323 protein-coding genes, 4 tRNA genes, 2 rRNA genes, 3 pseudogenes and 1 riboswitch (1 of these 333 cut by a window edge) are annotated in these 343340 nt (G+C 71.3%); of the genes and pseudogenes, 137 read left to right on the forward strand and 195 right to left on the reverse strand.

What is annotated here, in order from left to right; translation table 11 throughout:
• The 4 genes in view from AB0J97_RS05560 to AB0J97_RS05575 are tightly spaced (each overlapping or abutting the next) and all read right to left on the reverse strand, a layout consistent with a single transcriptional unit that may run on beyond the window.
• Window positions 1-941, reverse strand: partial view of an ABC transporter ATP-binding protein gene (locus AB0J97_RS05560; protein WP_364084876.1) — the 5' portion only. It extends 52 nt beyond the left edge of the window; the window shows 941 of its 993 coding nt (coding positions 1-941); it begins with the start codon at window positions 939-941; the stop codon falls past the left edge of the window.
• Complete coding sequence (locus tag AB0J97_RS05565; RefSeq protein WP_364084879.1) at window positions 934-2877, reverse strand: dipeptide/oligopeptide/nickel ABC transporter permease/ATP-binding protein; 1944 nt, start codon at window positions 2875-2877, stop codon at window positions 934-936. The genes AB0J97_RS05560 and AB0J97_RS05565 overlap by 8 nt, the downstream gene beginning before the upstream one ends.
• On the reverse strand, window positions 2877-3836 hold the full coding sequence (locus AB0J97_RS05570; protein WP_357698994.1) for an ABC transporter permease: 960 nt from the start codon (window positions 3834-3836) through the stop codon (window positions 2877-2879). The genes AB0J97_RS05565 and AB0J97_RS05570 overlap by 1 nt, the downstream gene beginning before the upstream one ends.
• Window positions 3833-5437, reverse strand: a complete 1605-nt coding sequence (locus tag AB0J97_RS05575) for an ABC transporter substrate-binding protein (RefSeq protein WP_357698992.1) — start codon at window positions 5435-5437, stop codon at window positions 3833-3835. Before AB0J97_RS05575 ends, AB0J97_RS05570 begins: the two co-directional genes overlap by 4 nt.
• 137 nt (window positions 5438-5574) lie before the next feature.
• Between AB0J97_RS05575 and AB0J97_RS05580 the strand changes: the two genes are divergently transcribed.
• A complete protein-coding gene (locus AB0J97_RS05580) occupies window positions 5575-6285 on the forward strand; it encodes a FadR/GntR family transcriptional regulator (RefSeq protein WP_357698990.1) in 711 nt (236 codons plus the stop codon).
• Here the strand turns inward: AB0J97_RS05580 and AB0J97_RS05585 are convergent.
• Window positions 6282-6866 (reverse strand): HD domain-containing protein, encoded by a 585-nt coding sequence (locus AB0J97_RS05585; protein ID WP_364084884.1) that lies wholly within the window; start codon window positions 6864-6866, stop codon window positions 6282-6284. The two genes, AB0J97_RS05580 and AB0J97_RS05585, sit on opposite strands and share 4 nt — an antisense overlap.
• Window positions 6867-6897: 31 nt before the next feature.
• Between AB0J97_RS05585 and AB0J97_RS05590 the strand changes: the two genes are divergently transcribed.
• The gene (locus tag AB0J97_RS05590) at window positions 6898-7749 is read left to right on the forward strand and encodes a DUF4429 domain-containing protein (RefSeq protein WP_364084887.1); all 852 of its coding nucleotides are present in this window, start codon (window positions 6898-6900) and stop codon (window positions 7747-7749) included.
• A gap of 54 nt (window positions 7750-7803) precedes the next feature.
• A complete protein-coding gene (locus tag AB0J97_RS05595) occupies window positions 7804-8364 on the forward strand; it encodes an NADAR family protein (RefSeq protein ID WP_364084890.1) in 561 nt (186 codons plus the stop codon).
• On the opposite strand, the gene AB0J97_RS05600 is transcribed toward AB0J97_RS05595, so the two are convergent.
• The 4 genes from AB0J97_RS05600 to AB0J97_RS05615 all read right to left on the reverse strand — a co-directional run bounded on the left by AB0J97_RS05600 (window position 8365) and on the right by AB0J97_RS05615 (window position 12617).
• Entirely contained in the window at window positions 8365-10701 is a 2337-nt protein-coding gene (locus tag AB0J97_RS05600) for a helicase-associated domain-containing protein (RefSeq protein ID WP_364084893.1), read from the reverse strand. It lies immediately after the preceding gene.
• 184 nt (window positions 10702-10885) lie between these two features.
• Window positions 10886-10959: transfer RNA gene (locus AB0J97_RS05605), tRNA-Lys, on the reverse strand.
• A gap of 41 nt (window positions 10960-11000) precedes the next feature.
• Window positions 11001-11924 carry a nucleoside hydrolase gene (locus tag AB0J97_RS05610; RefSeq protein ID WP_357698980.1) on the reverse strand — a complete coding sequence of 308 codons (924 nt, stop codon included), beginning with the start codon at window positions 11922-11924 and terminating at the stop codon, window positions 11001-11003.
• Window positions 11925-12224: 300 nt separating this feature from the next.
• The gene (locus AB0J97_RS05615) at window positions 12225-12617 is read right to left on the reverse strand and encodes an OsmC family protein (protein ID WP_357698978.1); all 393 of its coding nucleotides are present in this window, start codon (window positions 12615-12617) and stop codon (window positions 12225-12227) included.
• Between the two features lie 52 nt (window positions 12618-12669).
• On the opposite strand from AB0J97_RS05615, the gene AB0J97_RS05620 reads away from it, so the two are divergent.
• Together AB0J97_RS05620 and AB0J97_RS05625 are read left to right on the forward strand one after the other, a co-directional pair.
• Complete coding sequence (locus AB0J97_RS05620; RefSeq protein WP_364084898.1) at window positions 12670-13401, forward strand: hypothetical protein; 732 nt, start codon at window positions 12670-12672, stop codon at window positions 13399-13401.
• A 50-nt stretch (window positions 13402-13451) separates the two neighbouring features.
• Window positions 13452-14225, forward strand: coding sequence for an FAD:protein FMN transferase (locus AB0J97_RS05625; protein ID WP_357698974.1), 774 nt, complete (start codon window positions 13452-13454; stop codon window positions 14223-14225).
• Window positions 14226-14232: 7 nt separating this feature from the next.
• Here AB0J97_RS05625 and AB0J97_RS05630 read toward each other — a convergent pair whose 3' ends face one another.
• The gene (locus AB0J97_RS05630) at window positions 14233-14508 is read right to left on the reverse strand and encodes a hypothetical protein (protein ID WP_352319467.1); all 276 of its coding nucleotides are present in this window, start codon (window positions 14506-14508) and stop codon (window positions 14233-14235) included.
• Window positions 14509-14623: 115 nt separating this feature from the next.
• Between AB0J97_RS05630 and AB0J97_RS05635 the strand changes: the two genes are divergently transcribed.
• Together AB0J97_RS05635 and AB0J97_RS05640 are read left to right on the forward strand one after the other, a co-directional pair.
• Window positions 14624-15004, forward strand: a complete 381-nt coding sequence (locus tag AB0J97_RS05635; RefSeq protein WP_357698972.1) for a phage holin family protein — start codon at window positions 14624-14626, stop codon at window positions 15002-15004.
• A gap of 10 nt (window positions 15005-15014) precedes the next feature.
• Entirely contained in the window at window positions 15015-16346 is a 1332-nt protein-coding gene (locus tag AB0J97_RS05640) for an aromatic amino acid ammonia-lyase (protein WP_364084903.1), read from the forward strand.
• Here AB0J97_RS05640 and AB0J97_RS05645 read toward each other — a convergent pair.
• Window positions 16288-17301 (reverse strand): LacI family DNA-binding transcriptional regulator, encoded by a 1014-nt coding sequence (locus tag AB0J97_RS05645; RefSeq protein ID WP_364084906.1) that lies wholly within the window; start codon window positions 17299-17301, stop codon window positions 16288-16290. The genes AB0J97_RS05640 and AB0J97_RS05645 overlap by 59 nt on opposite strands.
• Before the next feature lie 211 nt (window positions 17302-17512).
• Between AB0J97_RS05645 and AB0J97_RS05650 the strand changes: the two genes are divergently transcribed.
• A complete protein-coding gene (locus AB0J97_RS05650; protein ID WP_364084909.1) occupies window positions 17513-18373 on the forward strand; it encodes an amidohydrolase in 861 nt (286 codons plus the stop codon).
• Window positions 18374-18626: 253 nt separating this feature from the next.
• Complete coding sequence (locus AB0J97_RS05655; RefSeq protein ID WP_357698964.1) at window positions 18627-19163, forward strand: cysteine dioxygenase family protein; 537 nt, start codon at window positions 18627-18629, stop codon at window positions 19161-19163.
• Here AB0J97_RS05655 and AB0J97_RS05660 read toward each other — a convergent pair.
• Entirely contained in the window at window positions 19135-19800 is a 666-nt protein-coding gene (locus tag AB0J97_RS05660) for a (2Fe-2S)-binding protein (RefSeq protein WP_357698962.1), read from the reverse strand. The two genes, AB0J97_RS05655 and AB0J97_RS05660, sit on opposite strands and share 29 nt — an antisense overlap.
• A 14-nt stretch (window positions 19801-19814) precedes the next feature.
• A complete protein-coding gene (locus AB0J97_RS05665; RefSeq protein WP_364084913.1) occupies window positions 19815-20981 on the reverse strand; it encodes an MFS transporter in 1167 nt (388 codons plus the stop codon).
• A gap of 87 nt (window positions 20982-21068) precedes the next feature.
• Between AB0J97_RS05665 and AB0J97_RS05670 the strand changes: the two genes are divergently transcribed.
• On the forward strand, window positions 21069-22040 hold the full coding sequence (locus tag AB0J97_RS05670; RefSeq protein WP_357699467.1) for a LacI family DNA-binding transcriptional regulator: 972 nt from the start codon (window positions 21069-21071) through the stop codon (window positions 22038-22040).
• On the opposite strand, the gene AB0J97_RS05675 is transcribed toward AB0J97_RS05670, so the two are convergent.
• Complete coding sequence (locus AB0J97_RS05675) at window positions 22003-23340, reverse strand: MFS transporter (RefSeq protein WP_364084916.1); 1338 nt, start codon at window positions 23338-23340, stop codon at window positions 22003-22005. The genes AB0J97_RS05670 and AB0J97_RS05675 overlap by 38 nt on opposite strands.
• Window positions 23341-23399: 59 nt before the next feature.
• Between AB0J97_RS05675 and AB0J97_RS05680 the strand changes: the two genes are divergently transcribed.
• Window positions 23400-24386 (forward strand): ArsR family transcriptional regulator, encoded by a 987-nt coding sequence (locus AB0J97_RS05680; protein ID WP_364084919.1) that lies wholly within the window; start codon window positions 23400-23402, stop codon window positions 24384-24386.
• A 34-nt stretch (window positions 24387-24420) separates the two neighbouring features.
• Here AB0J97_RS05680 and AB0J97_RS05685 read toward each other — a convergent pair whose 3' ends face one another.
• Both AB0J97_RS05685 and AB0J97_RS05690 read right to left on the reverse strand, forming a co-directional pair.
• The gene (locus AB0J97_RS05685; protein WP_364084922.1) at window positions 24421-26322 is read right to left on the reverse strand and encodes a hypothetical protein; all 1902 of its coding nucleotides are present in this window, start codon (window positions 26320-26322) and stop codon (window positions 24421-24423) included.
• Complete coding sequence (locus AB0J97_RS05690; protein WP_364085639.1) at window positions 26307-27035, reverse strand: ABC transporter ATP-binding protein; 729 nt, start codon at window positions 27033-27035, stop codon at window positions 26307-26309. The genes AB0J97_RS05685 and AB0J97_RS05690 overlap by 16 nt, the downstream gene beginning before the upstream one ends.
• A 148-nt stretch (window positions 27036-27183) precedes the next feature.
• On the opposite strand from AB0J97_RS05690, the gene AB0J97_RS05695 reads away from it, so the two are divergent.
• Entirely contained in the window at window positions 27184-27795 is a 612-nt protein-coding gene (locus AB0J97_RS05695; protein ID WP_364084925.1) for a TetR/AcrR family transcriptional regulator, read from the forward strand.
• A gap of 72 nt (window positions 27796-27867) precedes the next feature.
• Here the strand turns inward: AB0J97_RS05695 and AB0J97_RS05700 are convergent, their stop codons facing one another.
• The 7 genes from AB0J97_RS05700 to AB0J97_RS05730 all read right to left on the reverse strand — a co-directional run bounded on the left by AB0J97_RS05700 (window position 27868) and on the right by AB0J97_RS05730 (window position 36456).
• A complete protein-coding gene (locus AB0J97_RS05700) occupies window positions 27868-28728 on the reverse strand; it encodes a carbohydrate ABC transporter permease (protein ID WP_357697760.1) in 861 nt (286 codons plus the stop codon).
• Window positions 28725-29606, reverse strand: coding sequence for a sugar ABC transporter permease (locus AB0J97_RS05705; RefSeq protein ID WP_364084929.1), 882 nt, complete (start codon window positions 29604-29606; stop codon window positions 28725-28727). Before AB0J97_RS05705 ends, AB0J97_RS05700 begins: the two co-directional genes overlap by 4 nt.
• A gap of 54 nt (window positions 29607-29660) precedes the next feature.
• A complete protein-coding gene (locus AB0J97_RS05710) occupies window positions 29661-30956 on the reverse strand; it encodes an ABC transporter substrate-binding protein (RefSeq protein ID WP_364084932.1) in 1296 nt (431 codons plus the stop codon).
• A gap of 122 nt (window positions 30957-31078) precedes the next feature.
• The gene (locus AB0J97_RS05715; RefSeq protein ID WP_364084935.1) at window positions 31079-31852 is read right to left on the reverse strand and encodes an AMP-binding protein; all 774 of its coding nucleotides are present in this window, start codon (window positions 31850-31852) and stop codon (window positions 31079-31081) included.
• A gap of 358 nt (window positions 31853-32210) precedes the next feature.
• On the reverse strand, window positions 32211-34565 hold the full coding sequence (locus AB0J97_RS05720) for a LuxR C-terminal-related transcriptional regulator (RefSeq protein WP_364084938.1): 2355 nt from the start codon (window positions 34563-34565) through the stop codon (window positions 32211-32213).
• A gap of 70 nt (window positions 34566-34635) precedes the next feature.
• Entirely contained in the window at window positions 34636-36060 is a 1425-nt protein-coding gene (locus AB0J97_RS05725; protein WP_364084941.1) for a penicillin-binding transpeptidase domain-containing protein, read from the reverse strand.
• 36 nt (window positions 36061-36096) lie between these two features.
• Window positions 36097-36456, reverse strand: a complete 360-nt coding sequence (locus AB0J97_RS05730) for a MerR family transcriptional regulator (RefSeq protein WP_357697748.1) — start codon at window positions 36454-36456, stop codon at window positions 36097-36099.
• A gap of 80 nt (window positions 36457-36536) precedes the next feature.
• Here AB0J97_RS05730 and AB0J97_RS05735 point away from each other — a divergent pair, with 80 nt between their 5' ends.
• Complete coding sequence (locus tag AB0J97_RS05735) at window positions 36537-37460, forward strand: aldo/keto reductase (protein WP_364084944.1); 924 nt, start codon at window positions 36537-36539, stop codon at window positions 37458-37460.
• Between the two features lie 5 nt (window positions 37461-37465).
• Here AB0J97_RS05735 and AB0J97_RS05740 read toward each other — a convergent pair whose 3' ends face one another.
• Window positions 37466-38104, reverse strand: coding sequence for a TetR family transcriptional regulator (locus AB0J97_RS05740; RefSeq protein WP_357697746.1), 639 nt, complete (start codon window positions 38102-38104; stop codon window positions 37466-37468).
• Window positions 38105-38192: 88 nt separating this feature from the next.
• Between AB0J97_RS05740 and AB0J97_RS05745 the strand changes: the two genes are divergently transcribed.
• The gene (locus AB0J97_RS05745) at window positions 38193-39506 is read left to right on the forward strand and encodes a GH1 family beta-glucosidase (protein ID WP_364084947.1); all 1314 of its coding nucleotides are present in this window, start codon (window positions 38193-38195) and stop codon (window positions 39504-39506) included.
• On the opposite strand, the gene AB0J97_RS05750 is transcribed toward AB0J97_RS05745, so the two are convergent.
• The gene (locus tag AB0J97_RS05750; RefSeq protein ID WP_364084950.1) at window positions 39488-40384 is read right to left on the reverse strand and encodes a hypothetical protein; all 897 of its coding nucleotides are present in this window, start codon (window positions 40382-40384) and stop codon (window positions 39488-39490) included. The two genes, AB0J97_RS05745 and AB0J97_RS05750, sit on opposite strands and share 19 nt — an antisense overlap.
• Before the next feature lie 247 nt (window positions 40385-40631).
• On the opposite strand from AB0J97_RS05750, the gene AB0J97_RS05755 reads away from it, so the two are divergent.
• The gene (locus AB0J97_RS05755) at window positions 40632-42065 is read left to right on the forward strand and encodes an aldehyde dehydrogenase (protein WP_357697740.1); all 1434 of its coding nucleotides are present in this window, start codon (window positions 40632-40634) and stop codon (window positions 42063-42065) included.
• A 221-nt stretch (window positions 42066-42286) separates the two neighbouring features.
• Here AB0J97_RS05755 and AB0J97_RS05760 read toward each other — a convergent pair whose 3' ends face one another.
• The 8 genes from AB0J97_RS05760 to AB0J97_RS05795 form a co-directional block, all read right to left on the reverse strand.
• Window positions 42287-43039 carry an alpha/beta fold hydrolase gene (locus AB0J97_RS05760; protein WP_364084953.1) on the reverse strand — a complete coding sequence of 251 codons (753 nt, stop codon included), beginning with the start codon at window positions 43037-43039 and terminating at the stop codon, window positions 42287-42289.
• Between the two features lie 10 nt (window positions 43040-43049).
• Window positions 43050-45473 (reverse strand): LuxR C-terminal-related transcriptional regulator, encoded by a 2424-nt coding sequence (locus tag AB0J97_RS05765; protein ID WP_364084956.1) that lies wholly within the window; start codon window positions 45471-45473, stop codon window positions 43050-43052.
• Between the two features lie 25 nt (window positions 45474-45498).
• Complete coding sequence (locus tag AB0J97_RS05770; protein WP_364084959.1) at window positions 45499-45939, reverse strand: AMP-binding protein; 441 nt, start codon at window positions 45937-45939, stop codon at window positions 45499-45501.
• 56 nt (window positions 45940-45995) lie between these two features.
• Window positions 45996-48416, reverse strand: coding sequence for a LuxR C-terminal-related transcriptional regulator (locus AB0J97_RS05775; RefSeq protein ID WP_364084962.1), 2421 nt, complete (start codon window positions 48414-48416; stop codon window positions 45996-45998).
• A gap of 52 nt (window positions 48417-48468) precedes the next feature.
• The gene (locus AB0J97_RS05780) at window positions 48469-49215 is read right to left on the reverse strand and encodes an AMP-binding protein (protein ID WP_357697732.1); all 747 of its coding nucleotides are present in this window, start codon (window positions 49213-49215) and stop codon (window positions 48469-48471) included.
• A gap of 55 nt (window positions 49216-49270) precedes the next feature.
• On the reverse strand, window positions 49271-49513 hold the full coding sequence (locus AB0J97_RS05785; RefSeq protein WP_364084966.1) for a hypothetical protein: 243 nt from the start codon (window positions 49511-49513) through the stop codon (window positions 49271-49273).
• Window positions 49510-49638, reverse strand: a complete 129-nt coding sequence (locus tag AB0J97_RS05790) for a hypothetical protein (protein ID WP_364084969.1) — start codon at window positions 49636-49638, stop codon at window positions 49510-49512. Before AB0J97_RS05790 ends, AB0J97_RS05785 begins: the two co-directional genes overlap by 4 nt.
• Window positions 49639-49731: 93 nt before the next feature.
• Complete coding sequence (locus AB0J97_RS05795) at window positions 49732-49911, reverse strand: hypothetical protein (RefSeq protein ID WP_364084972.1); 180 nt, start codon at window positions 49909-49911, stop codon at window positions 49732-49734.
• 277 nt (window positions 49912-50188) lie between these two features.
• Here AB0J97_RS05795 and typA point away from each other — a divergent pair, with 277 nt between their 5' ends.
• Window positions 50189-52039 carry a translational GTPase TypA gene (gene typA / locus AB0J97_RS05800; protein WP_357697726.1) on the forward strand — a complete coding sequence of 617 codons (1851 nt, stop codon included), beginning with the start codon at window positions 50189-50191 and terminating at the stop codon, window positions 52037-52039.
• 88 nt (window positions 52040-52127) lie between these two features.
• On the opposite strand, the gene AB0J97_RS05805 is transcribed toward typA, so the two are convergent.
• Both AB0J97_RS05805 and AB0J97_RS05810 read right to left on the reverse strand, forming a co-directional pair.
• Window positions 52128-52778 (reverse strand): DUF2461 domain-containing protein, encoded by a 651-nt coding sequence (locus AB0J97_RS05805; RefSeq protein WP_364084976.1) that lies wholly within the window; start codon window positions 52776-52778, stop codon window positions 52128-52130.
• A gap of 21 nt (window positions 52779-52799) precedes the next feature.
• Window positions 52800-53513: a polysaccharide deacetylase family protein gene (locus AB0J97_RS05810; protein ID WP_357697722.1), complete on the reverse strand. Its 714-nt coding sequence runs from the start codon at window positions 53511-53513 to the stop codon at window positions 52800-52802.
• A 561-nt stretch (window positions 53514-54074) separates the two neighbouring features.
• On the opposite strand from AB0J97_RS05810, the gene AB0J97_RS05815 reads away from it, so the two are divergent.
• The gene (locus AB0J97_RS05815) at window positions 54075-55019 is read left to right on the forward strand and encodes a sensor histidine kinase (protein ID WP_364084980.1); all 945 of its coding nucleotides are present in this window, start codon (window positions 54075-54077) and stop codon (window positions 55017-55019) included.
• Here AB0J97_RS05815 and AB0J97_RS05820 read toward each other — a convergent pair.
• Complete coding sequence (locus tag AB0J97_RS05820; protein ID WP_352324845.1) at window positions 55016-55603, reverse strand: sigma-70 family RNA polymerase sigma factor; 588 nt, start codon at window positions 55601-55603, stop codon at window positions 55016-55018. The two genes, AB0J97_RS05815 and AB0J97_RS05820, sit on opposite strands and share 4 nt — an antisense overlap.
• Window positions 55604-55852: 249 nt before the next feature.
• On the opposite strand from AB0J97_RS05820, the gene AB0J97_RS05825 reads away from it, so the two are divergent.
• A complete protein-coding gene (locus tag AB0J97_RS05825) occupies window positions 55853-56926 on the forward strand; it encodes a PLP-dependent cysteine synthase family protein (RefSeq protein ID WP_364084984.1) in 1074 nt (357 codons plus the stop codon).
• A 13-nt stretch (window positions 56927-56939) separates the two neighbouring features.
• Here the strand turns inward: AB0J97_RS05825 and AB0J97_RS05830 are convergent, their stop codons facing one another.
• A complete protein-coding gene (locus AB0J97_RS05830; RefSeq protein WP_364084987.1) occupies window positions 56940-57935 on the reverse strand; it encodes an iron-siderophore ABC transporter substrate-binding protein in 996 nt (331 codons plus the stop codon).
• 98 nt (window positions 57936-58033) lie between these two features.
• Between AB0J97_RS05830 and AB0J97_RS05835 the strand changes: the two genes are divergently transcribed.
• From AB0J97_RS05835 to AB0J97_RS05845, 3 genes are read left to right on the forward strand one after another with little or no spacing between them, the layout of a single operon-like run.
• Window positions 58034-59062, forward strand: coding sequence for an iron ABC transporter permease (locus tag AB0J97_RS05835; protein ID WP_357697715.1), 1029 nt, complete (start codon window positions 58034-58036; stop codon window positions 59060-59062).
• Entirely contained in the window at window positions 59059-60102 is a 1044-nt protein-coding gene (locus tag AB0J97_RS05840) for an iron chelate uptake ABC transporter family permease subunit (protein WP_364084991.1), read from the forward strand. The genes AB0J97_RS05835 and AB0J97_RS05840 overlap by 4 nt, the downstream gene beginning before the upstream one ends.
• Complete coding sequence (locus AB0J97_RS05845) at window positions 60099-60893, forward strand: ABC transporter ATP-binding protein (RefSeq protein WP_357697711.1); 795 nt, start codon at window positions 60099-60101, stop codon at window positions 60891-60893. The genes AB0J97_RS05840 and AB0J97_RS05845 overlap by 4 nt, the downstream gene beginning before the upstream one ends.
• Before the next feature lie 75 nt (window positions 60894-60968).
• On the opposite strand, the gene AB0J97_RS05850 is transcribed toward AB0J97_RS05845, so the two are convergent.
• The 6 genes from AB0J97_RS05850 to AB0J97_RS05875 all read right to left on the reverse strand — a co-directional run bounded on the left by AB0J97_RS05850 (window position 60969) and on the right by AB0J97_RS05875 (window position 69601).
• A complete protein-coding gene (locus AB0J97_RS05850) occupies window positions 60969-62645 on the reverse strand; it encodes a tetratricopeptide repeat protein (protein ID WP_364084996.1) in 1677 nt (558 codons plus the stop codon).
• 253 nt (window positions 62646-62898) lie between these two features.
• On the reverse strand, window positions 62899-64074 hold the full coding sequence (ftsY, locus tag AB0J97_RS05855; protein ID WP_364084999.1) for a signal recognition particle-docking protein FtsY: 1176 nt from the start codon (window positions 64072-64074) through the stop codon (window positions 62899-62901).
• A 67-nt stretch (window positions 64075-64141) separates the two neighbouring features.
• Entirely contained in the window at window positions 64142-67843 is a 3702-nt protein-coding gene (smc, locus tag AB0J97_RS05860; protein ID WP_364085002.1) for a chromosome segregation protein SMC, read from the reverse strand.
• Between the two features lie 165 nt (window positions 67844-68008).
• The gene (locus tag AB0J97_RS05865) at window positions 68009-68203 is read right to left on the reverse strand and encodes a hypothetical protein (protein ID WP_026214481.1); all 195 of its coding nucleotides are present in this window, start codon (window positions 68201-68203) and stop codon (window positions 68009-68011) included.
• A gap of 190 nt (window positions 68204-68393) precedes the next feature.
• Entirely contained in the window at window positions 68394-68702 is a 309-nt protein-coding gene (locus AB0J97_RS05870; protein WP_357697705.1) for an acylphosphatase, read from the reverse strand.
• A complete protein-coding gene (locus AB0J97_RS05875; protein WP_364085007.1) occupies window positions 68699-69601 on the reverse strand; it encodes a LysR family transcriptional regulator in 903 nt (300 codons plus the stop codon). The genes AB0J97_RS05870 and AB0J97_RS05875 overlap by 4 nt, the downstream gene beginning before the upstream one ends.
• 93 nt (window positions 69602-69694) lie before the next feature.
• Here AB0J97_RS05875 and AB0J97_RS05880 point away from each other — a divergent pair, with 93 nt between their 5' ends.
• Window positions 69695-70849 (forward strand): MFS transporter, encoded by a 1155-nt coding sequence (locus AB0J97_RS05880; protein ID WP_364085010.1) that lies wholly within the window; start codon window positions 69695-69697, stop codon window positions 70847-70849.
• On the opposite strand, the gene mutM is transcribed toward AB0J97_RS05880, so the two are convergent.
• The 8 genes from mutM to AB0J97_RS05920 form a co-directional block, all read right to left on the reverse strand.
• Complete coding sequence (mutM, locus tag AB0J97_RS05885; protein ID WP_364085013.1) at window positions 70797-71642, reverse strand: bifunctional DNA-formamidopyrimidine glycosylase/DNA-(apurinic or apyrimidinic site) lyase; 846 nt, start codon at window positions 71640-71642, stop codon at window positions 70797-70799. The genes AB0J97_RS05880 and mutM overlap by 53 nt on opposite strands.
• A 108-nt stretch (window positions 71643-71750) precedes the next feature.
• Window positions 71751-72470, reverse strand: coding sequence for a ribonuclease III (rnc, locus tag AB0J97_RS05890; RefSeq protein ID WP_357697776.1), 720 nt, complete (start codon window positions 72468-72470; stop codon window positions 71751-71753).
• Window positions 72471-72725: 255 nt separating this feature from the next.
• On the reverse strand, window positions 72726-72905 hold the full coding sequence (gene rpmF / locus AB0J97_RS05895) for a 50S ribosomal protein L32 (protein WP_033409409.1): 180 nt from the start codon (window positions 72903-72905) through the stop codon (window positions 72726-72728).
• A 1-nt stretch (window position 72906) separates the two neighbouring features.
• Window positions 72907-73458: a YceD family protein gene (locus tag AB0J97_RS05900; RefSeq protein ID WP_357697697.1), complete on the reverse strand. Its 552-nt coding sequence runs from the start codon at window positions 73456-73458 to the stop codon at window positions 72907-72909.
• A gap of 72 nt (window positions 73459-73530) precedes the next feature.
• Complete coding sequence (gene coaD / locus AB0J97_RS05905; RefSeq protein WP_352324821.1) at window positions 73531-74007, reverse strand: pantetheine-phosphate adenylyltransferase; 477 nt, start codon at window positions 74005-74007, stop codon at window positions 73531-73533.
• A 14-nt stretch (window positions 74008-74021) separates the two neighbouring features.
• Complete coding sequence (gene rsmD, locus AB0J97_RS05910) at window positions 74022-74588, reverse strand: 16S rRNA (guanine(966)-N(2))-methyltransferase RsmD (RefSeq protein WP_357697695.1); 567 nt, start codon at window positions 74586-74588, stop codon at window positions 74022-74024.
• Between the two features lie 407 nt (window positions 74589-74995).
• Complete coding sequence (recG, locus tag AB0J97_RS05915; RefSeq protein ID WP_364085018.1) at window positions 74996-77170, reverse strand: ATP-dependent DNA helicase RecG; 2175 nt, start codon at window positions 77168-77170, stop codon at window positions 74996-74998.
• Between the two features lie 79 nt (window positions 77171-77249).
• Window positions 77250-78794, reverse strand: a complete 1545-nt coding sequence (locus tag AB0J97_RS05920) for a DAK2 domain-containing protein (RefSeq protein ID WP_364085021.1) — start codon at window positions 78792-78794, stop codon at window positions 77250-77252.
• Between the two features lie 199 nt (window positions 78795-78993).
• On the opposite strand from AB0J97_RS05920, the gene rpmB reads away from it, so the two are divergent.
• Window positions 78994-79179 carry a 50S ribosomal protein L28 gene (rpmB, locus tag AB0J97_RS05925; RefSeq protein ID WP_049556934.1) on the forward strand — a complete coding sequence of 62 codons (186 nt, stop codon included), beginning with the start codon at window positions 78994-78996 and terminating at the stop codon, window positions 79177-79179.
• 415 nt (window positions 79180-79594) lie between these two features.
• On the opposite strand, the gene thiD is transcribed toward rpmB, so the two are convergent.
• From thiD to AB0J97_RS05940, 3 genes are all read right to left on the reverse strand, one after another.
• Complete coding sequence (gene thiD, locus AB0J97_RS05930; RefSeq protein WP_357697689.1) at window positions 79595-80392, reverse strand: bifunctional hydroxymethylpyrimidine kinase/phosphomethylpyrimidine kinase; 798 nt, start codon at window positions 80390-80392, stop codon at window positions 79595-79597.
• A gap of 30 nt (window positions 80393-80422) precedes the next feature.
• Window positions 80423-82309 carry a hypothetical protein gene (locus AB0J97_RS05935; RefSeq protein ID WP_364085024.1) on the reverse strand — a complete coding sequence of 629 codons (1887 nt, stop codon included), beginning with the start codon at window positions 82307-82309 and terminating at the stop codon, window positions 80423-80425.
• A gap of 125 nt (window positions 82310-82434) precedes the next feature.
• The gene (locus AB0J97_RS05940) at window positions 82435-83397 is read right to left on the reverse strand and encodes a thiamine-phosphate kinase (RefSeq protein WP_364085646.1); all 963 of its coding nucleotides are present in this window, start codon (window positions 83395-83397) and stop codon (window positions 82435-82437) included.
• Between the two features lie 53 nt (window positions 83398-83450).
• Here AB0J97_RS05940 and AB0J97_RS05945 point away from each other — a divergent pair, with 53 nt between their 5' ends.
• Both AB0J97_RS05945 and AB0J97_RS05950 read left to right on the forward strand, forming a co-directional pair.
• Complete coding sequence (locus AB0J97_RS05945) at window positions 83451-83684, forward strand: Lrp/AsnC ligand binding domain-containing protein (RefSeq protein ID WP_125637145.1); 234 nt, start codon at window positions 83451-83453, stop codon at window positions 83682-83684.
• 21 nt (window positions 83685-83705) lie between these two features.
• A complete protein-coding gene (locus AB0J97_RS05950; RefSeq protein ID WP_357697683.1) occupies window positions 83706-84140 on the forward strand; it encodes a DUF3515 domain-containing protein in 435 nt (144 codons plus the stop codon).
• Here AB0J97_RS05950 and AB0J97_RS05955 read toward each other — a convergent pair.
• From AB0J97_RS05955 to AB0J97_RS05965, 3 genes are all read right to left on the reverse strand, one after another.
• The gene (locus tag AB0J97_RS05955; protein ID WP_364085029.1) at window positions 84123-85217 is read right to left on the reverse strand and encodes a D-alanine--D-alanine ligase family protein; all 1095 of its coding nucleotides are present in this window, start codon (window positions 85215-85217) and stop codon (window positions 84123-84125) included. The genes AB0J97_RS05950 and AB0J97_RS05955 overlap by 18 nt on opposite strands.
• Window positions 85218-85279: 62 nt before the next feature.
• Window positions 85280-86290, reverse strand: a complete 1011-nt coding sequence (locus tag AB0J97_RS05960; RefSeq protein WP_357697679.1) for an NAD(P)H-dependent glycerol-3-phosphate dehydrogenase — start codon at window positions 86288-86290, stop codon at window positions 85280-85282.
• A 4-nt stretch (window positions 86291-86294) separates the two neighbouring features.
• Window positions 86295-86951, reverse strand: a complete 657-nt coding sequence (locus tag AB0J97_RS05965) for a lysophospholipid acyltransferase family protein (RefSeq protein WP_364085032.1) — start codon at window positions 86949-86951, stop codon at window positions 86295-86297.
• 134 nt (window positions 86952-87085) lie between these two features.
• Between AB0J97_RS05965 and cofC the strand changes: the two genes are divergently transcribed.
• Together cofC and AB0J97_RS05975 are read left to right on the forward strand one after the other, a co-directional pair.
• On the forward strand, window positions 87086-87721 hold the full coding sequence (gene cofC / locus AB0J97_RS05970) for a 2-phospho-L-lactate guanylyltransferase (protein WP_357697675.1): 636 nt from the start codon (window positions 87086-87088) through the stop codon (window positions 87719-87721).
• 53 nt (window positions 87722-87774) lie between these two features.
• Window positions 87775-87984 carry a hypothetical protein gene (locus AB0J97_RS05975; RefSeq protein WP_357697673.1) on the forward strand — a complete coding sequence of 70 codons (210 nt, stop codon included), beginning with the start codon at window positions 87775-87777 and terminating at the stop codon, window positions 87982-87984.
• A 65-nt stretch (window positions 87985-88049) separates the two neighbouring features.
• Here the strand turns inward: AB0J97_RS05975 and AB0J97_RS05980 are convergent, their stop codons facing one another.
• The 4 genes from AB0J97_RS05980 to leuC form a co-directional block, all read right to left on the reverse strand.
• Window positions 88050-88349 (reverse strand): HU family DNA-binding protein, encoded by a 300-nt coding sequence (locus tag AB0J97_RS05980; protein ID WP_125637152.1) that lies wholly within the window; start codon window positions 88347-88349, stop codon window positions 88050-88052.
• A 99-nt stretch (window positions 88350-88448) separates the two neighbouring features.
• Window positions 88449-88676 carry a hypothetical protein gene (locus tag AB0J97_RS05985; RefSeq protein ID WP_364085037.1) on the reverse strand — a complete coding sequence of 76 codons (228 nt, stop codon included), beginning with the start codon at window positions 88674-88676 and terminating at the stop codon, window positions 88449-88451.
• Entirely contained in the window at window positions 88655-89242 is a 588-nt protein-coding gene (gene leuD / locus AB0J97_RS05990; protein WP_357697668.1) for a 3-isopropylmalate dehydratase small subunit, read from the reverse strand. The genes AB0J97_RS05985 and leuD overlap by 22 nt, the downstream gene beginning before the upstream one ends.
• Window positions 89243-89254: 12 nt before the next feature.
• Window positions 89255-90640: a 3-isopropylmalate dehydratase large subunit gene (leuC, locus tag AB0J97_RS05995; protein WP_364085041.1), complete on the reverse strand. Its 1386-nt coding sequence runs from the start codon at window positions 90638-90640 to the stop codon at window positions 89255-89257.
• A 63-nt stretch (window positions 90641-90703) separates the two neighbouring features.
• Between leuC and AB0J97_RS06000 the strand changes: the two genes are divergently transcribed.
• A complete protein-coding gene (locus AB0J97_RS06000) occupies window positions 90704-91420 on the forward strand; it encodes an IclR family transcriptional regulator (RefSeq protein ID WP_357697664.1) in 717 nt (238 codons plus the stop codon).
• Between the two features lie 58 nt (window positions 91421-91478).
• Window positions 91479-93191, forward strand: a complete 1713-nt coding sequence (locus AB0J97_RS06005) for a hypothetical protein (protein WP_364085045.1) — start codon at window positions 91479-91481, stop codon at window positions 93189-93191.
• A 118-nt stretch (window positions 93192-93309) separates the two neighbouring features.
• On the opposite strand, the gene AB0J97_RS06010 is transcribed toward AB0J97_RS06005, so the two are convergent.
• From AB0J97_RS06010 to AB0J97_RS06035, 6 genes and pseudogenes are all read right to left on the reverse strand, one after another.
• A tRNA-Glu gene (locus AB0J97_RS06010) sits at window positions 93310-93382 on the reverse strand.
• 19 nt (window positions 93383-93401) lie between these two features.
• Window positions 93402-93477, reverse strand: a tRNA-Glu gene (locus AB0J97_RS06015).
• An 82-nt stretch (window positions 93478-93559) separates the two neighbouring features.
• Window positions 93560-94138, reverse strand: a complete 579-nt coding sequence (locus tag AB0J97_RS06020) for a hypothetical protein (protein ID WP_364085048.1) — start codon at window positions 94136-94138, stop codon at window positions 93560-93562.
• 13 nt (window positions 94139-94151) lie between these two features.
• Window positions 94152-94657: pseudogene (locus AB0J97_RS06025) on the reverse strand (response regulator transcription factor).
• Window positions 94654-94887 (reverse strand): annotated as a pseudogene (locus AB0J97_RS06030) (ATP-binding protein); the annotation flags it as partial. The pseudogenes AB0J97_RS06025 and AB0J97_RS06030, both read right to left, overlap by 4 nt.
• A gap of 74 nt (window positions 94888-94961) precedes the next feature.
• Window positions 94962-95423: pseudogene (locus tag AB0J97_RS06035) on the reverse strand (hypothetical protein); the annotation flags it as partial.
• A 202-nt stretch (window positions 95424-95625) separates the two neighbouring features.
• Here AB0J97_RS06035 and AB0J97_RS06040 point away from each other — a divergent pair.
• Window positions 95626-96495 (forward strand): alpha/beta hydrolase, encoded by an 870-nt coding sequence (locus AB0J97_RS06040; protein WP_364085051.1) that lies wholly within the window; start codon window positions 95626-95628, stop codon window positions 96493-96495.
• Between the two features lie 59 nt (window positions 96496-96554).
• Here AB0J97_RS06040 and AB0J97_RS06045 read toward each other — a convergent pair.
• Window positions 96555-96626, reverse strand: a tRNA-Gln gene (locus AB0J97_RS06045).
• 166 nt (window positions 96627-96792) lie between these two features.
• Here AB0J97_RS06045 and AB0J97_RS06050 point away from each other — a divergent pair.
• Window positions 96793-98763 (forward strand): M3 family metallopeptidase, encoded by a 1971-nt coding sequence (locus AB0J97_RS06050; protein ID WP_357697652.1) that lies wholly within the window; start codon window positions 96793-96795, stop codon window positions 98761-98763.
• A 28-nt stretch (window positions 98764-98791) separates the two neighbouring features.
• Here the strand turns inward: AB0J97_RS06050 and AB0J97_RS06055 are convergent, their stop codons facing one another.
• A complete protein-coding gene (locus tag AB0J97_RS06055) occupies window positions 98792-99334 on the reverse strand; it encodes a PadR family transcriptional regulator (protein WP_357697650.1) in 543 nt (180 codons plus the stop codon).
• A gap of 54 nt (window positions 99335-99388) precedes the next feature.
• On the opposite strand from AB0J97_RS06055, the gene AB0J97_RS06060 reads away from it, so the two are divergent.
• On the forward strand, window positions 99389-100639 hold the full coding sequence (locus AB0J97_RS06060) for an MATE family efflux transporter (protein ID WP_364085056.1): 1251 nt from the start codon (window positions 99389-99391) through the stop codon (window positions 100637-100639).
• On the opposite strand, the gene gltX is transcribed toward AB0J97_RS06060, so the two are convergent.
• Together gltX and AB0J97_RS06070 are read right to left on the reverse strand one after the other, a co-directional pair.
• Window positions 100533-101906 carry a glutamate--tRNA ligase gene (gene gltX, locus AB0J97_RS06065; protein ID WP_364085059.1) on the reverse strand — a complete coding sequence of 458 codons (1374 nt, stop codon included), beginning with the start codon at window positions 101904-101906 and terminating at the stop codon, window positions 100533-100535. The genes AB0J97_RS06060 and gltX overlap by 107 nt on opposite strands.
• A complete protein-coding gene (locus tag AB0J97_RS06070) occupies window positions 101899-102675 on the reverse strand; it encodes a fumarylacetoacetate hydrolase family protein (protein ID WP_364085062.1) in 777 nt (258 codons plus the stop codon). Before AB0J97_RS06070 ends, gltX begins: the two co-directional genes overlap by 8 nt.
• A gap of 153 nt (window positions 102676-102828) precedes the next feature.
• Here AB0J97_RS06070 and AB0J97_RS06075 point away from each other — a divergent pair, with 153 nt between their 5' ends.
• Genes AB0J97_RS06075 through AB0J97_RS06105 form a run of 7 tightly spaced genes read left to right on the forward strand, consistent with a single transcriptional unit; the run spans window position 102829 to window position 105802 of the window.
• On the forward strand, window positions 102829-103332 hold the full coding sequence (locus AB0J97_RS06075) for an Asp23/Gls24 family envelope stress response protein (protein WP_364085065.1): 504 nt from the start codon (window positions 102829-102831) through the stop codon (window positions 103330-103332).
• Window positions 103329-103655: a hypothetical protein gene (locus AB0J97_RS06080; protein WP_364085068.1), complete on the forward strand. Its 327-nt coding sequence runs from the start codon at window positions 103329-103331 to the stop codon at window positions 103653-103655. The genes AB0J97_RS06075 and AB0J97_RS06080 overlap by 4 nt, the downstream gene beginning before the upstream one ends.
• Window positions 103652-103840: a hypothetical protein gene (locus tag AB0J97_RS06085; protein ID WP_364085071.1), complete on the forward strand. Its 189-nt coding sequence runs from the start codon at window positions 103652-103654 to the stop codon at window positions 103838-103840. Before AB0J97_RS06080 ends, AB0J97_RS06085 begins: the two co-directional genes overlap by 4 nt.
• Window positions 103837-104208, forward strand: coding sequence for an Asp23/Gls24 family envelope stress response protein (locus AB0J97_RS06090; RefSeq protein WP_364085074.1), 372 nt, complete (start codon window positions 103837-103839; stop codon window positions 104206-104208). Before AB0J97_RS06085 ends, AB0J97_RS06090 begins: the two co-directional genes overlap by 4 nt.
• Entirely contained in the window at window positions 104205-104867 is a 663-nt protein-coding gene (locus tag AB0J97_RS06095) for a DUF6286 domain-containing protein (protein ID WP_364085077.1), read from the forward strand. Before AB0J97_RS06090 ends, AB0J97_RS06095 begins: the two co-directional genes overlap by 4 nt.
• Window positions 104864-105430 (forward strand): alkaline shock response membrane anchor protein AmaP, encoded by a 567-nt coding sequence (locus AB0J97_RS06100; protein ID WP_364085080.1) that lies wholly within the window; start codon window positions 104864-104866, stop codon window positions 105428-105430. Before AB0J97_RS06095 ends, AB0J97_RS06100 begins: the two co-directional genes overlap by 4 nt.
• A gap of 24 nt (window positions 105431-105454) precedes the next feature.
• Window positions 105455-105802, forward strand: coding sequence for an antibiotic biosynthesis monooxygenase (locus AB0J97_RS06105; protein ID WP_357697630.1), 348 nt, complete (start codon window positions 105455-105457; stop codon window positions 105800-105802).
• Here the strand turns inward: AB0J97_RS06105 and AB0J97_RS06110 are convergent.
• On the reverse strand, window positions 105799-106395 hold the full coding sequence (locus tag AB0J97_RS06110; RefSeq protein WP_364085084.1) for an HD domain-containing protein: 597 nt from the start codon (window positions 106393-106395) through the stop codon (window positions 105799-105801). The genes AB0J97_RS06105 and AB0J97_RS06110 overlap by 4 nt on opposite strands.
• 139 nt (window positions 106396-106534) lie before the next feature.
• Between AB0J97_RS06110 and AB0J97_RS06115 the strand changes: the two genes are divergently transcribed.
• The gene (locus tag AB0J97_RS06115; protein ID WP_364085087.1) at window positions 106535-108166 is read left to right on the forward strand and encodes a heparinase II/III family protein; all 1632 of its coding nucleotides are present in this window, start codon (window positions 106535-106537) and stop codon (window positions 108164-108166) included.
• Here AB0J97_RS06115 and AB0J97_RS06120 read toward each other — a convergent pair.
• Window positions 108163-108894, reverse strand: coding sequence for a PIG-L family deacetylase (locus tag AB0J97_RS06120; protein ID WP_357697624.1), 732 nt, complete (start codon window positions 108892-108894; stop codon window positions 108163-108165). The genes AB0J97_RS06115 and AB0J97_RS06120 overlap by 4 nt on opposite strands.
• An 83-nt stretch (window positions 108895-108977) precedes the next feature.
• Between AB0J97_RS06120 and AB0J97_RS06125 the strand changes: the two genes are divergently transcribed.
• Entirely contained in the window at window positions 108978-109835 is an 858-nt protein-coding gene (locus AB0J97_RS06125; RefSeq protein WP_364085092.1) for a phosphotransferase, read from the forward strand.
• Here the strand turns inward: AB0J97_RS06125 and AB0J97_RS06130 are convergent.
• Window positions 109832-110293, reverse strand: coding sequence for a hypothetical protein (locus AB0J97_RS06130; protein ID WP_364085095.1), 462 nt, complete (start codon window positions 110291-110293; stop codon window positions 109832-109834). The genes AB0J97_RS06125 and AB0J97_RS06130 overlap by 4 nt on opposite strands.
• A gap of 152 nt (window positions 110294-110445) precedes the next feature.
• Between AB0J97_RS06130 and AB0J97_RS06135 the strand changes: the two genes are divergently transcribed.
• Genes AB0J97_RS06135 through AB0J97_RS06150 form a run of 4 tightly spaced genes read left to right on the forward strand, consistent with a single transcriptional unit; the run spans window position 110446 to window position 112948 of the window.
• Window positions 110446-111576 carry a sensor histidine kinase gene (locus tag AB0J97_RS06135; RefSeq protein ID WP_364085098.1) on the forward strand — a complete coding sequence of 377 codons (1131 nt, stop codon included), beginning with the start codon at window positions 110446-110448 and terminating at the stop codon, window positions 111574-111576.
• The gene (locus tag AB0J97_RS06140; RefSeq protein ID WP_364085101.1) at window positions 111573-112286 is read left to right on the forward strand and encodes a response regulator transcription factor; all 714 of its coding nucleotides are present in this window, start codon (window positions 111573-111575) and stop codon (window positions 112284-112286) included. The genes AB0J97_RS06135 and AB0J97_RS06140 overlap by 4 nt, the downstream gene beginning before the upstream one ends.
• Window positions 112287-112295: 9 nt before the next feature.
• Window positions 112296-112556 carry a type II toxin-antitoxin system prevent-host-death family antitoxin gene (locus tag AB0J97_RS06145; protein ID WP_364085104.1) on the forward strand — a complete coding sequence of 87 codons (261 nt, stop codon included), beginning with the start codon at window positions 112296-112298 and terminating at the stop codon, window positions 112554-112556.
• A complete protein-coding gene (locus tag AB0J97_RS06150; RefSeq protein WP_364085107.1) occupies window positions 112541-112948 on the forward strand; it encodes a PIN domain-containing protein in 408 nt (135 codons plus the stop codon). The genes AB0J97_RS06145 and AB0J97_RS06150 overlap by 16 nt, the downstream gene beginning before the upstream one ends.
• 136 nt (window positions 112949-113084) lie before the next feature.
• Here the strand turns inward: AB0J97_RS06150 and cimA are convergent, their stop codons facing one another.
• Window positions 113085-114662, reverse strand: a complete 1578-nt coding sequence (gene cimA / locus AB0J97_RS06155) for a citramalate synthase (RefSeq protein ID WP_364085110.1) — start codon at window positions 114660-114662, stop codon at window positions 113085-113087.
• A gap of 195 nt (window positions 114663-114857) precedes the next feature.
• Window positions 114858-115502, reverse strand: a complete 645-nt coding sequence (locus tag AB0J97_RS06160; protein WP_364085113.1) for a thioredoxin domain-containing protein — start codon at window positions 115500-115502, stop codon at window positions 114858-114860.
• Between the two features lie 134 nt (window positions 115503-115636).
• Between AB0J97_RS06160 and AB0J97_RS06165 the strand changes: the two genes are divergently transcribed.
• Window positions 115637-116284 (forward strand): O-methyltransferase, encoded by a 648-nt coding sequence (locus AB0J97_RS06165; RefSeq protein WP_357697613.1) that lies wholly within the window; start codon window positions 115637-115639, stop codon window positions 116282-116284.
• 64 nt (window positions 116285-116348) lie between these two features.
• Here AB0J97_RS06165 and AB0J97_RS06170 read toward each other — a convergent pair whose 3' ends face one another.
• Window positions 116349-117446, reverse strand: coding sequence for a branched-chain amino acid aminotransferase (locus AB0J97_RS06170; protein WP_357697612.1), 1098 nt, complete (start codon window positions 117444-117446; stop codon window positions 116349-116351).
• Between the two features lie 189 nt (window positions 117447-117635).
• The gene (locus AB0J97_RS06175; protein WP_357697610.1) at window positions 117636-118682 is read right to left on the reverse strand and encodes a 3-isopropylmalate dehydrogenase; all 1047 of its coding nucleotides are present in this window, start codon (window positions 118680-118682) and stop codon (window positions 117636-117638) included.
• Window positions 118683-118781: 99 nt separating this feature from the next.
• Window positions 118782-118935: riboswitch (cyclic di-AMP (ydaO/yuaA leader) on the forward strand.
• A 30-nt stretch (window positions 118936-118965) separates the two neighbouring features.
• Between AB0J97_RS06175 and AB0J97_RS06180 the strand changes: the two genes are divergently transcribed.
• Window positions 118966-119511, forward strand: a complete 546-nt coding sequence (locus tag AB0J97_RS06180; RefSeq protein WP_364085118.1) for a C40 family peptidase — start codon at window positions 118966-118968, stop codon at window positions 119509-119511.
• Here the strand turns inward: AB0J97_RS06180 and AB0J97_RS06185 are convergent.
• Window positions 119495-120487: an NAD(P)-dependent alcohol dehydrogenase gene (locus AB0J97_RS06185; protein ID WP_364085121.1), complete on the reverse strand. Its 993-nt coding sequence runs from the start codon at window positions 120485-120487 to the stop codon at window positions 119495-119497. The two genes, AB0J97_RS06180 and AB0J97_RS06185, sit on opposite strands and share 17 nt — an antisense overlap.
• Before the next feature lie 177 nt (window positions 120488-120664).
• Between AB0J97_RS06185 and AB0J97_RS06190 the strand changes: the two genes are divergently transcribed.
• On the forward strand, window positions 120665-121291 hold the full coding sequence (locus tag AB0J97_RS06190) for a DUF2306 domain-containing protein (RefSeq protein WP_357697605.1): 627 nt from the start codon (window positions 120665-120667) through the stop codon (window positions 121289-121291).
• Here the strand turns inward: AB0J97_RS06190 and AB0J97_RS06195 are convergent.
• The 3 genes from AB0J97_RS06195 to AB0J97_RS06205 form a co-directional block, all read right to left on the reverse strand.
• Entirely contained in the window at window positions 121264-121941 is a 678-nt protein-coding gene (locus AB0J97_RS06195; protein ID WP_364085124.1) for a response regulator transcription factor, read from the reverse strand. The genes AB0J97_RS06190 and AB0J97_RS06195 overlap by 28 nt on opposite strands.
• A gap of 63 nt (window positions 121942-122004) precedes the next feature.
• Window positions 122005-123132, reverse strand: coding sequence for a sensor histidine kinase (locus tag AB0J97_RS06200; protein WP_364085127.1), 1128 nt, complete (start codon window positions 123130-123132; stop codon window positions 122005-122007).
• A gap of 186 nt (window positions 123133-123318) precedes the next feature.
• Window positions 123319-124539 carry an ROK family transcriptional regulator gene (locus tag AB0J97_RS06205; protein ID WP_364085130.1) on the reverse strand — a complete coding sequence of 407 codons (1221 nt, stop codon included), beginning with the start codon at window positions 124537-124539 and terminating at the stop codon, window positions 123319-123321.
• 101 nt (window positions 124540-124640) lie between these two features.
• Here AB0J97_RS06205 and AB0J97_RS06210 point away from each other — a divergent pair, with 101 nt between their 5' ends.
• Genes AB0J97_RS06210 through AB0J97_RS06225 form a run of 4 tightly spaced genes read left to right on the forward strand, consistent with a single transcriptional unit; the run spans window position 124641 to window position 128481 of the window.
• Window positions 124641-125744: a sugar ABC transporter substrate-binding protein gene (locus AB0J97_RS06210; protein WP_357697597.1), complete on the forward strand. Its 1104-nt coding sequence runs from the start codon at window positions 124641-124643 to the stop codon at window positions 125742-125744.
• Entirely contained in the window at window positions 125745-126464 is a 720-nt protein-coding gene (locus AB0J97_RS06215; protein WP_357697595.1) for an ATP-binding cassette domain-containing protein, read from the forward strand.
• Window positions 126461-127624, forward strand: coding sequence for a sugar ABC transporter permease (locus tag AB0J97_RS06220; RefSeq protein ID WP_364085134.1), 1164 nt, complete (start codon window positions 126461-126463; stop codon window positions 127622-127624). The genes AB0J97_RS06215 and AB0J97_RS06220 overlap by 4 nt, the downstream gene beginning before the upstream one ends.
• Window positions 127621-128481 carry an ROK family protein gene (locus tag AB0J97_RS06225; protein WP_364085137.1) on the forward strand — a complete coding sequence of 287 codons (861 nt, stop codon included), beginning with the start codon at window positions 127621-127623 and terminating at the stop codon, window positions 128479-128481. The genes AB0J97_RS06220 and AB0J97_RS06225 overlap by 4 nt, the downstream gene beginning before the upstream one ends.
• A 487-nt stretch (window positions 128482-128968) precedes the next feature.
• Here AB0J97_RS06225 and serA read toward each other — a convergent pair whose 3' ends face one another.
• Window positions 128969-130558, reverse strand: coding sequence for a phosphoglycerate dehydrogenase (serA, locus tag AB0J97_RS06230; RefSeq protein WP_357697589.1), 1590 nt, complete (start codon window positions 130556-130558; stop codon window positions 128969-128971).
• Between the two features lie 480 nt (window positions 130559-131038).
• Between serA and AB0J97_RS06235 the strand changes: the two genes are divergently transcribed.
• Together AB0J97_RS06235 and AB0J97_RS06240 are read left to right on the forward strand one after the other, a co-directional pair.
• The gene (locus AB0J97_RS06235) at window positions 131039-131680 is read left to right on the forward strand and encodes a hypothetical protein (protein ID WP_364085140.1); all 642 of its coding nucleotides are present in this window, start codon (window positions 131039-131041) and stop codon (window positions 131678-131680) included.
• An 82-nt stretch (window positions 131681-131762) separates the two neighbouring features.
• The gene (locus AB0J97_RS06240) at window positions 131763-133124 is read left to right on the forward strand and encodes an MFS transporter (protein WP_364085142.1); all 1362 of its coding nucleotides are present in this window, start codon (window positions 131763-131765) and stop codon (window positions 133122-133124) included.
• Here AB0J97_RS06240 and AB0J97_RS06245 read toward each other — a convergent pair.
• The 3 genes from AB0J97_RS06245 to AB0J97_RS06255 are packed head-to-tail and all read right to left on the reverse strand — an operon-like array spanning window position 133084 to window position 136834.
• Window positions 133084-135648, reverse strand: coding sequence for an FtsX-like permease family protein (locus AB0J97_RS06245; protein ID WP_364085144.1), 2565 nt, complete (start codon window positions 135646-135648; stop codon window positions 133084-133086). The two genes, AB0J97_RS06240 and AB0J97_RS06245, sit on opposite strands and share 41 nt — an antisense overlap.
• Window positions 135645-136325, reverse strand: a complete 681-nt coding sequence (locus AB0J97_RS06250) for an ABC transporter ATP-binding protein (RefSeq protein ID WP_364085147.1) — start codon at window positions 136323-136325, stop codon at window positions 135645-135647. The genes AB0J97_RS06245 and AB0J97_RS06250 overlap by 4 nt, the downstream gene beginning before the upstream one ends.
• Window positions 136322-136834, reverse strand: a complete 513-nt coding sequence (locus AB0J97_RS06255) for a helix-turn-helix transcriptional regulator (protein ID WP_357697579.1) — start codon at window positions 136832-136834, stop codon at window positions 136322-136324. The genes AB0J97_RS06250 and AB0J97_RS06255 overlap by 4 nt, the downstream gene beginning before the upstream one ends.
• An 88-nt stretch (window positions 136835-136922) precedes the next feature.
• Here AB0J97_RS06255 and AB0J97_RS06260 point away from each other — a divergent pair, with 88 nt between their 5' ends.
• Together AB0J97_RS06260 and dacB are read left to right on the forward strand one after the other, a co-directional pair.
• A complete protein-coding gene (locus AB0J97_RS06260) occupies window positions 136923-137474 on the forward strand; it encodes a DUF1707 and FHA domain-containing protein (RefSeq protein WP_364085150.1) in 552 nt (183 codons plus the stop codon).
• Between the two features lie 107 nt (window positions 137475-137581).
• Complete coding sequence (dacB, locus tag AB0J97_RS06265) at window positions 137582-139126, forward strand: D-alanyl-D-alanine carboxypeptidase/D-alanyl-D-alanine-endopeptidase (RefSeq protein WP_364085153.1); 1545 nt, start codon at window positions 137582-137584, stop codon at window positions 139124-139126.
• 407 nt (window positions 139127-139533) lie between these two features.
• On the opposite strand, the gene AB0J97_RS06270 is transcribed toward dacB, so the two are convergent.
• Both AB0J97_RS06270 and map read right to left on the reverse strand, forming a co-directional pair.
• Complete coding sequence (locus AB0J97_RS06270; protein ID WP_352318980.1) at window positions 139534-139803, reverse strand: hypothetical protein; 270 nt, start codon at window positions 139801-139803, stop codon at window positions 139534-139536.
• 214 nt (window positions 139804-140017) lie between these two features.
• A complete protein-coding gene (gene map / locus AB0J97_RS06275; protein ID WP_364085156.1) occupies window positions 140018-140785 on the reverse strand; it encodes a type I methionyl aminopeptidase in 768 nt (255 codons plus the stop codon).
• 171 nt (window positions 140786-140956) lie between these two features.
• On the opposite strand from map, the gene AB0J97_RS06280 reads away from it, so the two are divergent.
• A complete protein-coding gene (locus AB0J97_RS06280; RefSeq protein WP_364085159.1) occupies window positions 140957-141640 on the forward strand; it encodes a YoaK family protein in 684 nt (227 codons plus the stop codon).
• Here AB0J97_RS06280 and AB0J97_RS06285 read toward each other — a convergent pair.
• The 6 genes from AB0J97_RS06285 to AB0J97_RS06310 form a co-directional block, all read right to left on the reverse strand.
• Window positions 141622-142239, reverse strand: a complete 618-nt coding sequence (locus tag AB0J97_RS06285) for a class I SAM-dependent methyltransferase (protein WP_364085162.1) — start codon at window positions 142237-142239, stop codon at window positions 141622-141624. The two genes, AB0J97_RS06280 and AB0J97_RS06285, sit on opposite strands and share 19 nt — an antisense overlap.
• 103 nt (window positions 142240-142342) lie before the next feature.
• Entirely contained in the window at window positions 142343-143326 is a 984-nt protein-coding gene (ilvC, locus tag AB0J97_RS06290; RefSeq protein ID WP_125637313.1) for a ketol-acid reductoisomerase, read from the reverse strand.
• 23 nt (window positions 143327-143349) lie between these two features.
• Window positions 143350-143874, reverse strand: coding sequence for an acetolactate synthase small subunit (gene ilvN / locus AB0J97_RS06295; RefSeq protein WP_352318972.1), 525 nt, complete (start codon window positions 143872-143874; stop codon window positions 143350-143352).
• A gap of 9 nt (window positions 143875-143883) precedes the next feature.
• Window positions 143884-145650 (reverse strand): acetolactate synthase large subunit, encoded by a 1767-nt coding sequence (locus AB0J97_RS06300; RefSeq protein ID WP_357697567.1) that lies wholly within the window; start codon window positions 145648-145650, stop codon window positions 143884-143886.
• Between the two features lie 180 nt (window positions 145651-145830).
• On the reverse strand, window positions 145831-148446 hold the full coding sequence (locus tag AB0J97_RS06305; protein WP_364085167.1) for a sensor domain-containing phosphodiesterase: 2616 nt from the start codon (window positions 148444-148446) through the stop codon (window positions 145831-145833).
• Between the two features lie 235 nt (window positions 148447-148681).
• A complete protein-coding gene (locus tag AB0J97_RS06310; protein ID WP_357697564.1) occupies window positions 148682-149500 on the reverse strand; it encodes a 2-hydroxyacid dehydrogenase in 819 nt (272 codons plus the stop codon).
• A 125-nt stretch (window positions 149501-149625) separates the two neighbouring features.
• Here AB0J97_RS06310 and AB0J97_RS06315 point away from each other — a divergent pair, with 125 nt between their 5' ends.
• Window positions 149626-150720 (forward strand): PQQ-dependent sugar dehydrogenase, encoded by a 1095-nt coding sequence (locus tag AB0J97_RS06315; protein WP_364085171.1) that lies wholly within the window; start codon window positions 149626-149628, stop codon window positions 150718-150720.
• A gap of 7 nt (window positions 150721-150727) precedes the next feature.
• Here AB0J97_RS06315 and AB0J97_RS06320 read toward each other — a convergent pair whose 3' ends face one another.
• The 3 genes from AB0J97_RS06320 to AB0J97_RS06330 all read right to left on the reverse strand — a co-directional run bounded on the left by AB0J97_RS06320 (window position 150728) and on the right by AB0J97_RS06330 (window position 155039).
• A complete protein-coding gene (locus AB0J97_RS06320; protein ID WP_364085174.1) occupies window positions 150728-152614 on the reverse strand; it encodes a VanW family protein in 1887 nt (628 codons plus the stop codon).
• A gap of 200 nt (window positions 152615-152814) precedes the next feature.
• On the reverse strand, window positions 152815-153477 hold the full coding sequence (locus AB0J97_RS06325) for a response regulator (protein ID WP_364085177.1): 663 nt from the start codon (window positions 153475-153477) through the stop codon (window positions 152815-152817).
• Window positions 153474-155039, reverse strand: coding sequence for a sensor histidine kinase (locus AB0J97_RS06330; protein WP_364085180.1), 1566 nt, complete (start codon window positions 155037-155039; stop codon window positions 153474-153476). Before AB0J97_RS06330 ends, AB0J97_RS06325 begins: the two co-directional genes overlap by 4 nt.
• A gap of 144 nt (window positions 155040-155183) precedes the next feature.
• Here AB0J97_RS06330 and AB0J97_RS06335 point away from each other — a divergent pair, with 144 nt between their 5' ends.
• The 3 genes from AB0J97_RS06335 to AB0J97_RS06345 are packed head-to-tail and all read left to right on the forward strand — an operon-like array spanning window position 155184 to window position 158165.
• Window positions 155184-156155: a tripartite tricarboxylate transporter substrate binding protein gene (locus AB0J97_RS06335; protein WP_364085183.1), complete on the forward strand. Its 972-nt coding sequence runs from the start codon at window positions 155184-155186 to the stop codon at window positions 156153-156155.
• Entirely contained in the window at window positions 156155-156640 is a 486-nt protein-coding gene (locus tag AB0J97_RS06340) for a tripartite tricarboxylate transporter TctB family protein (RefSeq protein WP_364085186.1), read from the forward strand. The genes AB0J97_RS06335 and AB0J97_RS06340 overlap by 1 nt, the downstream gene beginning before the upstream one ends.
• A 1-nt stretch (window position 156641) precedes the next feature.
• Window positions 156642-158165, forward strand: coding sequence for a tripartite tricarboxylate transporter permease (locus AB0J97_RS06345; RefSeq protein WP_357697553.1), 1524 nt, complete (start codon window positions 156642-156644; stop codon window positions 158163-158165).
• Window positions 158166-158402: 237 nt separating this feature from the next.
• On the opposite strand, the gene gatB is transcribed toward AB0J97_RS06345, so the two are convergent.
• The 8 genes from gatB to AB0J97_RS06385 all read right to left on the reverse strand — a co-directional run bounded on the left by gatB (window position 158403) and on the right by AB0J97_RS06385 (window position 169429).
• On the reverse strand, window positions 158403-159890 hold the full coding sequence (gatB, locus tag AB0J97_RS06350; RefSeq protein WP_364085651.1) for an Asp-tRNA(Asn)/Glu-tRNA(Gln) amidotransferase subunit GatB: 1488 nt from the start codon (window positions 159888-159890) through the stop codon (window positions 158403-158405).
• 2 nt (window positions 159891-159892) lie between these two features.
• On the reverse strand, window positions 159893-161383 hold the full coding sequence (gatA, locus tag AB0J97_RS06355) for an Asp-tRNA(Asn)/Glu-tRNA(Gln) amidotransferase subunit GatA (protein ID WP_357697551.1): 1491 nt from the start codon (window positions 161381-161383) through the stop codon (window positions 159893-159895).
• On the reverse strand, window positions 161380-161679 hold the full coding sequence (gene gatC / locus AB0J97_RS06360; protein ID WP_101787882.1) for an Asp-tRNA(Asn)/Glu-tRNA(Gln) amidotransferase subunit GatC: 300 nt from the start codon (window positions 161677-161679) through the stop codon (window positions 161380-161382). The genes gatA and gatC overlap by 4 nt, the downstream gene beginning before the upstream one ends.
• Window positions 161680-161776: 97 nt before the next feature.
• Window positions 161777-163210, reverse strand: coding sequence for an ATP-binding protein (locus tag AB0J97_RS06365; protein WP_357697549.1), 1434 nt, complete (start codon window positions 163208-163210; stop codon window positions 161777-161779).
• A gap of 69 nt (window positions 163211-163279) precedes the next feature.
• Window positions 163280-165352: an EAL domain-containing protein gene (locus AB0J97_RS06370; protein ID WP_364085191.1), complete on the reverse strand. Its 2073-nt coding sequence runs from the start codon at window positions 165350-165352 to the stop codon at window positions 163280-163282.
• Window positions 165353-165736: 384 nt separating this feature from the next.
• A complete protein-coding gene (ligA, locus tag AB0J97_RS06375) occupies window positions 165737-167929 on the reverse strand; it encodes an NAD-dependent DNA ligase LigA (protein WP_364085193.1) in 2193 nt (730 codons plus the stop codon).
• 73 nt (window positions 167930-168002) lie between these two features.
• A complete protein-coding gene (locus AB0J97_RS06380) occupies window positions 168003-168422 on the reverse strand; it encodes a hypothetical protein (protein ID WP_364085196.1) in 420 nt (139 codons plus the stop codon).
• A gap of 14 nt (window positions 168423-168436) precedes the next feature.
• Window positions 168437-169429 (reverse strand): methionine synthase, encoded by a 993-nt coding sequence (locus AB0J97_RS06385; RefSeq protein WP_364085199.1) that lies wholly within the window; start codon window positions 169427-169429, stop codon window positions 168437-168439.
• Window positions 169430-169453: 24 nt separating this feature from the next.
• Between AB0J97_RS06385 and AB0J97_RS06390 the strand changes: the two genes are divergently transcribed.
• The gene (locus AB0J97_RS06390; RefSeq protein WP_364085202.1) at window positions 169454-170086 is read left to right on the forward strand and encodes an MBL fold metallo-hydrolase; all 633 of its coding nucleotides are present in this window, start codon (window positions 169454-169456) and stop codon (window positions 170084-170086) included.
• Here the strand turns inward: AB0J97_RS06390 and mnmA are convergent.
• On the reverse strand, window positions 170083-171141 hold the full coding sequence (gene mnmA, locus AB0J97_RS06395; protein ID WP_357697537.1) for a tRNA 2-thiouridine(34) synthase MnmA: 1059 nt from the start codon (window positions 171139-171141) through the stop codon (window positions 170083-170085). The two genes, AB0J97_RS06390 and mnmA, sit on opposite strands and share 4 nt — an antisense overlap.
• 67 nt (window positions 171142-171208) lie before the next feature.
• On the opposite strand from mnmA, the gene AB0J97_RS06400 reads away from it, so the two are divergent.
• On the forward strand, window positions 171209-172261 hold the full coding sequence (locus tag AB0J97_RS06400) for a DUF695 domain-containing protein (protein ID WP_364085206.1): 1053 nt from the start codon (window positions 171209-171211) through the stop codon (window positions 172259-172261).
• On the opposite strand, the gene AB0J97_RS06405 is transcribed toward AB0J97_RS06400, so the two are convergent.
• Window positions 172254-173417, reverse strand: a complete 1164-nt coding sequence (locus AB0J97_RS06405) for a cysteine desulfurase family protein (protein WP_357697534.1) — start codon at window positions 173415-173417, stop codon at window positions 172254-172256. The two genes, AB0J97_RS06400 and AB0J97_RS06405, sit on opposite strands and share 8 nt — an antisense overlap.
• Before the next feature lie 53 nt (window positions 173418-173470).
• On the opposite strand from AB0J97_RS06405, the gene AB0J97_RS06410 reads away from it, so the two are divergent.
• Complete coding sequence (locus AB0J97_RS06410; protein ID WP_357697532.1) at window positions 173471-173980, forward strand: TetR/AcrR family transcriptional regulator; 510 nt, start codon at window positions 173471-173473, stop codon at window positions 173978-173980.
• An 821-nt stretch (window positions 173981-174801) separates the two neighbouring features.
• Window positions 174802-175989, forward strand: coding sequence for an MFS transporter (locus AB0J97_RS06415; protein ID WP_357697530.1), 1188 nt, complete (start codon window positions 174802-174804; stop codon window positions 175987-175989).
• A gap of 138 nt (window positions 175990-176127) precedes the next feature.
• On the opposite strand, the gene AB0J97_RS06420 is transcribed toward AB0J97_RS06415, so the two are convergent.
• The 12 genes from AB0J97_RS06420 to AB0J97_RS06475 form a co-directional block, all read right to left on the reverse strand.
• Window positions 176128-177081, reverse strand: coding sequence for an electron transfer flavoprotein subunit alpha/FixB family protein (locus AB0J97_RS06420; RefSeq protein WP_364085211.1), 954 nt, complete (start codon window positions 177079-177081; stop codon window positions 176128-176130).
• 19 nt (window positions 177082-177100) lie between these two features.
• Complete coding sequence (locus AB0J97_RS06425) at window positions 177101-177880, reverse strand: electron transfer flavoprotein subunit beta/FixA family protein (protein ID WP_357697526.1); 780 nt, start codon at window positions 177878-177880, stop codon at window positions 177101-177103.
• 252 nt (window positions 177881-178132) lie between these two features.
• Window positions 178133-179353 (reverse strand): serine/threonine-protein kinase, encoded by a 1221-nt coding sequence (locus AB0J97_RS06430; RefSeq protein ID WP_364085215.1) that lies wholly within the window; start codon window positions 179351-179353, stop codon window positions 178133-178135.
• Between the two features lie 35 nt (window positions 179354-179388).
• Window positions 179389-181155: a serine/threonine-protein kinase gene (locus tag AB0J97_RS06435; RefSeq protein WP_364085218.1), complete on the reverse strand. Its 1767-nt coding sequence runs from the start codon at window positions 181153-181155 to the stop codon at window positions 179389-179391.
• Between the two features lie 16 nt (window positions 181156-181171).
• Window positions 181172-183448 (reverse strand): serine/threonine-protein kinase, encoded by a 2277-nt coding sequence (locus AB0J97_RS06440; RefSeq protein ID WP_364085221.1) that lies wholly within the window; start codon window positions 183446-183448, stop codon window positions 181172-181174.
• 126 nt (window positions 183449-183574) lie between these two features.
• Window positions 183575-184087: a YbaK/EbsC family protein gene (locus AB0J97_RS06445; RefSeq protein ID WP_357697520.1), complete on the reverse strand. Its 513-nt coding sequence runs from the start codon at window positions 184085-184087 to the stop codon at window positions 183575-183577.
• Window positions 184088-184151: 64 nt separating this feature from the next.
• Complete coding sequence (locus tag AB0J97_RS06450) at window positions 184152-185708, reverse strand: flavin monoamine oxidase family protein (RefSeq protein ID WP_364085225.1); 1557 nt, start codon at window positions 185706-185708, stop codon at window positions 184152-184154.
• Window positions 185709-185738: 30 nt separating this feature from the next.
• Window positions 185739-186581, reverse strand: coding sequence for a M55 family metallopeptidase (locus AB0J97_RS06455; protein WP_364085228.1), 843 nt, complete (start codon window positions 186579-186581; stop codon window positions 185739-185741).
• 43 nt (window positions 186582-186624) lie between these two features.
• On the reverse strand, window positions 186625-187830 hold the full coding sequence (locus AB0J97_RS06460; protein ID WP_364085231.1) for a DUF6395 domain-containing protein: 1206 nt from the start codon (window positions 187828-187830) through the stop codon (window positions 186625-186627).
• Window positions 187821-188180 carry a hypothetical protein gene (locus tag AB0J97_RS06465; RefSeq protein ID WP_357697512.1) on the reverse strand — a complete coding sequence of 120 codons (360 nt, stop codon included), beginning with the start codon at window positions 188178-188180 and terminating at the stop codon, window positions 187821-187823. Before AB0J97_RS06465 ends, AB0J97_RS06460 begins: the two co-directional genes overlap by 10 nt.
• An 80-nt stretch (window positions 188181-188260) precedes the next feature.
• Window positions 188261-189034 carry an enoyl-CoA hydratase-related protein gene (locus AB0J97_RS06470; protein ID WP_364085236.1) on the reverse strand — a complete coding sequence of 258 codons (774 nt, stop codon included), beginning with the start codon at window positions 189032-189034 and terminating at the stop codon, window positions 188261-188263.
• 28 nt (window positions 189035-189062) lie between these two features.
• Window positions 189063-189719, reverse strand: coding sequence for an endonuclease (locus tag AB0J97_RS06475; RefSeq protein WP_364085238.1), 657 nt, complete (start codon window positions 189717-189719; stop codon window positions 189063-189065).
• Window positions 189720-189820: 101 nt separating this feature from the next.
• Here AB0J97_RS06475 and AB0J97_RS06480 point away from each other — a divergent pair, with 101 nt between their 5' ends.
• A complete protein-coding gene (locus tag AB0J97_RS06480) occupies window positions 189821-190105 on the forward strand; it encodes a Fe-S cluster assembly protein HesB (protein WP_357697506.1) in 285 nt (94 codons plus the stop codon).
• Between the two features lie 76 nt (window positions 190106-190181).
• Here the strand turns inward: AB0J97_RS06480 and AB0J97_RS06485 are convergent, their stop codons facing one another.
• The 3 genes from AB0J97_RS06485 to AB0J97_RS06495 all read right to left on the reverse strand — a co-directional run bounded on the left by AB0J97_RS06485 (window position 190182) and on the right by AB0J97_RS06495 (window position 192394).
• Complete coding sequence (locus AB0J97_RS06485; protein ID WP_364085242.1) at window positions 190182-191240, reverse strand: 3-deoxy-7-phosphoheptulonate synthase; 1059 nt, start codon at window positions 191238-191240, stop codon at window positions 190182-190184.
• A gap of 250 nt (window positions 191241-191490) precedes the next feature.
• Window positions 191491-192183 carry a CBS domain-containing protein gene (locus AB0J97_RS06490; RefSeq protein ID WP_364085245.1) on the reverse strand — a complete coding sequence of 231 codons (693 nt, stop codon included), beginning with the start codon at window positions 192181-192183 and terminating at the stop codon, window positions 191491-191493.
• A gap of 7 nt (window positions 192184-192190) precedes the next feature.
• Complete coding sequence (locus AB0J97_RS06495) at window positions 192191-192394, reverse strand: hypothetical protein (RefSeq protein WP_364085248.1); 204 nt, start codon at window positions 192392-192394, stop codon at window positions 192191-192193.
• Window positions 192395-192579: 185 nt separating this feature from the next.
• On the opposite strand from AB0J97_RS06495, the gene AB0J97_RS06500 reads away from it, so the two are divergent.
• On the forward strand, window positions 192580-194490 hold the full coding sequence (locus AB0J97_RS06500) for an N-acetylmuramoyl-L-alanine amidase (RefSeq protein WP_364085251.1): 1911 nt from the start codon (window positions 192580-192582) through the stop codon (window positions 194488-194490).
• Here the strand turns inward: AB0J97_RS06500 and AB0J97_RS06505 are convergent.
• Both AB0J97_RS06505 and glgP read right to left on the reverse strand, forming a co-directional pair.
• On the reverse strand, window positions 194453-195349 hold the full coding sequence (locus tag AB0J97_RS06505; RefSeq protein ID WP_357697496.1) for a MurR/RpiR family transcriptional regulator: 897 nt from the start codon (window positions 195347-195349) through the stop codon (window positions 194453-194455). The genes AB0J97_RS06500 and AB0J97_RS06505 overlap by 38 nt on opposite strands.
• Window positions 195350-195399: 50 nt before the next feature.
• Entirely contained in the window at window positions 195400-197979 is a 2580-nt protein-coding gene (gene glgP, locus AB0J97_RS06510) for an alpha-glucan family phosphorylase (protein WP_364085255.1), read from the reverse strand.
• A gap of 293 nt (window positions 197980-198272) precedes the next feature.
• On the opposite strand from glgP, the gene AB0J97_RS06515 reads away from it, so the two are divergent.
• The 3 genes from AB0J97_RS06515 (at window position 198273) to AB0J97_RS06525 (ending at window position 203485) form a co-directional block, all read left to right on the forward strand.
• The gene (locus tag AB0J97_RS06515; RefSeq protein ID WP_364085258.1) at window positions 198273-200378 is read left to right on the forward strand and encodes an alpha-1,4-glucan--maltose-1-phosphate maltosyltransferase; all 2106 of its coding nucleotides are present in this window, start codon (window positions 198273-198275) and stop codon (window positions 200376-200378) included.
• Window positions 200379-200449: 71 nt separating this feature from the next.
• A complete protein-coding gene (gene treS / locus AB0J97_RS06520) occupies window positions 200450-202150 on the forward strand; it encodes a maltose alpha-D-glucosyltransferase (protein ID WP_364085261.1) in 1701 nt (566 codons plus the stop codon).
• A 3-nt stretch (window positions 202151-202153) separates the two neighbouring features.
• The gene (locus tag AB0J97_RS06525) at window positions 202154-203485 is read left to right on the forward strand and encodes an aminoglycoside phosphotransferase (RefSeq protein WP_364085264.1); all 1332 of its coding nucleotides are present in this window, start codon (window positions 202154-202156) and stop codon (window positions 203483-203485) included.
• Between the two features lie 32 nt (window positions 203486-203517).
• Here the strand turns inward: AB0J97_RS06525 and AB0J97_RS06530 are convergent, their stop codons facing one another.
• Complete coding sequence (locus AB0J97_RS06530; RefSeq protein ID WP_357697486.1) at window positions 203518-204372, reverse strand: NAD(P)-binding domain-containing protein; 855 nt, start codon at window positions 204370-204372, stop codon at window positions 203518-203520.
• A gap of 74 nt (window positions 204373-204446) precedes the next feature.
• On the opposite strand from AB0J97_RS06530, the gene AB0J97_RS06535 reads away from it, so the two are divergent.
• From AB0J97_RS06535 to AB0J97_RS06560, 6 genes are all read left to right on the forward strand, one after another.
• Window positions 204447-207566, forward strand: a complete 3120-nt coding sequence (locus tag AB0J97_RS06535; protein WP_364085268.1) for a BTAD domain-containing putative transcriptional regulator — start codon at window positions 204447-204449, stop codon at window positions 207564-207566.
• 170 nt (window positions 207567-207736) lie between these two features.
• Window positions 207737-209905: a 1,4-alpha-glucan branching protein GlgB gene (gene glgB / locus AB0J97_RS06540; protein WP_364085271.1), complete on the forward strand. Its 2169-nt coding sequence runs from the start codon at window positions 207737-207739 to the stop codon at window positions 209903-209905.
• A 97-nt stretch (window positions 209906-210002) separates the two neighbouring features.
• Window positions 210003-211877 carry a S8 family serine peptidase gene (locus AB0J97_RS06545; RefSeq protein ID WP_364085274.1) on the forward strand — a complete coding sequence of 625 codons (1875 nt, stop codon included), beginning with the start codon at window positions 210003-210005 and terminating at the stop codon, window positions 211875-211877.
• Window positions 211878-212043: 166 nt separating this feature from the next.
• Window positions 212044-213423 (forward strand): S8 family serine peptidase, encoded by a 1380-nt coding sequence (locus AB0J97_RS06550; protein WP_364085277.1) that lies wholly within the window; start codon window positions 212044-212046, stop codon window positions 213421-213423.
• 101 nt (window positions 213424-213524) lie between these two features.
• The gene (gene sppA / locus AB0J97_RS06555) at window positions 213525-215222 is read left to right on the forward strand and encodes a signal peptide peptidase SppA (RefSeq protein WP_364085280.1); all 1698 of its coding nucleotides are present in this window, start codon (window positions 213525-213527) and stop codon (window positions 215220-215222) included.
• Window positions 215223-215233: 11 nt separating this feature from the next.
• Entirely contained in the window at window positions 215234-216034 is an 801-nt protein-coding gene (locus tag AB0J97_RS06560) for a hypothetical protein (protein ID WP_364085283.1), read from the forward strand.
• Here AB0J97_RS06560 and AB0J97_RS06565 read toward each other — a convergent pair.
• Genes AB0J97_RS06565 through AB0J97_RS06590 form a run of 6 tightly spaced genes read right to left on the reverse strand, consistent with a single transcriptional unit; the run spans window position 215982 to window position 220467 of the window.
• Window positions 215982-216569, reverse strand: coding sequence for an NAD(P)H-dependent oxidoreductase (locus AB0J97_RS06565; protein ID WP_364085286.1), 588 nt, complete (start codon window positions 216567-216569; stop codon window positions 215982-215984). The two genes, AB0J97_RS06560 and AB0J97_RS06565, sit on opposite strands and share 53 nt — an antisense overlap.
• Window positions 216570-216572: 3 nt before the next feature.
• On the reverse strand, window positions 216573-217052 hold the full coding sequence (locus AB0J97_RS06570) for a flavin reductase family protein (protein ID WP_357697471.1): 480 nt from the start codon (window positions 217050-217052) through the stop codon (window positions 216573-216575).
• A gap of 37 nt (window positions 217053-217089) precedes the next feature.
• Window positions 217090-218016: an ABC transporter substrate-binding protein gene (locus AB0J97_RS06575; protein ID WP_364085290.1), complete on the reverse strand. Its 927-nt coding sequence runs from the start codon at window positions 218014-218016 to the stop codon at window positions 217090-217092.
• A gap of 39 nt (window positions 218017-218055) precedes the next feature.
• Entirely contained in the window at window positions 218056-218748 is a 693-nt protein-coding gene (locus AB0J97_RS06580; RefSeq protein ID WP_357697468.1) for an ABC transporter permease subunit, read from the reverse strand.
• On the reverse strand, window positions 218745-219422 hold the full coding sequence (locus tag AB0J97_RS06585; RefSeq protein WP_357697466.1) for an ABC transporter permease subunit: 678 nt from the start codon (window positions 219420-219422) through the stop codon (window positions 218745-218747). The genes AB0J97_RS06580 and AB0J97_RS06585 overlap by 4 nt, the downstream gene beginning before the upstream one ends.
• Window positions 219415-220467 (reverse strand): ABC transporter ATP-binding protein, encoded by a 1053-nt coding sequence (locus tag AB0J97_RS06590; protein WP_364085293.1) that lies wholly within the window; start codon window positions 220465-220467, stop codon window positions 219415-219417. The genes AB0J97_RS06585 and AB0J97_RS06590 overlap by 8 nt, the downstream gene beginning before the upstream one ends.
• 263 nt (window positions 220468-220730) lie before the next feature.
• Between AB0J97_RS06590 and AB0J97_RS06595 the strand changes: the two genes are divergently transcribed.
• Window positions 220731-222491, forward strand: coding sequence for a sigma factor-like helix-turn-helix DNA-binding protein (locus AB0J97_RS06595; RefSeq protein ID WP_364085296.1), 1761 nt, complete (start codon window positions 220731-220733; stop codon window positions 222489-222491).
• Window positions 222492-222495: 4 nt separating this feature from the next.
• On the opposite strand, the gene AB0J97_RS06600 is transcribed toward AB0J97_RS06595, so the two are convergent.
• Genes AB0J97_RS06600 through AB0J97_RS06630 form a run of 7 tightly spaced genes read right to left on the reverse strand, consistent with a single transcriptional unit; the run spans window position 222496 to window position 229536 of the window.
• Window positions 222496-223221: a DUF981 domain-containing protein gene (locus AB0J97_RS06600; RefSeq protein WP_364085299.1), complete on the reverse strand. Its 726-nt coding sequence runs from the start codon at window positions 223219-223221 to the stop codon at window positions 222496-222498.
• A 41-nt stretch (window positions 223222-223262) separates the two neighbouring features.
• On the reverse strand, window positions 223263-224429 hold the full coding sequence (locus AB0J97_RS06605; protein ID WP_364085302.1) for a lipid-transfer protein: 1167 nt from the start codon (window positions 224427-224429) through the stop codon (window positions 223263-223265).
• The gene (locus AB0J97_RS06610; RefSeq protein ID WP_364085305.1) at window positions 224429-224824 is read right to left on the reverse strand and encodes a MaoC/PaaZ C-terminal domain-containing protein; all 396 of its coding nucleotides are present in this window, start codon (window positions 224822-224824) and stop codon (window positions 224429-224431) included. Before AB0J97_RS06610 ends, AB0J97_RS06605 begins: the two co-directional genes overlap by 1 nt.
• Entirely contained in the window at window positions 224821-225759 is a 939-nt protein-coding gene (locus tag AB0J97_RS06615) for a bifunctional MaoC family dehydratase N-terminal/OB-fold nucleic acid binding domain-containing protein (protein WP_364085308.1), read from the reverse strand. The genes AB0J97_RS06610 and AB0J97_RS06615 overlap by 4 nt, the downstream gene beginning before the upstream one ends.
• Complete coding sequence (locus AB0J97_RS06620; protein ID WP_357697452.1) at window positions 225756-226910, reverse strand: acyl-CoA dehydrogenase family protein; 1155 nt, start codon at window positions 226908-226910, stop codon at window positions 225756-225758. Before AB0J97_RS06620 ends, AB0J97_RS06615 begins: the two co-directional genes overlap by 4 nt.
• Window positions 226910-227932 carry an acyl-CoA dehydrogenase family protein gene (locus tag AB0J97_RS06625; protein WP_364085312.1) on the reverse strand — a complete coding sequence of 341 codons (1023 nt, stop codon included), beginning with the start codon at window positions 227930-227932 and terminating at the stop codon, window positions 226910-226912. The genes AB0J97_RS06620 and AB0J97_RS06625 overlap by 1 nt, the downstream gene beginning before the upstream one ends.
• The gene (locus AB0J97_RS06630) at window positions 227932-229536 is read right to left on the reverse strand and encodes an AMP-binding protein (protein ID WP_364085315.1); all 1605 of its coding nucleotides are present in this window, start codon (window positions 229534-229536) and stop codon (window positions 227932-227934) included. Before AB0J97_RS06630 ends, AB0J97_RS06625 begins: the two co-directional genes overlap by 1 nt.
• Before the next feature lie 187 nt (window positions 229537-229723).
• Here AB0J97_RS06630 and AB0J97_RS06635 point away from each other — a divergent pair, with 187 nt between their 5' ends.
• The 6 genes from AB0J97_RS06635 to AB0J97_RS06660 all read left to right on the forward strand — a co-directional run bounded on the left by AB0J97_RS06635 (window position 229724) and on the right by AB0J97_RS06660 (window position 235371).
• Window positions 229724-230374: a TetR family transcriptional regulator gene (locus AB0J97_RS06635; protein WP_357697446.1), complete on the forward strand. Its 651-nt coding sequence runs from the start codon at window positions 229724-229726 to the stop codon at window positions 230372-230374.
• 84 nt (window positions 230375-230458) lie between these two features.
• Window positions 230459-231463 carry a sigma-70 family RNA polymerase sigma factor gene (locus tag AB0J97_RS06640; protein WP_357697444.1) on the forward strand — a complete coding sequence of 335 codons (1005 nt, stop codon included), beginning with the start codon at window positions 230459-230461 and terminating at the stop codon, window positions 231461-231463.
• Window positions 231464-231506: 43 nt separating this feature from the next.
• Window positions 231507-232622: a steroid 3-ketoacyl-CoA thiolase gene (locus tag AB0J97_RS06645; RefSeq protein WP_364085320.1), complete on the forward strand. Its 1116-nt coding sequence runs from the start codon at window positions 231507-231509 to the stop codon at window positions 232620-232622.
• Window positions 232623-232659: 37 nt separating this feature from the next.
• The gene (locus AB0J97_RS06650; protein WP_364085323.1) at window positions 232660-233685 is read left to right on the forward strand and encodes an MBL fold metallo-hydrolase; all 1026 of its coding nucleotides are present in this window, start codon (window positions 232660-232662) and stop codon (window positions 233683-233685) included.
• A 25-nt stretch (window positions 233686-233710) separates the two neighbouring features.
• Window positions 233711-234385, forward strand: a complete 675-nt coding sequence (locus tag AB0J97_RS06655; RefSeq protein ID WP_357697438.1) for a FadR/GntR family transcriptional regulator — start codon at window positions 233711-233713, stop codon at window positions 234383-234385.
• Between the two features lie 38 nt (window positions 234386-234423).
• Window positions 234424-235371, forward strand: coding sequence for a DNA polymerase ligase N-terminal domain-containing protein (locus AB0J97_RS06660; RefSeq protein WP_364085327.1), 948 nt, complete (start codon window positions 234424-234426; stop codon window positions 235369-235371).
• Between the two features lie 17 nt (window positions 235372-235388).
• On the opposite strand, the gene AB0J97_RS06665 is transcribed toward AB0J97_RS06660, so the two are convergent.
• From AB0J97_RS06665 to AB0J97_RS06700, 8 genes are read right to left on the reverse strand one after another with little or no spacing between them, the layout of a single operon-like run.
• Complete coding sequence (locus tag AB0J97_RS06665; protein ID WP_357697434.1) at window positions 235389-236309, reverse strand: aldo/keto reductase; 921 nt, start codon at window positions 236307-236309, stop codon at window positions 235389-235391.
• The gene (locus tag AB0J97_RS06670) at window positions 236306-236611 is read right to left on the reverse strand and encodes an L-rhamnose mutarotase (protein ID WP_364085330.1); all 306 of its coding nucleotides are present in this window, start codon (window positions 236609-236611) and stop codon (window positions 236306-236308) included. The genes AB0J97_RS06665 and AB0J97_RS06670 overlap by 4 nt, the downstream gene beginning before the upstream one ends.
• Complete coding sequence (locus AB0J97_RS06675; RefSeq protein WP_357697430.1) at window positions 236611-237600, reverse strand: ABC transporter permease; 990 nt, start codon at window positions 237598-237600, stop codon at window positions 236611-236613. Before AB0J97_RS06675 ends, AB0J97_RS06670 begins: the two co-directional genes overlap by 1 nt.
• The gene (locus AB0J97_RS06680; protein ID WP_364085333.1) at window positions 237597-239078 is read right to left on the reverse strand and encodes a sugar ABC transporter ATP-binding protein; all 1482 of its coding nucleotides are present in this window, start codon (window positions 239076-239078) and stop codon (window positions 237597-237599) included. The genes AB0J97_RS06675 and AB0J97_RS06680 overlap by 4 nt, the downstream gene beginning before the upstream one ends.
• Window positions 239078-240118 carry a sugar ABC transporter substrate-binding protein gene (locus AB0J97_RS06685; RefSeq protein WP_357697426.1) on the reverse strand — a complete coding sequence of 347 codons (1041 nt, stop codon included), beginning with the start codon at window positions 240116-240118 and terminating at the stop codon, window positions 239078-239080. Before AB0J97_RS06685 ends, AB0J97_RS06680 begins: the two co-directional genes overlap by 1 nt.
• A 6-nt stretch (window positions 240119-240124) precedes the next feature.
• Window positions 240125-240868: an SDR family oxidoreductase gene (locus AB0J97_RS06690; RefSeq protein ID WP_357697424.1), complete on the reverse strand. Its 744-nt coding sequence runs from the start codon at window positions 240866-240868 to the stop codon at window positions 240125-240127.
• Window positions 240865-242154, reverse strand: coding sequence for an L-fuconate dehydratase (locus tag AB0J97_RS06695; protein WP_364085338.1), 1290 nt, complete (start codon window positions 242152-242154; stop codon window positions 240865-240867). Before AB0J97_RS06695 ends, AB0J97_RS06690 begins: the two co-directional genes overlap by 4 nt.
• Window positions 242154-242999, reverse strand: coding sequence for a fumarylacetoacetate hydrolase family protein (locus AB0J97_RS06700; protein WP_357697421.1), 846 nt, complete (start codon window positions 242997-242999; stop codon window positions 242154-242156). The genes AB0J97_RS06695 and AB0J97_RS06700 overlap by 1 nt, the downstream gene beginning before the upstream one ends.
• A gap of 783 nt (window positions 243000-243782) precedes the next feature.
• On the opposite strand from AB0J97_RS06700, the gene AB0J97_RS06705 reads away from it, so the two are divergent.
• Entirely contained in the window at window positions 243783-244967 is a 1185-nt protein-coding gene (locus tag AB0J97_RS06705; RefSeq protein ID WP_357697417.1) for a cytochrome P450, read from the forward strand.
• 26 nt (window positions 244968-244993) lie between these two features.
• Here AB0J97_RS06705 and AB0J97_RS06710 read toward each other — a convergent pair whose 3' ends face one another.
• The 4 genes from AB0J97_RS06710 to AB0J97_RS06725 form a co-directional block, all read right to left on the reverse strand.
• On the reverse strand, window positions 244994-245815 hold the full coding sequence (locus AB0J97_RS06710) for a hypothetical protein (RefSeq protein ID WP_364085344.1): 822 nt from the start codon (window positions 245813-245815) through the stop codon (window positions 244994-244996).
• Window positions 245816-245975: 160 nt separating this feature from the next.
• The gene (locus AB0J97_RS06715; protein WP_364085348.1) at window positions 245976-246821 is read right to left on the reverse strand and encodes a CU044_5270 family protein; all 846 of its coding nucleotides are present in this window, start codon (window positions 246819-246821) and stop codon (window positions 245976-245978) included.
• Window positions 246814-247386 carry an RNA polymerase sigma factor gene (locus AB0J97_RS06720; protein WP_364085352.1) on the reverse strand — a complete coding sequence of 191 codons (573 nt, stop codon included), beginning with the start codon at window positions 247384-247386 and terminating at the stop codon, window positions 246814-246816. Before AB0J97_RS06720 ends, AB0J97_RS06715 begins: the two co-directional genes overlap by 8 nt.
• 97 nt (window positions 247387-247483) lie before the next feature.
• Window positions 247484-248323: an LLM class flavin-dependent oxidoreductase gene (locus tag AB0J97_RS06725; RefSeq protein ID WP_364085355.1), complete on the reverse strand. Its 840-nt coding sequence runs from the start codon at window positions 248321-248323 to the stop codon at window positions 247484-247486.
• Window positions 248324-248399: 76 nt separating this feature from the next.
• On the opposite strand from AB0J97_RS06725, the gene AB0J97_RS06730 reads away from it, so the two are divergent.
• On the forward strand, window positions 248400-248873 hold the full coding sequence (locus tag AB0J97_RS06730) for a MarR family winged helix-turn-helix transcriptional regulator (RefSeq protein WP_364085357.1): 474 nt from the start codon (window positions 248400-248402) through the stop codon (window positions 248871-248873).
• Between the two features lie 5 nt (window positions 248874-248878).
• On the opposite strand, the gene AB0J97_RS06735 is transcribed toward AB0J97_RS06730, so the two are convergent.
• The 3 genes from AB0J97_RS06735 to AB0J97_RS06745 all read right to left on the reverse strand — a co-directional run bounded on the left by AB0J97_RS06735 (window position 248879) and on the right by AB0J97_RS06745 (window position 251559).
• Window positions 248879-249718, reverse strand: coding sequence for an SRPBCC family protein (locus AB0J97_RS06735; protein WP_364085360.1), 840 nt, complete (start codon window positions 249716-249718; stop codon window positions 248879-248881).
• Entirely contained in the window at window positions 249711-250268 is a 558-nt protein-coding gene (locus AB0J97_RS06740) for a helix-turn-helix domain-containing protein (protein WP_364085363.1), read from the reverse strand. Before AB0J97_RS06740 ends, AB0J97_RS06735 begins: the two co-directional genes overlap by 8 nt.
• A gap of 262 nt (window positions 250269-250530) precedes the next feature.
• A complete protein-coding gene (locus AB0J97_RS06745; RefSeq protein WP_357697402.1) occupies window positions 250531-251559 on the reverse strand; it encodes a GDP-mannose 4,6-dehydratase in 1029 nt (342 codons plus the stop codon).
• Between the two features lie 265 nt (window positions 251560-251824).
• Here AB0J97_RS06745 and AB0J97_RS06750 point away from each other — a divergent pair, with 265 nt between their 5' ends.
• From AB0J97_RS06750 to AB0J97_RS06765, 4 genes are all read left to right on the forward strand, one after another.
• The gene (locus AB0J97_RS06750; protein WP_364085369.1) at window positions 251825-253096 is read left to right on the forward strand and encodes a glycosyltransferase family 4 protein; all 1272 of its coding nucleotides are present in this window, start codon (window positions 251825-251827) and stop codon (window positions 253094-253096) included.
• Between the two features lie 46 nt (window positions 253097-253142).
• A complete protein-coding gene (locus tag AB0J97_RS06755) occupies window positions 253143-253853 on the forward strand; it encodes a methyltransferase domain-containing protein (protein WP_357697398.1) in 711 nt (236 codons plus the stop codon).
• Window positions 253850-254905 carry a prenyltransferase gene (locus tag AB0J97_RS06760; protein WP_364085372.1) on the forward strand — a complete coding sequence of 352 codons (1056 nt, stop codon included), beginning with the start codon at window positions 253850-253852 and terminating at the stop codon, window positions 254903-254905. Before AB0J97_RS06755 ends, AB0J97_RS06760 begins: the two co-directional genes overlap by 4 nt.
• Before the next feature lie 75 nt (window positions 254906-254980).
• Window positions 254981-256027 (forward strand): DUF1702 family protein, encoded by a 1047-nt coding sequence (locus AB0J97_RS06765; RefSeq protein ID WP_364085374.1) that lies wholly within the window; start codon window positions 254981-254983, stop codon window positions 256025-256027.
• Window positions 256028-256096: 69 nt separating this feature from the next.
• On the opposite strand, the gene AB0J97_RS06770 is transcribed toward AB0J97_RS06765, so the two are convergent.
• A complete protein-coding gene (locus AB0J97_RS06770; protein ID WP_364085380.1) occupies window positions 256097-256738 on the reverse strand; it encodes a class I SAM-dependent methyltransferase in 642 nt (213 codons plus the stop codon).
• A 73-nt stretch (window positions 256739-256811) separates the two neighbouring features.
• Between AB0J97_RS06770 and AB0J97_RS06775 the strand changes: the two genes are divergently transcribed.
• From AB0J97_RS06775 to AB0J97_RS06790, 4 genes are all read left to right on the forward strand, one after another.
• Complete coding sequence (locus tag AB0J97_RS06775) at window positions 256812-257264, forward strand: pyridoxamine 5'-phosphate oxidase family protein (RefSeq protein WP_357697390.1); 453 nt, start codon at window positions 256812-256814, stop codon at window positions 257262-257264.
• On the forward strand, window positions 257261-257452 hold the full coding sequence (locus AB0J97_RS06780; RefSeq protein WP_357697388.1) for a ferredoxin: 192 nt from the start codon (window positions 257261-257263) through the stop codon (window positions 257450-257452). Before AB0J97_RS06775 ends, AB0J97_RS06780 begins: the two co-directional genes overlap by 4 nt.
• 22 nt (window positions 257453-257474) lie before the next feature.
• Complete coding sequence (locus AB0J97_RS06785) at window positions 257475-258563, forward strand: Zn-dependent alcohol dehydrogenase (protein ID WP_364085384.1); 1089 nt, start codon at window positions 257475-257477, stop codon at window positions 258561-258563.
• A gap of 170 nt (window positions 258564-258733) precedes the next feature.
• On the forward strand, window positions 258734-259057 hold the full coding sequence (locus tag AB0J97_RS06790) for a hypothetical protein (protein ID WP_357697384.1): 324 nt from the start codon (window positions 258734-258736) through the stop codon (window positions 259055-259057).
• Between the two features lie 66 nt (window positions 259058-259123).
• Here the strand turns inward: AB0J97_RS06790 and AB0J97_RS06795 are convergent, their stop codons facing one another.
• Window positions 259124-259492, reverse strand: coding sequence for a MerR family transcriptional regulator (locus AB0J97_RS06795; RefSeq protein WP_364085655.1), 369 nt, complete (start codon window positions 259490-259492; stop codon window positions 259124-259126).
• Window positions 259493-259593: 101 nt separating this feature from the next.
• Between AB0J97_RS06795 and AB0J97_RS06800 the strand changes: the two genes are divergently transcribed.
• Window positions 259594-260289, forward strand: a complete 696-nt coding sequence (locus tag AB0J97_RS06800) for an SDR family oxidoreductase (protein WP_364085392.1) — start codon at window positions 259594-259596, stop codon at window positions 260287-260289.
• Window positions 260290-260320: 31 nt separating this feature from the next.
• Here AB0J97_RS06800 and AB0J97_RS06805 read toward each other — a convergent pair whose 3' ends face one another.
• Window positions 260321-261544: an FAD-dependent oxidoreductase gene (locus AB0J97_RS06805; protein WP_364085397.1), complete on the reverse strand. Its 1224-nt coding sequence runs from the start codon at window positions 261542-261544 to the stop codon at window positions 260321-260323.
• Window positions 261545-261627: 83 nt separating this feature from the next.
• Complete coding sequence (locus tag AB0J97_RS06810) at window positions 261628-261819, reverse strand: hypothetical protein (protein WP_364085403.1); 192 nt, start codon at window positions 261817-261819, stop codon at window positions 261628-261630.
• Between AB0J97_RS06810 and AB0J97_RS06815 the strand changes: the two genes are divergently transcribed.
• Together AB0J97_RS06815 and AB0J97_RS06820 are read left to right on the forward strand one after the other, a co-directional pair.
• Window positions 261818-262048: a hypothetical protein gene (locus AB0J97_RS06815; protein ID WP_364085410.1), complete on the forward strand. Its 231-nt coding sequence runs from the start codon at window positions 261818-261820 to the stop codon at window positions 262046-262048. The genes AB0J97_RS06810 and AB0J97_RS06815 overlap by 2 nt on opposite strands.
• Window positions 262049-262157: 109 nt before the next feature.
• A complete protein-coding gene (locus AB0J97_RS06820) occupies window positions 262158-262685 on the forward strand; it encodes a hypothetical protein (protein ID WP_364085412.1) in 528 nt (175 codons plus the stop codon).
• A 26-nt stretch (window positions 262686-262711) separates the two neighbouring features.
• On the opposite strand, the gene AB0J97_RS06825 is transcribed toward AB0J97_RS06820, so the two are convergent.
• From AB0J97_RS06825 to AB0J97_RS06860, 8 genes are all read right to left on the reverse strand, one after another.
• Window positions 262712-263719, reverse strand: coding sequence for a sugar phosphate isomerase/epimerase family protein (locus AB0J97_RS06825; protein WP_357697766.1), 1008 nt, complete (start codon window positions 263717-263719; stop codon window positions 262712-262714).
• Window positions 263716-264867, reverse strand: coding sequence for a Gfo/Idh/MocA family oxidoreductase (locus AB0J97_RS06830; RefSeq protein ID WP_357697377.1), 1152 nt, complete (start codon window positions 264865-264867; stop codon window positions 263716-263718). The genes AB0J97_RS06825 and AB0J97_RS06830 overlap by 4 nt, the downstream gene beginning before the upstream one ends.
• An 11-nt stretch (window positions 264868-264878) precedes the next feature.
• Entirely contained in the window at window positions 264879-265925 is a 1047-nt protein-coding gene (locus tag AB0J97_RS06835) for a substrate-binding domain-containing protein (RefSeq protein ID WP_357697375.1), read from the reverse strand.
• The gene (locus AB0J97_RS06840; RefSeq protein WP_357697373.1) at window positions 265922-266929 is read right to left on the reverse strand and encodes an ABC transporter permease; all 1008 of its coding nucleotides are present in this window, start codon (window positions 266927-266929) and stop codon (window positions 265922-265924) included. Before AB0J97_RS06840 ends, AB0J97_RS06835 begins: the two co-directional genes overlap by 4 nt.
• Window positions 266929-268413, reverse strand: coding sequence for a sugar ABC transporter ATP-binding protein (locus AB0J97_RS06845; RefSeq protein WP_364085424.1), 1485 nt, complete (start codon window positions 268411-268413; stop codon window positions 266929-266931). Before AB0J97_RS06845 ends, AB0J97_RS06840 begins: the two co-directional genes overlap by 1 nt.
• A gap of 12 nt (window positions 268414-268425) precedes the next feature.
• The gene (locus AB0J97_RS06850) at window positions 268426-269583 is read right to left on the reverse strand and encodes an ROK family transcriptional regulator (RefSeq protein ID WP_357697369.1); all 1158 of its coding nucleotides are present in this window, start codon (window positions 269581-269583) and stop codon (window positions 268426-268428) included.
• Window positions 269584-269761: 178 nt separating this feature from the next.
• Window positions 269762-270634: an SDR family oxidoreductase gene (locus tag AB0J97_RS06855; protein WP_364085433.1), complete on the reverse strand. Its 873-nt coding sequence runs from the start codon at window positions 270632-270634 to the stop codon at window positions 269762-269764.
• Window positions 270635-270689: 55 nt separating this feature from the next.
• Complete coding sequence (locus AB0J97_RS06860; RefSeq protein ID WP_364085436.1) at window positions 270690-271748, reverse strand: MBL fold metallo-hydrolase; 1059 nt, start codon at window positions 271746-271748, stop codon at window positions 270690-270692.
• 46 nt (window positions 271749-271794) lie between these two features.
• Between AB0J97_RS06860 and AB0J97_RS06865 the strand changes: the two genes are divergently transcribed.
• Window positions 271795-272640 (forward strand): glutathione S-transferase C-terminal domain-containing protein, encoded by an 846-nt coding sequence (locus AB0J97_RS06865; protein ID WP_364085439.1) that lies wholly within the window; start codon window positions 271795-271797, stop codon window positions 272638-272640.
• On the opposite strand, the gene AB0J97_RS06870 is transcribed toward AB0J97_RS06865, so the two are convergent.
• Both AB0J97_RS06870 and AB0J97_RS06875 read right to left on the reverse strand, forming a co-directional pair.
• Window positions 272588-273877, reverse strand: coding sequence for an MFS transporter (locus AB0J97_RS06870; RefSeq protein WP_364085442.1), 1290 nt, complete (start codon window positions 273875-273877; stop codon window positions 272588-272590). The two genes, AB0J97_RS06865 and AB0J97_RS06870, sit on opposite strands and share 53 nt — an antisense overlap.
• A complete protein-coding gene (locus AB0J97_RS06875) occupies window positions 273874-274452 on the reverse strand; it encodes a helix-turn-helix domain-containing protein (protein WP_364085447.1) in 579 nt (192 codons plus the stop codon). The genes AB0J97_RS06870 and AB0J97_RS06875 overlap by 4 nt, the downstream gene beginning before the upstream one ends.
• Window positions 274453-274527: 75 nt before the next feature.
• On the opposite strand from AB0J97_RS06875, the gene AB0J97_RS06880 reads away from it, so the two are divergent.
• From AB0J97_RS06880 to AB0J97_RS06900, 5 genes are all read left to right on the forward strand, one after another.
• Window positions 274528-275172, forward strand: a complete 645-nt coding sequence (locus AB0J97_RS06880) for a phenylalanine--tRNA ligase beta subunit-related protein (RefSeq protein ID WP_357697357.1) — start codon at window positions 274528-274530, stop codon at window positions 275170-275172.
• Between the two features lie 204 nt (window positions 275173-275376).
• Window positions 275377-279015, forward strand: a complete 3639-nt coding sequence (locus tag AB0J97_RS06885; RefSeq protein ID WP_357697355.1) for a multifunctional oxoglutarate decarboxylase/oxoglutarate dehydrogenase thiamine pyrophosphate-binding subunit/dihydrolipoyllysine-residue succinyltransferase subunit — start codon at window positions 275377-275379, stop codon at window positions 279013-279015.
• A 90-nt stretch (window positions 279016-279105) separates the two neighbouring features.
• On the forward strand, window positions 279106-279285 hold the full coding sequence (locus AB0J97_RS06890) for a DUF6104 family protein (RefSeq protein WP_352323532.1): 180 nt from the start codon (window positions 279106-279108) through the stop codon (window positions 279283-279285).
• A gap of 98 nt (window positions 279286-279383) precedes the next feature.
• A complete protein-coding gene (locus AB0J97_RS06895) occupies window positions 279384-280187 on the forward strand; it encodes a DUF4097 family beta strand repeat-containing protein (RefSeq protein WP_357697353.1) in 804 nt (267 codons plus the stop codon).
• Complete coding sequence (locus AB0J97_RS06900) at window positions 280184-280912, forward strand: PadR family transcriptional regulator (RefSeq protein WP_357697351.1); 729 nt, start codon at window positions 280184-280186, stop codon at window positions 280910-280912. Before AB0J97_RS06895 ends, AB0J97_RS06900 begins: the two co-directional genes overlap by 4 nt.
• A gap of 51 nt (window positions 280913-280963) precedes the next feature.
• Here the strand turns inward: AB0J97_RS06900 and AB0J97_RS06905 are convergent, their stop codons facing one another.
• The 5 genes from AB0J97_RS06905 to AB0J97_RS06925 all read right to left on the reverse strand — a co-directional run bounded on the left by AB0J97_RS06905 (window position 280964) and on the right by AB0J97_RS06925 (window position 286014).
• Window positions 280964-281851, reverse strand: a complete 888-nt coding sequence (locus AB0J97_RS06905; RefSeq protein WP_364085463.1) for an oxygenase MpaB family protein — start codon at window positions 281849-281851, stop codon at window positions 280964-280966.
• Window positions 281852-281896: 45 nt separating this feature from the next.
• Complete coding sequence (locus AB0J97_RS06910) at window positions 281897-282853, reverse strand: zinc-binding dehydrogenase (RefSeq protein ID WP_364085466.1); 957 nt, start codon at window positions 282851-282853, stop codon at window positions 281897-281899.
• A 140-nt stretch (window positions 282854-282993) separates the two neighbouring features.
• The gene (locus AB0J97_RS06915) at window positions 282994-283869 is read right to left on the reverse strand and encodes a hypothetical protein (RefSeq protein WP_364085470.1); all 876 of its coding nucleotides are present in this window, start codon (window positions 283867-283869) and stop codon (window positions 282994-282996) included.
• Window positions 283870-283998: 129 nt separating this feature from the next.
• Window positions 283999-285438: an acetyl-CoA synthetase gene (locus tag AB0J97_RS06920; RefSeq protein WP_364085477.1), complete on the reverse strand. Its 1440-nt coding sequence runs from the start codon at window positions 285436-285438 to the stop codon at window positions 283999-284001.
• A 333-nt stretch (window positions 285439-285771) separates the two neighbouring features.
• A complete protein-coding gene (locus tag AB0J97_RS06925; protein ID WP_357697341.1) occupies window positions 285772-286014 on the reverse strand; it encodes an SSI family serine proteinase inhibitor in 243 nt (80 codons plus the stop codon).
• Between the two features lie 346 nt (window positions 286015-286360).
• Here AB0J97_RS06925 and AB0J97_RS06930 point away from each other — a divergent pair, with 346 nt between their 5' ends.
• From AB0J97_RS06930 to AB0J97_RS06940, 3 genes are all read left to right on the forward strand, one after another.
• Complete coding sequence (locus AB0J97_RS06930; protein WP_357697339.1) at window positions 286361-287482, forward strand: hypothetical protein; 1122 nt, start codon at window positions 286361-286363, stop codon at window positions 287480-287482.
• A 197-nt stretch (window positions 287483-287679) separates the two neighbouring features.
• Window positions 287680-288840: a hypothetical protein gene (locus AB0J97_RS06935; protein ID WP_357697338.1), complete on the forward strand. Its 1161-nt coding sequence runs from the start codon at window positions 287680-287682 to the stop codon at window positions 288838-288840.
• Between the two features lie 468 nt (window positions 288841-289308).
• Window positions 289309-289503 carry a hypothetical protein gene (locus AB0J97_RS06940; RefSeq protein WP_364085482.1) on the forward strand — a complete coding sequence of 65 codons (195 nt, stop codon included), beginning with the start codon at window positions 289309-289311 and terminating at the stop codon, window positions 289501-289503.
• Here AB0J97_RS06940 and AB0J97_RS06945 read toward each other — a convergent pair.
• Window positions 289448-290461, reverse strand: coding sequence for a 5'-nucleotidase C-terminal domain-containing protein (locus AB0J97_RS06945; RefSeq protein WP_364085485.1), 1014 nt, complete (start codon window positions 290459-290461; stop codon window positions 289448-289450). The two genes, AB0J97_RS06940 and AB0J97_RS06945, sit on opposite strands and share 56 nt — an antisense overlap.
• Window positions 290462-290543: 82 nt before the next feature.
• Here AB0J97_RS06945 and AB0J97_RS06950 point away from each other — a divergent pair, with 82 nt between their 5' ends.
• The 4 genes from AB0J97_RS06950 (at window position 290544) to AB0J97_RS06965 (ending at window position 297262) form a co-directional block, all read left to right on the forward strand.
• Window positions 290544-291338 carry an inositol monophosphatase family protein gene (locus AB0J97_RS06950; protein ID WP_364085487.1) on the forward strand — a complete coding sequence of 265 codons (795 nt, stop codon included), beginning with the start codon at window positions 290544-290546 and terminating at the stop codon, window positions 291336-291338.
• A 536-nt stretch (window positions 291339-291874) separates the two neighbouring features.
• Complete coding sequence (locus AB0J97_RS06955) at window positions 291875-293479, forward strand: hypothetical protein (protein WP_357697326.1); 1605 nt, start codon at window positions 291875-291877, stop codon at window positions 293477-293479.
• Window positions 293480-293917: 438 nt separating this feature from the next.
• Complete coding sequence (locus tag AB0J97_RS06960; RefSeq protein ID WP_364085493.1) at window positions 293918-295537, forward strand: hypothetical protein; 1620 nt, start codon at window positions 293918-293920, stop codon at window positions 295535-295537.
• Window positions 295538-295717: 180 nt separating this feature from the next.
• Window positions 295718-297262 (forward strand): hypothetical protein, encoded by a 1545-nt coding sequence (locus AB0J97_RS06965; protein WP_364085499.1) that lies wholly within the window; start codon window positions 295718-295720, stop codon window positions 297260-297262.
• Between the two features lie 42 nt (window positions 297263-297304).
• On the opposite strand, the gene AB0J97_RS06970 is transcribed toward AB0J97_RS06965, so the two are convergent.
• Window positions 297305-298663 (reverse strand): hypothetical protein, encoded by a 1359-nt coding sequence (locus tag AB0J97_RS06970; protein WP_364085502.1) that lies wholly within the window; start codon window positions 298661-298663, stop codon window positions 297305-297307.
• Between the two features lie 280 nt (window positions 298664-298943).
• Window positions 298944-300152 (reverse strand): NADP-dependent malic enzyme, encoded by a 1209-nt coding sequence (locus AB0J97_RS06975; RefSeq protein ID WP_364085505.1) that lies wholly within the window; start codon window positions 300150-300152, stop codon window positions 298944-298946.
• Between the two features lie 262 nt (window positions 300153-300414).
• Here AB0J97_RS06975 and AB0J97_RS06980 point away from each other — a divergent pair, with 262 nt between their 5' ends.
• The 4 genes from AB0J97_RS06980 to AB0J97_RS06995 are packed head-to-tail and all read left to right on the forward strand — an operon-like array spanning window position 300415 to window position 303327.
• Entirely contained in the window at window positions 300415-301272 is an 858-nt protein-coding gene (locus AB0J97_RS06980; protein ID WP_357697317.1) for an ABC transporter substrate-binding protein, read from the forward strand.
• A 3-nt stretch (window positions 301273-301275) separates the two neighbouring features.
• On the forward strand, window positions 301276-302103 hold the full coding sequence (locus AB0J97_RS06985) for an amino acid ABC transporter permease (RefSeq protein WP_357697315.1): 828 nt from the start codon (window positions 301276-301278) through the stop codon (window positions 302101-302103).
• On the forward strand, window positions 302100-302843 hold the full coding sequence (locus AB0J97_RS06990; protein ID WP_357697313.1) for an amino acid ABC transporter ATP-binding protein: 744 nt from the start codon (window positions 302100-302102) through the stop codon (window positions 302841-302843). The genes AB0J97_RS06985 and AB0J97_RS06990 overlap by 4 nt, the downstream gene beginning before the upstream one ends.
• A gap of 55 nt (window positions 302844-302898) precedes the next feature.
• Window positions 302899-303327: a CGNR zinc finger domain-containing protein gene (locus tag AB0J97_RS06995; RefSeq protein ID WP_364085510.1), complete on the forward strand. Its 429-nt coding sequence runs from the start codon at window positions 302899-302901 to the stop codon at window positions 303325-303327.
• 37 nt (window positions 303328-303364) lie between these two features.
• Here AB0J97_RS06995 and AB0J97_RS07000 read toward each other — a convergent pair whose 3' ends face one another.
• The gene (locus AB0J97_RS07000; protein WP_364085514.1) at window positions 303365-303658 is read right to left on the reverse strand and encodes a S24 family peptidase; all 294 of its coding nucleotides are present in this window, start codon (window positions 303656-303658) and stop codon (window positions 303365-303367) included.
• Window positions 303659-303747: 89 nt separating this feature from the next.
• Between AB0J97_RS07000 and sodN the strand changes: the two genes are divergently transcribed.
• The 3 genes from sodN (at window position 303748) to AB0J97_RS07015 (ending at window position 305499) form a co-directional block, all read left to right on the forward strand.
• Window positions 303748-304149, forward strand: coding sequence for a superoxide dismutase, Ni (gene sodN, locus AB0J97_RS07005; RefSeq protein WP_352331376.1), 402 nt, complete (start codon window positions 303748-303750; stop codon window positions 304147-304149).
• Window positions 304150-304276: 127 nt separating this feature from the next.
• Entirely contained in the window at window positions 304277-304702 is a 426-nt protein-coding gene (locus AB0J97_RS07010) for an anti-sigma factor (RefSeq protein ID WP_357697307.1), read from the forward strand.
• Window positions 304703-304719: 17 nt separating this feature from the next.
• Window positions 304720-305499 carry an RNA polymerase sigma factor SigF gene (locus AB0J97_RS07015; RefSeq protein WP_189646565.1) on the forward strand — a complete coding sequence of 260 codons (780 nt, stop codon included), beginning with the start codon at window positions 304720-304722 and terminating at the stop codon, window positions 305497-305499.
• On the opposite strand, the gene AB0J97_RS07020 is transcribed toward AB0J97_RS07015, so the two are convergent.
• A complete protein-coding gene (locus AB0J97_RS07020) occupies window positions 305496-305879 on the reverse strand; it encodes a hypothetical protein (RefSeq protein ID WP_364085521.1) in 384 nt (127 codons plus the stop codon). The two genes, AB0J97_RS07015 and AB0J97_RS07020, sit on opposite strands and share 4 nt — an antisense overlap.
• 89 nt (window positions 305880-305968) lie before the next feature.
• On the opposite strand from AB0J97_RS07020, the gene AB0J97_RS07025 reads away from it, so the two are divergent.
• Window positions 305969-306934 carry a diacylglycerol kinase family protein gene (locus AB0J97_RS07025; RefSeq protein WP_357697303.1) on the forward strand — a complete coding sequence of 322 codons (966 nt, stop codon included), beginning with the start codon at window positions 305969-305971 and terminating at the stop codon, window positions 306932-306934.
• A gap of 271 nt (window positions 306935-307205) precedes the next feature.
• Window positions 307206-307460 carry a WhiB family transcriptional regulator gene (locus AB0J97_RS07030; RefSeq protein WP_113705541.1) on the forward strand — a complete coding sequence of 85 codons (255 nt, stop codon included), beginning with the start codon at window positions 307206-307208 and terminating at the stop codon, window positions 307458-307460.
• A 141-nt stretch (window positions 307461-307601) separates the two neighbouring features.
• Here the strand turns inward: AB0J97_RS07030 and AB0J97_RS07035 are convergent, their stop codons facing one another.
• The gene (locus AB0J97_RS07035) at window positions 307602-309071 is read right to left on the reverse strand and encodes a histidine kinase N-terminal domain-containing protein (RefSeq protein ID WP_357697301.1); all 1470 of its coding nucleotides are present in this window, start codon (window positions 309069-309071) and stop codon (window positions 307602-307604) included.
• Window positions 309072-309532: 461 nt separating this feature from the next.
• Here AB0J97_RS07035 and AB0J97_RS07040 point away from each other — a divergent pair, with 461 nt between their 5' ends.
• Both AB0J97_RS07040 and bioD read left to right on the forward strand, forming a co-directional pair.
• Window positions 309533-310252 (forward strand): GntR family transcriptional regulator, encoded by a 720-nt coding sequence (locus AB0J97_RS07040; RefSeq protein WP_357697299.1) that lies wholly within the window; start codon window positions 309533-309535, stop codon window positions 310250-310252.
• 35 nt (window positions 310253-310287) lie between these two features.
• Window positions 310288-310995 (forward strand): dethiobiotin synthase, encoded by a 708-nt coding sequence (gene bioD / locus AB0J97_RS07045; protein ID WP_357697297.1) that lies wholly within the window; start codon window positions 310288-310290, stop codon window positions 310993-310995.
• On the opposite strand, the gene AB0J97_RS07050 is transcribed toward bioD, so the two are convergent.
• Window positions 310992-311567: a hypothetical protein gene (locus AB0J97_RS07050; RefSeq protein WP_364085536.1), complete on the reverse strand. Its 576-nt coding sequence runs from the start codon at window positions 311565-311567 to the stop codon at window positions 310992-310994. The genes bioD and AB0J97_RS07050 overlap by 4 nt on opposite strands.
• A 135-nt stretch (window positions 311568-311702) precedes the next feature.
• Here AB0J97_RS07050 and AB0J97_RS07055 point away from each other — a divergent pair, with 135 nt between their 5' ends.
• The 4 genes from AB0J97_RS07055 to AB0J97_RS07070 all read left to right on the forward strand — a co-directional run bounded on the left by AB0J97_RS07055 (window position 311703) and on the right by AB0J97_RS07070 (window position 316001).
• Entirely contained in the window at window positions 311703-312863 is a 1161-nt protein-coding gene (locus AB0J97_RS07055; RefSeq protein ID WP_364085539.1) for a histidine kinase, read from the forward strand.
• Entirely contained in the window at window positions 312854-313507 is a 654-nt protein-coding gene (locus AB0J97_RS07060; protein ID WP_357697291.1) for a response regulator transcription factor, read from the forward strand. The genes AB0J97_RS07055 and AB0J97_RS07060 overlap by 10 nt, the downstream gene beginning before the upstream one ends.
• Window positions 313504-314277, forward strand: coding sequence for a DUF4097 family beta strand repeat-containing protein (locus AB0J97_RS07065; protein WP_364085547.1), 774 nt, complete (start codon window positions 313504-313506; stop codon window positions 314275-314277). The genes AB0J97_RS07060 and AB0J97_RS07065 overlap by 4 nt, the downstream gene beginning before the upstream one ends.
• 77 nt (window positions 314278-314354) lie before the next feature.
• Complete coding sequence (locus tag AB0J97_RS07070) at window positions 314355-316001, forward strand: acetolactate synthase (RefSeq protein WP_364085549.1); 1647 nt, start codon at window positions 314355-314357, stop codon at window positions 315999-316001.
• 4 nt (window positions 316002-316005) lie between these two features.
• Here AB0J97_RS07070 and AB0J97_RS07075 read toward each other — a convergent pair whose 3' ends face one another.
• Window positions 316006-317775, reverse strand: a complete 1770-nt coding sequence (locus AB0J97_RS07075) for a protein kinase (RefSeq protein ID WP_364085554.1) — start codon at window positions 317773-317775, stop codon at window positions 316006-316008.
• 239 nt (window positions 317776-318014) lie between these two features.
• Between AB0J97_RS07075 and AB0J97_RS07080 the strand changes: the two genes are divergently transcribed.
• Window positions 318015-318398, forward strand: coding sequence for a thioesterase family protein (locus tag AB0J97_RS07080; protein WP_364085558.1), 384 nt, complete (start codon window positions 318015-318017; stop codon window positions 318396-318398).
• Here the strand turns inward: AB0J97_RS07080 and AB0J97_RS07085 are convergent.
• The 7 genes from AB0J97_RS07085 to AB0J97_RS07115 all read right to left on the reverse strand — a co-directional run bounded on the left by AB0J97_RS07085 (window position 318388) and on the right by AB0J97_RS07115 (window position 324817).
• The gene (locus AB0J97_RS07085) at window positions 318388-318600 is read right to left on the reverse strand and encodes a biotin/lipoyl-binding carrier protein (RefSeq protein WP_357697281.1); all 213 of its coding nucleotides are present in this window, start codon (window positions 318598-318600) and stop codon (window positions 318388-318390) included. The two genes, AB0J97_RS07080 and AB0J97_RS07085, sit on opposite strands and share 11 nt — an antisense overlap.
• Before the next feature lie 42 nt (window positions 318601-318642).
• Entirely contained in the window at window positions 318643-320022 is a 1380-nt protein-coding gene (locus AB0J97_RS07090; protein ID WP_364085568.1) for a biotin carboxylase N-terminal domain-containing protein, read from the reverse strand.
• Between the two features lie 101 nt (window positions 320023-320123).
• Window positions 320124-321422, reverse strand: coding sequence for an HD domain-containing phosphohydrolase (locus tag AB0J97_RS07095; RefSeq protein ID WP_357697277.1), 1299 nt, complete (start codon window positions 321420-321422; stop codon window positions 320124-320126).
• Window positions 321419-322774 carry an HD-GYP domain-containing protein gene (locus tag AB0J97_RS07100; RefSeq protein ID WP_357697275.1) on the reverse strand — a complete coding sequence of 452 codons (1356 nt, stop codon included), beginning with the start codon at window positions 322772-322774 and terminating at the stop codon, window positions 321419-321421. Before AB0J97_RS07100 ends, AB0J97_RS07095 begins: the two co-directional genes overlap by 4 nt.
• A 225-nt stretch (window positions 322775-322999) precedes the next feature.
• Window positions 323000-323938 (reverse strand): NAD-dependent epimerase/dehydratase family protein, encoded by a 939-nt coding sequence (locus AB0J97_RS07105; RefSeq protein WP_357697273.1) that lies wholly within the window; start codon window positions 323936-323938, stop codon window positions 323000-323002.
• Between the two features lie 10 nt (window positions 323939-323948).
• Window positions 323949-324215 carry a mycothiol system anti-sigma-R factor gene (rsrA, locus tag AB0J97_RS07110; RefSeq protein WP_357697271.1) on the reverse strand — a complete coding sequence of 89 codons (267 nt, stop codon included), beginning with the start codon at window positions 324213-324215 and terminating at the stop codon, window positions 323949-323951.
• Window positions 324212-324817, reverse strand: a complete 606-nt coding sequence (locus AB0J97_RS07115; RefSeq protein WP_364085574.1) for a sigma-70 family RNA polymerase sigma factor — start codon at window positions 324815-324817, stop codon at window positions 324212-324214. The genes rsrA and AB0J97_RS07115 overlap by 4 nt, the downstream gene beginning before the upstream one ends.
• A gap of 234 nt (window positions 324818-325051) precedes the next feature.
• Here AB0J97_RS07115 and AB0J97_RS07120 point away from each other — a divergent pair, with 234 nt between their 5' ends.
• The gene (locus tag AB0J97_RS07120; protein WP_357697268.1) at window positions 325052-325792 is read left to right on the forward strand and encodes a methyltransferase domain-containing protein; all 741 of its coding nucleotides are present in this window, start codon (window positions 325052-325054) and stop codon (window positions 325790-325792) included.
• A 96-nt stretch (window positions 325793-325888) separates the two neighbouring features.
• On the opposite strand, the gene AB0J97_RS07125 is transcribed toward AB0J97_RS07120, so the two are convergent.
• On the reverse strand, window positions 325889-326221 hold the full coding sequence (locus tag AB0J97_RS07125; RefSeq protein ID WP_357697266.1) for a TraR/DksA C4-type zinc finger protein: 333 nt from the start codon (window positions 326219-326221) through the stop codon (window positions 325889-325891).
• A gap of 156 nt (window positions 326222-326377) precedes the next feature.
• Window positions 326378-327121: an SOS response-associated peptidase gene (locus AB0J97_RS07130; RefSeq protein ID WP_364085585.1), complete on the reverse strand. Its 744-nt coding sequence runs from the start codon at window positions 327119-327121 to the stop codon at window positions 326378-326380.
• 62 nt (window positions 327122-327183) lie between these two features.
• On the opposite strand from AB0J97_RS07130, the gene AB0J97_RS07135 reads away from it, so the two are divergent.
• From AB0J97_RS07135 to rsgA, 3 genes are all read left to right on the forward strand, one after another.
• Window positions 327184-328215, forward strand: coding sequence for an NAD(P)-dependent alcohol dehydrogenase (locus AB0J97_RS07135; protein WP_364085589.1), 1032 nt, complete (start codon window positions 327184-327186; stop codon window positions 328213-328215).
• Between the two features lie 72 nt (window positions 328216-328287).
• A complete protein-coding gene (gene aroA / locus AB0J97_RS07140) occupies window positions 328288-329562 on the forward strand; it encodes a 3-phosphoshikimate 1-carboxyvinyltransferase (RefSeq protein WP_364085593.1) in 1275 nt (424 codons plus the stop codon).
• A gap of 94 nt (window positions 329563-329656) precedes the next feature.
• Window positions 329657-330688, forward strand: coding sequence for a ribosome small subunit-dependent GTPase A (gene rsgA, locus AB0J97_RS07145; RefSeq protein ID WP_357697764.1), 1032 nt, complete (start codon window positions 329657-329659; stop codon window positions 330686-330688).
• A 12-nt stretch (window positions 330689-330700) separates the two neighbouring features.
• Here the strand turns inward: rsgA and AB0J97_RS07150 are convergent, their stop codons facing one another.
• Window positions 330701-331156, reverse strand: a complete 456-nt coding sequence (locus tag AB0J97_RS07150) for a DUF4442 domain-containing protein (protein ID WP_364085596.1) — start codon at window positions 331154-331156, stop codon at window positions 330701-330703.
• A gap of 89 nt (window positions 331157-331245) precedes the next feature.
• On the opposite strand from AB0J97_RS07150, the gene hisN reads away from it, so the two are divergent.
• The gene (gene hisN, locus AB0J97_RS07155; protein ID WP_364085662.1) at window positions 331246-332043 is read left to right on the forward strand and encodes a histidinol-phosphatase; all 798 of its coding nucleotides are present in this window, start codon (window positions 331246-331248) and stop codon (window positions 332041-332043) included.
• 17 nt (window positions 332044-332060) lie between these two features.
• Here hisN and AB0J97_RS07160 read toward each other — a convergent pair whose 3' ends face one another.
• The 3 genes from AB0J97_RS07160 to AB0J97_RS07170 all read right to left on the reverse strand — a co-directional run bounded on the left by AB0J97_RS07160 (window position 332061) and on the right by AB0J97_RS07170 (window position 333843).
• On the reverse strand, window positions 332061-332432 hold the full coding sequence (locus AB0J97_RS07160; protein WP_357697256.1) for an Rv3235 family protein: 372 nt from the start codon (window positions 332430-332432) through the stop codon (window positions 332061-332063).
• Window positions 332433-332597: 165 nt separating this feature from the next.
• Window positions 332598-333383, reverse strand: a complete 786-nt coding sequence (locus AB0J97_RS07165) for a fructosamine kinase family protein (RefSeq protein WP_364085603.1) — start codon at window positions 333381-333383, stop codon at window positions 332598-332600.
• The gene (locus AB0J97_RS07170) at window positions 333370-333843 is read right to left on the reverse strand and encodes a low molecular weight protein-tyrosine-phosphatase (protein WP_364085607.1); all 474 of its coding nucleotides are present in this window, start codon (window positions 333841-333843) and stop codon (window positions 333370-333372) included. The genes AB0J97_RS07165 and AB0J97_RS07170 overlap by 14 nt, the downstream gene beginning before the upstream one ends.
• A 137-nt stretch (window positions 333844-333980) precedes the next feature.
• Here AB0J97_RS07170 and pstS point away from each other — a divergent pair, with 137 nt between their 5' ends.
• The 7 genes from pstS to AB0J97_RS07205 all read left to right on the forward strand — a co-directional run bounded on the left by pstS (window position 333981) and on the right by AB0J97_RS07205 (window position 342082).
• Window positions 333981-335096 (forward strand): phosphate ABC transporter substrate-binding protein PstS, encoded by a 1116-nt coding sequence (gene pstS, locus AB0J97_RS07175; RefSeq protein ID WP_357697250.1) that lies wholly within the window; start codon window positions 333981-333983, stop codon window positions 335094-335096.
• A gap of 6 nt (window positions 335097-335102) precedes the next feature.
• Entirely contained in the window at window positions 335103-336083 is a 981-nt protein-coding gene (gene pstC / locus AB0J97_RS07180) for a phosphate ABC transporter permease subunit PstC (protein WP_364085612.1), read from the forward strand.
• The gene (gene pstA / locus AB0J97_RS07185) at window positions 336080-336952 is read left to right on the forward strand and encodes a phosphate ABC transporter permease PstA (RefSeq protein WP_364085615.1); all 873 of its coding nucleotides are present in this window, start codon (window positions 336080-336082) and stop codon (window positions 336950-336952) included. The genes pstC and pstA overlap by 4 nt, the downstream gene beginning before the upstream one ends.
• Before the next feature lie 15 nt (window positions 336953-336967).
• The gene (pstB, locus tag AB0J97_RS07190; protein WP_364085618.1) at window positions 336968-337744 is read left to right on the forward strand and encodes a phosphate ABC transporter ATP-binding protein PstB; all 777 of its coding nucleotides are present in this window, start codon (window positions 336968-336970) and stop codon (window positions 337742-337744) included.
• Window positions 337744-338469 (forward strand): response regulator transcription factor, encoded by a 726-nt coding sequence (locus tag AB0J97_RS07195; RefSeq protein ID WP_364085622.1) that lies wholly within the window; start codon window positions 337744-337746, stop codon window positions 338467-338469. The genes pstB and AB0J97_RS07195 overlap by 1 nt, the downstream gene beginning before the upstream one ends.
• A 443-nt stretch (window positions 338470-338912) precedes the next feature.
• A complete protein-coding gene (locus AB0J97_RS07200) occupies window positions 338913-340334 on the forward strand; it encodes a hypothetical protein (protein WP_364085627.1) in 1422 nt (473 codons plus the stop codon).
• Window positions 340335-340807: 473 nt separating this feature from the next.
• Entirely contained in the window at window positions 340808-342082 is a 1275-nt protein-coding gene (locus tag AB0J97_RS07205) for a PQQ-binding-like beta-propeller repeat protein (RefSeq protein WP_364085631.1), read from the forward strand.
• A 922-nt stretch (window positions 342083-343004) separates the two neighbouring features.
• Here AB0J97_RS07205 and rrf read toward each other — a convergent pair.
• Window positions 343005-343121 (reverse strand): 5S ribosomal RNA (gene rrf, locus AB0J97_RS07210).
• 75 nt (window positions 343122-343196) lie between these two features.
• Window positions 343197-343340 (reverse strand): 23S ribosomal RNA (locus AB0J97_RS07215); the annotation flags it as partial.

The following is a 343340-nucleotide window of genomic DNA, read 5'->3' on the forward strand; positions in this document are numbered from 1 at the left end:
TGGTGGCAGTGGAAGAGGTGGTCGTCCCCGGCCCGGGTGGCGGGGGGCGGCTCGGCGGCGCACAGGTCGTCGGCCCGCCAGCACCGGGTGCGGAACGGGCAGCCGCTCGGCGGCCTGGTGGCCGACGGCACGGCCCCCACCAGCGGGATCGGGTTGATGGGCGAGATCAGCCCCGGGGTGGCCGAGAACAGCGCCCGCGTGTACGGATGCCTGGCCCGCCCCGGAACGGACTGCGCGGGCGTCTGCTCGACGATCCGGCCCAGGTACATGGTGACCACGCGGTCGCTCATCCTGCGCACGGTCTGGATGTCGTGCGAGATGAACACCAGCGCCAGCCCGAGCCGTTCCTTGAGGTCGAGCAGCAGGTTGAGGATCTGGGCGCGGACGGACACGTCCAGGGCGCTGGTGGGCTCGTCGGCGACGACCAGCCCGGGTTCGAGCGCGAGCGCCCTGGCCACGGCCACCCGCTGCCGCTGCCCGCCGGAGAGCTGGCCGGGCAGCGCGCCGGCCACGCCCGCGGGCAGGCCCACCAGGTCCAGCAGCTCACGCACGCGGGCCTCGCGCTGGGCGGGGGTGCCGCGGCCGTGCACGTCGAGCGGGTCGCGCAGGATGCGCCCGACCGGCAGCCGCCGGTTGAGCGCCGTGGACGGGTCCTGGAAGATCAGGCCGACGCCGCCGCCGACGAGCGCGCGCCGCTCGCCCTGCGTCAGCGTCCACAGGTCGCGGCCGTGCAGGCGCACGCTTCCCGAGGTCGGCCGCTGCAGCCCGACCAGCACCTTGGCCAGCGTGGACTTCCCGCAGCCCGACTCCCCCACGATCCCGACGGTCTCGCCGGGCGCGACGGTCAGGGAGGCGGCGGTCAGGGCGTGCACGCGGTCGCGCGAGAACAGCCCTCCCGACCGGGCCTTGTGCACGACGTGCACATCGTCCAGCTCAAGCATGTCGCTCACTCCCCACGAGTTCGACCGCCGGGTGGTGGCAGGCCACCGCGTGCCGCCTGGCCTCTCCGGCCAGCACCGGGGCCTGCGTACGGCACATGTCGGTGGCCATCGGGCATCGGTCGGCGAACCTGCACCCGGCCGGGAAGTCGGCGGGCGCGGGCACCACGCCGGGGATCTGCGTCAGCCGCTCGGCCCCCGACTCCAGCGACAACACCGCGCCGAGCAGCCCACGGGCGTAGTGATGGGCGGGCTCGCCGACCAGGGCGGCGGTGGCGCCGGTCTCGACGATCTGGCCGCCGTACATGACGACGACGCGGTCGGTGACGTCGGCGACCAGGGCGAGGTCGTGCGAGACCAGGATCAGCGCGAACCCCAGCTCCTCGCGCAGCCGCAGCAGCAGCTCGATGACCTGCGCCTGGACGGTCACGTCGAGCGCGGTCGTCGGCTCGTCGGCGACGATCAGCTTGGGCTCGCGGGAGAGCGCCATCGCGATCAGCACCCGCTGCCGCTGGCCGCCCGACAGCTCGTGCGGGTAGGCGGACAGGGTGCGGCGGGCGTCGAGGCCGACCAGTTCGAGCAGCTCGGCGGGGGTACGCCGGCCGCCCCTGCGGGTGACCTGCCTGAGCTGGGCCCTGATGGTCATGGCCGGGTTGAGCGAGGACAGCGCGTCCTGGTAGATCATCGCCATCTCGTGGCCGAGCAGGCGGCGGCGGGCGCCGCGCGGCAGCGCCAGCAGCTCCTTCTGGTCGAAGCGCACGTGCCCGCTGACGTGGGCCGCACGTGGTTGCAGGCCCATGACGGTCAGTGCGGTCAGCGACTTGCCGCAGCCGGACTCGCCGACCAGGCCGACGACCTCGCCGGGCCACACCTCGAAGCCGATGCCGTCCACGATGTCGATGTCCGGCTCGAAGCCGATGCGCAGGCGTTCGACGCTGAGGATCGGCTGTCCTTGGGGCAGCGGGCGGGCGCGTTCGGCCAGCCGGCGCGCCGCCTCGGCCAGGCCGGGCAGTTCGAGCACCTGGCCGGTGCCGGGGGTGGCCTGCTCGTACGCGTCGTCCTTCTTGGGGGCGGCTCTGCGTACCGGGGCGGCCCAGGCGTCGGAGATGCCCTCGGACAGGATGTTCAGGGCCAGCACGGTGAGCAGGATCAGCAGGCCGGGGAAGACCGTGGCCCACCAGCCGCCGAGCAGCACCAGGTTCTTGCCGTCGGCGATGACGCTGCCCCACGACGGGTTCGGCGGCCGTACGCCGGCGCCGATGAACGACAGCGACGCCTCGAACACGATCGCGTCGGCCACCATCACCGTGCAGAACACCAGCACGGGCGCCGCGCAGTTGACCGCGACGTGCCTGACCACGATGTACGGCGTGCGGGCGCCGATGACGCGTTCGGCCGCCACGTAGTCCTCGCCGTACTGGGCGATCACGTTGGCCCGCACGACCCTGGCCACGGACGGCATGTAGAGGAAGGCCATGGCCATGACCAGCACCGGGATGCTGCCGCCGAACACCGCGACCAGCACGGCGGCCAGCGCGATGCCGGGGAAGGCCATGATCACGTCGAGCACGCGCATGACGGTCTCGTCCACGACCCGGCGCGAGGTGGCCGCGACCGCGCCGACGACCGCCCCGGCCACCAGGGCGAGCCCGGTGGCGCCGAGCCCGATGATCAGCGACCAGCGGGCGCCGTACAGGAGCCTGGACAGGATGTCGCGGTTGGCGCTGTCGAGGCCCATCCAGTGCGCGGCCGACGGGCCGCCGCCGGCGGCCTCCTGGAAGTACGGCGAGTGCGGCGCGATCAGCGGCGCGAACAGGGCGGCCAGCACGACCAGGACGATGACGCCGACCGCCGGCCAGGACGCCAGGGGCAGCCGCCGGAAGGCGACGCCGGGCCTGCCGGCCAACACGACCAGGCGTTCGGTGAGTCCGCTTCTCATCAGGCGGCACTCCTCAGGCGGGGGTTGACCAGCAGGTAGAGGATGTCGACGACCAGGTTGACCACCATGAAGCCGATCGCGATGGTGAGCACGACGCCCTGCACGACGGCCGGGTCGCCGTCGCGCACCGCGTTGATCATGAGCTGGCCCATGCCGGGCAGGCCGTAGATCGTCTCGATGACCACCGTGCCGCCGATCAGGTAGCCGATGCGCAGGCCGAGCACGGTCAGCGGGTTGATCAGCGCGTTGCGCAGCACGTTGCGGCCGACCACGACGATCATCGGCAGGCCGCTGCCGATCGCGGTGCGCACGTAGTCACGGTCCAGCTCCTCGACCATCGACGTGCGGATGATGCGGGTGAGCTGGGCGGCGATCGGCAGCGACAACGACAGCGCGGGCAGCGTCATCGACTGCAGCCAGCCGGTGACGGAGTCGGCGGGGTTGATGTAGCCGCCGGTCGGGAACAGTCCCTCGCCGACCGCCAGCCACTGGATCATCAGCAGCGCCAGCCAGAACGCCGGGGCCGCCACGCCGACCAGCGACACGACCCGGATCGCCTGGTCGGGCCAGCGGTCGCGGAACAGCGCCGCGGTCACGCCGAACACCAGCGACAACACGACCGCCACGGCCAGGCCGAGGAACGTGAGCTGGAGGGTCAGCGGCAACGCGGTCGTCACCGACTCGATGACCGGCTTCTTGGTGAGCACGCTGGTGCCCATGTCGCCCTGGGCGAGGTCGGCGACGAAGCGCACGTACCGCAGCGGCAGCGGGTCCAGCAGGCCGTTCTCCTCCTGGAAGCGGTGGATCTGTTCCGCCGTGGGGTTCGCGCCCTGGAAGTAGGCGTACTCGGGTTTGACGCCCGAGAAGCGCATCACGACGAACACGAACGCGACCACGCCCAGGACCAGCGGGATCAGGATGAGGAGCCGCCGCAGCAGCATCCTGAGTACGAGCGTCATGTCCTCTTGGCCTGCAGCAGGTTGATGCCGGGGTAGGGCTGGGCGCGGATGCCGGAGATCTTCTTCGGGTCCCAGGCGGTCATCAGCTCGTTGTGGACGACGGGGTAGAGCACGGCCTCCTCGGCGACCAGGTCCAGATATTTGTGGATCTGCTCGGTCTTCTTGGCCTTGTCCGTCTCCTTGCCGGCCGCGTCCATCATGGCGAACAGCTTCTCGGCGTCCTTGCTGCCGTCCCAGTGGCTGTACTTCATCCACAGGCCGCCGGGCACGTAGTTGTAGTGCAGGATCAGGTCGGCGTCCATGCCGAACTGGTTGGGGTTCGAGGCCGCCGCGACCACCTGGTAGTCCTGGAACTGGTCCATCTTGGTGAACAGCGCGGCCGTGTCCTGCGGCTCCAGCGTGGTCTTGATCCCGACGGCCTCCCAGGAGGCGGCGATGGTGGGCAGGCAGTCGGCGATCCAGCTCACGTTGACGGCCATGAGGTTGACCGTCAGGTTCGTGACGCCCGCCTCCTTCAGCAGCGCCTTGGCCTTGTCGGGGTCGTAGTCGTAGACGACCGAGGCGCGGCGGTGGTCGGGGTGGCCCTCGTTGAGGAAGGAGCTGGAGGCCGTGCCGTGGCCCTTGAGCGCCACGTCGATCATCTTCTGCTTGTCGATGGCGTAGTGCAGGGCCTGGCGGACGCGTACGTCGTCGAAGGGCTTGGCGGCGGTGTTGAACATCAGGAACATGTGGTTCATGCCCTTGCCGCCCTCGACCGTGAGCCCCTGCTGCTTGAGCTGTTCGACGTTGGCGTACGGGATGTTGTCGGCGATCTGCGCCTCGGCCGAGCCGCCGGAGATCTTGGCCACCCGGGCGGAGGCGTCCACGATGGTCAGCCAGTTCATCTTCTTGACGGTGGCCGGGCGCGGCCCGTTGTAGCCGTCGAACGCCTCGAAGGAGGTGTTGGATTTCGGGTTGTGCGCCGTCTGCTTGTACGGCCCGGAGCCGACCGCCATGCCGCTCTTGGCCTTGTCCCACGCGCCCGCCTGGCCGAACACGTGCTTCGGCATGATCTTGGCGATGGTCAGCCGGGGCGCCGCGTCGGGGAAGGGGAACTTGAAGACCAGTTCCACGTTCCGGTCGTCGACCTTCTTCACCTCCTGGAGCCAGGACTTGAAGAAGTTGCCGGTCAGCACGTTGTCGGGGCCGAGGATGCGCTCGAACGTGAAGACCACGTCGTCGGCGGTGACCGGCTGCCCGTCGTGCCACTTGGCGCCCTCGCGCAGGGTGAACGTCCAGGACGTGGCGTTCGGGTCGGCGGGCAGCGCCGTGGCCAGGGCCGGGTACGGCTCCCGGGTGACCGGGTCGGTGTCGAGCAGTCCCTCGTAGACGTGGCTGATCCCGGCCATCGCGAACGCCGACGCGGTCTGCGTCGGGTCCCAGCTCTGGTCGTTGCCGTAGCCGATGACGGCGGTGATCAGGTCTTTGTTCGATCCGGCGCCGACCGAGCCGGTCGAGGCCGGGCCTCCGGAACAGGCGGAGAGGGTGGCCGCGATGAACGCCGCCGCACCCGTGGCCCCGCTGTAGCGCAGGAAGTCACGGCGGCTGAACTCAGAGCTCACGGATGCCTCCTGGGGGGAAAGGTAGAACGTAGGACATCCCATGTCCTATCTTGTGCGTAACGTGGACGCTAAACGCCAGAGCGTCTTGAGGTCAACAGAGGATTTCCGGAATGTTACCTACGATGAAAGGAAGCTCCATGACCGCAGTCCCGCGTCCGGCACGTCCCAGCCGGGCCGTCGAGGCCCAGGAGGGCGTCAAGGACCTGATCGTCAGGCGCGGGCTGGTCGCGGGCGACCCGCTGCCCACGGAGTCGGAGCTCATGGAGGAGCTCCAGGTCAGCCGCAACTCCGTCAGGGAGGCGCTGAAGGCCCTCCAGGCGGTCGGCATCGTGGACATCCGCCACGGCTTCGGCATGTTCGTCGGCCGGATGTCGCTGTCCGGCCTCGTGGACGAGCTGGCCTTCCACAGCCGCATCACCCTCCAGAACGGCCGCAACCACCTGGCGCACCTCATCGAGATCCGCGAGATCCTGGAGAGCGGCCTCGTCCAGCGGCTCATCGACCTGGGCCCGGAGGCCGACCTCGCGCCGGTGGCCGACGTCATGGCCCGCATGGACCACGAGTCGCAGGTCGGCGAGGTCTCCCCCGAGACCGACCGGCTCTTCCACGACCTGCTCTACCGGCCGCTCGGCAACCCACTGGTCAGCCAGCTCCTCGGCGCGTTCTGGGACGTCTACCACCAGCTCCGCGACCACCTCGGCGCCCCCGACGAGCCGCCCGGCGACGTGGCCAGGCGGCACCGCGACATCTACGCCGCGGTGCTGGCCGGCGACCGGGCCGCCGCGGTGTCGGCCGTGTACGCGCACTTCGACGGCGTGCGCAACCGGCTGGCCCGGCTGGGAGGCTAGTCCGGGAAGCGGGCCACGCGCCTGGCCCACGGCCGCTGCCATTCCTCGTACCACTCGGCGAACCAGGGGTGGGGCGCGGCCAGCGGCACGATGGAGGAGACGGTCTCCTGGTAGCAGTGCTTCTGGAACCGCCAATGGAGGCGTTGCAACTCCTGCACCTTGCTCACCCCGACGGCCAGCTGCACGAGCACGGCCTGCGCCGGGGCCTTGGCCAGCGCGGCCAGGTGGTCGGCCCCGGCCTGCCCGGCGGGCCTGGTCACCCAGCGGACGAGCCCGGTCACGTCCGCGCCGAACCGCCGCGCGAGCTCCCGCTCGGTGCACGCCGTGTCCTCCAGCACGTCGTGCAGCACGACCGCGGTGAGCACGTCGGGGTCGCGCACCTGTGCCCCGGCCACCGCCACCTCCAGCGCCTCCAGCAGGTGCTCCACGTACGGCCGCCCGGTGGGACGCTGCCGCACGCCGTGCTGCGTCCGCGCGAAGCGCACCGACTCGCGCAACCTCGTGACGGCCTGCGACGGGAGCGCCTCGGCCAGGGGTCCGGCGGCCTGGCCCCACGACATCCAGCTCGTGAAGATCTTCATCGGGCTCCTCTCGACGTCCTAGGCTGAGAATATGACCGAGATCGCCGTTCTCGACGGCTCGTGGACGTTCAACGGAGAGATGCTGCGCGTGGTCCCAGGCGGCGACAAGAACGTCCATGAGCTCCGCAAGGTGCTCGGCGAGGTCGCCGTGCCGCTGGAGGCCATCGCGACGTGCGCGTTCGAGCCCGGCCGCAAGGGCGGCCAGCTGCGCCTTCGCCTGCGCTACGGCGCCGACCCCCTGTCCGACCTCGTCGCCGGGTCGCTGGCCGCGCCCGCCGACCCCTACCGGCTGGCGGTGCCCAAGGAGCGCGCCGGCGCCGCCCAGTACTTCGCCGACGAGGTCCGCGACACCCTGGAGATCAACCAGACGCCGACCGGCCCCTGCGAGCACTACCTCCTCCCCGGCCCCGCCATCCCCGTCTCGGCCACGGCCGGCGACGGCACGGCCGTCTTCGACGGCGAGCGCGTCCGCCTGGAATGGACGGGTTTCGCCAGCTCGGAGAAGGAACGGGCCGGGTCGCAGGAGTTCCCGCTGGCCGACCTGGTGGGCGTGGAGTGGAAGCCGCAGTCCGGCCTGGGCTACGGCACGCTCCGCTTCCGGCTCAAGGGCGACGGGCCCGGGGTCACCCCGCAGAAGGACCCCCACTGCGTCTCCTGGGGCATCCAGCGCTTCGGCGGCGCGACCGCGCTGGTCGGCGCCGCGGTGCTGGCCCGGCTGCCGCGCGAGGAGCCCGCCGAGCTTGAGCCGCCGGCCGCCCCCGGCGGTGACGCGCACGACGCGGTGCTGCGCCGCCTGGCCGAGCTGGGCGAGCTGCACCGCTCGGGCGTGCTGACCGACGACGAGTTCGCGGCGGCCAAGCAGGCCATGATCCGCCGGCTCTGACCTGTTGCCTTTATCCGCTTGGCGGCCGTCCGTGCCCTGTGGGACGGTTGAGCCGTGTCCGACCAGCTTCCCCGTACCGTGGACGAGGCCGTCGCGGCGGAGCGGAACGGCCGCCGGCCGCGTTACCTCTACTTCTGGGGCCACCGCCCGTCCCGCGACGGCGGCCCCGGCCGCGGCTGCCTGTCGCAGTGGTGGCCGGCGACCTTCACCGAGGACGGCCACACCTTCGCCTCGGCCGAGCACTACATGATGGCCCACAAGGCGTGGCTGTTCGGCGACCACGACATCGCCGGCCGCATCCTGCGCGCGGCGACCCCGGCCGAGGCCAAGAAGCTCGGCCGCACCGTACGCGGCTTCGACGAGGCCGTGTGGGACGCCCATCGGCTCGACATCGTCACCCGGGCCTCGTTCGCCAAGTTCGGGGCGCACGCGGACCTGCGGGAGTTCCTCGTCGGCACCCGCGCGCACGTGCTGGTCGAGGCCAGCCCGCTGGACCGGGTCTGGGGCATCGGCCTGGCCGCCGACGACGAGCGCGCCGCCTCCGCGGCGACCTGGCGGGGGCTCAACCTGCTGGGTTTCGCCCTGATGGCGGCCCGCGACGAGCTGAACGCCTGATCAGGTCAGCACCTTGGTGATCTTGGCCAGGTCCAGCAGCCGGAACTCGGCGGGCTCATGGCACCACACGTCGAGGTCGGCGCCGCGTACCTCCGGGCCGCTGACCGTGAGGTCCTCGCCGTCGTAGGCGATCCGGGCCGTGCCGTGGTACTGCAGCTCCATCGCCACCCGTTCGCGGGCCTTGGGGGGCAGGGCGGTGGCGTACCGGCTGAAGACGTCGCGCAGCCCGTGGAAGACCGGGGCCGGCTCACCCGCGGTGGCGACCAGCCAGGCGGCGGCGCGTTCGGGGCTGAGGACCGCCTGCTCCCGGCGGGCCGGACGGGCGGGCGCGCGCCTGGAGGTGCGGCCGGTCACGGCGAGCGAGCCGTCGGCCTCGCGGGCCACCGGCGCGTACCCGGCCTCCCTGAGCAGGGCCAGGGTCTGCGCCGGATCGAGGGCGCTGGCCAGGACGGTGGGGGCGAGCAGGCGCGGACGCAGCTTCGCCAGCCTGCGATGCGCGGCCACCTCGGCCAGCAGAGCGTGGTCGCCCACCACGCAGCAGCCCACCGGGACCACCTCGACCTCCCCGTGCCGCCGCGCGACGTCGTGGACGAGATACGTCAGAGGCTGCGGCAACGGGCCAGAGGCCACCTCGGCCAGGGCGGAGACGAGGTCGGCCGCGGTGTGGCCGGCGTCGAGGGCGCGGCGCACCGAGGCCGGGCCGAACCGCCACGTGCCGCCGGGCTCGCGGTCGGCGGCCCGGTCGAGCACCTCGGCCAGGGCGGCGGCGGGCGGGCCGGTGACCACGGCGGTCAGGTCGGTGCCGAACAGCGCCTGCTGCCGGGCCGCGGCCAGCAGCCCCGCGGCGGCCTCGCCCGCCTGCGGGGCCGAGGGCGACCGGAGGGCCAGGCCGGGCGGGCTGAGGGCGTCCGCGCCGACCAGGCCCAGCAGCCTCGACTCGGCCAGGACGGCCAGCACGACCTCGCGGCAGCTCGCCCGCTGCACGAGGGGAAGGTGCCAGCTCGCGGCCGCCGCCACCTCCTCGGCGTCCGGGACGGCCGCGCCCTCTCCCGTGGCGGTCGCGTCGGCGAGCAGCTCGAAGACCACCTCCCGGATGACGCTGGACGGCGTCCCGGTCCCGGCGGGGGCCAGCGGGGTGCGCGGTTTGCCGTCGTACCGGCGGGTCGGGCTGATCGGCAGCCCCCACCACGCCTCGACCAGCACGGTGTAGCGATCGGCCGGCTCCAGGCGCATCCACGCGTCGTAGCCCTTGGTCGGCGAGACCCCGGTACGCCGCGTCTCGGTCGCGCGCCGGGTGCGCACCTGCGTGACCGGGTTGGCGGCCAGCAGCCCGGCGGCGTGCACGACGTCCAGCAGCAGGCGGACCTCGTCCTCGGCGCAGCCCAGCCGGCCGGCCAGGTGGCGCACCTCCTTGACCCCGACGCCGCCGCCCTTCAGCTCGGGCAACGGCTCCGCCGCCGCGGCCTCCAGCAGGGCCGCGGCCCGGTCCAGGAGGCGGAGGGCGGCCACGGACGCCTCGTGGGCGACGAGCTCTCCGGCGACCGGCCGCGTACTGATCGCCGGTCGCTCGACCGGCAGGTCGATCCGGTGGTCGCGCCCGCGCAGCGCGAGCGCGACCTCCATGGGCATGACGTACGTGCGCTCCCAGTCGACGCTCCAGACGAGACCGTGGTCGCGGGCCCACCGCGCCGGGGTCGCCGCACGTCGCGGCTGGTGCTGGCCGCGTGGCGGGAACTCGTCGAGCACCCGCGCGGGCCCTCGCTCGACGAAGTCGTCCAGCAGCTCGCGGGTGCCCGCCGGGGCGCGGGCTACCAGCCGGGCCAGCCGGTCGGGGTCGCCGAGCGCCGCCGTAACGGACTCCATCAGGATCGCCTTGCGCCCCGCGCCGGTGCCGCCCAGCCGCCGGTCCACCTCGGCCAGCTCGGCCATGGTGACCTGCGGGAGGATCGCGGCCAGGTCGGGACCGAGCCCCAGGGGCGTGGGCAGCACCGCGGGCAGCCCGGCGGCGAAGCTCAGCGTCCCGTCCTCGTCGCGCCGGACGAGCGCGGCGCGTTCGAGCCGGTCGATCAGCCCTGAGAGGTCGGCCCCGGAGGCCACCAGACCGGACAGCGGCCGCCCGGTGCGGGCCGCCACCAGGATCGCCTCGGTCAGCAGCAGGCAGGGCAGCGGCGTCCGGGACAGCGCCAGGTGCACGGACTCGGGCGCGTCGAGCCGTTCGGCCAGCTCGACCAGCCGCCGCGGTGGGACGGGCCGCAACACGTCCGGCCGCGACGTCAGCACCTCGGCCAGCCTCTCCCGCCCCAGCCCCGCCAGCCACTCCAGAAGCGTCTCGTCCACCCCCTGATTGTCGCAGCGCCGGGGTGCCACCGCCCCGATGATCAACTTCCTGGACGGCCGTTCTTGAGCGGCCCGGCACGGGAGCGGCGGGCCACGGGTGACGCCGAGCGGCTCGGGGGCGTCCAAAGGGTTCCGGGAAAGCAGAAACCCCAGGTCAACACAGTGACCTGGGGTTTCTCTAGGGTGCGCCGCCAGGGACTCGAACCCCGGACCCGCTGATTAAGAGTCAGCTGCTCTAACCAACTGAGCTAGCGGCGCAACAGGGTTAACTGTATCAGCCGCCGGACGGTGCCCGCACATCAGCCGAGCCGCTCCCCCAGCCTCCCGTACGCCCCCAGCACCAGGTCCCAGAACCCCTTCACGTCCACGGACGTCGCCACCAGCGCGTTCGCCTGCCGTCCGCGCAGGTCGAAGTCGGTGACGGTCATCCCCCGCGTGTACGTCCCGACGGTCTCCACGTTCACCACGGCCGGCACGCAGGTGAACAACGACGGGTCCAGCACGTACGCCACCGCGCAGGCGTCGTGGATCGCCGGGCCGCCCTCGGCCGTCACCACGCCGTAGAACTGCGCGGCGGGCACCAGCAGCTCCGACAGCCGGCCGAGCGGGCGCATGCGGTCGAGCACGTCCGTGGTGACCAGGGCGGACAGGGTCACGTCGAGGCCGAGCTGCCGTACCTGCCAGCCGGCCTCGAAGACGATCGCCGCGGCCTCGGGGTCGGCCAGCATGTTGAACTCGGCCGCCGGGTTGTGGTTCCCCCGCGTGTACGAGCCGCCCATGATCACCAGCTCGCGGGCCCACTCGACGACGCGGGGCTCGCGGCGTACGGCGAGGGCGATGTTGGTCAGCGGGCCCACCGCGACCAGCGTGATCTCGCCGGGGGCGGCACGCAGGGCGTCCACGATGAAGTCCACCGCGTGGCCGTCCGACAGGGGGCGTACGGGGGCGGGCAGGACGACGTCCCCCAGGCCGGTGGCGCCGTGGACGTGGCCGGCGCGGACCGTGCGGTGCAGCAGGGCGCCCGCGCTGCCGGGCGTGACCGGCACGTCACCGAGGTCGAGGAACTCCCTGAGCGCCAGCGCGTTGGCGGTGGTCAGCTCCAGGTCGACGTTGCCGCCCACGGTGGTGACGCCCACCACTTCGAGATCGGGAGAGCCGGCCGCGAGGGCCAGGGCGAGCGCGTCGTCGATGCCGGGGTCGCAGTCGATGAGAACTTTCTTCACACCACAGGACAATACGCATGCCCCGCCACCTGTGAGCCAAAGGCGGAGCGGCGGGGAGTGGCAGGGGGTGGGCATGGATCGAGGCCGGGCAGTTTCCCCCAAATCTGCCCGGCCTCGATCGGTGGCGGTCCAGGCCGACGTCTTCCCCCAAAAACGTCGGCGGTCCCGCACTCGCGGACCGCGGTCCCCCTCCGCGTCCGCATCGGTGAAGGTCTGTTGTGGCCTCTCGACCTGCTACAACGCTACCGAGACGAATGCAACGGTCGCGTCATAACGGGGTCGAATAAGCGTTTAATCCGACTAGGGAAGCTCCAATCGAACCTCTGTACCGTCCTGCAACGATCTGCTCACCGTGCAGTACTTGTCGTGCACCCGCCCGGCGACCGCCCTGAACACCTCGTCGGCCTCCTCCGAGGGCAGCTCCACGTCGTAGGTGACCGTCACCGGCCCGAGCTTGTTCGGCTCGACCTTCTCCGACTCCACCGTCATGGCCAGGCGCACCAGCCGGTGCCCGCGCTTGGCCGTGAGCGGCTCGACGGTGACGATGTTGCATCCGCCCACCGCCGCGAGCAGCAGCTCCACCGGGGTGAACACGCCCTCCTCGTCGCCGCCGCCGATCCTCACCTCGGCGCCACGGGCGTTCGTGGCCCGGAAACCGCCGTCTTCTGTCCGCTCAACACGCACGTTAGCCATGTTTCAGACCTTACTCAGAAAGCTCTCATGTTCCTTCAGCATCGTCATAGGCATGGCTAGTGAGGTGAATGCGAGTCACGGTCCCATCCTCTTCTGGTGCGGGGTCGCGGTCGCCGAGTTCGGCGCGATCCAGCCGGGGTTCGGCTACCCCTGGCGGCCCACCGCGTACGCCGCCGCGGCGCTGCTCGTCGCGCTCGGCTTCGCGATCGTCAAGGCCGCCGACCTGCTCCGGACGGAACAGGCCAGGCAGCGGCTGCGGCTCGGCGGCTACCTCGCCGGCGCGCTGCTGGTGGCCCACGAGTTCAGCTCCACCGCGTACGTGACGGCGCCCAGCCGTCTTGGGTCGCTCCTGCTGTACGCGATGGCGGCCGTCATGGCGGTACGCAGCCACACGGTGACCCCCGAGACCAGGGGCAAGGTGCTGATCGCGTCCGGCATGGACGCGGAGACCCTACGCGCCCGGCTGGCCCTCGCCACAGGACCCGGCGCCGGGCCCGACAGCACGCCGAACATCGTGGCCGTGTACCGGACCGAGCGCGCCAGCAGCGAGCTGCGCGACCTGGAGGCCAGGTACGGCCTCATCCTCGTCACCGGCACCGAGCACGACCCGAGGGCCAAGGAGCGCATCAGCGCCTCCGGCCTCAGCCGCCAGATCCCCGACATCGCCGAGCGCGAGGTGGTCGTCGAGGGCCCGCGCCCGTTCACCCGGTACGTCGGCGGCGCGTTGTCACGCCTTGCGATCCCCAGATCACAGGTTCATTTCAAACCGGAGCAAAAGGTTTAGCCCCACGTTACGGCCGACGTGAGAGCGTGGTCTGCGGACAAGGAGGCCAGGTGACGATTTTCCCCGGAAGCGCCCGTGTCGACACGGTCATGGGCATGCCCGTCAGTGTGGACATCCGCACGGCTCTGCCGGCCAGAGAGCTCACCCCCCTGCTCGACGACGCCTTCTCCTGGTTGCGCTGGGTGGCCGACACCTTCAGCCCGGCCAAGGAGGACAGCCAGATCTGGCGGCTCAACCAGGGCCTGACCATCAGGCAGATCCCCGAGCTCGTCGAGGTGCTGCACCGCTGCGAGGAGCTGAGCGAGGCGACCGGCGGCTGGTTCGAGCACCGGATCAACGGCGTGATCGACCCCTCCGGCTACATCAAGGGCTGGGCCCTCGAACGCCTGTCGCGGGCGCTGTGCAACGCCGGTGCCGGAGACCACCGCATCAACGCGGGCGGCGACATCAGGGTGCGCGGCTCGGCCGCCCCGGGCAAGGCCTGGCGCGTCGGCATCCGCGACCCGCGCACCGACGTCGTCAGGAAGGCACTGTTCGCCCACGACCTCGGCATCGCCACCTCGGGCGGCGCGGCCGTGGTGGACCCGCGCACCGGGGAGCGCCAGCAGACGCTGGGCTCGGTCACCGTGATCGGCCCCGACCTCGGCGTGGCCGACGCCTACGCCACCGCCATGTACGCCATGGGCCCCACCCTGGCCCCGCGCTTCGCGGCCGACCTGGCCGAGGCGGGCGCGTACGACACCATGATCGTTCTGCGGGACGGGCAGGAGGTCAGCACGCCGGGCATCTCCGGGATCGACGCGGGGGCGCGCCTGGCCGGCTGAGCACGGCTCAGGCGTCGGGATGATCCCGCAGATACTCCAGGTAGATCGGGCGCAACGCCTCGCCCAGTTCACCCTCGCCCGCCGCCAGCGCGTCGCTGAGCAGCGCGGAGACCCGGCTGAGGTCGTTGGCGGTCTCACTCTCGTGACCACTGGCGGCCTCGGCGGCGGGGATCACCTTGAGCAGGTTCCACAGGAAGCCCAGATCCCCATGGCGTACGGCGTACCGCACCGCCCGGTCGTGCAACTCCGCCGCGGGCAACGAATCAAGACCATTAGCGTCCATCTCGCTCCCTTTCCCGACAGGAGTCACAGGTAACCGCCACTACCGACAGTGATCGATCGACGTCCCTCCGTCCGTCTATCGCGCCGGCGATCGCGAAGTGGGAGGATCAACCAGCGTGAGATTCATCATCAGAACCGTGGCCGCGGCCGCCGCCCTCTGGGTCGCCATCCAGTTCCTCGACGGCATCAAGATCACAGCCCCCGAGAACTCGGCCAAGTACTGGGGCGTCCTGCTCCTCGTGGCCCTGATCTTCGGCGTCGTCAACGCCATCGTGAAGCCGATCGTCAAGGCACTGGGCTGCGCGGTCATCGTGCTGACCCTGGGGTTGTTCCTCCTCGTCATCAACGCGGCCATGCTGCTGCTGACGAGCTGGATCGCCGGTCAGTTCGACATCCCCTTCCACGTCGACAACTTCTACCCCGCCGCCTTCTGGGGCGCGATCATCATCAGCGTCGTCAGCTGGCTGCTCGGCCTGTTCATCCCCGACAACGACTGACCCCCTCCCCATGCAGCTCAACGGCGCGGACCTGACCTGCGCCCAGGTACACGAAGCCGCCCACGGCCGGGCCCGGGTCACGATCGGCTCCCTCGATCGGGCCCGGGCCTCGTGGGCCACCGCCCAGGGGCTGACCGGCCCGGTCTACGGCCGCAGCACGGGCGTGGGCGCCAACCGGGACGTCCGGCTCGACTCCCCCGGTCTCGACCTGCTGCGCAGCCACGCCTGCGGAGCGGGCCCCCTGGTGGAGGCCGAACGTGCGCGGGCGATGCTCGTCGTGCGGCTCAACCAGCTCATGGCGGGCGGTTCGGGCATCGACCCGGCCGTGCTGCCCGTCCTGGCCGACGCGGTCGCCGGGGGGTTCACGCCGCCGGTCCGCACGTACGGCGCGATCGGCACCGGCGACCTGACCGCGCTCGCCACCACGGCCCTGTGCCTGCTGGGCGAGGTGCCCTGGCGGCGAGCGGGCGAGGAGGCGGCCGGGCCGCGCTTCGCGCTCGCCTCCGGCGACGCGCTGCCCTTCATCAGCTCGGGCGCGGCCACGCTGGCCGACGCCGCCCTGGCCTGCCATCGCCTGGGCGAGCTGCTGGAGGCCGCCGTGGAGGTGGCCGCGCTGTCCTTCACCGCCGTGGACGCCTCCGCCGAGCCCCTGGCCGCCCCCGTCCAGGAGGCCAGGCCGCACGCGGGCCAGTCGCGCGTGGCCGGACGCCTGCGCGGCCTGCTCACCCACGAACCGGCCCCCCGCGTCCAGGACCCGTACGGCTACCGCGCCTTCGCCCAGGTGCACGGCGCGGCCGTGGACGCGTTGGAGCGTGCCACCGCGACCGTCGAGACCGACCTGAACGCCGCCACCGAGAACCCGCTCGTCACCGGCACCCTGGCCTGGCACAACGGCAACTTCCACTCGGCCCCGGTGGCCCTGGCACTCGACGCGCTGCGGGCTGCCTTGGCCCATACCGCCCAGCTCAGCACCGCCCGCCTGGCCACCCTCATGAACCCCGCCTACACCGGGCAGCTCCCGTTCCTGGCCGACCGGCCGGGCGCCTCCGGCCTCATGATCCTGGAGTACGTGGCCCAGGACGCCCTGGCCGAGCTGCGCCACCTCGCGGCCCCCGTGACGACCGGGACCGCGGTGATCTCGCTGGGCACCGAGGACCACGCCGGTTTCGCCACCCAGGCCGCCCGCCACGCGCTGCGCTGCCTCGAACCGCTGGAGATCGTGCTGGCCTGCGAGCGCGCCGCCGCCGTACGGGCCCGCAAGGGGGCGCGGCCCGACGGCCGGCTCACCGACGAGCTGGACGAGGCGCGGGCGGCGCTTGCGCGACCGAGCCACGCTCCCTGAGTGTCGGCTCCTGGACGACGCGGCGGCGCCGGGTGCCGCCGTCGGCCGCGGCCGCGATGAGACGCACCGCGGCCCTGACGATGCCGTCGATGTCCCAGTCGACGGTGGTCAGGCCCGGGGTGAGCAGCCCTGACATGGGATGGTCGTCGTAGCCCATGACCGACACGTCGCCGGGGATGGACAGGCCAAGCTCCTTGGCCGCGGCGTAGACGCCGTAGGCGATGGAGTCGGCGAAGCAGAAGACCGCCCCCGGCCTGGACGTGGAGAGGATCTCGTGGGCCGCCGACGTGGCCGCCGCCAGGTCGTGGGGGGCCGAGACGACCTCGATGTCGAGCCCCAGGCGGTCGGCCTCGGCCAGGACGTGCACGTCGGCCGGACGGTCGGGCGTGCTGGCCTGGGTGGGCGTGAGCACGGCGACCCGGCGGTGACCGAGCCCGGCCAGATGTTCGAGGGCCAGCGTGACGCCCCGGCGGTTGTCGAAGACGACCTCGCCCGCCGTGCCCGCCAGCGCGTCGCCGATCGCGACGACGGGCAGCGACTCGCACAGCTCGGCCCAGAACGGCGCGGCCGGATCGACCGGCTGCACGATCAAGCCGTCGACGCGCTGGTCGCGGAGCTGCTGGGCGAGCACGCGCTCACGCTCGGGGTCGCCGACCGCGTCGAGGATCAGGGCATAGCGGTCTTTCTCCCGCAGGCCCCTGCTGATGCCGACCGCCAGCGACTGCTGCCACAGGTCTTCGAGCGAGCCGCAGAGCAGGCCGATCATGCCCGTGCGACCGCTGGCCAGGGCCCTGGCGATGGGGTCGGCCTCGTAGCCGAGCTCGGCGGCGGCGGCGCGGACGCGCTCCATCGTCTCCTCCGAGACCTGCATGCCGCGCAGCGCATAGGAGACGGCCGCCGGAGACAGACCGGTCGCGCGGGCCACTTCCCTGATCGTCGCTCTCTTCCGCGGCATCCAGCCAGCCTATTGCCTGCCACCGACAGAAGCCGGGTTCCCGCTCGGGCTCGCGTCCTTCTTCTTGGTCCGGTCTCGACGTGCGAAGCGTTGACAAATAGGACAGTGAAGCGGTTCACTGAACCGTATCACTGAAACGGTTCACAGGTTTGATTTCGCAGTACAGTTCGTTTACCTGTAATCTCAGTAGGAAATAGAGGGAGGTGTGATCGTGAGCATCGACGTGCATCAGCATCTGTGGACGGACTCGTTCGTCGCGGCGCTGCGCGCTCGCACCGCGCCTCCCCGGCTCGACGGCTGGACGCTGCTCCTCGACGGCGAGCCGCCGTACGAGGTCGATCCGGCCGACCACGGGCACCGGGACACGACCGGGCTCGACCTGGCGCTGGTGTCGATGTCGAGCCCGCTGGGCGTGGAGTTCCTGCCGCCGGAGGAAGCCTGGCCGCTGATCGACGCCTACCACGAGGGCGCGCTCGCGCTGGGCCGGCCGTTCGGGGTGTGGGCGGCGACCTGTCACAGCGAGCCCGATCCTGAGCGGCTGGCCAAGGACCTCGACCGGGGAGCGGTCGGGTTGCAGATCCCGGCCACCGCCGTACCGGACGACCGGCTGCTCGACGTGCTCACCGAGCGGGATCTGCCGCTGTTCGTGCATCCCGGCCCGGCCGCCGTGCCGCCGCCGCCGGGGGCGCCGTCGTGGTGGCCGGCGCTGGTGCCGTACGTGCAGCAGATGCACGCGTCCTGGCACCACTTCCACGCCGTGGTCAGGCCCCGGCATCCTCGGCTGCGGGTGTGCTTCGCGCTGCTGGCGGGCCTGGCGCCGCTGCACTCCGAGCGGCTCATCGCCCGGGGCGGCACCGGGCGCGGCCTGGTCGACCCCGGCTTCTACGTGGAGACGTCCTCGTACGGGCCGCGTGCCATCGACGCGATCGTCCGCGAGCTGGGCATCGACGTCGTCGTCAACGGCTCCGACGCCCCGTACGCCACCGCCCCCGACCCCGGCCTCGGCGCCGCCGCCCTCCACGCCATCCGCTCCACCAACCCCCGCCGCCTCCTCTCCCTCCCGACCCCATGACCCCCGCGAGCAAGCACCGGCACCTGGCCGTCAACCCCACCCCACGCAGTGGGGCGGTTGACCCCGCGAGGGAGCGCCGGCCTGCGGGCGACCGAGCCGCCTCACGCAGTGAGGCAGTTGAACCCGCGAGGGAGCGCCGGTGCCTGGAGGAGCGGCGGGAGCGAAGCGACCAGAGCGGGGGAAGGCGCCGGCATTCCGGCGACCGAGCCGCCTCACGGAGTGAGGCCATGAGATACAGAAAGGAGACTCGTACGTGAGTGACATCCAGATCCAGGGCGGCGGCGTGTGTGCCGGGCTGCCGGAGCGCGCGCTCGACCGGCGTGAGCTGCGCGACCTGGTCGACGAGCTGGCCGCCAACCCGCAGGAGTGGCGCGAGATGGTCGACTTCCCGACCGACGGCGGACGGCACTACGCCTCCCTGTACCGGGACGCCTACGTGGACGTCTGGGTGCTGTGCTGGCGTCCCGAGGACGACACGGGCTGGCACGACCACGACATCTCCTCGGGCGCGGTGCACGTCGTGCAGGGGGCGTTGCAGGAGAGCAACCCGCGCATCGGCGGCGAGCACCTGGAGACCGTGGTGCCCGCCGGGCAGTCGTTCTCGTTCGGGCCCGACCACATCCACCGGCTCGGCGGCGCGGAGGGCGAGAGCGTCTCGATCCACGCCTACTCTCCGCCGTTGTGGCGGCTCGGCCAGTACTCGATCGACGACAGCGGTGTCATGCGCCGCGTCTCGGTGAGCTACGCCGACGAGCTGCGTCCTATGGACGAGCCTGTCGCGGTGGCCTGAGCACGCAGCAGCTCCCGCACGCCTCGACGTCGGGCAGGGTGATCCACAGGCAGCACGTCCTGCGGAAGTAGCCGTCGTCGGCGGGCTCGACCAGCCCGTCGACCGGCCTGCCGATCTCGGCGAGCAGGGCCATGTAGTCGCCCTCGACGATGGTGACCAGCGGATGGGCGAACGCCTCGGCGGTCGAGCCCCACAGCGTGCGCTCGCCGACCTTGGCGAGCACGCTGATGGCCTTGACCAGCGGCTGCTGCGCCTCGGCCAGCGACTCGCGGATGGGCTCGACGCCCGTGCCCCAGGTCACCCGGCTGGCGGCGATGGTCACGCCGGCGTCGGAGACCTTGAAGTAGGTGTCGGCCAGCCGCATGACCGGGACGCGGCCGTCGAGGGCCCAGCCGAGCGCCATGGGCAGGCTGTGCCAGTAGCCGAAGGTCTTCCAGAACAGCGCCGCGCCGACGTGCCTCGGCGCGTTCCAGCGCGCCGCCGTCTGCGCGACCAGCTCTTCCAGCAGCGTGTACGGCTCCCGCACGAGATCGGCGGCGGCCGTCCAGCTCTCGTCGGGGTCGATCACGAGGCCGGGCTCGACCCCGATGACGCCGCCCCGGCCGTCGGCCAGGCGCTGGAGAGCCTCGGTCAGCACGCCGCGAATCCCTTCTACAGGTTAGCCTTACCTAAGGTAGCAGGGCGTCCGGCCAGCCATCCAGCCACCAGCTGCGCTCCGAGGACGCCCAGGCCGACCGTCAGCGGCAGGGTCCAGCCGCCCGAGAGTTCCCTGAGGTAGCCGAACAGCAGCGGACCCAGCGCGGCCACCAGGTACCCCACCGACTGGGACACGGCCGACAGCGCGGTCACGCCGGCGGGATCGGCCGGGCGCAGCGCGATGATCAGCAGCGCCAGCGCGAACGAGGCCCCCTGGCCGACGCCGAGCACGATCATCCACAACCACGGCACGGTGGCCGGGGCCAGCAGCACGCCGAGGTAGCCGAACACGGTCAGCACGCCCGCGCCCACCACGTACGGCACCTGCGAGGCCCGGCGGCCGGCCAGCACCGGCACCGCGAGCGAGGTGGCGACCTGGACCAGGTTCGTCAGGCTGAGCAGGTAGCCGGCCTGGTCGGCGGGCAGGCCGGCGTCGAGGAAGATCGTCGGCAGCCAGGCCAGCATGACGTAGAAGGTGAGCGACTGCAGGCCCATGAGGGCGGTCACGTACCAGGTGACCCGGCTGCGCAGGATGGCGCCGAACGGTCTCGGGCCGCCCTGCTCGGCCACCCTCCCCCGGACCGCCTGCGGCAGCCAGAGCAGGGCCGCGACCAGCGCGGGCACGGCGAGCAGCGCCGAGACGCCGCGCCAGTCGAAGCCGGTGGCCCGCTCCAGCGGGATCACCAGGGCCGAGGCCCCGGCCGCGCCGGCGACCACGGCCGAGACGTAGACGCCGGTGAGCAGGTTGACCCGGGTCGGGAAGTGCTGCTTCACGATGCCGGGCATGGAGACGTTCATGACGGCGATGGCGGTGGCGGCCAGCGCGGAGCCCAGGTAGAGCATGGGAACGCCGTCGAGCCCGCGCAGCATCTCGCCCGCCGCGACCACGAGCAGGCCGGCCAGCAGCGTCCTGTCCAGGCCGATGCGCCGCGCGAGCAGCGGCGCGAGCGGGCCGAACACGCCCAGGCAGACCACCATGACAGTGGTGATCGCGCCGCCGGCCGACGGCGACAGCCCCAGGTCCTTCATGATCTCGTCGAGGAGCGGCGACAGGCCGGCGATGGCGGGCCGCAGGTTGAGCGCGGCCAGCACGAACCCGGCCACCAGCAAGGCGTGTCTCAACGGCATAGGGCACCTACTCTGGCACAGGCGTCTGACAGCGTTGTCCGCCTGGGTGGAGTAGGACATGATCCATGCGTGAGACCGACGATGAAGGACGTCGCGTCGGCGGCGGGCGTGGCGCTCAAGACCGTCTCGCGCGTCGTCAACGACGAACCCGGCGTCCATCCGGCGACCGCCGAGCGGGTGCGGGCGGCCATCGACCGGCTGGGCTACAGCCGCAACGAGAGCGCCCGGGGGCTGCGCACCGGCATGACCGCCACGATCGGGCTGGTCATCGAGGACGTCGCCGACCCCTTCTACGCCGGTCTCAGCAGGGCCGTCGAGGACGTCGTCATCGACCACGGCTGCCTGCTGCTCAGCGGGTCGTCGGGCGAGGAGCCGGGCCGGGAGCGCGAGCTGGTCCAGACGTTCTGCGCGCGCAGGGTGGACGGGCTGATCGTCGTCCCGGCGGGTGACGACCACGCGTACCTGCGGGGTGAGCTGGAGACCGGTACGCCCGTGGTGTTCGCCGACCGGCCGCCCGAGCCCGGGATCGACGTGGACACCGTGCTCGCCGACAACGCGGGCGGGGCCGAGCAGGCCGTACGGCACCTGCTCACGTACGGGCACCACAGGATCGCGTTCCTGGGGGACGACCCGGCGATCTACACGGCGGCCGAGCGGCTGGCGGGCTACCGGCGGGCGCTCGGCGGGCTGTTCGACCCGCGGCTGGTGGCGATGCGCACGCCGTCCCCGGACGACGTACGGGCCGACCTGCGGCGCATGCTCGCCCTCGACGCGCCGCCGACCGCGCTGTTCACCGGGAACGGGCGGCTCACCGTGACCGCGCTGCGGGTCCTGGAGGGGCGGCGGCTCGCGCTGGTGGGGTTCGACGACTTCGAGCTGGCCGACCTGCTGCGGCCGGGGGTGAGCGTGGTGGCGCAGGATCCGGCGTGGATGGGCCGGGTGGCGGCCGAGCTGCTGTTCCGCCGCCTGCGCGGTGACGGCGGGCCGCCGGAGCACGTCGAACTGCCCGTACGTCTCATCCCACGCGGTTCCGGCGAACTCCCGGCGACGTAACCCCACCAGACGTGGCGGAACCGGACGACGCAGCCTCACCGGACGGCGCGACGTGACCGGCCGGCGCGGCCGGGTGCGGCGAGGCCAGGTGGGGCGAGGCCGGGTGCGGCGAGGCCGGGTGCGGCGGGCGCAGGGCCCCGAGCAGGGCCAGCGCCCCCAGGACGCCCGCCGCCCCCGCCACCACGATCGCGGGCCCCGGCCCGATCGACTCGCCCAAAACGCCGACCAGCGCCGCACCGGCCGCCTGGCCCGTCATCAACCCCGCCGACTGCAGCCCGAACGCCTGCCCGCGCCCCTCCTCGGGCACCGCGTCCACGAACCGCCGCTGCAACCCGAGCTGGTACGCCAGCCCCGCCGCCGCGCACGCGGCCAGCACCGCGGCCCACCCGATGCCCGGCCCCAGCGCGAACGCCAGCCACGGCACCCCGAGCAGCACCGCGAGCGGCGCCGACAGCCGCTCCCGCAGCGGCGGCGCGGCGAACCGGCCCACGGCGAACTCCCCCACCGCCATCCCGGCCGCCGCCGCCGCGAGCACCACGCCCGCCCGCCCCTGACCGCCCAGGTACGGCACGATCATCGCCTCCGCCCCGGCCAGGAACATCGTCGGCACCCATCCGGCCAGCAGCAGCCCGCGCACCCGGGGATCGGCCAGCAGCGACCGGTTCATGCGCAACGTCTGCCGCACGGCCCCCGTCCCGCCCCTTCCCGAGGCGGTCCGGGCCGGCCGGTCGGGCAGACCGAGGCGGAGCACCACCGCGCCGGCCACCGCCAGCGCGGCGGTGGCGGCCAGCGCGCCGGGCGCCCCGGCGAAGGCGAGGAAGGCGCCCCCGGCCGCGAGCCCGCCGACCTGCGAGGCCGCCGAGGCGACCCCGAGCACCGACCGCCCGAGCACGAACGCGTCCCCCGGCAGCACGTCCGGCAGCGCCGCCGACCTGGCCGCGCCGAAGACCGGCGAGAACAGCCCGCTGACCAGCACCAGCGCCAGCATCGCCCACACCGGCAGCCCGGCGTAGGCGAGCAGCAGGCACACCGCCGCCCTGACCAGCTCTCCGGTCACCATCAGCGCCCGGGGCCGCAGCCGGTCGGCCAGCGACAGCAGGAACATCCCGCCCACGATGTACGGCAGCCACCCCGCCATGTACGCCGCCGCCGACAACCCCGGCGACCCGGTACGCGCGTACACCAGCACGGACAGGGCCAGCATCTTGATCGAGTCCCCGGTGACGAGCAGCGCGAAGCTGCCGAACAACACCCGGAACTCCTTGACGGCGAACACGTCGCCGTACGTCGCCGCTCTCACACCCCCGATGCTGCTGAACCGGCTCCCGGCAGGGCCACAGTTTCGGATATAACCGAAAGATGGCACTGAAGATCCAGGTGTCCCCGCAGGACCTGGTGGCCAGCCGGTTCGCGATCTCGCCGCTGATCGAGACCATGCACGCCCACTGGACGCTCGACGGCAGGAACGAGCCGGGCGTGCACCGCCGGTGGGTGGAACGGTGGCGTGGCCCGTACCTCGACCTGGTGCGACGGCATCCGGCGCTGCGCGCGCTCGCGGCGGTCAGCGGCAACAAGGGCGACGCGAACGTCGACTTCATCGCGCCACCCCCGGCCGGGATGAGCGTGCCGTTCGAGACCGAGCTGGCCTCGATGCGCCGGACCCCGGTGGCCCAGGCCCACGAGGAGGTCACCAAGGTGCTGGCGGGACTTCCGCCGCTGCCGGAGCAGCTCCGGGACGTGCTGTTCTCGCCACGGGTGGTCCAGGTGCTGGCGGACGCGTACGAGGCCCTGTGGCGGGAGATCGTCTCGGTGAGCTGGCCGCGCTTCCACACGATCCTGGAACGCGACGTGATCCAGCGCGCCGGACGCCTGGCCGCCTACGGCTGGGCCGCCGCGCTCGACGACCTCAGCGACCAGGTGCGCTGGCGCCAGGACGGGCACATCGAGGTGCGCCTGCACACGCTGCACGGCCTGCACGTGCTGGGCGGCAAGGGCCTGCTGTTCCTGCCGACGGCCTTCTCCCGTTCGGTGGGGGCGTACCTGGAGGAGTCCTGGCCCAACGCGCTGGTCTACCCGGCGCGCGGCACCGGCGCGGGGGTCGGCGTGCCGGACGGCGACCTGGCGCTGCTGATCGGACGCACCCGGGCGCGCGTCCTCACCGAGCTGGCCGTACCCGCGACGACCACGCACCTCGCCGCCCTGCTCGGCCAGAGCCTCGGCGCCACCGGAGGCCACCTCGCCGCCCTGCGCCGGACGGGTCTCGTCGTGGGCACCCGCACGGGCCGTTCCGTCCTTTACGCACGTACGCCCCTCGGTGACGCGCTGGTCGGCCGATCGCTGGCGTAGCGGGCCTGGCAGCTCTGGGTGCTGAGAAAGGCCGTCACGGGCCGCCGCCTCGCCGGGACTTGGCCAGGTAGTGGAGCCCGATGCCCAGCCCGGTGGTCAGCAGGACGAGCCCGAGGGCGATCATGGCGATGACGGTGGGCCATTGGAGAGGCTGCGGCAGGTGCAGGGCCAGGAACCACGATCGGGTGACCTGGCCGGTGGTCAGCATGAGTGCGGGCACGACGCCCTGGGCCACCAGGGGCACCCAGGACAGGGTGAGGCTCGCGATGACGTACGCGCGCCGGCCCGCCGGGGCCAGGTCGAGTCCGAGCTTGTCCAGACCGAGCCTGTCCAGGTCGAGGTCGGGCTTGGGCAGGTGCGGCTGCCTCCGGTCCAGGGCGGGGGCCGGTCGCCTCCGCCTGGGCGAGACGCCGGTGCGCAGGTGCAGGAGCAGCTCGGGCGCGCTCGCTTCGAGTCTGGTCGCGGCGAGCCGCCCCAGCAGCCAAGCCGTCGCGGCGCCGCCGCCCAGCCCCATGACCGGTCCCGCCCAGACCGGCCCCAGCCGGACCGCGAAACAGGCGGGGGCGGCGGTCGCCGCGGTGAGGATCAGCACCAGCAGCACCTGGGCGAAGTCGGTGCCGTTCTCCACCAGGTTGCCGCCTCGGCGGTGCGGGTCGGTCATGGGCACCGGTCGCAGCACCGACACCAGCACGGTCACGCCCGCGCCGCCGCCCAGCAGCGCTGGCACGAGCGCCGCCAGCCAGGGCCACAGACCGAATTCGCCGGTGAGGACGACCAGAACGGCGGTCAGGACGAGCGTCGGCGGCGCGGTGACCAGCAGCCAGGCAAGCTGACGGCCGCGCACGTCGTGGCGCGCGGCGCCGGGGACCATCATCTTGCCCCACAGCTCGGTGCCGTCCTCGCCGTAGAGGTTGGCGGAGATGGCCGCGACCCACAGGGCGAAGACCGCTCCGGTCCAGGGCAGGAAGATCGTCGCGCCGGCGGCCAGCGGCAGCAGGCAGAACGCCAGGGCGTAACCCAGGGCGAAGACCAGGTAGTGAAAGCGCAGCAGGTCCCGGGACCAGGTGCGCAACTCCCGGGCGGCGACCGCCGTCACCGGCCCCTTGGCCCAACCGCCGGAAGCCACCCGGACCGGGCGGCCGCTCGCACGCCGGGTGGTCAGCCGCCGCTTCAGCAAGGCGGCCCAGCCATACCAGCACACCGCGCCGAGCGCGGCCAGCCCCGCCAGGGCGGCGGCCACCGTCGGCCACTGTCCCTGCCCGGCCGCCCGCACGGCCACCAGACCCCAGCCGGAGGGCAGCGCCGCGACCCAGGCGGAGAAGGGCGCGGAGAACCCGGTGCGCAGGGCGGCCTGCACCAGGGGCGAGAGCACCCAGCTCGAATGCAGGCCGGCCAAGATGACGGCGCTGACGAGAGCGGCCGACGCCGCACCCGCCTTGGACCGCATGACCTGGCCGAGCACCGCGGTGACCAGCCGGGAGGCGAGCACGCACACCATCAGCTGGAGGACGACGGCGAGCGCGCCGACCGCCGTGGCCGCCGCACCGAGCCCGGCCTTGACGGCCACCACCACGAGCGCGGAGAAGGCCACGAGCGTGACCAGAGGTGCGACGCCGACGAACGCGGCCCCCGCCAGCCCGGCCGCCAGGCGACGCGGCGTGAACGACAACAACGAGAAATGCTCGGGACGCAGCGTCTCATCGCCGCCGCCGAACAGCGCCGGGCCCAGCAGCCAGCCCGCCGTCCACACGGCGAACCCCACCCCCAGCAGATCGAACGGCAGCGACGCGAGCGGGTAGTCCCGCCCCGCGAGCACGATCAGACCCCCCGCGAGGGCCGACCCGGTCAGCGCGCCGGTGACCATCTGGGCGGCCCGCCCGCCGGTCATGGAGTGCCCCAGCACGGCCAGTTTCATCCGGATCAGGAGGACAACCACGCCAGCTCACCCACCTCGGAGGTCTGGCCGGCGACCAGGCTCACGAACCGCTCCTCCAGGCTCCGGCCCGCCCGCACGGCTCCCAGCGGGCCCGAGGCCACGACCCGGCCGGAGGCGATCACCGCCACGTGGTCGCACAACTGCTCGACCACGGCCATCACATGACTGGAGAACACCACCGAGCCGCCGCCGTGCACGAACCGCCGCAGGATCACTTTGATGGTGGCGGCCGAGACGGGGTCGACGGCCTCCAGCGGCTCGTCCAGCACCAGCAGCCTCGGCGCGTGCAGGAGTGCCGCGGCAAGACCGATCTTCTTGCGCATGCCGGTCGAATACTCCATCACCAAGGTGCGCTCGGCCCTGTCCAGCTCCAGGATCTCCAGCAGTTCGCCCGCCCGCCGCTCGACCTCCTGGAGGTCCATGCCGCGCAGCAGGCCGGTGAAGCGCAACAGCTCCCGGCCGGTCAGCCGCTCGGGCATGGACAGCCCGTCGGGCAGCACACCGATCAGTTCCTTGGCTCGCGCGGGGTCGGCCCACACGTCGAGGCCGAAGACCTCGGCCCGTCCGCCGTCGGGACGCAGCAGCCCCACCGCCATCGACAACGACGTCGTCTTGCCTGCCCCGTTGGGGCCGACCAGGCCGTAGAAGGACCCGCGCGGCACCTCCAGATCGATGTGGTCGACCACCAGTTCGCGGCCGAAGGTCTTGGTCAGAGCGGCGAGCCGAAGCGCCGTGTCCGGGCCGGACGATCCCACAGGACCCCTCCTCATCCTGAACGGCACGTGCCGTGCCGCTAATGGAGCATGACGGGGATGATCCGCACTGTCAACACGGCACGTGCCGTTCCATTACCGTGGTGGGGTGACCGACAAGCGCGGCAGCCGTGCCACCGACCGGACCGAGGCCATCATGCGGACCACGCTGGAACTGGGGGAGGAGATCGGCTACGCCAAGCTCAGCATCGAAGCAGTCGCCGCCCGCGCCGGCGTCGGGAAGCACACGATCTACCGCCGCTGGTCGTCCAAGGGCGCCCTGTTCCTCGACTCGCTCCTGTCGCTGAACAAGTCCGATCTGGACTACCCCGACACCGGCGACGCCGTCGCCGACCTGCGCCGGCAGATCCACGCGGCCATCGACCTGCTGGACCAGCCACCCGTGGGCCCCCTGTATCGGGCCCTGATCGGCGAGGCCCTGCTCTCCCCCGAGGTCGCCGCGGCGCTCAACGACCACTTCATCACCCCGCAGGCGGAGAAGACCCTCGGCCGGCTGAAGGCGGCCCGCGACCAAGGGCAACTGTCGCCCGGCTTCGACCTGGACCTGGCGATGGACATCCTGTCGGGCCCGCTGTACTTCCGGGCCCTGATCACCCAGAAGCCGCTGACGCACGAGTACGTCGACCGCTTGATCGAGGCCCTCTTCACCGGGATGGGACCAGAGCCCAAGCCTGAGTCGCAGGGGCCCGCTCGGACCTGACGCGACACTCAGTCACCGTGCGGCCGGCACAGAAGGCGGGGTGCCGCGTCGATCAACACCGTGAGGCAGGCTCTACCCCTTCAGCGCCCCCGCCATCAGGCCGCGCATGAAGAACCGGCCGAGCAGCACGTAGATCAGCATCGTCGGGACGGAGGCCAGGACGGCGGCGGCCATCTGCTGGCTGTAGGGGGTGGCCTGGGCCCCGGCGATGTTGTTGAGCATGACGGTGGTCGGCCAGCTCTGCGGCCCGGTGATGAAGACCGCGAACAGGAAGTCGTTCCACAGCGAGGTGAACTGCCAGATGATCACCACCGCGATCGCGGGCCACGACACCGGAAGCACGACCGACCAGTACGCGCGCAGCATCCCCGCGCCGTCCACCCGCGAGGCCTCGATCAGCTCGTCGGGGATCGTGACGTAGTAGTTCCGGAAGATCAGCGTGCAGATGGGGATGCCGTACACGACGTGCGCGAGCACCAGGCCCGGGATGCCGCCGTAGAAGACGCCCTGCAGCCCGGTCTGCTCGTTCAGCCAGACCATGAGCTTGACCAGCGGGATCATCACGCCCTGGTAGGGGATGAACATGCCGAACAGGAACAGGGTGAACAGCACGTCCGCGCCGGGGAAGCGCCATTTGGACAGCACGTAGCCGTTCATCGACCCGAACGCGCACGACAGCAGCGAGCCGGGGACGGCCAGCAGCACGCTGTTCCACAGGCCGGGGGCCAGCTTCTCCCAGGCCACCCGCCACGCCTCGGTGGTCCATGTCTTCGGCAGGTTCCATGCCTGGCCGGGGTCGGCCTCGGTGAGCGGCTTGAAGCTGGTGGCCAGCAGCACGTAGATCGGGACGAGGACGACGACCACCAGGGCGAGCAGCAGGCAGAACCGCACCACCCCGAACCTGCTCCGGCGCCCGCCGGCGACGGCCGTCATGGCCTGCGCTCCTTGCGCACCGACCAGATCAGGTACGGGATCACGAACACCGCCACGCTGAGCACGATGTACGACGCGATCGTGGCCCCCTTGGCCGGGTCGTGCGAGTCGTAGACCGCCACCCACATGAACACGGCGGGCACGTCGGTGATGATCTGCTTGCCGGACACCGCCACGATGAGATCGAAGACCTTGAGCGAGATGTGTCCCAGGATGATCAGCGCCGACAGGGTGACCGGCCTGAGCATGGGCAGCACCACGTGCCGGTAGACGCCCCACTCGCCGGCGCCGTCCACCCGCGCGGCCTCGCGCAGCTCCTCGGGCACGCCACGGAACCCCGCCAGGAACAACGCCATGACATATCCGGACATCTGCCAGATCGCGGGGAGCGCCATCGCGGCCATCCCCCAGTCCGGATCCCTGAACCACTGCCACTGTGGCAGCCCGATCGCGTCGAACAGCCGGTTCAGGCCGACCGCCCGCTCACCCGTCCCCGAGTTCATCAGCCACCGCCACACGATGCCGGTCGCGACGAACGACACGGCCATCGGGAACAGGTAGATCGCCCGGAACGTGCCCTCCCCCCAGATCCCCTTCTCCATGAGGAACGCCAGGAACCAGCCCAGCACCAGCGCCCCCACCACGAACGTGATCGTGAACACGATCGCGTGGTTCACGGAGAGGCGCCAGCGCGCCTGGTCCCAGATGTCGATGAAGTTCTTCAGCCCCACGAACGTGCCCTCGGACACCTCATCGTGCTGGTCGGTCATGGCCAGGCGGAAGTTCCAGCCCAGCATGCCGTACACGAACACGCCGATCGCCACGATCGACGGCGCGACGAGGAGGAGTCCGGGCAGCCAGGTGCGTGCCCGCCTCACAACCGTTTCCCTTCGCGCGGGTACGGCGGGAGCGCCCCGCCGTACCCGCATGCGTCACTGAGCGTTGGCCTTGGCCGCGTCGGCCAGGCCCTGCTGCAGGCCCTTGACGTCCTTGCTGCCGATGAACAGCCCGACCGCCTCGTTGATCGAGGCCAGCCACGGCTGGCTCACCGAGACGCCGTGCTGGATGGAGCCGGCGAGCTTGTTGCCCGACCAGTCCTTCAGCGCGTCGGCCAGGTAGTCGGTGTAGAGCGACTGGTCGGCGTCCTTGCGGGCGGGGATGGAGCCCTTCTTGGGGTTGAAGGCGTCCTGGCCCTCCTTGCTCGCCGCGACCTTCAGCCACGCGACGGCCCCATCCCGGTTCTTGGCGCCCTTGGGCAGCGTGAAGCTGTCCGACAGCCACATGTAGGTGCCCTCGGTGCCGGGCGCGGGCGCCCAGTCGAAGTCCGTCTTGGACGTCTTGCCGAGGCCGCCCTCCGGCGGGTTGTGGAAGTAGCCGTAGGCCCAGTCGCCCATGATGTTGAACGCCGCCTCGCCGTCGGCCACCTGCTTGGCCGCGGGCTGCCAGTCGTCCTGCGGGTCGCCCGCGTACGACATGATCTTGGCGTAGTTCTCCAGCGCCTTGGTCATCTGCGGGCCGCTCCAGTCGGCGCCCGGCTTGAACAGCGCGTTGTAGGCGTCGGTGCCGAGCGAGCCGAGCAGCACGTTCTCCAGCAGGTGGGTGGCGGTCCACTCCGAGCCGACGGAGATCGGGATCTTGCCCTTGGCCTTGACCTTCTCCAGGTCGGCGATGAACTCCTCGATCGTCTTGGGCGCGGCCGCGATGCCGGCGTCCTTGAGCACCTTGGGGTTGAACCACAGGACGTTCGACCGGTGGATGTTGACCGGCACCGAGTAGATCTTGCCCTCGACGCTGATCTGCTCGACGAGCTGGGCCGGGAAGACGTCCTTGAGCTTCAGTTCGTCGTACAGGAACGTCAGGTCCTCCAGGTTGCCCGCCTTGATGTAGCCCTGCAACTCGGCGCCGGCGTGCCCCTGGAAGGTGTCGGGCGGCGTGTTGGCCTGCAACTTCGACTGCAACAACGCCTTGGCCTTGTCACCCGAGCCGCCCGCCACGGCGGCGTCGAAGAACGTGTAGTTCGGGTTCTTGTCCTCGAATATCTTCTTCATCGCCTGGAGGCCGTCGGCCTCGCCGGGGCCGGTCCACCAGGAGAAGACCTCCACCTGCTGCTTGCCGCCGCTGCTCGGCGCGGCCGACTGGGAGGCCTGTCCGCCGCTGCCTCCGCCGCAGCCCGCCAGGCCGAGAACGCCCGCCATCGTGATCGAGACGGCCGCTAACCACCGTCGCATCGCACACCATTCCCTTCGATTCCCCCGAAGTTGGTGACCTTTGACAACGTTGTCAACAACGGATATCAACCCACTTCGCGCGCGCCGACGTCAAGGGCGGAGCAGGTAACAGGTCCGCATACTCAGCCGACGCGCTCCAGCGTGCCGTCCGGGCCGGTGAGCACGGTGACGCCCGCGTCGTAGCCGTGACCGGGCAGGTCACCGCGGCCCGCGGCCACGATCAGCGCCCCCCTGGACAAGGCGAGGCCGACCAGCGCGGGCAGGTCGGCGCCGTCGCCGGGCGGCCACGTGCTGAGCACGACGTCGGACTCCTTCAGGCCGACGGGCACGTCGAGCTCGTCCATCCTGGCCAGCAGGTCGGCGTGGGTGAGCCGGGCGCCGCCGGGGAGCGTCAGCGCGTCCTGCCGCTCGGCGTCGAGCGCGGGCAGCGCGATCGGCTCCAGCACGAGCAGGCCGCGGAAGTCGAACGTGTCGAGCGCCGGGCCGAGGCAGACCACCTGGCGCACGCGGGAGCCGTCGGCCGCCGCGAGCGCCGTCCCGGCCAGGTCGGGGGTGGTGATCAGCGTGCGGGCGTCGCACTCGCGCAGCAGCCCGGCCACCTCGTCGGCGCCGAGCCCGGGATCGATCGGCGCGGCCACCCCGCCGGCCGCCAGCACGGTGTACAGGGCCACCGTCTGCGTGCCGGTCGTGGGGACGTGCACCCCCACCACCTGGTCGCGCCGCGCTCCCCTGCGCACCAGCCCGGACGCCGCCCTGGTCACCTGGGTCACCAGGCTGCGGTAGCCGTAGACGTGGCCGCCGCGCAGATCGATGAGCGCCGGCCGCTCGCCCCGCTCGTAGGCCCGGCGGAACACCTCGTGGATCACGGTGCCGGAGGACGAGGCGGACGGCGTCATGCCCGTCAACGTACGGTCGCCCGCGCGCCGGCCGCATCCACCGATCTATGTAGAGCGGTGTGCATTTCCCCAGCCCAGGGGCGAGGTGGGCGGGCCCGAGCCCTGCGCGACTCGAGCCCGCTGTCACGCGTCCGGGAACCGGGCCCCCACCCCTCCGAGAAGGCCCGGCTCCGTCGGGACGCGTGACGTCCCTCGGTCGACCGGCCGCCGCGGCCCCCGGCGCGAGGACGGGGAGCGCGGAGCGCGTTCGATCACAGGCAGAACGGTAGGCGTCAGGGCCCCGGCGGCACATGCGCTGACATGGCCATTCGACGATGTAAGCGCCGGACGGCGCCGATGTGTAGAGAACCCGCCGGGATCAGCGTCCGCCGATCATCCATGCGGCAATCTGTGTACGCGTGGAGAAGCCGAGCTTGCCGAGGATGTTGGCGACGTGCCGCGCGGCCGTGGCCGGGCTGATCACCAGTTCGTCGGCGATGGCCCGGTTGCTCAGCCCGCGGGCCACCAGCTCGGCGATCTCGCGTTCCCTGGCCGTCAGCCTGCTGTCCTGGACGCCCGGGGCGACCGGCTCGACCGGCAGCTCGGGCAGCGGGCCGCCGAGCGCGCAGGAGACCGCCTGGTCGGCCGTCATCGTCAGGCCCTCGGCCCACAGCAGCGCCACCACGGCCTCGCCGAGCCGTTCGCGGGCGGGGGCCAGCAGCTCTTCGGCGCGGGCGTCGGGGCGGCGGCCGCGCAGCCCCAGCGAGGCGGCCGACAGCAGGACCGCACGCCGGGCGTCGCCCTCGGCGGCCACCAGGCGCGCCCAGGCCGCCAGCCGCCGGGCGATGCCGTCGCGCAGGCCCGCGTCACGGCTGAGCACCAGCGCCTCGGTGAGCCGCGTGCGCGCCTCGGCCAGGTCGCCCTCGTCGAGCGCGACGCGGCCGAGCCCGGCCAGGCAGCTCACGATCTGCTGCCGGGCGTCGATGTGCCGCACCAGGCGCAGGCCGGCCTCGTAGTGCCGTCTGGCGCCCACCCGGTCGCCGGTGCGCCGGGCGATCTGGGCCAGGCCGACGTGGCCGTAGGACTGGCCGAGGTGGTTGTCCAGCCGCTCGCTCAGCGCCAGGACCTCCTCGAACGCCCGCCGCGCCTCGTGCAGGCGGCCGGTCCGCAGGCCGAAGTCGGCCCGGGTGCCCTGGGCGAGCGACTCCAGGATCGGGTCGCCGCGCCGCCGCGCCGCCTCCAGGGCCGGGGTCAGCGGCTCCTGGTCGCCGGTCGCCTGGGCCAGCATGATCAGGCCCACGGCCTCGCCGTAGGCGTCGCGGGCGTCGACGCACAGCGCCAGCCCGATCTGCACGCACCGGGCCGCGAGCTCCGTCTCGCCGGCCGCGAGCGCCAGCTCACCGCGCAGGATCATGGCCTGCCCGCGTAACCCCCCGGACACCTCGGGGGCGTCGAGCGCGAGCAGCCGGTCGAGCCGGTCGGCGATGTCGAGCCGGCGTCCGCTGGCCATGAGCAGGTAGCGCACGTCGGTCAGCAGTCGCAGGGCGGTCTGCGGGGAGCCGCTGGCCGCGGCCCAGTCGCAGGCCGCGCCCACCTCGGCCTTGAGCCCGTCGAACAGGTTGACGAAGCGCTCGACCACGGGCCACGACGTGTGCGCGCCCGGCGCGAGGACGTCCTTGAACCGCCCGGCCAGCCCGGCGAGGGCGGACAGGTGCGCGCGCCGCAGCGTCACCTCCTCCCCGGACTCGGCGAGCTGCTCCAGCGCGTATTCGCGGACGGTCTCCAGCAGCCGGTAACGGGCCTGGCCGGCGATCTCGCCGTCGAGCACGACCAGCGACTTGTCGACCAGGTCGCACAGGCGCGGCAGCACGTCCTCCTCGGGCAGGCCGGAGCCCGCGCACACCGCTTCGGCCAGGTCGAGCGTCCAGCAGGAGCGGAAGGCCGCCACGCGGCGCAGCAGCAGGCGTTCCTGGGCGCTGAGCAGCCGGTAGCTCCAGTCGACGGCGGCGCGCAGCGTACGGTGCCTGGCGTGGGCCGTACGGGCGCCGCCCGCCAGCACCCTGAACCGGTCGTCGAGCCGCTCGACGAGCTGCCTGACCGACAACACCCGGACCATCGCGGCGGCCAGCTCGATCGCCAGCGGCAGCCCGTCGAGCGCCTGGCACAGCTCGACCGCGAGCGGCAACGTCTCCTCTGTCAGCTCGAAGCCGGGACGCGCGGCGCCGGCCCTGGTCACGAACAGGCGCACGGCCTCGCTCTCCTCGCCGACGAGCGAGAGCGGCGGCACCCGCCAGACGGTCTCACCCGGCACGCGCAGCGGCTCGCGGCTGGTGGCCAGCACGGTGAGCCTCGGGCAGGCGCCGAGCAGGTCGCGGCAGAGCTCGGCGCACTCGCCGACCACCGGCTCGCAGTTGTCCAGCACGAGCAGCACGCGACGGCCGCCGACGGTGTCCGCCAGGTCCTCGGCGACGCCGAGCGCGGCCGCGACCCGCTCCCGCAGCTCGCCCTTCTCCAGGTCGGCCAGCTCGACCAGCCACACGCCGTCGGGGTGCTCGGAGGCGACCCTGGCGGCCAGGCGCAGGGCGAGGCGCGTCTTGCCGATGCCTCCGGCGCCGCACAGCGTCACCACCCGCGACACCCGGCTGAGGTGCACCAGCTCATCGAGATCGGACTCCCGGCCCACGAACAGGTTCGGCTCGGCCGGCAGGTTGCGGAAATCGGCGGTTCGCAGCATCACTGTGAGTGTGGCATCAACTACCGTTCGCGCCCAGACTCAAATCTGTGGAGAACTCGGCCGACGGCGGTCAGGCGAGCGCCGCCTCCAGCACCGCGCGGGCGACCCCGGCCACCGCCGCGGCCCGGGGGCCCGGGTCCTCCAGCACCACGCCGACGGCCACCTCGGGGGCCCGCACCGGGGCGAACGCCGTGGCCAGCGCGTGCTCTCCGTCCGCCACCGCGATCTTGGCGGCCACCTCGACGCCGGGGACGGCCACCGCCGCGCCCGGCCCGCCCGCGTGCGTCACCGTGGTCATCATCGCGGCCAGGTAGCGGGCCTGGGCGGGCGTCATGGTGGTGCGGTACGGCGTCGACCCCGCCTGGCCGAGCATCGAGCCGTCCGGCAGGCTCACCTCCTCCACCAGGTACGGCCGCATCAGCACGCCGTTGTTGGCCACGGCCGCCGACAACATCGCGACCATCAGCGGGGTGGCCCGGTCCTGGTCGTGGCCGACGGCCGACAGGGCGGTCCGGGCCCGGTCCATACCCTGCGGGAACGTGCTGGGCGTCGCGGCCAGCGGCACCCGCAGTCCCCTGTCGCCGAACCCGAACGCCTCGGCCTGGTCCCTCAGGATGTCCTGGCCGAGCTGCACCCCGATGCCCGCGTACGCGGTGTCGCACGAGGTCTGGAAGGCGCGCAGCAACGTGGGACGGGCCCTGCCGCACGGCCCGGCGAGCGGGGCGGGCAGCCGCAGGCGGACGGCGGCGTCCACGGGCGCCGTGGGCGTGTACTCGCCCGAGGCCAGCGCGGCGGCCGTCGTCACCAGCTTGAACGTGGCCCCCGGCGGATAGACCTGGTTGAGCGCCCGGTTCAGCAGCGGCCGTCCGGGGGCCTCCCGCAGCCGGCCGAGCGTGGCGTCGAGCCGGGCGGGGTCGAAGGTGGCCAGGGCGTTGGGGTCGTAGGACGGGTAGCTGGCCAGGGCGAGGATCGCGCCGGTCGCCGGGTCGAGGGCCACGGCCGCGCCGGGCACGCCGGCGGCCTCCAGCGCGTGGTAGGCGGCCCACTGGGTGCGCTGGGCGATGGTCAGCCGTACGTCGGCGCCGGCCACGTCGCCGTCGCTGACCATCGAGCGCACCTTGACCTTGGCGTCGTCGCCGGACAGGACGCCGTCCTCGGCCTCCTCCACGCCCGTGGAGCGGTAGAGGGACATGTAGCCGGTGACGGGGGCGTAGAGCTCGCCGTCGGTGTAGACCCGCTGGAACCGGTACGGGCTGCCGGCGGGCGCCGGGCGGCTCCTGGCCATGGTCGCGCCGTCGTAGGTCAGGATGTCGCCGCGCGGACGGGCGAACCGGGCGATGAGCGAGCGTTCGTTGCGCCGGTCGGCGTTGAGCGCCCGCGTCCCGAACGCCTGGACGACCGTGATGTGGGCCAGCAGGACGAACAGCATGGCCGCGCAGGAGGCGGCCAGGTGGCGCAGCGGGACGTTGATCCGCTTCGCCCTGGTGACGGCCATGGTCTTTGGTCTAACAACCGGACCACCAAGGCAGGGCTACAGAACGCTGCGGTAATAGGAAATCTTGCGGTGGATGTAGTCCTGGCGCTCGGTCAGGTTGGCGATCTGGGCCTGGACCTGCCGGTCGTGCTCCTCCAGGAGCCTGATGCGGTCGGGGATCGTCCGGTCGCCGCCGCGTACGAGCTCGGCGAAGCGCAGCAGCATGGCGATGGGCATGCCCGTGTCGCGCAGGCATCGGATCATGCCGAGCCAGCCGACGTCCTCCTCGCTGAACCTGCGCTGACCGGCCGCGTTGCGCTCGATGCGCTCCAGCAGGCCGATCTTCTCGTAGTAGCGCAGAGTGTCGAGGCTGAAGCCGGTCTCCTCGACGACCTCGGCGGGTGTGTACACGCTCACGCTCCCCAGTCTTTCACCTGGAGCGCACTCCAGGTCAACGGCTTGACATGGAGTGCGCTCCAGGTCGGAGGGTCTGGCCCATGAACATCGCACTCGGCACGATCCCGTTCGGCACCGGCGTCGGCCTGCGGGAGACCTTCGCCATCCTCGACCGCTTCCAGGACGCCGGCGGCACCATGCTGGACACCGCCAACAACTACCCCTTCTGGGACGAGGGCCGCACCGGGGACGAGAGCGAGGAGGCCGTCGGGGCCTGGCTGGCCGCGCGTGGCAACCGGGACCGGATCTTCATCGGCACCAAGGGCGGGGCCCGGCCGACCGTGCCCGGCGACCGCACACTCGGCTCGGCCGAGGGCCTGTCGGCGGCGGCCGTCACGCGGGCCGCCGAAGGCAGCCTCCGGAGGCTGCGGACGGACCACATCGACCTGTACTGGTCGCACATCGAGGACCGTTCGGTGCCGCTGTCGGAGACGCTGGGCGCCCTGAACACGCTGGCCGAACAGGGCAAGGTCCGCGCGCTGGGAGCGAGCAACATCGCCGCCTGGCGGCTGGAGCGGGCCAGGAACGTCTCCGGCGCGCGCGGCTGGCTGCCGTACGGTCATGTGCAGCTCCGCCACACCTACCTGCGCCCGCGGCCCTTCACCCGGCTCCCGGAGGGCGGCCACACGCTGGCCTCGGACGAGACCCTCGACTACGTCGCCGCCGAGCCGGACGTGACGTTGTGGGCCTACAACACGCTGATGTCGGGGGCGTACACGCGGGCGGACCGGCCGATGCCGGAGATCTACGACCACCCGGGCACGGCCCGCCGCCTGGCCGTGCTGCGCGAGGTCGCCGGCGAGCTGGGCGCGACGCCCAACCAGGTGGTGCTGGCGTGGCTGATGGCCGACGGCCACGTGCCCGTGGTGGGCGTGTCCACGACGGCCCAGCTCGACGAGGTCGTCGGCGCGGCGGACGTCAAGCTGGACGCCGAACTGCACGCCCGCCTCGGCGCGGTCGCCTGACGGGGTCAGGGCAGGTGGTCGGCGAGATAGCGGCGGACGAGCTGCTTGCACTCGGCGATCAGGTCGGCGTCGCCGTCGGGATCGACCCGGAAGGCGAGCTTGAGCACGGCGTCCGTGGCCTCGACGGCCACCACGAGCGCCCGGTCGAGCCCGGGGCCGGCGGGCGCGTGGAGCAGGGCGAGGGTGAGCGCGCGCAGCCGGTCGGCCACGATGACGTTGTTGTCGAGGGCGCTGTCGAGCGTGCGCTTGGTGCCCTCCAGCGGCGGCCCGCCGGGGGTGGGCAGCACCTCGCCGAAGTCGACCACCCCGAACCCCGGGGTGGTGCGTTTCATGTCGACGAACTCGTCGATGGCCAGGTCGACCAGGTCGGTCCAGTGGCCGAGGTCGGCCTCGGCGATGCGCTGGGTGACCCGCTGGAGGAACGCCTCCAGGTTGCGCAGCGCGAGGGCGCGCACCAGGCCCTGTTTGTCGCGGAAGAACTGGTAGAAGGTGCCGATGGGGACCTCGGCGCGGCGCGCGACCTCCTTCGTGGTCAACGCCTCGTAGCCGACCTCGTCGAGCAGGAGCGCGCACTCGTCGAGCATCCGCTCCACCCGCTCCACGCTCCGGCGCTGGGCGGGACGGCGGCGCAAGGTACTCGTCATGCTCCCCATCCTGGCTTATTACCAGCAGGTACAGACCGGCCTCTTTGCCGTCCGTTAACATGAGCCATACTCGCATAAAGGAGCCGAGATGTTCTTATGGGGTACGGCGACCGCCGCCTACCAGATCGAGGGCGCGGTGACCGAGGACGGCCGGGGCGCGTCCGTCTGGGACACCTTCGCCCACGAGCCCGGCCGCACCAGGGACGGCCACACCGGCGACGTGGCCTGCGACCACTACCACCGCTGGCCCGAGGACATCGGGCTCATGTCCGGCCTCGGCGTGAACGCCTACCGCTTCTCCATCGCCTGGCCGCGCGTGCAGCCCCTCGGCGCCGGCGAGGTCAACCCCAAGGGCCTCGACTTCTACGAACGCCTGACCGACGGCCTGCTGGCGGCCGGCATCCAGCCCGTGCCCACGCTCTTCCACTGGGACCTCCCCCAGGCCCTCCAGGACGAGGGCGGCTGGACGAACCGCGACACGGCCGGACGCTTCGCCGACTACGCCGCGATCGTCGCCGAGCGCCTGGCCGACCGCATCCCCCTGTGGATCACCCTGAACGAGCCCTTCGTCCACATGGCCTTCGGCCACGCCATGGGCATCCACGCCCCCGGCCAGGCCCTCCTGCTCGACGCCCTTCCCGTGGCCCACCACCAGCTCCTCGGCCACGGCCTGGCGGTCGGGGCCCTGCGGGCGGCGGGCGCGCGGCAGGTGGCCATCACCAACAACTGCACGCCGGTCTGGGCCGCCTCGCAGGAGGAGGCGGACGTCAGGGCCGCCGACGCCTACGACGTCCTGCACAACCGCCTGTTCAACGACCCCGTGCTCCTGGGGAGCTATCCAGACCTCTCGACCTACGTCCCCGCCCTGGACTTCCTGCGCGACGGCGACCTGGAGACCATCTCCGCCCCCCTGGACGCCCTCGGCATCAACTACTACAACCCCACCCGGATCGCCGCCCCGCCTCCCGGCGAGGTGCTCCCGTTCACCGACACCGGCCTCACCGGGTATCCCACCACCGCGTTCGGCTGGCCGGTCGTCCCCGACGGCCTGCGCGAGCTCCTGACCGGCCTCAAGGCCCGGTACGGCAGCGCGCTCCCGCCCATCCACATCACCGAGAACGGCTGCTCCCAGCCGGACGAGCTCACCCCGCGGGGAACCGTCGAGGACCAGGCCCGCATCGACTACCTGCGCGCCCACATCGACGCCGTCATGGCCGCCCGGGCCGAGGGCGTGGACGTGCGCGGCTACTTCGTCTGGTCGCTGCTGGACAACTTCGAGTGGGCCGAGGGCTACCACCAGCGCTTCGGCCTGGTGCACGTGGACTTCGCCACGGGCCGCCGCACCCCCAAGGCGTCCTACGCGTGGTACCGGGAGCGCGTCGCTCAGAACACCGACACGTGAACGTGGTCGTAGTGGTTGGCGGTCACGCCGCCCCGGTCGGACATGGGGTCCCAGCCCCCGCCTGACCGGATGTCGTAGTACCGCTGCTTCCAGATGATGTACATGACGCCGAGCCGCGAGCCGTTCTTGATGAGCCATTCGGCCAGGGCGTCCCCGCGGTCGGCGTCGGCCCCGGCGGCCATGGTGCCGCCGGGGGACATCATGAAGTCGCAGGCCCGGCCCTTGCCGTGCTCGCCGGGGTCGCCGGGGCGCAGGCAGCCCACGCCGTACTTCATCGGGAAGTTCTGCATGATCTCGGCGCGGACCGCGATCAGTCGCGGGGTCAGGCCGTCGGCGCCGCCGGGCTGCTGGAAGCCGTACTTGGCGAGCAGGCGCTCGATCTCGCGCCGCTTGCCCTGAAGGGTCCTGATCTCCTTCTTCAGCTTGCTGATCTTGTCGTTGGCGTTGAGCTTGGCCTCTTTGGACTTCGCGATGAGCTGCTGGATGCTCTTGACGCGCTCGGTGCGCTCGGTGGCCATGTACGACATGTTCGCGGCCTGCCCGAGCGCGATGGCCGGGTCGACGCTCAGGCCGAAGAGCTGCACGCCGTCGAGGGGGCCGTTGACGTAGGTCTGCCGCGCGATGTCGGCCACGTCGGCCTGGGCCGCGGCCAGGCGTGCCGCCAGGTCGCCGGAGGTGTCGGTGGCGTTCTTGGCCTGGACCCTGATCTCCTCCAGGCTCTGGATCTGGCCGCGGTAGAGGTCGTTGAGCCGGGACGCCTGTTTGGTGAGTCTGCGCAGCTCATCGATGTTGGGATCGGCCGACGCCGGCTGCGGGAAGGGGAAGCCGAGCAGCCCGGAGAGGACGACGACGACCGCGGCGAGCCGCCAGATCCTCACACCCGTCCCCTCCTCGCATAGACGGACCGAAACTATAGAAGATGATCTTGATTGCTGTCATCCGAACGTGCCAAGTGGCGCACCTTTGGCGAAGTTCATGGTCTTGTGTCGGAAACAGCGAGGACCACTTGCCGGCGTCCGGAGGGTTGCGGCACGCCCCTCTTGCGTGTACGGACAGAACATGGTTCGGTCGCCTTGAGGCGTACGGCCAACAAGCAAGCATTCGGTCAAGCAGGAGGCTCACGACATGCGCCAGCACGACAAGCTGTTCATCGGGGGCGAATGGGTGACCCCCGCGGGCACCGGGACGATCGACGTCATCTCCCCGCACACCGAGGAGGTCGTGGGCCGCGTCCCCGACAGCACGGCCGAGGACGTGAACCGCGCGGTGGCCGCCGCCCGCCAGGCGTTCGACCACGGGCCGTGGCCGCGCATGACGTTCGCCGAGCGGGCCGCCGTGATCGAGCGGCTGGCCGCGATCTACAACGAGCGGCAGGGCGAGATGGCCGCCCTGATCACCGAGGAGATGGGCTCGCCCATCACCTTCTCCAACCTCGCCCAGGCGCCGCAGCCGCTCGGCATGCTGCAGTTCTACGCCGGGCTCGGCAAGGAGTTCGCGCAGGAGGAGGAGCGTCCGGGGCTGTTCGGGCCGATCACCGTGCGGCGCGAGCCGGTCGGCGTCGTCGCGGCGATCGTGCCCTGGAACGTGCCCCAGTTCGTGACCATGACCAAGGTCGCGCCGGCCCTGCTGGCCGGGTGCGCGATCGTGCTCAAGCCCGCGCCCGAGACGCCGCTGGACGCGTACCTGCTGGCCGAGTGGGCGGCCGAGGCCGGGATCCCGGCGGGCGTGCTCAACATCGTGCCCGCCGGACGCGAGGTGGGCGAGCACCTGGTCTCGCACCCCGGCGTCGACAAGGTGGCCTTCACCGGCTCCACCGCCGCGGGCCGCCGCATCGCCTCCATCTGCGGCGAGCAGCTCAAGCGGGTCAGCCTGGAGCTCGGCGGCAAGTCCGCCGCGATCATCCTGGACGACGCCGACCTCCAGGCCGGCATGGGCTTCCTGGCCATGGCCACGCTGATGAACAACGGCCAGGCGTGCGTCGCCCAGACCCGCATCCTGGCCTCGCGCAGCCGGTACGACGAGGTCGTGGACGCCGTGGCCGCCATGGTCAACTCCCAGCCCGTCGGCGACCCGGCCGACCCGGCGACCGGCATCGGCCCGCTGGTGGCCAAACGCCAGCAGGAACGCGTCGAGGGCTACATCAAGATCGGCATGGACGAGGGCGCCAAGGTCGTCGTCGGCGGCCTCGACCGTCCCCGCGACCGCGGCTGGTACGTCGCCCCCACGGTCTTCGCCAACGTCAGCAACGACATGCGCATCGCCCGCGAGGAGATCTTCGGCCCGGTCCTGGCGGTGATCCCGTACGAGGACGAGGCCGACGCCCTCCGCATCGCCAACGACAGCGACTACGGCCTGGCCGGCACGGTCTGGACGGCCGACACCGAGCGCGGCATGAACGTCGCCCGCCAGGTGCGCACCGGCACCTACGGCGTCAACTGCTTCATGCTGGAGTCGAACGCGCCCTTCGGCGGCTACAAGGCCAGCGGCATCGGCCGCGAGCTGGGCCCCGAGGGCCTCAACGGCTACCTGGAGTACAAGACGATCGCCCGGCTGGGCTGAGAACGGCGGACGGGAGGGGCCCCGCGCGCCGCGAGGCCCCTCCCGGGCCGGGAAGGCACCCAGCGTGCCCCCGCGACGCTAGGTGCCGGATCGGCCGCCTACAGTGGGCGACTGCCCGACTACTGAAGTATGTCCCACGGCCACCGCACAGGCGGTTTCCTTCCCCAGGGACTTTTCTCCTGGCGGATCCTTTCCATCCGCCTTAGGTAGACGCGTATTACTCACGAAAGGTTCGAGGAGATCCATTTACCGATACGCCGGATGAGTTCGGGGCCGGCGGCCGACTCCGCGTGCCCGTAGCCGGGCTCGATCCACAGCTCCTTGGGCTCGCGGGCGCCGTCGTAGAGCTGGTGGGCGTGGTCCAGCGGGAAGAAGGCGTCGGCGTCGCCGTGCACGATCAGCAGCGGCGCGGGCGAGACCAGGGCGGCGGCCTCGTGCGGCGGCATCGGGATCGGGTCCCACTGCCCACTGGCGATCCTGGTGCGCTTGGCCACCCGCGCGGCGAACCTGCCGAACGGCTGCTCGATGGCCCAGTGGACCTGGCGCATGGGCTTGGTGCCCCGGTAGTACCAGCGGGCCGGGCCGCTGACGGCCGCCACCGCGTCCACGCCCCGGCGCAGCGCCGCGTGCCGTACGGCCACCGCCGCGCCCATGGAGAAGCCCACGACCGCGATCCGGCGGTAGCCGACCACCCGGGCATGCCGTACGGCCGCCTCCACGTCGAGGATCTCCAGGTCGCCCACGGTCGTCTCGCCCCCCGAACGGCCGTGCCCGCGGAAGTCGAACGCGAGCACACCGCCGTAGCCGCTGAGCACGTGCGCGATGCGGCGGGCGGTGCGCTCGCGCCACGACCCGGTGAAGCCGTGCGCCATGACGATCCCGATGTCCCCGGCCGCCGAGGGCGTGTGGACGGCGTCGATGCGCACACCGTCCTCGGTTCTGAGCATCACCGGGAAATTGGGCGCGAAAGGCATGAATACCAGCTTATGTGGGGTGCGATTCGAGGCCGTGCTCGGTGGCCCACACCGCGATCTGCGCCCGGGAGGCGAAGCCCAGCTTCTCCATGATGTTGGCGACGTGCCGGGCCACGGTGGCCGGGCTGATCACCAGCTTCAGCGCGATGGCCCGGTTGCTCAGCCCGCCCGTGAGCAGCGCGGCGATCTCCAGCTCCCGGCCGGTCAGCCCGCTCTGCCAGGAGCCGTTCACCGGCCGGGGCCCGCCCGCCGGGACGGCCTGGCCGGGGTCGAGCACGCGCCTGGCGACCTCCTCGGGCGACTGCCGGGCGCCCTTGGCCCACAGCAGCGACACCCGCCCCTCGCCGAGCCCGCCCCTGGCCCGCGTGAGCAGCTCCTGGACCGGGCCGGGGACGCCGTACTGGCCGATGGCCTCGCGCAGCGCGGTCGCGGCGGCGGCGGCCAGCACCGCGCCCTCCAGGTCGCCCTGCTCGCCCGCCAGCGCCGACATGGCCATCAGCGCCCGCACCACGCCCCTGCGCTGGCCGGTGCGGGTGCTCAGCGCCAGGCTCGCGGCCAGATGCAGCCGGGCGGCCGGATAGTCGTGCATCCGGGCCGACACCCGGCCCAGCTTGGCCTGGCAGCGGGCCAGCTCGACCCGGTTGCCCATGTCCTCCAGCAGCGGCAGGGCCGAGGTGTGGCAGGTCACGGCGGCCTCCAGGTCGCCCGCGGCCTCGGCCACCGCGCCCAGGTGGGTCAGCGCCCTGGCCAGCGTCCAGTGGTGGCCAGCCTCCCTGGCCAGGGCCAGCGCCTCCTCGCCGCGCCGGCGGGCCTGGCGGAGCTGGCCGCGGAAGAGCGCCAGGTTGAGCTGGGCGATGCGGACCGTGGCCAGGTTGAACGGGTCGTCGTGCGCGGTGGCCGCCGCCTCCAGCTCCTCCAGGTAGCGCAGCGCCTTCTCGCTCTGACCGGTGCGGAAGAACACGGCCAGCGCGACGCTGTAGGTGACGCCCAGCCAGTGGGTGTACGGATGCCGCTTCTGCTCCTCGACGCCCTGCACCACCAGCTCTTCCGCACGGGCCAGCTCGTCGCAGATCTCCAGCCCGTACGCCAGGCCGCCCTTGGCCACGGCGACCACGTCGGAGGGCACCCGCGACAGGTCGAGGGCGAGCAGCCGCCGGTGCCAGCCGACGGTCTCGCCCAGCTCACCGCGTACGGCCAGGATCGCCAGGGCGGCGCGGGCCAGGCGCAGCCCGAGCACCGGGTCGGCCGACTCCACCGCCCGCTCCACCGCCGCCCGGCAGTCGTCCATCAGCGCGCGGCCCCTGGCGAAGTGGGGGACGCGGGCGGGCCAGGGCATGCGCGGGTCGAGCGCGCCGGCCTGGTAGCAGAACTCCATCTCCTCGCAGATCACCCGCAGGTGCCGGTCGCGCAGCCGCGTCAGCTCGCCCGCCTCGGCCAGCCGCTCGGCGGCGTACTGCCTGATGGTCTCCAGGAGGCGGTAGCGCCCGTCGTGGTGGAGCACCAGCGACTTGTCCACCAGGCCGCTGAGCAGGTCGAGCAGCTCGGCCCTGCGCACGATGCCGCCGTCGGCGCACACCCGCTCGGCCACGGCCAGGTCGAACAGCCCGGCGAAGACCGACAGGCGGCGCAGCAGCACCCGCTCCTTGGGCCGCAGCAGGTCGTGGCTCCACTCGACGGTGGCCAGCAGCGTGCGCTGCCGGGCGGGCGCGGTACGGTCGCCCCTGGTCAGCAGGGTGAACCGGTCGCCGATGCGGTCGGCGATGCGGCCGGGGCTCATCAGGCTCGTCCGGGCCGCCGCCAGCTCCAGCGCCAGCGGCAACCCGTCGAGCGCCCGGCACAGGCGGACGACGTCGTCCATGCTGCCGGTCACCGAACGGGCCCCCGCCGCCAGCGCCCGCTCGACGAACAGCAGCACGGACTCGGCGTCGGGGTGGTGGTCGTCGGGCAGTTCGAGCGGCGGCACCCGCCAGACCAGCTCGCCGGGGATGTGCAGCGGCTCCCGGCTGGTGAGCAGGAAGCGCAGCTCGGGGCAGTCGGCGATCAGACCGGCGACCAGCTCGGCGCACCGGTCGACCAGATGCTCGCAGTTGTCCAGCACGATCAGCGCCCTGGCCTCGCGCAGCCGGACCCGCAGGCCGTCGAGCAGCCGCCCGGGGGCCTCGTCGCGGACGCCGAGCACGCCGGCTATCTCGTTGACGATCAGCGCCGGGTCCGCCACGCGGGCCAGCTCTACCAGCCAGACGCCGTCGGCGAAACCCGGCGCGGCCCTGGCCGCCACCCGCAGCGACAGGCGGGTCTTGCCGATGCCGCCGATGCCGCTGAGCGTGACCACGCGTTCGTCGTGGACCAGCGTGCTCAGCTCGATCAGGTCGCGCCCGCGGCCGACGAAACGGTTGGGCTCTGCGGGCAGGTTGTGCGGAACTGGCGGAGTCATGTCGGTGCCCAGGGTCAGCGGAGGATCACATTTCCGCTAAGTCTCCACCTCCGGCCGGGTCCACGCGATCACTTTCCGTGGACTGTCCGCGACTGTTCGGATACGGATGCCGCCCGTTCAGCTCGGCGACGCTCATCACGATCCGCACCCGTGACTCCTCGGCCGCCTCCAGCGCCGCCGGCACGTCGGAGATCATGACCCGCGCGCCGCTGGCCCGGATGCGCTCACCCAGCCCGGCGCGGTCGAGGTCCACGGGCACCGGCCAGACGACGCCGCCCGCCGCCATCACCGCGTCGGCCGCCACCAGCAGGTCGGGCCCGACGGGCAGGCAGACGAGCACCGTGTCGCCCGCGCGCACGCCTCTGCGCCGCAACTGGACGGTCGCGATCGCCGACCGCTCGTCCAGTTGCTTCTCGGTGAGCTCCAGGCCCGTGCCCGCGTCCACCATGACGATGTGCTCATCCATGGCGTCCACGGTAGGGAGGGGGTCACGTGCCTACATGGGGCGGAATATGCAGATCCCTATGCAGAAGCGCTGGGGTGCTCGGCGGCCCACACCGCGATCTGGGCGCGGGAGGTGTAACCCAGCTTCTCCATGATGTTGGCGATGTGCCGGGCGACCGTCGCGGGGCTGATCACCAGCTCCTCGGCGATGGCCCGGTTGGACAGCCCCCGGGTGAGCAGACCGGCGATCTCCAGCTCGCGCGCGGTCAGCAGCGAGTGCCTGACCGGCTCGGCCGCCACGGGCGGCGGGGACACCGGCCGCTCCCCCGCCAGCACCTGGAGGGCCGCGGCGTCGGGGCTCATCGCCCGGCCGCGGGACCACAGCGAGGCCGTGCGGCCCTCGCCGAGCTTGGCGCGGGCGCGCGAGAGCAGCTCCTCGATCCTGATCGTGGCCGAGTGCTGGCCGATCGACTCGCGCAGCGTGGCCGCGGCGGCGGCGGCCAGCACCGCGCCGTCGAGGTCGCCCTCGTGCTCGGCCAGCACCGACAGGCCGGCCAGGCACCGGGCCACCCCCTGCCGCTGGCCGCTCTGCCGGCTCAGCGCGAGGCTGTCGGCCAGCCGCTCCCTGGCCGCGGCGAACTCGCCCAGCATGGCGGCCACCCGGCCGACCCTGGCCAGGCAGCGCGCCAGCTCCGAGTCGCTGCCCAGCTCCCACAACCACGGGACGGCCTGCTCGTACTGGGACTTGGCGGTCTCCAGGTCGCCGCGGGCCTCGGCCACCGCGCCGAGCTGGGCGGCCATCCTGGCCATGAGCCAGCGGTGGCCGTGCTCGCGCGCCCGCGCCAGGGCCTCGTCGCCCAGCCGCTGGGCCTCGCGCAGCCGGCCCCTGGTCAGCGCGACCGCCGACAGCCCGGCCAGCCCCGCCGCCTGGTTCCAGGCGTCGCCCGACTCGGTGGCGTCGGCCAGGCCCCGCTCGGCGTGGTGCAGCGCCTCGTCGATCCGGCCCATGCGCAGCAGGAGGATGACCACGAGGCTGTGCATGACGCAGCGCGTGAACGCGTTGCCGCCGTCGCCGCCGAGGCCCGCCAGGCTCTCGGTGGCCACCTCCAGCGACCGGCTGAGCTCGTCACGGGCCTCCAGCCCGTAGGCGAGGTACGCCTTGCCCTGCGCGACCTGCGCGTCGGGGACGAGTGACAGGTCGAGCGAGAGCAGCCGCTCGGTCCAGCCGACGATCTCCGTCAGGTTGCCGGAGATGGGCAGCAGGGCCGTGCTGGCGGCGCACAGCCGCAGGCCGAGCCGCGCGTTGCCGGACTCGGCGGCCCAGTCGAGGGCGGCCCGCTGGTCGTCGAGGAGCTGCTTGCCGGCCATCAGGCACTCCAGCCGCTCCGGCCAGGGCACGCCCGGCCGGACCATCTCGGTCGTGAAGTGGCGTTCCTGAAGGTCGCACAGGACGCTGAGATGCCGCTCGCGGACGGCCTCGCGCTCGCCGGCCCGGTCCAGCCGCTTCATCGCGTACCGCTTGATCGTCTCCAGCATCCGGTAGCGCCTGCGTTCCTCGTCGCACAGCACGAGGGACTTGTCGACCAGCCCGCCGAGCAGGTCGACGATCTCCGCCCGCGCGATGGGCGGCTCGGCGCAGACCTGCTCGGCCAGGTCGAGGTCGAAGTCGCGGGCGAAGACCGACAGCCTGCGCAGCAGCACCTGCTCCTTGGCCGACAGCAGGTCGTAGCTCCAGTCGACGGTGGCCAGCAGCGTGCGCTGCCGCGCCGGGGCGGTGCGCCCGCCCGTGGTCAGCAGGGAGAAGCGGTCGTCGAGCCGGTCGGCGATCTGCCCGGGGCTGAGCAGGCTCGTACGGGCCGCCGCCAGCTCCAGGGCCAGGGGCAGCCCGTCGAGCGCCTGGCACAGGCGGACCACGTCGGGCAGGGTGTCGTAGCCGAGCCGGGTGCCGGCGGCGGCGGCGCGGTCCATGAAGAGCTGCACCGACTCGGCGTCGGCGTACCCCATCTCGGGCAGGTCGAGCGGCGGCACCCGCCAGATCAGCTCGCTGGCGATGCGCAGCGGCTCCCTGCTGGTGGCCAGGACGCTCAGCCGGGGGCAGCAGGCGACCAGCTCGGCGGCCAGCTCGGCGCACCCGTCGATCAGATGTTCGCAGTTGTCGAGCAGCAGCAGGCAGCGCAGGTCGCGCAGCCGGGCGGTGACGGTGTCGAGCAGCGGGCGCCCGCTCTCCTCGCGCACCCGCAGCACCCGGGCGATCTCCTGGACGATCTGCTCGGGACGGCCGACCCGGGCCAGCTCGACCAGCCACACCCCGCCCGGATAGCCGCCCACCAGCCCGGCGGCCACCCGCAGGGCCAGCCGGGTCTTGCCGATGCCGCCGACGCCGCACAGCGTGACCACGCGTGTCTCGCCGAACAGCCCGCGAAGGTCGTCGAGGTCGCGTTCGCGGCCCACGAACCGATTGGGCTCTGCTGGAAGGTTGTGCCGGGGGGCCTCTGGCATGTGTTCACCCTGCGTCGCCGAAGGATCACACTCTTCCACAGTGTCGCACTTTTCACAGGCCAAGCGAGCTGACGATCGCCCTTTCGTCCACAACGCGCAGAATGGGGTTGCCCAGCAGCCGCCTGGCGACGTCGTACGGCGCCACGACCATGGTGGCCCTGCGCTCGGCGGCCAGCACGCGGCAGCCGATGACGGTCGGCTCGTTGGCGGCGATCACCACGTGGGCGCCCGACATCAGGGCCAGGTCGAGCACCCGCAGCCCTTTGAGCAGGTCACCGGCCGCGTTGACGACGACGTCGTCCTTGCCGATCACCAGGCGGGCGGCCAGGTTGCGCAGGTCGGCGGCGAGCTCGTCGTGGTCGAGGACGCGTCCTTCGCCCAGCGCCAGCGCCGCGCCCGCCAGCGGGCCGAACTCCACCGGGTTCGCGTTGAGCAGCCCGGCGAACGGGAGCGTGCCGGGCGAGGGACGGAAGGCGTAGACCCGGTCGGCGGCGACCGCGCCGAGGTCGCGAGGGCCGCGGGTGATCATCATGCGGGCCGGGCCCGAGCCGTTCAGCACGGCGACGCCGCCCGCCCAGGACACCGCGTGGACCGCCACCGTCAGGGACACGCCGAGCGGCAGATCGATGAGGACGCGGTCGCCGTAGGTCAGACCGTCGCGCCGCAACCCGCCCGCCGCCCGGGTGACCCGCCTGGCGAACTGCGCGTACGACAGCACCTCGCCGGTCCTGACGTCGCTCACCGCCGGCTGGTCGCCCTTGCTCGGGGCCGAGCTCATCACCAGCTCTGTCCACGTCATGACGACAATGTAGGGATCGCTGCGGCTCCTGCCATGCACACAAATGTGCAACCTGCTATGTACGTCCCGGCTCGCGCTCGTACAGCTCGGTGAGGGGGGCGAGCCGGTCGGCGGGCACGTTCTGGCGCAGGCCGGCGGCGATCTCCAGGGCCGGCGACGCGCCGCCGACCACCACGACCCACGCCAGCGACATCCCGAACCGGGCGCCGACCAGCGAGTTGGCCACGAGGTCGCCGATGTCCACGAAGCCGCCGACGGCGCTGAGGATGCCGAGCGTGACGGCGAAGAGCTTCTTCACCCCAGCGACTCCAGCTCCCGCACCGCACCGGCGGGGTCCTCGATCCGGTTCCGGCGGACCTGGATGAGCAGGTCGTCCACCAGGCTCTCGGCCCGCTGGATGCGGTCGAGCAGCCGGTCGCGCACCTGGTCGGACCGCTCGGACGGCGGCTGGACCCCGCCGAACTGGTCGCCGACCGCGTCCAGCTCCCCGGCCGCGTCGGTGAGCAGGGTCTTCAGCTACGGCCTGGTCAGCTTGTGGGAGTTCTGCACGGCCAGGCGGACGATCCGCAGGGTCGAGGAGACGCTCTCGTCCGACTGCTCGGCCTTGAGCGCGTAGTCGTGGTCGTCCCGGGCGGGGCTCACGCAACCGGCCACGAGCAGTGCGAGCAGCACGAGGACGGCCGCGGCCCGCTTCACGTACGCCCTCGGAGCAGGAAGTAGGCCAGCAGCCCGAGAAGCGCGGCGAGCTGCCCCCACGCGGCGAGCAGCACCAGTCCTTCGTCCCTCGCGGTCGCTCACTGCCCGCCCGCCCGTGATCCATGCGGGGGGCGGGAATCAGACACCCCGGGCGGAACGTTCACCCGTACAGCGCCGCAGACGCGTTGTCCCGCTCTTGCCACGAGAGGGGATCAACTAGACTTGGTGGGTCGCGACTTCGCGCGGCCGCCCCCACGACACAGAGCGAGAAGTCATCATGCCTTTGAACAGCCGCGACGACCTGCGGAACATCGCGATCATCGCGCACGTCGACCATGGCAAGACCACACTGGTCGACGCCATGCTCTGGCAGTCCGGGGCCTTCCGCGCGAACCAGGACGTCGACGACCGGGTCATGGACTCCAACGACCTGGAGCGCGAGAAGGGCATCACCATTCTCGCCAAGAACACCGCCGTCCAGCACGGCGGCATGACCCTGAACATCATCGACACCCCCGGCCACGCCGACTTCGGCGGCGAGGTCGAGCGCGGCCTCTCCATGGTCGACGGTGTGGTGCTGCTGGTCGACGCCTCCGAGGGCCCGCTGCCGCAGACCCGGTTCGTGCTGCGCAAGGCCTTCGCCGCCAAGATGCCGGTCATCCTGTGCATCAACAAGGTCGACCGCCCCGACGCCCGCATCAAGGAGGTCGTCGACGAGGTCTACGAGCTGTTCATGGACCTCGACGCCACCGAGGAGCAGATCGACTTCCCGATCGTCTACGCCTCGGCCAAGGCCGGCCGCGCCTCCATGAACCGTCCCGACGACGGCGGCATGCCCGACTCGGAGGACCTGGAGCCGCTGTTCGACATCATCAAGTCGACGATCCCGGCCCCCACGTACGACCCCAACGCGCCGCTGCAGGCGCACGTCACCAACCTCGACGCCTCCTCCTACCTGGGCCGCATCGCGCTGTGCCGGATCCACCAGGGCGTCATCCACAAGGGCCAGCAGGTCGCCTGGTGCCGCACCGACGGCACGATCCAGAAGGTGAAGATCACCGAGCTGCTGATGACGGAGGCGCTGGAGCGCAAGCCGGCCGAGCAGGCCGGTCCCGGCGACATCATCGCCATCGCGGGCATCCCCGAGATCATGATCGGCGAGACGCTGGCCGACCCGGAGGACCCGCGCCCGCTGCCGCTGATCACGGTCGACGAGCCGGCGATCTCGATGACGATCGGCACCAACACCTCGCCGCTGGTCGGCAAGGTGAAGGGCTCCAAGGTCACCGCCCGCATGGTCAAGGACCGGCTCGAGAAGGAGCTGGTCGGCAACGTGTCGCTGCGCGTGCTGCCCACCGACCGTCCCGACGCCTGGGAGGTGCAGGGCCGTGGTGAGCTGGCGCTGGCCATCCTGGTCGAGCAGATGCGCCGCGAGGGCTACGAGCTGACCGTGGGCAAGCCGCAGGTGGTCACCAAGACCATCGACGGCAAGGTGCACGAGCCGGTCGAGCGCCTGACGGTCGACTGCCCGGAGGAGTACCTCGGCGCGGTCACCCAGCTCCTGGCCGTCCGCAAGGGCCGCATGGAGCACATGACCAACCACGGCACCGGCTGGATCCGCATGGAGTTCGTGGTCCCGGCCCGCGGCCTGATCGGCTTCCGCACCGAGTTCCTGACCGAGACCCGCGGCACCGGCCTGGTCCACCACGTGTTCGACTCCTACGAGCCCTGGTTCGGCGAGCTGCGCACCCGCAACAACGGTTCGCTGGTGGCCGACAGGTCGGGCCCGGTCACCGCGTTCGCCATGCTCAACCTCCAGGAGCGCGGCACGCTGTTCGTCTCGCCGACCACCGAGGTCTACGAGGGCATGATCATCGGTGAGAACTCGCGTTCCGACGACATGGACGTGAACATCACCAAGGAGAAGAAGCTCACCAACATGCGCTCGTCCACGAGCGAGGAGACCGAGAAGGTCATCCCGCCGCGGACGCTGTCGCTGGAGCAGGCGCTGGAGTTCATCCGCGAGGACGAATGCGTGGAGATCACGCCCGACGCGGTCCGCATCCGCAAGGTCGTGCTCGACGGCGCCACCCGTGGCCGGGCCGCCGCCCGCGCCAAGCGCGCCTGATCTGTCCCGCATCACGGCCGCGTGTCACCTTCCCGGTGACACGCGGCTTCTGTGTAGACGGAGCCGGTCACGAAGGCCGGCGATGCGCTCAGCGGCGCGGCAGCTCGCTGCCCCTGACGTGCGCGCACTGCCACTCGACCAGCGCCGCGCAGTCGCGCCAGGCCCGCTCGACGCGCCCGCGCACCTCGGCCGTGTGCACCCACGGCTCGGGCTCGTAGCGGACGCCCGCGAACAGGGACCTGTGGCGCAGCAGCTCGATGCGGGGATGGTCCTCGTCGAAGCCGCGCGGCCTGGTCTTCAGGCGGTCGCCGCCGATCGTGTAGCCGGCTTCGGCGAGCCTGGCCGTGATCGACTCCAGCGGCTTGCCGGTCAGGTCCTCGTCCACGGCCGCGCGGTAGCGGGCGACCTGGTCGGGGGCCTGGGTGTAGCGGCCGCCCGCGACGTACAGGCCGGCGGCGCTGATCTCGACGTAGAAGCCGATGCCGGGCATCAGGTCGACGAACGCGCCCTGATGGGTCTTGTACGGCGTCTTGTCCTTGGAGAAGCGCACGTCGCGGTAGGGCCGGAAGAGCTGGGCCGGGCCGAACTCGTCGGCCAGCTCGTCGGTGAGCTCCGTCATGGGCGCTCGGACGGCGTCCTCGTACAGGTGCTTGTGGCGGGTGAAGTAGGTCTTGGAGTTGTCCGCCTCAAGACCCTCGTAGAAGATGAACGCCTCGTCGGGGAAGCCGGTGAAACCCATGGCCCAAGGGTGCCATGCCGCTCACCGTGCGGTGTACGTGCGGCCCGGCGTGGGCGGACGGCCGTACAGCTCCGAGACGGTCACGAACGTGTAGCCCTTCTTGGCGAGCGTGTCGAGCACCTTCGGCACGGCCTCGATCGTGGTGGGGTGGATGTCGTGCATGAGCACGATCGACCCGGCCTTGGCGGTGTCGGCGCGCCTGACCACGGCGGCGGGCTCGCGGTGCAGCCAGTCGAGGGTGTCGACGTCCCACAGGATCTGGGCCAGGCCCTCGCGGCGGGTCTCGGCGGCCACGGCGTCGTCGGTGCTGCCGTACGGCGGGCGCATCACCCGCATCCTGACCCCGGTCAGCCGGTGGACCAGCTCCTGGGTGTGCCCAAGCTCGTGCTGCACCCCCTCGCGCGACAGGCCGGTCAGCGACGGGTGGGACCAGGAGTGGTTGCCGATCTCGTGGCCCTCGTCCACGATGCGGCGGGTGATCCGGCCGCCGGTGTCGGCCGCCACCATCTCCCCCAGCACGAAGAACGTGGCCTTGACCTGGCGTTGACGCAGCAGGTCGAGCAACTTGCCGGTGTAGGGCCCGGGACCGTCGTCGAAGGTCAGGGCCACACACTTGATCTTGCCGCAGTCGAACCTGCGGCTGCGCGGCCAGTCGGCCTGCTGCGCGACCAGCCGCTTGGCCAGGACCTCAGGACTGACCGGCGGCCGGACCGCGGCGGAATGCCGGCGCGGCACCGGTTGAGCGGCACAGCCCACGAGAACGAACAGAACGAACGGCAAAGCCCAAATGCGCATGTTTTCCCCCGAAACACCGCACGCGGGGGCCTCACGGATAGTCCTGAACCGGTCTCCCCCGTAGTTCCCTGGTCAGGTCGTCCCACCAGGGTGGGATGTCCGCGTGCAGCTCCTTGTAGCGGCGCGCCACACGCATGGCACATCCAACCGGATCCGTACCCAGATGACGACGTTTAACCGGACCTTCCTGCCAACGGTAAAACCCGTCCCTGTAATGCACGACGAGACCTATCCAGACCGAGATGGTCGCTCCGTCCCCCACCTCGTACGCGCTGGTGACACCCAGCCCGTGCAGCTCCGCCTGGAGTTTCTCCGTCGCCGCGCGGGCTTCGGTCACACGCCACCCCCTGCCGACGTTCGCATACACATGCGGTGTACCCAGCAACGGGCATCAGTCGTCCAAGACATGGAGTAATCATCAAACTCCGGGGGGTCATCCGCAGGCGATCGACGTTATTGGTCCGGTTGCGCGGCCGGGCCGGCCCTTGTTACGTTTCCGCCGTGCGCCGGGAGCGGGCACAGTCGCTGAAGCACGTCGCGGTACCGTACGACTCGGATCGGGCCTTCCTCGACCTCGTCGTGCCGCGCGTGCGCACCGCGCTGGACGAAGACAGGCGCGTGCTGGTCGTCAACCGTCCCGACCGGCTGGCGCTGCTGTCGGAGGCCCTCGACGGCGACGCGCGCCGCATCGACAGCCGCCTGTCCAGCTCCTGGTACGGCCACCCCCACCGGATGCTGGCCGCCTACCACGAGTACACGCGCGGGCGGCCCACGCTCGTCATCGGCGAGCCCGTCTGGACCGATCTGAGCGAGCCGCGGATCCAGGACCTCATCCGCTACGACTCGGTCGTCAACGCCGCCCTCGCCGCGGCCCCGTCCGTCATGATGTGCCTGTACGACCTGCGCCACGTCCCCGAGCCCGTCCGGGAGCTCACCTCGGTCGTCCACCCGCTGGTGCTGGGGGCCGGGGGCGAGACCGCGAGCGGCCGCTTCGTGGAGCCCCACGAGCTGGTGCTCGACGGCGACGACGCGCCGTTCCCCGAGCCGGGCCCGGGGGCCTGCCTGGTGCGTTTCACGGCCCGCGAGCTCAAGCGCCTGCGTCAGAGCGTCGGCGACTACGCCAGGGCGGCCGGAATGGACCGCAACCTCATCTCGTCGCTGGTGCTGAGCGTCTCGGAGATCGCCGCGAACTCCGTCGAGCACGGCGCCGGGTTCGGCACGATCACGATGTGGGTGGAGGAGCGCGACCTCGTCTGCGAGATCGCCGATCCCGGCGGGACGCTCGACGACCCCTTACCGGGCTACATACCGCCGGAGCCCGAGGCCCCACGGGGGTACGGGCTCTGGATCAGCCGGCAGCTCTGCGACCGGGTGCAGATGCGCGACGAAGGCGGCGTGTTACGCGTCCGCCTTCGTCTGTCCCTGGACTCGCCCGGTTCCTCCTAGGCGGCCGCGCGGGGGGCGGGAAGGCGCACGGCGCCCTCCTCCCGCGCGTAGTCCTCCAGCATGCCGCGGAGCTGGCGGCGGCCACGGTGCAGGCGGGACATCACGGTGCCGATGGGCGTCCCCATGCGCTCGGCGATCTCCTTGTACGCGAACCCCTCGACGTCGGCCAGGTAGACGGCCACGCGGAAGTCCTCGGGCAGGGAGCGCAGGGCGTTCATCACGACGCTGTCGGGCAGCCGGTCGAGCGCCTCGGTCTCGGCCGAGCGCAGGCCCGTGGAGGTGTGGGACTCGGCGGCGTGCAGCTGCCAGTCCTCGATGTCCTCGGCGGCCGACAACTTCGGCGAGCGCTGCTTCTTGCGGTAGTCGTTGATGAAGTTGTTGGTGAGGATGCGGTGCAGCCACGCCTTGAGGTTGGTGCCCTCACGGAACTGGTGATAGGACGTGTACGCCTTGGCGACCGTCTCCTGCACCAGGTCCTCGGCGTCGGCGGCGTTACGGGTCAGGCGCATGGCGGAAGCGAACAGCTGCGACGTCACGGGCACGACATCGCGCTCGAACCAGTCCTGACGCTGCTCATCGGTCATAGTGATCAATTTCATTCCCCCTTGCGCTATCCCCCGTTCGGCACAAGCCGCCTGACAGCGTTCCTCATCCTCGCAACTCCCGAGTAAGGGTGGCGTTAGGAGAGTTCGCCTAGGTCAGAAGGGGTTTCAGTCCATCGGGCTCGCGGCGTGCGTGGTCACGTCCACGGCCGGACAAGTCTCATTATCATAACACTACCCACCCAATATCGTAGGAATAGTGGTCAGAGTCACAGGGGATAGCGTATGGGCATGGAATCTGTGGACCGTCACGACACGGGGACACGCCGGTGGGTGGCGGAGGCCATCCGCAAGGTGGAGGCCGACGCCAACCGGAGTTGTGACACTCACCTGCACGTCTTTCCGCTTCCCTCGGACTGGGGTGTAAACCTCTACCTGAAAGACGAATCGGTGCACCCGACCGGTTCACTCAAACACCGGCTCGCACGGTCCCTGTTCCTGTACGGCCTCGCCAACGGCTGGATCGGCCCGGCCACCACGATCGTGGAGGCGTCCAGCGGTTCGACCGCGGTCAGCGAGGCGTATTTCGCCCGGTTGCTCGGCCTGCCGTTCATCGCCGTCATGCCCGCGTCCACGTCGCCCGAGAAGTGCCACCTCATCGAGTTCTACGGCGGGAAGTGTCATCTGGTCGCCGACCCGGGGGCGATCTATGACGAATCTCACCGGCTGGCCGCCGAGACCGGGGGCCACTTCATGGACCAGTTCACCTACGCCGAACGCGCGACCGACTGGCGAGGCAACAACAACATCGCCGAGTCGATCTATTCCCAGATGTCCATGGAGCCGCATCCCGAGCCCGCCTGGATCGTGGTGGGCGCCGGCACCGGCGGCACGTCGTCCACGATCGGCCGCTACATCCGCTACCGCCGCCACCCCACCCGCCTGGCGGTGGTCGATCCGGAGGGCTCGGCGTTCTACCCGGGCTGGGTCTCGGGCGACACCTCGGTGACGGCGGCCGGGTCGCGGATCGAGGGCATCGGGCGTCCGCGGGTGGAGCCGTCGTTCCTGCCCAGCGTGATCGACCGCATGATCGCCGTCCCCGACGCCCGGTCGATCGCCGCCATGCACTGGACCCGCGAGGTCACCGGTCTCGACGTCGGCGGCTCGACGGGCACCAACCTGGCGGCCTGCGTCGACCTCGTCAGGGAGATGCGCGAGGAGGGCCGCCAGGGCAGCATCGTCACCCTGGTCTGCGACCGCGGCGACCGCTACAAGGGCACCTACGACAACCCGGAATGGCTGGCCGGCCAGGGGCTGGATCTCGAACCCCACCTGGCCGACCTGCGGGCCTTCCTGCCGCGCTGAGCGTCCGCGCGGGTCAGGAGGCGGGCTTGGCGGGGTCGACCGAGAACGTCTGGGCCAGGTCGTCCAGGATGGCGTGGGCGCCCTGGATGCCCACGGCGCTCATCCACGTCAGGTCGCTGACCTCGTGCTTTTCTCCCTTGAGCCGGCCCCACAGCGGGTTGCCGACGAACTTCTCCTTGGGGCCGTCGCTGGCCGGGTCCGGATAGGTGGCGACGAAGATGTGGTCGGCGTCGAGGTCGGCGATGCGTTCCTGGCTGACGTCCACGGCGATGGCGTCGTCCTTGGTGGGCTGGCCCTCAGGACGCGGGAAGCCGACGTCCTTCAGCACGACCCCGGAGTAGGACTTCTCGACGTACAGCCGGACGGTGGGCTCGCCGGCGAAGCGCACGATCGAGATCGTCGGCAGCTTCCCGCCCTGCTTGTCCTTGATCGCGGCCCCGATCTTGCCCGCGCGCTCCTCGAACGCCTTGATCCTGGAGTCGGCCAGGTCCTCCTTGCCCAGGGCGCGGCCCATGAGCCGCAGGTTGTCCTTCCAGATGGCGCCGGTCGTCTCGCTGAAGACCGTCGGCGCGATCTTCGACAGCTTGTCGTACAGGGCCTCGTGCCGGACCTTGGCCGACACGATCAGGTCGGGCTTGAGCGCGGCGATCTTCTCCAGGCTCGGCTGCTCCAGCGTGCCGACCGAGGTGGCCTCCTTGCCGTACTGGGCGACGAGCGGGCCGAGGTAGTCGGGCAGCTTGGTGTCGATCGACCGGTAGGTGGTGTAGCCGATCACCGGGGTCTCCAGCGTGAGCACCGCGTCCACGAAGCTCTGGTCGAGCGCGACGACCCGCTTGGGCTGCCCGGAGATCTTGGTCGAGCCCATCGCGTGCTCGATCGTCCTGGCGGCCGGGTCGGCCGACGACGCGGCCGAGGATCCCGCCGGGGTCTCCGTCGAAGTCCCTGTCGAGCCGCACGCGGCCACCCCCGCCACCAGCAGTGCACCGGCCAGCAACCGCCACGCTCTCATCAGAACCCTTTCCCTAGGTAAGGCGAACCTAAATTAGGTTAGCCCTGCCTAACCTGGCATACTTCACCACGATCGGGCAAACAAGGGGAGGAAATCTGGTGACCGCGCTCGCGCCCCGCCTCATCGGCATCCGGCGCCGGCGGCTCGTCCTCCTGCTCGTCCTCCTGGCCGCCGTCGCGGTCGCGGTGGTGCTGAGCATCACGGTCGGCTCGAAGCCCGTACCGCCGGGCGCCGCCTGGCAGGCCCTCACCGCGCCCACCGGCAGCGAGAACGACATCATCATCCGCTCGCTGCGCGTCCCGCGTACCGTGCTCGGGGTGCTGGCCGGGATCGCGCTCGGCGTCGCGGGCGCCCTCATGCAGGGCCACACGCGCAACCCCCTCGCCGACCCCGGCCTGCTGGGCGTCACGCAGGGCGCGGCGTTCGCCATGGTGGCCTCGATCATCCTGCTGGGCGCCTCCAGCCTGCTCGCCTACATCTGGTTCGGCCTGGCGGGCGCCCTGGTGGCCAGCGTGGCGGTGTTCGCGCTCGGCATGACGGGCGGCAGGGGCGGCCCCACCCCGGTCACGCTGGCCCTGGCCGGCACCGCGGTCAGCGCCCTGCTGTACGCCATGACCTCGGCCATCGTGCTCCTCGACGAGCAGGCCATGGACGTCTTCCGCTTCTGGCAGGCCGGCTCCATCGCCGCCAGAGGCCCCGACGTGGTCTGGCAGGTGCTCCCGTTCATCCTCGCCGGCCTGCTGCTCGCCCTGGTCAACGCCCCGGGCCTGAACGCCCTGTCGCTCGGCGAGGACGTCGCCCGCTCGCTCGGCCAGAACATCGCCCTGACCAGGACGGTCGGCGTCGCCTCGGTCACCCTGCTGTCGGGCGCGGCGGTGGCGGCCTGCGGCTCGCTGGCGTTCGTGGGCCTGATCGTGCCGCACCTGGCCCGGCCGCTGTCGGGCACCGACCACCGGTGGCTGCTGCCGTACTCGGGGCTGGTCGGGGCGGCGTTGCTGCTGGTCGCCGACGTGATCGGACGCGTGGTCGCCCCTCCGGGCGAGCTGGAGGTCGGCGTCGTCCTCGCGCTGATCGGCGCCCCCTTCTTCGTCGCCCTGGTCCGCCGCAGAAAGCCGGTACGGCTATGACCGCGCTCCCCCTGCGCCTCGGCGCCCTGTCCTGGCGGCTGCGCCTGCGTGCCGTCGCCGTCAGCGTGACCGGGCTGGTGCTCCTGGTCATGCTCATGGCGCTGAACATGCGCATCGGCGACCTCCCGATGAGCCTGACGGAGGTGCTCCAGGGCACCTTCGACGTCAACAGCGCGGCCCACTTCGTCATCATGGAGCTGCGCCTGCCGCGCGCCCTGACCGGCGCCCTGGTCGGCGCCGCGCTCGCGCTGTCCGGCGCGATCATCCAGTCCATCGCGCGCAACCCGCTGGCCAGCCCGGAGATCCTCGGCGTCACGACCGGCGCCTCGGTCACCGTCGTGGCCGGCGTGGTGGCCAGCGGCAGCGTCTACGGCGGCACCAGCGGCCTGCTGGCCAGCCTGGGCGTCCCCGCGCTCGCGCTGCTCGGCGGCCTGCTCGGCGCGGCCGTCGTCTACGGCCTGGCCTGGCGGCGCGGCCTGGACGGCTACCGCCTGGTCCTGGTCGGCATCGGCGTGGCCGCCGTGTTCACGAACGTGAAGTTCTGGCTGCTGACCGTCGGCGACGTGAACGACACCGGCCGGGCCATGGTCTGGATCAGCGGCTCGCTCAACGGGCGCGGCTGGGAGCACGTCGTCCCCGTGGCGCTCGCGCTGGCCGTGCTCATCCCGGCCACCCTGCTCGGCACCCGCTCGCTCGACGCCCTGCGTTTCGGCGACGACGTGGTCACCGCCCTCGGCGTACGCGTGAACGCGGCCCGCGCCCTGCTGATCCTGGCCGCCGTGCTGCTGGCCGCCGTGGCCACCGCCTCGGCCGGGCCGATCGCGTTCGTGGCGCTCGCCTCACCGCAGATCGCGCTCAGGCTGGCCCGCTCGGCCCGGCCGCCGCTGCTGTGCTCGGCGGTCACCGGGGCCGTGCTCACCGCCGGGGCCGACCTGATCGCGCGGACCGTCTTCTCGCCGATCGAACTGCCCGTCGGCATCGTCACGGCCGTGCTGGGCGCACCGTACCTGATCCACCTGATCTGGAGGGCACGCAAATGAGGCTGCAGGCCGCGGGCGTCAAGCTCGGCTACGGCGACCGGACCATCGTGGACGGCCTCGACCTCGGCATCGAGGCCGGCACGGTGACCACCATCATCGGCCCGAACGGCTGCGGCAAGTCCACCCTCCTGCGCGCGCTGGGCCGCCTGCTCAAACCCCAGGGCGGCCAGGTCCTGCTGGACGGCAAGCGCATCGACGCCATCCCCACCCGCGAGGTGGCCAAGGTCCTCGGCGTGCTGCCGCAGGCGCCCTCGGCCCCCGAAGGGCTCACCGTGGCCGACCTGGTCGCCAGGGGACGCCATCCGCACCAGACGTGGTACCGGCAGTGGTCCTCCGACGACGAGTCGGCGGTCGCCGCGGCGCTGTCCATGACCGGCCTGGCCGACCTCGCCGAACGTCCGCTCGACGAGCTGTCGGGCGGCCAGCGGCAGCGGGCGTGGATCTCCATGGCCCTGGCCCAGGGCACCGACCTGCTGCTGCTCGACGAGCCCACCACGTTCCTCGACCTGGCCCACCAGGTGGAGGTGCTGGAGCTCGTCCGGCATCTGCACGAGCAGGCGGGCCGCACGGTCGTCATGGTCCTGCACGACCTCAACCTGGCCGCGCGCTACGCCGACCGGCTGGTGGCCATGCGCGCCGGCAAGGTCGTGGCCGCGGGCGCCCCGCACGAGGTGCTGACCGAGGAGCTGCTGCGCGAGGTGTTCGAGCTGGACGCGAAGATCATCGAGGATCCGGTCGCGGGGACGCCTCTCGTGGTGCCGATCGGGCCGCTCGCGGCTCCGCGAGCCTGACCCGCCGCACCGGCGACAGCGCCACGCCCGCCGCGATCACCGGCCGGCCCGCCCCGGCGAAGGCCGCGCATCCCCTCAGACCTCGGCCAGTGCCCGTCCGACGTCCTGGTCGTCCGGGGCCAGCTCGGCGGCTCGGAGCAGGTCCTGTCTGGCCTCCTTCGCCCGGCCCAGCTCCCGGTAGACCATCGCCCGGTTGAACAGCAGCTCGGCCGTCTCCGTCAGCTTCAGCGCGCGGGTCAGGTCGGACAGCGCGCCGTCGTGGTCGCCGCGTTCGAAGGCGGCCACGGCCCGGTTCCCCCACGCGGCGGCCAGGTCGCGGTCGATCTCCAGCGCGCCGTCGAAGGCCGCGTACGCCTCCGGGTAGCGCCCCTGGGCCGTCTCCACCTGGCCGAGCACGCACAGCAGGTGGGCGTCGCGCGGCCGGAGCGCCAGGCCGCGCTCCACGTCGCGTCTGGCCTGCTCGTACTCGCCGTGGAGGGCGAGCAGGCCGGATCTGTTGACGTACGCGGGGGCGAAGCCGGGGTCGAGCTCCAGCGTGCGGTCGAGGTCGGCGCGGGCGCCTTCGAGGTCGCCGGCCGCGAACCGCAGCTCCGAGCGGTTGTAGTACGCCTCGGGGAAGGGCGGGCTGAGCCGCATGACGGCCTCGTAGTCGGCCAGGGCCTCGGCCGGTCTGCCCAGCATGTTCAGCAGGTTGCCACGGTCGAGGTAGTAGTCCGGATAGCCGGGGTCGGCGTCGATCGCCGCGGTGTAGTCCGCCAGCGCCTCGTCGTACCGGCCGGCCTGGGCCAGCAGCTGGGCCCTGTTGGCGCGCAGCACCAGCAGGTGGACCGGATGCTCGCCCGCCAGGTGCTCCTCGGCCAGCGCGACGGCCTGCTCGACCAGCCGCAGCGCGGCGTCGGGACGCCCCGCGCGCAGCTCGACCAGGGCCTTGCCGTTGAGGTCGAAGCCCAGGTGGAAGGCCCGTTCGCGGACGTCGGGCAGCAACGACGTGATCGTGACGGCCTCGTTGATCCACGCCATCGCCTCGCCGGGGTCGCGGCGCGCGGGGTCGTGGTGGCGTACCAGGATCATGGCGGTGGCGTAGGCGATCGTGGCCCGGTGCTTGGGGTCGGTGCTGACGCGCCTGGCCCGGTCGTAGAGCTCGCGGGCCTCCTCCTCGCGTTCCACGGCCTCCAAGGCGGCGGCGACGCGCTGGACGAGCGTGCGCCACCCTTCGGGATCGTCCTCGTACGCCATGCCGCGCAGCGCCTCCGTACCCGACTCCGCCATCGCGTGATGGAAGCCTTCGTCGCGGTAGCGGTCGAAGTCCCCGCACAACGGGCCCTCACCGGGCGACGACGGGCCTTCCTCGACGCGCAGCAGCCCGGGGTCGAGCCGGCGGCGCAGCACCTCGACCAGCTCGGCGTCGGTGTGGTCGGCCTCGCCCAGGTTCGACACGACGAGCGTGAGCGGCCCCGTGACGGTCAGCAGCTCGCGGACGAACTCGACCAGCCCGTTGGCGATCCTGAGGCTGCGGCGCGCCCCCGGGATGAGGATGCGCTGCGCCCTCGGCAGGTCGTCGGCCAGCGAGCGCCTGCGCGCCGGGACGAGCGGCCGCAGGCGGGGCGCCGCGACCCGGAGCTCCACGTCGTGGGCGGCCACCAGGTCGGGCCGCCGGTCGAGCGCCTCGGGGACCAGCAGGTCGAGCAGCGCGGCGGCCATCGTGTAGGGGCCGGCGACCCGGCGGTCGGCGTCCAGGGCGATCGTCCTCACGACCGCCCCCTTCCCAACGGTCGGCGTTCCCGTGCGGAAACGCCGACCCAGAGACAGGTCAAACGCAGTGCCGCGGTGAGGCGAGCGTGGTGGGCCTGACAGTCCCGGGACGATGGACGACGATCTTCTTCATGGGCATCCCCTTGGTGATCGCGGATAACCCGAACATGTCAGCACAAAGCTAACTAACGACTCAAGACTTTTCTGGTAACGGCTATTTCGGCATGAATTAGGACATGACCGATAAAAGCGGTCAGTCGCCCAGGATCGCGTCCACGAAGACCTCGGGGTCGAAGGGCGCCAGGTCGTCGGGCCCCTCGCCGAGCCCCACGAGCTTGACCGGCACGCCCAGCTCGCGCTGCACGGAGATCACGATGCCGCCCTTGGCGGTGCCGTCGAGCTTGGTGAGCGCGATGCCGGTGATGTTCACCACCTCGGCGAACACCTGGGCCTGGCGCATGCCGTTCTGGCCGGTGGTGGCGTCGAGGACGAGCAGCACCTCGTCGACCGTGGCCTTCTTCTCGATGACCCGCTTGACCTTGCCCAGCTCGTCCATCAGGCCGGTCTTGGTGTGCAGGCGGCCCGCGGTGTCGACGATGACGACGTCGACCTTGTCCTCGATGCCCTTGGCCGTGGCCTCGAAGGCCACCGAGGCCGGGTCGCCGCCCTCCGGGCCGCGCACGGTCTCGGCGCCGACCCGTTCGCCCCACGTCTGGAGCTGGTCGGCCGCCGCCGCGCGGAAGGTGTCGGCCGCGCCGAGCACGACCTTCTTGCCGTCGCCGATGAGCGAGCGGGCGAGCTTGCCCGTGGTGGTGGTCTTGCCGGTGCCGTTGACGCCCACGACGAGGACCACGGCGGGCCGCTCGCCGTGCTTCTGGACATGCAGGCCACGGTCGAGGTCGGGGTTGACCTGGGCCAGGAGCTGCTCGCGCAGCAGGGCCCTGACCTCCGTGGGCGTGCGGCTGCCCAGCACCTTGACCTTGGTACGCAGCTCCTCGACCATCGCCTGGGTCGGGGCCACGCCCACGTCGGCGGTGATCAGGCGCTCCTCGATCTCGTCCCAGACGTCGTCGTCGAGCCGGTCACGCGACAGCAGCTCCAGCAGCCCGCGGCCGAGCGCGCTCTGCGAACGCGCCAGACGCGAACGCAGCCGCACCATCCGCCCCGCGGACGGCGGCGGCACCTCGACCTCGGGCGCGATGACCATCGGCTCGGCCGGCGCGACCGGCGGCGGCACCGTGGTGACCGCGCCGTCGACCTCCTCGACCGGGCCGGCCGGCCGCTTCTCCTCCTCGGGAAGCGGCGGCGCCTCCGGCGGCGGCACGGGCGGCGCCGCCTTGCCACCCGGCTTGAACAGCAGGAAGAGGCCGCCGGCCGCCAGCAGGGCGACGACGACCACGATCACTATGACGCCGAGGTAACCATCCACAAGATGTCAGTTTTCCAGATCGACCGGCATGGTCATGCCCAAGGCACACGGATGATGACAGGCCGGATCAGGCGGATTCGCGCTCCCGCAGGCGCTGGCTGACCACCTGCGTCACGCCGTCGCCGCGCATGGACACGCCGTAGAGGGCGTCGGCGATCTCCATCGTGCGCTTGTTGTGGGTGATGACGATGAGCTGGGAACTCTGCCGCAGCTCCTCGAACAGGGTCAGCAGGCGCTGGGTGTTGGTGTCGTCGAGGGCGGCCTCGACCTCGTCCATGACGTAGAAGGGTGAGGGCCGGGCCTTGAAGATGGAGATCAGGAACGCCACCGCGGTCAGCGAGCGCTCGCCGCCCGACAGCAGGGACAGCCGCTTGACCTTCTTGCCCGGCGGTCTGGCCTCGACCTCGATGCCGGTGGTGAGCATGTCGGTGGGGTCGGTGAGCACGAGCCGCCCGTCGCCGCCCGGGAAGACCCGGGTGAAGATCTGCTCGAACTCGCGGGCGACGTCCTCGTACGCCGAGGCGAACATCTGCTCGACCCGGTCGTCGACCTCCTTGACCACGGTCAGCAGGTCGCGCCGGGTCTTCTTGAGGTCCTCCAGCTGCGAGGTCAGGAACGCGTGGCGCTCCTCCAGCGCGGCGAACTCCTCCAGCGCCAGCGGGTTGACCTTGCCGAGCTGGGTCATCTGCCGCTCGGCGGCCCTGGCCCGCTTCTCCTGCTCCTCCCGGACGTACGGGACGGGCGGGTCGCCGGGCACGAGGGCGTCGGGGCCGTACTCGGAGATCAGCGTCTCGGCCTCGACGCCGAACTCCTCCATCGCCCGCTCCTGGAGCTGCTCCAGCCGCAGACGCTGCTCGGTGCGGGCCACCTCGCTGCCGTGGGCGCGGTTGACCAGCTTGTCGAGCTCCTGGCCGAGCTCACGCACGCGTACGCGGACCTGCTTGAGCTCGGCGTCGACGGCGACGCGGGCGAGGTCGGCGTCGTCGCGCTCGCGGGAGGCGAGCTGGATCGAGGAGGTGAGCGCCCTGAGCACCTGTTTGGCGCCCTTGCTGACCGCCTCGGCCAGCACGGCCTGCCGCCTGCGCCTGGCCCGCTGTGCGGCGGCCTGGGCACGTTCCTGGCGCTCGCGCTGGGCGGCCCGCAGCAGGCCGTCGGCGCGGCCCTCGATGCCCTTGACGCGCTCCTCGGCCGTGCGCACCTGCAGGCGGGTGTCCATCTCGCGGTGCCTGGCCGTCTCGCAGGTGGCGGCCAGGTCGTCGCGCAGGTCGGTGGTGGGCTCGGTCTCCAGCTCCTGGGCGTATTCGGCCTCGGCCAGCCGGATCTCCAGCTCGGCCAGCTCCTCCAGCCCCTCGGTGCGCGCGTCCTGGGCCGCGGTGACGCTGCGGGCCAGGCGTTCGGCCTCGGCGTGCGCGGCCTGCGCGGCGGCCTCCAGCTGGGCCAGCCGCTTGGCCGCCGCCGCGTTGCGCTGGTCGGCCTCCCGCTGGCGGGCCCTGACCTGGTCGAGCACGCCCTGGGCGGCGCTCACGCCCGCCTGGGCGGTGGTGACCGCGCTCTGGGCCTCGTTGACGTGCGCCTGGGCCGCCTCGACGGCGGTCTGGGCCGCCTGCTCGGCCTCGATCGCCTGGTCGAGCGCCTCGGCCGTGGCCTCCGCCCTGGCCTCGGCCTCCCGCAGGTCGTGGACGGCCTCGTCGAGCGCCGCCCGCACCTGCAGGACGGAGGTGCCGCCGGCCGACCCGCCGCTGGCCAGATGGGCTCCCAGCACGTCTCCGCCCTCGGTCACCACGCGCAGGTCGGGACGCAGCCCCACCAGCTCGCGGGCCGCTTCGAGGTCGCCGACCACGACGACCCCGGCCAGCACGTGGTCGAGCGCGGGCCGCAGCTCGTCGGGCACGGTGACCAGATCGGCGGCCCACCGCCCGCCCTGCGGCGCCTCGGGCCGCGATCGCGCAACCTGGGAGTGATCGGCGCTGTCCGAAACCCCGGCCTGGGCCACCAGCAGCGTGACCTGCCCCGCGTCGGCGTCGCGCAGCAGGCCCAGCGCCTCGACGGCGCTGTCGAGCGTCTTGACGGTGACGGACTCGGCGACCGGGCCGAGCACGGCGGCCACGGCCAGCTCGGCGCCCGGCGTGACCTGCATCGAGGCGGCCAGCGGGCCGAGCACCCCGGCCAGGTCGGCGTCGAGCAGCGCGGCGCCGCCGTCGCCCTTGGCCAGGCCCAGCTCCAGGGCGTCGCGGCGGGCCTGGAGCGCGGCCACGGACCGCTGGGCCTGCTGGTCGGCGGCGCGGGCCGTGGTGACGCCCGCCTTGGCGGCCTGGACGGCGGCCCGCGGCCCGTCGAGCCCGGCCTTGGCCTCGTCGGCGGCCACGCGGGCCTCGTCGGCGGCGGCCCTGGCCTCCTCGACCACGGCCTGCGCGGTGGCCAGCTCCTCGGCGAGCGCCGGATCGACCGCGGGCTCCTCCTCCTGCTGGTTCTCCAGGTCGATCAGGGCCTGCCGCTCGCGCTCGGCGGCGTCGGCCACGGCCTTCTCCAGCCGCCCGATCTCCTCCTCGGCCGCCCGCGCCCTGCTGCGTACGGAGTCGACCTGCCCGCGCAGCCTGGCCAGGCCCTCGCGGCGGTCGGCGGCGGCCCGCGCGGCCATCGCCAGGCGCTGCTCCTCCGCGCTCAGCTCGGCCTCGGCCGCGGCCCGCCCCTGGACGGCCTCCGCCAGCAGCTCCTGGGCGTGTTCGAGCTCGGCTCCGAGGATGTGCTCCTGCTCGCGCACCTCGCCCGCCTCGCGTTCGAGGTCTTCGGGGTCGCGGCCGCGGCGTTCGATGGCGGCGGCGTCGAGGGCGTGGCGGTGGCGTTCGGCGGCGAGCTGTTCGAGGCCGGTGATGCGCTCGCGCAGGGAGGAGAGCCTGAAGAAGGTCTCCTGGGCGGCGCTCAGCCGCGGCTGGGCCTCGGCCTCGGCGGCCTCCAGGGCGGCCTCGCGCTGCTGGCCCTCGGCCAGCTCGGTCTCGACCTGGTGGCGCCTGGTCGTGACGGCGGCCTCGTCGGCGGCCTCGCGTTCGAGCGTGGCGCGCAGGATGCCCAGGTCGTCGGCGAGCAGCCGCAACCGGGCGTCACGCAGGTCGGCCTGGATGACGGCGGCCTTGCGGGCGATCTCCGCCTGGCGGCCGAGCGGCTTGAGCTGGCGGCGCAGCTCGGTGGCGAGGTCCTGGACCCGGGTGAGGTTGGCCTGCATGGCGTCGAGCTTGCGCAGCGCCTTTTCCTTGCGCTTGCGGTGCTTGAGCACGCCCGCGGCCTCTTCGATGAAGGCGCGGCGATCTTCGGGGCCGGCGTGCAGCACGGCGTCGAGCTGGCCCTGGCCGACGATGACGTGCATCTCGCGGCCGATGCCCGAGTCGGACAGCAGCTCCTGGATGTCGAGCAGGCGGCAGGTGTCGCCGTTGATGGCGTATTCGCTCTGCCCCGACCGGAACATCAGCCGGCTGATCGTGACCTCGGTGTAGTCGATCGGCAGCGCGCCGTCGGAGTTGTCGATGGTCAGCGTCACCTCGGCGCGGCCCAGCGGCGGCCTGGAGGAGGTGCCGGCGAAGATGACGTCCTCCATCTTGCCGCCGCGCAGCGACTTGGCGCTGTGCTCGCCCATGACCCAGGCCAGGGCGTCGACGACGTTGGACTTGCCCGAGCCGTTGGGGCCGACGACGCACGTGATGCCCGGTTCGAGACGCAGGGCGGTCGCCGAGGCGAAGGACTTGAAGCCGCGCAGGGTGAGGGCCTTCAGGTACAAACGCCGACCCCCTGTCTTCCCGGCCTCCGGCTGAACGGGCTTCGGAAAAGCCTACTGGTCCCCGCCGCCCGTCGTGGGCATGTCGGTGACCAGCGCTTTTTCACCAGGGAAAATAACAAGGGACGCCTCTTCGAGACGTCCCTGGGTCTTGCGCTCCGATCACTCTCAGGTGAGTGCCGGCTCGCGCTCCTGCAAGCGACTGAGCGCTTCGTCGCGGGTCTGCGCCGCAAGAGCGTCGTTCGTGGCCTGAAGTCGGATGAGTTCTGCCTCCAGATCCCGGATACGCTGCTGCAAGCGGCGCATCTCCGAGACCATTCGAGGGTCAGGACCGCCGACGTGGCCGAGTAGAGCCTTCGCCATGGTAAAGGGTCCTCCACGCTGAGTGACCAGACTGGTTCGCGCACTTCTATTCCGCGGGAGGGGTGCGCGTGGTACTTAACAAGAGTCGCACCGGCAGTGTGGGCGGTCAAGTCGATCCAACCGCAACGCCCCACTGATAGGCACTCCCGACATATAACTATACCCTATTTGGGCCGTTTAGCAAAAGCGACTACCGCTCTACAAAACCGCTCAAACTACCTCGGGGTTCACTCCATCGTTCCACTACTCCATCGACCCTTCCCGGCGTGTCGCAACCCTTGAGCAGCTCCAACAGCTTGACGCACGCCTCCTGCGGCCCCTCGGCGACGACCTCGACCCGGCCGTCGTCGGTGTTCCGCGCCCAGCCGGTGAGGCCGAGCTCCAACGCCCGTGCGCGCGTCCACCATCGGAAGCCCACTCCCTGGACCCTGCCCCGCACCCAGGCGGTTACTCGGACGTTTCCCGAAGCTTTGTCGCCATTACTCTTCGTATCCGTCATGCCGCCACCGTCTCATGCCGCCGTACGACTTCCATGGCCAACTCGTTGAAGGCCAGGATCGAGGCCGTGCGTCCGGCCCGCAGCCAGGCCAGGCCCAGGATCGACGGAGGCAGGCCGGTGACCGGCACGAACGCGATGTCGGGCCGGCGGTGGTGGTCGGCGCTCGGCTTGCAGAAGAGCATGCCACCGCGGTTCAGGGCGACCTGCGTCAGGCCCTCCTGGGTGGTGGCCACCGAGCCGGCCCGCGCGATCGGCCGCCCGGAAGGGGTGAGGGTGGGGGCGATGTGCTCCTGCCAGCGGCGCGGGGCGGGGTCGTCGAGGCCGAACAGGGCGACCGAGGCCAGCTCCTCGGCGTCCACGCCGGCGCGGGCGGCCAGCGGATGGCGTACGGACAGGCCCAGCTCGACCGGGCAGTGGTTCAGCTCCGCGCCGCCCTCCAGGTCGGGCTCTTCGAGGGGCAGCAGCGTGAACGTCAGGTCCACCCGCCCCTCGCGCAGCTTGCTGAACGGGTCGGAGAGCGGCACCTCCACCAGCTCGACCATGCAGCCCGGGTACCGGCGCTCGAACGCCGCCACGCTCCCGGTGACGATCTCGGTGGGCGTGGCCAGGAACCCCACCCGCAGCAGGCCCGCGACCTCCCGGGCCGAGGCCGTCGCCCGCGACACGGCCGCCGCCATGCCGTCGTAGGCGGGCCGCAGGTCGGCCAGGAAGCGACAGCCGAGCGGCGTCAGGCGCACCCGCCTGCTGGTGCGGTCGAACAGCCGGCCGCCGATCCGGGTCTCCAGCGCGCCGATGAGCTGGCTCACCCGGCCGGGCGACAGATACAGGCGCTCGGCCGTACGCGCGAAGTGCAGCTCCTCGCTCAGCACGACGAAGCACTCCAGTTCCCTGAACTCCATGCCACTCCCGGGACGCGATCGCTTAGCCTGCCTAAAGCAAGGCTTCGAGCTTCGTCATTGTTCCGCCCCCGGCCGATGACGAGGCTGAACGGCATGACGACTCTTGAGACCTCCACTGTCGCGCGGGCCCGCTGGCTCGCCGTGCTCGCGGTCGCGGTGGGCACCTTCACCGTCGTGACCAGCGAGATGTTGCCCGTCGGCCTGCTGACCTCGATCGCCTCCACCCTGGGCGTGTCCGACGGCACGGCCGGGCTGATGATGTCGCTGCCGGGGCTGGTCGCGGCCGTCTCGGCGCCCGTGCTGGCCCTGGCCACCCGGCGGCTGGACCGCCGCGTCCCCTTGCTCGGCCTGATGGCGTTGCTCGCGGTGGCCAACCTGGCGGCGGCGTTCGCGACGAGCTTCCCCGTCATGCTGGGCGCGCGGGTGCTGACCGGGATCAGCATCGGCGGGTTCTGGGCCTTCGCGGCCGGGCTCGGCCTGCGGCTGGTGCCCGAGCGTTCGGTGGGCCGGGCCACGTCGGTCATCCTGGGCGGCGTGTCGGTGGCCTCGGTGCTCGGCGTGCCCGCGGCCACGCTCATCGCCTCGGCGGCCGGGTGGCGCACGTCGTTCGGGGTCATGGGCGGGGTGGCGCTGGTGCTGCTCGGGGTGCTGGCCGCCGTGCTGCCGCCCATGCCGGGCGAGGACGCCGCCGGTGGCTCGCGCGCGCCGCTGCCGGGAGCGCTGCGGGTCGTGCTGGCGGCGACCGTGCTGATCATCACCGGGCACTTCGCGGCCTACACCTACGTCCGGCCGTTCCTGGAGCAGGTCTCCGACGCCGGTCCCGCCCTGGTCAGCGTGGCCCTCCTGGTGTACGGCGCGGCCGGCGTCGTCGGCAACTTCGTCGCGGGCGCCAGGGCGGCCAGGAACCCCAAGCCGGTGCTGATCGTCCTGGCCCTGCTCATCGCCGTGTCCACGGCGGCGCTGGCGCTGGTCGGGCTGCCCCTGGTGATGCTCGTCGTGTGGGGACTCGGCTACGGCGGCGTCGGCGTGGCGCTGCAACTGTGGATCATGCGCTCGGGCGGGGGCGAGCTGGGCACCGCGCTGTTCGTGGGCGCGTTCAACGTCTCGATCGCGCTCGGCTCGTTCGTCGGCGGCCGGGTGGTGGACGGCGTGTCGATCTCGTCGGTGATGTGGCTGGGCGCCGCGCTGGCCCTGCTCACCGCGGCTTTCGCTGGCATTTGGGGCAGGAGTACGACGACCGGTTCATGAACGCCTCCCGCCTGATGGGCGTGCCGCAGCGGGAGCACGGCAGGTCGCGGCGGCCGTAGACCTCCAGGGAACGGTCGAAGTAGCCGCTCTCGCCGTTGACGTTGACGTAGAGGCTGTCGAAGGAGGTGCCGCCCTGCTGCAGGGCGGCGCCCATCACCGTGCGGACGCCGGCCAGCAGCTCGGCGATCTTCGGACGGGTGAGCGTCTCGGTGGGACGGGCCCAGTGCAGCCGGGCGATCCACAGCGCCTCGTCGGCGTAGATGTTGCCGACGCCGCTGATCAGCGACTGGTCCAGCAGCGCCCGCTTGATCTCGGTGCGTCTGGCCCTGAGCCTGCGGGTGAACTCCGCCTCGTCGAACGACTGCTCGAACGGGTCGGGCGCGATGTGCGCGATCGGCGCGGGCACGCCACCGACGAGCGGGGTCAGCATGACGTGGCCGAACGTGCGCTGGTCGACGAAACGCAGGTCGGGGCCGCCGTCCTCGAAGCGGAGGCGTACGCGCAGGTGCTTCTCGGGCGGCGTCTGCGGATCGACGACGAGCAGCTGGCCGCTCATGCCCAGGTGGGCCAGGAGGGCCTCCTCGGCGCCCGACAGGGGCAGCCACAGGTATTTGCCGCGCCGCTCGGCCGACAGGACCGTACGGCCCTTCAGGCGGGCGGCGAACTCGTCGGCCCCGGGGACGTGCCGCCGGATCGCCCGCGGGTGCAGCACCTCCGCGGCGGCGATCTCGCGGCCGACGACCCATTGCGCGAGGCCGCGCCTGACGACCTCGACCTCCGGCAGCTCAGGCACCGTGCACCAACCGTCCTCTCGACTTCCCCGGCCGCAGGGCATGCCGCGGCGGAGACGGATCCGCAGTCACAACGCCGGACGCGGGCCGGGGCTTCCCGAGTGCCGGGGTCAGCTCGCGGGCTGGCTCTCGCGCTGCTCACGGCGGGCCCGGATGCGCGTCCAGGCCGCCTCGGCCGCCTGCTGCTCGGCCTCCTTCTTGCTGCGCCCGGTGCCCGAGCCGTAGGACTCGCCGCCGACGCGGACCATCGCCGTGAACGACTTGGCGTGGTCGGGCCCGCTCTCCTCGACGTGGTACTCGGGCACGCCGAGCGCCTCGGAGGCGGTGAGCTCCTGAAGGGAGGTCTTCCAGTCGAGCCCCGCGCCCAGCGAGGCCGAACGCACGATCAGCGGGTCGAACAGCAGATGGACGACCCGGAACGCCTCGTCGAGGCCCTTGTCCACGTAGATCGCGCCGATCAGCGCCTCAAGCGTGTCGGCCAGGATCGAGGACTTGTCGCGGCCGCCGGTGCCCTCCTCGCCCCTGCCGAGCCGCAGGAACCGGCCGAGGCCCAGGTTGCGGGCGACGTCGGCCAGCGCGCGCATGTTGACCACCGCGGCGCGCAGCTTGGCGAGCTGCCCCTCGGGCAGGTCGGGGTGGTTGCGGTAGAGGGTGTCGGTGACCACGAGACCCAGCACCGAGTCGCCGAGGAACTCCAGGCGCTCGTTGGTGGGCAGGCCGCCGTTCTCGTACGCGTACGAGCGGTGCGTCAGGGCCCGCTCAAGGATGTCGGGGTCGAGGCCGACGACCAGGACCCGCTGCAGCTCTTCCCGGGCGACCTCCACGGCCACCGGCTTAGGACCTGCGCCCACGTGTTTCCTCCTCGGACATCTTCACAAGGCGGCCGCGGAAGATGCCCGAAAACGTGGTGGGCGTCGGGGTAACACGTTAGCCCCGGCGTCCACCACGGCCGCGGGCGAACCGCCGCCGTACGCTTCTACAGACGTTAACGCCGACCGAGGCACAATGGCACCCGGTCGGCATCACGTCAACTGCTGACGGTGAGCCCGCCGCCGGCGTGACGGGCGGGCCGGCTGTCAGTGTGATCAGGCGGACGGCTCGATGACCTGACGACGGTTGTAGGTGCCGCAGGTGGGGCACGCGATGTGCGGCTGCTTGGGCGAACGGCACTGCGGGCAGCTCACCAGGGCGACAGCAGTCGTCTTCCACTGGGAGCGACGGGCGCGGGTGTTGCTCCGCGACATCTTTCGCTTCGGGACGGCCACGTCACTTCTCCTGATCGTTATCGTTCTCGGAAATCAGACCTTGCAACGACGCCCAGCGGGCATCGATCTTCTCGTGCCGGTGATCGGCGCCGGCCTCGGCCAGCTTGATCCCGCACTCCGTGCAGAGCCCCTCGCAGTCCTCGCGGCACACGGGGCTCAGCGGCAGTGCGAGCACCACCGCGTCACGGAACGTCGGCTCGAGGTCGAGCAGCTCCCCGTCGAGCAGCGAGTCCTCCTCCGAGGCGTCCTCGTCGGAGTAGAAGAACAGCTCCTGCAGATCGACCTCGATGTCCGAGGTGATCGGGTCAAGGCACCGCGCGCACTCCCCGGCGAGCGGGGCGTGCGCCGTGCCCGAGACGAGCACGCCTTCCATCACTGCTTCGAGCCGGAGGTCCAGCTCGACTTCGGCGTCTTTGGGGACACCGATCATGTCGACGCCGAGGTTAGCCGGTGCCGGAAGGGACAGGGTCATCTGCCGCATCGTGCCCGGTCGCTTCCCCAGATCATGAGTGGAGAGCACCCAAGGGGAGCGGGGGTCGAGGTGCTGAGTCATCCTGCTCTCGCTAGGCATGGCGAAGACGCTCGCCGTCGTACAAGGCCGAAATGAAAGGATACCAGGTCGCGGTCAGCCCCTGAGACGCTCGATGAGCAGCTTGTGCACCAGGTCAGGGACCAGGCCGGACACGTCGCCACCATACCGCGCGATCTCCTTGACCCGGCTGGAGGACAGGAAGGAGTACTCGGGGTTGGTGGGCATGAACAGCGTCTCGACGCCCGAGAGACGGTAGTTGAGCTGGGCCATCTGCAACTCGTAGTCGAAGTCGCTGACCACCCTGATGCCCTTGACGATGGCGGGGATGTCGTTGTGCTTGCAGAAGTCCACCAGCAGGCCGTGGAACTTCTGCACCTTGACGTTGGGATACTCCTTGGTCACGGTCTGAAGGATCTCGATCCGTTCGTCGACCGTGAACAGGCTGCTCTTCTCGATGTTGATGAGGACCGCCACGACCACCTCGTCGTACAGGCGGGCGGACCGGCCGATGATGTCGAGATGGCCATTGGTGATGGGGTCGAACGACCCCGGGCAGACAACGCGGCGCAAGACGCCTCCCAGGTCTACGGGTTCCCGGCGGCGCGACCGTACCAAACGGATGCTTCGCCGTATCTACGGACCCTCTCCTCAACATAACCTTCCGGCCATATCAAGGACTTTCCCCTGGTTTCCCGCTCGAACGCCACCAGCCCGTCGTCCACCAGCCAGCCGTGGTCACGCAGCAGCTCCAGGACCCGCGTCACCTCCCCGTCGCCCAGCGCGTACGGCGGATCGGCGAAGACGATGTCGTACGGCTCCTCCGGCGGCTTGGCCAGGACCCGTTCCACCTTGTCGCCCACCAGCTCGGCGCCTTCGAGGCCGAGCGACTGGATGTTGGCCCTGATCGTCCGGATCGCCTTGGCGTCGGACTCGACGAGCAGCGCGTGGGCCGCGCCCCTGGACAGCGACTCCAGCCCCACGGCGCCCGAACCGGCGTACAGGTCGAGCACGCGGGCCTCGCGCAGGCCGTAGAGGGAGTCGAGGGTCAAGAAGATGCCTTCCCTGGCCCTGTCGCTGGTCGGCCTCGTGCCGCGCCCCGGCGGCACGGCCAACCGCCGCCCGCCCGCGCTCCCCGCGATGATCCGAGTCATAAGGGCCATTGTTCCGCATGTTCGCGCAGGTCAAGAGTGGACAAGTGTCGGCCTCGACTGCGCAAGGGTGATTCACATCGGGCGGATCGGCCCGCATGATGAGTCTGCGGCCTTCAAGGTGACCCACATGAAGGCCGACCGGCGTGATCGTGAGCCCTTCCGCACGCCGGTTCCCTCGGCACCTGACCCGAGGGTGGGCCCAGCCGGGGACGGCATTCGGGGGGAGGCCGTCCCCGCGGCTGGGCCTTGTAAGACCTTCATCTCTTACGGCTTCGCGTGGTTCCTCCACTCGCCGTACTTCGGCTGACGGCCCTCCATGTAACGGCCTCTGACCCTTCACCGGCTTGCCGCCGTTACGCGAGCCCCCGTCGACCTGCTCCGTGGCTCTCCGTGGCTCTCCGTGGCCCTCACGTCTTCTCCAGGTACTCCGCCTTCTCGTCCTCCAGCAGGCGGGCGATCTCCGCGCGCAGGCCGTCGTGGGTCGCGAGCTCCGGGTCCTCCGCCAGCAGGGCGGCCGCCTCGTCCCTCGCCGTGGTGATGACGTCTTCGTCGCGGAGCAGTTGCAGAAGCTTCAGCGAGCTGCGTTTGCCCGACTGGGCCGCCCCCAGGACGTCGCCCTCGCGGCGCTGCTCCAGGTCGACGCGGGACAGCTCGAAGCCGTCGAGCGTGGCGGCCACCGCGTCGAGGCGGGCGCGGGCCGGGGTGCCCTCGGGGAAGTCGGAGACCAGCAGGCACAGGCCGGGCAGGCCGCCCCGGCCCACCCGCCCGCGAAGCTGGTGGAGCTGGGAGACGCCGAAGCGGTCGGCGTCCATGATGATCATGACCGAGGAGTTGGGCACGTCGACGCCCACCTCGATGACCGTGGTCGCGACCAGCACGTCGACCTCGCCCTTGGTGAAGGAACGCATGATCGCGTCCTTCTCCTCCGGCGGGAGCTTGCCGTGCAGGGTCTCGACCCGCAGATCCTGGAAGGGGCCCTGGGTCAGCAGCTCGGCGACCTCCAGCACGGCCAGCGGCGGACGCCGCTCGTCGTCGCCCCCCGACGCCAGGTCGCCCTCGTCGCCCTCCAGATCGCCGATCCGCGGGCACACGATGTACGCCTGCCGGCCCAGCTCCACCTCCTCGCGCACCCGCTGCCAGGTGCGTTCGAGATAGTGGGGCTTCTCGGCGGCGGGCACGACGTGCGTGGTGATGGGCGCGCGCCCCGACGGGAGCTGCGACAGCGTCGAGACCTCCAGATCGCCGAAGACCGTCATGGCGACCGTGCGCGGGATCGGGGTCGCGGTCATCACCAGCACGTGCGGACGGCCGCCGCCCGCCTTCTCGCGCAACGCGTCACGCTGCTCCACGCCGAAGCGGTGCTGCTCGTCGACCACCACCAGGCCCAGGTCGGCGAACTGGACGTGCTCCTGGAGCAGGGCGTGCGTGCCCACCACGATGCCCGCCGTGCCCGAGGCCGCGTCGAGCAGCGCCGAACGCCGGGCCGCCGCGCCCATCGAACCCGTCAGCAGGGTGACCGCCGTGCCGCCGAACATGCCGCCCTGGGCCAGCTCGCCCAGCATGTTCGTGATCGAGCGGTGGTGCTGCTGGGCCAGCACCTCCGTGGGCGCCAGCAGCGCGGCCTGGCCGCCCGCGTCGACCACCTGGAGCATCGCGCGCAGCGCCACGACCGTCTTGCCCGCGCCCACCTCGCCCTGCAACAGCCGGTGCATCGGGTGCTCCAGCGCCAGGTCGGCGGCGATCTCCTCGCCCACCTGCGCCTGCCCCTCGGTGAGCGTGAACGGCAGCCGCCCGTCGAAGTCGGCCAGCATGCCGTCGGAACGCCTCGGACGCGCCTTGGCCGGCCACGCCGTGGCCGCCTGACGCCGCTGGAGCAGCACCGCCTGCAGCACGAACGCCTCGTCGAACTTCAGCCGCTTGCGCGCTTTCCCCACCTCGGCGAAGTCCTTCGGCCGATGGATGGCCACCAGCGCCTCGGCCAGCGGCTGGAGGCCGTGCCTGGCCCGCAGCTCGGCGGGCAGCGGGTCGTCGAGCGGGCCCAGCGTGTCGAGCACCACGCCGACCGCCCGCCTGATCGCCCACGGCGTCAGGTCCTTGCCCGCCGGGTAGATCGGCACCGGCGCCGACGCGAACTCCTCGGCGCTCGCCTCGCCCTCCTCGAACAGCTCGAACTCCGGGTGCGAGAGCTGCCAGCGCGGCTTGGACCGCGCCCCGAACAGCCCCACCTTGCCGGCGAACATGCCGCGCCGCCCCGGCTTGAGCCGCGACTCGGCCACATGGGAGCCCTTGCCGAAGAACGCCAGGTAGATCCGGTTGCCGTTGCCGTCGACGACCTCGGCCTCCAGCCACGTGCCGCCGCGGTTGCGCATCGGCTTGCGCATCAGCCTGGTCACCTCGCCGACCACGGTGACGTGCTCGTCGACCTCCAGCGCGTCGAGCGAGGTCAGCTCGCCGCGCTCGGCGTAGCGGCGCGGGTAGTGGCGCAGCAGGTCGCCGACCGTCTCCAGGCCGAGCACGCTGTGCAGCAGCTTGGCGGTCTTCGGGTCGAGCGCTTTGGTCAGGGGCTCGTCGAAACGGCTCACGGGATCCAGTTCTACCGCCTGCGGCCGACAGGAATCCCGCATCGGGGCTTGGAGTCGCCCCCGGAAGGGGCCTGTGCCGCTACTCGACGCCGATCAGCAGCGGGTAACCGCCCTGCTCGCCGTCGTAGACGACCAGGTCCACGTCCGGCCGGGTGCGCCGCAGGTGGTCCTCCAGGTGGACGGCGAGCCGTTCTGGCAGGCCGGAGCCCGTGACCAGGGTCACCAGCTCGCCGCCGCCCGCCAGCATCCTGTCGACGATCAGCCTCGCCACGCGTTCCAGGTCGCCGCCGATGACCGCCACGTCGCCGTCGATCAGGCCCAGCACGTCGCCCGGCCGGCACACGCCCGCGCTGGTGAACGCCTCCCTGTCCGCCACCGCCAGATGCCCGTGCCTGGTGTGGCCGGCCGCGTCCGTCATGGCCACCACGTCGTCGTCGAACCGGCGCAGCGGGTCGTGCACGGCCAGCGCCGACAACCCCTGCACGGTCGCCCTGGTCGGCAGGACGCTCACGGCCACGCCGTCCTCGCGGGCGATCTCGGCCGCCGCGACGGCCACCGCGAGCACGCCCTCGTCGTTCGGCAGCACGGCCACCTCCGCGCCCGCCTGCCTGATCGCGGCCAGCAGCTCGGGCAGCGCCGGACGGGTGCCGGGCTCGCGGCGCACCACGACCGCGCCGCTCTCCTCGAACAGCGCCGCGATCCCGTCGCCCGCCGCCACCGCCACCACGCCGCTGCCCGCCCTGCCCCGGTGCGTACGCTCGGCCAGGTACGTGATCCTGATCCGGTACGGCCGTCCCGCCCGCAACCCCGCCTCCACCGCCGCCCCCGCGTCGGCCACGTGGACGTGCACGTTCCACAGCCCCTCGCCGCCCACCACGACCAGCGACTCGCCCATGGCGTCGAGCTCGGCGCGCAGCCCGGCCACGGCGCGCTCGTCGGCGTCCAGCAGGTACATCACCTCGTAGCCCGCGCCCACCTCGGTCATCGGCGTCACCCGGGCGGTCGGCGCGGGCACGTCGTAGTGATCGCTGTAGGAGTCCGTGAGCACGGCGGCCAGGGTCTCCAGCACGATCGCCGCCCCCGCCCCGCCCGCGTCCACGACCCCGCTGCGGGCCAGCACCTCCAGCTGCCCCGGCGTACGGCGCAACGCGGCCCGCGCCTCCCGCGCCGCCTGCCGCGCCACCTCGCCCGCGTCGCCGTCCACGTCCTGGGCGGCCCGCGCGGCCGACTCCAGCACGCTCAGCACCGTGCCCTCGACCGGCCTGGCCACGGCCTCCCTGGCGAGCGTGGCCGCCCTGAGCAGCCCGGCACGCAGGTCGGTACCGTCCTTGAGCACCTCGGCCAGCCCGCGCAACGCCTGGCTGACGATGACCCCCGAGTTGCCGTGCGCCCCGACCAGCGCGCCGTACGCGAGCGTCTGCCACACCACGGCCGCGTCGACGTCGTCGGGCAGGGACTCGACGGCCTCGGCCGCGGACAGCATGGTGAGGTGCAGGTTCGTGCCGGTGTCGCCGTCGGCCACGGGGAACACGTTGAGGGCGTCGATCTCCGACCTCGCACCGCCGAGCGCGTCGGCGGCCAGGCGGGCCCAGCGGCGCACCGCGGGCGGGTCGAGGGCCTTCATCTGCGCTCCTTCGACCTCCCCGCATGCGCTACCTTGTTGGAGGAGAATATCCCCGCACCGGTCACCGTCCAGTGCTCTGGTTCGCGCCCAATGGTGTGGATCAGATATTCTCGTCTGGCTGGCCGGTTGTCCCGGCATGCCCTCCGCCCGGAAAGCATCAGCGGACAGGGCTACATCGACTGTTTTAAGGAGCGATACCGTGGCTTCCGTCTGCGATGTCTGCCGCAAGGGGCCGACCTTCGGCAACAACGTGTCCCACTCCCACCGCCGTACCCGTCGTCGTTGGAACCCCAACATCCAGACGGTCCGCGCGGTCATCGGCGGCACGCCGAAGAAGCTGAACGTGTGCACCTCGTGCATCAAGGCGGGCAAGGTCACCCGCTAGTTCTCGTCTTTCGCGAAGCCCGTCGCTCCCGGTGAGGGAGCGGCGGGCTTTCGTCGTGCCCGCCGCCGCCCCCACCGATCCTCCGTCACCCCCACCCGCTCCCCGGCTGCCCCCAGGTCGTCTCCGGTGACCCCAGGAGATTCCGCTACTCCCCGGGTGGTTCTTGGTGACCCCAGGAGGTCCCCCGCTGCCCCTGGTATTGGCCCCAGGAGGTCGGTCGCTGGCCCCTCCCCCCGCCGCCCCCGGTAGTCCGCCCCCAGGCGGCGCCGGCCCCAGGGGCCCCCACTGCCCCCAGCCCCTCCCCCGCTGACCCCAGGCGATTCCCCACTGGTCCCGCTGGGGAACGGTGGGCGAGGGGTGGGGCTGAGCAGGTCCGGGGGCGGGGGGCAGGGTGGGGCCCTGAAAGCGGGGAGGGTCAGTGCCAGAGCCAGGCGTGGTCGACCGGGCCGATGCCGTCGCCCAGGGGGAAGCCGTGGGCGATCGCGCCCGTCACGTACTCCTTGGCCTTCCCCACCGCCGTCGGGACGTCGTCGCCCAGCGCGAGGCGGGAGGCGAGGGCCGAGGCCAGAGTGCAGCCCGTGCCGTGGGTGTGGCGGTTGTCGAGGCGTTCGGCGGCGAAGCGGTACTCGGTCGCGCCGTCGGTCAGGAGGTCGACGGGAGCGCCGGGCAGGTGGCCGCCCTTGATGAGGGCCCAGGCCGGGCCGAGCGCGAGCACCGCGTCGGCGGCCCGGCGCAGGTCGTCCTCGCCCTCGACCTTGACGGAGGTGAGCTGCTCCACCTCCCACAGGTTGGGCGTCACGACGGTGGCGACGGGCAGCAGACGGGTCCTGAGCGTGTCGACGGCCGCGGGGGCGAGCAGGGAGTCCCCGTGCTTGGAGACCCCGACGGGATCGACCACCACCGGCGCGCCGTACGCCCCCAGCACCTCGGCCACCGTCTCCACCAGCACCGGCGAGGCCAGCATCCCGGTCTTGACCGCCTGCGCCCCGATGTCGCCCAGCACGGAGTCGAGCTGCGCGCGTACGGCCTCCGGCGGCAGCTCCCAGTAGCCCTGGACACCCAGCGAGTTCTGGGCCGTGACGGCGGCGATCACGCTCATGCCGTGCACGCCCATCGCCATCATGGTCTTCAGGTCGGCCTGGATGCCCGCGCCGCCTCCCGAATCGGAGCCCGCGACGGTCAGCACACGTGGAGGGGTCGTCATGAACCCCATCCAACCACTCGACCCGGACTTGTCCGGCACTCAGCCGATGGCGCACTCCCCGCCGACCAGCCCGCACGCGCCCGGCTCCTGCGCCTTCCCCGTCGCCGAGTACGTGACGTCCACCGAGTCGCCGGCGGCCAGCGAGCCCGACAGGTCGATGATCAGCAGGTCGCCGTCCTGGGTCCAGGCGCCGCCGTTCACGTTCGTGACGCGGCCCTCTACCGGCAGGGAGAAGGTCGCGTTGTCCAGCGGAGCCTGCGACTGGTTGGTGACGCGCAGCGTGGCCGAGTACGCGGTGAGCCGCTGCTTGACCGTCTGCCGCACGTTCACCGAGCCGCCGCTCCCGCCGTAACCGGCCGTCGAGGTGGTCTCGGGCACGGCGCTGCTGCCCACCGTGGGCACCACGCCGCCGTCGGTGTTGCCCACGGTCGTGGCGTCGTCGGTCGGGGTCTCGGTGATCGCCTCCTCGGGTGGCGGCTCGGGGGCCCGCGTCGGCTTGGTCGAGGGCTTCGGCCTCGTCCTGGTGGGCGTGGGGGTGGGGGCCGAGCTGCGGCGCGGGGGCCGGTTGCCGTACGTGGGGGCGGTGGTCGTCGGGGCGTCGGAGGGCGTGCTCGCGTCTTCGTCCTCCGACGGCTCGTCCGTTGGCTCCTCCGAGGGCTCCTCCTCGTCCGTGGGGTCGGAGACCGTGGCGGTCGAGGGGCTGGTGCTGGTGTGGACGGCGGCGCAGCTCGCGTCCGCGCACGTGCCGGGGTCGCCCGAGGAGCTCATGAGCTTCACGCCGGCGACCGTGCCGCCGAGCACGACGGCCACGGCGGCGACCGACAGCAGCGCCAGGCGTCCCTTGTTGTTGCCGTTGCCCTTGCCTCTGCCCCTGCCGCCGCCGGTGGGGGCGTTCGGGCCGTCGTCGTCGCCACCGCCGTCGCCGCCACCGGACGACCTGCGCCGTCCGCCGCGGCGGCGACCGCGGGACTCGTCGGTCTCGTCGAGTTCGTCGAGGTCCTGGTCGGAGGACCAGCCCGAGCGCAGGAAGCCGGTCTCGGCCTCCGCCCAGGCGGGGGTGTGCACGGCGGTCGGCTCCCCGGCCACCTTCACGTCACCGGGCTCCGGCGGCCTCCCCGGGAAGCCGCCGTCGGGGCCGCCGGGCACGTCGAACCTCGCGGTGCTGCCCGGCTCCGGCAGGTCGAACCTGGCCGTGCCACCGGGTTCCTGGGCGTCGAAGGGGCCGGTGTTCCTGCCCTGCCCGTCGAACGGACCCGTGTTGCGGCCAGAGGCGTCGAACGGACCGGTGTTCCGCTGAGGGGCGTCGAACGGGCCCGTGTTGCGCTGAGGGGCGTCGAACGGGCCCGTGTTGCGCTGGGGCGCGTCGAAGGGGCCGGTGGTGCGGCCGGAGGCGTCGAAGCTGGGCGGGGCGCCGAAGGCGGGCGTGGCGCCGGGCTGGGACGGCGGCCCACCAGAGGGCCCGACGGCGTCCCAGTCGGCCGGGCGGGCGAAGGCGCCCGTCACCTCGAACGGCCCGGCCCCGTTCGGCTCAGGGTACGGAGCCCCGGGAAACCCGGGCCCGTTCGACTCTGAGTACGCAGACCCGGAGAAGGCGGGGCCGTTCGGCTCAGAGTAGGGAGACCCGGAGAACGCGGGACCGGACGGCGGCGGAAAGGAGCCGGCGGGGTCGTCGGACGGCGTGAACCCTGGGGCGGCGTCGGCGGGCACAGCGAAGGCCCCCGTGGTCTCGAACGGCTCGGGCTGCCTGCCGCGCTGCGGCGGGCCGTCCTCGCGGCGCGGCATCGGGGCCCACTGCCCCGTCACCTCGACCTGGTCCGGCAACGCCGGCCAGCCCGGCGCCTCGGCCGGGTCGTCGGGACCCCAGAAAGCGCTGCCGTTCCCCCGTTCATCCCCATCGTCGGATCCACCGGTGCCGTGGCGGCCCATGTGTGCCCTTTCTCGCGGTTACAGTGGCCGCCAATCTTCATAACACCTTTGCTACGTCCTTGTCACAACAATCCCGCTAGTGCTACCCCAAACCAGGAAAATTTCACGTAAATCGGGACAAGTCATCACCGAAAGTGATCCCAGCCGCCTTGTCCCATCTCGCGGCCGTACACCAGGACGCCCTCCCCCTCGACCACCCGGCCCACGACCTGCCACGCCGGCGGCAGCCGTACGTCAGAGGGGAAGACCGCGGCGAGCGCGTGATCCTCGCCACCCGTGAGCACCCATTCGAGTGGATCGTTCCCCAGCTCCTTGGCCGCCGCCGCCACCGGCTCCCCCACGGTGAACGCCTCGGGATCCAGCTCGACGCGTACGCCACTGGCCTCGGCGACGTGCCCGAGGTCCTGCACCAGGCCGTCGCTGACGTCGAGCATCGCGCTCGCGCCCAGTTCGGCCGCCCGCGGCCCCTCCTCGTACGGCGGGCAGGGCCGCCGATGGGCAGCCACCGCCTCCTCCAGCACGGCGGAGCCCGCGGCGACCCCGGCCCCCAGCAGGGCCAGCCCGGCGGCGGCGTACCCCAGCCGCCCGGCCACGGCCACCACCTCCCCCGGCCGCGCCCCGGACCGCGTCACCGGCGCCCGCCCGCGCAGGTCGCCCAGCGCGGTGACCCCGATGACCACCAGGTCGGAGCGGGTGATGTCGCCCCCGACCACGCTCGCGCCGACCACCGCGCACTCCTCGCGGAACCCGTCGGTCAGGGCGTCGAGCCAGGCCACGGGCAGGTCGGGCGGGATGCCGAGCCCGACCACGATGGACGTCGGCACGGCTCCCATGGCGGCGATGTCGGCCAGGTTCTGGGCGGCGGCCTTGCGGCCCACGTCGCGCCCGCCGGACCAGTCGAGGCGGAAGTGCCTGCGCTCGACCAGCAGATCGGTCGACACGACCACCCTGCCGTCGGGCGCGGCGACCATGGCGGCGTCGTCACCGGGGCCGAGCATGACCCCCTCTCCCTGGGGCAGACGTCCGGCAATACGATTTACGACACCGAATTCGCCGAGATCTCCGACTGTGATGACGCACCTCCTGATGCACACAGGGTACGGTGGCCCTTCGGCGTGATCCAATCGCCCGGGAGGACGTGATGGTGCAGGCCTACATCCTTATTCAGACCGAGGTCGGCAAGGCCGCCGCCGTTGCCGAGGAGATCTCCGGAATTCCGGGGGTCACCCAGGCGGAAGACGTGACGGGGCCCTACGACGTGATCGTCCGCGCGGAGGCGCGCAACGTCGACGAGCTGGGCAAGCTGGTCGTGGCGCAGATTCAGGCGGTGGAGGGGATCACGCGTACTCTTACGTGTCCGATCGTTCATATCTGACACATTCGAGGTTCGGGTTCCATGCGCGCCGCCGCTGTTCTGCTTCTTCTTCTCGCACTCGCCGGCTGCGGCGGCGCCGTACAGGTCGATCCGCCCAAGCCTTCGGGGGAGGCGGCGGCGGCCTGTGACAGGCTCGCTTCCCTGCTGCCCAAGACGCTCGACGGCGCCGAGCGCGGCGTGTCGGAGCCGGCCTCGCCGTACGTGGCGGTCTGGGGGGAGTCGTCCATCGCGTTGCGCTGCGGCGTGCCGCGGCCTGCCCGGATGGCGCCGACCGACCAGCTCCAGGAGATCAACGGGGTGGGCTGGTTCGCCGACCCGGACAAGCCCATCCTGTTCACCGCCGTGGCCGCGCCCACGTACGTGGAGGTCACGGCCGGCGGCGACCACTCGGCGCCCGACGTGCTCGCGCAGCTGTCGGGGCCGATCGGGCGGGCGCTCTCAACGCAGTCCGGCTGAGCGCGACAGCGCGAGCTGGATCAGCCGGTCGACCAGCGCCGGGTAGGACACCCCCGAGGCCGCCCAGAGCTGCGGCGCGACCGACAGCGAGGTGAACCCGGGCATCGTGTTGATCTCGTTGAAGACCAGCCGGCCGTCGGGCGTGTAGAAGAAGTCGACCCTGGACAGGCCCTCGCAGTCGAGCGCCTCGAAGGCCCGTACGGCCATCGCGCGCAGCTCTTCGGCGGTCTCGGCCGGGATGTCGGCGGGCACGGTGAGCGACATCTGGTCGGGGTAGTACTTGGCCTCGAAGTCGAAGAACTCCTGGCCGCCCTCGACCTTGACCTCGCCGGGGATCGACGCGGCGGCGGGCTCGTCGCCGAGCGACTCCAGCACCGCGCACTCGATCTCGCGGCCCTCGATCGCGGCCTCGATGAGCACCTTGGGGTCGTGCAGCCTGGCGGACTCGACGGCCGACTCCAGCTCGGCGCGGTCGTGGGCCTTGGAGATGCCCTGCGAGGAGCCGGCCCGGGCGGGCTTGACGAACACCGGGAAGCCGAGCTCCTCGGCCTCCTTCAGCACGCACTCGCGGTTGAGCCGCCAGTCGCGGTCGCGGACGACGACGTATCGGCCGATCGGCAGCCCGGCGGCGGCCATCACGGTCTTCATGTGGGCCTTGTCCATGCCGACGGCGCTGGCCAGCACGCCGGAGCCGACGTAGCGGACGCCGGCCATCTCCAGCAGGCCCTGGATGGTGCCGTCCTCGGCGAACGGGCCGTGCATGACGGGGAAGACCACGTCGACCGAGCCGAGCTCGACCGGGATGCTGCCGGGGTCGTAGGCGACCAGCCCGGTGCCGCCGCTGGGCAGCGCGAGCGCGGCGCCCGAGGTGTCGACCTCGGGCAGTTGCCCGGCCTCGATGGCGAACCGCTGGTCGGACGCGGCGAGCACCCACCTGCCGTCCTGGGCGATCCCGACGGGGATCACCTCGTACTTACTCCTGTCGATCACATCCAGCACGCTGCCCGCGCCCATGAGGGACACGGCATGCTCAGAATTGCGACCTCCGAAAACGACGGCGACGCGTGGCTTGCTCATGACGTCCGAATCTACCGGGGTGTCCCCCTGACAGCGAGTCGAGCGCGCGGTGACGTCCGGATTCACACGCCGTACCGTTCGGGTTTGGGCGAGCGGGACATGAGCAGCATGCCCGCCTCCGACGGCGACATGCCGTCGTGCACGACCCCGACGACGACCTCGGTGATCGGCATCTCGACGTCGTGCTTCCTGGCCAGTTCGAGGACGGACTCGCAGGACTTCACGCCCTCGGCGGTCTGCTTGGTGGCGGCGACGACCTCGGCGAGGGTCATGCCGCGGCCCAGGTTCTCGCCAAAGGTGCGGTTGCGCGACAGCGGCGAGGTGCAGGTGGCGACCAGGTCGCCCATGCCGGCCAGGCCGGCGAAGGTGTGGGGGTCGGCGCCGAGCGCGGCGCCCAGGCGGGAGATCTCGGCCAGGCCCCTGGTGATGAGCATGGCGCTGACGTTGTCGCCCATGCCCATGCCCGCCGAGACGCCCACGGCCAGCGCGATCACGTTCTTCACCGCGCCGCCCAGCTCGACCCCGACCACGTCGGTGTTGGTGTACGGCCGGAACCACGGCGGCAGGTGGCAGGCCGCCTGGAGGCGTTCGGCGACCGACTCGTCGGTGCAGGCGACGACCGTGGCGGCGGGCTGCCGGTGGGCGATCTCCTTGGCCAGGTTGGGGCCGGACACCACCGCGACCCGCTCCTCGGGCACCTCGGCGACCTCGCGGATCACCTCGCTCATGCGCTTGGTCGTGCCGAGCTCGACGCCCTTCATGAGGCTGACCAGGACCGCTCCGGACGGGATGTGCTCGCGCCAGGCGGTCAGGTTGGGCCGCAACATCTGCGAGGGCACGGCGAGCACCACGAAGTCGGCGCCGTCGAGCGCGCGCACCGGGTCGGTGGTGGCGCGCAGGGCCTCGGGCAGCGTCACGCCGGGCAGGTAGTCGGGGTTGGCGTGGTCCTTGTCGATCGCCTCGACCAGCTCGGGCCTGCGCCCCCACAGCGTCACCTCGTTGCCCGCCTCGGCGAGGACCATGGCGAACGTGGTGCCCCACGAACCCGTGCCGAAAACGGCTGCCTTTGTCATGCCATCACCGCCTGGCGGGGTCGTAGGGAGTTTCGGGGGCCTTCTCGCCGCGCAGCTCGGTCAGTTGCTCGGTGATGGCCGCCATGATGTCGGCGGTCGCCTCCCGCAGCACACTGGCCCGCAGGGGCTGCCCCTCGTACTTGGACAGGTCGACCGGTGGGCCGACGGTCACGTGGAAGGTCTTGCGCGGGAACAGCCTGGGCTTCTTCGCGCCGTACGGGAGCAGCTCCTGGGCGCCCCAGTGGGCGACGGGGATGACCTGCACGCCGCTCTCCAGCGCCAGCCGGGCCGCGCCGGTCTTGCCCACCATGGGCCACAGGTCGGGATCGCGGGTGCAGGTGCCCTCGGGGTAGAACAGGATGGCGGCGCCGTCGCGCAGCCGCTGGGCCGAGGAGCTGAGCGACCTGGCCGCCTCGCTGCTGCCCCGCTCGACGGGGATGGCCAGCAGGCCGTTGAGCGCCGGGCCCAGGAAGGGCACCTTGAACAGCGCGGCCTTGGCCAGGATGACGGGCCAGCGGCCGTTGTTGAACAGGAAGTGCGACAGCAGGACGGGATCGGTCCAGGACAGGTGGTTGGCCGCGATGATGATGCCGCCGGTGCGCGGGAGACGCTCGCCGTTGCGCCAGTCCCTCTTGACCAGGAGCGTCGACAGCGGCTTCACCACCGCTACGGCGAATGACTCCCAGAAACGCGAAGGTCGCGTGGGGCGGCTCATGCTCTCCTCCAACCCGTACGGTATTCGCCCCAAGTCTCCCGGTTGGCCGCGTGGGATGTCGAGGCGAGATGCTTAAGCCTATGAGCAACCGCTGGTCTCTGGTCATTCCGGTGAAGACGCTGGTCGCGGCGAAGACCCGGCTGGCCGCCGCCACGGGGCCGCATCGTACGCGGCTGGCCGTGGCCGTGGCCTGCGACACCGTGGCGGCGGCGCTGGCGTGCCCGATGGTGGCGCGGGTGGTCGTGGTGACCGCCGATCCGGCCGCGGCGGGGCCGCTGGGGGCGCTGGGGGCGGAGGTGGTGCACGATCCCGACCGAGGGCTCAACACCGCGCTGCGCACGGGCGCGGCCCATGCCGTACGCGTCGCTCCCGGTGACGCGGTGGGCGCCCTCCAGGCCGACCTGCCGGCGCTGCGACCGGCCGAGCTGGCGACGGCGCTGACGGCGGCGGCCGAGTTCGACCAGTCGTTCGTGCCGGACGCGCAGGAGGTCGGCACGACGTTCTACGGCGTTCTTCCCGGCCGGCCGTTCACGCCGCGGTTCGGCGGCGAGTCGCGGGCCAAGCACCTGGGCGGCGGCGCGAAGGAGTTGTGCCCGCCGGGGATCGACTCGCTCCGGCGGGACGTGGACACCCCCGACGACCTGCGCGCGGCCCTCGTCCTGGGGCTGGGCCGGCACACGGCGGCGGTGGTCGCCGACCTGTGGCCGGACGCGTGATCCTCCGGGCCGCCTCTCGCCCGCCGGGCGGCGATCGGCTTAGGCTGGTCGGCGTGCAGGCGACGGTACGCAGCTTCGACGAGGTCACCCGTTCCGGCTCGGTCTTCCTCGACGACGGGACGGTGCTGGAGTTCGGCACGCGCGCCTTCGACGCGGGGCCGCTGCGGCTGCTGCGCACGGGGCAGCGGGTGAATCTCGCCACCGACGGCGGGGAGATCACCTACATCACGCTGTCGACGTTCCCGATTCCCGCGCCCGAATGACGACGCGGTCCCGGAAAACAGCGAACGCCCGGGCGTGGGCCGCCCGGGCGTGATGTCCGCTGAGACTATTTCTTCTTGCCGACCTGCTTGCCGCCCTCGTTCACCAGGTCCTTGAATTCAGAGCCGGGACGGAACTTGGGCGCCCAGCTCTCGGCGACCTTGATCTCGGCGCCGGTCGACGGGTTCCTGGCAGTGCGGGCGGGCTTGTTCACCATCTCGAACGCGCCGAAGCCCGTGATGGAGACCTTGTCCCCGCTCGCCACAGCCTTCTGGATGGCCTCGATGACCGCGTTGACGGCCTCGGTGGCCGTCCTTTTGTCGCCCACCCGATCGGTGATGGCGTCGACGAGCTCTCGCTTGTTCATGAAAGTCCTGCTCCCCCAGTGACGGCTCGGGGTTCCAGCTCTCGAGTTCGACGTAGAAACCCCTTACGCGCTCGAAAGTAGGCGGGATCGCGGGGGAACTCAATCACCCTGCGTGTTTTTCCCCTCGCGTGGCGTGTCGAGAGCGCTCAAAAAGGCGTCGAGGCGGGCGGCCGCCCTTTCCGGATCGCGCTTGGCGAGATCGCAGATGGACAGGTAGCGGCGGGCCGCCCGTTCCTTGTCGGCGGCGGGGAGCATGCGGACGCGGCGGTGCGCCTCGCGCAACCGCCGCGCCAGTCGGTCGTCCTCTAGACGGTCGTCGGCAGCCATGGCTGCCGACCATTCTCGTACGTGGCCACATCGTCGGCGTGACGCAGGGTCAGCCCGATGTCGTCCAGGCCTTCGGTGAGCCGCCAGCGGGTGTAGTCGTCGATCTCGAACGGCACGACCTCGCCGGCCCAGCGGACCTGACGTTCCAGCAGGTCGACGGTCACCTGGAGTTTGGGGTCGGCCTCGACGGCGGCCTGCAGGGCCTCGACCTTCTCGCCGGGCAGGACGACCGGCAGCAGGCCCATCTTGGTGGAGTTGTTGCGGAAGATGTCGCCGAAGCGGGCGGCGATCACGGCGCGGAAGCCGTACTGCTGCAGGGCCCACACGGCGTGCTCGCGGGAGGAGCCGGTGCCGAAGTCGGGGCCGGAGACCAGGATCGAGCCGCCCTCGTAGGACGGGTCGTTCAGGACGAACGTCGGGTCCTCGCGCCAGGCGGCGAACAGGCCCTTCTCGAAGCCGGTGCGGCTGACCTGCTTGAGCCAGACGGCCGGGATGATCTGGTCGGTGTCGACGTTGCTGCGGCGCAGCGGCACCGCCGTACCGGTGTGGGTGGTGAAGGCGTCCATCGGTCGTTCTCCTTACAGGTCGGCGGGGGCGGTCAGGCGGCCGGTGACGGCGGTCGCGGCGGCGACCTGCGGCGACACCAGGTGGGTGCGTCCGCCCTTGCCCTGGCGGCCCTCGAAGTTGCGGTTGGAGGTGGAGGCGCTGCGCTCGCCGGGCTGGAGCGTGTCGGGGTTCATGCCGAGGCACATCGAGCAGCCGGCCTCGCGCCACTCGGCGCCGGCGGCCTTGAACACCTCGTGCAGGCCCTCCTGCTCGGCCTGGAGCTTGACCAGCATCGAGCCGGGCACGATCAGCGTGCGGGTGCGGACCTGGCGGCCGCGCAGGATCTCGGCGGCCGAGCGCAGGTCCTCGATGCGGCCGTTGGTGCACGAGCCGACGAACACGGTGTCGACCTCGATCTCGCGCAGCGGCGTGCCCGCGGTCAGGCCCATGTACTCCAGCGCGCGCTCGGCGGCCGAGCGCTCGACCGGGTCGGCGAAGCTGTCGGGGCTGGGCACGGACTCGCCCAGCGGCAGGCCCTGGCCGGGGTTGGTGCCCCACGTGACGTACGGGGTCAGGGTCGTGGCGTCGATCTCCACGACCTTGTCGAACACGGCGTCGTCGTCGGTGCGCAGCGACTTCCAGTACTCGACGGCCTGGTCCCACAGCTCGCCCTTGGGGGCGTGCTGGCGGTCCTTGAGGTAGGCGAAGGTGGTCTCGTCCGGGGCGATCACGCCGGCGCGGGCGCCCGCCTCGATGGACATGTTGCAGACGGTCATGCGGCCCTCCATGGAGAGCTTGCGCACGGCCTCGCCGCGGTACTCGACGATGTAGCCCTGGCCGCCGCCGGTGCCGATCTTGGCGATGATCGCCAGGATCAGGTCCTTGGCCGTGACGCCGGCGGGCAGCTCGCCCGAGACCTCGATGGCCATCGTCTTCGGCCGGTAGGCGGGCAGCGTCTGGGTGGCCAGGACGTGCTCGACCTCGGAGGTGCCGATGCCGAACGCGATGCCGCCGAAGGCGCCGTGGGTGGAGGTGTGCGAGTCGCCGCACACGATCGTCATGCCCGGCTGGGTCAGGCCGAACTGCGGGCCGATGATGTGCACCACGCCCTGGCCGGCGTCGCCCATCGGGTGCAGCCTGATGCCGAACTCGGCGGCGTTCTTGCGCAGCGTCTCGACCTGGGCCTTGGAGACGGGGTCGGAGATCGGGCCGAGGACGGTCGGAACGTTGTGGTCCTCGGTGGCGATGGTGAGATCGGGCCTGCGCACCTTCCGGCCGGCGAGACGGAGTCCGTCGAACGCCTGCGGACTGGTCACCTCGTGAATGAGGTGCAGGTCGATGTAGAGCAGGTCGGGTTCGCCCTCCGCACGGCGGACGACGTGCTGCTCCCAGACCTTCTCGGCCAGTGTGCGGCCCATGATCTCCTCCTTGAGATTGCCTCCGACTTGCTTTCTCATATGTCGAGACGGCAGTATCGGTGTATGGACAACTCTAGCGGAGTCGGAGTACTCGACAAGGCCGTTCTTGTACTCAATGCCCTCGAAGCGGGTCCCGCTTCCCTGGCTCAGCTCGTCCAGGCCACCGGCCTGGCCCGCCCCACGGCCCACCGGCTGGCCGTCGCACTTGAGCACCACCGCATCGTGAGCCGCGACACGCAGGGCCGATTCGTGCTCGGGCCGCGGCTGTCGGAGTTGTCCACGGCGGCCGGCGAGGACCGGCTGCTCGCGGTGGCCTCGCCCGTGCTGACGCAGCTGCGCGACCTGACCGGCGAGAGCGCGCAACTCTACCGGCGCCAGGGTGACGAGCGGGTCTGCGTGGCGGCGGCCGAGCGGGCCAGCGGCCTGCGCGACACCGTCCCGGTGGGCTCTGCGCTGCCGATGACGGCGGGCTCGGCGGCCCAGATCCTGCTGGCCTGGGAGGAGCCGGACCGGCTGCACAGGGGCCTGCGCGGCGCCAAGTTCACCGCCGCCACCCTCGCCTCCGTACGGCGCCGCGGATGGGCCCACAGCGTCGGCGAGCGGGAGCAGGGGGTGGCCAGCGTGTCCGCCCCCATAAGGGGCAGCGGAGGCAAGGTGATCGCCGCCGTCTCGGTCTCCGGGCCCATCGAGCGGCTCACCAGAGCGCCCGGCCGGCTGCACGCCGTACCCGTCATGGCGGCCGCAGAACGCATCACCGAGGCCATGCGCCGCACGTCATGATCGGCGAAAGCTCGTATTTCGGGGGCCGACTGCCTCGTGGGCGCACTAGCCTGAGTGCGTGACAGATCGCATCGAGGTAGCCGCCACTGAGCTGCGACCCCTGCTCGAAGAGTTCATCATGTGGGCGCGCTCCAACGCGCCCGGAAGCGACCCCGAGCTCGTGGGGCCTGCCGCACTCTGGCACCGTCTCGCCTTCTCGCAGGACCTCGGCACGTGGAAGCGTGCCGACCTGCGCAACCTGCTGCTCGACCGCATGCCGAAGGTCGTGGAGGATCCCGACGCCGCCGCCGACGGCATGCTGCCCGCCGTCGACGCGTACCTGACGTTCCTCTCCCAGACCGGCAGGCTCGCCAAGGGCTCCGACACCCTCGCCGATCTGCAGGCCGAGCTCGACGACGTCGAGGACGAGTTCGTCGAGCTCATGGAGGAGCTGCTCGACGACGACGGCGCAGGTGACGACGAGGACGAGACCGGCGACCTGGGCGACTTCGAGGCGTTCGCCGACGAACTGGCCGAGCTCGACACGATCAGGCTGCGGCCCGACTCCGAGCTGGCCGCGGCCGCCCGCCAGGCGCCGCTGGTCGGCAAGGCCCGCGACCTGGCGCTGTGGGTGGGCTCCGGCCGCCGCGTCGGCGAGGACACCCTGCTCACCGACGCCGAGGTGGAGGAGGCGCTGGCCGTCGTCGGCCTGCCCAGGCCCGAGACCGACGGCCCGGTGGCCGAGGCGGTCCCGCAGCTCTGGAACATCTGGAACCTCGCCGTCGACCTGGAGTTCCTCGAACCGGGCGAGGGCAACACCGTGGCCGTCCAGGACGACACCTCCGAGTGGCCGTTCGACGACGACGAGGACGTCCTCGACGCCTGGATGCTCGGCCTGCACTCCGTCGACTACGGCGACCCCGAGCTCGACGACGACGACCTGACGATGGCGCTGGCCGGCCTGACCCGGGGCCTGCTGGTCAGGCTGCTGCTGGCCGGCGGCTCGCGCGAGCGCGACGACCTGGCCCGCGAGCTGGCCGAGGCCGCCGCCGACCTCGACGAGCTGGGCGGCGACGCCTGGGAGGCGGCCGGCGACCCGCTGGCCCCCGCCATCGACTGGCTGGTCGGCTACGGCATGATCGAGGTCGAGGGCACCACCGTGCGTCTCACCCCGCTGGGCACCGAGGGCGTCGTCCACCTGGTCGACGACGCCGACATCGAGGTCGACGCCCGGCCCGCGATCGAGTCGATGAGCGCCCACGAGCTGCTCGCGCTGAGCGCCGAGCTGCCCGAGGACGAGGCCGACGCCGAGTTCGCGGCCTGGATGCGGCTCAGGGAGCCGGCCAAGGCCGCCGAGGAGCTGCTCGACGCCGCCGCCGAGGACGAGAGCGACGCCCTGATCCGGGTGCAGGCCGCCAGCGTGGTCGGCACACTGGGCGAGGCCGCCGTCCCGGCCTGGCAGGAGGCGCTCAAGCAGCCGTCGCTGCGGCCGTACGCGGCGACGCACCTGAGCCAGCTGGAGATCGAGGGGGCGCCCGAGCCCACCCAGGACGACACCCACTGGCTGATCCTCGACATGTGGACGATCTCGGCCGGGCTGGGGCGTTCCGAGTTCGTCAGCAGCCTGCAGGACATCGGCCCCGACATGGTCAACGGGCTGCTCGAAGTGATCTGGAAGATCCCGCACGCGCACGTGGAGGAGCTGCTCGACCTGATCTCGCAGGTCCACCCCGACAAGCAGGTCGCCAAGGCGGCCCGCCGTGCCCTGTTCAAGGCCCGCTCCTCGGCCTGACCCCGCTACGGCCAGGGCTCCACGCGATCGGCGTGGGGCCCTGTTCCCGTTCGGGGGCGGGCCCGTGCAACGCAAAAACGCCCCGGTGCTTGACGCACCGGAGCGTTTTGAGTGAACGTAGTCCCGACCGGATTCGAACCGGCGCTACCGCCTTGAGAGGGCGGCGTCCTGGGCCACTAGACGACGGGACCTTCGCTCAGCTTGTGACAGTGGTAGTCCCGACCGGATTCGAACCGGCGCTACCGCCTTGAGAGGGCGGCGTCCTGGGCCACTAGACGACGGGACCCTGTTCACAAGCTGGTGTGCCGGGTCTCCCCGGCGACGCAGGTAACTCTACCGCACCCCGCAGACCACAACCAACCCGCTTGTCAGCGCATGAGATCAGGCCGGTGGCGGCGGACCCAGTCGCCCATCGGCCCCCGTTCCCACAGCGGGTCGATCTCGCCGAGCGGGATCGCCACCTCGGGCCGTCCGGTGACGGGGTCGGCGGGCACCCGGGCCAGGCGCTCGCGCATCCACTGCGGCGCCCGCGGCGGGAGCGTGCGCTCGCCCCACCCGACCAGCCCCACCGAGCGCAGGGCCTGGACGCGTACGCGGACGCCGCCGGGCCGGCCCAGGAGCCGGGGGTCGGCCGGCCGGGTGTCCACCACGCCGATCCGGGCGATGTCGGGCCAGCGCAGCCGCACCCTGAAGCCGCGGGCGTCGGCCAGCTCCACGCCCTCCGGCGAGAAGCGCACGACCGTGCCCGCGACCAGCCGGCGGTGCTTGACGACGAGCACGCCGGTCAGGGCCGCCGTGGCGAGCGCGCCGAGCACGACGCCCAGCGCCGAGCTGCCGGTGAAGATGGCCCCGAGCAGCAGGCAGATGGCGAAGAAGAGCGCCAGCGGCGCGGCGAACGGGGCGACGAAACGGGCAAGGCCGCCCTCGCGCATGCGGAATTCGTCCATGAGGCGAGGGAGGCTACCCGCCGAGCAGCCCGCGGCGGAAGGCCTCGGCCACGGCGGCGGCGCGGTCGCGGACGTCGAGCTTGGCGTAGGCGTGCAGCAGGTGCGTCTTGACGCTGGCCTCGCTGATGAACAGCTCGGCCGCCGCCTGCCGGTTGGTCGCTCCCCCGGCCACCAGCCGCAGCACCTCCAGCTCACGTCTGCTCAGGTCGCCCCGCCTCGGCCTGCGCACGTGGTCGGCCAGCCGTCCGGCCACGGCGGGGGCAGGACGTCGGTGTCGAACGTCGTGAGCACCAGCACCCGCGGCCCGCTCCCGCTCAGCTGCCTGATCGCGGCCAGGCCGTCCATGCCGGGCATGCGCAGGTCCATGAGGACGAGGTCGGGCCGCAGCTCGGCCGCCAGCCGGACGGCCTGGGCGCCGTCGGCCGCCTCGCCCACGATCTCCATGCCGGGCTCGGCGCCCAGGGCGGCGCGCGGGCCGTCCCGGACGATCGGGTGGTCGTCCACGATGAGCAGTCTCACGGTCGTTCGCCTTCCGCGGGTATGACGGGTACGGCCGCGGCCACGGCGCTCCCCCGGCCCGGCTCGGACTCGACCTCCCGCGTGCCACCCACCGCGCGGGCCCGCCGGCGCATGCCTTCCACCCCGAAGCCCTCAGCAGCCTCCTGCGGAACGAAACCGCGCCCGTCGTCACGGATGTCGAGCATGACGACTTCGTCCGTGTACGACAGGGTGAGGGCCGTCCTGGTGGCATCGGCGTGCTTGGCTGGCGGCGGCGGTCGGCCTCGGCGGTGGCGCGGCCGACCGCGCCGAGCTTGCGGATCAGGGCCGCCAGGTCCTGTGCGACGGTGTCGTGGATCTCGCCCGCCACACGCTGCCGCTCGTCGAGCACGCCCGCCCGCCTGGCCTGGTGGAGGAGCCGGGCGTGCAGGTCGGCGTTCTCTCCATGGCGGTACGCAGTTCGCCGATCAGGCGGCGGCGCCTGTCGCTCTCGGCGGAGACATACCAGCCGGCCAGGGCGAGCGGGACGGCGACGCCGCCGGCCACCGTGAACAGCCCGGCGGGAGCGCCGGGACCGGCCTGGGCCACGACGACGACCACGGCGGTGAGCGTCACGCCCGCCATCACCAGGCGGGTCGGCAGCAGGGCGACGGCCAGGGGGTAGCCGAGCGAGGCGAACACGACGAGGGCCGGGTTGCCCGCCACCAGCGCGCCCGCGAGGCCCATGAGCAGCACGTAGTACGGGACGACGAGAACGGCCTGCCGGTGCCGCCGGGAATGCAGCCACGGGACGGCGGCGGCGGCCACGGAGATCGCCAGCAACCCGTAGCCGAGCGCGACGTGGAGCAGACGCTCACGTCCTGGTGCCCGGCTCACGCCTCCAGCCCGGCACGCCGCCCGGGTCAACCGATCGGTGGATGGGCGGACTCAGCCGTACGGACCGCCGGACGGGCGATGTGCAGCCTGCCGGCCTGGGCGAACATCGGCCCATGAGCGATCGAGAGAGCGGATCCCGGCCCGGCCGGGTGACCACGTTCGTGTTCGTCACCGGGGCCGGCGGCGTGGCACAGGGAGATCCGGAGCTGACGCTGCGCGGGCACCGGACCGTGGGCGTGGAGCTGCCGGGGCACCTGCCCGCCGAGCAGTTCAGCCGCGCCTACCAGGCCCCGCAGGACCCGGCGGCGCTGGCCACCGCGCCCTCGCCGGTGTCCGGGGTGGCCCTGGACGACTACGTCGAGGCCACGGTGAACGTCGTGCGCAGGGTCGCCGCGTACGGCTCGGTGGTCCTGGTGGGCGGGAGCCTCGGCGGAGCGGCGGTCACCAAGGCCGCCGACGAGGTCCCCCACCTGCTCGACCGGCTGGTCCACGACACGGCCTTCTGCTGCACGCGGCTGCGCTCGCCGGCCGAGTACCTGGAGACACCCGAGGCCGCCACGGGCCTGGCGAAGGGGCTGGTGGCCGGGTTGATCGGCGACCCCACGGCGCTCATGGCGGTGCGGATGAACTGGCGGACGTCCGACCCGGCGTTCCTGGCCGCGGCCAAGAAGGCGTTCATGGCCGCGGCGGCCGACGGCGAGTTCCTGGCGCTGCTCAACACGTTGCTGCCGGACGAGAGCCTGCTGGTCTCCGCCGCGGACGCGCGCGGCAGGACGGACGCCTGGGGGCGGGTGCCGCGGACGTACATCAGGCACACCCGGGACCGGTTGATCCCGCTCGCGCTGCAGGACCGGATGATCAGGGAGGCGGACGCGGCCCCCCCGGGCAACAGGTTCGAGGTGCGCACGGTCGACACCGGGCACGCGGCCACGGCCGCGGAGTACGGGAGGATCAGCGGGATCCTGGACGCCCTGGCGACCTGACGGGCCGCCGACACGAAAAAACGGACGTCTCTCAAGGAGACATCCGTTTCGGTGACTTGCTGGGGTACCAGGACTCGAACCTAGACTAACTGAACCAGAATCAGTCGTGCTGCCAATTACACCATACCCCACCGCTGCGAACCCCTTCGAGGAGCGCGCTTGGCGACGTCCGAAAGAATAGCCCAGCTCGGGGGGTAAGACCAAAACGATTGCCGAAGCGGTCTCCGGCGGACTGCGGCACGGGCTCCGGCGTGCCAAGCTGAAGAGGACAAAACACCACGTGGAGGAGCCCCAGCGTTGGCCGAGAACCCGTTCTTCGCCCCTAGTAGCCTGCCGTACCAGTTGCCTGCGTTCGCGGACGTCCGCGAGGAGCACTACCTGCCCGCGTTCGAGCGCGGCATGGCCGAGCACCTGGCCGAGGTCGACGCGATCGCGAACAGCACCGAGCCGCCCACCTTCGACAACACGATCGCGGCCCTGGAGCGTTCTGGGCGCGTTCTCGGCCGTACGGCCACGGTCTTCTTCAGCATGGCCGCGTCCAACTCCAGCGACGGGATCATGGAGATCGAGAAGGAGATCTCCCCGAAGCTGACCGCGCACAACGACGCGATCCGCCTCAACCGGGCGCTGTGGGCGCGGATCAAGCAGGTCGGCACGTCCGACGCCGAGGAGGCGTGGCTGCTGGAGAAGTACCGGGAGGACTTCGTCCGGGCCGGGGCCGACCTGTCGGAGTCGCAGCAGGACCGGCTGCGCGAGCTCAACGGCGAGCTGTCGAAGCTCTCGACCGAGTTCGCGCAGACCCTGCTCAAGGCGTCCACCGAGGAGGCCCTGGTCGTCACGGACGCCAAGGAGCTCGACGGCTTCGACGAGGCCAGGATCGAGTCGCTGCGCCAGGACGACGGCACGTACGCGCTGCCGCTGCTGAACTTCACCAACCAGCCCGGCCTGGCCCAGCTCACCGACCGCGACGTGCGCCGCCGCCTGTACGAGCTGAGCGTCGGCCGCGCCCCGGCCAACTTCGGGCGGGCGGTCCAGATGGCCACGCTGCGGGCCGAGCGGGCGGCGCTGCTCGGCTTCCCCGACCATGCCGCCTACTCGGTGGCCGACCAGACGGCCAAGACCGTCGAGGCGGTCGAGGAGATGCTCGGCCAGCTCGTCGGCCCGGCCGTGCGCAACGCCGGCAAGGAGGCCGAGGCGCTGGCCGGGCAGGCCGGGTTCGCGATCGAGCCGTGGGACTGGTCGTACTACTCGGAGAAGGTGCGGCTGGCCCGCTACGACTTCGACGCCGACGCCATGCGGCCCTACTTCGAGCTCAACCGGGTCTTCAGGGACGGCGTGTTCTTCGCCGCCACCAAGCTCTACGGCCTCACCTTCACCGAGCGGCCCGACCTGGACGGCTACCACCCCGACGTGGCCGTCTTCGAGGTGTTCAACGAGGACGGCGCCCCGCTGGGCCTGTTCCTGCTCGACCCCTACGCCAGGGCGAACAAGCGCGGCGGCGCGTGGATGAACAACCTGGTCGACCAGTCGTACCTGTTCGACGAGCTGCCGGTGGTGATGAACAACCTCAACATCACCAAGCCGGCCTCGGGGCCGACGCTGCTGACGTACGACGAGGTGAACACCGCCTTCCACGAGTTCGGGCACGCGCTGCACGGGCTGTTCTCGGAGGTGCGCTACCCGCGTGTGTCGGGCACCAGCGTGCCGCGTGACTTCGTCGAGTACCCCTCGCAGGTCAACGAGATGTGGGCCACCTGGCCGGAGGTCCTGACCAACTACGCCAAGCACCACGAGACGGGCGAGCCGATGCCCGCCGAGCTGGTGGAGAAGCTGCACGCGGCCGAGAAGTTCAACCAGGGCTTCACGACGGTGGAGTACCTGGCGGCCACGCTGCTCGACTGGGCCTGGCACCGGCTGGCGGCCGGCGAGCAGGTGGCCGACGCGCAGGCGTTCGAGCAGGCGGCCCTGGAGGCGGCCGGGATCGACGTGGCGCTGGTGCGCCCCCGCTACCGGACGAACTACTTCGCCCACATCTTCTCGGGCGGCTACAGCGCCGGCTACTACTCCTACATCTGGAGCGAGGTGCTCGACGCCGAGAGCGTGGAGTGGTTCAAGGAGAACGGCGGCCTGACCAGGGCGAACGGCGACCACTTCCGCCGCGAGCTGCTCTCCAGGGGCGGCAGCCTCGACCCGCTGACCGCCTTCCGCAACTTCCGCGGGCGCGAGCCGGGCATCGGGCCGCTGCTGGCCCGCCGCGGCCTCGACTGACCGTCCCCTCCCCCGGGAATCGTCTCCCCTACGGCTCCGGCAGCTCCTCGATGCGCTGCCGGAGCCATTCCTTCTCCGCCCGGCTCGACGCCCGGGCGATCTCCAGCATGCCCCGCCGGTACGGGTCCGGCTCGTCCTTGATCCGGACGGGCCGGCCGCCCTCGTGGAAGAAGCTCGCCGGGGCCTCCAGGAAGGCCAGCCTGAGGCGCAGCACCCTTGACCGGTCGGCGGGGTCGGGCAGCGCCGACAGGAACGTCAGCAGGGCGAAGAAGCGCGTCTGGTCGCTGATGTCGAGCTCGCTCGGGTCGCGCAGCCGCCGCAGCAGCTCCTGGCGGCCCTCGCCGGTGAGCGTGAGCACCTGCCTGCGGGCCGCCGCCGCGCCCGCCTCCTCGTGCCGTTCGACCAGGCCCTTGGCCTCCAGTCTCGATATGGCGGGGTAGAGAGCGCCGTCGCTGACCGGGCGGAGGTGGCCGGTGAGCGCGGTCAGGCGGGCCTTGAGCTCGTAGCCGTGCATCGGACGCTCGTTCAGGAATCCCAGGATGGTGAGGGACAGATCCCCGCCGCTTGCCATGGCCCGCATCGTAACGCTATACCTCTAAAAGAGGTACAACGAAACGAGGTATTGATGTTCAGGCTGGCTCTCCCCATCTACGTGGAGCTGCTCACGGCCGTGGTCGCGGTGGGCGTGATCGACCTGCTGTGGGTCTCGGGGCTCGGGGAGGGGGCCATCGCGGCCGTCACCGTGGGCACCACGGCCGAGTACCTGGCCTACGGGCTGTTCCTGGCCGTCCCGACGGGGGTGACCGTGCTCGTCGGGCGGCGTGACGGGCAGGCGCCGATCGGGCCGGTGATCAGGACGGGGTGGATGTTGTGGGCCGCGTTCTCGGTGGCCGTCGCCGTCCCGGGCGTGCTGCTGCGCGAGCCGCTGGCGGCTCTGTTCACCGACGATCCCGGGCCGACGGCGGGGTTCTTCCTGATCTCACTGGGCGGGCTGCCGGTGTTCTTCGCCCAGACGGTCGTGGACGCGATCCTCAAAGGGCTGGGCGACACGAAGACCCCCATGCGGAACGCGCTGATCTGCAACGCCCTGGTCATCGTCCTGGACCCGCTGTTCATCTACGGCCTCGACCTGGGCGTCCAGGGGGCCGCGCTGGCCACCGTGGCGGCGCGGCTGGTCACGCTCGGGGTGGCGGTCACCTCCGTCGTACGGCTGCGCGCCGACCCCGGCGACGGCCTGCTCGCCGGGGAGGTGCTGCGGACCGGCCTGCCCATGTCGGGAGACTTCCTGGCCCGTTCCCTGGTGGGCATGGCGCTGGTGGAGATCGTGGCCGGGTTCGGCACGGCCGAGGTCGCCGGGTACGGCATCGGTCAGAAGATCATGCTGGCGGGCGTCATGGTCTTCTACGCGCTGCGCCAGGCGGCGATGATCCGTACCGCGCGGTCGGAGCCGGTCGGGTCGCCGCTGCGGCTCGGGCTGGTGACGGGCGCGGTGGTCGCGGTCGTGCTCAACCTGGTGGCCGCGCCCGCGGCCGGGCTGTTCACCGGCGATCCGGCGGTGACCGTGGGCTTCCTGCGGTGGATGACGCTCTACCTGGTGCCGTTCGGCGGGCTCATCGCCGTCGGGGGGGTGCTCCAGGCAAGCGGAAGGGGCAGCCGCCTGCTCGCCGCCACGCTGGCGGGCTTCGCGGTGCAGCTGCCCCTCGCCTATCTGCTGAGCTCGTGGCTCGGCGTCACGGGGGTGTGGCTGTCGATGGCCGTCGGGTCGTCGCTCAGCCTCGCAGGCGCCCTAGCGCCGCTCGGATCCGTTCCGTGGCACGCTCGCGCCCGAGCACCTCGATCGACTCGAACAGCGGCAGGCCCACGGTCCGGCCGGTGATCGCCACGCGCACGGGGGCCTGGGTCTTGCCCAGCTTGAGCCCGAGCGGCGCGCCGACCTCCTCCAGGGCCTCCTTGAGCGACTCCGCGTCCCAGGGGACCGTCTCCAGGCGGGTGAGGTAGGCGCCGAGGATCTCCTCCGGGGAGTTCTTCATCGCCTTGTCCCAGGACGGCTGGTCGAAGACGGGCTCGTCGAGGAAGAGGAAGTCGACGTTCTGCCTGATCTCCGACAGCACGGCGATGCGGGTCTGGGCCAGCGCCGCGACCTTGCTGAACAGCTCGCGGTCCCAGGCGGGGTCGAGGTACGGAGAGCAGCGCTCCTCGAAGGTCTCCAGCGGCAGCGCCCTGATGTACTCGCCGTTGAAGGCCCGCAGCTTCTTCTCGTCGAAGAAGGCGCTGGCGGAGTTGACGTCCTCCAGCTTGAACAGCGGGACCATCTCCGCCCACGGCATGATCTCGCGGTCCTCGCCGGGGCCCCAGCCGAGCAGCATGAGGTAGTTGACCATGGCCTCGGCGAGGTAGCCCTCGTCGCGGTAGTCCTCCAGGGCCACCTTGTCGCGGCGCTTGGACAACTTCTTGCGCTGCTCGTTGACGATCACCGGCAGGTGGGCCCAGACCGGCGGGTTCGAGCCGAGCGCCGGCCACAGCAGCACCTGCTTGGCGGCGTTGCCCAGGTGCTCCTCGCCGCGCACGACGTGCGTGATGCCCTGGGTGATGTCGTCGACGGCGTTGGCCAGCACGTAGAGCGGCGAGCCGTCGGTGCGGGCGATCACGAAGTCTTCCTGGGCCTCGTTGGGGAACTCGACGTTGCCCCTGATCAGGTCTTCGACGACGGTGACGCCCTCGTCGGGGGTGCGGAAGCGCACCGCGCCCTCGGTCAGGCCGCGCTCACGGCAGAAGCCGTCGTAGCCCTTGTGCTCGGAGCCGGTGCGGGCCACCAGGGTCTCACGGGTGCAGTCGCAGTGGTACGCCTTGCCGTCGGCCAGCAGCTTGGCCACGGCCTCGCGGTGCTGCGGCTCGTAGGCCGACTGGAAGTAGGGGCCCTCGAACACCGGGTTGGTGCCGTTGATGCCGATCCAGTCGAGCGCCGAGATGATGCCCTCGGTCCACTCCGGACGGTTGCGCGTGGCGTCGGTGTCCTCGACGCGCAGGACGAAGCGGCCGCCGGACTGTTCGGCGAGGGCCCAGTTGAACAGCGCCGTGCGGGCGCCGCCGACGTGGAACATGCCGGTCGGGGACGGGGCGAAACGCACCCGTAGATCAGTCACGGGAGACCACCTTGTTCGTGAGAGTGCCGATGCCTTCGATGCCGACGCTGACCTCGTCGCCGATCTCCAGCGGGCCGATGCCCGCCGGGGTGCCGGTCAGGATGACGTCGCCGGGGATCAGCGTCATGACCGCGCTGACGTAGGCGACCAGCGCGGGGATGTCGTTGATGAGCTGGCTGGTGCGGCCGCTCTGCCGGATCTCGCCGTTGACCGTGGTGGTCAGCGCCAGGTCGCTCGCGTCGAGATCGGTCTGGATCCAGGGCCCGAGCGGGCAGAACGTGTCGAAGCTCTTGGCCCGGGTGAACTGCACGTCCTTCTTCTGCAGGTCGCGGGCGGTGACGTCGTTGGCGCAGGTGTAGCCGAAGATGACGTCCTTGACCCGGTCGACGGGCACGTCGCGGCAGAGCCTGCCGATCACCACGGCCAGCTCGCCCTCGTAGTCGACCCGGTCGGACAGCGAGGTCGGGTAGGCGATGGCCTCCCCGTGGCCGATCACCGACGTGGACGGCTTCATGAAGATGAGCGGCTCGTCGGGCACCTCGTTGCCCATCTCGCGGGCGTGCTCGGCGTAGTTCCTGCCGATGGCGACGACCTTGCTCGGCAACATCGGGGCCAGCAGCTTCACCTGGGACAGCGGGAAGCGGTCACCGGTGAACTGCACCTGGCCGAACGGATGGCCGGAGACCGTGGAGACGAACTCCTCGCCAGGGCCGCCTTCGACCACGCCGAACGACACGCCTTCGCCTGTGGAGAACCTCGCTATACGCACCTGACAAGGCTATCGCCGCCGTCGCAGGGGTCCGCCCACCGCCGCAAAGTCAGGAACCCTCCATAAATGCCCCCAGAGTCCGTTTTGTTGGGTATCGGAGGTGATTAACCGGATATCTCTGCCTATCTAGAGACTTCTAGGGGGTGATGGAACGTGCCGGACACGATGGTCAACCAGACCTCTGCCGTACCGCGGGCCAGAACACAGGACGGCGGATCGGCGAACCCGCTGGTCACCGACAAGGGCACGACGAGCATCGACGACGTCGTCGTCGCCAAGATCGCCGGACTGGCCGCACGCGAGGTCTCCGGCGTGCACGCCATGGGCGGCGGCGCCGCCAGGGCGCTCGGCAGCATGCGCGGCATGGTCGGCGGGGAACGCAGCGTCGCGCAGGGCGTCTCGGTCGAGGTGGGAGAACGCCAGGCGGCCGTGGACATGGACCTGGTCGCCGAGTACGGCACCGCGATCCCGGACCTGGCCGCCGCCGTGCGCAGGAACGTCATCGCGGCGGTCGAGCGCATGTGCGGCCTGGAGGTGACCGAGGTCAACATCAGGGTCGACGACGTGCACCTGCCCGGTCAGGACCGCGACAAGGACAGGGAAATGGGCGACGGTCGCCGCGAGGTCATCGAGCAGCCGGAGCCCCGGGTCCAATGACCCGGCCCGACGCCCCCGCCTGTGGCAGGGCCGACACCGAGACCGACGCCGAGGCGGAGGCCGAGGCGCTGGCCGAGCTCGTGCGGGCCTGCCCAGGGGTGGCGGGGCTCTCCGGCGGCCCGTTCGGGACGGTGGCGACGTACCTGCGCGGGGAGCGGGTCAGGGGCGTCTCGACCGGCGGGGACGTGGTGGAGGTCGCCATCGTGGCGACCCTGGAACGGCCGCTGCCCGAGACCGCCGAGGACGTCCGCCAGGCAGTGTGGAAGCTGACCGGCGGGCGTCCCGTCAACGTACGCATCGACGACGTGGTGGAGGAATCATGAGCAACGTCCCTTGGCTGCCGGTCATCGGCATGATGGTCGGCATCATCCTCGGATTCGCGGGGGCCTTCGGCGGCCTCGGCGCGTTCCTGCTCGTCCTCGTGCTCGGCGCGGTCGGCTTCCTGGTCGGCAAGATCGCCGAGACCGGCGAACTGAACCTGTCGGGCCTGACCGCGAGGCGGCGATGATCACGACCGCTCCCCAGGTGACGGTCCCCCGGCAGCGGCTCGCGCCGGGGGACGAGCCGGAGCGGCGGGGCCGTACCGAGATCGCCGACCGGGTGGTCGCCAAGATCGCGTGCTGCGCGGCGCGGGAGGTTCCCGAGGTGCGCGACGTGCAGCTGGGCGGCGTGCCGTGGACGCGTTCGTCCAGCGCCGAGGTGCGCGGCGAGCGGGCCACCCTGAAGCTGAACGTGACCGTCGCCTACCCGGCCCCGCTGCACGCCGTGGCCGCGCGGCTGCGGGAGCACGTGCGCAACCGGGTGGCCATGCAGACCGGCCTGAACGTCACGCGCCTCGACGTGATCATGACCGATCTGGCGGGAGGCCCGGAATGACCCGCCCCCTCCCGCCCGAAGAGCCTGAGGAGGTGCGGGGGGCCGTCCCGGCGGATGGGGCCGGGGCCCATCGGGGCTGGGCGGAGGCCGTGCCGCCGCGCGACAAGGGGGCCGACCGGGCCGCGGTGCGCGCGTTCCGGCCGCAGCGCCGGGCGCCCGCCATCGTGGTCGCCGTCCTGCTCACGCTGCTGGGCCTGCTGGTCGCCGCCGAGACGGTGTCCGCGCTGGTCGGCAGCCCGTTGCGATGGCTGCCGTACGACCGGATGCTGGCGTGGGCGTCCACGACGCCATGGTCGCACCCGCTGGTCCTGGCCGGGGCCGCGATCGTCGCGCTGATCGGCCTGGCGCTGCTGGTCACCGCCCTGGTGCCGGGACGGCCGCGGATGGTCCCCGTACGGACCGGCGACCCCGACCTGATCATCGGGGTGCGTCCCAAGAGCTTCACCAGGGCTTTGGAGCACGCCGCCGAGGAGGTGCCGGGGGTGCGCTCGGCCCACGCCACCCTGCGCGGCCGCACGGTCGCCGTCACCCCCGCCACGTCCGGCTGGGACGACGAGGGCTTCGGCCACGCCGTGCGCGAGGCCGTGCTCACCAGGCTCGCCGGGCTGGACCCGGTGGAGCCGTACCAGGTGGCGGTCAACGTCAAGGAGCGGCGATGAACAGGCGGACCGGGCGCGGCAACCGCTGGGGGCTGGCCCTGGTCGGCCTGGTGCTGGCCGTCCTCGGCGGCCTGACGCTGGCCCGGGGCCTGCTGGGGCCGTCCACGCCGATCGTGGACGCGGGCACGCGCGGGTTCTTCGCCGGCAACAGCCCGCTCGTGTGGTGGGTCGTGGCCGCCGTGTCGGTCCTGGTCGCGCTGCTGGCCCTGCGCTGGCTGGTCGTGCAGGGCCGCAGGGACGCCCGCACCCGGCTGCGCCTGGAGAGCGGCCCGGACGGCGTCACCGAGATCGCGGCGGGCGGGATGGCCCACGCGGTCGCCGCCGACGTCGAGGCCAGCCCCGCCGTCCTGAACGCCGACGCCGACCTGGTCGGCCCGCGCGGCCACCCCGAGGTACGGCTGCGCGTGGCCGCCGACGAGGCCGCCCCGATCGCCGAGCTGAGCGAGCACCTGTCCAGGGTCACCCTGCCGAACCTGCGGGACGCGCTGGACAGGGATCACGTGCCGGCGGTGGCCCGCGTTAGCCTGGAGCCCTCACCTGCGACGCAGCGGGTCGTGCGCTAAGGCTTCGCCGAGAGGGGTCCTCCGTTGTCCATCGTGAAGATCAACGTTCTGACCGTGCCCGACGAGATGCGCGAGGAGCTGGAGAAGCGCTTCTCGGGCCGGGCCGGGATGGTGGAGTCGGCCGACGGGTTCGAGTGGTTCGAGCTGCTGCGGCCGGTCGAGGGCACCGACCAGTACCTCGTCTACACGCGCTGGCGCAGCGAGGAGGACTTCCAGACCTGGCAGCAGGGTCAGGCGTTCCAGCGCGGCCACGCCCAGGCCGCCGCGGCCGCCGGGCAGGGGCAGGGGCACGGTCACGGGCAGGGCCCGGCGGCGACGGGCTCCCAGGTGTGGAGCTTCGACGTCGTGCAGAGCGCCGGGCCCAAGGGTTAGGCGTCGAGCGGGTTGTTCGCGATCCGGTCGGCGGCCCCGTTGCGGACGAACCGGCCGGCGATGCTCGACGGCTTGCGCGCCCCCTGGTCGGCGATGCAGGCGGCGAACTCCTTGGCGATCTCCAGCCGCGGATGGCGCTCCAGAACCTCGCGCCGCACGCCGTCGGGGATGTCCTCGGTACGCCGTCCGGAGATGTCCATGCCGGTGGAGAGCTCCAGCAGGTGACCCTCCGGGTCCTCCTCCAGCGGCACCTCCTCCCACATGTGCCGGACGATCACCTCGGAGGCGCGCAGCCGGCGCTCGGGCGACCAGCCGGCCCCCGCGCAGAACGCCCAGGCCACATGGCCGCCGGCCTCCTCGAAGGGCACCGTCTGGCTGTCGAACTCGGCGACCAGGCCGACATCGTGCAGCATCGACGAAACGTAGAGCAGCTCGGCGTCGAAGTCGATCGCCCTGCTCTGGGCGTACGCGGCGGCCCACAGGTAGGCGCGCACGGAGTGGTTGAGCAGCGAGGGCGTCTGGTAGCGCGTGGCCACCTCCAGCGCACCCCGGCAGGCTGGCGTGTCAGGGATCACGATGTCGTCGTATCTCACGGATTCAGCATGACATCCGCGCTGCCGCAGGCACCGGTGGGCATCGGGCCGTTAACGATCCGGTACGCGACTTGACCGCTTGATCGTGATTCCGAAAGCATGTCCCGCCCTCACTTCTTTGTCCGGAAGGAACCCTGGCGTGCGCCGGCTCGCGATACCTCTTGCCCTCATGCTCGCGACCAGCGGGCTGGTGAGTCCCGCGCAGGCCGCCGACAAGGTGACCCGCACCGCGCAGTGCCAGGGAGACTGGCTGCCGGGCACGCCGACGGCCGAGGACGTCATGAAGGGCGAGATCTCCCTGGTGGGGCTGCCGGCGTACAAGCTGGGCAAGAACGTCGACTGGGGGGCGAGCCCGTACCGGAACCGGTCGTGGGAGTTCGTCTTCCAGTCGCTGCGCTGGATGGGCACCCTGGTCGTGGCCTACGAGAACACCGGCGAGCAGCGTTACCTGGATCGTGCCACCGAGATCACCAAGGACTGGGTGGCGAGCAACCGGCGCGGCGCCGCCGCGACCAAGCCGTACGTGTGGAAGGACCACCCCGTCTCGCTGCGCACGCAGCCGCTGCTGTGCCTGAGCATGCACGTCAAGGAGAGCTGGCTGAAGGACAGCCTGGCCGACCACGCCAAGCTGCTGTCGGACGCGCGGTTGTACAAGAAGGGCCACAACCACGGCATCGACCAGGACATCGCCCTCATGGGCATCGGCTGCCGCTACGGCCGCTCCGACTGGTCGAACCTGGCCTCCAGGCGGCTCACCGGCACGGTCAAACTGGACGTCGACTCCCAGGGCGCGCTCATGGAGCAGGCCCCCCGCTACGCGGTCTACGTGTACGGCCGCCTCCAGGTCGCCATGACCAACATGAAGGCCTGCGACCGCAAGGTGCCGTCCGAGATCAGCCGGCGGGCCGAGGCGCTGAAGGACTTCATCGCCCACTCCACGATGCCCAACGGCTACATGGCCCCGATCGGCGACGGCAGCGCCGAGACCGAGCCCAAGATGGAGACCGGCACCCCGAAGCAGAAGGTCAAGGTCTACAAGGCCGGTTACGTCTACGCCCGGACGGCCTGGGGCAAGCCGGACTCGTCGTACTACTCGATCAGGTTCGGCCCGGGCATGAAGTTCCACGGGCACGAGGACCACCTGGGCGTCACGTACTACGCCCAGGGCCACGACATCCTCATGGACGGCGGCTTCCACTCCTACGAGAAGAGCGCCTACCGCTACTGGACGCTCTCCCCCGAGGCGCACAACGTGCCGACGGTCGAGGGGGCCCGGTTCCGGCCGCGTACCTCGTCCAAGCTGACCAAGACCTCCTACGGCAAGGACCGGCAGGCCTTCCGGCTCACGGACAAGGCCTACGGCGTGAGCCGGACGCGTGCGGTGCTGGTGAACCACGGCCAGGACCTGATGGCGGTGCTCGACACGGCCTCCGGGGGCAAGAAGGTCAGGAACCTGTGGCGGTTCGCGCCCTCGTACAAGGTCGTCTCGAACTCCGGCGGCAAGGTGGTGCTGGCCGACGGCGCCTTCAAGGTGACGCTGATGCAGTTCTCCGCGTGCCGCCGGGTCGGCGGGCAGAAGGTGGAGCGCGGCGGCAAGCTGGGCTGGGTGTCGCCCACGTACCTGGCCAAGGAGGCCACCAACGTGGTGGTGTCGCCGGCGGCCAGGTCGCTGCTGACGGTGATCGTGCCGGGCACCGACTCGCCGAAGGTGTCGTGCTCGGGCGGCAAGCTCAAGGTCGAGGGCCAGACCCTCTCCGCCGGGCTGCTCTAGAACGCGATCCGGCGGTACCACTCGTTGGACAGCATCTGGGCGCGGGCCCGCTCCGGCAGCCCGGTCAGCATGGTCATCGACGCGCCGCGCCCGACCTCGGACTCGTGGGCGAGCATCGCCGCCCACTTGCGCTCCGACCAGCGCGACACGTCGATCGCGGCCGAGACCTGGTCGTCGGGGACCCCGGGCAGGGCCTGGCCCGGCTCAGGGTCGGCGCCGAAGACCGCCCGCCAGTGTGACGTCACGACCGAGCGCGGGACGGTCGCCAGGTAGAGCGCGTGCGGCCGCCAGGGCTCGCCCGCGTCGCGATGGAGCTGGTCGTACCCGGCCGCCTCGACGGCGGCCAGGGTGACGCGGTGCACGTGGACGTGGTCGGGGTGGCCGTAGGCGCCGAAGCCGTCGTAGGTGAGCACGACGTCGGGCCTGACGTCCCTGATGTGCTCGACCAGCAGGCCCACCGCCTCGTCGAACGGCACGTCGAGGAAGCGCGGGCGGCCGGGGGCGGACTCGGGCTTGTTCGCGTCGGCGAAGCCCAGCAGCCGGGGCTTGCCCGCGCCGAGGATGTCGAGGGCCCGTTCCAGCTCCTGCGCGCGCTGGGTGCCCTCGGCCCACGTGCAGGTGACGACGGCCGTCCGCGCGCCCTCGTCGGCGTATTTGGCGAGGGTGCCGCCCGTCCAGATCGCCTCGTCGTCGGGATGGGCGTGCACGCCCAGCACACTGAAGCTCATGGATCACCATCGTATGGAGGCCGGGCACCGCTCCGGACCCACGTAGGCTCGGGCGGAACGTCCGGCGCGGAAGAAATGACCCGATGAGCGAGCCCGTACCCCCTGATCTGATGGAGATCGCCGACGTGCTCGTGCCCGGCGCTCCTCTCGACACGGCGCGGCTGGCCCGTGGCGGGATGCACGACGTCGTCCTGGTGCCCGGGGTGGCGGCCGTGCGGGTCGGCCGGCGGCCGAGCGTGTCCGAGGCGCTGCCGCGGCGGACCGAGCTGCTGCGCGCGATCGGTGCCGCCGGGCTGCCGTTCGCCGTGCCCGAGCCGCTGACGCCGGTGACGACGTTCGGGGAGCGCGCGGCCGTGGCGGTGTCCTGGGTGCGCGGCGCCGGGCACGACGCGGGCCAGGGCGACCCGGCGCTGATCGGCGAGCTGCTCGGGGCCCTCCGCGAACTTCCGGTCACCCCGGAGCTGCGTGCCCTGCTGCCCGCCCCGCGCGCGTACGCCGGGCCGGCGAGCTGGAGCACGATCCTCGCCGAGGAGGTGCTCCCCCGCTTCCCCGCCAGGTGGCGCGACGAAGGGCGGCGACGCCTGGACGACGCCCTGGCCCTGGAACCCGTCCCCGACGCGCTGGTCCACGGCGACCTGGTCGGCGACAACGTCCACTGGGACGAGAACGGCAAGCTGGTCGGCGTCCTCGACTGGGACCGGGCGCACCTGTTCGACCCGGCGATCGACGCGGCCTTCATGGGCTGGCACGGCTGGCACACCCTGCGCGACGCCGTCGACGCCGGCACCTACCGGCGGGCGGTCACGTGGGAGCGCGCGTTCGGGGTCAACCAGCTCGTCGCCCTCCTCCTGCTCGGCGGCGAGCCCCTGACCCTCGCGGACAGCTTCACGACCCACGTCGTCGCCTGGCTGGACGAGGACGGCGGCCCGGACCGGCTCTAGACGGCCCGCTCCCGCGCGACCGCCATGCGGATGATCGACACCCCGACGGCTCCGAACGCGGCCAGCAGGATGACCGGACCGCCGATCCCCAGGACCAGGTTCCACGCGCTCGCCCCGAACAGCCACACGACGATGCCCACGAGCACGCCCGCCGGGAACCACCAGCCGGCCAGCCCAGCCCGCGCGTACGCGACCGCGACGAGCACCAGCCCCAGGAAGGACCCGATCATCCCGGGCAGCTGCCAGGCGGCGATCAGGGCGGGCACGAACAGCGCCCAGGCGTAGTGCAGGAGCGTCGCGCTGACGCCCACCGCGCCCGGGTTGCGCGCGTAGACCAGCGGATCCTCGACCCCGGGCCGGGACGGGTCGAAGATCATGCCGAGGATCAGGCAGACCGGGGCCAGGACGAGGCTCGCGCCGGCCAGGAAGCGGCGGATGAGGAGTGCGTCGGTGAACATGCCGGGCACGGTAGGCGTCGCCCGCCGGGCCGGTCGTCAAGGCAGGCTTGGATCCGGCGTCCCCCTCACGGCGGATTCCGCAGCGCATCGCGGCAGGTTTTCGCCCGAACTCGCTGCACAAGGTGACAATCCGGGCAGGCTACTCTCGGCTCATGCTCCACCGCCGTTCCCCCTCCCCGGTCGACTGGCTCGTCGCGGCGATCGTGGCCCTGTTCGCGGTCGCGGAGGAGGTCAGCGTGCGCTCGATGGCCTCCCCGCGCTCGCATGTGCTCCTGTGGGTCGCCGCCGGGCTGGTCACGGCCGCCGGGGTGCTGTTCAGGACGCGCGCCCCCTTCGCGACCCTGGCCGTCTTCTCGGCCGCCGACATCGCGACGTTCGCACTGGCGCTCGGGCCGCCCGCGGCCTGGCAGTTCTACACCCAGCTCGTGCTGCTGTGCACGCTGCTGGCCGAGGTGCGCGCCGACAGCGTGAAGGCCGTGGCGGGGCTGGGGCTGACGGGCGTGTTCGTGGCCGGCATGCTGGCGACGTCCTCGCCGCCGCCGGGCTGGGGGGACGTCGCCGTGGCGCTGGTGATGTGCGCCATCGCCGCCGGAGCCGGGCTGGCCGTACGCCGCCACCGCGTGCTGGCCGTGCAGGCGGCCGATCGCGGCGAGCTGCTGGCCCGCGAGTCCGTGCAGGAGGAACGTGCCCGCATCGCCCGCGAGCTGCACGACATCGTCGCGCACAGCGTCAGCGTGATGACCATGCACACCGGCACCGTACGGCTGCTCCTGCGCGCGGACCAGGAGCCCGAACGGCAGGCGCTCACCACCGTGGAGGCGGCCGGGCGGGAGGCCATGGAGGAGCTGCGGCGCATGCTCGGCCTGCTGCGCGGCACGCAGGCCGGCGACCCGCTCCCGCAGGCCGGGCTCGACCGGCTGGAGGACCTGCTGGAGCAGTTCAGGTCGGCGGGGCTCGACGTGACGCCGGCGATGTCGGGCGAGCGGGTGCCGCTGCCTCCCGGGCTGGATCTGTCGGCGTACCGGATCGTCCAGGAGGCGCTGACCAACACGCTCAAGCACGCCGGCCCGACGCGGGCGGCGGTCAACGTCACGTACCTGCCGGGAGAGCTGCGGCTGGAGGTCACCGACGAGGGCCCGCGCGGAGCCCGGCCGCCGTCGGGCGGGGGCGGCGGCCACGGCCTGATCGGCATGCGCGAGCGGGCCGCCCTCTTCGAGGGCACGCTGACGGCGGCCCCCCTCCCCGCGGGCGGCTTCGCGGTACGGGCGGTGCTCCCCCTGTGACGCCTACCTCCCCCGACCCCGACGACGAGCCCGGACGGATCGGCGTGGTGATCGCCGACGACCAGGCGATGATCAGAGCCGGGCTGCGCCTGATGATCGGCACCCAGCCGGACCTGGCCGTGCTGGGCGAGGCGGCCGACGGGGAGCGGGCCGTGGAGCTGGCCCGCGGCCTGCGTCCCGACGTCGTCCTGCTCGACATCGCGATGCCCCGCCTGAACGGCCTGGAGGCCGCCGGACGCATCCTCGCGGCCCCCGCCCCGCCCCGGGTGATCATGCTGACCACCTACGACACCGACGAGAACCTCGACCTCGCCCTGCACGCCGGGGTCAGCGGGTTCCTGCTCAAGGTGTCGCCGCCCGAGCACCTGTTCGCCGCCATCCGCAGCGCGGCGCGCGGCGACGTCCTGCTGGACCCGGCCGTGACCGGGCGCGTCGTGGCGGCCTACCGGCGTACGGCCCCACCGGCGTCCCCGGCGGCCATGGGGGTGACCGCCCGGGAGGAGGAGGTGTTGCGGCTGGTGGCGCGGGGGCTGTCCAACACCGAGATCGCCGGCACGCTGTCCATCACGGAGGCGACCGTCAGCACCCACATCAACGGCCTGCTGACCAAGCTCGCCCTCCGCGACCGCGCCCAGCTGGTCCGCCACGCCTACGAATCAGGCCTCGTCCGCCCCGGTGACCCCCCGGACGACATCCCATCGATCAGATAATCTGATTCCATGAAGGTGATGACCGCCACCGAAGCGTCCAGAAGCTTCGCCGCCGTCCTCGACGAGGCCGAACACGGAGAGACGATCGTGGTCACTCGCGGCGGGAAGCAGATCGCCGTGATCGGACCGGCTCCCACGGCACCGGGCCGCATGGTCAAGGCGTTCCTGGCGAGAAGCGCGGCCTCCTTGGACGCCGACTTCGCCACCGATGTCGCCGCAGCCCGCGAGGCGTTCGACGACGAGATGAGGGACACGTGGCCCGACGCCTGATCCTGGACACAGGGGTGCTCATCGCAGCCGAGCCCGGCAGGGCGGCGATCGACGCGGTGATCGGGGACACCGACGATGTGGCGATCGCGGCGATCACCGTGGCCGAACTGCTCGTGGGCGTCGAACTGGCCGACGACGCCCGTCGCCCGTACAGGCAGGCGTTCGTGGACGAGGCCCTCGCCCTGATTCCGGTCGAGGAGTACACCACGGACGTCGCCAGGATTCATGGGCGCCTCATGGCCCATGTCCGGCGGGAGGGGAAGAAGCGAGGAGCCTACGACCTGCTCATCGCGGCGACGGCGGCGGCCACCGCGCGCGTCGTGGTCACCATGGACGCCTCCGCCGCGTTCGACGATCTCCCCGGCGTACGGGCCGTGGTCCTTCCTCACTGACACCGGCAGCGCCCAGCGATCCGCCACCGGGCCCGCCCGGCTCACCCCTCGCCCCGCGACCCCGACCGAGGGCCACCCCTCCAGGAGGGCGGCCCTCAGCCGCGAAGCCCGCTCGGAGCGAGCGTCGCCTCGGGGGTCAGCCGCAGTCGCGGCCCGCGCGCAGCAGGCCGTACGTGACCGCCTGCTCCAGCGCCTGCCAGGAAGCGTCGATGATGTTCTCGGCCACCCCCACCGTCGCCCACTCGGCGGTGTCGTCGCTGGAGGTGATGAGGACGCGGGTGACGGCGTCCGTGCCGTGGGTGCCTTCGAGGATGCGGACCTTGTAGTCCACCAGCTCCAGCCTGGCCAGCTCCGGGTAGAGCTGCTCCAGCCCCTGCCGTACGGCCTTGTCCAGGGCGTTGACGGGGCCGTTGCCCTCGCCGGTGGCGACGATGCGCTCGCCCTTGGCACGCAGCTTGACGGTGGCCTCGCTGACCAGCTCGCCGCCCTTCGTACGCTCGACGATCACCCGCCACGACTCCACCTCGAAGTGCCGGCGGCGCTCCCCCTGGACGGTGTCGCGCAGCAGCAGCTCGAACGACGCGTCCGCGGCCTCGAAGGTGAACCCCTGCGACTCCAGCTCCTTGACCCGCTCGACCAGCGTCTTGGTGTGCTCCGGGGTCAGCTCGTAGCCCAGCTCGCGGCCCTTGAGCTCGACGGAGGCGCGACCGGCCATGTCGGAGACGAGCATGCGCATGTCGTTGCCCACGGCGGCCGGGTCGATGTGCTGGTACAGGTTGGGGTCGACCTTGATGGCGCTGGCGTGCAGCCCGGCCTTGTGCGCGAAGGCGGACATGCCGACGTAGGGGGCGTGCGAGTTGGGGGTGACGTTGGTGACCTCGGTGATCGCGTGCGCGATGCGGGTCATGTCCGCCAGCGCCTCCTGCGGGACGAGGTCGAAACCGCGCTTGAGCTGGAGGTTGGCGACGACGGTGAAGAGGTTGGCGTTGCCCGAGCGCTCGCCGTAGCCGTTGGCGCAGCCCTGGACGTGCGTGGCGCCCGCCTTGACCGCGGCGAGGGTGTTGGCGACGGCGCAGCCGGTGTCGTCGTGGCAGTGGATGCCGACGCGGGCGCTGGTCTGGACGGCCGCGTGCACGGTCTCGGCCAGCTCGTCGGGCAGCATGCCGCCGTTCGTGTCGCACAGGGCGATGACGTCGGCCCCGGCTTCGGCGGCGGTCCGCAGCACTTCGAGCGCGTAGGCTGGGTTGGACTTGTAGCCGTCGAAGAAGTGCTCGGCGTCGAGGAAGACTCGCTGTCCCTCCGCACGAAGGTGAGAGACCGTGTCGCGGATCATCGCGAGGTTCTCCTGGAGAGTCGTGCGGAGGGCCAGCTCCACGTGCCGGTCGTGGCTCTTGGCGACAAGGGTCACGACCGGCGCGCCGGATTCGCGCAATGCGGCTACCAAGGGGTCGTCGGCGGCCTTCACACCGGCCCGGCGGGTCGCGCCGAACGCGGCGAGCTGCGCGTGCTTCAGGTCGAGCTCTGTTCGAGCGCGCCTGAAGAACTCTGTGTCCTTGGGGTTGGCGCCCGGCCAGCCCCCCTCGATGAAACCGACGCCCAGGCTGTCCAGGTGCCGCGCGATGGCGAGCTTGTCGACGACGGTGAGGTTGAGTCCTTCCTGCTGCGCGCCGTCGCGCAGCGTCGTGTCGTAGACGTGGAAGCGGTCGTCGGCCATGAGTCTCTTCTTTCGGATCCGTGTCCTGGAAAACAAAAAGACCCCTCACGGACGTGAGAGGTCTGCGCGCTGGCGGTGTCCCTGTGTCAGCCAGCGCGCCTGCCGATAATGAGCAGACTGTAGAACATGGTGCCTGCCAGTCTGCCACAGGGATTCACCATCTGGCACATCGGTCTCAACTCGTGGACACGACCTTTACACTTGCACGCCGGTGCCGCCGACGATGACGCGTTCGAGCGCCGCCGGGTCGAACACCTCGTTGCCGAGCTGCTGCCCGTTGAGCAGGACGGTCGGCGTGCCCTGGATCTGGATCTTCGCGGTCTCCGCCAGGTGCGTCTTGGCGTACGACTGCGAGGTCACGCACTCGTCCACCGAGGCGCCCGCCTTCCTGGCCGCCGCGACCAGCTCCTGCACGGTGAAGCCCGAGGCCGTGCCGTGCGGGGCGGGCTGCATCGCGTAGAGCGCGTCCCTGAAGGCCAGCCAGTTCTCCTCCGGCATGCACCGGGCGGCGGCCGCGGCCCTGATGGAGTTGGAGCGCATGGGCTCGTCCTGGAAGATCGTCACGGGGTGGAAGACGACCTTGAGCCTGCCCTCCTTGGCCAGCTTCTGGATCGTGCCGTCGACCTTGGAGTGCATCTCCTTGCAGATCGGGCAGTCGAAGTCCTCGTACACGTCGAGCACGGGCGCGTCGCTGGACCTGTCGGCCAGGACCATCGAACCGTCGAGCTGCCTGGTCAGGCGTACCGACCCGGCCGTCTCACCCGGCTCCGAGAAAGCCAGCACACCCAGCACCACCAGGGCCGCACCCGCGACCACGACCGCAATCAACCGCTTCATCATCCGCCCATTTCCCCGCTCACCGATCGCGCAGACCCTACCAACGCCAGAACCACTCTCCGGACGGCCGCCCGGCGCGGCTCCCTCATTGGTACCTGATGACGGTGAGAGAACGCTGTGAGGAGAGAATGACCTTCATGAAGGCGAACCTCCTCGACCCCGCGGTGGGCCGGTACATCCTCGACCACTCCACCCCGCCCGACTCCCTGCTGGAGGAGCTGGCACGGGAGACGGCCGAGGCGACGGGCGACCGCGCCGGCATGCAGATCTCCGCCGACCAGGGCCGGTTCCTGACCATGCTCACCCAGCTCGCGGCCCCGGCCGTGGCGGTCGAGGTGGGCACGTTCACCGGCTACTCCTCGATCTGCATCGCGCGGGGGCTGTCCGGCGGGCGGCTGCACTGCTTTGACGTGAGCGAGGAGTGGACCTCGATCGCCCGGCGCTACTGGGAGAAGGCGGGCGTGACCGACCGCGTCTCGCTGACGCTCGGGCCCGCCCTGGAGACGCTGGCCGCCTTCGACGAGCCCGTCGACCTGGCCTTCCTCGACGCCGACAAGGGCAACTACCCCGGCTACTACGAGCTGCTGGTCGAGCGGCTGCGGCCGGGCGGCCTGCTGCTGGCCGACAACACGCTGCGCAGCGGGCACGTGGCCGACCCGGCGCACGCGGAGCCGACGACGGTGCAGATCCGCGAGTTCAACGACCTGGTGATCGAGGACCCGCGGGTGAGCGTGGTCGTGCTGCCGATCGCCGACGGGATCACGATGATCAGGAAGAACCACTAGACCCCCCTTGACCACGGGATCCCGGCGGTGGCCGGCGGCTGAACGCCGGCCTCCCCGGCACGCCCTAGGCGATCTTGTGGATCCAGCCGCGAGTGTCGGGGCGGGCGCCGTACTGGATGCCGACGAGCTCCTCGCGCACCCGCATGGTCACCGGGCCCGGGGTGCCGTCGGCGATGGTCCAGGAGCGGTCGGCGCCCCTGACCGAACCCACGGGGGTCACCACGGCGGCGGTGCCGCACGCGAACACCTCGGTCAGCTCGCCGGCGGCGCAGGCGGACTCCCACTCGTCCACCGAGATCAGCCGCTCCTCGGTCTCCAGGCCGAGCTCGTCGGCCAGCTCCAGGATCGACTCGCGGGTGATGCCGGGCAGCAGGGTGCCGGTGAGCGCCGGGGTGACGAGCTTGTTGCCGAAGACGAAGAACAGGTTCATCCCGCCCATCTCCTCGACGTACTCGTGCTTGTGGGCATCGAGCCAGACGACCTGGTCGCAGCCGTTCTCGACGGCCTGGCGCTGGGCGACGAAGGCGGCGGCATAGTTGCCGCCGCACTTGGCGAAGCCGGTGCCGCCGGGCGCGGCGCGCGTGTACTCGGTCGACAGCCACACCGAGACGGGCTTGATGCCACCGGCGAAGTACGAGGCCGCCGGCGAGGCGATGACCATGTACTTGTAGGTCTTCGACGGGTAGTTGACGCCGAGCCCGGCCTGCGTGGCGAACATGAACGGACGCAGGTAGAGGCTGTGGCCCTCGGTGGTCGGCACCCACTCCTTGTCGGCCGAGACCAGGAGCTCCAGCGACTCCACGAACGCCTCCTCCGGCAGCTCCGGCATGGCCATGCGCTCGGCCGAGCGGTTGAAGCGGGCGGCGTTCGCGTACGGACGGAAGGCCACGATCGAGCCGGAGATCTGCCGGTACGCCTTCAGTCCCTCGAACAGCTCCTGCGCGTAGTGGAAGACCGAGGTCGCGGGGTCGAGCAGGAGCGGCCCGTACGGCAGGAGCGCGGCGTCGTGCCACCCCTGGCCCTCGGTGTAGTCGATCGTGATCATGTGGTCGGTGAAGACCTGCCCGAACCCGGGGTTCGCCAGTACCTGCTCCCGCTCGGCCGCGGTGCGAGCGTGGTCGGAATGCTGCACGTCGAAGCTGAGCTTCTGAGCGATGGTCATGACGACGGTCCTTACTCTCTGCGAATCTACGATCCTGAAAGCTACTGCCCACGAGCAGTATTCGTACTTCCTATTGTCTTGCCATTTGGGATGGCAAGAGGCAGTTGGGATGGGTTCAACCCTCTGAACGCCAAAAAGCGCCTGGCAGTCCTCGTCGGGACCGCCAGGCGCGTACGGGGCTAGACGGTCCTAGCCGGATACTCGCGCGGAGATGTCGTCGCCGATCTCGCTGGTCGAACGGCCGGCGCGGCCGGTGACGCGCTCGGCGATGTCGGCGGCCACGGCCTGCTCGACCTTGGCGGCCTCGGCGTGCAGGCCGAGGTGGTCGAGGAGCATGCCCACGGACAGGATGGTGGCGGTCGGGTCGGCCTTGCCCTGACCGGCGATGTCGGGCGCGCTGCCGTGCACCGGCTCGAACATGCTCGGCGAGGTGCGCTCGGGGTTGATGTTGCCGCTGGCCGCCAGGCCGATGCCGCCGGCGATCGCGGCGCCGAGGTCGGTGATGATGTCGCCGAACAGGTTGTCGGTGACGATCACGTCGAAGCGCTCGGGCTGGGTGACGAAGAACATCGAGGCCGCGTCGATGTGGCTGTAGTCGGTGGTGACGTCGGGGAACTCCTCGGCCACGCGGTTGACCGTGCGCTGCCACAGGTCGCCGGCGAAGGTGAGCACGTTCGTCTTGTGGACGAGCGTGAGCTTCTTGCGGGGCCGCGACTGCGCCTTCTGGAAGGCGTAACGCACGACGCGCTCGACACCGTGGGCGGTGTTCAGCGACTCCTGGGTGGCGATCTCGTGCGGCGTGCCGCGCCGCATGACGCCGCCGGTGCCGGCGTAGAGGCCCTCGGTGCCCTCGCGGACGACGACCATGTCGATGTGCTCGGCGGTGGCGCCGGCCAGCGCGGTCTCGACGCCGGGGAACAGCTTGACCGGGCGCAGGTTGACGTAGTGGTCGAACTCGAACCTGAGCTTGAGCAGCAGGTCGCGCTCCAGGATGCCCGGCGGCACGCTGGGGTCGCCCACGGCGCCGAGCAGGATCGCGTCGTAGCCGCGCAGCTCTTCGAGCACCGCGTCGGGCAGCGTCTCGCCCGTGCGGTGGTAGCGGGCTGCGCCCAGGTCGTAGTGGGTGGGCTCGATCTTCGTGCCCACGGCCTCCAGGGCCTTGAGCCCTTCGGCTACGACCTCGGCGCCGATGCCATCCCCGGGGATGACGGCCAGGCGGATGTTACGCGACTCCATGGGCGGTACCTTACCGGCTCGTCTCGGCTGACGAACACATCATCTCAATCTCCGGACAATCCGTTTTGGGGGGATTGCGACCTTTTGACCGTTTCGTTAGAGTCCGACGAGCCTAATCCACGCAGCCGCTGCGTGGAGCCGGGGACCCATCTTTCCCCCCGGGGCGAATCGGCACCGCTCTCAAGCACCGCCGTAGGGCTACTTCCAGGCCCGAGCCCGTCAGCTAACCCGGCCGGCCACGTGGAAGGACAGTCCCCTGTCTAGCATCGCCATTCTCCTGGCGGTGGCGGCGGGCGGAGCGGGTCTCGCGCCCGCCGCTCCCGCCGACCCCACCCCCGCCATCACCCTCACCGGCCCCCAGGTGAAACAGGTCCAGGAACGGCACGTGCCGAAACCGGCCTGGAAGGTCGCCCTCGAATACGCCATGGACAAGCGCGGCACCCCGTACGTGTGGGGCGGCGCCAGCGAGCGGGGCTACGACTGCTCGGGCCTCATGCTCAGGGCCTACGAGGACGCCGGCATCGAGCTCCCCAGAGTCGCCGCGGATCAGTACGGCGCCTTCTCCAAGAAAATCGCCTGGAAAGACCTCAAACCAGGCGACCTGGTGTTCTTCAGCGGCCTCGGCCACGTCGGCATGATCTCCAAGCCCGGCTACATGGTCCACTCCCCCCACACCGGCGACGTGGTGAAGGAGGAACGCCTGTCGCAGTGGCGCAGGCAGGCCTTCGTCGGCGCGGTACGCCCCGACCCCCAGGGCGTCAAGCGCTGGGCCGACTACGCCCAGCTCCGCAAGGCCCCGGCCCCCGCGATGCTCACCGCGACCCTGTGACGACGACCTTCCCCGGCGAGTGTCCCTCCTCCTGGTAGCGGACGGCCGCCGGGATCTCGCCGAACGGGAAGGTCCTGTCGATGACCGGGGTGACCTCCCCCTGCTCGATCAGCCCGGTCAGCGTCAGCAGGTTCGCCCTGTTGCTCCCGCAGCGGACCACGTCCGCCCTGACGATCCGCTGCGGGACGAAGGTCGCCGACGCCAGTGCGGCGAACATGTGGCCGGCCGGCTGCACCCAGCGGCCGGCCGGCCCGCCGACCAGCACGTACGTGCCCTTCCTGGTCAGCACGCGACGGCAGTCCGACAGCCGGCGGCCGCCCGCCACGTCGATGAGGAGGTCGAAGCGCCGGCCCGAGGCCGCGAAGTCCTCCTTGGTGTGGTCGACGACGTCGTCCGCGCCGAGCGAGCGGACCAGGTCCGCGTTGCGCCCGCCGCACACGCCGGTGACGTGGGCCCCCATCGACCTGGCGAGCTGCACGGCGAACGTGCCCACACCGCCGGACGCGCCGTTGACCAGCACCTTCTGGCCCGGCTGCACGCGTCCCTCGTCGCGCAGCGCGATCAGCGCGGTGTTGGCCGCCATCGGCACCGCCGCCGCCTGCTCGAACGACAGCCCCCGCGGCTTGGGGGCCACCTCGTCCTGCCGCAGGCAGACGTACTCGCCGAAGCCGCCCCGCAGGGACATCGCGTACACCTCGTCGCCGGGGCGGAACAGCGTGACGTCCTTGCCCGCCGCCTCGACCTCCCCCGCCACGTCGGCCCCGAGGACGGCGATGCTCGGCCGCAGCAGCCCGACCCCGCCGCCCATGACCCGGGCCAGGTACGGCTCTCCCCGCATGAAGTGCCAGTCATAGGGCTGCACGGACGTGGCCCGCACCCGGATCAGCACCTCGTCGTCGCGCGGCACGGGCCGCTCGACCTCGGTCAGGACGAGCTGGTCGGGCGAGCCGAACCTGCGCAGGACGTAGGCCTTCATCGTTTCCTCCCTCGTGGATGTGCCGTCAGTGTGGGCGCGACCTGCGCGGACGCTCAACGGTCGAAAGGCGACGGCTCGATGGCCGAAAGTACGACGGCCCGTCCCGCCGATGGTGCGAACGGGGAGGGGCCGTCCGCGCGATGACCCGGCACGGCCGCGGCCGTCACGCTCTCCCCCATGAGATGGATCGCACCCGCCGGGCTGCTCACGCTCAGCGTCGTCCCCCTGGTCGCCGGCGCCCTCCGGGTGACCGAGCTGGCCTCCGGCGCCGCCGTCACGGCCGACAACGCGCGGTTCTTCGCCATGCCCGTGCCGGTGCTGCTGCACATCCCGGCGTCGCTGGCGTTCTGCGTCCTCGGCACGTTCCAGTTCCAGGCCGGGTTCCGGGCCCGGCGGCCCGGGTGGCACCGGGTGGCGGGGCGGGCGCTGGTGGCGTCCGGGCTGGTCGCGGCGCTGTCAGGGCTGTGGCTGACGCTCTTCTCCGACCTTCCGGCGGGCGACGGCACGCTGCTGGCCGCCTTCCGGCTGCTGTTCGGAACGGCCATGGCCGCCTGCCTCCTGCTCGGCCTGGCCGCGATCCGGCGGCGCGACGTCGCCCGGCATCGGGCCTGGATGACGCGCGGGTACGCGATCGGGCTCGGCGCGGGCACGCAGGCGTTCACCCTGGCGTTCGGGCTGGCCGCCTTCGGGCCACCCGGCGAGCTGGGCCGGGCGCTGCTCGTCGGCGCGGGCTGGGTGATCAACCTGGCGGTGGCCGAGTCGGTCGTCCGCCGGGGTCAGGTGCGTACGCGGTCGGTCTCGTAGGCCCACATGGCGATCTCGACGCGGTTGCGCACGCCGAGCTTGGTCATCAGGCTCGCGACGTGGCTCTTGACCGTGCTGAGCGAGATGTGCAGCTCGGCGGCGATCTCGCTGTTGGTCCGGCCGCGGGCCACCGCGCGCAGGATCTCCTCCTCGCGGCCGGTCAGCGCCTCGACCGGCTGCGCGGGCGCCTCGGTACGCCCGGCCCCGGCGAAGGCGGCCAGCAGGCGCGCGGTCACGCTCGGGGCGATGAGCGCCTCGCCGCCGGCCGCCGCGGTCACCGCCTGGGCGAGCAGCGCTGGGCCGGCGTCCTTGAGCAGGAAGCCCCTGGCTCCGGCGCGGAGGGCGGCGTAGACGTACTCGTCGAGGTCGAAGGTGGTGATCACGACCACCGCCATGGGGTCGGCGACGTCGGGCCCGGCCAGCTGCCGGGTGGCCGCGATGCCGTCGAGGCCGGGCATGCGGATGTCGAACAGGCACACGTCGGGACGCAGGCGGCGGGCCAGCTCGACGGCCCGCCTGCCGTCGCCGGCCTCGCCGACGACCTCGATGCCGGGCTGGGCGTCGAGGATCATCCTGAGCCCGGTGCGGGCGATCTCCTGGTCGTCGGCGACGAGCACCCGGATGGCCCCGGCCTCCCGCTGCTCGGTCACGCGGCCTCCCGTCGGTCGGTCATGCGGCTTCCCCTGCTCGGTCATGCGGCTGCCGCTGGTCGGTCATGCGGCTTCCCTGGGCAGGACGGCGGTGACCGTCCAGCCCCGGTTGGGGTTGGGGCCCGCCTCGCAGGTGCCGCCGAGCAGGGCGGCGCGTTCGATCATGCCGATGAGACCGTAACCGGGGGCGGCGACGCCACCGGCGCGGTCGCCGTCGTCGCTCACGGTCAGGCGGACGGCGGCGTCGTCGGCGGTGACGCGGATGGTGATGTGGGTGGCGTGGCGGGCGTGCCGCCGGGCGTTGGTGATCGACTCCTGGGCGATGCGGTAGAGCGCGGCGCCCGCCGACGGCGGCAGGTCGCCGAGCCCGTCCGCGACCTCCACCTCGACGGCCGGGCCGACCCGCGGGCGGCCGGCGAGCTGCCGCAGGTCGTCGAGGTGGCGGCCCGGGGCCAGCTCCGCCGGCTCGTTCCTGCGCAGCACCCGGACCATGGCCCGCATCTCGGCGAGCGTGCGCGACGCCTCGGCCTCGATCACCCGCAGCGCGTCGGTGGCCGCGCCCGGCTCGGAGGCGGCGGTGGCCAGGCCCGCCTGGGCGCGGATGGCCATGGCCGAGACGTGGTGGGCGACGGTGTCGTGCAGGTCGCGGGCGAGCTGTTCGCGTTCGAGCAGCTTGACCTGGTCGAGCTCGCGCAGCCGCGCGCCGGCCCGGTACCGGAAGGCGCTGCCCAGCCCGACGGTCGCGACCAGCACGCCCAGCGCCGGGACGACGTCGCCGATCGCCATGCGGCCGGAGGCCAGCGACAGGCCGACCGCGACGAGCCCCGCCGCCATCCCGATCCCGGCCTCGCGCCCCGAACCCCACCGGAACAGCGCGTAGAGCACGATCGTCACGAAGACCAGCGTGTACGTCTCCACCGGCTCGCCGCCGGTCAGCAGCGGGGCCAGGGTGGTGACGCCGAAGACGAGCGCGACCATGAGCAGCGGCCTGGTCCGGCGCCACAGCAGCGTGGGGATCAGCGCGACGGTGACGGCCGTCGAGACCACCGGCCACCGGAGGTCGGGCCGCAGGACGCCCTCGATCACCGCGGCCGGCACGAGCGCCGCGACGAGCGCCCAGTCGCGCCACACCCGCACCGGCGGGCCAGGGGGACGAGGCTCGCGCCACACGGAACGAAGGAGGCCGGCCACCCCCACATCGTAAAGGCGCCCCCCACCCCCCGCAGAGCCCAAACCCCCACCAAAGCACGCAAGGCGCGCCCCCCAGACCCGCACCGCCCGAAGGCGCGCCACCCGAACGCGCCGCCCCCGTAGCCTCCGGGGGTCCGGGGCCGGGGGCCGGGGAGCCCGGGGGGCCGGGGCCCGAGGGGCCGGGGGTCAGTGTCTGCGGGCGTCGAAGATGAGGTCCCAGGCGCGGGACTTGGCGTGGGCGACCGCGCCCAGCAGGACGCCGCTGTCGCCGAGCACGCTGGCCACCACCCGCGGACGCAGCGGCCCGAGCTCGGTGATGCGGCGCTCGACGGACGCGCCCAGCAGGTCGAGGTTGCGGCCCACTCCCCCGCTCAGCACGATCACCTCCGGGTCCAGCACGGCGGCCACCGCCACCAGCAGCCCGCCGATGCGCCGCCCCTCGGCCTCCACCACCGACCTGGCCGCCTCGTTCCCGTCGGCGGCGGCGGCGAAGACCTCCCTGGCCGTCTCCAGCTCCAGCCCTGCCGCCCGCGCGGCGCGCACGACACCCGGGGCGGAGGTGACGGCCTCGGTGGCCCCGTGCGCGAACGCGTCGGCACCCTGGGCGAACGAGTCCCCGCCCGCCACGAAGGAGTCGGCGCTCTGCGCGGCGGCGGCGGCCGGTTCTTCGGCGGCCGGGACGTAGGAGACCTCCCCGGCCGCCCCCCGCGCCCCCACGTACAGCTCGCCGTTGATCACGATGCCCATGCCGACGCCCGTGCCGATGGACACCAGGGCGAAGTTGGCCTTGCCGCGGCCGGCCCCGTGGGCGTGTTCGCCGACGGCGGCCAGGTTGATGTCGTTCTCGATGACGAGCTCGACGCCGAGGGCCGCGCGCAGCCGGTCGGCCAGGTCCGGCGGGCCGGGCAGGTTGGGGGCGAAGTCGAGGCCGCCGCGGACGGGGTCGTACACGCCGGGCGAGCCGACCACCGCGCAGGTGATCGTGCGCCACTCGACCTCCGCCTCGCGGGCCGCCGCCCTGGCCAGCTCGCCCACCAGCCCGGCCAGCTCGGCCGAGGTACGGGCCGTGTTGCGCCCGTCGGTACGCCCCGCGAACGTGCCGCGCAGGTCGGCCACGGCCACCCGGATCCAGTCGCGGCCGATGTCGATCCCGGCGACGTGGGTGGAGGCGGCGTTCATGTCGTAGAGCGAGGACACCGGGCCGGGCCGCCCGGACACCTCCCCGACCAGGTGGACCAGGCCGTCCTCCGCCAGCCCGGCCAGGGCGGCCGAGACCGTGGGCTTGGACAGGCCGGTGCTCTTGGCCAGGTCGGCGCGCGAGGCCGGGCCGTGCTCGTGGAGCTGGTCGAGCAGGCGGCGCTCGTTGAGCACCCGCAGCAGCCGTGGATTGGCCAGGTCGCGTCGCATGTGCCGGCCTCCCTCCGAGGTGCACTCTAGCCAACTCGCCTGATAGTAAACTACCTTTCTTACCAAGCGGGGGCGGGCATCTTCTGAGAGGACGAAGTGCGATGCACCGAGCTTGGCGACTCATCCCCGCGGCGGCGGTCCTGCTGGCCGCCGCCTGCGGGAACAGCACCACCGGCACGACCACCACCACGCAGGCCACCACGCAGACCGACACGGCGCGACAGGGCGGGACGATCGCCCTGTTCCTCCCCGAATCCAAGACCACCCGGTACGAAGCCTTCGACCGTCCCCTGTTCGAGGCCAAGGTCAAGGCGTTGTGCCCCGGCTGCAAGGTGATCTACGGCAACGCCGAGCAGGACGCGGCCAAGCAGCAGCAACAGGTCGAGGCGGCGCTCACCCAGGACGCCGACGTGCTCGTCCTGGACGCCGTGGACGCCAACGCGGTGGCGCCCCTGGTCAACCAGGCCAGGCAGAAGAAGGTCCCCGTGGTCGCCTACGACCGTCTGATCTCGGGGATCGACTACGCCTACTACGTCTCGTTCAACAACGTACGGGTGGGCGAGATGCAGGGCCAGGCGCTGCTCGACGCCATGAACGCCAAGGGCACCACGGCCAAGGGGCAGATCGTGATGATCCACGGCTCGCCCACCGACCCGAGCTCGGCCGACTACAAGAAGGGCGCCAAGAACGTCCTGGACGGCAAGGTCAAGGTCGGCAGGGAGTTCGACACCCCCGACTGGAGCCCCGACAAGGCGCAGCAGCAGATGGAGCAGGCGATCACCGCCCTCGGCCGGGACGACATCGTGGGCGTGCTGTCGGCCAACGACGGGATGGCGGGCGGCGCGATCGCGGCCATGAAGCGCGCCGGATACAAGGAGCTGCCGCCCATCACCGGGCAGGACGCGGAACTGGCCGCCGTGCAGCGCATCCTCACCGGCGAGCAGTACATGACCATCTACCTGGACATCAGGAGAGAGGCGGAGAAGGCCGCCGAGCTGGCCGTCGCCCTGACCAAGGGCGAGCAGCCCGCCGCCACCTCCAAGGTGAACAACGGCACCGCCGACATCCCGGCCTTCCTCCTCGACCCGATCGCGGTCACCGCCGACAAGATCAAGGACACCATCGTGAAGGACGGGTTCTACAAGGCCGACCAGATCTGCACGGCCGAGGTCAAGGCCGCCTGCGCGAAGGCGGGCATCGAGTAGATGATCGCGGCGACCGGGATCTCCAAACGGTACGGAGCGGTGCGGGCGCTCGACGGGGCAGGGCTGGACCTGCGTCCCGGCGAGGTCGTGGCGCTCATGGGCGACAACGGGGCGGGCAAGTCGACGCTGGTCAAGACCATCTCCGGCGCGGTCGTGCCGGACGAGGGCCAGATCACCGTGGACGGCGTGCCGGTGCGCGTCGCCACCCCGCACGACGCTCAGGCGCTCGGCATCTCGACCGTCTACCAGGATCTCGCGCTCTGCGAGAACCTCGACGTCGTGGCCAACCTGTTCCTCGGGGCCGAACGCCGCCGCTGGTCGGTGCTGCGTCACCTGAGCATGGAACGCGCGACCCGCGACCTGCTGGCCCAGCTCGACGTGCGCATCGGCGACATCAGGGTGCCGGTGTCGATGTTGTCGGGCGGCCAGCGGCAGTCGGTGGCCATCGCCAGGGCGCTGCTCGGCGAGCCCCGGCTGGTCATCCTGGACGAGCCGACCGCCGCGCTCGGCGTCGAGCAGACGGCGCAGGTGCTCGCGCTGATCCGGCGGCTGCGCGAGCGCGGGCTCGCGGTGCTGGTCATCTCGCACAACCTCGCCGACGTGCGCGAGGTGAGCGACCGGGTGGTGGTGCTGCGCCTCGGGCGCAACGCCGGTGAGTTCCGTACGGCCGACGCCTCCCGCGAGGAGATCGTGGCCGCGATCACAGGAGCGGGCGAATGACGGCGATGCCGATCGCGGTGACCGGACGGCTGCGCCAGGGAGAGGTCGGCGCCTGGCCGGTGGTCGGCGGACTGGTGGCGATCACGATCGTGTTCAGCACGCTCAACGACCGTTTCCTGTCGCCCGAGAACCTCACCAACCTCGTCCTCCAGATGGCCGCCACGGGCACGATCGCGCTCGGCCTCATCATGGTGCTGCTGCTCGGCGAGATCGACCTGTCGGCCGGCTCGGTCAGCGGCCTGTGCGCCACGATCATGACGATCGTCCACGTCAAGCAGGGCTGGAACGCGCTGCTCGCCATCCTGCTCGCGCTGGCGGCCGGGGCGGCGATCGGGCTGCTGCACGGGCTCATGCTGACCAAGCTGCGGATGCCGTCGTTCGTGGTCACGCTGGCCGGGCTGATGGGCTGGCTCGGGCTGCTGCTCTACCTGCTGCGCGAGGGCGGGACGATCAACCTGCCGTTCAACGGGTTCGTCTCCGGGCTGAGCGACACCTGGCTGCCGGGCTGGCTGTCCTGGGCGCTGGTGATCGGGCTGGCCGGCGGGCACGCCGGGATCGCCACGCTGGCCAGGCGGGCGCGGCTGGCCGCCGGGCTGCCCGTGGCGCCGGCGTGGCAGGTCCCCGTGTCGTCGGGCGGGCTGGCGGTCGTGCTCGGCGCGGCGGTGGCGGTCATGTCGGCCGACCGGGGCGTGCCGCTGCTGCTGGTGCTCTTCGGCGCGCTGGTCGTCCTGCTGGACCTGGTGCTGCGGCACACCGCCTTCGGCCGCCACCTGTACGCCGTCGGCGGCAACGCCGAGGCCGCCAGGCGCGCGGGCATCAACGTGACCAGTATCAGGATCCTGGCGTTCGTGCTGGCCTCCACGTTGGCGGCGGCCGGCGGCGTGCTGGCGGCCAGCCGGCTGTCGGCGGTCAACCAGGGGTCGGGCGGGAGCGACATCCTGCTCATGGCCATCGCGACGGCGGTCATCGGCGGCACGTCGCTGTTCGGCGGCCGGGGCCGCGCCTACGCCGCGCTGCTCGGGGTGCTGGTCATCCAGTCGATCACCAACGGCATGTACCTGCTGAGCGTGGACTCCTCCGTGCGGTTCATGGTGACGGCCGGCGTGCTGGCCCTGGCGGTGGCGATCGACTCGCTGGCCCGCAGGGGCGCCGCGCGATGAGCCGGGTCCTGGGCATCGACGTCGGCGGCACCAAGGTCGCGATCGGGGTGTCGGGCTCCGACGGGCCCGTGGTCGCCGGTCGCACCCGGCTGGAGACCGGGCCGGACACGCTCGTCCGGGCCCTGGCCGCGGCCCGCGTCCTGGACGGGCGGCCGGCCGCGGTCGGCTTCTCGACCTGCGGGGTGATCAGGGACGGCGTGGTGCGCCTGGCCCCGAACGTCCCCGGTTGGGAGGGGCTGGAGCTGCCCAGGCTGCTGGGGGAGGAGTTCGGCGCCACGCCGGTGGCCATCGACAACGACGTGAACGCGGCGGCGGCGGCCGAGCTGCGGTGGGGCGCGCTGCGCGGCGTCTCCACGGGCGTCTACCTCAACCTCGGCACCGGCCTGGCGGCGGCCCTGGTGGTCGGCGGCCGGGTGGTGGCCGGGGCGCACGGCGCGGCCGGCGAGATCGGCTACCTCCAGGTCACGCCGGGGCAGGCGGCCTTCGCCGACGGGCGGGTGCCGCTGGAGGAGCTGGTCTCCGGCGCGGGGCTGGCGGCCAGGGGCGGCGCGCTGCTCGGCCGCGCGACCACGGCGGAGGAGGTGCTCGCCGCACGTTCCGGGCCGCTGGCGGAGCTGGTGGAGGAGACGCTGCGGGTGCTGACCATGACCGTGGCGAACCTGTGCGTCACGCTCGACCCGGAGCGGCTGGTCGTGGGCGGCGGCATGATGGGCGCGGCCGGGCTGATCGTGCCCAGGCTGGCCTGCGAGGTGCGGCGCGCCGTGCCGTTCCCGCCGGAGATCCGGCCCGGCCGGTTCACGGACGACGCGCCGCTGCTCGGCGCGCTCGCCCTGGCCCACGCCGCGGCGCGGGCCTGAGGGCGGGCGCTACCGGGCCGAGTTCTGGGGCGCGCCGCCGTTGTCCCTGCGGTCCAGGGCGGTCTGCAGGGCCTCGGCGGCCTCGTTCTCGTTCTCTTCGGTACGGTTCCAGGCATACATCTCGTACATGTCGCTCATCTCGTTTCGCGGGCGCGTTCCAAAGGGGGGCGTCGGACCCCGGTCGCGAATCCGACCGGGCCTGCTCTCGCGGATCCGGGTCACGGACCGGGCGAAGGAAAAGGGACTGACCGGCCGACGACGTCACCACTCACCGCGGCGGGTCGTCGGCTGCCCTAACAGGCCCCGCCGCGGCAGGTAATGAGTACGAGCACCTGGCGCATTTCCATCCACGGTACCCGGCGGCGGTTTGGCTGTCTCGTTGGATGTCCTACTATCTCGCATTCTGAGACAAGAAAAGGCCGCCACCCGGAACGGTCCAGGTGACGGCCTTCCCCAGATCTGGGGGTCGGTCCCGCGGCGGCGGAGGTCAGTCCTCCAGGTCGACCGAACGGCCGCTCTCGGCGCCGATCTCGGCCGCGATCTGGTCGATCACGGCGGCCGGGATGGCCGAGTCGACGGTCAGCGCGATCAGCGCCTTGCCGCCCTTGACGTCACGGGCCACCTGCATCGAGGCGATGTTCACGGCGGCCTCGCCGAGCAGCCGGCCGACCACGCCCACGATGCCCGGACGGTCGGTGTAGGTGAAGAACGACAGGTGGGCCGTCGGCTCGATCTCCATCTCGTAGCCGTTGACCTCGACGATCTTCGTGATCTGCCGGGGGCCGGACAGCGTGCCGGAGACCGAGACGTGCCGGCCGTCGGCGAGCACGCCGCGCAGGGTCACCACGTTGCGCCAGTCGGGGCTCTCGGAGCTGGTCACCAGCTCCACGCTGATGCCCCGCTCCTTGGCCAGCAGCGGCGCGTTGACGTACGTGACCTGCTCCTCGATCACGTCGGCGAACACGCCCTTGAGCGCGGCCAGCTCGATGACCCGCACGTCCTGGGAGGCGATCTCGCCGCGGACCTCGACGTCGAGCTTGGTGGCGACCTCGCCGGCCAGGGCGGTGAAGACCCGGCCCAGCTTCTCGGCCAGCGGCAGGCCCGGCTTGACGTCCTCGGCCACCGCGCCGCCCTGGACGTTGACCGCGTCGGGCACGAACTCGCCCGCCAGCGCCAGCTTCACGCTCCGCGCGACCTGCGTGCCGGCCTTCTCCTGGGCCTCGTGCGTGGAGGCGCCGAGGTGCGGCGTGGCGACGACCTGGTCCAGCTCGAACAGGGGGCTGTCGGTGCACGGCTCCTTGGCGAACACGTCGAGACCGGCGCCCGCGACGCGGCCCTCCTTGATCGCCGAGTAGAGCGCGGCCTCGTCCACGATGCCGCCGCGGGCCACGTTGATGATCCGCACGGACGGCTTGACCTCGTGCAGCTCCTTGTCGCCGATGAGCCCGAGGGTCTCCTTCGACTTCGGCAGGTGCACGGTGATGAAGTCGGCCTGCTTGAGCACCTCTTCGAGGCTGAGCAGCTTGACGCCCATCTGCGCGGCGCGGGCCGGCGGCAGGTAGGGGTCGTAGGCGATCAGCTCGACGCCGAACGGCTGGAGCCGCTGGGCCACGAGCTGGCCGATCTTGCCGAGGCCGAGGATGCCGACGACCTTCTCGTCCAGCTCGACGCCGGTGTACTTGGAGCGCTTCCACTCGCCGTTCTTCAGCGCGGCGTGGGCCTGAGCCGTGTTGCGGGCGCTGGCCAGGATGAGCGCGATGGTCTGCTCGGCGGCGCTGGTGATGTTGGAGGTCGGCGCGTTGACGACCATGACACCGGCCTTGGTGGCGGCCTCGACGTCGACGTTGTCGAGGCCGACGCCGGCGCGGGCGACCACGCGCAGCTTCGGCGCGGCGGCGATGGCCTCGGCGTCGACCTGCGTGGCGGAGCGCACGATCAGGGCGTCCACGTCGGCGAGGGCGGGCAGAAGCTGGGAACGGTCCGCTCCGTCGGTGTGGCGGACCTCGAAATCGGCGCCGAGCACGGCGAGGCCGGCCTCGGACAGCTCCTCTGCGACCAGAACGACGGGCTTGTTCACAGGCGTGGATCCTTAGGGGCATGCGGCGGGCTGGAGGGACACGTCGATGGGTCCCTCGGATCTCTCTGAGTCTATCCGCGCTTGTGAACGCGTTCACGAGGGACCCACGATTTGAGACGACCCGCCCGGCGTCACGGGCTCCCGGACGCGGCTCCGGCTACCCCCGTCGCGGCAAAGTCATCCACTTCGCATACATCTTTGTCTTGATCGGAAGATTTATTCGCCATTAGCCTGATAAGCCGTGGCCGACTACCTATGGTTCGTCATATGAGCATCGGGAATCCTGCGCTTGCCGACGTGCTCGCACAGCATGGCACGCCCCATCGCCTGCTGGCGGCCCTCGCCGACGGTGGAGTCCTGGTGGCAGTGCGACCAGATCGATCGGTCGTCCTTGGGACGACCCAGGCGGGTGACCGGGTTCTGCTCGGTTACACCAGCCCTACGACCTATGCCCGGCACCGAGGCAGCCATTCCCTCTCGGTGTGCGACGCCGACACCATCCTGGACATCCAGCGCGTCACCGGCGTGCGGGAGATCGTGATCGACGCCGCCGGCCCCGCAGCCGCGGCCGTGCCCATCGACGATCTCCAGCGCTTCCTCACCGGCACGCGCTCGGGGCACACGCCCGTGCTGTCGGGGGCGGTGCCCGCCGCCTACGCGACGGGCGCGATGGCCACCGTCTCGCGCGTGCCCGCGATGGCGCAGGCGGCCCCGCCGACGCCGCAGGCGCCCGCGCTGCCGTGGGTGCCCGCGCCCCGGCCCCACCTGTCGGGGCCGATGCAGCAGGTGGACCCCGGCTACCGCCGGTGCACGCACCCGATCCTGCCGGCGCTGCGGCAGGCCATCGCGCAACTGCTGGCGGACTTCCCGCTCGTGCACCACGTGTGGATCTCCGAGGCCGGCACCGCGTCCGGGGCGACCGGGATCATGCTGCACGTGAAGGTGCACATGTCGGCCGCCGAGGACGTCGTCCGCGACCTGCACCGGCTGGTCCGCGCCCGCCTGCCGCAGTTCGCGGCCAGCGGCGCGCCGATCCTCATGGCCAGGGTCGCCGACGCGCGCAGCGAGCGCCGGATGATCGAGATCGGCGCGCACGTGGTGTGCGCCAACGTCCGGGAGTAGCCGCCGTTCCGGAGTGGCCGCCGGTGGGGCCCGGGAAACTGGGCCCTACCGAACAAGCTCTCGCTCGGCTTGAATAAGGCTCATGATCACAACGCCGGTGAGCGCGCCCACGGTCTCCAGGGGCGTGCGCCTCGGCTACGGCGTGGGCTCCTTCTGCACGGCCACGGTCAGCGCCGTGCCCGGCCTGCTCCTGCTGTACTACATGACCAACTTTCTGGCGGTGCCCGCGTGGCTGGCCGGCGTCGTGGTCACCGCCCCCAAGGTCTGGGACCTGATCATCAACCCGCTGGTCGGCCGGTGGTCGGACCGGACCGTCTCGCGCATGGGACCGCGCCGCCCCTGGCTGCTGGCCGGGTCGCTGACGCTGCCCGTCGCCTTCTTCCTCGTCTTCGCCGGGCCGCCGCTGACCGGCGTCCCGGCCGCCCTGTACGTCGGGCTGTGCTTCATGGCGACGGCCACGGCGTACGCGCTGTACGAGGTGCCGTACAAGGCCATGCCCGGCGAGATGACCGACGACTACCACGAGCGCACCTCACTGCTGCAGTGGCGGATGGTCTTCATCGGCGCGGCCACCGCGATCAGCGGCGTGCTGGCCCCGATGATCGCCACCGGCCAGGGCGAGGAGGGCACGCTCGGCAGCTACCGGCTGATGGGCCTGACGATCGCGCTCATCCTGCTGGCCTCGATGCTCGGCTCCTTCTTCGGCACCGCCCGCGCCCCCATGACCGGCGCCCCGGAGGCCGACCACGGCGGGTGGCGCGAGCAGTTCGCCGCGATCAGGGGCAACCGGGCGTTCCTGTGGCTGACCGTCATGGCCTGCCTGCAGATGCTGGCCGTCAGCATGATGCTGGCCGCGGCGCCGTACTTCGCGTCGTACACGCTGGGGTCGCCCAAGAGCACGCAGACGCTCTTCGCCGCGCTGGTCGGGCCGATGCTGCTGACCATGCCGCTGTGGGTGTGGCTGGCCCGGCGCTTCGACAAGCGCGGCGCGATGATCCTGGCCGCGCTGCTGTTCGGCGGCGGCACGGCGGCGGCCATGGCGACCCCGCTGTTCGGCCCCCTGTACGCCCACCTGACCATCCTGCTGGTCGGCATCGGGATCGCCGGGGTCGAGCTCATGCTCTTCTCGATGCTGGCCGACGTGGTCGCCACGGACGCGGCCGAGTCCGGCAAGCGGCGGGCGGGCGTGCTGACCGGGTTGTGGACGGCCATCGAGAGCGGCGTCAGCTCGTTCGGCGCGCTGATCTTCGGGATCATCCTGTCGATCGGCGGCTTCGTCGAGTCCGACGCGGGCACGCCCGTCCAGCAGCCGGACAGCGCCGTGACCGCGGTCCTCATCGGGCAGACCGCGGTCCCGGCGTTGATCATCTTCCTGTCCGTGCTGGTGACGCTGCGCTACCGGCTCAGGCCACCCGCCGCGCCAGCACCAGCCGCGTCCGGGTGAACAGCCCGGCCACCAGGGCCGCGACCAGCGGCAGCCCCAGCACGAGCGCGGCCAGGAACAGCCACGGGATGTCGATCATGGTGGGACCGTCCAGGAAGGGCTGCGAGCCGGCGTTGCCCTCCCTGGTCGCCGGCCAGGTCGCCGCCACCCCGGCGACGCATCCGGCCAGGAGGCCCACTCCCGCGCCGAGTCCCGCGATGTAGGCGGCCTGGGCGGCCACCACCAGCCTGCGCACCCGGGGCGCCGCGCCGACCGCCGACAGGTTGTTCAGGTCGGGACGCATGTCGGCCGCCGCCAGCCCCGTGGCCGCGAACGTGCCCCCGAGCACGAGGGTCAGCGCCGCACCGAGCAGGATCATGAGGACGAAGGCGCGCTCCTCCCCCATCCCCCGCTCGGCGTAGAGGAACAGGTTGCCGTTCACCTCGCCCCGCAGGTCGGCCTCCATGCGCCGTTCGTCCCGCGGCGGGGACGCGGTGTAGAGCAGCCGCTCGACCACGCCGAACCCGGCCTTGGTCAGCGCCTGCGGCGGGATCATGGCGCCCGCCTGACGGGGCTCGGCCCCGGTGGACAACACGGCCGGGATCCGGATGGTCCTGATGGTCGAGCGGGTGGTCGAGTCCTGGCGGTCGACGGAGACCTCGATCATGCCGTCGCGCACCACGTCCGGGCTGAACGCCACGGCCTTGCCCGCCGCCAGCGCGGCGGCCGCCTGCGGGTCACGGCGCTTCTGGAGAAAGGCGAGCAGGTCGGCGCCGCCGATCGGGGGACGGTCGTGGACCCACGGTGAGCACAGCTCCGTCCCGCACGTCCCGTTCAGGGTCAACCACATGGTCCGGCCCTTGGCGTCCGTCACCTCATGTCCGGTGACGATCTCCGTGCCGGGGAAGCGAACGCGGACGGCCTGCTTCAGCCGGGTCCACGTCTGGTCGTCCATCGCCGTGGCGCCGCCGATCACCGTGCTGCCCAGTGGGAACACCGAGACGTTCATCTCCTCCCGGTGGGCGTAGGCGCTACTGCTGCCGATGCCGAGCGTGACCGCCCCCATGGTGGCCGCCATGACGGCCGCGGCGGCGGAGGCCGTACGGACGCGGTGGCGCGCGGCGTCGCGCACGGACAGGCGAAGCGCGAGCGGCAGCCTGACGGCGATCCGCGAGGTGGCCTGGACCAGCCACGGCATCAACGCGACCACGCCGAGCACGAACGGCACGAAGGCCGCCGTCATCGACACCACGCCCCTGGTCATGGCGTAGCCGGTCGCCCCCAGCCCCACCAGCAGCAGCACGACCCCGAGCACGGGACGCCGGGCCCGCCCCCGGACCTCGGCGGCCCGCCCGGCCAGCACCAGCGCGGTGTTCTGCCGGCTCGCCTGCACCGCGGGCACGATCGCCGCGACCAGCCCGCTGACCAGGCCGAGCACCGCCACGCCGAGCACCGGCAGCCAGGGCACGTCGGCCGGCCCGTGCGTCCAGTCCAGTTCCCTGGCCGCGATCGACTCGACCAGCAGGCCGGGGCCGATGCCCAGGACCACCCCGAGCACGGCCGCCGCGCCGCCGAGCACCAGGCCGTCGGCCAGCACGATCATGCGCAGATGCCGCGCCGACCCGCCCTGCGCGGCGATCATCGCCAGCTCCCTGCGCCGCCGCCGCAGCCCCACGGCGAACGCCGGCCCGGCCAGCAGCACGGTCTCCATGACGACGAGCACGATCGCGACGCCGACCTGGACCAGGTCCCGTGTGTTTACCGGGCCGTCGAAGCGGGAGTCGTCCCCCGCGTGGGCGTCGAGCACCGCGCGGGAGGCGACGCCCAGGCCCGCCCGGTTGAGCTGCTGCACCTTCGACCACATGACGGGAACGGCGGTGTCGGCGAGCCAGCCGCTGCTGTTGCCGTCGCTCTGGCGCTGGAGCAGGCCCTCCGGCAGAGCGACCAGCTCAAGGATGCCGGGTCTGTTGGGGTTCTCGACGACGCCGACCACCTTCACGGTGCGCTCCGGCCGCCGCGTGACGAGCGTGTCGCCCACCCGGACGCCGCTGTCGGCCATCTTCGACGAGATCGCCACTTCCCCCGGCGCGGTGGCGAACCGGCCCTGCTTCAGTGGGCGCATCCCGGCCGTCATCGGGTCGCGCAGGTCGATCTCCAGGACGTCCGCCATATTGAAGCCGTCGGGCAGCCGGACGTTGACCACGCTCTCCTGGTAGCGCAGCAGGCGACCGGGGAGCAGCGTGTTGATCTCGGCGGTCGTCCACGGCCGCATCGGGCCGGTGCTCTGGCTCTGGTACGCGGAGTAGCCGTCGTAGTTCTGCTTGACCGGCAGGCGGAACGAGAAGGTGGACAGGCGGGCGTCGGCCGCCCCGATCTCCGACACGGCCCTCTCCTGCATGGTGATGTTGGTCGTGGCGGCCCCGGTGAGCACCGCCGTGATCACCAGCACCGGCAGCCCGATCATCACCATGATCAGCGCGGTACGGCCCTTGGCCCGCCACGCGCTCCGCCTGGAGACGCGCAGGGCGGCGAGGAAGGCGCTCATCGAGAGCTCTCCAGCCGCACCGCCGACGCCTCCGCGATCAGGCCGTCGCGCAGGTAGACCACCCGGTCGGCCCAGGCCGCGTAGCGCGGCTCGTGGGTGACCAGCAGCACCGCCGCGCCCGCGTCGCAGCGCTCGCGCAGCAGGTGCAGGATCTCGTCGCCGGTGGCCGTGTCGAGGGCGCCGGTCGGCTCGTCGGCCAGCAGCAGCCGCCGTTCGCCGACCAGGGCCCTGGCGATGGCCACGCGCTGGCGCTGGCCGCCGGACAGCTCCTCGGGGAACCGGTCGGCGATCTGGTCCACACCCACGTCGGCCAGGACGGCCAGCGCCTCCCGGCGGGCCTGGGCGGCGCGGACGCCGTCCAGCTCCCTGGGCAGCATCACGTTCTCGGCGGCCGTCAGGGACGGGATCAGGTTGAGGTCCTGGAAGACGTACCCGACGCTGCCGCGTCGCAGCGCGGCCAGGTCGCGGACCCCGGCCAGGTCACGGCCCTCGATCAGGACCGCTCCCGACGTGGGCCGGTCGAGGCCGCCGGCCAGGTTGAGCAGGGTCGACTTGCCCGAGCCCGACGGGCCCATGACCGCGACGAGCTCCCCCTGCCCCACCTCCAGGCTGACGCCGCGCAGGGCGTGCACCTGGCCGTGCTCGCGGGTCACGTCCCGCAGCTCCACCACAGTCATTGGTTCTTCTCCTTGACAACGGCCTCGCAGTGGTCAAGCCAGCGCTGCTCGGCCTCGACCTTGAAGATCATCGATTCCAGGACGAGCCGCTGGGCGAGACCGCCCCCCGTGGCCCTCTTGGCCCTGGTCAGGTCCTGGAGCGTGCGCATGCCCGCCATCCGCTGGGCCTGGATGACCTCGCCGACGTCCACGTCGGTGGCGGCGACGGCCATAGCGATCTTGATGACGAGTTCGTCCCGAGGCCGGTCGGAGTGGTCGACGGGGGTGCTGAACCATCGCTCCAGCTCCTCCCGACCGGCCTCGGTGATCGTGTAGACGGCTCTGCCCTGCTCGTCGGCGCCGCCGGGCGCCACCAGGCCGTCACGTTCCAGGCGGGAGAGCGTCGTGTAGACCTGGCCGATGTTGAGCGGCCAGGTCGCCCCCGTCGACGCCTCGAACTCCACCCGGAGCTGATAGCCGTAGCGCGGCGCGCTGCTCAGCAGAGCGAGCAGTCCGTGTCTGATCGACATGAATACTGAGTATGCATACCGAGTATGGCCACCGCAACCGATCCGCGTATTCTGGACACGGAACGCCGTTCAGGCCGATACTCGGGACATGAGCTCCACACAACCGCCGTTCCGCGCCTCCGACGGGGAACGCGACCGTGCGATCGACGAGCTCAAGCACCGGGCCGTGGAGGGCCGGATCTCCCACGACACCTTCGTCGGCCGGGTCGACCAGGCGCTGCGGGCGCGCAACCAGCACGAGCTCGACGAACTGGTCGCCGACCTGCCGCGACGTGCGACGATCAGGCAGCGGCTCACGGACGCGGTCTCGTCGATGTCGGAGTTCACCACCCGGCTCCAGTCGGCCTGGCGGCGGCCACGGCTGCCCCGGCTGGCCCTGCCGGACGACGACCGGCTGCGTTACGTCGTCGGCCGGGGCTCGGCCTGCGATCTCGTCCTGTCGGACCTGACGGTGTCGCGCGTGCACGCCGAGCTGCGGCGGGAGGGCGACGGCGGCTGGATGCTGGTCGATCTCGGCTCGCTCAACGGCACCCGGCTCAACGGGTGGCGGCTGGTGGGGCCCGCCCGGGTGAAGTCGGGCGACGAGATCTCCTTCGGCGACTGCGGCTTCCTGCTGGCCTCGGACATTTCGTCCGTCTGACACGGCGCGCCGCCGGAGCTCGCCCCAGAAATACGGATATTTGCGGATTACACGGCGACTGCGCTGATTCATGCTCACATGCGATCCCCCAGTCCCTTGGAGACCACATGCGGCGCACCTCAGCCTCCCTCCTCGCGGGCACGCTCGTCGCGGCACTCGCGTGGGCGTCCGGCCCCTCCACACCGGCGGTCGCCCTCGACCCCTCGCCCGGCGTGGCCGACCTGACCCAGGACATCAACCAGATCCTCGGCGACTCCCGGCTCACGATCGGCCGGGCGGGCGTCGTCGTGAAGAGCGCCGCGAACGGCGAGCAGCTCTACGCCACCGACGCCGGCAAGCTCCTGACCCCGGCGTCCAACACCAAGCTGTTCACCTCGGCCGCGGCGGTGCAGACGCTCGGCCTGGACTACCGCTTCCCGACCACCGTGCTGAACGCCGGCCGCAAGGTCGGCTCGGTGCTCACCGGCGACCTCGTGCTGCGCGGCACCGGCGACCCGACCATGCTCGCCGAGGACTACGACGCGCTGGCGGCCAAGGTCGCCGCATCCGGCGTCAAGGTCGTCACGGGCAAGCTGATCGCCGACGACACCTGGTTCGACGGCCAGCGGCTCGGCACCGACTGGGCCTGGGACGACGAGACCGCCTACTACGCGGCGCCGATCTCCGCCCTGACCGCCTCCCCCGACCGGGACTACGACGCCGGCTCGGTGATCGTCTCGGTGGAGGCCGACGGCGGCCAGGTCAAGGTCTCGACGACCCCGGAGACCGACTACCTGAAGATCGTCAACAAGGCCACCGTGGGCGCCGAGACCGACGTGCTCATCGAACGGCAGCACGCTTCCCGGACGGTCGTGATCACCGGCACGGTCGCGGACCCGTACCAGGAGTGGATGGCGGTGGACGACCCCACGGCGTACGTGTCCACGCTGTTCCGCAAGGCGCTGGCCGCGCACGGCGTACGGGTGCTCGGGCCGACGGCGACGGGCGCGGCCCCCGCCGGGGCGGCCGAGCTGGCCAGGCACGACTCGATGCCGCTGAGCGAGCTGCTGGTGCCGTTCCTGAAGCTGAGCAACAACATGCACGCCGAGATCCTGACCAAGGCCATGGGCCGCAAGGCCGCGAACCAGGGCACCTGGTCGGCCGGCCTCAAGGTCGCCACGGACTTCGCCAAGGCCAACGGCGTCCAGGTGATCAACATGCGGGACGGTTCCGGGCTGTCGCGCCGGGACGGCTTCTCGCCGGACTCGATCGTGCAGCTGCTGACCGCCGTACGGACCAAGCCGTGGTTCAGCACCTGGTACGAGGCCCTGCCCATCGCCGGCAACGCCGACCGCTTCACCGGCGGCACGCTGCGCAGCCGGATGCGGAACACCCCCGCGGCGAACAACGTGCACGCCAAGACGGGCTCGCTGACCGGCGTGACCTCGCTGTCCGGCTACGTGACCAGCGCCGAGGGCGAGCCGCTGGTCTTCTCCATCATGCTGAACCAGTTCCTGTCCGGCTCGCCGAAGGACATCGAGGACAAGATCGCCGTACGGCTCGCGCAGTTCTCGCGGGCGACGGCGACCGACGTCACCGCCCAGCTCAAGGCCGCCGACCAGGGAACGGCGGGCGACCTGGAGTGCTCGTGGCTCAAGCCGGCCCAGTGCTAGCGGCCCGGTAGAGGGCCTGGCGGCCTCCGACGCATGGGGGCCGCCCCGGCTCGACAGAGGTGATCACGATCCGATCACCTGGAGCCCCAGATATAGTCCACATTTTCACTACATAGCCGACACAGGCGCGCCAGAATTCGGAGTCAACGCCGAGGCGAACCCCCAGATCCCGGGAGCGCCGGGCCGTCACCGGCCACACCCCCAAGCCGGTCGTCCCACCGAATGCCCGGCACGCTCCCTCCCGGCGGGCCCGCGCCGCACGTCCCCCCGCACACCGGACCGCGGCCGGGCCCGCCCCCCCTCGACCGGGGGACCGGCACAGGCCACGCCGCGTCGCGGCACGGCAAAGGGGCCCGCCCGGACGGGCGGACCCCTCGGTCACGCAGTTCAGCCGCTGAGGAATTACGTCAGCTGACAGCGCACTTCGTGTCTTTGCTCTTGATGCCGAGGATCTGGCTCAGGATGTCGCCGGTCTCGAGGACGAGCACACCGCTGGTGCTGTTGTCGACCTCGCCACGGGCGAAGATGTTCTCGTCACCGCAGACGAAGAGAACCCGGCCCGGGTCCTCGTCGGAGTGAGGGACGAAGGCCATGTGAGGGGTCGCCGCTAGAGCCGAGCCGCCGACCATGACCATCCCGCCGACGAGCCCGGCCAGGATGAGCCCTTGTCTGAACATATCGATTCTCCTTGATACCTATCGACTACTCTCCGTAGCTATCGGGAGGAGATTTGCCCTAGGCCCTCTTTCAACAAACGCCGGTATTTCTGTCTTTACCTGCGCAAACACGCGGCATGAGGGAAGGGATGACACGGCCCGCCCTTCTTGACCGACAGGTGTACGCGGCAGAGGAATATCCGGCTCCGCCGTGACCCCGCGCTGACGCGTCCTCTCAGGGGAGGGTGAGAACCACCGGGCCGTCGGCGGTGATGGCCACCGTGTGCTCGACGTGGGCGCTCCTGCTGCCGTCCCCGGAGCACACCGACCAGCCGTCCTCGGCCATGCGGTACTCGTCGTCGCCGCCCGCCATCAGGCTGGGCTCGATGGCGATCACCAGGCCGGGACGCAGCCGCAGTCCCAGTCCGGCGCGCGCCTCGTTGGGCACGAACGGCGACTCGTGCATGGCCCGGCCGATGCCGTGGCCGCCGAAGTCGTTCTGCATGCCGTAGCCGGCGCCGCGGCCGACCAGCGACATCGCGTGGCCGATGTCGCCCATCCGGCCTCCGGGCACGGCGGCCGCGATGCCCGCCGCCAGCGTCTCGCCAGCCACCTGGACGAGCTTCAGGTCCTCGGCCCGCGCGCGCCCGACGGAGAAGCTGACCGCGCCGTCGGCGTGCCAGCCGTCCACGTGCGCGCCGAAGTCGACACTCAGCAGGTCGCCGTCGCGCAGCCGGTACGGCGTCGGCAACCCGTGCAGCATGACCCCGTTCACGGACGTGCACACCACCCCCGGGTACGGCATGGCCCCGAACGACGGATGGTAGCCCAGGAACGACGACCGCGCCCCCGCCTCGTGCATGACCTCGCGGGCCACCTCGTCGAGTTCCAGCAGCGACACCCCGACGGCGGCCCGCTCCCTGACGGCGGCGTGCACGGTGGCCACGACGCGGCCAGCCTCCCGCATGGCGTCGATCTCCCCGGCGGTCTTGAGCGTGATCACAGCGGCCTCCCAGCCCTCGGCGCGATAACTATACCGGTATTATTATCACGCTTCACGGGGGCTTCAAGACTCCCCGCCGAACCCCAAGACCGGACGGGGATCTCTAGACGGACCCGATAACACCCGACTCATTGACTAATTACGTAGAGTAACCGCTATAGTGCTCGGAGTATGCGTTTCGGACGGTTCTCGATGCTCGCTCTGGCGCTCGCGGCAGGGGCCGTCGACGCGCTGAGCTTCCTTGCGCTCGGCCAGGTGTTCACCGCGAACATGACCGGCAACATCGTCCTTCTCGGCCTGGCCATCGGCACCGGCGACACCTCGCACGTCATCCGCTCGGGCCTCGCCCTGGCCACGTTCTGCCTGGGCCTGACCGCGGGCTTCACCCTGCTGGGCCGCACCCCGTCCGCGGGACGGGATCCGCCGGCGGCGGTGCCGGCGCGTCCGCTGGCGGTGCTGCTCGCCGAGCTGGCGCTGCTGGTGCTGGTGGCGGCCGGATGGGCGGCGCACGTGCTGCCGCGTCCGGCGCTGATCGCCGCCTCGGGGACGGCGATGGGCCTGCAGAGCGCGGTCACGCGCTGGGCGGGCGGCCCCGGGCTGTCCACCACCTACCTCACGGGCACGCTGACCAGCCTGGCGGGCCGGGCGGTCGGCCCGCGCTCGGGGGTGCTGCGCCCGCTGGGCGTGGTGCTCTGCGTGGTCTCCGGCGCCGTCATCGCGGCCCTGGCGCTACGCCTGCACCACCCGCTCACGCCGTTCATCGCCCCGGCCACGGTCGCCGCCGCCATCGCCGCCTGGGCCCTCACCTCCGGAGACCGCGCTCACCGTGGTGAAGGTCAGGACGGCTTGCGGTAGGTCAGCAGGTAACGCCAGAAGAGCCGCCGGCGCAGGGAGAAGCCGGGGAGCAGCGACGCCGCCTCCCGCCGGACCTCCTCCAGGGACATCTCCGGCGGCCGTACAGGCGCGGGCACATGTACGGCACGTCGCCCTCCGTCCCGCCCTCCCGCCCGCTCCCCCGCCGCCACCGCCACCCGTGCCGCCGCGTTCGCCGGTACGGCCGCCAGGCTCCAGACGAAGTCGGCCGTCGTCCGCTCCGCGTAGCACCCGAGGACGGCCAGGACCCCGCCGGGCGCCAGCGCGTCCCGGAGGGCCGCCACCGTCCCGAACGGCATGTGGTGCAGGCTGGCCAGGCAGGAGATGTAGTCGTAGCGCCCCGGGGGCAGCTCCATGCGCGTGACGTCGGCGCACACGAACCGCACGCCGTCCACCGGCGACGCCGAGGCGGCCTCGATCACCTCCGGGGCCGGGTCCACCGCGTCCACCTCGATCCCGAGGCCCGCGAGCCGCCGCGCGAAGCGCCCGGTGCCACAGCCGACGTCGAGCGCCGTACGGGCTCCTCCGGGCACGAGCCGGGCCATCGCCCGGTGGTAGTGATCGTTGTGATCGAAGGGCATCCCGGCATCATGCCATCGGACCGCCCGAAACCCCCCGAAGTCGGGGAAAAGACATCGCCCGCCCGCTGACCGTGCAGCGGGCGGGCGACGTGCGGCGCGAAGGTCAGCCCTTGAGCCAGCTCATCATCGGACGCAGCTTGGCGCCCGTCTTCTCGATCGGGTTCTCGGCCAGCTCCTCGCGGTAGCGCGTGAAGTCCTTCTGGCCGCCGTCGAACTCCTCGACGAGCTGCCGGGCGAAGGTGCCGTCCTGGATCTCGCCGAGGATGCGGCGCATCTCCTGACGGGTCTCGTCGGTGATGACGCGCGGGCCGCGGGTGTAGCCGCCGTACTCGGCGGTGTCGGAGACCGACCAGTACATCTTGGAGATGCCGCCCTCGTACATGAGGTCGACGATGAGCTTCATCTCGTGGAGGCACTCGAAGTAGGCGACCTCGGGCTGGTAGCCGGCCTCGATGAGGGTCTCGAAGCCCGCCTTGATCAGCTCGGAGACGCCGCCGCACAGCACGGCCTGCTCGCCGAACAGGTCGGTCTCGGTCTCCTCGGTGAAGGTGGTGCGCAGCGCGCCGGCGCGGGTGCCGCCGATGCCCTTGGCGTACGACAGCGCCAGGTCCAGGGCCTTGCCGGAGGCGTCCTTCTCGACGGCGACGAGACACGGGACGCCGCGGCCGGCCTCGAACTGGCGGCGGACCAGGTGGCCCGGGCCCTTCGGGGCGACCATGCAGACGTCGACGCCCTCGGGCGCCTCGATGAGGCCGTAGCGGATGTTGAGGCCGTGGCCGAAGAACAGCGCGTCGCCCTCGACGAGGTTGGGGGCGACGTGCTCGGCGTACAGGTGGCGCTGGATGTGGTCCGGCGCGAGGATCATGGTGAGGTTGGCCTCCTCCACCGCCTCGGCCGGGGTGACGACCCGCAGCCCGTCGTTCTCCGCCTTCTCGCGGCTCTTGGAGCCCTCGGGGAGGCCGACGCGCACGTCGACGCCGGAGTCACGCAGGGAGAGCGCGTGGGCGTGGCCCTGGCTGCCGTACCCCAGCACGGCCACATGACGTCCCTGGATGATCGACAGGTCGGCCTGGTCGTCGTAGTAGATCTCGGTCACTTCTGTAGAACCTTTCAGGCGGTACGGTCCAGTGCCCTGAGGGACCGGTCGGTAATGGAACGGGCGCCGCGGCCGATGGCCACCATGCCCGACTGGACGAGCTCTTTGATCCCGAACGGCTCAAGGACCTTGACGAACGCCTCAAGCTTGTCGGGAGTGCCGGTGACCTCTATGGTCACCGCGTCGGCCGCGACGTCCACGCAGCGCGCGCGGAAAAGATTGACGAGTTCGAGCACGTGCGACCGGTTCTCGGCGTCGGCCTTGACCTTGATCAGCATGAGCTCGCGCTGAACGGACTGCGACGGGTCCAGTTCGACGATCTTCAGGACGTTGACCAGCTTGTTGAGCTGCTTGGTGACCTGTTCAAGGGGCAGCTCCTCCACGCTCACCACGATCGTGATGCGCGAGATGTCGTCGTGCTCGGTGGGCCCGACGGCGAGCGAGTCGATGTTGAACCCCCGCCTGCTGAACAGCGCGGAAACACGTGCGAGAACGCCCGGCTTGTTCTCCACGAGCACGGACAGCGTGTGCCTGCTCATCGGTCGCTCCTAGTCATCCTCGTTCTCCCACTTCGGCGCCATGTCCCGGGCGATCTTGATGTCGTCGTTGCTGGTGCCGGCCGCGACCATGGGCCACACCATGGCGTCCTGATGGACGACGAAGTCGATCACGACCGGCACGTCGTTGATCTCCATGGCCTTCCTGATGGTCGCGTCGACGTCCTCGGCGCGCTCGCATCGCAGGCCCACACAACCATAGGCCTCCGCCAGCTTGACGAAGTCGGGGATGCGACGCGCGGTCTGCAGGTCGGTGTTGGAGTAACGCTCCTCGTAGAAGAGCGTCTGCCACTGGCGGACCATGCCGAGGTTGCCGTTGTTGATGACGGCGATCTTGACCGGCACGCCCTCCAGGGCGCAGGTGGCCAGTTCCTGGTTGGTCATCTGGAAGCAGCCGTCGCCGTCGATGGCCCACACTGTGGCCTCCGGCCGGCCCATCTTGGCGCCCATGGCGGCCGGGACGGCGAAGCCCATCGTGCCGAGACCGCCGGAGTTGATGAACGTCCCGGGGTTCTCGTAGTCGATGAACTGCGCGGCCCACATCTGGTGCTGCCCGACCCCCGACACGTAGTACGCGTCGGGCCCGGCGATGGCGCTCAGCCGCTCCATCACGTACTGGGGGGCCAGCGTGCCGTCCTCGAAGGTCTCGTAGCCCAGCGGGTAGGTCTCCTTGTAGCCGTTCAGGACGGTCCACCAGTCGGTGTAGTCGCCCTTCTGGCCCGAGGCCTGGATCGCGCCGACGAGGTCGCTGATGACCTCCTTGCAGTCGCCCACGATGGGCACGTCGGCGTGCCGGTTCTTGGAGATCTCGGCGGGGTCGATGTCGGCGTGCACGACCTTGGCCTGCGGCGCGAACGAGGACAGGTTGCCGGTCACCCGGTCGTCGAAGCGCACGCCCAGCCCGATGATCAGGTCGGATCTCTGCAGGGCGCCCACGGCCGAGACGCTACCGTGCATGCCCGGCATGCCCATGTGCTGGGGGTGGCTGTCCGGGAACGTGCCACGCGCCATCAGGGTGGTGACGACCGGGATGCCGGTCAGCTCGGCGAGCTGCAGGAGCTCGGCCGACGCACCGGCCTTGTGCACGCCGCCGCCGACGTACAGGACGGGCCTGCGCGACTCGGCGATCAGCTTGGCGGCCTCGCGGATCTGCTTGGAGTGCGGCCTGGTGACCGGGCGGTAGCCCGGGAGCTGCATGACAGGCGGCCAGCTGAAGGTGGTCTGGGCCTGCAGGGCGTCCTTGGAGATGTCCACCAGCACCGGGCCGGGACGGCCGGTCGAGGCGATGTGGAACGCCTCCATGATCGTGCGGGGGATGTCCGCCGGATCGGTGATCAGGAAGTTGTGCTTCGTGATCGGCATGGTGATGCCGGAGATGTCGGCTTCCTGGAAGGCGTCCGTGCCGATCATCGGCGCGGCGACCTGGCCGGTGATCGCCACGATCGGCACCGAGTCCATGAAGGCGTCGGCGATGGGCGTCACCAGGTTGGTGGCCCCGGGGCCGCTGGTCGCCATGCACACGCCCACCTTGCCGGTGGCCTGCGCGTAACCCTCGGCCGCGTGGCCGGCGCCCTGCTCGTGCCGTACAAGCACGTGCCGGACCTTGGTCGAGTCGTAGAGGGGATCGTAGGCGGGCAGAATCGCGCCGCCCGGGATCCCGAACACGGTGTCGACTCCCACGTGCTCCAGCGCCCTCACCAGGGCCTGTGCACCTGTCATCCGTTCGGTCATCGGCTCGTTCCTTGCGTGGCTACTCACTTAAGGACATAAAAAATGCCCCGTCCCACCGGCGGAGGTGGGTGTGGGGCGGCGCGCAGGTCGGAGTGCTTCGCTATCGGCCTGCGCGCCGGCGAAGTACTACGAGAATCTCACTGCGAAGCATGGCTTACACCATAGCCGCTCAGAACGCCCCGGTGTCAACTTGGCGGGACACGAGTCTCAAACGGTGAGACTCGTCCGCATCAGGCTGTCCACGCCGCGCGCCGCCATGGGACGTGCCACCAGGAAACCCTGCCCCCTGGTGCAGCCCATCTCGCGCAGCAGCTCCAGCTGCTCCGGCCGCTCGATGCCCTCGGCCACCACGGTGAGCCCGAGGTCGTGGCCGAGCCGCACGATCGTCCGGGTGAGCAGGGTCAGCGTGTCGTCCCTGCCCAGCCCGGACACGAACGACGGGTCGATCTTGATCATGTCGACCGGGAGCTGCCGGAGGAAGGCGAGGGAGGCGTAGCCGGTGCCGAAGTCGTCGATCGCCAGGCGCACGCCCAGCGCCCGCAGCTCCGAGAGCCGCTTGATGGTCTCCTCGGCGTCCTCGACGAGCATCTCCTCGATCACCTCAAGGGTGAGCGCGGAGGCGGGCAGGCCGCTCTCGGCCAGCGCCTGCTCGACGGTCTCGACGAACCGGGGGGCGGTGATCTGCCGCGCCGACAGGTTGAGCGACAGGCCGATGTCCCAGGACGAGGCCCGCCAGGCGGCCACCTCGCGGCACGCCTCGCGCAGGATCCACTCGCTCAGCGGCACGATCAGCCCGGTGTCCTCGGCCGGGCCGAGGAACTGCTCGGGCGGCACGAACACCGAGCCCCGCCACCACCGCACCAGCGCCTCCACCGCGGTCACCCGGGACGTGGCCAGATCGACCACGGGCTGGTACTCGATGGCGAACTGCTGCTCGATGAGCGCCCGCTGCAGGTCGGCGGCCAGCTCCAGGCGGCGCACGACGTCGGCGTGCATCTGCGCGGCGAACACCTCGACCCGGCGGCCGCCCAGTTCCTTGGAACGCGCCATCGCCACATCGGCGTTGCGCATGAGGTCGCCGGCGGGCAGGCCGTCCTCGGTGAAGGCCACGCCCACGCTCGCGGTCAGTGCAACGTCGCGGTCGGCCACCCGGAAGGGCTCCTGGGAGACCGCGCGTACCAGGCGCTCGGCCATGTCCACGGCCATCTGCGCGTCGCCGCCGGTCTCCACGAGCACGGCGAACTCGTCACCGCCCCAGCGGGCCAGCGTGTCGTCGGCGCGTACGGCCCCGCGCAGCCGCCGGGCGGCCTGGCCGAGCAGGTAGTCGCCGCTGGCGTGCCCCACCGAGTCGTTGACCGAGGTGAACCCGTCGAGGTCGAGGAAGATGACCGCGACGTTGCCGGACGTGCGGCCCGACAGCACCTCGCGGGTGCGCTCCTCGAAGTAGGCGCGGTTGGGCAGCCCGGTGACGCCGTCGTGGAAGGTGAGGTGGGCGACCTGGTTGCGCAGGGCCTCCTCGTCGCTGACGTCGCGGGTGGTGACGAGCATGAGGTCGTCGCCGCCGATGTGGCGGGTGGCGACGGACTCGGTGGGCCGCCAGGTGCCGTCGGCGGCGCGCACCCGGCAGGCGATCATGCAGGCGCCCGGCGCGGCGCCCTCCTCGTCGGTGGTCATGGCGCGCATCGCGGCCTGGATGCCGGGGACGTCCTCGGGGTGGATGTAGTCGAAGATCGAGCCGCCGACCAGGTCCTCGGGAGGGTAGCCGTAGGTGACCTCGACGCCGGCGCCGATCTGGTGGACCACGCCCTCGTAGTCGCACAGCAGCACCACGTCGCCGGTGCTCTCGGCCAGCTCCCTGAGCTGCCGCTCGCCCAGCGAGACCAGGCCGCGCAGCCGGATGGAGGCCGCCGAGAGCACGAACAGGCGGACGAGCAGGAGCAGCACCACGGAGACCGCGACCACCACGACGCCGGTCACCGGCTGCGCGGCGCGGGAGCCCGCGAGGTGGGCCAGCAGCGTGCAGGCGGCCACGGCGACGAGCGCGAGCGGCATCATCGCGACCACGTTGCGCACGACCGGACCGCCCACCGGCCGCGCCCGCGGCCCCCAGGGCACGGCGGCCAGCAGCAGCAGCGCCACCGGCACGAGCATGACGGTCGTCATGGGCGGCTGCTCGCCGGACAGACGGGCCATGGCGGCCGACAGCCCGCCCACGGTCATGGTGGCGAGCACGCCCACCCCGGCCAGGCCGAGCAGCCAGGAGCCCGCCCTGCTGTTGAGCACCGAGGGGATCACCCCGCAGGTGACGAGCAACGCGATCATCGGCGGCACCATGGCGAACGTGAACGTGGGCGCGTCGCCCGTGTCCTCGTAGTAGTGGCGCAGCGCGACCACCCAGCCGATGAGGAAGAGCGAGGCCGCGCACAGGTACGCGTCCGTGAGATGCCTCAGCACGACCTTGGCCGGGAACCTGCGGTCGGCGGCGATCAGCGCGCCGCCCGCGATGATCACGGTGCCGAGCAGGACGAACAGGTCGGCGAAGCCGACGACGAAGCTCGTGGCGACCGAGCGCAGCGCCACACCCGCGGCCCACACGACCGCGCCGCCGCCCATCCAGCGCGCGGCCATCGCCGTCGAGCGGTGTTCGGCCGACCTGAGCGAGACCCCCAGCAGCGAGGCGGCGGCGACGAGGGCCGCCACGCCTCCGGCCACGGCCCCGGTCAGCAGGGCCGGCCCGCCCGCGAGGAGCGTGGCGGCGAACGCCACCACTCCTGCCGCCCCTGCGGCGGCCAGCGGCGCCCGTGGATCACGCCAGCGGATCACAGTCGTTGCCCATCCTGTCTTGAACCCTGCACCAGTGTCCGCCGAAGCCCGGCGGGCACATCGCCAGTGTGTGCGGTCGCGGATGCGCGGGTGGTGACAACGCCGATGTCGTCACCGATCTGATAACCACACAGACCAATTTCCGCCAAGAGTTCCTTGACAGCGAGTCAGGAACTCCCTGCAGACGCCACCGTACGCACGAAAGGTCACGGACCAGCCACGTTCCGGAATCCTCTCAATACGAGTCGGTAATGACGTTGATCAACTCTTCACCTGCGAGGAAACGGCCGAGCTGCTCGCGGATCAGCCGGAGCGTGCGTCGCACGGAGGCGGGGGTGCTGCCCGCGATGTGCGGTGTGATCAGCACGCCCGGCGCGTTCCAGAGGGGGTGGCCCTCGGGCAGCGGCTCGGGCGCGGTGACGTCGAGCGCGGCGCGTAGCCTACCGGTTTTGAGCTCGGCGATCAGGGCTTCGGTGTCGACCACGCCGCCCCTGGCGGCGTTGACCAGGACGGCGCCGTCCTTCATGCGGGCCAGGAAGGCGCCGTCGACCATGCCGGCGGTGTCGGCCGTGGCGGGCACGAGCAGGACCACGACGTCGGCCGCCGGCAGCAGCGCGGGCAGCTCCTCCATGGCGTGCACGCCCTCGCGCGCGCTCCTGGCCACCCGGACGACCTCGACCTCGAAGCCGCTCAGCCGCCGCTCGACCGCCGCGCCGATGGACCCGTGGCCGACGATGAGCACGGTGGAGTCGGCGAGCACGCCGGTGTGGTGGTAGGTCCACTCACCCCTGCGCTGGGCGTCGGTGAACCCGGGGAACTCCCTGAGCACCGCGATCATCGCGCCGACCGCCCACTCGGCGGTGCCGGCGTCGTGCACGCCGCGGGCGTTGCACAGCACCACGCCCTCGGGCAGGTGCGGCCGGTACGGCTCCACCCCCGCGGTGACGGTCTGCACCAGCCGCAGCGAGCGCATCCGCGCCAGCGTCTCCGCGACGCCGGGCACCACGACCAGCGGCGGGATCCAGACCTCGACGTCCTCGATGCCGTCCGGCATGGACGAACCATCGTAAACAGCGCACTCAACGCCCGGCAGGTCAGACAGGACGTCCGCCGCCGCTTCGGACGGAACCCAGATCTTCATGCCGAGAACCTTACGACCCGCGGGGAAGTATGGAACACATGAGGAAGCTCTGGACGATCGTGCTCCTGGCCGCGCTCACCGCCTGCTCCGGCGACGGCGAGACGCGCCCTGCGGCCTCCGTCCCCACCCCCGCGGCCACCTCCGTCCCGACCGCTCCCACCGCCTCCATGCCGGCGGCCGTGGCGCCCGGCGCGCCCAAGGACGTGGCGACCGGCCTGGCCGTGCCGTGGGCGATCGCCTTCCTGCCCGGCGGCGACGCCCTGGTCACCGAGCGCGACACGGCCAGGCTGCTGCGCGTCACCCCTGCGGGCAAGGTCACCGAGGTCGGCCGGATCACCGGCGCGCGGCCCGAGGGCGAGGGCGGCCTGCTGGGCGTGGCGGTCAAGGACCGGCAGGTCTTCCTGTACTACACGGCCGAGCAGGACAACCGGATCGTCCGCTACCGGCTCGGCGACGACGGTCTCCGCGACGAGCAGATCATCGTGCAGGGCATCCCGAAGGGCGGCATCCACAACGGCGGCCGGCTCGCCTTCGGCCCCGACGGCTACCTGTACGCCACCACCGGCGAGACCGGCGACCGCGAGCTGGCCCAGCGGCGCGACTCGCTCGGCGGCAAGATCCTGCGCATGACCACGGACGGCGCCCCCGCCCCCGGCAACCCGTTCGGCACGCTCGTCTACAGCTACGGCCACCGCAACGTCCAGGGCCTGGCCTGGGACACCGCGGGCCGCCTGTACGCCTCGGAGTTCGGCGCGAACACCTACGACGAGATCAACCTGGTCCGGCCGGGCGCCAACTACGGCTGGCCGGAGGTCGAGGGCAAGGGGAACGACGCCCGCTTCGTCAACCCCATCCTCACCTGGTCCACCGGCGAGGCGTCGCCGTCCGGGATGGCGTACGCGGACGGCGCGCTGTGGGTGGGCACGCTGCGCGGCCAGCGGCTGTGGCAGGTGCCGCTGGGCCGGGACGGCTCGCCGGGCACGCCCGTGGCCCGCCTGACCGGCCGCTACGGCAGGCTGCGCGCGGTCACCGCGGCCCCCGGCGGCGCCCTGTGGGTGAGCACCAGCAACAAGGACGGCCGCGGCTCACCGCGTCCGGGGGACGACCGGATCATCTCGGTCCCCCTGTCCTAGCCAGGTCCTAGCCGGGCGCGCCGCAGGTGAGCGCGGTCTGCGGCCGGTACTTGGTGACCAGCTTCTTGTCCTTTTTGACGACCTCGCCGTCCTTGTAGAACACGCGGGTGACGTCGATCGTGAACCCCTGCTGGCCCGTGGCGGCCACGCAGCCCGCCTCGCCGCTGGTCGCCCGTCCGAACGGCTTGAAGTCGCGCCGCTCGGACTCGACCGCCTCGATCTTGTCGTACCGCTTGGTGCTCCACAGGGAGACGGTGACCGTCGTGGGGGTGGTCGTGGTCTTGATCAGCACGCCGTACTCGGAGTCGTTGCGCCACTTGAGGTCGCGGTCGGGGTAGAGCAGCGCCACGTCGCGCCCGGCGGGGTAGGAGGGCGCGTAGTAGTCCATGGGCTCGCGCTCGACCAGGTCGAAGCCGCCGAGGAAGGCCGCGTTGTACATGGTGGTGGCGAACTGGGAGACGCCGCCGCCGACGATGTCCACCATCCGGCCGCCGACGATCTGGCCGGCCTGGACGTAGCCGTCCTCGACCGTGCGCTCGCCGGTCGCCTCGTTGAGCGAGAACGTCTCCCCCGGCTTGACCAGCCTGCCGTCGAGCTCCTGGGCCATGCGCCGGATGTTGGTGACGCGCGGCGGGCAGCAGTCGAACGTCGTGCTGAACGTGCCGACGTTCTCCTTGATGCCGAGGCCGCGGATCTGGCCGGTGGTGACCTCCGGGGTGACCACGCCCAGCTTGACCTCCACGGTCCGCGGACCGTCCGAGCCGAACAGCTTCTCGATGTCCCGGGCCAGCAGCTTGGCGTTCACGCCCCTGCCCTTGCGCGCGGGCACCAGCACCGGCTTGTCGCCGACGATCTGGTACGTGGCGTCGCGCGGCTGCTGCGTGGCGTCCACGAGGCTGTTCTCCACCGGCGCGAGCGCGGCCTCGGCGTCGAACTCGGGGACGAGCGCGCCGTCGTCGCCGGGCGCGTAGGACAGGTGGGCGGCGATCATCGCCGGGGTGAGCTGGGCCTGCTTGCCGGCGAGGGTCAGCGTGACGGGCGCGGAGACGGCCTTCCTGGCCTCGGCCAGGGCCGACTCGACGGACTCCGCCGAGGTGGCGGGCTTGGCCGGGCGCATGGTGAGCACCACCGCGCCGCCGCCGCGCAGGAACGCCTCGCCGATCCGGCGCACGGCGTCGTCCCGGTCGAGCAGCACGCCGTCCTCGGGCATGCGGGCCTTCGGCACCAGCCCGGAGAAGACCACCTTGCCCTCGCGGGTCTGCTTGTCCACGGCTTCGGCCAGGCCCTCGACGGTCCTGGTGAGCTGCGAGGTGTCGATGGTCAGCTTGGGCGGGACGTCGGTCGTGCCGGTCAGGCCGCGCCAGACCTCGACCGGGCCGGGGAAGCCACTGGGGGCCTGCCCGATGGTGCCGACCACGTCGAGTTCGAGCCCGGCCTCGTCGGGCTGGATGGTGTCCTTCTTGGCGCCGGCCTGCACGGTGACCGGCCGGCTGAGCCTGGCACCCAGCTCGGTGCGCAGCTTGTCGGCCGCCTGGGTGACGGTCAGACCGCCGATGTCCACGCCGCCGACGCGGGTGCCGCGCAGCACGGCCCCCGACATCATCACGGCCGGCACCACGTACGCCAGCGCGGCCAGGACGAGCACCAGCACGAGCAGGCCGGGCAGCAGGCGGCGCCGGCGGGCGGGCTCGGGCTCGAAGGAGGACGGCCGGTCGCCGCCGCTCCCCCCGAACACGGGGGCGGACGCGGCGGAGTCCTTGTCCTTCATCGGCCACGGCTGCGCGGGCGGCGCCTTGGGTGGCAGCGCGCCGCCGGTCTGACCGCCGGGCGCGCTCGGTCCTGGGGCCGGCCGGGGCTCCTGCTGGTCCTGCGGGCCGAAGATGTCACGGGACACGCCCGGAGGTAATCCTTCGATCCGCGGCTTCTTGGAGACACCCGACGTGGGCAGAGGCACCGAGGCGAACGGGTCGGTCGGTGATTCGATCGGTCCGGCGTTTCGCACGCCTCAATCTCCTCCCGGTCCGCAGCCAAGTCTCAGGCAACAGTAAGGCACGAGTATCCGACTATGTCACGAGAAACGAATACGGAAGTGTGTCAACCTAGCCACCGGTAGCGATGTTCCGGCCGTCCCGCGGTGCCGTACCTGGGATGCAGCTCGGCCCGGCCCGAGGCGCACAGATGCTCCAGGTACCGCCGCGCGCTCACCCTCGACAGGCCCGTGAGCTCGGCCGTCTCGGCCGCCGACAGGTCCCCTCCGGCCTCGCGCAGCGCCCCTTCCACCAGCGCGCAGGTGGCCGGCGACAGGCCCTTGGGCACCGGGACGGCCTGCCGGGGCGCGCCGAAGAGCCGGTCCACGTCGTCCTGGCGGGCCTGGGGGCCGATGGCGGTGAGCCGTCTGCGGGTGTCGGCGTACTGGCGGAGGCGTTCGGTGAGCGCGGCGGCGGTGAACGGCTTGATCAGGTAGTTGACCGCGCCGCCGCGCATGGCCTCCCTGACCGTGGCCACGTCGCGGGCCGCGCTGATCATCAGGACGTCCACGTCGGTGAGGGACTTGAGCACCTCCAGGCCGGACATGTCGGGCAGGTAGATGTCGAGCAGGACCAGGTCGGGCCGGAGCTCGGCCACGGCGGCGAGCGCGTCGGCCCCGCCGTGCGCCACCGCGACGACCTCGAAGCCGGGGACGCGCGAGACGTACCCGCTGTGGATGCGGGCGACCATGAAGTCGTCGTCCACCACCAGGACCCGTACGTCGTTCACGCGCGGGCCTCGGCGGGCAGCAGGGCGGTGAAGACGGCGCCTCCCGCGTTGCGCACCCGGACCCAGCCGCCCCGGCGCAGGCACGCCTGCCGGGTCAGGGCCAGGCCCAGGCCGCGCGGCCCCGAGTGGGCGGCCTTCGTCGTGAAGCCCTCCCTGAAGACCTCCTCCACCAGCTCGGGGGTGATGCCGGGGCCGGAGTCGCCGACCCGGACGTGCAGGCCCTCGGCGTCGGCCACGACCGACACCTCGATCGTCCCGCCCGCGCCGTCGAGGGCGTCGATCGCGTTGGCGACCAGGTTCCCGACCACCAGGACGGCGTCCTGCGGGTCTCCGAGCGCGCCCTCGGGCACGGCGGAGTCCTCCGACAGCACCAGCCGGGCCCCACGTTCGGCCGCCTCCGCCGACTTGGCCAGCAGCAGCGCGGCCAGCGTGGGGTCCTGGACGCGTTCGCGCAGGCCGGTGGCGTACGCGCCGGCCGTGGTGCGGGTGATGAAGCCGATCGCGGCCTCGTGCTCGCCGAGCTCCAGCAGGCCGACGACCGTGTGCATGCGGTTGGCGAACTCGTGGGCCTGGGCGCGCAGGGCCTCGGTCGCGCTGCTGCTGTCGTCCAGCTCGCGGGCCAGGCGGACCAGCTCGGTGCGGTCGCGCAGGGTGACGACCCAGCCGCGATGGCGGCCGCGTACGGCGACCGGGGTCCTGTTGAGCACCAGCACGCGGTCGCCGTGCAGCACCACGCGGTCCTCGCCCGGGTCGGCGCCGGTCAGCACGTCGCGCATGCGCTCGGAGACCGGCATGCTCGTCACGTCGGCCCCCAGGTCGCCGAGCAGGTCGCGGGCCGCGTCGTTGACCAGCGTGACGCGTCCGGCCAGGTCGAGGGCGAGCACGCCCTCCTTCACGCCGTGCAGCACGCCCTCGCGCTGCTCCAGCAGTTCGGCGATCTCACGCGGCTCCAGCCCGAACGTCTGCCTGCGCACCCGGGCGGTGATCAGCGCGGCCAGCGCCAGACCGGCCAGCAGCACGGCCAGCGCCGTCCAGATCAGCGGCGGCAGCGCGCCGCCGAGCTGGCCGGTGACCGTGGTCTGGAGCACGCCGACCGAGACCAGGCCGATGACGTTGCCGTATTCGTCGCGGATGGGGGTCTTGCCCCTGACCGTGGTGCCGATCGTGCCGGTCTCGGTGCCCACCCAGCTCCGGCCCGTACGCAGGACCGCGGTGCCGTCGGTGGACAGCCGTTTGCCGATCAGGGCGGCGTTGGGATGGGCGTAGCGCTTCTGCTCGGCGTTGGCGATGGCCACGTAGTCGGCTCCGGTCTCGTGCTGGACGCTGAGCGCCAGCGGTTGCAGCACCGACTCCGGGTTCTCCAGCCTGAAGGCGTCGCGCACCTGCGGAAGGGCGGCCACCGACTGCGCGATGGCCAGGGCGCGCTGCTGGTGCAGCGCGTCGAGCTGCTCCCGCGTGTGCCCGGCCCACACACCGGCCGTGCCGCCGACGGCGAGCAGCACGATCACCATCTGGAGCACGAACAACTGGGTGCCGAGGGGGGCATCGGTAACCCTGCGCACGCCCATATGGAAACAAAGCCAGGTCACGGCCAGGTCGCGACCAATACGACCACTATGACGGCAATCGCCCAAAGCCTCGACCGGACGGGGAACGGGCATCACCATCGCAGCCCTACGACTGTGAGAATCCCCCTTGGAGTGATCATGCGCTTGCGCGTATTCGCCGCCGCCCTGGCGGCACTCTCCGTCACCACCCTGTCCGGCTGCGGCGGGACCGGCGCCTCCGGCGGCGACGCGTCCCTGCGGATCATGGCCCCGGCGGCGGCCGGCGGCGGCTGGGACCAGACCGCCCGCACGGCCGAGCAGGCGCTCAAGACGGCCGACCCCAAGCGCAAGGTCGAGGTCTACAACGTGCCGGGCGCGGGCGGCACGATCGGCCTGGCCCAGCTCGCCGGCGAGAAGGGCAACGGCAATCTGCTGATGACCATGGGCCTGGTCATGGTGGGCGCCATCGAGCAGAACAAGTCGAAGGTCACCCTGGCCGAGACCACGCCCATCGCCAAGCTGACCGAGGAGTACGAGATCGTCGTGGTCCCGGCGGACTCCCCGTTCAAGACGCTGGCCGACATGGTGGCCGCGTGGAAGGCCGACCCGGCGAAGGTCTCCGTGGCGGGCGGCTCGGCGGGCGGCACCGACCACATCGTGGCCGGGCTGATGGCCAAGGCCGCCGGCGTGGACCCCAAGCAGGTCAACTACATCGCGCACTCCGGCGGCGGCGAGGCGCTCAACGCGCTGCTGGGCAGCAAGGTCAGCGCGGGCATCTCGGGCGTCGGCGAGTTCGCCGAGCACGTGAAGTCCGGCAAGCTGCGGGCGCTGGCCGTCAGCAGCGGCTCGCGCGTGGCCGGCCTGGACGCGCCGACCCTGAAGGAGGGCGGCCTGGACGTCGAGCTGGCCAACTGGCGCGGCTTCGTCGCCCCCGGCGGCCTGGACGACGCCGCCAAGAAGTCCCTCACCGACCTGGTCACCAAGATGCACGACTCCCAGCCGTGGAAGGACGCCGTCGCCAAGAACGGCTGGATCGACTCCTTCCAGACCGGGCAGCAGTTCACCGACTACCTGAAGTCCGAGGAGAGCAAGGTCAAGGGCATCATCGCCGAAATGGGGCTCGTGTCCTGATGGCTCGCTGGTGGCGGCCCGAACTCGGGCTGGCGGTCGTGGTGCTCGCGCTGGGCGTGTTCGTGGTGGTCGGCACGCTCGACGTCTCGGCCGCGGCCTCCCGGCTCGGCCTCGGGCCGCGCTTCTTCCCCATGCTGGTCGGCGGGGCCATGGTGCTGATCGGCGTGTTCTATGTGATCGACGTCCTGCGCGGCGGCGCCGGCGACCCCGAGGAGAGCGAGGACGCGGACGCGGGCGCCCCCACCGACTGGCGCAGCGTCGGCCTGGTCAGCGGCGTCTTCCTGGCCTTCGCCGCGCTCCTGGACGTGCTCGGCTGGGTCATCGGCGCCAGTCTGCTGTTCTTCGGCCTGTCGGTCGTGCTCGGGGCCGAGCACAGGCTGCGGGCCGCCGTGGTGGCCGTGGTGCTCGGCGTGACGACGTACCTGCTGTTCGTCAAGGGGCTCGGCGTCTCGCTGCCGGCCGGGCCGCTCGGCGGGGTGATGTGAGATGGGCTCGATCGACCTCCTGATGGACGGCTTCGCCGCCGCGCTCACCCCCGTCAACCTCCTGTACGCCCTGATCGGCGTCACCCTCGGCACCCTGGTCGGCGTGCTGCCCGGCATCGGGCCCGCGATGACCGTGGCGCTGCTGCTGCCGATCACCTTCACCGTGCCGCCGGCCAGCGCGTTCATCATGTTCGCCGGCATCTACTACGGCGGCATGTACGGCGGCTCGACCACCTCCATCCTGCTCAACACGCCCGGCGAGTCGTCCTCCATGATCACCGCCCTGGAGGGCAACAAGATGGCCAGGCGCGGGCGGGCCGCGCAGGCCCTCGCCACGGCGGCCGTCGGGTCGTTCGTGGCGGGCACGATCGCCACCGCACTGCTGGTGGTGGCCGCGCCCGCCGTGGTGAGCTTCGCGATCTCGTTCGGCCCCGAGGACTACTTCGCGCTGGCGATCCTGGCCTTCACCGCCGTGTCGTCGGTGTTGTCCCGCTCGATCGTGCGCGGGCTGGCCTCCTTGGGGCTGGGCCTGGTGATCGGGCTGATCGGCATCGACCAGCAGACCGGTCAGGCGCGGCTCACGCTGGGCGTCCCGCAGCTGCTCGACGGCATCGACGTGGTGATCGTCGCGGTGGGCCTGTTCGCGGTCGGCGAGGCCCTGTACGTGGCCTCCCGGCTGCGGCACGCCACCCCCGAGGTGGTGCCCGTGGGCCGGGCGTGGATGGGCCGTGCCGACTGGCGGCGTTCGTGGCTGCCGTGGCTGCGCGGGACCGCGCTCGGGTTCCCGTTCGGCGCGCTGCCCGGCGGGGGCGCGGAGATCCCCACCTTCCTGTCGTACGCGGCCGAGAAGCGCCTGGCCAAGGGCGTGGCCAAGGAGGAGTACGGCAAGGGCGCGATCGAGGGCGTGGCGGGCCCGGAGGCGGCCAACAACGCCTCGGCGGCCGGGACCCTGGTCCCGCTGCTCACGCTGGGCCTGCCCACGTCGGCCACGGCCGCCATCCTGCTGGCCGCCTTCCAGCAGTACGGCCTGCAACCCGGCCCGCAGCTCTTCGACCACAACCCGGCCCTGGTGTGGGCGATGATCGCCTCGCTGTTCGTCGGCAACACGATGCTGCTCGTGCTGAACCTGCCGCTGGCTCCCCTGTGGGCGCGCGTCCTGCGCATCCCCCGGCCGTACCTGTACGCCGGGATCGTGCTGTTCGCCGCGCTCGGCGTCTACGCCCTGAACGGCACGGTCGTTGACCTGTTCGTCCTGTACGTCCTCGGGCTGCTCGGGTTCTCCATGCGCCGCTTCGGCCTGCCCGTGGCGCCCGCGGTGATCGGCATGATCCTCGGGCCGATGGCCGAGATCCAGCTCCGCCGCGCGCTCGCCATCGGCGCGGGCGACGTGAGCGTGCTGGTACGCAGCCCGATCGCCGCCGTGCTCCTGGCCCTGGCCCTGCTCGCGCTGCTGACGCCGCTGTTGCGGCGGCTGATGGCACGCCGGGGCGTCGATGCGGTCACACCCGTGTCACGCGAGGACTGACCGGCCCGCCCACCGGGAACGTCGCCCGGTGGTTCTTGGAGCCCGCCTCCCCGAGGCGGGTGGTCATGGGCGCGACCCCTCGGTGGCCCTGTCGATATGTCCGGATCGGCGGGACCACCAGGGGCCCCGCCGACGTGCCGGACCTCCTCCGATCGGCGGGACCACCAGGGGCCCCGCCGACGTGCCGGACCTCCTCCGATCGGCGGGACCACCAGGGGTTCCGCCGATGTGCCGGACCTACTCCGAGACGCCCAGCTTCTCCAGGATGAGCTCCCGGGCGCGGGCCGCGTCGGCCTTGCCGCGACTGGCCTTCATCACGCCACCGACCAGCGCACCGGCGGCGGCGATCTTCCCGGAGCGCACCTTCTCGGCCGCGTCCGCGTTGGCGGCCAGCACCTGGTCGATGATCGCCGACAGCTCGCCCTCGTCGTTGACGATCTTCAGGCCGCGCGCCTCGACCACCTCGTCGGGCGTGCCCTCACCGGCCAGTACGCCTTCGAGCACCTCCCGGGCGAGCTTGTCGTTGAGCGCGCCCGAGGCCACCAGCTCGGTGACCCTGGCGATCTGGGCCGGCGTGATGGGCAGCTCGGCCAGCGCGACGCCGCTCTCGTTGGCGCGTCGCGCCAGCTCGCCCATCCACCACTTGCGCGCGTCGGCCGCCGGGGCGCCGGCCGCGACCGTGGCCTCGACCAGGTCGAACGCGTCGGCGTTGTGCATGGCCTGCATGTCGAGGTCGGACACGCCCCACTCGGCCTGCAGCCGCTTGCGCCGGACCGACGGCAGCTCGGGCAGCGCCGCCTTCAGCTCGGCCACCCACACCGGGTCGGGCTCGATCGGCACCAGGTCGGGCTCCGGGAAGTACCGGTAGTCCTGGGCCTCCTCCTTGGACCGGCCGGACGTGGTGGTGCCGGTGTCCTCGTGGAAGTGCCGCGTCTCCTGGAAGATCTTGCCGCCCTCGGCGAGGATCCCCGCCTGGCGCTCGATCTCGCTGCGCACCGCCCGCTCGACGCTGCGCAGCGAGTTGACGTTCTTGGTCTCGGTGCGGGTGCCCCACTCCGAGGCCCCGCGCGGCATGAGCGAGACGTTGACGTCGCAGCGCAGCGAGCCCTCCTCCATGCGCACGTCGGACACGCCGAGCGAGCGCATGATCTCGCGCAGCTCGGTGACGTACGCCTTGGCCACCTCCGGCGCGAGCCGGTCGGTGCCCGGGATGGGCTTGGTGACGATCTCCACCAGCGGGATGCCGGCGCGGTTGTAGTCGACGATCGAGTAGTCGGCCCCGTGGATGCGGCCGGTCGCGCCGCCCATGTGGGTGGACTTGCCGGTGTCCTCCTCCAGGTGCACCCGCTCGATCTCGATGCGCACGGTCTCGCCGCCGACCTCGACGTCGACGTAGCCGTCGAAGCAGAGCGGCTCGTCGTACTGGGAGATCTGGTAGTTCTTCGGCATGTCCGGATAGAAGTAGTTCTTCCGGGCGAAGCGGCACCACTCGGCGATCGAGCAGTTCAGCGCCAGGCCGATGCGGATCGTCGACTCGATGGCCATGGCGTTGGCCACGGGCAGCGAGCCGGGCAGCGCCAGACAGGTCGGGCAGACCTGCGTGTTGGCCGGGGCGCCGAAGGCGGTCTTGCAGCCGCAGAACATCTTCGACTTCGTGCCGAGCTCGACGTGCGTCTCCAGCCCGAGCACCGGCTCGAACCTGTCGAGCGCTTCGTCATAGACCATGGTCATAGCGACGGGGCCTCCTTCAGCAGCGGGCCGCCCCAGCGGCTCTCCAGGGCCTTCTCGACGGCGGCGCCGACGCGGTAGCAACGGTCGTCGGCCAGAACCGGGGCCATGATCTGCAGGCCGACCGGCAGGTTGTCCTCGTCGGCCAGGCCGCACGGCACCGAGATGGCCGCGTTGCCCGCGAGGTTGGACGGGATGGTGCACAGGTCGGCGAGGTACATCGCCATCGGGTCGTCGGTGCGCTCGCCCAGCCGGAACGCCGTGGTCGGCGTCGTCGGCGAGACCAGCACGTCGACCTGCTCGTAGGCCGCCTGGAACTCGCGCGAGATGACCGTGCGCACCTTCTGCGCCTGGCCGTAGTAGGCGTCGTAGTAGCCGCTGGACAGCGCGTACGTGCCCAGCATGATGCGCCGCTTGACCTCGGGGCCGAACCCGGCGGCCCTGGTCAGCGCCATGACCTCCTCGGCACTGCGGGTGCCGTCGTCGCCGACGCGCAGGCCGTAGCGCATGGCGTCGAAGCGGGCCAGGTTGGACGAGCACTCCGACGGCGCGATCAGGTAGTACGCCGGCAGCGCGGTCGTGAACGACGGGCAGGACACCTCGACGACCGTGGCGCCCAGCGACTCGAGCAGCTTGACGGCCTCGTGGTAGCGGGCCAGCACGCCCGGCTGGTAGCCCTCGCCGGCGAACTCCTTGACCACGCCGATGCGCATGCCGGACACGTCGGGGTTCCTGGCCGCCTCGACGACGCTCGGGACCGGCGCGTCGACCGACGTGGAGTCCATCGGGTCGTGCCCGGAGAACGCCTCCTGAAGCAGCGCCGCGTCGAGCACGTTCCGCGCGAACGGCCCCGGCGTGTCGAGCGAGCTCGCGAACGCGATCAGCCCGTAACGGGACGAACCACCGTAGGTCGGCTTCATGCCCACGATGCCCGTGACGGCGGCCGGCTGCCGGATCGAGCCACCGGTGTCGGTGCCCGTGGACAGCGGCGCCTCGTACGCGGCGACGGCCGCGCTGGACCCGCCGGACGAGCCGCCCGGGATCCTGTCCAGGTCCCAAGGGTTGCGGGTCGGGTGGTAGGCGGAGTTCTCCGTGGAGGAGCCCATGGCGAACTCGTCGAGGTTCGTCTTGCCGAGGATGACCAGCCCGGCCTCGCGCAGACGCGCGGTCACGGTCGCGTCGTACGGCGGCCGCCACCCTTCGAGGATCTTGGACCCGGCCGTGGTCGGCATGTCGCGGGTGGCGAAGATGTCCTTGTGCGCGACGGGCACCCCGGCCAGCGGCCCGAGCTTCTCGCCCGCGCGCAGCCGGGCGTCGACCGCCCGCGCCTGCTCAAGGGTGGTCTCCCGGTCGACGTGCAGGAACGCCTGGACCTTGGGCTCCACCTCGGCCATGCGGTCGAGGTGCGCCTCGGCCACCTCGGCGGCCGACACGTCACCCGCGGCGATCATCGCGCCCAGCTCGGCGGCGGTCTTGCGGATCAGACTCATGCCTCCTCCCCGAGGATGCGCGGCACACGGAAGCGGTCGTCCTCGACGGCGGGAGCGCCGGAAAGGGCCTGCTCGGGCGTCAGGGACTGTCGCACCTCGTCGGCACGGAAGACATTGGTCAGCGGAAGCGCGTGCGACGAAGGCGGCACGTCCTCGGCAGCGACCTCGGCCACCTTCGCGACCGACTCGATGATGGCATCGAGCTGGGTGGCGTAGTGGTCGAGCTCGTCGTCGGTGAGCGCCAGCCTGGACAACCGGGCCAGGTGGGCGACCTCGTCGCGGGTTATGGCGGACATGAGTCGTTGAACCCGTTTCGTGGATGGAGTTTGGGACACTGCCATCCTAGGGGGCTTGACGCCGCAGGCCCGAACCCTTAACCCGCCGGAAACACACTCACCCGTAGAGCTCCTTCAGGCCGATCGCCAGCACGTCGCTCTCCTGGGCCAGTGCGGGGTCGAAGCCGGCTCCGCTGTAGCAGACCAGCTTGGCGTCCCGCACGTCGAATCCCTTGGCGTCGAGCAGGTCTCGTGCCCTCCTGAGCCGGGCGACGTGCCGGGGCCCCATGACCTTGCCCCATTTCACCTCGCCCAGCGACAACACCCGCTTGCGCTCGCCGCGCATCGCGGGCGCGAAGACCGCGACGTCGATCTGGATCTGCTCGTGCCGTACGGGATCGACGACGACCCCGGCCCCGATCTCGCCCGGCGACTTCCCCAGGACCTCGAGTTCCAGCAGGTGGAACTGACGGCACATCTCCTCGAAGTGCGGGCCGAGCACCTGGTCGCTGAAACTGGCCTTGGCGTTCTCCCAGGCGTTGGTGGCCAGGCCGCTCTCCAGCAACCCCCACTGCGGCCGCATGACGACCTCGTAGAAATGGATGAGCGGCTCGCACACGCGGTACACCGATCGTGAGGGACGGAAGACGTCCGGCTCTCTCCGCAGCAGGCTGCTGTCCTCCAGCACGTTGAGGTGATGACCGATGTCGGCCGCCTTGCGCCCCACATAGTTCGCGATTCCGCCTCGTGTGCTGTTCCCCGTGGCCACCGCCGCCAGGACGGACTTGTACATGGAGTCCCGCGTCTCCGTCTCCTCTTCGAGGACGTAGCGAGCTTCCCTGAAGAGCGGGGTTGTGGACCGCAGCGCCGTTCGCCGCACCCAGTCGTCGAAGTCACCGAGGTCTTTCGGCCTGTCGTTGTTGACCAAGGGCAGGTAGGCGGGCGTTCCTCCGGTCACCGCATGCAGCTGGACGGCCAGCCGCGGGTCGGTGATCCCCCAGTACCGGGCGGCGAGACGGTAGTCGAACGGCCGGACCGAGAGCTCCATGGAAGCCCGGCCGCGCAACGGCGCGTTGCCCGCCAGGAGCCGGCCCATCACGGACATCGCCGAGCCGCACAACAGCAGCGACACGGGCAGTTCGTCGAAGACGGCGCGATCGATCTCCCGCTGGATGATCGAGGGCAGCGCCGGCGATGCCCTGCTGAGGTAGGGGAACTCGTCGATCACCATGAGCTCGCGTCGCTCGGCGCTGATGGCGAAGAGGTGCCTGATCGCATCGTCCCAGGTCGCGAAATGGATCGGCGGCGCCCCGAGGTGGCGGCTCAGCGCGTCCGCGAACAGGTTCAGCGACTCCCTCTCCGTGGCCTCCGACGCCCCGAAATAGAAGCCGCCCGTTTCGCGGGCCATGGAGGCGACCAGGAGGGTTTTGCCCTGGCGGCGCCTTCCGCTGACGACGCCCATCTGCGGACGAGAGGTGCGACGCTCGACGAAATCGGACAGCGCCCGCCACTCGAAGTCTCGCGCGAAGATCCGCTTCGGCTTCGGGATCACTGGGCCTCCCAGGACATCGAAATCAACTTCGTCGAAGTATACTTCGACGAAGTACAGTCCTGTAATCGTTCAAGCCGTCTGGGTGACCTCTGACTGGTAGCCGTACTCGATGCCGGGCGCCGGGGTGAAGCGGTCGACGAGCCAGGCGGTGGCCTCGGCGGCCGGCATGGGCTGGCAGAACAGCCAGCCCTGGCCCAGGTCGCAGCCCATCTCGGCCAGGCGCACGGCGACCGCGTCGCACTCCACGCCCTCGGCCACCGAGCGCAGGCCGAGCGAGCGCACCAGGTCGACGATCGAGCGGACGATGCGGTGGTCGTCCTCGGAGTCGGCGATGCGGCGGACGAACGAGGCGTCGATCTTGACCTCGGAGACCGCCAGGCGCTGGAGCCTGATCAGCGAGGAGTAGCCGGTGCCGAAGTCGTCGAGGGACAGGGGCACGCCGAGCGCGGCCAGCGCCTTGATGGTCTCCTGGGTGTAGGCCTGGTCGCCGGTCAGGATGCGTTCGGTGACCTCCAGCTGAATGGCGGCGGGCGGCAGGCCGTAGCGGGTCAGGCCCACCTCCAGCTGCTCGGGCAGCGCCGCGTCGAGCAGGTCGCGAGCGGAGATGTTGACCGAGATCTGCACCTGCAGGCCGGTGTGCCACCAGCGGGCGGCCTGCTCCAGCGCGGATTCGACGACGTACTCGGTGAGCTGCCGCATCAGGTACGTCTGCTCGGCCAGCGGGACGAAGTCCGACGGCGGGATCGGCCCGTGCACCGGATGGCGCCAGCGCAGCAGGGCCTCCACCCCGGTCACCGCGCCGCCGGTCAGGCCGACCTTGGGCTGGTAGTGCAGTTGCAGCTCGCGGTTGTCGATGGCGCGGCGCAGGTCGCCCAGCAGGTTGAGCCGTTCGGGCGAGTTGCGGTCTTTGTCGGGCTGGTAGAGCTCGACCCCGGTACGCCCCTCCTTGGCCAGGTACATGGCCACGTCGGCGCGTTGCAGCAGCAGCTCGAAGTCGGGGGCGTGGTCGGGATAGAGCGCGATGCCGACCGAGCCGTCGAGGTCGAAGCTCATGCCCTCCAGGCGTACGGGCTCGGTCAGGGCGGCCCGCAGCCTGGCGGCCACCTCCCTGGCGGCGTTGGCGTCCCTGATCGAGGGCAGCAGCACGGCGAACTCGTCGCCGCCGAGCCTGGCCACCACGTCGCCCGGACGTACGGAATGGGTGAGCCGGTGGGCCACCATCTGGAGCAGGCGGTCGCCCACCGGATGGCCCATCGTGTCGTTGACCTCCTTGAACCGGTCGAGGTCGAGGAGGAACAGGCCGACCCGCTCGTCCTGGCGGGACTCGGCCAGCGCCTCCTCCGTGCTGACGATAAGCATCTTGCGGTTGGGCAGGCCGGTCAGCTCGTCGTGCATGGCCTGGTGGTCGCGGCGCATGGAGAGCGTGGCGGTGAAGTAGACGGCGGCGAGGGGGGCGACGAAGAGCGGCACGAGAGCGGGCGAATGGTCCATCACCACGACGACCAGCGGCGCCAGGCCCAGCAACGCCGTGTAGACGAGCCCCTGCGGCCCGGCGGTGACCCGCAGCACGCGGACGATCGAGCGCCGCTCGTGCAGCGCGACCGCCCCGGACACGAGCGCGGCCCTGGTGACGAAGTAGGCCACCCCGGCCAGCACGATCGCCGGCAGGTCGGCCCCCCTGGGCACCCACGGCACGGCCGGGCCCGGCACGACGCCGAACAGCCCGAGCACCACGGCGGCGGCGGTGAGCGCGAGGGTGGACTGGGCGACGTTGAACATGACCCGGTGCCACGCCTTGCGCGTCACGACGCCGTTCATGGCGATGGCGACGGCCTGCATGAGCACGGCGGTGGACAGCCCGAAGTGCAGCAGCACCGCGAAGGTGAACATGGTCGACGGGTACGTGCCGCCGACCGCGGTCGCCGAGGACACCATGACGGGCCGCAGCTCGCCCAGCACCACCAGAACCGCCAGCACCCAGAACAGCGGTGTACGGGCGAGCTCCGCCAGAGCGACCGGATCGAGCCGGAGCAGCGCCACGACCAGCGCGGTGAAGCCGATCACGGTGATGCCCGCGAGGAACGCCCAGAGCGGCGTGCCGACGCGTGGTCCGGTGTCACGGGTGTCGGTTGGGTCAGTCATCGGTAACAGAACCCCCATTAGGTCACTATGGGAGGGTACGACCTTCACCCCACTTCGCGAAACCAAGCGCGTACGTTCCGTCACTTCTCGTTTCCGACATATACCCAAAAACCACTATGGGTAGCGCGGCCATCGACAGTCCGTACACAATCCTGATCCCCGGCCGGCCGGGGCCGCATCCGCGAGGTCACCGAACACGAGCCCCGGCGCAAGGGCGAACCGGCCCGATCTCAGTGCCTTCTCGGCCCTTCCAGGCTTCCCCGGCCCTGCTCCACATCCCCGCTTCCCCTACATCTCCCCGACTCTTCCGCGCATCCCCGACTCCTTCCGCAGGTCCCCGACTCCTCTACGGCTCCCCGGTTCCTCTACGGCTCCCCGGTTCCCTTACGTCTCCTCGGTGACCGCCACCCGGGCGGCGGCCTCCGGGCCCTCCGTCAGCAGCACCTCGAACCCCTGCTCGTCGAGGATCGGCACCTTCAGACTGACCGCCTTGTCATACTTCGACCCTGCGTTCTCCCCCGCCACCAGGAACGACGTCTTCTTCGACACCGATCCGGCCACCTTCCCGCCCCGGCCGGTCAGCGCCTCGGAGGCGGTGTCACGCGTGTACGCCTCCAGCGTCCCCGTGACCACGAACGTCAGCCCCTCCAGAATCTGGGGCTCCGTCTTCTCCGGAGCGGGACCGTCGTCCATCCGCACCCCGGCGGCCCGCCACTTCTCGACGATCTCCCGGTGCCAGTCGACCTCGAACCACTCCCGGATCGTCGCCGCCACCCGCGACCCGATGCCCTTGACCGAGGCCAGCTCCTCCTCCGAGGCGTTCATGATGGCGTCGATCGACCTCATGGAGTCGGCCAGGTCGCGGGCCGTCGGCGGCCCGACGTGCCGGATCGACAGCGCGACCAGCACCTGGGCGAGCGGCGCCGCCTTGGCCCGGGCCAGCTCGTCGACCAGCGTGCGGGCGGCCTGGCTGGGCCCGCCGTCGAGGTTGGAGAACAGGGAGACGACCTTCTGCTCACCGGTCTCGGGGTCGAGCTTGGGCAGCCCGGTGTCCTGGTCGCGGACGACCGACCGGATGGGCATGAGCTGCTCGATCGTCAGGTCGAACAGGTCGGCCTCGGTACGCAGGACGGGCTCCTGCGGCGGCACCGGCTGGGTGAGCGCGGTCGCCGCGACGTAGCCCAGCCCGTCGATGTCGAGCGCGCGCCGCCCGGCCGCGAAGTAGAGGCGCTCGCGGATCTGCGCGGGGCAGCCGCGGGCGTTGGGGCAGCGCAGGTCGGCGTCGCCCTCCTTCTCGTAGGCCAGCTCGGTGCCGCACTCGGGGCAGTGGGTCGGCATGACGAACTCCCGCTCGGACCCGTCGCGCAACGCCGTGACCGCGCCGACGATCTCGGGGATGACGTCGCCCGCCTTGCGCAGCACCACGGTGTCGCCGACGAGCACGCCCTTCTTGATCACCGTGGCCGCGTTGTGCAGCGTGGCCCGCTCGACCGTCGAGCCCGCGACCACGATGGGCTCCATCACCGCGTACGGCGTGACCCGGCCGGTGCGCCCGACGCCCACCTGGATGTCGAGCAGCTTGGTGTTGACCTCCTCCGGCGGGTATTTGTAGGCGATCGCCCAGCGCGGCGCCCGCGAGGTGGACCCCAGCTCCCGCTGGGTACGGAAGTCGTCGACCTTGACCACGACCCCGTCGATCTCGTACGCCGGATCGTGCCGGTGCGCCCGGTAGTGCTCGATGAACTCGTCGACCTCGGTGAGGCCGGGCACCACCTTGAACAGGTCGCTGACCGGCAGCCCGAACTCCCGCAGCCGCTCGTAGACCTCCGACTGGGCGCGCGGCACGGCCGAGCCCTCCCAGACGCCGATGCCGTGGACGAGCATGCGCAGCGGGCGCTGCGCGGTGACCCGCGCGTCCTTCTGCCGCAGCGTGCCCGCCGCCGAGTTGCGCGGGTTGGCGAACGGCTGCCGGCCCTGCTCCACGAGCTGCTCGTTGAGCTGCTTGAACCCCTCGACCGGGATGTAGACCTCGCCGCGCACCTCGACCAGGCTCGGCACGCCCTCGCCCTTGAGCCGGTGGGGCACCCCCTTGATCGTACGGACGTTGGCCGTGACGTCGTCGCCGACGCGGCCGTCGCCCCGGGTCGCGCCGCGCTCCAGCTTGCCGTCGCGGTAGACGAGCGCGATGGCCAGCCCGTCGATCTTCAGCTCGCACAGGTAGGGGCCCGGGTCGCGCTCGGCCAGCCGCTCGACGCGGGCCGTCCAGGCGGCCATGTCGGCCTGGTCGAAGGCGTTGTCGAGGCTCTCCATGCGGTTGAGGTGACTGACCTTGGCGAAGTCGCCAGTGACCGGCGCGCCCACCTTCTGGGTGGGCGAGTCGGGCGTCTGCAGCGCCGGATGGGCCTCCTCCAGCGTCAGCAGCTCGCGGAACCACTCGTCGAACTGCGCGTCGCTGACCGTGGGCTGGTCGAGCACGTAGTAGCGCCAGCGCGCGTCCTCGACCAGCTCGCTCAGCTCCGCATGCCGCTTGAGCGCGGCCACGGGCACGCCCCCGACCTCGGTGTCACGCTCGCTCACGCTGGGTCTCCTTCCACGTCCGACACGCTGAGCAAACGCTACCGCCGGGCCCCGACAGGAACGACTCGCCGGCTCATCCGCCCTGGGCCCAGACGCCTTCCCAGACCGAGCAGTTACCGGTGATCTTCCTTGCCGTGCCCCGGCAGACCCGGCCCTCGATGGAGAGCATGTAGCCGGTCTTGACCGAGAACTCCAGCGGCCGGGTGCCCGAGCAGTTGCGGTACGTCTTGTGCCCCTTGCCGCCGTCGTCCTCGACCCAGCGGAACTGCAGCCACGAGCACCCCGTACGGCCCGGGAAGTCGTACAGCCTGCCGCTGACCACGAACCCGGGCCGGTCGAGCAGGACCTTGCCCCTGGCCTTCCCGGCCCGGTCGGCGGAGTAGATCGACCCCCAGCTCCAGACCTCGGGGTTGGCCGAGGCGCCGGCGGGGACGGCGATCGAGGCGGACGCGATCAGCATGATGGCACCGACGGCCAGAGCGCGAACAGTCATGGCCCGGACGGTACTCAGCCGCCTTGCATCCCGCTTGCCGGATCGTCCTTGAGCACCCGGGCGGCCTTCGCGCACGCCGCCAGGGCCGCCCGCGCGTAGCGGGGAGAGGCTCCGGCGAGGCCGCAGGCGGGCGTCAGCGTGACCTTGGCGGCCAGCCCGTCGGGGGTGAACCCGAGCCGGCGCCACAGCTCCACCGCGGGCCTGGCGACCACCCCGGTGTCCGGCAGCGCGACGTCCCGGCCCGGCACGACGCCCAGGAACAGCCCCATCCCGGCCTCGAAGAGCTCGCCGAGCTCGTCGTCGTCCCGGCGGCGCAGCCGCGACGCGTCGACCGACACGGCCCGCGCCCCGGCCCGCCTCAGCAGCGCGTAGGGCACCCCGGGCGCGCAGCAGTGGACCACCGGATCGGGGAACAGCCGCAGCGACTCCTCCACCCGCCACTCCTCGACCGCCGCGAGCCGCCCGAACCCCGACGCGGTCGGGACCGTGCCCGCCAGCACGCCCGGCAGCCCCGGCTCGTCGAGCTGCAACACGATCTCGGTGACGCCGGGCAGCCGCCGCCGCACCTCGGCGCAGTGGTCGGCGACCCCCTGGGCCAGCGACGCGACCAGATCGCGCACGGCCCCCGCGTCGGAGAGCATCTTGTCGCCGAACTTCAGCTCAAGGGCTCCCGCCAGCGTCCACGGCCCGCACACCTGGAGTTTGAGCGGCCCGGAGTAGTCGTGCGCGACCTCCTCCAGCCCGTCGAGGTCGCGGCGCAGGTGGTCGACGGCCCGCCGGTGGTCGCGGCCCGGCCGGTCGGCCAGCCGCCACCCGGACGGCTGCACCTCGGCCGGCAGGTCGACCAGCAGCCCGGCCGTCCTGCCGATCATGTCGGCGCCGACCCCGCGGGCCGGCAGCTCTGGCAGGTACGGCAGGCCGGGCACCTCGCCGAACACGACACGGATCGCCTCAAAATGATCCTCACCCGGATGCGACCCGACCCCGGTGGCTTCCCACGTAGACATGACCACAAGCGTAGGCTCTGCCGAATGGAGCTCACCAAACTCACGCACGCCTGTGTACGCCTTGAGAAGAACGGCAAGGTCCTGGTGATCGACCCGGGCACCTTCTCCCAGGAGCCGGTGCTCGACGGGGTCGACGCGGTGCTCATCACGCACCAGCACTTCGACCACTTCGACATCGAGAAGCTGAAGGCCGCTCCCGCCGGGGTCGAGGTCTGGACGTGCGAGGGCGTCGCGGCCCAGCTGACCGACGTGCCGGTCAAGGTCCAGGTGGTCCGGCACGGCGATGCCTTCGACGCGGCGGGTTTCCAGGTGAAGGCGTTCGGCGAGTGGCACACCAAGAACCACCCCGATGCGCCTGTCGTCCAGAATGTCGGTTTCATGCTGGACGACGAGGTGTTCTACCCGGGCGACGCGCTCACGTTGCCCGGCGTCGACGTGCCCACCCTGCTGGCGCCGACCAACGCCCCCTGGATGAAGCTCAGCGAGATGGTCGAATACCTGCGGACGCTGCGCCCGGCCCGCGCGTTCTCCACGCATGACGGCCTGCTCAACGACATCGGCCTGTCGCTGGTGGACACCTACCTGGAGCTGGAGTCGGACAAGCAGGGCGCCGACATGCGCCGGCTCAAGGTCGGCGAGTCGGTGACGCTGCCCTAGGCGGCCGAGACGATGGTGGCCGAGCCGATGACCGTGTCGCCCGAGTAGAGCACGGCCGCCTGGCCCGCCGCGACGCCGGTGGCCGGGCGGTCGAGGTCGATGCGCAGGCCGCCCTCGGCCTCCTCGAAGCGGCAGCCGTAGACCTCGCCGTGGGCCCTGAGCTGCACGGTCAGGTCGTCGGAGCGGGACGGGCCGTTCCAGACCGGGCGGGCGCAGGTGATCGAGGTGACCTCCAGCGCGGCGCGCGGGCCGACCGTGACCGTGTTGGAGACCGGCTCGATCGACAACACGTAACGCGGCCTGCCGTCGGCGGCCGGACGGTCGATGTGCAGGCCCTTGCGCTGGCCCACCGTGAACCCGTGGGCGCCCTGGTGGGTGCCCACCACCGCGCCCTCCTGGTCGACGATCGGGCCCTCCTCGGCGCCGAGCCGGCCGGCCAGGAAGCCACGCGTGTCGCCGTCGGCGATGAAGCAGATGTCGTGGCTGTCGGGCTTGTCGGCGACGGTCAGGCCGCGCCGCGCGGCCTCCTCGCGCACCTCGGCCTTGGTGGAGCCGCCGAGCGGGAAGATCGCGTGGCTGAGCTGCTCACGGGTGAGCACCCCCAGCACGTACGACTGGTCCTTGCCCTGGTCGACGCTCCTGGACAGCACGCCGTCGGACAGCTTGGCGTGGTGGCCGGTCGCGACGGCGTCGAAGCCGAGGGCGAGCGCCCGGTCGAGCACCGCCTCGAACTTGATCTTCTCGTTGCACCGCAGGCACGGGTTGGGGGTGCGGCCCGCGGCGTATTCGGCCACGAAGTCCTCCACCACGTCGCGCTGGAACCTCTCGGCCATGTCCCAGATGTAGAACGGGATGCCGATCACGTCGGCGGCCCGCCGCGCGTCGCGGGAGTCCTCGACCGTGCAGCAGCCTCGCGCGCCCGTACGGTGGGATTGGGGGTTGGCCGACAAGGCCAGATGCACACCAGTGACGTCGTGACCGGCCTCGGCGATCCGGGCGGCGGCCACGGCGGAATCGACGCCGCCCGACATGGCGGCAAGCACACGCAGTCCCATGACCGTTCCAGCGTACTGTCCGGCGGGGAGTGCGCGGCCATCGGCTCCGTCTGGAAGGATTCAGCGCATGCGACTGTTCGGGCGCAAGGACGCAGAGGAAGAGGCCGACCGGCCCGGCGAGGGCGTGGCCGGGTTCTGGGCGTGGTGGCAGGAGGCCAGGCCGCGGCTCGACCCGCTGGTGGCCGCGGGCGCGGCCGAGGGCATCGAGGAGCTGCTCGCCCCCGCCGTGGGCGCGCTCCATCCTGACCTGGTCTGGGAGGTGGCGCCCGGCAGGAACGCCGCGCACGCCCTGGTGGTGACCGCGGCCGGCGACGCCGAGCTGCGCTCGCTCGCCCACCGCTGGGCGAAGGCGGCGCCGCCGGCCGACCTGTTGTGGGAGTTCCATCCGTCCCGGCGGGCCAACCCGCAGGCGCTGGAGCTGACGCTCGACGTGGGCGGGTTCGAGTTCGCCCTCGACAAGCTGGCGTTCGGGCTGCGCGTGCCGCGCAACCAGCCGCGGGTCGACGTGGCCGCCTACCACCCGATCTTCAGCGAGCTCGACGAGGAGACCCGCCTGGAGGCGACGCTACTCGCCCTCGACTGGCTGCTGGGCGAGGACGACGTGGCCAGATGGGTGGGCGAGATCACGCCCGCCACCTTCCAGCCGATCGACGCGGTCGCCGCCGTCCACCTGCCCGCCGTGGTCGCCGACCTGGCCTCGAACTACCAGGACGAGGAGTGGCTGTCGCTCGAAGGCCGGACCGGCGAGGGCGCGTCGCTGGTCGCCGTCGCGCGCTTCCCGCTGCGGCCCGTCGACCACCCGCTGTTCGACCAGCACATCGAGATCACCCTCCCGTACGCCCACCGCGACGACGACGGCCTGCCCGCCGGCGAGTCGCTGACGGCGCTGCGCGACTTCGAGGAACGCCTGGGCGCCCGCCTGCTGGAGCTGCGCGACGACGCCCTGCTGGCCGCGCAGCTGAGCGCCGCCGGGCACCGGGTCGTCCACCTCTACGCCGACCCGGACTCCGACGCGGCGACCCGTGTCGAGGAGCTGATCGCGAGCTGGAAGGAGGGCGAGCCGCGGATCGACGTGGGCAGTGACCCCGCCTGGGCCGCGGTCTCCCCGTTCCTCAGCTGAGCCCGGCCCTGCGGGCGCGTTCGACGGCTGCGGGCAGCACCTCGATCAGGCGGTCGACGTCGGCGCCGGTCGAGGTGTGCCCCAGGGTGAACCTGAGCGAGCCGCGCGCGGCCGCCGCGTCGGCGCCCATCGCGAGCAGCACGTGCGAAGGCTGCGCCACGCCCGCCGAGCAGGCCGAGCCGGTCGAGCACTCCACGCCCTTGGCGTCGAGCAGCATGAGCAGCGCGTCGCCCTCGCAGCCGGGGAAGGAGAAGTGGGCGTTGCCGGGCAGCCGGCCGGCCGGGTCGCCGTTGAGCACGACGTCGGGGACGGCCTGACGGACGCGCTCGATGAGCTCGTCGCGCAGCGCCGTCAGGCGGCGGCCCAGGGCCTCCTGCTCCTTGACGGCGGTCCGCACGGCGGCGGCGAGGCCCGCGATGGCGGGCGCGTCGAGGGTGCCGGAGCGCACGTCGCGCTCCTGGCCTCCGCCGTGTTGCACCGACACCGGCGTCAGCCCTCTGGCCAGCAGCAGCGCGCCCACGCCCATCGGCCCGCCGACCTTGTGGCCGGTGAGCGTGAGGGCGTCGGCGCCCGAGTCGGCGAAGGAGACCGGGAGCTGCCCGATCGCCTGCACCGCGTCGGTGTGGAACGGGACGCCGTGGTCGTGCGCGACGGCCGCCAGCACGTGGACGGGCTGGATCGTGCCGACCTCGTTGTTGGCCCACATGACGCTGACCATGGCGACGTCGTCGGGGGCGCGCTCGATGGCGGCGCGCAGCGTGTCGGGATGGACCCGGCCGTACTCGTCGACGTCGAGCAGCTCGACCTCGGCGCCCTGGCTCTCGGCCAGCCACGCGGCCGGGTCGAGGGCGGCGTGGTGCTCGACGGAGCTGATCAGGATGCGCCGGCGCGGCCTGCGCGCCCAGTAGAGGCCCTTGATGGCGAGGTTGTCGGCCTCGGTGCCGCCCGAGGTGAACACGACCTCGCTCGGCCGGGCCCCCAGGGCGTCGGCGATGGTCTCGCGGGACTCCTCGACGACCCTGCGCACCTGACGGCCCGCGGCGTGCAGCGAGGAGGCGTTGCCGACGCGTTTGAGTTGCTCCGTCATGGCCTCGATCGCTTCGGGCAGCATGGGCGTGGTCGCCGCATGATCAAGATAGGCCGACGGTCGTGTCACCAGATCAGGGTATCTCGTTTGCCACTGTACCGTCCGGACGGTACAGTCGAGGCATGCGAAGGGACGAGCTGTTGGACGCGGCGGAAGACCTCCTGTGCGACCAGGGGTCGGCCGCGCTGACGCTGTCCGCCGTGGCCGACCGGGCCGGGGTGAGCAAGGGCGGCCTTCTTTACCACTTCGGCACCAAAGAGGCCCTGATCAAGGGCATGGTCGAACGGCTGATCGAAGAGTTCGACGAGCTGATGGCCGCTCAGCCGCAGGGCACGTACACCGAGCGGTACCTCGGGGCCACGCTGGTCGCCGTGCGCTCGGGGCGGCTCCGAAGATGGGCGGTCGTGACGGGCGCGTCGGGCAACCTCTTCCTGCTGGCGCCGCTGCGGGAGGCGATGTCCCGATGGCACCGGGAGGGGCTGGGCGACGAGCCCGACCCGCTGGCCGCGCAGATCGTCCGGCTGGCGTGCGAGGGGTTGTGGGACGTGGCGAGCCATGACCCGCAGCTCAACTCCGAGGCCGACCTGCGGGCCCTCGAAACCCGCCTGAGAGCCCTGCTCAAACCCGGCTGACCTTCGCGCCGCTACGTGTCGCGGGTCACTCCCGCCCCGGGAATGCGCGGGGGTCACTTCTGGTTCAGGTGTCGGAGCTTCTTCGCCGGAGCTTTTCCCGGTGGACTGGAACGGATGGGGGTGGCCTCGCGATGACGATGACGCGCTCCCCCGACCCCTGTCGCCGGGCTTCCAGCCGCCCACCCTCAAGACCTGACGCCTCGGCGACGCCCGCCGTCCTCGCCCGTCCGGCCCGTACCGGCCGGACGAACGGGCTCGCCCCGAGCAAACGGTAGACCGGGGCGCCGGGGGCCGGTCGAGCGGCGCGAACGAGCCACTCAGGCGGCACGAACAAGCCGCTCGGATGGCACGGACGAGCCGACCGGGAGTGCGGATCAGACGCTCGGGAGCGCGGACCAGCCGATCAGGGGCGCGGACCAGACGCTCGGGGGCGCGGACCAGCCGGCCTGGCCGGTGAGCCGACTCGGGCGGGCCGTCCGCTTCTGAGCGGCCCCGCCTGAAGCGGGCGCCGCCAAGGACCCGGCACGGTCGCCGGGCGACACGAGGCGAGCCCCCAACCGGCCCACCCCGAACCGCCGCCCTCCCCAGCCGCACCACCCCCCGAACAGCCATTCGCTCTGAGTCGGCCGACTCAGGGCGGTCGGCTTCGGGCCGGTCAACGCCTCGGCGGGCCACGGCCCGCCTCAACACGAGCCGGGCCGGCGCGTCGGGCCGGTGGTTCTTGTCCCTTCGAGTTCTTGTCCCCCCGAATCTTCCAGGCGCCCCCACGCGGGGAGCGCCTGATTTGTGACGACCGAACGATCTTGTGAGAGGTGTGCCTTATGACCCGCGACCTGAGGACGGCCCGCTACGGGGCGATCCTCACCTTTGTCCTTGGCGGCCTGATGGTGGGCACGATGACCGTGCGCATCCCCGCCCTGACCGACAAACTCGGCCTGTCCGAGTCGACGGTCGGCGCGGTGCTCCTCGCATGGGGCCTCGGGGCCCTCGTGACCATGCAGTCCATGCGACGGATCATGGCCCGCGCGGGCAGCAGGGCGGTTCTGCGGATCGGCGCCCCACTCACCGCGATCGGCCTGCTGGCCGTCGCCTTCGCCCCGAACCTCCCCCTCCTCATCGTGGCCGCCACGTTCTTCGGCATGGCCTTCGGCACCGTGGACGTCGCCATGAACGCCCAGGGCTCCACCGTCGAGCAGGCGTACGGCCGCCCGCTGATGAACGGCATGCACGCCGGCTGGTGCGTCGGCGCGATCTCGGCGGGCGCCCTGGGCAGCGTGTCGATCGCCGCCGGCCTGTCGTTCACCGCCAACCTGGCGCTGGTCGCCCTGGTCTCGCTGCCGGTCGCGGTGCTGCTCGGCCGTACGTACCTGCCGGAGGCCCCGGCGACGGAGGCGGCGCGCACGGCCCGGCACCGCATGCCGGCGATCGTCTACCTGCTCGGCGCCATCATGTTCTTCGCCTTCATGGTCGAGGGCGTGGTCGCGGACTGGAACGGCCTGTACATGCGCAACGAGCTCGGCGCCCCCGAGGCGCTGGCCGCGCTCGGCTACCCGGTGTTCGAGGCCGGCATGCTGCTGGCCAGGCTCACCGGCGACCGGCTGCGCTCCCGGTACGGGGTGCGCGGCATGCTGACCGTGTCGGGCGTGGCCACGGCCGGGTTCTTCACGGTCGTGCTGATGGCCCCGGCGGCGCTGGTGGCGGTGCTGGCGATGTTCTTCGTCGGGCTCGGCGTGGCGACGATCGCGCCGCTGACGCTGTCCCTGGCGGGCACCGCGACCGACGCCCCCGGACCGGCCATCGCCCAGGCGGGCGCCATGGGCTACGCGGGCCTGCTGCTCGGCCCGGTGGTGATCGGCTTCCTGTCGGACGCCACCTCGCTGCGCGGCGCGCTCGGCATCGCGGTCGTCCTGGGTGTGCTGATCGCGGTGGCGTCGCGGTTCCTGCCCCGGCGGGAGGCGCCGGTGTTCGGAGCCGTTCCCGTGCGGGAGCCGGTGAAGGTCGCCGCATAGGACCTCTGTCGTCCCAACAGCTCCGCCCAGCCGGCGGGCGTCCTGGGGGGGTCATGTACCCGGCCCGCACCCGGAGCGCGTCCGCCTGAGACGGCGGAAGCGGCGCCGCACGTCGTGCGGCGCCGCTTCCGTTCGACGCTACTTGCGCTTGCCGACCTCTTCGGTGAGCTGCGGGACGACCTGGTGCAGGTCGCCCACGACCCCGTAGTCGGCGAGCTCGAAGATCGGCGCCTCCGGGTCCTTGTTGATCGCGATGATGGTCTTCGCGGTCTGCATTCCGGCCCGGTGCTGGATGGCGCCCGAGATCCCGGCCGCGATGTAGAGCTGCGGCGAGACCGTCTTGCCCGTCTGGCCCACCTGGAACTGGTGGGGGTACCAGCCGGCGTCCGTGGCGGCGCGCGAGGCGCCCACGGCCGCGCCCAGCGCGTCGGCCAGGCCCTCGATGACGGAGAAGTTCTCGGCGGAGCCCACGCCCCGGCCGCCGGAGACCACGATCGCGGCCTCGGTCAGCTCGGGCCTGGCGCCCTTCTCCTGCTTGACGCGCTCGACGATGCGGGCGGCCTTCGCCGCCTCGCTCAGCGCGACCGACACCTCCTCGACGGCCCCGGCGCCCGCGGCGGCCTGCGGGGCCGTCGAGTTCGGGCGTACGGCGACGATCGGGGTGCCCCTGCGCACCTTGGAGTGCACGTTGACGCCACCGCCGAAGATCGACTGGTCGGCCACGAAGCCCTCGGACAGGCCCACGGCGTCGGTGATGACGCCGGAGTCGGTCTTGACGGCCAGGCGACCGGCGACCTCCTTGCCCTCGGCCGTGGCGGCCACGAGCACCGCCGCGGGCGACTTCTCGGCGACGAGCTGGGCCAGCAGCTCGGCCTTGGGCGCCACCACGTGGTCGACGATGTCGGCGGACGCGGCGTCGTAGATCTTCTCGGCGCCGTACTCGGCCAGCTTGGCCTTGGCGGCGTCGGCGAGGCCGGGGCCGGCCCAGACGGCGGCGGGCGTGCCGAGCGAGCGGGCCAGGGTCAGCAGTTCGAGCGTGACCTTCTTGACCTCGCCTTCGACCTGCTCCACAAGAACGAGAATCTCCGACATATCAGTAAAACCCCCGTTCTCAGATGAACTTCTTGGAGGCGAGGAAGTCGGCGGCCTTGGAACCGCCGTCGCCCTCGTCCTTGACGATCGTGCCGGCGGCGCGCGGCGGCGCGGCGGCGAAGTCGACCACCTCGGACCAGGCGGCACCCAGGCCGACCTGGGCGGCGTCGATCTCGGCGTCGGCGATGGCCAGCGTCTCGACCGGCTTCTTCTTGGCCGCCATGATGCCCTTGAAGGACGGGTAGCGCGGCTCGTTGATCTTCTCGACCACGGACACGACGGCCGGCAGCGTGGCCTGGACCTTGTCGTAGCCGTAGTCGGTGATGCGCTGGACGCTGATCGAGGAGCCTTCGACCTCGACCTTGTTGGCCAGGGTGAGCTGGGCCGTGCCCAGGCGCTCGGCCAGCATCGCGGCCAGCACGCCGGTACGGGCGTCGGTCGACTCGGAGCCCAGGACGACCAGGTCGAACCCGATCTTCTTGAGCACCTGGGCCATCGCGTACGAGGTGGACAGCGCGTCGGAGCCGTGCAGCGCGTCGTCGCTCAGGTGGACGGCCTTGTCGGCGCCCATGGCCAGGGCCTTGCGGATGGTCTCGGTGGCCTTGCCCGGGCCCATGGTGAGCACGGTGACCTCGCCACCGTGCGCCTCCTTGAGCTTCAGCGCCTCCTCGACCGCGTACTCGTCAAGCTCGTTGACCACGCCGTCGACGGCGTCACGATCGAGCGTGTTGTCATCGGACCGCAGCTTGCGCTCGGTCGCCGTATCGGGGACCTGCTTCACGCAGACGACGATGTTCATGGCCGGTGGCCGACCTCCCGTGTTCGCGTGCGCCCACCGCGTCGCTGCGATAGGCGCCGAATGCAATGCTGACCAGACTGCCAGGTTCCCGACGGGCTCCTGACACGGGGTGGGTCAGAGTCGTGCCCTGGCTCCCGCGGTCATGTTACCCGTGGGTAGCTTACGCGCAAACCGGCGGTTCCCGCGAAAAGCCCTCCCGTTCCCACCATACCGAACTTTATTCGGTACGGTCCGACCGCCCCCATGGGGAAGTCAGGCGGACAACAGGAACACGATGCCCACCACCAGGGCCGTACCCGCGAACAGGGCCAGTGTGAACGTGCTGAACACCGCGGCGAGCCCGAAACAGAGCCCCACCACCCCCGCCACGCTCACCAGGTCGGTCACCATCCGGCTCCGCCGGAACGGCCCCCGCGAGAACAGCGCCACCCCGGCGTCGCTCACCACCCCCAGCGCGTAGGCGGCCAGCAGGAAGAGCGCCACCTCCGGCAGCGGCCCGCGGGCGGCCGCCGCCAGCAGCGACACGAACAGGCCCGAGCCGATGAGCCACCGCCTGCGCACCTTCTCCCGGTGCCGCGCCCTGGACTCCTCGACCGACCTGCGACGGCTGTCGCCCGGCCGCCACTCTCTCGTGCTCATGTCGTCGGCCGGCCGGGGACCCACCGCCGTGGCCGAGGGACGGGGACCGGCCGGGCGTACGTGCGGGACGGCGGCGACGCCCAGCCGGGCGCAGATCCGCGCGGCCGTGGGACGCGCGGCGGGGTCGGTGGACAGGCACTCGCGTAACAGCGGCGCCAGCCACTCCGGCACGCCCTCCAGGTCGGGCGGGTGGTGCACCACCCGGTAGGCCACCGCCGAGGCCGGCCCCTGCCCGTACGGCTGCCGCCCGGTGGCGGCGTAGGCCAGCGTCGCGCCGAAGGAGAACACGTCGGCCTCGACGCCCGCGCTCCCGCCTTCGAGGATCTCCGGGGCCAGGTAGCCGGGCGTGCCGACGACCGCGCCCGAGGCCGTGACCGACAGCGAGTCGAGCGCGCTGGCGATGCCGAAGTCGATGACGACCGGGCCGTCCTCGCTCATCATCACGTTGGCCGGCTTGAGATCGCGGTGGACGACCCCGGACTCGTGCATGGCGAGCAGCGCGTCGGCCAGCCCCGAGGCCAGGGCGGCCAGGTCGGCGACCGGCACGGGCACGGCGCTGAGCGGGCGGCCCTGGACGTAGCGGGTCACCAGGTAGGGCCTGGAGCCGTCGAGGGAGGCGTCGAGCACCTCGGCGACGTGCGGACCGCCGACCCGGCGCATGGTCTCGACCTCGCGGTCGAGGCGGCCGAGCGCGAGGCCGTCGGCCGCGACGTGCGGATGCAGCACCTTCACCGCGACCGTGCGCCCCTGGGCGTCGAGCGCCAGATGGACCTCACCGAAGCCGCCCTCGCCGAGCCGGGAGAGAAGCTCGTAGGGGCCGAGGCGCTCGCTCATACCTCATCTCTCCCCCGCCACGCCGACGGGGACACTCAGGACCACGGAGTCAGGAAGCCCAACCCCAGTCCGTCGAGCAGACTTTCGATCAGACCGGTGATCAGCCCGATCGTGCTCTGCCTGGCGTCGCTCGCCAGGCCGTCGATCACGCTCTGCGGGGCCCGCCAGGGCGCCCAGACCGGGTCCTGGCCGAGCGCGAACATCGCCGCGAACAGCGCCGCCGTGCCCACCGCGACGACCGCCACCAGCGCGGCGCCGGGGCTGCGCAGCACGCCGGTGAGCGTGCGGGTCACGGCCTTGCGCGGCGCGCCGCCGCCCGGCAGCACGAACAGGCCGCCGGCGAACGCGCCCGCGGCGAAGGCGGCGGCCTGGTTGGTGCCCATGCCGCCGGCCCAGTGAAGCGCGCCCCAGACGCACGCGCCGAACAGCAGCGCGAGCGGCACGTGGACCAGCGTCACCAGCGCGGCCTTGACCAGCGCCCACGGCGTGCCGACCAGCGCGAGCAGCGGATCGGCCGAGCTGCTGCCGCGGATCTGGCGGCGCTTGACCATGTCGCCGAACAGGTACTCGCCCACGCGCAGTACCACCGCCAGCGCGACGGCCACCGCGCCCACCACGACGGGCATCATGACCGTCAGCGCCACCAGCGTGACCAGCAGCAGCAGCCCGGTCACCTGGGCGCCGAACAGATACCTCTTCCGCTCCGCCGGCGGCACGTGGCTGCGCGGCTGGGGCGGCGGCGTGTAGGGGCGCGGCTGCGGCGGCGGCGCCGGGTAGCCCGCCACGCGCTGGTCGGTGCGCGGCACCGGGCGCGCCGACGTCGGCGCGGGCACGTAGGGCGGCGGCCGCTCGTCGCGCCGCGCGGGCGGCGGAGGTGGCGGGGGCGGCGCGGCCTTGCGGTACTCGACCGGCGGCAGCAGGTCGGAGAACGTGTCCATGGCGCGCGTGCCGCTGCCGATGCGCTTGGTGCCGGTCGGCCCCTCGAACTCGTTGAACGTCGTCACCGACGGGTCGAGCTCCCTGGCCATCCGCAGCAGCTCCTGCGCGCTCGGCCGGGCGGTGGGGTCGACCCGCAGCGCGCGCGACAACCAGCCGCGCAGCCACGCGGGCGCCCGGTCGAGCTGGGCCCGCCCCTCCATGATGTTGAAGCAGACCGCCTCGAACGTCCCGGTGCCGAACGGCGGCGCGCCCGTGGCGGCGAAGAACACCGTCGAGGCCAGCGCGTGCACGTCGGCCGCCTGGGTGATGTCGCTGTCGCGGATGATCTCGGGCGCCAGGTAGCCCGGCGTGCCGACGAACATGCCGGTCTGGGTCAGCCGGGTCGCGTTCACCAGGTGGGCGATGCCGAAGTCGATGACCAGCGGCTCGCCGTCGACCAGCATGACGTTGGACGGCTTGAAGTCGCGGTGGATCACGTCGGCCGCGTGGATGGCGACCAGCGCCTGGCACAGCCCCTGGGCCAGCCTGATGACCTGCCGCGCCTCCAGAGCGCCCTCGCTCAGCACGGTCTCTTCCAGCGTGCGGCCCGGGGCGAAGCGGGTCACGACGTAGGGCTGGCCCCCCACCAGCTCGGCGTCGATGACCTCGGCGACGTGCGGGCTGCGCACCCGGCGCATGGTCTCGACCTCGCGCGTGAGCCGGTCGCGGGCCTTGAGATCGGCGGCCACGTGCGGGTGGAGCACCTTGATGGCGACCTCGCGGCCCTCACCGTCGAGACCCAGGTGGACGACCCCCATGCCGCCCTCGCCGATCTTTCTGACGATGCGGTAGGGGCCGAGGCGTTCCGGCGCTTGGATGCTCATCGCCACCTTCCTCGGCTCAGCCGCCCTTCAGGCTGGTGAGCTGCTTCGTCACGGGTGTGACGTCCAGCGGACTCCATACACTCCCCCTTGGCGTGTCCCCGAACGTGCCATAGGCGAGGATCAGCGAGAGCGCGGCGCCCACCGCCAGCACTCCCGCCATCACCATGGCCGCTGTTCTCGAGGGTACGAGCGATGAGAGCGTTCTGCGCATCTGCCGCCCCGGGCCCTCGACGCCCGGCCCCGCGCAGAGGGTCCAGAGCGCGACCGCGGCGCCCCACGCGAGGGCGTTGGCCGAGTCCATCTTGACCACCACGCTGAGCAGCAGCGTCACCGGCAGGCCGAGGATGAGGGCGTACAGGACGAGGGCGAGCGTGATGCCGACGGACTTGGCCAGCGCCTGCGGCCGGGCGAAGACCCTGAGCACGTCGAGCGCGGCGGCGCCGGCGGGCCTGCGGCCGTTGAAGGCCGGCTGGGCCAGGTCGGCCGCCCGCAGCAGCACGGCGATCGGGATCGCCACCACCGCCACCAGGACGGGCGCCGTCACCGCCGCCACGATCATGAGGATCAGCAACATCGCGCTCGCCACCCCGTACGCCTTCGAGCGCTGCAACGTCTGCCCCGGACGCGCGCCCGGGTTGTACGGCTCGTGAGCGGCCTGCGGGTCATGGGGCGGATATTGCTGCTGCACCGGGATGTAGGGCGGCGGCTGCGCGGGCACCGGGCCCGGCCTGCCGTAGTCGTGCTGCTCGGCCGCCGCGTTGCCCCGCCGGTAGTCGATCGCGTCCGGGCCGGCGTTGACCCGTCCGTAGTCCATGGCTTCGGGGACGACGTTGGCACGGCCGTAGTCCATCGGCTCCGGGACGGCGTTGGCGCGGCCGTGGTTCACGGGTTCCGGGCCGGCGGCGTACCGGCCGTGGTCCACCGGCTGGGGGCCGGAGCTGAGCCGGCCGAACTCGGCCGAGTCCGGGCGTACGCGCCGGGTGGGCACGTCGGCCTCGTGGTGGTCGACGTGCGGCTGCGGCTGGGGGTGGAGCGGGGGCTGCTGCTGCGGCCAGGGCTGGCTGGGCCCGGCCTCGCGCTGGATCTGGCGAAGCTCCTCCGGCGACACCCGGCGGGTCGGCCACGGGTCACCCGCGCCCGGCAGCTCCGCGCCGTGGTCGGCCGGCCCGGCGCCCTGTCCGGCCAGGCCCTGCCCGGACAGGCCCTGGCCGGACAGGCCCTGGCCGGGAAGCCCCTGGGCCGGCGGTCCCTGAACGGGCAGCCCCTGGGCGGGCGGTCCCTGGCTGGGCAGCAGCGAGACGAAGTGGGGGTCGGCGGGCGGCTGGACCGGCTGCTCCTGGCCGTCGATCAGCCGGCGCGGCGTCATCGGCGGCGTGGAGACGTCGTAGGAGGGCTTCTCCCCCACGAACGGCGCCCGCCTGGTCGGGAAGTCCTCGGGCGCGTCGGGCCGCGGCACGGTGGAGATCTCGTCGGGCCCGCCCAGCGGCGGCCTCGGCAACATCCGGGCCGTCTGCTCGGCCAGGTCGGCGGCCTTGGGACGCTTGGCCGGGTTGCGCTGGAAGCCCGCCTTGAGCAGCGGCTGCAGCTCGGACGGCACGCCGCTGATGTCGGCCTTGCCGGCGGTGATGTTGTAGAAGATCATCTCCAGCGTGCCCTTGCCGAAGGGCGGCTGGCCGGTGGCGGCGTAGAGCAGCGTGCCCGCCCAGGCGTGGATGTCGACCTCGGGGCCGGCCTCCTGGCCTTCGATGATCTCGGGCGCGAGGTAGCCGGGCGTGCCGATGAACATGCCGGTCTGGGTCAGCCGGGTCGCGTCGACCGCCTGGGCGATGCCGAAGTCGATCAGGACGGGCTCGCCGTCGAGGATGAGCACGTTGCCCGGCTTGAGGTCGCGGTGGATCACGCCGACGGAGTGGACCTCCGACAGCGCCGAGGCCACGCCATGGGCGATCCGGACCAGCGCGGGCAGGTCGAGCGGCCCGTCGTCCTTGACGATCTCGTCGAGAGGACGGCCGGGCACGTAACGCGTGACGATGTAAGGACGATGACCGGTTACGTCCGCATCGACCACTTCTGCAATGAATTTGCTGCGGACCCGGCGCATGGTCTCGACCTCGCGCGAAAGCCGCCGCCTGGCGACCTCGTCACCGGCGACCTCTCCGCGCAGGACCTTGACCGCCACCTGCCGGCCCTGAGGGTCGACAGCGAGGTGGACAACGCCCATCCCGCCTTCACCGAGCCGCCTGAGCAGCCGGTAAGGGCCTAGTCGGTCATCGTTCATGGCATGAAGCACCATACCGGCTTAATCCCCGCCCACGAGATGAACCATGAGGCCACATTCCCAGTCGTACAACGTCCGATACGGCCTCATCGGTTTCCCATCCAACGGTCTCGAATTGGCTTCAGTTCGGCTTCGGCGCCTTCAGGTGGTCAGGGACAGGACCTCGGCGCCCTTCAGCCCGGCCAGCGTGGCGCCCGGGACGGCGAGCTTCGACCTGCGCAGGCCGCTGCCGATCACCACCCTGGGATGGGCGGCGACGTGCTCGTCCACCAGGACGGGCCAGTCGGAGGGCAGCCCGAGCGGCGTGATGCCGCCGTACTCCATGCCGGTCAGCTCGACCGCGTCGGCCATCGGCGCGAAACTCGCCTTCCGGGCGTCGAGGTGCCTGCGCACCACGCCGTTGACGTCGACACGCATCGTCGCGAGCACCATGCAGGCGGCGTAGCGCGTCTCGCCGCCGCGCTTGGCGGCCACGACCACGCAGTTGGCGGACTCGTCGAGCCGTACGCCGTAGCGTTCGCAGAACGCGGCCGTGTCGGCCAGGTCGGGGTCGATCTCCGTCACCTCGGCACCCTCGATGCCCGGGACGGCGAGCGCCACCGGCTCGGCCAGCAGGTCACCACGGTCGGTCGCGGGCACCCAGTGCAACGTCATCCTCGTCTCCTCGATCGCTCTTCCCCGACCGACCCTATGCCGGTCGCGGAAGCAGCGTGCGACGTCACGTGGACTGCAACACCCGCTGGTGCAGCAGGGTGACGACGCTGCGGGCCGACTCCATGGCGCCTGCCTGCCAGGCGATCAAGTGGGTGAGCCAGTCGCCCGCGAAGTAAACCCTTCCGGCGGGGCGTTGCAGAAGAGTGAAGGACGAATCAAAGGAGGGCCAGTACATCCAGCCTCCCTGGATGTGCTCCTGACGGTGCCAGGCGATGGAGACGCTGGACAGGAGGTCCTGACGGTATTTGTCGCCGTGGATCTTCCTGCCCTGGGTGAGCGCCTTGCGCCGTCTGTCCTCGGGGGTGAGGGAGCCGTACAGCTCGGCGTTCTGCTCGGTGTTGTAGTAGCCGACGATCAGGCCGCGTTCGGAGTGGTAGCCGTGGGAGGGGTACCAGATGTGGGTGATGTCCAGGTCGGTCTCGGTGACGCCGCCGTAGATGCGGTCCTCCAGCTCCCACCAGCGCCTGCCGTACTCCAGGCCGATCTTGCCGGCGGCGATCGGGATGGGGGTGCTCAGTGCGCTGGTGATCTGCGCTCCGAGGTTGTGCGGGATCTTGGCGAGGAGGTGCGGGGGGAGGGTGGCGACGCAGTAGTCGGCCTTGACGCTGCCGCCGCTGTACGTCACCTCGACGCCGTCGTCCAGGGTCGTGATCCTGGTGACCTTGGCGCCGGTCCTGATGCGGTCGGCCCCGACGGCCTCGGTCAGCTTCTTGACGATCGCGTCCATGCCGCCGACCGGCTGGAACATGGGGGTGGCCATGTCGTAGCCGAAGTCGTTGGTGATGGCGCGGCCGGTGGCGGCGGCCAGGACGTCGTGCAGGGTGCCGGGGGGCGGGACGGGGGTTCCGGTGTCGAGCGCCGGGTACTTGGTGAACCCGCGCCGGGATGAGCCCTCGTAGTCGAGCTTGGGCCCCAGGTCGCCGAACCGGCGGAGGAATTCGAGCAGGCGCTGCCGGTCGTCGGCGGTGATCGCCTTGTCGAGCGCACCGATATTTGTGGCTTTGGCCAGCAGTTCTGCGACATATCCGTACATGTCGGCTCGGGCGGTGCGGGCCCGCACGGTCCTGCCGTTGGTGTGGACGTACGCGGAGGCGTTGTTGTTGACGAACGTCTCGATCGGGACGCCCAGCTCGCGGCAGTAGTCGAGGGTGACCATCCAGGGGGCGATGCGTCCGGGCCCGGCGTTGAAGTAGACGCCCTCGCCGAGCCTGACGTCCTGGTCCGGGCCGTTCAGCTCGGTCAGGCGGTCGCCGCCGCGCAGCGTGAGGTTCCGGCCGCCGGCCCTGTCCCTGGCCTCCAGCAGGGTGCAGTCGTAACCGGCCTTGCCCAGCTCGTACGCGGCGGTCAGTCCGGCCACGCCCGCGCCGAGGATCACCACCTTGGCCGCGCCCTTGCCGCGCAGGGAGAAGTCGCCGGGGCGCGGCGCGGCGAACTCCTTGTCCTGCTCGGAGGGGGCGAGCCCGAGCGCGCCCATGGCGGCGTACATGGCGCCCGCGCCGCCCACCGCCCCGATCCCGACGAGCAGCCCCCGCCGGGTCAGCGCCGCGCCTTCCACCGTCACCCGCTCCCTAGGTCAGCAGTAACCGACATGTCAGCCGTAGGGCCCGCTGCCGCAGGCCACCTGGCCGCCGATGGTGGCGAAGATCCCGAGCAACGCCATGATCTGGCGGAAGTCGTCGGTGGTGAACTCGATGTGCCGCGAGCCGACGGTCTTCACGCCGGGCACCAGCGCCACCGCCGCCGCGATGGCGGTCGAGTTCCACTCCACCCCCAGCGTGTACGGCGCCTCCACCCGGTAGGGCGTGAAGTCGCTCAACCTGGAAAGCCCGCGAGCGGCGGCCTCACGAATCTTCGCCTGGGCGACGCTCGGCGGCAGCAACTCGGCCGAGAACTTGTCGATCCCCTTCTTCACCGCGACCGTCTCGACGTCGCCGAGCAGCTCGCGCGCCTCCTCGCCGACGGCCTCGTCCCCGGTCACCAGCACCACGGGCACGCCGTGGAAGCCCGCGCACGCCGCGACCAGCCGGGTCTCGCCGCACAGCTCGCCGTTGAGGTAGACGTTCTGGATCTCCTTGCCCATCCACGTGTGGTTGAGCACGCCGTGCTGGACGCCGGCCCTGGCGTGGTAGCCCACGAAGCACGCGGCCTGGAACGTGCCGTCGAGCCCCTGGGCCATGCGCTGGGCCTTGCCCGGCCCCCTGATCAGGGTGGCCCGCGGGTCCAGGAGGTCGATCCGCAGGTTCTTGGTGGACCCGTGCGCGTCGTTGACCAGCACCGACCCGGCGCCGGCCGCGAACGCGCCCTCGACGGCGGCGTTGGCGTCGGCGGTCATCAGCTCGCAGCCGCGGTCGTAGCCGCGCTTGCCGGCGTGCATCTCCTCGGGGTCGGTCAACCCCGTCACGCCCTCCATGTCCACCGACAGATAAACCTTCACGCAGTCAACTCCTCGTACCTTGCCGGATCCGTCCCGTGGACGGTCACGCGCCCCACGTCTCCACCCGCCGCACCTCGGCCTCGGTCATGAGACCGACCTTGGAGGTCAGGAAGGCGGCCGCCTCCGTCCGCCACGGCTCGGGGATCTCCTCGATCGCCGGCGGGTAGCAGTGGTCGAGCCAGCTCGTGGACTCCTCGGTGGCCTCGAAGTGGTCGAGGGCCTTGGCGAACAGGGACCGTTCGATGCCGGGGACGCGGGCCAGGCCGTACTCGATCATCTCCTGGCCGCCGTAGGGCGGCGGCTGCAGCCACTTGCGGGCCACGGGACGGTCGGCGGTGACGGGCGTGTCCAGGGGACGGCGCTCGACGGCGGCCTGGATGAGCTCCTTGTACAGGCACTTGCCGCAGGTGCGGCAGGGGCCGTCGGTGCCGCGCAGGCACCAGCGCACCTGGTCCTTGAGCTCTGAGTTCAGGGCCAGCCGCATGGTGACGGCCTCGCTCACGCCGCCGACCGGGAGCACGATGTGCACGCCCGCGGCGGCGAACAACCGGCCCCACGCGCCGTGCGGCGCCCACATGGGGTTGTCAGGCGTGAACCGCAACAAGTAACGGTCGCCGCCGAGCCAGCGTGAACCGAGTTCATAGCCGAAGCCCAGGCCGCCGAGGTTCATCCGGTCGGCCAGCAGCAGCGCCCCCGCCGCGACGGCGTGGTGCTCCGGATAGCCCGGACGCGGCTCGGCGAGGGTGAACTCCAGGTCGGAGGTGACGGTGGTGAGCTCGCGGCCGGTCCGCTCGGCGAGCTTGGCCAGCACGTCGGAGCGGTAGTGCGTCCACCGGTTGGGCACCCTCGGATGCGGCACCCGGCGGAAGTGCACGAACGGCGCCGACGGATGGATGGCCGCCGCGGCCACGGAGTCGGCGCCGCCGCTGTAGGAGATGGCGAGCCTGTCCCCGGCCCGGCGCGGCTCGGCGCCGACCGGCCCGGCCTCGATGCCCCAGCCGTCGTGCAGGGCTCCGGCCACCTCCGCGGAGACGGCCCGGTCGAAGGTGATCCGCCGCCTGGTCCAGGGCGCCACGATCGTCCAGGCGGCCACGGCGAACAGGTCGGGGTGGGCGTCGGCGGGCACGCCGCCGATCGAGCAGGAGTTGGTGGCCAGCTTGACGGGGTGGTCGTCGGCCGCCCTGCCGGTGATCTCGTCCTCGGGGTCGAGGCGGAAGGTCAGCTCGCCGCCGGACCAGGTCACGCGCACGGCCGGCCCCCCTCGGCGGCCCCGGGGACGCGGGCTCTCAGGTCGTCGACGGCCTGCCAGACGAGCACCTCGTTCTGGAGCACGCCGTCGAGGGCCTTCGCGGTCTCCTGCGCCAGCCGGTGCGCGTCGTCCAGCTTGGCCTTGTCGATCAGCGGGGTGATCAGCGGCGGGCGGGCGTCACGCAGGCGCTCGACCTCGCCGTGCAGGGTGGCCATCTCCCTGCGCAGGGTCTGGACCTCCCAGAGCGCGTCCCGGATGTCCTGCCGGTGGTCGGCGACGGAGATGTAACGGGAGTCGAACCACGAACGCACGGCTTGACGCAGCCGGGCGGGGACCGGGACGCGCATCATGGAACGCCACCATACTGGCAAACCCGCTCCCCCCTGGACGGCCTACTCCAAAGGGTTGTATTCGTACGGCGGCCGGACGGTCACCGTCCGGTGAACTTGGGCTTGGCCTTCTCCGTGAAGGCCCGCATGCCGATCCGGGCGTCGTCGGTGGCGAACAGGCCCGAGAACTGCAGGCGCTCGATCTCCAGGCCTGAGGCGAGATCCACCTCGACGCCCTGGTCGACGGCCTGCTTGGCGGCGCGCAGCGCCACGGCCGGCCCGCCGACGAACGTGGCCGCCCACTCCAGGGCCGCCGTGTAGACCTGCTCGTCCGGCACCACCCGGTCGACCAGCCCGATGGCCAGGGCCTCGGCGGCGGCGACGTGCCGGCCGGTGAAGATCAGGTCCTTGGCGCGGGACGGGCCGACGAGGCGGGGCAGGCGCTGGGTGCCGCCCGCGCCCGGGATGAGCCCGAGCAGGATCTCCGGCTGGCCGAGCCTGGCCGACTCGCCCGCGACCCGGAAGTCGGCGCACAGGGCCAGCTCGCAGCCACCGCCCAGGGCGTAGCCGGTGACGGCGGCGATGACCGGCTTGCCGATGCGGGCCACCGTGGTGAAGCACGCCTGGAGCGTGCGGGAGTGGGTGGACATGTCGGCATAGGACATGTCGGCCATCTCCTTGACGTCCACGCCGGCGGCGAAGACCTTCTCGCCGCCGTAGAGGATCACCGCCTGGACCTGGTCGTCGGCATCGACCTGAAGCGCCGCCTCGACGAGCTCCCGCTGCGTCTGGACGTCGAGCGCGTTCATCTTCGGACGGTCAAGACGGATCGTGGCGATCTGGTCGGCCACCTCGACGCTCACAAACTCACCCATGAGGCGAACCTAACAGAGCGCTCCCCGCTCACCCCGCTGCGGCCGACCTCACCGCGTCGGCGGTCTTCTCGCTGTTCGACACGCGTACCAGCGCCGCCGACAGGCGGACGAGCTCGTCGCCGGAGCCGGCCAGGCGGACCAGGCCGCGTTCCTGTCGGGGCAGCCCCAGCCGGGCGGCGCCGTCCAGCACCCGTCTGTCCAGGTGCGGCGCGACCTGCGGCCAGACGCCCTGGACCTCGCGCAGGAAGATGTCGGCGCCGGTCGGGCCGATGCCGGGGAACTCCCGCAGCAGCTCGCCGATCCGCCCGGGATCGCCCCCCGCCTCGTCGCGCAACCTGCGCAGGTCGCCCTTCCAGCGGTCGAGCAGCAGCTCGGCGCCCTTGCCGAGCATGGTCGAGGTGCGTTCGTCGTAACGCCTGTAGTGGCCGCGGCCGAGGGCGTCCACGCGGTCCTGCCAGCTCGCCCGCGTCATGGCCCGTGGCGTGCGGTACCCGGCCGCGAACAGCTCGCGCGCCGCCGCCACCGCCACCCCGGACGAGATCCGCGCGCTCAGCAGCGTGGCCAGCACGAGGAGCTGGTACAGCGGCCGTGGCCGGTCGGCGAGCTTGATGCCCGCCTCCCCGGCGAACGTCTGGCCGCACTGTTCGAGCAGGGCGTCCAGCATGCCCTTGTCCTTGTCAGCCATGACGCTCCGCTACCCCCGTGGAGGGCGCTCATCCCGGCCCGGCGCGTTTGCCGCCCTGGTCGCGGGGGAGGCGGGGGTTCTCCAGCGGGAAGGAGCTCATCGTGCTGACCCTGACTGACAACGCCGTGGTCGCCATCCGTGACCTGATGGTCGGCGAGGACGTGCCCGCCAATGCCGGCCTGCGGATCTCCCCCAAGCCGGACGAGGCGGGCACCTTGGAGGTGTCGCTCGCGAGCACGCCGTACGCCGGGGACCAGGTCATCGAACAGGAGGACGTCCGGGTCTTCGTGGCCGAGGACGCGGCGCCCATCCTCGACGACAAGTCACTGGACGCCCAGCCGGGCACGCCGGGGCATCCGACGTTCCGGCTGGACCGCCGTACCTGACCGCCGTACCTGAACCGCAGCCCCTGACGGACGCTCCCGGTGGCCCGCCCGGCAGCTCAGGGCCGCCGGGAGGCCGTCAGTGCGCCTCGCGGCCGGCGCGCACGGCGTCGGCCAGCTCGACCAGCAGGCGCTCGGTCTCGTCCCAGCCCACGCAGGCGTCGGTGACGCTCTGCCCGTACGTCAGGCCCTCCACCGGACCGGGCTCCTGCCGCCCCGGCAGCAGGAAGCTCTCCACCATCAGCCCCGCGATGCCCTGCTCGCCCGCTGCCAGGCGCCCGGCCACCTCGCGGACCACCGCCGCCTGCCGTACGTGGTCCTTGCCGCTGTTGCCGTGGCTGGCGTCGATGATCAGCCGTTCCGGCAGCCCGGCCTTGGCCAGCAGCGCGAGGGCGTCGCCGATGGACTGGGGGTCGTAGTTCGGGCCGGTGCGCCCGCCGCGCAGGATGACGTGGCAGTCGGGGTTCCCGGTGGTCGAGACGACCGCGGCCCGGCCCTCGTCGTCGATGCCGAAGAACACCTGCGGGTGCGAGGCCGCCTTGACGCCGTCGATGGCGACCTGCACGTCGCCGTCGGTGGCGTTCTTGAAGCCGACCGGCATGGACAGGCCGGAGGTGAGCTGGCGGTGCACCTGGCTCTCGGGCGTGCGGGCGCCGATCGCGCCCCAGGTGACGGCGTCGGCGATGTACTGCGGGCTGGTGGGCTCCAGGAACTCGCAGCCCACCGGCAGCCCGGTGTCGAGCACGTCGAGCAGCACCGTCCTGGCCAGGCGCAGCCCGCGCTGGACGTCGTGGCCGCCGTCGATGTCCGGGTCGTTGATCAGGCCCTTCCAGCCGATGGTGGTGCGCGGCTTCTCGAAGTACACGCGCATGACGACGCAGAGGGCGTCGCCGAGGTCGCGGGTGGCGGCGGCCAGGCGGCGGGCGTAGTCGAGGGCGGCCTCGGGGTCGTGCACCGAGCACGGGCCGACGATGAGCAGCAGGCGGTCGTCGTCACCGGCGAGCACGTCGCGCACCGCGTTCCTGCTCGCCGCCACCAGGGCCTCGCGCTCGGGGCCCAGCGGCTGTTCACCGATCAGCTCGCGGGGCGTGGGCAGGGGTTCGAACGAGTTGATACGCAGGTCGCTGGTCGTGGTCATGGGCTGTGTCCTCCGCTTTCGATGGGAGTTGCGAAGGCGGTACGGCCCACATCCGTGGCCCCCGGAGCCGTCCGCCTGAACGACGAAAGGCAGAGACGGACGTCTCTGCCTTTGGGCTCCGGGTGATCAGTAAGTCAGCGCATGTGACCTTCGGCTCCACCCGGAGCCGCCACATAGCGCCAAAATCGGCTGATCACTGACATGCTGTTGACGCTAGCAGACGCCCGGTGACGGCTCCAAATCCCGTCCGCTATCCGAGATCGGATTCCCAGCCCGGTTCGCGCAGGTCGCCGAGCCCGTAGAGCCCGACCAGGGTGCCGTCGGCGCGGGTGACGACGACGTGGTCGACGTTCGCGCCTTCCATGCGCCTGGCCAGGGCGTCGAGCTGCTCGCTGGGCCGTACGGTGGTGACGCCGGTGTCCATGGCGGCCTCGGCGGTGCCGGTCAGGTCGGCGCCCTTGAGCTGGCGCGACCCGATGACCCCCTGCACCACGTCGTCCCTGTCCACCACGACGGCGAGCCCGGCCGGGTCGGCGACGATGCGTTCGCTGAGCTCCTCCAGCGGGTCCTCCAGATCGGCGGTGACCGGGTCGCGCCGGGCGCCCGAGCCCACCAGGACGGCCTCCCCCTCGTACGGCAGGTCGGCCGACAGCCAGTCCATCTTGCCGAGGCCGTAGTCGTGCACGTCGGCGAAGCCGAGCCGGACGAGCCGGTGGGCGGCGCGCGGGCTGAGGTCGCAGAGCCAGTCGTGGCAGTAGACGACGACCGGGCGCGACCGGTCCAGCAGGTCGTCGGCCAGCCGGTCGAGCGAGCCGAGCGGCAGGTGCACGGCTCCGGGCAGGTGCGCCCAGGCGTACTCCCGCTCGGGCAGCACCTCGGCGAGCTGGGCGCCGCGCGTCGCCAGCAGGTCCTGGACGCCCTCACGGTCGATGATCTCCGTCATGAGACGCTCAGCGCTCCCCGCCGTGGGGCCGTTCGGACTTGGGCCCTTCGGCGCGGTCGCCGCCCACCTTGCGCGGGCTCTTGGCCGGGTCCGACTGGAGTTTCCTGGCCACGCGCTTCTTGAGCTCCTGCTCGCTCAGCCCTTGCCGGTCCAGCTGCTTGCGGAGCCGGCGGCGCTCGTTGTCGTAGGAATGACTTCCGGGTCGAGGCATGACAGCTCCCCCTCTCCTCCGAAGGCCGCCTACCCAGCCCCTCACCTGGTAGTCCTTCGTATCGGCCCGCCGGGCCCGGTCCGGCGGGCCGTTAAGCGATGAAAAATATCTTCGCAAAGTTCTCGCCAGAGAAGGAAAATGTTGAGACGCTGATCGCGCACCACCCCCCAGTCAAGGAGCGGTTCATGCGCAGAGCGCTGGCGATCGCGGTCGTCGCCTTGTTGCCCTTAACCCAAGTGCCCTCGGCCTCCGCCGAAGAGCCCGCCGACCGGCAGCAGGCATTCGCCGCGGCGGCCGACGAATTCAAGGTCCCGCAGAGCGTGCTGCTCGGGGTCTCGTACCTGGAATCGCGGTGGGAGGCACACGCGGGCCAGCCGTCGAACAACGCCGGGTTCGGCCCCATGCACCTGACCGACGCGGCCGCGTACACCACCTCGAACCACCACGGAGAGGGCGAGGAGGACGCCCGCGGCGACGAGACCAGGCCGCTCGCGGCCACCCCGGCCCCCGCGCCGGCGGAGATCCCCGCCTCGCTGCGCACGATGGAGCGGGCCGCGCAGCTCACCGGCGAGAGCCACGAACGCCTGCGCACCGACGACGCGGCCAACATCCGCGGCGGCGCCGCGCTGCTCGCCGACTACCAGAAGAGCCTCGGCGCGCCCCTGAGCGCCAACCCGGGCGAATGGTACGGAGCCGTCGCCAAGTACTCCGGCGCCGAAGAGGCCGACGCGGCCAAGTTCTTCGCCGACGAGGTCTACACCACCATCCAGGAAGGCGCCGAGCGCACCACGGACGACGGGCAGAAGGTCACCCTGCCCAAGGTCCCGGACCTGGAGAAGATCGAGAAGTGGCTGGAGAAGCTCGGCCTGCGCCCCGCGAGGCGCGACGGCGTCGAGTGCCCGGCCTCGGTCTCCTGCGAGTGGATCCCCTCGGCCTACCAGGAGCTCCCGCCGGACGACTACGGCCACTACGACCTGGCCAACCGGCCGGTCAGCCAGAAGATCGACTACATCATCATCCACGACATGGAGGGATATTTCCTCCCGTCGATCCGGCTGAACCAGGACCCCAACTACGGCGCGAGCTGGCAGTATTCGGTCCGCTCCAGTGACGGGCACATCGCCCAGCACGTCAAGGCCAAGGACGTCGCCTGGCAGGCCGGCAACTGGTACATCAACTCCAAGTCCATCGGCATCGAGCACGAGGGCTTCCTGGCCGAGGGCAGCACCTGGTACACCGAGGCGATGTACCGCTCGTCGGCCCGGCTCGTCCGCTACCTGGCGCTCAGGAACGGCGTGCCGCTCGACCGCGCCCACATCCTGGGCCACGACAACGTCCCTGGCACGATCCCGAGCACGGTGCGCGGCATGCATGAGGACCCGGGGCCGTTCTGGGACTGGGCGCACTACTTCCAGCTCATGGGCGCGCCGCTGCACCAGCTCGGCGGTCCGAAGTCCGGCTCGGTCATGATCAAGCCGGACTTCGCCACCAACAAGCCCTACTTCTACGGCTGCGACCGCAAGAACCCCGAGGCGGCCTGCCCGCCGCTCAGCGCCGGCACCGTGTGGCTGCGCACCGAGCCGCGCGAGGACGCCCCGCTGATCAAGGACATCGGCAAGCACCCCACCGGCGGCTCGCTCTACAGCGTGTACGACCACAGCGCCAGGGCCAGCACGGGCCAGCGCTTCGCCGTCGCCGACCGTCAGGGCGACTGGACGGCCATCTGGTACCTCGGTCAGAAGGCGTGGTTCAACAACCCGGCGGGCGCCCCGACCGCGGTCCCGTCCATGGGGCTGGTCGTCACGCCGAAGCCGGGCAAGGCGACCGTACCGGTGTTCGGGCGGGCCTATCCGGAGCAGGAGGCGTATCCGGCCGACATCCCGTACCAGGCGGTGACGCCGCTGCAGTACACGTTCTCGGCGGGCGAGAAGTACACGCTGGCCGGGCCGGCCGCCGCCGAGTACTTCCGGGCGGTCACGTTCAACCTGGAGGACCACAAGGTGGTCAGGGGGAAGACGAAGTACCTGGAGATCCAGTTCGGGCACCGCGTGATGTACGTCAAGGCTGACGACGTGCAGGTGACGTTCTCCGGGTGAACTCCTTGACGGCGCGCCTGGTGCTCGCGAGCGCCTCCTGAGAGGAGTCGAACGTACGCTGGGCGACGCCGACGAACACGCAGTCGACGACGAGGAGCTGGCTGATCCTGCTGGCCAGGGCGCCGGGACGGAACTCCGTCTCGCGCCCGGCCGAGATCAGCACGTGCTCGGCCAGCTCCGCGATCGTCGAGCGCGGGTTGTTGGTGACGGCCACCGTGGTGGCCCCCGCCTCACCCGCCCGGCGCAGCGGCTCGATCACGTCGGGGGTCTCCCCCGAGGTGCTGATGCCGATCGCCACGTCGCCCGTCTTCAGCAGGACGGCGCTGGTCAGGGCCAGATGGGCGTCCTGGAAGGCGTGGCTGGACAGGCCGATGCGCAGCAGCTTCTGGGCGACGTCCTCGGCGACTAATCCCGAGGCGCCCACGCCGTAGGCATCGATGCGCCTGGCCCCCACGATCGCGTCGACGACCAGGCCCAGGCGCTCGCTGGTGAGCTGGGCGACGGTGTCGTTGATGGCCTCCGACTCGGCCCTGGCCACCTTCTGGATGACCTCCGACAGCGGGTCGTCGGGCGCCAGGTCGCCGGGCACGAGCCGGTCGGGCTGCGCGGCCGCCGCGGCCAGGGCCAGCCTGAGCTGGGGGTATCCGGCGAAGCCGAGCAGCCGCGCGGTGCGCACGATCGTGGCCTCGCTGGTGCCGGAGGCGGCCGACAGCTCGGTGATGGTGCTGCGCGCGACCGTCGCCGGATCTTCCAGGATGAGCCGGGCGACGGTCTGCGCGGCAGGCGTCAGGGACGGCAGGACACCGCGGACCGTGGCCACCAGATTGTCGGCCCGCAGGCCGTTCCCGCTGTCGTCCACGGTCCTGATTATGCACCGCTCGACCACCGGCCCGACCTCGTCCGGATATATCAGCGCAACGTACCGTTCGTCATACCTACCGGCTCCTCGGGGACGGCGATCAGCCCCAATTCCGCCGGAGTGGCAGCGAACGGGTGATGCGGGACGACCCGGACGGTGTATCCGAAAGCCCCCGTACGGTCGAGCGGCACCCGGCCCGTGTAGTGGGCGTGGCCGTCGTCCTCCAGCGATTCCACCGCCAGCCGGGCGTACCGCGGGTGGACCAGCTCGTCGTGCGGCCCGACCTTGCCGTACGCGGCCTCGACCAGCACGTCGCCGGGCTCCAGGTCGCCGAGGGCGATCGTGGCCCGCAGCTCGACCGCGGCGCCCACCTCAGGGGTGTCGCCCACGCCCGACGCCTCGACATGCTCGACCCGCACCCCCGGCCAGGCCCGCGTGACGCGCACCCGCCAGGCCGCGAACGCCCTGGCCGCGGCGTAGGAGTCGGCCGACAGCGCGCGGGCCGACTTGGCAGCCGGGGTGTAGAGGCCCACGACGTAGTCGCGGAGCATGCGCCCGGCCAGCACCTTGGGCCCGAGCGAGGCCAGGGTGTGCTTGACCATCTCCATCCACCTGCGCGGCAGCTCGTCGAAGGGCCGGTCGTAGAAGCGGTCGGACACCTCGTGCTCGATCAGGTCGTACAGGGCGCCGGCCTCCAGCTCGTCGCGCCGGTCGGGGTCGCTGACCCCGTCGGCGGTGGGGATGGCCCAGCCGTTGGTGCCGTCGTACCACTCGTCCCACCAGCCGTCGCGGATCGACAGGTTGAGCCCGCCGTTCAGCGCCGACTTCATGCCCGAGGTGCCGGACGCCTCCAGCGGCCGCAACGGGTTGTTCAGCCACACGTCGCAGCCCTGGACCATGAGCTGGCCGAGCGTCATGTCGTAGTCGGGCAGGAAGACGATCCGGTGGCGCACGTTGTGCTGGTCGGCGAACTTGACGATCTGCTGGATCAGCTTCTTGCCGCCCTCGTCGGCCGGATGCGCCTTGCCGGCGATCACGATCTGCACCGGCTTGTCCGGGTCGAGCAGCAGACGGGCCAGCCGCCGGGGATCGCGCAGCATCAGCGTGAGCCGCTTGTACGACGGCACCCGCCGGGCGAAGCCGATCGTCAGCACGTCGGGGTCGAGCGCGTCGTCGATCCAGCCCAGCTCGGCGACCGAGGCGCCGCGCTCGCGCCACGACCTGCGCAGCCGCTCGCGGGCCCCCTCGACCAGCCGCCTGCGCAGCTTGCCGCGGATCTCCCAGATCTCCTTGTCGGAGATCTTCTGGACGCCCTCCCAGCCGCGGGCCCGCTCGATCAGCGACGGCAGCTCGCGGCCGGCCAGCTCCATGAACTCGCGCCCGACCCACGTGGGCGCGTGCACGCCGTTGGTGATCGAGCCGATCGGCACCTCGTCGAGGTCGAAGCCGGGCCACAGGTCCTTGAACATCTCCCGGCTGACCTCGCCGTGCAGCTCGGAGACGCCGTTGACGCGCTGGGCCAGGCGCATGCCCATGACGGCCATGTTGAACCGGCCGGGCTCGGCCTCGGCCCCCAGGGCCAGGATGCGCTCGACGGGCACGGTCGGCCAGGCGGCCTCGCCGCCGAAGTGGCGTTCGATCAGGTCGCTGGGGAAGCGGTCGATGCCCGCGGGCACCGGCGTGTGCGTGGTGAACACCGTGCCCGCGCGTACGGCCTCCAGAGCCTCGTCGAAGGACATGCGCGACTCGGTCAGCTCGCGGATGCGCTCCAGGCCGAGGAAGCCGGCGTGGCCCTCGTTGGTGTGGAAGACCTCGGGCTCGGCGTGGCCGGTGACGCGGCAGTAGGCCCTGATCGCGCGTACGCCGCCCACGCCCAGCAGGAGTTCCTGCATGAGCCGGTGGTCGGTGCCGCCGCCGTAGAGGCGGTCGGTGACGTCGCGGGCGGCGGTGTCGTTGTCGGCCACATCGGAGTCGAGCAGCAGCAGCGGCACCCGGCCCACCTGCGCCACCCAGACCTGGGCGTGCAGGACGCGGCCCTCGGGCAGGCCGAGCCGGATCTTGACGGGTTCGTCGCCGTCCTTCAGCAGGGTCAGCGGCAGCCCGCCGGCGTCGAGCGCCGGATAGTGCTCAAGCTGCCAGCCCTCCGGCGAGAGCGACTGGGTGAAGTAGCCGTGGCGATAGAGCAGGCCGACCGCGAGGATCGGCACGCCCAGGTCGCTGGCCGCCTTGAGGTGGTCGCCGGCGAGGATGCCGAGACCGCCCGAGTACTGGGGCATCGCGGCGGCGATGCCGTACTCGGGGGAGAAGTAGGCGATGGCGCGTGCGACGTCGGGCAGCGTCTGGTACCAGCGCGGCGATGTCATGTATTCGCGCAGGTCGTCGGCCGCGTCGGCGAGACGGCGGAGGAAACGGCGGTCGGCGGCCAGCTCGTTGAGCCGGGCCGGTGTGACGGCGCCGAGCAGGGCCACGGGATCGTGACCGACCTGTTCCCACAGAGCCGCGTCGACCTCGGCGAAGAGGTCGAGTGTCTCCGGGTGCCAGGACCATCGGAGATTGTGCACGAGCTCGCCCAGGGCGGCCAGCTCCGTGGGCAGGACGGTGCGGACGGTAAACCGGCGGATAGCTCTCACGTTTCTGCACCCTACGGGCTAGGAGGGACCTCTCAGTCCTTCACCCCCAAGAAGCACCTTCAAACCCCGGCCCGCAACAAGCATGAAGTCGGACGATTGGGGCAACTTTCCTCTTTGTTGGCTCTCCCGGGAACACACTCGGGAGGTCTATCCGCTGCTGTCCAGTATTTACGTGCAAGGATCGTTACTGCCGGGGTAGGCCGTATCCAGCGGTCTCTCACGGTTGCGAAATCTTGCACATACGGAAAGCCTCCGGCGGCGCCGAGCGCGCCGTCGCAAACCCTGCGATTGCGATGATCGGACGAATTCCCATCACGGACATCTCCCCCGTCGTCGACTGCGGGCAGTGGCCCGCCAAGGCGGTCGCCGGCGAGACCTTCCAGGTCTCGGCCACCGTCTTCCGAGAGGGCCACGATGCCGTGGCCGCGGGCGTGGTGCTCACCTCGCCCGATGGACAGCGTGGCCGCCTGAGACCCATGCGCGAGCTCGCCCCAGGCACCGACCGCTGGGGTGTGGACGTGTGCATGCCGGCCGAGGGCGACTGGATGTTCCGCGTGGAGGCGTGGAGCGATCCCATCAGCTCGTGGCTGCACGACGCCGAGATCAAGATCCCGCGCGGGCTCGACAGCGACCTGATGTGCGAGGAGGGGGCCCGCCTGTTCGAGCGGGCCGCCAAAGCCGTCCGTACGGCCGACTGCCCCGCCCTCCCCGGCGGCCAGGCCGGCGCCGCGAACGGCCACTCCAGGAACGGGATGGGCAACAGCAAGGGCAACGGCAACGGCGACAGCGCGTGCGGGCACCGGGCGGCGCTGCTGTCGGTCGCGGCCACGCTGCGTGACGAGGAGCTCGACCCGCGGGCGCGGCTGTCCATCGCCCAGCTCCCCGAGACGGCCGCGCTGCTGGCGGCGCACCCGTTCCGCGAGCTGGTGACCAGGGCGAAGCCGTACAAGGTCAGGGTCGATCGGCGCAGGGCGCTGTACGGCTCCTGGTACGAGTTCTTCCCCAGGTCCGAGGGCGCGGTCGTCAGCGAGACCGGCGTCTCGAAGTCGGGCACCTTCCAGACGGCGGCCAAGCGGCTGCCCGCCATCGCCAAGATGGGCTTCGACGTCGTCTACCTGCCGCCGATCCACCCCATCGGCCAGACCTTCCGCAAGGGCCGCAACAACACGCTCAGCCCGGAGCCCGACGAGCCCGGCTCGCCGTGGGCGATCGGCTCCGAGGACGGCGGCCACGACGCGATCCATCCCGATCTGGGCACCCTTGAGGACTTCGACGAGTTCGTCAGCCGCACCCGCGCCCTGGGCATGGAGGTCGCGCTCGACTTCGCCCTGCAGTGCGCGCCGGACCACCCGTGGGTCAAGGAGCACCCGGAGTGGTTCACGATCCGGGCGGACGGGACGATCGCCTACGCCGAGAACCCGCCGAAGAAGTACCAGGACATCTATCCGATCAACTTCGACAGGGACCCCGAGGGCATCTTCGCCGAGGTCCGGCGGGTGCTGCGGCACTGGATGGAACACGGCGTGCGGATCTTCCGGGTGGACAACCCGCACACCAAGCCGGTGTCGTTCTGGGAGCGCATGCTGGCCGACATCCACGCCACCGATCCGGACGTGGTGTTCCTGGCGGAGGCGTTCACCCGGCCCGCGATGCTCCAGACGCTCGCGAAGGCCGGCTTCCACCAGTCGTACACGTACTACACGTGGAAGAACTCCAAGTACGACGTGGAGACGTACCTCTCCGAGCTCGCGCACGAGACGTCGGCGTTCCTGCGGCCGAACCTGTTCGTCAACACCCCGGACATCCTCCACGAATACCTGCAGCACGGCGGCGTGCCGGCGTTCAGGATCAGGGCCGTGCTGGCCGCTCTCGCGTCGCCGACCTGGGGGGTCTACTCCGGGTACGAACTCGCCGAGAACGTTCCTGTGCGCCCAGGGAGTGAGGAATACCTTGATAGTGAGAAATATCAGTACAAGCCACGCGACTGGGCGGCGGCCGAACGCGACGGAAGGACCCTCGCCCCGCTCATCACCCATCTGAATTTGTTCCGGAGAGCGCATCCGGCGTTGCAGGAATTGCGTAACCTACGGTTCCACAGGGTCGACCATCCGGACATCGTCTGCTTCTCCAAACGGCTTCCGGGCGCCTATGACACGGCCACACGAAGGCACGGGCTGGGCGACGTCGTTCTGGCGGTTGTCAATCTGGATCCGTACCACACCCACGAGGCGACGGTAGATCTCGACCTGCCCGCCATCGGTCTCGACTGGAACGCCGAATTCGTCGTGGACGACGAACTGTCGGGCGAGTCCTACCGCTGGAGGCAGAGCAACTATGTGCGTCTCGACCCTCACATCCAGCCTGCCCACATTCTCACCGTACGAGCCGCGCCACGGTAGAACAGAATTCAGCGGGGAGTCTTCAACGTGTGTGAAAGCGCCCTCCTCATGAGCCCCTCGTGGGGGAGCTCATGAGCGCCACACCCATTCCCAACACCTTTGACGAGGAAAAACCGCGCGATCCTTACTGGTACAAGCGCGCCGTCTTCTACGAGGTTCTGATCAGGGGATTCGCCGACTCCAACGGCGACGGGACCGGAGACATCAGAGGTCTGATCAGCAAACTCGACTATCTGCAGTGGCTGGGCGTCGACTGCCTCTGGCTGCTGCCCCTGTACGAGTCGCCGCTGCGTGACGGCGGCTACGACATCGCCGACTTCATGAAGATCCTGCCCGAGTTCGGGGACCTGGGAGACTTCGTGAGGCTGGTCGACGAGGCGCACAAACGCGGCATGCGGGTGATCGCCGACCTCGTCATGAACCACACCAGCGACGCCCACCCCTGGTTCCAGGCCTCCAGGCACGATCCGGAAGGCCCGTTCGGCGACTTCTACGTCTGGTCGGACACCGATGAGAGGTACCAGGACGCCCGGATCATCTTCGTCGACACCGAGACGTCCAACTGGACCTACGACCCGGTGCGCGGCCAGTACTACTGGCACCGCTTCTTCCACCACCAGCCCGACCTCAACTACGAGAACCCGGACGTGCAGGAGGCCATGCTGGAGGTGCTGCGGTTCTGGCTGGACCTCGGCATCGACGGCTTCCGCCTCGACGCGGTGCCCTATCTCTTCGAGGAGGAGGGCACCAACTGCGAGAACCTGCCCAGGACGCACGAATACCTCAAGAGCATCCGGCGCGAGGTCGACCGCCTCTTCCCGGACCGGGTGCTGCTCGCCGAGGCGAATCAGTGGCCTTCGGACGTGGTGGAATATTTCGGCGATCCAGTAGGCGGCGGGGACGAATGCCACATGGCATTCCACTTCCCGCTCATGCCCCGCATTTTCATGGCGGTCCGCCGGGAGTCGCGTTACCCCATCTCCGAAATCCTGGCACAAACGCCGAAAATTCCCGAACATTGCCAATGGGGGATTTTCCTCCGCAACCATGATGAGCTGACGCTCGAAATGGTGACGGACGAAGAACGCGACTACATGTACACCGAGTACGCCAAAGATCCGCGTATGCGGGCGAACGTCGGCATCCGCCGGCGGCTGGCGCCCCTGCTGGAGAACGACCGCAACCAGATCGAGCTGTTCACCGCGCTGCTCCTGTCGCTGCCGGGCTCTCCCGTGCTCTACTACGGCGACGAGATCGGCATGGGCGACAACATCTGGCTCGGCGACCGCGACGGCGTCCGTACCCCGATGCAGTGGGACCCCGACCGCAACGCCGGGTTCTCCGACTGCGACCCCGGGCGGCTGTACCTGCCCGTGATCATGGACCCGATCTACGGCTACCAGGCCATCAACGTCGAGGCCCACCAGAAGAACGCGGGATCGCTCCTCCACTGGACCAAGCGGATGATCGAGATCCGCAAGCGTCACCCCGTCTTCGGGCTCGGCGAGTTCGCCGAGCTGAACTCCTCCAACCCCAGCGTGCTCGCGTTCGTCCGGGAGCTGGGCGACGACCGGATGTTGTGCGTCAACAACCTGTCGCGCTTCCCGCAGCCGGTCGAGCTTGACCTGCGCAGATTCGTCGGCGTCTCCCCCGTGGAAACCATGGGAGGGGTCCCATTCCCGGCAATTGGCGAACTACCGTATCTTTTGACGCTTCCCGGGCATGGGTTCTATTGGTTCACACTCCCACCGGCACACACCCAGGAGGAGTAGGGCGTGATAGACGAGCTCCTTGCCGCATGGATCGGCCGCCAACGATGGTTCGGCGGCAAGGGGCGCCCGATCGACCGTTTGTCGATCGAATCGGACGTCGAGCTGACGCCAGGACTCCGGCACCTGATCGTGGCCGTCTGGCAGGAAGGCTCGCGCGACCGGTACCAGATCTTCATGGGCGAGCGGCACGAGCTGCCCGACCGGCTCAACCACGCCCTCATCGGCAGTCTCGGCGAGACCTTCTTCTACGACGCCGTCCATGACGCGGACAGCATGAGCTGGCTGCTGGAGGGCATGGCGGGCGACGAGACCCGCAGCGGGCTGCGCATGCGGCACGCGCCCGGCGTCACCATCGACACCGGCCAGCGCAGCCTGGTGCTGGGGGCCGAGCAGTCCAACACCTCGCTCGTGTACGGCGACTCCTACATCTGCAAGCTGTTCCGGCGGCTGATCCCCGGCGTCAATCCCGAACTGGAGATCATCAGCGCCCTGGCCGCCCGGCACGCGCCGAACATCGCCCAGCCGTACGGGTGGATCGAGGCCGACCTGGACGGCACGGACACCACGCTCGCCTTCATGCAGGAGTACCTGTCCAACGCCAACGACGGCTGGGACCTCGCGCTGACCAGCGTCCGCGACCTGTACGCCTCGCTGCCGGAGGTCACCGCCGCCGAGGCGGGCGGCGACTTCGCCGCCGAGTCCGTACGGCTCGGCGTGGCCACCGCCCGCGTCCACCACGAGCTGGCCGCCGCCTTCCCCACCGGGCTGGTCGAGATCCACGAGGTCAAACGCATGGCCGAGGGGTTCCGGCGGCAGCTCGGCCGGGCCGTGGCCGAGGTGCCCGAACTGCGGCCGCACATGCCGGCCCTGGAGGACGCCTATCACCAGGTGGAACTGCTCACCAGGGAAGTGCCCGTGCAGCGTGTTCACGGGGATTACCACCTCGGCCAGGTGATGCGCACGCCCACCGACTGGGTGGTGCTCGACTTCGAGGGCGAGCCGGGGCAGCCGCTGGCCGAGCGCCGGGCGCTGTCGTCGCCGCTGCGGGACGTGGCGGGGATGTTGCGCTCGTTCGACTACGCGGCCAGGCACCTGCTGGCCGACCACCCGCAGGCCGCCGAGCTCCTGCCCCGGGCCGAGGCCTGGGCCGACCGCAACCGCACCGCCTTCCTGGAGGGGTACCGGGAGGGGGGCGGCGTGATCACGGTGGGCGACGCGGCGCTGCTGCGGGCGTTCGAGCTGTCGAAGGCGGTGTACGAAGTGGTCTACGAGGCCCGCAACCGCCCGTCCTGGGTCTCCATCCCCCTGGCCGCCTTCCAGCCCCGCCCCTCCTGACCCTGCCGGCCGGTCCGATGCCGGACTCGGGCTCAGCGCAGCTCTTCGACCAGGCCGGGCAGTCCTTCGGCGCCGTGTCCGCGGGCGACCCGCTGGTCGATGATGGTCTTCATCGGCAGCAGGAGGTCGGGCTTGACCTGCTGTTCCCTGAAGGCGCGCACCAGGTTCTCCATGCCGGACCTGTTGATCTCCAGGTTCGACATCAGGGTCGTGTAGTCGCGGGACTCGACGGACCTGGCCCACTCCGGCTGGAGGGAGGCCATCGCGTTGAGCCACGGGACCAGGAGGGTGCTGGTGAAGTCGGTCAACGGATAACCGGCGGCGTCGACGAGCGCCATCGCCTCCAGGGCGCCGGCGATCTGGCCGTACATGCCGGTCAGCATGGCCAGGTCGAGGAGCGGGGCCATGCCGGGGTCCGTGCCCACGTAGCGGGGCTCGGCCATGGCGCGGAACGCCTCCTCGTAGCGGTCGTACGCCGCCTGCGAACCGCTGTAGAGCACGAGCGCGCCGGGCCGGCCGATCATCTGGGGCACGGCCATGATGCCGCCGTCCACGTACTCGCCGCCGCGCGCGGCCACCCATTCGGCCGCCTGGCGGGCCTCGACGGGCCGGCCGGTGGTCAGGTTCGCCACCACACGGCCCTCCAGCGGGGCGTCGGCCAGCAGCTCGTACACGGCCGGGTAGTCGAGCACGCAGACGATCACCAGCGGACTCGCCGCGACCGCCTCCGCCACCGTCGCGGCGCGGGTGGCGCCCCTGGCGACCAGGGGGTCGGCCTTGTCCGCCGAACGGTTCCACACGGTGACGCGGTGCCCGGCGTCCAGGAGGCTGCCGGCGAGCGCCGCGCCCATGAGGCCGAGCCCAATGACCGAAATTTCTTGTGACATTTCGTGATTCCTTAGTGTTTGACTGATGCGTTCACCCTGCCTGCGGGGGGTTATGGTCTGATTCGGAGTTGCTTATGGGGGGCGGAGTGCGGTTCGGGGTGCTGGGGGCGCTCGCCGTGTGGGGGCCCGGGGGCGAGCCGGTCCAGGTGCTGGAGGTCAAGGTCCGGGCGCTGCTGGCCGACCTGCTGATCCACGCCGGACGGCCGGTCTCCGCCGACCGGCTGATCGAGGACCTGTGGGGCGGCAGGCCGCCGGCGAACGCCCTGGCCGCGCTCCGGGTGAAGGTGTCCCAGCTCCGCCGGGCGCTGGGCGACCGGGAGCTGGTGGCCTACCGGGCGCCGGGTTACCTGCTGCGGGTGGAGCCCGAGGCCGTGGACGCCGGGCGGTTCGCGGCCCTCGTCGGGCAGGCGCAACGCAGCGCCGACCCCCGGACCCGCGCCGGGCTGCTGCGGCAGGCCCTCGACCTGTGGCGGGGGGCCGCGTTCGCGGAGTTCGCCGACGAGGAGTTCGCCAGGACGGCCGTGGCCAGGCTCGACGAGCAGCGGCTGGTGGCCGTGGAGGAGCTGGCCGAGGCGCGGCTCGGGCTGGGCGAGCACGCGCTGCTGGCGGCCGAGCTGACCGACCTGGTGACCGAGCACCCGCTCCGCGAGCGGCTGCGGGCCGCGCACGTACGGGCCCTGTACCGGGCGGGGCGGCAGAGCGAGGCGCTGGCCGGCTACGCCGACCTGCGGACGCGGCTGGCCGACGAGCTGGGGCTCGATCCCGGTCCCGAGCTGGTGGCGCTGCACCAGGCGATCCTTGAGCAGGACCCGGCGCTCGACGGGCCCGGACGGCGGCGGACGAACCTGCCCGCGCCGCTCACCGGCCTCGTGGGGCGGGAGGAGGCGGTGGCCGAGGTGCGCGCCCTGCTGCGGGGTAACCGGCTGGTCACGCTCACGGGCCCCGGCGGGGTCGGCAAGACCCGCCTCGCGCTCGCCGCGGCGGACTCCCCCGGCCCGGCGGGCTTCGGCGGCGGCGTGTGGCTGGTGGAGCTGGCCGGGCTGCGCGCCGGGGCGCCGGCGGTCGAGGTGGCCGAGGCGGTCGCGGGGGTGCTCGGCCTGCGGGACGACGTGGCCGGCGCCGCCGAGGACCTGACCGCCCGGCTGGCCGGCGTCCTGGAGGGCATGGAGACGCTGCTCGTCCTGGACAACTGCGAGCACGTCGTCGAGCAGGTCGCCGCACTGGCCGGACGGCTGCTGCGGGCCGCCCCCGGCCTGCGGATCCTGGCCACCAGCCAGGAGTCGCTGCGCATCGAGGGCGAGGCCCTGTGGAGCGTCCCGCCACTGGGACGGGAGGCGGCGGCGGAGCTGTTCGCCGCCCGCGCGGGCATCGAGCCGGACGCCGACGTCGCCGAGATCTGCGCCCGGCTGGACGGCATCCCGCTGGCCCTGGAGCTGGCCGCGACCCGGATGCGCACGCTCACCCCGCGCCAGCTCGCCGAACGGCTGGACGACCGGTTCAGGGTCCTCGCCTCCGGCCGGCGCGGCGCGCCCGCGCGGCAGCAGACCCTGCGCGCGATGATCGACTGGAGCTGGGAGCTGCTGGGCGAGGACGAGCGCGTCGTGCTGCGGCGGCTGGCCGTGCACGCCGACGGGTGCACGCTGGAGGCGGCCGAGGAGGTCTGCGCCGAGCCGGGGGTCGACGTCCTGGACGCGGTGGCCAGGCTGGTGGACCGGTCGCTGGTGGTGCGGGCGTGGGGCGACGGGGAGCCCCGGTTCCGGCTGCTGGAGTCGGTGGCGGCGTACTGCGTGGAGCGGCTGGACGCGGCGGGCGAGCCGGCGGACGTCCGGCTCCGGCACGTGCGCCACTACACGGGCCTGGCCGAGCGGGCGGAGCCGTACCTGCGGGGGCACGGGCAGCGGCGCGCGCTCGCCCGGCTCGACGCGGAGAGCGGCAACCTGCGCGCGGCGCTGGAGACGGCGGTGCGGCTCGGCGCGGCGGCCGAGGCGCTGCGGATGGTGAACGCCCTGGCCTGGTACTGGGTGCTGAGCGGCCGGCTGGGCGAGGGCAAGCGGGCACTGGAGGCGGCGCTCGCGATCCCGCCGGACGTCAATGCGGACGACGATCCGGGCGCCCCGCGGGCCAGGGCGTGGCTGGCGGGCATGCGCCTTCTGGTGGGACAGCCGCCGGGCCCGGACGTGGCCGAGCTGTTCCCGGCGATCGAGGACGCCCGGGAGCGGGCCAGGGCGCGGTGGTTCGTCGGGTTCGCCCTGTTCGGGTACGACGACCTGTCGGTCAGCGCCGGAATGGTCGAGACGGCGTTGTCGGAGTTCGGCGAGCTGGACGACGAGTGGGGCATGGCCGCCGCCCTGACCGTCAGCGCCAGGTGGGCGGGGATGCGCGGCGACCTGGAGGGCATGCGGCGCGCCGGCGAGCGCGGCCTCGCGCTGTTCAGGCGGGCCGGTGACCGCTGGGGCGAGCTGCGGGCGGCGGAGTGCCTGGGCAGCCACGCCGAGATCATCGGCGACTACGACCGCGCCGCCGGGCTGCGCGCGGAGGGCCTGCGCATGGCCGAGGAGCTGGGCCTGTGGAGCTCGGTCTCCGACGCGCTGTCCCGTCTGGGCCGGATCGCCATGTTGCGTGGCGACCACGCGGCGGCCGAGGACTACCACGAGCGGGCCAGGCGGCTGGCGGTGTCGCAGTCGAACCGTCCGGCCGAGGAGTTCGCCGAGATCGGGCTGGCGCTCGGCGCGCGCCGGCAGGGCCGCCTCGACGAGGCCGAACGGCTGCTGCGGACCTGGCTGGACTGGGTGCTGGAGGTCTCCGGCGAGCCGGGCGCGGCGCTGATCCTGGCGGAGCTGGGGTTCGTGGCCGAGCAGCGCGGCGACGCGGCGGGCGCGCTGGAGTTCCAGCTTCGCGGGCTGGCCGCCGCGCGCAAGATCGGCGACCCGCGCGCGACCGCCCTCGGACTGGAGGGCCTGGCTGGGGCGCGGGCGCTCGGCGGGCGGCACGAGGACGCGGCCCGGCTGCTGGGCAAGGCCGCCGCGCTCAGGGCGTCCGTCGGCGCGCCGCTTCCGGCGGGCGAGCGGGGCGACGTGGACCGGATCACGGCGCTCGTGACAACCGGCCTGGGAGCGGCGGCGCTGGCGACCGGCCTCGCCGAAGGGGCCGGCATGACGGTGGACAATCTTCTCCAGGACGCCGCGGGCGGGTGACCCGCGCTCTTCAGGGCGTGTCCAGCCACGACACGGCCAAGGATCATCCATGACGATCCCGCCTACTTCTGCGATCATCCCGGGATTTTGCACATTCGGTGATTGTCACCGTGAAAGCGGGCAGTGCCTGAGATGGACGGTCATCATAAGGCAGGGTTGGGAGCATGCCCATGAGGACAGAGCTCGACCGCCTGGCTGGCGGGGCACACCACGATCCGCACTCCGTGCTCGGAGCGCATCCCGTCTCGGGCGGCGTGGTGTTCCGCGCGCTGCGCCCGCTGGCCGAGCGGGTACAGGTGGTGCTCGACGACGGCACGGCCCACGACATGAGACATCAGGCCCACGGCGTGTTCGAGACCACGGTCGGCGGGCTGGACAAGGTGCCCGACTACAAGCTGCGCGTCCGGTACGCCGGCGGGGAGCCGTACGAGGTCAGGGACCCGTACCGGCATTGGCCCACGCTGGGCGAGGTGGACCTGCACCTCATCGGCGAGGGGCGGCACGAGCGGCTGTGGGAGGTCCTGGGCGCCCGCGTGATGGAGCACCAGGACGTGCCCGGCACCGCGTTCGCCGTCTGGGCCCCGAACGCGCGCGGCATCAGGGTCGTCGGCGACTTCAACCATTGGGACGGCACCGCCTACCCGATGCGCTCGCTCGGCCGGTCGGGCGTGTGGGAGCTGTTCGTCCCCGGCCTGGACGCCGGTGAGCGGTACAAGTTCCAGATCCTCGGCGCCGACGGCCTCTGGCGCGACAAGGCCGACCCCATGGCCCGGCGGACCGAGGTGCCCCCGATGACCGCCTCCGTGATCGACCAGTCCTCCTACACCTGGGCGGACGACGACTGGATGGCCGAGCGGCACGACCGGCCGGCGCAGCTCGGGCCGATGAGCGTCTACGAGGTGCACCTCGGGTCGTGGCGGCCGGGGCTGTCGTACCTGGAGCTGGCCGACCAGCTCTCCGAGTACGTGGCCGACATGGGGTTCACGCACGTGGAGCTGCTGCCGGTCGCCGAGCACCCGTTCGGCGGCTCGTGGGGCTACCAGGTGACGTCCTACTACGCGCCGACGGCCAGGTTCGGCACCCCTGACGAGTTCCGGCACTTCGTGGACCGCATGCACCAGCGCGGCATCGGCGTGCTGCTGGACTGGGTGCCGGCCCACTTCCCCATGGACGACTGGGCCCTGGCCCGCTTCGACGGCACCCCGCTGTACGAGCACGCCGACCCGGCCAGGGGCGAGCACCCCGACTGGGGCACCTACGTCTTCGACTTCGGCCGCAGGGAGGTCAAGAACTTCCTGGTCGCGAACGCGCTCTACTGGCTGAAGGAGTTCCACGTGGACGGCCTGCGCGTGGACGCGGTCGCCTCGATGCTCTACCTCGACTACTCGCGCCGCGAGGGCGAGTGGACCCCCAACGTCTACGGCGGCCGGGAGAACCTGGACGCGGTCGAGTTCCTCAAGGAGATGAACTCGGTCTGCTACCGGGAGGCTCCGGGCATCTCGACCGTCGCCGAGGAGTCGACGGCCTGGCCCGGCGTCTCGCGGCCGGTGCACCTGGGCGGGCTCGGCTTCGGGTTCAAGTGGAACATGGGCTGGATGCACGACACGCTCGAATACCTGCGCCGCGAGCCGATCTTCCGCCAGTACCACCACCACCAGATGACGTTCTCCCTCATCTACGCCTATTCCGAGAACTACGTGCTGCCGCTGTCGCACGACGAGGTCGTGCACGGCAAGGGCTCGCTGCTGGGCAAGATGCCGGGGGACGAATGGCAGCGCTTCGCCCAGCTCAGGGCGTTGCTGGCGTTCATGTGGGCGCATCCGGGCAAGCAGCTGCTGTTCATGGGCGGCGAGTTCGGCCAGGGCTCGGAGTGGTCGGAGGAACGCGGGCTCGACTGGTGGGTGCTGGAGTTCGACGGGCACAAGGGCGTCCAGCGGCTCGTCCGCGACCTCAACAGGCTCTACAAGGAGACCCCGGCGCTGTGGGAGCAGGACGGCAGGCCGGAGGGGTTCCGCTGGATCGACGCCGACGACGCGTCCGGGAACACGTTCTCGTTCGTCCGGTACGCGGCCGACGGGTCGGCGGCGGCCTGCGTGGTCAACTTCAGCGGCGGACCGCACGAGAGCTACCGGCTCGGCCTCCCGTACGGCGGCCACTGGGCGGAGGTCGTCAACACCGACGCCTACGACTACTGGGGCAGCGGCGTGGGCAACATGGGAGGGGTCGAGGCCGAGGCCGAGGCGTGGCACGGGCTGCCGTTCTCCACGACGTTGCGGGTGCCGCCGATGGGCGCGGTGTGGCTGACCAAGGAGGCGCCGGCCGATCCGCTGAACATTTGAGGTGCGTGCGCTGAAAGTTCGGTGAGAAACAGGGCTGGACCCTGTGCTAGCGGGATAAATCGCCCTAAACTCCGAGATCATCCCCTTCGGAGGACGCGTGCGATTTCGCCCCCTGATCGTGAGCTCGATCGTGCTGGCCCTGTTATCAGCCTCGGTCCCGGCGTTCGCCGACGACCCGACGCCGACGCCCACGCCCTCCCAGAGCAAGCTGGAGGAGGGCCTCGCGCTCGACGGCGACACCACCCGCGCCATCGTGGAGCTGACCGACGCGGCGCAGCACGAGCCGGTGGCCGGCGCGGCGGCGGCCCAGAGCGTCGACGTGCTGCTGCAGCCGCAGAGCCAGCCGTTCATGGTGGTGGAGGGCACCGCCGAGGAGCTGGCCAGGCTGGCCGAGGACCCGCGCGTGACCTCCATCCACCGCGACCGGACGTACGCGCCGGCCGAGGTGGGTTCCAACATCACCCAGATCGGCGCGGACAAGGCCCACGAGAAGAACTTCACCGGCGCGGGCCAGAACGTCGTCATCCTGGACACCGGGATCGACCGCGACCACCCGTACTTCGCGGGCCGGCTCGCCGGTGAGGCGTGCTTCTCGGCGGTGGAGAGCGGCGTGGAGTCGCTGTGCCCCAACGGGCAGCCCCAGCAGACCGGCGAGGGCGCGGCCGACGCCACCACCGCCAAGTGCCTGTCCGGCGGCGTGAACCTGTGCGAGCACGGCACGCACGTCGCCGGCATCGCGGCGGGCAGCGGCGGCGTGGCCCCGGGCGCCGGGATCATCGCGGTGCAGGTGTTCAGCCGGGTCAACGACGAGGACATCTGCATGGGCGAGTCGTCGTGCCTGCTGGCCTTCGAGTCGTCGCTGCGGCTGGCCATGGACTACGTGACCACGCTGACCCAGCCCATCGCGGCGGTGAACCTGAGCCTGGGCGGCGCGCTTTCGGAGACCGACTGCGACGCCACCGAGGAGGGCGCGGTCTTCAAGCCGAAGATCGACGCCCTGCTGGCCAAGGGCATCGCGACCGTGGTCGCCGCCGGGAACGAGTTCTTCGAGGGCGCCTCCTACCCCGCCTGCGTCTCCTCGGCGGTCGCGGTCGGCGCGAACGACGGCGCCGACGCCATCGCCGACTTCTCCAACCGGGGCTCGCTGGTCGACTTCTTCGCCCCGGGCGTGGACATCCAGTCCTCGGTGCCGGACAACCAGATGGCCGTGCACAGCGGCACCTCGATGGCGACGCCGCACGTGGCCGGCGCGCTGGCGCTGATGAAGGCGGCCTCGCCGCAGACGTCCATCGCCGACCTGATCAACACGCTGAAGACCACGGGCCGGCCCTACCAGTACGAGGCCAACGGCGCGCAGGTCACCACCCCCCGCCTGGACGTGGGCGCCGCCCTGGCCGGCACCGCCACCCAGCCGCCGATCAGCCAGGCGCCGACGGCCGGCCCCGGACCCGACCCGACGGACGGCAGCGGCCCCACGCCCCAGCCCGACCCCACGGACGAGCGGGACCCCGCGCCGGTCCCGACGTCCTCGGCCACGCCGGTCCCGCTGCCCACGGTCACGGTCACGGTGACCGTCACGCCGACGCCCGCCCCCTCGGCCGCCGCCGTCTGCACGCGCGGCACGGCCGGCGCCCGGATGACGGCCGGGAAGTGGGCCGTGGAGATCCACCGCAGCAGCGGGACGATCCCCGACAGCACGCTCAACTGCTACCTGAAGCTGATCGGCAAGGCCAGCAAGGTGTTCCCGGAGCTGACCAAGGCGTCGTCGCTGGGCAAGGCGTACCGGGTGCTGAAGGGCACGAAGACGACCAGGGACAAGCTGGACGGCGCGCTGCTGACGGCCTGGCTGAACTGGGCGCACGGCACGAACGGCACCACTGTGCTGACCGCCGCGGAGAAGGTGCGGCTGAGCGGCTCGGCGTCCAAGGCGGCGCTGAAGAAGGCGACGAAGAACGTGCTCAGATCCCTCTGAGCGGCTTCACCAGGGCGAGGGCCGGTCACCTCCGACCGGCCCTCGCGCTTTCCCGCCGCAAGGCAAAAAGGCACTCAGCTTTCCCTGCTTTCCCATAGGTCACGCACATCGCACTTGTCACACCCGGGGATGGACACCTCACATCGGACGATCCTCGGAGGAATAAGTGAGGCTACGGTCCCTGTCGGCCTGCGCCGCCGCGCTGGCCGCGACATCCGCCGTGCTCTGTACGGCGCCACCCGTGCACGCCGACGCGCACGACACCGGCGACCCGGTCATCAGCCCCGCGCTGGTCGCGGAGGTCCAGGCCAAGAGCAAGGTGCGCTCGATCATCCAGCTCAAGCCGGGTCAGAACGTGCAGGCCGTGGCCAAGGACCTCGAACAGGCCTCCGAGGGCAGCCGGGTCCTGGAGGCGGCCCAGTCCCCCCACTTCTTCGTCGCCGAGCTGGACGGGAAGACCCTGGCCCAGCTCAGCAACGACGAGCGCGTCCAGGCGGTCTACAAGGACGAGCTGCGGCCGGCCGTCCTGGACACGAGCACCCGGCTCATCGGCTCCGACCGGGCCAACGCGGCCGGCTGGACGGGCCGGGGCACGACGGTGGCCATCCTTGACACGGGCATCGACCGCGACCACCCGTTCTTCACCGGCCGGATCGTGGACGAGGCGTGCTTCTCCTCCTCCGACGCGAGCGACGGATCGGTCTCGCTCTGCCCGAACAACCAGCCGAGCCAGACCGGCCCGGGCGCCGCCGACGCCGAGACCGCCCAGTGCGTCGTGAACGGCGTCAACGCCTGCTCGCACGGCTCCCACGTCGCGGGCATCGCCGCCGGCCGGATGACGACCGGCGCCCCCTCCGACGGCGTCGCGCCCGGCGCGAACATCCTGCCGATCCAGGTGTTCAGCCGCATCGACAGCGCGATGACGTGCGCGGTCATCGGCTCCCAGGCGCCCTGCTTCCTCAGTTACACCTCCGACCAGAAGCTGGCGCTGGAGTACGTCGCGCGGGTGGCCGCGGCCCAGCACGTCGCCGCGGCGAACCTGAGCCTGGGCGGCGGCGGGCCCTACCGGGCGAGCTGCGACTCCGACCCGAACGCGGCGGGGCTCAAGCCGGACTTCGACGCGCTGATCTCCCTCGGGGTCGCGCCCGTGGTCGCGGCTGGCAACAACGGCTTCCCCGACGGCGTCTCGGCGCCCGCCTGCATCTCCTCCGCGATCGCGGTGGGCGCCACCGACGACCAGGACGCGGTGGCCGGCTTCTCCAACCGGGGCACGCTGCTCGACCTGTTCGCGCCGGGCGTGGGCATCAGGTCCGCGGTCCCGGACGACACCTACGCCGACAAGAGCGGCACGTCGATGTCCACGCCGCACGTGACGGGGGCGTTCGCGCTGATGCGGCAGGCGTACCCGAACCTCACGGTGGCGCAGCTCCTCCAGCGGTTGCAGTCCACGGGCCGGAGCATCGGCTACGCCTCGGGCGGCGCCCAGGTGCGCACGGCACGCATCGACGTGTTCGCGGCCACGGCCCAGGGCGCGCCCAGGGCCTGAGACCGGAAGGGCCGGACGCCCGATCCGGCCCTTCCGCGACGAAGCCTCGCAAACCAGCCTCTTCCACGCCTCACCCGAAATGTGTCGCTTAGGGTGGCTATATGGACGCAGGCAGGGCGATCTTCGAAACCGTCGACAAGCTTCGCCAGCGGCGCACCGGCCCGCTGGTCCTGGAGCTCGATCTCACCGAGGGCCTCACGGAGGGACCGCCGGCCGACCCGGTCGCCGCGGTGTTGTCCATGCGCAGGACCCGCCTGTCGGACGTGCTGTCCGGGCTCCGGCGGGCCGGCCGGGACTCCAGGGTCAAGGCGCTGGTGGTCAAGCTCGGCGGCAACCCCCTGGGCCTGGCCATGGTGCAGGAGCTGCGCGAGGCCGTCACCCGCTTCCGCGCCTCCGGCAAGCTGACCGTGGCCTACGCCGAGACGTTCGGGGAGTTCAGCGGGGGCACGGTCCCCTACTACCTGGCCACCGCGTTCGAGCGGGTCTACCTCCAGCCCAGCGGCGACGTCGGGCTCACGGGCGTGGCGATGGAGCAGCGCTTCCTCAAGGGCGCGCTGACCAAGCTGGGCGTGGAGGTCGAGGCGGGGCAGCGGCACGAGTACAAGACCGCGGTCAACACCTTCACCCAGGAGCACATGACCGAGCCCCACCGCGAGTCGATGACCCGCATCGTGGAGTCGGTCGCCGAGCAGCTCGTCCGCGGCATCGCCGAGGGCCGCAGGCTCGACCCCGGCAAGGTGCGCGAGCTGATCGACCGCGGCCCCTTCACCGCGTCCGAGGCGCAGGAGACCGGCCTGGTGGACGCCCTCGCCTACCGCGACGAGGTGTACGACGAGGTCAGGCAGGCCGCGGGCGGCGAGGCGCACCTGCTGTTCGTCTCCCGGTACGCCAGGAGCGCGGCGGTGCGGAAGCTGCCGCATCCCATGGCCGACAGCATCGCGCTCGTGCACGGCCACGGCCAGATCAGGAGCGGCCGCAGCGGACGCAGCCCGCTCGGCGGGGGCGGCGCGATGGGCTCCGACACGATCAGCGCGGCGCTGCGCGCGGCCCGCCGGGACGAGCACGTCAAGGCCGTGGTCTTCCGCGTGGACAGCCCCGGCGGCTCGTACGTGGCCTCCGACACGGTGTGGCGCGAGGTGACGCTGACCCGCCGGGTGAAGCCGGTGATCGTCTCCATGGGCGACCTGGCGGCGTCGGGCGGCTACTTCGTGTCCATGGGCGCCGACGTGATCGTGGCCCAGCCCGGCACCCTGACCGGCTCGATCGGCGTTTATGGCGGCAAGCCCGTCATGACTGACTTGCTCCAAAAAATCGGGATAAATACTGAACTGGTCGCCGACGGGGTGAACGCCGGCATGTTCTCCACCGCCCGCGGCTTCTCCCCCGAGCAGTGGGACCGGGTGAACGCCTGGCTCGACCGCATCTACGACGACTTCGTGGGCAAGGTCGCCCAGAGCCGCGGCCTGACCCGCGAACGCGCCCACGAGCTGGCCAGAGGCCGGGTCTGGACCGGCGCGGACGCCCACGCCAACGGCCTGGTCGACGAGCTGGGCGGCCTTGAGCACGCCCTCGGCCTGGCCCGCGAACGCGCCGGGCTGGCCGACGACGCCCCCGTGCGGGTCTACCCCAGGCTCAACCCGCTGGAGCGCCTGCGGGGCCCGGAGTCCAGCGAGGACAAGTCCGCCGCCCTGGCCAGGATGCGCCTGGACGCCTGGGGCCCGCTGGCCCGCCTGTCGGCCGAACTGGGCCTGCCCGCCACCGGCCCGCTCTCTTTGCCCGGTTGGTACATCATCAGATAATTTGATCTTGTATGCTCCGTGATCCACGGGGATCGGGGAACCCGGCCAAGCGCGCCTGGACCCGGGTGGACGGCGCGGTCAGCGTCTCCCCGGACGAGCGCTGGCAGGTGAGGCAGAACGACGGTGCGAGTGGCGTGCCGAAGGTGACCTTCCTGGACCGCCGGTCGGGCAAGGAGAGCGAGGTCGAGCTGCCCGTGCCGGAGGACCCCGAGCGGGAGGGCCAGTACCTGCAAACGGTCTGGCCCACCTGGTCGCCGGACGGCCGCCGCCTGCTGCTCAACGTGTTCGAGCCGGGCGGCGAGCCGCGTTCGGCGGGCATCGTGCTGATCGACGTGCCCTCGCTGGAGGCCCGGTTCGTCCGGATCGAGAAGGCGCTCATCACCGTGGGCGGCTTCCAGTGGACGCACGACGGCAAGGGCGTGGTCGTGCGCTGGGGCAGGAACCGCTCCTCCGCGGTCCGCCGCTACGACCTCACCGGCGCCGTCACCCGGACCTGGCACGTGCGGGGACGCCCGGCCGCCTCCGGGCTCGGCGCGTTCAGCCCGTCGGGCCGTCGCTTCGTCACCGCCTGCACCTCGCCGGAGAAGGCCGCCTGCGTCTGGGACACCCGTACCGGCAAGGCCGTCACCCAGATCAAGCTGGCCTTCAGCCCGGTGTGGGGCCCGACGCTCGGCTGGTACGACGAGCGGCACCTGCTCGCCCCGGTCAAGGACGGCGTGGGCGTCGTCGACCTCACGGGCCGGGTCGTCGAGACGCTGGTCAAGGCCGGTAAGAAGACGAACCTGTATCCGCACTTCGAGCGCCGGGGCTGAAGAAGGCCGCGGCCCGCTCCAGGGCGCCGGTGTCGCGCAGGATGTCGCCGGGGCGGTTGGCGTAGCCCACGAGCGCGCCGCCCCACGACCCGAAGTACTCCGCCGACAGGCGCAGCGTGCCGACCAGCGGATCGGCCACGGACTCGTCCTCCTCGCTGATCGTGGTGACCGCCCAGACGGTCTTGCCCGCCATGCGCGCCTTGAAGTCGTACCCGGGGACGCGCATCCAGGCCGACCAGTAGTCCAGGTAGAGCTTGGTGGTGGCGGAGACGCTGTACCAGTAGAGCGGGGAGACGATCACCAGGTCGGTGGCGTCGAGCGTGGCCTCGGCGAGCAGCTTCTCCGCGCCCTCGGGGACGGGGTAGACGCCGTCGCCGGTGTGGCGGATGTCCTGGAAGGGCGGGAGCGGGTGGTCGTCCAGGCGCAGCCAGCGTTGCCGGACGTCCGGCGCGAGAGTGGCCGCGGCGTGCCTGGCCAGGGTCTCGGTGTTGCCGTCACGGCGGCTGCTGCCCAGGAGGAAGAGGAAACTGCGCATGCATCATCCCATCGGCCGGTAGCGGGCGCGCAGCCGTACCAGTGGCTGAAGCCCGGGGGTGACATAGGGGACGGCGAGCACCTGGGCGACGAAGAGCGTGTGGTCGCCGGCCGGAACGACCTGGGTCGTCTCGGCCTCCAGGGCCGCCACACCGCCCTCGACCACCAGCGCCTCGGTGTGCGTCCCCCGGTGGTGGGGGGTGCCCGCCACGAGGAGGCGGGCGCTGGGACGTCCGGCGGTGGCGAAGCGGCTGGCGACGGCGGCCTGGCCGGAGGACAGCAGCGAGGCCGCCCACCGGTCCTGCCGGAGCAGCACCTCGCAGAGATAGCCGCGCGAGGCCAGGCTGACCAGCACGAGCGGCGGCTCGGCCGAGACGGACATCAGCGTCGAGACGGTCACGCCCAGGTCGTCCCGCCCGTCCTGGACGGTGATCACCGCGACGCCCGCGGCCAGTTGCGCCATCGCCTCCGTGAACTCGCTCACAGCGGGGACCTCCCCCCGGAGGCCCCCGCCGCGGGCGTCAGGCGAGGCCGTTGGAGGTCAGCCATTCCTTGGCCACCGTGGCGGGCTCGTCCTTGTTGACGGAGATCTTCTGCATCATGTCGAGCAGGGACTGCGTGCTCAGCTTGGCCGAGACGCCGTTGAGCGTGGTGCGGATCGTGTCGTTCGCACCGGCCTTGAACAGCAGGGGCGTGACGTTCTGGGCGGGGAAGATGTTCTTGGTGTCCTGGAGCGGCACCAGGTTGTTGGCCAGCATCTTGGGGTCCGTGGTGAACACGTTGCCGACCTGGATCGAGCCGTCCTTCAGGGCGTCGGCCGTGGCCGGGCCCTTGGGCTCCCACTGCTTGAACTCGATCCCGTAGACCTCCTTGAAGCGCGCCTCCCACCGCTTCTTGAACTCCGGCGGGCCGCCGACCACCATGTTCTTGGAGACCTTGGCCAGGTCCTCCATGCTGTTCAGCGACTGCTTGGTCTGGGTCTCCTTGGTGACCGAGAGGCTGTCCTTGTCCTCGGCCGGGGAGGAGTCGAGCACTTCGAGCTCGGCCGGGAGCTTCTCCTTCAGCGCCGCGTTGACCTCGTCGGTCGTCGAGGCGGTGTTCTTCAGGTCGATGAAGGCCAGCAGGTTGCCGTTGTACTCGGGAACGATGGTCAGGCCGCCGTTCTTGACCTGGTCGTAGACCGCCTCGCGGCTGCCGATGCGCGGCTTCTCCTCAACCTGCACGCCCTTGGCCTCAAGCGCCTGGGCGTAGATCGACGCGAGCAGCACGCTCTCGTCGAAGTCGAAGGAGCCGATGACGGCCTTGCCCCCGGCCGCCGCGGCCGACCCGCTGGGCGCCGCGCTCGTGGTGTCGAGCGGGTTGCCCCCACCGCCGCCACCGCCACCGCAGGCGGCCAGCGCCAGCGTCGCCGACACGAGCACCGCCGCGGTGCCGATCATGCGTCTCATCTCGAATTTCCCTTCTAAAGCGGCAGGTAATACCGGAGACTATCGAACCTTCAGTCTCTGGCTCACCCCCGGCGAAACGGTCACCCTCTGGATGAGGGCGAACACGATCTGCACGACAAGCGCGAACAGCACAATCAGTACTGAACCCCCCACGACGCTCGCGTAATCCTTCGTCGCGAAACCGTCGATCACGAATCGGCCGAGCCCGCCGAGCCCCGTGTACGCGGCGACCGTCGTGGTGGAGACCACCTGGATCGCCGACAGCCTGAGCCCGAGCAGGATCAGCGGCAGCGCCACCGGGACCAGCACCCGGCCGAGCACCTGCCCGCCGCGCAGCCCCATCCCGTACGCCGCGTCGCGCAGCTCCGGATCGACGCCCTTGATGCCCTCGTAGGTGTTGACCAGGATCGGCGGCACCGACAGCAGCACCAACGGGATGATCACCGGCCAGATCGAGGACGTGCCCAGCAGCAGCACGAACAGCACCAGCAGGCCGAGCGTGGGCAGCGCCCTGGCCAGGTTCGCCGAGATGACGACCACGACCTCGCCCCGGCCGGTGTGCCCGATGGCCAGGCCCAGCGGCACCGCGATCAGCATCGCCAGCGCCAGCGCCAGGACCGAGAACTCCAGGTGCTCCAGCAACCGCGCCGGGATGCCGTCGGGGCCGGTCCAGTTCGCCCCGGTGCCGAAGAAGTCGGCCAGCCAGCCGAAGAACGAGCCCAACCAGCTCATGACGTCCCCTTCCGCGCGCGTACCCAGGGGGTGAGCAGTCGCTGGGCCAGGACCAGCAGGCCGTCGGCGACCAGCGCCAGCGCGACGATCAGCACGATGCCGGTGATCACCGGCGGCATGAACGGGTTCTGGTAGGCCCGGGTGAACAACCCGCCGAGCCCGCCCTGGCCGATCAGCGCGCCCACGCTGACCAGGCTGATGCTGGAGACCGCGACCACGCGCAGCCCGGCCAGCACCACCGGCGTGGCGATGGGCAGCTCGACCTGGAGCAGGCGGCGCATGGGCGTGAACCCCATGGCGACGGCCGACTGTCGGACGTGGTCGGGCACCGAGTTCAGCCCGTCGACCACGGCGGGGATGAGCACGGCCATGCCGTAGAAGGTCAGCGGGATGATCACGGTGGTCTGGGACAGCCCGGTCACCGAGATCAGCAGCATGAACACCGGCAGCGACGGCAGCGCGTAGACGACGTTCATCAGGCCCGAGGTGGGCTGGTAGAGCCAGCGCCAGCGCACGCAGGCCAGGCCGAGCGGCAACGCGAGCACCAGCGCGGCCAGGATCGGCACCAGGGACATGGTCAGGTGGTCGGTCAGCAGGTTCCTGATGCTGTCGGCGCGGCCGGTGTCCCAGTTGCGCGCGATCCACTCCCAGATGCTGGGCGGACCTTCACGCATCGGCGGCCTCCGCCAGCGCCTCGTCCAGGGCCTCCCTGGTGGCCACGCCGACGACCCTGCCGTCCTCGTCCACGGCGACCGAGCAGCCGGAGGGCGACAGCAGCGCCGCGTCCAGCGCCGACCGCATCGAGTCGCGGCCGAGCACGAACGTCCCGTACGGCTCCAGTTCCTCGGGCCGCGAACCGGCGAACCAGCCCACGGGCCGGTCGTCGTCGCTCACGACCAGCAGCCATGGCTCGTCGCTGGCCGCCCGCTCGCGCACGGTCAGGTCGGTACGCAGCCTCAGCCCCTTCGTGGAGATGAACTGCAGCCGCCTGATGCCCCGGTCGTGGCCCAGGAACTCGCGGACGAAGTCGTCGGCCGGCTCCGACAGCAGCGTCTTGGGGTCGGCGAGCTGGGCCAGCCGTCCGCCCACGCGCAGCACGGCCACGCGGTCGCCGAGCTTGATCGCCTCGTCGATGTCGTGGGTGACGAACACGATGGTCTTGTTCAGCTCCGCCTGGAGCCTGATCAGCTCGTCCTGGAGGCTGGTGCGGACGATCGGGTCGACCGCGCTGAACGGCTCGTCCATGAGCAGCACCGGCGGGTCGGCGGCCAGCGCCCTGGCCACGCCCACGCGCTGCTGCTGCCCGCCGGAGAGCTGGAACGGGTAGCGGTCGGCGAACGCCGCGTCGAGCCCGACGCGTTCGAGCAGTTCCATGGCCCGCGCGCGGGCCTTCTTCCTGTCCCAGCCCAGCAGGTACGGGACCGTCGCGATGTTGTCGACGATCTTCCGGTGCGGGAAGAGACCCGCCTGCTGGATGACGTACCCGATGCCGCGGCGCAGCGTGGGCGGGTCGATGCCGCTCACGGGCACCCCGTCGAGGAGGACCTGTCCTTCGGAGGCGTCGATCATGCGATTGATCATCCGGAGGGACGTCGTCTTCCCGCAGCCCGAGGGGCCCACCAGCACGGTGATCTCGCCGGTGGGCGCCTCAAGGCTGAGTGCGTCCACGGCGGTGGTGCCGTCTGGATAGCGTTTGGTGACAGCGTCGAATGTGATCACGCGTGACCTCTCGCTCGATGGCAGGGCCGCGGCCCCCCTGCCACGACCGCCGCATGATCTCGGTGGCCCACAAGACTACGGCGGCCCGGACCCCCGTGTCCCCACGGGGGACGGCTTAAGCGTTTCACTGACCAGGGAGATTTACCGGAATTTCCGATCAAGTGGTGCGCCGGACCTGGGTGAGTTGGCATGATTACCTCCACAATCTCCAGACGCGTACCCCTCACCTCAGCGTCCGCACATTTAGCAAGAGGATCGGCCCCGTGCCCCAGCCGCTCACCGGTCAGCGCCCCCGCGCAGAACTGATCGCAGAGCTCTACGACCGCCATGCCGCCGGGCTGTTCGCGTACTGCGCCGACCAGCTCGGCGATCCGGGCACCGCGTCCGACGTCCTGGCGTCCGTGCTCGGCGGAGTGCTCGCCGGCGTCCCCGACGCCGTCCCACCCCGCGCCGCCCTGTACGCCTACGCCCGCCGCCAGATCCACCGGCGGGACGTCGTCTACACCCCTCCCGTCGTGGACCCGCTCGTCGACCCGGCCTCTGCGCTGGTCGAGCGCGTGCTGCGCGAGCTTCGCCCGCAGCAGCGCGAGGTGCTCGTGCTGTGCGCGGTGTGCGAGCTGAGCAGGGCCGAGCTGGCCTGGGTGCTCGACGTCGCACCCGACACCGCCGAGGAGCTGGTCGTCGGGGCGAGCCACCGCTTCCGCCAGGTCCTGGGCATGGCCCTGGCCGCGCTGGCCGAAGGGCGGGTGCCGAAGCCGCTGTCCGACGTGTACGGCGCGCTCGCGGTCGCGCCGCTGCGGGACGTCCTCGGACGTCTGCCCTGGCCGGAGCCGCCCGCGATCCTGCGCGTGCACTTCGCCGGGTCGGTTCCCGCCGAGCCGGGGCCGCTGTTCGTCAAGCCGCTCTGGCCCGCGCCGCCGCAGTGGCCGCTGCCGCTCGCCGAGGCCGACCCGGCGACCAGCACCGGGATCTTCCCGGCGGACCTGCTCACGCCGCCCTCCGGCGAGCGGCCGTCCGTGCACGAGGCGACGACCGCGCCGATGCCCAAGTTGCGCGACCCGCTGGGCGCGCTGGACTCGATGGGGCCGCTGCGGGACCCGGCCGCGCGGGCGGCGGCCGTGCGGCCGTTCCTCACCAGACACCCGCAACCGTCGCAGGCCCTGCCGGAGTCGGACCGCCCCTCGCTCCAGCCCTTCAGTACGGGCGACTTCACCGCACCTCCCGTGGCGGACGCCGCGCCCGAGGCCGTCGTTCCGCCGCCTGGGGAGCGGCCCTTCTTCCTGGGCACGCCCGTGCCCGCGGACGTGCTGGACGACGAGCCGGCGACGTTGGAGATGCCCGCCATCAGGGACGTGCCGCCGCACACGGACCCGCCCCACGCCCCGCAGCGTCCCGCCGCACAAAGCCCCACCGCACAACCTCCCGTCCCGCAACGGCCCGCGCCGCAGCGGCCCCTCGCGGCGGAGCAGCCGGTCAAGGAGGCCGCGCCGCTGTTCACCCCGAGGTCCAGGGCCACCGCCGAGCCGGTCTACCGCATGCCCGCGCCCGAGCCCCCGTCCGGCCCGGCCGCCTCCGACCCGGCCCCCGCCACCTCGGCCTTCTCCGACCCGGCCCTGTCCGGCTCCGACCTGCCCGAATCCACCCTGTCCGGCTCCGGCCTGTCCGACCCCAACCGGCCCGGCGCGGCGCCCGGCGAGCGGAGCCGGGCCGCGGACTTCGCCTTCGAGCTCGCCCGCGAGCTAGCAGCCGACCGCGAACTCCACCCCGATCCGATCCGCGACCTCCAGGGCCCGTCCCGCCGCAAGCCCGGCGCCGGACCGGCCCGCTCACCGGGGAGAGGCGGCGCCAAGCCCGGCGCCCGCAAGCAGCCGGCGGGCAAGAAGAAGGCCGCGGCCAGGAAGAAGGCGCTCAAGCGGCGCAGGGAACGGCACTACGACTGGGCCTGGGAGTTGATCGGGTTCCTGATCTGCGTGGCGATCGCGATGATCGTGTTCTTCTCCGTGCCGATGTTCCTGGGCCCGTGAACGCCTACATGGTGTTGACGATCAGCCCGATGTGCGTGAAGTAGTTCAGCGCGCCGAACAGGAGGAACGCCACCCCGGCGACCCCCCAGCACACCCCGGTCACGGTCGTGACCGGGCCACCCCTGGCCCGCAGCGCGAACGGGAACAGCACCGCCCCCACGCCGACCAGCACGTACAGGCCGGAGATGAAGGTGGCCTCCAGCAGCGGCATGCCGGCGAAGGCCCCCGAGATCGGCTCCTGCGGCGGCGCGGCGAACAACATGTACGTCCACCCCGCCGCGGCGATCCCGAAGCAGGCCAGCCCCATGGCGAAGACGAACAGCGAGATCGGCCCGGCCGTACGCGCCACGAGCTTGCGCCGGTCGGGCGCCACGGCGACCAGCCCCCAGCGTTTCCACAGGTAGATCGCGGCGGCCAGCAGCAGCACGCCGAACGCCAGCGAGGGCTCCCCGAAGATGATGTTGTCGAACGGGAAGCCCTGCCCGGCCAGCGGCCAGGTGAGCGTCATGTGCAGCCCGGTCACCGTCAGGACGGCCCCCATCGCGCCGAACGCCAGCGCCCAGCCCTCCACGTGCTCCAGCGGGTCGCCCCTGAGCAGCCGGCGGCCGAAGGAGACCACGAGCAGCAACCCGACGCCGGCCGCGACCGCCATGATCGTGTTGTACGTGGGCATCCTGGTCCAGTCGATCTTCAGCTCCGGCTGCGCCAGGACTCCCCAGAATCCACTCATACAGACGCGATTACCCAAAGCGTCCAATTGCTAACACAATGTCACGTCGACGACAGGATCAGGCCGCTCGTCGGCACGCCGGTCCCCGCCGTGACCAGGACGTTCCGCACCCCGGCCACCTGGTTGGCGGCCGTCCCGCGGACCTGCCGGACGGCCTCGGCGATGCCGTTCATGCCGTGGATGTACGCCTCGCCCAGTTGCCCGCCGTGCGGGTTGACGGGCAGGCGGCCGTCCAGCTCGATGCCGCCGTCCCGCAGGAAGTCCGGGGCCTCGCCGCGCCCGCAGAAGCCCAGCTCCTCCAGCTGGGCCAGGACGAACGGGGTGAAGTGGTCGTACAGGATGGCCGTCTGGATGTCCTGCGGGGACAGCCCGGACATCTCCCACAACTGGCGGCCGACGACGGACATCTCCGGCAGGCCGCTCATGTCGTCCCGGTAGTAGCTCGTCATCATCATCTGGCCCGCGCCCGCCCCCTGCGCCGCCGCCGTGATCACCGCGGGCGATCTGCGCAGGTCGTGGGCGCGTTCGGCGGACGTCACGACCAGGGCCACCGCGCCGTCGCTCTCCTGGCAGCAGTCGAGCAGGTGCAGCGGCTCCACGATCCACCTGGACGCCTGGTGCTCCTCCAGCGTGATCGGACGCCCGTGGAACCAGGCGGCCGGGTTCGTGGCGGCGTGCCGGCGCATGGCCACCGCCACCCGTCCGAAGTCCTCCGACGTCGCCCCGAACTCGTGCATGTACCGCCGCGCGAACATGGCGACCCACGCGGCAGGGGTCATCAGCCCGTACGGCACGTGCCAGCTCATCTCCAGGCCCTGGGAGGTGGGCTCCCCGGTCAGCCGGGCGTTCGGCTGGCCGAAGCGGCGGCCGGAGCGCTCGTTGAAGGCCCGGTAGCAGACCACCGTGCGGGCCATGCCGGTGGCCACGGCCATGGCCGCGTGCGCGACGGTGCCGCAGGCCGCGCCGCCGCCGTACTCGACGCGGGAGAAGAAGGTGAGGTCGCCGACCCCGGTCTCCCGGGCGACGGCGATCTCCTGGTTGGAGTCCTGGGTGTAGGTGACCATGCCGTCCACCTCGGACGGCGGCACCCCGGCGTCGTCCAGGGCGGCGAGCACGGCCTCGGCCGCCAGCCGCAGCTCCGACCGGCCCGAGTCCTTGCTGAACTCGGTGGCGCCGATGCCCGCGATCGCCGCGCGCCCGCCCGGCATCACGCGCTCCCCGGCAGGACGAAGGTGACGGTGCCGGTGGCGTGGTCGCCCAGGCTCACCCGGCCGCGCACCTGCGCGGTGTACCGGTCGCCGTCGCGCTCGACGATCACGCCGCTGAAGCTCAGCCGGTCCCCCGCGTACGCCGGGACGCCCAGCCTGACGTTGATGCTCGTGATGACCGCCTCCGGGCCCGTCCAGTCGGTGACATAGCGTTCCACCAGGCCCATGGTGGTGAGGATGTTGAGGAAGATGTCCTTCGAGCCCTGGGCGCGGGCCTTGGCGGTGTCGTGGTGCACGGGGGTGAAGTCCCTGGTGGCCAGGGCCGTGGCGATCACCGTCGTCGGGGTCAGGTCGACGGTCAGCTCGGGCAGGGCCGTGCCGGTGGCGGGGGTCACGGCTCCTCCGGAGTCCACATCGGCAGGACGAGCTCGTCGTCCATCGACCGGTACGTCACCCGCAGGGCCATCCCGACCTCCACCTTCTCGGCCGGGCAGTCCACGACGTTGCCCACGATCCGCACTCCTTCCGGCAGTTCCACCACACCCACCACGAACGGGACCTCGCGCCCCGGCACCGGCGGATGGTGGTGGACGACGTAGCTGTACAGGGTGCCGCGGCCGCTCACGACGACGTGCGACCGGTTCGCCGAACGGCAGGCCGGGCACATCGGGCCGGGCGGGTGCCGCAGCTCGCCGCAGTCCGCGCAGCTCTGGACGCGCAGCTCGCCGTCCCGCACGCCCTCCCAGAAGAACGCGGTGTCCCTGTTGACCGCGGGCCGCAGCGGGTACGGCTCCCGCGCGCGCGGGGCAGGAGCCTTGGGACGGAACTTCAGCACCCGGAAGAGCATCTCGGCGACGGGCCGGTCGTCGTCGCCGTACCAGGTGACGTTCCAGGTGGCGAAGTAGCCCTCACCCAGGGCGGTGCGCTTCGGGCCGGACAACGACGTGAAACGGGTGGCGGGCGTCAGCAGCTCGCCGATCCCGGCGTACCGGTGGTAGGTCTGCTCGCAGTTGGTCGCCACGACCCCGGTGAAGCCCGCGGCGTCGAGCGCGGCCAGCAGGTCGTCCACCGGCGAGCGGTCCTTGGCCCGCGAGCCGGGCCCCTGCATGGTCCACACCTGGGCCATCGCGGGCGGGGCCACCCCCTCCTCCAGGTAGCGCGGGTTGGCGTCGCCCATGGCCTCCAGCCAGTGGCGGATCATGGGCGCGTTCACCGGGTCGGCGGCCGGGGTGCCGCGCAGCTCCCCCATCGCCACCTGCTTGCCGGCCAGCTCGCGCAACTCGGCGTCGGTCATCGCGGCGGCCATCGGGTCGGTCATCGGGTCGGTCATCGCGGCGGCCTCGGCAGGCTCAGGCCGAGCATCGCGATCAGCTCGCGCTGCACCTCGTTGACCCCGCCGCCGAACGTCAGCACCACCGCGCCCTTGACGCCGTGGTCCATGCGCTCGGCCAGCTCGGCCGTCTCCGGGTCCGAGGGGTCGCCGTACCTGGACACGACGTCGCAGACCAGCCGGCCGATCTCCTGCATGCGCTCGGAGCCGTAGATCTTGGTGGCCGAGGCGTCGGGCGCGCCCAGCCAGCCGAGGTCCATGTTGGCCGCCACCTGCCAGTTCAGCAGCTCGTTCGTACGGAAGGCGGCCCGCACCCGGGCGAGGGCGCGGCGTACGTCCGGGTTGTCCGTCAGCCCGGCGTGCCTGGCCCAGGCGAGGAAGCGGTCGTAGGTCTGGCCGAGGTTCCCGGCGGGGCCGAGGGTGACGCGTTCGTGGTTGAGCTGGTTGACGATCAGGTCCCAGCCGCGGTCCACCTCGCCGACCACCATGTCCACCGGGACGCGGACGTCGGAGAAGTAGGTGGAGTTCGTGTGGTGGCGGCCGTCCATGGTGACGATCGGGGTCCAGGAGAAGCCGGGGTCGTCGGTGGCGGCGATCATCATCGTGATGCCCTTGTGCTTCTTGGCCTCGGGGTTCGTCCGGGCCGCCAGCCAGATGTACTGGGCGTAGTGCGCACCGCTGGTGAAGATCTTCTGGCCGTTGACGACGTAGTGGCCGCCGTCGAGCACCGCCGTGGTGCGCAGGGAGGCCAGGTCGGTGCCGGCCTCGGGCTCGCTGTAGCCGATCGCGAAGTGGCACTCCCCGGCCAGGATGCGCGGCAGGAAGCGGTCCTTCTGCTCCTGGGTGCCGTACTGCATCAGCGTCGGGCCCACCGTCTGCACGGTGATGATCGGGTACGGCACGCCCGCGCGGGCGATCTCGTTGGCGAAGATCTGCTGCTCCAGCGGGCCGTAGCCGCCTCCGCCGTACTCCTTGGGCCAGCCCAGCCCGAGCTTGCCGTCGCGGCCGAGCCGGCGGCAGTGCTCCATGTACGCCTCGCCGAACGGATCGTCGGCGATCTTGGCGCGGTCCTCGGCGGTCAGGCAGCCGCGGAAGTACTCGCGCAGCTCGTCGCGGAGCGCGCGCTGCTCGGGGGTCAGGTCGATCAGCATCAGACGAGGGCTCCGATCAGGTCGAGCTGGGCGTCGGCGCCGCCGAGCAGGTGGGACAGGTGCTTGGCCTGCGCGAAGTAGCGGTGCAGCGGGTAGGTGACGTCCAGCCCGAGGCCGCCGTGCAGGTGCTGGCAGGTGTAGAGGGCCTTGACTGCCTCGCAGACGTGGAACGCGGCCAGCGCCACGTCCTCGTCGGCGGGCAGCCCCTCGCCCAGCCGCCAGGCGGCCGACCACATGGCGACGTCGAGGGCCCGTCCCGCGATGTAGACGTCGGCGATCTGCATGGTCACGGCCTGGAACTCGGCCAGCGCCCGGCCGAACTGCCGCCTGGTCCTGATGTAGGCGGTGGTCAGGTCGAGCGCCCCGGCCAGGACGCCGCTCGCCTGCGCGGCGACGGCCACGGTGAACAGCCGCCCGGCGTCGGCGGCGGCCTCGGGCCCGGCCACCCGCTCGGCGGGCGTGCCGTCCAGCAGGACCGTGGCGGCCGGCTCGCCGGTCGAGGTGAACTCCGGGCTCGCGGACGGCGACGCCACCAGGAACAGCCCCTCGTCCGCGGTGACCAGGACGTCGTCCGCCGGGTACGGCACCGAGACCTTCCGCCCGGTCAGCGACCAGCCGTCACCCTCGCGGCGGGCGACCGTCTCGGGCGGATCGGCCGGGGCCCGGCCGGGCTCGCGGCGGGCCAGCGTGCCACGCGTGACCCGTCGCCGCTGGTCAGGGCTGCCGTGACGGGCCAGCGCCAGCGTGCTCACCAGGACGGGCAACGCCGGTACGGCCGCCGCCCGCGCCCCGACCTCGCGCAGCACCACGGCCATCTCGACCGGTCCGAGCCCGGCGCCGCCCGCCTCCTCGGACGCGCACACGCTCATGAGCCCGGCCCGCCACAGCCCGTCCCCGGCCGTCGCGCCGCCCTCCTTCCCGGCGGCTCCGGTCCCTTCCCCGGCGGTGGCCTCCTCCCTGGTCAGAACTTCGGCGGTCAGCTTTTTCAGGTCCTGCTGGGTCTCGTCCAGGTTGAAATCCATCAGCTCTCCAAGAGGTGGTGCCTGCCGTGCTCGACGAACTCGTCCTCGATCGCCTTGACGTCCGCGCCGGTCAGGGGGCGCAGCCCGGCCGGGGACCGCCACCAGACGGGGTCGCCGGTCCGCCACGCCTCCTTGGCCAGGATCCGCTTGATGACCTTGTGAGAAGGGGTCAGCGGAAGTTCACTACAAATCCGGATATAGCGGGGTAAGGACTTGGGGCCCAGGTCGGTCCGACCTGCCAGGAACGCGGTGAACGCCCCGGCGTCGAAGGGGCCGTCCAGGATCAGCGCCGCCATCACCTGGTCGCCGGCCGCCGCGTCCGGCACCGGGTAGACCGCCGCCTCCACCACGCCGCCGAACTCCCGCAGGGCGGCCTCCACCGGCGCGACCGCCAGGTTCTCGCCGTCCACGCGCAGGCGTTCGGTGCCGCGCCCGGCGAAGAAGACGTGCCCGGCGGGGTCGGCGTAGGCCAGGTCGCCGGACCAGAACGCGCCGTCCCTGACGCGTTCGGCGTCCGCGTCCGGGTCGTTGTAGTAGCCCTCGAACAGGCCCGGGCCGGAGGTGTTGACCAGCTCGCCGACGGCCTCGTCCGGGTTGAGCAGGCGGCCGCCCTCGATGCGGGCGGGCGGGCACGGGCGTCCGGTGAGGGGGTCGAGGATCTCCACGCCCGCGCCCAGCCTGCCGAGGCTGCCGGGCGGGCCGCCGGGGTCGGGGGTGAAGGAGATGGCCGTCTCGGTGGAGCCGAAGGCGTCGATCACCCGGCAGCCGAACCGTTCGCCGAACCGCCTGGTCGCGACCGCGCTGCCCTCGTTGCCGAAGGCGATCCTGAGGGGGTTGTCGGCGTCGTCCGGGCGTTCGGGCGTGGCCAGGACGTAGGAGAGCGCCTTGCCGACGTAGTGCAGGTACGTGCAGCCGTGCCGCCGTACGTCCGGCAGCAGGCCGGAGGCCGAGAACCGCCTGCGCACGGCCAGCGCCGCCCCCGAGGCCACGGCCGGGGCGTAGGCGGCCATCAGGGCCCCGGAGTGGAACAGCGGCATCGAGCAGTAGACGACGTCCTCGGGCGTGAGCAGCGCCGCCAGGCTCAACCCCGGCAGGGCCAGCTTGCGCTGCGTGATCCGGACGGCCCTGGGCCGACCCGAGGTGCCCGACGTGAAGATCAGCATCACCAGGTCGCCGGGCCCCGGCTCGGCGGCCCGGCCCTCGCCCTCCCCCAGGGACGACACCGTGGACAGCGGCAGGCTCTCCAGACCCAGCGCCTCGGCGACCGGCCGGGCCAGGCCCGCGAAGGGGGCGTCCCAGAGCAGGAGGTCCACGTCGGTGGCGCGGGCATCCCGGATCAGCTCGTCCACCGGGCGCGTCGGATTCAGCGCGACCAGCACGTGCCCGCCGAGCGCCGCGCCGCCGAGCAGGAAGAGCAGTTCCGGGACGTTCTCCCCCAGCACGCCCACGTGCAGGCCCCGGCCGCGCCCGCTCAGCCAGGCCGCCGCCGCCCGGCAGCGGGCGACGTGCTCGCGCCACGACCACACCGCGCCCTCGAACATCAGCCCAGGTCGGTCGTCCTGCGCCCGGTCGAGGAGCAGGGCCGCCAGCGTCTGCGCGATCATCGAGCCTCCAGCAAGCGCTAGGTAAGCCGAATGGCAAACTAGAACAGATTCTAATATCTGTCCAGTGCCGGCCTTGTTCCCCATGTTCCGACTTAGTCCTGTAACGCCGTAGACATGGGCCGATACGGCCTGTTTGTGACTCGCGAGTAACAAGCCGCGTTGTCGAGAAATCAGATAACGTGTTCTTATGCGTACCTCGCCCGGGTCATTCTCCGCGCCCCCCAGCGACACCGAGGGGGCCGCCGAGGGCCGCGCCGCGGCGGGCGGTCGCAGTGTCCGCACCCGCAGCCAGCACCAACGCCGCAAGCGCATCGTCCAGGCCGCCGCCGCGCTGGCCTCGCGCGGCGGCGTCGAGGCCATGCAGATGCGCACGGTCGCCGAGCGCGCCGGCGTGGCGCTGGGCACGCTCTACCGCTACTTCCCGTCCAAGATGGACCTGGTCGTGGCGGTCGTGGGCGAGGAGATCGACCTGCTGGAGAGCAGCATCGAGCGCCGCCCGCCCGGGGCCTCCACGCCGGCCAGCCGGGCCGTCGACGTGCTCATGCGGGCCACCCGGGGGCTGATGCGCGAGCCGGAGCTGGCCGACGCGCTGATCCGGTCGCTGATCATGGCCGAGGTCCAGACACCGTTCGGCGACCGCATGACGGGGCTGCTGCTGCGCGTGTCCGCCGACGGGCTGACGGTCGACCAGGCCGGCGAGGAGCAGCTCGACCTCGCGGGCTCGCTGGCCAGCGTGTGGGTGCAGGAGCTGCTGGAGATGTTGCGGGGGCGGCGCACGTACGACCAGATCCAGCGGCGCATCGAGACCGCCGCGAATCGCCTCCTGTCCGACATCTAGCCTCTTGTCGGACATCTCCGTCATGCCCTAAAGCCGGCCGGGGCCGCCACCGAAATTGTCGGTGGCGGGAGCTATACAGGGGACATGAGCGACAAGCCGACGAGCGACGACTTCCTCCGGCTGGCCGATCCGATGCGGCGCGAGCTGTTCGCACACTGCTACCGGATGCTGGGGTCGGTGCACGACGCCGAGGATCTCGTGCAGGAGACGTATCTGCGCGCGTGGCGGGGTTACGACGGGTTCGAGGGGCGGTCGTCACTGCGTACGTGGCTCTACCGCATCGCCACCACCGCCTGCCTGACCGCGCTCGACAGCCGCGGCCGGCGGCCCCTGCCGACCGGCCTCGGCGCCCCGAGCACCGAGGCGAGCGCGCCGCTGGTCCAGGACGGCGAGGTGCCCTGGCTGGAGCCGGTGCCCGACACGCTGGCCGGGGTCGAGGCGGGCGGCGACCCGGCCTCGATCGTGACCTCGCGCGAGAGCATCAGGCTCGCGCTCGTCGCCGCGCTGCAGCACCTGCCGCCCCGGCAGCGCGCGGTGCTGATCCTGCGCGACGTGCTCAGGTGGCGGGCGGCCGAGGTGGCCGAGGCGGTCGGCCTGTCCACGGCGGCCGTCAACAGCATCCTCCAGCGGGCCCGCGCGCAGCTCAGCGAGGTCTCGCCGACTCTCGACGACCCGGTCGAGCCGCTGTCGGCCGAGCAGCGCCACCTGCTCGACCGCTACGTCGCCGCGTTCGAGAACTACGACGTCGACGAGCTGGTCTCGCTGTTCACCAAAGACGCGATCTGGGAGATGCCGCCCTACGTGGGCTGGTACGAAGGCCCCGACGCGATCGGCGAGCTGGTCTCCAACCAGTGCCCCGCGAGCCGACCCCACGACCTCAAGCTGCTTCCGGTCGCCGCCAACGGCCAGCCCGCGTTCGCCGTCTACTTCCGCGAGGGCGACACCTACCGCCCCTTCGCGATCATGGTGCTGGCGCTGCGCGACGAAGGCATCAACCACGTCGCCATGTTCTTCGACCTGCAGCTTTTCGACACCTTCGGGCTGCGCGCCGAGATCCCCGCCGGAAGCGAGGCTTCCACCGGAAAGTAGAACGCGTTACAGTCGCGGCCAGAGCAACGTTCTGGAGGCGACTGTGGGTACACCGGTGATCGTCGAGGCCGTTCGCACGCCCATCGGCAAGAAGGCGGGATGGCTGTCGGGGCTCAAGCCGCAGCAGGTCCTGGCCGCGGCGCTGAACGGGCTGGTCGAGCGCGCCGGCGTCGACCCGGCCGCCGTCGGCCAGGTGTTCGCCGGATGCGTCACCCAGGCGGGTGAGCAGGGCGGTCACGTCGGCCGCCATTCCTGGCTCTACGCCGGGCTCCCCTACCAGACGGGGGTCACCACGATCGACGCCCAGTGCGGCTCCTCGCAGCAGGCCGTGCACCTGGCGGCGGCGTTGATCAGGGCGGGCGTCATCGAGGCGGGCATCGGGTGCGGGGTCGAGGTCATGAGCAGGGCGCCGCTCGGCAGCAACGTGCGGCCCGCCCGGCCGCGTCCCGACGACTGGAGCATCGACCTGCCCGACCAGTTCACCGCGGCCGAGCGGATCGCGCGGCGGCGGGGGCTGACCAGGGAGCGGCTCGACTGGTTCGGCGCGCGCTCGCAGCGCCTGGCGGCCAAGGCGTGGGCCGACGGGCGGTTCGACCGGGAGATCGTGCCCGTCGAGTCCGTACGCAGGGACCAGGGGTTACGCGAGACCACGGTGGAGAGCCTGGCCGGGCTCAAGCCGGTCGCCGAGGGCGCCCTGCACACGGCCGGCACGTCCTCGCAGATCTCCGACGGCGCGGCCGCCGTGCTGGTGACGAGCGAGCAGGAGGCCCGCCGGCAGGGGCTGCGGCCCAGGGCGCGCATCCTGGCACAGGCGCTCGTCGGGGCCGAGCCGTACTATCACCTCGACGGTCCCGTGGAGGCGACCGCGAAGGTGCTGGCGGCGGCCGGGATGACCATGGGCGACATCGACAGGTTCGAGGTGAACGAGGCGTTCGCGTCCGTGGTGCTCTCGTGGGCCGCCGCGCACGAGCCCGACTTCGACCGGGTCAACGTCAACGGCGGGGCCATCGCGCTCGGCCATCCCGTCGGGGCCACCGGCGCCCGGCTCATCACCTCCGCCCTGCACGAGCTCGAACGCTCCGACGGCAACACCGCGCTGGTCACGATGTGCGCGGGCGGCGCACTGGCCACGGCGACGATCCTCGAACGCATCGCCTGATCTACCATTCAACGCACGTGCTCGATCGGGGGAACCGGTGGGGAAGACCAGGCGCAGGCCGTACTCGGAGCAGCGGCCGCAGGAGCTCGGCGGCGGGGTGTGGAGCGTGCCGGTGCCCATCCCGGGCAATCCTCTCGGCTACACGCTGGTCTACGCCGTCGAGTCGCCGCGCGGGCCGGTGCTGGTCGACGCCGGCTGGAACCATCCCGACGCCTGGGAGGCGCTCAGCGGCGGCCTGGCCGAGCTCGGGCTCGACGTCGCGGCCGTCAGCGGTGTGGTCGTCACCCACTTCCATCCCGATCACGCCGGGCTCGCCGGGCAGGTCAAGGAGGCGTCCGGGGCCTGGATCGCGATGCACGAGGCGGACGCGGCGCTGGTCCGGCTCATGCACGGGCTCGCCGCGGAGGAGCACGCGAGCTTCCAGTCCGACATGCTCCGGCGGGCCGGGGCCGATCCCGCCGAGGCGCGCGAGGCGATGGGCGCCCGGCCGACGCCGCCCGCGCTGCCCGACCGCGAGCTGCGCGACGGCGACCTGGTGGACCTGCCGGGCCGCAAGCTGCGGGCCGTGCACACCCCCGGTCACACGCCGGGCCACATCTGCCTGCACCTGGAGGACGCCGACCGGCTGTTCACCGGCGACCACGTCCTTCCCGACATCACCCCGCACATCGGGATCTATCCCTACGACCGGGACGACGTCGATCCGCTGGGCGACTTCATGGACTCGCTCGACCGGGTCGGCGAGCTGGGCCCCCTGGATGCTTTGCCCGCACATGAGTGGATATTTCCTGATGTTGCCGCACGCGCCGCCGAGATCCGCCACCATCACGAGGAGAAGCTGATCCGGTTGCGCACCCTCCTGGCCGAGCGGTCGCGACCGCTGACCATCTGGGAGGTCGCCGCGATGATGACCTGGAACCGGCCCTGGGACGACCTGGCCCCCGTGCTGCGCGGCATGGCGGCCGGCGAGGCCGCGGCCCATCTGCGCACGCTGGAGACCCGGGGTCTGATCCGCCGCGTCCCGAACGTCGATCCCGTACGCTTCCAGGCTCTAGACTCCTAGACATCCGATGTCTAGGGAGAAGAGTGTGGCGGTCACCGACGCGGCCATCGACAAGATCAAGCAGATGATCCTCTCCGGCGAGCTGACTCCGGGCGACCGCCTGCCGAAGGAGGCCGACCTCGCCGAGCGGCTCGGCCTGTCGCGCAACTCGCTGCGCGAGGCCGTCCGCGCGCTCGCCCTGATCAACGTGCTCGACGTACGCCAGGGCGACGGCACGTACGTCACCAGCCTGGAGCCGCACCTGCTGCTCGACACCATGTCGTTCGTGCTCGACCTGCACCGCGACGACACGGTGATCCAGTTCTTCGAGGTCCGCCGCATCCTTGAGCCGGCCGCGACGGCCATGGCCACCGAGCTGATGAGCGAGGCGGACATCGAGGAGCTGCGGCTCATCCTCGACTCGCTGCCCGCCGAGCCGACGGTCGAGGAGCTGGTCGCCAACGACCTGGAGTTCCATCAGCGCATCGCGCGCGGGTCGGGCAACAGCGTGCTGTGTTCGTTCATCGAGAGCCTGTCAGGTCCGACCACTCGGGCCCGGGTGTGGCGCGGCCTCACCCAGGAGGGCGCGATGACGAAGACCCGCGAGCAGCACACCGCGATCTACGAGGCCATCGCCGCCCGCCAGCCGGACGTGGCGCGCTCCTGGGCCACCGTGCACGTCGCGGGCGTGGAGGCGTGGCTGCGCAAAGCGCTCGACTGATCGGCACGCCGGACCGCTCCCCGGGTAGTACCCGTGTCGTGCCCGACAAACTGGAGCGATACCGCAGCAAACGCGACCCCAGCCGGACCCCCGAGCCCGTGCCCGCCACCTCCCCCGAGGACGGTGGCGGCGCCGCGTTCGTCATCCAGGAGCACCACGCCCGGTCCCTGCACTGGGACCTGCGGCTGGAACACGACGGCGTGCTGGCCTCCTGGGCGGTCCCCAAGGGCCTGCCCGCCGACCCCGGCACCAACCACCTGGCCGTGCACACCGAGGACCACCCGATGGAGTACCTCACCTTCCACGGCGAGATCCCCCAGGGCGAGTACGGCGGCGGCACGATGACCGTCTGGGACACCGGCACGTACGAGACCGAGAAGTGGTCCGACCGGGAGGTCAAGTTCGTCCTGCACGGCAGGCGGGCCTCCGGCCGGTTCGTGCTGTTCCGGACGCGGGGCAAGAACTGGATGATCCACCGCATGGACGCCCCCGTCCGCGACCCGTTCCCCGACGTGGAGCCCATGCTGCCCACCGAGCGCGTCCGGCCGCCCAGGGACGCCGCCGCCTACGCCTTCGAGTTCGCCTGGCGCGGACGCCGGCTCCTGGTCCCCATCGACGGCGGGCGCACGACGGCCGCCCGCGAGCACCCCTGGCTGCGTCCGCTGGCCGAGTCGTTCGGCAGCCGGGCGGCGGTGCTGGACGGCGAGGTGGTCACGCTGGGCGGGACCGAGATCCTGGTCGTCCACGACCTGCTGTACGACGAGGGCCGTTCCCTGCTGGACGAGCCGTTCGCCGACCGGCGGGCCGCCCTGGAGGCGCTGGAGCTGGCCGGTCCGCGCTGGCAGACCGCGCCCTCGTGGCCCGGCGAGGCCGGTCCGGTGCGGCAGGCGGCGCGCGAGCAGGGCCTGCCCGGCGTGGTCGCCAAACGCCTGGACTCCCGCTACGAGCCCGGCACGTCCAGGTCCTGGCTGTTCATCCCCTCCTGACGCCGCCGGCGTCGCGGTCAGGCCGTCAGCAGGCCCTCGTCGGCCAGTTCCAGCCACAGGTCCTCGGGGACCGGGCGGGACCACAGGGTGGCGTTGGCCAGCACCTCCTCGGGCGCGCGGGCGCCCAGGACGATCGAGGCGACCGCCGGATGCCGCAGCGGGAAGGCCATGGCCGCCTGCGGCAGGGTGACGCCGTGGCGCTCGCAGGTCTTGGCGATCCGGACGGCCCGGTCGAGCAGCGGCGCCGGCGCGGGCGCGTAGTCGAAGGTGCCCGACGGCGTCGGCGTGGCCAGCAGGCCGCTGTTGAAGACCCCGGCCGCCAGCACCCTGACGCCGCGTTCGGCGCACTCCTCCAGCAGCGGCAGCCCCGACTGGTCGAGCAGCGTGTAGCGGCCGGCGAGCATGACGACGTCGATCCCGGTCTCCCGGACGAACCGCAGCGGCGCCCGCCACTGGTTCATGCCGACGCCGATCGCCTTCACCACGCCCTGTTCCCGCAGCTCGGCCAGCGCCGGGTACGCCTCGGCGAGCGCCTGCTCCACGTGGTCGTCGGGGTCGTGGATGAGCGCGATGTCGATCTCGGGCAGGCCGAGCCGGGCGAGGGAGTCCTCCAGGGAGTCGCGCACCCCGTCGGCCGAGAAGTCCCATGCGCGGCCCAGCCCGACGGGGACGTCGAAGATCTCGTCGTCCTCGCGGACCTGCGAGGGCACCACCAGCCGGCCCACCTTCGTGGACAGGACGTAGCCCGACCGCTCGGCGAGCGCGGCGCCCAGGCGGCGCTCGGACAGCCCGAGCCCGTAGTGCGGCGCGGTGTCGTAGAGCCGCACGCCGCTGTCCCAGGCCGCGTCGACCGTGGCGCGCGCCTGCTCGCCGGAGACCGCCTGGTACAGGTTGCCGATCGGGGCGCCGCCGAAGCCGACGCGGGGCAGGTCGATCACGTCATCTCCCAGACCGGCCGCAAACCGCCCGCCGACTTGTCGAAGTCGCCGTCGAGCAGGCGGTTCATCTGACGCTGCCAGGCCTGGTCGGCGGGGTCGTCCTTGAGCGCGGCCTGCAGCGCGGCGTAGTCCTCGACCTCCACGAAGTGGAACAGGTCAAGGCCGTCGCGCCAGATGCGCCACGAGATCACGCCGCCCGCGCGCATGGCGGACTCCAGAGCGGCCGGGATCTCGGCGTGCTCCCTGTCGTAGATCTCCTCGCACCCGGCCTTGAGCCTGGTGCGGAGGGCGAGGCGTTCCATCAGTCCTGCGCCTTTCCGCCGGCGATCCTGCTGATGATCAGTGCGATCAGAATGATGCCACCGTAGATCACCGGTTGCCAGAAGCCGGAGACCCCGATGAGGGTCAGGATGTTCTGGACCAGGCCGATCACCAGCACGCCGGTCAGCGCGCCGAGGACGGTGCCCTTGCCGCCGTCCATGCTGACGCCGCCGATGACGGCCGCGGCGAAGACCATGAAGATCCAGCCGTCGCCCATCTCGTTGCCGATCCCGCCGAGGCGTCCGGTCTCCAGGATGCCGGCCGTGGCGGCCAGGATGCCGCCGAGCACGAACACGCCGAACAGCACGCGGTCCACCCGGATGCCGGCGGCGCGGGCGGCGTCGGCGTTGCCGCCGATGGCGTACAGGGCGCGGCCGAGCCTGAGGTAGGTCAGGCCGAAGACCCCGGCGGCGAACAGCAGCGCGGCGATCCAGATGGCGGCGGGCAGGCCGAGCCAGGTGGCGCTGCCGAGATAGAGCAACGAGTCGGGCAGCTCGAACAGCGTCTTGCCCTGGGTGAGCCCCTGCTGGAGGCCGTCCACGATGATCAGCATGGCCAGCGTGACGATGAACGCCGAGAGCTGGAACCTGATGATCAGGAACCCGTTGAACGCCCCGATGGCCGCGCCCACGAGCAGGGCCAGCGGGATCACCAGCCAGCCGGGCAGCCCGAGGCCGAACCCGCCCGCCGACGCCGGGACGACCAGCATCACGGCGATGCTGGGCGCGCTGCCGACCGTCGACTCCAGCGACAGGTCGAACTTCCCGGCGATCAGGATCATCGCCTCGGCCAGCACGAGCAGCGAGATCGCCGCCTGCTGCTGCAGGACGTTCGTCAGGTTGCCCGCCGTCAGGAAGGTCGGGTCGAGGAACGCGCCCACGACGAGCAGGAGCAGGATCACCGGCACCAGGGTCAGGTCGCGGAACCTGGCCAGCCGCAGCCGGGGGGCCGGAGCAGTCAATGTGGTCACTCTTGTATGCCTTCCATCACGGCCACGAGCTCGTGGTCGGTCCAGCCACGCGGCACGTCCTTAACGACCCGGCCGTGGAACATCACCAGCACCCGGTCGCAGATGCGCAGGTCGTCGAGCTCGTCGGAGACCACGACGGCCCCCGCGCCCCGGCCGACCGCGTCCTCGACCGCGCCGAGCAGGGCCTGCTTGGCCTTGACGTCGACGCCCGCGGTCGGGTTGATCACGACCAGGGCCCTCGGGTCGTCCACGAGCGCCCGCGCGAACACGACCTTCTGCGCGTTCCCGCCGGACAGGTCGCCGACGGGCTGGTCGGGCCCCTCGGTCTTGATGTCCAGGCTCTCGATCATCTGGACGGCCCTGGCCCGGCGCCGCGCGGGCGAGACGATGCCGTAGGGGCCCAGCTTGTGGGCGATCGGCAGGGTGGCGTTCTCCCCCACGGACAACATCGGGACGAAACCCTCGTGATGCCGGTCCTCGGGCACGAACCCGAGCCCGGCCCGCATGGCGGCGGGCACGTCGCCCGGCCTGACCTGGTCGCCGTCGATCGTGACCGTGCCCGTGTCCGGTTTGCGCAGCCCGACCAGGGTCTCGGCCAGGCCGACCTTGCCGCTGCTCGCCGAGCCGGCCAGGCCCACGACCTCGCCGGACCTGACCGCGATGTCCACGTCCTGGTAGCGGCCGGCCAACGACAGGCCCGCACCCGCCAGCACGACCGCCTCGCCCGGCGTGCGCTGCCGGGCCTGGTAGGCGGCCGTGGCCTCGCCGGTCATCGCGTCCACCAGCTCGTTGTGCGGGAAGCCCTCGACCGGCCGGGTCACGATGTGCCGGGCGTCGCGGAAGACCGTGACGCTCTGGCAGATCTCGTACACCTCGTCCAGGTGATGGGAGATGTACATCATCGTGACGCCCTGCTCGCGCAGCGAGCGCATGCGGGTGAACAGCCGCTCGATGGCCGGGCCGTCGAGCCTGGCGGTGGGCTCGTCGAGGATGATGAAGCGCGCGCCGAACGACAGCGCCCGCGCGATCTCCACGAGCTGCCGCTGCTCGACGCTCAGCTCGCCGGCCAGCGCCCGCGGGTCGACGTCCACCTCGTACGTGTCCAGCAGCTCGCGCGCCTTGGCCCGCAGCGTCCGCCAGTTGATCACCCGGCCGCGCTCGGTCTGGCGGTTGACGAACAGGTTCTCCGCGACCGTCAGCGCCGGGATGATCGTGGACTTCTGGTACACGCAGGCGACGCGCCGCCGCCAGGCGTCGCGGTCGCCGAGGGCGGGCGCCGTCTCTCCCGAGAACAGCACCTCGCCCTCGTCCGGCCGCTGGAGCCCGGTGAGGATCGACACGAGGGTGGACTTCCCCGCGCCGTTCCGGCCGACGAGGGCGTGGGTCTGGCCCTCGGCGATGGCGATCTCCGCGCCGTTCAGCGCGGTGGTCGGGCCGAAACGCTTGACGACATTTCGGGCTTCAACGTGATATTTCATCACTTGACCTGGTTACCCCAGAGGTTCTGGTCGTCCACGTTGTCCTTCGTCACCAGCGGCGCCGGGAGCTGGTCCTCGAAGCCGTTGGGGAGCTGGATGATGTTGCTGCCGTGGTCGGTCGGCCCCGGCTGGAACGTCTTGCCGTCGACCGCGGCCTTGGCGTAGAAGATCGCGTACCGGGCGTAGAGGTCGGCCGGCTGCGACACCGTGGCGTCGATGTTGCCCTTGCGGATCTCCTCGAACTCCTGCGGGATGCCGTCGTTGGAGACCACGAAGACGTGCTTGGGGTCGGTCGGCGGGACCAGCAGGTTCTTCTGCTTGAGCACCTGCAGCGTCGGGGCCAGGTGCACACCGCCGGCATGCATGTAGATGCCCTTGATGTCCGGGTTCTGCTCCAGGCGGGTCTGGAGCATGGACGCCGCCTTGCTGCCCTCCCACTCGGTCGGCTCGCTGAACACCGTGATGCCGGGGAACTTGCTCTTCATGCACTCGTTGAACGCCTCGGACCGGTCGCGGCCGTTGATCGAGCTGAGCGCGCCCTCCAGCTGCACGACCTTGCCCTTGCCGCCGAGCTTCTCACCGAGGAACTCGCACGCCTTGGTGCCGTACGCGCGGTTGTCGGCGCGTACGACCATGTAGACCTTGCCCTTGTCGGGGCGGGTGTCCACGGTCACCACGGGGATCTTCTTGTTCTCCAGCTGCTGGAGCGTGTTGGCGATGGCGCCGGTGTCCTGGGGGGCCATGACGATCGCCTTGGCGCCCTGGCCGACCAGCGCCTGCACGTTGTTGACCAGCTTGGAGACGTCGTTCTGGGAGTTCGTGGCGGGCATCAGGTCGACCTTGAGCTCGGTCGCCATCTGCGGGACGTACTTGATGTAGGAGTTCCAGAAGTCGGAGTCGGCGCGCGGGTGGTCGATGCCCACCTTGCCGCCGCCTCCCCCTTCCGCCGTGGAACCGCTGGTGCCGCTCGTGCCGCTGGAGCCACAGGCGGCGACGACCGCCAGCAGGGCCGCGCTCGCGACCACCGGACCGATCTTCATGGGGGGTTACCTTCCTTGGTTGGTTGGCCGGAGCCGCAGCCCCTGCATGCCGCCGTCGACCGCGAGCGCGGTGCCGGTGGTCGAGGCGGCCTCGGGACCCGCCAGATAGGCGATCGCCGCGGCGACCTCCTCGGCGCTGACCAGACGGCCCATGGGCTGCCGGGCGTTCAGCGCCGCTCGTTCGGCCTCGGGATCGTCGGCCGAGTCGAGCAGCCGCCCCACCCACGGGGTGTCGGCGGTGCCCGGGTTGACGCAGTTGACGCGGATGCCCTCGCGGACGTGGTCGGCGGCCATGGCGAGGGTCAGCGACAACACCGCGCCCTTGGTCGCGCTGTAGAGCGCCCGGTCCGGCAGCCCCGCGGTGGCCGCGATCGAGCAGGTGTTGACGATGGCCGCGTGCCGCGACTCGCGCAGGTACGGCAGCGCCGCCCGGCTCACCCGCACCATGCCGAACACGTTGACGTCGAAGACCTTCCGCCACTCCTCGTCCGGGTTGTCCTCGACCGTGCCCTGGGCGCCGACGCCCGCGTTGTTGATCAGGATGTCGATGCCGCCCAGCCGCTCGGCGGCCTCGGCCACCGCCGCGCGCACGGACGCGTCGTCCGCCACGTCCGCCTTGATCCCGACGAACGGGTCGCCGGGCGGGACGAGGTCGAGGCAGGCGACCTTCATGCCGCGCGCCACGAGCAGGGTGGCGGTGGCCAGGCCGATGCCCGAACCGCCGCCGGTCACGATGGCCTTGAGCGTCATGACGCGGACCTCCAGACCTCGCCGTCGGGGAACGTGTGGGCGGTGATCGACGCCGTGTGCATCTCGGCGCTGAAGCCGGGCGCCATGGGGGCGGCGTAGCGGCCGTTGTCGATGACGACCGGGTGCACGAAGTGCTCGTGGAGGTGGTCGACGTACTCGATCACGCGGCCGTCCATCGTGCCGGTGACGGCCACGTAGTCGAACATCGACAGGTGCTGCACCAGCTCGCACAGCCCGACGCCGCCCGCGTGCGGGCAGACCGGCACGCCGAACTTGGCCGCGAGCAGCAGGATCGCCAGGTTCTCGTTGACCCCGCCGACCCTGGCCGCGTCGATCTGCAGGAAGGAGATCGCGCCGGCCTGGAGGAGCTGCTTGAAGACGATGCGGTTCTGGACGTGCTCGCCGGTGGCGACCGGGACCGGCCTGATGCCCTCGGCGATGGCGGCGTGACCGAGCACGTCGTCGGGGCTGGTCGGCTCCTCCACCCAGTGCGGCCGGTACGGGCTCAGCGCGCCGACCCACTCGATGGCCGAGGCGACGTCCCAGCGCTGGTTGGCGTCGATCGCGATCGGGTAGTCGGGGCCGCAGACCTCGCGGGCCACGCGGAAGCGGCGCAGGTCGTCGTCGAGGTCGGCGCCGACCTTGAGCTTGATCTGGCCGAAGCCCTGGTCGAGCGCCTCCTTGCAGAGGCGTCGCAGCTTGTCGTCGTCGTAGCCGAGCCAGCCGGGAGAGGTGGTGTAGGCGGGGTAGCCGGTCTCGATGAGCCGCTGGATCCGCTCTTCCTTCCCCTCTTCTGCGTTTTTCAGGATCTGGAGGGCTTCGTCCCGGGTGAGCGCGTCGCTCAGGTAGCGGAAGTCGATCAGCCCGACGATCTCCTCGGGGGACATCTCGGACAGCAGCCGCCACACCGGCTTGCCCGCCCGCCTGGCCTTCAGATCCCACAGGGCGTTGACCACGGCGGAGATCGCCATGTGCATGACGCCCTTCTCCGGCCCCAGCCACCGCAGCTGCGAGTCGTTGACCAGCTCCTTGTACAGGACGCCCAGGTCTTCGACGTCCCGGCCGAGCACGTACGACTCAAGCGCCCGGATCGCCCCGGTCTGCACGTCGTTGCCGCGCCCGATGGTGAACGCGAACCCGTGCCCCTCGACCCCGTCGTCGGTCCTCAGCACCACGTACGCCGCGGAGTAGTCGGGGTCGGGGTTCATCGCGTCCGACCCGTCCAGCTCGCGCGAGGTGGGGAAGCGCACGTCGTGCGTCTCCAGCGCGACGATTCTGTACGACATCAGCCCTGCCCCACCGTCTGGCGCTGGCGGCCGAGCCCGTCGATCTCCAGCTCCATCACGTCACCGGCGCGCAGGTACGGCTGTCCGGGGATGCCCATCGCGACCCCGGCCGGGGTGCCGGTGTTGATCACGTCACCGGGTTCGAGCACCATGAACCGGCTCAGATAGCGCACGATCTCGGCCACGTCGAAGATCATGTCCTTGGTGGCGCCGTCCTGGCGCTGCTCGCCGTTCACCCAGAGGCGCAGCCCCAGGCTCTGCGGGTCGCCGACTTCGTCCGCCGTCACCAGCCAGGGGCCCAGCGGGTTGAACGTCTCGCACGACTTGCCCTTGTCCCACTGACCGCCGCGTTCGAGTTGGAACTCACGCTCGGAGACGTCGTTGGAGATCGCGTATCCGGCGATCACGTCGAGGGCCTCCTCCCGGCTGTCGAGGTAGCGGGCCTGCTTGCCGATGACGACCGCCAGCTCCACCTCCCAGTCGGTCTTCACGCTGCCGCGCGGCACCAGCACCTCGTCGTACGCGCCGATCACGGTGTTGGCGGCCTTCATGAACACCACGGGCTCGGCGGGCGGCTCGGCGCCGGACTCGGCGGCGTGGTCGCGGTAGTTCAGCCCGATGCAGACCACCTTGCCCGGACGGGCGATCGGCGCGCCCACCCGCAGCCCGGCGGCGTCGACGACGGGCAGGTCGCCACGCTCCAGCGCGGCACGCACGCGCGCCACTCCCCCGGAGGCGAGAAAAGCCCCGTCGATCTCGGGCTCCCCGATGTCGCGCAGGGTGCCGGAGGCGTCCATCACCACCGGCCGCTCCTGCCCGACAGGTCCCACTCGCAGCAGCTTCACACCGCACCCTTCAGTCATTCATCGGATGTCTGTGTCTCAGATGCTGCTGCGGGATGGCGGCGCATGTCAAGGGCGTCCTGCGGGATACATCCGATCCGTAACCTGAACCGACACCTCGAACCCCAAGCAAACCACCCAACCCAGCCCCCACAGCTCCGACGGCTTCCTCTTCTCTGCCGATCACCTCGCCTTGGAAAACATCGGACGTGCCTCAGAGGTGCGCCGCTCGGCGTGGAACGGGGACTGGGGGCCCTGTGCACCGGCCGTGGTCGTCTCGCACGTGCGCCCGCGGGCCCTACACCCGGGGCGACACCCCTTTTCACGCTCGCTCCCCTGCGTCGTGGCCGGAGCAGCAGCAGCCCGGTGATGGTGAGCGCGCAGGCCGGGATGACGAATTGCACGCCGTAGTGGAGGGGCCTCGTCGGGAGCAGAAGGTGGCCGATGTGCACGCCGACCGCCATCCACAACGTGCCCGTACGCGCCCGCGCCGCCGCGCACGCGAAGCCGAGTGCGACGGCCTGCAGCGCGTAGAGCAGGCGTTCGGCCGGCGAGCGCCTCGCCCTCCACCTCAGGGCCACCGACCACCCCACCCCTGACCGCCCGCCCCCCGGAGGACGGGCGAGAGGACGGCGGTCAGAGGTGGCGTTCTGCGGGGTTACATCGGGCTGTCCGGTCGGACGGAAGCTCTGGGCCGGACCGGGGCTACTTGACGGGCGTACAGTGGCGTAATAGAACACGTTTCAGTACATATAAAACAAGCGCTTGATCAAGAGGTGACCGCGCGTGCATATCGACCTCGTCGACAGGGACCGTTACGCGACTTCCGGCCCACCCCACGAACAGCTCGCCTGGCTCCGCGCCAACTCCCCCGTCCACTGGCACGAGGGCGAGCCCGGGTTCTGGGCGGTCACCCGCTACGAGGACGTCGTGCACGTGTCCCGCCACTCCGAGCTGTTCTCCTCGGCCAAGAAGCTCGCCCTCTTCGACGAGATGCCCGAGGACCAGATCGCCCTCCAGCGGCTGATGATGCTCAACCAGGACCCGCCCGAGCACACCAGGCGGCGTTCGCTGGTCAACCGCGGCTTCACCCCCCGGACGATCGGCGCCCTCGAACAGCACATCCGCGACATCTGCGACGACCTCCTCGACAAGTGCTCCGGCGAGGTGGACTTCGTCACCGAGGTCTCCGCCCCCCTCCCCCTGTACGTGATCTGCGAGCTGCTCGGCGCCCCCGCGACCGACCGCGACAAGCTGTTCTCCTGGTCGAACCGCATGATCGGCGCCCAGGACCCCGACTACGCCGCGACGCCCGAGGAGGGCTCCGGCGCGGCCATGGAGGTGTACGCCTACGCCAACGAGCTCGCGGCGCAGCGCAGAGCCAGCCCCAAGGACGACATCATCACCAAGCTCCTCCAGCCCGACGAGAAGGGCGAGAACCTCAGCGAGGACGAGTTCGACCTCTTCGTCCTGCTGCTGATCGTCGCGGGCAACGAGACCACCCGCAACGCGGCCTCCGGCGGCATGCTGGCCCTCTTCGACCACCCCGACCAGTGGGACCGCCTGGTCGCCGACCCCACGCTGGCCAGGACGGCGGCCGACGAGATCGTCCGGTGGGTGTCGCCGGTCAACCTCTTCCGGCGCACCTCCATGGCCGACCAGGTGCTCGGCGGGCAGCCCGTCAAGGACGGCGACAAGGTCGTGGTCTTCTACTCCTCCGCCAACCGAGACGCCTCCGTCTTCCCGGACCCGGAGGTCTTCGACATCGGGCGCACGCCCAACACGCACATCGGGTTCGGCGGCGGCGGCGCGCACTTCTGCCTCGGCAACCACCTCGCCAAGCTGGAGCTGCGCGTGCTGTTCGAGCAACTGGCCAGGCGCCGCCCGCGCATCCGCCAGGCCGGCCCGGCCCGCCGCCTGCGCTCGAACTTCATCAACGGCATCAAGGAGTTGCCGGTCACGATCGCCTGACCCTCCCGAGGGCGCCGGGAACGCCCTCACGAGAAGCGCCGGTGCCGGGGATGGCGGTGGATCCTGCGGCGGGCCGCGCGGATCTGGCGGAGGACGTGGACAGTGCCCTCCGGGCCCGGTTGCCAGCCTTGCTGGATCAGCGCGTCGGCGACGTGGCGGAGAAGGCCGGCGATCTGGCCGGGGATGACGTCGCGGCGTACGGCGATCATGCGCCAGCCGAGCCGCCGCAGCTCGGCGCGGCGGTCGTCGTCGCGCCGCCGGTCCTCCGGCGAGGTGTGGTGCTCCCGGCCGTCGTACTCGACCCCCACCTTGTACGGCTCCCACCCCAGGTCGAGGTAGGCCCGCCTGCCGCCGCCCAGGTCCACGGCGAGCTGCGTCGTGGGCCGTGGGAGGCCGCCGTCGACGAGGATGACCCGCAGCCAGCTCTCCCGGGGCGAGGCGGCACCCGCGTCGGCCAGGCTCAACGTGTCGCGCAGCCGCCAGGAGTTGAGCGGACGACGCCACAGGGCCTCCATGTCGACCCCCAGCCGGGCGAACTGGTCGAGCGCCGCCACGGCCTCCGGACGCGGCAGCGACCGGGCGCAGTCGAGGGCCGTGCGCGCCATGGTGGTGAGCCGGACGCCCCGATGGTCGGTGACGTCGTCGGTGGGCAGCTCGCCCACGTACGTGACGCAGCCGGGGATCGCCAGGTGAGCGGGGGCGATCACCTCCACCGGCCAGTCGGCCTCCGGGACGGAGAGCACGCTCAGGCCCCAGACATGTGCGGCCGTCTGCCGGCAGGCGACGGCCTGCCGGCAGGACCGGGTGATGCGCTCGGCGCGGCCGAGCAACGAGAGTGAGCCGTTCACGGGCCCAGGGTGACGGCCTTCCCCAGGCCCCCGCAGAGCCGAACCGCGTTCTGTGGAAAACCAGCGAACTCCACCCCCTCCCGAAGCCCGCCCCACCCGACCGGCGCCCACCCCACGTCATCGCAGAGGCCGATCAACCCGCCCAGCAGCCGCCCACACGTCAGCGCGGAGGCTGATCGGTCCAGCCTGCGGTGACCCAGACGAAGCTCGGGCCCCACGCCACTCCCCCGTCGCCGCCGTAGAGGTAGTTGGTCCGGATCACCCGGGCGCTCGCAGGGTCGACGACCGTCCTGATCTCGGGGCCGCCGTCGGGGTTGGGGAACCGCAGCTCCTGCCCGTCCTCGACCTCGCCCGCGTTCTCGACCCCGGGTGTCGCGGCGAGTGCCCGGAACGCCGCGGACCGGACCTCCGGCGGCGCCGGCAGCTCCGAGATCAGCGCGACCAGTGAGAACAGCGGGTCACCACGCTGCTCGGAGGAGGTCATGTCGCGGGCGAGCCCGGGAAGGGCGGCGATCCGGGCGACCAGGGCGGCCGGCTCCGTCGGCAGCCCTTCGAGCTCCTCGATGCTCACCTCGGCCCCCTTGAGCCTGAGCGGGTTCGGGTCGGGCACGACGACACCCGCGGGGGCGTCCGGCCGGCCCCTGGACCAGCGACGCCCGTCCCGCGTGGTCCAGCTCTCCCGTGAGGGGATGTCGGCGTCCCGGTACTCGCGGGTGACGTGCCAGTACCGGCCGGCGCCCTCGGGCGTCCGCTCGGCGCTGGCGGCGGCCATGAGCAGGACGTCCTTGCCCGAGGCCGGTGTGCCGGCAGGCGCGATCACGCCCGTGGCGAGCACCGTGACGACAGCGGCGGCGGCCAGGGCGAGCGACGGCACGAGCCACCCGGTCCGCCGCCGCGCCGTACGGCCGCGCATCCTGTCCTGGAGGCGGCCCCTGCTGCGCGCGATCGCCTCGGTGGCCGGTTCGGGCTTGGCCAGCAGGGTGGCGAGCTCGTTCAGGTCATCCATGAGCGGTCTCCTTGTCGACGAGGGCGTGGATCTTCGCGCGCGCCCGGCTGAGCCGGGAGCCGACCGTGCCGGCGGCGATGCCGAGCGCCTGGGCCACCTCGTCGTAGCTGAGCTGGCCCAGGGCCACGAGCAGCAGGACGTCGCGCTCGCCCCCGGACAGCGCGGCGATCGCCCTGGCCAGGTGGGGCTGCATGCGCTGGGCAGCGACGGAGGCCACGACCCGGTTCTCATGGCCTTCCACGGCGGGTTCCGGGCCCAGCCGGGCCAGCGCCCGGTAGTGGCGGACCTCCTTGCGCCGGTGCCTGGCGATCAGGTTGGTGGCCAGGCCGAACAACCAGGGCCGCAAACCCCCGCGTTCCGGGTCGAACCGGTCGCGCTGGTCGAAGGCCAGCAAGAACGTCTCGGCCGTGATGTCCTCGGCGATCTGCGTGTCCAGCCGACCGGCGACGTACAGGTAGATGTCGCGGTAATGGCGATCGTGCACGATGGTGAACAGGTCGGGGTCCCGCCGGTACCGGGCGACCAGCTCGGCGTCGGTCAGCTGTTCGCCCGCTTCGGCGATCACGTTGTCGTCTCCGTCATCAGGCGCCTTCACGAAGTGGTGGACTGTCACCCATCCTTCGCCGCAGGCCCGGATCGTCTTCCGCGCGTCCCGCCGCCGGTCAGGAAGTCAGCGCGCGGAGGGCGGGCAGCACCTCCCCGGCCAGGCGCTCCGCCTGGGCGCGCGGGTCGGGGCCGACCGGCGTGAAGTTCATCGACGTGAACCCCATGGCCACGAACTCCGCCAGGCGGCCGGTCACCTCCGACGCCGAGCCCGCGACCATCCCGTCCCCCTCGGCGGCGGCGCCGATGCGGAAGGCGACGTTGTACACGCACTCGACCGGGCGACCGGCCGACAGGACGCGCTCCCTCATGGGTACCGCCCGTTCCGGCGGCGCGAACCCCAGGGAGGGGATCCAGCCGTCGGCCAGCCGTCCGGTGGCGTCGAGGGCGCGTGGGCCGTACGTGCCCAGCCAGATCGGGATGGGGCTGAGGGGCTTGGGCTCGATGGTGGCCCGATCGGTGTGGTAGCGAGAGCCTTCGTACGTGAAGTGCGATTCGGACCAGAGGCCGCGGATGACGTGGATGGCCTCCACCATGCCGTCCACCTTCTCGCGGGGTGTGGGCACGCCCAGCCCGAACGCGCGGAACTCCTCGTCGGAGTAGCCGCCCCCGAGCCCGAGGATCAGCCGGCCGCCGGAGAGCCGGTGCAGCGTCTCGGCCATCTTGGCGACCATCGCCGGCGGCCGGTACGGCACCCCCAGCACCCGCGTCGCCACCCTGATCCGCGAGGTGGCGGCGGCCACCCAGGTCAGCATCGTCCACAGCTCGTACGTCGGCTCGCTCCCGCAGGGATGGTCCGAGGCCGAGACGAAGTCGAAGCCCAGCTCCTCGGCCGCGCGAGCGTCCCCCACAGGATCGGCCCCCGGCCCCGCCGAGGTCGATATGCCCAGTCCGAACACGACGTGCCTCCTCCAGATTGGTTTACATGTAAACCTAGATCTGAGGTCGGTTACACGTCAACTAAACTCCGGGGACATGGAGCCCAACTGGCTGGACGACGCCGAGTTCCGGGCCTGGATCGGCTACCGCAGGATGCGCCTGCTGCTGGACGCCCAGGTCAGCCGCGACCTCGCGCGCGACTCAGGGCTGTCGGCCCCCGACTACGACGTCCTGTCCGCGCTGACCTCCGCGCCCGACCACCGGTGGCGGCTCACCAGGCTGGCCGACCGGATGCTCTGGTCGAAGAGCCGCCTCTCGCGGCACATCTCGCGGATGGAGCAGCGCGGGCTCGTCACGCGCGAGGGCTTCGAGGGGGACGGGCGCGGCGCCGTGGTCGTGCTGACCGAGGGAGGTCTGCGGGCCATCCAGGAGGCGGCGCCCGCCCATGTGGCGTCCGTCCGCAGGCACTTCATCGACCTGCTCTCGCCGGAGCAGATCGAGGTGCTCGCGACGATCGCCGAGACCGTCCTCGATCACCTGCCGGACGCCGATCACGACAAACCCGGCTGAACCGCTCAGGACTCGACCCACATCGGACGCCAGTCCGGCACCTCGTGGAAGCGCCGCAGCTCCGCCACCCCGGACAACATCCCGCCCCAGGCCGCGTACGGCGGGCGCTCGGCGTCGAAGCCGCTCTGCACGAGCGTCAGCCGCGTCCGGCCGGCGGACCCGGCGAGCTCCCACGAGCTCACCCCCGGGCCGCCCCAGTCGACGGAGAACCGGCGCTCCGGCTCCAGCTCCAGCACCTTGGCCGGCGACGGGTCGTTCGCGAACCCGCCCATGGCGAACCGGCCGCCGACGTACGGCTCGATCTCGATCGGGAACCCGAACCACTTGGTGGCCGTCTCCGAGTCGATCAGCGACTCGAAGACCTGGGCGGGCGCCGCGTCGATGGTGACCTCGGCGCGCAGCTCGCGCGCGGTGAAGTCGACGCGCGGCGTGAGCGGCCGGCCCTCGACGTGCTCGGCCAGGCTGGCCAGGACCTGGTACCAGTACGTCTGCAGCACGCCGCGGATGCTCGCGCCGGTGACGACGTCCTGGAAGTCGTAGTGCGACTGCGACACCGAGACGATCGTCGCCGACTCGCCGTCCTCCTCGACCGTGATGCCGGCGGTCGTCTCGACCCCGTCCAGCAGCCAGGCGAACTGCACACTGCGGTCGTCGGCCGACAGCACCCGCTGGTGCGGCGCGTCGCCCTCCGGCGTCGTACGGCCCCAGAACTCGAACCGGTCCGGCAGGTCCACCTCGGCGTGCTCGGCCAGCCAGACGCGCGCCGCGGCCGAGTCGGTCAGCGCGTGCCACACCTCCTTGACCGGCGCCTGGACGCGGACCTTCGCGATCATCGGCTCACTCATGCTCTTCTCCCTTGGGGTAACAGGCCACGGCGAGCTTGAAGGCGTCACCCTCAGCGCCGCCGTAACGAGTGAAAAGCTCCTGCAGCATGCCCTGCAGGTCGTTCAGGAACTGCTGGCGGCTCTCCGGACGTACGTGGATCTCTCCGGACAGGCCGATGGACGGCAGCTCGGGCGCGTCCCGGTCGAGCGCGGCGATGTCGGCCTGGACCTCCTCCATGAGGTCGAGCAGGTAGCCCAGGCTCAGCTCGTCGCGTGCCTTGCGCAGCCCGATCCGCCCGACCAGCTGCGGTGACAGCCAGTACGAGCGGGCGCCGGCCTGGTAGATGCCCTCGTGGATGCCGCGCACCTTGCGCTCGGACACCAGGTCCACGAGGCCCGCCTCGACCAGCCGCTTGACGTGGTAGTAGACCCGCTGCGGCGTCTGCCCGAGGCGTTCGGCGACCTCCGAGCACGTGCGCGGCTCGGCCAGTTGCCTCAGCACCTCGACCCGCTGCGGCTTGAGCAGCGCCTCGGCCTGCTCGATCTGTTCCAGATACAGGACATCTCTCATCGCAAAATCAATCTTTTACGTAAAAATCCTCTTTGTCAATGGGATCCGCGGGATCGCCGTGAGGACTCAGAGGGCCCACAGAGCGCCGCGTGACGGCGGGTCACCGGTGAAGGGTCAGCGGCCGTGCCCCTGGAGGGCCCTCAGCCGCAGTACGGCGGATGGCCCGAGCACGCGAAGCCGTGAAGAGACAGCAGACCCCGCACCGGAACAGGCGGCCACAACCGCACAGACCCCGGGAAACAACGACCGGAGGCGGTCCGGTCTACGGCCAGGAGCTGTCCTGGTCGGGGTCGCCGCCGGCGGAGAGGAGGCGGAGGTCGCTCTCGACCATCATGGCGACCAGCTCGTCGAACGACACGCTCGGCTCCCACCCCAGCTGCGCCCGCGCCTTCTTCGGGTCGGCGCACAGCAGGTCCACCTCCGCCGGCCGGTGCAGCGCCTGGTCGACCACCACGTGCCGCTCCCAGTCCAGCCCGGCGGCCGTGAAGGCGGCCTCCACCAGCTCGCGCACCGACTTCATCCGCCCGGTGCCGATCACGTAGTCCTCGGGGCTGGCGGCCTGCAACATCAGGTGCATCGCCTTGACGTAGTCGCCGGCGTAGCCCCAGTCGCGGCGCGCCTCCAGGTTGCCCAGCCGCAGCTCCGTGGCCAGCCCGAGCTTGATCCGGGCCACCCCGAGCGTGACCTTCCTGGTCACGAACTCCGCGCCGCGCCGCGGCGACTCGTGGTTGAACAGGATGCCCGACACCGCGAACATCCCGTACGACTCGCGGTAGTTCTGCGTGAGGAAGTGCCCGTACGCCTTGGCCACCCCGTACGGCGAGCGCGGGTGGAAGGCGGTGCGCTCGGTCTGCGGCGTCTCGGTGACCTGCCCGAACATCTCCGACGACGAAGCCTGGTAGAAGCGGATCTGCCCCGACGGCGACGATCCCCCACCTCTCGACACGCCCGAACACACCCGGATGGCCTCAAGCATCCGCAGGACGCCCATCCCGGTCACCTCGGCGGTCAGCTCGGCCTGCTCCCACGACATGGGCACGAACGAGATCGCCCCCAGGTTGTACACCTCGTCGGGTTGAACGCGTTCCACCGCGGAGATCAGCGACCCCTGGTCCAGCAGGTCACCCCGTACCACCTGGACGTCGGCGAGCAGCTTGCGCATGCGCGAGACGCGCGGGTTCGCCTGTCCGCGGGCCAGCCCCCACACCTCGTACCCCTGGTCGAGCAGGTGCTCGGCCAAGTAGGAACCGTCCTGGCCGGTGATGCCGGTGATCAGAGCGCGCCTGGCCAAGGGGTCCTCCAACTATCACGTAGGTACGGTGGCCCGCACCGCGTCCCTTTGGGACGGGAATGTACAGCTAAGCGCCTGGACGCAGCACCAAGCCACCTAGAACATGTTTCACCGAACCACGCTCGGTTACCTTAATGTCGCAGTTCGCACGGCCTGTGGAGACTGTTGTGAACAATTCCAGGTGACCTACCGAATGGTAGCCTTCTCGGACTAAGGTCATCTTTCACGGTACACGCCCGCCTCTTGGGGCCTTACCGCAGAAAACATGGGCCTACCGGCGGAGAAAGGGGTGTCCGTGAGCGAGGCGCTGCGGATCGCGCTGCTGTCCTATCGCAGCAAGCCCACCTGCGGCGGGCAGGGCGTCTACCTCCGGCACCTGAGCCGTGAACTGGTCGCGCTCGGTCACCACGTCGAGGTGTTCTCCGGACCGCCCTACCCCGAGCTGGACGAGGGCGTCGTCCTGCGCAAGGTGTCCAGCCTCGACCTCTACCGGGACGAGGACCCGTTCAGGACCCCGAAGCTGGCCGAGTACCGCGACTGGATCGACCTCCTGGAGGTCGGCACCATGTGGACGGCCGGCTTCCCCGAGCCGCTGACCTTCACCCTGCGCGCCTACCGCGAGCTGAAGAAGCGGGTGGGCGACTTCGACGTCGTCCAGGACAACCAGACCCTCGGCTACGGCCTGCTCGGCATCCAGAAGCTGTTCCCCGTGGTCGGCACGATCCACCACCCGATCAGCGTCGACCGGCGGATCGAGCTGGAGGCCGCCACCGGCTACAAGAAGCTCACCATGCGCCGCTGGTACGGGTTCGTGAAGATGCAGTCCCGCGTCGCCCCCAGGCTCAGCCCGATCCTCACCGTCAGCGAGTCGTCGCTGGCCGACATCCACCGGGACTTCAACGTCCCGCAGGCCAACATGCGGCTGATCCCGCTCGGCGTGGACACCCGCTACTTCCACCCGCGCCCGGACAAGCCGCGCCGCAAGGGCTCGATCGTCGCGGTCGCCAGCGCGGACTCGCCGATGAAGGGCGTGGCCACGCTGCTGCGCGCGGTCGCCAAGCTGGCCACCGAGCGCGACGTGAACCTGACCGTCGTCAGCAAGCCCACCCCCGGCGGCCCGACCGAGCGGCTCGTCCAGGAGCTCTCGTTGCAGGACCGGGTGCGTTTCGTGCACGGCATCTCCGACGACGAGCTGGGCGAGCTGATCGCCACCTCGGAGATCTCGGTGGTCCCTTCGCTGTACGAGGGCTTCTCGCTGCCCGCCGTCGAGCACATGGCCTGCGGCACGCCGCTGGTGGCCAGCCGTACGGGCGCGCTGCCCGAGGTCGTGGGCGACGCGGCCGTCCAGGTGCCGCCGGGTGATGCCGAGGAGCTGGCCGCGGTGCTGCGCCGCCTGCACGACTCCCCCGAGGAGCGCGAGCGGGTGGGCAAGGCCGGCTACGACCGCGTCATGGAGCGCTACACCTGGCACGTCGTCGCCAAGCGGACGGTCGAGGCGTACCGCGAGGCGATGGCGGCGCACAAGAGCCGCCGCTGACCCCCGTACGAAGAGCCCCAAGAGCTGATCAAGGAGAAGCGACAAAGTGCTGACCGTGGACTTCGACCGGCTCCCCGTGGGCCCCGGCGTGCGTGTGCTCGACCTGGGCTGCGGCGGCGGCAGGCACGCCTTCGAGGTGCTGCGCCAGGGCGCCGACGTCGTCGCCTTCGACATGGACCAGTCCGAGCTGGACAACGTGGCGGCCATGTTCGTGGCGATGGACAAGGCGGGCGAGGTGCCGCTGGGCGCGACCGGCGAGACCGTCCAGGGCACGGCGCTGGACATGCCGTTCGAGGACGGCGGCTTCGACCGGGTCATCGCGGCCGAGGTGCTGGAGCACATCCCCGACGACATGGCGGCCATGCGGGAGATCTTCCGCGTGCTCAAGCCGGGCGGCACCGCGGCGATCACCGTGCCGAGCTTCCTGCCCGAGCGCATCTGCTGGGCCCTGGACGAGGACTACCACACCGCGCCGGGCGGCCACGTGCGGATCTACACGCTGGCCGAGCTGTCGGCCAAGCTCAAGTCCGTCGGCTTCGAGATCGGCCCGCACCACCACGCCCACGGCCTGCACGCGCCCTACTGGTGGATCAAGTGCGCGGTGGGTGTCAACAACGACGACCACCCGGTCGCCAAGGCGTACCACGAGCTGCTGGTGTGGGACATCATGAAGCGGCCGGCCGCCACCAGGATCGCCGAGGCGCTGCTCAACCCGCTCATCGGCAAGAGCGTGGTCCTCTACGTCAAGAAGCCATGATCTCCCGCGAGGAGGTCGTCCGCACGGCCCTCAGCATCGCGGCCATCCAGCAGGACGACGGCGGAGTGCCCTGGCCCGAGGGGCACGTGGACGCGTGGAACCACGTCGAGTGCCTGATGGGCATGTGCGTGGCCGGGCTGGCCGAGCCGGTGCGGCGCGGCTGGGAGTGGCTGGCCCGCCACCAGCGCCCCGACGGCTCCTGGCCGATGAAGCTGCTCGACGGCGTGGCGGCCGAGGCGGGCGGCGAGTCCAACCACGCCGCCTACGTGGCCGCCGGCGTCTGGCACCACCATCTCGTCACCGGCGACCGCGAGCACGCCGAGCGGTACTGGCCCATGGTCAAGGCCGCTCTCGACTACGTGGTGGGCCTGCAGACCGAGCGCGGCGAGATCGTCTGGGAGCGGGACGCCCACGGCCGGCCGGCGGCGTACGCGCTGCTGACCGGGTGCGCCTCGATCCACCAGGGCCTGCGCTGCGGCGTGCTGCTCGCCGACCACCTGGGCGACCCGCAGCCGCACTGGGAGCTGGCCGCCGACCGGCTCGCCCACGTGCTGTCGGCGCACCCGGAGGCGTTCGCCGACAAGAGCCGGTTCTCGATGGACTGGTACTACCCGGTGCTCGGCGGCGCCGTACGCGGCCGGCAGGCGTTCGAGTTGCTGGATCGTGAGTGGTCCACGTTCGTGGTGCCGGGGCTCGGCATCCGGTGCGTGTCCGACCAGCCGTGGGTGACCGGGGCCGAGACGTGCGAGCTGGTGCTGGCCCTGGACGCCATGGGCGACCGTACGCGGGCCGCCGCGCTCTTCGCCGACGTGCAGCACCTGCGGCACGAGGACGGCTCGTACTGGACCGGCTGGCAGTTCGTCAACCGCAAGCACTTCCCGCACGAGCGTTCCGGCTACACCGCGGCCGCGGCCGTCCTCGCCGCGGACGCGTTGCAGCGCCTCTCCCCCGGTTCCGGGCTGTTCCGCGACATCGCGGGCACGTCGGTGTCCGATCCGGAGGCGTGCGGGTGCGTGGAGCGGCGGTCCTTCAGGTCGGCGCCCCCCGGCTGACCCGCCGCAGGTGGCGCAAGGGCTTTTGCGGGTTCTTTGCCGGGGACATCCGGTGCGCCGCCGGTGAACGGCGCAATGGGGTTACTAGCTTCGTGTCTGGCCGTAGGAGGCGTCTTCGGGGGAAGCGTGGGCGACACGGGCACAACAGCGTTCTTGGACCAGGTCAGGATCGAGCCGACACTGTCCCCGGCGAGGGGGCTGCGGAGGTTTCTGACCAAGGATCCTTCGGAGTCCGATCTGAGCCGGCGCAGGTTCCGGTCGCGCGCCGGGGCTCCCCGAACAGTCTTCGCGGATGCCGAAAAGTCGTACGTATTCGGCTTCAACGCGGTGATGTCGCGGGAAGTCGAGAAGATCGAAGAACTATCACCTGAGCAGCGGCCTTACGGCTACGAGGGCGCGGCGGCGGCCTGCACCGTGCTCGACCTGCTCACCCTGACCCGGGGCCGGCGCCTTCACGAGCTACTGGCCGGCCCCGCCCAGCATCACCGCCACGCCGCGTACGTCGGCGCCGGACGCGGCTACGCGCTGCTGCGGCTGCGTCCGGTGTGGGGCGCGCGGCGGGCGCACCCGCTGATGCGCTGGCTGGCCGTGGACGGCTTCGGCTTCCAGTGGAGCCTGTCGCGCGCCGACCGCATGGTGGGCCGCAGGAGCATGCCCGACCTGCTCACCCGCGCCCACTGCGCGGTGTTCGACCAGGGGCTCGGACGGCTGCTGTGGTACCACGACTGCGCCTCGCCGGACGACGTCGGCGCGCGGATCGCGGGCTTCCCGGCGACGCGGCGGGCCGACCTGTGGAGCGGCGTGGGGTTCGCGGCCACGTACACGGGCGGCGCCGACAGCGACGAGCTGTGGTGGCTGACCGAGCACGCCGGGGCCGACGGCTTCCGCGCCCACCTCGCGCAGGGCTGCGCCTTCGCGGTCACGGCACGGCTGCGGTCGGGGGCGCTGCCGGACCACGCGCGGCTGGCCGTGCCGATCCTGGCCGCCGTCGCGCCCGACGAGGCCGCCGCGTGGACCGACCAGGCGCTCCTCGCCCTCGGCCACGACGCCCACACGCACGAGGACTTCCAGCGCTGGCAGGCCCACACCCGCAGGTCGTGGAACCGCCGCCACCGCGGCTAGACGCGTTCCGGAACGCTTCTGCCCGGATGCCATGTCCGACGCGTTCGAGGACGCGCGGCGAGCCCTCGGCTAGATGCCCGGGGCCACGCGTTCGAGGACGCGCAGCGAGCCCTCCACCGACACCTCGCGGAAGGCGCCCGACGCGAGGGCCCGCAGGTAGACCCGGTACGGCGCCTGCCCGCCGTCGGCCGGGTCGGGGTAGATGTCGTGGAAGACCAGCGCGCCACCCTCCATGACGTGCGGCGCCCACCCCTCGTAGTCGCGGGTGACCGGCTCCTCGGAGTGGCCGCCGTCGATGAAGAGCATGCCGAGCGGCGTGTTCCACACCGCGGCCACCCGGTCGGACCGCCCGACGACGGCGATCACCTCGTCCTCCAGCCCGGCGGCGGCGATCGTGGCGCGGAAGACGGGCAGCGAGTCCATCCGCCCGAAGCGCGGGTCCATCAGCGTCGGGTCGTGGTGGGCCCAGCCCGGCTGGATCTCCTCCGAGCCCCGGTGATGGTCGACGGTGACGACCACCGAGCCGACGTGCCGGGCCGCCGCGCCGAGATAGATCGCCGACTTGCCGCAGTAGGTGCCGATCTCGCAGACCGGGCCGCGACCGCCGTACCGGCAGGCCGCCTCGAACAGGGCCAGACCCTCCTTCGGCGGCATGAATCCCTTGGCGTGCTCCGCTGCGAGAAGCAGCTCCGGCGGCATCGTCATAGGCATGCACCCTAGCCGAACCGAACAACATTCCAGCGACCTCTTGCCGTGCTTCTTTGCAACCTGTTCTACTTGGCACGTGAATCAGCGCGCTCGCATCGCGATGTCCGACGACGAGGTCACGGCGTTCCTGGAGGGTTCGCGGAAGGTCCAGCTCGCGACCATCAACCCCGACGGGACACCGCATCTGGTGACCATGTTCTACGGGCTGGACGAGGGCCGCATCGCCTTCTGGACGTACGGCAAGGCGCAGAAGGCACGCAACCTGGCCCGCGACCCGCGGGTGAGCTGCCTGGTCGAGGCGGGCGACGACTACGACGAGCTCCGGGGCGTCCTGGTGTACGGCGTCGCCGAGCAGGTGGACGACCGCGACCGCGTGCTCGGCATCGGCATGGCGATCGCCCGCAGGATGACGCCGGGCGTCCCGGACGACCTGCTGAGCCCGTACGTCGAGCAGACCGGGAGGAAACGGATCGCCTACGTCGTCGAGCGCACCAAAGTGGTCTCATGGGATCACAGGAGGCTCACATGAAGGTCAAGGTCGATGAACTGGTCTGCGAGGCCAACGCCGTGTGCATGGGCCTCGCGCCCGAGGTGTTCGAGGTCGATGACGACGACCAGCTCCACATCCTGCTCCCCGAACCACCCCCCGAAATGCGGGACCGCGTCCGCAGCGCGGTCAGGTCCTGCCCGAAAGCCGCCCTGTCGCTAGAGGACTAGCCGTAGCCGGAGGAGGAACCCCATGCGCGCCGCGATCCTGCACGCCGTAGGCAACGACAAGCTGGACATCCGCGACGACATCACCCTGGCCCCCGTCGGGCCGACCGATGTCCGCGTACGGATCAGAGCCACAGGCGTGTGCCACTCGGACCTGTCGGCCATGTCCGGCGTGCTTCCGCAGCCGGTGCCGCTGGTCCCGGGCCACGAGGGCGCGGGCGAGGTGGTCGAGGTGGGCGAGCACGTCACGTCGGTCGCGCCGGGCGACCACGTCGTGATCAGCTGGCGCCCGGCCTGCCAGACCTGCGACCTGTGCGTGGGCGGGCAGCCGTACATGTGCATGAAGTACGTCATCGAGTCCTTCAGCAAGGGCACCTTCCGCTTCGGCGGCGACAACGCGACGGCGTTCGGCATGGCGGGCTGCGGCACCTGGGCCGAGGAGGTCATCGTGCCCTGGCAGGGCGCGATCAAGATCGACGAGGACGTGTCGTGGGAGGCGGCGGCCCTGATCGGCTGCGGCATCACGACCGGCGTCGGCGCGGCGATCAACACCGCCAAGGTGCGTCCCGGCTCCACGGTCGCGGTGATCGGCTGCGGCGGCGTCGGCCTGTCGGTCATCCAGGGCGCCCGCCTCTCCGGCGCCAGGACGATCCTCGCCATCGACCCGCTGGAGTCCAAGCACGCCCTGGCCAAGAAGGTCGGCGCGACGCACGCGATCACGCCCGAGCAGGTCCCCGAGGCCCTGAACGAACTGACCGGCGGCAGCGGCTTCGACTACGGCTTCGAGGTCGTCGGCAAGGCGGCGACCATCCAGAGCGCCTGGCAGATCACGCGGGCGGGCGGCGACGTGGTCGTGGTCGGCGCCGGCGCGGTGGACGACATGGTCTCCATCTCCGCCTTCAGCCTGCTGTTCGAGGGCAAGAAACTGCTGTCCAGCCTGTACGGCGAGGCCGACGTGCGGCACGACTTCCCGTACTTCGCCAAGCTCCACAAGGCAGGGCAGCTCGACCTGGAATCGCTGATCAGCGCCCGCATCCGGCTCGGCGACCTGAACGACGCCGTCGCGGCCCTGCGGGGCGGCGAGGTGCTGCGCCAGATCGTCATCATGGACTGACACCGACCCCCAGCCCGCCGAGGCCGGAAACCGGCCCCCGGTTTCCGGCCTTCGCGGTCGCGGAGCGATCGGCGACCCTGGTCGCATCCCCTTGCTGTCGCAGCCATTGCTAAGGAAACTTTCCTAATAGATACTCCGGGTTGAGTGCCCACACCCCCCAAGGAGTATCCATGCTTCGTCGCGGCCTCGCCCTGCTCTCGCTCGCCTCCGCCGCCCTGCTCGCCGTCGCGGCGCCCGCCCAGGCGGCCGTCGTGGACGTGCCCTTCGGGCCGCTCTCGATCGGCGACTACTGTCACGCCAAGGTCAACTCGGCCTCGTGGATCGGCTTCTACGAGTCCGGCGGCCTGCGCTGCTACACCGAAGGCCCCGGCGGCACCAGGGCCTACGCGGGCTCCGGCGACCCCTACCTGGCCTGCAAGTTCCTCACGACGGACGTGGTGATGTCCGCGCTGCGCGGCACGTCCGACGCCCTGATCTGCCGCGTCGTCCGCTGACCGCCCCCGGCGGCACGGCCCCGGGAGCGGCCCCCGCCCCCACCGTGCCGCCCCGGCCGTCAGGCGTCACCGGGGGCAGGGTTTTCCCTCGTGGGCGGCCTTGGCGGCCAGCGTGATGACCGAGTCGAGCTTGTCGCGCGCCTTGACCAGCTCGCCGATGCGGTCCTCGATGCGGCTCCGCTCGGCCGAGAGCCGGCCGAGCAGCTCCGGGGTCACCTGGCCGTTCTCCACGCACGGCATCAGGTCCACGATCGACCGGCTCGCCAGGCCGGCCGCGTAGAGCTGCCTGATCAGCCAGACGCGTTCCACCGCGCTCTCGGGGTAGTGCCGCTGGCCGCCGGAGCTGCGTTCGGAGACGAGCAGGCCCTGCTCCTCGTAGTAGCGCAGGGCCCGTACGCTCACGCCCGCCCTGGTGGCGAGCTCGCCGATGCGCATGGCGGCTCCCGCCGTGATCCTGCTCACAACACTTGCCTCTCACGTCAACGTCAGGTCTTAGCGTAGCCCCGAACCCGACACCGACCTGCCAGGAGGCAGTCATGGACATCTCCGGATCCGTCGCCCTCGTGACCGGCGCCAATCGCGGCATCGGCCGCCACTTCGTCACCCAGTTGCTGGAGCGGGGGGCGAAGAAGGTGTACGCCGCCGCCCGCAGGCCCGAACTCGTCGACCTCCCGGGCGTCGAGGTGCTGCGCCTGGACATCACCGACCCGGCCTCCGTGTCGGCCGCCGCCGAGGCCGCCCAGGACGTCACCCTGCTGGTCAACAACGCGGGCATCGCCACGTTCACGAACCTCGTCGACGGCGACCCGGCGAGGATCCGCCAGGAGATGGACACGCACTTCTACGGCACGCTCGGCATGGTCCGCGCGTTCGCCCCGATCCTGGGCGGCAACGGCGGCGGCGCCATCCTCAACATGTTGTCCGCGCTGTCCTGGTTCTCCCACGACGGCGCGAACGCCTACAGCGCCGCCAAGGCGGCCGCGTGGAGCCTGACCAACGGCGTCCGCCTCGAACTGCGCGCCCAGGGCACCCTCGTCACCGGCGTGCACCTCGGCGCCGCCGACACCGACATGATGGCCGGCTACGAGGGCCCGACCCTCGACCCCGCGGACGTGGCCGGGGCCGCCCTCGACGGCGTCGAGGCCGGCCGGTGGGAGGTGGTCGTGGACGAGTGGAGCCGCACCGTCAAGGCGTCCCTGGCGGCCGACCCCGGCCTGTTCTACGCGCTCTGAGCGCGCGGCGGGGCCGACCGTCGAGGGCGGCTCAGGACGGCAGGAGAGTGTCGAGGGGGACGGCGGGGTCGGCGAGCCCGGCCCGGTCCACGGGCTTGCGGGAGCGGATGAGGGCCTGGGTGTGGTCGGTGACGTCCCAGACGTTGACGTTCATCGCGGCCAGCACCTTGTCCTCCTCGTCCAGCCAGAACGCGATGAACTCGCGGGCGTCCAGGTCGCCGCGCACCACGACGTCGGGGGTGTGGCCGGGCGGGATGTGGCCGACGTACTCCATGCCCAGGTCGTACTGGTCGGTGAAGAAGTAGGGCAGCTTGTCGTAGGCGTCCTCCCGGCCGAGCATCGCGCGGGCGGCGGTGGCGGGCTGGTTGAGCGCGTTCGCCCAGTGCTCGACCCGGACGTGGTGGCCCAGCAGCGGGTGGTAGGCGTTGGCGATGTCGCCGGCCGCGAAGATGTCGGGGTCGGAGGTGCGCAGGTCGGCCCCGACCTTGACGCCGTCCTCGACGGTCAGCCCGGCGGCCCGCGCGAGGGCGGTGTCCGGGTCGGCCCCGACGCCGGCCACGACGACGTCCGCCTCGACGTGGGCGCCGCCTTCGAGCAGGACCCCCGAGTCGGTGATCTCGGCGGGGCGGGCGTCGAAGAGGAAGTTCACGCCGCGCTCGCGGTGCAGCGCGGTGAACACCTGGGCGACGTACGGCCCCAGCACGCGCAGCAGCGGCGCGGACGCCGTCTCGATCACGGTGACCTCGGCCCCGGCGGCCCGCGCGGCGGCGGCCACCTCCAGCCCGATCCAGCCGGCTCCGAGGATCGCGACGCGACCGGCGCGGGCCAGGGTGGCGCGCAGGCGTTCGCTGTCGTCGACGGTACGCAGGTACAGCACGTCGGACCGGTCGGCCCCGGGGATGCCGGGACGGCGCGGCCGGGAGCCGGTGGCCAGCAGCAGCTTGTCGTAGCCGAGCCGCTCGCCGCCGGTGAGCGTGACCTGGTGGCCGCCGGGGTCGATGGCGGTGACCTCGACGCCCAGCCGCAGCTCGACGTCGTGCTCGGCGTACCAGGAACGGTCGTGGACGAAGATCTTGTCGCGTTCGGCGCCGCCCTGGAGGTAGTCCTTGGACAGCGGCGGCCGCTCGTACGGCAGATGGGTCTCGCTGCCGACCAGCACGAGCCGGCCGTCGAACCCCTCCTCGCGCAGGGCCTCCGCGGCCTTGGCGGCGGCGAGGCCGCCACCGGCGATCACGATGGTCACGGGTTCAGGCATGGTCGGATCTCCTCTTCCTGTCCTGGGCGACGGGCTCGGCGCCCGGACGGGGCCGGGCATCGACGCGATGATCGCGGCGCACCTCAGCTCTTACCCACACCGAGCGCGCTGAGCAGCACCAGGACGACGGTCACGAGCGCGAACAGCCCATGACCGGCGACGACGGCGACGGGGAAACCCCGTTCGGCCGGAACCGGCGAGCCCGCCGCCGGCCCCGGGCCCGAGCCGAGCCGGGCGACGCGGGCACGATGGACGGGGATCCACCGCGCCAGCATGACGAATCCGAGCAGCGCGACCGGCACGAGCAGCCCGAACGCCGGCCAGGCCGGGACACCCCGACGCTGGTCCGGCTGCACAAGCCTCGACGCCCCCGCCGTCCAGGCCACCCTCATCCCCCGTCCGGGCCACTGCTGCGTCGAGCTCGGCGTCCCGGAGGGCCCCGGCGGTGAGGAGGCGGGCGAACCGGCGTGTGCCAAGGACGGGGGCGCCTCCCCGGAGTTCTGACCGGGTTCGGGCAAGGGTTGCGCATTGGCCGGTCCGCAGCCGGGCGGGCGCTCTATCTTGGGACCCTCCAGCTCCGCCGGAGCGGCGACGTGGTCGGGGAAGGCGTCTGATGGTCGCAGCCATCGCCAGGGTCCATGGCCTGTCGGCAGCGCTGGTCCCGTGCGCGTACGGGGCCGCGGTGCTGACGCTGACCTGGCTGACCCAGGACGGGAACCTGGGCGACGTGATGTACGGGGACCTCGCCATGATCGTCATGGCCTTCCCGCTCTACCTCGCCGCCGGCCCCCTGAACGGCACACTGCTCCAGGCGGTCCGTCCGAGGCCGTACGACGACCCCGCCTACGGATGGGACTACCCCTACAGCTGGGACTACGTCCTCATGGCGTGGCCGGGGGTCGTCACGGCGGCCCTGCTGGCGGTCCTGCTGGCACGCCGGCGCACCCGTACGGCGGGCCGGGTGCTCGGGTGGCTGTCGGCCGCGGCCGTCACCCTGGTGGGGGTGGCGACCACCTTCGACGGCTGGGGACCGCGCCGGCCGTTCGGGTGGCCGTTCCTCGTCTACGGGCTGGCGATGATCATCGGGTTGATGACCGCGCGGAGCCCGGCCACGAAGAAGACCGCCACCCCGGACGTCTAGCACGGTCCCCCGGTGGGCCGGGCGTCCTACGTGGTGGAGAAGGCCGCGTCGAAGGACGTGGCGGGCGGCGTGATGGAGTTGAGCCTCCTGATGTACCCCAACGCCTCCCGGGCCCCGTCCAGCCGGTCCATGCCCGCGTCCTCCCACTCGATCGAGATCGGGCCGTCGTACCCGATCGAGTTGAGCGCCCGGAAACAGTCCTCCCACGGCACGTCCCCGCGCCCGGTGGAGACGAAGTCCCAGCCCCGGCGCATGTCCGCCCAGGGCAGGTGCGACGACAGCCGCCCCTTCCGCCCGTCGCCGATCCGGACCCGCGTGTCCTTGCAGTCCACGTGGTAGATCCGGTCCTTGAAGTCGAGGATGAACGCCACCGGGTCCAGGTCCTGCCACACCATGTGCGACGGGTCCCAGTTCAGCCCGAACGCGGGCCGATGCCCGATCGCCTCCAGCGTCCGCTGCGTCGTGTAGTAGTCGTAGGCGATCTCGCTCGGGTGGATCTCGTGCGCGAACCGCACCCCCACCTCGTCGAACACGTCGAGGATCGGGTTCCAGCGGTCGGCGAAGTCCTGGTACCCGGCCTCCACCATCGACGCCGGCACCGGCGGGAACATGGCCACGGTGTGCCAGATCGACGACCCCGTGAACCCCACCACCGTGTCCACGCCGAGCGCCGCCGCCGCCCTGGCCGTGTCCTTCATGTCCTCGGCCGCTGCCCGCCGTACGGACTCGGGGTCGCCCGAGCCCCAGATGCGCGCGGGCAGGATCGCCTTGTGCCGCTCGTCGATCGGATGGTCGCAGACGGCCTGGCCGACGAGATGGTTGGAGATCGTCCACACTTTCAGGCCGTGCTTGTCGAGCTGGGCGCGCTTGTGCTCCACGTACGACGGGTCCGCCACGGCCTGCGCCACGTCGAAGTGGTCACCCGAGCAGGCGATCTCCAGGCCGTCGTAGCCCCATTCGGCCGCCAGCCTGCACACCTCCTCGAACGGCAGGTCCGCCCACTGCCCGGTGAACAGCGTTACTGGTCTCATCAGTCCTCCACAGGGGTGTACCGGCTGCCGTCGGCCGCGCTCGCCTCCACCGCCGCCAGCACGCGCTGCACCCGCAGCCCGTCGGCGAACGACGGCGAAGGGTCGGTTCCGGCCGCGACGGCCTCCAGGAAGTCCTTGATCTCGTGGGTGAAGGTGTGCTCGTAGCCGAGCCCGTGCCCCGGCGGCCACCACGCGCCGACGTAGGGGTGGTCGGGCTCGGTGACCAGGATCCGCTCGAACCCGCCCCCGCCCGCGCTGAACCACAGCTCGTTCATGGACTCGAAGTCGAACGCCAGGCTGCCGAGCTGCCCGTTGATCTCGATGCGCATCGCGTTCTTGCGCCCGGTCGCGAACCTGGTGGCCTCGAAGGAGGCCAGCGCGCCGCCCGACATCCGCCCGATGAACAGCGCGGCGTCGTCGACGGTGACCGCCCCCCGCTCCTCGGTACGCGAGCCGCCCAGCCCCGCCGACTCCCCGGCCAGCGGACGTTCCTTGACGAACGTCTCCGTCAGCCCCGACACGCCCACCACGTGCTGGCCGGTGACGAACTCGGCGGCGTCCACGATGTGCGAGCCGATGTCGCCCAGCGCCCCCGCGCCCGCCTTGTCCTTCTGCAACCGCCACACCAGCGGGAACTCCGGGTCCACGATCCAGTCCTGGAGGTACTGGGCCCGTACGTGCCGGATCTCGCCGAGCCTGCCCTCCTCGACGTACCGGCGGGCCAGCGCGACCGCGGGGACCCGCCGGTAGTTGAAGGCCACCATGCTCCTGCCCGGCGCCTCGGCCGCCGCCGCGACCATGGCCTCGGCCTCGGCGACGGTGTTGGCCAGCGGCTTCTCGCAGATCACGTGCTTGCCGGCGCGCAGCGCGGCGACGGCGATCTCGGCATGCGAGTCACCCGGCGTGCAGATGTCGACGATCTGCACGTCGTCCCGCCGTACGAGCTCTCTCCAGTCCGTCTCGACGTCGGCCCAGCCGAGCCGGGCCGCCGCGGCCGCGGTGTGCTCCTTCGACCGGCCCGCGAGCACCGCCATGCGCGGCGTGAGCGGCAGGTCGAAGAACGCGCCGACGCTCCGCCACGCCTGGGAGTGGACGCGGCCCATGAACGCGTAGCCGATCATGCCCACGCCGATGGTGGTCTTGTCTGACATGCAACCCCCGATCAGGATTCGAATCCGAGCGCCAGATACTTGTCGACGTTCTCCTTGGTGATCGTCTCCGACGCGAGGGTGATCGACTGGGGGACCTGGTTCTCCACGAGGTCACTCATGCCCTTGCCCTGCGCGATCAACCTGGCGAGCCTGATGGCCGAGGAGGCCATCGTGGGACTGTAGGTGACGGTGGCCTTGAGCACCGAGGTGCCGGCCTGGATCTCCTTCATCGCGTTCAGCGAGCCGGCGCCGCCGACCATGACGAACTCGTCGCGGTTGGCCTCCTTGATGGCGGCCAGCACGCCGATGCCCTGGTCGTCGTCGTGGTTCCACAGGGCGTCGATCTTCTTGTGCGCCTGCAGCAGCGAGGTCGCCACCTGGTTGCCGGTCTCGACGGTGAACTTGGCGTCCTGCTTGGCCGTGACGCTGAACCCGTACGTCTTCAGCGCGTCGGCGAAGCCCTTGCTGCGGTCCTGGGTCAGCGGCAGCGTGGCGATGCCCTGGATCTCGACGATCACCGGGTTCGCGACGCCCTTGTCCTTGAGCTGCTTGCCGATGTAGTGCCCGGCCGCGACGCCCATGCCGTAGTTGTCGCCGCCGATCCACGTGCGGTAGGCCAGCTTGTCCGGGAACACCCGGTCGAGGTTGATGACCGGGATGCCCGCCTGCGCCGCCTGCAGCGCGACCTGGTTGAGCTGCTGGCCGTCGTTCGGCAGGATGACCAGGGCGTTCACCTTGGCCGCGATCAGCGACTCGACGGCCGAGATCTGCTGGTTGATGTCGTTGGTCGGCTCGACGGGCTTGAAGTCGACGTCGCCGTACTGCTTGGCCGCGGCCTCGGCGTTCTTGGCGATGGCCGCGATCCAGCCGTGGTCGGCGGCCGGGGCGGAGAAGCCGATCGTCACCTTCTGACCGGGTTCGTCGTTGCCGCTCGCGGCGGGGGCGGGCGCGGGCGCCGCCGAGGTGGGTGCGGCCGCGGGCTCGTTGCTGGTGCAACCCGCAGCTAACAGCACTGCCCCGCCGACGAGGAATCCCCTGCGCGCGACGTTCTCACTCATATTGCTCTCGCTTTCAGGTTCCGCCGCTGGAGAAGGACGGCGACGACGATGATCAGGCCCTTGGCGATCAGCTGGTCGCTGGTGTTGAGCCCGTTGAGGATGAACAGGTTCGTGATGAGGGTGAAGATCAGCAGGCCCAGGATCGAGCCGATGATCGTCCCCCTGCCTCCGGTGAGCAGGGTGCCGCCGATGATGACGGCGGCGATGGCGTCGAGCTCGTACAGGTCGCCATGGGTGGACGAGCCTGTCGTCGTGCGGGCCATGATGAGGATCGCGGCGACGCCGCAGCAGAAGCCGGACAGGGCGTACAGGAGCATCGTGTGCCTGCGTACGTCGATGCCGGCCAGCCTGGCCGCCTCGGGGTTGCCGCCGACCGCGTACGTGCGGCGGCCGAACGTGGTGCGGTTCAGGACGATCCACCCCAGCACCACGACCAGGGCGAACACGTAGACCAGCAGCGGGATGCCGAGCAGCCGCGTGGTGGACAGCTGCACGATGCCCTCGACCTGGATGAGCTGCGTCTTCCTGTTGGACATGCGCTGGGCCAGGCCGCGGGCGGCCACGAGCATGGCGAGGGTGGCGATGAACGGCACCATCCGCCCGTAGGCGATGAGCAGCCCGTTGACCAGCCCGGCCCCGGTGCCGACGAGGATCGCGCAGACGGCCATCACCACCGGCCCGTACGACTGGGTGGCCAGTGTGGTCGCCCATACCGAGGCCAGGGCCATGACCGCGCCGACGGACAGGTCGATGCCGCCGCCGATGATCACGAAGGTGGCCCCGACGGTGATCACGCCGATGGTGGCGGCCAGGGCGAGGATGCTGACCAGGTTGGAGGTGGTGGCGAAGTTGTCGAACCGGGTGACGAGGCCGACGACCACGAGCAGCGCCAGCGCGCCCAGCAGGCCGAGATGGCGGACCTCGGCGATCCCGTTCAGCAGGGACGGTCTCGGCCGGGCGACCCCGGCGGCGGGTCGTTCGGGCGCCTCAATGGGGTCGCTCATCACGCGGCCCTCCCATCCATGATCATGTCGAGTACGCGGTGCTCGTCCAGGCCGGCCGCCTCGCCCTGGTGGATGACGGCGCCCTCGCGCAGCACGAGCACCCGGTCGGCCAGGCCGAGCACCTCGGGCACCTCGCTGGAGACCAGCAGCACGCCGATGCCCTGGTCGGCCAGGTCGCGGATGACGGCGTACAGTTCGGCGCGGGCGCCGACGTCGACGCCGCGGGTGGGCTCGTCGAGCAGCAGCAGCCTGCGTCCGCCGAGCAGCCAGCGGGCGAGCACGGCCTTCTGCTGGTTGCCGCCCGACAGGGTCCTGATCGGGCGTTCGGGGTCGGGCGGGCGGATGTCGAGGAGCTCGGCCAGGCGGGCGGCCTCGGCCCGCTCGCGCCGGCGGTCGATCCAGCCGAACCTGGAGAACTCCGGCAGCGTGCCGAGGGTGATGTTCGCGGTGACGCTCTGGTCGAGCAGCAGGGCCTGGGCCTTGCGTTCCTCGGGGGCCAGGCCCATGCCCTGCCGGACGGCGCCGGTCACGCGGCGGCTCGCCGGGCGGCCGGCGAGCGTGACGCGGCCGGAGGCCGGACGGGCGCCGTAGACCGCCTCCAGGATCTCCGAGCGTCCGCTGCCGACGAGCCCGGCCAGCCCGACGATCTCCCCGGCGCGGACGGAGAAGGAGACGTCGGCGAACAGGCCGGGCGCGGTCAGGTTCTCGACGCGCAGCACCTCCTCGCCGGGGGGCCGGGTGGGGCGGGGCGGGAAGACGTACTCGACGTTGCGGCCGGTCATGAGGGAGACGATCCGGGCAGTGGGCGTGTCGCGGGCGGGCAGGCCGACGGCGACGGTGCGCCCGTCCTTGAGCACGGTGACGCGGTCGCCGATCTCGCGGATCTCCTCCAGCCGGTGGGAGATGTAGACGACGGCCACGCCCTGGGCGGTGAGCTCGCGGATGATGCGGAACAGGTTGGCGACCTCGTCGTGGGCCAGGGCGGCCGACGGCTCGTCCATGATGATCAGGCGGGCGTCGTGGGAGAGGGCGCGGGCCATCGAGACGACCTGCTTGGCGGCCGGCGAGAGCCGTCCGACCTCGGTGGACGGGCGGATCTCGCCGTGGCCGAGCCGTTCCAGCACCTGGCGGGCGGCCCGGCGGCCGGCCTGGCGGTTGACGAAGCCGAAGCGGGCGTGCTCGTGGCCGAGGAAGATGTTCTCGGCGACGCTGAGGCCGTCGACGAGGTCGAGTTCCTGGTAGATGGTGGCGAAGCCGAGCCGGATGGCGTCGATCGGGCTGCTCGGCCGGACCGGCGCGCCGTTGAAGACGATGGTGCCCTCGTCGGGCTGGTGGGCGCCGGCCAGCACCTTGATCAGGGTGGACTTGCCCGCGCCGTTCTGGCCGAGCAGGCAGTGCACCTCGCCCGCCCGTACGTCGAGGTCGACCCCGTCGAGCGCGCGCACGCCGGGGAACTGTTTGACGATGCCCTTCATGACCAGCATCGGGGGTCCCCTTCAGGCGTTGACGATGCGGTTGATGTTGTCCGGTGACAGGTAGTGCTCGATGGCGAGCAGGCCCGCGCCGAGCGCGGCGGCGTTGATCCCGGTGCGGCTCGGGGTGATGGACAGGTGGTGGGTGGCCAGCGGCAGCGACCGGCGGTAGATCGTCTCCCTGATGCCGGCGAGCAGGTGTTCGTGGACGCGGGACAGCGCGCCGCCGATGACGATGACCTCGGGGTTGAAGAAGTTGACCAGCCCGGCCAGCACCTCGCCGATGAGCCGGCCGGCCTCCCTGACCAGCCGCAGCGCCTGGGTGTTGCCCGACTGGACGAGCGCGACGACGTCGGCGCCGCTCTCGGCGGCCAGCCCGAGCTCGGCGAGCCGGCGGGCGATGGCGGCGCCGCCGGCCACGGCCTCCAGGCAGGCGCTGTTGCCGCAGCGGCAGCCGGCGTCGTCGTGGCCGCTGACGCGGATGTGCCCGATGTCGCCGGCCGAGCCCTGGGCCCCTCTGTGGAGCTTGCCGTCGGCCACGATGCCGCAGCCGATGCCGGTGCCGACCTTGACGAACAGCAGGTGGCTGGTGCCGGCGAAGGCGTTGCGGTGCTCGCCGAGCGCCATGACGTTGACGTCGTTGTCGACCAGCACCTGGATGCCGTCGAAGTACTCGGGGACGGGGTAGTCGTTCCAGCCGGGCATGATCGGCGGGTTGTTGGGGCGGCCGGTGGCGAACTCCACCGGGCCGGGCACGCCGATGCCCATCGCGCGCAGCGCGGCGCGTGGGCGTCCGACCTCGGCGAGCAGCCGGTCGAGCCGCTGGTCGACGTGGGCGAGCACCTTCTCGGGGCCCTCGCCGATCTCCAGCGGGTCCTCGCATTCGGCCAGCAGGCCGCCGGTCAGGTCCATGAGCGCGACCCGGCAGTGGGTGGCGCCGAGGTCGACGCCGGCGAAGGCGTGCTGCTCGGTGTGCAGGCGGAGCTGGCGGGGCGGGCGGCCGCCGGTGGACTCGCCGCTCTCGGTCTCCTCGACGAGGCCGCGCTCGATGAGCGCGTCGACGCGCTGGGAGATCGTGGATCTGGCCAGTCCGGTGAGGCGCGCGAGATCGGAACGGGTGGTCGCCGATCCGGCGCTGATGAGCGTCAGGACGTCGGCAGCCGAGCCCGGCTGGGGGGTCATGCGGGAACAATAAGATCACTCATGCGGCAAATCAAGAGTCTGATTCGACCGAACTTCCCAGACTTATGCCGAAGATCGAACAAAGCCTGCCATGTGACGCCCGCCGAAACCTCCCCGAACGCGCGGAAGCCGGCCGCCGCCCGGACGGGCGGTGACCGGCTTCCGGCAGGTGCGGGCGCTAGAGCATGGCCTTCATCGAGTCACCGGCCGTCAGCACGTACGGCTGCTCGGCCATCACCGATCCCCAGTTGTCGGCGATCGCCTCGGGCGTGAGGTCGTCGGTCTTCCAGCCCGGCCCCTCGGCCACGAACACGCGGGCCACCCGCCCGCCGCCGACGGTGAACACCTCTCCGCTCGACTCGCACGAGTCGTGCGCGAGGTAGGCGACCAGCGCGCTCACCCGCTCGGGCGTGAACTTCGCCTCGAACTCGGCCGGCAGCAGCGCCTCGGTCATCCTGGTCCAGGCGATCGGCGCGATGGCGTTGGCCTTGATGCCGTTGCGCGCGCCCTCGATGGCCAGCGTCTTGGTCAGGCCCACCAGGCCCATCTTGGCCGTGGAGTAGTTGGCCTGGCCGAAGTTGCCGAACAGGCCGGCCGGGCTGGAGGTGTTGACGATCCGGCCGTGCCCGGCCTCCTTCATCAGCGGGTACGCGGCCTGGCTGACCAGGTACGACCCGCGTACGTGCACGGCCAGCACGCCGTCGAAGTCCTCGACCGTCATCTTCCCGAACGACCGGTCGCGCAGGATGCCCGCGTTGTTGACGACGATGTCGACCCCGCCGAACGCGTCGACGGCCGTCTGCACGAGCGCCCTCGCGCCCTCGGGGGTGGCGACGTCGTCGGCGTTGGCGACGGCCTGGCCGCCGTTCTTGGTGATGAGCTCGACCACCTCGGCCGCCGGGCCGGTGGAGGCGCCGGTGCCGTCGAGGGCGCCGCCGAGGTCGTTGACCACGACCTTGGCGCCCCGCTCGGCGAGCAGGAGCGCGTGCGCCCTGCCGAGGCCGTGCCCGGCGCCCGTGATGATCGCGACCCTGTCATCGAACCGAAGCATCGAACCTCCAGAGCAAGAGAACAACATTCTGGTAGGAGTACGATAACCGACCGGCTCAGGCGCGTCTCCAGAGCTCGGGCTCGCCCTCCTCCCTGCGTACCCTGCCCCGTCCGGCCAGCCACACCAGGTGGGCCAGCGTCTCGTTGTTGGCCGCGCGGCGCATGAACGGCGGGATCGTCTCCCAGGGCCGCGACCAGCTCAGCCGGGTGGCGACCTCCCAGCAGGTCACGCCGTCGTCCTCGCCGACGATCCGGTCGATCTCGGCCAGCCGCTCGTCGTGGTGCGCCAGCATGTGGTCGACGCGTCCGGCCAGCTCCAGGAAGCGGTACTCGTGGCCGGGCAGCACCTCGTCCACGTCCAGGTCGCGCACGGCGGCCAGCGAGCCGAGGTAGTCGGCCAGCGGGTCCGGGCCCGACTGGGGGTGCACGGCCACGATCGGCGTGATCTTAGCCAGCACGTGGTCGCCGGACAGCAGCAGCCGGCGCCCCGGCGAGACGAAGCACAGGTGGCCGGGCGTGTGCCCGGGGGTCCAGACGGCCCGCAGGTCCCAGCCGGGCAGCCCGAGGTCCTCGCCGTCCTCGATCAGCCGGTCGGGACGGGCCGTCGTGACCATGTGCCTGATCATCATGGAGGCCCCGGCCAGCTCGTCCAGGCTCAGCTCGGGCACGCCGGAGCGCCGGAGCAGGGCCCGCTCGCGCTGGACGAGCGAGTCGATGGCGTCGTCGTCGTACCGCTCGCGCACGAGGCCCGCGTCGGCCGGGTGCAGCCCGATCCAGGCGCCCGACGCCTCGCGGACGCGCCCCGCCAGGCCGTAGTGGTCGGGGTGCAGGTGGGTGACCAGGACGGCCTTGACGTCGGCGATCCCGTAACCGGCCACGGCCAGCCCGGCGGCGAGGGCGTCGTACGCCTCGTCGGTGTTCCAGCCCGCGTCCACGATCGCCACGCCGTCGGGCAGTTCAAGGGCGTAGACGAGCACGTACCGCAGCGGGTTGACCGGAATGGGCACCGGGATCGACCACAACCCCGGCCGGACCCGCTCGACCTCGGGAACCGCCCCGCTCACCCATGCCTCACGCTGCGCCACGCTGGAAGGAGTCACCACGAACTTCGCCATGGCCCCGAATATAGTTCTGGTCCCGAATCATGTTCTACTAGGGGTCATGAAGCTGAGCCGCGAGATCTCAGACGATGGCCGCTTCGTCCGGCAGCCGAACCGCTTCACCGACCGGCTCGGGCCGCCCGAGCCCGGCCGTTACCGGCTCTACGCCTCCTACGCCTGCCCGTGGGCACAGCGCGTGCTGATCGTCCGCGCCCTGCTCCGCCTGGAGGACCTGCTGGACGTCACGATCGTCGACCCCGTCCGCGACGACAAGGGCTGGCGGATCCCCGACGGGGACCCGCTGTACCTGTCGGAGCTCTACCACGCCACCGAACCGGGCTACACGGGCCGCTACACCGTGCCCTGCGTCTGGGACGCCCGGGACGAACGCATCGTCACCAACGACTTCCCACAGATCACCCTCGATCTGGAGACGTCGTGGGGCACCGCGCCCGACCTGTACCCGGAACGCCTGCGCCCGGACATCGACATCATGAACGACCGCCTCTACCACGGCCTCAACAACGCGGTCTACGAGGCCGGCTTCGCGCGCGGGCAGCAGGCGTACGAGGACGCGGTCACACGCGTGTTCACCACGCTCGACCTGCTGGAGGTGCGCCTGGCCGAGTCGGAGTTCCTGTTCGACACGCTCACCGACAGCGACGTGCGGCTGTTCACCACGCTGGTCAGGTTCGACACGGTCTACCACGGCCACTTCAAGTGCTCGATCAGGCGGCTGACGGACTATCCGGCGTTGTGGGCGTACGCCCGCAGGCTCTACGCCATCCCCGCCTTCCGCGACACCACGGACTTCGACCACATCAAGCGCCACTACTACCTGACCCAGACGAACATCAACCCGAGCAGGATCGTTCCGGTAGGGCCGGAACTCGACTGGAGCCTGTGACCCCCGGCCTCGGCATCGCCACGAACAGCAGCGCCGAGGCCAGCACCACCCCCGAGGCCACCCACCAGGCGGCGGACGCCCCCGTCTGCGCGGCCAGCAGGCCGAGCGTGGAGTTGGCCAGCACCCCACCCGCCTGCAACGACAGCGAGGACGTCGAGGTGACCGTGGTGCGCTCGGCGGCGGACACCGCGTTGTGCTGCATCTCCAGGCAGAGCAGCCCGGTCACCGACAGCCCGGCGAACATGACGAGGTAGGCCAGCCCGGCCGTCACCAGGCCCGGCACGCCGTCCAGCCCGGCGGTGGCGGCCAGCGAGCCGACCGACAGCGCGCAGAGCACCGCGCCCGCGGCGGCCCCCCGGGCCGAGCTCCCGGCCAGGCGCGCCACGCGGGGGGCGAGCACGCTGCCCGTGGCGCTGGCGGCGTAGCCCAGGGCGGCCACGACGGCGTAGGCCAGGCTGCCGCGCTCGGCGGTGCCGGCCAGCTCGGCCAGCCGCCCGGGGGTCAGCAGCTCGATCGTCATCAGCAGCACACCGGACGCGGCGGCGGCGAGCATCAGGCGGCGCAGCACCGCGCCCCCGGCCGCCAGCCGGATCCCGGAGACCACCGTGGCGGGCACCTCGCGCAGCACGCCGCCCAGCGACCGCCGCGCGTGCGCCGGCTCCGGCAGCGCGAACACCACCACGACCAGCAGCACGACGGCCGCCGCCGCCCCCAGCAGGGGCGGCACGGCCAGCGGCGTCATCAGCCCCGGCGGCACCAGCAGCGGCACCGCGCCGCCCACCAGCACGCCGACGCACAGGGCCACCGACTCCATCGCGCCGCCGCGCGCCAGGCCCGGCTTGAGGTCGGCGCCCTCGCCTTCGAGCCCGTGCAGGGTGTCGACGTACCAGGAGGTCGCCGGACCGCTGGACAGGGCCCTGGCCACCCCCTTGAGCACGCCGCTGACCACGAACATCCAGAACGCCGTGGAGATGCTCATCAGCGCGAGCCCCGCCGCGGTGAAGACCGCCGAGCAGGCCAGCACCATCCGCCGCCCGACGACGTCGGCCAGGCCGCCCGTGGGCAGCTCCAGGCTCGCGGTGACGACCGAGAAGACGGTCACCGACAGGCCGATCTCGGCCAGGCCGAGCCCCCTGTCGGTCATCAGCAGCACCATGCAGGCGACCATGAGCCCGGGCGGCAGCCAGGTCAGGAAGCTGACGAGCATGTAGCGCCGCAGGGCGGAGCGAGCGGTCATCGGTCCTGCTCCTCTTCCTCGGTACCGGGGCGGGGGAAGCCGCCCCTCCAGATGTGCACCTGCCGGACGTCGGGATCTCCGGCGTGTCGCGCCACGAGCTCGCGGAGCAGCTCGTCGACCCGCTCGTCGAACTCCCTGAGCCCGGCCGGCGACAGCTCGACGAAGTCGTCGCTCAGGCCCGCCGCCCGCACCCACTCGGGGGACCAGCGGCTCTCGTCGTGGTCCTGGGCCACGCGGGCGAGGGTCTCGACCTGGCGCATCCGCATGATCCGGACCGCCTCGCGGCCCTCGTCGGTGCCGGACAGCTCGCTGTTGTCCCAGGAGGTGTAGCGGTGGCGGGCCCGCCAGCGGCGTTCGCGCCCGTCGCGCCGGTCGGGGTCCTCCTCGATGAAGCCGTACTTGAACAGCTCGCGCAGGTGGTAGCTGGTCGAGCCGGAGCTTTCCCCCACCTTGCGCCCCAGCTCGCTGGCGGTGGCCGGGCCGTCGCTGCGCAGCAGCCCGAGCAGCCGCACCCGCAGGGGGTGGGCGACCACTTTGAGCACCTGCGGGTCACTGATCTTGTACTGCTCCTCCATGAGGACGACCCTAGACCGCAAAGGCTTTTTTGCAAAGTGATTTTTGCGAATTTCCCGGCCTTCTAAACTGGGCGCATGCTCGACGACATCCGCGTGGACGACGCCGTCCTCGCCCTGCGCCCCGACTTCGCCGTCCTGGTCATGCTGGCCCACGACCTGCGGAACGGCCCCACCGACGACCTCACCCGCGCCTGGCTGGCCGAGGCGTCGCAGGCCGAGGTGCAGAGCGACAAGATCGACGCCTGGAAGGACGCCTACCGCGCCTTCGGCGCCAAGCCGCAGCGCACCAGGCCCTCGGTCGACGCCCTGACCCGGCGCATGCCGCTGCCGGAGATCAACCGGGTGGTCGACGCGTACAACACGATCAGCGTCAAGCACGCGCTGCCCATCGGCGGCGAGGACCTCGACCGCTACCAGGGCCCGGCCCGGCTGGTACGGGCGACCGGCGACGAGCACTCGGAGGAGGCGCTCGGGCAGCCCGAGCCCGGCGAGGTGATCTGGCGCGACGACGCCGGCGTGACCTGCCGGCGGTGGAACTGGCGTCAGGTGGCGCGCACCCGGCTCACCGAGGAGACCACCAACGCGATCTTCCTTCTCGAACGCCTTGAGCCGATGTCGATGGAGGAGCTCCAGCAGGCCGGGAAGGAGCTGGCGGACCTGCTGTCGCAGCTGTCACCCGGGGTGCGGATCACCAGCAGAATCGTGCCCGGCGGGAAATAAACCTGGCGGCCACACGTTGATACCAAACAGTAACAATGGCGACTCTCCCTGGATTGACTAGGCGGGCGTGACCTCTTCGGCGTGTCCTGAGAGGATCGTTCGGGGCGGCACGTGCTCTTCGGCGCGCGCTGCCGGTCCGGGCGAGTAGCCTTGGACAGGTTCTCTAACATCAACGCCGATCTGCGGAAGAGGGCGATTTCCGCCGTGTCGTCTGAGTCGTCGCGGACAAACCCGCTGGCAAGCTTTGGTCAGAACGAGTGGCTTGTCGACGAGCTGTACCAGAAGTACCTTCAAGATCCAGAGTCTGTCGACAAGGCCTGGTGGAACTTCTTCGCTGACTACAACCCTGATAGCGGGCCGGGCCGTACCCCGGTCAGGGAGGCGGCGAACGGCACTGCGACCGCGCCCGCTCCTCCCAAGGCGCCCCCGAAGGCGCCTCCGGCAGCTGAGAAGCCGAAGCAGCCGGCCACCCCGGTGCCCAAGGGCGCCGAGGAGGTGAAGCTGCGCGGCGCCGCCGCACGCACGGCCGCCAACATGGACCTGTCCCTGACGGTCCCCACGGCGACCAGCGTCCGGGCCATCCCGGCCAAGCTGCTCATCGACAACCGCATCGTGATCAACAATCACCTCAAGCGGGGGCGTGGCGGCAAGATCTCCTTCACGCACCTGATCGGCTTCGCGATCGTCAAGGCGCTGAAGGCGATGCCGGAGATGAACCACTCCTACACGGAGATCGACGGCAAGCCGACGCTGGTCAAGCCCGAGCACGTCGGGTTCGGCCTGGCGATCGACGTCCAGAAGAGCAACGGTGAGCGCCAGCTCCTCGTGCCCTCGATCAAGGGCGCCGAGGAGATGGACTTCCGCCAGTTCTGGGTGGCCTACGAAGAGGTCGTCCGCAAGGCCCGCGCGGGCAAGCTGGGCGTCGACGACTTCTCCGGCACCACGATCTCGCTGACCAACCCCGGCACGATCGGCACGGTCCACTCGGTCCCGCGCCTGATGCCGGGCCAGGGCACGATCATCGGCGTCGGAGCGATGGAGTACCCGGCCGAGTACCAGGGCGCCTCGCCCGACACGCTCTCGCGCCTGGCCGTCTCCAAGGTCATGACGCTGACCAGCACCTACGACCACCGGATCATCCAGGGCGCCCAGTCGGGCGACTTCCTGCGCCAGATCCACCGGCTGCTGCTCGGCGAGGACGGCTTCTACGACGAGATCTTCGAGGCGCTGCGCATCCCGTACGAGCCGGTGCGCTGGGTCCAGGACATCTCGGCCTCGCACGACGACGACGTGGCCAAGTCGGCCCGGGTCATCGAGCTGATCCACGCCTACCGTGTGCGCGGCCACCTGATGGCCGAGACCGACCCGCTGGAGTACAAGCAGCGCAAGCACCCCGACCTGGACATCCAGTCCCACGGGCTGACCTTGTGGGACCTTGAGCGCGAGTTCGCCACCGGCGGTTTCGGCGGCCGTGCGCTGATGAAGCTCCGCGAGATCCTGGGCGTGCTGCGCGACTCCTACTGCCGCACGGTCGGCATCGAGTACATGCACATCCAGAACCCCGAGGAGCGGGCCTGGATCCAGGCGCGGGTGGAGAAGCCGCACGCCTCTCCCGAGCGCGACGAGCAGCTCAACATCCTGTCCCGGCTCAACACCGCCGAGGCGTTCGAGACGTTCCTGCAGACGAAGTTCGTCGGCCAGAAGCGCTTCTCGCTGGAGGGCGGCGAGTCCCTGATCCCGCTGCTCGACTCGGTGATCAGCGACGCCGCCGACGAGGGCCTCGACGAGGTCGTCATCGGCATGGCCCACCGCGGCCGGCTCAACGTGCTGGCCAACATCGTGGGCAAGTCCTACGCGCAGATCTTCGGCGAGTTCGAGGGCAACATCGACCCGCGCACCGCCCACGGCTCCGGCGACGTCAAGTACCACCTGGGCGCGAGCGGCGAGTTCACCGCGCCCAGCGGCAAGACGATCACCGCGTCCGTGGTGGCCAACCCCTCCCACCTGGAGGCGGTCGACCCGGTGCTGGAGGGCGTCGTCCGCGCCAAGCAGGACCTCCTGGAGCGCGGCGAGGAGGGCTTCACCGTCCTTCCCGTCCTCGTCCACGGCGACGCGGCCTTCGCCGGCCAGGGCGTGGTGGCCGAGACGCTCAACCTGTCGCAGCTGCGCGGCTACCGCACCGGCGGCACCGTGCACGTGGTGGTCAACAACCAGGTGGGCTTCACCACCTCGCCGGCCTCCTCCCGCTCGTCGGTCTACGCGACCGACGTCGCGCGGATGATCCAGGCGCCGATCTTCCACGTCAACGGCGACGACCCCGAGGCCGTGGTGCGCGTGGGCCAGCTGGCCTACGAATACCGCCAGGCGTTCCGCAAGGACGTCGTCATCGACCTCATCTGCTACCGCCGCCGCGGCCACAACGAGGGCGACAACCCCGCCTTCACCCAGCCGCTGATGTACGACCTGATCGACGCCAAGCGCTCGACCCGCAAGCTCTACACCGAGGCGCTGATCGGCCGGGGCGACATCACGGTCGAGGAGGCCGAGTCGGCGCTGCGCGACTACCAGGCCAAGCTGGAGCAGGCGTTCACCGAGACGCGCGAGGCGGCCAAGAAGCCCAAGGAGGCGGCCGCCATGCGGGTGCCCCCGGCCGAGGTCGTCAAGTGGTCCCACGCCGACACGCCGACGGCGATCAGCGACGAGACGCTCAAGCGCATCGTCGACACCCAGCTCAACCTGCCCGACGGCTTCACGCCGCACCCGCGCCTGGCGCCGGTGCTGCAGCGCCGCGGCCAGATGGTCGAGACCGACTCGATCGACTGGGCGATGGGCGAGACGCTGGCGTTCGGCTCGCTGCTGATCGACGGCCACCCGGTGCGCCTGGTCGGCCAGGACTCCCGGCGCGGCACGTTCACCCAGCGGCACGCGGTGCTGGTCGACCGGATGACCGGCGCCGACCACACCCCGTTGAAGCAGTTCAACGAGGGCACCACGAAGTTCTACATCTACGACTCGCTGCTCAGCGAGTTCGCGGCGCTCGGCTTCGAGTACGGCTACAGCGTCGTGCGTCCCGATGCCCTGGTGGCCTGGGAGGCGCAGTTCGGCGACTTCGTCAACGGCGCCCAGACGATCATCGACGAGTTCATCTCGTCCGGTGAGCAGAAGTGGGGTCAGCGGTCGTCGGTCGTGCTGCTGCTGCCGCACGGCTTCGAGGGTCAGGGCCCCGACCACTCCTCGGCCAGGATCGAACGGTTCCTGCAGGTCTGCGCGCTCGACAACATGACGGTCGCGCAGCCGTCCACGCCGGCCAACTACTTCCACCTGCTGCGCTGGCAGGTGGAGTCCAACCGGCACAAGCCGATGGTGGTCTTCACGCCCAAGTCGCTGCTGCGGCACAAGGCGGCCACGTCGAAGGCGTCCGACTTCACCACCGGCACCTTCCAGCCGGTCATCGGCGACACCACGGTCGATCCTGCCAAGGTCACCCGGGTCGTCCTGGTCTCGGGCAAGCTCTACTACGACCTGGCCGCGCAGCGTGACAAGACGGGCCGCGACGACGTCGCGATCGTCCGGCTTGAGCGGCTCTACCCGTTCCCGACCGAGGAGCTCACCGCCGAGCTGGCCCGTTACGGGCAGCAGGCCGAGCTGGTGTGGGCACAGGACGAGCCGGTGAACATGGGCCCGTGGCCCTACCTGACGCTGAAGCTGGCCGAAGACCCGCAGACGCTCGGCGGCCGGTCGCTCCGCCGCGTCTCGCGCACCCCGAACAGCTCGCCTGCGACGGGTTCGCACAACTCGCACGACACCGAGCTGGAGGAGATCCTCCACCAGCTCTTCGGCTGAGCAGGCCGCCAGTGAGCCCCCGGCCGTCCGGCCGGGGGCTTCTGTGTTGACCGGCGGGGGTGAGGCCCTGCCCGCACGAAGGAGAAACCCATGTACTTCACCGATCGAGGCATCGAGGAGCTGGTCGATCGGCGGGGCGAGGAAGAGGTCAGCGTGCTCTGGCTGGGCGAGCGGCTGCGCGAGTTCGTCGATCTCAACCCCGAGTTCGAGACCCCGATCGAGCGGCTGGCCACCTGGCTGGCCCGCCTCGACGACGAGGACGACGACTGACGCGAACCGGCCTCCAGACGCGATACATCTTGAGTTTTCGAGTAACGCGACATATCGTGTTCTCGTAGCAGACGTACTCGTCGAGGAGGCATACGTTCATGGAGAAGTGGACGCTGGAGGCCCCTGAGCAGCTCACGTTCGGGCCGGTGGAGTCACTTGACGTGCGGATCGTCGCGGGCAGGCTGGCCGTCCTGGCCAGCGAGGGCCCGCCCACGCTGGAGCTGACGGAGATCGAGTCGGCCGCGCCGCTGCTGGTCAGCTACGACGCGGTGACCAAGGAACTGGTCGTCACCTACGAGGGCCTGACCCTGGACGGCCTGCTCACCTGGCTGCGGCGCGACCGGCGCAGGACCAACCTGACCCTCACCGTGCCCAAGGGATGCAGGGTGAGCACCGAGGTGGTCTCGGCGTCCACGGTGCTGGCCGGGTTCGAGCGTTCCACCCGGGTCAAGAGCGTGTCCTCCGAGGTCGTCCTCGACGGCGTGAGCGGCGAGGTGAGCGCCACGACGGTCTCCGGCTCGATCGAGAGCCGGGCCATGGAGGGCGACCTGGCGTTGAAGACCGTCTCGGGCGAGCTGACGCTGGCCGACGGCAGCCCGCGCCGGCTCAAGGCCAGCACGGTGTCCGGCCGCATCACCGCCGACCTGAGGCTCCGGCCGACGAGTCACGTGACGCTCAACAGCGTCTCGGGTGCCATCCTGGTGCGGGTGCCGGAGAACGCCGAGTCCGACGTCAGCATGAGGTCCACCTCCGGCCGGCTGAGCTCGACGTTCGACGGGCTGTCGGCGGCCAACAGCCCCGGCTCCAAGACGCTGTCCGGGCGGCTGGGCGGCGGCATGGCCTCACTGTCGGCGTACACCGTCTCGGGCGAGGTCGCGTTGCTCAAGGGAGAGAAGGAATGAGCCCTGTCTTCGGTCACGGCCGGCTCCGGCTGTACCTGCTCAAGCTGCTGGAGGAGAGCCCGCGGCACGGCTACGAGGTCATCCGGCTGCTCCAGGACCGCTTCCTCGGCGTCTACTCGCCCTCCCCCGGCACGATCTACCCGCGCCTGGCCCGCCTGGAGGAGGAGGGCCTGGTCACGCACGAGGTCGTCGACGGCAAGAAGGTCTTCTCCATCACCGACAAGGGCCGCGAGGAGCTCAACGCCCGGCTCGACGAGCTCGACGACCTGGAGCAGGAGATCTCCGCCTCGGTGCGCGACATCGCCCGCGAGGTCAAGGAGGACGTCCGCGACACGGTGAAGTCGCTGCGCGACGAGCTGACCCGGATGGCCAAGGACGTCCGCACCGGCACCCGCGACAGCGCCAAGACCCGGGCCGAAGACCTCAAACAGCTCAAGGAGCAGCAGAAGCGGCAGTGGATGGCGCACGCCAGCCAGTGGCAGGTGGAGAGCGACCGGCTGGCCGGCGAGTGGCGCCGGATCTGGTCGGACATCTGGACCACGCTCGGCGGCGACACCGTGCGCCGCATCGAGCTCGACAGCGAGCTGGGCGAGCTGCTGGCCGACTTCGTGGCCCAGGCCCGTACGGAGGCCGCCGACGCCGCCCTGACCACGCAGAAGCTGGCCGAGCTGCACGCCGTGCTCGACGAGGCGTCCGCCCGCATCCGCGACATCCTCGAACGCTGAGCCGCCACTGGCCGCCGCTGAGCCGCCTGCCTGGCCGCCGGTGAGGCGTCGTCAGGCGGAGCGCAGTGAGCGTGCCGGGCGTTCGAGGCCGCGGGCCGCCCTGCGGGCGTGGTAGGCGACCGGCATGTACCGCAACCGCTCGGGCAGGCGCGCGGTCAGCATCGCCACCGCGTGCCCGAGGTGCCGCAGCCGCCGCTCGTCCCGGGCCGTCCAGCGCAGGCCGAGCTTCCTGCGGGCGGCCGGCGGCAGGGTGCCGACGGTGACGAAGTGGTTGAACTCCCCCGACCCCAGCCCCACCGGCGTCCACAGGCGGCGCAGCGGCCTCGGCAGGCCGGGCGGGGCGGGCGTGCCGCGCATCACGGCGAGCACCTCCAGCGCGGTCGGGTGCGGTTCCAGCCGCTCGGCGATCATCATGTCGAAGTAGCGCCAGAACGCCTCCAGATCCGCCGGCATCTCCCGCTCCGGCACGTGCAGGATCGCGCCGAGCCGGCGCGACTCGGCGTACATGCGGCGTTGCTGCTCCTCGGTGTACGGGGTGCCGAAGTAGCGGTTGAGCGTGACGAACCGCTCGAACAGCGACAGGTGCACCCAGGCCCACGCCTCGCCGTTCAGGGCGTGGTAGGCGCGGCCGTGCTCGTCCACGCCGCTGATGGACCGGTGCAGCTCGCGCAGCCGCCGCCCCTCGGCCAGGCCGCCCTCCCCGCCGTAGACCCACTTCTGGACGGAGGCGAGCGTGCGGTTGAGCCGCCCCCATGGGTCGTCCTTGTACGTCGAGTGCTGCGCCACGGCCGCGCCGACCGCCGGATGCATGGTCTGCAGGACCAGCGCGCTGCCGGCCACGAGCAGGTTGCGGTATTCGCCCGCGGTCTCCCAGTGCATCGAACCCGGGCCGAACGGCTCCACGTCCACGGTGACGCCTCCAGGGTGATACGGCCTCATTCTTCGTGTATCACCCGGAAGGCGGACAAGTAACCCTTCACTTATTCAGCCGGTAAAGACGATCTTTCCGAAGATCTCCCCTCCGGCCATGGCGGCGAAGCCGTCGCGGGCCTCGGCCATCGGCAGCGTGCGGTCGATCACCGGCCGCACGCCGGTCTGCTCCAGGAACACCGCCAGCCGCTGGAGCTGGTCGCGCGTGCCCATGGTGGTGCCGACCACCGAGAGCTGCAGGAAGAAGACACGGTTGAGGTCGGCGGGCGGGACCGCGCCGCTGGTGGCCCCGGAGACCACGATGCGGCCGCCCGGCCTGAGCGACTTGAGCGAATGGTCCCAGGTGGCCTGGCCGACGGTCTCCATGACCGCGTCCACCCGCTCGGGCAGCCGCGCGCCGGTCTCGAAGACCTGGTCGGCGCCGAGTTCGCGGGCCCGCTCACGCTTCTCCTCCGAGCGGCTGGTCGCCCAGACCCGGAAGCCGCCCGCCCGGCCGAGCGCGACGAGCGCGGTGGCGACGCCGCCGCCGGCCCCCTGCACCAGCACGGTCGAGCCCGGTTCGAGCCCCGCCTTGTCGAACAGCATGCGGTAGGCGGTCAGCCAGGCCGTCGGCAGGCAGGCGGCCTCCTCGAAGCTGAGCGCGGCCGGCTTGGGCACGAGGTTGCGCCGCGGCACGGCCACCCGCTCGGCGAACGTCCCGTCGTACACCTCCGACAGCAGGGAGCGCCTGGGGTCGAGCGTCTCGTCCGCGCCCGTGCCGATGACCGCGTGCACGATGACGTCGTTGCCGTCCTCGTCCACGCCGGCGGCGTCGCAGCCGAGCACGATCGGCAGGCGGTCCTTCCTGATGCCCACGCCCTTGAGCGTCCACAGGTCGTGGTGGTTGAGGGCCGCGGCGCGTACGGAGACGGTCGTCCAGCCGTCGGGCGCCTCGGGGTCGGGGTGCTCACCGAGCGTCAGCCCGGCGAGCGGATTGTCGGGATCGGTCTGTGTGGCGGTTACGGCGAACATGGCCGCACCTTACTAACCGGCCCACCGCCACCCACGGCACCGCCCCGCCGCGCGACGCCTTGCCGGCGTTCGACCTTCACCCGGACCCCCTGGCCCGCCTGTCACCGCCCGACCTTCACCCGGATCCCCTGGCCCGCCTGTCAGCGTTCGACCTTCACCCGGATCCCCGCCAGGGCGCGGCGTCTGAAGTCCTCGGGGCCGGCGACGGCGACCTCCACGTCCCCCCGGCACGTCCACTCGCCCGGACGCCCGCGCCCCTCGATCACCTTCGGCAGCCGGGCCTTCTCCGCGCAGTCGGGCGTGGGCACCAGCACGACCATCTCCCGCACTCCCCCGCCGAACCAGAGCTGCGGCCCGGCCGGATCCCCCTGCACCGTGGCCCCCGGCCCGGCCAGCCGCACCGACCCCTTGCCCGACAGCACGAGGTAGCCGTCCCTGGTCACCTTCCCGCGCAGCTCCCGCGCCAGGGTCGTGCGCTGGTCGAAGGTCAGCCCCTCGCCCCGGTCCTGCATCGCCACCCGCCACCGTCCGAACGAGAACAGCAGCACCTGCCCGCTCCCCCCGCCGGGCTGACGCGGCCACAGGGTGACGCCGGGGCCGTAGCTCCTGATCGGCCGGCCGCCGCCGGTCACCTCGGCGACCCCGTTGTACGGCACGCCGAACTGCCGGAACTGCCCGTCTATCCACGCCCCCTGGAACGGCCGCACCCCCAGCTCGTTGAGGTCGAGGTCGGCCGGATAGCGCACCTCGGCCTTCAGCCCGTCGGGGAAGACGACGTCGATGATCTCGTCCCGTCCCTTGGTCCTGGCCGGGATCCGCAAGGTGCTGGGGCCGTTGTCGATCGTCGTGAGGGACCGGATGGGCGCGGTGGCGGACGGCGCGGGCGGCGGCTGCGGGTCGCGGCTGAGCAGCAGGCTGACGGCCGGGATCACCAGCAGGGCCACTACCGACGCCAGCCCGATCCATCGGCGGCGGCCACGCCCACCTGCCTCGATGACGTCGAACTGGTCGGACACGACGTGCCTCGCCGGGTTAGTGCGGGTTGCGCCCTTCACTCCCAGTTCAGTTGAGCGACCTCCACCCGCGCAAGCCCTCGGACCCGGCGAAGTCGCCGTCCGAGGTCACAACTTCACAACCTCCCGGGCTCACCAGGTGGCGACGTTGAGCCTGCCGTCGGTGACCAGCTCGACCCGCTGCCCCACCAGCTCCCTCGACATGGCGTCGGCCAGCAGTTCCGGCTCCAGCACGTGCGCGTGCACCCGCCCGCCGTCCGGCAGGTCCACGACGAGGATGCCCTTCTCCGGCCCGCCGTCCCGGCCGTGCGCGACCGTGTACCCCGCCACGGCGGCAGGGCCGGCGTACGCGTCCACCACCGGCACCCCGGACGCCGTGAACACCGGCGTGGCGTCCCCCAGGAGCCCTCCCGGCTCGCTGGACCACACCGCGTACGTGTGCTTCGTCAGGTGCATCCCCACGCCGGTCACCAGCCCGTGCCCCGGCCGCGCGCGCAGCAGCCCGGCCATCGTGGCCGTCGAGTGCAGCACGTAGTCGCTGGACGGGCCGCCGGCGTACGGCAGGCCGCCGGTGACCGTCAGGCCGCGCCGGTCGAACGGGTCGAGCCCGATCGCGTCGCACGCCTGCCGCAGCGCGACGGCGAAGCAGCTGTACAGGTCGAGGGCGTCCATGTCGCCGAGGCCGAGCCCGGCGCGGCGGAAGGCGGCCTTCGCGGCGGCCCCGATCGCCTGTGAGGAGCCGAGCGCGGGCCGGGCCGCCACCTCCCAGGTGTCCTCCGCGTACGCCCAGCCGCGCAGGTGGACCCGCCGCTCGTCCGGCACCCCGAGGCGGTCGGCCAGCTCCGCGGAGGCCAGGACGACGGCCGCCGCCTGGTCGACCTCCATGACGGCCACGGTGTTCCTGGTGTACGGCCAGCCGACGAACCTGTTGCCCTTCACCAGCTCCTCGGGCGTGCGCACGGACCGCCGCCACGCGTACGGGTTGGCCGCGGCCACCTCGGTCATCGGCGCCATCATCCGTCCACGGTCGAGCATCTCCTCCTCGACCGTCATCCCGGCCGCCGCCCGCCGCGCGGTCTCCATGATCGCGTACGTGTGCACCGGCAGGAACAGCTCGTGCGCCAGCTCGGCGGGGTGCGGCGGACGTTCCCAGCCGTAGGGCGGCTTGGGGTCGGCTGCATGGCTCCACGGCACGTGCTCGCCCGCCTGCCGGTAGGCCCGCCGGGTGGCCAGCGCCTCGGCCCCGGTGATCAGCGCGCAGTCCAGCTCGCCCGCCGCGATCCGGGCCGCGGCCTCGCCGACGAGGAGCTGCGGAGCCGTACCGCTGACCTTGGAGTAGGACTGGTGGCGCGGGGTGGCGCCCAGGCGCTCGGCCAGCCGTCCGGTCGGGGAGTCGTACTGCCAGGAGTCGGTGTACACGACCTGGATCGAGTCGAGCCGTCCGAGGGGGAGCCGGGCGTCCTCGGCCGCCTCGCGGGCGACCGACTCCCACAGGTCGAGCGGTTCGGGGCCGGGCTGATCGCGAATGGTCCGTTGGGCGATGCCGATGAGACAGGGGGTGCGTGGATCCATGCAGACATCCAACCAGAACAACATTCGGTTGATAAGTGTCGGCGTTTGATAATCAGCGTTACCGGTATTGCCACAGGCTCATTACCGCCACTCTGACCTGGGAGAACGCCTTCTTTTTCGTAACGGGACCGAACCGGTGCCCGCTTTTTCGCGTCCCTTCCTGGCCGACGGGTTGCGCCATTCATCAGCGTTCTCGACGTTTTCCTGGCCCACCGGCGGACTGGCGACATGCCGCGATCCGGCCCGTCGGTCGAGGCCCCGGATCCTCCTCGGGCGGGATCCGGGGGCCTTCCCCCGCCGTTTCGCGTCCCACGGCCCCCTCAGGGGCCTGGTTCAGACGCGGAAGACCGGTCCCGTGGCGACGGCGAGCGCGCAGGCGTTGGGGAACGTCTGCGAGTAGCGGTAGCGGTCGCCGTCCCAGACACCCCACGCCCGTACGTCCACCGGCTCGTAGTCGGCGGTGCAGGAGACGCCCGGACGGCCGGTCAACTTGGCCGGGTTCCCGTGCACCTGTTCGAGAGCGGCGCAAGCGGCGACCTGCCCCGGGGCGACCCGGCCGGGCGTGCACTGCAGCACGCCTTGACGATCTCCCACACTGATCCGGAAAAGCCTTTGATCCTTGTGCGGCGTCTGGACATCGGACGGGCCGGTCGTGGCGTACGCCACTGGAGCGGCCGCGAATGCCGTACAGGAAAGCGCGGCGATGGCGAGAATTCGGTGCATACGCGAAGCCTCTATCACCCCTCTGACCTGCGGCAACGACCGACACGCGTGATCATTTAGACGTATCGGGAGGGATCGGCTGATGGTGTCCTTATCGCACACGGTGCACTCTTGATCAGGTAACGAATCTCTATCCGGGCTGCAATACAGGCAGTTGATCTGGAAAAATCCACCCTTACGACCCTAAGAAAGGCATTTCATGATCTCCCGGGCCAGGCAACTGGCAGCGGCCGCCCTGGGCGGCGCGCTGCTGCTGCTGCCTGCCTTCACGGGGATCGCGAACGCCGCGCCGGCGAGCGCGTGGACGAGCGCGTCGGCCAGCAAGGTCTTCGGCGTCACGCTGGCCAGGACCGCCACCGACATGAGGAAGGTCGCCGACTACTGGCGGCCCGACCGGCTCAAGCAGGCCGACAACTACAGCCCCGCCACGCCGGGCGCCCAGGCCGCCCCGACGTCCTCGGCCGGCGCGGTCTCCGGCCCGATCTCGCCCGCCACGACGGCGCGGCGGACGTCCGCGACGCAGGACGTGGTGCCCGTGCTTCCCAGGCAGGGCGGCGCCGCCAAGACCATGGGCAAGGTCTTCTTCCGGTTCGGCACCAAGGAGTACTGGTGCTCGGCCAGCGCGGTCGCGTCCAGGAACCGCAGCGTCGTGGCCACGGCCGGGCACTGCGCGTACGACTCCCGGCAGGCCAAGGCCGCCGAATACTGGATCTTCGTCCCCAACCCCGGCCCCAACGGCGAGACGCCCGACGGGATCTACGTGGGCGCCGCGCTCAGCCTGCACGAGGACTGGCCCGGCAAGGGCGACTACGACTACGACTACGCGTTCGTGACCGTGCACCGCGGGTTCGTCTGGGAGCAGGCCAAGGACGGCACGTACTCGATGAAGGACGTCGGCAGGCTCCAGGACAACGTGGGCGCCCAGGGTATGGAGATCAACAAGAAGCCGGCCGCCTACACCGTGGCCGCCTTCGGCTTCCCGGCCGGCGCGCAACCCGACGGCACCCGCCCGTTCGACGGCAAGACGTTGCGGACGTGCCAGGGCGGCGTCACGTACTGGACCGTGGCCCCCGCGCTCGACCTGCAGAAGGGCGTGCGACTGCAGCCGTGCGACTTCAGCCCCGGCGCCAGCGGCGGCCCCTGGCTGGTCGACTACGACGCCACCCGCAGGCTCGGCAGCCTGAACGGCGTCAACAGCCTGACTTGGAACAGAGACGCCAAGGGGGCCTACGACGCGGTGTCGTCGCCGTACTTCGACACGACCACCGCGGAGGTCTACCGACGCGCCGCCGCGATCACCACACCGGGAAATGTGGCGTAAGTCACATGAAACGGTGTGATCACTGCTGGTGATCAGCCCATCCGTTGATCTCGACACGGTAACGGGGCACTTGGGAGCGCTGACACGATCTTCCTAAAATTTTCATAAGCACTGTCAGCGTTATAGGTTCCGGGTCGTCCGTTTGCTGAGTTATGGGGTGCAAGAGGCGCCTCCTGTCAGCGCAACCTGGAGATACCTTGAAGCGAATCCTCCTCCCCGTCGGCGGCGCGGTCCTGGCGACCGGTCTCCTCGCCGCCGGGCTCTCCGCCACCGCCCAGGCCGACGGCGACGTCTCCAACGACCCGATGGCCGGCAGCAACTCGCAGGCCGCCTCGATCGCCTCCTTCTGGATCGCCTCGAACGGCGCCGCGCTCCGCCAGGCCACCCAGTACACCTGGGACTCCAAGGAAGTGCGGAAGGTCGTCTCCAAGGGCGGCTACGACCCCGACGGCCGTCCCGGCATGACCGCGCCCACCGGCGCCCAGAAGGCCGGCGCCTCCCAGAACGTGAACCTCCCCAAGAGCATCGGCAAGGTCTTCTTCGTCGACGGCTCCGGCAAGTTCCGCTGGTGCTCGGCCACGTCCATCCAGTCGGGCAACCGCAACCTGGTGGCGACCGCCGGCCACTGCGTGTACGACACGGACAGCAACAGCGACACGCTGTCCAACTGGGTCTTCGTCCCCGGCTACTACCAGGGCAAGGCTCCGTGGGGCATCTACGTGGGCAAGCAGGCCTTCACCCACTACGACTTCGACAACTACGAGGACTACGACCGCGACTACGCGTTCGTGACCGTCTACAACGGCATCCAGTTCGACGGCGTGAAGCAGGTGGACCGCAAGGACTACGACAGCTTCAGCGGCCCGAAGCGCTCCTGGGGCGGCCACTACTACATCCTGCTGTCCAAGGACGCCGGCCGGCTCGGCGACGCCGTGGGCGGCCAGGGCTTCGCCTGGAACCAGCCGACGGGCAAGTTCGTCCGCACCTTCGGCTACCCGGCGGCCCCGCACCCCGACGGCAACAAGCCGTACAGCGGTGTGACGCCGAAGAACTGCTACGGCAAGACCACGGCCAAGACCGTGGGCGCGTCCTGGCTCAAGATCGAGGAGCACGTCGGCCTAAAGTGCGCCGTCACCCCCGGGTACGACGGCGGGCCGTGGCTGCTCAACTACAACAACGCCAAGCGCCTCGGCTACGTGAACGGTGTCACCAGCACCTTCGCGGACCAGGACGGCAACGACCGCATCGACTACATCACGTCGCCTTACTTCGACGGTGAGACGGCGGCCGTTTACAAGGCAGCCACCAACTTCCCGTCGGGGAAGATCGTGGGCCCGAACGGCGAGCTGTACAAGTAAGCCCTCACCAGGGGAAAGAGGGTCCCGGCGTTGCTCCTTGCCGCCGGGGCCCTCACTTGTGTCCAGACCAATCGTCGGACGCTCCACGCCCACAGAGGCCAGCGAGCGCCCTCGGCGCCATGGCCCCCCGATGGGCCTGCCACCACCCGCCCCCCGATCGCCTTCGCCGAAGAAGGCGTTTCGCGCCTACAGCGGCGCAGGGCCTTGATCCGGCGCCTGGCGGCGTGACCCACGCGCGTGCGGCCCACTCCCTGGAATGAGTCACCGGCGGGGATTGCCGTCTTCCCGGCGCGGCTCCCGCTCACCACGCGGCTCGGCGTCTCCGCGGGGAAGCTGCGGCCATGCCCTGCGCCCACCCGTCTCCCTGTTGTCGACCGGCTCCGCGGAAATCCGGCCCCTTGCACTGCCTCGCGAATCCGAAGCGTTTCGGGACGTGATTCGCCAGCGCTTGTGGCGCAAGATGTCGGTATGACCGAGGATCACCGCGAGACCACCACCGCCCCCGCCTTGCCGGGCCCAGAGGTCACGATCACCCTCGACCCTCACGTCAAGGCGTACGTCGACCGGGCGGTCGAGAACGGTGAGTTCGAATCCGTGTCCGCCGCCTTCAACGAAGCGATGCTGGAACGTATGCGCCGCCGCCCCCGCGTCCGCAGCTGGTGACCACGACGGCCGTACGAAAGCCACAGGGCCCTCCCGGCCCCCGCCGGACAGAACGACCCGGCCGTCCGCCCAGGACGCACGGCCGGGCCCATGACTGGCGGACGGTGACGCGGTCGCCCGCCGGCGCCGACACCGGCGCATGGGCGACCAGGTAGCCCGCGAGCGCCCCGGTGTCGTCCGGCCCGCTCGTGTACGTGGTCGTCCCCTCCCAACGCGGCCACCCGTCGAAGCCGGCGATGAGACTCCAGGCGCCCGCGACCTTGATCTCTTGTGTGGCGCTCACCGGCACCCCGTCGAGCGTCATCGACAGGACCTTCCCGCCGCCGAGGGTGTAGCGCAGCCCGGCCGACGGGGTCAGCACCCAGCCCGCCGGATTGGGTGTGGCCAGCAGGGCCATGAGCTGCCCGCCGCTCATGGTCTGCACATTGACGGCGAGCCCGCCGGGATGCACGTTCCACAGGTGCTCGAACCCGATCGGGCCGGCAGGCAGGTCCGCCTTGACGTCGTACCTGTTGACGAGCGCGACCTGCGCGCCGGAGCGCGCCTGCACCGACGCGAGCTGCGCGTCGGCCGCCAGTTCGGCCAGCGGCCCGCCGCTCGCCGTACGCGTGATGTTCTCGGCGGCCTCGCCGAACGTCTCTCCGGAGGGCGGGGTGTTGCACTTGAAGTAGTAGAGGACGTTGGACCGCAGGCCGTCGGGCTGATTGATCTCGATCTGGACCGAGTAGTCACGCGAGTCCGGCGCCGATTCCCACGTGACGGTCTCCAGCAGAGCCCGATGGACGATCAGCCGCTTCGCGGGCACGACGAGCGTCTTCCACTCCTGGGCGCCGACGAGCCGGTACTGGACGGTCTGCTCGCCGGGAGGCAGCCCCCGGAAGTAGCCGTGGACGTCGAAGCTGACCGGGCACTTCGACGCGGTGGTGCGCTCGAAGGCGATGGGGCTCGGCCTCGACACTCCCCCGATGCGTACAGGCGTCCCCAATCCACGGACAAACCCTCTTCAGTGACGCAAGGGCCCGATGTCTAACATGACACCCATGCTGATCGACGCGGTGACCGAGATCCTTCGCGAGACCGCCGAGATCGCGATCCTCCCCCGGTTCCGCGCCCTCGCCGCCGGTGACGTCTCCGAGAAGACGCCGGGCGAAGTGGTCACCGTGGCCGACCGCGAGGCCGAAGACCTGATCAGCCGCCGCCTCCGCGACCTCCTGGACGCCCCCGTCGTCGGCGAGGAGGCGACCGCCGCCGACCCCGCGCTCCTCTCCGCCCTCCAGGCCGCCCCGACGGCCTGGCTCGTCGACCCCCTGGACGGCACGGCCAACTTCGTCGCCGGCCGCCCCGAGTACGCGGTGATGGCGGCCCTGGTCCGGTCCGGCGAGACGGTCGCGTCCTGGGTCGTGCGCCCGGCCGAGGACGACGTCTACGTCGCCGAGCTCGGCTCCGGAACCTGGCGCAACGGCATCCCCGTCCACCGCGCCCCCGCTCCCGCCGACCCCGCCCACCTCCGCGGCGCCGCCCTCACCCGCTTCCTGGACGACGCCACCAAGGCCCACGTCAGCTCAGCCGCCCACCGCTTCACCGCCCTCACGCCAGGCACGAAGTGCGCCGGCGTGGACTACCCCCGACTCCTGAACGGCGACCAGGACTTCCTCCTCTTCCACCGCACGCTGCCCTGGGACCACGCGCCGGGCGTCCTGCTGCTGACGGAAGCCGGCGGAACCGCCCGCCACCTCGACGGCACCCCGTACAGCCCGTCGATCCCCAAGGCCGGCCTGCTCGCCGCCGCCGACGAAGCCTCCTGGCAGACGGTTCGCACCCTCCTTCTCCCCTGACACCCCGCAAACGCGGGGCCGCCTAGGGACGAGCTCCCCCTTGAAGACGCACCGCCGGAGATCCCGGCGGCGCTTCGCCATGCCCAATACCGACAAAAGACACAAAAGGCACACGGACCGAGCGGTCAGGTTGCCCCCACACCCCCTGCAAAATCGGCCAGATTGTCGAATCCTGAGGGCTCCCGACGCGAACCTGAAGATCACCTGTGAACGATGGACCGATTTAGACGGATGAGCCCTAAATCTGGTTCCTGTGATCTGAGTCACATTCAACCGGTCACAGAGAGCGACAGGCCACTAACGGAACTTTCGTTCCAATGGTCAAATTCCCTACAGGGCCAGCGAAAACATCACCTTCCGGTAACATCACGCTAAAGCCTCTGACAGATAACAGCACGGTCACGGGGGAAACGGCGCTTACCGATCGCGTCAGAACGGCTTTCACCTGCGGAGATCACTGGCTATGTTCCTTGCTATCCCTTTACTGACGCATGGGACGCATGTTGCGACCCACGACAGAGCAAGGAGCAGTTCCCTTGAAGCGCATCCTCATCCCCGCCGGTGGCGCCATCCTGGCTACCGGCCTCCTGGCCGCCGGCCTCGCCGGCACGGCCTCGGCCGACAGCGACGTCTCCACCGACGCGATGGCGGCGAGCGCGGCCAACGCGAAGGCCATCGCCCAGTTCTGGGCCGAGAACAACGGTGCCGCCCTCAAGGCCGCCACCGAGTCCAATGTCTGGGACAAGGCGGACGTCGCCAAGCTGCAGAGCAAGGGCGGCTACAGCGCCGACACCAAGCCGGGGTCCACCGCCCCGATTGGTGAGGAGAAGAAGACCACCGCCAAGACGCAGAACGTCAACATGCCGCGGACCATCGGCAAGGTGTTCTTCGTCAACGGCAAGGGCGAGAAGAAGTGGTGCTCCGCCACTTCGATCCAGTCGAAGTACCGCAACCTGGTCGCCACGGCCGGTCACTGCGTCTACGACACCGGCGCCAACGCCGACGTCCTGTCCAAGTGGGTCTTCGTCCCCGGTTACTACCAGGGCAAGGCTCCGTGGGGCATCTACGTGGGCAAGCAGGCCTTCACCCACTACGACTTCGACGTGTACGAGGACTACGACCGCGACTACGCGTTCGTGACCGTGTACAACGGTGTCTCCCTCAGCGGCAAGACCACCAAGGTCACGCCGAGCGAGTACAAGTCGCACGTCGCCAAGGGCGGCATCGGCTACGTCGAAGAGAAGACGATCACCAAGGAAGAGTTCGACGCCGGCTTCGAGAAGTACGGCCAGGACGGCCCCTTCAAGTCGAAGGCTGTCGACCCCAAGGTCGAGACCGTCGCCAAGCCGGGTGACGTGACCGACAAGAACATCGACGCCTACATCAAGGGCGAGGGCCCCACCAAGGGTGTCCAGCTCACCGGCGCCGAGGTTTACAAGTCGCAGTACACCGCGGCCGGCACCGGCTGGGACAACGGCGACAAGTTCGAGCGTCTGAGCAACGAGGTCCCCGTCAGCAAGGAGGACTACGAGTCGCTCAAGTCCGCCAAGGCTGACGGCAAGTTCCTCGGTGAGGTCCGTGCCGAGCTCGGCAAGGACGGCAAGACCGAGATCGCTTGGTACAAGCAGCAGTTCTTCATCAAGAAGTGGATCAAGACCACCGCTCAGATCAAGTACTGGGTCGAGGACTACTACGTCGTCGACATCTCGGGCAAGGACTACGGTCGCCTCGGCGACAACGTCGGTGGCCAGGGCTTCGCGTGGAACCAGCCCACCGGCAAGGACGTCCGCGTGTTCGGCTACCCGGCCGCGCCGCACCCCGACGGCCACAAGAACTACACCGGCGTCACGCCGAAGTGGTGCTACGGCAAGACCACCAAGAAGCTGGTCGGTTCGGCCGCCAAGAAGATCGAGGAGCACGTGGCGCTCAAGTGCGCCATGACCGAGGGCGCCGACGGTGGTCCTTGGCTCCTCAAGTACAGCAACTCCAAGCGCCTCGGTTACGTGAACGGTGTCACCAGCACCTTCAACGACCAGGACGGCAACAACCGCGTGGACTACATCTCCTCGCCGTACTTCGACGGTGAGACGAACGTCGTCTACAAGGCCGCTGCCAACGTTTGGTCCGGCAAGATCGTCTAAGGACGGCTCCCGTCGAATGGCTTTGACCGTTCGTGAGAACCGTTAGCAACTGAAGGGCCTGGCATCCGCCGGGCCCTTCAGCCTTTCCGGCCCGGAAAGTGAAGGCGGTTGGACGCACGCGACGCCGAATCGGTGCCATCAACCTAATGTGATCTGCGTCACATCGCCTGAGCGGACCGGATCGCCGGCGACCGGAGAGCCCGCCGGCCCGGCTCACACCTTCTTTATGTTGATCAGGGCAAACAGTCTCAAGCCCGACTTCATTCAACTCCTGCGCAACATCAGCCTAAACATCACAGAACGATAACGCCCGGCTTGTCGCATCTTTTCCTCTCAAAGCGGCTACCGGATCTCAAGATCGACACTGTATGTTCCTGGCTATCCCTTTACTGACGCATGGGACGCAAGAAGCGTTCCACGACAGCGCAAGGAGTTACCTTGAAGCGCATCCTCCTCCCCGCCGGTGGCGCCATTCTGGCCACCGGTCTGCTGGCCGCCGGTCTCGCCGGTGCCGCCCAGGCCGACCCGGACGTCGACGCTGCCGCTCTGGCTGCCAGCCAGCAGAAGGCCGCCGAGGTCCTGAACTTCTGGACCAAGTCCGACAACGCTGCCCTGAAGCAGGCCACGGCCTACTACTGGGACAACAAGGACGTCAAGAAGATCGTGCAGAAGGGCGGGTACGTCGCTGACGGCAAGCCCGGCTCCACCCCGCCGATCGGCGCCGAGAAGACCACCACGGTCAAGTCGCAGAACGTGAACCTGCCGAAGTCCATCGGCAAGGTGTTCTTCGAGGGCCGCGACGGCAAGCTGTACTGGTGCTCCGGCACCTCGATCCAGTCGAACTACCGCAACCTGGTTGCGACGGCTGGTCACTGCGTGTACGACATCGCCGCCAACGACGAGGTCGTGTCCCGCTGGGTGTTCGTCCCGGGTTACTACCAGGGCAAGGCTCCCTGGGGCATCTACGTGGGCAAGCAGGCCTTCACCCACTACGACTTCTCGAACTACGAGGACTTCGACCGCGACTACGCGTTCGTCACCGTCTACAACGGTGTTGGCGGCACGCTGGGCGCCAAGAAGTCCGAGGTCACCCGTAGCGAGTTCGACGGCTACAAGGGTGTCGGCGACAAGTACTTCGAGGACGAGGAAGTCACGAAGGCCAAGTGGGACGAGCTTGCGGCCAAGTACGGCCCCAAGGCTGTCGACCCCACCAACGGCCCGCTGATCAAGGTCGAAGAGGGCGAGACCACCGACAAGGTCGGCCACGACTTCGCTGGCGCGAAGAAGCTGGTGGACCTCGAGGTCGACGTCAAGACCTGGCAGGCCGCTCCGGACTCCACCCGTGAGAACAAGAACGGCGAGCAGTCCAACACCGGCCGTGACGGCATGGTCGTGACCCCGGTCTCGGAGTCGCAGTACAACGAGTTCCTGAAGAACAAGGCTGACGGCAAGGAGCTGGGCTTCGCCATCAAGCAGGGCGACCAGATCAAGCACCGTCGCTGGACCTGGACCTCTGACGGCTGGTACATCGTTCGTACCTACGTCAAGCAGTGGTACAAGAAGACCGACGTCAAGTACATCGTGCGCCACTACTTCATCGTGGAGCACGACCTCAAGGACGCCGGCCGTCTCGGCGACAACGTCGGTGGCCAGGGCTTCGCGTGGAACCAGCCCACCGGTAAGTACGTCCGTACCTTCGGCTACCCCTACGCCAAGCACCCCGACGGCTCGAAGCCCTACTCCGGCGTTACGCCGAAGTGGTGCTACGGCAAGACCGGTGCGAAGGCCACCAAGGTCCCGAGCCTGAAGATCGAAGAGCACATCTCGCTGAAGTGCGCCGTCACCGGCGGCTACAACGGCGCCCCGTGGCTCCTCAAGTACAGCAACGCCAAGCGCATGGGCTACGTCAACGGCGTGACCAGCGTTCTGTACGACACGGACAACAACGACCGCTGGGACTACATGTCCTCGCCGTACTTCGACGGTGAGACCAACTCGGTCTACGCCGCCGCGGCGAACGTGTGGTCGGGCTCCATCCTTCCGAAGGCTGACAGCTAATCTTCGGACGGATCCCGGGCTGAGGGTCCAAACCTCCGCTCAACCTAGCTTCACCCGAAGGGCTCGGCATCTGCCGGGCCCTTCGGCCTTTTCTGGCGAAAGAGACAGTAACTCTTACCAGAGTGACTAAAGGGTCGATAGTGTCTTTACGCCATTCTTGACAACTTCGTGGAGCCTCCCTTGAAGCGCCTGCTCATCCCCCTCGCCGCCGCCGGCTTGAGCGCCGCCCTGCTTGCCCACCCCTCCAGCGCCGTCCCCAGCTGGGTCAGCGACAACCTCATGCCGAAGCCCGCCGACGCGTACAGCACCGCCAAGTTCTGGCTGGGCGCGAACGGCGCGGCCCTGCGCAAGGCGACGCAGTACCACTGGGACGCCAAGAACGTCTCCAAGCTGGTCGCCACGCAGAGCAAGGACGGCGCCCCCGACGGCAAGCCCGGCCTGACCGCTGCCACGAGCGCGCCGAAGCCCAGCGCGAGCAAGAACGTCAACCTGCCCAAGACCATCGGCAAGGTGTTCTTCGTCGACAGCGCCGGCCGCCACCGCTGGTGCTCGGCCACCTCCATCCAGGCCCGCTACCGCAACCTCGTGGCGACCGCCGGCCACTGCGTGTACGAGACGGGCAAGGACGTCTACTCCAAGTGGATCTTCGTCCCCGGTTACTACCAGGGCAAGGCTCCCTGGGGCGTCTACGTCGGCGCCTACGCCTTCACGGCCTACGACCTCGACACCTACGACGACTACGACGGCGACTTCGCCTTCGTCGCGGTGCACAACGGCTTCTCTTTGACCGGCAGCAAAGAGGTCACCAAGAGCGAGTTCACCGCCTGGGGCGGGGACAAGTGGATCGACCAGGAAGAGGTCAAGAAGGACGAGTACGACACCGGCCGGGAGAAGTACGGCTCGGCGGGACCGTACTGGTCGAAGGACTTCGACGTCACCCCGGACAAGGTGGGCCACGACTACAAGGGCGAGAAGGCCCTGACCAGGGTCGAGGTCACCGACGCCGACTACGCGAAGGCTCCGGCGGGCACCCGGGACGACAAGAACGGCGAGCAGTACGAGAAGGTCGGCCCCACGCCCATCAGCCAGGAGACCTACAAGAAGCTCGTGGCCGACAAGGCCGACGGCAAGGTCCTCGGCAAGCTCGACGTCACCAAGGACGCCAACGGCACCGAGACCGGCTGGTTCGAGACGCACTACTACCTCAAGCAGTGGGTCAAGGCGGGCAAGACGGTCCGCTACTTCCGCGACCACTACTTCATGGGCATGGCCAAAGACATGGGCCGGCTCGGTGACGTGGTCGGCGGTCAGGGCTTCGCGTGGAACCAGCCGCGCGGTCAGAAGGTCACCGTCTTCGGCTACCCCGGCGACCCGCACCCCGACGGCGACAAGCCCTACACCGGCGTGACCCCCAAGTGGTGCTCCGGCAAGACCGGCACGAAGACGTACCAGGTCAACACCTTCCGGGTGGAGGAGCACCAGGTGCTCAAGTGCTCCATGACCGGCGGCGCCGACGGCGGCCCCTGGCTCATGAAGTACGACAACGGCAAGCGCACCGGCTACGTCAACGGCGTGACGAGCATGTTCCACGACCAGGACGGCAACGACCGGATCGACTACATCAGCTCCGCCTACTTCGACGGTGAGGTGGCCGACGTCTACAACAAGGCCAACTACGCCGAGACCAAGAGCATCGTCGGCCCGAACGGCGAACTCCTCAAGTAGCGCAGCGAAGCCCCGGACCGCCAGGAAAGGCGGCCCGGGGCATCACACGGACGTCAGCTCGCGCGTACGCTCCCGCAACGCCATCACGGCCCGCTCGTTCTTGAACGGCTCCAGCCGCCGCCGCAGATCCGCCGCGTACGACCGCGACCGCGCCGACTGCAGCTCCCCCGCCAGCGAGAGCGCGCTCCCCGCCGCCTGGCACGCCTCGTCGAGCTCGCCGCACTCCAGCAGCCCCGCCGCCAGCAGCGACAGGTTGAACATGCGCCCCCGGACGTACCGGGTGTCCATGTCGAGGGAGCGCCGCGCCAGCCGCACGGTGCGCTCCCCCTCCCCCAGGTCGCGGAAGCAGTGGGCGAACTTGGCCGACAGGTAGGCCTCGTCGAAGTAGCTGAGCCAGCGCGGCTCCTCGGTGGGCCTGCGGGCGTCGAAGGCCAGCTCGGCCTGGTGCAGGGAGGCGCCGCAGGACCTGGGGTCGCCGAGACCCGCGTGCGCGTGGGCCTCCAGGACCTGGGCGGAGGCCAGCAGGGTCTGGACGCCGGCCCGCCGGGCCGCGAGCTGGGCGGCCCTGGCGAGGTCGAGCGCGTGGGCGGGCTGGCCCATGTAGATGGCCTGGTGGGCCATGCCGGCCAGGATCTCGCCGCCCAGGGTGTGGTCGTCGGCGCCCCTGGCCAGGCGGAGGGCCTGGATGAGATAGCGCTGGGCCAGGCCGTGCTGCTCCATGTCGTAGGCCATCCAGCCGGCCAGGCGGGTCAGCTCGGCGGCCGCGGCGGCGAGCTGCTTGCCGGTGGACTCGCCGTAGCTGCCGTCCTTGAGCAGGGGGGAGACAGCGGTGTCGAGGTACTTCACGACGGACGAGCGCACCCGGCCACTGCCGAAGCGGTTGTCGAGCTCGCCGAAGGACCGGGTCACCTCGTGGATCGCGGCGACGTCCGCCCGGCCCACCCGGCGTGCCCCGGTGCCGCTGGGACGCCCGTCGGCGGGCGCCGTCAGCCACCGTATGGCTCCGACGGAGCCTGCTCCGATCGCGAAGGTGGAGTCGATCAGAAACCTCCGTCTCTCTACGTCGGCCCGCCACAACGCCGTCACGGTCGCGACCCCCTCCTGCCACGTGTGGGTGAACTCCTGACCGAGGTCGAGGGGCGTGATGTTGGTCGGCATGCCCAGATCCTCCGAGCTCACCGGGCGACCGAGCCGCAACGCGAAGATCTCCGTGAGCAGGCACGGGACGGGATCCCGTGGTTTCTGGCCGCCGATCCACCGCAGCACCGAACTGTGGTCGTACTTGAGGCCCGGCGTGCCGCGCGCGGCTCCGAGATCGTTGAGGCGCCGGGCCAATCCCTTGTGGGAGAAACCTGCCTCCGCGATGAGCTGCTGCAGCAATCGATTAGGCTCGCGTTCCATCGCTCTCCTCGTCACAGGAGTCGGCGCCCACAACCTTACAGAGAGCTATTGTTATAGCACGTTGTGTAAAGGCTTTCCGGCAGTTCCCCAAGGTCACGCGAACTCCATCGCAATCCCTCCGCCAGCCCTGCTCGGGATCCGGATCCGCATCCGTTTCCCCTGGACGGGGAACTCACCTACCCACGCCGCGGCCGGGAAACAGCAATGCCCTCCGACCTGCGGGGAAGCGCGAAAAAGCGGCGAACGGGGGCCGATCGGCCCCCGTTCGCAACAGTGTGGATCAGGCGCGGGCGACGCCGTCGGCGCGGGCCTGGGCGGCCACGGCTGCGGTCACGGCCGGGGCCACGCGCTGGTCGAACGGGCTCGGGATGACGTACGTCGCCGAGAGGTCGTCGCCGACGACGGCGGCCAGCGCCTCGGCGGCGGCCACCTTCATGTTCTCGGTGATGGTCGTGGCCCGCACGTCGAGCGCGCCCCGGAAGACCCCGGGGAAGGCCAGGACGTTGTTGATCTGGTTGGGAAAGTCGGAGCGCCCGGTGGCGACCACCCTGGCGTGCCTGGCGGCCACCTCCGGGTGGACCTCCGGGGTGGGGTTGGACAGGGCGAAGACGATGGCGTCGGGGGCCATCGACGCGATGGCCGCCTCGGAGACGGTCGAGCCGGACAGGCCGAGGAAGACGTCGGCGCCGGCCAGGGCCTCCTCGGTGGAGCCGGTGTGGCCGGCCCGGTTGGTGTCGCGGGCCAGGGCCTCCTTGACCGGGTTGAGCCCTTCGCGGCCCTCGTAGATCATGCCCTTGGAGTCGGCGACCGCGATGTCGCCGATGCCGGCGCCCAGCAGGATGCGGGTGACGGCGACGCCGGAGGCGCCCGCGCCGGCCACGACGGCGCGCAGGTCGCCGAGCGTGCGGCCGGTCAGGCGGGCCGCGTTCTGCAGGGCGGCCAGCGCGACGATGGCGGTGCCGTGCTGGTCGTCGTGGAAGACCGGGATGTCGAGCAGGTCGCGCAGGCGGTCTTCGACCTCGAAGCAGCGCGGGGCGCTGATGTCCTCCAGGTTGACGCCGCCGAACGACGGCGCGAGACGCACCACGGTCTCGACGAGCGCGTCGACGTCGGTGCAGTCGAGGCAGATCGGGACGGCGTCGACGTTGCCGAACTCCTTGAACAGCAGCGCCTTGCCCTCCATGACCGGCATGGCGGCCGACGGCCCGATGTCGCCCAGGCCGAGCACGGCGGTGCCGTCGGTGACGACGGCGACCACGTTGGAGACCCAGGTGTAGTCGTTGACCAGCGAAGGCGTCTCGGCGATGGCGGTGCAGACCCGGGCGACCCCGGGCGTGTAGGCGAGCGACAGGTCGTCGGCGTCGCGGACGGGAATGGTCGAGCGGACCTCCAGCTTGCCCCCGCGGTGGAGCGCGAAGGCCGGATCGAGGTCGAGCGATTCGACGGAAGCAGAAGCGGGCGTGGCAGACACAGCGACCCCAGTATTCATCGGAACGGACGAAACCATCGGCGTACGAGCGCGAGTGGGCCGGCTTCGGTAGCTGCCGGGCTCCCCTCGTCGGTCGTCTCTGAGGGGTTACGGGGGTCACCCGTCTCCCCATAGTGCCACATGGTGAGATGGTCGATGGTGTCGGAGCCGACGCCGTTCCGTTGACGCATCGTTAAACGCAGGATGACGGACCGCTGCTAAACCCCATTTAAACTGCACAAAACGCAAGTTACGTGGCATAACTCTTTCGAGGAGGCCGTACATGGCCCTCAGCCCCCAGGGCCGCCGTGGCTACGCTGTCGGCGCGCTCGCCCTGACCGCCGCTCTCGCCCTCAGCGCGTGTGGCAGCGACACCGGAGGCTCCTCCGGCAGCACGACCGGTGCGAGCTCCTCCGCGGCCGGCGGCGTGAAGCTCGTCCAGCCCGGCAAGCTCACGGTCTGCACGAACATCCCGTACGAGCCGTTCCAGTTCAAGGACGACAGCGGCAAGATCGTCGGGTTCGACGTGGACATCGTCGACCTCGCCGCGAAGAAGCTGGGCGTGACCCAGAACATCGTGGACATCGACTTCGCGGTGATCAAGAGCGGCGCCGCCATGGCCGCGGGCAAGTGCGACGTGGCCGCCGCCGGCATGACGATCACCGACGAGCGCAAGCAGAACATCGACTTCTCCGAGCCCTACTTCGACGCCACCCAGGCCCTGCTGGCCAAGAAGGGCTCGGGCGCTAAGTCGCTGGAGGACGTCAAGGCCAAGAACCTCAAGCTGGGCGCGCAGGCCAGCACGACCGGCCTCGACTACGTCAAGAAGCAGGGCTTCAACCCCACCGAGTACGCCGACTCGGCCAAGGAGCTGCTGGCCCTCCAGGCAGGGCAGGCCGACGTGATCGTCCAGGACCTTCCCGTGGTGCTGACCTGGCTGAAGAAGCCCGAGATCGCCGAGAAGTTCGAGCTGGTCGCCAGCCTGGACACCGGCGAGCAGTACGGCATCGGCCTCAAGAAGGGCGCCGACCCGACCCTGCTCAAGACGATCAACGAAGAGATCACCAAGGCCAAGCAGGACGGCTCCTACGAGAAGATCTACGTGAAGTGGTTCGGCAAGAAGCCCGGCGAGCTGGGCTGATCCATGGCCGACCAGCCGAAGACCGCTGAGCCCGGCCGTGCCGGGCTCAGCCCTCGGAAGAAACAGCAGATCACGCGTACGGTCCAGTACGTCGTGCTGGCCGCCGCGCTCGTCGCCGTGGTCCTGTACGCGGACTGGGCCAGCCTCGCGCAGAACTTCGCCAAGGCCGACGTCGCCAAGCAGGCGCTGCCCGACCTGTTCACGGTCGCGCTGCGCAACACGATCATCTACACGGTGGGCGGGTTCGTCGTCTCGTTCGTGGCCGGGCTGCTGCTGGCGCTCATGCGGTTGTCGCAGGTGCGGCCGTACCGGTGGATCGCGGTCGTCTACATCGAGATCTTCCGCGGCCTGCCGGCGCTGCTGATCTTCCTGATGATCACCTTCCTGCCGCTGGCGCTGCCCGGGTTCGAGGTGCCGTTCGGCACGTACGGACAGGGCATCCTGGGCCTCGGCCTGGTCGGCGCCGCCTACCAGGCGGAGGTCTTCCGCGCCGGCCTTCAGGCGGTCCCCAAGGGCCAGACGGAGGCCGCCAGGTCGCTGGGCATGTCCGCGACCCGGGCACAGGTGACGGTGGTCATCCCGCAGGCCATCCGCATGGTGATCCCGCCGACCACCAACCAGTTCGTGTCCCTGCTCAAGGACTCCTCGCTGGTGCTGTTCCTGGGCGTCTCCGGCGAGTACGTCGAGCTGGCCAAGTTCGGCAACGACCTGGCCTCCCAGTACGCCAACGCCACGCCCATCATGGTCGCCGGCGTGACGTACCTGATCGTCACGATCCCGCTGGGCTACCTCGCGTCCCGGCTTGAGGGGCGTAAGCGGAGGAGCCAATGACGCACGCCATCGAGCTACGAGACCTGCACAAGTACTTCGGCAAGAACCAGGTGCTCAAGGGCATCGACATGACGGTCGAGCCGGGTCAGGTGGTGTGCGTCATCGGGCCGTCCGGCTCGGGCAAGTCCACGCTGCTGCGCTGCGTGAACCTGCTGGAGGAGCCCACCAAGGGCAAGGTGTTCGTGCAGGGCGTGGAGGTCACCGACCCCGACGTGGACATCGACGACGTACGACGCCGCATCGGGATGGTCTTCCAGCAGTTCAACCTGTTCCCGCACATGACGGCGCTGGAGAACGTCATGATCGCGCAGCAGCGGGTGCTGAAGCGCGGCAAGCGGGAGGCCGAGGTCGTGGCCCGGGAGAACCTGGAGAAGGTGGGCGTCGGCGCCAAGTGCGACTCCTACCCCACCCAGCTCTCCGGCGGGCAGCAGCAGCGGGTGGCCATCGCCAGGGCGCTGGCCATGAACCCCGACCTGATGCTGTTCGACGAGCCGACCTCGGCGCTCGACCCCGAGCTGGTCGGCGACGTGCTCACGGTCATGCGCAAGCTGGCCGAGGAGGGCATGACCATGCTCGTGGTCACCCACGAGATGGGCTTCGCCCGCCAGGTGGCCGACCGGGTGGTCTTCATGGACGGCGGCGTCGTCGTCGAGGACGGCGACCCCGCCCAGGTGATCGGCGACCCGCAGCACGAGCGCACCCGCACGTTCCTGCACCGGGTGCTGCACCCGGAGGAGTGACCCTTCCGGGCCCCCGGAGGTGCCGGGGGCCCGGCAACTCGTGTAATACTCCCGCATGGACCTGACCTCTTACGCGGAGTGGGCGGTCCGCCTGATCAACGATCCCGCCCCGCCCCCGGAGCTGACCGGCCTGCGCGCCGAGCTGGCCGCCGTGTTCGACGCCGCGGGCGACGCGCACGCGGTGGCCGACCGCCTCAACGCCCTGCTGGTGCGCTACCCGGTGCACCCGCGGCTGTCGGACCACGACGGCCAGGGCTGGCACCTCCATCTGGCCGAGGACTCCGCCGCCAGCGCGGTGATGGGCCTGGCCGCCGTCGTCGCCGAGCTGGGCGCCGACCGGCTGGGCCGCTGCCACGAGCCGCGCTGCGCCCGCGCCTTCCTCGACACCTCCTCCAACCGCTCCCGCCGCTACTGCTCCTCCCGCTGCGCCACGCGCGCGAACGTGGCGGCCTACCGGCGCCGCAGGAGCGCCCAAGAAGGCTGAGGGGCCGCCCACGGGGTCGCAGCGGTCGCCTGAGAGGTCAGCTGCGGCGCACCAGCGGCCAGTAGCGCAGCACGACGCGCCCGACGATCTCCTCGACCGGCCCGAAGTCCCAGCTGTCCCGGCGCCCGCCGGCGCGCTGGTTGTCGCTCTCCAGCCACCAGCCGCCCTCGCCGTGCCATTGGGCGCGTTTCACGATGAGCTGCTCGGGATCGCCGGGCAGCCTGGCCACGACGAGGTCGCCGGGATGGACGACGGCTCCCCGGCGGACCAGGAGCCAGTCGCCGGGAACCAGCGCGGGACGCATCGAATCGCCCTCGACACGCACTCTCATGGGCAGAGACCCCCTACTCCACAGGCGTTGGGACCCGAGTAAGGTCGGTTGTGGACCAAGCTGATTCAGCATCAAGGAAGGACTTTCTGATGCTCGCACGACTGCTACGACCCAAGCATGTCGCTTCCGCCCACTGCGACCTGCCCTGTGGTGTCTACGACCCCGCCCAGGCCCGGATCGAGGCCGAGTCGGTCAAGGCGATCATGGAGAAGTACGAGGCCAGCGACGACCCGGTCTTCCGTACCCGCGCGCTCATCATCAAGGAGCAGCGCGCCGAGCTGGTCAAGCACCACCTGTGGGTGCTCTGGACCGACTACTTCAAGCCGCCGCACCTGGAGCAGTACCCCCAGCTGCACCAGCTCTTCTGGGAGGCCACCAAGCTGGCGGGCGCCGCGGCCGCCAAGGGCACCGTCGACGGCGGCAAGGCCGACGAGCTCCTGGCCAAGATCGACGAGATCTCCAAGATCTTCTGGGAGACCAAGGCCGCCTAAATCGGCACAAAAGGCTCTGTGCGGTCCAGACCGCACAGAGCCTTTTCCGTTGATGGCGAGTCTGAATCCGCCAAGCACCTCCCGGGAGCGGTAAGTTGCAGTTGGCGTCGGAAACGCGAGGAGGAACGTGACCGAGGAAACCGAGACGCGTCCGGAGGGCGTGGCCGGCATCCGTGACGTGGTGAGCATCAGGCTCCCGGCCGCGAGTGCCTACCTGTCCGTGCTGCGTACGGCCACCGCCGGCCTGGCCGCCCGGCTCGACTTCACCCTGGACGAGATCGAAGATCTGCGCATCGCGGTCGACGAGGCGTGTGCCATGTTGCTGAGCGAGGCGGTCCCGGGCACCGACCTGACCGCCGAGTTCGAGCTGACCGGCGACGTGATGAAGGTCAGCGTCGAGGTGGCCACGGTAGGCAACTCCGCCCCGAAGCGCGACGACTTCGCCTGGATGGTCCTGACCGCCCTGGCCGACGACGTCGACGCCGTGACCGACTCCCCCGACCGCATGGCGATCGTCCTGCGTAAGCGCCGAGGCGCAGCGAGGCCGGCGTGACGGAAAGGACTGGAGCCATGGCCACCAGCGAACACGCCGTGCCCGACAGGGTGCGCGCCCGCATGCTCTTCGCCGAGCTGGCCGAGCTGGGTCCCGAGGAACCGCGCCGCCAGCGCATCAGGGATGAGCTGGTCGAGCTTCACCTTCCTCTGGTCGAATACCTGGCCCGCCGCTTCCGCAACCGCGGCGAGTGGCTCGACGACCTCACCCAGGTCGCCACGATCGGCCTGATCAAGTCGATCGACCGGTTCGATCTCAAGCGCGGGGTGGAGTTCTCCACCTACGCCACGCCCACCATCGTCGGCGAGATCAAGCGGCACTTCCGCGACAAGGGCTGGGCGGTCCGGGTGCCGCGCCGCCTGCAGGAGCTGAAGCTCTCGCTGACGAAGGCGATCAGCGACCTGTCGCAGCGCGAGGGCCGCGCGCCCACGGTCGCCGAGCTGGCCGCCTACCTCAAGATGACCGAGGAGGAGGTGCTGGAGGGCCTGGAGTCGGCCAACGCCTACTCCACGGTGTCCCTCGACGCGCCCGACTCCGGCGACGACGACGCCCCCGCGGTGTCCGACTCGCTGGGCATCGTGGACGAGTCGCTGGAGGGCGTCGAATACCGCGAGTCGCTCAAGCCGCTGCTCGAACGGCTGCCGCCGCGCGAGAAGCGCATCCTGCTGCTGCGGTTCTTCGGGAACATGACGCAGTCGCAGATCGCGACCGAGCTCGGCATCTCGCAGATGCACGTGTCCCGGTTGCTGGCCCGTACCCTCGCCCAGTTGCGCGAGGGGCTGACCGCGGAGGACTAACCGTCCCCGTAGAGAGCATGGGTGGTGGGGGGCGCGAGCAGCGCCACCAGCCCGGTCAGGGCCACCACGATCAGCGGAACGCCGATCAGTGGCTGGTCCGACTGGATGAGCGTGACCCCGACGGGCAGCAGGAAGATCTGTGCCAGCACGCCCGGCGACCTCCCCCACCGCTCCGCCCGGAGCAGACCGCCCCAGGCGACCCAGAGCAGCCCGGCCCCGATCATCAGCCCGAAGGCCGACTCCGCGATGGCCGTGGTGAGGCTGTCAGGCGTGCTCACCACCGTCTCCACCGCTACGTAGATCCCGAGCCCGACGGCGACGAGCCCCTCCAGCGCCACGACGACGGCGGCGACGAGCAAACTCCACGGACGCTTCGACACAGCCAAACCCTATCCGCCCCGGGGTCCGGTCCCGCCGGGGATGTTCCCCCACCCCGAGCAGGTCGGCGATCAGCGGCTACGCTGGCGATATGCGCGCAATGTTGCTGGTCAATCCCAAGGCCACCACCACCAACGCCCGCACGAGAGACGTGTTGATCCGCGCGCTCGGCGCGGCCGTGGAGCTGTCGGTGGAGGAGACCGGCTACCGGGGGCACGCCGCGACACTGGCGGCCACGGCCCATGCCAAGGGGTTCGACGTGGTCGCGGTGCTCGGCGGCGACGGCACGATCAACGAGACCGTCAACGGCCTGCTCAACCCGGTCAACGGCCACGACACCCCGCCGGCCGATGACCCCAGCTCCGGCCGCCCCGGCCTCATCGTGATCCCCGGCGGCAGCGCGAACGTGTTCGCCCGTTCACTCGGCCTGCCGAACGAGCCGGTCGAGGCCACCGGCGCGGTCCTGGAGGCGCTGCGCGAGGGCCGGCGCCGGACCGTGGGCCTGGGGCAGGCGCTGTGGGAGGGGCACAACCGGTATTTCACGTTCTGCGCGGGCATGGGGTACGACGCCGAGGTCGTGCGGGCCGTGGAGGGCCTGCGGGGCACGGGGAGGAAAGCTACCCCGGCCCGGTATGTGAACACCGCTCTGCGGCACTATCTGGCCACGGACAAGCGGCATGCTCCGATGACCCTGACCGGGCCGGGCATCCCGGCGGCCGAGGGCGTGTTCATGACGATCATCACCAACACCTCGCCGTGGACGTACCTGGGGGGCAAGCCGGTGACGCCGACGCCGTGGGCGAGCTTCGAGACCGGGCTCGACCTGCTCGGGCTGAGGCGGATGGGGCCGGTCCAGATCGCCGGGTTGATCCGGCAGATCCTCACGGAGAGTGACGCCGTCCCGTCCGGCAAGCATCTCGTCCAGCTGCACGACGAGGCCGAGTTCACCCTCACCGCCGACCGTCCCGTGGCCTTCCAGCTGGACGGGGACTACCTGGGCGAACGCGAATCCGTAACATTCCGGTCTACCCCGAACGCGTTACAAGTTCTGGTCTAGCCGGTTACATTCGGTCATTGTGTGACGCATCCGACATCCATAACCCCCAAAACTTCGCCCCAACCCTCTTGCGTGCACTCTGCGTGGCTGAAAAGCTCAACACTGACGTCGGAACGTAGGACCTTTAACAACCCCAAGGCCCTCCGGCTGTCGGCGGACAACCCCGGTCCAACACCTGGATGCGGGTAATTGTTCGCGCGAGTTAGTGAAACTCTTCACAAAGTAGCCGCACGGAGCCGACCAAAGGTTCCATCTACTAAGGAGTGGACGCATGGACTGGCGCCACCGAGCTGCCTGCCGTGACGTGGACCCCGAGCTGTTCTTCCCGATCGGCAACACCGGCCCTGCCCTGATGCAGATCGAAGAGGCCAAGCAGGTCTGCCGGTCCTGCCCGGCCGTCGACGCGTGCCTGAAGTGGGCGCTGGAGTCCGGACAGGACGCCGGCGTCTGGGGCGGTCTGAGCGAGGACGAGCGCCGCGCTCTCAAGCGCCGCACCGCCCGCGCCCGCGCCCGCGCCTCCGCCTGACCCCGCTGTTCCCCGCAGGAGCCGTCCAGCTTGGCGTGATCGACGTTTCCGCCAAGACCCCGTCGCGACGCGTACGCGGCGGCCAGGCTCGTACGGACCGGGCGCGCCGCCCCTGAGGCGGCCGCCCGGACCTGCGGAACCTCACGCGGACGGCATCGGGATCGACAACCCGACGTGCGTGCCGCCCCCCTCGCGCGGCTCGATCGTGAGCCTGCCCGACAGCTCCCCCTCCACCAGCGTGCGGACGATCTGCAGCCCCAGACTGGTGGACTTGTCGAGATCGAAGTCCGCGGGAAGGCCGCGCCCGTCGTCCCAGACGGTGACGTTCAGCCGGTCGGGAGCGGGCTCGACCACCACCTCCATGCGCTTGGGACGCCCGTGCTGCAACGCGTTCTGCAGCAGCTCGGTCAGCGCCATGGCCAGCGGCGTGGCGATGAGCGAGGGCAGCACGCCGAACGCCCCCACCCGCCTCGGCGTGACCGCCGCCTCGGCCGCCGACACCTCGCCCGCCATCGCGATCACCCGGTCGGCGATCTCGTCGAAGTCGACGAACTCCTCCGGCGCGTGCGACAACGTCTCGTGCACGATGGCGATCGAGCCGACACGGCGCACGGCCTCCTCCAGCGCCTCGCGGCCCTCGGGCACCTGAAGGCGCCGCGCCTGGAGCCGCAGCAGCGCGGCGACGGTCTGGAGGTTGTTCTTGACGCGGTGGTGGATCTCGCGGATCGTGGCGTCCTTGGTCATCAGCTCGCGCTCGCGCCGCCGCAGCTCGGTGACATCCCTTATGAGGACGAGCGCGCCGATGCGGCCGCCGCCGACGATCAGCGGGATCGCCCTGAGCTGCACGATCGTGCCGCCCGACTCGACCTCGGTCTCCTTGGCCGCGCGCCCGCTGGCCACGATCATCAGGTCTTCGTTGATCGGCTCGTCGGAGTAGCACAGCGTCGCCGTCACCCGGCCCAGCTCGGCGCCCACCAGGTCGGCGTGCAGGCCGAGCCGCCGGTAGGCCGACAGGGCGTTGGGCGAGGCGTACGTGACCCGCCCGGCCCGGTCGAGCCGCAGCAGGCCGTCGCCGACGCGGGGCGAGCGGACCAGGATCGGCTCCTCCCCCGAGAACGGGAAGCGCCCCTCGGCGACCATCTGCGCCAGGTCGGACGCGCTCTGGAGGTAGGTCAGCTCCAGCCGGGACGGCGTGCGGGCCGAGGAGAGGTTCGTGGAGCGCTGGATGACGCCGAGGAAGCGGCCCTCGCCGTTGTCGACCGCCCGGCGCACCGGGATGGTCTCCTCGCGGACCGGGACCCCCGTGGACCAGTCGGGGTCGCCCTCGCGGCAGATGCGGCGCTCGTTCCAGGCCGTGTCGATGAGGTGGCGCTCGCCCTTGGCGGCCATGCTGCCGACGATGTCGTCGTGGTAGACGGTGGGGCCGGTGGTGGGGCGCATCTGGGCGATGGCGATCCAGCCGTTCTCACCGAGCAGCGGCGCCCACAGGATGAGGTCGGCGAAGGACAGGTCGGCCAGCAGCTGCCAGTCGGAGACCAGTGAGTGCAGCCAGTCGAGGTCCGCCTCGTCGAGTGCGGTGTAGCGGGCGACGAGGTCGCTGAGAGTCGGCACGAGTGCATCATGCGTGCTTCGGCCGCCAACAGCCAAACCGACCCCCTGATCGAATGCGCAGCTCCTGGCCGGGGAAGGACTCCGCGCACCGCACACGGGTGCGCCACCGTGCACCCGGCGCGACTTTCGGGGAATCTCATGGTGTGAGAACCGTCACACGGCGGGGTCGCCCGATCCCCATGACGGGACTTCACGGGCATGCCGGAGGTGATCGACACGGGCGGGTGGCTCCTCGATGACGCGGGCCCGGCACCGGCCTCGGTTGCGATCGCGCACGCTGCTGTGGATATCCTTCACAATCAGTCTGAGCTGCCCGGATTCGCGCGTACTTGGTGGTGTGCGCGCTCCGTGCGGATATGCCGTCCCTCCAGGTGGTTGACCGCTCGGGCCGATATGAGTTCCGATGATCTCGCGGTGATCAGACACGCCCTCACCGCCGTGCCAGAAGTGAAGGTGAGAGCGTGACCGACGACGGCCCCCGCGTTCCCAAGTACTACGACGTGAAGCGCAGTCTTCTGGAGCTCACCAAGAGCCTGCCCACGGGCACCGCCCTGCCTCCCGAGCGCACGCTGGCGGTGCGGTTCGAGACCTCGCGCACCACCGTCCGCCAGGCGCTGACCGAGCTGGTCGTCGAAGGCAGGCTGCTGCGCATCCAGGGCAAGGGCACGTTCGTGGCCCAGCCGAAGGTCGCGCAGGTGCTCCAGCTCACCTCCTACATCGGCGACCTGCGCACGGCGGGCCTGGAGCCGGACACCAAGATCCTGGAGATCGGCTACATCACCGCCGACGAGGCGCTCGCGCGGCGGCTGGCCATCAACCCCGGCGGCCGGGTGCTGCGCATCCACCGGCTCCGGCTGGCCAACGGCGAGCCCGTCTCCATCGACACCACCCACCTGTCCGCGCGGCGCTTCCCCCGCCTGCGCCGGGAGCTGGAGGTGCACGCCTCCCTGTACGAGACGCTGCACAACGCCTACAACGTACGGCTCACGGACGCCGAGGAGATCATCGAGACCGTCCTGGCCACCCCGTACGACGCCAAGGCCCTGGGCGTGGACGTGGGCCTGCCGATGCTCCTGCTGACCCGCCACGCCTTCGACGCCGACGGCCACCCGGTGGAGTGGGCGCAGTCCCTCTACCGCGGCGACCGGTACAAGTTCGTCACGCGCCTGCGGCGTCCCTGACCGCGATCGCGGACGGCGGCTTCTAGGCTGGGACGATGAGCGTTCTCGTCGTGGCCGGCACCGACTTCGGCGTGGGCAAGACCGTCGTGTCGGCCGCGCTGGCCGCCCTGGCCGTGGAGCGGGGGTCGTCCGTGGCCGTGGTGAAGCCGGCGCAGACCGGCGGCGGGCACGACCTCGACGAGGTGATCCGGCTGTCCGGGGTGAGCACCACGTTCGAGCTGGCGCGCTATGCCGAGCCGCTCTCCCCGGCCGCCGCGGCGCGGGTCGCCGGGGTGCCGCCGGTGTCGCTGACGGCCGCCGCCCGGTTCGTCGAGGAGCTGGCCGAGAGCAACCGGCTGGTCGTCGTCGAGGGCACGGGCGGGCTGCTGGTGCGGTTCGACGAGGACGGCGCGACGATCGCCGACCTGGCCCGCCTGGTGGGCGCACAGGTGCTCGTGGTGGCCGGGGCCGGGATCGGGGCGCTCAACCACACGGCGCTGACCCTGGAGGCCCTGGCGCACCGGGGGCTCGACCCGGCGGGCGTGGTGATCGGGCGCTGGCCGGCGGAGACCGGGATCATCGAGCGGAGCAACGTCGCCGATCTGGAGATGCTGGCCGCGCGGCCGCTGGCGGGGGTACTGCCCGAGGGAGCCGGGAGACTCGGCCGCGAGGCGTTCGCCCGGGCGGCGCGCGAGGGGCTGGGCGCCACGCTGGGCGGTTCGTTCGACCCGTCCGCCTTCAAGCGGCGGGTGGGGGTGCTCTAGCAGGCGGCCTCGGGGAGGCGGCAGACCCTGACGGTCATCTCGCGCGCCTGTCCGATCAGGACCTTGAAGCCCTTGAGCGGCAGGCTCCTGGTCGGCCAGGCCGACTCGCCGGCGATGTAGAGGGCCGCGCCGCGCCTGACGGCGACCGCGTGCTCGCCGTTCTCGAAGAAGCGGCCGCCGGCGCGCAGGCCGTCGTCGCCCACGTCCAGGGGCCGGGTGAAGTAGCGGCGGCGGTTGACGCCCTTGCCGACGTCGGCGCAGCGCCTGAGGTCCGCGCGCAGGACGCGCATGGCGGCCTCGGCGTGCCGGACGTCCTTGTAGACGACGAGCTGCTCGTACTTCATCTCGTCCTCGCTGGAGTACAGGACGGCCCGCGCCTCCAGGCGGCCGCCGTCCCGCCTGCGGTACGACAGGCACGGGTCGAGCTGGAGCGGCAGTTCGACGGAGTTCTTGACGGTGTAGGTCTCCCACTGCCTGGCGGGCGGGTGCTTCTCCAGGAACAACATGCCGTGCGGTAACCCGCCCAGCAGCGTGGACGCGGCCGCCAGTGCGGCGACCCCTGCTGCGAACATGCGAACCTCCCCTTGGTCTGTTGGGAAATGAGATGTCCGGTGCGCGGCAATGGTTCGAGGGTGGGGTTAGCCCTACCGTCCACCGGCACACCAGACCCATTTCGCGGGGGTCTGGTGGGTCAATACCTTTGACGCATGAAAGTCCCCCGTCCCTGGTCGGCACGTGCCTGGCTCGACACGTCCCACGTGATGATCGGGCTGCCGGTCGCCATGGTGCTCGGCGGGCTCACGTTGCTGCTGGCCGTGGCCCCGCCGGTGCTGCGGCGCGGCGTCCCGGTGTTCACCCGGGTGCAGCGGTCCAGGTTCGCGGCCTTCCTCGACGTACGCATCCCGCCGCCGGTGGGACCGGCCGGCTGGCGCAGGGCGACCACCTGGCGGCAGATCGCCTACCACCTGCTGTCGCCCTTCGTGGGCGCGGCGGCGGCCTTCCTCGTCGCACTGGCGTGGGGCGGCGCCGTGGTGGGGCTGCTGGCGTTCCTGCCACCGCGCATACAGGCGCCGCCGCTGGTGTTCCTGGTCGACCTGCGCGATCCGGTCATCGTGGGAGTCTCCATGGGGACCGGCCTGGCGCTGCTGCTGCTCGCCCCCCTCCTGGCCAGGGGCATGGCGGCGCTCGACCTGTCGGTGGCGCGCACGCTGCTCGGGCCCAGCCGTAACGAGCTGGGGCAGCGCATCGAGACGCTGACCGAGAGCCGGGCCGGCGTGATCGACGCCGCCGACGCCGAGCGCCGCAGGATCGAGCGCGACCTGCACGACGGCGCCCAGCAGCGCCTGGTCTCGCTCGCCATGAACCTCGGCCTGGCCAGGGCCACCCTCACCGACCTGCCCGAGCCCGCCCGCGAGGCGATCGAGCGGGCCCACGAGGAGGCCAAGCAGGCGCTCAAGGAGCTGCGCGACTTCGTCCGCGGCCTGCATCCGGCCGTGCTCAACGACCAGGGGCTCGACGCGGCGCTCTCCGGCGTCGCCGCCCGCGCCCCGCTTCCCGTACGCCTGCGCGTCGACATCGACCGGCGCGTCTCCCCGACCATCGAGGCGGTGGCCTTCTTCATCGTGTCCGAAGCACTGACCAACATCGCCAAACACTCCGCCGCGACCAAGGCCGAGGTGACGGCCCGGCGCGAGCGCGACCGCCTGCACGTGCTGGTGCACGACAACGGCTGCGGCGGCGCCCGGCTCGACGGCGGCACCGGGCTGCGCGGCCTGGCCCAGCGCATCGACTCCGTGGACGGGACGCTGCGCCTGTCCAGCCCGCTCGGCGGGCCGACCACGATCGAGGTGGACCTGCCGTGCGAGTAGTGCTGGCCGAGGACTCCGTCCTGTTGCGCGAGGGGCTGATCAGGCTGCTGGACGCGTCCGGCATGCGGGTGGTGGCGGCCGTGGACGAGGCCGAGGGCCTGCTGCGGGCCGCCGAGGAGCACCGGCCGGAGCTGGTGATCACCGACGTCCGGATGCCGCCCACGCACACCGACGAGGGGCTGCGCGCCGCTCTCGTGCTGCGCCGCCAGCATCCCGGCCTGCCCGTGCTGGTGCTCTCCCAGTACGTCGAGGAACGCTACGCCGCCCGCCTGCTGGCCACGGCGACCGGCGGCGTCGGCTACCTGCTGAAGGACCGGGTGGCCGACGTGGCCGACTTCATCGACGCCCTGCGCAGGGTCGCCGGCGGCGGCACCGCCCTCGACCCGGAGGTCGTCGCCCAGCTCCTGCTGCGCGGCGACAGCGACCCGTTGGAACGGCTGACGCCACGCGAGCACGAGGTGCTCAAGCTCATGGCCGAGGGCCGCTCGAACGCCGGCATCGGCCAGGCGCTCGTGCTCAGCGAGGGGGCCGTGGGCAAGCACATCGGCAACATCTTCACCAAGCTCGACCTGTCCCCCGCCGAGGGCGATCACCGCCGGGTCCTCGCCGTCCTGCAGTTCCTCAAGATCAGGAGCATGCCGTGAGGGCCATATGGCTGACGGCGGGAGCCGTGGCCACGGTGGCCGCCCTGCTGCTGTCCGTCCTGCTGGTCTGGAACGGGTTCGCCCGGGCCACCGCGCCGCAGGAGAGGCAGGTCAGGTCGGTGCCGTTCGAGCTGAGCACGCTGAAGGTCACGACGGGCAGCGGCGAGGTGAACGTGGAGATCGCCCCGGGCCCGGCGGGCGAGCTGACGATCGCGCGGAACGTGGGCTGGACCTCGATCGACCGGCCGGTGATCACCGAGGACTGGAACGGCGACACCCTGCGGCTCGACATCCGGTGCGGGGCCTCGCGCGCCCCGGACGGTCCCGTGTGCCGGGCCGACTACACGCTTCTGGTGCCGTTCGAGACCGGGATCGAGGCCCGGACGACCGTCGGCGACCTCTCGGTCGGCAACGTGGTCGGCGCCGTGCGGCTGACCACCGTGTCGGGGGACGTGCGGGCCGAGGGGATCACCGGCGGGCTGTGGGCCAGGTCCGGTTCGGGGACCGTCAACGGCAACTCGCTGCTCGGCACCCAGGCCGACGTCGAGACCGGCTCGGGCGACGTACGGCTCGACTTCGCCAACCCGCCCCTCACGGTCAGGGCCGTCGCGCGGGCCACCGGCGACGTCGAGCTGCGCCTGCCGCCGGAGACCTACGACGTGACGACCGAGGGACGGCGCACCGAGGTGGAGGTCGACGCGTCCACGGGCGCGCCCAGGAAGGTCGAGGCACGGGCGCCGCTGGGCTCGGTCCGCGTCTGCTGCGGATAGCGGCAGAGCACCCGGTCCAGCCCAGACGCAAGCCTGAGGATCTGTTTACTCTTATCACTGGTTGGTAAGTTCCCGGCATGGAGTCTGCGAAGCACGCCGGTGACGTCGCCGTCGCCGTGTCCAAGGCCTATGGCGTCGAGACCATGTTCACCCTGTCGGGAGGCCACGTCTTCCCGCTGTACGACGGCGCGGTGCACGAGGGCATGCGCATCCTCGACGTACGCCACGAGCAGAGCGCGGTCTTCGCCGCCGAGGCGACGGCCCGGCTGACCAGAAAGCCCGGCCTGGCCGTGCTCACCGCCGGGCCGGGCATCACCAACGGCGTCAGCGGCATCGCGACCGCGCACTTCAACGGCTCGCCGGTGGTCGTCATGGGCGGCCGCGCCCCCCAGTCGCGCTGGGGCAGCGGCGCCCTCCAGGAGATGGACCATCCGCCGCTGCTCGGCCCGATCACCAAGCTGTCGTTCACCTCCTCCGGCGCCGACTCGGTCGGCCAGGACGTCGAGTCGGCCTTCCGCACCGCCGTCGCGCCCCAACGCGGCCCGGTCTTCCTCGACTTCTACATGGACCACCTGTTCGCCCCCTCGCCCGCCCACGAGGTGCACACGCAGTCGCCCTCGCCGCTGGAGCCCGACCCCGACGACCTGGCCTCCATCGCCCGGCTGCTGGCCGAGGCCCAGCGTCCGGTGCTGGTCTACGGCTCCGACGTGTGGATGGACCGGGCCGAGGAGGCCGCGCGCGACTTCGCCGAGACCTGGCGGCTGCCGGTCATCCCCAACGGCCAGGGCCGCGGCATCCTGCCCGCCGGGCACGAGCTGCTCGTCACCCGCGCCCGCGGCCTGGCCTTCTCCCAGGCCGACCTGGTCATCGTGATCGGCACCCCGCTCGACTTCCGGCTCGGCTACGGCTGGTTCGGCGGCAAGGACGGCGCGCCGCTGGCCCGCGTCGTGCACATCGCCGACGCGCCCTCGCAGCTCGCCACGCACATGCAACCCGCCGCCAAGGCCGCGGGCGACCTGTCGGTGGTCCTGTGGAGCCTCGGCGCGGCCTGCGGCGACGCCGGGGTCAAGCCCGGCTCGTACGCGTCCTGGCTGTCCACGCTGGCCGACGCCGCCGCCGCGGCGATCGAGGGCGACGCCGGCCTGCTGGCCGCCGACACCGACCCGATCCATCCCATGCGCATCTACGGCGAGCTGGGCAAGGTCCTGGCCGACGACGCCGTGGTCATCGGCGACGGCGGCGACTTCGTCTCCTACGCCGGCAAGTACGTCGAGCCCAGGCAGCCGGGCAACTGGCTCGACCCCGGCCCGTACGGGTGCCTCGGCACCGGGCTCGGCTACTCCATCGCCGCCCGGCTGGCCCGTCCGTCCTCGCAGGTCGTGCTCCTGCTCGGCGACGGCGCCGCCGGCTTCTCCCTGATGGACGTCGACACCCTCGTACGCCACCGCCTGCCGGTCGTCATGATCTGCGGCAACAACGGCATGTGGGGTCTGGAGAAGCACCCCATGCAACTCCTGTACGGCTACGACGTGGCCGCCGACCTCCAGCCGCAGTGCCGCTACGACCAGGTCGTGACGGCACTGGGCGGCGGCGGCGAGCTGGTCACCAAGCCGTCGGAGATCGGGCCCGCGCTGCGCAGGGCGTTCGACTCCGGCATCCCGTACATGGTCAACATCGCCACCGACCCGCAGGTCGCCTACCCCCGCAACACGACGGGGATCTGACCCCCTACGACTTGGGCGTGGCCGAGGGGGTCGGCGACGGCGTCGGCGTCGTGCAGATGCCGTCGATGACGTAGAGCGTGATCACCTTCGTCTCCGGGACCACCGTGCCGCCGGCCGGCACCGTCTTGGTGATCTTGCGGCAGGCGGGGTCGTCGGTGGTCACGGAGGTGTCGCGGACGTGGACCTGAAGGCCCGCCGCCTCGATCATCTCCTGCCCCTTGAGGAAGGACAGACCGGCGACCTCGGGCACCTTGATCTTCTTGACCGTCGACGTCGGCGTGCTCGTCGGCGTCTTGGTCGGTCCCTTCGTGGTGGTCGGGGTGGTGGTGGGCGTGGTCGTCGGCTCCTCCTCGGGCTCCGACGGCTCCTCGCTCGGAGGGTGCGTGGGCGGCCTGGTGGTGGGCGGCAGGGGCGGCTTCGTGACAGGCGTCGCCGTGGGCTTGCCGCCCTTCTTGGGGCCGGACTTCGTCGGCGTGGGGCCGTCGTCGCTGTTGCCCTGGTTGGTGGTGGTCGCGGTCGGCGTCGGCGTGCCGGGGACCATGCCCGTCAGCGCCACCGCGCCGGCGCCCACGCCGAGCACCACCGCGGCCGTGAGCCCGACGACCAGGCCGGTCCTGCGCGGCGCCTTGGCGGCGCGGCGGCCACCCGGGCGGCGCTCGCCGACGGCGGCGGTGGTCTCCTCCGCCGACGCCGGCAGGTGCGTACCCGTCTGGAACGCGCCACCCCCGGCCGGCGGCTGCCCGCCCTGGTAGGCGGGCGGCTGCCCCTGCTGGTAGGCACCGGTCTGCGAGGGCTGCCCCTGCTGATAGGCGCCCGTCTGCGAAGGCTGACCCGGCTGGTAGGCGCCCGTCTGCGGGGACTGGCCCGCCTGGTAGGCCCCGGTCTGGTACGACTCGGGCGGCGGGGCCATCGTGGCCCCCGTGGCCGGCGGCGCGATCTCGGCCACCGGCGTGATCGCCTGGCCCGACCCGGCCGTGCGGGCCGCCTCGCTCATCGCCTTCGCCGTCGGGAACCGCCTGGCGGGGTCCTTCGACAGCGCCACCTCCACCAGCGTCCGGATCGGCGCCGGGATGTCGGCGGGCAGCGGCGGCGGCGCCTCCCGGATGTGCTTGAGCGCGATCGTGACCGCGCTGTCACCGTCGAACGGCCGCTGACCCAGCAGGCATTCGTAGGCGACCACGCCGAGCGCGTAGATGTCCACGGCCGGCGTGACGGGCGCGCCCTCGGCCTGCTCGGGCGCGCAGTAGGCGGCCGTGCCCAGCACCATGCCGGCGTCGGTCAGCCGGTTGGCCAGGTCGGAACGGGCGATGCCGAAGTCGGTCAGCACCAGCGTCCCGTCGCGCTGCACCAGCAGGTTGCCCGGCTTGACGTCACGGTGCACGATCCCCTGGTCGTGCACCGCCTGCAGCGCCGAGGCGGCCTGTGCGATGAGCTCCATGGCCGCCTGGGGCGGAATCCGGCCGAGCCGGGCCAGGAGCCGGTCGAGCGGCTCCCCGTCCACGAACTTCATCACGAGGTAGACGGTGTCGCCGCTCACCCCGTAGTCGTAGACGTCCACCACGCCGGAATGGTTGATCGTGGCCATCGCCCTTGCTTCCCCCTGGAAGCGGGCGACGAATCCGCGATCATCCATGCGGCCCGGGAGCAGCACCTTGACGGCGACGGTGCGGGCGAGCACGATGTCCTCGCCTCGCCACACCTCGCCCATGCCGCCGGCGCCGATGCGGGTATCCAGCCGATACCGCCCCGCCAGCGTCGTGCCTTGGGCAACCATGACTCCCCCGCTACCCCCCTACATCGGTAACCTCGCCCACCCCGCGGTTCTCCAACAAAGCGAACTTTTGTCGCGGTGAGGTAACACCGTGGTCACGGAAACTCCGAGAGTGTACCGGTCTCAGGAGTCCCATATGCCACTCAAATGCCGCAAGCCGTACAAACCCTATCCTGGAGCCTTATAGGCGTTGTTGTCCGCGTTTCCTGGAGATCAGAATCGCCCTGGGTAGGCTGATTCCCATGACGCTCTCACCTGGACTCCGCTCCCAACTGCTCACCATGGTCGAGAGATCCGACACAGCCGAGAAGTTCGGCAGCGGCGACGTGCCCGTGCTGGCCACGCCCAGACTGCTCGCGCTGGCCGAACGGGCCACCGTCGAGGCCGTACGCCCCCATCTGGCCGAGGGCGAGACGTCGGTCGGCACCCGGGTCGAGCTCGAACACCTGGCCGCCAGCCCCCTCGGCGCCCACGTCGAGCTCACCGCCGAGCTCACCGAGGTGGACGGCCGCCGGCTGGTCTTCACCTTCGAGGCCCGCGACCTGCAGGGCACGGTCGTGGGCAGGGGCACGGTCGAGCGAGCGGTCGTCGACCGCGCCAGGTTCCTGGCCCGCGTCAGTCGATGACGGCGATCAGATCGCCCTCCTGGATCACGTCGCCCTCGGCGACCTGGAGCTGGGACACCACGCCCCCGTCCTCGGCGAGCACGGGGATCTCCATCTTCATCGACTCCAGGATGACCAGCGTGTCACCCTCGGAGACCGCCTCGCCCTCCCGGACGACCACCTTCCACACGTTCGCCACCATCTCGGCGCGCACCTCAGCCACCGGGGCTCCTCTCTTCCGACGCCACCAACCATGTCAACAGGGTCAAGCCCGCATTCGCCCGACCAGTCCTGTGTCGTAGTCTCCCGCGACGAATGCCGGGTTCTCCAGCAGCTCGGCGCAGAAGGGCAGATTGCTCTTCGGCCCCTCCACGGTGAACTCCGCGACCGCCTTGCGGCCCAGCTCCAGCGCCTCGGTACGGTCGGCCCCGACCACGCACAGCTTGGCCATCAGCGGGTCGTAGTACATGCTCACCGTGTTGCCCACCTCGTAGCCGGAGTCGACGCGGACGCCGTCGCCGGCGGGCTCGTCCCAGGCGGTGATCCGGCCGGGCCCGGGGAGGAAGCGCTTGGGGTCCTCGGCATAGACCCGGAACTCGATCGCGTGCCCGGTGGGCGCCACCGTGATCTCCGGGCTCTCCCCCGCGGCCACGCGCAGCTGCAACTCCACCAGGTCGAGGCCGGTGACCAGCTCCGTGACCGGGTGCTCGACCTGGAGCCTGGTGTTCATCTCCAGGAACACGAAGTCCTGGGCGTCGGCGTCGACCAGGCACTCGACCGTGCCCGCCCCGACGTAGCCGACGGCCTCGCCGGCCCGCACGGCTGCGGCCAGCATGCGTTCGCGCAGCTCGGGGCCGATGCCGGGGGACGGCGACTCCTCGACGACCTTCTGGTGGCGGCGCTGCACCGAGCAGTCGCGCTCGCCCAGGGCCAGCACCCGGCCGTCGGGCAGGCCGAGGATCTGCACCTCGACGTGGCGGGCGCGTTCGACGTAGCGCTCCAGCAGGACGGCGGGCCCGGCCAGCGCGTCACCCGCGCCGCCCGCCGCGGCCGCCGCGGCGAACCTGGCCGCCGCCCTGGCCGCCTGCTCGAACGCCTTGGCCAGCCCGGCGTCGTCGCGGGCCACGCTCATGCCGATCCCGCCACCGCCGCCGGCGGTCTTGACCATGACCGGGTAGCCGATCAGCTCGGCCGCGTCGAGCGCGGCGACCAGGTCGGTGACCGGTTCCCTGGTGCCCGCGGCGACGGGCACGCCCGCCTCCTCCATGAGGTTCCTGGCGTTGATCTTGTCGCCCATACGGTCGATGCACTCCGGCGACGGCCCGATCCACACCAGCCCGGCCTCGATCACCGCCCGCGCGAACGCGGCGTTCTCCGACAGGAAGCCGTAACCGGGGTGAACCGCCCCCGCTCCCGTGGCACGGGCCGCCTCCAGGAGCCTGGCGGGGTCGAGGTAGCTCTGCGCGGGGTCGGCCGGGCCGATCAGCACCGCCTCGTCGGCCTCGCGCACGAACGGCAGCCCGGCGTCGGCCTCGGAATGGACGGCGACGGCCCGCAACCCCATCCGCCTGACCGTGCGGATGATCCGCCGCGCGATCTCCCCGCGGTTGGCGATCAGAACGGGCCCGAGCGTCTCAGCAGTCACGCGGACAACCCTATGACCGCCGTCGGCTCGTCCCCTTTCCCCTGGGCGCACCGATCAACAGAGCATGATCTGTAGGAACCCCACAAAACCGGGCGATTCAGCTAGATGCGGCCTCTGCCGACCACCCGGGTCAGGGCGTCGAGCGCGGCGGCGTCGTACGCGCTGCCCGCCGTGAGCCTGATGCGCTCCAGCGCCGCCCCCGCCCGGTCGCGATCGGTGGACGGCCCCACCAGGTCGTCGTAGGCGTTGGCGACCCTGATGATGCGGCTGGACAGCGGCGGGTCGTCGGCGATCTCGTCGCACTGCCTGCGGACCACCTCGGCCACCCGGTCGAGCACGCCCGTCTGCCTGATCACCTCGGCCCCCAGCTCGGCGATGCGCCGCGCCTGCTCCGGATCGGCGAGCACGGTCGCGCCCCCCGGGATGGGGTCGCGCAGCGAGAGCTGGCCGATGTCGTGCATGAGGGCGGCGTACTCCAGCTCCAGCAGCTCGGGTTCGGCCATGCCCAGCTCCCGGCCGACCGCCACGGCCAGGCGGGAGACCCTGCGGGAGTGGCCGGGCTCGACGTAGCCGCCGACCTCGGTGACCCGCGACAGGGCGCGGACGGTCTGCAGGTAGGTGGCGCGAATGCCGGCGTACTTGCGGAAGGCCACCTGCGTGACCAGCAGCGGCGCGGCGAAGACCAGCAGGGCCACCAGGTCCATGCTGTGCGTGGCGAGCGCGAGCAGCACGCCGGAGGCGGCCACGGCGGCGCCCAGCGGGAACGCCATGTTGATCTCGTCGCGCACCGCCACCCGGAACGCAGTGCGCAGCCGCTCGGCCCGCAGCAGCGCGGCGATCAGCACGTCGACCAGCAGCGTCACCGTGATCAGCGAGACCATCACGACGAGCGCCGGCCACCAGGTGTGGGCGCCCGGCGGCGGCTTGGTGAGCTGGTAGAGCGGGTCGGCCAGCGGGCGGAAGGCGAAGGCCAGCAGCGCGCCGGTGAGCAGGCGGCGGGCCATCGCGTCGAGCCGCGGCGGCCGGCCGACGGCCAGGTGGGGCAGCGCGCCGGCGACCATCCCCGCCGCGATCACGGCCACGACCTGCAACGCGGAGTGGCGCAACTGGTTCTGGCTGAGGTCGAGCAGCAGGGTGTAGCCGAGCGCCGCGGCGGCGCCGATGGGCGCGACCTCCCTGTTGCCCGGCATGGTCAGCCGGGCCAGCTCGCCCACCGCGATCAACGCGCCGAACCCGATGGCGATCTCGGGACGGTCGAGCCCGACGGCCGCCGTGTGCGCCACCCCCGCGACGGCGACCAGGCCGGCCGCGCAGATCAGCAGCAACTGGCCGGAGTCGAGCCTGCGCAGGACGGTGGCCTGCGCCCTGTCGGCGCGCCGGACGCGCTCGGTGGTGGTCATGGCCCGCTCACGACCTGGATGGGCATCGTCGGGTCGTCGTGGTCCTTGATCGTGGCCTCGGCGGCGTCGGGCGGCGGCGCCTCGACCCGGCGCGGCGGCTGCCACGGATTGCGTTCCAGCGCCTTGATGAACGCGGCCACCATGATCGGGTCGAAGTGCGTGCCGGAGCACTTGCGCAGCTCCTCCACGGCCACCTCGACCGGACGCGCCCCCCGGTAGGAGCGGTCGGAGGTCATCGAGTCGAACGCGTCGGCCACCGCGATCACCTTGGCGAACTCGGGGATCTCGTCGCCGGCCAGGCCCATCGGGTAGCCGGTGCCGTCGTGGCGCTCGTGGTGGTGCATGATCCCGGCGTAGGCCTCGTCGAGGAAGCCGATGCCGCGGACGATCTCCAGCCCGCGCATCGGATGGAGCTGGATCGCGGCGAGCTCCCCCTCGGTGAGCGGCCCGTCCTTCTGCAGCACCTTCGTGGGCACGCCGAGCTTGCCCACGTCGTGGAGCATGCCGGCGTAGCGGATGGCGCGCACGCGTTCGAGGCCCATGCCGATCTCCTGGGCGATCATGCTGGAGGCGAGCGAGACACGCGTGCAGTGGCCCCGCGTGTAGTAGTCCTTGGTCTCGACGGCCTGGCAGAGCGCGGCGATGGTGGCGTCGTACGAGCGCTGCTGGGCGTGGTACTGGCCGAACGCCCAGCGGGCCACGAACAGCGGCATCAGCACGAGCACCGCCGAGATCGACTGCACGGTCGCCCACAGCCCGGCCACCAGCAGCCCGAACGTGCCGTAACCGAGGTAGGACAGCAGGAACTGCACCATGCCGCGCAGCGGCACCTCCGTGGCCCGCACGCTGGTCGCCAGGCTGATCATGGTCAGCGTGAGCACGATGTTGAGCGGCACGAAGACGGCGGTCGCGGCGGCGTAGGGGCCGATGAGGCTGTCGAACTCGTTGACCCGCGGCACCCCGATCGTGCCGTGCAGCCACTCGTAGACCCAGCCGGAGGCGTAGCCGCAGACGGCGAACTGGGCGCCGTTGAACAACCGTTTGATCAACGGCAGCCCCGGCCGCACGCTGACCGCCGCGGTGAGCCCCACGACCGCCGCGCCCTCCGGCCCGATCAGCACGACCGCGGCCAGCGACGCCGAGAAGCTCACCGACACCGCGAACTGCTCGACGTTGAGCAGCGTCGGCATCGACTCGCACACCAGGAAGAGCAGCGCGAGCACCAGCAGGATGTCGAGATTCTCCGGCGCCACGAGCGGGCCGGAGACGATCGCGCTGTGCCCGATGAGAGCGGCCGCCGCCGCGATCACGGCGACCAGGTAGACCCTCGCGGGCCAGGGCAGGTCACGCATTGCCGCCCCCTACTGCGGTCAGGTCCAGGACACCCCTGGCGGAAGCGCGCCGATACCGGCCAGGACCACCGTCGAGGCGACCACGATGACGGCGGCGAGCAACCAGGTGAACCTGTCCTTCAACATCCCACATGCCTCCACGTCGACTTCTGGAGTTCACGCTACAGAAGAGGACGTCGCCGTACGGGCCGAGCGGGAAATCGCAAGCAAAGTGTAATCAAGCAACTACCTGGCGCGACTCCGCGCCCAGGCCACGGTGCTCTTGACACCGGTCGGCAGGTCGGTGCGCGGCTCCCAGCGCAGCCCCTCGTGGGCGGGCACCGGGTCGACGGCCATCGCGGGCAGGTCGCCGACGCGCGGCGGCGCGAACCCCGGCTTGTCGTGGGCTCCGGCCGCGTCGGCGATCAGCGAGTGCAGGCGCCTGTCGGTGGTCTGGATGCCGGTGCCGAGGTTGAACCGGCGGCCGTTGCCGTCGCTGCCGCAGGCCCGGACGAAGCCGTCGACCACGTCGTCGACATAGACGTAGTCGCGGGTCTGGGTGCCGTCGCCGTAGAGGACGGTGGGGGTGCCGTTGAGCAGGGCGTCGGTGAAGATCGACACGACGCCGGCCTCGCCGTCGGGCGACTGGCGCGGGCCGTAGACGTTGGAGAGCACCAGCGTGGTGTACTCCAGGCCGTAGAGGGCGCGGAAGGTCGCCAGGTAGGTCTCGGCGCTCAGCTTGGAGGCCGCGTACGGCGAGCGCGGGTCGGTGGGCGCGTCGCCCGGCACGGGGATCGTGGACGGCCGGCCGTAGACCGCCACGGAGGAGGCGAACACCACCTTGCGCGTGGTGCCCTCCTTGGCCGCCGTGAGCACCGAAGCGGTGCCCTCGACGTTGAGCCGGGCGTCGTGGACGGGGTCGGCCACGCTCTTGCGCACGCTGATCTGGGCGGCCAGGTGGCAGATGACCTCGGGCCGCAGCTCGGCCGCCAGCCCGATGATCGCCGGGTCGCGCACGTCGAGCACGTGCAGGCTGAAACGGTCGCTCTCGGCCGCGTTGACCAGGTTGTCCCTGCTGCCGGAGGACAGGTCGTCTACGGCGACGACCTCGTGTCCGTCCGCGAGCAGGCGGTCGACGAGATTCGACCCGATGAAACCGGCACCACCGGTGACTAGGACGCGCATGGCGTGAATCCTAGTCGGCCAGCTCCGACCTCACCTGCTCGATCCGCGCCAGCACCTTGGAACGCAGATCGGCGGGGACGGGGTCGCAACCGCAGTGCTTGGCCACGAGCGCCTTGACGGCCTTGTCGAGGTCGTACTCCTTCAGGCACGGGCTGCACTCGTCGAGGTGCACCCGGATGTCGGAGACGTCATGGTCGGTCAGCTCGCCGTCGAGATAGGCGTAGACCTTGTCCAGCACCTCGCGACAGTCGGTGTCGTGCGGGTTGCCACAGCTCATTTCGTTCCCTCCGAGGGGACCAGGCCGCGCTCGCGGGCGTAGTCCTCAAGGAGGCCCCGGAGCTGCCTGCGTCCCCGATGCAGCCTGGACATCACGGTGCCGATGGGAGTGCCCATGATGTCGGCGATCTCTTTGTAGGGGAAGCCTTCGACGTCGGCGAGGTAGACGGCGATCCTGAACTCTTCCGGCAGTGCCGCGAGCGCCTGCTTGATGTCGCCGTCGGGGAGGTGTTCGAGCGCCTCGACCTCGGCCGACTTCAGCCCGCTGGAGGTGTGGGACTCGGCCCGCGCCAGCTGCCAGTCCTCGATCTCCTCGGTGCCGGACTGCTTGGGCTCGCGCTGCTTCTTGCGGTAGCTGTTGATGAACGTGTTCGTCAGGATCCGGTAGAGCCACGCCTTGAGGTTCGTGCCCTCCTGGAACTGGTGGAACGACGCGAACGCCTTGGCGAAGGTCTCCTGAAGCAGGTCCTCCGCGTCCGCTGGATTCCGGGTCATCCGGAGCGCGGCGGAGTAGAGCTGTTCGAGATACGGCATGACGTCGCGCTCGAACCGCTCGCTGCGCTGCTCCAGAGTCTCCGCGCCTGTCGCGGGCACCGGACCCACCCCCCTAAGATCACCGGTGGCCGGCTGTGGCGGTACACCGTACTCAGGGGAGAATACCCGCTGGCCGATGACCTCCTGGTCATCGGGGCGCGGTCTTTCCAATGTGAGCATGCTCGTCGCAACACGCCCGCGCCCTTGTCTGTTCCCGCAAGATAGAAGGTACAGAGGACCCGGTGCGGGGAACGTCAATACGTACCGGCTGGTAGCCCTTTTTCCGGAACTCAGGAGTCGCGTGTGCTGCCCATTCCGGCCGAGGAACTGAACGGCTCTGGGACGCTCGGGCCGTACTGGACCTTCTACCGCGCCGTCGCCGCCGAGCAACTGAACCGATGGCTCCCCGGCGAACCATCGGTGATCCTGGATCTGTCCGGCGGCCGCGGACGCTGGTCCGGCCAGGCCGCGAGGGCGGGACACCGGGTGATCGAGGTGCTCGACTTCCGCCGGACCGTGGACGCGCAGTCCCGTTTGCGGGACGCCGACCGGGTTCGGCACGTACGCGCCGATGATCTGGCGTTTCTTCCCGACGAGAGCGTCGACGCGGTGCTCGCCGAGGAACGCGCGATGTCGATCGAGCTCATGGCCGAGTCGGCGATGAGCGACGTGGCCAGGGTGCTGCGTCCGGGCGGGCGGGCGCTGGTGTGCGTCGACTCGCTGGTGCTCGGCATGGCGATCCTGGCCGAGCAGGAGCAGTGGCAGCACCTGCGGCAGACCGGCGAGGTCATGCTGGTGCCCTGGCCCGACGGCAGCATCACGCGCTGCTTCAGCAGCGGTCAGCTCCGGGAGCTGCTGATGGGGGCCGGGCTGGAGGTGGAGTGGATGCGGCCGCGCACGGTGTTGTCGCCGTCCACGGTCGACCACGTGCTCGGGTCCGACGGGCGGTCGCTGACCTGGCTCGTGCGCACCGAGCTCGACGCCCATCCCGACGACGACGACACGGTCGGGATTCACCTGGTGGCCAGCGCCCGCAAGAGCTGAGCCGCCGGCCGGTCCCGGGGGCCGCCGTTCTTCGTGTCCGGCGGCCTTCGGCTCCCGCCCGCGCGGCTCCCGCCCGCCGGGGCGGCGTCCGGGCGGTCAGCGGCGGCGTTCGCGTCTTCCCTGGCACTGTACGCAGCGGGCGGCCTCCGGGCGGGCCTCCAGCCGCCCCTCGGGCACCGGCTTGTCGCAGTCGACGCACCTGCCGTACGCGCCTTCGTCCAGGCGGGTGATCGCCTCGGTCACCGCGCGGCGCTGCGCGGTCGCCGCGGTGAGCATGGCCTGCGCGCGGTCGGCGTCGGTGAGGTCGGAGCCCGCGTCGGCCGCCGAGCGTTCACGGATCGCGACGGGGTCGCCCCGAAGGACCCCGATCGAACGGTCCAGCTCCACGAGCATGTCTTCGAGCCGCCTGCGAGCGGTCGCGACGTCCACGAATCCGCACCTCCGGGTGAAAAGGGGGACGCCCGCGGCGAGGACTCCCCGGTTGTCCCGCCCGGCGCAATTAGGGGCATGTCAGAGCGGTGACACCGAGTGAACGGTTGCATCGCTTTCCTCACCGAATGCCCACTTACCCTGCTTCTTACACCTTTAGAAAAGGCCGGCTTCTTCCCCGTCGGGCAGCGGTTTGATGAGATCCGGTCCATTGTTCCGGACATTATTGACATCAGTGGAAACGGGATATGCCGCCAGCCTCCCGGCCTCCGCGGGCACCAGGAGACGCGAGGCGCGGTCGGTGTCGGTCAGACCCGGGTCGAGCCAGTCGGCCCAGCGGTCGCGCTCGATCATCATGGGCATCCTGTCGTGGATGCGGCCGAGGTGGTCCTCCGCGTCCGTCGTGATGACCGTGCAGGTCACCAGCCACTTGAGCGGGTCGTCGTCGTCGCGCGTACGGTCCTTCCAGAACTCGTACAGGCCGGCCATGGCCAGCACGCCGCCGTCCTCGGGGTGGATGAAGTACGGCTGCTTCTTCTTCTCGCCCTCGACGGCCATCCACTCGAAGTAGCCGTCGGCCGGGATCAGGCACCTGCGCTTGGCGAACGCCTGCCGGAACGACGGCTTCTCGGCCAGCGTCTCGGCCCTGGCGTTGATCAGCCGGGAGCCGATCGACGGGTCCTTGGCCCAGACGGGCACCAGGCCCCACTTGACGATCCTGAGCTGCCGGACCGCGTGCTCGTCCTCCTTGGACGTCCGGCTCATGACCGCGTAGACGTTCTTGGTGGGGGCGACGTTGAAGTCCGCGCCCAGCTCCTTGTCGGGCTCGCCGTCGAGCTCGACCTGGAACTCCTCCAGCAACTCGTGCTTCTTGCGCGCCGAGGCGTATCTACCGCACATGTCCCCACATTGCCATACGTGTGTTCGCTTCCGGCCGCGCCGGACGGGGTAGGCGTGCTCGCGTGAAGGCTTACCAGCTCGTCGAGCCCGGCAGAGCCGAGCTGACCGACGTCGACGTGCCCTCCCCCGGACCCGGCCAGGTGCTGCTGCGCGTGGCCGGGTGCGGCGTGTGCCATTCGGACCTGCACCTGCTGCACGCCGCCTCGGGGCTGCCGTACCCGATGACGCTCGGGCACGAGCCCGCGGGCACGGTGGCGGAGCTGGGGGCCGACGTGCGCGGGTGGGAGGTCGGCCAGGGCGTCGTCGGGTACATCGTGTGGGGCTGCGGGGTGTGCCGCCGGTGCGCCGAGGGGGCCGAGAACGCCTGCGAACGGTTCCCGCGCGGTCTCGTGCCCGGCCCCGGGCTGGGGTTCCCCGGGGCGATGGCCGAGTACATGGTGGCCCCGGCGCGTTCGCTGGTGCCGCTCGGCGGGCTCGACCCGGTGGAGGCGGCGCCGCTGGCGGACGCGGGGCTGACGCCGTACCACGCGATCGACCGGTGCCGCGCGCTGCTCACGCCGGCCGCGACCGCGGTGGTGATCGGGGTGGGCGGGCTCGGGCACATGGCGGTGCAGATCCTGCGGGCGGTCACGGGCAGCAGGATCGTCGCCGTGGACCTCGATCCGGCCAGGCTGGCCACCGCCGGGGGCTACGGCGCCGACGAGACCGTCCTGTCGGACGGCGACGCGGCCGGACGCGTGCTGGAGCTGACCAAGGGGGTGGGCGCGGACGTGGTGCTCGACTTCGTGGGCGCCGGGCCGACGCTGTCGCTGGCCGCGGCGGCGGTGTCCTCGTACGGGCAGGTCGTGGTGGTGGGCCTGGCGGGCGGGACGCTGGCGTTCCCGGCGGCGAGCCCGCCCCAGGGCCTGCCGTGGGGCGCCGCGGTCGTCAAGCCGTACGCCGGGACGCGGCGCGACCTGCACGAGGTGCTCGCGCTGGCCCGCCAGGGGCGGATCAGGGCTCGGGTGGAACGCCGGCCGCTGGCCGAGGCCGCGTCGGTGCTGTCCGAGCTGGAGTCCGGCGCGATCGAGGGGCGCGCGGTCCTGACCCCTTGACCCCTCGAACACGTGACGACGCGTTGTCCACAGGCTGTGAACGCGCCGTACCAGGCCCAGTAGGCTTTGGACATGCCCGCTCAGCACTGGCCCGCGCCGACGGCCGCCATCCCCGTCAACGCCTCCGTCCGCCTGCCCGGCTCCAAGTCCGTCACCAACCGCGCGCTGCTGCTGGCCGCGCTGGCCGACGGTCCGGGCGTCGTGCGCCAGGCGCTGCGCAGCCGCGACGCCGACCTCATGGTCTCGGCCCTGCGCGCGCTGGGCGCCACGCTGACGGCCGTGCGCGAGACCACCGACGCGGTCGACTGGGAGGTGACGCCGGGCCCGGTCAGCGGCGGCGCCCGCATCGACGCCGGTCTGGCGGGCACGGTCATGCGGTTCGTCCCGCCGATGGCGGCGCTGGCCGACGGGCCGGTCTTCTTCGACGGCGACCCCTACGCCCGCAGGCGCCCGATGGGCCCGATCCTCGACGCCCTGCGCGCGCTGGGGGCACGCATCGACAACGACGCGCTGCCGTTCACGATCAGCGGGCCGCTGACCGGCGGCGAGGTCACGATCGACGCCTCCGGCTCCTCGCAGTTCGTCTCGGGGCTGATGCTGACGGCGGCGCGGTTCGAGAAGGGCGTCACGATCCGCCACGTCGGCCCGCCGGTGCCGTCCCAGCCGCACATCGAGATGACCGTGCACATGCTGCGGGAGGCCGGGGTCAGGGTCGACGACGCCGAGCGCGACGTGTGGCGGGTCGAGCCGGGCCCGATCGCGGCCAGGGACATGACGGTCGAGCCCGACCTGTCCAACGCGGCCCCCTTCCTGGCCGCCGCGCTGGTCACGGGCGGCACGGTCACCGTCCCCGGCTGGCCGCCGGAGACCACCCAGCCGGGCGACGCGCTGCGCGGCCTGCTCACCACCATGGGCGCCACGGTGACCCGCGACGGCGACGACCTGGTCGTCACCGGCACGGGCGAGGTCAAGGGCCTCGACGCCGACCTGCACGAGGTGGGCGAGCTGACCCCCACGATCGCCGCGCTGGCCGCCCTGGCCACCACGCCGAGCCGCATCCGCGGCATCGGCCACCTGCGCGGCCACGAGACCGACCGGCTGGCCGCGCTGGCCACCGAGATCAACGCACTCGGCGGTGACGTCGAGGAGACGGCCGACGGCCTGCTCATCCGCCCGCGCCCGCTGCACGGCGGCGTGTTCCACAGCTACGACGACCACCGCATGGCCACGGCTGGCGCCGTGATCGGCCTCGCGGTGCCGGGCGTCGAGGTGGAGAACATCGCGACGACCGCCAAGACGCTGCCCGAGTTCGTCCAGATGTGGGCGGCCATGCTGGAGTCCCGATGAGCGGCGTTGATCGGGCGTTTCGCGGCAGGCGGCGGGGGCAATTCGCAGGAGGGTCCGGCATGGTGAGAGGAAGCGAGCGCATGGGAGCGGACCGCTGAGAAAGCGGGAGTACGACGAGGACGACGTACGGGTCAGGCCGGGCAAGGGCTCGCGCCCGCGCACCCGCATCCGTCCCGCGCACGAGGACGCCGTGGAGGGCTTCGTGGTCGCCGTCGACCGGGGCCGCTACACGACCCTGGTCGAGCCCGAGCGCGGCCACAAACGCAAGCAGCAGCAGCGCCGGCTGGTGGTCGCCATGAAGGCCCGCGAGCTGGGCCGCAAGGGCATCGTGGTCGGCGACCGGGTGGCCCTGGTGGGCGACGTGTCGGGCCGCCCCGACACGCTGGCCAGGGTGGTCCGGGTGGAACCGCGCACCTCGATGTTGCGCCGCTCGGCCGACGACACCGACGACACCGACGGCATCGAGCGCCCGGTCGTGGCCAACGCCGACCAGCTCGTGATCGTCACCGCGCTGGCCGACCCGCCGCCCCGGCCCCGGATGATCGACCGGATCCTGGTGGCGGCGTTCGACGCCGAGATCGACGCGCTGCTCTGCCTCACCAAGTCCGACCTCGCCCCGCCGGACGAGCTGGTCGCCCTGTACGAGCCGCTGGGCGTGCCGCACATCGTGGTCCACAAGGGCGGCTCGCTCGACGAGCTGCGCGAGCATCTGGCCGGCCGCATCAGCGTGCTGGTGGGCCATTCGGGCGTGGGCAAGTCCACCCTGGTCAACGCCCTGGTGCCCGACGCCAACCGCGCGGTCTCGCACGTCAACGCGGTCACCGGCCGCGGCCGTCACACCTCCACCTCGGCCGTCGCGCTGGAGCTGCCCGAGGGCGGCTGGATCATCGACACGCCGGGGGTGCGCAGTTTCGGCCTGGCCCACGTGTCGGTCGAGACCGTGCTGGCCGCCTTCCCCGACCTGGTCGAGGGCACGGTCACCTGCCCGAAGGGCTGCACCCATCTCGGCGACGGGTGCGCGCTCGACGCCTGGGCGGCCGAGGGCAACGCCGACCCGGCCCGCCTGGAGTCGCTGCGCCGCCTGCTGTCCAGCCGCGAGGGCGCCCCCGACGAGCCGGCCGCCTGACCCCCGGCGGGTTCAGGGGCGGTTGGGGCGCAGGGTCCAGGTGACGGTCAGGCTGGTGACCAGGGTGCCGGCCGCGTCCCGCACGTCGACCAGCACGTCGAAGACCGGGCGCTCACCGGCGTCCAGCTTCGCGACGACCTCCTCCCTGGTGGCCGCCACCCGCGCCTCGGCCCGCACCTCCCCCAGGGCCACCTTCCGGAACTCGATGGTCGCCGTCGTGGGCAGCGGCACGCTCCGGCTGAGCTGGTCGCCGAACTTGGACAGCACCGCCGCCCCCGACGCCGACTCGGCCAGGGTGAACAGCGTGCCCGCGTGCGGCCCGGCCACGTGGTTGTGCAGCTCGGGCCGGTCCGGCAGCCGGCACTCCGCCCGGCCGTCCTCGACCGAGTCGAACACGATCCCCAACGTACGGGCGAATGGAACGGTTTCGAGGAGGAAGGCACCTACATCAATGGACATAGGAGACATGTTACTGGTCAGTAGGTGAAAAGGGAGTTACCAGAAAAGGGCGCCGGTGACTGATGTCCGGCACGACTGACGCGATAGCGTGGCTGACCGTGCAGGGTTACAACGACGATCTACGCCTCGCTCACGTCATGGCGGACGCCGCCGACGACCTGACCATGCGGCGGTTCAAGGCGGTCGACCTCAAGGTCGAGACCAAGCCCGACCTGACGCCGGTCAGCGACGCCGACCGCGCCGTCGAGGAGGCCATCCGCGGCACGCTGCGCCGCGCCCGGCCCCGCGACGCGGTGGTGGGCGAGGAGTTCGGCAAGACCGGGTGGGGAGCCCGGTCGTGGATCATCGACCCCATCGACGGCACCAAGAACTACGTGCGCGGCGTGCCCGTCTGGGCCACGCTGATCGCGCTCATGGAGTACGGCAAGGTCGTCGTCGGCCTGGTGTCGGCCCCCGCGCTCGGCCGGCGCTGGTGGGCGGCGACCGGCGGCGGCGCGTGGACCGGCAGGAGCCTGGCGAAGGCCACCAGGATGAACGTCTCCTCGGTCGCCAGGCTGGAGGACGCCTCCTTCTCCTACTCCAGCTTCGGCGGCTGGGAGAAGCTCGGCAAGCTGGACAACTTCCTCGACCTCGGCCGCACCTGCTGGCGCACCCGCGCATACGGCGACTTCTGGTCGCACATGATGGTCGCCGAGGGCTCGGCCGACGTGTCCGCCGAGCCGGAACTGTCCCCCTGGGACATGGCGGCCCTGACCGTGATCGTCGAGGAGGCCGGCGGCGTGTGGACCGACCTCGCCGGCGTGCGCGGGCTGGAGGGCGGCAGCCTGGTCTGCACGAACGGCGCCCTCCACGACGAGGTGCTCAACCGCCTCAACGGCACCACGATCATCTCCTGAGCCGGGGCGGCCCGCCCTCAGGCCGTCTCGAAGTCGGTGCACAACCATTGGTGTCCGTGCCGCTCCAGCCGTACGGCCAGAACGTGGCTGCGTTCACCGCAATGCACCAGCAGGCACATCTCCACGGCCCCTTCCCTGGGCTCCTTGACGTGCGGGCTCCCGACGAACGGCGGCCGCTCGGCGGAGATCATCCGGCCGGCCCTGACGAGGTCGCGGTAGGCCCGGCCGGTGAGCCGGTCGGCCACCGACTCCGGCGGACGGCGGCCGGTCAGCACCTCGGCCAGCGCCTGCCCGAGCTGACGCAGCCTGCGCTCGTCGGGCCGGGCCCCGGGCGGCCCCCAGACCAGCGGGGTCAGGGCCAGTGCGCCGTGGGTGAGGTCGTCCGCCATGCGTCCTCCAATTACTCAGGGGGAAGAAGGAAACGCCTTAATGAGTTTCCGGCCGGGGCCGCCGGATACGAAATCCGCCAACTTTACCCGGCCATCGTCCTCTTTCATCCGCTTGGGCGAAGAAAGGCTTCCCCGAGCTGGATCCCCTATTTCTTTATCGGTTGTTCACAGCGACAACACCCTGGCGACCGCATTCATCAGTGAATCGCGGTAGGAACCTCCGTACAGGACCACGTGCACCAGCAGCGGATGCAACTGGTGCAGCGGCACCCGCTCCCGCCACCCCGGCGCGAGCGGGAACTCCTCCCGGTAGGCCCCCATCACCTGATCCAGGTACGGCAGCCCGAACAGGGCGAGCATGGCCAGATCCGTCTCCCGATGCCCGCCGTGGGCCGCCGGATCCACGAGCACCCCCGTGCCGCCGGACCACAACACGTTCCCGCTCCACAGGTCCCCGTGGATGCGGGCCGGCGGCTCGGGCGGCCCGGCCACCTCGGCGAACCGTTCCACGGCCCGCTCCACCAGCGCCGCGTCCCGGGCCGGCAGCCGCGCCAGGCGCAGGAACGGCAGCACCCGCCGGGTCGCGTAGAAGGAGGGCCAGTCGCCGTCCGGCGAGTTGTCCATGGGCAGCTCGGCGATGAACCCCGGCCAGGACGCGCCGAACCCGTCGGCCCCGGCGCGATGCAGACGGGCCAGGTCGCCGCCGAACCGCACGGCCGCCGCCGCGGTGGGCGCCTCCTGCGGCACCCACGACAACACCAGCCGGTCCGGGCCCACCTCCACGACCTCGGGCACGGTGATCGCCTCACCCAGCCAGCGCAGCCCGGCGGCCTCGGAGGCGAACACGTCGGAGGCCGCGCCGAGCTTGGCGAACACCTCCCTCCCGTCCGGCAGCACGCCTCTGAGCAGCCGCCAACCGTGGGAGGAGCCGAGGTCCTCAGTCGATCTCATCGGCGATGTGCCCGGCCACGCCCTCCGAGGCCGTCTCCAGCATGGTCAGCACCTCCTCGAAGCCCTCGCGGCCACCGTAATAGGGGTCGGGCACCTCGGCACCGTCCGGCGCGCCGGCGTCGAACGAGCGGAACAGGCGCACCTCGACCCCGCCGGGGGCCAGCCGGCGCAGGTTGGCCGTGTTGTCCCGGTCCATCGCCAGCACCAGGTCGTAGCGGTCGAACCAGTCCTCGGTGAACTGCCTGGCGCGGTGGGCGGCGCCGTCGTAGCCGTGCTCGGCCAGGATGCCCAGCGCCCGCTCGTCCATCGGGTCGCCGACGTGCCAGCCGCCGGTGCCCGCGCTCTCGACGACGACCCGGCCGCCGAGCCCGTGCTCGTCCAGGGTGCGCCGGAGCACCACCTCGGCCATCGGTGAACGACAGATGTTCCCCATGCACACGAGACACACGCGATAGCTCATGGATCCCATCTTCCCTGGTCAAATTGATGGAGATGACCAGGCGCGTTCACCGAACGTTCACCCTTGTTGGGGGGTCTGAGTCACTTTGCCTGCATAACTTCATGGACGACTAAGGACCAAGTGAGGGGAACCCAACCGTGAAGTATGCAGGCCGGCTCGCCGCCGTCGCCGTCGTCGGCGCGCTCTCGCTCGCTGCGTGCGGCACAGACAACAACAGCTCGGGGAGCACGAACGGCACCACCGCCGCCAGCGCACCCGCCGCGGGCAACGACAACGGCCTGAGCGGCACCATCAACGCCGCCGGCTCCTCGGCCCAGGCCAACGCGATCGACCAGTGGAAGAAGGACTTCCAGGCCAAGAACTCGGGCGTGAGCCTGAACTACCAGCCGAGCGGTTCGGGTGCCGGTGTGCAGTCGTTCATCGCGGGCACGGTCGACTTCGCGGGTTCCGACTCCGCCCTCAAGGACGACAAGGGCGAGCCCGCCCAGGCCGACGCCCGGTGCAAGACCGGCAAGGCCATCAACATCCCGATGGTGACCGGCCCGGTCGCGGTGGTCTACAACGTCCCCGGCGTGGACGGCCTGCAGCTGTCGCCCAAGACCATCGGCGGCATCTTCGACAGCAAGATCACCAAGTGGGACGACGCGGCCATCAAGGCCGACAACCCCGACGCCAAGCTCCCGTCGACGCCGATCTCGGCCTTCCACCGCTCGGACGAGTCGGGCACCAGCGACAACTTCACCAAGTTCCTCAAGGCGACCGCCGGCTGGCCGTACGAGCCCGCCAAGGCGTGGCCCGCCGAGGCCAAGGGCCAGGGCGCCAAGGGCTCCGACCAGGTCGCGGCCAGCGTCAAGAGCACCGAGGGCTCCATCGGCTACGTCGAGCTCTCCTTCGCCGAGAACTCCCAGCTCAGCAAGGCCAAGGTCGCCAACGGCTCCGGCGAGTTCGTCGAGCTGACCGCCGACAGCGCGGCCAAGACGGTCGAGACCGCCGAGATCACCGGCACCGGCAACGACCTGAAGCTGAGCATCGACTACGCCACCAAGACCGCGGGCGCGTACCCGATCGTCCTGGTGACGTACGAGATCACCTGCGAGAAGGGCCTCGCGCCCGAGCAGGCGAAGATCGTCAAGGAGTTCCTCACCTACACCTCCAGCGACGAGGGCCAGGCCGCGCTGAAGGAGCTCGGCTACGCCCCGCTCGCGGGCGAGCTGCTCACCAAGGTCCGCACCGCCGTCGGCGCGATCTCCTAGCAGAACATGACGACCAACGTTCGTACCCGTGGGGGCGGGCCGGCCACGGGCCGGTCCGCCTCGCGGCGCAGCCATGGTGAAGGCCCCTTCAAGTTCGTCTCCACCGGTGCCGGCGTCCTGCTGCTGGGGATCATGGCGGCCATCGCCGTCTTCCTCATCAGCGAGGCCGTCCCGGCCCTGCAGGCGAACAAGGGCAACCTCTTCACCGACCTGATCTGGGAGCCCAACGGCAGCCAGGTGTTCGGCATCGGCGCGCTGGCCTTCGGCACCGTCCTCAGCTCGGCGATCGCGCTGGTCATCGCCACCCCCATCGCGGTGGGCGTGGCGCTGTTCATCTCCCACTACGCGCCCCGCCGCCTGGCCGGGCCGCTCGGCTACCTGGTCGACCTGCTGGCCGCCGTGCCCAGCGTCGTCTACGGCCTGTGGGGCGTGACGTTCCTGGTGCCGCTGCTGCGCACGCCGTCGCAGTGGCTCAACGAGAACCTCGGCTGGTTCCCGCTGTTCTCCGGCGAAGGGGCCATCGGCGGCAAGACCATGCTCGCCGGCGGCATCGTCCTGGCGATCATGATCCTGCCGATCATCGCGGCCATCTCGCGCGAGGTCTTCCTCCAGGCCCCGAAGATGAACGAGGAGGCGGCCCTGGCGCTCGGCGCCACCCGCTGGGAAATGATCAGAATGGCCGTGCTGCCGTTCGGCCGCCCGGGCGTCATCAGCGCCGCCATGCTCGGCCTCGGCCGCGCGATGGGCGAGACCATCGCGGTCGCGCTGATCTTCCCCGCCACCTTCGACATCAGCTTCGAGATCCTCACCCCGCACGCCAACAGCATCGCGGCCAACATCGCCAACGGCTTCGGCGAGGCCACGCAGGTCGGCCGAGGTGCGCTGATCGCCTCCGGTCTGGTGCTGTTCGTCATCACGCTGCTGGTCAACATGGGCGCACGCATGGTGATCAACCGGCGCAAGGAGTTCAGGGCGGTAGGGGCATGACCATCCAGCACATCTCAACCGGCCGCCGGATCAAGGACAGGTTCGTCCAGGGGCTGGTCTATCTGGCGTTCGCGCTGGCCGTGGTGCCGCTCATCTCGGTCCTCTGGCTGGTGATCTCGAACGGCCTGCCCCGCTTCGACCTGGAGTTCCTCACCCACTCGATGCGGAACATCGGCGCCCGCGACGTCGGCGGCGGCGCCTACCACGCCATCATCGGCACGCTGGAGCAGGTCCTGCTGGCCTCGCTCATCTCGGTCCCGATCGGCCTGTTCACCGCCATCTACCTGGTCGAGTACGGCCACGGCGGCCGGCTGAGCCGGGCCATCAGCTTCTTCGTGGACGTCATGACCGGCGTCCCTTCAGTCGTTTCCGGCCTGTTCATCCTCGCCTTCTGGGTGCTCTTCCTGGGCAACCCGTTCTCCGGGTTCGCCGGCGCGCTCGCGCTGTCGATCCTGATGATGCCGACCGTGGTCAGATCGGCCGAGGAGATGCTCCGGCTGGTGCCCAACGACCTGCGGGAGGCGTCGTACGCGCTGGGCGTGGCCAAGTGGCGCACGATCCTGAAGGTCGTGCTGCCGACCGCGTTCACCGGCATCGTCACCGGCGTCATGCTGGCCGTCGCCCGCGTGGCCGGCGAGACCGCGCCGCTGCTGCTCACGGTGTTCTTCACCGACTCCATCAACAACGATCCGTTCAGCGGGCCGCAGATGGGCCTTCCTCTCTTCGTCTTCGACCAGGCGGCCCGTCCCAACGACACCGCCATCGACCGCGCCTGGGCCGGAGCCCTCACGCTGATCCTGATCGTCATGCTGCTCAACCTGGTGGCGCGCCTGATCGCCTGGTGGCGCAGGCCCGCCAGGGGCCGATAGGGGGTAACCGCCACAATGTCCAAGCAGATCCAGGTCTCGGGCCTCGACGCGTACTACGGGTCGCACAAGGCGATCGAAGACGTGTCGATGACCATCGAGCCGCGCTCGATCACCGCGTTCATCGGCCCGTCCGGATGCGGCAAGTCGACGTTCCTGCGCACGCTCAACCGCATGCACGAGGTGATCCCCGGCGCCCGCGTCGAGGGCAAGGTCCTGCTCGACGGCGAGGACCTGTACGCCCCCACCGTCGAGCCCGTCTCGGTCCGCCGGATGGTCGGCATGGTCTTCCAGCGCCCCAACCCGTTCCCCACGATGTCGATCTACGAGAACGTGGCCGCCGGGCTCCGCCTCAACGGCCGGGTCGGCAAGTCCACCCTCGACGGCATCGTGGAGCATTCGCTGAAGGGCGCCAACCTCTGGAACGAGGTCAAGGACCGACTGAACAAGCCCGGCGCCGGCCTGTCCGGCGGTCAGCAGCAGCGCCTGTGCATCGCCCGCGCCATCGCGGTCAAGCCGCAGGTCCTGCTCATGGACGAGCCGTGCTCGGCGCTCGACCCGATCTCGACGCTGGCCATCGAGGACCTGATGGCCCAGCTCAAGGAAGAGTTCACGATCGTGATCGTGACCCACAACATGCAGCAGGCCGCCCGCGTCAGCGACCGGACCGCGTTCTTCAACCTGGCCGCCCAGGGCAAGCCCGGCAAGGTCATCGAGATGGACGAGACCTCCCGCATGTTCACCAACCCCTCGGAGAAGGCGACAGAGGACTACATCACGGGACGCTTCGGCTGATGACCCCACAGCAGGCGGCATCCACGATGAACGGGGACACGCGGACCAAGCCCGTACTGCTCATCGCCGACCCCGACGAAGGCGTCGTCGAAGACCTGGCCACGGCGCTGGAACGCGAGGGCGTGGCCGTCACCGGCGCGCCGGACGGCGCCCAAGGGCTGCTGCAGGCCGGGGCGCTGCAGCCGGACGTGGTGCTCGTGTCGGCCACGCTCCCGGTCATCGACGCGGTGGAGTTCGTCCGCGCGGTACGGCTCGCACGAGCCGTACCGGTCCTGCTCGGCGTCGGCGAGGGCAACGCCGAGCAGGCCGTACGCGCGCTCGCGGCGGGGGCGGCGGCCTGCGTCGCCCGGCCGTACCGGGTGCCGGAACTGCTGCCCTTCATCCAGGCGGCCTCCCCCGAGTCCCGCAAGGTGCTGGCCGTCGGCGCCGTCGAGCTGGACGTCCAGGCGTATCAGGTACGCGTCGACGGCCGCGCGGTGCACCTGCCGCTGCGCGAGTTCGAGCTGCTGCAGTACCTGATGCGCAACGCCGACCGCACGGTCACCCGCGAGCAGATCATGCGGCACGTGTGGCACGCCGCCGCGACCACCTCGACGAACACCATCGCGGTGCACGTCAAACGCCTCCGGGCGCGCCTGGGCGACAACGACGACCGGCTCATTCAGACCGTTCGCGGCGTCGGCTACCGGCTGGTCACGCCGCGCAGCTCCGGAAGCCGCGCCTGATCCGTTCGGCGACGCCGCCCCCCACCTCGGCGAGGACGGCGACCGCGTAGTCGTGCCCGCGGCCCCGGACACCAGCGCCTTCATCAGGCGAACGTGGTCATCCACTGCGCCTCCCGCCGGCCTCGATGAATCCCGCCGCGCCGCCATCAGGATCTGGACCTTGGCCGTGCCGGCGGTGATCAGCCGTTCGCCAAACGTTCTCGCGCCGCCCGTGATCACGCCGTGAATTATCACGAAGAATGACGACAGACCGCCAGGAGTGGCTGGAAATCATCTTCACCTACTCCACCTTGCGCGAAGACTCCGACCACCCCCCAGACTGGCGATGTGACCACTGGTACGATTCCCCTCTTTCGGGGTTTCCCAGCACTCTCGGGGCAAAAGTGACAACGGGGCCGACTTATCCGCAGTATCAGGGGCAACAGCAGCAACAGTGGCCGGGCATGCAGCCGCCGCCACCACCACCTCCCACTCCTCTTCCTCCTCCCAGGCGCAGGACCGGCTTCTGGGTCACCATGGGCATCGTCTCGCTCGTGGCGGCGATCGCCGTGGGCGCCGGGGTCGGCTTCGTCCTGCGGGGGCGCATAGGCGGCGTCCAGGACCCGCTGCGGCAGGAGGCGTCGGGCAAGAGCGACCCGAACGCCGTGGTCGTCACCGACCAGGAGATCAACAAGCTGGTCTACGAGCACGGCAAGGCCCTGAGCAGCGGCAACGCCGACGCGTTCACCTCCATCTTCGACAAGGGCAACGCGGCGCTCATCCGCGACCAGCGCAAGGTGTTCACGAACCTGCGCAAGGTGCCGCTCAGCGAGGCGTCGTACAAGGTGATGCGCCGCGAGGGCCGCGCCGAGGACAGCTTCGGGCGGGCCCTGAAGTTCACGCAGGACGTCGCGTTCGTCCACCGGTTCGCCGGCATCGACCTGCGGCCGGTCTCGGAGTGGTACCGCTGGACGCTGGAGAAGGCGTCCAAGGACGCGCCGCTGGTCGTCACCAAGGTGGACGGCGCGCCGCCGCCGATGGTGAGCGAAGGCTCCAAGTCCGTGTACTACCCGGGCCCGTGGGACATCTGGCCGGACATCGCCGTGGTCCGCGCGGGGGCCAGCGTCGTCCTGGCCCGTCCCCAGGACGCGGCCATGGCCAGGCGCGTCGCCCCGGTGGTCGCCGGCGCGGCGAAGAAGAACCTGGACTTCTGGAAGCGCAACGGCGACCCGTCCGCGCCCGTACCGGCCGGATTCGTGGTCGCGCTGGTGGAGGGACAGAACCAGCTCGGCAACCTGTTCCGCAAGGAGAAGGCGCACGAAGCGGGCGTGTCCATCCCCATGCTCGCCTGGAACTCGCTGGGCGACGACGTGAAGGTCGGCGGCACGCGAGTCGTCATGGACACCACCTCAAGCTTCTTCCGGTCCTCCGGCGGCATCCTGGAGATCAGCACGCACGAGCTGGCCCACTCCCTCCTGGCCGGCCTGGACAGCGCCGACTTCTCCCTCTTCGGCAAGCCGAACTGGGTCATCGAGGGCTTCGCCGAGTACGCCGCCAACCGCGGCCGGCCGCTCAACCAGAACATCCGCGTCCAGGAAGGCCGCGCGTACGTGGCCGGGCGCCTCAGCACGCCCTTCTCCGGCCATCTCCCTGACAACCCGTCCTGGGACTCCAACGGCATGACGAACGTGCACTATCTGATGGGACACCTCGCCATGCGCTACATCGCCCAGAAGTACGGCGAGCAGAAGCTGACCACCGCCGTGGTCGCGTCCTACCGGGCCAAGGGCGACGAGGGCGAGACGGCACTGTTCAAGGTGCTGGGCGTGAGCAAGGCGGACTTCGAACGGCAGTGGACGTCGTACGTCCGCGGGCAGCTGGCCTGAACGGGGAACCAACCATGACCGACCACTCCAACACCCCACCCGGCCCGTACGGCCACCAACCCCCCAACCCGTACGGCCAGCCGGCGTCCACTCCCGGCTCCTACCCCCCGCCCTCCCAGCCGTGGCCCCAGAGCCCCGCCGCATATCCCCCACAAGGGACGCCCCCGACCGCCTACCCACCCGCAGGCCACCCACAACCGACCGCGGGCCCGACCTCCTACGCCCCCACCGGGGCGCCTTCCTACCCTCAGTCCCCGACGGGCTATCCCCCGCCCCCGACGGGCGCGGCTCCCTACCCGCCACCGACGGGCAACCCAGCCGCATACCCACCGAACTCCCCCTCGCCCGGCGCTCCCTCGCCATACGGACAACGCCTGCAGCCTCCCGCGAACGGCGGCTACCCCGCGCCCACGCACCCCCAGCAGAGCCCCCGCCCCAAGTGGAAGACCGCCCTGCTCGCCACCGGCGCGGCCGTGGTCCTCCTCTCCGTCAGCACGGGCACCGCCTGGTTCGTCGCCACCACGGGAACCACCAGCGGGGGCATCACCGCGTTCGGCGGCGGGGACAGCGCAGGTGAATGGGACGTCCCCCTCCCCAACGCCGGAAGCTGGGACTTCACCACCGCCCTGGCCTTCGGCAGCTGGCTGACCGACAAGGTCGTCATCCGCGCCCAGAAGGACGGCGTCCTGGCCTACGACCTCACCTCCGGGAAACGCGCCTGGGGCATCCCCTCACCGGGCGCCCAGCTCTGCGGCGCCACCCCGGACCTGTCACAGGGCAAGGCCGCCATCGCGTACGGCAGCAACACCTCGTGCGACCACCTGGCCGGCATCGACACCACCACGGGCAAACTCACCTGGAAGATCAAGATTCCGGCCGAGAAGTCCACCCTCGCGAACTCCATCAACGTCCCCCGCATCATGAGCGCCGACGGCGTGGCCGTCACCGAGCTGAACGACTCGGTCACCGCCTACCGCCTCTCCGACGGCCGCAAGGCGTGGAGCGCCACCACCTCCCGCGACGACGGCTGCCATATCAAGGACATCAACACCGCCCCCACCCGGGTCGCCGTGATCCTCGACTGCACCTTCAGAGGCGGCACCCGCCTCCAGTACATCGACCCGGGAACCGGAAAGATCACCAAGCAGGCCCCCCTCGGCCAGCTCGGCCTGATGAGCAGCCTCCTGTCGGCCTCCCCCGCCATCATCCGCAACGAGTCCGGCGGCCAGAACAGCTTCACCGTCTACTCCGACACCGCCACCAAGGTGACCGAGATCAAGACCGCGGAGGTGGACATGCTCGCCATGAACACCGTGGCCTTCGTCAGCGGCCTGTACGAACAACGCCGCTACACCATCCACGGCGACCGCCTCTACCTGGCCTCGTTCCCGGAGAACGTCCCGCAGAGCATGCGCTCCCGCAACAAGGCCCTGGCCTTCGACCTGAAGACCGGCAAGCAACTGTGGGAATCCTCCGGCACCCACGACACGATCCTCACCTACATCCGTGCCGACGATAAGGGCCTGCTGGCCGTGGAAACGGGCGACCGCCGCGACCTGGCCCCCCGCCTCATCCGCCTGGACGCCGCCACCGGCAAGGTGACCGAACTGGCCACCCTCCCCCAGAAGTACGGCACGGAAGCCGAAAAGGCCCACGTCTTCGAACGCAACGGCGCAGTGATCACCGTCCCCTGGACCTCCGTAGCCACCAAGTACGCCGTCACCTACGTCAACACAAAGTCCGACTGACCTCCAACGCAGAAGGGCCCCACGCATCACGCGTGAGGCCCTTCTCCCATATCCAGCAACCCCACATGCCCCCCGCTAGAACCCCCGCCGCCCTACCGAGCCTCTCTGCCGCAAGCAGGTGGTGGAAGAGCCACGTTGTCAGGCGCAGGGCTTCGGACAGGCCCGGGTTGTGAAGGCTTTGAAACGGGCCCGGTGGTGGGGCAGTGCGCTGCTGTGTGAAGGTCTCTGATCGGGAGGGCGATGCAGGGTGGGGTTCGCCTTCTCATGGAGGGCGCGGTTGTGATGCTCGTGAGGGGCGCTACTGGAGGGTGGAGGCGCCTGGGTGTGGTTGAGCGGAGCCCCAGGGAGGTGTCCTTGGGGGCTGGGGCAAGAGGGTGGGGGAACTGAGGGTGTGGGCTGGTTCCCTGGGTGTGTGGGGTGTCGGTTTCAGTGGGAGGCGATCGTCGGCTGTCTGCCCCCGTCAACCGGACCGTTCGCTGCCCGCCTCTAACGAGCCGGTGACGCCGCTCTCAATGGCCTGCCGCTCCGACACCATCCCAGCCGTCGCCTCTCAAATGCCGACGGCCCGGCGCGCAGCACCCGCCGCCACGCCCATTGCCCTACACCTGCCGCCCGCCAGGGGACCCGCAATCGTGCTCGCCAGCTGTTTCACCCGGCGCATCCCGCAGTCCCCATCGCACGGCCTCGCCCCATCACGCACCCGAAGCCCCGGCCCACCCAGCACCGGCCCGCACCCTCGCGAGTGCCCACCCTGCCGGCCCACACCTCACGCCACCCCGAGCGCAGCACCAGCCGCGACATCCCGGAGCGCGGCCAGCCACACCACCACGCCCATATGCCCTCGAAGAGAACCAGGCGCGTGGAGAATGCTCCAGAAATGCAGAAAGGGCCCCGACCTAAGTCGGAGCCCTTTCAAAAGATTGTCCGGCGGTGACCTACTCTCCCACACCCTCCCGAGTGCAGTACCATCGGCGCAGAGAAGCTTAACTTCCGGGTTCGGAATGTAACCGGGTGTTTCCTTCCCGCCATAACCGCCGTAACCCTATGAAACTGTCAAACGAACAACGCCGTTTGCTGTCTCAGAATTGCCTAGTGGACGCGAGCAAAATGCTTTGAGGTCAAGTCCTCGGCCTATTAGTACCGATCAGCTCCACACATTACTGTGCTTCCACCTCCGGCCTATCAACCCGGTCGTCTACCGGGAGCCTTACCCACTCACGTGGTGGGAGACCTCATCTCAAGGCGAGCTTCCCGCTTA

Source organism: Nonomuraea sp. NPDC049607 (genome assembly GCF_040675375.1).
GTDB lineage: Bacteria > Actinomycetota > Actinomycetes > Streptosporangiales > Streptosporangiaceae > Nonomuraea.

What these genes read in the sequence shown, in the direction of transcription:
- AB0J97_RS05565 (WP_364084879.1), bottom strand. Translation starts at nt 2,877, where the DNA reads ATGAGAAGCGGACTCACCGAACGCCTGGTCGTGTTGGCCGGCAGGCCC.
- AB0J97_RS05570 (WP_357698994.1), bottom strand. Translation starts at nt 3,836, where the DNA reads ATGACGCTCGTACTCAGGATGCTGCTGCGGCGGCTCCTCATCCTGATC.
- AB0J97_RS05580 (WP_357698990.1), top strand. Translation starts at nt 5,575, where the DNA reads ATGACCGCAGTCCCGCGTCCGGCACGTCCCAGCCGGGCCGTCGAGGCC.
- AB0J97_RS05585 (WP_364084884.1), bottom strand. Translation starts at nt 6,866, where the DNA reads ATGAAGATCTTCACGAGCTGGATGTCGTGGGGCCAGGCCGCCGGACCC.
- AB0J97_RS05590 (WP_364084887.1), top strand. Translation starts at nt 6,898, where the DNA reads ATGACCGAGATCGCCGTTCTCGACGGCTCGTGGACGTTCAACGGAGAG.
- AB0J97_RS05615 (WP_357698978.1), bottom strand. Translation starts at nt 12,617, where the DNA reads ATGGCTAACGTGCGTGTTGAGCGGACAGAAGACGGCGGTTTCCGGGCC.
- AB0J97_RS05620 (WP_364084898.1), top strand. Translation starts at nt 12,670, where the DNA reads ATGGCTAGTGAGGTGAATGCGAGTCACGGTCCCATCCTCTTCTGGTGC.
- AB0J97_RS05630 (WP_352319467.1), bottom strand. Translation starts at nt 14,508, where the DNA reads ATGGACGCTAATGGTCTTGATTCGTTGCCCGCGGCGGAGTTGCACGAC.
- AB0J97_RS05640 (WP_364084903.1), top strand. Translation starts at nt 15,015, where the DNA reads ATGCAGCTCAACGGCGCGGACCTGACCTGCGCCCAGGTACACGAAGCC.
- AB0J97_RS05645 (WP_364084906.1), bottom strand. Translation starts at nt 17,301, where the DNA reads ATGCCGCGGAAGAGAGCGACGATCAGGGAAGTGGCCCGCGCGACCGGT.
- AB0J97_RS05670 (WP_357699467.1), top strand. Translation starts at nt 21,069, where the DNA reads ATGAAGGACGTCGCGTCGGCGGCGGGCGTGGCGCTCAAGACCGTCTCG.
- AB0J97_RS05680 (WP_364084919.1), top strand. Translation starts at nt 23,400, where the DNA reads ATGGCACTGAAGATCCAGGTGTCCCCGCAGGACCTGGTGGCCAGCCGG.
- AB0J97_RS05700 (WP_357697760.1), bottom strand. Translation starts at nt 28,728, where the DNA reads ATGACGGCCGTCGCCGGCGGGCGCCGGAGCAGGTTCGGGGTGGTGCGG.
- AB0J97_RS05710 (WP_364084932.1), bottom strand. Translation starts at nt 30,956, where the DNA reads ATGCGACGGTGGTTAGCGGCCGTCTCGATCACGATGGCGGGCGTTCTC.
- AB0J97_RS05715 (WP_364084935.1), bottom strand. Translation starts at nt 31,852, where the DNA reads ATGACGCCGTCCGCCTCGTCCTCCGGCACCGTGATCCACGAGGTGTTC.
- AB0J97_RS05720 (WP_364084938.1), bottom strand. Translation starts at nt 34,565, where the DNA reads ATGCTGCGAACCGCCGATTTCCGCAACCTGCCGGCCGAGCCGAACCTG.
- AB0J97_RS05725 (WP_364084941.1), bottom strand. Translation starts at nt 36,060, where the DNA reads ATGGCCGTCACCAGGGCGAAGCGGATCAACGTCCCGCTGCGCCACCTG.
- AB0J97_RS05735 (WP_364084944.1), top strand. Translation starts at nt 36,537, where the DNA reads ATGAACATCGCACTCGGCACGATCCCGTTCGGCACCGGCGTCGGCCTG.
- AB0J97_RS05740 (WP_357697746.1), bottom strand. Translation starts at nt 38,104, where the DNA reads ATGACGAGTACCTTGCGCCGCCGTCCCGCCCAGCGCCGGAGCGTGGAG.
- AB0J97_RS05745 (WP_364084947.1), top strand. Translation starts at nt 38,193, where the DNA reads ATGTTCTTATGGGGTACGGCGACCGCCGCCTACCAGATCGAGGGCGCG.
- AB0J97_RS05755 (WP_357697740.1), top strand. Translation starts at nt 40,632, where the DNA reads ATGCGCCAGCACGACAAGCTGTTCATCGGGGGCGAATGGGTGACCCCC.
- AB0J97_RS05760 (WP_364084953.1), bottom strand. Translation starts at nt 43,039, where the DNA reads ATGCCTTTCGCGCCCAATTTCCCGGTGATGCTCAGAACCGAGGACGGT.
- AB0J97_RS05765 (WP_364084956.1), bottom strand. Translation starts at nt 45,473, where the DNA reads ATGACTCCGCCAGTTCCGCACAACCTGCCCGCAGAGCCCAACCGTTTC.
- AB0J97_RS05770 (WP_364084959.1), bottom strand. Translation starts at nt 45,939, where the DNA reads ATGGATGAGCACATCGTCATGGTGGACGCGGGCACGGGCCTGGAGCTC.
- AB0J97_RS05775 (WP_364084962.1), bottom strand. Translation starts at nt 48,416, where the DNA reads ATGCCAGAGGCCCCCCGGCACAACCTTCCAGCAGAGCCCAATCGGTTC.
- AB0J97_RS05780 (WP_357697732.1), bottom strand. Translation starts at nt 49,215, where the DNA reads ATGACGTGGACAGAGCTGGTGATGAGCTCGGCCCCGAGCAAGGGCGAC.
- typA (WP_357697726.1), top strand. Translation starts at nt 50,189, where the DNA reads ATGCCTTTGAACAGCCGCGACGACCTGCGGAACATCGCGATCATCGCG.
- AB0J97_RS05805 (WP_364084976.1), bottom strand. Translation starts at nt 52,778, where the DNA reads ATGGGTTTCACCGGCTTCCCCGACGAGGCGTTCATCTTCTACGAGGGT.
- AB0J97_RS05820 (WP_352324845.1), bottom strand. Translation starts at nt 55,603, where the DNA reads ATGACCGATGAGCAGCGTCAGGACTGGTTCGAGCGCGATGTCGTGCCC.
- AB0J97_RS05825 (WP_364084984.1), top strand. Translation starts at nt 55,853, where the DNA reads ATGGAATCTGTGGACCGTCACGACACGGGGACACGCCGGTGGGTGGCG.
- AB0J97_RS05830 (WP_364084987.1), bottom strand. Translation starts at nt 57,935, where the DNA reads ATGAGAGCGTGGCGGTTGCTGGCCGGTGCACTGCTGGTGGCGGGGGTG.
- AB0J97_RS05840 (WP_364084991.1), top strand. Translation starts at nt 59,059, where the DNA reads ATGACCGCGCTCCCCCTGCGCCTCGGCGCCCTGTCCTGGCGGCTGCGC.
- AB0J97_RS05845 (WP_357697711.1), top strand. Translation starts at nt 60,099, where the DNA reads ATGAGGCTGCAGGCCGCGGGCGTCAAGCTCGGCTACGGCGACCGGACC.
- AB0J97_RS05865 (WP_026214481.1), bottom strand. Translation starts at nt 68,203, where the DNA reads ATGGCGAAGGCTCTACTCGGCCACGTCGGCGGTCCTGACCCTCGAATG.
- AB0J97_RS05870 (WP_357697705.1), bottom strand. Translation starts at nt 68,702, where the DNA reads ATGACGGATACGAAGAGTAATGGCGACAAAGCTTCGGGAAACGTCCGA.
- AB0J97_RS05875 (WP_364085007.1), bottom strand. Translation starts at nt 69,601, where the DNA reads ATGGAGTTCAGGGAACTGGAGTGCTTCGTCGTGCTGAGCGAGGAGCTG.
- AB0J97_RS05880 (WP_364085010.1), top strand. Translation starts at nt 69,695, where the DNA reads ATGACGACTCTTGAGACCTCCACTGTCGCGCGGGCCCGCTGGCTCGCC.
- AB0J97_RS05900 (WP_357697697.1), bottom strand. Translation starts at nt 73,458, where the DNA reads ATGACTCAGCACCTCGACCCCCGCTCCCCTTGGGTGCTCTCCACTCAT.
- rsmD (WP_357697695.1), bottom strand. Translation starts at nt 74,588, where the DNA reads ATGACTCGGATCATCGCGGGGAGCGCGGGCGGGCGGCGGTTGGCCGTG.
- AB0J97_RS05920 (WP_364085021.1), bottom strand. Translation starts at nt 78,794, where the DNA reads ATGAAGGCCCTCGACCCGCCCGCGGTGCGCCGCTGGGCCCGCCTGGCC.
- thiD (WP_357697689.1), bottom strand. Translation starts at nt 80,392, where the DNA reads ATGGGGTTCATGACGACCCCTCCACGTGTGCTGACCGTCGCGGGCTCC.
- AB0J97_RS05935 (WP_364085024.1), bottom strand. Translation starts at nt 82,309, where the DNA reads ATGGGCCGCCACGGCACCGGTGGATCCGACGATGGGGATGAACGGGGG.
- AB0J97_RS05945 (WP_125637145.1), top strand. Translation starts at nt 83,451, where the DNA reads ATGGTGCAGGCCTACATCCTTATTCAGACCGAGGTCGGCAAGGCCGCC.
- AB0J97_RS05950 (WP_357697683.1), top strand. Translation starts at nt 83,706, where the DNA reads ATGCGCGCCGCCGCTGTTCTGCTTCTTCTTCTCGCACTCGCCGGCTGC.
- AB0J97_RS05955 (WP_364085029.1), bottom strand. Translation starts at nt 85,217, where the DNA reads ATGAGCAAGCCACGCGTCGCCGTCGTTTTCGGAGGTCGCAATTCTGAG.
- AB0J97_RS05960 (WP_357697679.1), bottom strand. Translation starts at nt 86,290, where the DNA reads ATGACAAAGGCAGCCGTTTTCGGCACGGGTTCGTGGGGCACCACGTTC.
- cofC (WP_357697675.1), top strand. Translation starts at nt 87,086, where the DNA reads ATGAGCAACCGCTGGTCTCTGGTCATTCCGGTGAAGACGCTGGTCGCG.
- AB0J97_RS05980 (WP_125637152.1), bottom strand. Translation starts at nt 88,349, where the DNA reads ATGAACAAGCGAGAGCTCGTCGACGCCATCACCGATCGGGTGGGCGAC.
- AB0J97_RS05985 (WP_364085037.1), bottom strand. Translation starts at nt 88,676, where the DNA reads ATGGCTGCCGACGACCGTCTAGAGGACGACCGACTGGCGCGGCGGTTG.
- leuD (WP_357697668.1), bottom strand. Translation starts at nt 89,242, where the DNA reads ATGGACGCCTTCACCACCCACACCGGTACGGCGGTGCCGCTGCGCCGC.
- leuC (WP_364085041.1), bottom strand. Translation starts at nt 90,640, where the DNA reads ATGGGCCGCACACTGGCCGAGAAGGTCTGGGAGCAGCACGTCGTCCGC.
- AB0J97_RS06000 (WP_357697664.1), top strand. Translation starts at nt 90,704, where the DNA reads ATGGACAACTCTAGCGGAGTCGGAGTACTCGACAAGGCCGTTCTTGTA.
- AB0J97_RS06020 (WP_364085048.1), bottom strand. Translation starts at nt 94,138, where the DNA reads ATGGACGAATTCCGCATGCGCGAGGGCGGCCTTGCCCGTTTCGTCGCC.
- AB0J97_RS06040 (WP_364085051.1), top strand. Translation starts at nt 95,626, where the DNA reads ATGAGCGATCGAGAGAGCGGATCCCGGCCCGGCCGGGTGACCACGTTC.
- AB0J97_RS06055 (WP_357697650.1), bottom strand. Translation starts at nt 99,334, where the DNA reads ATGGCAAGCGGCGGGGATCTGTCCCTCACCATCCTGGGATTCCTGAAC.
- AB0J97_RS06060 (WP_364085056.1), top strand. Translation starts at nt 99,389, where the DNA reads ATGTTCAGGCTGGCTCTCCCCATCTACGTGGAGCTGCTCACGGCCGTG.
- AB0J97_RS06080 (WP_364085068.1), top strand. Translation starts at nt 103,329, where the DNA reads ATGACCCGGCCCGACGCCCCCGCCTGTGGCAGGGCCGACACCGAGACC.
- AB0J97_RS06085 (WP_364085071.1), top strand. Translation starts at nt 103,652, where the DNA reads ATGAGCAACGTCCCTTGGCTGCCGGTCATCGGCATGATGGTCGGCATC.
- AB0J97_RS06090 (WP_364085074.1), top strand. Translation starts at nt 103,837, where the DNA reads ATGATCACGACCGCTCCCCAGGTGACGGTCCCCCGGCAGCGGCTCGCG.
- AB0J97_RS06095 (WP_364085077.1), top strand. Translation starts at nt 104,205, where the DNA reads ATGACCCGCCCCCTCCCGCCCGAAGAGCCTGAGGAGGTGCGGGGGGCC.
- AB0J97_RS06100 (WP_364085080.1), top strand. Translation starts at nt 104,864, where the DNA reads ATGAACAGGCGGACCGGGCGCGGCAACCGCTGGGGGCTGGCCCTGGTC.
- AB0J97_RS06120 (WP_357697624.1), bottom strand. Translation starts at nt 108,894, where the DNA reads ATGAGCTTCAGTGTGCTGGGCGTGCACGCCCATCCCGACGACGAGGCG.
- AB0J97_RS06125 (WP_364085092.1), top strand. Translation starts at nt 108,978, where the DNA reads ATGAGCGAGCCCGTACCCCCTGATCTGATGGAGATCGCCGACGTGCTC.
- AB0J97_RS06130 (WP_364085095.1), bottom strand. Translation starts at nt 110,293, where the DNA reads ATGTTCACCGACGCACTCCTCATCCGCCGCTTCCTGGCCGGCGCGAGC.
- AB0J97_RS06135 (WP_364085098.1), top strand. Translation starts at nt 110,446, where the DNA reads ATGCTCCACCGCCGTTCCCCCTCCCCGGTCGACTGGCTCGTCGCGGCG.
- AB0J97_RS06145 (WP_364085104.1), top strand. Translation starts at nt 112,296, where the DNA reads ATGAAGGTGATGACCGCCACCGAAGCGTCCAGAAGCTTCGCCGCCGTC.
- cimA (WP_364085110.1), bottom strand. Translation starts at nt 114,662, where the DNA reads ATGGCCGACGACCGCTTCCACGTCTACGACACGACGCTGCGCGACGGC.
- AB0J97_RS06160 (WP_364085113.1), bottom strand. Translation starts at nt 115,502, where the DNA reads ATGATGAAGCGGTTGATTGCGGTCGTGGTCGCGGGTGCGGCCCTGGTG.
- AB0J97_RS06165 (WP_357697613.1), top strand. Translation starts at nt 115,637, where the DNA reads ATGAAGGCGAACCTCCTCGACCCCGCGGTGGGCCGGTACATCCTCGAC.
- AB0J97_RS06170 (WP_357697612.1), bottom strand. Translation starts at nt 117,446, where the DNA reads ATGACCATCGCTCAGAAGCTCAGCTTCGACGTGCAGCATTCCGACCAC.
- AB0J97_RS06175 (WP_357697610.1), bottom strand. Translation starts at nt 118,682, where the DNA reads ATGGAGTCGCGTAACATCCGCCTGGCCGTCATCCCCGGGGATGGCATC.
- AB0J97_RS06185 (WP_364085121.1), bottom strand. Translation starts at nt 120,487, where the DNA reads ATGAAGGCCTACGTCCTGCGCAGGTTCGGCTCGCCCGACCAGCTCGTC.
- AB0J97_RS06190 (WP_357697605.1), top strand. Translation starts at nt 120,665, where the DNA reads ATGAGATGGATCGCACCCGCCGGGCTGCTCACGCTCAGCGTCGTCCCC.
- AB0J97_RS06205 (WP_364085130.1), bottom strand. Translation starts at nt 124,539, where the DNA reads ATGCGACGCGACCTGGCCAATCCACGGCTGCTGCGGGTGCTCAACGAG.
- AB0J97_RS06210 (WP_357697597.1), top strand. Translation starts at nt 124,641, where the DNA reads ATGCACCGAGCTTGGCGACTCATCCCCGCGGCGGCGGTCCTGCTGGCC.
- AB0J97_RS06215 (WP_357697595.1), top strand. Translation starts at nt 125,745, where the DNA reads ATGATCGCGGCGACCGGGATCTCCAAACGGTACGGAGCGGTGCGGGCG.
- AB0J97_RS06220 (WP_364085134.1), top strand. Translation starts at nt 126,461, where the DNA reads ATGACGGCGATGCCGATCGCGGTGACCGGACGGCTGCGCCAGGGAGAG.
- AB0J97_RS06225 (WP_364085137.1), top strand. Translation starts at nt 127,621, where the DNA reads ATGAGCCGGGTCCTGGGCATCGACGTCGGCGGCACCAAGGTCGCGATC.
- AB0J97_RS06240 (WP_364085142.1), top strand. Translation starts at nt 131,763, where the DNA reads ATGATCACAACGCCGGTGAGCGCGCCCACGGTCTCCAGGGGCGTGCGC.
- AB0J97_RS06245 (WP_364085144.1), bottom strand. Translation starts at nt 135,648, where the DNA reads ATGAGCGCCTTCCTCGCCGCCCTGCGCGTCTCCAGGCGGAGCGCGTGG.
- AB0J97_RS06250 (WP_364085147.1), bottom strand. Translation starts at nt 136,325, where the DNA reads ATGACTGTGGTGGAGCTGCGGGACGTGACCCGCGAGCACGGCCAGGTG.
- AB0J97_RS06255 (WP_357697579.1), bottom strand. Translation starts at nt 136,834, where the DNA reads ATGTCGATCAGACACGGACTGCTCGCTCTGCTGAGCAGCGCGCCGCGC.
- AB0J97_RS06260 (WP_364085150.1), top strand. Translation starts at nt 136,923, where the DNA reads ATGAGCTCCACACAACCGCCGTTCCGCGCCTCCGACGGGGAACGCGAC.
- dacB (WP_364085153.1), top strand. Translation starts at nt 137,582, where the DNA reads ATGCGGCGCACCTCAGCCTCCCTCCTCGCGGGCACGCTCGTCGCGGCA.
- AB0J97_RS06270 (WP_352318980.1), bottom strand. Translation starts at nt 139,803, where the DNA reads ATGTTCAGACAAGGGCTCATCCTGGCCGGGCTCGTCGGCGGGATGGTC.
- AB0J97_RS06280 (WP_364085159.1), top strand. Translation starts at nt 140,957, where the DNA reads ATGCGTTTCGGACGGTTCTCGATGCTCGCTCTGGCGCTCGCGGCAGGG.
- AB0J97_RS06285 (WP_364085162.1), bottom strand. Translation starts at nt 142,239, where the DNA reads ATGCCCTTCGATCACAACGATCACTACCACCGGGCGATGGCCCGGCTC.
- ilvN (WP_352318972.1), bottom strand. Translation starts at nt 143,874, where the DNA reads ATGAGCAGGCACACGCTGTCCGTGCTCGTGGAGAACAAGCCGGGCGTT.
- AB0J97_RS06310 (WP_357697564.1), bottom strand. Translation starts at nt 149,500, where the DNA reads ATGCCGGACGGCATCGAGGACGTCGAGGTCTGGATCCCGCCGCTGGTC.
- AB0J97_RS06315 (WP_364085171.1), top strand. Translation starts at nt 149,626, where the DNA reads ATGAGGAAGCTCTGGACGATCGTGCTCCTGGCCGCGCTCACCGCCTGC.
- AB0J97_RS06335 (WP_364085183.1), top strand. Translation starts at nt 155,184, where the DNA reads ATGCGCTTGCGCGTATTCGCCGCCGCCCTGGCGGCACTCTCCGTCACC.
- AB0J97_RS06340 (WP_364085186.1), top strand. Translation starts at nt 156,155, where the DNA reads ATGGCTCGCTGGTGGCGGCCCGAACTCGGGCTGGCGGTCGTGGTGCTC.
- AB0J97_RS06345 (WP_357697553.1), top strand. Translation starts at nt 156,642, where the DNA reads ATGGGCTCGATCGACCTCCTGATGGACGGCTTCGCCGCCGCGCTCACC.
- gatB (WP_364085651.1), bottom strand. Translation starts at nt 159,890, where the DNA reads ATGGTCTATGACGAAGCGCTCGACAGGTTCGAGCCGGTGCTCGGGCTG.
- gatA (WP_357697551.1), bottom strand. Translation starts at nt 161,383, where the DNA reads ATGAGTCTGATCCGCAAGACCGCCGCCGAGCTGGGCGCGATGATCGCC.
- gatC (WP_101787882.1), bottom strand. Translation starts at nt 161,679, where the DNA reads ATGTCCGCCATAACCCGCGACGAGGTCGCCCACCTGGCCCGGTTGTCC.
- AB0J97_RS06370 (WP_364085191.1), bottom strand. Translation starts at nt 165,352, where the DNA reads ATGACTGACCCAACCGACACCCGTGACACCGGACCACGCGTCGGCACG.
- AB0J97_RS06380 (WP_364085196.1), bottom strand. Translation starts at nt 168,422, where the DNA reads ATGACTGTTCGCGCTCTGGCCGTCGGTGCCATCATGCTGATCGCGTCC.
- AB0J97_RS06385 (WP_364085199.1), bottom strand. Translation starts at nt 169,429, where the DNA reads ATGTCTACGTGGGAAGCCACCGGGGTCGGGTCGCATCCGGGTGAGGAT.
- AB0J97_RS06390 (WP_364085202.1), top strand. Translation starts at nt 169,454, where the DNA reads ATGGAGCTCACCAAACTCACGCACGCCTGTGTACGCCTTGAGAAGAAC.
- mnmA (WP_357697537.1), bottom strand. Translation starts at nt 171,141, where the DNA reads ATGGGACTGCGTGTGCTTGCCGCCATGTCGGGCGGCGTCGATTCCGCC.
- AB0J97_RS06400 (WP_364085206.1), top strand. Translation starts at nt 171,209, where the DNA reads ATGCGACTGTTCGGGCGCAAGGACGCAGAGGAAGAGGCCGACCGGCCC.
- AB0J97_RS06410 (WP_357697532.1), top strand. Translation starts at nt 173,471, where the DNA reads ATGCGAAGGGACGAGCTGTTGGACGCGGCGGAAGACCTCCTGTGCGAC.
- AB0J97_RS06415 (WP_357697530.1), top strand. Translation starts at nt 174,802, where the DNA reads ATGACCCGCGACCTGAGGACGGCCCGCTACGGGGCGATCCTCACCTTT.
- AB0J97_RS06420 (WP_364085211.1), bottom strand. Translation starts at nt 177,081, where the DNA reads ATGTCGGAGATTCTCGTTCTTGTGGAGCAGGTCGAAGGCGAGGTCAAG.
- AB0J97_RS06425 (WP_357697526.1), bottom strand. Translation starts at nt 177,880, where the DNA reads ATGAACATCGTCGTCTGCGTGAAGCAGGTCCCCGATACGGCGACCGAG.
- AB0J97_RS06430 (WP_364085215.1), bottom strand. Translation starts at nt 179,353, where the DNA reads ATGAGCGAGCGCCTCGGCCCCTACGAGCTTCTCTCCCGGCTCGGCGAG.
- AB0J97_RS06435 (WP_364085218.1), bottom strand. Translation starts at nt 181,155, where the DNA reads ATGAGCATCCAAGCGCCGGAACGCCTCGGCCCCTACCGCATCGTCAGA.
- AB0J97_RS06440 (WP_364085221.1), bottom strand. Translation starts at nt 183,448, where the DNA reads ATGGTGCTTCATGCCATGAACGATGACCGACTAGGCCCTTACCGGCTG.
- AB0J97_RS06445 (WP_357697520.1), bottom strand. Translation starts at nt 184,087, where the DNA reads ATGACGTTGCACTGGGTGCCCGCGACCGACCGTGGTGACCTGCTGGCC.
- AB0J97_RS06465 (WP_357697512.1), bottom strand. Translation starts at nt 188,180, where the DNA reads ATGATGCGCGTCCCGGTCCCCGCCCGGCTGCGTCAAGCCGTGCGTTCG.
- AB0J97_RS06470 (WP_364085236.1), bottom strand. Translation starts at nt 189,034, where the DNA reads ATGGGTGAGTTTGTGAGCGTCGAGGTGGCCGACCAGATCGCCACGATC.
- AB0J97_RS06475 (WP_364085238.1), bottom strand. Translation starts at nt 189,719, where the DNA reads ATGGCTGACAAGGACAAGGGCATGCTGGACGCCCTGCTCGAACAGTGC.
- AB0J97_RS06485 (WP_364085242.1), bottom strand. Translation starts at nt 191,240, where the DNA reads ATGACCACGACCAGCGACCTGCGTATCAACTCGTTCGAACCCCTGCCC.
- AB0J97_RS06490 (WP_364085245.1), bottom strand. Translation starts at nt 192,183, where the DNA reads ATGACGGAGATCATCGACCGTGAGGGCGTCCAGGACCTGCTGGCGACG.
- AB0J97_RS06495 (WP_364085248.1), bottom strand. Translation starts at nt 192,394, where the DNA reads ATGCCTCGACCCGGAAGTCATTCCTACGACAACGAGCGCCGCCGGCTC.
- AB0J97_RS06500 (WP_364085251.1), top strand. Translation starts at nt 192,580, where the DNA reads ATGCGCAGAGCGCTGGCGATCGCGGTCGTCGCCTTGTTGCCCTTAACC.
- AB0J97_RS06515 (WP_364085258.1), top strand. Translation starts at nt 198,273, where the DNA reads ATGATCGGACGAATTCCCATCACGGACATCTCCCCCGTCGTCGACTGC.
- treS (WP_364085261.1), top strand. Translation starts at nt 200,450, where the DNA reads ATGAGCGCCACACCCATTCCCAACACCTTTGACGAGGAAAAACCGCGC.
- AB0J97_RS06530 (WP_357697486.1), bottom strand. Translation starts at nt 204,372, where the DNA reads ATGTCACAAGAAATTTCGGTCATTGGGCTCGGCCTCATGGGCGCGGCG.
- AB0J97_RS06535 (WP_364085268.1), top strand. Translation starts at nt 204,447, where the DNA reads ATGGGGGGCGGAGTGCGGTTCGGGGTGCTGGGGGCGCTCGCCGTGTGG.
- glgB (WP_364085271.1), top strand. Translation starts at nt 207,737, where the DNA reads ATGAGGACAGAGCTCGACCGCCTGGCTGGCGGGGCACACCACGATCCG.
- sppA (WP_364085280.1), top strand. Translation starts at nt 213,525, where the DNA reads ATGGACGCAGGCAGGGCGATCTTCGAAACCGTCGACAAGCTTCGCCAG.
- AB0J97_RS06560 (WP_364085283.1), top strand. Translation starts at nt 215,234, where the DNA reads ATGCTCCGTGATCCACGGGGATCGGGGAACCCGGCCAAGCGCGCCTGG.
- AB0J97_RS06565 (WP_364085286.1), bottom strand. Translation starts at nt 216,569, where the DNA reads ATGCGCAGTTTCCTCTTCCTCCTGGGCAGCAGCCGCCGTGACGGCAAC.
- AB0J97_RS06575 (WP_364085290.1), bottom strand. Translation starts at nt 218,016, where the DNA reads ATGAGACGCATGATCGGCACCGCGGCGGTGCTCGTGTCGGCGACGCTG.
- AB0J97_RS06580 (WP_357697468.1), bottom strand. Translation starts at nt 218,748, where the DNA reads ATGAGCTGGTTGGGCTCGTTCTTCGGCTGGCTGGCCGACTTCTTCGGC.
- AB0J97_RS06585 (WP_357697466.1), bottom strand. Translation starts at nt 219,422, where the DNA reads ATGCGTGAAGGTCCGCCCAGCATCTGGGAGTGGATCGCGCGCAACTGG.
- AB0J97_RS06600 (WP_364085299.1), bottom strand. Translation starts at nt 223,221, where the DNA reads ATGAGTGGATTCTGGGGAGTCCTGGCGCAGCCGGAGCTGAAGATCGAC.
- AB0J97_RS06605 (WP_364085302.1), bottom strand. Translation starts at nt 224,429, where the DNA reads ATGCCGGGCGGGCGCGCGGCGATCGCGGGCATCGGCGCCACCGAGTTC.
- AB0J97_RS06615 (WP_364085308.1), bottom strand. Translation starts at nt 225,759, where the DNA reads ATGACCGACCCGATGACCGACCCGATGGCCGCCGCGATGACCGACGCC.
- AB0J97_RS06620 (WP_357697452.1), bottom strand. Translation starts at nt 226,910, where the DNA reads ATGCTGATCGACCTGACCCCCGAGCAGCGCGCGCTCCGCGACGAGCTG.
- AB0J97_RS06625 (WP_364085312.1), bottom strand. Translation starts at nt 227,932, where the DNA reads ATGGATTTCAACCTGGACGAGACCCAGCAGGACCTGAAAAAGCTGACC.
- AB0J97_RS06630 (WP_364085315.1), bottom strand. Translation starts at nt 229,536, where the DNA reads ATGATCGCGCAGACGCTGGCGGCCCTGCTCCTCGACCGGGCGCAGGAC.
- AB0J97_RS06635 (WP_357697446.1), top strand. Translation starts at nt 229,724, where the DNA reads ATGCGTACCTCGCCCGGGTCATTCTCCGCGCCCCCCAGCGACACCGAG.
- AB0J97_RS06640 (WP_357697444.1), top strand. Translation starts at nt 230,459, where the DNA reads ATGAGCGACAAGCCGACGAGCGACGACTTCCTCCGGCTGGCCGATCCG.
- AB0J97_RS06670 (WP_364085330.1), bottom strand. Translation starts at nt 236,611, where the DNA reads ATGGAACGCCTCGCCCTCCGCACCAGGCTCAAGGCCGGGTGCGAGGAG.
- AB0J97_RS06680 (WP_364085333.1), bottom strand. Translation starts at nt 239,078, where the DNA reads ATGAAATATCACGTTGAAGCCCGAAATGTCGTCAAGCGTTTCGGCCCG.
- AB0J97_RS06685 (WP_357697426.1), bottom strand. Translation starts at nt 240,118, where the DNA reads ATGAAGATCGGTCCGGTGGTCGCGAGCGCGGCCCTGCTGGCGGTCGTC.
- AB0J97_RS06690 (WP_357697424.1), bottom strand. Translation starts at nt 240,868, where the DNA reads ATGACGCTCAAGGCCATCGTGACCGGCGGCGGTTCGGGCATCGGCCTG.
- AB0J97_RS06695 (WP_364085338.1), bottom strand. Translation starts at nt 242,154, where the DNA reads ATGTCGTACAGAATCGTCGCGCTGGAGACGCACGACGTGCGCTTCCCC.
- AB0J97_RS06715 (WP_364085348.1), bottom strand. Translation starts at nt 246,821, where the DNA reads ATGGATGACCTGAACGAGCTCGCCACCCTGCTGGCCAAGCCCGAACCG.
- AB0J97_RS06730 (WP_364085357.1), top strand. Translation starts at nt 248,400, where the DNA reads ATGGAGCCCAACTGGCTGGACGACGCCGAGTTCCGGGCCTGGATCGGC.
- AB0J97_RS06735 (WP_364085360.1), bottom strand. Translation starts at nt 249,718, where the DNA reads ATGAGTGAGCCGATGATCGCGAAGGTCCGCGTCCAGGCGCCGGTCAAG.
- AB0J97_RS06740 (WP_364085363.1), bottom strand. Translation starts at nt 250,268, where the DNA reads ATGAGAGATGTCCTGTATCTGGAACAGATCGAGCAGGCCGAGGCGCTG.
- AB0J97_RS06750 (WP_364085369.1), top strand. Translation starts at nt 251,825, where the DNA reads ATGGGCCTACCGGCGGAGAAAGGGGTGTCCGTGAGCGAGGCGCTGCGG.
- AB0J97_RS06760 (WP_364085372.1), top strand. Translation starts at nt 253,850, where the DNA reads ATGATCTCCCGCGAGGAGGTCGTCCGCACGGCCCTCAGCATCGCGGCC.
- AB0J97_RS06765 (WP_364085374.1), top strand. Translation starts at nt 254,981, where the DNA reads ATGGGGTTACTAGCTTCGTGTCTGGCCGTAGGAGGCGTCTTCGGGGGA.
- AB0J97_RS06770 (WP_364085380.1), bottom strand. Translation starts at nt 256,738, where the DNA reads ATGCCTATGACGATGCCGCCGGAGCTGCTTCTCGCAGCGGAGCACGCC.
- AB0J97_RS06780 (WP_357697388.1), top strand. Translation starts at nt 257,261, where the DNA reads ATGAAGGTCAAGGTCGATGAACTGGTCTGCGAGGCCAACGCCGTGTGC.
- AB0J97_RS06785 (WP_364085384.1), top strand. Translation starts at nt 257,475, where the DNA reads ATGCGCGCCGCGATCCTGCACGCCGTAGGCAACGACAAGCTGGACATC.
- AB0J97_RS06790 (WP_357697384.1), top strand. Translation starts at nt 258,734, where the DNA reads ATGCTTCGTCGCGGCCTCGCCCTGCTCTCGCTCGCCTCCGCCGCCCTG.
- AB0J97_RS06795 (WP_364085655.1), bottom strand. Translation starts at nt 259,492, where the DNA reads ATGCGCATCGGCGAGCTCGCCACCAGGGCGGGCGTGAGCGTACGGGCC.
- AB0J97_RS06800 (WP_364085392.1), top strand. Translation starts at nt 259,594, where the DNA reads ATGGACATCTCCGGATCCGTCGCCCTCGTGACCGGCGCCAATCGCGGC.
- AB0J97_RS06805 (WP_364085397.1), bottom strand. Translation starts at nt 261,544, where the DNA reads ATGCCTGAACCCGTGACCATCGTGATCGCCGGTGGCGGCCTCGCCGCC.
- AB0J97_RS06815 (WP_364085410.1), top strand. Translation starts at nt 261,818, where the DNA reads ATGACGAATCCGAGCAGCGCGACCGGCACGAGCAGCCCGAACGCCGGC.
- AB0J97_RS06810 (WP_364085403.1), bottom strand. Translation starts at nt 261,819, where the DNA reads ATGCTGGCGCGGTGGATCCCCGTCCATCGTGCCCGCGTCGCCCGGCTC.
- AB0J97_RS06820 (WP_364085412.1), top strand. Translation starts at nt 262,158, where the DNA reads ATGGTCGCAGCCATCGCCAGGGTCCATGGCCTGTCGGCAGCGCTGGTC.
- AB0J97_RS06830 (WP_357697377.1), bottom strand. Translation starts at nt 264,867, where the DNA reads ATGTCAGACAAGACCACCATCGGCGTGGGCATGATCGGCTACGCGTTC.
- AB0J97_RS06835 (WP_357697375.1), bottom strand. Translation starts at nt 265,925, where the DNA reads ATGAGTGAGAACGTCGCGCGCAGGGGATTCCTCGTCGGCGGGGCAGTG.
- AB0J97_RS06840 (WP_357697373.1), bottom strand. Translation starts at nt 266,929, where the DNA reads ATGAGCGACCCCATTGAGGCGCCCGAACGACCCGCCGCCGGGGTCGCC.
- AB0J97_RS06845 (WP_364085424.1), bottom strand. Translation starts at nt 268,413, where the DNA reads ATGCTGGTCATGAAGGGCATCGTCAAACAGTTCCCCGGCGTGCGCGCG.
- AB0J97_RS06850 (WP_357697369.1), bottom strand. Translation starts at nt 269,583, where the DNA reads ATGACCCCCCAGCCGGGCTCGGCTGCCGACGTCCTGACGCTCATCAGC.
- AB0J97_RS06855 (WP_364085433.1), bottom strand. Translation starts at nt 270,634, where the DNA reads ATGCTTCGGTTCGATGACAGGGTCGCGATCATCACGGGCGCCGGGCAC.
- AB0J97_RS06860 (WP_364085436.1), bottom strand. Translation starts at nt 271,748, where the DNA reads ATGGCGAAGTTCGTGGTGACTCCTTCCAGCGTGGCGCAGCGTGAGGCA.
- AB0J97_RS06865 (WP_364085439.1), top strand. Translation starts at nt 271,795, where the DNA reads ATGAAGCTGAGCCGCGAGATCTCAGACGATGGCCGCTTCGTCCGGCAG.
- AB0J97_RS06870 (WP_364085442.1), bottom strand. Translation starts at nt 273,877, where the DNA reads ATGACCGCTCGCTCCGCCCTGCGGCGCTACATGCTCGTCAGCTTCCTG.
- AB0J97_RS06875 (WP_364085447.1), bottom strand. Translation starts at nt 274,452, where the DNA reads ATGGAGGAGCAGTACAAGATCAGTGACCCGCAGGTGCTCAAAGTGGTC.
- AB0J97_RS06880 (WP_357697357.1), top strand. Translation starts at nt 274,528, where the DNA reads ATGCTCGACGACATCCGCGTGGACGACGCCGTCCTCGCCCTGCGCCCC.
- AB0J97_RS06890 (WP_352323532.1), top strand. Translation starts at nt 279,106, where the DNA reads ATGTACTTCACCGATCGAGGCATCGAGGAGCTGGTCGATCGGCGGGGC.
- AB0J97_RS06895 (WP_357697353.1), top strand. Translation starts at nt 279,384, where the DNA reads ATGGAGAAGTGGACGCTGGAGGCCCCTGAGCAGCTCACGTTCGGGCCG.
- AB0J97_RS06900 (WP_357697351.1), top strand. Translation starts at nt 280,184, where the DNA reads ATGAGCCCTGTCTTCGGTCACGGCCGGCTCCGGCTGTACCTGCTCAAG.
- AB0J97_RS06905 (WP_364085463.1), bottom strand. Translation starts at nt 281,851, where the DNA reads ATGAGGCCGTATCACCCTGGAGGCGTCACCGTGGACGTGGAGCCGTTC.
- AB0J97_RS06910 (WP_364085466.1), bottom strand. Translation starts at nt 282,853, where the DNA reads ATGTTCGCCGTAACCGCCACACAGACCGATCCCGACAATCCGCTCGCC.
- AB0J97_RS06920 (WP_364085477.1), bottom strand. Translation starts at nt 285,438, where the DNA reads ATGGATCCACGCACCCCCTGTCTCATCGGCATCGCCCAACGGACCATT.
- AB0J97_RS06930 (WP_357697339.1), top strand. Translation starts at nt 286,361, where the DNA reads ATGATCTCCCGGGCCAGGCAACTGGCAGCGGCCGCCCTGGGCGGCGCG.
- AB0J97_RS06940 (WP_364085482.1), top strand. Translation starts at nt 289,309, where the DNA reads ATGACCGAGGATCACCGCGAGACCACCACCGCCCCCGCCTTGCCGGGC.
- AB0J97_RS06950 (WP_364085487.1), top strand. Translation starts at nt 290,544, where the DNA reads ATGCTGATCGACGCGGTGACCGAGATCCTTCGCGAGACCGCCGAGATC.
- AB0J97_RS06970 (WP_364085502.1), bottom strand. Translation starts at nt 298,663, where the DNA reads ATGGAACGCGAGCCTAATCGATTGCTGCAGCAGCTCATCGCGGAGGCA.
- AB0J97_RS06975 (WP_364085505.1), bottom strand. Translation starts at nt 300,152, where the DNA reads ATGAATACTGGGGTCGCTGTGTCTGCCACGCCCGCTTCTGCTTCCGTC.
- AB0J97_RS06980 (WP_357697317.1), top strand. Translation starts at nt 300,415, where the DNA reads ATGGCCCTCAGCCCCCAGGGCCGCCGTGGCTACGCTGTCGGCGCGCTC.
- AB0J97_RS06985 (WP_357697315.1), top strand. Translation starts at nt 301,276, where the DNA reads ATGGCCGACCAGCCGAAGACCGCTGAGCCCGGCCGTGCCGGGCTCAGC.
- AB0J97_RS06990 (WP_357697313.1), top strand. Translation starts at nt 302,100, where the DNA reads ATGACGCACGCCATCGAGCTACGAGACCTGCACAAGTACTTCGGCAAG.
- AB0J97_RS06995 (WP_364085510.1), top strand. Translation starts at nt 302,899, where the DNA reads ATGGACCTGACCTCTTACGCGGAGTGGGCGGTCCGCCTGATCAACGAT.
- AB0J97_RS07000 (WP_364085514.1), bottom strand. Translation starts at nt 303,658, where the DNA reads ATGAGAGTGCGTGTCGAGGGCGATTCGATGCGTCCCGCGCTGGTTCCC.
- sodN (WP_352331376.1), top strand. Translation starts at nt 303,748, where the DNA reads ATGCTCGCACGACTGCTACGACCCAAGCATGTCGCTTCCGCCCACTGC.
- AB0J97_RS07015 (WP_189646565.1), top strand. Translation starts at nt 304,720, where the DNA reads ATGGCCACCAGCGAACACGCCGTGCCCGACAGGGTGCGCGCCCGCATG.
- AB0J97_RS07025 (WP_357697303.1), top strand. Translation starts at nt 305,969, where the DNA reads ATGCGCGCAATGTTGCTGGTCAATCCCAAGGCCACCACCACCAACGCC.
- AB0J97_RS07030 (WP_113705541.1), top strand. Translation starts at nt 307,206, where the DNA reads ATGGACTGGCGCCACCGAGCTGCCTGCCGTGACGTGGACCCCGAGCTG.
- bioD (WP_357697297.1), top strand. Translation starts at nt 310,288, where the DNA reads ATGAGCGTTCTCGTCGTGGCCGGCACCGACTTCGGCGTGGGCAAGACC.
- AB0J97_RS07050 (WP_364085536.1), bottom strand. Translation starts at nt 311,567, where the DNA reads ATGTTCGCAGCAGGGGTCGCCGCACTGGCGGCCGCGTCCACGCTGCTG.
- AB0J97_RS07055 (WP_364085539.1), top strand. Translation starts at nt 311,703, where the DNA reads ATGAAAGTCCCCCGTCCCTGGTCGGCACGTGCCTGGCTCGACACGTCC.
- AB0J97_RS07070 (WP_364085549.1), top strand. Translation starts at nt 314,355, where the DNA reads ATGGAGTCTGCGAAGCACGCCGGTGACGTCGCCGTCGCCGTGTCCAAG.
- AB0J97_RS07075 (WP_364085554.1), bottom strand. Translation starts at nt 317,775, where the DNA reads ATGGTTGCCCAAGGCACGACGCTGGCGGGGCGGTATCGGCTGGATACC.
- AB0J97_RS07080 (WP_364085558.1), top strand. Translation starts at nt 318,015, where the DNA reads ATGACGCTCTCACCTGGACTCCGCTCCCAACTGCTCACCATGGTCGAG.
- AB0J97_RS07095 (WP_357697277.1), bottom strand. Translation starts at nt 321,422, where the DNA reads ATGACCACCACCGAGCGCGTCCGGCGCGCCGACAGGGCGCAGGCCACC.
- AB0J97_RS07100 (WP_357697275.1), bottom strand. Translation starts at nt 322,774, where the DNA reads ATGCGTGACCTGCCCTGGCCCGCGAGGGTCTACCTGGTCGCCGTGATC.
- AB0J97_RS07105 (WP_357697273.1), bottom strand. Translation starts at nt 323,938, where the DNA reads ATGCGCGTCCTAGTCACCGGTGGTGCCGGTTTCATCGGGTCGAATCTC.
- rsrA (WP_357697271.1), bottom strand. Translation starts at nt 324,215, where the DNA reads ATGAGCTGTGGCAACCCGCACGACACCGACTGTCGCGAGGTGCTGGAC.
- AB0J97_RS07130 (WP_364085585.1), bottom strand. Translation starts at nt 327,121, where the DNA reads ATGTGCGGTAGATACGCCTCGGCGCGCAAGAAGCACGAGTTGCTGGAG.
- aroA (WP_364085593.1), top strand. Translation starts at nt 328,288, where the DNA reads ATGCCCGCTCAGCACTGGCCCGCGCCGACGGCCGCCATCCCCGTCAAC.
- AB0J97_RS07150 (WP_364085596.1), bottom strand. Translation starts at nt 331,156, where the DNA reads ATGTCTCCTATGTCCATTGATGTAGGTGCCTTCCTCCTCGAAACCGTT.
- AB0J97_RS07160 (WP_357697256.1), bottom strand. Translation starts at nt 332,432, where the DNA reads ATGGCGGACGACCTCACCCACGGCGCACTGGCCCTGACCCCGCTGGTC.
- AB0J97_RS07165 (WP_364085603.1), bottom strand. Translation starts at nt 333,383, where the DNA reads ATGAGATCGACTGAGGACCTCGGCTCCTCCCACGGTTGGCGGCTGCTC.
- AB0J97_RS07170 (WP_364085607.1), bottom strand. Translation starts at nt 333,843, where the DNA reads ATGAGCTATCGCGTGTGTCTCGTGTGCATGGGGAACATCTGTCGTTCA.
- pstC (WP_364085612.1), top strand. Translation starts at nt 335,103, where the DNA reads ATGACGACCAACGTTCGTACCCGTGGGGGCGGGCCGGCCACGGGCCGG.
- pstA (WP_364085615.1), top strand. Translation starts at nt 336,080, where the DNA reads ATGACCATCCAGCACATCTCAACCGGCCGCCGGATCAAGGACAGGTTC.
- pstB (WP_364085618.1), top strand. Translation starts at nt 336,968, where the DNA reads ATGTCCAAGCAGATCCAGGTCTCGGGCCTCGACGCGTACTACGGGTCG.
- AB0J97_RS07195 (WP_364085622.1), top strand. Translation starts at nt 337,744, where the DNA reads ATGACCCCACAGCAGGCGGCATCCACGATGAACGGGGACACGCGGACC.
- AB0J97_RS07200 (WP_364085627.1), top strand. Translation starts at nt 338,913, where the DNA reads ATGCAGCCGCCGCCACCACCACCTCCCACTCCTCTTCCTCCTCCCAGG.